We start from the raw sequence: 334,520 nt of genomic DNA, 5'->3' as shown, positions 1-334,520 counted from the left end.
ATGGCGAGGTCGGCCACCAGCTGGCCGTCGGTTCGCCCCTGGTCGAGTTCGCGGTCGAGGGGGCGGGGAATGCCAGTGCGGCCGCCGATAACCCCTCCACCGCTTCGCGGTCCCCCTCCCCATCCGCAAGCGCGGACGGGGAGGAGACACCCGCCGCCGTCGCTCCTGTCTCCTCCCCACGCAGTGGGGAGGGGGACCGCGAAGCGGTGGAGGGGAAATCTCCCCCCGCCGCCCCCGGAGCCAACCACGTCTTCAAACTGCCCGACGTCGGCGAGGGCACGGCCGAGGCCGAGCTGGTCGGCTGGCACATCAAGGTCGGCGACAGCGTCGTCGAGGACCAGATCGTCGCCGACATCATGACCGACAAGGCCACCGTCGAACTGACCAGCCCGGTCAGCGGCACGGTCGTGGCCCTGCACGGCGAACCCGGCCAGCAACTCGCCGTCGGCGGCCCGCTGGTCTCGTTCAAGGTCGAGGGCAAGGGCAATGTGGTGGCTGCGGCAGCCCCGGTCCCCGCCACCGCTTCGCGGTCCCCCTCCCCGCAAAGCGGGGAGGAGACACAGCGCGCGCCGTCTGTCCCCCTGTCAGGGGGACCGAAGCCTGCGCAGCAGGGTTCGAGGGGGGCGGCGCCGCAACGTCAGCTCTCCGCCCGCAACGCACGCCCGCTGGCCTCGCCCGCCGTGCGCAACCGCGCCCGCGACCTCGGCATCGAGCTGCAGTTCGTGCCCGGATCCGGCCCGGCCGGTCGTATCGAGCACGGCGATCTGGACGCCTTCGTCGCCTCGGGCGGTCGCGGGTCATCCGACGCCGCATCGTCCGGCACCACCTTCGCCCAGGCCGAAGGCACGACCGAGACCCGGATCATCGGCATCCGGCGCAAGATCGCCGAGAAGATGGCCGAGTCCGTGCGCCGCATCCCCCACATCACCTATGTGGAGGAGATCGACGTCACCGCGCTCGAGGACCTCAGAACCCACCTCAATGCGACGAAGGCCAAGGACCAGCCCAAGCTGACCCTGCTGCCCTTCCTCGCCCGGGCCATGGTCGTGGCCCTGCGCGACCAGCCGCAGATCAACGCCACCTATGACGACGAGGCCGGCATCCTGACCCAGCACGCCGCCGTGCATCTGGGCATCGCCGCCCAGACGCCGAACGGCCTGATGGTCCCGGTGGTCCGCCACGCCGAGGCCCGCGATCCGTGGGACACGGCACTGGAGATCGGCCGCGTCTCGACCGCGGCCAAGGACGGCAGCGCCAAACGCGAAGACCTGACCGGTTCGACCATCACCATCACCTCGCTGGGCACCCTGGGCGGGGTGATCCACACCCCGATCATCAACCACCCCGAGGTCGCCATCGTCGGCCCCAACAAGATCGCCGAACGCGTGGTGGTCAGGAACGGCCAGATGGTCGTGCGCAAGATGATGAACCTGTCCTCCAGCTTCGATCACCGCATCGTCGACGGCCACGACGCGGCGGTCTTCGTCCAGCGCATCAAGACCCTGCTGGAGAACCCCGCGACGTTGTGGATGTGAACGAAGGCCCGTCTCCCGGTGGGAGAGGGGTCCGAATGGCGAGCAAGACATGGTCAGGACGCTGAAAACCAGAGTCCTGACCCTCGTCGCCGAAATTTGCTGCGACCAGCCGGGCCACGAAACCGCGCGGGTCGGCCGCCCCTAGGCGCGCAGCTCGACGATCCGCTCGCCGCCGTCCAGCCGTTCGACCACCTGGGGCCAGTTGCGATCGATGATGTCGAACAGGTCGCGGTTGGCGCGGTTGCCGACGCGCAGCCGGACAAGCCGGCCCTTCCGCGCGGCGAGGACCATAAAGTCACTGTCCTTGCTGACCACGACGGCGTCCTGTCGCCGCGCTTCGGCCCACACCTCGGCATCGGTCGCCGTGCCCAGTCCCAAGACCTCCACATGCAGGGCCTCGTGCCCCTGCTGTTGAAGAAGCGCACACAGACGAACAGGCAGATTCTGGTCGAGCAGAAACCTCAAGCCGCAGCCGTGACCGAGGCGTGATCGACCTCGGCAGCGGCATAGGCCAGGCAGGCGTGGATATCCTCGCGGGTCAGGGCCGTGTAGTCGGCCAGGATCTCGGCCTCGCTCATGCCCGACGCCAGCCAGCCCAGCACGTCACCGACCGTGATGCGGGTATCGCGCACGCAGGGGCGGCCCGATCGTTTGCCGTTCTCGATGGTGATGCGGCTCGGAAGCTGGCTCATGGGCGCAATCTACACCAGGCGACGATCTTCGGAAACTCCGGGCGGGTTTCCCGCCGCGCCAACCGCAGCTAGAAGGCCGGTATGACCCAGACCCTGAAAACCAAAGTCCTGATCATCGGTGCCGGCACCGGCGGCTATGTCGCGGGCATCCGCTGCGGCCAGCTGGGCCTCGAGGCCGTGCTGGTCGACGGCGGCGACGGCCTCGGCGGCACCTGCCTGAACGTCGGCTGTATCCCGTCCAAGGCCATCATCCATGCGGCCTCGAAATTCGAGACGGTGGCCAAGGCCGCCAATGGCGGGACGCTGGGCATCACGGCGGCCAAACCGGCCATTGACCTGGCCCAGACCACGGCCTGGAAGGACGGCATCGTCAAAAAACTCAACGCCGGGGTCGCCGGCCTGCTGAAGCGGTCGAAGGTCAAGGTCATCAACGGCTGGGCCGAGTTCACCGACGCCAAGACCTGCACGGTCAGGACTGCCGACGGTGACATCACCATCAGCGCCGAACACGTCATCCTGGCCACCGGCTCCGAGCCGGTCGAACTGCCGTTCCTGAAATTCGGTGGCGACGTCCTGTCCTCGACCGAGGCCCTGTCCCTGTCCGAGGTCCCGAACAAGCTGGTCGTGGTCGGCGGCGGTTATATCGGCCTGGAACTGGGCATCGCCTTCCGCAAACTGGGGGCCGAGGTCACCATCGTCGAAATGGCCGATCGCCTGCTGCCGCTCTACGACAAGGCCCTGACCGATCCGGTCCGCAAATGGCTCGAGACGCACGGCGTCGAACTGCATATGGGCGCGAAAGCCGGGTCGTTCGAAAAGGGCCAGCTCAACGTCACCACCGGCGACGGCAAGGCCATCAAACTCAAGGCCGACAAGGTGCTGGTCACCGTCGGTCGTCGCCCGCGCACGAAGGGCTGGGGCCTCGAAACCATGGGTGTCGCCATGGAGGGTCCGTTCGTGAAGATCGACGACCGCTGTGCCACCAGCATGAAGAACGTCTGGGCCGTCGGTGACCTGACCGGCGAACCCATGCTGGCCCACAAGGGCTCGACCCAGGGCGAGATCGTCGCCGAACGCATCGCCGGCCACGACAAGGTCTTCAACCCGGTGACCATCGCCGCCGTCTGTTTCACCGAGCCCGAGATCGTCTCCGCCGGCCTCGGCCCGCTGGATGTCGAGGGCCGCGACGACGTGATCACCGCCGTCTTCCCGATGTCCGCCCTCGGCCGCGCCCTGGCCATCGAGGCCGCCGACGACGGCGGCTTCGTCCGCGTGCTGGCGTCCAAGAGCGACCATCGCCTGCTCGGCGTCCAGGCCGTCGGCCAGCACGTCGCCGAACTGTCCAACAGCTTCGCCCAGATGCTGGAGATGGGCGCGGTGCTGGAGGACGTCGCCGGCATCATCCACGTCCACCCCACCCTCGGCGAGGCCTTCCACGAGGCGTCACTGCGGGCGCTGGGGCACGCCATCCACATCTAGGTCCGACCCGTCCGGGTCAGGCGGCGGCGGCCTGGCGTTCCGGGGTGCCGGGCTCGAACACGGCGCGGAAGGTAAAGACCGAACCCTCGCCCGGGACCGATCGCACGGTGATGTCCCCGTCCATCAGCCCGGCCAGCGTGCGGCAGATGGTCAGCCCCAGACCGGTTCCCCCGAACCGCCGGGTCGAGGACTCGTCGGCCTGGGCGAACGGCTGGAACAGGTCGTCGATGTCAGCGTCGGCGATGCCGATTCCGCTATCGGCCACGCTGATTTCCAGTCGGGTTCGACGGTCCTTGACCGGCGAACCTGTCACCGTCAGCGTCACGGTGCCGGCCTCGGTAAATTTGAGCGCATTGCCGAGCAGATTATGGGTGATCTGCGACAGACGCAGGGGATCCAGGGTCAGGGTGGCGGGCAGCACGCCCCGGGTTTCGGCCATGAAACGGACACCGCGGGACTCGGCCTGGGCGCGGAACGGACCGACCAGCCGTTCGACCAGACCGTCGGTATCGACCACCACCGGGTCAAGGGTCATCCGCTCGGCCTCGATCTTGGTCACGTCGAGAATATCGTTCAGCAGCGCCATCAGGTTATCGCCCGAGGACAGGATCACCTCGACCATCTCGGTCTGACGCGCATTCAGTCCGGTGACCTTGAGGACCTGGGCGGCGCCCAGAACCCCGTTCATCGGCGTGCGCAGTTCGTGGGACATCACGCCGAGGAAGCGCGACTTGGCGGCATTCGCCGCATCGGCGCGGTCGCGCGCGGCGGCCAGGTCCTCGATCAGCCCGGCCTGGGCCAGGTTGACGGCCTGGAGCTCACCGTCCTTCATCTCGGTGATGACCACCTTGATCAGCAGAGCCATGACGACCACCGGGACCAGGCTGAGGGTGATCGCGAACCCGGGCGTACCCCACAGCCCGATGATCAGCCCGACGACCAGCACCGTATAGGGGGTGGACACGATCAGGGCTTCGCGCGGCGCGGCGCGCATCTGGGTGAAGACGAGGGTGTAGCCGGCGAGCAGCAGGGCGACGGCGACCGTCGACCCGAGCGGTCCGCCGTAGAGGATCGCCAGCAGCGGGGCTCCCGCCCATGCCGTGCAGGATACGGTGGCGACCGCCAGCTTGAGCCGGGCCAGCCCGGCGGGGTCCAGACCGGTCAGGCGGGACTCGACCAGGGTCCGGACCAGGCCGAGAGCAGTGGTGACTCCGAACCATGCCAGCGCCAGCCGCCAGGAGGTGGTGACCCACAGGGGCAGGGCCCAGGCGGCGATGATCCAGTAGCGGAGATGACCGGCGGCGATAAGCCGGTGCAGCCGCGGGACCGGCGGTCCATCCGCGGCGGCCGAAATCGACGTCATTACAATCTCCTCAGTAGGCGCAGGATCACCCATCAGTCCTAAGGGGCTGTGAATCGGCCGGTCCGGATCCCGACGCGCGCGGCACGTTTGCGGGTGCCCTTGAGTGGGCGCGACAGCCACGGCATCCTGACCGCTGCATTGAGGAGGATTTCATGCGCGTGACGATGTTGATGACGGCCATGGCCGCGACGGCGATGCTGGCGGGCGCCGCCCAGGCGCAGACCGGGACCGCCCCCGAGGGGGCCCGGTACCAGGCGGCGCTGGAGCGGATGATCACCGAAACGGCCCAGGGGCGTTGCCCGGCCGATCTCATGGCGGAGCAGCTGCTCACCGCCTGCAACCAGCAGATTGCGGCCATGTCGACCGGGCTGCAGTCGCTGGGTCCGATCCAGACGATTACCTTTCTCGGCAGCGAGGACCGGGCCGACGGCCGGCTCGAGCGCTATGCCGTCAAATTCACCGGCGGTGCGACCCTGAACTGGGGCATCGGGGCCGAAGCCGCCGGCAAGTTCGGTGCCGCCTTCGCCGGCGGCTGACGACGGCGGCACAAAGCCCCTCTCCCGGCGGGAGCGGGGTTGGGGAGAGGGCGTACGGTCTCACCCCGGTCGCACTGTAAACCTCGCTTGTAATGGCTGTCGTCATCCCGGGGGCGCGTAGCGAACCCCGGGACCCAGCGGCACCGCAGCGGAGCGGAGGCGACCTTGCCCCCGCACGACCAGCGGCGTTCGCGGCAGGGTCGCGCTATCGCGCGCCGCTGGTCGTGCGGGGTCCGCGCGGCTGCGCCGCTTGCCTCGGGATGACGAAAGCAGGCGGGACGTGCGAGGTGTTTGCCAAAAATCCCCCTATCGACGCTCCCCAAACCTGAGCGCCATCAACCCCCTGGCCAAATCCACCCGCAATCTTCCCGCCTCATCTCCAGCCGCGCCGATAATGCCCCCGTCCCGTCGCACGGGGGCTCGCTCGGCCGGCGATCCGCAGCGGCGGCGGGAGCGGATGGAGCGGGCGCAACCCGGAGCCGGATCCCCTGTCGGGGTCGCTGGCCGCGGGGATGCGAGGTCGAGCCGGGTGAAAAGCCGGACGGCCGAGGGGGCGGGGCGGAGACCCGCACCGGTCCAGGAGATGGTCGCTGCCATCCCTGCCCGCCGTGTGCAGAAGGACCCCTCGTCAACAGCGAGGCCCATGGTCCGGGCATGTGGAAACCCGTCCGCGCGGAGCGTCTGACGTTCGCCGAAACGGTATTTTTCAACACACCGGGCGTTCGCCCGGCGCTCCGCCCAGGCTCCCCGTCACCGCGGCCCGACCGGCGCGCGGGGCTTCAGCCTGCGTGATGATCCCTGGAGCGTCCGAAGGCGCACAATTTCCGCTCATCTGCTCGCGGGAGGCGTGTGCGGCCTAGCCCCGCAGATCGGGCGGGGTCGCCTCTTCGGTCAGGATGCGGATGGCCTCCGCGACCGGCACCACCTCCTGCGCCTGTGAGCCCAGCCGGCGGATCGCCACCGTGCCCTGTTCGGCCTCGTTGCGGCCGACCACGGCGATGACCGGGACCTTGCCGACCGAATGTTCGCGCACCTTGTAGCCGACCTTCTCGTTACGCAGATCGGACTCGACCCGCAGTCCGGCCGCCCGGAACTGGGCGGTGACCTCGCGGGCATAGTCGTCGGCGTCCGAGGTGATGGTGGCGACCACCGCCTGGACCGGGGCGATCCACAGCGGGAAGGCCCCGGCATAGTTCTCGATCATGATGCCGATGAAGCGCTCGAACGAGCCGAGGATGGCCCGGTGCAGCATGACCGGCCGGTGCTTCTGGCCGTCCTCGCCGATATATTCGGCGTTGAGCCGCTCGGGCAGGACATAGTCCAGCTGCAGGGTGCCGCAGGTCCAGGTCCGGCCGATGGCGTCCTTGACGATGAAGTCCAGCTTGGGCGCGTAGAAGGCCCCGTCGCCCTCGGCGATGACCGGCTCGATCCCCGCCTTGCGCGAGGCGTCCAGCAGCATGGTCTCGGCCTTGTCCCAGAATTCGTCGGACCCGGCCCGGACCTCGGGGCGGGTGGCCAGGGCGATCTCGTGCGTGGTCATGCCCAGGTCGGCGTGGACCATCTGGGTCAGGCGGATGAACCGTTCCGTCTCGTCGACGATCTGGTCCTCGCGGCAGAAGATGTGGGCGTCGTCCTGGGTGAAGCCGCGCACCCGCATCAGTCCGTGCAGGGCCCCCGACGGCTCGTAACGGTGGCAGGCCCCGAACTCGGCCATGCGCAGCGGCAGTTCGCGATACGAGCGCTGGCCCTGGTCGAAGATCTGCACATGGCCCGGGCAGTTCATCGGCTTCAGGCTCAGGGTCTCGCCCTCGACCGTCTCGCAGACGAACATGTTGGGCCGGTACTTGTCCCAGTGGCCGGACTTCTCCCAGAAGGTGCGGTCCAGTACCTGGGGCGTCTTGACCTCGACATAGCCGGCGGCGTCGAGGCGGCGGCGCATATAGTCCTCCAGCACCCGCCACAGGACCCAGCCCTTGGGATGCCAGAAGACCATGCCGCGGCCCTCTTCCTGCATGTGGAAGAGCTCCATCGCCTTGCCGATCTTGCGGTGGTCGCGCTTCTCGGCCTCCTCGATACGCAGCAGATAGGCGTCGAGGTCCTCCTTGGACGCCCACGCCGTCGCATAGATGCGCTGCAGCTGGGCATTGCGGTGGTCACCGCGCCAGTAGGCCCCGGCCAGCTTGGTCAGCTTGAACGCCTTGCCGACGAATTTGGTCGAGGGGAAGTGCGGCCCGCGGCACAGGTCCTTCCAGTCGCCCTGGAAATAGACGCTGATGTCCTCGCCCTCGGGCAGGTCGCGGATGATCTCGGCCTTGTAGGTCTCGCCGATCGACTCGAAATGCCGGATCGCCTCGTCGCGCGGCCAGACCTCGCGGCGGATCTTCTGATCGCGGTCGACGATCTCGGCCATCTTCTTCTCGATCCGGGCGAAGTCGTCGGTCGAGAAGGGTTCGTCGCGGGCGAAGTCGTAATAGAAGCCGTCCTCGATGGCCGGGCCGATGGTGACCTGGGTGCCGGGGAACAGGGCCTGGACCGCCTCGGCCATCACATGGCTGGCGTCATGGCGCAGGGTGTCCAGCGCGACCGGATCGTCGCGCATGATGATGCGCAGCGCGCCGGACTGGCCGACCGGGCCGTCGAGGTCCAGCAGCCTGCCGTCCAGCTCGATCAGGGCGGCCTTCTTGGCCAGCGACGGCGAGATCGAGGTGGCGACATCACGGCCCGTGGCGTCGTCGGGAAACTGGCGCACGGCACCGTCGGGGAATTTCAGATCAATCATGGGTCAGTCTTCTGCTTCTTGGTGGAGCGAATACCTGATTTCGGCTGCGCCGAAACGGTTTCGCTCGTCGGAACCGGGTCAAAGCCCGATTTTCCGAAAGGATGACATTTGCACAGGCGTTTGATGGTCAGCCAGCCGCCGCGTGCCGGTCCGTGTTCGATCAGGGCCTGGGCCGCATAGTCCGAACAGGTCGGCATGAAGCGGCACGATTGCCCGATCAGCGGGGACAGCGTCAGCTTGTAGCCCCGGTGGGCCGCGCGGACGCTGCGTTCGTAAAGGGTTTTGCCGGGGGCCATGTCGGACTGCTTATCCCCCGTGCGGGGGCATCGGGCAACCGGCGGTCAGGCCGCACCGGCGAGGCTGGTTCGGGTGTCGAGGGCCTTGCGGGCCAGGGCGGCGTGCACCGCCTCCAGCGTGGCCTCGATCGCCACCAGGGTCGAGGCGTGGCGGGCCGGGTAGTCGGCCACCTGTTTCAGGGCGCGCAGGCCCTCGAACCGGCCGGTCGGGCCGTCGCCGCCGGTCTTGAGCATGGCCAGGGTGGCGTCGCGGGCGGCTTGGATCTCGACGAGTGTCGCTCCGATCACGGATTCGCCCAGCACCCCGGCCGCGGCCTGGCCGAGGGCGCAGGCCTTGATGTCCTGGGCGAAGGCCGAGATCCGGTCCTGGTCATCCAGCGCCACGTCGACGATCGCCTTCGAACCGCACAGTTTGGCGACGCGCTCTCCGGTACCGTCGGGCGCGGGCAGGCGTCCGGCATGGGGCAGGTTGGCGGCCAGCCTGAGGATGTGGGCACTGTAGAGATCGTCGATCATGCGCCGAATATAGGCGATCAGGAGCCCTGGAGCGAGGTCCAGGTGCGGGCGGTCGCCGAGGCCGGGATGGCCGAGCCGGTGCGATTGCGCAGCCAGGCGATGTTGCGGTCGGCCTGCTCGGGCGGCAGGTCGCGACGCAGCATCTGTTCGGCCTCGGCGATCTTGTTCTGCAGGCCCATGGCCATGGCGAGGTTGAGCCGGACCTGCAGGCTGGCCCCGGGCTGGGCCACCGCGCGACGCAGCAGGGTCTCGGCTGCGGCCGGATCCCCGGCGGTCAGCCAGCCGATGGCGACATTGTTGAGGATGTCGGGATTGTCCGGCGACAGGCGCAGGCCCTCGTTCCAGGCGAGGCGGGCGTCCTCGGGACGGCGCACCTGCTGATAGGCGGCCCCCAGCAGCGACAGCGGCCGCCAGTCGTCAGGGCGGAGGGCGCGGGCCTGTTCGAGGGCGGCGATGCCGTAGAAGGCCTGGCCGCGGGCGATATGGGCCCGGCCCAGTTCCAGCAGGGCGTCATAGTTGGCCGGCTGGGCCACCAGGGTTTTCGCGGCGGCCTCGGCGGCCTGGTCATAACGACCCATTTCGCGCAGGGCCTGGGCGGCCCGGGGACCGGCCACGGGGTCTGCGGGATTGATCTCCATCTCGCCGGTCCAGAACAGCGACCGGGCCAGCGGATCCATCCGCTCATAGGTGGCGCGGACGGCGGCCGAGGCGGGCGCGCGGACGGCCGGCGCGGCCTGGGCCTGGGGTGTGGCCGGGGCAGGGCGCGGATCACCGGCCAGGGCCGGCGCGGTGCCGAGAGTCAGCGCCAGAACGGCGGAGACGGTTGCGACCTTGGCGAGGGTGGGCGACATGGGAGTCATCCGTGAGAATTCCGGGCGGGCTCCAAGACTCGCGCGTTCACGTCAACCTTTGGTTAATCGGCCCGACGACGGGCCGGAAAGGCGTCACCGATGTCCGTGCTTCATCCCGATTCGCTCGTGGCCGCGGCCGATGGAAGCCTGCCGGTGCATATCGTCCTGAAGGACGGGGCGCTGGACGGCGCGGGCGGGGCGGCGACCGTGGCCTGGGCCCGGTCCCATGACTTCACCGGCAAGACCGGTCAGCTGCTGATCCTGCCGGGGCCGGACGGGACGGTGGCCGGGGCCCTGTTCGGGGCCGGGGAGTCCTTTGATCCGACCTCGGCCCGGGCGCTGGCGGTGCGGCTGCCGGCCGGACTGTGGCGGCTGGAGGGGGTGGGCGGCGCCGAGGCCGAGACGGCAGCCCTGGCCTTTGCCCTCGGCGGCTATCGCTTCGATCGCTACCGGGCCCGTCCCGGGGAGGGGCGGCCCCGGCTGGTCGCGCCGAAGGGCATGGATGTGGCTTCGGCCCTGCGCATCGCCGCCGCCTGCGCCCTGGCCCGGGAGATGGTCGACACCCCGGCGGCCGACATGGGGCCGCTGCAGATCGAGACCATCGCCCGCGAGATCGCCGGCGAGAGCGAGGCGACCATCGCCGTGACCGAGGGCGAGGCCCTGCTGGAGGCCAACTATCCGGCCATCCACGCGGTCGGCCGGGCCGCCGCGCCGGCGCGCCAGCCGCGCCTCATCGAGATCGGCTGGAACCTCGATCGGACCGAGCTGCCGCTGGTGGCCCTGGTCGGCAAGGGGGTGGTGTTCGACTCCGGCGGCCTGAACATCAAGGGCGGGGCCGGCATGCGCAACATGAAGAAGGACATGGGCGGTGCCGCCCATGCCCTAGCCCTGGGGCGGCTGGTGATGCAGTCGGATCTGCCGGTGCGGCTGGTGGTGCTGGTCGCGGCCGTCGAGAACGCCATTTCCGCCGACTCCTTCCGGCCGGGGGATGTGCTGAACAGTCGCAAGGGCCTGACCATCGAGATCGGCAACACCGACGCCGAGGGGCGGCTGGTGCTGGCCGACGCCCTGTGCCGGGCCGGGGAGCATGCGCCGGACCTGACCCTGGACTTCGCCACCCTGACCGGCGCGGCGCGGATCGCCCTCGGGCCGGACCTGCCGCCGCTCTACTCGGACGACGACACCCTGGCGGAGGACCTGCTGACGGCTGGTCGGGCGGTGCATGACCCGCTCTGGCGCATGCCGCTGTGGCCCGGCTATCGCGCGGCCATCGACAGCGAACTGGCCGATGTTCGCAACGATTCGGCGGCCTGGGCCCAGGCCGGTTCGGTGACGGCCGCCCTGTTCCTGCAGAAATTCGCCCCCGCAACCGGAGTCTGGGCGCATATGGACATCTTCGCCTGGAACCCCCGGGCCCGGCCCGGCTGGCCCGAAGGTGGGGCGGCCCAGGCCCTGCGCGCCTGCCATGCTATGCTGGTTCGACGTTTTTCCGCGGTCCGTTAACGGGGTTTTTCGGTTTCCTGAGTCAAAACAAGGTTCAACTGTACGGACCCCGGTTTGACCGTTTTTGCTGCCGCCATGGATCCCCGCACCACGCTCGCCCGGCCCGATCTGGCCGAGCAGGCGCTGGAAGGACTCGTGCCCGCCGCAGCCTACCGGCCGGTGACCCCGATGCAGTGCGTCGTCGCCGTCACCCCCGTGCGAGCCACGGCCGGTGCCGGCGGGGAACAGACGGATCAACTGGTGTTCGGCGAAGGCTTCGATGTCCTGGACCGCAAGGACGGCCAGGTCTGGGGGCGCGCCCGTCGTGACGGCGTCGTCGGCTGGGTCGATATCGCGACCCTGTCGGAGACCGTCACGCCACCAACCCATCGCATCTGCACCCTGATCAGCCCGGTCTACGCCGCCGCGACCTCGGCTGACAGTGTCGCGTCCCTGCCTCTCAATGCCCTGGTCACGACCGGCGAGTCCGGTCACGGACGCGTCGAGGTGCCGGGGGTCGGCTGGATCGCCGTTCGTCATCTGGCCCCGCTGGACCGGTTCGATGCCGATCCGGGCGAGGCCGCGGAGCGATTCGTCGGCACCCCCTTCATGCCGGGCGGCCGCACCGCCCTCGGCACCAACGGTTCCGGCCTGGTACAGCAAGCCTTGTATGCCTGCGGCCTGGGCGGTCCGCGTTTTCGCGACGGGCAGTCCGATCTGGGTCACCCGGTTGAGGCTGCGGTCCTGCGCCGGGGCGATCTCGTGGTCTGGGCCGACCATACCGGGGTGATGATCGACGGCGAACGGATCGTGCACGCGACCCGTCATCATGGCAGTGTGACGGTTGAGGCCCTGGCCGAGGCCGACGACCGTGAACGGGCCGGCGGCTCGGAAGCCCCGCGGTTCCGGCGGGTCACCCTCTAGAACAGCAAAAAGGCGGCCCGAGAGGACCGCCTTCCTGAAGTCTGGATCCTGACCGAAGTCAGTTGGCGACGGGTGTTGCCTGGACCGCCGCCGTGTCGGCCACACCGTCGGTGGGCACTTCGGCACCATCGGCCGGAGCGGCAGCAGGCTCTTCCGCACCGGGGACGGGCGGCTGGCGTGCCGGGTCCGGCGCGGGAATCGGGAAACCGGCCGAGCCCTGCGAGCGCAGATAGGCGATCAGATTGACCCGGGTCTGGGTGTCGCGCAGGCCGGCGAACGACATCTTGGTCCCGGGAATGTAGCGGGTCGGGGCGGTGATGAACTGGTCCAGGGCGTCCAGCGTCCAGGTCGCGTCGACCGCCGTGTGGCCCGTCATCGCGTCGGAATAGGCGAAGCCGGCATGGCCGGCGACGGCGCGACCGACGATCCCGTTGAGATTCGGGCCAACGCCGTTGGCACCGCCCGCGGCGATCGTGTGGCAGGCCTGGCAGCGGGCGAACGCGGCTTCACCGGCGGCGAGATCGGCAGTCGGCAGGATCGTGCCCCAGTCAGGCGGCAGCACCACCTCTTCGGCACCGCCGGCAGCCTCTTCCGGGGCGTCAACGAAATAGCCCATTTTTTCAGGGGCATCGGTCTTATAGACCATACCGGCGACCTGCTGGACCACGAGGATGGCAAACACCGTCCCCAGACCCGCGCCGAAAATTTTGTTCCACTTCAGATCGCCGCTCATAGCGTCGTCGCATCCCGTTTCTGGGCCCCTCCGGAAGATCGGTCACTGGCCGGTCCTGGGGGCTTATCCTTGCGTGGCCGTCTCTTACACGGTAGCGCGGCCTGCGCAAATGGCCCGAGCCTGTCCGGGCGTCGCAGTGTGAAAACAACCCCATGAACCCTCTGGTCCTGATCCCCGCGCGGATGGCCGCGACCCGGCTGCCGGACAAGCCCCTGGCCGATATCGGCGGCGTGCCGATGATCGTCCGTGCCTGGCGTCAGGCGGTGGCTTCGGGCCTGCCGGTCGCCGTGGCCGCAGGCGACCCCGAGATCGTCGCGGTGATTGAAAGCGCCGGAGGACGGGCCGTACTGACCGATCCGAACCTGCCGTCCGGGTCGGACCGGATCCGCGCCGCGCTTGAAGCGATCGATCCCGAGGGCCGCTACGATGCGGTGATCAATCTGCAGGGCGACATGCCGTTCGCCGATCCGGGTCTGGCCACGGCCTGCGCCGCCCTGCTGCACGGTCAGCCGGGCTGCGACATCGCGACGCTGATTGCGCCTGAAGCCGGGGTCGCGGACCGGTCGAATCCCGATGTGGTCAAGGCCGTGGTCGCCCTGGACGAGGGAGAACATCACGGCCGGGCTCTGTATTTCACCCGGTCGACCCTGTTCGGGGACGGACCGGTGTGGCGGCATATCGGTCTCTACGGCTACCGGCGCGACGCGCTGACCCGGTTCTGCGCCGCCCCGCCCTCGCCCCTGGAAAAACGCGAGAAGCTGGAGCAACTTCGGGCGCTGGAGATGGGTCTGTCGATCTGGGCGTCCGTCATCCCCGAGGCCCCCCTGTCGGTCGACAATGCCGACGATCTGGCTGCGGCCCGGAAGCTGGCCGCAGGGACCTAAACCTCAAACCCGTCGACCCAGGCCTGCAGCAGGGTCCGGGCGATGGCCACGCGCGGCGGGGCCTTGATCGCCGGGTGGGTGCCGGCCAGAACGGCGCGGGCCTCGTTGCGGGTCAGCCAGGCCACGGCCTCCAGCTCGGTCTGGTCGGGTGCGGCGTTGTCATCCGACACCTCGGCGATCAGGCCGATCATCAGCTGGGACGGAAACGGCCAGGGCTGGCTGGAGTGGTAGCGGACCGCCGTCACGGTCAGGCCGGCCTCTTCCTCGATCTCGCGGGCGCAGGCCTCCTCAATCGATTCGCCGGGCTCGAGAAAACCCGCCAGCGCCGACATTCGGCCCTCGGGCCAGGCGGCCTGGCGGCCCAGCAGGCAGCGGTCGCCCTCGGGCGATTTGAACACCGGCAGCATGATGGTGACCGGATCGACGCGCGGGAAATGCTCGACCCCGCAGGCCGGGCAGATGCGTTTCCAGCCGCCACAGGCGGTTTCTGATTCGATCCCGCAGGCGGCGCAGAAGCCGTGACGGCGGCGCCAGTCGAACAGGGACTTGGCCACCCCGGCCATGGCCGCGTCGGCCTCGCTGAGCAATCCGCCCGCCTCGCGCATTTCGTGGAACGCCCCCAGACCGGCTACAGGGCCGGTCGCCGGGTCGATCGAACCCTCGAACTCGACCGCAAACACCGGGGCCTGCTTCCACAGGCCGAGGAAGACGTCGCGGTCAGGGATCATGTCGCGCGCGTGTTTCAGCGACAACCAGGCCAGACGGGGCCCGTCCGCGTGATCCTCGATCAGCGGCCGCCCCTCCCAAAGTACCAGAGCGATGGCCTCGGGGTCAGCCTCACGTCCGGCCAGCCAGTCGGGGTCGTTGCGGAGGTCACCGGCCCGGTCGAGCGGATTGCCGGCGAAGGTGTTCAGGGCGCTAAGAGGCATGACGGTCTTCATAGCCTCAAGCGGTCGTCCGGGGGAGGTGTCTTGATTTCGGCCACATGAACCGCGATATAGGCCTCGGAGATCGCGGGCGAAGGTTTCGCCAATCTGGTCAGGGCCGGAAGGCAGCAGCCACAACGAATTCCCCTTCGGGTCGCGGTCTCCACCTCCTTCTTCCTGGCACGCTTGATGCGGTAGCGCAGCGCACGCCCCGCACACTGCCATTGACGGCGATGTATGATGGTCGTTGATTGGTTATCGTCAGGGGACCGGTATGACTGCTTGGGTAGCTCTTCTTACGACTGTGGTTGGGGCGTTGCTCACCGCCGTTTTGGGAAACCGGCTTGTTCAGTCTTGGCAGCAGAGAAACTGGCTCCACCAGCAGCAATTTTCAGGGCTGGAGAGAGAATACGTTGCCCTGAAAGCGCTGACTGATGTGCTCGTCAGGGACTGTGGTGGACGTCTTGCTGCGATGCGCGACTTGGTCGCGGCGCTTCGGAGGAACGCCTATCAAGAGGAGTTGAAGGCGTATCGGCTCGTCCTTGCGACATGGAACGGTTCCATTCATGCTCACTACGCGCAGCTTACTTTTCAGCTGAAATGGGACTGCACGACTCACCTCGAGCATCACATACACGACAAGTTTGTAAGCACGGGCCGATTGATTGAAACTGAGATCCGCCACCAGAAAGCAGGAGGCTCAGTCAACGGCGGGCGCTGCGGCGCGTTGGATCAAAGTCTAGATGACATAGCGGGCGAGATTGCTGATTTCAGCCGAATTTTGGTTCGCGCTACGGAAGAACGTCGACAAGAAGTGTTCTACGGTCGAAAAATTTCTTACTCAAAATCAGATATAGTCCGGCTCGGAAACTTGGATCTTATCAAGCTTCTCTTTGAGTCTGACATAGACAATTTTGCCGTAGTTCGCCCTACGACTGACGTTGTTAGTCCACTTGGACGTCGCCTTTAGCGGCTTCGGATACACCAACAGCGCCGCGATGGTGGACGCTTCCTCCAAGCTTAGGTCATCAGGGTCCTTCCCGTACATCGCCTGTGCGGCCGCCTGCGATCCGTACAAATGCGATCCGAAGAATGCGCAGTCTAGGTAACCTCGAAGGATGCGAATTTTTGAGTATCGGTACTGAATCAGGTTTGACAGCATGATTTCGTATAGCTTTCGACGAAGGGTCCGTTCTTTCCGACGCGTCACCGTTCGGACGAACTGCATGTCGATTGTGCTTGCCCCGCCGTGGCGCTGGAAAGTCACCGCACGAAATATCTCGCGGCAGGATGAATACAGATCACTCCCAGAATGATCGAAAAATCTTCGATCCTCTAAGGTGAGCACTAGTTTCTCTAAGAGCGATAATTGCGCGGGTTCCACTCGCCGTGGGACACGGTCGTGGATCGCCAGCAAGTCGATGTGCACACCGATCAGCCACCGTCGAAGGCTCGGAAGCTTCAGTCTTGTCGGACGCTCTCGCATAGCCTTGCGTAACCGCGGTAGGGATGGCTGCCAAGCAAATGCTGTAGTTTGGGCCGTCGTGTCCAGCGGTTCCGCTAACGTCAGGCGACTGATCCACTAACTCCTTCCGGCGAGGGGGTGCGCGAGCGCCGTCTCTCGCTGTATGACCTAGACATGACCGACGTCGACGCGAATCCCGATGGCCCTCCGTGGGAGGAGGACGCTCCCGAGCGGGACGACAATACTGACGACATGTTCGGGGCCCCGGCGGCTGCGCCCGAGGCCACGCCCGGAGCTGAGTCGGAGGCACCTGCGGCCCCGGTGGCCGCGCCCGTGTCCGACGACGGGCTGGCCGCCCATGTCGATGACGGCGCCGCCTATACGGTGCTGGCGCGCAAATACCGGCCGCGCACCTTCGAGGACCTGATCGGCCAGGAGGCGATGGTCCGCACCCTGACCAACGCCTTCTCCAGCGGACGGATTGCCCACGCCTTCATGCTGACCGGGGTGCGCGGGGTCGGCAAGACGACCACCGCCCGCCTGCTGGCCCGGGCCCTGAACAACCAGAGCGACACGATTGACCGCCCCTCGCTGGCCTTGAGTGCCGACGGGCGGCATGACGCGGCCATCATGGCCGGTCAGCACATGGACGTGATGGAGCTCGACGCGGCCTCGCATACCGGTGTGAACGACATCCGCGACATCCTCGAGAGCGTCCGCTACGGCCCGGTCGAGGCGCGCTACAAGGTCTATGTGCTCGATGAGGTGCACATGCTGTCCAATCAGGCCTTCAACGCCCTGCTGAAGACGCTGGAAGAGCCGCCGCCGCACGCCAAATTCATCTTCGCCACCACCGAGATCCGCAAGGTGCCGGTGACCATCCTCAGCCGCTGCCAGCGGTTCGACCTGCGCCGGGTCGAGCCCGAGGTGCTGGTCGGCCATCTGGAGCGGATTTCAGCGCGTGAGGGCATGACCATCGAGTCCGACGCCCTGGCCCTGATCGCCCGCGCCGCCGAGGGTTCGGTGCGCGACGGCCTGTCGCTGCTCGATCAGGCCCTGGTGCAGGGCGAGCGCGGCGAGACGGTGAAGACCGAGACGGTGCGCGACATGCTGGGTCTGGCCGACCGCAGCCAGACCATCGCCCTGTTCGAAAGCATCATGGCCGGGCGCACGCCCGAGGCGCTGGAGAATTTCCGTACCCTGTACGGCTACGGGGCTGACCCGGTGCAGGTGACCAATGACCTGCTCGAACATTGCCACGCCGCCTCGGTGGCCAAGATGCTGGGTCCAAACGCCACCCGCCTGCCCAATGATCAGGCCCAGACGCTGGCGGCCCTCGGGGCTGCCATCTCGGCCGGAACCCTGGCCCGGGTCTGGCAGATGCTGCTGAAGGCGCTGGACGAGGTGCGGCGCGCGCCCAGCCCGGCCGACGCGGTCGAGATGGCCATCGTGCGGCTGGCCTATGCCGCCGACCTGCCGGGGCCGGAAGAGGCGTTGAAGGCGTTGCGCGACGGCGATCCGACGGCCGGTGGCGGGGGTGCGGGCCCGCGCGGCGGCGGTGGCGGCACCGGGGGTGGCGGGGCCTCGGCCCAGATGGCCGTACGCCAGGCCGTGGCCCCGGCCTTCCCTGACCCGCAAACCTTCGAGGCCACGGTGGCCCTGATCGGCGAGAAGCGCGAGATCAGCCTGCAGATGGACGTGCAGCGCTACGTCAAGCCGGTGGCCTTCAAGCCGGGCGCGATCACCTATGAGAGCGGGCCCGGGGCCCCGTTCGACCTGGCGCGGCGTCTGGCCAGCCGGCTCAAGGAATGGACCGGCCGCACCTGGCTGATCGCCGCCAATGGCCAGGGCGGGGGCGAGACCCTGATCGAGGGTGAGAAGCGCGGCCGGGCCGAGGAACGGGCCGCGGTCGAGGCCGACCCCTTCGTCCAATCCGTGCTGGCGGCCTTCCCCGGCGCGAAACTGGGCGAGATTCGCACCCTGGCCCCGGCTGTCGAGATGCCCGCCATTCCCGATGAGGGCGAGACCGACGAGGATTGAACCGGCCCCCTGTCGCTGACCGTTCCAAGGACCTATCTAGAGCCCATGACAGATCTCAATGCCCTGATGCAGCAGGCCCAGGCGATGCAGCAAAAGCTGCAGGACGCCCAGGCGAAGATGGCCGAAACCACCGCCAGCGGATCCAGCGGCGGCGGTCTGGTGACCGTGACCCTGAAGGGGCCGGGCGACGTCACCCTGGTCGTGATCGACGACAGTCTGATGGCGCCGGGGGAAGGCGAGATCCTGGCCGATCTGGTCATGGCCGCCCACGCCGACGCCAAGCGCAAGCTGGATGAAATCAACAGCGCCCTGATGCGCGAGGCCGCCGGGCCGATGGCCGGGATGAACATTCCCGGCATGCCGAAACTGTTCTGACTTGGCCGCCTCGGCCGGGCCGGAAATCGAGCGACTGATCAGCCTGCTGGCCAAGCTGCCGGGGCTGGGACCGCGTTCGGCCCGGCGCGCGGCCCTGGCCCTGCTGAAGCGGCGCGAACAGCTGCTGGTGCCGCTGGCGGCGGCGCTGCAGGAGACGGCCGACAAGGTCACCGCCTGCTCGGTGTGCGGCGCGCCCGATACCCGCGACCCCTGCTCGATCTGTTCCGACGGCGCACGCGACAATGCCCTGATCTGTGTGGTCGAGGAGGCCGGGGCCCTGTGGGCCATGGAGCGGTCCGCGGCGTTTCGCGGCAAATACCATGTGCTGGGCGGGCTGCTGTCGGCCCTGGACGGGGTCGGGCCCGAGGCCCTGAGGATCGCCGAACTGACCGGCCGGGTGCGCGGCGGCGAGGTACGCGAGGTGGTGCTGGCCCTGCCGGCCACCGTCGATGGCCAGACCACGGCCCACTATATCGCCGAACGCCTGACCGGGACGGGTAATTCGGTGGCCGTCACGTCGCTGGCCCGGGGCGTGCCGGTGGGCGGTGACCTGGACTGGCTGGATGACGGCACCATCGTCCAGGCCATGCGGGCACGACGCCCGGCCTGAGGTTTTCCTCGCCTCCCGGCCCGGGTTTGCCGGTGGCGGCGCGGAATGCGGACTCTCCGGACGTCCGCCATGGGGGGGGCTGACATCCGTGCCGCCAGCTTTCAGGGCTTTGAGCGGACTTCAGCCAGCCATCTCGTCGCCTCGGCGCGGTCCGCCACCGCCTGCGTGGCTGCAGCCCCGGCCTCAACACCCCGATTGCTGTGTTGTTTACCTGAGGGCCCTGTTCGCATCATCTGTTTGGATGACGACTGTACGACCTTGACCGGTCCACAGTTCGGTGGTGTCGCGTTGGTCTTGCAGGCTCAGCCGGATCGACTGGTGCAGGCGCGATTAGCCTCTCGTTGGCCGCGTCTGTTCCGTGCCGTGTCAATACGTCCGTCATTGCGTCGGGACGCGGATTTCTGTTGCTCAAGCGTGTTTGGAGAATCGCCATGCTTCGTCCTGCTCTCGTCCTGACAGCCGCTCTGCTGGCGGCAGCGCCGGTTGCAGCCCAGAACCGCCTCACGATCGGGCAGACAGTTTCGGGGGAATTGACGAGCTCGGACCCACGCCTCTCCGACCAGACCCACTATGACTGCTATGCCGTGGAAACCACGCCGGGCCGCAGGGTCCAGGTCGACATGTCGTCGGATGCGTTCGACAGCTATCTGATGGTGGGGGGACGGGCCTGCACAGCCCTGACCGACGCGGAGCAGGATGACGATAGTGGCGGGGGGCTAAATTCCCGTATCGTGCACATGGGCACGGGCCAGACGCTGTATATCCTTGCCAACAGCGTCGGGGCCGGCGCAACGGGAGCCTATCAGTTGCGGGCCTGGTCATCGGCCGGCAACCCATCGGTAACCCGCCTGAATGTTGGCCAGACGGCCAACGGCACGTTGACGTCGTCTGACATGACCCTGCCGGACAACAGTCACTATGATTGCTTCTCTGTGCAAACCCGCGCCGGTCAAAGGTTGCAGATCGACCAGACGTCGAGCGATTTCGACAGCTATCTGTCTGTCGGCACAGTCAGTTGTGAGCAACTCACGGCGTTGGCGCGAGACGATGACAGCGGCGGCGGACTCAATGCCCGGATCGTCCATGAGGGTGATGGTGGGGTGCTATTCATTCAGGCCAACTCCGTTAGCGCCGGCCAGACCGGAGCCTATCAACTGCGTGTTTCTCAGGCCCAGAGCCAAGCCACGATAGTGGTCCCGCAGAACAGGCCCGCGCTGCCTCAGGTAGAAAGCCAGTCGCCTTCCAATTCGGGCTGCACAAGCAGGGCCGTCGAGGGAAACCGTCCGCCCACGGCCAGCCTTCAAGCGACCCCTTTAAACATCGGCGCGAGTGCCAATAGAACCGTCACTGTGGCCACGACCGCGGCTGACCCCGACGGAGACGAGTTGTCCTACAGTTATACCTATAGTGGCGGTCGAATGAGCGGCGAAGGCCCGAATGGTGGGGTCTGGAACCTGAGCGGCGTGCAGCCGGGGACCTATGAGGTGAGTGTTTTCGTTCAGGACGGCAAGGGCTGTTGGGCCTCTCCCGGCATATCCGTTAGAATAGAAGACTAACGCGGATCCTGACCACGGCGGCAATGGTCGATGGCGGCTGCGAGGTCCTGTATGGCTCGAAAGCGGCCGCTTGCCTGAATAGCGTATTTAACGGGTCGACACCGGCCGGGGGTGCGACGCCGGCGGGGTTTAGGGCCCGCTTCCGTGGGCGGGCGACTCCGGCTAGGAACGGAGCATGAACACGATTTCCCTGGCTATCGCTGCCGTCGCCGTCCTGATGGCGGGTGGATTCCTGTGGGCCTGGCTGGGCTGGCAGAAGGCGCGAGGCGCGCTGGGGGCGGCCGAGACGCGGCTGGAGCTGATCGAGGAGAGCCGCGAGTCGATGGCGGCCTTCCTCAAGGCCCAGGCCTCGCAGTCGGCCCAGACGGTCGCCGACCAGATGGTGACCCGGGCGACCGAGACCTTCCAGGCCCAGGACCGGGTGGCCCGTGAGCGGATGGAGGCGCAGCTGAAGCCGGTGGCCGAGACGCTGAAGAAATTCCAGGACCATGTGACGGCGCTGGAGAAGACCCGCAACGAGGAGACCGGCGGGCTGAAGGAACAGCTGGCCCTGTTGATGACCGCCTCGACGGCGACGCGCGACGAGGCGCGGCGGCTGACCGAGGCCCTGCGCGGCAATACCGGCCGGCGCGGGCGCTGGGGCGAACAGACCTGCCGCAATGTGCTGGAGGCCGCCGGCATGGCCGGGCGCTTCGATTTCGAGGAACAGACCTCGTCGGCCAATGAGGAAGGGCGGCAGTCGCGGCCCGACTTCATCGTGCGCCTGCCCGGCGGCGGCATGTTCGTGATCGACGCCAAGGTGTCGCTGGCCTTCGTCGATGAGGCCGACGGCGACGACGAGGCCCAGCGGGTTGCAGCCTCGCTGCGCACGGCGACCAGTATGAAGACTCACGTCCGTCAGCTGTCGTCCAAGGCCTATCAGGACCAGTTCAAGCCCAGCCCCGATTTCGTCGTCATGTTCGTGCCCGGCGACGCCTTCCTGGCCGCGGCGCTGGATCATGAGCCCGATCTGATGACCACGGCGATGAGCTCGCGCGTGGTGATCGTGACGCCGACGACCCTGTTCGCCCTGTGCAAGGCGGTGGCCTACGGCTGGCGTGCCGACGAACAGGCCCGGAATGCCGAGGAAGTCGCGAAACTGGGCAAGGAACTCTACAAACGCCTGTCGGTCATGGGCGGACACGCGGCCGCGGTCGGCCGGGCGCTGGATACCGCCGTCGGCAAATACAACCAGTTCGTCGGCTCGCTGGAGAGCCAGGTCATGGTTTCGGCCCGCCGGTTCGAGGACCTGCAGGTCGATCACGAGGGCAAGGAGATGCCGGTCCTGCCGGCGCTGGACCAGACGCCCCGCACCCTGAGCCGGCCCGAACTGGTCGCGGGGGCCGCGGATCCGAAGACGATCGGACAGGATGCGAAGCCGGGCTGACCGCGGCGGGTTCAGGGCGTGGGTGGACATTTGTTTGTCGTTTAGCTAAATAACGACACATGAGCTTCGTCGTCCCTTGCAACGCCCGGCCTGACCGACGCCTGGCGGCCCCTCTGTCAAGCGAACTTGTTTTTATGACAAGGGTGCTTGACCTGTTCGCTGGGCGGTGTAAAACACCCTTGTCAAATAGACACGGGAGCTTGTCATGAACATTTCAACGGCCCTGGCCCGTCGGCCCTTGGTTCGCTATCTCGCCGCCGCCGTCGGCTGTGCCATCGGCGGCGGGATCGGGGCCGGGGTGGCCGTGGGCTTCGGCTCAACCAGCTCGGTGGGCCTTCTGATCGCGGCCGTCGGCGGCACGGTGGGGATGCTGATCGCGATCTGGGCGACCCTCCTGTGGTGGAACACACTCGATGAGGCCGCCCGCGAAGCCCACAAATGGGCCTGGTGGTGGGGCAGCAACGGGGGCATCGCCTTCGGTGGTATCGCCGCCATCACGCTGTTCAGCACCGCACGCGGGGGTCAGGCCCTGGCCTCTCTGGGCAGTGATCCCGTGGATTTGCTGCTCCTGGGAGGGTTCATCTGCGCCATGTTCCAGGTCTGCGGCTACGCCCTCGCCTGGGCCGGCTGGTGGCTGGTCCGGCGCTAGGGGGCTGACATGAACAACCGCCTCAAGATCCTGCGGGCCGAACGCGACTGGAGCCAGGCCGATCTGGCCGAACAGCTCGGCGTCTCACGCCAGACCGTCAATGCGCTGGAGACCGGCCGCTACGACCCGTCCCTGCCGCTCGCCTTCAAGATCGCCCGGGTCTTCGACCAGGCGATCGAGTCCATTTTTTCCGAATAACCCCAACCCTCCACCGGCTTTTCGCCATCAACCTCGAACAGGATCTCACCATGACCTTCATGACCCGCCTCAAGACCTCCGCCAGTGATCTGGCCCGCCATGCCGTCGGAGCCGCCTTCGGCGTCGCCCTGACCGCCGCCCTCGTCGGCAGCCTGCCGACCACCGCCCTGGCCCAGACCCCGGCCGCCGCCGCCAGCACCCCGGCCCCGCGCGCCGAGGGGAACGGTCCGGCGCTGTGGGTCGTCCGCGATGCGGATTCGACCCTGTATCTGTTCGGCACGGTGCATGTGCTGCGTCCGACCACGGCCTGGGGGTCCGACACCGTTGACGCCGCCTTCGACAGCGCCAGCCGCCTGATCCTCGAGGTCGCCAACCCGGATGACCAGGCGGCGGCCATGCCGTTGATCATGCAGTACGGCATCTCGCCGGAAACCCCCCTGTCCAGCCTGCTGACCGCGGATGAACTGGCGGCGCTCGATGTCGCGGCCAAATCCATCGGATTGAGCGCGGCCCAGATGGATCCCATGCGCCCCTGGCTGGCGGCGCTGACCCTGTCGGTCGCTCCGTTGACCAAGGCCGGGTATGATCCGACATCGGGAGTCGACCTGCTGTTGAAGGCGCGCGCCGAGGCTTCGGGCAAGACGGTCACCGGCTTCGAGACCCTGGACGAGCAAATCAGCATACTGGCGACCTTCCCCGAGGCCGGACAGCTGACCTTCCTGCGCAGCACTCTCGAGGATTTCGAGGACGCGACGGTCGAACTGGACAAGCTGGTGACCGCCTGGGCCGGCGGCGACATCGAGGCGATCGAGACGATCGGAGTCCAGCCGATGCGCGATGCGAGCGAACTGATGTACCAGGCGCTGCTGGTCGACCGGAACGCCAACTGGGCCGGGCAGATCGAGACCCTGCTCGAGGGGTCGGGCACGGTCTTCATCGCCGTGGGGGCCGCCCATCTGGCCGGGGATGACAGCGTCCAGTCGATCCTCGCCGCCCGTGGCGTCACCGTCGAGCGCGTGCCCAACTAGACGCCTGGCGTCGTCGATACGAAAGGCCCGGCCGCTGTGAAGCGGCCGGGCCTTTTGCCGTCTGTCGGACGCCCGCCCTAGCGGAAGGCGCAGCCGGATTTGAAGCCGAACGCCCGGAACACCAGGGCCGCCGGACAGAAGCCGGTGAAGGCCGACTGGATCAGGTTCAGGGCGGCGAAGACCGTCAGGGCAATCCACCACGGATGGACCGTCAGGCTGAGGGTCACCCCGATCAGGATGACAATGCCGGCGAAGACGAGAATGGCGCGGTCGAGGTTCATGATCATGCTCCGATTAGGGTGAAGGGGCGGCTCAGCGCTTGAGGCGATGGGCCCCGATCAGGTCGAGGCCCAGCCGCTCGTAGAAGGGGACGCTCTCGCCGCGCCGGACCTTGCCGATGAAATATTTCTCGAATCCGACCTTGGCGAGGTGGACCCATTTGCCGCTCGAGGCCCAGTTGATGTTGCGCGGCGGGATCTGTGGCTGGGCGAAGAAGGCGACGCCGCCATCGCCGAAATCGGCCAGGCAGATCGCGTTCCAGGTCGCCTCGTGGGTCGGGGCCTGGTCGTTGATTTCCTGGCGCAGATTGTGGGCGATCGCCGCGACCATGCTCTCGATCATGAAGCCGGTCTTGGGCACCCCGACCGGCACCGGGGTGGGGCCGACCGGCGGAATGGCGACGCAGACGCCCAGCGAATAAATGTTGGGGAAGGTCGGGTTGCGCTGGTGTTTGTCGGCCAGGATGAAGCCGCGCGGATTGACGAGACCCTCGACGTCGCGGACGGCCGGCACGCCGCGGAACGCCGGCAACATCATGGAATAGGTGAAGGGCAGGGCGTGGGTCGCCTTTACCGAGCCGTCGTCGTCGATCGCCTCGACGTGCAGGGTGCCCGACTCGACCTTTTTCACCCGGGCGCTGGTGATCCATTTGATGTGGCGGTTACGCATCTCGCTTTCGAGCAGGCCGCGGGTATCGCCGACGCCGTCGAGGCCGAGGTGGCCGATGTAGGGTTCCGAGGTGACGAAGGTCATCGGCACCTTGTCGCGGATCTTGCGGCGCCGCAGCTCGGTGTCGAGGATCATGGCGAATTCATAGGCCGGACCGAAGCAGGACGCGCCCTGGACCGCGCCGATGATGACCGGGCCGGGGTTGGCCGCCAGGGCGTCGAAGGCATCGGCGGCGACCTCGGCATGATCGACGTGGCAGACCGACTGGGTGAAGCCGGGTGCCGGGCCCAGGCCCTCGATCTCGTCGAAGGCCAGCTCGGGGCCGGTGGCAATGACCAGGTAGTCGTAGTCGAGGACCGCGCCGTCGCCGAGGTCGATCTGGCTGTCGGCGGGACGGACGCGCGAACAGCCCTGGGGCAGAAGGCGGATGTCGCGCTTGCGGTAGACGGGCTCGAGTTGAACCTCGATGGCGTCGCGCTTGCGCCAGCGCACGGCGACCCAGGGGTTGGACGGGACAAAATGAAAGGTCGAGCCCTGGTTCACCACCGTGACGTCGGCGGCATAGCCGAGGGCGTCCTTGATCTCGAAGGCGGCGACGGTGCCCCCGAGGCCCGCACCGAGGATGACGACATGGGGTTTCTTGCTGTCGGCCATTGGCCTGAACTCCCTGTGATGACGCCGCGCCGATCGCCGGCGACGCTTGACGATTACAACATAGACATAATATACGCAAATACGAAACTAACGATGGTCGGCGGTGTGTCGATCCTGTGTCCACCAGACCCCCTTCGGAGCGACCCGGCGATGATCCAGATCAAGGACGTAAAGACTCTTTCGGCCGAGGACGTTCAGGCCGCCCAGGCGGCCGGCCGCGTGCTTGTTGTCGATGTCCGGGAGCCCGGCGAGTTCGCGGCGGAACGGATTGTCGGGGCGATCAATCAGCCGTTGTCTTGCTTCGATCCGGGCCGGTTGGTGGAGATCGTCGGCTCGGCCTCCGTCGTGTTCCAGTGCGGTTCCGGCGTACGGTCCCTGAAGGCTGTCCATGCCTGCCGTGCCGCCGGTGTGGCCGCCGACAGCCATATGGGCGGCGGTATTGGTGGCTGGAAGGCTGCCGGCCTGCCGACTGAACGATCCGGGCGCTCCGGCGGTACCCGGTAGCAGGAGTGATGAACATGTGGCCGTTCCCGAGCCCTGATTTGACGCGGATCGCCGCTGTGGCCCTGACGGGTCTGGCGCTGACCATCGCGGGCTGCGGTCCGGCGACCCCGACCTCCGAGGCTCCGACCGCGCCTTCGGCAACCGGCGGCCATGTCGTCTCCCTGCGCACCATCGCCGACATGAAGCCGGTCGCCGGCGAGGTCACGACCCGCGACATGGGCATGGCCACGGCCCGGATCGGCGGCACCCTGGTACGACTGAACGTGCGGGAGGGCGCGACGGTGCGCGCCGGACAGGTGATCGGCGTGGTCCGTGATGACCGGATCAATCTGCAGACGGCCGGCTTTGACGCCATGGTCCGCGCGGCCGAGGCCGAGGCCGAGCGTGCCCGGGCCGATCTGACCCGGACCCGAACCCTGTTCGATCGGGGCATCTATGCCCAGGCCAAACTCGATCAGGTGGCGGCGACGGCGCGGGCCGCCGAGGGCAATCTGGAGGCGGCGCGAGCCCAGAGGGCCGCCAGCGCCGAGTCCGGGGCCCAGGGGGCCATCCTGGCCCCGACGGCCGGACGGGTGTTGAAGGCCGATGTGCCTGTGGGCTCGGTGGTGATGCCCGGTCAGTCGATCGCCACCGTCACGTCCGGGCCGCTCGTTGTGCGGGTGCAACTGCCCGAAGGCCAGGCGCGGGCCCTGCAGGTCGGGACGCGGGTCGAGATGACGCCGGACGGTCCCGGCGGAGACGCGATGACGGCCCCGGTCGCCCAGGTCTATCCGGCGGTGGACGCCGGCCAGGTGGTGGCCGACATCGACGCCTCGGGACTCAGTGCCAGCCTGATCGGACGTCGCATCGGCGTTCGCCTGCCGGTTGGCGAGCGCCAGGCGATCGTCATTCCGGCGACCCATGTGGTGAGCCGTTTCGGGGTCGACTATGTGCGGCTGGTCCGCGGCGGGACCGTGGCGGATACGCCGGTCCAGATCGCGCCGGGACCGTCGGCGGCCGAGGTCGAGGTGTTGAGTGGCCTGGTGGCCGGGGACCGGATCGCCGCCCCCGCGGGAACGAGCCGATGAACCTTGGAATCTCGGGCCGGCTGACCGCCGCCACCATCCGGTCACCGCTGACGCCGCTGATCCTGATCGCCGCCCTCGCTGTCGGTCTGCTGGCCCTGATTAGCATTCCCCGCGAGGAGGAGCCGCAGATCAGCGTGCCGATGATCGACATCATCGCCATGGCCCCCGGCCTGTCGGCCCCGGATGCCGTGGAACTGGTCGGCAAGCCGCTGGAGAGCATCGTCAAATCGATCCCCGACGTCGAGCATGTCTATACCTTCGCCGATGACGACCAGGTCCTCGTTGTGGCCCGGTTCAAGGTCGGGACCCATCCGGACAACGCCATCGTCCGGGTCAATGAGCGGATCCAGGCCAATATGGACCGGATTCCGGTCGGGATCGCGCCGCCCCTGATCCAGGTCAAGGGCATCAATGATGTGCCGATGCTGACCCTGACCCTGTCGCCGGATCCGGCCAATGCCGGGCGCTGGGACGAGGCGACCCTGCGGCTGATCGCCGATCAGTTGCAGACGGAAGTGGCCAAGGTTGCCGACATCGGCACGACCTATGTGGTCGGGGGGGCGTCCGAGGAGATCCGGGTCGAGCCCGATCCGGCCCGCCTGGCGCTGCACGGCGTGTCCCTGGGCGCGCTGATCGACACGGTGCGTCAGGCCAACCGCAGCTTTCCCGCCGGTTCGGTGCGTGACGGCGGCCAGGCCGTGTCCGTGGTGGCGGGCCAGACCCTGACCGCCACCGGAGACATCGGTCTGCTGACCGTGCCCTCGACGACCGGCCAGGCGGTGGCGGTCCGCGATGTGGCCACCGTCGTGCGTGGCCCGGCCGAGACCCAGTCGCGGGTCAGTCGCTGGTCCCGCGACGCCGAGGGGACCTGGAGCAACGCGCCGGCCGTCACCCTGGCGATCGCCAAGCGCGAGGGGGCCAATGCCGTAGTGGTGGCCGAGGCCGTGCTGCACCGGGTTGAGGCATTGGAGGGCACCTTGATCCCCGAGGGTCTCCACGTCGCCGTCACCCGCGACTATGGCGAGAGTGCCAATGAGAAGGCCAACGAGTTGCTGCTGCACCTCGGCCTGGCCACGGTGTCGATCGTGGTCCTGATCGGATTCGCCATCGGCTGGCGCGAGGCGGCGGTGACCGCGGTGGTCATCCCGACGACCATCCTGCTGACCCTCTTCGCCTCGAACCTGATGGGCTATTCGATCAACCGGGTCAGCCTGTTCGCCCTGATCTTCTCGATCGGCATCCTCGTCGATGATGCCATTGTGGTGATCGAGAACATCGCCCGGCACTGGGCCATGGATGACGATCGAACGCGACAGCGGGCGGCGATCGAAGCGGTGGCCGAGGTCGGCAACCCGACCATTGTCGCCACCCTGACCGTGGTCGCAGCCCTGCTGCCGATGCTGTTCGTCTCGGGCCTGATGGGACCCTATATGGCCCCGATCCCGGTCAATGCCTCGGCGGCGATGGTCTTCTCCTTCTTCGTGGCCATGGTCATCGCCCCCTGGTTGATGGTGCGGTTCGCGCGCAAGTCGCTGGCAGGCGGCGGCCATTCTGCCCATGACGAAGGTCCGCTGGGGCGGCTTTACCGTCGCGTCGCGGGACCGGTCATCGCCACACGGCGCTCGGCCTGGACCTTCCTGATCGTCATCGGGATCGCCACCCTGCTGTCGATGGCCATGTTCGCGACCAAGGCGGTGACGGTGAAATTGCTGCCGTTCGACAACAAGTCCGAACTGATGGTCGTCGCCGACCTGGCCGAGGGCACGACGCTGGAAGCGACCCAGAGGGTGCTCGCCGAGGCGGCGGGCGTGGCCCGGACGCTGCCGGAGGTCCTGGCGGTCGATTCCTATGCCGGCACGGCCTCGCCGTTCAATTTCAACGGCCTGGTACGCCACTACTATCTGCGGACCCTGCCCGAGCAGGGCGATCTGTCGATTACCCTGGCGGCCAAGGGCGACCGCAAACGCAACAGCCATGACGTGGCCCTCGACCTGCGGACGAAGCTGGCCGACCTGACCCTGCCGGCCGGGACGTCGCTGAAGGTGGTCGAGGCCCCGCCGGGGCCGCCGGTCATGGCCACCCTGCTGGCCGAGGTTTATGGCCCGGATGCCGCGACCCGCCGGGATGTCGCCGAACGGCTGAGGGCCATCTTCAAGTCCGTGCCCTATGTCGTCGACGTCGACGACAGCTATGGCGTGGCGCGGCCGCGGCTGCGGCTGGTACCGGACCGCACCCAGATCGAACGGTTCGGAGCCTCGGAGCGTGAGGTGCTGGATTCGATCGGGGCGGTGATGGCCGGACAGGTGGTGGGCTATGCCCATCGGGGCGAGGGGCGCGATCCGCTGCCGATCGCTGTGCGCCTGCCGCAGTCGGCCCGGACCTGGAGCGAGACCCTGGCCTCGACCCCGGTGGCCAATACAGCCGGGGGCGGCCGGCTGGTCTCACTGGGCGAACTGGTGACGGCGCAGACCCAGGCCGGCTCGACCCGCGTCTACCGCCGCGACGGTCGCGACGTCGACATGATCCAGGCCGAACTGGCGGGTCAGTACGAGGCCCCGATCTACGGCATGCTCGAGATCGATGCCCGCATCCGCGACGCCCACTGGGGCGCGACCGGAACGCCGGCCATCCGGATGAATGGCCAGCCCGATGACGAGAGCGTCCCGACGGTGCTGTGGGACGGCGAGTGGGAGATCACCTGGGTGACCTTCCGCGACATGGGCGCCGCCTTTGGTATCGCCCTGCTGGGGATCTATGTGCTGGTCGTGGCCCAGTTCAGGAGCTTCCGCGTGCCGCTGGTGATCCTGACGCCGATCCCCCTGACCCTGGTGGGGATCGTCATCGGGCACATGGTGTTCGGCGCGCCGTTTACCGCCACCTCGATGATCGGCTTCATCGCCCTGGCCGGGATCATCGTGCGAAACTCGATCCTGCTCGTCGACTTCATCCGCCACAGCCAGGGCGACGGACGGCCCTTGCGTGAGGTCTTGCTGGAGGCCGGGGCGATCCGCTTCAAGCCGATTCTGCTGACGGCCCTGGCCGCGATGATCGGGGCGGCGGTGATCCTGTTCGACCCGATCTTCCAGGGGCTGGCCATCTCGCTGCTGTTCGGCCTGGCGTCCTCGACCCTGCTGACGGTGCTGGTGATTCCGGCCATCTATATCGTGCTGCGCGACGACCAGCCGGTGACGCCGCCGGCACCGTCGCCGCAGACAGTGGCCGTCCAGCCCTAGCGGCGTTCGGGCGGCGGGATCATCCGGGCGAAGCGGGCCCGGTCGCCGCGAAGCGGTTCAGCCGGCGCGGGCGCGGCCTCGTCGGCAAGGCGATCGGTGACGGCGCGCGGGTCCTTGCAGAAGATCTCGTGCAGCATGGACATGACGGCCAGGGCCCGCTCGTCGGCGATCGAATAGAAGATCGAGCGCGACTCGCGCCGGGTCTTGACCAGGCCAGACTGGCGCAGCTCGGCCAGCTGTTGCGACAGGCCGGGCTGTTTGATGCCGAGGTCCTGCTCCAGCTGGCTGACCGAACGTTCTTCCTGGGAGATGTGGCAGAGGATCAGCAGGCGGTTGGCGTTGCTGAGCTGGCGCAGCAGGTCGGCGGCCTGGGGCGCGCGGGCCTTCAGGGCGTCCATGCCGGTGAGGGGGGTGTCAGGGTTCATGACCGGCGCTCGCGCGTGTACCAGCCCTGTCCCCCGGCCTCGGTGGCAAGGGCTTCGTCGAGGGTGACGGCGGCGGGTTCCATCAGGGGGGCACCGGTGGTCCAGCCGGCCGGAGCCGAGGCCTGTTCGCGATCGGTGACCTGCAGGGCCGTCACGAGGCGAAGCAGTTCGTCGACCGATCGTCCGACCGTCATCGGATACCAGCTGATCGCCCGCACAATGCCGTCAGGATCGATGATGAAGGTGGCGCGGACGGTGGCGCTGTCCGGTGAGGTCGCGTCGACCATGCCGTAGGCCGCGCCGATCACCATCGAGGGGTCCTCGATCACCGGGAAGGGGATGCGCACGCCGTAGCGACGGTCGATGTCCGCCAGCCAGGCGATGTGGGCATAGAGGCTGTCAACCGACAGGGCCATCAGGTCGCAGTCGAGGGCGGCGAAGGCGTCGGCCTGGCGGGCCAGGGCGACGAACTCGCTGGTGCAGACCGGGGTGAAGTCGGCCGGGTGCGACATCAGCACCAGCCAGCGGCCGCGATAGTCACTGAGACTGCGCTCGCCCATCGTGGTGCGGGCGGTGAAGTCCGGGGCCAGGGCGTTCAACCGCAAGGGCGGGACAGCGGCAGGGAAATCGGACGAATCTTGCATGGTCACTCCGGGTCGGGGCGGGTCCCGATCTGCCGGGCAGGATCGAGTCACGCCCAACAAACTACATAGTTGCGTGAAATATGAAAAGATATAGGGTTGAGCCAACGCCAATATGGAGTTTTCCGATGTCCCGTCCCGCTGTCGATCCTGCGCGTGATCGTGCCGCCGAGGTGGTGCAGGCGGCGCTTTCGAACAGGGCGCGCCGGCCGGTCGTCACCTCCTTCTTCGATGAAGCGACCTTTACGATCAGCCATGTGGTGCGCGATCCCGGGTCGAGTGCCTGTGCGATCATCGACAGCGTTCTCGACTATGACGCCGCGTCCGGGCGGACCTCGACCGCCTCGGCCGACGCCCTGATCGCCTTTGTTCGCGCCGAGGGGCTGACCGTCGAATGGCTGCTCGAGACCCATGCCCATGCCGATCACCTTTCGGCGGCCCCCTATCTGCAGGCGGCTCTCGGCGGGCAGATGGCCATCGGGGGCGAGATCGTCCAGGTGCAGCAGGCTTTCGGCGAAATCTTCAATGAGCCCGCGGCCTTCCACCGCGACGGCAGCCAGTTCGACCAACTGTTCCGCGACGGCGACCGCTTCAGCATCGGCGGACTGGAGGCGGCGGTGCTGCATGTGCCCGGCCATACGCCGGCCTGCCTGGCCTATGTGATCGGCGATGCAGTCTTTCCCGGCGACACCCTGTTCATGCCGGACTACGGGACGGCCCGTTGTGATTTTCCCGGCGGCGATGCCCGCACCCTTTACCGGTCGATTCACCGGCTGACCTCGCTGCCGGATGCGGCGCGGGTCTTCCTGTGCCACGACTACATGGCGCCGCCCGGACGCACGACCTACGCCTGGGAGACCACCATCGGGGCCGAGCGGACCGGCAATATCCATGTTCGCGACGGCGTCAGCGAGGACGAGTTCGTCGCCATGCGCACGGCCCGGGATGCGACCCTGTCGATGCCCAAGCTGATCCTGCCGTCGGTGCAGGTCAACATGAACGGCGGCCAGTTGCCGCCGCCCGAGGACAATGGCGTGCGCTATCTGAAGGTGCCGCTCAACCTGTTGTGACGCCCCGGCCGCCCCGGGCCTGATGACCAGAAGGAACAACGCTATGGATATTCGCAAGATCGACGACCGGCTGGATGCCGCGCCCCAGATCGCCCTGGAGGACATGAAGGCGATCGCCGGTCTGGGCTATCGCTCGGTGATCTCGAACCGGCCCGACGGTGAAGAGCCGGGCCAGCCCGATGCGGCCCAGGTGAAGGCCGCTGCCGAGGCCGAGGGGCTGACCTTCCGGCATATCCCGGTCACCGGCGCGAGCATGGGTCCCGAGGCCGTGGCGGCCATGCGCGCCGCCCTCGACGAACTGCCCGGTCCCGTGCTGGGCTTCTGTCGCAGTGGCACACGCACCACCTGCCTGTGGGGTCTGGCCAGCGCCGGGACGCGTCCGGCGCAGGAGCTGATCGAGACGGCCCGCGCCGCCGGCTACGACCTGTCGCCGCTGAAGCCGCGGCTCGAGAACGGTCCGGCCTGACGTGGAGATCGCGCCCCAACTCAGCCTGGTCCAGTATCTTCTCGGGGCCGGGTCCGGGGGGCTGGTCGGTTTTTCGCTGGGCCTGGTCGGCGGCGGCGGTTCGATCCTCGCCGTGCCGTTGATCGTCTATGTGGTGGGGGTGCGCGATCCGCATCTGGCCATCGGCACCAGTGCCTTCGCCGTGGCCGCCAATGCCGCGGCCAATCTGCTCAACCATGCCCGGGGGGGCACGGTGAAATGGAAGATCGCCGGCCTGTTCGCCGTGGCCGGCGTGATCGGGGCGTTGGCGGGCTCGACCCTGGGCAAGGCGGTCGACGGCGAAACCCTGCTGGCCCTGTTTGCCATTCTGATGCTGGTGGTCGGGGCCATGATGCTGAAGGGGCGCGGCACGGCGGGCGATCCGACCGTTCAACTGACTCCGGGCAATGCGCCGAAATTGATCGGCACCGGGGCCGCGACCGGCATCCTGTCCGGCTTCTTCGGCATCGGCGGCGGATTCCTGATCGTGCCCAGCCTGATGTGGTCGACCCGGATGCCGATCTACAATGCCATTGGCTCGTCCCTGGTCGGGGTCACGGCCTTCGGCCTGACCACGGCGCTCAACTATGCGGTCTCGGGCTGGGTCGACTGGCCGCTGGCGGCAGTGTTCATCGCCGGTGGCGTGCTGGGTGGTCTCGGCGGTGCGCGTCTGGCCAAGGTCCTGTCCGACCGGCGCGGGGCGCTGACGTCGGTGTTCGCGGCCCTGATCTTCGTGGTGGCCGTCTATATGCTGTACCGCAGCGCCGGGGCCGCCGGTCTGATCTGACCGGGCCAGCGGCTCTGATCGTCAACAGATGGTGCGGGCGGCCGGGGTCGAACCGGCACTCCTTTCGGAACTGGATTTTGAGTCCAGCGCGTCTACCAATTCCACCACGCCCGCAGTGTCCGCGCGGCATCGCGCCGGACCCGGCGGTGGTAGCCCGGTGGGTCCGATCCCGTCAACGCGGGATTGCGGGATGCAGCCGGTGCATCTGACCAAAGCTTAATCCGGCTGTTGCATCCGCAGGGTGTCCCCGGGGCCTCTCCCCTGTGTCGTAGTCAACACCGGAAGGCCGTCATGTCCCGCAAATGCCCGCTCGCCGCCCTGGCCGCCCTGATGGTCGTGGCCTCGTGCGCGGGGCCGACGCTGGTCATGGCGCAGGATGTGAGAACACCGGTGACTCAGCGGAGCGGCGCGACTTTCTGTTCGATGGCCCCGAAGATCGAGTGGTGGGTGTCGTCCAGCATCTCGATCCGCACGGTGTCGCCGTGTTTGAGGAAGGGCGTCTCGGCCTTGCCGCGCAGGATGGTCTCGACGGTGCGGACCTCGGCGATACAGGAATAGCCCAGACCGCCGTCGGCGACCGGCTTGCCGGGTCCGCCGTCGGTGTCGCGGTTGGACACCGTGCCGGATCCGATGATGGTGCCGGCGCACAGGCTGCGCGTCTTGGCCAGATGGGCGATCAGGGTGCCGAAGTCGAAGGTCATGTCGACACCGGCGTCGGCCTTGCCGAACTCGGCCCCGTTCAGATGGACCGACAGGGTGCCGTGCAGCTTGCCGCCGTTCCAGCGCGGTCCGAGCTCGTCGGGGGTGACGAACACCGGCGACAGGGCCGATGCCGGCTTGGACTGGACAAAGCCGAAGCCCTTGGACAGTTCGCCCGGGATCAGATTGCGCAGCGACACGTCGTTGACCAGTCCGATCAGGCGGACGTGGGTCAGGGCGGCCTCGGGCGATACGCCCTGGGGGACGTCGCCGGTGACAACCACGACCTCGGCCTCAAGATCGCAGCCCCAGGATTCGTCGGCCAGGGGGATGGGATCGCGCGGGCCCAGCATGGAATCGGACGCGCCTTGGTACATCAGGGGGTCGGTCCAGAAACTGTCGGGCATTTCCGCGTTGCGCGCCTGCCGCACCAGGGCGACGTGATTCACATAGGCCGAGCCGTCGGCCCATTGATAGGCGCGGGGCAGGGGGGCGGCGGCCTCGCGTTCATGGAAGCGGCCGCGCGGCACGCCCTCATGCTCGAGGCTCTCGGCCAGGGCACGCAGCAGGGGTTCGCAGCGCGCCCAGTCATCGAGCGCCGCCTGCAGGGTCGGGGCGATCAGGAAGGCGTCCGTGAACCAGTTCAGGTCCCGCGAAATAACGACGAGGCGGCCATCACGGCCGTGCTTGAGAGAGGCGAGTTTCATGCCTCAGGCTTAGGCGGTTTTGGACGGGGAGGGAACCGTTCGATGTCAGTGATGGGCGACGGGTTTGAAGGGGGCCGTGTGGCAGAGGGCGTTGCGGGCCTTGCGAAGCTCGGCGAGGCGCAGGGCCTTTTGGGACCAATGGTCGTGAAAGGTCCCGATGGCACCGCGCAGGGCGGCGGCGCGTTCGGCGTCGGTCATTTCGCGATCGGCCGGCGGCGGTGGCGTGGCGGGCGGAGTCACTGGAGCGATGCCGCCGCCATCCTCGCCACGGACGACGATCTGGCTGTTCTGAAGCACGGTGACGTGCGGCGCGCAGGCCGCTGCGGCCGTTGTGGCCCGGTCATCCCGGGTCCTGCCCTTGATGGCCGTGTCGAGCCCGCCCAAGGGTTTGTTGAGCCCTTCGGCCAGTCCCAGGACCGGGCCCAGCCGGGTGGTGATCTCCTCGCGCAGGGCCTTGGCCCGGGCCAGCAACTGGTCGCTGTTGGCCCCCATGGCCAGAAGACAGGCGGTGTGGATCGCGGTCCAGATATCCTCCGCGGCGTCGGGGTCCTTGCGGCCGAACAGGTCCCGGGCGAACCAGGCGAGGACGACGGCCAGGGCCAGCAGCAGCAGGAAGGTGGTCAGTAGCACCGGCGACAGGCTGAAAAACACGTCCGGCGAGACCGGGTCGAAACCCCCGCCGTTCTGAAACTCTGACGGATAGTGCGTCATGCAGCCGATGCCCCAAGTTGTGCGACCGCATGTTGCCGCCGCCAGCCCGATTGGCAATCGAAAAGGTTAACGCCGGTCGGTGAACCGGGTCAGTCGGGCGGGTTGATCAGGGCCCGGGCCTCGGCTGCCTGCTGTCCGCCGGACACTCGCACCTCGATCTCGACGGCAATCGCGCCCTGGGGTTCGTGGGACCAGAGGTAGCGGCGCTCGATCTCGACCTCGCGACCCGAAGGGGCGAAGCCGGTAAAGGTATCGCCCCAGGGGGTGATGCGTTTCAGTTCCGGCCATTTGAGGGCGCAGGCGGAGTCGAGCTCCTCAATGGCCATGCTGGACAGTTCGTCGTCGGCAACAAAGGCAGTCACAGCCATCTCCTGACCCGGGCGCAATAGGCCTGGTAGGCCGCGCCGAATTTGGCGGCCAGATAACGTTCCTCACGGGCGATGACGAAGCGGTCGACGGCCAGCAGGCAGGGGAACAGCAGACCGACGGCGAACCAGCTGTCCATGGCCACGGCCAGGCCGACATAGGTGATGGCGAAGCCGACGTAGATCGGATTGCGGCTGAAACGGTAGGGGCCATCGGTAATGAGGGTGGTCGAGGGTTTCCACGGCTCGACCGCGGTATCCCAGCGCCGGAACAGGCCCGCAGCCATGCCGTCCAGCAACAGTCCGGCGAGGATCAGGCCGATGGCCAGGCCACGCCGAACTTCGACCGTCAGGCCAAGATCGGGGCCGCGCAGCCAGACGTGCAGCCCCCAGCCGATGGCGAGGAAGCCGAAATAGATCAGCGGAGGCGGCAGGACGACGCCGGGATGGTCGCGCTGGGTCATGTCAGATCGTCTGTCCGGTGGGGGCGGTGAAGGCGGACGGCGCAGCGTCGCCGGTGTTGATGACGTCAGACGGCTCGAAAATCATCACTTCGGCCTCGTCGTCGGCGGCGGTGCGGTGCTCGACGCCGCGCGGCACGATGATGAACTGGCCGGGGGCGAGACTCTCGACGCGGTCGCGAAATTCGACCCGGAACCGGCCCTTCCACACCAGGAACATCTCCTCCGCCTCGGCATGGCTGTGCCAGGGGAAGACGCCCTGGACCTTGACCAGTCGCACGTCCTGTCCATTCAGTCGGGCGGCGACGCGCGGCTGCCAGTGGTCGGAAATGCCGGCGAATTTTTCGGCCAGATCGAGGACGGCACCATGGGTCACGGGCGCAACTCTTCGTCGCCGTAGATGGCGGCGCGCGCGGGCTGGTTGCTGGAAACCGCGCCGCGATACATGCCTGAGGTGGTCATGGCAAAACTCGGTTGACCCTCAGCGTCCATGACGATGACGCCACCCGAACCACCCAGGGACAGGGCATCATCAACTTCCGCCTGGGCAGCGGTCTGGCTGGTCGATCCGGCGGCGATTCTGGCGCAGATATCGCGGGCCACGGTCGCGCGGATGAAATACTCGCCATCGCCCGTCGCCGACACCGCGCAGCCGTCGCGGTTGGAGGCGTAGGTGCCGGCACCGATCACGGGCACGTCCCCGACCCGACCCCAGCGCTTGGCGGTCATGCCGCCGGTCGAGGTTCCGGCCGCGAGCCGGCCCTGGCTGTCCAGCGCCACCGCGCCGACCGTGCCGAATTTGCGCTCGTTGAGCGGCGGGGTGGTCAGGGTGTTGTCCGCCATCGATCCCGGCACCCCCGCGGGGCGCGACGGGATCGGCAGGTTCTGGTTGCGCAGGGCGCTCTCCAGCCCCCGCCAGCGGCGCTCGGTGAAGAAGAAGGCCGGATCGACCTGCTCAAGCCCGACCGACTCCGCGAAGGTGTCGGCCCCTTCTCCGATGAGCATGACGTGCGGTGACTGCTCCATCACCGCCCGGGCGGCGGCGATCGGATGGCGGGTGGTGGTCAGGCCGGCGACGGCCCCGGCGTTCAGGTCCGACCCGTCCATCACGGCGGCGTCCAGCTCATTGCGGCCCGCGGCGGTGAAGACAGCCCCGCGTCCGGCATTGAACAGCGGGTCGTCCTCCATCAGCGCGATGGCGGCCTGGATCGCGTCCAGCGACGAGCCGCCGGCGGCCAGCACCGCCGAGCCGGCCTCCAGCGCGCGATGCAGGGCGGCGCGATAGGCCGCGTCCTGTTCCGGCGTCAGGCTGTCGCGCTCGATCACGCCCGCCCCGCCATGGATGGCGAAGGACCAGGCCGGAGCTTGCTGGGCGGTGGCGGCACCGGCCAGTCCGACGGCCAGACAGAAGGCGAGGATGGCGGACTTCATGACGGGCCCCTCCCGGGCAGGATCGGTATGGCGGTGGAAAGACGGGATCGTAGCGACGTCCTGCGGCCGTTACGATCCCGAATCCGGACCTAGGCGTCGACCTTGATGACGCCGCGACGGATCTGGTCCAGCTCGATCGAGTCGAACAGGGCCTGGAAATTGCCCTCACCAAACGCCTGGTTGCCCTTGCGCTGGATGATCTCGAAGAAGATCGGGCCGAAGGTGTCCTGGGTGAAGATCTGCAGCAGCAGGCCTTCCTCGTCCGAACCGTCGATCAGGATACGGTTTTTCCGCATCCGGGCGACGTCCTCGCCGTGGTTGGGCAGGCGTTTGTCGATCAGCTCGAAATAGGTCTCGATCGTATCCTGGAAGGGAATGCCGCGGCGTTTCAGCTCTTCCACCGTCTCGAAGATGTCGTCAGTCGCCAGGGCGATGTGCTGGATGCCTTCGCCATTGTAGCGCCGCAGGAATTCCTCGATCTGGGAGTTCTCGTCCTGGCTCTCGTTCAGCGGGATGCGGATGGCCCGGTCGGGCGCGATCATGGCCTGCGAGAACAGGCCGGTCGCCTTGCCCTTGATATCGAAATATTTCTGCTCTTCGAAGGCAAAGACGTCGCCGTAGAAGCCGGACCAGGTCCGCATCTGGCCGCGCCGCACGTTGTGGGTCAGGTGGTCGAGCATGAACAGGCCGACCGAATTCTTGCGCTCGGCCTCTTCCCAGCCCTCGATCTCGTCCCAGCCGTCATAGAGCGAACCGGCGTCGCCATACTGGTCGACGAGGTACAGCAGCGAGCCGCCGATGCCCTGCAGCACATAGGGGTACCCATTGCCCAGGGCCCCGCCGTCATGGCCTTCGGCCGGGCGGCCGCCACGCTGGACCGCGCCGTCGAAGGCGGCTTTCGCATCGGAGACCCGGAAGGCCATGCCGTTGGCCGAGGGGCCGTGGTCGCGGGCGAAATCGGCGGCCTGGCCCCGGGGCGTGCGATTGACCAGCAGGGTGATGTCGCCCTGCTTCAGGCGCACCGCTCCGGTCTTCGGATTGACATGGGTCGGGGTGAAACCCATCAATTCCAGTCGGCTGACCATGGATTCGGGCTCGGGGCCGGTGAATTCGACGAATTCAAAGCCGTCGACACCGAGAGGGTTTTCCTGGTCGAGGCGGACGGCGGCATCGGACTGGGGCGCGTCATGCATGGGAGCGTCTCCTGATTGGGGTAGCGGCGCGACGCCGCTCTGTGGCGCGGAACCTAGTGATCCGCACCGTCTTCGCCAACCCGCCGGCCGAACACGATCTGGAGGGTGCGTCCGCCGGCGAGGCCTGCTAGAGGCGGAGGAACGCCCCGAAAGGACCCCATGCTTCGCAAGATGTACGACTGGGTCTTCGCCCTTGCGCGAAGCCGACACGCGACTCCGGCCCTGGCCGTCGTCTCATTCGCCGAGAGCTCCTTCTTTCCGATTCCGCCCGATGTGATGCTGTGCCCGATGATTCTGGCGCGGCCGGAGCGGGCCTATTTCTATGCCGGGGTCTGCACGGCGGCATCGGTGCTGGGCGGCATCCTCGGCTATGCCATCGGCTATTTTCTGAATGATGTCGGGCTGTGGGTGCTGAGCCTGATGGGGCACTCCGACGGTCTGGAGCATTTCAAGAGCTGGTTCGCCGACTGGGGGCTTTGGGTCATCCTGATCAAGGGGCTGACCCCGATCCCCTACAAGCTGGTGACCATCGCGTCGGGTCTGGCGGCCTTCAGCTTCCCGGTCTTCATCGCGGCCTCGGTGGTGACGCGCGGCGGGCGGTTCTTCCTGGAGGCCTGGATCCTGAAGAAATTCGGTCCGGCCATGCTGGCGGTGGTGGAGAAACGCCTGGCGCTGTTCTCGATCCTGGGTGTGATCCTGCTGGTCGCGCTGATCGCTGCGGTGAAGCTGCTGTAGCGCTCCATCGACGGACCCCGCGCAGGCGTCTATGAATAGGCCGATGACCGACCTTTTTCGTCTCCTGACCCGTTGGTGGACCGCCTTTGCGCTCGGCATTTCGCTGGCGATGCTGGCGGCGGCCCATGCCTTCGAGCGTTTCGGCGGTCTGGCCCCCTGCAATCTGTGCCTGAGGCAGCGCGAGGTCCTGTGGGGCGCGGTGGCCATCGCCCTGGCCGCGACGTTGTGGGCCCTGGTCAGCCGGGCCAGTCGCGGCACGCCGCGGATTGCGGCCTTTCTGCTGTTTCTGGTCTTCCTGACCGGCACGGTCACGGCCGCCTTCCATGCGGGTGGCGAACTGCACTGGTGGGAACTGCCGGCGACCTGCGCGGCCGGGGGCGGCGGACTCGATCTCGAGGCAGCCCTGAATTCGCTGGCCCTGGGTACCGGCCCGGTGGCGCGGGTGGCCATGTGCGACGCCGTGGCATGGAGCTGGCTGGGCCTGTCCATGGCAGGATGGAATGCGCTGATTTCGGCGACCCTCGCCATCGTCAGCCTGCTGGCCGCCAAACGGCCCAAGGATGCCCGTGCCCCCGCAAAGTGACGCCGACGACCGCCGCATTCCCCTGCCCCGCCCGGGTCGGGGAGCCGGTCGCGCGCGCCGGGCCGAGATCCTGAGGGTGGATCACGCCGGGGAATATGCCGCAGTCCATATCTACCGCGCCCAGCAGGCGGTGTTCCGCGGCCGTTCCGGTCATGAATCCCTGGCCGCCGACATGGGCGAGATGGGTGAGCAGGAGGCGGTGCATCTGGCCCGGTTCGAGGCCTTGCTTAACGCCGAACGGGTGCGGCCGACCCTGATGACCCCGGTCTGGCGTCTGGCGGCCACGGCATTGGGGGCGGGGACGGCGCTGATGGGCGAAAAGGCCGCCCATGCCTGTACCGAGGCCGTTGAGAGCGTGATCGAGCAGCATTATGCCGAACAGATCGCCGAACTGGCCGACCGGGATCCGGCGCTGGCCGCCGAACTGACGCAGTTCCGGGACGAGGAACTGGCGCATCATGACCATGCGGTCGAACAGGGTAGCCGCGACGCCCCCGGTCACCGCCTGCTGAGCGCCGTAATCAAGGCCGGCTGCCGGGTAGCGATCAAGGTCAGCGAGCGGGTCTGATTGCGCCGCGGCCCGACGGTCAGTGCCGGGCGTTGGCCAGGTCGAAGGCCAGCAGCAGGGTGCGCTGCCTGTCGCTGAAATTGTCGTCGGACAGCAGGTAGAGCCGGACGCCACCGGGGGTGGCGACGGCGGCAATGCCTTCGAAATTGTCGACCGTGCCGGGGTGTTTAAGCTCGATCAGGACAGGGCCGAGGCTGCCGTCCACCGCCATGCGGCGCACGCGGGCGCGCACGTCGGCGGGCGGGCGGAAGCTGCGTTCAACCGCAAACCAGCCGTTTCCCGCCGGGTCCCGGTCCAGGCCGGTGATGCGGTAGTCGGCATCGGTCAGCAGGGCCGCAGGCGGCGCGACCACGGCGCGACAGCCGGTCGACCCACAGTCCCAGACGCCGCCGGACTCCCCGGTGGCACGCCAGCCGCCCGGCGCGGCACTGAGCCCCTCCATCCCGTCATTGGCCGGAAAGGCATAGTCGGGTGCGGCGACGGGGACAGGGTGTGCGCCCGGCCGGGCCAAGGGGCCATAGTTCCAGATGCGGTGGTCGCGCTCGAAACTGATCAGCAGGTCGCCGGTGGCGGTGATGACCAGGCCTTCGGCGTCGCCGTCGACCTTTTCGGTGATCGGGCGGCCGTCGGTCAGGGTCAGGCGGCGGACGCGGGGCTGGTCCAGGCCTGTCAGGCGACCCTGACGGTCGAGCCTCAGCCGGGCCCGGACAAGGTCTCCGGCATCGGTCACGCTGACCAGGTCACCGTCGAGGATTTTCAGATCCGACAGGCCGTGCAGGGGCGTGGTTTCGGGGCTGGCGACGACGATGCCACCGGCGAACCGGACCCCTTCCACGAGCCGGGCCCCGGGCAGCAGGCCGAGACTGACCGGGCGGGTCTGCGCCGCAACCGGAATCCAGCCGTCGGCGGACGTCGTGACATACGGCGCGACAGGCAGGGTGGCGCAGGCCGCCAGGGCCAGGGCCGCGGCCAGCGCCCCGAAGCGTCTGAACAGGGTCATGCGGCTCTCCGGGATCGGGCGCGGCCGGTGGCGCGCTCGACCGTCTTGGGCTTGGCGTCGAACAGTTCAGCCAGTTTCTCGATGATGACCCCGGCCAGCTGTTCCACATCCACGATGGTCACGGCGCGACGGTACCAGCGGGTCACGTCATGGCCGATGCCGATGGCGATCAGTTCGACCGGCGAGCGGGTTTCGATCTCCTCGATCACCTGACGCAGGTGTTTGTCCAGATAGAGGGCGGCGTTGGCTGACTGGGTCGAGTCGTCGACCGGCGACCCGTCGGAGATGACCATCAGGATGCGACGGGCCTCGGGCCGGGCCGTGAGCCGGTCGTGGGCCCAGGTCAGGGCCTCGCCGTCGATGTTTTCCTTGAGCAGCCCCTCGCGCATCATCAGGCCGAGGTTCTTGCGGGACCGGCGCCACGGCGAGTCGGCGGCCTTGTAGATGATGTGGCGCAGGTCATTCAGCCGGCCGGGCATGGCCGGCTTGCCGGCGCTGATCCAGGCCTCGCGCGACTGGCCGCCCTTCCAGGCCCGGGTGGTGAAACCGAGAATCTCGACCTTCACCCCGCACCGCTCCAGCGTGCGGGCCAGGATGTCGGCGCAGACGGCCGCGACCATGATCGGGCGTCCGCGCATGGAGCCGGAGTTGTCGAGCAACAGGGTCACGACCGTGTCGCGGAACGGGCTTTCGCTCTCGGCCTTGAAGGTCAGGGGCGCGGTCGGGTCGGTGATGATCCGGGTCAGGCGGGCCGTATCCAGCACCCCTTCCTCGAGATCGAACGACCAGCTGCGGTTCTGTTGGGCCATCAGGCGACGCTGCAGCTTGTTGGCGAGGCGGGAGACGATGCTGCTGAGGGCCGTCAGCTGCTGGTCCAGCAGGGCGCGCAGCCGGTCCAGTTCCATCGGGTCGCACAGGTCGGCGGCGTCGATGACCTCGTCATAGGCGGTGGTGAACACCTTGTAGGCGTCGACGGCCCGGCCGTCGTCGCTGGTCTGCTGGCGGTTGGGCAGGGAGCCGTCATCCAGTTCCGGCCCGTCCTCGGTCGCGTCGCCGTCCGGATCGGCCGGGCTGCCGTCGGGGCGGGCGTCGCGATCCTCCTCGGCCGACTGGTCGTCGGCGGTGCCCTCCATCGACTGGCCGCCCTCGCTGCCGGAGTCATCCTCGTCGTCCTGATCGTCGGCGGCGTCCGGGTCCTGGGGGTCGGGCTCCTCGTCGCCCTGGTCCTCGGACGCGTCGTCGCCCCGGCCGTCGCCGGGGTCCATGTCCAGCGCCCGCAGCACCTCGCGCAGCTTGAGAGCGAAGGCTTCCTGATCGTCGGCGCTGGCTGCAAGGGCGTCCAGCGGGTCGCCGGCCCGGGTTTCGATGTCGGCGCGCACCAGATCGACCATGGCCCGGGCCGCGTCGGGGGCGGGCAGGCCGGTCAGGCGTTCGCGCACCATCAGGGCCAGGGCCTCGGGTACCGAGACCTGTTCGGCGTCGGCGGCGCGCAGGGCCCCGCTCTTTTCCAGCCGGGTCAGCAGGGCCGCGCCCATATTGGCGCGCACGCCGGCGAGGGACCGGGAGCCGACGGCCTCGACCCGGGCCTGCTCGACCGCCTCAAACACCTCGGCGGCGCGGCTGTCGGCGGGGCGCAGGCGGCTGTGCAGGCCTTCGTCGTGATTGGCCAGACGCAGGGCCAGCCGGTCGGTCTGTCCCCGCAGGGTGGCGCTGTCAGGGCCGGACGGGTCGCGGGGCGGGTGCGGCAGGGTCAGGATGCCGTTGACCAGCCGCGGCCCGTCGGAGCCGAAGGTCACCTCCAGCTCGGCCTGCTCCGCCAGGGCGCGCGCCGCATGGGCGAGCGCACGCTTGAAGGTCTCGGCGGGGGTGTCGGCAGCGGCCATGGGCTTCGTTAGCGTGTCCTGCAGGAGGGGTGAAGACATGGTCGCGGTGGGCGAGGGCTTATTCTCGTCCGGTGGTGGATTTGGCAGGGTTCTGGAAAAACGGGGTGCCAACCCTGCCAACCCTGCCAACCGGCCCTGGTGTCCGGCAACACCGGCCGCACAGCCAAATGCGACCCGCGCAATTTACCACACCGGACGCGGGCGCCAGGTTCTGGACGGGATATTTAATGAAAACCCGGCGAATCCAGACGGTTGTAACGGCCTGAGGTGCTGGAAGCCGGCAGGTTTTCCGCGCCGGATCAGGCGGCGTTGGCCTCGATGGCGGCCTTCAGCTTGTCCTGGTGGGCGCGCATGCCCGTGACGATCAGCTCTGCCGCCTCGCCGGCGTCGCCCCAGCCCTTCACGGTGGTTTCCTTGTTCTTCTCCAGGTCCTTGTAGCGGGTGAAGAAGTGCTGGATCTGCTCGACCATGATGTTGGGCAGCTGCCGGTAGCTGGCGATGTCGGTGTAATAGGGGTGCAGGGCGTCGACCGGCACGGCGAGGATCTTCTCGTCCATGCCCTTTTCGTCTTCCATGATCAGCACGCCGATCGGCCGTGAGCGGATCACGCAGCCCGGCACGACCGGGGTCGGGTTCAGCACGATGACGTCGCAGGGGTCGCCATCGTCCGACAGGGTGTGCGGCACAAAGCCGTAGTTGCCCGGGTAGTACATGGCGGTGTGCAGGAAACGGTCGACGAACAGGGCCCCCGACTCCTTGTCCATCTCGTACTTGACCGGGAGACCACCCTGCGGGATCTCGATGATCACATTCAGGTCCCAGGGCGGATTGGGGCCGACGGGGATGGCGTCGATGTTCATGGTCGAACCGTATTGTGCAACTGCGAAGGAGAGGCGGGCGTGATAGTCCGGGTCGGGCCGGGGAGCAAGGCTGACTTGCTCCTGGACCCATCCGGCGGCAGGACAATGGCGCCGCGCGACCCAGGGAGTGGACGATGACGATTCCGGATATCGCGGCCTTGAGCCTCTTCATGGTGTGCTGGCTCGGCTACGGACCCCTGCTGGATGTGCTGGCACGGCGCAGCGGTACGCTGAACGATGACATGACCCTCGTGCGGCGGGCCTGGATGCGGGTCATGGTCCACCGCGAGATCCGCATGGTCGACAGCCAGTTGATGGGCCATACGATCAACTCGGCCTCCTTCTTCGCCTCGACCAACCTGCTTCTGATCGCGGCCGTCGGCGGAATTTTGTTCGGCGGTGAGGGCGCGCTGCGGGGCGTGGCCGCGGTCGGGGCGGAGGCGGTCCCGCTGCCTCTGCTCGAAGGCAAACTGGCGCTGATCCTGGTCTGCCTGGCGCGGGGGCTGCTGGACTTCATCTGGTCGATCCGCCAGCTCAACTACACCCTGGCCCTGATCGGGGCGGCGCCGGAGACCCATGAGGCCGCGGATCGTGTCGCCCTGGGCGATGCTGCGGCGGCCTTGCTGAATCCGGCCCTGAGCGCCTTCAGCCAGGGGGTGCGCGGCTACTATTTCGCCCTGGCAGCGGCAGCCTGGCTGTTCGGACCCTGGTGGCTGGCGGCGGGCGTCGCCTCGGCCTTCGCCCTGCTGATCTGGCGACAGGCCGGTTCGCCGGCCGCCCGGGCGATCCGCACCGCCCGCAGGCTTCTGGAAACGAAATAGGTTTGCCGGCAACGCTTGACTGATCGCGCCGCCCGCGCGGCCCGGACCGGAATGAACAGGCCGTAACAGGCGGTGATCGCAGGTGCGAGAAGGTCTCTTGACGTATTGTGCGCTGCAACCTAACTTTCTCGACGACGCCTCCGGGCGTCATGCCCTTTCTGGGCGTTTCCTCCCTATAGACTTCAATGCCGCACCCCCGGGTGCGGCATTTTTTTCAGGGCGCGTCGGCACACAGGGCGGTGATGACCCGCTCCAGTCCGCTGACGCAGCGCGACCAGCCCGGGCCCGGCTCGCGCGTCGATTCGTCGAAATAGAGCCCCCGGTTCAGTTCGATCTGGATGGCGTTGAAGCCGTCGTCCGGCCGACCCCAGATCCGGGTCGAATACCCGCCGGAATAGGGCTGGTTCAGGGCGACCCGCCAGCCGAGGCGTTCGAAGGCGGCTCTCAGATATCGGGTCAGACCGGCGGCGCAGCTCGTGCCGAAGCGATCGCCGAGGACCACATCGGGACCGGTCGCTCCGTCATTCATCCGCGCCGGCATCGAATGCCAGTCGATCAGGACGGCGCGGCCGTGACGGGCTTGAGCGGTCTGCATCAGGCCGGCCAGGGCCGTGTGATAGGGCGTGTGGACCCGCGCGATCCGGTCCCGGGCCTCGTGCAGTGGCAGGGTACGGTCATACAGAGGCAGACCGTCGCTGCCGAGGCGTGGCAGGACGCCAAATCCCCCCGCGACCTTGGCCGACATCGGGACATCGGGGACATCGTCGATCAATCGGGGGTCCAGTTCGGCCGGGTCCCGGTTCAGGTCCACATAGGCGCGGCCGATCTGGCCGGCGATGACCACGGCGCCATGGTCGGGGCCGGACTCGATCAGGCGGTCGACCAGGGCGTCCTCCGTGCCGTGCAGGGCCTTGGGCGTCAGGTCCGCCCTCGCCCGGAGATCGGCCGGGCAGAACCGGCCGGAGTGGGGCGAGGCGAAGACGAACGGGCCGGGAGCGTTCCGGCCCGGGGTGATACGGTAGCCCCCGGGCAGGGCCGGTCCGGCGGCGTCGCTGGCGACGGCTGTCATCTCTGGCTTCATCCGCGGCATGTCTGCATCATTTCCCGGACCGTACACAGGTCGCGTCCAGGCATATTGCTGTTTTTCATGGCCGGTTTACCGTTCCGGGCCTAGCGTCAGGGTCAAAGATCAAGGGACGACCGGGGTATGGCGCGAATTCTGCTGGCTGAAGACGATAGTTCGCTACGGGGATTCCTCACGCGAGCGCTGGAACGGGCCGGCCATTCGGTGGTCGACTGCGAGAACGGTGACGACGCCATCGACGCGCTGGACCAGGGCCCGTGGGACCTGCTGCTGACCGATATCGTCATGCCCGGTGCCGACGGGATCGAGGTCGCCCGCGTCGCCGCCGCCCGTCAGCCGGGCATTCGCATCATGTTCATCACCGGTTTCGCCGCCGTGGCCCTGACGGCGGCACAGGCTTCGCCCCAGGCCAAGGTCCTGTCCAAGCCCGTGCATCTGCGGGATCTGGTGACCGAGGTCGAACGGATGGTCGCGGCCTAGCTTCACCGCCGCCGCCACGGCCCCCGGCGTTCAAATTCATTTGTGAGCGGTTGCGGCGTGTTGGCTCTTGCAGTGCGCGCGGCGACCGGGTTATAGACCGCTCCTTCCCGTTCCGGACCTGTCCGGAACCGCTTTGGCGGATGCGTAGCTCAGCGGGAGAGCACCTCGTTGACATCGAGGGGGTCACAGGTTCAATCCCTGTCGCGTCCACCATTCCCTTTTCCTGACAATCAACCCAGCCATCGCCCGACCGGGTCGGGTGGGGGCCGGCGTTTGCGCGGATCACGTCCGGTGGCGTCGGTCGAGGCCGGTGGGCGGCCAACCCGGGCCGTCCCGGTTCAGGGCGCGGTGACGGCGTCATCCAGCACGGGGGCCGGCAGATCGTCCGCCATGATCGGTGCGGCAGACGCCGACAGGGTGGCCGCGAGGCGTTCGTATTCCTCCGCCAGTTGCAGGTCCGCCGCCTTCGCCCGGGCGTCGTGCCGTTCGGCGGCCCGCTGTCGCCAGACGGCGGCTCGATCCCTGAATTTGTCCGCGTCCACCCGAAACCTCACGACGACGGCAAAGCTGCCTGCGAAGGTCCAACGACGGAGCGGGACGAATTCATCCCATGGATGGCGTCAGGGTTCAGGCCATCCGGCGGCGAGGAGATCGGCCTCGGTGGCTGTGTCGAGGCTCTGACCGCTGATCAGGGCGTCGACCTCGGCCAGGATGGCCGGCGGCGTTTCGGCCGAGGCGGTGCGCAGACCGGAGCCGGGCGCGACCCACGGGGTGATCACCCGGGCCTGCCAGTGGCCGTCCCGGCGACAGGCCAGGCCCGCCACGCCGTCGGTGTCGGCGGCAAAGGTCCGGCACCATTCCCCCTCGACGGATCTGAAGGTCAGGTTCACCCGGTGTCCGGACGCGTCGGCCCCGTCGCCGGCCCGGCGGGTGTCGAGCACGCGGGTCAGGGCCCCGTCGGCGATTTGTCCGCCTGGTTGCAGGACAAGACCGTCCGGCGTCGGACCCGGCGCGAGCCAGCCGACGCCGATCCCGGCCGCGAACCCGGCGGCGGCCAGGCCGGCCCACAGCGCCGGGCGCGGAAGCCAGGCGGCGAGCCGGTCTGCGGGCGCAAACCGCCGCGCCCGCGCGCCGCGGGCGTTGGACCGGATGCGGGCGGCGAGAGCGGCATCGCGGGGGTCGACGACGATCGGAAAGGCCTCGCGCGCCACCGTACGGGCCCCGCGCAGGGCCTCGGCACGGGCCTGCAGCGCCGGATCCCGCGCGAGGGCGGCCGCGACCCGCTCGTGCTCGGCGGCGGGCAGTTCGCCGTCGACAAAGGCCATCAGGGTCAGGTCGTCGAGGGTCATGGATTCACTCCCTGTGCGGCGAGGGTCTCGATCAGGGTCTGTCGGGCCCGGACCAGACGACTGGTCAGGGTTCCGGCCGGGACTCCCGCGACGGCGGCCGCCTCGGCGTAGGACAGGCCGTCGATCAGGACCAGGGCCACGGCCAGCTGCTGGTCGCGCGGCAGGGCGTGGATGGCGGTGCGCACGGCCATGGCGTCGGCGCGCAGGGCTTCGCCGGCCATGCTGACGTCGGCCACGGCCTCGCTCGCCGCGGTGGCCGGCGTGACGACCCGGCCCCAGCGGGTGCGCGACCGCCCCTGGTCGATGAACAGGCGTCTCATGATGGTGAAGGTCCAGCTGTCCAGACGGGTGCCGGGCCGAAAGCCCGAGCGTTTGGCCAGGGCGCGTTCAACGGTGTCCTGGACCAGATCGTTGGCATCGACCTCGGAGCGGGCCAGGGCGCGGGCCAGCCGGCGCAGGCGCGGCAGCAGCGCGACAAGGCCTTCCTGAAACTCATCCAATGGCGATCCCGGGTCATGATGGATAGAACGGTGTCGGCCGGACGTTTCATCCATAACGGCCGCGCGACCAAGAATTTTCTGACACGGCCCGGCGGAACGGAGGCGCGAATGATTCGATCAGTCATGGTGGCGATCGTCCTGGCGGGGCTGGCTACGGGTTCGCCGGCCCTGGCCCAGATCGGCCTGCCGTCACTGCCGGGACCGGGTCTGCCGCCGGGTCGGATCGAGACGCTGCCCGGCCGGGTGGTCGGACGCGTGGACGCCCTGGAGCGGCAGGTTGACGCTGTGGTCGAGGCGGCTCCGTCCCATCTGACCCGCCTGATCCGTCAGTCGCGCGGGGCGCTTGAGGCCGATCCCCAGGGCTGGCCGGTCGTGCGCGGCGAAATTCTCGCCACGGATCCCGATCCGGCCGCGCTTGAACGGGCCCGGGCCGACGGTTTCTCCGTGCTGCGTGAAACCCGGCTGGAGGGGCTGGACCTGACGGTCGTGGTCCTGACCCCGCCGCGGGGTATGGCGCTGCGGGACGGGGTCGAACGCCTGGCGGGTATCGATCCGCAGGGCAGCTACACCTTCAATCACATCCACGGGCCGGCCGGATCCGCAATTGTCGTTGCCGGGCGGGTGGCTGTGCCGACCTCGGGGTCGTCGCCCGGTCGACGGGTCGGGATGATTGATACCGGCGTGGAGGGCGGTCATCCCAGCCTGTCGTCCGTGACCCTGATCCAGCAGGGCTTCGCCGGTCCCGTTCGTCCCGCCGCCCACGGCACCGCGGTTGCCTCGTTGCTGGCCGGACGCGGGCCGGGCTTCGCGGGGGCGGTGCCCGGCGCGGACCTGTTTGCCGCCGATGTCTACGGCGGGGCGGTGACCGGTGGTTCGGCCGAAACCCTGGCAAGGGCGCTGGCCTGGATGGCGGCGCGCGACGTCAGGGTGATCAACATCAGCCTGGTCGGCCCACGCAATCCGCTGGTCGAGGTGGTGGTCGGCCGACTGGTCGGGCGCGATCATCTGCTGGTCGCGGCGGTCGGCAACGACGGTCCGGCCGCGCCGCCGTTGTTTCCGGCGGCCTATCCGGGTGTGATCGGCGTCACGGCGGTCAGTGGTCGCGATCGTGTTCTGCCGGAGGCCGGGCGCGGCGCGCAGGTGGATTTTGCGGCACCCGGGGCTGATATGGCCGCGGCCACGCTGGGCGGAGGCTATGCCACCGTGCGTGGGGCCTCCTTCGCCGCCCCGCTCGTCGCCGGCCTGCTGGCCGCTCGCCTGGAGGACGGGCGGGCGGAACGAGCCGTCGCGGCGCTGGCACGGGAGGCGCGCGACCTGGGGGCCGCAGGGACCGATCCGGTCTACGGCCGGGGTCTGGTCGGGGCTGAGCTCCGGGTCGCCCCCCGGGCCGTCGGGGCGCGTGGACGACTGACGCGCTGAAAGAAATCCGGACGACGGATGAAATCCGCATGGCCCGTCGTTGGGCTCACTGAGGGCAACGTCTGTCCTCAATGAGTTTCAGGAGAAGACACCATGCGCAAGATCCTATTGCTGACCGCGAGTGCGACAGTTGCCCTGGTCATGGCCGGCGGGGCCCAGGCCCAGGTGGTCGGCGGCATTACCGGCGGAATCACCGGAGGTGGTGGTGGCAGCCTCGGTGGACTCGGCAGTGTGACCGGGCAGGCCGGCGGTTCGGGAAGTGGTGCCTTCGGCGGATCGATTGATCGCGGCATTGTCAGCGACCGTCTGGGCGAGACCACCAGCCTGGCCGAGCAGGCCCGCGCCCGGGCCGAGTCCCGCGCTGAACGAACCCGCGCGCGGGCCTCTGCCGCCGCTGCGCGCGCGGAACGCGCGGCCGCCCGTACCCGGGACCAGGCCCGCGGCACCGCCGCCGGTGCACTCAATACTGTCCGGTCGACCGAACTGTCGGGTGCCGCCGCCGGATCGGGTTCGGGCCATGCCGGGACCGACAACGGTGTCGGAACCACCGGTGGGCTGATGTCGGACAGCCGGTCGGAATCCGGCAACAGCGCGGCGCGGGGTGGAGCCTCGTCGTCCGGCTCGGCGTCCGCCAATCGTAACGGTGTAGCGGTGTCTGCCAGCGGCGACGCCGATGCCTCGGGATCGACCCGTCCGCAATAGTCGACCGCCTCCCCGACAGCCGATCGGCCCCGTCGCGCGAGCGGCGGGGCCTTTCCGTGTGTGCCTCCCGGTCGCTCCCCGGACTGGACGCGCGGCGTGTGCCCGCGCCATAGAGGCGCAGGTTTTTCGCTGGAGTCCCTATGTCCGAATTGTTCGTCCGGCCGACCCGTGCCCAATGGGCGGCCCAGGCCGGCAAGGCCCTGAAGGGGCGCGCGCTGTCAGAGTTGACGCGAACGGACGCCGACGGCCTGACGGTCGCGCCCCTGTATGCGGCCGATGATGCGGTCGCCCCGGTGTTCGCGTCGCGGGCCGCGGACGCCGACGGCCGGGCCTGGGATCTGCGCACCCTGATCGAGGGCGACACCCCGGAGTCGGTCAATGCGGCGGTGCTGGCCGATCTGGAGGGCGGCGCGGCCTCGGTGATCCTGTCAGGGGCCGTTTTGTCGGACAGCGACCTGCTGGCGCGCGCGCTGGACGGGGTGGCGCTGGAGCTGGCGGCGGTCGGGCTCGACGCCGGGCTCGCCGGTCCGGTCGCGGCCGATGCGCTGGCGGTGGCGGCCAAGGGCTCGCCGCGGGCGATGCTGCGCTTCCACCTGGATCCGGTTTCGGCCTTCGCTGCTGCCGGGGCCGCGCCGCGGCCGCTCGATGAGCACCTGACCCTTGCCGCCAATACAGCGGCGCGGCATGCGGGTGCCTATCCTGAAGCCAGTTTCTTCCTGGCCAGTGGCCGGGTCGTGCATGAGGCCGGGGGCTCGGCCGGACAGGAGCTCGGTTTTGCCGCCGCTTCGGCCCTGGCCAGCCTCAAGGCGGGCGTCGCGGCGGGGCTTAGCCTCGAACGGGCGGCGCGGGGCACGGTTCTGGGTGTGTCGGTCGATGCTGAATATTTTGACGCCCTGGCCCGGGTGCGGGCCCTGCGGCTGATCTGGGGTTCGCTGGTCAGGGCCCTGGGGCTGGAGGTGCCCGCGACGATCGAGGCGCGCTCGTCGCGGCGCATGCTGTCGGCGCGCGATCCCTGGCCCAATCTGCTGCGGCTGACCGCAGCGGGATTCGCCGGAGCCGTCGGCGGGGCCGATGCGGTGGTGCTGGACGGGTTCAGTCGCGCCGCCGGACGCCCGGACGCCTTCGCCCGGCGGCTGGCGCGCAACACCCAGCTGGTGCTGATGGAAGAGGCCCATCTGGGCCGGGTCGACGATCCGGCGGCGGGTTCCTGGTTCCTCGACGCCCGCACCCGCGATCTGGCCGAGGCCGGCTGGGCCGAGCTCCAGCGCATCGAGGGCGAGGGCGGCGTGATCGCGGCCCTGAAGGCCGGAACGATCCAGGCGCGGGTGGCCACGGCCCGCGCATTGCGCGAGACCGATCTGGCCGAGGGCCGGGCCCAGCTGATCGGGGTCACCAAATTCGTCAATGCCGAGACGCGTTCGGCCCCGGTCGAAGCCGAGCCGGCGGCGACTGTGTCCGGCGGCGGTGATGCCTGTGTGCCGCTGACCCCGGTGCGGTTCGCCGCGCCCTTTGAGACGGCGACGCAGGAGGCAGCCCGATGAGCGGCTTTCCCGACTTCACCCGCATCGATCTCGACCCCGGTAGCGTCGGACCCGCACCGCGCCGCGCGGACTGGGACACCCCCGAGGGCATCGTCGTGGCCCCGACCTATGGCCCTGACGCCGTCGACGGGCTGGACTTTACCGGTGGCCTGCCCGGTTTCGCGCCGTTCGTGCGTGGCCCCTATCCGACCATGTATGCGTCCAACCCCTGGACCATTCGGCAGTACGCCGGCTTCTCGACCGCCGAGGAATCCAACGCCTTCTACCGGCGCAATCTGGCGGCCGGTCAGAAGGGGCTGTCGATCGCCTTCGATCTGGCCACGCACCGGGGCTATGACAGTGACCATCCGCGGGTCGCGGGCGATGTCGGCATGGCCGGGGTGGCGATCGATTCCATTCTCGACATGCGCACCCTGTTCGACGGCATTCCGCTGGACACGATGAGCGTGTCGATGACGATGAACGGGGCGGTGCTGCCGATCCTGGCCCTCTATGTCGTGGCCGCCGAGGAACAGGGCGTGCCGCACAGCGCCCTGACCGGGACCATCCAGAACGACATCCTCAAGGAGTTCATGGTCCGCAACACCTACATCTATCCGCCGGAACCCTCGATGCGGATCGTGTCGGACATCTTCGCCTGGACCGCGGCCGAAGCCCCGCGCTTCAACTCGATCTCGATCAGCGGCTATCACATGCAGGAGGCCGGGGCCTCGGCCGATCTGGAGCTGGCCTACACCCTGGCCGACGGCATCGACTATATCCGCGCCGGGGTCGCCTCGGGCATGGATGTCGACACCTTCGCGCCGCGGCTCAGCTTCTTCTGGGCCATCGGCATGAACTATTTCATGGAGGTGGCCAAGATGCGGGCCGCCCGGCTGCTGTGGGCCGAGCTGGTCCAGGCCGAGTTCGCGCCGAAGGATCCCAAATCCCTGTCGCTGCGGGCCCACTGCCAGACCTCGGGCTGGTCGCTGGCGGCCCAGGATGTGTTCAACAATGTGCCGCGCACCGTGGTCGAGGCCATGGCCGCGGCGGGTGGCCAGACCCAGAGCCTGCACACCAATTCGCTGGACGAGGCCCTGGCCCTGCCGACCGATTTTTCGGCCCGGATCGCCCGCAACACCCAGCTGTTCCTGCAGATGGAGACCGGCCTGACCGGAACCATCGATCCCTGGGGCGGCAGCTTCTACGTCGAGCGCCTGACCGCGGACCTGGTCACACGGGCGCGGGCGCACATTGCCGAGATCGCGGCGCTGGGCGGCATGACCAGGGCCATCGAGGCCGGCGTGCCCAAGCTGCGGATCGAGGAGGCCTCGGCCCGGACCCAGGCGCGCATCGACACCGGCCAGCAGACGCTGGTGGGGGTCAACCGCTATCTCAATGATGTGGCGGACGACATTCCGGTGTTGAAGGTCGACAACGCCGAGGTGCGGGCGCGGCAGATCGAGAAGCTGCAGAAGCTGCGGGCCGAGCGCGACGAACCGGCGGTGCAGGCAGCGCTGACCGCCCTGACCGAGGGCGCGCGTGGCGACGGCAACCTGCTGGAACTGACCGTCCGCGCGGCCCGGGCCCATGCGACGGTCGGCGAGATCTCCGATGCGCTGGAAGCGGCCTTCGGGCGGCATGTGGCCACGGTCAAGACGGTCACGGGCGTCTATGCCAAGGCCGCGGGCAAGGATCCGAAGATCAGCCGGGCCCGCGACATGGTCGCCACCTTCATCGAGAACGACGGCGGACCGCCGCGGATCCTGATCGCCAAGCTGGGACAGGACGGCCACGACCGGGGTCAGAAGGTCATCGCCACCGGCTATGGCGATCTGGGACTGGCGGCGACGGCCGGAGCCCTGTTCCAGACCCCGGCCGAGGCGGCGCGCGACGCGGTCGAAAAGAACGTCCACGCGGTCGGGGCCTCGTCCCTGGCGGCCGGGCATCTGACGCTGGTGCCGGAGCTGAAGGCCGAGCTGGAGAAGCTGGGGCGGCCCGACATCATGATTGTGGTCGGCGGGGTGATCCCGCCGTCGGACGTCCAGACCCTGATCGACATGGGGGCGGCGGCTGTCTATCCGCCGGGCTCGGTCATCGCCGAGACCGCCATCGATCTGATCGATCGCCTGAACCAGCGCCTCGGTTACGCCCAGAAGCGCTAGAGCCCGATCGGTTGCGGTGAGCGAGGGGCCAGCGCGGTCCGGATGTCGCGCCGGGCTGGACGATCTAGGGGCGGTAGCGGTCCGGCAGGGCGGCGGCCTGTTCAGCCGTCAGCCGACGCACGACCTCGACCCGGCACGGGGTCGCGGGCGAGATCGAGGCCGAAACAGATAGCTGCGCATGGTCGCCGACGCACAGTCGTCGGGGTGGCCCGGGCATCGGCGTGAAGGCCAGGGCGTCGGCGGTGTCGAGATCGCGACAGTGGGCCGAGGCCCTGAGCTCGAAGATGTCGGCACCGACCGCGCGCACATAGAGCGACTGGCTTTCTCCAGGGCGAAAGCTGCTGACTTCGTCCTGATAGAAGCATGCGCGTCTGGAGGACGGGTCCGTCGGGTCGATGCCGGGCCCCGGGGCGCAGGCTGGGGCAAGGATGACGAGGGTGGCGGCGGCAAACACAGGTTTCAGGCGCGACATCGGACTCTCCGGGGGTCAGGGTCTCTGGTCGTCGGGCAGGGCGGCGATCTCTTCAGGCGTGAGGCGGCGATCGATGCGGGCGCGGCAGGTGGCCGGTTCACCCCCCAGACTACGCAGGGTAATGCGGGCGGGATCGCCGACGCACAGGCGGCCGACACTGCTGAAGTCGGAGTGGATCGCCACGGAACTGGCGAGATCCAGCTCCTGGCAACGCTCAAGCGTGCTCACCGCGAAGACCTGATCGGCGCGGTCCCGGATATAGAGGTGGCCGTGGTCACCCTGGCGAAAATTGGTGAGGGACGAGGCCCAGAAGCACTGACGCGCACCACCGGCACCGGCGGCATTGGCGGCCGGCTGGCCGGGTGCACAGGCGGCCAGCGACGTCAGGGTCAAGGTGAGGGCCAAGGTCCGGGCCATCGGAATCGAGACGGTACGCATGCACACTCCTCTCGGCGGCTGTCGAAATTCAAACAAGCGCGTCCTGACGCGGTTCCGCAAGGGGCGGAATGCGGATCAGTCGTGCGGGATCTACCTGTCTGGCCACGGCGGCGGGTAGGGGGGAGGGTCGGTCGAGAACCAGGGCCGCGACATGTTCGGCCAGAAGTGGCGCGAAGCTGAAGGCACGCGATCCCAGACCTGTCAGCATGAACACGCCCTCGCTTTCGGGCAGGGCCCCGGCCAGGGGCAGGCGATCCGAAGTGGTGGCCCGGACAGCGGCGCGGGCCTGGCCGGGCCCAGAGGCGGCGATCCGGGCCGCGAGGTCCGGCAGACGCCCGCGCAGGGCCTCCAGATTGCGGCTGCCGTCCGCGTCCCGCACGTCGGTGCCGGTGTCGCCGCGATCATGGGTGGCCCCGTACAGGACCCCGTCAGCGGTCGGAATGGCATAGCCGCCCCAGGCGACGGCCGGCGTTGTCGGGCCGTCGGTCCAGCCGGCCTGTCCGCGGACCGGCGCAAGAACAGGATGGTCGGATCCCAGCAGGGCGGCCGAGCCCCAGCCCGCCGCGATGATCACCCTGTCCGCCGTCAGGATCGGTGTGCCGTCTTCGGCGATCAGGCGCCAGCCGTCCCCGGCAGGTTCGAGGTGGTGCACGGCGGTGCCTGTCCTGACGGTATCGGCTAGCCAAGCGGCGAGGATGGGTGACGGTGCCACGGCCATGGCGGTGGTCATGTCCAGCCCTCCGGTCGGGACATCCTCTCCCAGGCGTTCGCTCGCGGCCCCGGCGGACAGGACGCGCATGGCCCCGTCCGGCCACAGGGCCTGGTCCGCGACCCTGGCAAAGCGCCGCGCGTCCCGGGGGGCCTGTTCCAGTTGCAGGACGCCCCGGGCCAGAACGGCCCCGGGGACGGCGGCATAGAGGGTGGTGGCCCGATCAAGGGCCTGGGCCCCCAGGGCGGCGATCACCGCATCGCCCGCGTCGAGACGGGGGGTGACCAGGGCCGCCGGAAAGCCGGACCCGCCGGCACCGGGCGCGACGGTCTCGATCACCGTGGCGGTGACACCGAGCGCCGCCAGGGCCCGGACCAGGGCCGCCCCGGCGATACCCGCCCCGATCACGGCAACCGACGGCAGGGCAGGATCGGGGTGCGACCGGGTCGGCAGGATCGCTTCCAGCCGTTCGCGCTTGCGGCCGTGCCCCGGGCATTTGGCGACGGCGAACCCCCGGTCGGTCAGACCGCGACGGACCGCTCCGGCGACGGTGAAGGTGGCCAGACGGGCCCCGGGGGCAGACCGGGCCGTAATCGCGTCGAGGACCCGGGGCGACCACATGTCGGGATTGGTCGCGGGGGCGAAGCCGTCGAGGAACCAGGCGTCGGCACGCCCCTGCCAGGCCTCCAGCGCCCAGCCGACCTCACCCACGGCCAGATCCAGTGTGGCGTGGCAGGCGGGTAGATCGATACGGTGAAAGCCGGGGGTGGGGTCGGGCCAGGCGTCCAGCAATGGCGTTGTCACGCCGGCGAGCGTCGGCCAGGCGGCCAGGGCGCGCCGGGCGTCCTCCGCCCGGAGGGGAAAGCCCTCGACCGAAAAGATGTGAAGATGGGCACCGGGCGAGGCCGTACGCTGCCACAGGTCGAGCAGGGCCGCGATGTTCAGGCCGGTGCCGAAGCCGAGTTCGCCGACCGTGAACCGGCTGCGTCCGACCCAGACCTCGGGAAGACCACAGCCAGCCAGAAAGACCGCGCGACTTTCCGCGAGCCCGTCCTGCCGGGAATAATAGACGTCGTCGAAACGGCCGGACCGCGGTGACCCGTCTTCGGCCCAGATCAGACGGGGCGACAGGTCGGGGGGCGGGTCGTCATGCGGCATGGTCGCGCCTTACACCCGGGGGGAGGCCACGCGCACGAAAAAAGGGGCCGCCGAAGCGACCCCTTTTCCGTTCCGGGCCCGAAAGCCCGAAATGATTGCCTGTAAGCTGGAAAGCTTAGTGGGCAGCCGGAGCCATGGCAGCGTCGGCGGCCGGAGCAGCTTCGGTGGTGGCAGCAGCTTCGCCGGCGGCGACAGCAGCGTCGGTGGCGGCGGCGTCGGCGGTGACGGCGGCGTCGGCGGCGGTGTCGGCAGCGGCCGTGGCGTCGGCAGCGGCGTCTTCAGCCTTGTCGGTGGCGGCCGGCTGGCAAGCCGAGACGGTCAGAGCGAAGGCGGCGGCGGCCGAGACGGCCAGCAGTTGACGGATGGTCATGTGGAATTCCTTCAGGAGAGGGTCAAGCGAGGTCATGAATCCCCGCAGGAGGGTGATAACGGATTTGTGAGCCATTCCGCAAGCGAAATCTCACGCGTTCGTGATCACCCTGGCCGGGCAAGAAAAAAGGGGCCGCCCGATGGGCGACCCCTTTTCCGCTCCGGAGGTTGCCCCCCGAAATCAGGTAGATAGCTTAGTGAGCAGCGGCGGCCGGAGCAGCTTCGGCCGGAGCGGCTTCAGTGGCGGCAGCAGCGGCAGCGGCGGAATCCGTAGCGGCAGCGGCGTCCATGGCGGCCGAATCGGCGGCAACGGCGGCGGTGTCGGCAGCGGCGGCGGCGGTGTCAGCCGATTCAGCGGCCGGCTCGGCGGCGGGCTGGCAGGCGGCGACGGTCAGAGCGAAGGTGGCGGCAGCCGAAACGGCCAGCAGTTGACGGATGGTCATGAGGTTACCCCTGAGTTGGAATCACACGGGGGCAATCCCCGCGGTTCCCTCGGTAACGCGTTTGTGAGGTCTCACGCAAGCCCGGATGCAAACGGCAAGGCTGCGGCCGCGATCCAGGCTGGACACGACACCGCTGCAATCAGGCCCCGTCGGCGGGGACGCTGGACAGGGTCTCTTCCATTTCGAGGAATGAGGGCTGGCAGGTGGTCGGGATATCGACCCGGCCGATTTCAACCGAGATCTGGGCCGCATTGCCGTGCAGGTGCGCGACCAGCACCGACTGGATGATCTTGTAGTAGGCACTGTCGCCATCGATGACTTCCTTGAGACGGGCCGCCAGCGGTCCGACCAGGCCATAGGCCAGGAAGACGCCGAGGAAGGTCCCGACCAGGGCGCCGCCGATCATGCCGCCGAGCACTTCCGGCGGCTCGCTGATCGCGCCCATGGTCTTGATGACACCCAACACGGCGGCGACGATGCCCAGTGCGGGCAGGGCGTCGGCCATGTTCTGGAGCGCATGCGCCGGACCGAGCGCCTCGTGGTGGTGCTTCTCCTGCTGCTTTTCCATGACGTCCTCGATCTGGTGGGGATCCTCGAGGTTCATGGTCATCATGCGCAGGGTGTCGCAGATGAAGTCCGTGGCGAAATGGTCCTTCAGGACCTTGGGGTATTTCTGGAAGATGGTGCTTTCGGCCGGCTTCTCGATATGGCTTTCGAGGGCGATGACACCCTTGGTTTTCATCGTCTTGGTCAGCTGGAACAACAGGCTGAGCAGGTCCTTGTAGTCCTGCTTCTTCCATTTGTTGCCGCCGAACATCCGGCCGAAACTGCCGCCCAGACCCTTCAGGGTCGCGACGGAGTTGGACATGATCAGGGCTGCAGCCGCCGCGCCGCCGATCATCATCATCTCATAGGGAAGCGAGTGGGTGATCACGCCCATCTTGCCGCCGGCGATGGTGTATCCACCGAACACCATGCCGAACAGGAGAACGATGCCGATGATCTGGAACATGGGGCGGTCCGGGCGTCCGTGGACGGAAAGACCTGCACAATCGCCGTTAATGCTTAAGGGGCGGTTGCGATTCCCGGTGGATCAGAGTCGAGTTTCGCCACGCATGATCGCCGCATAACCCTCGGCGGTCAGCTTGGTGTAGCCGGCCTTGCCGCCGCGCACATAGAGCTGGGCCGAGACCTTGGACGGGTCGAAACCCTCCTCGACGAGGTCACCCTTGCGGTATTTGAACGTCCCGGTCGTTTCGGCGCTCTTGAGCAGGCGCACGAAGATCGGGCGGGCGTAGGACGGCAATTCCGCATCCGCCCATTCGGCAAAGGCGCGGGCGCTGAACCGGCCCTCGACGATCAGGGCCACCATGCCGGCCTTGCCGTCCTGGTCCGGAACCGGAACGCCATAGGATACGACTTCCTTCACTCCGGGTGCCTCGGCCAGGCGTTGCTCGATCTCGGTGGTGGATACGTTCTCACCCTTCCAGCGGTAGGTGTCACCGATCCGGTCGACGAAATAGTAGTACCCGTCCGAATCCCGGCGCATCAGGTCGCCCGTCCGGAACCAGCGGTCGCCGCGCTGGAAGACATCCGTCAGGACCTTCTTCTCCGAGGCGGCCTTGTCGGCATATCCCGAAAAATTGTGCTGGATGTCGTTGCCGATCATGCCGATGGCCTCACCGGTCTCACCGGGCCCTGTGGGCTGACAGAATCCGTCCGGACCCCGCATCGGCTCCTGGGTCTCGATATCAAAACGAACCAGACGGATGTTGATCCGGTTCTTCACGAAATTGGGGACGCGGCCGATTGCGCCGGGCTTGCCGTCGAAATTGAACAGGGAGACGTTGCCCTCGGTCGAGCCGTAGAACTCCAGAATTTCCGGAATGGCGAACCGCTGCTGGAATTCCTGCCAGACGTCCGGCCGCAGGCCGTTGCCGTATGCGAGCCGGAGGTTGTGGTCGCGTTCATCCGCATGCTCCGGGCAGTTGACCAGATAGCGGCACAGTTCGCCTATGTAGACGAAGATCGTCGCGCCGGACGCTTTCACATCGGGCCAGAAGGTGGTGGCGGAGAATTTCCGCCGCAGGATCAACCGGCCACCGTTCAGCAGGGCCGGACCCACGCCCACCAGGCCGCCGGTCGAATGATAGAGGGGCAGTACGTTGTAGATGCGGTCAGACGCGGTGGATGCGGTGGCTCCGGCGAAGGCGCGCATATAGGTGCGGGCGCGGGAGTGCGGCATGCGCGCGGCCTTGGGCAGGCCTGTGGTCCCCGAGGTGTAGATGTACAGGGCCGTGTCGCGATTGGTCAGGCCGGCGCGAATTGACCGGTTGGGTCGAACCGAGGAGCCGCCGCGCAGAGGCTTGTCGAGACCGCGCCGATTGTCCGCCTCCGCCTCGTCCTTCAGGTCGATTACCCAGAGCATCAGGTTGCGGTTGACGAAGGGCCGGGCCTCCTCGACCTGGTGCCAGCATTCATTGTCAGTGACGATCTGGGACGCCCCGGAAATCTCCAGGCAATGCGCCAGGGTGTGACCGGTCAGGTTGGTGTTGATCAGCGCGGTGGCGACGCCGACCTTGGAAAAGCCGATCCAGGCCGCCAGATATTCGGCGCGGTTCATCATCATCAGGGCGACGACGTCGCCCCGGTGCAGGCGGCGACTCTGGCCCCAGTGTCCGAAGCGATTGGCGAGTGCGTCCAGCTCCCGGTAGGTCAGGGTGCGATGATCGTCCTCGATGGCGATATTGTCCGGGAACCGGTCGACCGCCTCCTCGAAATCGTCACAGACCAGATCAGGACTGTCGAGCTGGATTGGCTTGATACGCTGAAGCAGTCGACGCAAACCCGCTGCGAACTTCAGGTCGCGCCGGATGTTGGCCATCAGCTTCATGGTCGCGTCTGCCTTTTTGAATTGGATCGTCGAACGCCCGTGATGGACAACCGGCCTGCCCGGGTCAACTGCGGGGGGAATTCCGACGTCATTTCCCCGTGGCCCGGACCAAGATAACTGCGGCCCGTGGCGCCGTTGCGCCGGTGACGTCGGGTCAATCTGCCTCCGGACGGGCGCTCGTCTTGAACGCCGCAGGGACCGGCGTACAGTACGGATACCGACGGTCGTCGACCTGATGTCGCCCGATCGTTCGGAGACATGGAGCCAGACATGCGTCTGATGATCGTTGCCGCCCTCACCCTTGTCTGCGTCGCGCCCGCCGTGGCCCAGGATTTCACCGCCGCCCCCAACTACGGGGATGTCCGTCTGGCACCGGGCTTCTCGCCGGATCCGCACCTTGTCGTGGTCCAGGCCGGGGGATCGATCGATGTCGACGGCACGCTGTCGAATTGCTCCGGGTTCATAACCAGCGCGCCCGATCTGCGGCTGTTCTGGGACGGCAACGGTTCGCTGGACCTCAAGGTGTCGGCGATCTCGAATGCCGATACCACGCTGGTGATCAGCGGCCCGAACGGTGCCTGGTACTGTGATGACGACGGCGGTGACGGGTCCAACCCGTCGGTCACCCTGTCCTCGGTGTCGGGGCAGTACGATATCTGGGTCGGCACCTTCGACGATGGTGAGACCCGGTCGGCGGTCTTGTCCATATCGGAACTGAGCAGCTTCTAGGGCGACCGGCAAGCAAAGCTCAAGTGAACACGGGGGTGATGGTCGCCTCATCTGTGTCCGCAACAGTGTTTCTTTGTGGCGGTGTCTTTTAACCGGAACCCCGGAGCGGGTGTTTGGTTGTTCATGGCGTCGTTATGGAGAATAACCATGTCAATTACATACCCTGACCACATCGTCGTCGATCGTCCGGTTCCGTCGAACGCGGGCACCGGAGCGAACCCCGTCGTCGACAGTGCCCCCTACACGCCGGTCTATGCCCGCAGCGGCAAGGCCCGGAATGGACGCAAGGCGGTCAAGACCTGGATGATCCTGGCCCCCATCGGTGCTTTGGTGCTGATCGGCGGTGGGGTGGCCATGGCCATGGGCGGCGAAACGGCCGAGCCGCTGGACGCGCCGGTGGCGATGGCGTCGATGCCGGTCGCAACGCCGATGGAGCCTGAAGCCGCACCGTTGGCCCTGGAGGCGGCCGCGCCGGTCGAGACCGCAGCCGCGATCACGCCCGCGCCGGTCGAAAAGCCGGCCGCGGAAGCGCGCAGCCGTGCGCCTGTGGTCCGGTCGCGGGTCGCAGCCGCCCCAGTCGTGGCTCCGGTCGAGACCGCGCCCCCGCCTGCCGGTCCCCAGCCCTATGTAAGCGCGACCGAACCGGCCGCCTCGGCCGTCGCGCCGGCCCCGCCGACGCCGGTCCTGCCGCCGGAAACGGTGACCGGTCCGCCGATCGACTGAATGATCGGGGGCTGACCCCGTCGAAGGCCCCGCCGGTTCGCGCCGACGGGGCCTTTGTCGTTGGTCGAGGTCTCAGGGTCGTGCCGGGGACACGCGCCAGATCACATTACCGACGTCGTCGGCGACCAGCAGCGCTCCGGCGGCGTCGGTCTCGACCCCGACCGGGCGGCCCATGGCCTCGCCGTCCGCGTTGAGAAAGCCGGTCAGGATGTCGCGGGGCGGGCCGACGGGGCGGCCGTCGACAAAGGCCACGGAAATGACCTTGTAGCCGCTGCGCGGCCTCCGGTTCCACGATCCATGCTGGCCGATGATGGCGGCGTTGCGCCAGGCCGGGACCAGCGCGCCTTCGTAGAAGGTCAGGCCGAGCGATGCCGTATGGGATCCCAGGGCATAGTCGGGCCTGAGGGCGCGGGCGACCATGTCGGGATTGCGGGGCTCGACCCGGGTGTCGACGTTCTGGCCGTAATAGCTCCACGGCCAGCCGTAGAAGCCGCCGGGCGTGATCGAGGTCATGTAGTCGGGCACCAGATCGTCACCCAGTTCATCGCGTTCGTTCACCGCCACCCAGAGCTGCCCGCTCTCGGGGTTCCAGGCCATGCCGACCGGATTGCGCAGGCCGGAGGCGTAGACCCGCCGCGTGCCGGTCGCGGGGTCGATTTCCAGCACGGCGGCACGATCCACCTCCTCGTCGAGGCCGTTCTCGCCGATATTGGAGTTGGATCCGACGCCGACGTAGAGGCGGGAGCCGTCGGCGCTGGCCACCAGGCTCTTCGTCCAGTGATGATTCCGGCCTGCCGGCAGGTCGGCGACCTTCACCGGGGCGGCGGTGATCGCGGTCTCACCGGTCCGGTAGGGAAAGGCGACGACGGAATCAGCGTTGGCGACATAGAGCCGGTCGCCGACGAGGGCCATGCCGAAGGGCGAATTCAGGTTCTCGAGGAAGACGGTCCGGAGCTCGGCGGTGCCGTCGCCGTCGGCGTCCCGCAGCAGGGAGATGCGGTTGGCGCTCGGCACCCGGGCCCCCGCCCGCTTCATCACCAGCCCCTGAATCCAGTCGCGCAGCCCACGCGTCTTCTTCGCCGCGCGGGCCGGCGCATTGGTTTCGGCGACCAGGATGTCGCCGTTGGGCAGGCGGTAGAGCCAGCGGGGGTGATCCAGGTCGGTGGCGAACGCCGCGACCTGTAATCCCTCGGCCGCGACCGGGGTCTGTCCGGCGGGCCATCCGGTGGCCGGCGCGATGTTGACGGTCGGCAGCAGGGGACTGCGGGGCGCGGGCAGGGTCGGGTTCGGACCGAACCGCTCCGCCTCCGGAACCCGGGAGCTGTCGGCGCAGGCACCGGTGGTCAGGAGCACAGCAGAGGCGAGCAGTACCGGCAGACGGTTCATGGCGTTGATCCTATGGAGCGCACGGCTCAGAAGGCGGGGAATTCGAGCCGGCTGACATCATAGCCCAGTTGCCGGGCGCGCTCGACCAGTCGGTCACGCTGGGCGAGGGAGGGCACCTCCCGGGTGTAGATCCACAGCTTGTCGAAGGTGGGATCGGCGGAGATGAACCAGCTGTAGTCCTCCGCGTGATCAAGCACCCAGTAGTCCCAGGTGATCAGCCCCCCGACATAGCGGGCGCGAAGCTTGGCATTGGTGCCCGGGTCGAGAATCTCGCCGCGGGCCCCGATCGCCTTTTCCCGGCCCGACGGCGTGCCGACCTGACAGGTGTCGCGGACGTCGACCCGGGTTTCGCTGACCACGGTGTAGCTGGTGGCACCGGCCACGCAGCCGTCGGTCAGGCGCATGGGCAGGCGGGCGATTTCCAGCCAGCGCCCGGCATAGAAGCGGTTCAGGTCGACGGCGCGGACGGGCTGTGGCGCGCGCACCTCCGACGGTCCCGGGGCGGTTACGCAAGCGGCCGGACCGAGCGCCAGAACGGCGGCGGTGAGAAGGGCAGGCAGACGGGGCAGGGACACGGCGAACATCCTTCGGGCTGGAAAGCCAATGAGACAGATACGGCGGCGGTTCCCCATGGATGCCCGGTCTGCGCAAACCGTTCTTTTGTCCGACGGGTTGAGCCGGCGGCGAACGACGCCATATTCGACGCGGGAGCGGCATGGGCCGCGCGGGGACGCTCAGACAGATGCAGCCGGTTATCGCCATCGAGGGTCTGACCAAGACCTATGCCTCCGGTCTCCAGGCCCTGAAGCGGATCGATCTGGAAATCAGCAAGGGCGAGATCTTCGCCCTGCTGGGTCCGAACGGGGCCGGCAAGACGACCCTGATCAGCATCGTCTGCGGCATCGTCACGCCCTCGACCGGCACGGTGCTGGCCGACGGGTTCGATATCCAGACGGACTACCGCAAGGCCCGGTCACGGATCGGCCTTGTGCCCCAGGAACTGACCACCGACGCCTTCGAGACGGTGCTGGCCACGGTCACCTTCAGTCGCGGCCTGTTCGGCAAGGCCCCCAACCCGGCCTTCATCGAGCAGGTGCTGCGTGACCTCAGCCTGTGGGACAAGAAGGACGCCAAGCTGCGCACCCTGTCCGGCGGGATGAAGCGGCGCGTGATGATCGCCAAGGCGCTGAGCCACGAGCCCGACATCCTGTTCCTCGACGAGCCGACGGCGGGAGTCGACGTGGAGCTGCGGCGCGACATGTGGGCCCTGGTCAGGGGTCTGCGCGATCGCGGTGTCACCATCATCCTGACGACCCACTACATCGAGGAGGCCGAGGAGATGGCCGACCGGGTCGGGGTCATCCTCGGGGGTGAACTGATCCTGGTCGAGGACAAGACGGTGCTGATGAAAAAGCTGGGCAAGAAGACCCTGACCCTGAACCTGCAGGAGCCGATGACGGCGATCCCGGTCGCGCTGGCGGACTGGTCACCGACGCTGAAGGCGGACGGGCATGAGCTGGAATATGTCTTCGACTCCAATGCCGAACGCACCGGTGTCCCGTCCCTGCTGCGCCGGCTCGGCGAGCTGGGCGTGGCCTTCAAGGACCTGAATACAAGCCAGAGTTCGCTGGAGGACATCTTCGTGACCCTGGTGAATTCCGACCGGACGGAGACCGCGGCATGACCCTCAACGGCTACGGTATCTGGGCCATATACCGCTTCGAAATGGCGCGGGCCCTGCGCACCGTCTGGCAGTCGCTGGTCACCCCGGTCATCACCACGGCGCTCTATTTCGTCGTCTTTGGCTCGGCCATCGGCAGCCGCATGACCGAGATCGACGGCGTGCCCTACGGAGCCTTCATCGTGCCTGGCCTGATCATGCTGAGCCTGTTCACCCAGTCGATCTTCAATGCCAGTTTCGGCATCTATTTCCCGAAATTCACCGGCACCATCTACGAGATTCTGTCGGCCCCGGTGTCGCCGCTGGAGATCGTCATCGCCTATGTCGGGGCGGCGGCGACCAAGTCGGCCATCCTGGGGTTGATCATCCTGGCGACGGCGACGCTGTTCGTGCCGCTGCACATCCTGCACCCGGTGTGGATGCTGGCCTTTCTGGTGCTGATTTCGGTGACCTTCAGCCTGTTCGGCTTCATCATCGGCATCTGGGCCGACGGCTTCGAGCAGCTGCAGATGATTCCGATGCTGGTGGTCACGCCGCTGACTTTCCTCGGCGGGTCCTTCTATTCGATCGACATGCTGCCGCCGATGTGGCGCACGGTGACCCTGTTCAACCCGGTGGTCTATCTGATCTCGGGCTTCCGCTGGGCCTTCTTCGGCACCAGCGACGTGGGGGTGGTGATCAGCATGTCGGCGACGCTGGGCTTCTTCTTCACCTGCCTGGCCGTGGTCGGCTGGATGTTCAAGACCGGCTACCGGCTCAAGAGCTGAGCGTGTCGGCGGTGCGCCGGGCGGTCAGCGGATCGTCAGGTAGCCGCGCTCGACCATGCGGCGCATGGCCTCGTAGGCTTCGGCCAGTTCCTCGTAGGCGGTGCGGTGCGCGGTCAGGCGGGCGGCCTGGTCCGGCGTGACCGGCGATCCGGATTCCGACAGGCGCAGCGCCTCGGCGGCCCATTTTCCGCGTGCGGTGGCGGTGATGACCGCCAGGCGCTGGAAGCTGCCGGCGTCGACGCCGACCAGCATCTGGCCGATGACCTCGCGGTTCGAGACGAAGGCGGCGTAGTCGATCTTTTCCAGCAGGCCGCGAACGCGGCGCTGTTCCTGGGGGTCGGTATCCTCCGGCTCGAAATGATCGCGGGCGCGGCGGTAGCTGGACGTTTGAACGGTTGACATGGCCCTACTCCTGGACGTCAGGCGACAGGCTGCGCCTGACGGGTTAACGGGCCGTTGCCGTGCCGGTCGGGGCCAGACGGATTTTGCGGCGGTCGGACGGACCCGTGCCGCGCGGACAGGCCATGGGGGCCCAGGCGGTCGAATAGCAGAGCCGGACCTCGCGCAGCCAGTCGTCCTCGGCCAGCACCACGGTCACCGCGCTGCGCGGCAGGCCGGGGTTGGCCCGGGCGAAGGCGTCACGAACGGCTCCGGCAGTCAGTCGCCCGGCCGGGACGGCTTCCAGGTCGGGGCGGGCGAGGCCGTTCCAGAGGGTCGCGGCCTGGGCGAAATAGGCCTCGGGGCTGGACCAGCCGCAGGTGCCGTGGGCGGCCCATTCGTGCTGCATCAAACGCGGCGACGGGGTCATGCAGAAATTGGCGCGCACGGTTTCCGGCTGCAGGGCCGGGCCCGGGCCGCAGTAGCGCGGGTGACGCCGGTCCGGACCGTTGGGCCACAGGCCGTGCAGGGTCAGGCCGAAGCGGTTGTCGCGGCACTGCAGGTTGGGGTCGGGATAGTCCTTGCCACTGCGGCAGGCCTGGGGCGACCAGCTGACGGCCAGCAGATAATAGGCGGTCTCGACGTCGCGGACGATTTCGTCGGCGGGCGGATCATAGGGCCGGGCCGGGGCCAGGCGGGCGGGGATCTCGCACCGGGCCGCGCCGGCGGCGCTGGAAACCGGCGGCGACGGGACCGCCGACCCGCAGGCCGCCAGACCCAGCAGCAGGGCGAGGGCGGCGGCGCGGGACAGCGGTCGGATCATGGCGGTCCCGCGCGGCCGGTCAGGCGGGTTTGCGCGGGCCGCGGGCCTCGGCCAGGCCGGCGACGACGCGATCGAAGGTCTCGGCCACCTCGCCGGTCGGAGCCTTGCCCATCAGGCTGACCACGACGATGGCGAGGAAGGAGAGGATGAAGCCGGGCACGATCTCGTAGACCAGGGTGCCGAGCACGGCCCCGTCGGCCAGCACCGGGGCATAGGTCCAGACCAGCACAGTGGCGGCACCGACGATCATGCCGGCCAGGGCCCCGTTGCGGGTCATCCGCTTCCAGGTCAGGGACAGGATCACCAGCGGCCCGAAGGCGGCGCCGAAGCCGGCCCAGGCCTGGGACACCAGGCCCAGCACGCTGTTGGACGGGTTCCAGGCGAGGATGCCCGCGGCCACGGCGACGGCCAGCACTGTCAGGCGGCCGACCAGCACCAGTTCCTTCTGCGAGGCGTTCTTGCGCAGGAAGATGCCGTAGAAGTCCTCGGTCAGCGAGCTGGACGAGACCAGCAACTGTGAGGAGATGGTGCTCATGATGGCGGCGAGAATGGCGGCCAGCAGGAAGCCGGTGATCAGCGGATTGAACAGCACGTCGGACAGCAGGATGAAGATGGTCTCGGGGTCCTCGACCACCAGGCCGGTGCGGCTGGCATAGGCGAGGCCGGCGAGGCCGGTGCCGAGGGCCCCGACCAGGGTGACCAGCATCCAGCTCATGCCGATGTTGCGCATCGTGGCGACGTCGCGGACGGACCGGACGGCCATGAAGCGGACGATGATGTGCGGCTGGCCGAAATAGCCGAGGCCCCAGGCCATGGCCGAGATGATGCTGATCAGGGTGGCGTCCTTGAACAGGTCGAGCAGGCCGGGATCAATGCCGCGGATGGTCTCGGTCATGCCCGCGACACCGCCGACATGGGTCAGGGCCACGAACGGCACCAGGATCAGGGCCACGAACATGATGCAGCCCTGGACGAAGTCGGTCAGGCTGACGGCCATGAAGCCGCCCAGCAGGGTGTAGGCCATGACCACGCCGGCGGTGATGAACAGGCCCCAGCTGTAGTCGAGGCCGAAGGCGCTCTCGAACAGCTTGCCGCCGGCGACCAGGCCGGACGAGGTGTAGAGGGTGAAGAAGACGATGATGACGAGCGACGAGATGACCCGCAGCAGGCGGGTGCGGTCGAGAAAACGCTTGTCGAAATAGTCGGGAATGGTCAGGGCGTCGCGGGCCAGCTCGGTATAGAGGCGCAGGCGCGGGGCGACGATCAGGTAGTTGGCGAAGGCCCCGATGAACAGGCCAATGGCGATCCACATCGACGACAGGCCGCTGAGGTACATGGCCCCGGGCAGGCCGAGCAGCATCCAGCCACTCATGTCGGAGGCCCCCGCGGACAGGGAGGCGACGGCGGGGCCGAGGCGGCGACCGCCGAGGATGTAGCCCGACACGTCGCTGGTCGATTCGCGATAGGCATAGAGGCCGATCGCCAGCATCAGGACGAAATAGAGGCCGAGGGTGATGAAGGTTCCGGTTTCCATGGCCAAGGGGTAGCAGCGTTACCGCGATCGGGACAAGCCGGGGTGTTCTGGCCACCCGTGCGGCCCCGTCCGGGAACCGGCGTGCGTCATCGGCCGCACGCGGCGCTGCGGGGACGGGGAGCCTGGGCGGAGCGCCGGGCCTTCGCCCGGAGACCGTATGGGATAGTGTTTCGGCGAACGTCAGACGCTCCGCGCGGACGGGCTTCCACATGCGCGGACCATGAGCCTCGCTGTTGACGAGGGGTCCTTCTGCACACGGCGGGCAGGGATGGCAGCGACCATCTCCTGGACCGGTGCGGGTCTCCGCCCCGCCCCCTCGGCCGTCCGGCTTTTCACCCGGCTCGACCTCGCATCCCCGCGGCCAGCGACCCCGACAGGGGATCCGGCTCCGGGTTGCGCCCGCTCCATCCGCTCCCGCCGCCGCTGCGGATCGCCGGCCGAGCGAGCCCCCCGGGCGACGGGACCGGGGCATTATCGGCGCGGCTGGAGGTGAGGCGGGAAGATTGCGGGTGGATTTGGCCAGGGGGTTGATCGGGTTGGGGTTTGGGCAGCGCCGATAGGGGAGTTTTTGGCAAAAACCTCGCATTCCCGCTGTCGTCATCCTCCGGCCAGCCGCGCCTGCGCGGCGCAGACCGGGGGACCCAGCGGCGCCGCAGCGAAGCGAAGGCGAAGGGCCCCGTGCCGACCGTGCCTGAACAGATCGCGCTCCGCGCGCCGCTGGGTCCCCCGGTCTCGCACCCGCTGACGCGAGCGCTCGCCGGAGGATGACGACAGCGGGGAGGAAGTGCCGGTGCGACCGGGGTGAGGGGCTTCAGTGCGACGCGGGTGGCACCGTAAGCCCACGCCCCAACCCCGCTCCCGCCGGGAGCGGGGCTATGGGTCGGCCCCTAGCGGAAGATGCAGGAGACGCCGGCCCAGAGGGCGGTGACCTTGGCCGAGGGGGTGGTGCCGGTCAGGATGCCGAAGATGTCGGTCGCCGCGAACTCGGGGCCGATGGTGTCATTGATGACCTCGACGCCCGGCCAGGCGGCGCGGACCTCGGCCAGGGTCGAGCCGACATGGATGTCCTGGACCGTGCTGAAGCCGGCGGGGGCGCGCTCGCCGGCCCACCAGCCGACGAATTTGCCGTTCTGGAAGGCCAGGGTGAAGTCGTCATCCCAGCGGGCGAAGGTGAGCGGGCCGGCCCCGCATTCATCATTGCTGTCGAGGTTGGGGGCGGTGCCGCCGTGCAGGCCGGTCATATAGGTGATCACCGTATCCCGCGGCGCGCCGAAGCTGAGCTTGAGCCCGGTGCCGCGACCGCCGGGGTTGGCCGGCATGAAGCCGTTGCCCTCGAGCAGGATGGCGGTCACGCCCGTCGTCGCCGGGGTGGCGGGACCGGCGGCGGGTGCCGGTTCAGCGACGACCGGCGTGGCCGGCGCCTCGGCCGGGGGCTCGGCGGCGGGGCCGCAGCCAATCAGGCCGAGGGCCAGCGTCAGGGCGAAGGCGGGGGTCAGGGCTGAGGCTTTCATGAGGCCGGAGCCTAACCGGACGGGGCCGGTTTGTGAACCGGCGGTATCCCGGCGACTCCTTCTCCCGGCGCGCCCGGCACCTATATGCGGTCTCCCCCCAAGGAGCGCGCGCCATGACCCAGACCCTGAAAATCGATTTTGTTTCCGACGTCGTCTGCCCCTGGTGTGTGGTTGGTCTGGGCGGGCTGGAGGGGGCGCTGGCGCGGGTCCGGGCCGACGGCATTGACGCCGAGATCACCTTCCGGCCGTTCCTGCTGAATCCGGACATGGCCCCCGAGGGCGAGACTATCGGTGCGCATATCGCCAGGAAATACGGCTCGACCCCCGAGCAGTCGGCGGCCAGCCGGCAGCTGATCCATGACAAGGCGGCCGAGGTCGGCTTCACCATGAACACCGGGCCCGACAGCCGCATCTGGAACACCTTCGACTGCCACCGGCTGCTGCACTGGGCCGGGGAAACGGCCCCGGACAAACAGGGGGCGCTGAAGAAGGCGCTGTTCGAGACCCATTTCACCGGGGGGCGCAACCTGACCGATCCGGAGGTGCTGGCCGATGCCGCGGCGACGGCCGGGCTGGACCGGGCGGCGGCGGCGGCGGTGCTGGCCGACGGGCGCTATGCCGAGGCGGTCCGGGCCGAGGCGGCGCTGTGGATGTCGCGCGGCATCAACTCGGTGCCGGCGGTGGTGATCGAGGGCAAATACCTGATCTCCGGCGGACAACCGGCCGCGGTGTTCGAGGAGGGGCTGCGGAAGATTGCGGCGGACAGGGCGGCGGCAGAAGCGGCGGGATAGGCCGCGGTCAGTCGATCGGCTCGACCCGGCCCAGGCGCAGGACATCGACCGTCAGCTCGTCGAGATGCAGGCGGCGAACCCGCGCCCGGCCGACGGCGAGCCGGCCGATGGCCAGGGCCCCGATCGCCAGCGCGCCCACGGCCAGCGCTCCGAGCGCCAGGGCCCCGATGGCGACGGCCCCGCCGGTCCCGGTGCCGACGGCCGCCCGCTTGACGGTCAGCGGGCGCGGGTCTGCGGAGTCGGTGCGCGCGTCGGGCGGAGGGGCAGCATCGGTCATGCCGTCTGAACGAACGGGGGCGGCAAGGGTTCAAGTCTGCGGTGGGCCCATCTCGCCTTGTGGGGCAGACGGGGGTCCCGTCTCCTCCCTGTCGCGCAGCGACGGGGAGGTGGCCCGGCGCGTAGCGACGGGACGGAGGGGCCCGGGGCAGCACCGAGGTCGGCGTGCGCGGCCAGGGCCCCTCCACCGCTTCGCGGTTCCCCTCCCCATGGAATGGGGAGGAGACAGGAGTCGCGCGGAGCCTTTGCCGTTCCGGGGCATTGAACGGGCCTGATTTCGCCAACCGGGAAAACCGATGTCGCACACCCGCCTGCACAGCCTGTGGACCCGCCTGCGGCGGCGGCCGTCGGACAAGGTGATCGAGGGGCTGGCGCGGGTCGGCTATGGCGCGCGCGGCTTTGTCTATCTGTCGGCCGGGATGCTGACCCTGCTGGCGGCGACCGATCAAATGGGCGAGGCGGCCGGCTCGACCGAGGCCATCGGCTGGCTGGCGCAGCAGGCGTTCGGCAAGGTCTGGCTGGTGCTGCTGGGGCTGGGGCTGTGGGCCTTTGTCGCCTGGCGGGGGGTGCAGGCGCTGTTCGACGCCGACCATCAGGGCCACGACCTGAAGGGGATCGCGGTGCGGGTCGGCCAGGCCAGCAGCGCCCTGTTCCACGGCCTGCTGGCGGCGACCGTGTTCGAATATCTGGACGAGTTCGGCGGAGCCGCGGCCGAGGCGGCCGAGGACCTGGCCGAGCGGCGCGAGAAGGCCGAGATGCTGCTGGCCCTGCCGATGGGGCAGTGGCTGCTGGTGGCGGCCGGGCTGGCGGTGCTGGCCCTGGGCATCGGCAATATGGTGCGGGCGGTGCGCGACGACTTCACCGACTCCCTGGCCTGTTCGCCCAAGCTGTGCCGCCGGCTGAGCCCGCTGGCCCGGACCGGCTATGCCGCGCGCGGTTTCGCCTATCTGCCGCTGGCGGCCTTCGTGATCCTGGCCGGCCTGCGGGCCGAGCCCGGGGCCGTGACCAGCCTGGGCGAGGCGCTGGACGCGCTGGAGAAGCAGCCGGGCGGGAGCTGGATGCTGGGGGCGACGGCGCTGGGGCTGATGGCGTTCGGGGCGTTCGCGTTTGTCGAGGCGCGGTGGCGGAAGATCCGGGCCCCGCTGTCGCCGGGATGACGACAGGGGAGAAAGCCTCCCTCTCCCGGGCGGGTGGACGGAAAAAACAGGGTCCACTGAGTCCACTCAGTCCAGGTGACCGGCCCCCTGACCGGCCCCGTGACCGGTATCGGGGTCGGGCGAGGTTGCGGCCGGGCCGTAGTGGTAGTCCCACAGCCGCTGTTCCTGTTCGGCCAGCCGCGCCTCGATCGCCGCCTCGGCCTCCAGCACCAGGCGGACGCGGCGCCAGCGCAGGGCCTCGGCCGCCTGGCCGCGCAGCACGGCGCGCATCATGCGGCGCATGGCGACATGGGTCAGTTGCGACAGCTCGATCCGGTCCAGATCGCCGCCGACACTGTCGTCGAGCTGAAGCCCCTCATCATCGGGGTCGAGGGTTTGCGGCGGGGTCCAGACCGCGTCGGCCCGGCGCCAGCCGTCGCGCGCGGCCCGGTTGCGCATCGCCGTCAGCCCGACCCCGTGCCGCTGACAGACCACGGTCGCCGGCAGGCCGGACAGATAGTCCTCGCGCACCCGGGCCCAGACGTCGTCGGGCGCGCGGCGCGGATTGGCGTGAAACGGCGACGGGGCGTCGGGCATGGTGGCCTCCCGGAGGTGAAACGGGCGGGGAGACTAGCAGGCGGGGACGTCAGGATCGGGCGTGGGGCTGACGCGGGTGTGGGGAGAGGGTGTCTCCTCCCTGTCGCGCAGCGATGGGGAGGTGGCAGGGCGCGGCTTCGCGCCCTGACGGAGGGGCGGGGGGCAGCACGGTGGGGTCGGTGTTCGCGGCTAGCGCCCCTCCACCGCTGCGCGGTCCCCCTCCCCATGGCATGGGGAGGAGACGGGAGGCTTAGGCCGCCTTGCCTTTTTTGGGTTTCGACAGGCCGTCGTCGGTGGCGGTGACGACGCGGCCTTTCCAGCCGGGCGGCGGGATGAAGCGGCCGGACTGTTCCTCACGCGTGCCGTGTTTCGCAATCCAGGCGGCGTCGCGCCCGGCTTTCAGGACCGTCTCGATGTCGAAAAGCTTGCTCATCGTGGGCTCATTTCTAGCAGAACGAGGCCGTCTTCGCGACTCGCATAGACCTCCCACTCGTCCACGAGCGGTTTGTAGACCGTCTCCAGATAGTCGAGGCTGAGCGGGAAGCGGCGGCGCAGGGTGGCCTCGGGGATGCCGTGGCCGCCGCGTTCGACGCGATGGCGGACGCGGGCGATGGAGGCCTCGGCATCCGGCAGGCGCAGATAGGTCAGCTCGATCCGGTAGCCGGCGGCGCGGCAGGCTCGCAGCCGACGCGCGAGCGAGCGGGTGGCCAGGGTGGTCTCCAGCACGATGTCGGCGCGGGCGGCGATCAGGGCGTCCAGCCGCTCCAGCACCCGCCGTCCGGCGGCGAGGTCACGGGCGGGGCCGGAGCCCGTGAGGTCGCGCGCCACCTCGTCCGGATTGACGAAGACGAAGGTCTCGGCCCGCCGCTTCAGGAAGCGGTCGATGAGGGTGGTCTTTCCGGCACCGTTCGGTCCGGCGAGCAGGACGAGGGTGGGCATGGGGGGAGGTTAGGCCCGTGGAAGGCTGACCGCGAGGACTTGCACGCACCGGTGGCGACCAGCGCCACCCTCTCCCGGCGGGAGAGGGCTTGAGGCTCGCAGAGCGCAGCGATGCGCCAGCCGAAAGGGTGAGGGGTTACTTCCTGAAGTCAGTGACCGCCATTTCCCTGCGACGGCTCACGCCGACGGCTACACCGACCCCTCACCCTTTCGCGCAAACCTGATCGCCTGACGGCTCTCAGGCGCTCAAGCCCTCTCCCGCCGGGAGAGGGAGGGGGATGTGTGTGCGGCCAGTGCCCCTCCACCGCTTCGCGGTCCTCCTCCCCACGGGGTGGGGAGGAAACAGGGCGGACGCGGGCTATCTCACCACGATAGAAATTCTGCGATCTGTTCCCTCCTCGCCGACGCTAGAATCCCAAGTTGCTCCAGTTCTTTGGTCAACTCGGCGTGGTCGGCTTTAGGGGAGTATTGAATTACATTTAAACCCCGTGTTTTTTGAAGTAGGTCCGCTTGTTGTTTGGCGAATGGAGACGGGAGTACTATGTAGTGAGGAGACTCGCTATGTTTGTACCGGTAATCCTCAAATATAAGTTTCATATCGGGGTCGGATAAGCCGCAGCCGACGCACAAAAATGTATGCGTGTGTAGTAGGGCTGTCATAATTTCATAAAATGCGGCGTGTTCAACGCGGGCTTTAGCGTAATCTTCGAGTGTGAAGATCATTTTTGACATCGTATCAACAGTGCCGTGGGGCTTGATAAGATATCTGTCCGTTCCCGCTACGGCCTGACGTACATCTGCATCGTAGTAATTTTTTATAACAAGCGTGTTCTCGCTCGCCGGGATCGCGTAGGTTTCATAAATTTTGTCAAAGTTTAGCGACGCAACAATTCGGCAATCCAAATTAAATATGTGCTTATGAATATCTGCGGTTCGAAACCCTGGAGTAACAAAGGTAGTTCTTATCAGCTGGTTCCACGCCTCTTTACCATGCTCAGATTTGAGATAGTCGCATGCCTCCAAGTAATCGAATCGTTTAAGGGCTGCCGCAATGTGCTTGTGGCTTTTACCTAGATCGCCATATGCTTTCTTGAGAAATTGTCCCCAAGTTGGCGGCCTAGAACCGTTATCTGCCGCCGCGTTAGCTGAAATTCCCGAGCCAATCAGAATAACAGCGCGTCGTCGTGCCACTGCGTCGATGAGGGCGTCGGGCCATTTCGGCGTCATTGGGATAGCTCTTCGACATTTCGAACTAGCTGGTCAGTAACGCTGCGAAAAATGTCCTCTGCATCCTTCACTTTATTGAAATGCGCTCCCCGAACCCCATCTTTGGCCTTCAGCTGAAAAACAGGCTTTCTTGCCGACTGCGACATGGGAATGAGGCTGTAAAGATTGGGAATGCGACCAATTTCGTACCTAATGGCAACGTCGTCAGTCTTAAATTTGTCAACGAAATTGGCTTTGATGGTCTTGGGAATTTTCTTTAGTATAGATTCATAAGCCGCGACGACACGTTTCTCTCCAGATCGAGTCTTTTGAACGTACTGTTGAGCAACGTATCCAGCGAACTGGATATCAAAGCCGCCGCTGTCGGGTAGGTCGTCGATTTGGTCGGCTGGAACCTGAGATACGCCCAGTTTTAGCCGCCGCTTCCATTCGAGAATTGCAGTAGAGATATTCTCTATTGCCTTAAGGCTGAAAATATCAATAGACATTGGACTTACAAAATAGTCACACGCCAGCAACACAGCTCTGTTTATTGATCCAAGCGAAGGGCCCATATCGAACAATACGTAGTCGTATTCCTCGCATCGGCTCAGAAGTTGAGCGAAAAGATAAGATGTGCGGAGACCTCTAATGTCGCCAGACGTTGCATCCTGCCAATCCTTAGAAAGTAGGTCTTCTTTAAGCGCAAGCCGCGGGTCGCCGGGGATCAGGTCAAGCCCGTAGTTCTCTATTCGACGAGGTGACAGCGTCTGTGAATATCCTTTGCCAATGGACAGTGGGTGAATAACGCTGTGTATCGTAAATGCTGAGTTGTCATCATAGAGGTCGATAACCTCTAGCTCGTCCAACATTAGCTGCGTCGCGTTGCACTGCGGGTCGGCGTCGACAACTAGGACTTTCTTGTTTCGTTCCAGTGCGAGAAACGCTGCAACGTTACAGAGAAGCGTCGTTTTCCCCACGCCGCCTTTGTTGTTAAAAAACGCGATTGATTCCACGTTGTCCCCCTATGGTTGCGTAGCTGACCAGACGATGTGCGCTCCGGTCAAGACCTAGCGTGAGAACGTCGCGTAGGCCCGGAGCGGTGCCTGCTCAATGCCCCTCACACCTTCACCTCCACCACGCTCCCGCCCGCCCGGAATTTCGCGCTCATCTCCGCCATCCCCTTCTCGGCCTCATCGGCCAGGCTCCCGCCCGCATCGTTCTGCGCCTGGGCATCCCTCCGGATGTCCTGGCTGATCTTCATGCTGCAGAATTTGGGGCCGCACATGGAGCAGAAATGGGCGGTCTTGTGGGCTTCCTTGGGCAGGGTGGCGTCGTGGTATTTGCGCGCCGTTTCGGGGTCGAGGCCGAGGTTGAACTGGTCTTCCCAGCGGAACTCGAACCGGGCGCGGCTGAGGGCGTCGTCGTGCAGGCGGGCGGCGGGGTGGCCCTTGGCCAGGTCGGCGGCGTGGGCGGCGATCTTGTAGGTGATGACGCCGTCCTTGACGTCCTGACGGTCGGGCAGGCCGAGGTGCTCCTTGGGCGTGACGTAGCAGAGCATGGCCGTGCCGAACCAGCCGATCATGGCCGCCCCGATGGCGCTGGTGATGTGGTCATAGCCGGGGGCGATGTCGGTGGTCAGCGGGCCCAATGTGTAGAAGGGGGCCTCGTGGCAGTGTTTCAGCTGCTCATCCATATTGGCCTTGATCTTGTGCATCGGCACATGGCCGGGGCCCTCGATCATCACCTGGCAGCCCCTGGCCCAGGCGATTTTCGTCAGCTCGCCCAGGGTGCGCAGCTCGGCGAACTGGGCCTCGTCATTGGCGTCGGCGATGCTGCCGGGGCGCAGGCCGTCGCCGAGGCTGAACGACACATCATAGGCCCGCATGATGTCGCAGATGTCCTCGAAATGCTCATAGAGGAAGGACTCGCGGTGATGGCTCAGGCACCACTTCGCCATGATCGAGCCGCCGCGTGAGACGATGCCGGTGACGCGTTTGGCGGTCATCGGCACGAACGGCAGGCGCACGCCGGCGTGGATGGTGAAATAGTCGACGCCCTGTTCGGCCTGTTCGATCAGGGTGTCGCGATAGACCTCCCAGGTCAGGTCCTCGGCCACGCCGTTGACCTTCTCCAGCGCCTGGTAGATCGGCACGGTGCCGATCGGCACCGAACTGTTGCGGATGATCCAGTCGCGGATGTTGTGGATGTTGCGGCCGGTCGACAGGTCCATGACATTGTCGGCCCCCCAGCGGGTGGCCCAGACCAGTTTGTCGACCTCGTCGTCGACGCTGGAGAGCACGGCGCTGTTGCCGATGTTGGCGTTGATCTTCACCAGGAAGTTGCGGCCGATGATCATCGGCTCGACCTCGGGGTGGTTGATGTTGTGCGGGATGATGGCCCGGCCGCGGGCGATCTCGCTTCGGACGAATTCGGGCGTGACGAAGTCGGGGATCGAGGCGCCGAAATCCTCGCCGTCGCGGATGCAGGGGGCGGTCTGTTCGCGGCGCAGGTTCTCGCGGATGGCGACGTATTCCATCTCGGGCGTGATGATGCCGGCGTTGGCGTATTCGTACTGGGTGACCGGGCGACCCTCGACGCCCATGAAGACTTTATGGTTCGAGGTGTCGAAGCGCGGGGCCAGGTTCTTGCCGCTGGCGTGGCCGTTGTCCTCGGGTTTCACCTCGCGCGGGTTGAGGACGGGGGCGATGTCGCCGCGGTCGAGCTGCCAGCTGGACTTGACGAGGGGCAGGCCCTTCCTGATGTCGATGGTCACGCTCGGGTCCGTATAGGGGCCGGACGGGTCATAGATGGTCAGCGGCGGCTCATTGGCCGAGGGGTGCAGTTCGACCTCGCGGAACGGCACGCGGATGTCGGGGAACAGCTCGCCCGAGGCATAGACCTTGCGGCTGCCGGCGCGCTCGCCCGTCGGGATGGTGCCGGTCTCGCGCATGACTTCGTCGCGCGCGTCTTTCAGCGCCAGATCGACGCCTGTTTCGTGGCTATCGCTCGCGACGCGGTCGCTCGCTGCTTGAGCCTCGGACGTTTTGGGCGGGGTGACGACGATGTTCATGGCGGCCTCTGGGTGCAGAGGGTCCGCCGACGTCGGTGCCTGCTTTCGCAGGAATGACGAGACCTCCCGCGTGAACGGGAATGGTGTGGTCTCATCCCTTCGCCGGCATGACCCGGATCAGGTTCGACGGGTCAGGCGATTACGCCAATCTCAGCCGCTGACGCGCGACCCCCCGGAGAACGCCCCAGCCATACGCCGGAGCCGGGAGCAGTTCAACGGGCCCGTTCAGTCGCCGGGCCCGCCGGGCATGCGCAGGGAGCTGAACACATCCCCGGATCCGGCCGGGGCAGGCTCGCCGGCGAGGCGGCCCGTGGCGTCGTTGTAGCCGCCGAACGGCAGGGACAGCAGCTTGAGCGTATAGCCGAGGGCGCTGAGCGCGCCGATGATGCCGAGCCCCCAGGCCAGGCCGCCCGAGGCCACGGCGGCGACCATCACGCCCCAGGCGATGATCAGGCCGATGCCGACGAAGATCAGATCCTGCAGCACCACCCGCAGCCGGCGCTGCTGCATGGCGGGTGTCAGGGCCTTGCACCGGGGGCAGGGCACGACGAGGCCGCGGTCGAAGATGCGGTTCAGCTTCGCGTGGCCCCGGGCGCGTTGCTCGGCCGAGGTCAGCACATTGCCGCTGTAGGTGGCCTCATCGACCTCGGCGGTGGCGGTCTGGTCATAGTCATAGGCCGCGCCGCAGCGTCCGCAGGTGACGTGCTGGGTCACGGTCTCGTTCAGGGTGAGTTTGCTCATGGACGATCCCCTCGTGTCGCCGCGTCACCCTGCCAACAACCGGACGGTCTGGCAAACCGGCGGTATCACGGGGTGCGGTGGCGATACAGGAGGGAAGGGGCGGCCCGGCCAGCGTCGGGGGGGCGTTAACAGGCCGGGCCGCGGGGTCTCTCGGGCATAGGATCATCCGGGAGGTCCGCCAGATAAACCGCGTTCGGCGGGAATGGTTCCCGAGGCGACATACAGCCGGTGCTCGCCGTTGCGGCGGGCCGCCTTAACCCCCGGTCAACCCGGCTGCGGCTAGCGGAAGGGCAACGGAGGAGCGTGTGGTGCCGGTACTGGAACAGATCGTCTACGGCAGTGTGGCGACGGGTCGAACCGACTCGCTGCTGAACGCGGCGACCATTCTGGCGGAGTCGCAGCGCAACAACGGGCGCGACGGACTGACCGGGGCGCTGGCCGCGCATGAAGGCCACTATATCCAGGTGCTGGAAGGTCCGCCCGGCGCGCTCGACGGCCTGTTGCGCCGCCTGGCCCTGGACCCGCGTCACCGGGACATCGAGATCTATGGCCGGACGCCGATCGCCGCGCGGCGCTTCGACGGCTGGAGCATGGCCAATGCCCGGATCACCCCGGCGCTGGCCCCGGTTCTGTCGCGGGTGATGGCGGAGACGCCGCGATCCCCGGAGCGGCTGGTCGCGCTGCTGACCGAAGCGGTCGCGGCCGACTGAATCCCTTCCCCCTTTATCGTCGGGCGGATCGGGTCCAGGGACAGGGGCAGACTCAAGGAATCCGACCATGCATCTCGCCCGCTTTCCCCGCATCCGCCTGGCCCATCTGCCGACGCCGCTGGAGCCGTTGCCCCGGCTGAGCGCGGTTCTGGGCGTCGAACTGTGGATCAAGCGCGACGACTGCACCGGCCTGGCCGGGGGCGGCAACAAGACGCGCAAGCTGGAATTCCTGCTGGGCGACGCCTTCGAACAGGAGGCCGATACCCTGGTGACCCAGGGGGCGGTGCAGTCCAACCATGTGCGCCAGACGGCGGCGGCGGCGGCGGCCCAGGGGCTGAAATGCGAGATCATCCTCGAGGCGCGCACCGGCTCGACGGCGCTGGACTATACCGGCAACGGCAATGTGCTGCTGGACCGGCTGTTCGGGGCGGGTATCCGCACCGTGCCGGGCGGGTCGGACATGACCGCCGAGCTGGAAAAGACCGCGGCCGAGGTGCGGGCCCGCGGCGGCCGGCCCTACATCATCCCCGGCGGCGGCTCGAACCCGGTCGGGGCCCTGGGCTATGTCGACTGCGCCCGCGAGATCGTGGTCCAGGCCGATGAGCTGGACATGCCGATCGACCGGATCGTGACGGCCACCGGCAGCGCCGGCACCCACGCCGGTCTGGTCGCCGGGCTGGCGGTGATGGGGGCCGACATCCCGGTGCTGGGTATCGGCGTGCGCGCGCCGAAGGCCAAACAGGAAGAGAATGTGCTGAAGCTGGCCCGGGCGACGGCGGCCCTGCTGGGACGGCCCGATGCGGTGACGGCGGACATGGTGGTGGCCGACTGCGACTATGTCGGCGCGGGCTATGGCCTGATCGACGATGCAGTGATCGAAGCCCTGAAACTGGCGGCCCGCACCGACGGCATCGTGCTGGATCCGGTCTATACCGGCAAGGCGATGAAGGGGCTGATCGCCCTGGCCGGGGCGGGCCGGTTCGAGAACGAGACCGTGGTCTTCCTGCACACCGGCGGGGCCCAGGGGCTGTTCGGCTACCAGGGCGAGATCGAGGGGGCGCTGTAGCGGCGTAACCCTGCCCGCTGTCGTCATCCCGGGGCGAGCGCAGCGAGACCCCGGGGACCCAGCGGCGCCGCAGGCGACCCCTTTCGACGGGCTCCGTCAGGCACCGGCATTCCCGACAGGTTCGCGCTCACGCGCGCCGCTGGGTCCCGGATCGCGCCGCTGCGCGGCTTGTCCGGGATGACGACAGCCGGGGGAGCCGAACCCTACCCCGCCCCCGCCGCGATCTGCATCATCACCAGGCCGGTGAACCAGGCGGCGGCGGTGCCGACGATATAGCCGACCACGGCCAGCAGCACGCCGACCGGGGCCAGCGACGGGTGGAAGGCGGCGGCGGCGACGGGCGCGCTGGCCGCGCCGCCGATATTGGCCATCGAGCCGACGCCGAGGAAGAAGCTGGGCGAGCGGATCAGGAAGGCCATGCCGAACATCAGGGCGATGTGGACCAGCATCCAGACGCCGCCGATCAGGAAATAGACCGGACTGTCGAGGATGGCCCCGATGTTCATGTTCAGGCCGACGGTGGCGACCAGCACATAGACGAAGACCGAACCGACCTTGGACGCGCCGGGCCCCTGCAGCTTGCGGGCCCCGGTGAAGGACAGGACCACGCCGATCATGGTCGCGGTCAGCACCAGCCAGAAGAAGCTGGAGTCGAACGACAGGCGCTGGGCCCAGTCGAAGGTCTGGCCGAACCAGGCCGACAGGGGATCGGCGATGGCGTGCGACAGGCCGACGGCGCCGAAGCCGACGGCGAGGATGAACATCAGGTCCTTCAGCGACGGGATGCGGGCGTGTTCCAGCTCATAGGCCTCGGCCTTGTCGCGGACGCGATCGACGGCACTGGCGTCGGCGCGGAACAGCTTGTCCATGGTGCGCTGGTTGGCGGCGATCCACAGCACCACGGCCATCCACATATTGGCGACGACGACATCGACGGCGATCCAGATCGAGAAGGTGTCGGGTCCGGCCCCGTAGATTTCATAGAGGGCCGTCTGGTTGGCCGAACCGCCGATCCAGCTGCCGGCGACCGTGGCCATGCCGCGCCAGATGGCTTCGGGGCCCGCGCCCATCAGCTCGGGCGCGATCCAGCTGGTCAGCAGCAGGGCGACCGGGCCGCCGATCATCACCCCGACGGTGCCGGTGGCGAACATGATCAGGGCCTTGGGGCCGAGCCCCAGCACCGCCGGCAGGTCGGCCGAGACGGTCAGCAGCACCAGGGCGGCGGGCAGCAGGAAGCGCGAGGCGATGAAATACAGGCGTGAGGTCTCGGGATCGACCACGCCGAAGGTGGTCAACAGCGAGGGCAGGAAATAGCAGAGCAGCAGGGCCGGGATGACGGTGAAGAAGCGCTTGACCCAGGGGTGGCTCAGGTTCGAGGCCCAGAACACCCCGCCGAGGATGACGGCGAGCAGGCCGAGCACGACGGCGTCATTGGTGATCAGGGCCGTCGCGGCTTCAGTTTCGGTCTGCATTGGCATCCTCAAGCGGTTTCAGCGCATAAGGGCGACTGAATGTCAGATTGGCAAGCGGGTGGACCCCGGGAGTGAAGGCGAGATGAGCAAGGTTTTGGGCGTATTGGGGGGCATGGGCCCCGCGGCGACGGTGGCGTTTCTGGCCCGGGTGCAGGCGCTGACGCCGGCCGAGGGCGATGCGGACCACATCCGCATGCTGGTCGATATCAATCCGCAGGTACCGGATCGCAATCGCGCCCCCGAGGCCGCGGATCACATGCTGGGCGAGATGGCGGCGCGTCTGCGCGAGGCCGGGGCCCAGGTCCTGGCCATGCCGTGCAACACGGCCCATGCCCAGTCGACGGCGCTGCGGGCCATCGGCCTGCCGTTCATCGACATGATCGCCGAGACCACGGCCGCGGCGACCGCCGGCGGGGCCAAGAAGGTCGGCGTGCTGGCCACCCCGGGCGGCGAGGCCCTGTACACCTCGGCCCTGGCCGGACAGGGCTCGAAGATCGTGCGTCTGGGCGGGGCCAACCGGCAGGCCTTCATGGCCTGTGTCGAGGCGGTCAAGCGCGGCGACACCGGCAAGCCCGTGCGGGCCGAGATGCGGCGTCTGGCGGCGGCCCTGGTCGCCAGCGGGGCCGAGGTGGTCATCGCCGGCTGCACCGAAGTGCCGCTGCTGCTGGGGCCCAAGGACGTATCGGTGCCGCTGTTCGACTCCGCCGAGGTGCTGGCCAGGGCCTGCGTGAAGGCCTGCCGCTGACGCCTTGCTGAACGGCCACCCGCGCCCTTGACTCGAGAACGGCCCGGATCCCATCGTTCCGCCATGGCGTGGAGGCGATGATGCGTATCCTTTTGGCCGTCCCGGTCCTGATGACCCTCTGTCTGACGCAGGCGGCGGCGCAGGAGTATCCACGCCGTCTGCCCAGCGCGGGCGGCGAGGTGATCATCCCGTCGCGCGGCGGCCAGTATGCCCACGACGAGATCGGCTATGCGCCGGCGCGGCGGGCGGGGGATACGCTCTATGTCTCCGGCGCGATCGTCTCCCGGGCCGAGGCCGAGGGCCGGGATGTCGCGGCCTTCGAGGCCCAGGTGCGCCGGACCCTGACGAGTCTCAACACCATGCTGGAGGCGGCGGGCGCGACCATGGACGACGTGGCCCTGGTCAACAGCTTCCACGTCTGGGAGGGGCCGGACTTCACCGGCACGCGCAACGAGCAGATCGCGGTCATTGCCCGGGTGTGGCGCGAGTTCGCCGTTGGCCCGCGGCCGGCCTGGACGGCGGTGGGTACCACCGGGCTGCTGGGATCGGGCGGGATCGTCGAGATCCAGCTGACCGTGCACGCGCCGGTTGAGGGCGACTGATCCGACTGGACCGGTGACCGTTCCCGCGCCAGCATGGCCGACATTTCGCCAGCAGAGCCGATTTCATGTCCCTGATCGCCGTCGCCGCCGTGCTGTTGTTCGCCCAGACCGAGGCACCCGCGCCGACGTATCGGGAGGCGGACGTCGCCCGTTTGGAGCGCTGCGTCTACGGCGGAGCCGATGTGGCCAGGTGCGGCAGTTTCTCCGAGGATGTCAGGGTGCTGGAGGCCTGCACCGGACGCGCCGACCTGGCTGGAGGCGTTGAAGGCTTCGGTGAAGCGTGGTGGACGTGCGATTCCGCCCTTCCGTGCCACCTGGAAAAGCCGCAGCCTGACCAGGGCACGCTGGTGCTGCGAAATTGCGCAGCGCGGGACGTGGCCGCGCGAAAGCTCATCGCTGCGCGCTGGCTTGCACAGCTTGAGGCGCGGCTGACGCCGGAGGACCGGGCGCTGCTGGCCCAGTTGGAGAAGAGACTGCTGGCAGGACCCGAGGCACCGGCTGCCGGCGACGATCCCCTGCAGGCCAGCGCGTACTGGTCCGTGGGCTGGAATTCCTACCTGATGTTCCTGCGGCTCGCACAGATCACCGGTAAGGCCGGTATCTGAATTCCGGGCTTGTCGCGGGGGGCGACGCTCCCCAAAGCTGGTGGGGTGAAAACGCAAAGCCTGATCATCGATTGTGACCCCGGCGTCGACGACGCCCTGGGTCTGTTCCTGGCCTTCGGGTCGCCTGCGCTGGAGCTGCTGGCGGTGACCACCGTCGGCGGCAATGTCCCGGGCGAAATCACCGCGCGCAACGCCCGCATCATGCGCCAGCTGGCCGGGCGCGAGGACGTGCCGGTGCATGCCGGGGCCGACCGGCCGCTGGTGCGTGAACCGGTGGCGGCGGCCGAGTTCCACGGTGAGGGCGGTATCGGCGACATGACCCCGTTCGAACCGCGTCTGGGCAATGCCGCGGGCACGGCGGCGCAGGCCATCGTCGACCGGGTGATGGCGCGACCGGTGGGGTCGGTGGCGCTGGCGGTGATGGGGCCGATGACCAATGTGGCCCTGGCGCTGCGGCTGGAGCCGAAACTGGCGGCGCATCTGGGTCCGGTCTCGGTGATGGGCGGGGCGCGGTCGGAAGGCGGCAACATCACCGCCTCGGCCGAGTTCAACATCTATGCCGACCCGGAGGCGGCGGCCGAGGTGTTCGCCTCGGGCTGCGAGATGATCGTGTTCGGTCTCGATGCGACGCATCAGGTGCGGGCGACCGAGGCGCGGATCGCGGCGATCGAGGCGCTGGACGGCGCGGCGGCGCGGGCGGCCGGGGGCCTGTTGCGCTTTTCGCAGCGGGTCGAGCGCGAGATTGTCGGCTGGGACGCCGGGCCGCTGCATGATCCGTGCACCGTGGCCTGGCTGCTGGACCCGACCCTGTTCGCGCTCAAACCGTGCCGGATCGCGGTCGAGACGGTCAGTGAGCTGACGCGCGGCCACACGGCGGTGGAGTTTCGCGTCGATGCGGCCACCGCCCGGCACCGCTGGGCGGTGACGGCCGACGGTCAGGGTGTGTTCGACCGGATCACCGAAAGCCTGGAGCGCCTGCCATGAGGATCACCGTCGTCGGCTCGATCAATCTGGACCATGTGGCCAGCGCCCCGCGCCTGCCGGGCCCGGGCGAGACGGTGACGGGAGCGACCCTGGCGCGGCATCCCGGCGGCAAGGGGGCCAATCAGGCGCTGGCGGCGGCGCGGCTGGGGGCCGAGGTGACGATGATCGGCCGTGTCGGGCGCGACGGCATGGCCGGCGAGGCCCTGGCCCTGCTGCTGGAGGCCGATATCGATGTGGCCGGGGTCATCACCGACGCCGAGGCCCCGACCGGGGTGGCCCTGATCGCCGTCGATCCGTCGGGCGAGAACCAGATCGTGGTGGCGGCGGGAGCCAACTATAGCGTGACGCCGGAACAGCTGCCGCAGCGCATCGAGGGGCCGCTGATCCTGCAGCTGGAACTGCCGGTGGCGACGGTCGAGGCGGCGGTCGGCCGGGCCGTGGGCTTCGTCTGCATCAACCTGGCCCCGGCCGCGCCGGTGTCGGAGGCCCTGCTGCGGCGGGCGGACCTGATCGTCGTCAACGAGACCGAGGCCGCCTATTACGGCGACCTGCTGCACAGCGGCGGTGGCCGGGTGGTGGTGACCCTGGGTGCGCGCGGGGCGCAACTGTTCCAGCGCGGCGGCCTGATCGCCGAGGCCAGCCCGCCCGAGGTCACGGCGGTCGACGCCACCGGGGCCGGCGACACCTTCGTCGGGGCCATCACCGTGGCCCTGCTGGAGGGGATGGCGCCCGAGGCGGCGCTGCGCTTCGCCTGTGCCGCCGGGGCGATTGCGGCGACGCGGCCGGGGGCGCAGCCGTCGCTGCCGATGCGGGATGAGGTTGAGGCGATATTGGCGGGGTGAGGGCTGGTGACGGATACGCTGGATGTCACGCCCATCTACGGATGGGGCTGGTTTATGGACGAGCCAACCTCAACCCCCGAGGTGCCGGCTCCGTTTACGATCCGAGCCGCCTCATCGGACGAGCGGGTTTGGGAGGGGGCGGTCACGACGCCCGGCCACCCGTTCGAGGGCCATCAGGTCCTGCTGTCAAAGCGCCATGTCGCGTGGGACGGTCACGTCAACGTCAAGGTTCGGGAGGGGCCTTCAGGTCGTGTTTTGGCCTCGGGGTTCGCCGTTGTTGCGATGTAGGACGGGCGACGAAGTCGAGGCGAGGATGACGGGGTGGGGGTGTCGGGGGGCTAGAATTCCACCACCAGACGCACGACCTCGCCGTCGGCCAGCCGGTCGAAGCCTTCGTTGATGTCGTCCAGGGCGATGGTGCCGCTCATCAGGCGGTCGACGGGCAGGCGGCCGGCGCGGTAGAGGGCGACGTAGCGGGGCAGGTCGCGGGACGGGACGCAGGTGCCGATATAGCTGCCCTTCAGGGTGCGTTCCCCGGCGACCAGATCGACGACATTGACGGCCAGGGTGGCCTCGGGCGGGGGCAGGCCGGCGGTGACGGTGGTGCCGCCGCGGCGGGTCATCTGCCACGCCGATTCCAGGGCCCGGACCGAGCCGGCCATCTCGAACACAAAGTCGGCCCCGCCCTTGGTCAGGGCATGCACCTGATCGACGGCGTCGGGGTCGGCGGCATTGACGGTCAGGACCGGGCCGAGGCTGCGGGCCAGGGCCAGCTTGTCCTCGCTGAGGTCGACGGCGATGACGGGCGAGGCCCCGCTGGCGAGCGCGCCCAGCATGCTGGCCAGACCGACGCCGCCGAGACCGACCACGGCGACCGACTGGCCCGCCCGGACGCCGGCCGTGTTCACCACCGCCCCGACCCCGGTCAGGACCGCACAGCCGAACAGGGCCGCCTCGGCGAAGGGCAGGTCGGGGTCGACCCTGACCAGCGAGCGGCGCGAGACCACGGCCCGCTCGGCGAAGGCCGAACAGCCGAGGTGGTGGTTGAGGTCGCCGCCGGGGCCGTGCAGCCGCGTGCCGCCGCCCAGCAGTTCTCCCCTGCCATTGGCCGCGGCCCCCGGTTCGCACAGGGCCGGGCGGCCGCCGGCGCAGGGGTTGCAGTGGCCGCAGCTGGGCATGAAGACCATGACCACATGATCGCCGACGGCCAGGTCGGTGACGCCATCGCCGAGGGCCTCGACCACCCCGGCGGCTTCGTGGCCCAGCGCCATCGGCAGGGGGCGGGGCCGGTCGCCGTTGATGACACTGAGATCCGAATGGCACAGGCCCACGGCCTTGATCACCACCAGAACCTCATCGCGGCCGGGCGGGTCGAGGGTCACGGTCTCGATCACCAGCGGCCGGCTGTCGGCATAGGGGCGGCTGGCACCCGGGGTGCGAAGGACGGCGGCGCGGGTTTTCATGGACCGACGCTAGGCGCTTGACGCGGCCTTCGCCAAGCCGGAACGTCGACAGGAAGCGCGCACAGAAAGCGCTCAAGCAGCGCGGTGCCGCGCACCGAGCGATAGCGCACAAACATCAGGGGAGAATTCATGACGGGTACGATCGAACGGACGAAGCGGAGCGACTACCGGCGCTTCCAGGCGATCTCGACGCGGTGGATGGACAATGACGTCTACGGCCACGTCAACAATGTCGTCTATTATTCGTGGTTCGACACGGCGGTGAACCGGCTGCTGGTGGTGGCCGGACAGATCGACATCCACAAGGGCGAGGTCATCGGCCTGGTAGCCGAGACCGGCTGCCGCTATTTCGCGCCGACCGCCTTTCCGGACCAGATCGAGGCCGGGGTGCGGGTCGCCCATGTCGGCTCATCGTCGGTGCGCTATGAGATCGGCCTGTTCCGCAACGCCGAGGACGAGGCCGCGGCGGTCGGCTATTTCGTCCACGTCTATGTCGACCGCGAGACCAAGAAGCCGGTGCCGCTGACGGACGCGATGCGCGGGTTTCTGGAGTCGCTGAAGGTCTAGACGTCCAGACGGTCGCGCAGGGCGAGGACGGCGACGGTGGTCAGGACACCGAGGGCGAAGGCGGCGAGCAGGCTGCCGCCGGCGACCTCGGCCCGGATGCTGAGGGCGCGGGCCACGGCGTGGTCGACGCGCTCCTCTTCATTGAGATCGTCATACTGGAAATTGGCGGCGTCATAGAGGACGCCCTCGACCGTGCGGGCCTCGGTGGGTTCGTCGATCGGGGGAACGGTCATTCAGCGACTCCGACAGGGGTAGACAGATAATCCATGCCAAGCTTGGCGGTTCCCGGCAACGGGCCGTGGTGACAAGTGGCCCGGTCCGGGCTAGATGCCCGCCTCACGTTTTCGCCATATCAAACGACGGACTCATGGCTGGCCATTCCAAATACAAGAACATCATGCACCGCAAGGGGCGCGCCGACGCGGTGCGGTCCAAATTGTTCTCGAAACTGTCGCGCGACATCACCGTGGCGGCCAAGGCGGGCATGCCCGACGTGGCCCTGAACCCGCGCCTGCGTCTGGCCGTCAACAACGCCAAGGCCGAGAGCCTGCCCAAGGACGTGATCGACCGGGCGATCAAGAAGGCGGCCGGGGGCGACATCGATACGATGGAGGAGGTCCGCTACGAGGGCCGCGGCCCCGGCGGGGTCGGCATCATCGTCGAGGCCCTGACCGACAACCGCAACCGGGCCGCCTCGAACATCGGCACCGCGTTCAAGAAAAACGGCGGAGCGCTGAGCGAGATGAACTCGGTCGCCTTCATGTGGGACAAGGTCGGGCGGATCCACTACCCGGCCGAGGCCGGGTCCGAGGATGCGGTGATGGAGGCCGCGATCGAGGCCGGGGCCCAGGACGTCGAGAGCGATCTGGTCAAGCCGGACATCTATGAGGACGCGCCGGGCCATGTGATCTGGACCGCCTTCGAGGACCTGAACGAGGTGGCCGAGGCCCTGTCGAAGATCCTGGGCGACGCCAAGTCGACGGCCATCGTCTGGAAGCCGCAGTCGCAGGTGCCGGTCACCGGCGAGGCGGTCGGCACGCTGATGAAACTGCTCGACGCGCTGGACGCCGAGGACGACGTCTCGGCGGTGTTTTCGAACGAGGACATTTCCGACGAGGACATGGCGACCTACGGGGGGTGATCGCCGACGTTCGGCCCGGCCGGCGGCGCGAATCGAGCGGTGGATGAAATTCCTCCACCCTCGACAGAAGTCACGAGTCTCATTAACCCTTGATCAATGATTGGGAAGGCGCTGCCGGAGCACTGATGCCGGCACCTGCACTCGCTCGGGTCGACCCGGTCAGTTGGATGTCGAGGAGCGACCATGATGCTTTTGTCCAGAATCGATCGGGCCCTCGCGGGAGCGGCCGGCAAGGGTGACCGCGGCCGGCCGGCGCTGGTGGCAGAGCAGCCGGGTTCGGCCGCAACCGAGGCCGCCTCGGGCATGATCGGCGAACGCTTCGAAACCATCCTCGGCAGTCTGGACCAGCTCGGCGAGCTGGCCGAACAGTTCCGGGCCTTTGAATCCCTGCTGGGCGAGGTGCGTGAGCCCCTGACCGAGGAATTCACCGCCCGGCGCGACGCTCACATCGAATTGATCAACCTGCGCACCTCCCAGGTCGAAATGGCCGAGCGGGTCGAGGTCGTCACGGCCGAGAACCGCGCCCTGGTCACCGCCATGGCCGAGGCCGAGACCCGGATCGAGGAACTGAAGGCCTACGGCGACGAGCACGCCACCGGCCTGCAGGAGGCGCGGCTGGAGCTGGACCGTCTGCGGACCAGCCTGTCGCAGTCGACGGCGCAGCTCGAGGCGCTGCAGGCGTCGGAACGCAACAGCGCGCAACGCATCATCGAACTGGAGCACGATCAGGACGCCCTGCGCGCGCAGCTGGCGACGGTCGATTCGGCGCGGGTCGAGGCTGACTCCGCCCGGGCCCTGGCCAGCCGCGATCACCGGCTGGCGGCCGACGAGAACGAGGCGCTCAAGCGCCGCATGGAAGAGGTCGCCGGCGAGGTGGCCAGCCTGGCCCGGGCCTCCGCGACGGTCGAGGCCCAGCTGACGGCGGAACGCTCGCGCGCCGCCGCCGAACAGGCCGAGAGCGCCCGTGTGCTGCGGGCCATGGAGAACCAGGCCGAGAGCGCCCGCTCCGAATCCGCCGCCACCCTGGCGCGGCTGGATACGGCGACCGCCCGTTCGCTGCGGCTGGAGACGCTGAACGCCGATCAGGCCACGCGCCTGGCCGAGCTGCAGGCCACGTCGCAGACGGCCGAGCGTCGCGGCGAGGAGTTGCAGACCAGCCTTGACCGGGCGCTGGAGCGGATCCGCGGACTGGAAGTCGTGGTCTATGAGGCGCGTGAGCGCCACGCCGCCATGGACAGCGCCCGCCACGCCGCCGTCGATCGCGCCGAATCGCTGACCAAGGCCGCCGCCGTTCACGAGAAGGCGCTGTCGCGCAGCGAGGATCGCCTGACCAAGCTGCAGGCCAAGCTGAACGCGGCCCAGACCGACACCGAGTCCCAGGTGGCCGCGCTCAACGAGCAGATTGCCACGCTGCGGGCCGAACTGGAGGCGGCGCGGGCGGATTCGGCCATGACGTCAGCGGCGCTGGACACCGCGCGTCGCGACCGCAGCGGCCGCGATCGGTCGGGCCCGGACAGTGGCGGGTCGATCCAGGCCATCGCCAGCTAGGGCAAGGCCAGCGTGTCCAGAAGGGCGGGGCGGTTCGCCGGGCAGGTTCAGGCCTGACCGGAGGCGTCGTTGCGTCCGGGGCTTCGACGGGGGACCGGCGCGTCGCATCGCGCGGGCCGCCGTCTCTGGACCTGCCGGTCGAGGGCTTCGCTCAGGTCGAAGAGCTGGGTATCCGACAATTCCGCGCCCGTTCGCAGGATCTCGCTGCGCAGCGCCTGATAGTGCCGGGGGTGCAGGCCGTGGCCGGCCGGCCGAAATGCGGTGACATTCACCATAACGTCGATCTCCGATCTCCCGAACAATGCGCGACGCTGTGTCTGGTTCCCGACACATGCGGCCGGTGCCGCGTGGTCCGGCACCGGGGCAGGACAGCGCCTCCCGTCCCGGTCGCCATCGAACGGGCCGGAGTCCTTGATCGTGGCGCGCTGCCGGGACTAGGCTAAAGATTCGTCAGTTGTCGGAGCGAATTCATGATCGATATGGGGCTGGTCTGGCCGGTGCTGGCGGCGATGACGGCCGGGGGGCTGATCGGGGTCGAGCGGACCTATCACGGCCATCCGGCGGGCTTCCGCACCCATATCCTGGTCTGTATGGCCTCGTGCCTGCTGATGCTGGCCGCCATGCACCAGAGCCAGTGGGGCTTCGTGGCCTTGCCCGGACAGACGGTGGTCATCGATCCGACCCGGATGGCGCATGGCCTGCTGACCGGCATCGGCTTCCTCTGCGCCGGGGTGATCTTCCGCGAGGGGTTTTCGGTCAAGGGCCTGACCACGGCGGCGTCGCTGTGGATGACCTCGGCCATCGGGGTACTGTTCGGCGTCGGCATGCTGCAACTGGCCCTGATCGGCTCGGTGGCGACCCTGGCGGTGCTGGCCATCCTGCGGCTGCTGGATGCGCAACTGCCGCACATCGGTGTGCTGGACCTGCATCTGCGCTGGACCCGCGGCAGCGCCCCCGATGAGGTGGCCCTGCGTGCCCTGTTGCGCGAGAACGCCCTGAAATGCGTGCAGATCGGCCATGTCGTCAGTCCGGACGGTCAGTTGCACGAGCAGCATATCAAGGCGCGGGGGCAGATGCCGCTGGACATCGACGCCCTGGTGCGGCGGCTGTCGGACACCCCCGGCCTGGCCGGGTTCTCGGTCATTCCGCGCGACAATTGAGGCCGCGCGCGCGCTGGTCATTGTTCGGTAACCGCGATTGGGGCATGAATGGAACGAATGACGAACGTTCCGATTCCTGCTGCGACCCGTATCCTGGGTCTGGACCCCGGTCTGCGCCGCACCGGCTGGGGCGTGATCGTGGCCGAGGGGTCACGGCTGCGCTGGGTCGCACACGGGGTGGTCAGTCCGCCCGAGGCTGCGCCGTTCAGCGAGCGACTGTTGTTTCTGCTCGAGGCGGTCGGCGAGGTCTGTGCCGCCCACGGCTGTGACGAGGCGGCGATCGAGGAGGTGTTCGTCAATATGAACCCGGCCTCAACCCTGAAGCTGGGCCATGCCCGGGCGGCGGTGATGCTGGCCCCGGCGCGGGCCGGTCTCAGCGTGGCGGAGTATGCGCCGAACCTGATCAAGAAGGCGGTGGTCGGGGCCGGCCACGCCGACAAGAGCCAGATCGCCTTCATGGTCAAACGCCTGCTGCCGGCCGCCGGAGACGTGAAGGCCGACGCGGCCGACGCCCTGGCCGTGGCCATCACCCACGCCCAGCTGCGGCGTCTGAAGCTGCTCATTCCGCCCCCGCTGGGGGCGGGGGACCGCGAAGCGGTGGTGGGGGCCAGCCCTGGACACGGTGTCGGCGGTAAGCCCCCTCCGTCACGGCGCGCAGTCGCGCCGCGCCACCTCCCCCAATGGGGGAGGAGCACATGATCGGCCGTCTCAGAGGCATGCTGGCCGAGGTCGAGGAGGGGCATTGCCTGATCGACTGCGCCGGGGTCGGCTATGTCGTGGCCTGCGGGGCGCGCACGCTGCAGCGGCTGCCGGCCCCGGGCGACGAGGCGGTGCTGCATATCGAGTCCAGCTGGTCGGCCGAAAACGGCCCGCGGCTGTACGGCTTTCTGACCCGCGACGAGCGGCGCGCCTTCACAACCCTGACCGGCATCCAGGGGGTGGGACCCAAGGCGGCCCTGTCGGTGCTGGATGTGCTGCCGCCGGCCGATCTGGCGGCGGCGGTGGCGCGGGACGACAAGGCGGCGGTGGCCCGGGCCAATGGCGTCGGCCCCAAGCTGGCGCTGCGCATCGTGCTGGAACTGAAGGGCAAGTCGCTGGGCGAGGTGTCGTTCACCCCGGGCGGCCCCGGCGTTCACGCCGAGGCGGTCGCCCCGGTGCCCAGCGTCACTGGCGAGGCGGTTTCGGCGTTGCTGGGTCTGGGCGTGGCCGAGGTCAATGCCCGCCGCGCCGTCGATCACGCCCTGACGCGGCTGGGCGAGGATGCCGACCTGTCGGCGGTGATCCGCGCGGCCCTGCAGGAGCTGGGGCGGTGAGTTTGTTCACCGCTCATCCCGGCGAAAGCCGGGACCCAGTGTTTTGGGCCCACCGGTCTCACCGGCGATGCGCCGACTCTGGTCCCTCGCAGCCTGCCTTCCGAAAGAACTGGGTCCCGGCGTTCGCCGGGATGAGCGGGTGTTGGGATGACTGAGGACAGGCTTGTGGACGCGGCCCCCGCCCCCGGCGAGCCGCATGACCGGGCCCTGCGGCCGCAGGTGCTGGCGGATTTCGTCGGTCAGGAGCAGGCCAAGGGCAATCTGAAGGTCTTCATCGAGGCGGCGCGCGGGCGTGGCGAGGCGATGGACCATGTGCTGCTGTTCGGGCCGCCGGGACTGGGCAAGACCACCCTGGCCCAGATCGTGGCGCGCGAGCTGGGCGTCGGCTTCCGCACCACCTCGGGACCGATCCTGGCCAAGGCCGGGGACCTGGCCGCGATCCTGACCAATCTGGAACCGCGCGACGTGCTGTTCATCGACGAGATCCACCGGCTGGCCCCGACGGTCGAGGAGATCCTCTATCCGGCGATGGAGGACCATGTGCTGGACCTGATCATCGGCGAGGGGCCGTCGGCGCGGTCGGTGCGCATCGACCTGGCCCCCTTCACCCTGGTCGGGGCGACGACGCGGGCCGGGCTGCTGGCCACGCCACTGCGCGATCGGTTCGGCATTCCGCTTCGGCTGGAATTCTACACGGCCGAGGAGTTGATGCGGGTCATCAGCGGGGCGGCGCGCAAACTGGGCGTGGGCATGACCGATGACGGCGCGCGCGAGATCGCCGGCCGCTCGCGTGGCACGCCGCGGGTGGCCGGGCGGCTGCTGCGGCGGGTGCGCGACTTCGCCGGGGCCGAGGGGGCGGCGACCATCGACGGCCGGGTGGCGGCGCGGGCCCTGGCGCGGCTGGAGGTTGACGAGGCGGGGCTGGATTCGCTGGACCGGCGTTTCCTGCGCGCCCTGATCGAGAACTATGGCGGCGGGCCGGTGGGGATGGACACCCTGGCCGCGGCCATTGCCGAGGCGCGCGACGCGGTCGAGGATGTGATCGAACCCTATCTGCTGCAGCAGGGCTTCATCCAGCGCACGCCGCGTGGACGGATGGCCTGCGCCCGGGCCTATGAGCATCTGGGCCTGACCGCCCCGCCGGCCGGACCGGAGCAGGCCGGGCTGTTCGGCGGCAAGTGATCGCGGGCGGGTCTTCACCCCGTCGACAAAGCCGGTCATGCTGGGGCTTCGGACGGAGGCGGCATGCGGCGACGGGCAATACGGATCGACAGGCTGATCGCGGTGCTGGGCCTGGCCGTGCTGGTTCTCGGCGGCGCACTGCTGTGGCTGGCCACCCGGGGACCCACGCCCGGCGTGATGAGCGAGCCGGTGTCGGACCGGGTCCTGCGTCAGGCCCGCGAACAGCTGGGCCCCCGGGCCGAGGTGCAGTTGATCGAGGCCGGCAGCGGCCGGGTCGTCTGCGGCTATGTCGCCGCCGAGCCGCGCGGGGCGGCGGTGGGCTTCGTCTCCCGACCCAACCGGATGTTGCTGAGCCAGGATCCGTTGAGCACCGAGTTCCGCGCCATGCTGGCGGCGGACTGCCCCAATTTCCCCGAACCGGTACACGCGCGGCCGCACCCATGACCGACACCCCCACCGCCGGCCGGTTCGACGGCCGCGATCACCTGCTGCCCGTGCGGGTCTATTACGAGGACACCGACTTCACCGGTCTGGTCTATCACGCCAACTATGTCCGCTATCTGGAGCGGGGGCGGTCGGACTGTCTGCGGCTGATGGGGATCGGCCATGCCGACCTGCTGGACGGTGACCAGCCGATGGCCTTTGTGGTCTCGACCCTGGAGCTGAAATTCCTCAAGCCCGCCCGGATCGACGACGCCCTGGTGGTGCGCACGACCTATCAGGCGATCAGGGGGCCGCGGCTGCTGATCGCGCAGTCGGTCGAGCGCGCGGACGCCGTCCTGTGCCGGGCCGAGGTGGTGGCGGTGTGCATCCATCTGGACGGACGGCCGTGCCGACCGACCCGCGCATTGCTGGAAAAGGTCCGGCCGTGGCTGCCCCCGCAAGCTTGACCGTTCACGATCCTGTCAGGTGTAAGCAGGTGACGGAATCGCCGGGTCCGGCTAGACCCGGCCTCAATGCCACACAAAGGTCACGCCAGCCCGCTGGATAGGGTCGCAGACCGTGCCGAGGATTGAACCATGACCGTGCCCGCCGACGCCTCGATGATCAATCCCGTGGCGCTGTTTCTCGCCGCCGACTGGGTGGTGAAGGTCGTGATGATCGGCCTGGGCGTGGCCTCGCTGTGGTCGTGGACCGTGATCATCGACAAGGCGGTGCGGTTCGCGACCCTGAACCGCCAGGCCGCGGCCTTCGAGCGTGAAGTCGCCTCGGGGCGTCCGCTGGAGGAGATCGCCAATCGTGCCGGTCCCGAGCCGGTCCACGCCCTGCCGCGCATGCTGGTGATCGCCATCACCGACTGGCGCGAGGCCCGCAAGGGCGGCACCCTGACCGAGGGTCAGGGCAATATGCTGATGGCGCGGATCGACCGGGCCCTGGACGCGACCATCGCCCGCGAGGGCCAGCGCATCGAGGAAGGCCTGGGCGTGCTGTCGGTGGTCGCGACCTCGTCACCCTTCATCGGCCTGTTCGGCACGGTCTGGGGCATCATGAACGCCTTCGACGCCATCGCCACGGCCGGCAACACCAATCTGACCACGGTGGCCCCGGCCATCGCCGAGGCCCTGTTCGCCACGGCGATCGGTCTGGCGGCGGCCATTCCGGCCTATATCGCCTACAACAAATTCTCGATCGACGCGGGCAAGTTCACCGGCCGGCTGGAGAGCTTCGCCGACGACCTGCAGGCCGCCGTGGCCCGGCGTCTGGGCGGCCCGACCCCGCCCGCCGCTGCGCCCACGGTCGACACCAGCTACAACCGGGGCGTCTGACCCATGGCAATGGGTGGAGCCGGGGGCGGCGGACATGTGCGGGGACGACGGCGCGCGCGCAAGCGGCCGCTGAGCGAGATCAACGTCACGCCGCTGGTCGATGTGATGCTGGTGCTGCTGATCATCTTCATGATCTCGGCCCCGCTGTTGACGGTCGGCGTGCCGGTCGACCTGCCCAAGACCGAGGCCGGGGCCGTGGAGCAGAGTCGCGATCCGGTCAGTCTCTCGATCGACCGCAACGGCAATATCTTCGTCGGCGAGAGCGAGACCCGGTGGGAGCAGCTGATCCTGCGCGTGGCGGAGTCGGCGGGCGAGACGGGGCGCGAGACGCCGGTGTTCATCCGCGCCGACGGCGCAGCCCCCTATCAGGCCGTGGCCCGGGTGATGGCCCGGCTCAGCGCCTCGGGCTTCACCAGGCTGAACCTGATCACCGATACCGCCCCCCAGGGCAGCCCCGCGTCCGATCCGGAGGGCTGACCCCTTGCGCCGGCCCAGTCCCGCGATCCTCGGCTCCATCGCCCTGCACGCGGGGGTGGTCGCGCTTGCCTTCGTGACCTTTGACCATCGCGACGCGCTGAAGCCGATGATCACGGCGGTGCCGGTGACGATCGTGTCGGACATGGTCATCGCCGCCGCGGCTCCGGACAATCCGGCCGAGACCCCGAGCGACGAGGACGCCTCGACCGCGCCGGTCGCCGAGGCCGAGCCGCTGCCGACGCCACCCGAACCGGTCCCGGCGGTTCCGTCGCCGACCCCGACCCCGACGCCGCGTCCGGCCGAACCCACGCCACCGCGCGCGACCCCGACCCCGCCCCGGCCGACACCGACGCCACCGCGTCCGGCCCCGCGTCGCGAGGAGCCTAGCCTCGATCTGGATGCCCTGGCCGGTGCGCCGCGCACCACCCCCAATCGCGGCCGGGCCCCGGCAACGGGCCAGCAGGGCAGTGGATCGGCCTCGCAGGCGACCGGTCCGCAGTCCACGGCCTTTTTCAACCAGGTCTATGCCAACTGGATCCTGCCCTGCGACATTCCCGGGGCCAATGAGTTGCGGATCCAGATCGATGTGACCCTGTCCGGCGACGGACGGATCACCTCGGGGCCGACCCTGGTGTCGCCGCGGTCCGACGCCGTGTATCGGGCCGCCGCCGACGGCGCGATCCGGGCCCTGCGCCAGACCGCCCCCTTCGACGTGCCGTCCGGTTTCGAGGGCGGGGCGTTCCGGCCCATCTTCAACACCGAACGCGCCTGCCGCGGCCGCTAGACCGTTTTTCGGTTCAAACCGGAACGACCGGTCCCGCCGTCCTCAAAGTCGCCCCATTCGGACCGATGACTGGTCATTCGGGCCCGGTCTGGCGATAAGGACGGGTCGAACTGAATCTGCCGGAGTGAACCATGCGTCTCAATCGTCTTCTCGCAACGGTCGCGGTCCTGGCGATGGCGGTGCCGTGGGCTGCCCAGGCCCAGACCCCGACGCCGGGACAGCCGGTCGAGGTCGAGATCGACCAGGGCGTCCTGCGCCCCCTGCAGATCGCCATCGCGCCGTTCGCCGGCCAGAACGGGGCCGAGCTGGCGGGCGTGGTCCGGGGCGACCTGCGCCGGTCGGGCTATTTCGAGCCGCTGGATCCGGCCAGTTTCGTCGAGACCGGCCTGACCCTGGCCAATGCACCGAACTTTCCGCAGTGGACGGCGATCGGGGCCCAGGCGGTGCTGTACGGCAGCGTCACCCCGCGGCCCGACGGTCGCAACGACGTCGGCTTCCGCCTGTATGATCCTTACCGCCAGTGCCAGCTGGTCAGCTACCAGTTCACCGCCACGCCCGAGCAGTGGCGCCGGATCGCCCACAAGATCGCCGACGTCGTCTATCAGCGGATGACCGGGGAATCCGGCTTCTTCGACAGCCGGGTGATCTTCGTGGCCGAGAGCGGCACCCAGCTGAACAAGCTGAGCCGCCTGACCATCTCGGACCAGGACGGCTATAATCCGGTGTTCCTGACCCAGGGCGACGAGGTGATCATGTCACCGCGCTTCTCGACCTCGGACCCGGACGAGATCACCTATGTGGCGCTGGGCCGGGACTACAGCCGGATCTATATCTACAACCTGTCGACCGGCCGGCGCGAAAGCCTGGGCGAGTTCGACGGCCAGGTGCTGGCTCCGCGCTTTTCCAACGACGGGACGCGCATCGCCTTCTCGATCATCAAGGGCGGCAATACCGACGTCTGGGTCATCAATCTGCGGACCCGGCAGCTGTCGCGCCTGACGTCGGATCCCGGCATCGACACCTCGCCCTCGTTCAGCCCGGACGGATCGCAGATCGTGTTCAACTCGGACCGCACCGGCACGCCGCGCCTCTATGTGATGCGGTCCGACGGCTCGGGCCAGCGCCCGATCTCGCGCGGCGGCGGCATCTATACCTCGCCGGCCTGGAGCCCGCGCGGTGACATGATCGCCTTCACCAAACAGTCGGGCGGACGGTTCTCGACCGGGGTCATGAATACCGACGGCTCGGGCGAGCGCCTGCTGTCGTCCAGCTATTTCGAGGAGGGGCCGTCATGGGCCCCCAACGGCCGCTATGTGATGTTCGCGCGCTCGGCACCCGGCGGTGACGCCCGGCTGTGGACCGTCGATCTGAGCGGCCGGGTGGTGTCCCAGGCGGGCTATGCCGGACGGGGCTCGGACCCGGCCTGGTCGCCGCTGCTGGACGGTCCGCCATCCAATATCGGCTTCAACCAGAGCCCGGACAGTTGTCCCAACTGACCGGGGCACCGGCTTTCGGAGAACCCGCCGCTCAACAGTTCGTTATCCCGTGATCGCGGCGGGTGAATTGGCTGGATCGCCGTCCGTAGTCCACTATAGCCGAGCTTAAGTGCCCGATTTCAGAACCCTGCCAGGAGACGACCTGATGAAAACCTCGACCTTTTTGCGTCTCGCCCTCGTCGGCGTCGCCGTTACCGCCATGGCCGCCTGTGCACCGCGCCGCGCGGTCGAGGGTGCCGTGCCGACCGCCCCGACCGGTCCGCAGTACCCGACCGCCCCGACCGCGCCGGTGACCGGTACCCCCGTGGGATCCGTGATGCCCGGCTCGGAGCAGGACTTCGTCGTCAACGTCGGCGACCGGGTCTATTTCGACCTCAACCAGTACCAGATCCGCCCCGAGGCGTTCGCCCGCCTCGACGCCCAGGCCCAGTGGCTGCAACGCTATCCGCAGGTCACGGTCCGGATCGAGGGCAATGCCGACGAGCGCGGCACCCGCGAGTACAACCTGGCCCTCGGCGCCCGCCGCGCCGAGTCGGTGCGCAACTATCTGGTCGACCGCGGTATTCCCGCCGGCCGGATCGACACCATCAGCTACGGCAAGGAGCGCCCGATCGCTGAAGGCTCGAACGAGGCCGCCTGGGCGCGCAACCGCAACGCCCACACCGCCATCGTCTCCGGCGCGCCGCGCTGATACCGACTCTCCTCCCTGCCGCGACGCGGCGGGGAGGAGCCGCCTTGCGAGTGCCGCAAAACGGTGGGACCGTTGATCCATGATGCTGAAGCCTGACCTGTTCCGCTCGAAGACGGCCGTGCTGACGGCGGTCGGTCTGGCGCTCATCGCCGGCACGACCGTCGCCCAGACCGTGCCCACCGAACCGATCCAGTGGGACAAGCGCCGGCTGGAGCAGCTGGAGCGCACGGTCCGCCGCGTCGACCGGGCCCTGACCCAGTCCAGCGCCGCCGGCGAACCCTTCATTCTGCAGACCGATCCCGAGGTTCTGGCCCTGCAGGGCCGGGTCTCGACCCTGGACCGGCGCGTCAATGACGTCGAGGCGACACTGCAGCGCGTCAACGGTGACGTCGAGCGCCTGACCTTTCAGCTCGAAGAGGCCGCGCGGGACAATGCCGCGCTGCGCACGCGCCTGACCGATTTTGAGCGGCGGGTGAAGGCGATCGAGGATGCGGCCCGGGCCGAGGCGGAGCTCAACGGACCGATCGCAGCCCATTCGCCGACCGGCAACGCCGCCGGGGACCTGGCCGCGGCCATACGTCTGGTCACCGCCGAACCGGCCCGCGGGGGGCGGGCCCTCGAGACCGTCGTGGTGACCTGGCCCGACACGCCCCAGGCCCGTGAGGCCAATGTGGCCCTGGGCGATCTGCGGGTCGCGGCCCGTGACCAGGCCGGCGCGGTCCAGGCCTATGCCGCGGCCCTGAGCGGCTGGCCCCGGACGTCGTGGGCCGCCGAGACGACCGTGAAGCTGGCCGCGGCGCTGGAAGCGAGCGATCGCGACACCCAGGCCTGTGGCGCGCTGGGCGAGTTCACCCGCCGCTATGCCGAGGGGGCGACCGCGGCCCTGCGGACCCGGGCCACGCAGGTGAAAACCCGCGCCGGGTGCAGCTGACGCCGGTCGGGGCCGACACGACGACTCCGGCCGCCGGTCTGGCGTCGCGGGTCTTCGAGCGGCTGGATGCGCGTCTTGAATTTCATGTTGAGCGTCCCGTCGTCCTGGCCCTGTCCGGCGGCGGCGACTCCATGGCCCTCCTGGATCTGGCGGCACTGTGGGCCGCGCGGCGCGGACGTCGGCTGCTGGCCGTTACCGTCGACCACGGACTGAGCCCCGCAAGCGGACGCTGGAATGCCATCGCCGCGCAGGCGGCAGCCGCGGTCGGGGCCGAATGGCGCGGCATTCGCTGGGACGGCCCCCGGCCGTCGACCGGCCTGCCGGCGGCGGCCCGGGCGGCGCGCCATGCGCTGATCGCCGACGTGGCGCGGGCGGCCGGGGCGCGGGTCATGCTGTTCGCCCATACGTCGTCCGATGTGGCCGAGGCCGACTGGATGCGGGCGCGGGGTTCGAGCCTGGGCCGTATTCGCGCCTGGGCCCCGTCGCCGGCCTGGCCCCAGGGACGGGGGCTGATGCTGCTGCGGCCGCTGCTGCCGGAGAGTCGTGAACGGGTGCGGACCTATCTGGCCGAACGCGGGCTGGGCTGGGTCGAGGACCCGGGCAATGTCGATCCGCGCTATGCCCGCAGCCGGGCGCGCCAGGACCTGGCCGCCGCCGGGGCGATCCCGGTCGCGCCACCTCTGCCCCGGACGATCCGGGGACCGGCCCCCCGGGTCTCGCCGATCGGCGTCATCCAGCTGTCGCGCGCGGCCAGCGCCCGGACCCTGGCCAAGGCCGCGGTCTGCGCCGGCGGCGGCAGTCGCCCGCCCCGCAGCGAGCGCCTGACCCGGCTGCTGGTCCGGCTGGCAGCGGGCGAGGACTTCACCGTGGCGATGTGCGGCGCGCGCATCGAGGCGGTGGGGCCCCGCGTCACCCTGATGCGCGAGGCGGGGGAGTTCGTGCGGTTTCCGCCGACGCCGCAGGTGGTGACGACGGGCGGTCGTCTGGTCTGGGACGGACGGTTCGAGCTGACGGCGCTGGCGGGCGGGACCCGGGTGGTGGCCGCCGCCGGTCGGCTGGCGCAGCTGTCGCCCGAGGATCGCCAGCGTCTGGCGCGCCTGCCGGCCGCGGTCCGGCCGACCCTGCCTGTCCTGATCCGGGAAGGATCGGATGCACCGGTTCTTGCAGGGCGGGCCGGTGACGCCCGGTGTCTGGTCGGCGAAAGGCTGGCGCTGGCACTGGACGAAACGCCGCATGAGTCGGGCCTTGGTGACGCGCTGCATGGCGCAAAGCCTCCGGACCCCCTATTTTCTGTCTGAACCATCCCAGACCGGCCCGGCACCTTCGCCGAACCGGCTTGCAAGACAAGCGACCGAGGACCGAATGAACCTTCGCAACATGGCCATTTTCAGCGCCATTCTCCTGATGCTGCTGGCTGCGACCCTGCTGTTTGACCGGGAAGGCCTGACGCCCGGGGCCGATGGCGCGACCGCGGCCAAGCCGGCGATCATCAACTATTCGGAACTGGTCGCCGCCGTCGAGGGCGGTCAGATCACCGACGCGGTGGTCAAGGGCGACGAGATCACCGGCACGCTGAAGGACGACAGCACATTCACCACCATCACCCCCTATCCGAACCTGGAGCTGGTCGAGTCGATCCGGGCCTCGGGGGCGCAGGTCGACGTCAAGACGACGAAGTCGCCGTGGTGGATGGGGGCGCTCAGCCTGCTGCTGCCGGTCGGCCTGATCATCGTCTTCTGGCTGTTCATCATGAACCGGATGCAGGGCGGCGCGCGCGGGGCCATGGGCTTCGGCAAGTCCAAGGCCAAGCTGCTCACCGAACACAAGGGCCGCAAGACCTTCGAGGACGTGGCCGGGGTGGATGAGGCCAAGGAGGAGCTGTCCGAGGTCGTCGAATTCCTGAAGGATCCGGGCAAGTTCCAGCGTCTGGGCGGCAAGATTCCCAAGGGGGCCCTGCTGGTCGGACCGCCCGGCACCGGCAAGACGCTTCTGGCCCGCGCCGTGGCCGGGGAGGCGGGCGTGCCCTTCTTCTCGATCTCGGGCTCGGACTTCGTCGAGATGTTCGTCGGCGTCGGCGCGTCGCGGGTGCGCGACATGTTCGAACAGGCCAAGAAGAACGCCCCCTGCATCATCTTCATCGACGAGATCGACGCGGTCGGTCGCCACCGGGGTGCCGGTGTCGGCGGCGGCAATGACGAGCGCGAACAGACGCTGAACCAGCTGCTGGTCGAGATGGACGGCTTCGAGTCCAACGAGGGCATCATCCTGATCGCCGCCACCAACCGGCCCGACGTGCTGGATCCGGCCCTGCTGCGCCCGGGCCGTTTCGACCGCCAGGTCGTGGTGCCCAATCCCGACGTCGGCGGTCGCGAGAAGATCCTGCGGGTTCACATGAAGGACGTGCCGCTGGCCGCGGACGTCAACGTCAAGACCATCGCGCGCGGCACGCCCGGCTTCTCGGGGGCCGACCTGGCCAACCTGGTCAATGAGGCGGCGCTGATGGCGGCGCGCAAGGACCGGCGCATGGTCACCCACCGTGATTTCGAGGACGCCAAGGACCGGGTCATGATGGGGGCCGAGCGCAAGTCCATGGCCATGAACGAGGAAGAGAAGCGGCTGACCGCCTATCACGAGGGTGGCCACGCCATCGTCGCCATGAACGTCAAGATGGCCGACCCGGTGCACAAGGCCACGATCGTGCCGCGCGGCCGGGCCCTGGGCATGGTCATGCAGCTGCCGGAAGGCGACCGCTATTCGCTGAAATACCAGCAGATGATCGACACCATCGCCATCATGGCCGGCGGCCGGGTGGCCGAGGAGCTGATCTTCGGCAAGGCCAACATCACCTCGGGGGCCTCGTCGGACATCCAGCAGGCGACCAAACTGGCGCGCCGGATGGTGACCCAGTGGGGCTTCTCCGACGTGCTGGGCACGGTGTCCTACGGCGAGAACGAGCAGGAGGTCTTCCTCGGCCATTCCGTGGCCCGCAGCCAGAACGTCTCCGAGGAGACGTCGCGGATCATCGACGCCGAGGTCAAGCGGCTGGTCACCGACGGCTGGAACGAGGCCCGCAAGATCCTGAAGAAGAAGTCCGGCGATCTCGAGAAGCTGGCCCAGGCCCTGCTGGAATACGAGACCCTGTCGGGCGACGAGATCCGCGACCTGCTGGAAAAGGGCATTCTGCCCAACCGCGACGAAAGCAGCTTCCCGGTCGCCGGTCCCTCGGTTTCGGTGCCGATTACGCCGGCGACGGAACCGGCACCGGAGGCCGCGCCGACGGTTCACTGATACGGGGCGATCCCCCGGAGAGGCGCGTGGCCCGGCTGCGCGCCTCTCATTTTGACCAACAAGTTTGCAATTCAAACAAGTCTATGCGACACCCGTCCGGTCGATGCAGGGAGGTGCGCGCATGACCAGGATTCAACGACCGGCGGATGACCGCCTGCACGGGCTGGACGCCCTGCGCGGCGCGGCCCTGTTGCTGGGGGTCGTGCTGCATGCCGCCCTGGCCTATTTCCCGGTCACGATCTGGATCGTGCCGGACACCGACAATTCGCCGGTTGCCGGCGTGCTGTTCTTCGCCATCCACCTGTTCCGGATGACCAGCTTCTTCCTGATCGCCGGCCTGTTCGCCCATATGATGCTGCACCGGCGCGGCCCCGTCGGCTTCATCCGGGACCGGCTGGTGCGGATCGCGGGGCCGCTGTTCGCCCTGTGGGCCCCGATCTTCGCGGCCTTCGTCGCGGTGCTGATCTGGATGGCGGCGATCCGCAACGGCGGGGCGATCCCGACCGGCGGCCCGCCGCCGCCGGCGATGACGGTCGGAAACTTTCCCCTGACCCATCTGTGGTTCCTGTGGGTGCTGCTGATCCTCTACGTCGCCATGCTGGTGCTGCGCGCGCCCTTCGCCGCGCTGGATCGCGGCGGCGGCTGGGGCCGGTTCATCGACCGGATCACGGGGGCCCTGATCGGGCCATGGACACCGGCCCTGATGGCCGCGCCGCTGGCGGTCGCCTTCTGGCTGGCCCCGGACTGGATTCCCTTCTTCGGCATTCCGACGCCGGATACGGGTCTGGTGCCCAACCCCGTGGCCCTGACGGCCTTCGGGTCCGCCTTCGGCCTCGGCGTCCTGCTGAACCGCCGCCGGGATCTGCTGGCCCGCATCGAGCGACTATGGCCGGTGTTCACCGTCATGGCCCTGGGGGTCGGTGCCGGGGCCCTGGTGCTGGCGGGCGGGCCCGTTCCGCAGCTTGAGCCGGTGACCGATCCGGCTCTCAAGGCGGCGCTGGCGGCAGCCATGGCCCTGGCCGTCTTTGCCTCGACCTTCGCCGTCCTGGCCCTGGCCCTGCGGTTTGCCTCGGGTCGCAGCGCCGTCCGTCGCTATCTGGCCGACGCCTCCTACTGGATCTATCTGATCCATCTGCCGCTGGTGATGGTTGGTCAGGTGCTGGTGGTGAATGCGGTGCTGCCGTGGTTCGTCAAGTTCGGCCTGGTGATCGGCGGCACGATGGTCGTCAGCCTGCTGACCTACGAACTGCTGATCCGCCACTCCTTCATGGGCCGCTGGCTGAACGGTCGACGCGTCCCGTGGCGTCGCCCGGCGGTCGCCACCGCCGTGCCCGCCGAATAGCTTGCCAACATCGGCCGGCTCGTCCACCTCCGGGGGGCGCGCCGGTCCCGGAGAATCGCCCATGCCGACCAAGTCCGCCAAGCCTCACCCGCATTCCGCCGAGGATGATCTCGCCTTCATGCGCTCGATCGTCGAGGGCGGCTGGCGTCCGCCCCTGACCCTGGCCGTCTGCTATCTGGCCGGCGGCCTGCTGTACGGTCTGCAGTGCCTGTTTCATGTCGGTCAGGCGACCGGGCTGATCCGCTGGCCCGACCTTGCCAACCTTTCCTTTGTCGCCGGGATCACGATCGCCTTCCTGGCGGTGCTGACCTGGGCCATCCTCAGGGATCGCCGGGACGGCCCGCCCAATCGCGGACCGTTGGCCGCCCGCACGCTGAGCGCCGCCTTCAGCGCCACCGGCATGGCCAACCTCGCCGTGCTCATCGTGTTCGGCGTGGGGGCGGTGCGGGACCAGGACTTCGCGATCTGGCTCTATTACGCATCCATCGTTTTCGCCCTGCAGGCCGCGGCCTGGTACATGGCGTGGACGCTGAAGCGGAAGGGCTGGATGCTGGCCACGGCACTGGGCGGCTGGGCCACGGCGGTAGCCCTGGGTGTGCTGGTGCGCGAGCCCCTGTGGTACCTCGGCGTCTGCACCGTCGCCCTGTTTGCCCTGTTCGCCCTGCCGGGCTGGATCATGGTCCGCGACGCCCGCGCCGCGTCGACGGGCGGGTGAGTCCATCATGGGTGTCGCCGACCTCGGCAAGATCGACGACGTCATCCACGGCCGCATGCGGCTGGGGATCATGGTCTATCTGGCGGATTCCGAGAGCGCCGAATTCACCGAGCTGAAGACGGCGCTGGAGGCGACCCAGGGCAATCTGTCGGTTCATCTGAAGAAACTGGAGGAGGCGGGGTTCGTCACCCTTGCCAAGAGCTTCCACAACAACAAGCCGCTGACCCGTGTCTCGATCACGGCCCAGGGACGGACCGCGTTCGGGGCCTATCTGGAGGCGCTGGCGGGATTGATCGGCGGCGGCAGCACATGAGTCGGCCGCAGGTCATGGGCATCGTCAATGTGACGCCCGACAGCTTCTCGGACGGCGGGCGGCTGGCCACGGTCGAGGCCGCCGTCGCTCATGGTCTGACGCTGGTGAGGCAGGGGGCGGACATCCTCGACATCGGTGGTGAGAGCACCCGGCCGGGGGCCGCGCCGGTCAATGCCGCCGAGGAGATGGCCCGGGTCCTGCCTGTGATCACCGGACTGCGTGCCCGCTGGGCCGGGCCGATCAGTATCGACACGATGAAGCCCGAGGTGGCCCGGGCGGCGGTCGCGGCCGGGGCCACGATCTGGAACGATGTGACGGCCCTCGGGGCGACCGACAGTGCCGCGGTGGCGGCCGAGACCGGCTGCACCGTGGTGCTGATGCATATGCGGGGCGAGCCCCGGACCATGCAGGCCGACCCCCGCTATGACGATGTGGTGGCCGAGGTGGGCGACTGGCTGGCCGGACGCGCCGGGGCGGCGATGGCGGCCGGGGTGGCGCGCGAGCGTATCTGGCTGGATCCGGGCATCGGCTTCGGCAAGACACCGGCGCACAATCTGGCCCTGACCGCCGGTCTGGAACGGCTGATCGCGCGCGGCTTTCCGGTGCTGTACGGGGCCAGCCGCAAGCGGGTGATCCAGTCGATCGACGCGTCGGCGGTCGAGGCCGGGGACCGGCTGGGCGGGTCGCTGGCCCTGGCGCTGGCGGCGGCGCGGCGCGGGGCGGCGGTGATCCGCGTCCACGACGTGCGCGAGACGGTCCAGGCCCTGGCGGTGCAGGCGGCGGTGAACGCGGGCTTGCCCGGCCGGCCGGACTGACGCATCTGACGGGGATGGCTTCCGCTCCCCAGTCCCTCGGACGCGTCCTGATCATCGCCGGCTCGGACTCGGGCGGCGGGGCGGGACTGCAGGCCGACATCAAGGCCGTGACCATGCTGGGCGGCCATGCGGCCACGGCCGTGACGGCCATCACCGTGCAGAACACCCTGGGGGTTCACGGCGTGCACCCCCTGCCGCTGGACCTGATCGCGGCCCAGGCGCGGGCGGTGCTGGATGATATCGGCACCGATGCGATCAAGACCGGCATGCTGGGCACGGCCGAGGTGGTCGAGCGGGTCGCGGCCATTCTCGATACCTCGGATGCGCCGGTGGTGGTCGATCCGGTGATGATCGCCAAGGGCGGCGCGCCGCTGTTGCAGGCGGCAGGTGTCGCCGCGGTCCGCTCGCTGCTGGTGCCGCGCGCCGCCCTGCTGACCCCCAATGCCCCCGAGGCCGAGGCCCTGACCGGGATTACCGTGACTGATCTGGACGGCCAGCGCCGGGCGGGCGCGGCCCTGCTGGCGCTGGGGGCGAAGGCGGTGCTGATGAAGGGCGGTCATGTGCCGGGCGAGACGGTCATCGACCTGCTGCTGACCCCGGACGGCGAGACGGCGATGGAGGGGCCGCGCCTCGACACCCGTCACACCCACGGCACCGGCTGTACCCTGGCCAGTGCCTGCGCCGCCGGGCTGGCCAGGGGCCTGACACTGGACATCGCCGTGGCCGGGGCCCGGGCCTATGTGTTCGAGGCCATTCGCCGGGCCCCGGGACTGGGCGGCGGGCACGGGCCGCTGGACCACGGCTGGCCGCTGAGGGACCGGACATGAGGGATCTGGAAGCCCGGCTGGCGACCATCGTCCGGGACAATCCCGAGCTGATGCAGGCGCTGACGACCGTGCGCGGGCTGGACCTGCCGGACTGGCGGGTGTTCTCGGGGGCCGTCTACCAGGCGGTCTGGAATGCGCAGACCGGTCGACCGGTCGGCTATGGCATCAAGGACTATGACCTGGGCTATTTCGACCCGGACACCAGCTGGGACGCCGAGGACGTCGTGATCAAACGGGTCGCCGCCGCCTTCGATGCGCCGCTGCGGGACCTGGTCGAGGTGCGCAACCAGGCGCGGGTGCATCTGTGGTTCGAGGCGAGGTTCGGCGAGCCGTACGACGCCCTGCCCGACACCGACACGGCCCTGTCCCGCTTCGTCGCCCCGGCCTTCGCCGTCGGGGTGCGGCTGGAGGCCGATGACACGATCAGCGTCGCCGCCCCGTTCGGGCTGGAGGATGTGTTCGCGATGACCCTGCGGCCCAATCCGGTGCGTGGCGTGGCGCGCGGATGGCAGCGGACGGTGGACAATGCCCGGGGGCGCTGGCCGGAAATCACCGTGATCGAACCTGAAGAGCCAGACTGATGCGCCAGTGGACCGTCGACGCCTTTGCCTCTGCCCCGTTCCGGGGCAACCCGGCCTGTGTGGTCGAACCGTTCGACGTCTGGCCCGAGGCCGGCTGGATGCAGGCCCTGGCGATGGAGAACAACCAGGCCGAGACCGCCTTTCTGCGGCGCACGGCCGATCCGGCGCGCTTCGATCTGCGCTGGTTCACTCCGGCGACCGAGGTTGATCTGTGCGGGCATGCCACCCTGGGCGCGGCCCATGTGCTGCTGGCCGAGCTGGGATCGACGGCGGCGCGGTTGACCTTCGACACCCGCTCGGGGCCGTTGATCGTGGGGCGGCGGGGCGAGGGCTATGAGATGGACTTCCCCGCCGATCCGCCGCGCCGCACGGCGGTGCCCGAGGGGCTGGTCGAGGCGCTGGGAGTCGTTCCGGTCGAGGTGCGGGCCGGGCGCTATCTGGTGGCGGTGCTGGCCGATGCGGCGGCGGTGCGGGCGGTGAGCCCGGACTTCCGGCGGCTGGCGACGATCCGGGGCGAGGCGGGCGAGGCCGGTCATGTGATCGTCTGTGCCCCGGCCGATGCGGCCGACGGCGTCGATGTCATCGACCGCTTCTTCGCGCCCGGCTGTGGCGTCGACGAGGATCCGGCCACCGGCTCGGCCCACTGTCTGCTGGGACCGATGTATGCCGAGGCGCTGGGGCGGCCGGTCGTGCGCTTCCTGCAGGCCTACCCCGGGCGTGGCGGCGAGATCGAGACCGAGGCCGCGGGCGAGCGGGTGCTGATCCGGGGGCGGGCCGTGACCGTGCTGGAGAGTGTGATCCGGGCCTGACCACGGCAAAGGGCGCGACCCTTGCGGATCGCGCCCTCGACATCCGGGGAGGATGGTCGGCGTCTAGTTGTGGCGACCGTTGCGGTCGTAACGATCGCGGCGGTCATGACGGTCGTTGCGATCATACCGGTCATGCCGGTCATTGCGCTCGTAGCGGCTGTTGCGGGTCTGGCGGTCGTTGCGCTCCATGCGGATCTGCATCGACAGGTGGTCGAAGCGACGATCCAGGTCGGCCATTTCCCAGCGATCGAGGCCGTTGCGACGATAGCGCGACTCGAGCCGGGCGATCTGGTTGAACTCATGACGCAGCCGGGCGGCTTCACGACGCGTCAGCGAGCCGTTGCGAACACCGACGTCGATGCGACGGTCGAGGTTGGCCTGACGACGGTTGATCGCCTGCCAGGCGGGCTGGTTGTAACCGCGGTTGTAGCCGGCGTTGTGGCCGTAGCCGTAGGCGGGGCTCGTGCCGAAGCTGATGGTCAGGCCGGACTGGCGGGCCGGGCCATACGACTGGGCCATGGCGGGCACGGCGACCGAGGCGGCGGCCAGGACGAGGGCGGGGAGAAATGCTTTCTTGATCATCGGGTCTGTCCTTCCGTAGGTCGCAGACCGGGGGGGCTGCGTTGGAATGAACACTGCACCCTGGCGGCTGAGCCTGATCTGAACGGTGCGGGTCATCTGCGGTTCATGTTCCGGCGCGGGTCGGGACCGCGGTCGCCGATTTCGGGAACGGACTGCCCATCACGATCAATTCTGCCTAGGGTGGACGTTCAGCCGCCGTTCAGAGGCTGAGGCCTAGACCCGTGTTCATGACCCGCATCCGTGTTCTTATCCTCGCCGTCCTGATGACCGCCACGCCGCTGGCCGATGCGGTGGCGCGGGACCTTGACCAGTCGCGCGACCGCCGCGAGGAGTCGCGTCAGCGCCAGGACGAGCGCGAGCAGCGGATCAGCCTGGCCGAGGCGGAACGCAGTGTCCGCGCCGGGCGGCCCGGGCGCTATCTGAACGCCAGCGACCGCGGCAATGTCATTGTGGTGCGCTGGGCCTATCCGGATGGCCGGATCGCCGACATTACCGTGGACGCGCGCAGCGGCCGCATCATTGGAGAACGCTGAATGCGCGTGCTGCTGGTTGAAGATGACGTCGACCTGTCCCGTCAGCTGAAGGGCGCGCTGGGCGATGCCGGCTATGCGGTGGATCATGCCGCCGACGGCGAGGAGGCGCATTTTCTCGGCGACACCGAACCCTATGATGTGGTGGTGCTGGATCTGGGCCTGCCCAAGGTCGACGGCGTCTCGGTGCTGGAACGCTGGCGGCGCGACGGCAAGACCACGCCGGTGCTGATCCTGACGGCCCGCGGGGCCTGGTCGGACAAGGTGGCCGGGTTTGACGCCGGGGCCGACGACTATCTGACCAAGCCGTTTCACACCGAGGAACTGCTGGCGCGGCTGCGGGCCCTGCTGCGCCGTTCGGCCGGTATCGCCTCGGCGACCCTGGCCTGTGGCGACCTGCGGCTGGATCCGCGCGCGGCCCGGGCCAGCGTCGGCGGCGAGCCGCTGCGCCTGACCTCGCTGGAGTACCGGCTGCTGCACTATCTGATGATGCACCAGGGCCGGGTGATCAGCCGGACGGAGCTGGTCGAGCATCTGTATGATCAGGACTTCGATCGGGATTCCAACACCATCGAGGTGTTCGTCGGCCGTTTGCGCAAGAAGATCGGGGCTGACCGCATCGAGACGGTGCGCGGCCTGGGCTACCGGCTGACCCCGCTGGCCGGCGAGTCGGACACGGACTGATCGGGCCGCCATGACGGGCAGCACGGACGTTGAGCCGGACGCGCCGGCCCTGAAGCCGTCCTGGGGGCGCTGGTTCGGACGACCGGGCCAGTCCCTGACCCGCCGTCTGATCTGGCTGGCCTCGGCCTGGATCATGATCGCCCTGGTGGTGACCGGGCTGGTCCTGACCTCCCTGTTCCAGGAATCGGCGCTGCGAAGGCTGGGCAATACGCTGAGCGACACCATCGACGAGGTGGTGGTGGCGTCAAACGTGAGCGGCGACACCGTCGTCACCTCGGAAATCAAGGATGCGCGTTCACTGCGGCCCCTGTCCGGGAAATACTGGGCGGTGGCCGAGCCGACCGCCGACGGGCGGCTGCGCATGCTGGTGCGCTCCGACTCCCTCGCCGGAGCCGACCTGATCGTGCCGGCCGACCTGCCGCCGCGGTTGAGTGCCGCCTTCGGTCAGACCATCACCTACAATGCCGCCGGTCCACGGGGAGAGCCGTTGCGGGTCGCCGCCAGCATGAAGCAGATGCCCGGCCGCACCCGGCCGGTGGTGTTCATGGCCGGTATCGACCGGTCGGACGTCGAAAGCGATGCGCGGCAGTTCGCCACCGTGACCTGGGTGGTGCTGCTGATGATGGGGCTGGGTCTGGCGGCGGCGGTGCTGATCCAGGTGCAGATCGGCCTGCGCCCGTTGTATTCCCTGCGCAACGAGATCGCCGACGTCCGCAAGGGCAAGACGGCGCGCATCGTCAACCGCTACCCCCTCGAAATCCAGCCGCTGGCCGACCAGGTCAACCGGCTGCTGAGCCACAACCAGGAGACGGTGGAACGCCAGCGCACCCACGTCGGCAATCTGGCGCATGCGCTGAAAACACCGCTGTCGGTGATGCTGGCCGAGGCCGGAACCGCCGAGGGGACCCTGCCCGACATGGTGCGTCGCCAGTCCGACATCATGAAGGCCCAGGTCGATCACCATCTGCGTCGGGCGCGCGCCGCGGCCCGGGCCCAGTCGATCGGGGAACGCACGCCGATCGCCGGGGTCATCGACGAGATGGCGGTAATGCTTGAGCAGGTGTTCGAGTCCAGGGGGGTCGAGATCGACTGGCGGGCGCCCGATGACCTGGATTTCCGCGGCGAGCGGCAGGACCTGCAGGAAATTCTGGGCAATCTGATCGAGAACGCCTGCAAATGGTCGACGCGCCGGGTGCGGGTGGTGGCGACGCCGTCCGGACCGGGGCAGATGACGGTGGTGGTCGAGGACGATGGTCCCGGCCTGCCCGAGGACCAGCGCGACGAGGTGCTGAAGCGCGGCGCGAGGCTGGATGAGAGCGCGCCCGGTTCCGGACTGGGCCTGTCGATCGTCGATGAACTGGTCCGGGCCTACGAGGGCCGACTGACGCTGGCGTCCAGTGCCATGGGCGGGCTCAAGGTGATTGCCGAACTGCCTGCCGCGGAGAGCTGAACGGCTCGCGCCGATCCGCGGAACCTGGGAAGCAGATATTAACCCTATTCCGCCAGATTGCCGCATTCGGAGCAGTTTCCGGTCCTGGGAATTCGGCATGGCCGCACCGGCGTCCATCAATCGGATTATGGCCCCGCTGCTGGGGCGGTGCGCTGACGCCATGCTCCAGCAGTTGCAGAAGGCTGTCTCGGGCATGCCGGGCGAGCGCGCCCGTCAGCTGGAAATCCTGCTGGTCGAGGAGGTGGTCGACCGCCAGCGACGGTCCGTCGTGCTGGGGCCGATCCTGCCGATGTTCCGACCCCGATCCGACGGCGTCGAGGGGGTGGTCTTCCCGGCCGCAGTCCTGCCGCTGCTGTGGAAGGCGGCCAGCGCCCGGGAACCGGCCCTGTTGCCACGTCTGGACAAGACCGGTCCTCACGCCATCCGGGTGGCCGACCGGATTTGCCTGGCCGCCGCCGCCGTGGTGCGCGACCAGCCCGCCGCGGTCTGGCCGGAAAACCTGTCGTCGCCCGAGGACCGAACCCGGGGGCTGACGGACCTGGCGGCCAGTCTCGACCTGATTCACCTGGCCCGGAAGGGCCTGCCGTCGCTCGACACCTGGCTGAAACGGCCGGACGGTGACCAGGTGGCGGAGCTTCGCCTGATGATTCGCGACAGCGCGGAAATTGTCGCGGACGGGGCGCAGCGGGTCCTTGAAATCCTGTTCTCCCATCTCGACGACTCGGTCCTCATCCTGCGAATTCTGACCCAGGCCTCGGGTTCTGCCGGACGGGAATCGTTTCTCAGCGCTTCGGAACTGGCCGGATTCGTCGACCGGCTGATCGCCGGGGTGATCCAGAGGGTCGAGCGGGTCGGTGCCCATAAATCGGGTGCCGGTCCGATCGAGCCCGTGATCGACGATGTCGCCTGGTGTTCGGCGGTTCTCGCCGAGCTGGAGGCGACCCTGCAGCTTCAGCCCGACAGCGCGTGGGGCCGGTCGGCGCGGCACGCCCGGGTGGCGATCTCGAAACGACTCTGCACCCTGCTGCGGACCAGCGAGAAGCTGCTGGACCAGGCCCTGCCGCTGGTGCGGGTACGTATCGCCGGCGGCATGAGCCGTGAAATCCCGGATCTCGAGGCCCCGTCCAGGGGCGAAAACATCGACGCCGCCCGCGACCTGTTGCGCCTGGTCGGTGCCGTTCGCGGCCCCGCCGGGGTGTTCGGGTGTGAGTCCGAGCGCAAGCAGGTCGTGGAAATCCTGTCGCAGAAGCTGAGCTGCTACGCCGAGGAGGCGATCGGCACGGTGAATGCCGGCGAGATCCCCGATCCCCGTCACGCGCTGGAACTGGTCAGTGTTTCCGCCGACTTCCTGACCCTGATCGATGAGGAAGAGGCCGCCCGCACCGTCCGGCGGCGTGTGGCCGTCGCCACCCGTCCCCGGCGCAGCGCCGCCCCCGGCAAGGCGGTCGCCTGACCGGCTGCGACCTTGTCACCCGGCCAATGTCGGGTGAAACACTTTCCCTCGTGCCCCCCGGTCTCTAGACCATCCGCCCATGACGGTATTCTGGATCCTGACCGGACTGCTCACGGCGCTCGCCGGTCTTCTCGTGCTGGGCGGTGCCCGCCGCGGGGTCGGCGGCGAGTCCACGGGCATGGCCGAACTGGCCCGGCGCGAACTGGACGAGCTGGACCGGCTCAAGGCGCGCGGTCTGCTCGGAGCCGAGGCCTGGGTGACGGCGCGGGCCGAGGCCGGGCGGCGCTGGCTGGCCGGGCGGCCCGAGACGGTGTCCGTGGCGTCCCGGACCGCGGATCCCCGCTGGGTTCTGGCGGGACTGGCCCTGGCCGGCAGCTGCGCCCTCGGCCTGTATGTGCTGACGGGCGCGCCGGGCCAGACGGACCAGCCGTTTCAACGGCGGGTTGACGCCTGGGCCGGCAATCTGGAGTCGCTGGAAGCGCCGCAGCTGGCGGCCGTGGTGGCCCGGGTGGTGCGCGACAATCCTGATGACCATCAGGCCCTGGTCATGCTGGGCGCGGCCCGGTTCGAGGCGGGTGATCCCATCGGCGCGGCCTCGGCCTTCCGGCGGGCGCTGGCGCTGCAACCTGACGACGCCCAGAGCTGGGCGCGCCTGGGCGAAAGTCTGGTTCGGGCCCAGGAAGGCACCGTCGGCGGCGACGCCGAGGCCGCCTTCCGCGAGGCGCTGAAGCGTGATCCCGGACAGCTGGGTGCCCGCTATTTCCTGGGCGAGGCGGCGCTGGCCCGGGATGACCACCAGGCCGTGCGGATGCTGTGGGGGCCGCTGATCGCCGCGCTGGATCCCGCCGATCCGCGTCGCCTTGACCTGGAACGCCGTCTGCCGCCGGCCGATGCCGGAGCGGTCCGATGACGCGTTGGAGCCGGTCGGACCGGAGGCTATACGTCAGCCGCTGTCACCTCCGCCACGGGCCTTTCACACCATGAGCTGGCTTCCCAGATCCCCCAAGGCGCGGCGTCGTCTCTGGGTCGTCGCGGCTGTCGCGCCGATCCTCGCCCTGGCCGTCGGCCTGTCGCTGTGGGCGATGCGGGACTCGGTGACCTTCTTCTTCTCGCCGTCCGAGGCGACCCCCGAAACGGCCCCGGCCGGGCGGGTGGTGCGTCTGGGCGGGCTGGTGGTCATCGACAGCGTCCGCCATGAGCCGGACGGAACCGTCGTCTTCGTGGTCACCGACAATGCCGCCGACACCCGGGTGACCTATCGCGGCAATCTTCCGGACCTGTTCCGTGAGGGGCAGGGCATCGTGGCCCAGGGGGCGTTCGCGCCCGATCGCAGCTTCCGCGCGACCCAGGTGCTGGCCAAGCATGACGAGACCTATATGCCGCGCGAGGTCGCCGACAGCCTGAAGGCCAAGGGCGAATGGCGTCCCGGGGCCGGAGCCACCCCGCAATGATCGTTGAATTCGGGGCCTTCGCCCTGATCCTTGCCCTCTGCCTTGCCGCCTTGCAGACCGGTCTGTCGATCGCCGGACGCATCCGGCGCAGTCCGGTGCTGGCCGGGGCGGCCCAGGGCGCGGCCCTGGCCAGCGCGGGGGCCGTCGCCGTGGCGTTCGCGGTGCTGATCCACGCCTTTGTCGTCAGCGACTTCTCGGTCGCCAACGTCGCGGCCAACAGCCACACCGACAAGCCGATGCTCTACAAGGTCGCCGCCGCCTGGGGCAGCCATGAGAGTTCGCTGGTCCTGTGGTGTCTGGTGATGACCGGGTTCGGCGGGGCCCTGGCCCGGGCCCGGGGCCTGCCGTTCGGGCTGAAGACCTCGGCGGTCGGGGTGCAGGGGGCCCTGGGCAGTCTGTTCCTGGCCTTCGCCGTCTTCACCTCCAATCCCTTCGCGCGTCTGGATCCGGCTCCGATCCAGGGCGCGTCCCTGAATCCGCTGCTGCAGGATCCGGCGCTCGCCTTCCACCCGCCGCTGCTCTACGCGGGCTATGTCGGGTTTTCGGTCTGTTTCTCGCTGGCGGTCGCGGCCCTGATCGAGGGGCGGGCACAGGCCAGTTTCTGGCCCGCCTGGGGCCGCTGGGTGCGGCCGTGGGCCCTGGCCAGCTGGGGCCTGCTGACGGTCGGCATCACCCTCGGGGCCTTCTGGGCCTATTACGAGCTGGGCTGGGGCGGCTGGTGGTTCTGGGACCCGGTCGAGAATGCGTCCTTCATGCCGTGGCTGGCGGGCACGGCCCTGCTGCATTCCGCGGTGGTGACCGAGCGGCGCGGGGCCCTGGCCGGATGGACGGTGTTCCTGGCCCTGCTGGCCTTCACCTTCTCGATGCTGGGGGCCTTCCTCGTGCGCTCCGGCGTCCTGACCAGCGTTCACGCGTTTGCGGTCGATCCCGAGCGGGGGATGATGCTGCTGGCCATTCTGGGTCTGACGGCAGGGCTGGCCTTTGCCCTGTTCGCCTGGCGGGCCCCGCAGCTGAAGGGCGGCGGCCTGTTCGCCCCGATCAGCCGTGAAGGGGCGTTGGTCCTCAACAACCTGTTCCTGACCGCGGCGGCGGTCACGGTCCTGCTGGGGACCCTGTATCCGCTGATCCTCGAGGCGGCGACCGGGGCGACGATCTCGGTGGGACCGCCCTGGTTCGCCATCACCTTCACTCCGCTGATGGTCATCGCCTTCCTGATCCTGCCGGCCGGGCCGATGCTGGCGTGGAAGCGCGGTGATGCCCGGGGCGCGCTGCAGCGTCTGGCCCTGGCGGCGGGGCTGGCCCTGCTGGCCGGACTGGCCGGCTGGGCCGCGTTCGAGCCGCGCAAGGCGCTGGCCGCCGCCGGTCTGGGCCTCGGGGTCTGGCTGATTCTGGGGGCGCTGGCCGAGGTGGCGGACCGGATCCGCCTGTTCCGGGCCCCGCCGGCCGAGGTGGGCCGTCGCGCGCGGGGTCTGCCGCTCGGGGCCTGGGGCATGACCCTGGCCCATGCCGGTCTGGGGGTCTTCGTCATGGGGGCCGTGGTCGAGACCGGCTACCGGATCGAGGCCGCGGCCGTCGTGGCCATCGGCGGCGAGGTCGAGGCCGGGCCGTGGCGCGTGCGCCTGAATGCGGTCGAGGTGGTCGAGGGCCCCAACTATCTGGCCGAGCAGGGCCGGTTGACCGTGATGCGCCCCGACGGGGCCGCCGCCCGGGCGATCGTGGCCGAACGGCGCTTCTTTCCGGCCGGCGGACAGACCACGACCGAGGTCGGGCTGGATTTCCGCGGGCTGGACGACGTCTATGTGGTGATGGGCGAGCGCCGGGCCACGCCCGCCGGGGAACCGGCTTGGACCGTCCGGGTCTGGTGGAACCCGTGGGCGCGGTTGATCTTCCTCGGACCGGCGATCATGGCGCTGGGCGCCCTGCTGTCGCTGCTGGACCGGCGTCTGCGCGTGGGCATCGGCACCCGGAGCAAGGCCTCGTGAGGCGCGCCCTGCTAATCTCCCTGGCCGCGGTGGGCCTGATGGCCGCCGAACCGGCGGCGGCCCCTGACCGGCCGCTGCCCGATGCCCGGCAGGAGGCGCGGGCCCGGGCCCTGTTCGTCGATATCCGCTGCGTCGTCTGTCAGCATGAGTCGATCGCCGACAGCCCGGCGGGCATCGCCGGGGACATGCGCCGGCTGGTGCGTGAGGAAATCGCCGAAGGGCGCAGCGACGCCGCCATTCGCGAGGACCTGGTGCGACGCTACGGCGATTTCGTCCTGTTCCGGCCCCCGGTACGGCCCGCAACCTGGCTGCTGTGGTTCGGACCCCTGGCCCTGGTGGTGCTGGCCGGGATCGGGCTGATGCTCGCGGGGCGACGGCGACCGCCCGAGGTAACCGCCCTGTCCGCCGAGGAAGAGCGGCGTCTGACCGAACTGATGCAGGAACAGGCCGTTCGCCCTGATCCTGACGCATCTTCGCCCAATGACCGGCACGGGGACGGGTCAACCATCTAGGTTTGGTGGTTTGGTTACAGGCCAGTCCGTCCTATATTTGCTGATGAACGGGTGCGCGGCACCCGCCTGAGAGGATCCACGCCCGACATGATGAAGCGTAAGGAGTTCATTCTGGGGGCCGCCGTCGGCCTGACCTTTGCCGCCGTCGCCACGGCGGGTGGTGTCATCCAGTGGCCGGGGGCTCATGCCGAACCGGCCCGGGCCGCCGGTCAGCTGGTGCCGTCGGCCGGTGCCGCGGGTCTGGCCTTCGCGCCGCCGCAGGGGGCACCGCTCAGCTTTGCCGACATCTTCCAGCAGGTCGCCCCGGCGGTCGTGCAGATCGACGTGAAGACGCGCATCCCGCGCGCGCGTCGCGGGACCGTCACCATTCCCGGCTTTGGTGACCTGCCTCTTCCCGGTGTCCCGCGCGGCGGTCAGGGACCGGACACCGAGGACGAGGGCGCGACGGCCATGGGGGCCGGATCAGGCTTCCTGATCTCGGCCGACGGCTTCATCGTCACCAACAACCACGTGATCGAGAACGCCGAGGAAATCACGGTCAAGCTGAGCGACGGCCGTGAACTGCCGGCCCGGCTGATCGGTCGTGACGAGGATACCGACCTGGCCGTGATCAAGGTCGCGGGCGGGGACCTGCCGTTCGTCAGTTTCGAGGAACAGGCCGAACCGCGCGTCGGCGACTGGGTGGTCGCCATCGGCAATCCGTTCGGCCTGGGCGGTACGGCCACCGCCGGGATCGTCTCGGCCAAGTCGCGTGACATCGGGGGGGGCGATAATCCCTATACCGACTTCCTGCAGATCGACGCCGCCATCAATCGCGGCAATTCCGGCGGCCCGACCTTCGACATTTACGGACGCGTCATCGGGGTGAATTCGGCCATCTTCTCGCCCACCGGTGGATCGGTCGGCATCGGCTTCGCCATTCCGGCGTCGCTGGCCAAGCCGATCACCGACCGGTTGATGCGCGGCGAGACGATCGAGCGCGGCTATCTGGGTGTGCAGATCGGCGACCTGGATCCGTGGCGCGAATCGCTGGGTCTCCCCGACAACGCCCGCGGGGCCTTCGTCAACGACGTCACCCCGGGCGGACCGGCGGACCGGTTCGGCCTCAAGGCGGGCGACATCATCGTCGGCCTGAACGGCACGCCGGTCGTCAGCTCCAGCGACCTGACCCGCCGGGTCGGGCGGGCCAAGGCCGGCGACACGCTGCGCATCGAGATCCTCCGCAATGACCGCCGCCAGACCTTGAATGTCCGGTCGGGCACGCGCCCGTCCCTGTCGGAGCTGCGGGCGGGCACCGGTCCGGTCGAGCCTGACGCGCCGCCTGCGGCCGCGACCCCCAGCGGTCAGGTGGTGGCCGGTCTCAACCTGGCTCCGATGAGCCCGGCCCTGCGCCAGCGCTACAGTATTCCGGAGGCGGTGGACGGTGTCGTGGTGACCGGCGTGGCGGCGGGCGGAGACCGCCGGTTCGAGCCGGGCTTCGTCATCATGCGGGCCGGGACCGCACCGGTCCGGACGGTCGCGGATGTACAGGCCGCAGTGGCTGCGTCGCGGCAGGCGGGCCGGGATAATGTGTTCCTGCTGATCCGGACGCCGCAGAACAATGTTCCGGTCGCTCTTGAGCTTCCGAAAGCTGACTAAGCCTTAACTGACGGGATCGCCGCCGATGCGCTAACATCGGCGGCGAATCTGAATTCGGGGGCATTGAATGCGTATTCTGGTGGTTGAAGACGACGCGGAGGCGGCCACGGCGATGGTGCGTGGCCTGACCGAGGCCGGCAATGACGTGGTCCATGCGGTGGACGGGGCCTTCGGCCTGCTGGAAGCCCAGAAGGGCGGCTATGACGTCTATGTCGTCGACCGGATGATGCCGCGCCTCGACGGCATCGGCATGGTCGAGACCCTGCGCAAGGACGGCGACCAGACGCCGGTGCTGTTCCTGTCGGCCATGGGCGAGGTCGAGGACCGCGTCGTCGGGCTGAAAGCCGGCGGCGATGACTATCTGGTCAAGCCCTATGCCTTTGCCGAACTGATCGCCCGGGTCGACGCCCTGTCGCGTCGCCGCGAGACCGGCGGGGTCCAGACCGTGCTCAAGGTCGGCGACCTGGAGATGAACCTGATCGCCCGCACCGTGCATCGCGGCGAGACCGAGATCGACCTGCAGCCGCGCGAGTTCCAGCTGCTGGAATTCCTGATGCGTCACGCCGGTCAGTCGGTGACCCGCACCATGTTGCTGGAGAAGGTCTGGGAATATCATTTCGACCCCCAGACCAATGTCATCGACGTCCACATCAGCCGGCTGCGCGCCAAGATCGACAAGGGCTTCGACCATGCGATGCTGCAGACCGTGCGGGGCGCGGGTTACCGGCTGGAGCCCTAGGGCTGCATGCGTCTGCCTTCGCTTTTCCGGCGGACGCCGTTCCGGCTGACGCTGCTGTTCCTGGCCCTGTTCGCCGCGGCAGCCAGTGCGGTGCTGGCCTATGTGTATTTTGCCTCGGCCTCGGAGGCGCGGGCGCGGGCCGAGGCCGATGTGCGGGCCGAGACCTCGGTGCTGACGGCCCTGTACCGGACCCGCGGCGTCGATGTGCTGAACCAGGCCCTGGTCGAGCGGGTCACCAAACGCAGCCCCTATCTGTACCTGCTGATGCGGGCCGACGGCAGCAAGATCACCGGCGACCTCAGCGTCACCGAACGTACGCCGGCGGGCACCACCAACGCGCAGCCGACCAATGTCTCGCCGATCGAGAACTATCGCGGCGGCGAACAGTGGGCGACCTTCCGCTTCACCGACACCGACGCCGCGGGCAATGTCGTGCGCAACCAGGCCCTGGGCGTCCAGGTGACCCTGTCAGGCGGCGAGATGCTGCTGGTCGCCCAGGACCTGGGCGACACCGAGCGCTATCTGTCACGCCTGACCCAGGCCCTGTGGGCGGCCATGGGGATGGTGCTGTTGCTGGGGGCCGGCGGCGGTCTGATCCTGAGCCGCAACGTCGAACAGGCCATGGGCCGGCTGAACCGGGTGGTCACGGCGGTGCAGGAGGGTGACCTCAAGGCCCGGGTCGAGGTGCGCCGCAGCGGCGACGAACTGGACGAACTGGGAGCCGGGCTCAACGCCATGCTGGACCGGCTGCAGGCCTCGATGGCCTCGATCCGTCACGCCGGGGATGCGATCGCCCATGACCTGCGCTCGCCGCTGACCCGGATGCGGGCCAAGCTGGAGGTCGCCCTGATCGACGCCGAGGCGGGCAAGATCGACGGGGTCGACGCGTTGCAGCTGTCGCTGGGCGAGGCGGACGAATTGTTGAAGACCTTCAACACCGTGCTGGCCATCGCCCGGCTGCAGGCGGCGGCCGGACGCACGCCGGATCCGGAGAAGTTCGACGCCGGGTCGCTGGCCGCCGACATGGCCGAACTCTACGAGCCCGCCGCCGAGGACAAGGGGCTGGAGTTTTCGGCCGAGATTGAATCCGGGCTGATGATCGAGGCCAACCGGCCGTTCCTGGCCCAGGCCCTGGCCAATGTCATCGACAACGCCATCAAATACACTCCGGCCGGCGGCGCGGTGATGCTGCGCGCGCGCCGGCGCTCGTCGGGGGATATCGAATTCTCCATCACCGACACCGGGCCGGGCGTGCCCGCCGCCGATCGTGACCGGGTGGTCGAGCGGTTCGTGCGTCTCGACAACAGTCGGACCGAGCCGGGCTCGGGTCTGGGGCTGTCGCTGGTGGCGGCGGTGCTCGAGGCCCACGGCGGCCGGGTGCAGCTGGACGAGGGGCCGGGTGAATACGGCGGCTTCGGTCCGGGCCTGCGCGTGGCCTTGATCCTGCCGGCAGCGGCACCGTGACCGGCCCGCTGGGACCGCGGCTGAAGCCCTGCGGTCCGGTTCGGGATGCGGAGGCGGCGGCGCGGACCCATCAACGGCTGGCCGAAGCCGCCGCCGCGGACGGCTGGAGTGAGCGGCTGGAGACGGCCTGGCCGGCGCTGGCCCCGGTGTTTGCGGCGTCTCCGTATCTGCGCGGACTGGCCCGACGCTGGCCGGACCGGTTGCGCACGATCCTCGAGTCCGATCCGGCCGCGCGCCTGGCGGCCATTCTCGCGGACACGGCGGCGCTGGACGGTCCCCCGGAGGCGTTGAAGGCCCCGCTGCGCCGGCTGAAGGCCGAGTTGCACCTGCTGACGGCCCTGGCGGACGTCGGCGGAGCCTGGGATCTGGATCAGGTGACCGGTGCCGTCTCGCGCTTCGCCGATGCCGCCGCACAGGCGGCCCTGGCCGCGGTGGCGTTCGAACAGCGCGCGGCGGGCAAATTGCTCGCTGCGGCAGATGATCCACGCGGTCCGGTGCCCGGCCTGTTCGGCCTGGCCATGGGCAAGCACGGGGCGTTCGAGCTCAACTATTCCAGCGATATCGACCTGTCACTGTTCTACGAGCCGGAGGCGCTGGAGGCGGCCCTGGCCCCGGGCGTCGAGGCCCAGAGGTTCGTCAATCGCGCAGCCCAGACCCTGGCCGGCCTGCTGTCGGAACGGACCGCGGACGGCTATGTGTTCCGGGTCGATCTGAGACTGCGGCCCGATCCGTCCTCGACCCCGCCGGTGGTCGCCGCGCCGATGGCCCTGGCCTACTATGAATCCGTCGGCCAGAACTGGGAGCGGGCGGCCTTCATCAAGGCCCGGGCCGTTCTGGGCGATCCCGTCGCGGCGGCCGATTTCCTGCAGGCCCTGACGCCGTTCGTCTGGCGGCGCAGCCTCGACTTCCCGGCCATCCTCGATATCCAGTCGATCAAGCGCCAGATCCACGTGCACAAGACCGGGGACGGGCTGGCGGCGGCCGGGGCCAATCTGAAGCTGGGGCGGGGCGGCATCCGCGAGATCGAGTTCTTTGCCCAGACCCAGCAGTTGATCCTGGGCGGACGCGACGCCGCCCTGCGCGCGCCGCGCACCGTCGACGCCCTGAAGGTCCTGGGTGAAACCGGGCACATCGCCCCCGATGTCGCGGCCGAGCTGAGCGCTTCCTATGTCGCGCTGCGGGGTCTGGAGCATCGCGTGCAGATGCTGGAGGACGAGCAGACCCACAGCCTGCCGGCGGACGAGGCCGGACGCGCGGCCGTGGCCGCCCTTGCCGGCGAGGATGACCTGGCCCGTTTCGATGCCGGTGTGGAGCGACTGCTGCTGGGGGTCAACCGGCGCTACGGCGAGTTGTTCGAGGGCGGGGAAGACCTGTCGTCGCCCTACGGCAGTCTGGTTTTCACCGGGATCGAGAACGATCCCGGCACGCTGGAGACCCTGGGCCGCATGGGCTTCAGTGAGCCGGCCATGGTGGCCGACACGATCCGCAGCTGGCACCATGGACGGATCCCCGCCACGCGCAGCGCCCGGGGGCGTGAGCTGTTCACCCGTCTGGCCCCGCAGCTGCTGACCGCCGTGGCGCGCACCGGGGCGGCGGACGCCGCCTTCCGGCGCTTCGCCGTGTTTTTTTCGGGCCTGAGCGCCGGCGTCCAGGTCCAGGCCCTGTTTCTGGCCCAGCCCAGGCTGTTCGACATGGTGCTGGGCGTGCTGGCTTTCGCCCCCCGACTGGCCCGGACCCTGGGCCGGTATCCGGCGGCGCTGGACAGTATTCTGGACGCCCGGTTCCTGCGGGATCTCGACGCCGAGTCGGGGCTGATGGGACAGCTGGTTGCCGAGGTCGCGGAGGCCGAGGACTTTGAGGCGGCGATGAATGTGGTGCGCCGGGTGCATCGCGAGCAGATGTTCCGCATCGGTGTCCAGACCCTGACCGGGCGGGCCGGGGCGGCCGCCGCCGGGCGCGCCTATACCGCCCTGGCCGACGGGGCGATGCAGGCCCTGGGACCGGTGGCCCTGGCCGAGGCAGTGCGAATGGGCGGGACGATGGCGGGCGGCGTGGCCGTGGTGGCCATGGGCAAGGCCGGGTCGCGTGAGATGACCGCGGCGTCGGACCTGGACCTGATCACGGTCTATGAATCGCCGCCCGAGGCGGTCTCGACGGGCCGGGGCTGGAGCCCCGAGGTCTTCTATTCGCGCTTCACCCAACGGCTGATCGCCGCCCTGTCGTCGCACACCGCCGAGGGTGGGCTGTATGAGGTCGACATGCGGTTGCGGCCGGGCGGATCCAAGGGGCCGGTTTCGGTCCGGCTGGGGACACTGGCGGACTACTATGCCCGGCATGCGGACACCTGGGAGTTCATGACCCTGACCCGGGCGCGAGTGGTCTGGGCCAGTGACGCGGCCTTCGCTGCACAGGTGACGACCGCGATCGAGGCGGTCTTGCGACGCCCCCGTCCTGACGCGGATGTGGCCGGGGATATCCGGCGGATGCGCGACCGGATGGAGCAGGGCCGGCCGGCGCACGGCGTGTGGGACCTGAAGCTGGTGCGCGGCGGACAGGTGGACGCCGAATTCGTCGCCCAGTACCGCCAGCTGGTTCGCGCGGCGACCGGAGGAGCCCTGACCGTATCGACGCTGGAAGCGCTGGCCGATGACCCCGAGATGGCGGAAGCCTGGCGCATGCAGCAACGCCTGGCCCAGGTGATCAGCTGTGCCTTCGCCGAGCGGCCGGATCCGGAGACCGAGCCGGAAGGCTTCCGGCAGCGCCTGGCCGAGGCGGCTGCGGAACCGGATTTTGAAACCCTGAAACGCCGTCTGGCCGAGGTCCGGGCGGCGGCGCGGGCGGCCTTTGAGACGGTTCTTCCGCCTTCCGGCGACGGAACCTGAGCCGTGCCGCGTTAGAGACTTCAGACGGGGAAAACTGCGACCGCCAGTTCCGCGGTCTCTGGAGACTGATCGTTATGAAGAAGACCCTCATGCTGAGCGGCCTGGCCGCTCTCACACTCGCCGCCGGTGGTGGTGTGGCCCTGGCACAGCAGGCCCCGGCCGCTGCGCCGCAACGCCACGTTCGCGCCGATACCAATGCCGATGGCCGCATCAGCCAGGCCGAATTCGTGCAACAGCGCATCCAGCGCCTGACCGCCAGCGATACCAACCGCGACGGCACGGTGACGCTCGAGGAACGCCGGGCGGCGATGCAGGCCCGGCGCGCCGAACGGCACGCCACCCGCTTTACCGCCCTGGATGCTGACGGCAACGGGGCCATCAGCCGCAGCGAGTTTGACGCTGCCCATGCGGCCCGCGCCGAAGGCGGTCGCGATGGTGCCCGCGGCGACCGCAGTCGGGGTCATCGCGGCGGCCGGCATGCCAACCGCGGAGGCGACATGGCCCGGCAGGGCGGGCATCACGGGGCCGCTCGGGGTCCGGTGGTGATCGCCGAGGCGCAGGCCCGGGCCGCCGAAGCCTTTGCCCGACTCGACACCGACAGCGACGGCTATATTTCGGCCGACGAGGGCCGGGCCGGACGGCAGCTGATGCGCGAGCAGCGGCGTGAACGGATGGGCGAGCGGCGTGCGAACAGACAGGCGTCGCCTGCGCCGTCCGCTTCGGAGTAGGATGATGTCGGGGAAGGCGGTCATCGACCTGTCGGCCCTTTCGGTCAGCAACGAAAGAGGCCGGATTGGCAGGTATCGCCGACCCCGACGAGGATCTGGTGCGCCGTGTGGGTCAGGGCGACCCCGCGGCCATCCAGGCGATGGTGGCCCGCAAGCTGCCGCGCATGCTGGCGCTGGCGCAGCGCATGCTGGGCGACCCGGTCGAGGCCGAGGACGTGGCCCAGGAGGCGATGGTCAGGGCCTGGCGGCAGGCCCCGCGCTGGACGCCTGGCAAGGCCAAGTTCGACACCTGGCTGCACCGGGTGGCGCTCAACCTCTGCTACGACCGGCTGAGGCGGCGACGCGAGATTCCGACCGGGACCCTGCCGGACCGTCCCGACGAGTCGGCCGCCCCGGACCGGGGGCTGATGGCTGCGGATGTCGGCCTGCGGGTCGACGCCGCCCTCGCCCGACTGCCCGAGCGGCAGCGCGAGGCGGTCGTGCTGTGTCACTATCAGGAATTGACCAATATCGAGGCCGCGGCCCTGATGACGGTCAGTGTGGACGCGCTGGAAAGCCTGCTCGCGCGCGGGCGACGGGCGCTGCGACAGGCGCTGGCCGACCTGGCACCCGAGGGTGTCCGGGACCGGATTGAGGGAGGACGATGATGACCCTGGACCGTTTGACTGTCCTGGCCGACGCCTGGGGCGGAGACCTGCGGCGCTGGCCGGAGGCTGACCGGCCGGCGGCGGAGCGGCTGCTGGCGACCGACCCGGCCGCCCGCGCCGTGCTGGATGCGGCGATGGCGTTTGATGCCCTGCTGTCGAGCTCGCCCCAGCCCCGGGCCTCGGCCGCCCTGCGTGACCGGGTGATCGCCGCGGCCACCGGGGCGGGTCTCAGGCCGCGTCCGGCCCGGCGGTTCTGGTTCGACCGGCTGGTGCTGGCGTCGGGGGCCGGCTGGGCGGCGGCGGCCTGTGCCGGTGTCATCGCGGGCCTGGGCCTGACCACCCATATGACGGCCGACGTCCAGGCGGATGCGGTCCTGTACCAGGCGACCCTGGCCGGGGTCGATGACACGGAGGTTCTGGGGTGAGCCCGAAAACACTGAAGATTGCCCTGGCCGCCTCGGTGGCCCTGAACCTGTTCGCGGTCGCGGCCGGTGTCACCGTCATGGTGGGCCAGGCCCGGATCGAGAAGCGGGTCGAGTCCCAGCACCGGGGGCCCCGGGTCCCGTTCAGGGTCATGCTCGAATCGATGGACCCGGACGTCCGTGACCGGGTCCGTCAGGAGCTGCGCGCGACGGCCATGGCCTCGCGCCCCGATTTCGACGAGGCCCGGACGGCCCGACGGGCGGCCATAGCGGCCGCCGCGGCAGAGTCGTTCGACGCTGCCGAGGTGGCAAGGCTGCTGGAACAGTCCCGCGCCGCGGAGCTGCGGGGCCGAACCCGGCTCGAGGCGGGGGCCGTGACCGTGCTGGGCACGCTGGAGATCGATGACCGGCGGGCCCTTTCAGTCATCCTGGCACGCAACGGCGGGCGCGGCGGGCGGCATGGTGGTGGTCGCGAGCGTCGGCCTGATGCCCCGGCGACACCGGTCGCCCCCTGAGGCTGACGATCAGGCCGCGCGGGCCTGTCGGGCCTGATGGTCTTCCGGGCGTTCGATCGGCAGGGCGAAGCTGACGGTGGTGCCCTTGCCCGGCTCGCTCTCGATCAGCAGTTCGCCGCGGTGCAATTCGATCAGGGACTTGGTCAGGGCCAGGCCGAGACCGGTGCCCTGGGTCGTCTTGGAATGCTGCCCCTCGACCTGTTCGAACGGGCGGGCCAGACGGGCCACGTCCTCGGGGGCGATGCCGATGCCGGTGTCGGTCACGGCGATGCGGATGTGGCTGTCCTCGCGGCGCAGGGCCACGGTGATGTCGCCGCCCTCCGGGGTGAATTTGACGGCATTGGAAATGAGGTTGAGCAGCACCTGTTTCAGCCCGCGGTGGTCGGCATCGATCTCGGGCAGGTCGGGCGCGTCGAGATGGACGGTCAGGCCGCACTCCTGGACCTTGCCGCGCATCAGCCGGATGGCGTCCTCGCAGATCTCCTTCAGCGCCACCTTTTCATAATGCAGGGTCAGCTTGCCGGCCTCGATCTTGGCCATGTCGAGAATGTCGTTGATCAGGCTGAGCAGGTGCTGGCCGGATTTGAGGATGTCGCTGGCATAGCCCTTGTAGCGCGGGTCGCCCAGCGGGCCGAACATCTCGGCCTCCATGATCTCCGAGAAGCCGTTGATGGCGTTCAGCGGCGTGCGCAGCTCGTGGCTCATATTGGCCAGGAACTCGGACTTGGCCAGGTTGGCGGCCTCGGCCCGGGTCATGGCGACCTCGTATTTGCGCGCCAGCTGCGACAGTTTTTCCTGGCTGGTCTCCAGCTGGTCGACGGTGGCCTGGAGGTCGTCTGCGGCCTTCTTGCGTTCGGCCTCCTGGCGCTTGATCGCGGTGATGTCGGCGGCGGTGACCACCGAACCGCCCTCGGAGGTGAAACGCTCCGAGAGCTGAAGCCAGCGCCCGTCATGCAATTCGACCTCCCGGGCCCCGGCCTGGCCGCCGGGCGCGGGATGGTCGCCCCTGATGGCGAGGGCGGCGATGCGGTTGAGATCGTCCTTCAGGGCCCCGCGACGGATCACATTGGCCTCGAAGCCGAAGGCGTCCTGGAAGGCCTGGTTCCACAGGATCAGCCGGTTCTGCCTGTCGAACAGGACGAAGGCGTCCGAGACGCTTTCGATCCCGTCGCGCAGCCGGCTTTCGGCCGCCTGGGCCTGGGCCTTGGCGCGGCGGGCCTCGGTGATGTCGAGCGCGACGCCGAGAATGCTGGCGAAGCCCGATTCGCCGCGCGCCCCGCGCGACTGGCCGCGCGCATCGATCCAGCGCGCGCGGCCCTGTTCATCGGCAACCGGGAAGGTGACCTCAAAGGTTCCGAAGGTGGCGGCCTGGCGCAGGGCGTGGTCGACGGCCTCGCGGTAGCGGGGGTGGATCCGCTCGCGCACCGCCTCGGCGGGAACGGGGCCGGCCCCCTCGAATCCCAGCAGCACAGCCATGAAGTCCGACAGATTGACCTCGTCCTCCTCCAGGTCCCACTCCCAGACGCCGCAACGCGCCCCCTCGACGGCGACGCGAAAGCGCCGTTCCGAGGCGGCCCATTCACGGCTGGCCCGTGCCTGTCGCCGTTGCATCCTCAGAACCAGTCCGAGCACGACCACACCCAGGACCAGGGGGACGATCAGGATCCAGGCCTCGTCGAGGAGGATATAGGCTCCGATGTCGACGGGCGTGGAGGCGGCGGCGATCAGGCCGGTGTCGCCGACCGGTGCCGCCGCGCGGATCACGCTGCCGCCCGCGAGGCCGACCGGAACGACCTGGCCGTCGGTGCGGATCGGTGCCGCGACCAGGCCGAGCCGATCGGTGCCGACGGCGGCGTCCGGTTCGCCGGCGACCAGGACCGTGACCGGGTCGGCCAGCAACCACAGATCGACCCCCATCCGGCTGGCCATCGCCGGCAGGGGCACCCGTCCGACGACGGCTGAGCTGTTCGGCCCGGGAGTCTGGATCAGCAGGGACCGGCCGTCCGCGGACAGCCGTGGCGTGTCGGACTCGTCGGTTGTCGTGCTGAAGGCGGCGGAGTCCGCGCCTGTGGCGGCGAGGACGCGACCGTCGATGTCGATGACGGCAAAGGCCGTGTCGGGCGCGATGGCGCGCGCCTGCTCAACGGCGTCCACGGGCCGGTCCGGCCAAAGGTCGAGAGCCTGTGCGGCGGACTCGATCCCGGCGCGCGCGGGACCCAGCCGGGCCTCCAGATCATAGGCCAGCAGGCGGGCCTCATGGGACACGGCCTGGGTGCGGAGGGTGTCGACTTCCTGGCCGGGGCGGGCGATCTCGCGGGCGAACAACAGGACATAGGCGGCCACGGCCAGGGTCAGGGACAGGATCAGAACGCGGATCCACGCCGGCGCGCTGTCGCGTCCGTCAGAGGCCCGTCGCCCCTGGTTGGTTATGCGGCGCTCATTGCCCCGCAAGGCGCTCTCCCGGACGATTCGACGACGAAGGCCCGAATCTAGGCTGCGTCGCGGATTCGTGTCGAGCCTTGGTTAACGCCCGTCAGGCCGCTTGCGACGTCGCCGTCTCGTTTAGCTGGGGAGAGGTCAGGGTATCGGTCACCGACTTGAGCAGGTCGCGGGCCGTCTGGGCCAGGTTCCGGGACTCCGGCGGGGCGTCCTCGGGGGACTCGTCGACGGCGGCCACGAGCCGTTCGGCCAGGGCCATCAGGGCCGGGGCGGCGGCGATCAGGCGCGCCTGGTACTCGATACGTCGGGGGTCGCGGTCATACTCGGCCCCGGGCACGCGCCAGCCGCCCCAGTCGGCGGAGTCGGTGACCACGACCGGATAGGTTCCGGGGTGGGGATGGTGCAGGCATTCGTCGGCCTGCTGCCACTTGTTGCGCGCGCGCAACAGCCGCCAGTGTTCGTCGGCCTGGCCGACGGCCGCGTCCTCGACCGGCAGCATCAGTTCATGCCCGAGGAATTCGCGACCGAGACCGACGTCATAGGTGACCCGGACCGGTTCCTCGAAGCCCTTGGCCCAGACCGGCTGCACCTGCTCGACCTGTGCCCATGCGCCGACACATTCGACCCAGACCTTCTGGCCCTTCTGGAACTGTGCGCGTGCCATGACGTCTCCCTATCTCAGCGCGCCACTATCCGCGATCGCGATGAACAGGGGGTTCCGCCGTGTGGTAAATTACCGGTGAAAGCCCGTGCCCTACTGGCGCGAGATTTCCTCCAGCGCCTCGCCGGCGTACTTTTCCTTGACCCGGGTCGACAGGTCGCCCAGCGACACCACACCGGCGATGCGACCGTCATTGTCGACGACCGGAAGCCGGCGAATCTGCTTCGAACCCATGGCCTCCAGCACGGACCTGGCATCCTCGTCCTCGCGCACGGTTTGCGGATCGCGGCTGATGAATTCGCGAACCGGGGCGGTCGCGGCCGCGCCGGTGGCGATGGCCCGGACCGTCATGTCACGGTCGGTGATGGTCCCGATCAGCTGGTCGCCGTCGACGACCGGCATGAAGCCGAAATCCCCGGCCGCCATGCGTGAGGATACGGACTGGAGGCTGTCGTCGGGACGGGCGATCTGAACGTCACGGCTCATAAGGTCGCGGATTTTCATCGGGGGCTCCTGAATTGGGTTCACCGACAAAACCCCCTGGCCCGGCACGGGTTCCGCTTTCGTCCGTCCGCCGGGGGCGTTAAGCGGGACGGCAAAGACGGAGTATCCTCATGACCACCACCGCCAATGCCGCCAAGACCATCCTGACCCGGTTGGGCGTCCCGTCGTCCGTCTGGGACGGCACCCTGACGGTGCAGTCGCCCATAGACGGCCTCGCGGCCGGGGCTGTGGTCGAGGCGGATCAGGCGGCGGTCGAGGCGGCGCTGGTGCGTGCCGGTCAGGCCTTCGACGCCTGGAAGCGGGTGCCGGCCCCGCGCCGTGGCGAACTGGTGCGGCTGCTGGGCGAGGAACTGCGGGCGGCCAAGGATGACCTGGGCATGCTGGTCACCCTGGAGGCCGGCAAGGTGGTGTCCGAGGGACTGGGCGAGGTCCAGGAGATGATCGACATCTGCGAATTCGCCGTCGGCCTGTCGCGTCAGCTGTACGGCCTGACCATGCCGTCCGAGCGGCCCGGCCACCACATGCGCGAGACCTGGCAGCCGATGGGGCCGGTGGTGGTGATCACCGCCTTCAACTTCCCGGTCGCGGTCTGGGCCTGGAACTCCGCCCTGGCGCTGGTGTGCGGCGACCCGGTGATCTGGAAGCCGTCGGAGAAGACGCCGCTGACGGCGCTCGGTGTCCAGGCCGTGTTCGCGCGGGCCGTGGCGCGCTTCGGGGATGAGGCGCCCGAAGGTCTGGCCCAGTTGCTGGTCGGTGATCGCAGCATCGGCGAGGCGCTGGCCCGGGATCCGCGCGTCGCCCTCGTGTCCGCCACCGGCTCGACCCGGATGGGCAAGGCCGTGGCCCGGACCGTGGCCGGGCGCCTCGGCCGGTCGCTGCTGGAGCTGGGCGGCAACAATGCGATGATCCTGACGGCCAGCGCCGACCTGGAGCTGGCGGTGCGGGCCATCGCCTTTTCGGCGGTCGGCACCTGTGGCCAGCGCTGCACCAGCCTGCGCCGGTTGCTGGTGCACGAGGATGTCGCCGACGCTCTGCTGACCCGTCTGGCCAGGGCCTATGACACCCTGCCGGTCGGCGACCCACGCGACGACGGCATCCTGGTCGGGCCGATGATCGACGCGGCGGCGGTCCAGGGCTTTGAATCGGCCCTGTCCCGGGCCGTGGAACAGGGCGGCGAGCTCCTGGCCGGCGGTACCCGCGTCGACCGCGACGGCCACTATGTGCGTCCGGCCATCGTGCGCATGCCCGCCCAGACGGACATCGTGCGGCACGAGACCTTCGCCCCGATCCTGTACGTCATGACCTGGCGGGACTTCGACGACGCCATCGCCATGCAGAACGACGTGCCCCAGGGCCTGTCCAGCTGCGTCTTCACCGACAGCGTCCGTGAGGCCGAGCAATTCCTGTCGGCCTGGGGTTCGGATTGCGGCATCGCCAACGTCAACATCGGTCCTTCCGGGGCCGAGATCGGCGGGGCCTTCGGCGGCGAGAAGGAGACCGGCGGCGGCCGTGAGAGCGGCTCGGACGCCTGGAAGGCCTATATGCGCCGCCAGACCCAGACGGTGAATTTCTCCAGCGAATTGCCGCTGGCCCAGGGGGTCAAATTCGAGGTCTGACAGCGATCGCGGATCGGCGGTTCCGCATTGCGAATGATAATGCGATTGACTCGCAATGTACGGTCTGCTGAAAGCGGGGTCTTGTTTCACCGACCGATCGTGACCCCCCGATGTTCAGACGTTTCGCCTGCGCGACCAGCGCCCTGGCCCTGTGTTCCGCCGCTTCCGGCACCGCCCTGGCCCAGTCGGCACCGCAGATTACGGCGCTTGATGACGTCGTCGTCACCGCCGCCCGCACCGCCCTGCCGCGCTCGGCCCTGCCCGCGACCGTCGAGCTGATCGACCGGGCCGCGGTCGAGCAGCAGACGGCGCTGGGTGCATCGGCGGTCGAGACGGTGGCGGCCCTGGTCCCGTCCTTCTCGCCGACGCGGCAGAAGCTGTCCGGCTTCGGCGAAACCCTGCGCGGCCGCTCGCCGCTGTTCCTCGTCGACGGGGTGCCGCAATCGACCCCGCTGCGGGATGACAGCCGTGACGGCTTCACCATCGATCCCTTTTTCATCGACCGGGTCGAGGTCATCTTCGGCTCCAATGCCATCCAGGGCATCGGTGCCACCGGCGGGGTGATCAACTATGTGACCGCTGCCACGCCGCGCGAGGGCGCCGGGTTCAGTGGCCGGGTCCAGGCGCTGACCACCTTCGACGCCGACCGCTTCGGCGACAGTGCCGGCTACAAGGTCGCCGCCATCGGCGGGCAGGATTTCGGACAGCTCGATCTGACCGTGGGGGCCGCCTATGAGGCGCGCGGCGTCTACTACGACGGCGAGGGACGGCGGATCGGCTTCGACGGCACCCAGGGCGAACTGCAGGACAGCGTCAGCTGGTCGCTGTTCGCCAAGGGCGGAATCGACCTCGGCGCGAACCGCCGCCTCGAGGCGATGGTCAATCATTTCACCCTCGAGGGCGACGGCGACTATGTCACCGTGGCCGGCAACCGGATCACCGGCCTGCCGACCTCGGCGGTGCGCGGGACGCCGCCGGGACTGCCGCCCTCCAACACGGTCACTTCGGCCGTCCTGGCCTACAGGGATGCGGGTGTGTTCGGCGGAACCCTGCGGGCCCAGCTGTTCGCCCACGACTACGCCGGTGTGTTCGGTGGCGGCACCTTCGGTACCTTCCAGGATCCGGCGATCGCGCCGGTCGGGACGTTGTTCGACCAGTCGGGCAACAATTCGGAGAAGCTGGGATTCAAGATCGAGTGGGAGGGGCCGGTCGCGCCCGTCGCCGGTCTGCGGGCCCTGGTCGGGCTCGACGGCCTGCGCGACACCACCAACCAGGAACTGGTCCTGACCGGCCGCGACTGGGTGCCCCTGACCCGGTACGAGAGTCTCGCCCCCTTCCTGCAACTGAACCAGCCACTGGCCGACGGGCGGCTGCACCTGTCGGGCGGGCTGCGCTTCGAGAGCGTGACCCTGAGCGTCGACGACTTCCAGACCCTGTGGACCTACGGACCGCAGCAGGTGGCCGGCGGATCCCCCGGCTTCGAGGAACTTCTGGGTAACCTCGGCGCGACCTATCAGCTCACGCCCGGCCTGCTGGTCTACGGCTCCTGGGCCCAGGGCTTCAACATGGCGGATGTCGGCCGCGTGCTGCGCGGCATCAACACGCCGGGGCAGGACGTCGACACCTTCCTCGACATCGCCCCGGTGGTAACCGACAATTTCGAGGCCGGGCTGGAATACACCCGCGGCGGGTTCGACGCCTCGGCGGCGGTGTTCCGCTCAACCACCGACAAGGGCTCGCGGCTGGTGCTGGTCGGGGGCGTCTATGAGGTGGCGCGCGAGGCGACCGAGATCGAGGGGCTGGAGCTGACGGCCCGCTATACGATCAATCCCGACCTGCGCTTCGGCGGGGCCTATTCGCACCTCGAAGGCCGCAGCGACACCGACGGCGACGGGGCTCTGGACCAGGAGCTGGACGGGGCCAATATCTCGCCGGACCGGCTGCTGCTGTGGGGCGAGGTCGACCACGGTGACCTGTCCCTGCGGGTCCAGGCCCAGCAGCTGTTCGCCCGCGATTTCCAGGGCCAGGTCGCCGAGAACAGCTTTGAGGGCTACGGCCTGATCGACGCCATCGGCGTCTGGCACGCCGGGTTCGGCGACGTCAGCGTCGGGGTGCAGAACCTGCTCGGCGAACCGTATGTGACCTACTATTCCGACGTGCAGCGGCCGGGTGACAACCTGTCCTACTACGCCGGTCGCGGTCGCACGGTGACCGTCGGCCTGACCCGGCGGTTCTGATCATGATCGGGGTGCTGCGCACGGTCCACGCCTGGGCGGGAGCGATCCTGTCGCTGCTGCTTCTGGTGCTGGGCCTGACCGGCACCCTGCTGGTGTTCGAGGACGACTGGCTGCGCCTGACCGTGCCCGAGGCGCGGGCCGAGGTGCAGCCCACGGCCGCCCGGCTCGGGGCCGTGGCCGACCGGCTGGAGGCCGGGCACGGCGACCTGCGCTCCGTCAATTTCGCCGGGGCCGGGGTCGGTATCCAGCGCCTGTATAGGCACGACCACGGCTATGGTTATGCGGATGCGTCCGGGCGCACCCTGGTCACCTGGCACGGGTCGGCCCGACCCGAGGCCTTCGTGTTCGACCTGCATCATGAGCTGATGGCGGGCGAGATCGGTGAGGTCGTCGGCGGCATCGCCGCGCTGGCCGCCGTGCTGCTGGTGCTGACCGGACTGGTGGTCTGGGCCCCGGCCTGGCGGGCGACCCGGCTCAGGATCTGGCCGAAGTCCGGACGGCGCGCCGACATGGTCTCCAGCCATCGCAATCTCGGCCTGATCGCGGCCCTGCCGATCCTGGTCTTCGGCCTGACCGGGGCGGGGCTGGTGTTCTACGCCCAGTCGCAATCCCTGCTGGCCCCCGGCGCGCCACCGCCGCCCGAGGCCCCGGTTGTGGGAAGCGGAGACATCGACTGGCCGGCGGCCTTCGCCGAGGCCCAGGCCCGCTTTCCCACGGCGACGATCCGCATGGCCGGATGGCCGTCAGCCCCGGGCAAGCCGGCTTCGATCCGGATGAAACAGCCCGGCGAATGGCACCCGAACGGCCGCACCACACTCCTGATCGATCCCGCCACCAGCCGGGTGGTCCAGGTGACCGACGCCCAGCGCCTGCCCTCCGGCCTGCGCGCGACCCACGCCCTGTATCCGATCCACGCCGCCTCGGTCGGGGGCTGGCCCTGGCGCATCGTGACGGCGCTCAGCGGTCTGGCCCTGGCCGTGCTGGGCGGGATCGGGACGTGGTCCTTTCTGATCAAGCCGCGGCGCAAGCGGCGTGCGGCCAAAACCCGGACGACCTAGGGTCGGCTGCGCGCCGGCAGGGTCTCTGCCGCCCGCACCAGGCCGACGAACTCGGCCCGCTCGCCATAGGGATCGTCACCGCGCGCCCCCAGTGCCTGTTCGATGATCGCGTCCCAGCCGTAGTCGGGGTTCATCCACGGATCCCCGCGCAGTTTCTGGCCGAAGGCGGCGACGGCGATGGCCCAGCGCGTGCTTTCGGGCGGCTGGGCGCTGACCCGTCCTTCCGCGCCGGTGTTGGAGATGACGCGCTGGATCAGGCGGGACTCCGTGCCGCCGGGCAATTTGTAGCGCACCTGCACGAAGCCGACCTCGCCGTTCGGGTCGCCGCCGCCGACGCCGATCGACCGGTTGCCGTCGTAGCGCCGTTCGGGGATCTGGCTGGGCCCGCCGACCGGGGTGATCTCGTACAGGGCGGTGACCGCCGCCCCCGAGCCGACCTCGCCCGCGTCGACGCGGTCGTTGGCGAAATCCTCCTCGTTCAGCAGCCGCGTCTCATAGCCGATCAGCCGATACTCGCTGACCCGGGCCGGGTTGAACTCGACCTGGATCTTGACGTCGTCGGCGATCGGGAAGGCCCCCTGGTCGAAGCGCGGGCCGAACAGGCGACGGGCCTCGTTCAGGTCGTCGACATAGGCGGCGATGCCGTTGCCGGCCTGGGCGATGGCCTGCATCCGGGCGTCCTGGTAGTTGCCGCGCCCGAAGCCGTAGACCGACAGATAGATGCCGTCGGCGCGCCGGTCGGCGACATAGTCCTCGAGCCGCCTGTCGTCGGTGACGCCGACGTTGAAGTCGCCGTCGGTGAACATCAGGATGCGGTTGACCCGGTCGGCGGCGAAGCCGGCCCGGGCCTGGTCATAGGCATTGGTCATGCCGGTGGCCCCGGCGGTGCCGCCCGAGGCGAACAGGCTGGCCACGGCACAGCGCAGCTTCAGCTTCCGGTCGCCCGGCGTCGGGGCCAGGGTCGTGCCCGCCCCCTCGGCATAATAGGTGACGGCGACGGTGTCCTGGGGGCGGAGGCGGTCGATGACCAGGTTCATCGCCTTCTGCGCCAGGGCCAGCTTGTCAGGGCTGCCCATCGAGCCGGACACGTCGACGAGGAAGGTCAGGTTCAGCGGCCGGCGCGCGGCCTCGGACAGTTCATAGCCCTGCAGGCCGATATGGACGATCTGGCGGCCCGGGGCCCAGGGGGCGGCGGCGATGGTCGTGCGGATGGCGAACGGCGTCGAGGCCGAGGCCGGACGGGCGTAGCCATAGTCGAAATAGTTGACCAGTTCCTCGACCCGGACCGCGTCGCGGGGCGGGGCCACGCCGTCGTCGATGAAGCGCCGGACATTGGCATAGGCGGCGGTGTCGACGTCGATGGAGAAGGTCGAGACCGGGGCGTCGGCGACGCGCTGCACCGGATTGGGGGTGGCGTCCGGATAGCGTTCAGTGTCGAGCGGTCGGGACGGCAGGGTCGGGGCGGGCCGCATATGCCCGACCGTCGCGCCGGGCGCGATCCGGCTTGCGCTGACGACGATTTCGGCCGCGCTGCCCATGATTTGCGACGGCGGCGGCGGTGCCGGGGGGGGTGGCGGCGGCGGGGGCGGCGGTGCCGTCATGGCGGGTCCGGTGACCCCGTGCACCGGTCGGTCCGGCCCGCGGGTCGGCAGGGTGAAACCGAAGGCGGCACAGGCCGCCGCAGAGACGACACCGTCGCCCGGCTTGTCTGCGTTCGGCCCGGGGACCTGGGCGGCGACGGGCAGGGCGGGCACGGCGAGGCCGAGGCTGAGGGCGGCGGCAAGAACCGGCTTGAGCGGGCGGGGGGGCATGGGGTCACTCCTGCAGCGTTCGGCCCCATGAGACAGGGTTGGATCGGGCAAAACTGTGGCGCTTGCCCGGGTATCGGCGCGATCGGGCTGGCAGATCGGGGCGCGCCGCCCCACTATCGGGGCCGGCAGGGAACACGATATGCACGAGACGACGGCAATGGGACTGGGCCACGCGGTGGCCTTGCTGGCGGCCATGGCCGTGGCCGCGACCCTGTTCCGGCGTCTGGGGCTGGGGGCGGTGCTGGGCTATCTGGCGGCCGGTGTGCTGATCGGTCCGTCGGTGCTGGGCGTCGTGCGCGACCCGCAGGCCGTCCTTCATGTCGCCGAGTTCGGCGTCGTCATGTTCCTGTTCATCATCGGCCTGGAGATGCGGCCGGCCCGGCTGTGGAACCTGCGGCGCGAGATCTTCGGCACCGGGGCGGTGCAGGTCGGCCTGTGCGCCCTGCTGCTGACCGGGGTGGCGATGGCGGCCGGTCTGGTCTGGTATGCGGCCCTGATCGCCGGCTTCGGCTTCGCCCTGTCGTCGACGGCCATCGTCATGCAACTGCTGGAGGAGCGGGGCGAGAACGCCGACCCGGCCGGCCAGCGCGTGGTCTCGGTGCTGCTGTTCGAGGACCTGGCCATCGTGCCCCTGCTGGCGCTGGTCGCGGTGCTGGCCGGAACCTACGGATCCGCGGTCGCGACCGGTCATCCGGTCTGGATGACCGTGGCCCTGGCCGTCGGGGCGGTGGCGGTGGTGATCGTGGCCGGACGGTGGGTGGTCAATCCCTTCTTCCGCCTGCTGGCGCGCTACGGCGGTCGCGAGATCATGACCATGGGCGCCTTGTTCGTGGTGCTGGGGGCGGCCTACGCCATGTCGCTGGGCGGCCTGTCGATGGCCATGGGAGCCTTCCTCGCCGGGGTGTTGCTGTCGGAATCGACCTTCCGGCACCAGCTGGAAGCCGACGTCGAGCCGTTCCGCGGCCTGCTGCTGGGGCTGTTCTTCCTCAGCGTCGGCATGTCGCTGGACCTCGGTGTGGTGTTCGCCGACTGGCCGCTGGTGCTGGGCGGTCTGGCGGCCTTCATGGGGACCAAGATGATCGCCGTCTATGCGGTGGCCCGGCGGCGTTCGGGTCACGGCGAGGGCCTGCTGCGGGCGGCCCTGATGGGTGAGGGGGGTGAGTTCGCCTTCGTCCTCTATGCCGCCGCCCTGGCTGCGGGCCTGTTCGATCCGCGGACGGCGTCGATCCTGTCGGCGGTGGTCATCCTGTCGATGGCGGTGACGCCGCTCCGGGTGTTGATCGCCGACCGTCTGAGACCGCGGGAGCGGGTCTCGACCGACGGCGTCGACCATGCCGAAAACCTGCGCGAGCGGGTTCTGATTATCGGATTTGGTCGCTTTGCCCAGGTGGTGTCACAGCCATTGCTGGCCCGGGACGTCGATGTGTCGATCATCGAGGTCGATGTCGAGATGATCCGGGCCGCCGGCAATTTCGGCTTCAAGGTCTTTTACGGCGACGGCGCGCGGCTGGACGTGTTGCGAACCTCGGGGGCCGGCGAGGCCGAGACCATCCTGGTCTGTGTCGACAGGCCCGAGGTGGCCGACCGGATCGTCGAGCTGGTCAAGGCCGAGTTCCCGCTGACCAAATTGTTCGTCCGGGCCTTTGATCGGGGCCATTCGCTGCGGCTGATCGAGGCCAAGGTCGATTATCATATCCGGGAGACGTTCGAGTCCGCCCTGACGTTCGGCGAGCAGGTTCTGATCGATCTGGGGTTTTCGGACGAGGAGGTTCGCGAAACCATCGAGGACGTCCGTCGGCGCGATCAGGAGAGGCTGGCCCTGCAGGTCTCGGGCGGGCTGACGGCCGGACGCGCCTTGATGCGGGGCAATATGCCGACGCCGCAACCCGCTCCCTACGTCACGCCCCGGCGCGAGGGGCGGCTGCTCAACGACACACCGGCGGCGACGACCGAAGAGTCAGGCCCCTCATGAAAAAGGGGCGGCCCCTTGCGGAGCCGCCCCTCGGGTCGATCACGGGATCAGGGCTTACTGGGTGCCCTGGGCCCGGGCGTTGATCAGGGCGATACGGGCCTGCAGGCTCGCGTCCTGCGACACGGCCGTCGAGATGGTGTTGAAGCGTTCGATGTCGAGGCCGGAGTTCTGGACGGCAGACGCCATCTCGGCCTGCTGCTCGGCCGTGGCGGCTCCCCCCTCGACCCGGGCGGCAACGGTCTGGACCACGGCCATGGCCGCGGCGAACTGGCTCAGTTCCTGATCGTTGACGCCGGCGGCCACCGAACCCGGCGCGGGGGCGGGGGCGGTCACGACGGCGATGCGGGCACGCAGGGCCGGGTCCTGGGACACGGCAGTGGCGATGGTGTTGAACCGGTCGATGGCCAGGCCGGAGCCCTGGACCGCAGCGGCCATGGCGGCCTGCTGTTCGGCGGTGGGCGTGCCCTCGACGGCGGCGGCGACGGTCTGGACCTCGCCCATGGCGGCGGCGAAGGCGCGCAGGTCGGCGTCGCTGATGCCGTCGGCCGCTTCCTGGGTCAGGGCGGCGGGAGCCGTGGCGGCGGGGGCGGCGATGGACTGGCCGGCGGCGGCGAGGGCGACGAACGAGACGGCGACGAGAAGGGTGTTACGCATGGAAATCCTGACTGTTGATCACGAACCGATGGGGCTGACGTTCGGCTTGGCGAACGGCGTTTCCATCACGGTTTGATAGAATGTGATTTGAATACAATGGGTAGTGGGGAGGTCCGTAGGGTAGCGGCAGGCCGCCCCGAGCGCAAATCAGGCCGAAGATGGGCGGCCCGTGACTGGAAAAGCGTCATGATTTCGGGTGACTAGAGCCAGAGACCGGGGCACGGCCATCTTCTTGCCCCCGCGGAATCGCCGGCAGATTTCCGCGACGGAATGGGCCGGGTAACCCGTTTACAGTCCGGAACCTGGCAGCGTCGGGTCCGAGACCTCGCCGACCCTGACCATGGAACCCGCCGCGATGATTTTGTCCTCCCTGTTGATGTACGGCGTCGCCGCCGGTGCCCTGGCCGATGCCGCCGCCGGCCAGGACCAGACGGTGCAGCCGCAAACCCCGCCTGCCGTGGCGGCACCGATGGATCCCGAGACCTTCGATCTGGGGGAGGTCGTCATCAGTGGTGGACGGCCGCGCGGGAGCGTCCTCGGCGACATCGAGCCGGAGCTCGTGCTGGATGCGCGTGACATCCGGGCCTACGGGGCCAACAATATCACCGACCTGCTGGCGGCCCTGACCCCGCAGACCGGCAGCGCCCGCGGGCGCGGAAGCGGTCGTCCGGTCGTCCTGCTGAACGGCAAACGGATTTCGGGCTTCCGGGAAATCCGCAGCATTCCCACCGAGGCGATTGAACGCGTCGAGATCCTGCCGGAGGAGGTCGCGCTCACCTATGGCTACCGGGCCGACCAGCGGGTGGTGAATTTTGTCCTGCGTGAGCGGTTTCGCGCCCTGACCACCGAGGCGGGCGTGTCGGCTGCCACCGCCGGTGACCGGACCACGAGCCAGATCGCCAGCAACGCCCTGCGGATCCGCGGCGACGAGCGCTGGACCCTGGACGTCCAGTACCAGCACGCCACGCCGGTCTTCGAGAGTGACCGCGACATCGACCGGCCGTTGGGGGACAGCCCCTATGACCGGGTCGGCAATGTCGGCGGGGTACCGGCGGGGGGCGAGATCGATCCCGCCCTGTCGGCGCTGGCGGGGGCGGTGGTGACCGTGGCCGGGGTGCCCGGATCGGCGACCACCCGCAGTCCGACCCTGGCCGACTTCGCGGCCACGGCCGGCACGCCGAACACCAACGATGACCAGGCCTTCCGGACCCTGCTGGCCCGATCGGATTCCGGTTCGATCAACGGGGCGGTGACCCGCGCCTTCGGCGACGTGATGGCCACCGTCAACGCCACGGTCGAGGCGAGCGACAGCCGCAGCTACCTGGGCCTGCCGACGGCGAATTTCGCCCTGCAGTCGGCCAGCCCCTGGTCGCCGTTCAACAACGACGTCAGCCTTTATCGCTACATCGACACCCTCGGGGCGAAGGCCCGCGACTCCGACAGCCTGTCGGGTCATCTGGGGGGCGCGGCCAACGGCGAGCTGGGCGACTGGCGCTGGACCGTCACCGGCAATCTGGACCAGACCCGCAGCGAAACCGTTACCCAGCGCGGGCTCGACGTGACGGCCCTGCAGACCCGCATCGCGGCCGGTGATCCCGGCTTCAACCCCTATGCGCCGCTGGCTGCGGCCGACCTGGTGCGGCTGCCGGATGATCGTTCACGGTCGACGTCGCGCACCGTCGGGGGCGAGGCGGTCTTCAACGGCACCCTGTACGAACTGTCCGCCGGCGCGATGAGCGCGACCGTCAAGGGCGGGTTCGAGAGCGTGTCGCTGGACGCGCGCAGCGAGCGGTCAGGCGTGGTCCAGGAGAGTGATATCTCGCGCCAGACCGGCAGCCTGCAGACCAGTCTCAACCTGCCGATCGCCAGCCGCCGCAACGCGGTGCTGGCGGCGCTGGGCGACCTGTCGGCCAACCTGAACCTGCAGTATGAGGACCTGTCCGACTTCGGCGGCCTGGCCACGATCGGCTACGGCCTGACCTGGTCGCCGGTTGAGCCGGTCCGCTTCATCGTCAGCTATACCGACGAGGACGGGGCCCCGACGGTGCAGCAGCTGAATGATCCGACGATCTTCACGCCGGGCGTCGCCACCTATGACTACGCCACCGGCCAGACCGTGGATGTGACCCGGGTCACCGGCGGCAACAGCGCCCTGACCGCCGACAACCGGCGGGTGCTGAAGGTGGGCGCGAACTGGAAGCCGTTCGACGAGACTGACCTGAGACTGTCGGCGGACTATGTGCGCAGCAATACCCGCGACCAGGTGTCGGATTTTCCGTCCCTGACCCCGGACATCGAAGCGGCCTTTCCAGATCGGTTCACCCGAGACCTCAGCGGCCAGCTGACGTCCATCGATGCCCGGGCCGTGAATTTCGCCCGGGCCGACCGTCAGGAGATCCGCTGGGGCTTCAACTATTCGCGGGCGATCCGCGACACCAGTCCGCCGCCGCAGATATCACCCGAACTGCGGGCCCGGTTCATCGCCGAGCGGGATCGCCGGATTGCGGCGCGGAATCGCGAGGAAGGTCGCCAACCCCAGGCAGCGACCGGTGACCAGCCGGCCCCGGCGGCCGGCGCGGCAGGTCCGGAGGGCGCGCCGGCTGCGGGCGCTACCGGCCGGCGCGGTCCGGGCGAGGGCGGCGGGTTCCGCGGCCCCGGCGGCGGTGGCCCTGGCGGCGGGGGACCGGGCGGCGGCGGCTTCGGCGGTCGCGGTGGCGGTGCGCGCGAGGGCCGGCTGCAGATGGCCGTCTATCATACCTGGCGCTTCCAGGACGAGATCCTGATCCGTGACGGCCTGCCGGTGCTGGATCTGCTGGACGGCGCGGCCGTGGGCAGCCGCGGCGGTCAGCCCCGGCACGAGGTCGAGCTGCAGGCGGGCTATTCGCTGAACGGCCTCGGCGCGCGCGTCAATGCCAGCTGGAAGGCGGCTACCGACGTCAACGGTACCCTGTCATCGGGCGACCTCCACTATTCGGACCAGGCGACGGTCGGATTGAAATTCTTCGCCGATCTGACGGCCCGGCCCGAACTGATCAGCCGCTTCTTCTGGCTGCGCGGTTCGCGCATCAGCCTCGACATCGACAATGTCTTCGACAGCCGCCTCGAGGTGCGGGACTCGCTCGGCGTTACCCCGGTCGGCTATCAGCCCGACTATCTCGATCCGACCGGCCGGACGATCAAGCTGAGCTTCCGCAAGCTGCTGTTCTAGGGCGTCATCACCGGACGGCGAAATTCCCCGCATAGTTCGCTATGAGGGGGATCACGCCGTCCTGCCCTGACCCTGAACATCCGAGACCATGTCGCCATTTCCCGCCCACCGCCTGTCCGTCGCGCCGATGATGGACTGGACCGACCGGCACTGCCGGGCGTTTCACCGCGCCCTGACGACCCGGGCGCTGCTCTACACCGAGATGGTCACGGCCCCGGCGATCCTGCACGGCGACGTCGAGCGGCTGCTGGGCTTCGACGCGGTCGAGCATCCGGTGGCCCTGCAGCTGGGCGGGTCGGATCCGGTGCAGCTGGGCGAGGCGGCCCGGATCGGTGCGGCCTGGGGCTATGACGAGATCAATCTGAACGTCGGCTGCCCGTCGGACCGCGTCCAGTCGGGCCGGTTCGGGGCCTGTCTGATGCGCGAGCCGACGCTGGTGGCCGAATGCATGGCCGCGATCCGCGCGGCGGTCGACGTGCCCGCCACCGTCAAATGCCGCATCGGCGTCGATGACCAGGACCCGGCCATCAGCCTGTTCGAGACGGTCGACGCCTGCGCTGCGGTCGGTATCACCACCTTCATCGTCCATGCGCGCATGGCCTGGCTGAAGGGACTGTCGCCCAAGGAGAACCGCGACGTGCCGCCGCTGGATTATGCGCTGGTGCGGCGACTGAAGCGCGACCGGCCGGAACTGACGGTCTGCATCAACGGCGGCATTCCATCGCTGGACGCGGCCGAGGCCCATCTGGATGACAGTGACGGCGTGGCGCTGGACGGGGTCATGCTGGGCCGCGCCGCCTATCATGAGCCCGCCATCCTGGGGCAGGTCGACCGCCGGCTGTTCGGCGCGGCGGTCGAGGACGTCGATGCCTTCGCCGCCATCGACCGCTATCGCCCCTATCTGGCGGCGCGGCTCGACGAGGGGGTGCATCTGCAGGCCATGGCCCGCCACATGCTGGGTCTGATGCACGGTCGGCCGGGCGCGCGGGCCTTCCGGCGCATTCTGACGGTCGAGTCGATCGTGCCCGGGGCCGGGCTTGAGGTCGTCGACCGCGCGGTCGCGGCCGTGCGCGAGGCCGAGGCGCGGCGTGACCGCGCCGACGCGGCCGCGTGACGGCCCTGTCCCTGAACGACCTGCTGATGCTGCTGGCGGCCCTGACCGGGGCCGGCCTGGTCGGCGGCCTGATCGCCGGCCTGTTCGGCGTCGGTGGCGGCACCGTGATCGTGCCGGCCCTGTTCTATGCCTTCTCGGTGCTGGGTCTGGGCGGCGAGGCCAATCTGCACACCGCCATCGGCACCTCCCTGCTGACCATCGTCGCCACCTCGTGGCGGTCGCTGCGGGCCCACCGCAGCCACGGGGCGGTGGACGAGGGCGTGCTGCGCCGCTGGACGCCGTGGGTGGCGGCCGGCGGTCTGGTCGGGGCCGCCGTGGCCGGGATCACCTCGATGGAGGGGCTGGCCATCGTCTATGGCGTCTGTGTGCTGGTGGTCGCGATCCAGATGGGCCTGCTGCCGGAACGGTTCGTGCTGCGACCGGACCTGCCGACCGGCTGGGGACGGCGGATCGTCGCGACCGTGATCGGCCTGCTGTCGGCGATGATGGGGATCGGCGGCGGCAGCTTCGGCGGCATGACCATGGCCCTGTGCGGGCGGCCCATCCATCAGGCCGTGGCCACGGCCTCGGGCTTCGGCCTGGCCATCGGGGCGGCGGCCAGCGTGGGCTTTGTCGCCTTCGGCTGGGACGCACCCGGACGACCACCGTATTCGCTGGGCTACGTCAACATCCCGGCGGCGCTGGTGATGGGACTGCTGACCACCCTGGTGGCACCCTGGGGGGCGCGGCTGGCGCACAGTCTCGACAAGCGCGTGCTGCGCAGGGCCTTTGCCGTCTACCTGCTGGTGACCGCGGCCTCGGTGGTGCTCAAGGCTCTTTAGGGCTGCAGGGTCAGGGTCGCCGGCGTGGCCTGAAACCCGGACAGACGACCCAGATAGCTCATGCCCAGCAGGGAGTTGGGCAGGCCGGACTCGACCACGAGGGCGGCGACGCGTTCCACCCGCGCCCCGGCGACCGAGACGCTGTCCAGATCGACCGCGGCGGCGCGCGCCGGACCCGAGGCCGTGGTGACCGTGGTGGTGAAGTCCGCCGGTTTGAGGCGCAGACCCAGGCGCAGGGCATCCTCGCGGGTCAGGGCCACGACGCTGGCCCCGGTATCGACCAGGACGCGGATGGCATGGCCGTCGATATTGGCCTGGGCCCAGTAGTGACCGTCCGCCGCCCGCACGATCTGGGCCGTGTCGCCCGAGGCCGACGGGGGCAGGGCGACATAGGCCGAGGCGGCCCGGGCCTCGCCGTTGTGATCGAGATGGTTCAGCCAGAAGGCCGCGCTCAGGGACGAGGCGACGGCCAGGGCGACCACGGCGACAGAGGAGAGATCGAAGCGGACCATGCAGACTCACGCGACACAACCGCTTCTGCGGTCGATGTCACCATGGGGCCGACGGGTTGGTATGGGGTGAACCGATGTGGCTGACCATTGGTTAAGACCGCCCGGGGCCGTGGGTTCAGGACGGGGACAGCAGGGTGGGGTCGATCCGGGCGCGGCGTTGGGGCAGTTCGGCCATGACGGCGGCGCGCTGCTCGTCGCTCAGGCTGCTCCATCCGCCGATCTCGCCCAGGGTCCGGAAGCAGCCGAGGCAGAGGTTCGAGGCCCCGTCGACGATACAGACCTTGGTGCAGGGGGTGGCGATGGCCGGCGGCGGATGGGTCACGTTAGATGACGACCTTGCGAATATTGCTCTGAATGCGGAACATAAAACTTGAAAATTCCAGGAGCCCTGCTACGGTTGTGGTGACGCGAAACGACTATGACGGTGAGATTCCCGATCAGCACGACGCGTCTCTTTTCATCTTTCTGCGAAAGGAGACGCCAGGATGAACGATAAGCAACGTAACCTCCAGCACGCCTTGATGTCCTTTGCCCTGTGGGGCGGGATGCTGGTGAACACGAAGACGAGCAACGGTGCCGGCGACCGCGTGGTCAGCCACCCGTCAAACTTCGTGCCGATCAAACTCAAGGGCGCGCGCAGCTAGCTGCGACGCCCCTTCGATTGACAGAGCCCCGGACCGCAAGGCCGGGGCTTTGCAATTGGGGCCCGGACCGCTAGCCCTGCGCGCCAGCGCAAGGAGCGGACATGGGCGATCTGATCAGACAGGAACGACGCGGACCGGTGATGGTCTGGACCCTCGACCGGGCGGACAGACTCAATGCCCTTCCGGATCTCGGTGACGGCGAGGCGTTCGCGGCGGCCTGCGAGGCCGTCAACGCGGACCTGTCGGTGCGGTGTGTGGTCCTGACCGGGGCCGGACGGGCGTTTTCCGCCGGCGGCGACCTGAAGGCGATGCGCGACCGGCGCGATATGTTCGCCGGTTCGGGCACGGACATCCGCGAGCGCTATCGCCGGGTCGTGCACCGGATCGTGCGCGCGCTCTACGGACTGGAGGTGCCGCTGATTGCGGCGGTGAACGGCCCGGCCATGGGCCTCGGCTGCGACATCGCCGGTCTGGCCGACATCCGCATCGCCTCGGACGCCGCCAGTTTCGGCGTGCCCTTCCTCAAGCTGGGGATCCTGCCCGGTGACGGCGGTGCCTGGCTGATGCCGCGCAACATCGGCTATGCCCGGGCGGCCGAAATGCTGTTCACCAGCAAGGTTCTGGACGCCGCCACGGCGCGCGAGTGGGGGCTGGTCAACCGGGTCGTCCCGGCTGACCGGCTGATGGACGAGGCGCTGGCGACCGCGGACGAGGTCGCGGCCCAGCCCCCCCAGGCCCTGCGCATGACCAAGGCCCTGCTGCGCCAGGGCCGTGACGCGACCTTCGACCAGATCCTCGAGATGACCGCCGCAATGCAGGCCCTGGCTCACCTGACCGACGACCATCTTGAAGGCGTCAATGCCGTGCTGGACAAGCGGCCGGGGGCCTTCACCGGGCGCTGACCCTGCACGTCAGAAAAAGGACCGGCCGGACGATGTCCGACCGGTCCCTGACCCGTGTGGGCGGCGTCGCCGGCTCTAGCGCGCCGGTGCCCGCATGGCCCGGTCGGCGGGCACGCCGATGCTCGGGGCCCGCGCCGCGCCGGCGGTCTCGCCGGGTTTCATGAATTTGACCAGGACCCGCTGGCCGATCAGCAGAGGCGCGTCCCCGGCGCTGACGACGACCTCGATCACCCGCTCGTCGCTGCGCTGCGACGGATCGTCCGAGGTCAGCTTGCGCGCCCCGAACACGGCGGCCCGGCGCATCACCTCACCGACATAGATCTTGGTCGGGTCACCCTCGGGGGTGATCTCGACGGCCTGGCCGACGGTGATGTTGGGGATGTCGCTCTCGACGATCTCGGCGCGGGCGATGCGCGGCGCATCGGGCTCGAGATCGAACATGTTCGACACGTTCAGCGTCGAGGCCCCGGCCCCCGGATTGGCGTAACGGCGCACGATCCGGCCGCTCATCGGTGCGCGGATGATCGTCAGCTCCAGATTATAGGCCGCCTGGGCCGCCTGGGCCCGGGCAGTCTGGATCGCGGCCTGCTGGGAACCGAGACGGGCCCGGGCCGAGGCGATGGCGTCGCGGGCCTGGTCCATCCGCTGGGCGGCGACGAAATTGGTGGCCACCAGTCGCTCCAGACGGTTGTACTCGCGCTGGGCGGTGGAGATGTCGACCTGGATGTTGGCCAGCTGGCTCTGGGCCTGGGCCAGCTGGGCCTGGGCGCTCTGCACCGCCAGCCGGGCCTCGTCATCCTCCTGTCGGGCCAGCACCTGGCCGGCGGCGACGCGATCGCCCTCCTGGACCAGGACCTCACGAACGATGCCGCCGCGGCGCGCGGCGACCTGGATGATGCCGCCCTCGACGTCGACCTTGCCGTTGGCGATGGCCGCATAGGGGCTGACGACCTTTGCGGTCGATGCCTGTTCGATCTCGGCCTTTTTGGCGGCCGAGGATTTCTGGAAGACATTGAAGCCGACGACGGCGACGATGATCAGCACCAGGCCGATCCAGAGCCATTTGTTCTTCAGAAAGGCAGGCATGACGAAGTGTCCTTGAAGGGCGGGATTCAGTGCGACGCCAGGGCGGCATCGGGATTGGGGGTGCGGCGCTGGTCATCGAGGATCTTGCCGTCCTCGATGTGAATGACCCGGTCGGCCCAGGCCTCGAGGCGCGGGTCGTGGGTCACGCAGATCACCGCGGCGCCGTGTTCGGTCGCGGCCCGGCGCAGCAGTTTAATGACCACCTGGCCGTTCTCGCCGTCGAGGGCGGACGTCGGTTCGTCGGCGAACAGGATCTGCGGATCCTTGGCCAGGGCGCGGGCGATCGCGACACGTTGCTTCTCGCCGCCGGACAGGGACGAGGGGCGCTGGTGCAGGCGCGGTCCCAGACCGACCTCCTCCAGGGCGTCCTTCGCCCGCCGCCGGGCCGCACCGGGCGACAGGCCCTGGTATTTCAGGACCACCTCGACCTGCTGCAGGGCCGTCAGGGCGGGGAAGAGGTTGAAGCCCTGGAAGATGAAGCCGCAATTATCGAGGCGGAATTTGTCGATCTTGCCGCTGTTCAGCTTCCACAGGTCGTTGACCCCGAGCGTGGCGACCTTGCCTTCCTCCGGGCGCAACAGGCCGGACAGGGCCGCGACCAGCGTCGACTTGCCGGAACCGGAGGGGCCCATGACCATGGTCAGGTCGCCGTGACGGGCGTCGAAATCGAGCCCCTTCAGGACCTCCACATAGCTGCGGCCGGTCTTGAAGCGTTTGATCAGGCCCTTGGCCTCGATGGCGAAGTCGCCGTGCTTGCCGTGGGATTTGGTCGGGCTCATCGCAGAAGATCCGCCGGCTGGCTGTTTTTGAGAACGCCCATCGACAGCAGGCCGGAGCCCATGGCGATCAGGATCAGGCCGCCGCCGACGACCAGCAACAGACTCATCGGCAGGGCGATGATGACCGCATTGGAGGCGGCGAACAGGGCGACCAGCCAGGTCAGGCCGATCGCCGCGGCGACGCCGAGAATGCCGACCCAGAAGCTCAGCTCGACGACGATCCGGCGCAGGGATCCCATGCTGACGCCCAGGGCGCGCAGCGAGGCGAACTCCTTGATGTTGGCCATGATCGCCCCCTGCAGGGTCTGCCAGGTGATGGCCACGCCGATGATGGTGCCCAGCACGACACAACCGCCGATGATGATGACGAGAATGCCTTCCTCGAACATCGCCCCGGCATTGGCGTCGGCCAGTTCCTGTCGGGTCCAGGCCTTCCACTGGCCGTTGCCCATGGTGTTGAGCTGGGCCGCGACGGCCACGGCCCGGCCCGGGTCGCGCAACTTGACCATCAGCGGGCCGACCCGGGGGCCGGTATCGGCCTGGCCCAGCATCCGCAGGGTGTCGCGCGACATCACGATGGTCGACGACATCATGTTGGGATAGCCGCGGAGCACGGCGATGACGGTGACGGTCTGGCCGTTGTAGAGGGCCTTGTCGCCCAGCTTGACGCCCAGCGGTTTCAGCGCGGTCTCGTCGATCGCCACCGTATAGGGCTGGCGCAGGGCGTCGATCAGTTCCTGGGAATAGTCGGTCGGAATGGTCACGGCATCCGGCGTGGTGTCGATGATGCTGGCCTGGACGAACTGCTGCTTGGGCGCGCCGCGCCGGGCGCGTTCGGCCTGGCTCATGGTCGGGTCGACGTTCTTGATCGACTGGAACGATCCGCCGGCCCCGTCCAGGGGCTGCACCTCGACCACGTCGGGATGGTTGTAGGCCAGTGGGATGAAGCGCCGCGGCACGCCCGAGGGGCCGCCGATCAGGCTCTTGGCCCCGGGCTGCATGATGATGATGTCGGCGCTGGAGCGTTCGATCGTGGCCGTGAATCCCTTGCCGATGCCGATGAAGACACCGGTCATGGCCAGGACCAGCAGGCCGGACAGGGCCAGGGCCATGACGGCGGCCATATAGCGGCGCCATTCGTACAAGAGCGTTGAAAGTGCAAGCGACATCGAACTGGATGAACCCCCGAAGTAGTCACGCTATGTGAAGGGCGACGGGCGACGGGCCAAGTTAAATCGGGGTAAGGCAAAGGTCACCGGCGTTCACGGCGCGAAATAACTGGCCGTAGACGGCCTGTGTTCTTCCGGCGTAATCAGGCGGCGACCGTGTCGCGATCCGACGCGCATCCAACGGGAGTCCGGTTCTGATGTCACTGCCCTCATTTCGCCTGACCGCCGCGTTCGCCGCCTTCGGCGTCGCGTCGGCCATGGTTGCCACCCTGCCCACGCCCGCCCGGGCCGACGAGGGGATGTGGACCTTCGACAATTTCCCGATCCAGGTCGTCAACGACAAGTACGGCACCCATATCGACCAGGCCTGGCTGGACCGGGTGCGGGGCGCTGCGGTTCGCCTCCAGGGCTGTTCGGCCTCGTTCGTCTCGGGCGAAGGCCTGATCCTGACCAACTGGCACTGTGTGGTCGGCTGCGTGCAGGAGCTGTCGAGCGCCGAAAACGACTACGTCAAGAACGGCTGGATGCCGGGGACCCGTGAGGAGGAGACAACCTGCCCGGGCCAGACGGCCGAGGTGCTGACCGACATCATCGATGTGACCGACCGGGTGCTGGGTTCGGGCGAGGGCCTCGAGGGCGCGGCCTTCAACGCCGCGCGCGCCGCCGAGACCCGTGCGATCCAGCAGGAAAACTGCGCCGACGACCCCAAATTGACCTGCCAGGTGATCAGCTTCTACCGCGGCGGGCGCTACGCCCTGTACAAGTTCCGCAAATATGACGACGTGCGGCTGGTGTTCGCGCCCGAGAACCAGGCGGCCTTCTTCGGCGGCGATCCCGACAATTTCAACTTCCCCCGCTATGCGCTCGATGCCGGATTCCTGCGGGCCTACGAGGACGGCAAGCCGGTCGAAACCCCCAACCATCTGGCCTGGAACCCGAACCCGCCGGCCGAGGGTGACGTCACCTTCGTGGCCGGCAATCCGGGCTCGACCTCACGCCTGCTGACCCAGTCGCAGCTGGAGCGCCTGCGCGACCAGCAGCTGCCGCTGCAGCTGATCCAGGGCTCGGAACTGCGCGGTCGCCTGCTGCAATATGCGGGGACCAGCGAGGAGGCCGGCCGGGTCTCGTTCGATCCGATCTTCGGTCTCGAGAACAGCTTCAAGGTCTATTTCGGCCAGCAGGGAGCCCTGACCGATCCGGTGTTCATGGGCCGGAAGCGGGCTGAAGAGGCCGAGCTGCGCGAGATCGTGGCCGGCGATCCGGCGCTGCAACAGCGGATCGGCAACCCGTGGGCCGAGCTTGAGCAGGTCCAGGCCGTCGCCCGCGATCTGTTCGTCCCCTACTATCAGCTCGAGGCCCGCGCCGGCGGCGGCTCGACCCTCTACAACTATGCCCGCGCCATGGTGCGGGCGGCCAGGGACCAGGCCAAGCCGGCCGACCAGCGCCGCATGAGTGCCGCCGCCCTGGCGTCGCTCGGCAATCGCCTGGCGACCGAGACGCCGATCTCGACCGATCTGGAACAGATCTACCTGACCTTCTGGCTGTCCAAGACCCGGGAATATCTGACGGTCGATAATGCCCAGGTGAAGGCCCTGCTGGGCCGTGAAAGCCCCGAGGCCCTGGCCGAACGGCTGGTGTCCGGCACGCGACTGGCCGATCCGGCCTATCGTCGCTGGGCCCTCGACCTGACCCCGGCCCAGATGGCCGAGGCCGATCCGCTGCTGGCCTTCGTCGTTGCCAATGATGACGCGGCCCAGGCGGTCGGCGACCAGTGGGCCGCCGCCGTCAACGCCCCGACCGCCCGGGCGGCCGAGCGCGTCGCCCAGGCCCGGTTCGCGGCCTATGGCGACAACCTGTATCCGGACGCCACCTTCAGCCTGCGTCTCAGCTACGGCCAGGTGAAGGGCTGGACCTATCGCGGTGTGACCGTGCCGGCCTTCACCTATATGGGCGGCCTGTACGAGCGGGCCACGGGCGCGGTGCCGTTCAACGCGGCCCAGGCCTTCCTCGACCGCAAGGCCGATGTGAACATGGACACCGTCTATGACTTCGTCTCGACCAACGACATCATCGGCGGCAACTCCGGCTCGCCGGTGATCAATGCCGCCGGCGAAGTCATCGGCACCGCCTTTGACGGCAACATCCACTCGCTCGGCGGATCCTATGGCTATGACGGTGAGCTGAACCGCACCGTTTCCGTGTCGACGGCGGCGATCACCGAGGCGCTGCGCAACATCTATCGCCAGCCGCATCTGCTGGACGAGCTGGGCGTGCAGTAGACTGTCTCCTCCCTGTTGGCGGAGCCAACGGGGAGGGGGACCGCGAAGCGGTGGAGGGGTTGTTCCCCACCCCGTTTTCATCCGCTAAATCGGATAACAGGCATCAACCGGAGGGGGCCTCGCCCGGCGTCGACCCTTCCACCGTTTCGTGGTCCCCCTGCCCGTCACGGGTGATGGGGAGGAGACAAATCCATGCGCTACCTCGCCCCTTCCATGGCCGTCCTCGCCCTGACCCTCGTCGCCGCCGCGCCCGCGCAGGCCGAGGAAGGCATGTGGACCTTCGACAACTTCCCCATCGCCCGGGCCAATGCGACGCTGGGCACCGCCATCGACCAGGCCTGGCTGGACCGGGTGCGGCTGTCGTCGGCCAAGTTCGGCGGCTGTTCGGCCGGCATCGTCTCGGCCGAGGGTCTGGTGATGACCAACAACCACTGCGTCTCCAGCTGCGTCGCCAATCTGTCGACCCAGGCCATCAACTATGCCGAGACCGGCTTCACCCCCGCCCGGCGCGAGGACGAGCTGAAATGCCCGGGGGGCACGGCCGAGATCCTGACCGACATCGCCGATGTGACAGAGCGGATGCACAGGGCGGGCGAGGGGCTGTCCGGTCAGGCCTTCACCCAGGCCCGCGACGCCGAGAGCGGGCGTATCGAACAGGAGGCCTGCGCCGGCGACACCGGCAAGCGCTGCCAGGTGGTCAGCCTGTATCGGGGCGGCCAGTTCAAGCTCTACACCTACAAGAAGTACACGGACGTTCGCCTGGCCTTCGCGCCCGAGGACCGGGCCGCGACCTTCGGCGGTGACCTCGACAATTTCAGCTTCCCGCGTTTCTCGCTCGATGCCGCCTTCGTCCGCCTGTACGAGAACGGTCAGCCGGCGGCGACCCCGACCCATTTCACCTGGAACGCCGCGCCGCCGGTCGAGGGCACGCCGGTGTTCGTCTCGGGCAGCCCGGGATCGACCCAGCGCCTGCTGACCCAGAACCAGCTGATGACCATCCGCGACGTGGTCCTGCCGATGGACCAGCTGCTGGCGTCGGAGCTGCGCGGCCGGATGATCCGCTTCTCGGAGGAGAGCGAGGAGAACGCCTTCATCGCCATGGACCCGATCTCGAGCGTCGAGAACACCTACAAGCGTGGCCTCGGCCGGATGCGGGCGCTGATCGATCCGGCCTTCATGGCCCGCCGGGCCGAGGCCGAGGCCGACTTCCGGGCCCGGGCCGCGGGCGGTGACATCACTGGCGATCCCTGGGCCGATCTGGCCGCGGTCCAGCCGATCCAGCGCGAACTCTATCCGGCCTACAGCCTGCTCGAGGCGCGCTCCGGCGGCGGCTCGAGTCTGTACGGCTATGCCGAGACCCTGGTCCGCGCGGCAGTCGAGCGGGCCAAACCGTCCGACCAGCGGCTGCCCGAGTTTGCCGACTCCCGTCTGTCGAGCGTCGAGTCCCGCCTGATGGCCGTGCGTCCGGTCTATCCGTCGCTGGACCAGCTGCGTCTGGAATGGTGGCTGTCCAAGACGCGCGAATGGCTGACCGTCGACGACCCCCGCGTCCGCGTCCTGCTGGGGCAGGAGTCGCCCGAAGGGCTGTCGGCGCGGCTGGTCGAGGGCACGACCCTGGCCGATCCCGCGGTGCGCCGGGCCCTGTGGCAGGGCGGTCTGGCCGCCGTGCGCGCCTCCAACGATCCGCTGATCCAGTATGCGTTGAAGGTCGACGACCAGGCCCGCGCCGTGCGTGCCGACTGGGAGTCCCGGGTCGAGGCTCCGACCGCGCGGGCTTCGGAGCAACTGGCCGCCGCCCGTTTCGCCGCCTATGGAGACGCCGTCTATCCCGACGCCACCGGCACCCTGCGTCTGACCTACGGCCGGATCGAGGGCACGGACGTTCCCGGCCAGCGCTTCGGCGCCTTCACCACCTTCAACGGCCTGTGGGACCGGGCCACCGGGGCGGCCCCGTTCGACGTGGCCCCGAGACTGCTGGCGGCGAAGGACCGGATCGACGGCGACACCGTGCTGAACATGGCCGTGTCCTCGGACACCATCGGTGGCTCGTCGGGCAGTCCGGTGGTCAATGAGGCGGGCGAGATCGTCGGGGCCAATTTCGACTCGACCGTGCTGAGCCAGCGCAACGCCTACGGCTATGACCGCAACGTCAATCGCAGCGTGATCGTGACCACCGGCGCGGTGACCACGGCCCTGCGCGACGTCTACGGCATGCAGCGGCTGGTGGCGGAGCTGGGGGCCGACTGAGCAGGTAGGGTGTAGGTCTTAGGTCTTAGGTCTTAGGTCTCAGGTTTCTGAGTCTGCCCAGGCCCTAAGCCCTGGGCCCTGGGCCCTAGAGCTCGGCCATCTGCCGCTTGGCCGTGTCGAAATACTGCCACCCGGTCCACAGGGTGACGATGGCGGCGGCCCAGATCAGCACATAGGCGAAGGTCTGGAAATGCGGCTGCCATTCCAGCGGGAAGCCGAAACCATCCCACAGCAGGATCAACTGCTGGGCCCCGAGGGCGACCATCTGCAGGGTGGTCTTCCACTTGGCCAGCAGGGTCACCGGCAGGTGGACCTTGCCCGCCATGGTCTCGCGCAGGGCCGAGACGGCGAATTCGCGGAACAGGATCAGGCCGCAGGGAATGGCGATGAAGGTCAGGGACCCTGAGGTCAGCAGGCCGAGGATCGCGCCGGTGACCAGGATCTTGTCGGCGATCGGGTCGAGGATCGCGCCCCAGCGGGTTGTCGAATTCCAGCGCCGGGCCAGATAGCCGTCGACCCAGTCGGTCGAGGCGGCGATCACGAAGATCCAGAACGCGGCCCGATAGAGGGCGAACTGGTCATCGGGGCTCAGATAGCCCGAAAGCACCGGAATGCCGGTGGCCCCCGCCAGGATCAGGAACATGATCACCCCGGCGAACAGGCGGATGCCCGTCAGAATGTTGGGGATCGGGTTGGCGTGGGTGCGGGTCATCAGCGTTTCCGGTCGGCGTTCATCCGGTTTGCCACGGTTCGCGCAGGCTGGCGAGGGTCGACTCAACCCAGGGGTTCGAACCGCGGCTGGTCGGTCAGGGCCGTCAGAACGCCGTCGGCGATACCGAAATGCAGGCCGGTCAATTCCAGGTCCCCGGCCGCCTCGCGCTCGGCGATCCACGGGAAGGTGCGCAGATTGTCCAGCGACAACCGGACCACCGCCTCCTCGGCGACCCGTTCCGCCGCGTCCGGGCCGATCGACTCGGTCGCGAGGCGCACCGTCTCGGCGCCCTGGGCGACCCAGGGGGCCACAAAGTCCTGACAGTTGCCGGGCGCGCCGTTCCGCATGGCGTTGACGCCACCGCAGTGGGCGTGGCCCATGACCACGATCCGCTTGACCTTCAGGACCTTGACCCCGAACTCCAGGGCGGCCGAGACACCGTGCAACTGGCCGTCGGGCTCATAGGGCGGCACCAGATTGGCCACGTTGCGCACCACGAACAGCTCGCCGGGGGTCGCGTCGAAGATGGCGGCCGGATCGGCGCGGCTGTCGGAACAGGCGACGATCAGCGTATGCGGTTCCTGGCCTTCCTCGGCCAGGGCGATGAAGCGGGCCCGCTGCTCGGGCCAGGTCGTATCGCGGAACCGGCGATAGCCGGCGGTCAGTTCGTCGGATGCTACGGTCATGAATCGGCTTCTATTGCAGCTTCAGGGTTTGCGGAAGTAGGCATGAATACGTTCGGCCAGGGCCTGGTTGATGCCGGGGATTTTCACCAGGTCGACGACCGCCGCCCGGGACACGCCCTTGGCGGAACCGAACGCATGCAGCAGGGCCTTCTTTCGCCCGGGACCGACCCCCTCGATCTCGTCGAGCGGGTTCTTCTTGATGTCCATCGAGCGGCGGGTGCGGTGCGCCCCGTTGGCGAAACGATGCGCCTCGTCGCGCAGCCGCTGCACATAGTACAGGGCCGGTGATTTCAGCGGCAGCATGAAGGGGGGCTTGCCCGGCATAAAGAACCGTTCCATCCCGGCGTCGCGATCCGGCCCCTTGGCGATTCCGACCACCGCGATGTCCTCGACCCCCAGATCGGCCAGCACCGCCAGCACCTCGGCCAGCTGGCCCGCCCCGCCGTCGATCAGCAGCAGGTCGGGGCGGACCACCGCCTCGCCCGCCGCCTCGTCCTTGACCAGACGACCGAAGCGCCGGCGCATGACCTCGCGCATCATGCCGTAATCGTCCCCGGGGGTCAGGTCCTCGCCGCGGATGTTGAATTTGCGGTACTGCGAGGTCTGGAAGCCGTCCGGTCCGGCCACGATCATGCCGCCGACGGCGTTGGTGCCCTGGATGTGGGCATTGTCATAGACCTCGATCCGTTCCGGCCGGGCCTCAAGTCCCAGCACTTCGCAGACCTCGTCCAGAATTTTGCCCTGGGCCGAGCTTTCGGCCATGCGCCGGCCCAGGGCCTCACGGGCATTGGTCAGGGCGTGATCGACCAGACCCAGCTTGTCGCCGCGTTGCGGCCGGGCGATGTCGACCTTGTGATCCGACTTGAGGCTGAAAGCCTCTTCCAGCAGTTCCAGCTCGTGCGGCCGGACATTGGACAGGATCAGGCGCGGCACCGGTCGGTCCTCGTAGAACTGGCCCAGGAAGGCCGCGAGGATCTCCGGATCGGTGTCGCTGCGGTCGACGCGCGGGAAATAGGCCCGCCCGCCCCAGTTCTGGCCGGCGCGGTAAAAGAAGACCTGGACGCAGGCCTGGCCGCCTTCGGTGAACAGGGCGAAGACGTCGGCCTCGGCGATGCCGTCGGCGCTGACCGAATTCTCCATGGCGATGGTCGACAGCGCCCGGATACGGTCGCGGACCCGGGCCGCCTGCTCATAGTCCTGCACCTCGGCCGCGGCGGTCATCTCGTCCGACAGGCGGGTGATGACGGCCCGCGAACGCCCCTGCAGAAAGGCCGAGGCCTCTTCCACCAGCGCGCCATAGTCCTCCAGCGAGATCAGGCCGGTGCACGGGGCCGAACAGCGCTTGATCTGGTGCAGCATGCAGGGGCGGGTGCGGCTCTCGTAGACGCTGTCGGAACAGGTGCGCAGCAGGAAGGCCCGCTGCAGGGTGGTCAGGGTACGGTTGACGGCCCAGGTCGAGGCGAAGGGGCCGAAATAGTCACCGGGCGTGGTGTGGGCCCCGCGATGCTTCTTCACCTGGGGGGCACGGTGGTCCTTGCGGATCATCAGTTCGGCGAACGACTTGTCGTCGCGCAGCAGCACGTTGAAGCGCGGCTTCAGCTTCTTGATGAAGTTGGATTCCAGCAGCAGGGCCTCGGTCTCTGACGCCGTGACCACCAGCTCCATCGCCCGGGTCAGCGACACCATCAGCCCGATGCGCTGGGTGTGGAACCGGCCCTGGGCGTACTGCAGGATCCGCTTCTTCAGGCTGGCCGCCTTGCCGACATACAGGCAGGTGCCGTCCTCGCCATACATGCGGTAGACGCCCGGCTTGTCCGGGGCCCGGCGCGCCTCGTCGCGGATCAGGTCGGCGGCGGTCAGCGCGGGGGCCTCGTCAGTCACATCGGTGATCGTCGGCTCGGTCATCCCGTCCGATATAGGCTCAGGAACGCCGCACCAGAAGGACGCCGATCAGAACCAGGGCGACGCCGGCGACGCGACCGAGGTTCATCGGCTGTTTCGGCACGTCCATGACCCCGAAATGATCCAGCACCAGGCTGAGCAGCAGCTGGCCGGCCACCATCAAGGTGATGGTGGTGGCCACGCCCAGCTTGGGCACGCCCCAGGCTGCGGCGACGACGAAGATGGCCCCGTACAGCCCGCCGACCCAGGCATACCAGGGCAGGGCCCGCGAGGCGGCCATGTCCGGCCGCGTCTGCAGCACCACGGCCAGAATGCCCAGCGCGGCCGTGCCCACCGCGAAGGAGACGAAGGCCGCGTTCACCGGCGAGCCGACCGCGGTCATCATCTTGGCGTTGGTCGGGGCCTGCAGGGCCGTGGCGGCTCCGCCGAAGACAACGGCGAGCATGGCGAAGAGTGAGGGGTTCATGGCTTTTCGCTAGCCCCGAACAGCGGGGGTTACCAGTCCGGATCACTGGATTTGCCGCCCAACACCTCCGTCAGCCGGGCCCGGCTGGCGTGGTGGGTGTCAGCGGGCAGGGCGTCGGGGGCGAACCAGCCGATCTCGGCGATCTCGCCGTCGGGGGGGCGATCGGTCAGGCTGAAGGTGTCGATACGGTAGACCAGCACGTGGTCGCCGGGAAAGAAACGCTCATTGGAATGGGCGCTGACCAGGCGGGGGCGGCCTTCCACGAGCACGCCGGTCTCCTCGCGCATCTCGCGGATCACGGCCTGTTCGACGGTTTCGCCGCGGTCGACGCCGCCGCCGGGCAACCACCAGCCGTGCAGATAGGTGTGCCGCACCAGCAGGACCCGGCCCCCGGCGTCGACGGCGATGCCTCGCACGCCCAGCGTCTTGCCGCGCGTCATTCGCGACCAGGCGAAGAACAGCGGACGGGTGACAGGTTCGATGCGGGTGCGCCAATTGCTCATGCGCCGCGAGGATAGGCCGCGCCGGTTGCGCTTGAACAGGCGGGCCGGGGGCTTTATTGCGGCGCACGAACAGGAGTGTTTTCCATGCTGGCTCTCGGCATCATCTTCGGCTTCATCGCCGTCCTCGCCCTCATCAATTTCATCGAGTTCGGCCGGATTGACTGACGCCCGCGCCAGTCGCGGCGCGGCGCTGGTCACCGGCGGATCGAAACGGATCGGCCGGGCGATCTGCCTCGCGCTGGCCGCGGCCGGCTATGACGTGGCCATCCACCATCGCGATTCGGGTCCCGAGGCGGATGACGTCGCCGCCGCCGTGCGCGCGCGCGGCCGGCGCGCGGTGGTCCTGGCCGCCGACCTGACCGACGAGGCCGCGACCCGGGCCCTGGTGCCGGAAGCCGTCGCGGCGCTCGGCCCGCTGACGGCCCTGGTCAATAATGCCTCGGTGTTCGAGGACGACCGGGTCGGCGCGCTGGACCGCGCCACCTGGGACCGTCACCTCGACACCAATCTGCGCGCCCCGATCGTGCTGGCCGAGGTCTTCGCCGCCCAGGCCCCCGACGGATCGGCCGTCGTCAACCTGCTGGACCAGCGGGTGCTGAAGCCGGATCCGCGCTTCTTCTCCTACAGCCTGTCGCGCAACGCCCTGTGGTGGGCGACGCAGACCCTGGCCCAGGCCCTGGCCCCGGCCATCCGGGTCAATGGCGTCGGGCCGGGCCCGACCCTGCCGTCGGTGCACCAGAGCGCCGCCGAGTTCGCGGCCGAGGCCGCCGCCACCCTGTTGCAGAAGCCGGGCAGCCCCGAGGCGGTGGCCGCCGCCGTGTGCTGGCTGCTGGACGCCGACATGGTGACCGGCCAGATGATCGCCGTGGACGGGGGGCAGCACCTGGCGTGGCGCACCCCCGACATCCTGGAGTAGCGCCGTATGAGCTCGTCCCCCACGGTCACGCCGTTTCCGCTCGGCGACGCCTTCCAGCGCGAGGGGCTGAGCGTGTTCGTGCGCGGCCTGCGCCTCGACGTCGGCATCGGTGTCTATGACCATGAACAGGGCCGGCTGCAGACCCTGGTCATCGATGTGACCCTGGAGATGGGGCCCGTCGTGGTCGAGCACCTGGCCGACACCATCAACTACGAGACCGTGGCGGCGGCGGCCCGGGCCATCGCGGCGGCGGGCCATGTCGGCCTGGTCGAGACCTTCGCCGAACGGCTGGCCGTGGCCTGTCTCGACGACCCGCGGGTGCGGCGCGTCGCCGTCCGCATCGAGAAGCCCGGGGCCCTCGACGGGGCCGAGGCCGCCGGCTGCGCCCTCGCCTTCAGCCGCTGACGGTTGCGCGGCGCGGGCCGGAGCGGCATTGTCGACCCAGACCAGAGGACCTGACCTTGGCCGAACCCGGCGACCCCCACCAGCCCGACCCCGACCCCGTCGTCCCGCCCGAGCCGGAGCCCCAGGCCCCGCGGCCGGTCGTGGATGACGCTGCCGGGGAACCGGACCCCGAATCGACCACGGTGCCCGAGCCCGAGCCCGAGCCCGAGCCCGAGCCCGAACCCGAACCCGAACCTGAGCCCGAGCCCGAGCCCGAGCCCGAGCCCGAACCGGAGCCCGAACCTGAGCCCGAACCCGAACCGGAGCCGGAGCCGACCCCCGAACCGGAGCGCGAGCCCGCGGCCGTGAGCCCGCGCGCGACGCTGCACGACGAGGACGCCCACGTCGGCTTCGCCTCGGCGGCCTCGCTGGTCGGTCAGACCCGGGCCTCGGCCCCTGATCCGGACCTCCAGCCCGTCGTGGTCACCCCGGCCGTCGACGCCGGATCGACCTTCGCCCTGTCCGAGCCGCGCAGCCGGCGCCGCCGCGAGCCGGCGGCGGTCGCGGGCAGCACCGGGCTGTTCACCGTCTACGCCCTGATCCTGTTCGCCATCCCGACCTTCGGCGTCTCTGCCGTGCTCGGCCTGCTGGCGGTGACCGGGCGACCGCTGCCCGACGACGCCGTGGCGCGCAGCCATCTGATCTTCCAGCAGCGCACCCTGTGGGCCGCGGCGGTGATCGCCGTGCTGGGCGGCATATTGATCGTCGTCGGGATCGGCGTCTTCATCCTGTTCGCCCTGGCGGTCTGGCTACCGGTGCGCGGCGCGGTCGGCCTGTGGGATCTGAAAGCCGGCCGGGCCGTTTCCAATCCTCGCAGCTGGCTGATCTAGGAGCTCGTCATGTCCGCCGTCCCCCCCGATTCGTCCTATCGCGCCGACACTGCCAACGGCTCCGAGGGCAAGGTCGCCGCCCTGGTCGCCTGGGTGCTGTTCCTGCTGTCCCTGCCCAGCGCCAACATCCTGGTGCTGGTCGGCCTGGTCGTCGCCTATGCCGGACGGGCCCACGCCACCGGCATCGGCCGCGCCCATATCGAGGCCCAGATCCAGCTGTTCTGGTCGGTGTTCTGGTGGACCATCGCCTGCTGGATCGCCATCGCCGTCAGTGCCGTGGCCTCGCTGGCCCTGATCGGCATCCCCTTCCTGCTGCTGTTCGGCATCCTGTGGTTCGTGATCACCATCTGGTTCACGGTGAAGAGCGTGTTCGGCCTGCTGCGCCTGCTGCAGGACAAGGCCCCCTGATGGCGGACGCCGCCCTGATCGACCGGCCCGGGGCGATGCGCTTCGAACAGGCCGTCGCCACACCCGAGGGCGGCACGGCCATGGTCTGGGCCGACTATGCGGCGCAGGGCATGACGCGGACCCTGCTGCATGTCGAGGCCGAGGCGGCCCTGCGCGGCAGCGGCGCGGCCGGGCGTTTCATGCAGGCCCTGGCCGACCATGCTCGGGCCGAGGGCCTGACCCTGGCCCCGCGCTGCGGCTATGCGGTGGCCTGGTTCAAACGCAACCCGGACCAGGCCGACGTTCTGGCCGGTTAGCGTCGCCGCCTAGTGCAGGCGTTTCACAATGGCACGGATGGCCTCGGCCTTGGCCGGCAGGTCCGAGGCCAGCCGCGAGGCCATTTCGCGGGTGCCGACCGGATAGGCGTCACCGCCGTCGGCGATCTCGCGCGCCAGGTCGGCCGCGTCCTGCAGGGCGGTTTCCAGCGCATGGACCTGATCCAGCGCCAGGGCGCGGGCTTCCTGCAACAGGCTGCGCACCCGGGCCGAGGTACTCTGGGCCCCGCCGGCACGGGATTTCAGCGCCGGCGCGGTCTCGACCGGTGCCGAGGCCAGCACCGCCGCCTCGACCGCGGCGGCGCGATCGGCCCCGGCCGCGACCAGACGCAGGTCCGGCTTGCTCGACGCGGTCTTGCGGGGCGTCGTCACCCGGGATGAGGCCGACTTGGCCATGGGAAGCTCCGTTCCTGACCGAACCGGGGATCCGGCGGTCATTCCCGGCGCTGCAAGGGGTGTGCCGAAGGGGCGGATCCGGCTGCTGTCGTCATCCCCCGGTCGCTACGCGCCGGAGGATGACCACGGTGAGGGCTATCGGGTCCGGTTGACCACCGCCCGCAGGCTGTCGGCGCGTTTGGGCAGGTCGTCGGCGAGGCGGGCGGCCATGTCGCGGGCCCCGACCGGATAGGCGTCGCCGCCGTCGGCGATTTCGCGGGCCAGGGCGGCGGCGGTGGCCAGGGCGGCGTCCAGCGCCTCGACCTGTTCCAGCGCCAGGGCCCGGGCCTCGGCCTGCAGCCGGCGCACGCGTTCCGACGCCGTCTGGGCCGGCCGCATCAGGTCATAGACCTCGGCCTCGGCACTGACGAGGCGCAGGTCGGGCTTGGTGTCGTTGTTGGCGCGGGGCAGGGGCATTTGTCTCTCCGTTGGAGACCCTAACGGGGCAGGAACGGGGCCGTTCCCGGGGGGGGCAGACGCAGGCCGCGGAGTGTGGCGGCGGAGTCACTGTGGGCGGCCGGGCGGCCTACGGGGACGCCCCCCCTACAGCCGCCCCTTCCGGAACCGCTCCTGCGCCTCGGCCTGCGCCTCTTTCCGCCACTTCTTCGGCGCGGCCTTGTCCACCGCTTCCCCCGCCCCGGTCATCACCTCATTGGCGAACTCCAGGTCGAGCAGCTTCATGCGCTTGATCTCGTCGCGCAGGCGGCCGGCCTCCTCGAACTCGAGGTTTGAGGCGGCCTCGCGCATGCGGCCTTCCAGGTCGCGCAGGGCGGTCTGGAAGTTTGCGCCGGTGAAGGGGCGGGCCTCTTCGGCCACCGTGGTCGGGACCAGCACGCGGTCCTTCTCATAGGGGCTGGCCAGGATCTCCTTGATGTCGCGCTTGACGCTCTCGGGCGTGATGCCGTGTTCGAGATTGTAGGCGCTCTGGCGTTCGCGGCGGCGGTCGGTTTCGGCGATGGCGCGTTCCATACTGCCGGTGACGCGGTCGGCGTAGAGGATGACGCGGCCGTCGATGTTGCGCGCGGCGCGGCCGATGGTCTGGATCAGGGCGGTCTCGGAGCGCAGGAAGCCCTCCTTGTCGGCGTCGAGGATGGCGACCAGGCCGCACTCGGGGATGTCGAGCCCCTCGCGCAGCAGGTTGATGCCGATCAGCACGTCGAAGGCCCCCAGCCGCAGGTCGCGGATGATCTCGATCCGCTCCAGGGTGTCGACGTCGGAGTGCATGTAGCGGACCCGCACCCCCTGTTCGTGCATGTATTCGGTCAGGTCCTCGGCCATCTTCTTGGTCAGGACGGTAACCAGGCTGCGATAGCCGGCGCGGGCCACGGCGCGGACCTCGTCGATCACGTCATCGACCTGGTTGCGGGTCTGGCCGGTCACCGGGCGGATCTCGACGGGCGGATCGATCAGGCCGGTCGGGCGGATCACCTGTTCGACGAAGACGCCGTCGGTGCGGTCCATCTCCCACGGGCCGGGGGTGGCGCTGACGAAGACGGTCTGGGGGCGCATGGCGTCCCATTCCTCGAATTTCAGCGGCCGGTTGTCGATGCAGCTGGGCAGGCGGAAGCCGTATTCGGCCAGGGTGGATTTGCGGCGGTAGTCGCCGCGGAACATGCCGTTGATCTGGCCGACGGTGACATGGCTCTCGTCCACGAACAGCAGGGCGTCGTCGGGAATGTATTCGAAGAAGGTGGGCGGCGGCTCGCCCGGGGCGCGGCCGGTCAGCCAGCGGGAATAGTTCTCGATGCCGGCGCACGAGCCGGTGGCCTCCATCATCTCGAGGTCGAAACGGGTGCGCTGTTCCAGCCGCTGGGCCTCGAGCAGCTTGCCGTTCTCCAGCATCCAGTCGAGCGTCTCCTTCAGCTCGGCCTTGATGCCGTGGGTGGCCTGGTTCAGCGTCGGGCGCGGGGTCACATAGTGGCTGGCGGCATAGACGGTGATCTCGGTCAGGTCGGCGGTTTTCGCGCCGGTCAGGGGGTCGAACTCGTGAATCGACTCGATCTCGTCGCCGAACAGGCTGACGCGCCAGGCCCGGTCCTCCTGGTGGACGGGGAAGATCTCGATCGTGTCCCCGCGCTTGCGGAACATGCCCCGCTCAAAGTTGAGGTCGTTGCGCTTGTACTGCAGCGCGATCAGGTCGGCGCGCAGCTTGGCCTCGTCGATCTGGCCCCCGACCTTCAGACTGAAGGTCATGGCCGTATAGGTCTCGACCGAGCCGATGCCGTAGATACAGCTGACCGAGGCCACCACGATCACATCGTCCCGCTCCAGTATCGACCGCGTCGCCGAATGCCGCATCCGGTCGATCTGTTCGTTTATCGAACTGTCTTTTTCGATGTAAGTGTCTGTTCTTGGTACATAAGCTTCCGGTTGGTAGTAGTCGTAGTACGAGACGAAATACTCGACCGCATTGTCCGGAAAGAAGGCCTTGAACTCGGAATACAGCTGGGCCGCCAGGGTCTTGTTCGGGGCCAGGATCAGGGCCGGGCGCTGGGTCGCCTCAATCACCTTGGCCATGGTGAAGGTCTTGCCCGAGCCGGTCACGCCCAGCAGCACCTGATCGCGGTCGCCGGCCTCGGCCTGGGCGACCAGTTCGGCGATGGCGGCGGGCTGGTCACCGGCGGGCGTGTATTGCGTCGCCAGCCGGAACGGGGTGCGGACGCGGGCCTCGGGCCGGACCGGGCGGTGCGGGGACCAGTCGCCGGGGCCGGCCGGAGCCTCTTCCGGCACCAGGCGCGGGCCGGTGACCGGGGCGAACATCGGCGCGGCGGCGCTCGTCTTCGCCGGGGTGTGGACCGGCTTCTTCAGCGGGGTGGTGCCAGCCTTGGGGGTCGAGGAACGGTTCATGAACGGAACCTAGTGTCCCGCCGGCCCCGGTGCCAGTGGGGGACGGGACATCAGGCCGGGTCGGACCCCTCGGGATCGTCAGTCTCGGGTGCCAGGTTCTCCACCGGGTGCGACAGTTCCTCGGCCGCGTCATTGGCCGTGGGTCCGGCGGCGGCGGCAGGACGCGGGGCCGGACGCGGGCGTTTCAGCCCCATCGCCTCCAGCCCGTCGTCGCCGGCGTGGCCGAACACGCTGCGCACGCGCAGGTCGGTCTGGGGGAAGGGGATCTCGATGCCGGCCCCGTCCAGCGCGTCGGCGATGGCCCAGGTATAGGCCGCGTGCATGGCGGCCGGGCGCTTGACCGCATCCAGCGTCGGCCAGACCAGCAGTTCGAAATTGAGGCTGGAGTCGCCGAAACCGGTCAGCCAGACCTGACATTTGCGGGTCTCGGTCTCGGGCAGGGTGAAGGGGCTGGCCCGGGCGGCGGCCAGCACGGCCTCGCGCACCGCGGCCCGGTCGGACTCATAGGCGACCCCGAACGGGATGTGGATGCGGCGGGTGTCGCCCTTCAGCGTCCAGTTGGTGACCGTGCCCTCGATCAGTTTCGAATTGGGCACGATCACGTCGATGTTGTCGTTGTTGCGGATACGGGTGGCGCGCGGGCCGATCTCGGCGATGACGCCGCGCACCCCCTCCAGTTCGACATAGTCGCCGACCGAGACCATGCCGTCGAAGATGATGAACAGACCCGAGACGAATTCCTTGACCACCCCCTGAAGGCCGAGGCCGATGCCGATGCCGATGGCCCCGGCGAACACCGCCAGCGACGACAGGTTCAGCCCGGCCGCCGACAGGCCGAAGAAGACGCCGGCGACGATGATGCCGTAGCCGGCCAGTTTCTCGAGCAGATACAGGGCCCCGGTGGCGCGCCGCGCCCGCACCCGCAGCCGGCGGATACCGCGCGTCACCGCCCAGGCCAGCACCAGGGCGACCCCGATCGTCACCGCGCCGGTGATCACGCCGCCGAGGGTCAGGGAAATATTGCCCAGCTTGATCAGCGGGGTTTCCTCGAGGGCGGTCAGGTCAGGCAGCATCGCGCCAGTGTGAGGCCCCGAGCGGGGGCGTCAAGGGCGGGCCCGACGCCGGGTGGCGGCCGGATCAGCGGCGCGCCTGCTCGACCCGGACCTCCAGCGCCACCCAGCGCCGGCTCAGCTCGCGCAGCTCGTCGCGCAGCCGGGCAGCCTCGGTGCGGCTGATGCGGCCGTCACGTTCGCCATCGCGGATGCGGGCCTCGAGCTGCGCCGCGCGCGGATCGGTGCCGTAGTCGTCGCCATAGCCGCCGTCACGGCCGTCGCCCACGCGGCGGTTCAGTTCGGCCAGGCGCGCGGTCAGGTCCTGCTGTTCGCGGTCGCTCAGGCCGTCGCGGCGATAGTCGCTCTCGACCCGCACCAGGGCGTCGAAATCGGCGCGCAGCCGCACCGCCTCATAGCGGCTGAGGCGGCGGTTGCGCTCGGCGGTGTCGACCCGGGCGCGGAAGGCGCTGCGCTGCTCGACCAGCGGTTGCCAGCCCCAGACCGGGCCGTCGGCACGCTGCTCGGCCACGCGCTGCGACAGGGCCTCGTAGCGGCGGCGCAGGTCGTTGCGCTCCTCGGCGCTCAGGCGGCCGTCGGCGGCATAGCGTTCCTCCAGCCGCACCAGGGCGTCGTAGTCGGCGCGCAGCCGCATGGCCTCGCCGCGATCCAGCGAGCCGTCGCGCACCCCGGCGTCGATGCGGGCGTCCAGCGCGCCGCTGCGCTCGGCCAGCGGCCGGCGACCGCGGTTCCAGTCATCCTCCAGCCCCGGGCTCTGGCCGTAGTTGTCGCCGAACACCGCCCCCAGCAGCGCGCCCAGTACCCCGCCGGGCGCGGTCTGGACGCTCGCGCCGGTGTCGCTGTCGGGATACAGCGGGCCGGTGCGCGCGGTCGCCCCGTAGCAGCTCAGCACCCCGTCGCGGTTGGTGATGTCGCCGCGGCAGTCATCGGCGCGGATCGTGCTCCAGCGCCAGCCGCCGTCGGTGCGGCACTGGGCCGAAATATAGCCGTTCTCCAGTGCCTGCACGTCGCGGCACGAGCTGGTGAAACTGCCCGACGGCGTGCCGTAGCGGCTGCCGCCGTAGGGCGTCTGGGCCGCGGCCGCGCCGGCGGCCGACAGGGCCAGGGCGCTGACGGCCAGGGTGGTCAGGGTGGTCAGGGTGCGGGCGTAGACGGTCATGGCAGGTCTTTCCGGTGAACGGGGGTTACCGGCAGAACGGGATGCGGCGGGGAAGGTTGCGGGGAGGGGGCTTGGGTGCCCCTGCTTTTCCGGTTCCCGTCCGGCCCGGGCCCCGCTAGCGTCACGGCATGACCCAGACTCCTGTCCCGGCCCCGCCGCCGAACCGTATGCGTGCCCTGCTGTCGTCGCTGAGTGTGCGGGTGCTGGCGGCGCTGGCCCTGGGGCTGGCGGCGGGGGCGGCGGTGCAGGTCTGGGGCATTCCGGGCGGGGCCGGGTCGGCCGGGATGATCGATGCGATCGGCCAGCTGTGGCTGAACGCCCTGCGCATGACCATTGTGCCGCTGGTGTTCTCGCTGCTGGTGGTCGGTATCGCCACCATTTCCGACGCGGCCCATACGGGGCGGCTGGCGCGGCGGGCCCTCGCCTGGTTCGCGGTGCTGATCGCGGCGGCGGCCGTCTATGCGGTGCTGGCGGCCTTCGGCCTGCTGGCCCTGTGGCCGATCGATGCCGAGGGCGGGGCGCGGCTGCTGGCCGGCATTCCGCCGGCCCCGGACAATATCGGTGCGGTCGCGCCGTTCTCGGAATTCGTGAAGACCATCGCCCCTTCCAATGTGCTGCGCGCCGCGACCGAGGACGCCATCCTCGGCCTGGTGGTGTTTGCCGCCTTCTTCGGCTTTGCCCTGACGCGTCTGCCGGACCGGCTGAAGGGGCCGCTGGTGACGCTGTTCGAGGCGGTCAGCGAGGCGATGATCGTCATCGTGCGTTGGGTGCTGCTGGCCGCGCCGGTCGGCGTGTTCGCCCTGGCCATGGGCGTGGGGCTGAGCGCCGGGGCCTCGGCCGCCGGGACCCTGGCCCACTATGTGGCCATCGTGTCGCTGAGCGTGATCGGCCTGATCCTGCTCTGCTATCCGCTGGCGGTGGTGTTCGGCCGGGTCGGCCTGGCCCGGTTCGCCCGCGCCGTGGCTCCGGCCCAGGTGGTAGCGGTCTCGACCCAGTCGTCGCTGGCCAGTCTGCCAGTCATGGTCGAGCGCGCCGTCGACGAGCTGGACGTCAGCCGCCAGACCGCCGGCCTGGTCCTGCCGCTGGCCGTGGCCCTGTTCCGCATGACCAGCCCGGTCGCCAACCTGGCCGTGGTCATCTATTGCGCCCACCTGTTCGGACTGGAGCCGTCGCTGGGCCAGATCGGCGCGGCCATGCTGACGGCCATGTTGATCAGTATCGGCTCGGTCGGTCTGCCCGGCCAGATCAGCTTCTTCGCCAGTGTCGCCCCGATCTGTATTGCCATGGGGGTGCCGCTGGAGATGCTGCCGCTGCTGCTGGCGGTCGAGGTCATCCCCGACATCTTCCGCACCGTCGGCAATGTCACCGCCGACCTGACGGTGACCCGTATCGTCAGCCAGGGCGAGGGCACCGCGCCCCCCGTCTGAGGTCGCCCGCCGACCCGGTCGCCCTCGATCGTCCCTTCCTCGACCCAGACTTGACTCCCTCATACAGTATGTCGCATACACTGTACGACACACACTATGTGACGTGCATGGAGAATGATGTGGCTGTCGATCCGGACCTGTTTGAAACCATGCGGCTGGAGCTGCGGCGCGGGTCGCTGGTGCTGGCCGTGCTGGCCTGCCTCAGGACCGAACGCTACGGCTATACGCTGCGTCAGGCCCTGGCCGCCGACGGGCTGGAGATGGAGGAAAGCACCCTCTATCCGCTGTTGCGCCGGCTGGAGAGCCAGGGGCTGCTGAGCAGCGAATGGCGCGAGGAGGAGAAGCGGAAAAAGCGCTTCTACGTCCTGTCGCCCACGGGCACGGCCATGCTGGCCGCCCTGACCGATGAATGGCGGCGCATCAATGCCTCGCTGGACCGAATTCTGTGATCGAGAGGAGGGCATGATGACCCTGGTCGAAACCTATCTGCGGGCCGTCGCGGCCCAGCTCCCGGCCGATACCCGGGACGACATCGTCGCCGAGCTGCGCGACGACATCCTGACCCGGATGGAGGCGCGCGAGGCCGAACGCGGTCGGCCGCTGACCGAGGCCGAGCAGGAGGCGGTGCTGCGCGAACTGGGGCATCCGCTGACGGTCGCGGCCCGTTTCGGCAGTGGCCCCCAGCATCTGGTCGGCCCCGAGCTGTTCCCGTGGTGGATGTTCGGGGTCCGGGCGGCCCTGACGGTGCTGGTGGTGATCAGTGTGATCGGCGTGGTGGTGCGGGTGCTGATCGGCGACGCCGATGCCGGCCGGGCCACGGCCCAGGCCTTCCACGGCCTGTTTACCGGCGCGATCACGGTGGTCGGTGTGGCCACGATCATCGCCTGGGTCATCGAGCGCCAGAGCGAGAAGCCGCGCTTCCTGACCCGGTGGCGGGTGCGTGACCTCGGCATGTTCGAAGTGGACCTGTTCGGCAAGGGCTGGAACGCGGGGGCGGGGGCCATGACCGGTGCCATGGCCGGCAGCGGCAAGGTCAGTAGTCCGTCGATGTCACCCACCGCGCGGGCCATCGCCAGTGCGGCGGCGTGGAGTGTCTTCCTGCTGTGGTGGACCGGCGTGCTGGGCGGCGAGTTCCGGCCCCAGAACCTGGGCGGTGTCTTTCTCGCCGATGGCGTCGACTACGGCCGGCTGATCGCCGACCTGGTCGCGCAGGTCTATCCGTTCGTGGTCGCCTGGGCGGCGGCCATGATCGTCTTCCACCTGGCGCGGGCCGCCTTGCATCCCGGTCCGCGCACGACGGCGGCGGGCGATCTGGTCTTCGCCGTCGTCGGTCTGGGTTTCGTTCTCTGGATCGCGCTCTATTCGCCGCTGGCGGCGATTATCGCCGTCGACGGCCTTGCGGATTTCGAGGGCCGGGTCCGGCATCTGATCCAGACGCGCGATCCGGTCCTGCCGACCGTGCTGATGCTCGGCGTGGCCGCCAGCATCATCGGCGAGATCTTCAGCGTCCTCGGCGCGGCGCGGCGGCTGGTGCTGGGCCGGTGAGGAAACGTATAAGGACGGCAGCGATTCCCCGGTTCAGGCATTCAGTCCCGGCGGCGGGGTCCGCGACCGTGAGGCAGGCGAGTGACTCTTCAACAAGGCCTGGCCTTCGGGCTGGTGGGGCTGACCATCTTCGCCTTCGTCTGGGGGCGGTTCCGGTATGACCTGATCGCCCTGGCCGCCCTGGTCGTCGGCATGGTCGTGGGAATCATTCCGGCCGCCGCGGCCTTCGACGGCTTCCGTAACGACATCACCATCATCATCGCCGCCGCCCTGGTGGTGTCGGCGGCCTTTTCCCGATCGGGCATTGTCGAGCTGGCGCTGCGCCGGCTGTTGCCGCTGCTGAAGACGGAACGCAGCCAGGTGCCGGTGCTGACCGGGGCGGTGACCCTGTTGTCGATGGTGACCAAGAATGTCGGGGCCCTGGCGATCCTGCTGCCGGTGGCCCTGTCGGTCAGCCGCAAGACCGGGTCGCCGCCGTCGCGCCTGCTGATGCCGATGGCCTTCGGGGCCATGGCCGGCGGGATGGTGACCCTGGTCGGGACCTCACCGAACATCATCGTCGCCGGGGTGCGGGCCGACATGCTGGGCGAGCCCTTCGCCATGTTCGACTACGCCCCCGTCGGCCTGGCCCTGACCGGCATCGTTCTGGCCTTCCTCGCCTTCGGCTACCGGCTGCTGCCGAAGGACCGGCAGGGGGCGGTCAACCTGTCGGACTCGTTGGCGGCCAACGCCTACACCACCGACCTGAGGGTGCCGGATGACTGGGGCCCGGGCTCCATGACGGTCAAGGCCCTGACCGCGGCGGGGGGCGGGGCCGTGCGTATCCTCACGGTCATCCGCGACGGGCGGCGGATCAACCGGCCGCGCGGCAATGTCGTGGTCCGGGCCAGCGATCTGGTCGTGCTGGAAGGCCGGGCGAGTGCGCTGGACGATTTCGTTGAGCGCACCCTGCTGCGACTCGCGGGCGACCACCGTGAGATCATGCGGGCCGAGCCGACCGACGACATCCGGGTGATCGAGGCCGTTGTCGGGATGAACTCGCCCCTGCTGGGCCAGACCCTCGCGGCCTCGGACCTGCACGGCCAGTACGGGATCAATCTTCTGGGCGTGTCGCGCAGCGGCTATCCGGTGACCCAGCGGTTGCGCAACACCCGTCTGCGCCAGGGGGACATCGTCCTGTTGCAGGGCAGCGAGAACAGGCTGCCGGAGGCGCTGGGGGAACTGGACCTGTTGCCGCTGGCCGAGCGCAGCGTGGCGCTGGGCAGCGGGCGCAAGCGGTTCATGCCGGCGATCGTGCTGACCGTGGCCATGGTGCTGGTCGGATTCCAGGTCGTGCCGGTGGCCGCCGCCTTCTTCGGCGCGGCCGTGATCATCCTGGCCCTGGGGGGGCTTAAGATGAAGGAGGCCTATCGGGCGCTCGACGGGCCCCTGCTGGTGCTGATCGCTGCGATGATTCCGGTGTCCGCGGCCATCCAGACGACCGGCGGGGCCGACCTGATCGCCGATGCCCTCGGCGGGGTGTTCGCGGGCATCCCCGGGCTGGCGGCGGTCGCGGCCCTGATGTTCGCCGCCATGGCGGTGACGCCGTTCCTGAACAATGCCGCGACGGTGCTGATCCTCGCGCCGATCGGGGCGACCCTGGCGACGCGGCTGGGCTATGTGCCGGACGCCTTTCTGATGGCGGTGGCGGTCGGGGCGGCGTGCGACTTCCTGACCCCGGTCGGGCACCAGTGCAACACGCTGGTGATGCGGCCGGGCGGCTATCGCTTCGGTGACTATGCGCGGCTGGGGACGCCGCTCAGCCTGCTGGTGCTGGTGGCCGGGCCGCCGCTGATCCTGCTGTTCTGGCCGCTTTAGGTTTGGCCGCGGTCACAGGGCTCCGCCCTGTCGACCCGACGCGGCCCATCCATGTCCGAAAACCGCGAGACATCGGCGGGGCGAGGGTTCAGTCTGCGGGCATGGAAACGCCGCTGGATCAGGACGCCTGCTATCGCGCCGTCGTCACGCGCGATGCCCGCTTCGACGGGCGGTTTTTCGGCTGTGTGAAGACGACCGGGATCTATTGCCGTCCGGTCTGTCCGGCGCGCACGCCGAAACGCGGGAACATGCATTTCGTGGCCACGGCGGCGGCGGCCGAGGCGGCCGGGTTCCGCGCCTGCCTGCGCTGCCGCCCCGAGACGGCCCCCGATCTGGGGGCCTGGCGCGGCACCTCCAACACCGTCAGCCGGGCCCTGGCCCTGATCGAGGCGGGGGCGCTGGACACGGCCGATGTCGACGCCCTGGCCGGACGGCTTGGCGTGGGCGAGCGCCAGTTGCGGCGACTGTTCCGTCAGCATCTGGGTGCGGCCCCGGTCAGTGTGGCCCAGACCCGGCGGGTGCTGCTGGCCAAGGCCCTGCTGCACGAGACCGACCTGACCATGGCCGAGGTGGCCCATGCTGCCGGCTTCGGCAGCGTGCGGCGCTTCAACGAGACCTTCCAGAGCCTGTACGGACGGCCGCCCTCGGCCCTGCGACGCCGGGCCGAGCGCCCGTCGGACGGCGGGGTGCGGCTGAGTCTGACGTACCGGGAGCCGTGTGACCTCGGCACCCTGATGGCGGCGCTGGCGGCGCGGGGAGACCCGGTGGTCGACGGGCGTTGGTCGCGAGATCTGACGGTGGCGGTCGACGGCACGACCGGGACGGTCAGCGTCACGCCGGGGGCACGCGGGCGGCTGACGGTGGCGGTCGAGGCCGGGGACCTGAAGGCCCTGCCGGGCGTGCTGGCACGGGTGCGGCGGGTATTCGACCTGTCGGCCGATCCCGAGGCCATCGCCCGGGACCTGTCGGCGGATCCGCTGCTGGCCCCGCTGCTGGCGGCGCGGCCGGGCCTGCGACTGCCGGGGGCGTGGGTCGACACCGGCGAGGACGCGCCCAGTGACCGGCTGGACGGGGCCGGACCGGCCCTGCGGCGACGGGCCGACGCCTGGCGACCGTGGCGCGCCTACGGGGTCCTGTATCTGCGTATGTCCGGCATCACCGAGACCGAACTGACAGCCCTGGAGAGCGATCATGGCCGCCAAGCCGCCTGAACCCTTGACCCTGGACCGGATCGCCACCCCGGTCGGCGAACTGCTGCTGGTCACCGATGGCGACGGGGCCGTGCGGGCGCTGGAGTTCGACGATTTCGAGGACCGGCTGCTGCGGTTGCTGACCCGTCACTACGGCCCGGTCGTGCTGACGTCCGGGCGCGCGCCGGTCCCGGTGCGCGCGGCCATCGATGCCTATTTCGCGGGGGACCGGCGGGCGCTGGACGGGATCACGGTGCGCACCGGCGGCACCGAATTCCAGCGTCAGGTGTGGGCCGCCCTGCGCACCATTCCGGCGGGCGAGACCCGCAGCTATGGCCAGCTGGCGGCGGCGATCGCCCGGCCGAAGGCCGTCCGGGCCGTGGGTCTGGCCAACGGGGCCAATCCGGTCGGGATCATCGTGCCCTGCCACCGGGTCATCGGAGCCAACGGCACCCTGACCGGCTATGCGGGCGGGATCGCGCGCAAACGCTGGCTTCTGAACCATGAACGCCGCGCCTGAGCGCCCGCCGTCAGAATTTGTAGTTCACACCGACCTGGATCACCGGGAACAGTCCGTAGTCCTCGGCCTCGTCGGTGATATTCCGGCTCTCGTCGCGCAGCCGGGCGCGGAAGGTCGCATCATTGGACAGGCTGCCGCCGGTCGAGGTCAGGGCGACCTCGGGCTTGTCGCTCCAGGCGACGCCGGCGATGGCGCGAAAGCCCCATCGACCCTGGCGATAGAAGGTGTCGTCCCAGCCGATTCCAACGAACGGGGCGATGTCGGCCAGCTTGACGGTGCCGTTCAACGTGCCGACCTGGCCGGGCGTATAGGTCTGGCCGCCGATGTCGACCGGTCCCGTCGGCGTGGCGGCGAGGGCGACGTCGCGGCTGCCGACATAGGCACCGCCCGAGATCAGCAGGCCGTTGGCCAGCGGGTGCATGTCGATGAAACCGCCCAGCGTGTCGAAGGCGATGTCGGCGTTGTAGTCGATGCCGTCATAGCTCTGGTCGGCGCTGTGGCTCAGGCGGTCCAGGGACCCGCGCAGGGTGAAGATCGGCCCGATCTTCACCTGGACGTCCAGTCCTATTCCGGGCGTGCCCACGGTGGCCCCGACGGCGACGCCGGGTCCGGATGATTGCGCCATCGCCGATCCGGCGGACAGAAGCAGGGTGGCGGCGACGACGGGGATCAGGCGCATGGTATTCTCCGGAGACCTGGCCCGTTGCACCCTGTTCCGGTTAACATCGTGTTTCCCATGATCGGGTCGCGCCTCGTCCCCTGCGACGGCGACCCGAGGCGACCGCGCGGATCTGACACCTTTCTGCCCTTGCATTCGCGCGGCACGGGACTACATTGCGCCTGCTTATGCTAACTTTGAGCATAAGTGCCGCAAGGAGGCGGATATGGCGGACGGCCAGGTTACCCCGATGTTCGGGCTTTCGGAGTCCACGGCGCGCGAAACCGCGCCCGTCTGGGCCAGGGTCAAGGATTTCGTCACCCCGATGGAGTGGCCGGCCCAGGCCGGGTTGATCGTCGAGATCAACCGGCTGAAGCGCGAGCGCGACGCCGTCATCCTGGCCCACAACTATATGACGCCCGAGATCTTCCACGGGGTCGGCGACTATGTCGGCGACAGCCTGGGGCTGGCCAGGGAGGCGGCGCGGTCGAAGGCGAAGGTGATCGTCCAGGCCGGGGTGCATTTCATGGCCGAGACCTCGAAGATCCTGAGCCCTGAAAAGACGGTGCTGATCCCTGATCTGCGCGCCGGCTGTTCGCTGGCGGCCTCGATCACCGGGGCCGATGTGCGGCTGATCAAGCAGCGCTATCCGGGCCTGCCGGTGGTCACCTATGTGAACACCACGGCTGACGTGAAGGCCGAGACCGACATCTGCTGCACCAGCGCCAATGCCGTTCAGGTGGTGGAATGGGCGGCGAGGGAATGGGGCGTCGATCGCGTCATCCTGATCCCCGACGAATTCCTGGCGCGCAATGTCGCGGCCCAGACCAACATCGGAATCATCGCCTGGAAGGGCCGCTGCGAGGTGCACGAGCGCTTTACCGGAGCCGATATCGCCGAGATGCGGGCGGCCTATCCGGATGCGGAGATCCTGGCCCATCCGGAATGCCCGGAAGAGGTGCTGGCAGCCTCGGACTTTGCCGGATCGACCGCGGCCCTGATCGATCATGTCACCGCCCGCCGCCCGAAACAGGTGGTGTTGCTGACCGAATGTTCGATGGCCGCCAACGTCGCCGGCGAGGTCGAGGGGGTCCAGTTCATCGGCCCCTGCAACCTGTGCCCGCACATGAAGCGGATCACGCTGGAGAACATCCGTGACTGCCTGCTGAACATGCAGTTCGAGGTCACCGTGCCCGAGTCGATGATCGCCCCGGCGCAACGGGCGGTGCAGCGCATGGTCGATCTGCCGCCGCCGGCGGTTCCGGCGCGCTATGACATGGTCAAGGCCCGTCACCATGTCGCTGTGGAGCTGATCTGATGCCCTCCGTATCGCCCATTCGCGTTGGGCCGACGATCGCTGGGCGCAACCTGCGGCGTCTCGCCCTGCCGGCCTTGTGGCCGCGGTCGGAAAAGGCCACGTCCCCGGGATGACAGACAAAAGCACGCACCGCCCCGGTCCCTGGGATCCCAAGCCGGGTTCGACCCTGGCCGCACCCGGCGTCCCGGCGAGCGGCGGCGCGTCCGCGGGCACCGCCGGCCCGCCGATGGTCCAGGGTCAGTCGCTGGTCTGGGCCCTGATCTCAACGGCCCTGCTGGGAGCCTTCCTCTGGTTCTTCAGCGGCAGCTGGGTCGTGGCCGTGGCCGCCATCTGGGGGCTGCTGGTGCATGAGTACGGCCATGTGCTGGCGATGAACCGCTACGGCATGGGCCCGGCGAAGATCTACATTATCCCGTTCCTCGGCGGCATGGCCCGCGGCCAACGGCTGCCCGACAGCGAATGGGAGGGGGTCAAGGTGTCACTGGCCGGCCCCGTGTTCGGCCTGCTGGCGGCCATCCCGTTCTTCGTCCTGTTCCTGGTGCTGGGCGGCAAGGTCTGGCTGGTGGGCGCGGTGGTGATCGCGGCGATCAACCTGGTCAATCTGGCCCCGGCCCCGCCGCTGGACGGCTCGCGGGCCCTGGGTCCCGTGCTCGCCCGTATCCATCCGATGGTCGAGAAGGGTGCGATGATCGCCATGGGCGCGCTGGTCGTGCTGTGGGGCATCTCCAACGGCAGCTATATCTTCGCCGGCTTTCTGGCCCTGGCCCTGTTCGGGCACCTGCGGCGCGGAGCCTGGCGTCCCGAGGGGCGGCCGTTGAGCGGGGCCGAGGCCGGCTACAGCGTCGGCCTGTTCGTGCTGGCGGCCCTGGCCTGTGCCGCGGTGACGCTGGCGGCCTTGATCCCGCTCGGTGACGGGACCCTGCCGGGAGCCCTGACCATGGCCATCAGCTATCTGGAATTCGGCCGGTGAGCCGCATCCATCACGACGGTCCGGTCATCGTCGGCGGAGGTCTGGCGGGACTGTCGGCGGCGCTGGAGGCCGCGCCGCGCAAGGTGCTGGTGATCACGCCTGCGGCCCTGCTGGAGGCCTGTTCCTCGGCCTGGGCCCAGGGCGGTGTGGCGGCGGCCCTGTCGGCCGGCGACGCCCCGGCCCTGCATGCGGCGGATACCGCCGCCGCGGGGGCCGGTCTGGTCGAGGCCGAGGCGACCCGGGTCCTGACCGGCGATGGCCGGGCGACGGTGGAATGGCTGGCCCGGATGGGCGCGCCGTTTGATCGCAACGCCGTCGGCGGGTTCGCAGTCAGCCTGGAAGCCGCGCATTCGCGGGCCCGGGTGGCCCGGGTCGGCGGTGACGGGGCCGGGCGTGCCATCCTGTCGGCCCTCGTCGCGGCGGTGCGCGCCGCCGACCACATCGAGGTCTGGGAGGATGGACGGCTGAGGAGCCTGATCCAGGACGCCACCGGGCGTGTGCGGGGCGTGCAGATCGCGCGCGGCGACCGGTCGGTCGAGGTGCTGGCCCCGGCCGTGGTGCTGGCCACCGGTGGGTCGGGCGGGCTGTTCGCCGCCACCACCACCCCGGCGGCCCTGCTGGGCGAGGGCATGGCCCTGGCCTGGCGCGCGGGAGCCGAGATCCTCGACCCCGAGTTCGTGCAATTCCATCCGACGGCCATGGATGTCGGCCTCGATCCGATGCCGCTGGCCACCGAGGCCCTGCGCGGCGAGGGTGCCCGCCTGATCGACGGCGAGGGCCGGTACCTGCTGGGCGAGGCTCCGGGGGCCGACCTTCAGTCACGCGACGTCGTCGCCCGGGCCGTTCATGCGGCGCGGGCCGCCGGACGGGGGGCGTTTCTCGATTGCCGCACCGCCGTCGGTGCGGCCTTCCCCGATGATTTTCCGGCCGTCTTCTCCGCCTGTATGCGCGCCGGTCTGGACCCGCGCGTGACGCCGATCCCGGTGGCGGCGGCGGCCCATTATCACATGGGCGGGATCGCCGCCGGTCCGGACGGACGCACCAGCCTGCCGGGTCTCTATGCGGTCGGGGAGTGCGCGGCGACGGGGGTGCACGGGGCCAACCGGCTGGCCTCCAACTCCCTGCTCGAGGCCGCCGCGTTCGGGCGGCGGACCGGCCAGTCCGCGGCCGGTGAATTCGGCGGTCAGGGCGCGTTGCTGCCGGTGAGTGCCGGGGCCGATCTGCCCGATGCGGCCCTGGCGGAGCTGCGGCGCGGCATGAGTGACGGGGCCGGGGTGGTGCGGGATGCCCGGGGGCTGACGGCCCTGATCGCCCTGATCGACCGGCTGGACGCCGAATGGCCCGGGGCGGCGCCGGTGACGGCCGCGCGCCTGATCGCCGAGGCCGCCCAGGCCCGGCGCGAGAGCCGCGGCGGACACTGGCGCGCGGACTATCCGCAGACCGACACCACGGCCCGCCATACGCGCGTCCGGCGTGAGCACGCCGCCATGGCCCCGCAGCCGATCGAGGTCGTCGCATGATCCGCCAGCTTCCCGATCTGTTGATCGATCCGGTGGTGCGCATGGCCCTGGCCGAGGATCTGGGCCGGGCCGGCGATGTCACCGCCCAGGCCTGCATCCCCGAGGGGGCGCGGATGAAGGCCGTGTTCGCCGCGCGCAAGCCAGGCGTGCTCGCCGGGATCGACTGTGTGCGGCTGGCGGTGCTGGCCCTCGACCCGCAGGCGACGATCGTTGTGAAGCTGCGCGACGGTGAGGCCTTCGAGGCCGGGGCGGTTCTGGCCGAGGTCGAGGCGGACGCCCGTGCCTTTCTGGCGGCCGAACGCACGGCGCTGAACCTGCTGGGGCGACTGTGCGGTATCGCCACCCTGACCCGGGCCTATGTCGACGCGGTCGCGGGGACGCGGGCGCGGATCGCCGACACGCGCAAGACCACGCCGGGGCTACGGGCGCTGGAGAAGCACGCCGTGGCCTGTGGCGGCGGGGCCAACCATCGCTTCGGCCTGGATGACGCCATCCTGATCAAGGACAACCACATTGCTGTGTGTGGCGGGGTGTCGGCCGCGGTGCGCCGGGCCCGGGCGGCCGTGGGCCACCTGATGAAGATCGAGGTCGAGGTCGACAGCCTGGACCAGCTGGACCAGGCGCTGGCCGAGACGCCCGACGTGATCATGCTGGACAATTTCAGTCTCGAGGCCCTGACCGAGGCGGTCCGCCGGCGCAAGACCAGCCCGTTCGGCGCGGTGATCCTGGAGGCCTCGGGCGGGGTCAGTCTGGAGACGGTGGCGGCGATTGCCCGAACCGGCGTCGATGTGATCTCGGTCGGGGCGCTTACGCACTCGGCTCCGGCGCTGGACATCGGTCTGGACGTGACCAGCGGCTGAACGGCGACCGGCTACCCGGACCGAACACTCGGGCGTTCAGCCAGCGCTGGATCGGGGCGTCGATCATCCGGTTGTAGAGGTCGGCCACGACCAGGGCGGCGACCCCGGCCCCCAGCCACAGCATCCAGCCCTGCCAGGCGACCGTGTCGACGGACGGCAGCCGGCGCACGACCTGCGGACCGACCAGACCGAACCAGACGGCCCCGGTCAGGGTATGGGTCATGAACAGGCTGAAGCTGACCCGGGCACCCCATTCGGCGCCGGGCAGGGGTCGGGTCACGGGCGTGGCCCCGCAGCCGACGATGACGGTGGCGATGGCCAGGACATTGATCAGGTCGGGTCCGGACAGGATGGCGTTGCCGAGCAGCATGACGAGGCCGCCGAGACCGATGATCCGGGCTGGCGCCGGGTGCCAGGCGGCGGTCTGCGTGATCCGGGCCAGGGTCAGGCCGACGAGAAACAGGGGCGCGGCGCGGACGAAGGCCCACTGGAACGGCAGGCTGAACTGTTCTGCACCCAGCAGCGCCCGGCTGGCCATGTCGGCCCCGACGAGGATCAGCAGGCCGAGGCCCAGGGCGGTCTGCGGTCGCTGGATCACCAGCATCCGCCGCCACACCCATGGAAAGCCCGCATAGCAGACCAGCAGGGCCGACAGGGTCCAGCTGGGGATGTTCCACTGCCCGCCGCCCTGGCCGAACACGTGCAACAGCAGGATCTGGGCGGGCAGGCCCGACCACTGGAAATTTTGCGGATGGCTGGTGGCGACGCCCATAAGGGCCGCGGTGGCGACCATGGCGGCCAGCAGGCCCAGGGTGATGAGGTGGGTCGGGTAGCAGCGGGCGAACCGCTTCCACCAGAACCGCCCCGGCGAGACCGCGCCGGACGCGACGGAGGCTCCGTAGGCGCGGGCCAGGATGAAGCCTGACAGCAGCAGGAAGAAGTCGGTCGCCAGATAGCCGCGCCCCAGTCCCTCGTGCAGCGAGGCGATGGCGACGGGCGCTTCGTCCCCGAAATGGAACACGACGACAAACAGGGCCGCCAGGAAGCGCAGGAGGTCAAGCGGGCCGCCGCGGACGGCACCCGGGGCCCGGGCCGGAATAGCGGGGCTGGCAAGGAAGGGCACGATGACCGGGTACTCGACTGCGGCCATGTCCCGGGACGGGACGGCTCGGCCTCGCCGGTGCGATCGGGGTGCCGGTCAGGCGGTCACGAGGACGGGGCGTCGATCACCGCGGTCGGGGACCGGCGCGGGCGGATCAGGCCTTGGGCTGAGCCGGCACCGGCGTGGTCGCCGACGGGGCGGTCGGCACGGTCGCCGTCGGGCGCTGGCTGCCGGCCGCGGCCGCGGAGGCTCCGGCCGGAGCGGGGGCGGCAACCGGGGCCGAAGCCGGTGCCGGTGCCGGGGCCGCGCGTGCCGCCGGGGCGGTCTCGGCGCGATCGGCGGTCGGCGTCAGGCCCTCCTGGGCCAGCACCAGGGTATAGGCCACGGCCTGACCGGCCTGGCGGACCGACTCGGTCGGATCCATGCTGGCCTGGATCAGGCGCGGCTGGTCGTCGCTGGACGACGGGCGGGCAGCGTAGTTGAAGGCGGCGCTCGAGCCCGAACGCCCGCCGAAGCGGTAGAACAGGTGGCTGCCGACCTGGTTGACCCGGATCAGCGAGTTGCGCCAGCTCGGCGAGACGCCGGTGGTGTGGAAATGGGTGGCATTGCCGACGCTGGCATAGACGCTGCCGGACAGGGCCTTGGCGGCGACATCACGGGCCCGGTTCCACGCGACCGGATTGACGCCGCGGCGCATCGAGCCGTTGCAGGTGAAGCTGAACTGGCAACCGGTGCTGCGACCGGCCCCCTGGAAGACGACGCCGCAGACGCTGTTGGGAAAGGCCGGGTGGCGGGCGCGGTTGAGCACGACCTGGGCCACGGCCTTCATGCCGTCGCGGCCCTCGCCGCGGGCTTCATAATAGGCTGCCTGGGTCAGGCACTCGAGATCACGCGATTCGTCGAGGGCGTTGCCGAGGCGGAAGGGGCGGGCCGCCGGATTGGCCGAGGTCAGGCTGACCCGGCGCAGACCGGAGTCGGGCCGGGCGCGGAGCTGTTCGAGCCGGGCGGTGAGCAGTTCGGCCTGGCGATCCCGCTGGGCCCCGCCGGCGACTGTATAGGGGTCATGGCGACGCGCGATCGACAGGGCGCTGGCGTCAAGGCCCCCGGCCGCGGCCGACAGGGCTTCTTCGGTGAATCCGGCGGCGGTGGCCCCCTCGATACGCTCCGCCTGGGCGCGGACCGTCGTCGCCTTGGCGGCCGAGCCGCCGACATAGGCGCAGCCCACTGTCAGTCCAACCAATGCACCAAAGGCCACTGCTGCCGTCACGGGCCGGATACGGGCCACGCGTTCGACGTGCAAGGACACACGCTGGTGCGAGGGATGCGACAAAGGCTCTATCCTGTTCCGCAGGGCGCAATGCCGCCCCTGAAATTCTAATTCGGTACTGGTCGACCCACGTAAGCAAGTCGCGGTCCAGCGCCGGATACCGACAGTCATCGAATGACCAGACCGTCGGGGACGCGCCTTAAGCCAGCCGTTTATGGCCTCAATGTGTTTGATTCGCAAGTTTTGGGTGCAGTGCAACATTGTGTCGCTCCCCCGTGAGTTGAGTCGTGCAACCCCCTGTCCGGGCAGACTCAGCGACGAAGTGAACGATACCAATACTGTATCAGGTCTCGGCCGTCTGCTCGAGTTGAGCTTGACCGGCGGGTCCTGTTGATGCTGCGTTGCACGCCTTGTTGCCAAACGTGACTTTCATGTTCAGCGGCCGGCCTCTGAATTCTGTGGAAAGGAACCCCGGCGGTCGCCGGTACGTTCGGGTCGCACTGATTCACAGGAATGCCGCCATGATTCGTCCCGCCGCCGCCCTCCCCCTCATCGTGTTTGCCACGCTCGGCCTGGCCCTTTCCGGGTGCGGGACGACGATGGAGCAGAAGGCGGCAACCGGAGCCGTGGCCGGTGCCGTGGTCGCCGGACCGGTCGGGGCCGCGGTCGGGGCCGCCGCCGGGGCCGCCATGGCCAAGGCCGACAAGCCGTAGGACCACGACCGCATCCGTCGCCGGCACGGCCTTGACGCCCGTGTTTCCGGCGGTCGGGGCGGGGCGATTCTTTTGCCCCAACCTTGATTTTTGCCACGATTTCCGCTTAGGCACGCCGCCGGGTTGAGCATCGCTCGCCCGTTCGCGGCCATTTTGCCGCCTGTCACTATTTGGGATTTACCGACCTCCGCATGAGAGATCTGAAACAGACCGCCTTCACCGACCGGATTGCCACCCAGCAGGAGGCCAAGAAGGCCCTGCTGGCGCGCTTCAAGCCCAAGGCGGCGGCTCCGGACCCCGAATTTGACAAGCTGGCCGCCAAGCGCGCCGCCGAGAAGGAAGCCCTGCGCCAGCAGCACGAGCTGGTAAAGGCCGAGCAGCGACGCGAGCGCGCCGAGAAGGAGGCCGTCCGTCTGGCCGCCGAACGCGAGGCCGAGGAGGCCGTCGAGGCCGAGAAGCGCGGGGCCCGCAAGGAGCGCAAGGCTGTGTCCAAGGCTGACCAGAAGGCCGCCCGCGACGCCCGTTACGCCGCCCGCAAGGCGCGCCAGCGCTGATCCATCGGCCGGGGGGCCATGCTCCCCGGCGCGTCGCTCAGCCCGATGAGGCCGCGGCGTCGACCGGCGCGAGATCCCCCAGGATCCGCTCCAGCTGTTCGGCCGAATAGGGTTTGCGCAGGAACGGCCAGGGCGCGGCCGTCAGGGCCTCGTCCACATCGTCGCCGGCATAGCCCGAGGTCAGGACGATCCGCATGTCGGGATGGTCGCGGGTGCAGGTCCGGGCCAGTTCGATCCCGGTCATGCCGCCCGGCATCACCACATCGCTGAGCATGATGTCGAACCGCTCGGTCTTGAGCATGGTCAGGGCCTCGGGCCCGGTTTCGACGGCCTGAACCTCCAGGCCCAGTCCCTGCAGCAATTCCATCGCCACATCGGCGACACGCACATCGTCCTCGACCAGCAGCAGACGGCGCCCGGCGGCGACCGGCCGGGCCGGGGCACCTGCGGGGGCGTCGACGGTGCGACTGTCGACAGCCAGCGGCGGCAGGTAGATGCAGATTTCCGTACCCTCGCCGACCGTCGAGGTGATCCGGGCCCCGCCGCCGCTCTGGCGCGCGAATCCATAGACCTGGCTCAGGCCCAGGCCGGTGCCCTTGCCGACCGCCTTGGTGGTGAAGAAGGGTTCGAAGACCCGGTCGATGACGTCGGGGGCCATGCCGGTGCCGGTGTCCGACACGGTGACGCAGACGTACTCGCCCGGCGGCAATTCATGAACCTCGCCGTCGATGACCTTGCAGGTCCGGGTCTGGATCACGACCCGGCCGCTGTCGCCAAGCGCGTCACGGGCATTGACCACCAGATTGAGCAGGGCAGCCTCGAACTGGCCGGGGTCGACACTGACCCGGACACCGCCGCGGCGCAGTTTCAGCCTGAAGTCGATCGCCTCGCCGACGGCGCGGCGCAGCAGGGGGTCGCTCTGGCGGATCAGGGCGTTGAGATCGATCGGCTCGGGTCGCAGGGTCTGGCGACGCGAGAAGGCCAGCAGCTGGTGGGTCAGGCCCTCGCCGCGCCGGGCGGCCGCCAGGGCGGCCTCGCCCAGCTTCTTGCGCTTGGCCGCGTCGTCGGGCGAGCGCAGGATGATGTCGAGCGCCCCGATCACCACGGTCAGCAGGTTGTTGAAGTCGTGGGCCACGCCGCCGGTCAGGCGACCGACTGCCTCCATGCGCTGGGCATGCATCAGATTGGCCTCGGCCTCGGCCTTTTCGGCCATGGCCGCGCCGACGCGTTCTTCCAGCAGTTCATTGATGCGTTTGAGATCGTCCTCGGCGCGCTTGGCCTCGGTGACGTCGAGGCTGGCCCCGACATAGCCCTGGAACTCCCCGGCCGCGTCGAAGCGGGGAATGCTTTCGCAGCGGAGCCAGCGCAGGCCAAGGTCGCCGTGATCGATGCGCAGCAGGCCCTCGAACCGGTCGCGCGTCTTCATCGCCCGGATAAAGGCCTCGGAAAAGGAATCGATATCCTCCGGGTGCGCCAGCTTCTTCCAGCGGGCCCCCATCAGCTCGCCGGTGTCGACGCCGAATACCCTCTGGTAGTGGCGGTTGGCGAAGGTGATGCGGGTGTCCGGATCGGTCATCCAGATGAACACCGGGGCGCTGTCGGCGACCGTGCGGAACCGGGCCTCGGACTCGGTCAGGCGGTTTTCGGCCTGGACCCGTGCTGTCTCGTCCCTGAGCGTCAGTACGGCCCCGATCCGGGCGCTGTCAGGACCGATCACGGGCCGGGCGTTGCCGACCGCCACCACCTCGGTACCGTCGGGACGGAGAATCCGCCAGCGGGCGTCGGTGACGGTCTCGCCGTGGCGCACCGCCCGGGTCAGGGGCAGCTGGTCGGTCGGATAGGGGCGACCGTCCTCGGTGAACAGCTGATAGGTTTGCGTGTAATCGTCGGGGCCGGTGCCCAGGACCTCGATGCCGTGCTGACGTTGCGCCGCCTCGTTGATGAACACGATCCGGCCCTCGGGATCGGTGACGATGACGCCTTCGGCCAGCTGGCCCAGGATGGCGTCGCGTTCGGCGGCACTGGCGGCGAGGCGGGCATTGGACTCGCGGATATCGGTTATGTCGAACGACATGCCGACGTAGCCGAGAAACCGGCCCAGGCTGTCCAGCCGCGGATTCACCGCCACCCGCATCCAGCGCCAAGCGCCGTCAGCCCGGGCGAAGCGGGCCTCGAACTCATAGGGCTTGCAGGCCGGCCGCGCCGCAGCCTGGGCCGCATCGACCGCCGACAGGTCGTCCGGGTGGATCGACTCGCGCCAGACATCGCCCAGGATCTGATCCGCCGGACGACCGTAGAAATGCACCAGGGCCTGGTTGACGAACTCGACCTCGCCGCCGGTTCCGCTCAGCCAGATGGGGGAGGGGGCCGTGTCCGCGGTCAGGCGGAAACGCTCCTCACTCTCGCGCAGGGCCAGTTCGGCCTCCCGAATCTCGGTGATGTCGACATTGACGCCGATCATGCCCTGGAAGTCGCCATTGAGATTATGCCGGGGGCGGGCTTCGCTGCGGAGAATGCGCCAGGCCCCGTCGTATCGGCGAAACCGGCCCTCGGTCTCAAACGGCACCTGGTTGCGGTGGGCGTCGGTCGCGACCTGTCGCAGCCGGTCGCGATCATCGGGGTGTACCGTCTCCAGCACGTCGAAGCCCTCGAGCGAGCCGGTCACGTTCCAGAATTCGCGCTGGGCGCGGTTCAGGTGGGCGCATTCGCCGTGGGTCCCGCTCATCCACAGCATCACGGGGGCATGCTCGTTGAGCATTTCGAACCGGTGCGCGCCGTCATCATCGCGAATGTCCGATGTGCGCCGGGTCTCGGTCGCGCGATCAAGCCGCAACAGGGTCCGGCGCAGGGCGGCGGCGACCAGGGTGGCGAAGAGTCCGGCAAGGACGAAATTGACGATGGCGAGCCGCTCGAGAGGCTGGCTGACATCCAGTCCGGCACCGTTCGGGCCGACCAGCAGCCAGCCGCCCGCCAGGGCCGTGGCCGTGGCGGCGAAGCCCGCCGTGCGCCCGCCGGCGAGGGCGGCCAGAATCACGGCCGGCAGCAGGATCATGAAGCCGGTGATGTCACCGAGGGCGGCGGACAGCGCCCAGCGCACCCCGAGCATCACGACGGCAGCGGCGACGCCGATCAGAATGCCGGTACCGACGGATTTCGGGCGCACCCGGGCCAGCCACTCCATGGCGGCGTCAGTGTCCATCACGCGTTTGAACAACGCTGTTGCGCTCATTCGGCCCCCGCCCGTCGCTCGAGCGACGCCCTGCAACGCTTGAAACGATCCCGCGTTCCAGAGCCGGAAATTTGCGTTCCAATGCTTGGTTCTTCGCTCGGGCGATACCACCTGAAGGGTTGCAGTATCGAGTCTCAATGCCACAGGAGCAACCATGACCACGACCATCGACACGGGTCTGACCAAGACCGAGCGCACGGATGTGGCGCGGGAACTGACCAAGGTCCTGGCCGACAGTTTTGCCGTCTATCTGAAGACCCACGGCTACCACTGGAACGTGCGGGGGCCGGAATTCTTCTCGCTGCACACCCTGCTGGAGCAGCAATATCGAGAAATCTGGGAGGCGCTGGACACGATCGCCGAACGTATCCGTGCTCTGGGCGAGTTCGCCCCGCAGGGCTATGCGACCTTCGCCAACCTGACGTCGATCAAGGACGGGGACGCCGAGCAGGACGCCCCGGCGATGCTCAAGGAACTGATGAAGGACCACGAGACGCTGATCGCGACCGCCCGGTCCGCCCTGAAAGCGGCGGAAGGCGAGGGTGACGATGTGTCGGTGGATCTGCTGACGGTGCGTCTGGCGGAGCACGAGAAGGCGGCCTGGATGCTGCGGGCCACGCTCGGCAGCCGTTGACGCGGTTTGACCGGACGGTGGTTTTCGCCTGAAAACGGCCGTCAACCCGCGTCATGCTTCAGGCCGGACAGGGGCAGACCCGAGACGGAAACCGAATTGGCCAATTTCGACTGGACACCGACCTTGCGACTGACGCGCCGGCTTACCGCCGCCGCGCCCGTTGCGCTGGCGGCGTTCGGCGTGGCCATGGCCGCCAGTTCGACGCCGCGGCCCGAGCTCGACCTGCGCGTCGAGGCGGTCGCCCGGGTCACCGGCGGGGACCCGGGACCGGGGGGGCTGGCGGCCCTGTCGGCCCGGATGGATCCGGCGGCCCTGGCCCTGGCCATCCGGCACGATCCAAACGCCCCCCGGGCGACGCCGCTGGGCCTGACGCCCGGCTGGGAGAGTCTGACCCTGGCCGGCAAGCCCTCCCTCGTCGTCGGGGCCTCCGGTGTCGAGGCGCAGCGGATCAATGCCGCCACGCCCGGCCTCGCCGGTCTGCTGGCACCGGCGCGTCCGTTCGTGTTTCGCGCCGCGACCGGCGAGGATCGCAGCCGCGCCCTGCGGTGCCTGACCCAGGCAGTCTATTACGAAGCGGCGCTGGAATCGGACGAGGGCCAGGCGGCCGTCGCCCAGGTCGTGCTGAATCGGGTCCGTGACCGCAACTATGCCAATACCGTCTGCGGCGTGGTGTTCGAGGGGGCCGAGCGGCTGACCGGCTGCCAGTTCAGCTTTACCTGCGACGGGGCCCTGGCCCGGACGCCGATCGCCTGGGCCTGGAACCGGTCCCGGGTCGTGGCCGAGCGGGCGCTGAACGGCCATGTCGCCACCCGCGTGGGCACCGCGACCCATTATCACGCTGACTATGTTCACCCCTGGTGGGCACCGACCCTGAACAAGCTGACCCAGGTCGGCAGCCACATCTTCTATCGCTGGAAGGGGCCGTCGGGCGAGACAGCCGCCTTCAGCCAGACCTATGCCGGTCGGGAGCCGAAGATCGACGAGGCGCGCTTCGCCCGCCCGCGACTGCTGGTCGTCACTGACGACAGCGGTGCCGGTCCGGTCACGGTCGACGCTCCGGCAACGGTGATGGTCGACGGCCATCCCCGCGTCGTCGGCGTCGCCTCTCTGGGCGGGCGCCGTCAGCCTGACAAGGCCGAGATCGCCGCGATCAACGCCCGTCTGGCCGCCTTTGAGGCCCCGGTCCGGGAGGTCGTACCGCCACCGCCCGGCGTGACCGTGATGGCGGTCGAGGAAGTGGGCCGCCCGACCTCCTGATCAACGCAACCGGCGGTCGGCCTGCAACGGTTGTGATCGCTCTGCATTATCCCTCACTCCCGGCGCTCGGCGCCTCTGCAAGGCCCACCGGTGTCGACAGACGAAGTGACGACCAACAAATCCTGGACCGAAGCGTCCCGCATGGCGGCGCTGCACGCCTATGACGTGCTGGACACGGAGGCCGAGGCCGAGTTCGACGATCTCGCCGCCCTCGCCGCCCGGATCTGCGACGCACCGACCGCCCTGGTCAGCCTGGTCGCCGAGGACCGCCAGTGGTTCAAGGCGCGCGTCGGGCTCGAGACGCCCGAGACCGGACGTGACGTCTCCTTCTGCGCCCACGCAATGTCGCGGGGCGGCGTCATGGTCGTGGCCGACACCCGGCTGGACCCGCTCTTCCGTGACAATGACCTGGTCACCGGGCCTCCGCATGTCCGCTTCTATGCCGGTGCCCCCCTGGTGACCGGCGACGGCCTGCCGCTCGGTACCCTGTGCGTGCTGGATACCGAACCCCGTCCGCACGGGCTGACGGCGTTCCAGATCCATGCGCTGGAGGTGCTGGCGCGACAGGTGATGAACCTGCTGGAGCTGCGCCGGGCCCTCAAGGCGCGCGACGAGAGCGAACAGACGACCCGCCGGGCCCTGGCCGCCTCGGAATATGTCGGGGCCTGGGACTGGGACGTGGCCACGGACCGGGTCGTGGCCGACGAGCGCTTTTCCGAGATGTACGGTGTCGATCCGGCGATCGGCAAGGCCGGGGCCCCGCTGAAGACCTTCACCCGGGCCGTGCACCCGGACGACTACAGGCGCGCCCGGGCCGAGATCGAGGCCACGCTGGAGAGCGGCAATCTGTATGTCAGCGAATACCGTCTGGCCGTGCCGGGGCGGCCGCTGCGCTGGGTGCTGGTGCGCGGACAGGTCTATCGCGACCATGACGGCACCCCGAACCGCTTTCCCGGCGTGGTGGTCGACATCACTGACCGCAAGGCGCGTGAGGCCGAACTGGCCGAGGCGGTCACGGCCCTGGCCCAGAGCGAGGCCCGGTTCCGGGCCATCGCCGACTCCATGCCCCAGATGGTGTGGTCGACCCGGCCGGACGGCTTCCACGACTACTATAATGCGCGCTGGTACGAATACACCGGCATGGAGCCGGGCTCGACCGACGGCGAGGCCTGGAACGGCATGTTCCATCCGGGGGACCAGGACCGGGCCTGGGCGCTGTGGCGGCAGTCGCTGGAGAGCGGCGAGCCCTATGAAATCGAATACCGGTTGCGCCGTCACGACGGCGTCTATCGCTGGACCCTGGGCCGGGCCATGCCGATCCGTGACGAGGCGGGCGGGATCGTGCGCTGGTTCGGGACCTGTACCGACATCGACGACCTGAAGCGGATGGACCAGGCCAAGGAGTTGCTGAGCCAGGAGCTGAGCCACCGCATCAAGAACATCTTCGCCGTGGTCTCGGCCCTGGTGGCGCTGTCGGCGCGACAGTTCCCCGAGGCCAGGGCCTTCGCCGCCTCGCTGCGGACGCGCATCAATGCCCTGGCCCGCGCCCACGAGTTTGTGCGGCCGCATACGGAAACGTCGCGGCCAACGGTCGGGTCCATGACCTTGCATGCCTTCCTGAACTCGCTGTTCCAGGCCTATGCCGACGGGACGGGCGCGGCCCGAATCCGCATTTCGGGCGACGACGCGACCTTCGACGACCAGGCCGCGACCTCGGTGGCCCTGCTGTTTCACGAACTGGCGACCAATGCCTCGAAATACGGGGCGCTGTCGCTCGAGGGCGGGCATGTCGATCTGCTCACCCGCGACGCCGGCGACCGGTTCATCCTGACCTGGATCGAGCACGGGGGGCCGCCGGTCAGCGGCGCGCCCGAACGGACCGGTTTCGGCTCGTCCCTGGCGACCCTGTCGGTTGAAGGTCAGCTCGGCGGGCGGCTACAGCGGGACTGGGCGACGGAGGGCCTGCGGCTGACGGTGGACCTGCCGTCGACCGCCCTGTCCCGGCGGCGAGCGGCACAGAATGTCGCAGCGGCATCCTGAATCGAAACCCTGGCGACATATCGGCGTTGGTAGAGCAGTCGCGTTTTTTGAATCCCAGCGGAGTCCTGATCCAAGCCGATGTCTGCCCGTGTCCTGATCATTGAGGATGAAGCCCTTGTGGCCATGGAACTCCGCTTCGTGCTGGAGGACCTGGGGCATGAGGTCGTGGGCACGGCGTCGGACGCGAAAACCGCCCGGGCCCTGGCGGCGGAGACCGATATCGACCTGGCGCTGGTCGACATCCACCTGTCCGACGGCCCGACCGGCATCGCGCTCGGGCGGGAACTGGGTCAGGATCTCGGTGTCACCGTGCTGTTCATGACGGCCAACCCCGGCATGGTGCGCGAAGGGGTGGCCGGAACGGTCGGCGTCCTGTCCAAGCCCAGTGACGAACGCGCGGTCCAGACGGCGGTCGACTATGCCCTCGGACGTCGGGCCGGACGTCCGGTCGAGTTCGCCCCGCCTGAACTTCGCCTGTTCGGCTAGGGCGACGCCCGTCGGGGCCGGCGCGTCACCAGACCCCGATCTTCTCGGCTTCCGCGGGGCTGATGGGGGTGTTGGCCGCCTTGTGGTCTTCCTCGGCGAGGAATCGCACCGCCTCCAGCGCCGCCATACAGCCCATGCCCGCGGCCGTGACCGCCTGGCGGTAGACGTCGTCGGTCACGTCCCCGGCGGCATAGACCCCTTCGATGGCCGTGGCGGTGCTGCCCGGCTTGACCACCAGATAGCCCCCGGTCTTGGTCTCCAGCTGGCCGGCAAACAGCTCCGACGACGGGGCATGCCCAATGGCGATGAACACGCCGTCGGCGGCGACCTCGCGGGTTTCCCCGGTCTTCGCATGCTTCAGCCGCACGCCGGTGACATTGCTGCCGCCGTCGGCGGTGACGCCCAGGATCTCGTCGACCTGGTGGTCCCAGATGACCTCGACCTTGGGATTGGCGAACAGCCGGTCCTGCAGGATGCGCTCGGCGCGGAACTCGGCCTTGCGGTGGACCACCGTGACCTTTGCAGCGAAATTGGTCAGGAACAGCGCCTCCTCGACCGCGGTGTTGCCGCCGCCGACGACGATGACGTTCTTGCCGCGATAGAAGAAGCCGTCGCAGGTGGCGCAGGCCGAGACGCCGAAGCCCTGATAGGTCTGCTCGCTTTCCAGGCCCAGCCATTTGGCCTGGGCCCCGGTCGAGATAATCACGGTCTCGGCCAGCAGTTCGGTGCCGGAATCCAGCTTGAGCCGGAACGGACGCGACGACAGATCGGCCGAGACCACGATGTCCTCGATCACCTCGGTGCCGACATGTTCGGCCTGGGCCTTCATCTGCTCCATCAGCCACGGGCCCTGGATGACCTCGGCGAAGCCGGGATAGTTCTCGACATCGGTGGTGATGGTCAGCTGGCCACCGGGCTGCAGGCCGGCGATGATCACCGGCTCCAGCATGGCGCGGGCGGCATAGATGGCGGCGGTCCAGCCGGCGGGACCGGAACCGATGATGGCGACGCGGACGGTACGGGGAGTGTTCATATCCTCCATTTAGGCGCTGATTCCCCCGCGCGCGATGGTAGGCTGACGCCGAAGTGGTCATCGAGCGGAGATTCTCATGCCGGAACGCAGTTTTGTCGGTGTCGGGCTGGGCCTTGGAGCCGGCATCGGGGCTGCCCTCGGTATCGCCTTCGACAATCTGGCGCTGGGTATTGGCCCGGGAATCGCCGTCGGTTTGTTGATCGGTCTGGCCCTCGACAAACGCGACGCGCGGCGTCGGGGCGGAGACGGATCCGCCGGCGCGTCGGATATCAGCGACGGGACGCACGGCGGCGATGACGGCGGCGGTGGCGACTGATACCACCGCACCTTCATGACGAAGCCCAGCCCCGCCCGAACCCCCGACAGCGATCCGGACATGCGCAAGATGCGCAGCCTGGTGCGCAGACTGCTGGCCCTGTCGCGCCGTGGTGTCGACCACAAGGGGGTGGCGGCCAACGTCTATGACAACGGCGGCATGAGCGGCCGCTATCTGATCATGACGGTGATCTCGGCGGCCATCGCCACCCTGGGTCTGATGCTGGGCTCTCCGGCCGTGGTCATCGGGGCCATGCTGGTGTCGCCGATGATGGGGCCGATCGTGGCCCTGGGCTTCTCGCTGACCCTGCTGGACTGGGACGAGCTGAAACGGGCCCTGTTCGCGGTCGGCATCGGCCTGGCCGTGGCCCTGTTCGTGGCCCTGCTGCTGACCTGGGTATCGCCGCTGAAGGAGCCGACGGCCGAGATCCTGGCCCGGACCCGACCCAATTTCTTTGACCTGCTGATCGCCGTCTTCTCGGGCGTGGCCGGGGCCTATGCCGTGGTGCGCCAGCGGGGCGAGACCATCATCGGCGTGGCCATCGCCACGGCCCTGATGCCGCCGATCGCCACCATCGGCTTCGGCCTGGGGACCGGCGACTGGCGCATCGCCGGCGGGGCCTTCTTCCTGTTCATGACCAATCTGGTGGCGATCGCCCTGGCCGCGACCCTGACGGCGGGCTTCTTCGGCTTCCGGCCGCGGCTCGGGGAACGTCCGGCCCCGTGGCAGGGCCTGGCCGTGCTGCTGGTGTTCGCCGTCCTGGCGGCCCCGCTGGTGGTGTCGCTGCGCTCGATCGGGCTGGAGAGTCAGGCCACGGCCGAGACGCGGATCGCGGTGGCCGACATCTTCAGCGGCGCGGATTCACGGGTCACCCTGCTGGAGGTCCGCAGTGACCATAACGAGACGACGGTCTCGGCCCTGATCAGCACCCGGACCCTGATCCCCGACGCCCAGCCCCGGCTGCAGGAGCGGCTGAACGCGGCCCTGCACACGCCGGTCAAGGTCAGTCTGGACCAGATCGTCGTCGCCGATCCGCGCGCGGCGGCGCGGGCGGTCCAGGCCAGTCCGGTGTCGACCCCCACGGCCGCCGAGACCCTGAGGACCCGGCTGATCGACGCCGTGCCTTTCGCCACCGATGCGGTGATGACCGACGATACCGGCACCAAGGCCATCGTGCTGCTGCGGCCGGAGGCCGGTCTCGACCTGGCCAGCGCCTATGCGCTGGAGCGGGGGCTTCAGGGGCGCTTCGACGGTGTGGCCATCTGGGTCACGCCGCCGCTGGCGGCGCTGGATACCGTCGATCTGGGCGATCCCGACGCGGTTCAGCAGGCCGCCTGGGCCCTGGGGCGCTGGCGGGCCCGGCCACGCGTCAGCTTCTGCCGCCCCGAGCCGGCCCCGGAAGTGGCCGAGGGTGCGATCGCGCCGCCGGGGGCCCAGGCCCGCTTCGTCGCCGCCCTGACCGCCATGGGCGTGGCCCTGGCCGAGGCGGACGGTCCGGCCTGCGAGCGCCGCGACCGCAACCTGGCGCGGCTTGGCCTGGGCTAGCGCGAAGGCGGGTACGTCGAGCGGTTTGATCCCGTGTCGCTGGGTGAGAGACCTGTCGTTAGGCGGGTGCCCCGGTGCCGGGCTTGCGGCGTCGCCCGAGCCACCAGACGAGGAGGAAGGTTGACAGGAAGGCGATGCCGGCACCGATGGCGACCCAGGTCAGCATTTCCTTGAGCTCCATGGTCACTGTCAGGAAATCGACCTTGCCTGTCGCCCAGAACACCCATTCGCCGGAAAGCTCCGTCGCGAGGAGCTTGTTGCCGGTTTCCAGCAACACGATCCCGTCGCCGGTGGCCGGGTCCAGTCGTACGGCGGTGTTGATCGCCGGCTCATTGTCACCGTCATGGCCGATAATGAAGTCGCCGGCATTGTTCGGGGCGTAGAGCATGACGCCGAGGCCCCAGATGTCGGCACCCATTTCCGAGGCGTGCGGTTGGCGCATGGCGCTCAGGGTTTCGGCGCTCAACACGCCGCGACCCGCGGGTTCGCCGTTGCGGCCCGGCAAATGGGCGGCGATGAGCCGGGCCATGTCGCCCGCCGAGGTGTACAGCGAGGTGGCGGCCAGGGAGGTGAAGCGGAAATGGGTCGCCGGTGAACCGTCCATATCGTACAGCACGGCGACATTCGCGGCGGCGTCATCGAGCACATAGGTCGACCGGCTCATGCTCAGGGGCGTGAAGACGGTCTGGGTCATGAAGTCGTTGAAGCCCTGCCCGGACACTTCCTCGATCAGCAGTTGCAACAGGGTGTAGCCACCCCCGGAGTATTTGAAGCCGCTGCCGGGCTCCATACCGACGTGGACCGAACCGTCCGCGCCCGGCGAAGCGTCGGAGGCCCGGGTCAGGGAAGCTTCGAGAGATTGCACCGGGACGCCCGGCTCGAAACCTGCGTAACCGAGGCCGTCGGTCAGGCCAGCCGTGTGGCTGAGCAACCGCCGGACCGTGACCTTGTCATTGTCGAATGCGCCGGCCGGCAGCTGCCAGCGGGTCAGATAGCGGGACACCGGCGCGTCAAGGTCGACCTTGCCCTGTTCGACGAGTGTCATCACGCCCCAGGCGGTCACCCATTTGCTGAGCGACGCGACCTGAAACTGCGTGTCCCTGTCGACCGGCGCGCCTCGCGAGACGAAATGCTCGCTGACCGGAAGGCCGTCGTCGACCAGAATGAATGCGGCGTTGCCCACGGACTCCTGGTCGAGGCGGGCGGCGACGGATGCGGCAAATTGCCCGGTCTCGCCCGCGGGTACAAGACGGGCGCGCCCCCAGCCCTCGACGGCACCGAACAGGATGACGGCCCCGGTCAGGGTCGCAGCCAGCAACCCGGCCAATATCGACAGGAAAAAACGTTTCATCAGGCGGTTCCTTGCGCACCCCCGAAACCCGCGCCGACGCGGGATCGCAGCCGGATCAGGAGCACCGAGTCAAGCTACACAGTATCGAGCCGGTTGCGAAACCGCGCTCACGTTCGGGGCGAGCCGGCCTTCAGCGCGCCGCCATGGCGTCGAGCACGGCCCGGGCGGCCAGATCGGTCTCGGCCAGGGGCTCATAGGTCCAGACCGGCAGGGTGGCGGCGAAGGGACGGGTTGCGCCCCGGCCTTCCAGATCGGCATGCAGACGGGCGAATTTTCCGGCAGGCCTGCGGGCCACCATCGGCAGGATATGCACCGGCCGTCCGGTCGCGGCGGCCTCGGCGGCCATGTTGGCGCTGTCCTCGGTGACCAGCACATGATCGGCCGCGCCGAGGAAGGCGAAATAGGGGTTGGGGCCGCGCTCGTCCCAGATCAGACCCGGCAGCCTCGCCAGCCGGTCGGTCATCACGGCGCGGGCACCGGCCGGGGTGCGGCGCGAGAAGGTCAGCAGCAGCGATCCGCCGGCGGCACGGATTGCGCGGGCGATCCGGTCGGCCAGATCGGCGGCGTGGGCCTCGGTCAGGTCGAACGCGGCCGAGCGCCCGCCGATCAGAACCGCGACACGCGGATGCGGCAGGGGCGCGAGGGTGTCGGCCATGGCGGCGGCGGCGGCGGCGATGCGCGCCGGGGTGACACGGTGCGGCGAGCCGGTGATGCGATAGACATTGTCCCCGGCCAGCTCGTCATGGGCCGGGGCCACGACCATGTCGAAGCGCGACGGCGACAGGCGCGGGTCCTGGGTCTGGACCACGAAGGTGCGGCCGCCGGAGCGGCGACGGACGGCGAGGCTGAGGGGCAGGGTGGCGCGTCCGGTGGCGATCCACAGATCGGGCCAGGCTTCGCCGGGGACGGGGGTGACGGAATCCGAAGAGGGATCCAGCAGGGCCGGGGTCTTGAGAAAGACCGGCAATCTGTCGGCCCGGGGCCGCCAGCGGATGCGTTTGACGGTGAGGGTGGCGGGGGTCAGGCGCTGGATGGCCTCGGCCAGTCCCAGCGCCTGGTTCTCGATTCCGGCCCGGCCGTCGGAGACGACCCAGACCGTGAGCGGTCGCGCGGTGGTGGCTATTTCCACTCGACCTTGAGGATTTCGTAGGCCTTGACGCCGCCGGGGGTGTTGACCTCGACCACATCGCCGACCTCTTTCGAGATCATGGCGCGGGCGATCGGCGAGGAGACGGAAATCCGTCCCTCCTTCACATCGGCCTCGTGTTCGCCGACGATCTGGTAGCGACCCTCCTCGTCGGTGTCCTCGTCGACCACGGTGACCGTGGCGCCGAATTTGACCGTCGATCCCGACAGTTTCGACACGTCGATGACCTGGGCGCGGCTGATCTTGTCCTCGATGTCGGCGATCTGCCCCTCGATCCACCCTTGCCGCTCCTTGGCGGCATGGTATTCGGCGTTTTCGGACAGGTCGCCGTGCGCGCGCGCCTCGGAAATTGCCGCGATGACGCTCGGCCGTTCGACCGACTTCAATTGTCGGAGTTGATCGTCGAGGACACGGTAGCCCTCGCCCGTCATAGGCACTTTTTCCATAGTGTCGTGAGTTTCTTGTTTCGCCCGACTGAGAGACTTGTTCGGCACAGATAGTCGCTGGGCGCTAGCGACCGGCCAAAGAGGGTACGGCGCCCCGCGCCAATACTCAAGCCACCCGATTGCCGGACCGCGACCGGACCTGTCGGATCAGGCTCCAGGCCAGCCAGGCAAGGGCCGCCAGCCCCATCCCCATGAACAGGGTCGAGACGATCAGGATGCCGGCGGCCATGAAGGCCAGGCAGAAGGCCAGCGCGGCGAGCAGGGCCGCGACGATCTGGAAAGGTTGTACGCGCATGGCCGGTTAACGCCGAACCGCACGGCCGGTTGCAGATCGCCGGTCGGTCAGCCGTAGCTGTAGGGGCCGCCCCGCTCCAGCGCCCGCTGCCAGGCGGGGCGGGCGTGGATGGTCGTCAGGAAGGCGGCGATACGCGGCCTGTCCGGTCCGAACGGCACCCGGCTGCCGGCCGCCTCCAGCGGAAAGCTCATCATGATGTCGGCGGCGCTGAACGCATCGCCGGCGAACCAGGCGGACCGGCCCAGTTCCGCCTCCCAGTAGTCGACATGGCTGGTGATCTGCGGATCGATGAAGGTCTGCTGCACCTTGCCCGCCACCGCCCCGACGATGCCGCGGATCAGCAGGGGCGAGCGTTTCGGCAGCTGGCTGAACACCAGTTTCAGCAGCAGGGGCGTCATGGCCGACCCCTCGGCATAGTGCAGCCAGTAGGTGTAGCGACGGGCCTCGGGCGTGCCGGGGGCCGGTTTCAGCCGCCCGTTGCCGTGGGCCTCCAGCAGGTATTCGATGATGGCCCCGGTCTCGGCCACGCGGACGTCGCCGTCCTCGATCACCGGCGACTTGCCCAGCGGATGGATGGCCTTCAGCGCCGCCGGGGCGAGGCTGGTCTTCGCATCACGCTGGTAGCGTTTGACCTCATAGGCCAGGCCCAGCTCTTCCAGCAGCCACAGCACCCGCTGCGAGCGGGAGTCGTTCAGGTGATGGACGATGATCATGAGGGGGCTCCGGAGTGTCGTGTCACCATGGGCGGGTGACGCGACGTCCGGCAAGCGTCTTCAGCCCTTCGGCATCAGGGATTCGGCCGCCACGACCATGGCCTCGACCCCGGCGGTGACCGAGGGTTCGGGGGCGATGCGGAACAGGGGCGAATGGTGGCCGGCGGCGGTCCCAAGCTCGGCCACCGGCGTGCCGCCGACGTCGAAATAGACGCCCTTCACCCCGCTCTCGGGGGTGACGAAATAGGCGAAATCCTCGGCGCCCATGCCGCCGCGCGGCTCGTCGATCATCCGGGCCTCGCCCATGGCCCCGGCGATGGCGGCGCGGACGCGGGTGGCGGTCGGGGTGTCATTGACGGTCGGCGGGGTGGTCTCGACGGTCGAGCGCACCACGGTCGGCATCCGGTCCTCGGGCACGCCCAGGGCGATGGCCGTGCCGCGGGCGACGCGGTCGATGCCGTCCAGCAACCGGGTGCGGACCTCGGGACTGTCGGCGCGGACGGTCAGCTGCAGGTCAGCGCGGTCGGAGATGATGTTGTGCTTGATGCCGCCATGGATGGCCCCGACGCTGACCACGGCCCCCTCCAGCGGATTGACGGTGCGGCTGCGCAGCGACTGCAGATTGACGACGATGGTCGAGGCGACCAGCACCGGGTCGACGCCCAGATGTGGATAGGCCCCGTGGGTGCCGACGCCGTGCACGGCGATGTCGACGCTGTCCGAGCTGGAGGAATGGATCGCCAGGGGCACCGAGATCCGCCCGGCGGGCACACCGGCCGACACATGGAAGGCCAGGGCGTAGTCCGGCTTGGGAAAGCGGGTGTAGAGGCCGTCCTCGACCATGGCCCGGGCCCCGAAGATGCGCTCCTCGGCCGGCTGGGCCACCAGCACCAGGGTGCCGGACCAGTCGCCACGCCGGGCCATCAGCTGCCGCGCCGTGCCGATCAGGGCGGTGATGTGCACGTCGTGACCGCAGGCATGCATGACCGGCTTCTCGACCCCGTCGCTGTCGACCTGACGCGCGGTCGAGGCATTGGCCAGGCCGCTGGCCTCCTGCAGCGGCAGGCCGTCCATGTCGGCGCGGATCATCACCGTCGGGCCGTCGCCGTTGCGCAGCACCGCGACCACGCCGGTGCCACCGACGCCGGGCGTGACGTCATAGCCGAGGGCGGTCAGCTGGGCCGCCATGATGCCGGCGGTGCGGACCTCCATCCCGGACAGTTCGGGATGGCGATGGAAGTCGTCGAACAGGGCCGCGAGGTTGGCGCTGTAGTCCTGCTGGATCGCCGCCGTCAGGGCGCTGTCCTGGGCCGTGGCGGGCAGGGCGGTGGCCAGGGCAAACACGGCGGTCGCCGCCGCCAGAGTGGTCCGCAATCGCATGGTTCAGCCCCCGCCAGTGGATGTCCGGCTACCGTTGCCCATCGCCGGACGGGGGTCAAACGCCGTTGTCACCGACTGCGGGTGAAGACCGCCCGGGCTCCGGGATAGTCGAGGGTCATGACCAGGTCGCGGAAGGCATTGCCGCCCAGCGCCCCCTCGATGGGCGCGTCCATCATGCCGCTCATGTATTGGCGAAAGGCCGGGTCGGGTCGATGGGTGAACCAGACCGGACCAACCGTCAGACCGCCGATCCCGACCCGGGGGACCTCGATCATCGCGGACCCGGAACCGGTCTGGGCGGCCTCGATCACCCGCCAGTCAGGATGGGCCGCCTGCCAGCTCCGGAAGACGGTGTCCGAGATCATGCTCGTCGCCCGCAGGGGCGGGGCCCCGTCGTCGAGGGCCGCCAGCGCCTCGGGTGTCAGCATTGTCGTGGCACCGGTATCCAGCAGCAGGGCGACGGTCTGGCCGTCGATCTCGACCTCGATGCGCGGGAAATGGGTGGTGCGCGCCCCGTCCCGGACCTGAAAGCCCAGCGGCAGGACCACGGCGTGCTCCGGCACCCTCCAGGCCGCCGTCTCGGCCGTCAGCCGGTGGTTCGGATAGTCGAAGGTCCATATGCGGTCGGCGAACCAGGTGCCCCCCAGCATGGCGTCATGATCGGAGGCCCAACTCGGCATCAGACCGGCCCCCACCACCGGCAGCGGCCCGGTCGGCAGCGGGGCGGTGGGCGAGCCCGGGGCCAGGCCGGGCCAGGTCGTGACATGGGACGGTCCGCCCGGCGACGCGTCGGGAATCGGCGTCAGCGCGAGGTCCAGCCGCGCCGCCGCCCCTGCGGTGATGTAGCGCCCGCCCCCGGTGTCGGTGAAGAAGACGATCGGCTGTCCGTCCGCCGTCGTCTCGTCGACCAGAACCCTGTCGGCCACGAACCGGGCGGTCAGGGGCTGGCCGTCCTGGGCGACCACCGGACCGGCGAGACAGGCCGCCAGCAGGGGGAGGAGATGCAGAATTCTCATAGCCTGGGCTCCCGGAAGTGAAGCTTGCTCCTGAAAGTGTCGCTTGATTGAGACTCCCGGGCCGGTCGAATGCAAACTGAATCTGCCCGCTCGGCCTCGATCCTGCGCCGGTCGCCCGGTGTCGCCCCCTGTTGAGTTCCCCGGTGGTTTGGCCCTAAGCCGATGCCATGACCGCCACCGAACCCCGACTGACCTCCCTGGCCCATGGCGGCGGCTGCGGCTGCAAGCTGGCCCCGGCCGTGTTGCGCGAGATTCTGGCGAGCATGCCCCAGGCGGCGGTGTTCACCGATCTGATGGTCGGGACCGAGACCAGCGACGACGCGGCGGTCTGGCGGCTGAATGACAGTCAGGCGCTGGTGGCGACCACGGACTTCTTCATGCCGGTGGTCGACGATCCGTTCGACTTCGGCCGCATCGCCGCGACCAATGCCCTGTCCGACGTCTATGCGATGGGGGCGACGCCGATCTTCGCCCTGGCCCTGGTCGGCATGCCGGTCGCCACCCTGTCCACGGCGACCATCGGCAAAATTCTCGCCGGCGGGGCCAGTGTCTGTGCCGCGGCCGGCATTCCGGTCGCGGGCGGCCATTCGATCGACAGTGTCGAGCCGATCTACGGCCTCGTCGCCCTGGGTCTGGTGCATCCGGATCAGGTCCTGACCAATCGCGGGGCCCGGGCCGGGGATGTGCTGATCCTGACCAAGGGGCTTGGCGTCGGCATCCTCAGCGCCGCCTTCAAACAGGAAAAACTGTCCGACGCCGGCTATGCCGCCCTGATCGGCTCGACCACGCAGCTGAACACCCCGGGTGCCAAGCTGGCGGGTATGACGGGGGTCCATGCGGTCACCGACGTCACCGGCTTCGGCCTGCTCGGGCACGGGCTGGAGATGGCGCGCGGCTCAGACCTGTCGGTCGAGATCGAGGCCGGTGCCGCGCCGCTGCTGGACGGGGTCGAGACCCTGGCCCGCGACGGGATGCGCACCGGAGCCTCGGGCCGCAACTGGGCCAGCTATGGCGAGGGCGTGGTCCTGCCCGAAGGCTTCGACGCCTGGCGGCGTGACCTGCTGACCGATCCCCAGACCAGCGGCGGCCTGCTGATCGCCGTTAGCGCCGATCAGGCCGGGGCGGTGCTGGATCTGGTGCGGGCCGAGGGCTTCGACCGGGCAGCGGTGGTCGGGCGCGTCGTCGACGGTCCGGCCGTGGTCCGGGTCCTCGGCTGAATGATCCGGCGCACCACCGATCTGGGCCCGGCCGCGTGCGACGCCTTCGACGCCATCATCGATGTGCGCAGCCCGGCCGAGTTCGCCGAGGACCATGTGCCGGGCGCGATCAACCTGCCGGTGCTGGACGACGCCCAGCGCGCCGCCGTCGGTACCGAATATGTGCAGCGCTCCAAATTCCTCGCCCGGCGCAGCGGTGCCGCCATGGTCGCCCGCAACATCGCCGACCATCTGGAGGGCGGGCTGGCCGACCGCGACGGCAGCTTCCAGCCCCTGGTCTATTGCTGGCGCGGCGGCCAGCGCTCGGGGGCCATGGTCACGGTGATGGACCAGGTCGGCTGGCCGGTGACCCTGCTGGAGGGCGGCTACCAGACCTGGCGGCGGCAGGTGGTGGCGGGCCTGTACGACGCCCCCCCGGCGCTGCGCATCGTGCTGATCGACGGCCCGACCGGCAGCGGCAAGACCGAGATTCTGAAGCGGCTATCCGTCCACGGCATCCAGACCATCGATCTGGAGGGCCTGGCCAATCACCGCGGCTCGCTGTTCGGGGCCATGCCGGACGGCCAGCCGTCGCAGAAGGCGTTCGAGAGCCGGCTGTATGACGCCCTCCAGCGCCTCGACCCGGCCCGCCCGATCGTGGTCGAGGCCGAGAGCAGCCGCGTCGGCGAACGCACCGTGCCGCCCGGTCTGTGGGCCGCCATGGGCACCGGACAGGTGATCACCCTGTCCGCCCCGCTGGCGGCGCGCGCCCGCCATATCGTCGATACCTATGTCGAGATCGCCGCCGACCCCGAGCGGCTGGACCGCGCCCTCAGCCGCCTGCCACGCCACCACGCCAGGGCCACCGTCAGCGAATGGCGGGCCATGGCCGCGCGCGGCGAGATCGAACCCCTGGCCGGCCAGCTTATGGCGGCCCACTACGATCCCGCCTATGCCCGCACCAGCGACCGCCGCGACCGCACCGTGCTGGGCACGGTGACCCTGACCACGCTGGATGTTGACGATCAGACGCGGGCGGCGGGAGTGATTGCGGGGATGGTGGCCGGGCTGGGGTGAATCCAGGGCGGAGGGGATGGTCCGTCTGCACACCTTGTCATCCCGGACGCCGCGAAGGCGGCGATCCGGGACGGCGTGCCCCCACCGTCCCGGCCCTCCCGGAAATCGCGACGCGATTATCCGGGAGACGGGTGCCGCCCCGCGGGAGCCTGACCTGTCTCCCGGACAGCGGCTGCCGCCGCCTCCGGGAGGGTCAAATGTCTTCGCTCAGGCGTCCCGGATCACCGCTGCGCGGTGTCCGGGATGACGAGGGCGCAACCCCCGGTCCGAAGGATGACGACGCTTTTCGCCTAAACACCGCGACGCCCCGGCACCGTCACGACCGAACGCTCTGCCCCGGCCCCCGCGATCCCGCCCCCTTCTCGCGGTGCGGACAGCCGGGCCAGCAACAGGGGCGGCGCTTGCCGGCCTTCAGGTCGGCACAGGCCCGCTCGATATGCTGGCGGCGGGTCTCGTCCCGCTTCACCGACTCGATCCAGCAGATCCATTCGTTGCGGGCCAGCGGGGTGATGTCCTCCCACCGTTCCAGCGCTGCAGGGTCGGCGACGAGGCGCGCCCTGAGGTCTTCGGGCAGGGCGTGCACGACGCCGGCACTGATCGGCATTCCGGTCATGGGGGCGGTTCCGTCCGGCGAAGAGACCGCACCCTACCGGCGGAGCCCGGTCCGGCCAAGATCGCCGCGTCGTCCGCCGTCAGCGCAGGATGAGGGCGGCCAGACCGGTCACGACCAGCAGGCCATGCAGAACCAGCATCACACCCAGCCATGACCGGAACGGCTGTTTGCGGGTCTTGTGGCGCAGCAGCTGCTGACCCAGCCAGGCCCCCGCGCCGCCGAACAGGGCGGCCCACAGCAGGGCGCGCTCCGGCACCCGGCGGCCATGGTTGCGGGCCCGGACCTTGTCGAACCAGAACAGGCCGAAACTGCCCAGGCTGGCGGCGGCCAGGCCCGCCAGGGTCACGGCGAGAACCGACGGCAATGTCATGGTCGGTACTCCCTCCGTGCCCCTACCGGCTGCGGGGCGCACCGTCGGGAATACCACGCCAGGCGTCCAGCGACTTCAGGGCCTCTGCCGCCCGGATCAGGACCCGGGCCTCGACCGCCCGGCCCTCGCTGACCAGCCAGGCGGCGCGGCGGACGGCGCGCATCACCGCCACGTCCGGATCGATCCACGGCGGGTCCTCCGCATCGGCGGGCGAGGTCGCGACGGGCAGGGGCTCCAGCCCCGGGCCCGGGTCGTCGGCCCCGCCGCGCACCGGCTTCAGGTCCAGGGTTTCGGCGATGCGGTTGCGGGTCCAGCCCTCGGCCATGGCCCGCCGCCGCAGATTGGACAGGCCGACGTCGAAACGCCGGGCCACGGACGGGGCCGGCTCGCCTGCCACATAGGCGGCCCTGACCCGGGCCCAGGTCTCCGGACCGCGATATTTGCGCAGGCGATGGTGCTCCATGCCGGCAGGATGCACCCTGTCTGCGTCAGGAACGGGCGCAGGCCGCCCCCCTGCCGCCGACCGGTTCTCCGTCGCGCTGTCCCGGTTGTCCCGGTTGTCGCGGTCAGGTCTGGCCGGTTTGTCCCGGTTTTGTCGCGGTTTCGTCCCTGTTGTCCGGCCACAACCAGGACAGAATTGTCCCGGTTTGTAGCGGGTGTCCCTGACCGGACTGTCCGGATCACCGCTGTTTCAGGGGGGGCGGACAGGTCGAAATCGTCACCAACTGACCGCCACGATCCTTCAGTGCGCGTAGTCCTGGATCGGCCGCACATCCAGATCGCCGGCCTTGATCGCCCCGATGGCCTGGGCCGCCGCCAGCGCCCCCGCGGCCGTGGTGTAGTAGGGGATCTTCATCATCAGGGCGGTGCGACGCAGGCTGAAGCTGTCCTGCAGCGACTGCTTGCCCTCGGTGGTGTTGAACACCAGCTGGACCTCGCTGTTCTTCATCGCGTCGACGATATGGGGCCGGCCCTCCAGCACCTTCTTCACGTGCCCGACCTCCAGCCCCTGCTCGACCAGATAGCTGTGGGTGCCGCCGGTGGCGAGGATGGAAATGCCCTCGGCGATCAGCGTCTTCACCGCCTCGATGATGAAGGGCTTGTCGGCGTCCTTGACCGAGACGAAGGCGCAGCCGGAGACGGGCAGGGTGGTGCCGCCGCCGATCTGGGACTTGGCGAAGGCGCGGGCGAAGGCGGGGGCCATGTCGGCCTCGCCGTCGCGTTTCCAGTCCAGTCCCATGACCTCGCCGGTCGAGCGCATCTCGGGGCCGAGGATGGTGTCGACCCCGGCGAAGCGGGCGAACGGGAAGACGGCTTCCTTGACCGCGATATGGTCATAGGGCCGGTCGGTCAGGCCGAACGACTTCAGCGGCACGCCGGCCATGACCTTGGCGGCGATGGCGGCGACCGGGTGGCCGATGGTCTTGGCCACGAAGGGCACGGTGCGGCTGGCGCGCGGATTGACCTCCAGCACGAAGATGCGCGGTTCGGCGCTGTGCGGCTCCTCGATGGCGAACTGGACGTTCATCAGGCCGCGCACCTTCAGGGCCCGGGCCATGGCCTCGGTCTGGCGCTTGAGCTCGGTGATGATGGCCTGGGACAGAGAGAAGGGCGGCATCGAACAGGCGCTGTCGCCGGAATGGACCCCGGCCTCCTCGATATGTTCGAGAACCCCGGCCACGAATACCGTCTCGTCGTCGCACAGGGCGTCGACGTCGACCTCGGTGGCCCGGTTCAGATAGTGGTCGATCAGCACCGGGTCATCGCCCGACACCCGCATGGCCTCGCCGACATAGCGGTCCAGCTGTTCGCGATCATGGACGATGACCATGCCGCGCCCGCCCAGCACATAGGAGGGACGCAGCACGACCGGATAGCCGACCTCATCGGCCTTCTGCGCGGCCTCCTCGGCGCTGCGGGCCAGGCCGTTGGGCGGCTGCATCAGGCCGATGTCATTCAGCATGACCTGGAAGCGCTCGCGGTCCTCGGCCAGGTCGATCGAGTCGACGCTGGTGCCGAGAATCGGCACCCCGTCCGCCTGCAGGGCATGGGCCAGTTTCAGCGGCGTCTGGCCGCCGAACTGCACGACCACGCCGATCAGATTGCCGTTGGACCGCTCGACGTCGATCAGTTCCAGCACGTCCTCGGCCGTGAGCGGCTCGAAATACAGCCGGTCGGAGGTGTCATAGTCGGTCGAGACGGTCTCGGGGTTGCAGTTGACCATGATCGACTCGACGCCGATGTCGGCGAAGGCAAAGGCCGCGTGGCAGCAGCAATAATCGAACTCGATCCCCTGCCCGATCCGGTTCGGCCCCCCGCCCAGAATTATCGCCTTTTTTCTGTCGGTTGGCGCGGATTCGCATTCCGGCACCTGGCCCAAGGCCCCGGTCTCATAGGTCGAATACATATAGGCGGTGGCCGAGGCGAACTCGGCGGCGCAGGTGTCGATGCGTTTGAACACCGGGCGCACGTTCAGGCCGCGCCGCAGGGCGCGGACTTCCGATTCCGTCGTTCCTGTCAGTTGCGCGAGGCGGGCGTCGGAGAAGCCCTTGGCCTTCAGGCGGCGGAACTCGCGGCGGTTCCCCTCCACCCCTTCGGGGTCCCCCTCCCCATCGCTGCGCGACAGGGAGGAGACGGCGGGCCGTCCTGTCTCCTCCCCACGCAGTGGGGAGGGGGACCGCGAAGCGGTGGAGGGGTGAAGCCCCGGCAACCCCTTGACCCGCAGATGCCCCTCCTCGCGCACGATGTCGGCGATCTGGCGCAGGAACCAGGGCTCGTACGAACAGGCGGCGTGGATCTCCTCGACCGACAACCCGTGGCGGAAGGCCTGGGCGATGACCAGGATCCGGTCCGGCGTCGGCTGGCCCAGGGCGCGCAGCACGGCGGCGCGGGCCCCGGCGTCGTCCTCGGCCCCGGCGACACCGTCGATCTCGATCTCGTTGAAACCGTTGAGGCCGGTCTCCAGCCCGCGCAGGGCCTTCTGCATCGACTCCTGGAAGGTGCGGCCGATGGCCATGACCTCACCGACCGACTTCATCGAGGTCGACAGGGTCGCCTCGGCCCCCGGATATTTCTCGAAGGCGAAGCGCGGGATCTTGGTCACCACATAGTCGATGCTCGGCTCGAATGACGCCGGGGTGACTTTGGTGATGTCGTTGGTCAGCTCATCGAGGGTGTAGCCGACGGCCAGGCGGGCGGCGACCTTGGCGATCGGGAAGCCGGTGGCCTTGGAGGCCAGGGCCGAGGACCGCGACACGCGCGGGTTCATCTCGATAACCACCATGCGGCCGTCGGCCGGATTGATGGCCCACTGTACGTTCGAGCCGCCGGTCTCGACGCCGATCTCGCGCAGGACATTGATCGAGCCGGTCCGCATCCGCTGATATTCCTTGTCGGTCAGCGTCAGGGCCGGGGCCACGGTGATCGAGTCGCCGGTGTGGACCCCCATCGGATCGATGTTCTCGATCGAGCAGATGATGATGCAGTTGTCCGCCGTGTCGCGGACCACCTCCATCTCGTATTCCTTCCAGCCCAGCACCGACTCCTCGACCAGCACCTCGGTGGTCGGCGACAGGTCGAGCCCGTGGGCGACGATCTCGTAATATTCCTCGACATTGTAGGCGATGCCGCCGCCGGTGCCGGCGAGGGTGAAGCTGGGGCGGACGATGGCCGGCAGGCCGACGAAGGCCAGGGCGTCCTCGGCCTCGTCGATGGTGTGGATCGCCTTCGACCGCGGGCTCTCGAGGCCCAGCTTGTCCATGGCGTTGCGGAATTTCTGCCGGTCCTCGGCCTTGTCGATGACATCGGCTTTCGCGCCGATCATCTCCACGCCCCATTTCTTCAGCGCGCCCGAGGCATCCAGCGCCAGGGCCGTGTTCAGCGCCGTCTGGCCGCCCATGGTCGGCAGCAGCGCGTCGGGCCGCTCCTTGGCGATGATGCGCTCGACGAACGCCGGGGTGATCGGCTCGATATAGGTGGCGTCGGCCACCTCCGGGTCGGTCATGATGGTGGCGGGGTTGGAGTTGACCAGTATGACCCGGTAGCCCTCGGCCTTCAGCGCCTTGCACGCCTGCACGCCCGAGTAATCGAACTCACAGGCCTGCCCGATCACGATCGGCCCCGCGCCGATAATCAGTATGGATTTCAAGTCTGTACGTTTGGGCATGGGCCTGAGGCTCTTCTTCTTGGGTCTTCAGTTCGTCACGACCGCGCACTCCCAGCCGTCATAGTCCAGCTGGAAGGCCGCGGCCCAGGATTGCATCATGGAGGAAACGGGCGCGAACGAGGCGGCGTCCACCGCCATGGTGGTTTCGAGGATGGTGCAGTCGTCCTGGCCCCGGGTCAGGAAGCCGGCGCGACGTGCCACCTCGTTCAGATCGTCGTGGTCACCCGCGCCGTAGAAATAGAACAGGGTGTGGCGCGGCGTGATCCCCGAATCCCCATGCGACGCGAGCGAGGCGCGGATCATCGCATCCCGGTCTTCGTGGCTGGTCAGGGCGTCGGACAGGGTCTCGGATCCTCGCGCGCGAACGGTCGGGGACGCGCAATGCGGGCCCTTGGCGTTCTGGTTGTCGGTTAAGCGGTCCGTTTAGAGACGCGACCGCCGCGCGACAAGCGCTTATCGGTCCGGCCGGACTCAATCCGGGTGCGGGAACGGTGGTAAGGGGCCCTGTCAGGATCGCGACGCGCGACGGTGGCCGGGAAAGACACGGATGGATTCGGCAGCGGTGGTCATGGGGGCTTCGGGCGGAGTCGGGGCGGCGGTCGTCGCGCGCGTGCGGGCGACGGGGGCGTTCGCCGTCGTCCATGCCCTGTCCCGGTCCGAAACCGGGCTGGACCTCGAGGATGAGGCGACGATCGCGGCGGCGGCGGCCGCCGTCGCCAGCGGGCCGGTGCCGACCCTGGTGTTCGTCGGCACCGGCGTGCTGCACAATGGCCACGTCCCCGAGCGCAGCTTTCGCGAAATGGACCCGGCGCATCTGATGCGCGACTTCCGGGTCAATGCGATCGGACCGGCGCTCGTGGCCAAACACATGCTCCCGCTGCTGCCCCGCGATCGCCGGGCCGTGTTCGTCGCCCTGTCGGCCCGGGTGGGTTCGATCAGCGACAACCGTTTGGGCGGCTGGCACAGCTATCGGGCATCCAAGGCGGCCCTGAACATGATCCTGCGCAACCTCGCGATCGAACTGGCCCGGACCCATCCGCTGGCCGTGGTCGCGGGCCTGCATCCGGGCACGGTGGACTCAGGCCTGAGCCGGTCGTTCCAGCGCGGAGTTCAACCGGATGCCCTGTTTACACCCGCCTATTCGGCGGCGCGTCTGCTGGCGGTCGTGGACTCGCTGACCCCGGCCGACAGTGGCGGCTGTTTCGCGTGGGACGGACAGCCCATCCCGGCCTGACCGGCCGCCTACCGGTCGGGGCGGGACTCGATCCATTCCGGCAGCGCGGCGATGGTGTCCAGCAGGGCAAAGCGCGGGTGGTTCTCCGGCGCATCGGCCAGTTCGTGGGCCCAGGTGACGTGATAGGGAATGTGGACCGCAAAGGCCCCGGCCTCCAGCGCCGGCAGCACGTCGGACTTCATCGAATTGCCGGCCATCACCGCCTGGTCCGGGCCGGTGCCGTGGCGGGTGAAGGCGCGGTCATAGGTCGCGCGGTCCTTCTCGGACACGATCTCGACCCCGCTGAACAGGTCGCCGAGGCCCGAGGCCGCCAGCTTGCGCTCCTGGTCCATCAGGTCGCCCTTGGTGATCAGCACCAGACGGTAGCGATCGGCCAGTCCAGCCAGGGTCTCGGCCACGCCGGGCAGTGTCTCGACCGGATGGGCCAGCATCTCGCGCCCGGCGGCGAGGATTTCCCGCAGGGCGCGCGGCGGCGGATCGCCGTCGCACAGCTCCATCGCCGTCTCGATCATCGACAGGGTGAAGCCCTTAACCCCGTAGCCGTAGAGCCGCAGATTGCGACGCTCGACCTCGGCCAGCCGCGCGGCGATGGCGTCATTGTCGTGGTCGGTCAGCAGGTCGAGAAACCGCGCCTGGGTCAGGCGGAAGATGGTCTCGTTGTGCCAGAGGGTGTCGTCGGCATCGAGGCCGACCGTGGTGATGGTCATGGACGGTCATTCCCCCGGGACGGGGTGGCGTGCAAGCGCGGAAATGGGGCTCGTGCCCGGGCAGAAAGCAGGACCCGGCCAGGACGCGGATGGTTTCGGCCCTGCGAGGCACGCCTTGCCACTCCAGTCTCCGGCATCGGTTCGATCGGCGGCGCAGGCGACGCGTGGGCCTGCCGTGACGGGGCAGGCCCTATGGTAAAACGGCGTCAACCCCGTCTGTTGGTGATCTCTTGGTAAATGGGGCGCACCTTCCATAGGTAGTATCGTGTGGTCCCAGCACAGGAGGTCGTGATGGCCTATCCTCCGGGGGCCGGACCGAGAGAACCGGCCAAGGTTTCGTTTGACGAGTCCCGATCGGCCAGGTGTGTCCCGGACCGACGCGCCTACGGTTCCGCCTGCGAAAGCCTGACCTTTCCCTTCGTGACGCGGGCCCGGCGGGAACTGTCGATCACCCTGGCCGCCCAGCCGGTCTATGAGCTGGACCGGTTCGCGCCGGTCGGGCGCCGGCTCAGGCGCATTGTCCGTCATCGGGGCGGGGAGTCGGCGCTGGTGGCCATGGGTCACCGGACGCTCGAGCCGGCCGACCTGAAGCGGATCGATCTGCAGACCATGGCCCACGGTCTGGATCTACTGCATCCGACCCTCAACGAGACCGTTGTCCTGCCCGCCTTCTGGCGTACGGTGGCGACCACCCAGGGCCGCTTTGCCCTGGCCTATGCCGGTCTGCAGTTCGACGGACGGCGTGGAACCTTGCTGGTCGAGGTGATGGGCGGGACAGAAATGGTCGCGCCGGAAGCCCTGGCCGAGACCATCGCCCATTTCGAAACCCAGAAACTGGGCGTGATCCTGCACATGGCCCCGGACATCGACCTGGCCCGACGCCTGGTCGACGCCCGGGCCGGCTGTCTGGCCATCGATTTCGCCGGCGTCGACCACGACAGCAGCCGGTCCTGGGCTGCGGCCGAGGCCCTGATCACCGCGGCGCGTGAGTCCGCGCCGCGGTTGCTGCTGCTGAACCTCCGGCCCGAGTGGGCCCGGGCCGCGGTGGCGGTCGGGGCCACCCACGCCGTGTTCGCCCAGATGACCGCCCGCACCGTGTGAACCGTTGACGCGGCCCGTCGCGGCGGGCCTTGTGGGGTATGCAGACCACCCTCCCCGCCCGCCTGTACGGCGATCCCGATGCCTGGGCCCGCGAGCGCAGGGGTGTGTTCGGACGCGCCTGGCTGTTCATCGGCCACGAGGCCGAGGCGGCGGCTCCGGGCGACTGGATCGCGACCGACATCGCCGGTTACCGGTTGCTGGCGGTCCGGGGCAGGGACGGGATCCTGCGGGCCTTCCACAATGTCTGCCGACACCGTGCCGGACCGCTGGTCGCGGGTACCCGCGGTCACTGCGAGGGTGAGCTGGTCTGCGGCTACCACGGCTGGCGCTATGCCCTGGACGGTCGGCTGAGGGCGGCTACGGGCTTTGGCACCGCGGAGGGATTTGACCCGCGGGATTTCGGCCTGTTCACCGTGCGGCTGGAGATCTGGCGCGGTTTGGCCTTCGTGGTTCTGGACCCGGAGGCGGCACCGCTGGCGGAATTTGTCGCGCCTCTGGAGCGGTTGCTGACGGCGCGGAGTCTCGACATCAGCCAGCCCCTGGTCCGGCGCACGCACGATCTCGCCTGCGACTGGAAGGTCTATGCCGAGAACTATCTGGAGGGCTATCACATCGACGCCGTCCACCCCGTGCTGGCCGAGGAACTGGGCCCGCGGTCGGACTACCGCACCAGTGTCGACGGCGATCTTGTGGTGCAGCAGGCCGTCGGCATCAATGATGGACCTCAGGGGGGCGTGTGGGGCTGGCTGTGGCCCAATCTCGGCATCAACGTCTATCGCGACAGCGCCATGATCGAGCGGATGACACCGGTCGGCCCGGGCCGGGTCCGGCTCGACTATCTGTTTCTCGGCGATGACGGCCCCGGGGCCCTGACGGAGATTCTGGCGGCGTCGGATCGGTTGACCGCCGAGGACGCCGCCATCTGCGAGGCGGTGCAGGCCAACCTCACGGCGGGGCAATACGACCGGGGCGTGCTAAGTCCAGAACACGAGCGCGCGGTCGGCTGGTTCCAGGACCGGATCGCGGCGCTGCATTCGACGCCCTGACGGGCGCACCGCCGGGGGGCGATCATGGACAGGAAACGCAAGCTGGGCTGGGGCCTGGCCGCCCTGCTGGTGGCCGGAAACATGATCGGCTCGGGGATCTATCTCCTGCCCGTCGCCCTGGCACCGTTCGGCAGTTCAAGCCTGATCGGCTGGGTGCTGGTCGCCGTCGGCCTGGTGGCGGTTATTGGACTGGGCTGGCCGCTGGTGCGGCATCGGGTTGATCCGGATGCGCTTCCTCTCTAGCAGGGCGGCCTTCGGCGAGGCGGTGCCGTGCAATCTGTCGGCAGGTCATTATGATCGCGGGGACTGAGTCCGCGGCATGAGGCGGCGGCAGCCGGGTTCCAGACCCGGCTTGAGAAGGTGAATAGATGACGACCGCGACCCCGACCGCATCTGTCCGCCAGCTCGGCTGGGGCCTCGCCGCCCTGGTGGTGGCCGGCAATATGATCGGGTCGGGCCTCTACCTCCTGCCCGCCACCCTGGCCCCGACCGGCAGTTCCAGCGTCATCGGCTGGGCCGCGGCGGCCGCCGGGGCGGTGGTTCTGGCCATGGTGTTTTCCGCCCTCGGCCGATTGCAGCCGGACGCCGACGGCCTGTCGGGCTACGCCGAACGCGGGCTGGGCCGGTTCTTCGCCTTCCAGACGGCGCTCGCCTTCTGGACCGCCTGCCTGGTCGGCAATGTCGCCATCGCCGTCGCCGCGACTGGCTACCTCGGCTATTTCTATCCGGTGCTGGCGACCCCGGTCGGGGCGGTGTTCTGCAATCTGTTCCTGATCTGGCTGACCACGGTCGCCTATATCATCGGCGCGCGCACGGCCGCCCGCTTCGCCGCCCTGGCCCTGATCATCGGCCTGGCCCCGGTCGCGGTGGCAGTCGTGGCGGGGGCCATCGCCTTCGATCCCGCGATCTTCGCCGCGTCGTGGAGCCCCTCGGGTGCCCCCCTGTCCAAGAGCGTCCCGGCCTCGCTGGCCATCATCTTCTGGGCCTTTATCGGGGTCGAGAGCGCCGCCGCCCTGTCGGCCCGGGTCAAGGACCCGGTGCGCGACGTCGGGCGGGCGACCATCGTCGGCGTGCTGCTGGCCGCGGTGGTCTATATCGCGGCTTCGGTGGCGGTGTTCGGGGTCATCCCGGCCGGCGTGCTGGCCCAGTCCTCCAGTCCCTATGCCGACCTGATCGCCCGGGTGTTCGGGGCCTCGATCGGCGGCGTGGCGGCAGCGGCCATGGTGATCAAGGCCACCGGCACCTTGAGCGGCTGGGTCATGCTGGGCGGCGAGACGGCGCGGGCTGCGGCCAAACAGGGTTTCCTGCCGTCCGGCTTCGGCCATGGGGACCGCACGCCGGTCGCCAACCCGCTGCTGGGCGGAGCGATCATGTCGGTGGTGGCGGTGATCTCGAACCAGCCGACCCTGGGTGGACAGTTCGGGGCCCTCGTGGGTCTGACGGCGGTGCTGAGCCTGGTCATCTACGGCTTCTGCGCCGTGGCCCTGTTCCGCATGGCCGGGCGGCCGCGCGACCGGGTGGTTGCGGTGCTGGGGTTGGCCTTCAGCGTGGCGGCGGTCGCCGCGGCGGCACCGGGCTATATCCTGCCGACCCTGGCCTTCTTCGCCCTGACCAGCCTGGCCTGGCTGTGGGTGCGGCGGAACCGGCGGGACCCGGACCTCACCGGCGACGGAACCGGGGCGGGCTGAAGTCGGACGTTGACCCCGCGGCCGGGCATCTTTAGTGACGCCGCCGTTTGCCCGCCCGGATTCGGTGTAAGGAACGCGCCATGACCAAGCTTCTCTCAGGCGCCACCGGCGTCCTCGCCCTGGCCGACGGCACCATCCTGCAGGGGATCGGTGTCGGCGCGACCGGTACCGCGCTGGGCGAGGTGGTCTTCAACACCGCCATGACCGGCTATCAGGAGATCCTGACCGACCCTTCCTACATGAGCCAGATCCTGGCCTTCACCTTCCCGCATGTCGGCAATACGGGCGTGAACCTCGAGGACATCGAGCAGATCGGTGGCGGTTCGGAGACCTCGGCCCGGGGCGCGATCTTCCGCGACCTGCCGACCGGCCCGGCCAATTGGCGCGCGGAACCGGCCGGCGGCGGCGATCTGGACGGCTGGATGAAGCGTCGCGGCGTGGTCGGCCTGTCCGGCGTCGATACCCGGGCCCTGACGGCGCGGATTCGTGACGGCGGTGCCCCGCATGCCGTCATCGCCCATGATCCGGACGGAAATTTCGACCTCGAGGCCCTGGTGGCCCAGGCGAAGGCCTGGACCGGTCTGGTCGGTCTCGACCTGGCCAAGGCCGCCTCGACCCTGCAATCGTTCGACTGGGACGAGGGGTTGTGGGACTGGCCGGAGGGCTATCCCCGTGTTGACGCCGCCGGCAAGTCGGTCGTGGTCATCGACTACGGGGTCAAGCGCAACATCCTGCGGGCCCTGGCCTCGACGGGGGCGAAGATCACGGTCGTGCCCGCCACCACTCCGGCCGAGGATATCCTGGCCCGCGATCCCGACGGTATCGTCCTGTCGAACGGCCCGGGCGACCCGGCGGCGACCGGAGTCTATGCGGTGCCCGAAATCCTGAAACTGGTCGACAGCGGCAAGCCGGTGTTCGGCATCTGCCTCGGCCACCAGATGCTGGCCCTCGCCCTGGGGGCAAAGACCATCAAGATGGACCAGGGCCACCACGGGGCCAATCACCCGGTCAAGGACCTGACCACGGGCAAGGTCGAGATCGTGTCGATGAATCACGGCTTCACCGTCGATCGCGACAGCCTGCCTGACGCGGTGGTCGAAACCCACGTCAGCCTGTTCGACGGCACCAACTGCGGCATCACCCTGAAGGACAGGCCGGTGTTCAGCGTGCAGCACCACCCGGAGGCCTCGCCCGGACCGACTGACAGCCTGTATCTGTTTGACCGGTTCCGCGACCTTATGGGGCCGCGCGGCTAGACGCCGGCGCGCCAGAGGCCCACTCTCGCTGCCGTTCCAGGGATTGGAAAGGACGCTGATGACCCGGGTCTTGATCCTGTTCTGTCTGCTGCTGGCGACCGCGGGCTGCGTCAGCGGGACCCGGACCAGCTTCGGGCCCGAAGACCGGCTGAGTGCGGCCCCGATGGGTGTGCAGGCAGCGGACAACAGGCCGTATCGCTTCTATCTCGATGACCCTGGCCAGGTGGCGGTGTTCGAGGCGCGGCTGCGTGCCGGCATGCCGATCGGTCCCGACGGACATCGCGATATCGTGGCCCTGTCCGGTGGCGGAGCCAACGGGGCCTTTGCCGCCGGACTGATGACCGGCTGGACCGCGTCGGGCACCCGGCCCGACATGGAGGTCGTCACCGGCGTTTCGACCGGGGCCCTGGCCGCCTCCTTCGTCTTCCTCGGTCCGGACTGGGACGACGAACTGACCGAGGCCTACACCGGAGGGGCGGCCAGCGACCTGTTGCAGCCCCAGGGGCTGGGAGCCCTGTTCGGATCGGGCGTCTACCGGGGCGAGCCGCTGCGCGCCCTGGTCGACCACTATATCGACGACCGGGTCCTGCAGGCCGTGGCGGCCGAGGCGACGCGGGGGCGGATGCTGCTGGTGGCCACCACGGATCTGGATTCCCAGCGGGGCGTGGTCTGGGACATGGGGGCCATCGCCCGACGGGGCGGGCCGGAGGCCCTGACCCTGTTCCGTCTGGTTCTGGTCGCCTCGGCCAGCGTGCCGGGGGCCTTTCCGCCGGTGCTGATTCCGTCAGAGGGCGGGGGTCACCGCTTCGAGGAGATGCATGTCGATGGCGGGGTGGCCACGCCTTTTCTGGCCTTGCCCGAAACCTTCTGGTCCTTCGAGGACGAGGCGGGGGATCTCAGGGGCGGCCGTATCCATGTGATCGTCAACGGTCGCACCGGTGCCGGATTCAAAATCACCCGCGACAGCATGGGCACGGTGCTGGCGCGCAGTCTCGACATCATGTTGCGGACCTCCCTCGTCTCCACCCTGGCCGGGAACCGCGCCTTTGCCGAGCGAAACGGGCTGGAGTTCCATTACGCCGCCCTGCCGGACGACAGCGCCGCCGATCCGCTGGACTTCAGCCTTGAGGCGATGCGCGGCGTCTATGACGTCGGCCGCGCCGGAGCCGTTGACGGGTCGATCTGGCGCTAGGCACCGGGCCGGGCTCAGGGCAGGGGCGCGAAGCTCCTGTCCTCGCAGCGCAGTTCGCCCGCCTTGCGCACCGCCGTCAGGGTGGCGGCGAGCCAGTAGCGGGCGTCCTCGTCGCGGTGCGCCAGACGGCGTTCCCGGGCCCGCATCCGTCGGGCGGCGGCATTATCGAGCAGGCGCGCGTGCAGGGCGCGGGGCGTGAGCGGGGCGACGGTGGGAGAGCCGGGGACGGCGACAGCATCGGGGCCGACGGGCTCCACCGCCGGGCGGGCGATGGCGATGAACATGGTGGTCCGGTCTTTCTGGCTGGCGGGCCCGCGCCTTCGCGCCGGCACCGCCGGGATCCGCTGCCTTCTGGCGCGGCACACTGAAATTAACCCACAGCGGTGTGGATGGTTCCGTGTATGGATATAAAATACGCTAAAAATCAGATGGTTATGGTCACGATCCGGACAAATTGGTTAGTGAAACCTTAACGCGCGAAGTCTGACGCCGTCGCCATTTCCGCGCTATAGACACGCGGTGCGTTTCGATGACCGTTTCCTGGAAGAACTGAAGGCCCGCCTTCGCCCGTCCGATGTCATCGGCCGGTCGGTGAAGCTCAAGCGTCAGGGACGCGAGTTCGTCGGGCTGTCGCCGTTCACCAAGGAGAAGTCGCCGTCGTTTTTCGTCAATGACGACAAGGGCTTCTTCCACGACTTCAGCTCAGGCAAGCATGGCGACGTCATTACCTTCCTGCAGGAGACCGAGCGGCTGAGCTTCCCCGAGGCGGTCGAGCGGCTGGCGGCCGAGGCCGGAATGCAGATGCCGGCCGAGGATCCGCAGGCGGTCGAGCGGGAGCAGAAGCGCCAGGGGCTGACCGACTGGATGGACCTGGCCCAGAAATGGTTCGCCGCCAATCTGCGCCGCTCGGCCGGCAAGGCCGCGCGTGAGGTGCTGCACAAGCGCGGCCTGCCCGAGGATCAGTGGGAGCGGTTCGGTCTCGGCTATGCGCCGGAAACCCGCGGCGGTCTGAAGGACGCCCTGGTCCAGCGCGGCGCGCGCCCGGCCGAACTGGTCGAGGCGGGGTTGCTGATCGCGCCCGAGGGCGGGGGGCAGCCCTATGACCGGTTCCGCGACCGGCTGATGTTCCCGATCCTCGACGCCCGGGGCCGGATCGTCAGCTTCGGCGGCCGGGCCATGAACCCCGACGACCGCGCCAAATATCTGAACGGCCCCGAGAGTCCCCTGTTTCACAAGGGTTCGACCCTGTACGGCCTGCCGGAGGCGCGCCGCATCCTCGGGGCCGAGAGCCGGTCCGACCGGGCGATCGTCGTGGTCGAGGGCTATATGGATGTGATCGCCTGCCAGCGGGCCGGCATCCCGGCCGTGTCGCCGATGGGCACGGCCCTGACCGAGGAGCAGATGGCCCTGCTGTGGCGGGTCTCGTCCGAACCGGTGCTGTGTTTCGACGGTGACGGGGCCGGCCAGCGCGCCGCCTACCGGTCCATAGAGCGCGCGCTGCCGATGCTGAAGGCCGGACGGTCGTTCCGCTTCGCCCTGCTGGAAGGCGGCCAGGATCCGGATGACATCCTGCGCGAGAAGGGGGCACCGGCCCTGCGCCAGGCCCTGGACGACACCCGGCCCTTCGCCGAGGTGCTGTTCAAGCGCGAGGCCGAGGTCGAGGTGCTGGATACGCCCGAGCGCCGCGCCGGGCTGAAGGGACGGCTGCGAGACGCCGCAGGGGCCATTCAGGACCGGGATCTGGCGGAACAGTACCGGCGTGAACTGTTCGACCGGTTCGATGCCCTGTTTCCGGCCCGGGTCCAGCGGCCGGCGTCGCGCGGCCAGAGCGTCAACGGCCGCTGGAAGCCGGGTCCCCCGCCCATGCTGGGCCAGACCGCCGAGGGAGCCCAGGCCATGCATTCGCTGTCACGGTCGATCGAGCCGGTGGCCGCAGCCCTGGCCCACGGCGCCATCGATGATCCCGAGCGGATGGACGACTATCTGGAAGCCATCGCCGCCCACGGCTTCGGCGAACCGGCGCTGGATGGCCTGGCCCAGGAACTTGTTCGACTGCGGTTCGCCGACCAGGAAAGCGGCCAATCCCTTGACAGTGCGGCCGTGCGACGCCATCTGGCCCTCTCGGGTCACGATGCTTTAGTGCGCGAGGTCGAGAAGGCGGCGGCAAAGTCCGGCGCGCCTTTCCTGGCCGCGAATGCGCCCCTCGCCGAAGCACGGACCCGGTGGTCGCAGGCGTTCGACGCTCTGACCCGCGTAGCGGCGTTGGAGGACGCCTTGGTTTCGGCACGTGCAGTGCCGGGACAGGATGAGGCTTTCCGCCGGCTAAAGGCCGAGCGCGATGCTTTGCGCCGTGCGATCAAAGCCGGGACGATATGGGAAGACGACGCGGCTTCGTAACCAACGAAGTCGTGACGCGTTGTATTTTTGCCGACGGGATTGATCACCCCGACCGGCGCGGAGACAGAATTTAATGACTGCCCAGACCGAGACGCAGGAAACCGAAGCCGCCACCGACGGGCCACTGCTCGATCTGACCGATGCCGGCGTCAAGAAATTCATCAAACAGGCCAAGACCAAGGGCTATGTGACGATGGAGGAACTGAACAAGGTTCTGCCGTCCGACGAGGTGACCCCCGACGCGATCGAGGACACCCTGGCCATGCTGTCCGAAATGGGCGTCAACGTCGTCGAGGCCGAGGAGGACGCCGCCGAGCCGCAGAGCACGGACGTCGCCGCCGCCGCCGGCACCGCCGTGGCCGAGGCCCCGGCCAAGTCCGCCTATGATCGCACCGACGATCCCGTGCGCATGTATCTGCGCGAGATGGGGTCGGTCGAGCTGCTGAGCCGCGAGGGCGAGATCGCCATCGCCAAGCGGATCGAGGCCGGTCGCGACGCGATGATCTCCGGCCTGTGCGAGAGCGCCCTGACGTTCGAGGCCATCATGGTCTGGCGCGACGAACTGGCCAACAACCGCATCCTGCTGCGCGAGGTCATCGACCTCGACGCCACCTATGGCGTGATCAACCCCTCGTCCCTGCCGGGGGCTGCCCAGCCCGAGCCGGAAGAGAAGCCCGAGGCCGAGAAGACCGAGGGCGAGGCCGAAAAGCCCGAGAGCGATGACGACGACGACGACGATTTCGATGACGGCGGCGGCCTGTCGATCTCGGCGCTGGAGGCCGAGCTGCGCGACGGCGTCATGGAGGTGCTGGACGCCGTGGCCGGGGATTTCGGCGGCTTCCGCAAGCTGCAGGACAAGCTGGTCGAGGCCCGCCTCAAGGGCGAGATGCTCTCGGCCAAGGACCAGAAGGCCTATGTCGGCCTGACCAAGGCCATCTCCGATCGTCTGAAGACGATGAAGCTGAACAACAACCGCATCGAGGCCCTGGTCGAGCAGCTGTACGCGATCAACAAGCGGCTGATGGGGCTGGAAGGCCGGCTGCTGCGCCTGGCCGACGGCTACGGCATCTCGCGTCCGGAATTCCTCAAGGCCTATTTCGGGGCCGAACTGGACCCCAACTGGGCCGACAATGTGCGCGACATGGGCGTGCGCTGGACCAAGTTCGCCGACAAGGAAGCGGCCCAGATCGCCCGCATCCGCGGTGACATCGCCGCCGTGGCCAGCGAGGCCGGCCTGCCGATCGACGACTACCGCCGCATCGTCCAGACCGTGCAGAAGGGCGAGCGCGAGGCCCGTCAGGCCAAGAAGGAAATGGTCGAGGCCAACCTGCGCCTGGTGATCTCCATCGCCAAGAAATACACCAACCGCGGCCTGCAGTTCCTTGATCTCATTCAGGAAGGCAATATCGGCCTGATGAAGGCGGTCGACAAGTTCGAGTACCGCCGCGGCTACAAGTTCAGCACCTATGCGACCTGGTGGATCCGCCAGGCCATCACCCGTTCGATCGCCGACCAGGCGCGCACCATCCGCATCCCGGTGCACATGATCGAGACGATCAACAAGATCGTCCGCACCAGCCGCCAGATGCTGCACGAGATCGGCCGCGAGCCGACCCCGGAGGAGCTGTCGGAAAAACTGGCCATGCCGCTGGAGAAGGTGCGCAAGGTCCTGAAGATCGCCAAGGAGCCGATCAGCCTCGAGACCCCGATCGGCGACGAGGAAGACAGCCACCTGGGCGACTTCATCGAGGACAAGAACGCCATCCTGCCGATCGACGCCGCCATCCAGTCGAACCTGCGCGAGACCACGACCCGCGTGCTGGCCTCGCTGACGCCGCGCGAGGAGCGCGTCCTGCGCATGCGGTTCGGCATCGGCATGAACACCGACCACACCCTGGAAGAGGTCGGCCAGCAGTTCTCGGTCACCCGCGAACGCATCCGCCAGATCGAGGCCAAGGCCCTGCGCAAGCTGAAGCACCCGTCGCGGTCGCGGAAGCTGCGGTCGTTTCTGGACAGCTAGAACGACAAAGGGGCGGCCCCATCGGGACCGCCCCTTCTTCTTGCCCGGTTGCCAGGTGTCAGCCGTCCAGCAGCACCTCGAAGCCGCCGAAGATCATGCGTTTGCCGTCGAACGGCATCTCGGTCGCGGACAGGCGGGCGTCGGTCATCAGCTTTTCCCAGGCGGTGTCGCGGGTGGCCTTGTCGGGCCAGGTGATCCAGCCGACGGCGACGGTTTCGCCGGGCTGGAGCTGGACCGCCTTTTTAAAGTCGGTGACCTTGCCGTCCGGGACGTCCTCGCCCCAGGTCTCGGTGACCCGGGTCGCGCCATACTCCTTGAAGATGATCGTCGAGGTGCGGGAATGCGCCAGATAGGCGGCCTTGTTGGCCGTGGGCACGGGGATGACGGTGATGTCGAGGAAGGGCATGGGCAGGTCTCTATTTAGGGCGCTATCACGAGCGACGCGGTCGCTCGTTGGTTGAGCGCGGGGTTGGGCGCTATCGCTCGCGATGCGGTCGCTCGCGGCTTGGGCGCGGGGGCGGGAAGTTGGTGTTGCGGCTCAGGTGTCTCCGTCGGCGGCATGGTTGAGGGCGGCGATGTCGATCTTCTGCATCGTCATCATCGCGGCCATGGCGCGGCCGGCGCGGCGACGGTCGGGGTCGGTGATCAGGGTCATCAGGCGGCGGGGCGTGATCTGCCACGACAGGCCCCAGCGATCCTTGAGCCAGCCACAGTCGCCGGCCTGGCCGCCGTCGGCGGTCAGGGCGTTCCACAGCCGATCGGTCTCGGCCTGGTCTTCGGTCAGGACCTGCAGCGACACCGCCTCGGTTAACGGGAACTGCGGGCCGCCGTTCAGGGCCATGTATGACCGCCCCGCCAGGGTGAACTCCACCGTCAGTACCGTGTCGGCGGGGCCGGACGGGGTGTCGACGGGCGCGCGCATGACGCGGTCGATGCGACTGTCGGGCAGCAGGGAGACGTAGAAGGTCGCGGCGTCCTCACCGTCACCGTCATACCAGAGGCAGGGGATGATCCTGTCGGTCATTGCGCGGCCTCCGCCAGTTCGGCCAGCTGGTCGGCGACGGTGCCCCAGCCCTGTTCGAAGCCCATGTCGCGATGGGCGTCGGCGGCCTTGGCATCCCAATGCCGGGCGCGGGCGGTGTAAAGGGTGCCGCCATCCTCGGGCTCGAAGGTGTCGATGCGGACGAAATTCATCTCGCCCGGCTGCGGGACCCAGCCCTCGGTCAGGGCGCTGGTCGAGACCAGTTTCCGATTGGGGACCACTTCCAGAAAGACGCCGCGGTAGCTGTGACGCTCGCCCTCGGGCGATTGCATCGTGACGTCGGCGCGGCCGCCCGGCCGGAGGTCGAAGTCAACCTCGGGCGTGGTCCAGGGGCGGGGGCAGAACCAGTCGCGGGTGCGTTCGGTATAGATGCGCCAGACGGTCTCGGGCGAGGCCTTGATCAGGCGGGTGACGCTGAGCTCGTGGGAGTCGGGCATGATCGCGCTCCGGCTCAGGCCGCATCTTCGGCGGTGGCCGCGTCGGCATCCATCCAGAACACCTCCCAGATGTGGCCGTCGGGGTCGGCGACGCTGCGGCCGTACATGAAGCCGTGGTCCTGTGCGGGATTGGGGTCGGCCTGGCCGCCTGCGGCACCGGCGGCATCGACGATGGCGTCGACCTGGGTCCTGTCGTCGGCGGACAGGGCCAGCAGCACCTGGACGGAGGCGTGGGCGTCGGCGATCGGCCGGGCGGTGAATTCGGCGAAACGGCTGTGCGTCAGCAGCATCACGTAAATGGTGTCGGAGAAGACCATGCACATGGTGCGCGCGTCGCTGTACTGCGGGTTCTGTTTCGCGCCGGCCGCCTCATAGAAGGCGATCGAGCGGGCCAGGTCGGTGACCGGCAGATTGACGAAAAGCATGCGTGACATCGAGCCTCTCCCTCCTGCGAGATTTGCCATTCGTGCCACGACCGGTTAGGAATGGCAACCATGCAGTTAGAAAAAGTAACCAACTTGACGTCCGGACCCGGAGGGGCGCCGCGGCGTTGGTACGATGACGCCTGCGGCACGGCCCATGCGCTGGAGCTGGTCGGGGAGCGCTGGTCGCTGTTGATCCTGCGCGAGATGATGTTCGGGCCGCGGCGGTTCGGCGACATCCGGGCCGCCCTGCCGGGCCTCAGCGCCAACATCCTGACCCAGCGGCTGGAGACGCTGGAAACGCATGGCCTGGTCGAGCGGTCGAAACTGCCGCCGCCGGCCTCGGTCCAGGTCTACGGGCTGACGCCGTGGGGCTATGAGGCGGATCAACTGCTGATCGTGCTGGGACGCTGGGCGGCGCGATCGCCGGGCCATGACCCGACCCTGCCGCTGTCCAAGACCTCGCTGATGCTGTCGTTCCGGACCATGTTCCAGGCCGGTATGGCGGGCGATGCTGACATGACGGTCGGGTTTCAGCTGGATGACGAGACCTTCCGTGTCCGTATCGACCATGGCGTGCTGGTGCCGGAACGGGGCGGGATCGACGACGCCGGGGTGACCTTCATCACCACGCCGGAAGCGATGGCGGCCTATGTCTACGGCAAGGTGCCGCTGGAGGCGCTTGAGGCCGGGGGTGGGGTCCGGATCGCGGGCGATCGCGCCCTGGCGGTGACCTTCCAGACCTTCTTTGCCCTGCCGCCCAAGGCCGGAGCCTGAGTTGAGGGGGGGGCGACCCTCAGGCCAGCATGTCGAGCAGGGTGCCGGTCATCCGGTCGGCGGTCTTCAGCACGGCGACATTGGCCTTGAGGGCGACCTCGGACTGGAGGCGGTCGACCATCTCTTCGGCCAGGGTGTCGAGCGGGCCGGCGGCCGTGCGCCGGGCGCTGGCGTCGAAGCGGGCGGTGGCGGTGGCGATACCGCCGGCGGCGATGGCGAAGGCCTGCATGGGCGGCTCCCGGCTTGAGGGAGGGGCAGTGTGGCCGAGACGGACTGAACGGGCTGCCTACAGGCATGGTGAACGGCCGGGCGAGCGGCGGGACTGGCAGATGGGCGAGCGGCGTTCGGTCAATGGACTTCGGCGGCCGGGCGCGGCATCCTGCGGGTCCCGCCGTCGAGGAGTGTCGCCGTGATCAGCCTGGCCCATCTGAAACGTCGTCTGGGCCAGTATGCGGCCCTGTGGGTCGGCGGCTTCCTGCTGACGGGCGCGGCCGTGCTGGCCGGTCTGCTGTTCATGGACCTGATCGTGGCCGTGGACATGGTGTTGCCGGTGACCCTGGTGGCGGTGTTGCTGGCGATGGGGGCGGGGCTGGTGCTCAGCCTGGTGTCCGGTGAGACCGTCGGCACCAAGCTGATCCTGCTGGTCCTGGCCCTGCTGCTGGTGCTGCCATTGCTGTGGGGGCCGATGTCGGCGGCGGTGTCGATCGCCTTCGTTCTCGACCGGTCGATCGAGTATTCGCAGACCTATGCCGCCGTCCAGATCGGCATTTCCCGGCTGCTGATGCCCCTGACCGGCTGGATCCTCGGCGGGGCGCTGGTCGACACGGTGTGGGCCTTTTTCCAGGGCGTCGCCTCGGTGATCGGCGTCGTGTCGGCCTGGGTTAAGATCTGGCCGCTGCTGCGTCGCCTGCTGGGGCCGGAACCGGCGCGGGAGACCTGAGGGGCCGTCTGCCGCGATCTTAATCCGGACTTCATCGCTCGCGTGCATGAGGGGGGGGCAGCTGGAAATTGCGATGAACCTCTCCCTCCTTGGCTTCGACGCGGCGTTTGACCAGACGGCCGTCGACACCCGCAAGCAGGCCGGCGGCCGCATCGTCATCAGTGTGCTGGTGTTCCTGACCGGTCTGACCGCCATCCCCCTGGGCGCGCTGGTGGCCTGGGCGGCGATCTATGCGATCGGCGACTCCACCCTGTGGATCGCCACCGACCCCCGCCGGCTGGCCCGGAATCCGGTGTTCTTCCGCACCCTGCGGCTGCTGGCCACCGCGGTGTCGACCTGTGCCTGGGTGACGATCGGCTGGCTGTGGTGGTGGGCTCCGGGCGAGACCAGCCGGGTGGTGGCGGTGGCCCTGACCAGTGGCGTGCTGCTGTACGTCGTGCGCGGCTGTCACCGGTCCCTGGTGCATATGCTGACCACCGGCCTGCCGCCGGCGGTGATCCTGCTGGTGCTGCCGTTCACCCTGCCGAATTTCACCAGTGAGCTGGGCCTGTTCTGGTCGATGGCGCTGATCGTGGTCTTTGCGGCGACCTCGGGCCTGAATGCCTGGCGCGGGCACCGCGCCCTTCAGGCGACCAACCGGGCCCTGGTCGACAAACAGCATGAGGCCGAGGCGGCCAGCGTCGCCAAGTCCGAATTCCTCGCCAATATGAGCCACGAGATCCGCACGCCGCTGAACGGCGTGCTGGCCATGGCCCATGTGCTGGACGAGGCGGACCTGCCGCCGCGCGAACAGGAGGCGGCGCGGATGATCTGCGCCTCGGGCGAAATGCTGGAGCGGCTGCTGTCCGACATTCTCGACCTGGCCAAGGTCGAGGCGGGGCAGCTGGAGATCGAGGCGGTGCCCTTCCACGCGGGCGACCTGGTCCGCAACGTCGCCGCCCTGTGCCGGCCGCGGGCAGACGAAAAGGGCCTGCCGATCGTGGTCGAGATCGATGCGGCGGCCGACCGGGCCTATGAGGGCGATGCGGTCCGCGTCCGCCAGGTACTCATCAACCTGGTCTCCAATGCGGTGAAATTCACGACGGCGGGCGAAGTGCGCCTGGCGCTGACGGTCGGGACGGACGACCGGTTGCGCTTCGCGGTCTCGGATACGGGCGACGGCTTCGACCCGGCCCACAAGGCCCGTCTGTTCGACCGCTTCCAGCAGGCCGACGGCTCGATCACGCGCCGCTTCGGCGGCAGCGGCCTGGGTCTGGCGATTTCGAAACATCTGGCCGAGATGATGGGCGGCGTGCTGGACTGCGACAGTATTCCCGGCACCGGATCGGTGTTCTGGTTCGAGGTTATCCTGCCGGTCGGCGCGGTCGCCCGACCGGAGGATGAAGCCTCATCGTCGGGCCCGGTGCATGCCGTCACGCGCGTGCTGGTCGCGGATGACCATCCGACCAACCTTCGCGTCGTCGAGATCATCCTGCGCGGCGCGGGGATCGAGGTGACCTCGGTGGCGAACGGCCTCGAGGCCGTCCAGGCCCACGCCGTCGGTATCTATGACGTGATCCTGATGGATATGCAGATGCCGGTGATGGACGGTCTGACGGCCGTGGCGGAAATCCGTGGCACCGAGGCGCGGATGAACGGCCCGCGGACGCCGATCATCATGCTGACGGCCAACGCCATGCCGGAACAGGTGCGGGCCGGACAACTGGCCGGAGCCGACGCCCATCTGGCGAAGCCGATCACCCCGGCGTCGCTGCTGCAGGCGATCGCCGACGTCGCTGTCGGGGAGTCGGTGGCGCCGGACCTCGCCCGGGCGGTCTAGAGGCGGCGCTTGCCTCGAAGCGGGCCGGGAGGCATCCTGCGCCGATGAGCACGCAGCAGCCGGCGGGCGGACGCTTCCAGACCTTTACGGCCTTCTACCCCTACTATGTGCACCAGCATGCGAACCGGACCTGCCGCCGGATTCACGTGGTCGGCACGGCCCTGGTCATCGCCGTCTTCGTCACGGCCCTGGTGACGCGCAACGCCTGGTGGCTGCTGGCCATGCCGCTGGTCGGCTACGGCTTCGCCTGGGTCGGCCATTTCTTCTTCGAGAAGAACCGCCCGGCCACCTTCCAGTATCCGCTGTGGAGCCTGATGGGCGACTGGCGACTGTTTTTCGAGACCGTCAGCGGCCGACGCAAATTCTAGCGCGGATTGCGGTTGGCCGGGTCCTGGAAGAAATACAGGCTGAGCAGGAAGACGGCCACGGCCTCGCGATCCGGTGAACCCTGCGGCGGCAGGTAGAAGGCCGGGCGCATGCGGTTGATGTCCAGGCCGCCGATCTCGACCCCGTCGCGCGTCACGACATAGCCCATCACCTGACCGCCGCCGAAGGGCAGGCCGCCGATGCGGTGGGTCTCGGCCCGCAGGGTCACGCCGTTCCAGGTCAGGGTCCCGGCGCGCTGGGGCTGTTGCAGGCGGCGCAGGAAGCTGCCGCGCGACAGGGCCAAGCCCATGCTCGCATCCGCCGGCGCCGCGCCGCCGTATTCGCAGTCATAGCTGATCGGTTCACGGTCGAAGGTGATGCCCAGGATCTCGCGGTGGCTCTGTCCGCCGCCACAGTTGGCCGTCACCTCGCCGCCGGGCAGGTTGATGGAGAACTCCGCCGTGGCCATGTCGCGCGACTGCCAGGGCAGCCGGGTGCTGGACGAACGCATGGCAGTCGAGCCGGTGAACTCGCCCACCTCATAGCCCGGCCTGAGCAGACTGGGTCCGCGCCGGCTGCGGTAGCCCAGCTGTTCGGTGCGTTCGGTCATGGGGGCGGTGGCGGGAGCGGCCCGGGCGTCCGCCGGGGGCGTCTGCTGCGGGGCCCGGGCGAGGGCACCGGCGCTGAGTGCGAGGGCCGCAGCCAGGGTTATCGTCGGGAAAACGAACCGCATCGTCACCTCCTGTGCGAGGAAGGCGATTGTAGCGGTCAGTGGCAGAACATCAATATTTGAACCGGTCGCGGAGAGCGGGTCCCGGCATCAGCCGGCGTCGGCGCTGGCCCAGGCGGGCGGGCAGCCGTCGAAACGGCCGGCCTCGGCGATCGACAGGGTGCGCATGTTGAGGCGCATGATCGGCCGCATCGAGCCGCGACCGTGGCCGGTGTAGAGATCGACCTTGGCCCCCTTGATCGCGCCGCCGGTGTCGGAGGCGTACCAGTAGCCGTCGTGGACGGTGCCGTCGGCGAGGCGCAGGCCCACGGTCTCGCGGATGAACAGCCGGGTGCGACGGGGGATGACGCGGGGATCAACGGCCACGGTGCGCATCGGGATCGGACGGCAACCGAGCGAATCGTTGCCCGTCGCGCCACCACCACCGGCATGATAGAGCCGCGCCGACGCGCGCCAGTCGGGATCGCCGGCCATCAGTTCGATCTGTTCAGCGTCCAGCTCGAGGCCGGACGCCGCTTCCGCTGCCACCGCTTCCGCGGCAACCACTGACTCATAGGGGGCCGGTTCGCCCGAGACGGGGAACATCAGCGCCAGGATCAGGGCAAGGGCAGCGGCAGCTTCCGGCATGAGCCGACTCACGGAGACCTCGGCGACCGGCACCGACGCCGGGCTTTTCGTAGCGAATTGTGGCAAATCCCGGACCGCCACGTCGGCCGCGACAGTCTGTCCACAGCGATGCCGGTTCAGTCCACCGTCCGTCGAGCACAGAGCGTTAATGCGCCGCCTCATCATTGACGCGTGGATACACTATTCGTCACATCTTCATTCTTGGGGGCGGTTCTGTGCTGACAGTCTATGGCGATCATCGATCCGGTAACTGCTTGAAGGTCAAGTGGATGCTGGATGTTCTCGAGCATGACTACCGTTGGGTGGAAACCGATGTCCTGTCCGGCGCCACCCGGACCCCGGAATTCCTGGCCCGCAACCCGGCCGGTCAGGTGCCGGCGATGGAGTTTGCGGACGGTCGGGTTCTGGCCCAGTCCAATGCCATACTGCTGTATCTGGCCGAGGGAACCGCGTGGGTCCCGGCCGATCGCTTCACCCGCGCCCGGATGATCGAATGGCTGTTCCGGGAACAGTACAGCCATGAACCCTATATTGCCGTGGCCCGGTTCCAGCGGCTGCTGGCGGGCATGAGCGCCGACGAGATCGCGCCGCGGCTGATGCAGAAGGGCCACGCGGCGCTGGCGCGGATGGAGGCCGCCCTGTCCGGGGGGGGCTGGCTGGCCGGCGAGGCCGCCAGCCTCGCCGATGTGGCTCTCGTCGCCTACACGCGGGTCGCCGGCGAAGAGGGATTCGATCTGGCGGGCTATCCGGCGGTCCGGGCATGGATCGTCCGGGTGGAGGCGGCGCTCGGCATCGGCTAGACGGGACCCGGAACCCGACCGGAGCCTGATTGATGCGCGACCATCCCTGTGTCCCCCTGAGCGGCTACGCGGAAACCGACGACGCTACCGGCCTGGCGGCGGTGACGGCCTTTCGCGAGTCGATGGCCCGGCGGCGCACGGTGCGCGACTTCTCCGACCGGCCGGTGCCGCGGGCCATGGTCGAACAGGCCCTGCTGACGGCCGGTTCGGCCCCGTCGGGGGCCAATCACCAGCCGTGGTTCTTCAGTGTCATCGACAGTCCGCAGGCCCGGGCCCGAATCCGTGCCGCCGCCGAGGCCGAGGAACGGGAATTCTATTCCGAAAAGGCCCCGCAGGAATGGCTGGATGCCCTGGCCCCGCTGGGCACAGACTCCGACAAGGGTTTCCTCGAGGTGGCCCCGGTGCTGATCGCCATCTTCGGCCAGAAGCGCGGCGGGCCGAAGCCGGGCGACGACAAGAAGAACTACTATGTGACCGAGAGCGTCGGCATCGCCACCGGCCTGCTGATCGCGGCCCTGCATGAGGCCGGGCTGGCGACCCTGACGCATACGCCCGCGCCGATGAGCTTCCTGGCCGAAATCTGCGGCCGTCCGGCCGGGGACAAGCCCTTCCTGCTGCTGGTGGCCGGCCATCCGGCCGCCGACGCCACCGTGCCGGTCGCGGCGCTGGACAAGAAGCCGCTGGACGCCATCGCCGCCTGGATCTGACAGTCTAGCGCCGCTCGGGACGGCCGCCCGGGGCCCAGTCGGGCGTGAACTCACCGTCGGCCAGCCAGCGCAGCGGCGCGATCAGCGACTGGATGGCGCGGGTCATGAAGGGAATGTCGAGGTGGGCGATGTCGTCCTCGACCGTATGATAGGTCGGGGTCACGGCCCAGCCCGAGATGGTGTGGGCGACCACACCGCGCACGGCCAGCGGGTAGTTGTCGGACCGCTCGAAGAAATTCTGCTCGGGATACAGGTCCGGCGCGATCAGGGCCCCCTGGTCACGCAATGCGACCCCGAGGGTCGATCGGTCGAATCCGGTCATCATCATGACCCCGTCCGGCATCTGCGGGTCCTGGGTCCCGATCATCTCGATCGCCAGATTGGCGACGATCTCGCTCAGGGGCACCGGCGGATGGTCGCCGAACCAGCCGGAGCCGAGACCGCCGACCTCCTCGCTGCCGAAGGCGACGAACAGCAGGCCGCGACGATGGGCATCGCCGCTGGACAGGGCCCGCGCCAGTTCCAGCACGGCGGCGACGCCCGAGGCGTCATCATTGGCCCCATGCATGATGGTGCCGTCCGCGCGCACGCCCAGATGATCCAGATGGGCGCTGATCAGGATGACACCCGCGTCAGGGTCGGTGCCTGGCCGCCAGCCGATGGCATTGGTGGTCACGGTCGGCTCGACATGGCCCTCGCCCGGGGTCCAGACCGCGCCGGTGCCGGGCATCAGTGCCATCCGGTCCCAGACCAGGGCCGGCACGACCAGCAGGGTACGGGACGGGCGCGCTTCGTCTCCGGCCAGGGCGAAGCGGGGGCGGCCGGGTGACGCGCGGGCCACGGCCTCGCGCAGGGTTGCGGTCTCGCGCAGGATCACCAGCCGGCTGCCCTGGCGCCAGGCGGCGTTGACCCAGGTTCCGACGGCCGGGCCTTCCGGCGGGGCGATCATCACGATCCCGGCTTCCGGCAGGGCTGACGGGTCGGTACCGGTAAACACCTCGACCCGGCCATCCATCGGGGCGTCACCGCCGGACAGCAGGCCCAGCCCCTCCGCGCGGGACAGGCGGATGCCGCCGATACTCAGAGTGCCCGTGTCCGACGGCGTGGTGCGGGTCACGGCGATGGTCTGGGTGTAGCCGTCCATGCCCGGCGCGGGCTTCAGGCCGAAGCCCTGGAACTGGGCCGCGACATAGGCGGCGGCCACGGTCTCGTCGTGGGTGGCGCTGCCGCGACCGCGCAGGGCGTCGCCCGCGAGGAAGGCCGCATGGGCCGCGACCCAGGCCGGATCGACGACCGGCGCGGCGGTCTGGGCCCGCACCGGCGCGGCGAACAGGGCCAGGGCGGCGGCGGTGATGACGAGGCGGCGCGGGAACATGACAATCTCCGGGATGACCGGCGTTCCCTGGCCCGCGTGGCCGCACCAGGTCAAGCGGCGGCAACAATCCGCTGGACGCGGTGGCGGTGCGGATTTACCCCGATGGCAGTCGTCCTGACCCGGAGCCGCCCGATGAAGCGTATCGCGATCACCCTGTCCGTCCTGACCCTGGGGGCGGCCGCCCTGATGGCCCCGGCCGGGGTTTCCGCCTGGGGCAATACCGGCCACCGGCTGATCGGCACGGCGGCCATGCGGGCCCTGCCGGACGAACTGCCGGCCTTCCTGCGCACGCCCGGGGCCGTGGCCGAGGTCGGCGAACTGTCACGCGAGCCGGACCGGACCAAGGGCGGCGGCCAGCCGCACGACCGCGAGCGCGACACCGCCCACTTCATCGACATGGACGAAGACGCGCGGGTGATGGACGCGCGCGGCATGACGATCGACGCCCTGCCGCGGCTGAAATCGGAATATGACGCGGCCCTGACGGCGGCGGGTCTGGACGTCGATGACGCCGGCTATCTGCCCTATGCGATCTGGGACGGCTATCAGCAGCTGGTGCGCGACTTCGCCACCTGGCGGGTGCTGAACGCGGCCGAGGCGCGGGAACAGGATCCCGGCAAGCGGGCCTGGTACCGCGAGGACCGGCTGCGGCGCGAGGCCCTGATCCTGCGCGACATGGGCTATCTGGCCCATTACGTCGGGGACGGGGCCCAGCCCCATCACACGACCATCCACTACAACGGCTGGAACCGCGACATGCCCAACCCGGACGGCTTCACCACCTCGCGCCAGACCCACGGCGCGTTCGAGGGGGCCTTCGCCGCGCGGGTGGCGCGGCTGGATGCGGTGGAGCAGGCGATGGCGGCCCCCCGGCTGGACGGGTTTGACCTGCGCACCCGGGTGCCGGCCTATCTGAAGACGACCCTGGCCGAGGTCCGGCCCTTCTATGTGCTGGAGAAGGCCGGGGGCTTCCGCGAGGCCGATGCGCGCGGCGCGGCCTTTGTCACGGCGCGGCTGGCGGCCGGGGCGGGCGAGTTGCGCGACCTGTTCATCCTGGCCTGGCGCGACTCCGCCGACGACCTGATCGGCTGGCCGACCGTCAAGGTGGCCGAGGTCGAGGCCGGGACCGCCGATCCGTGGCTGGCGATGTACGGCGAGGACTGAGTTCGGGCTTTTCTTTTCCGCTCATCCCGGCGTAAGCCGGGACCCAGTGCTTTTGGGCAACCGGACCAGGGCGATCGCAGCAACGGTCGGCCTGAAACACAGGCGTCAAGCTGGACAGCACTGGGTCCCGGCTTACGCCGGGATGAGCGGAATTGAGTGAACCTTCCCCGCCAGTGGTGATTCTGGACAAGTCGCAGATGGCCGAGAACATCGGTGCCGTCGCGCGGGTGATGGCCAATTTCGGCCTGACCGACCTGCGTCTGGTCCAGCCGCGCGACGGCTGGCCGCAGGAACGGGCCTGGGCCATGGCCTCGGGGGCCGACTGGGTGCTGGACGGCATCCGCGTGTTCGACAGCGTCGCCGACGCCGTGGCCGACCTGAACACCGTCTATGCCGCCACGGCCCGGTCGCGCGGCACCCGCCAGCCGGTGCGCACCCCGCGCGAGACGGCCCGGGTCCTGTACGACGACCGCGCCTCGGGCCTCGGCATCGGCCTGTTGTTCGGCGGTGAACGGGCCGGGCTGGAGACCAGCGACATCGCCCTGTGCCAGGGCATCGTCACCATCCCCATCGACCCGCGCCATCAATCCTTGAATCTGGCCCAGGCCGTGGCCATCAACGCCTATGAATGGCGCACCCTGATCCTCGACGCCCCGCCGCCGCGCTTCCGCGAGGGCGAGCCCCCGGCCACGGGCGAGACCCTGCTGGGCATGTACGAACATCTGGAGCGGGAACTGGATGCCGGTGGCTTCTTTCATCCGCCCGAGAAACGCCCGTCGATGGTGCAGAACCTGCGCGTCATGCTGGGCCGCGCCGCCTTCACCGATCAAGAGGCCGCCACCTTCCGCGGCGTGATCACCGCCCTGTCAAAGGGGCGCGGCCGGGTGCTGGCCAAGCTGGCGGCGAAGAAGGCGGCGGACGAGTCCCAATAGCTTTTATCCGCTCATCCCGGCGAAAGCCGGGACCCAGTTCTTTCGTGGGGCGCAATGCGCGGGATTGGCGTCCGCGGGTGCCTGTGACGGCGGTTCATCCAAAACACTGGGTCCCGGCTTTCGCCGGGATGAGCGGAATATTGGGACTACCGGATCAACCCAGTTCACCGAAAAACCCCGGCACCACCTCGGTCGCGGGTCCGTAGTGCCCCTCGTCGAAGCGGCTGCGACCCAGCGAGGGTTCGAGATTGAGTTCAACCGTACGGGCCCCGGCGCGGGCCGCGGTCTCGACGAAGCCGGCGGCGGGCCAGACGGACCCTGACGTGCCGATTGAAACGAACAGGTCGCAGCGCGCCAGCGCGGCCTCGATCCGCTCCATCTGCAGCGGCATCTCGCCGAACCAGACGATGTGCGGGCGCAGCCGGCCCGCCGGATGGTGGGGTGAGGGCTCGTGGGTCGCCAGGTCGCCGGGCCAGTCGCAGACCCGGCCGGTGGCGGTGCAGACCGCCTTCAGCAGTTCGCCATGCATATGGATCAGGTCGAAGCCGGGGCCGGGCGGGGTCGCGGCATGGGCCCGGTCATGCAGGTCATCGACATTCTGGGTGACCAGCAGGATCGCGCCGTGCCAGCGCGCGGCCAGATCGGCCAGGGCGCGGTGGGCGGCATTGGGATGCACGGTCGGCAGCTGGCGGCGGCGCTGGTTGTAGAAATCCTGCACCGTGGCCGGGTCGCGGGCGAAGGCCTCGGGCGTGGCGACATCCGCGATCCGGTGGCCCAGCCACAGGCCGTCGTCGGCGCGAAAGGTCGGCACGCCGCTCTCGGCCGAGATGCCCGCGCCGGTCAGGATCACGAGGTTGCGCATGGGCGTCGTCTCAGTCCGGGTTCGCGGGCGTGGTCGGGGCCGCGTCCGGCTTGAGACCGGTGAGCCAGCCGGTGGCCAGTTCCAGCACCGCCTTGCCGACACACAGGATCAGGATCGCGCCTTCCGGCGCATTGTATTTCTGCATGGCCCAGGCCCCGCCCAGCACCGCGATATGCAGGACGAAGATGCGGCCGTAGGGCCGGAACATCTCGGTGATCGGATGGGCTGTGCGCCAGGCCCGGGGCTGCCACCAGTCGCGCCACAGGGCGAGGAGGTTGAGACCCGCCAGGCCCGCCAGCGCCCACAGGAAGGGGGTGTCGAACAACGGACCGGTGATCGCCGGGTCGCTGGACCGCAGGAAGTCCATCGCGATAGCAAAGGTGAAGACCCCGTGCCCGAGGCAGAAGATCCCGTAGTGGACGATGAAAAAGCAGCCGACGCCGAGAGAGGACTGTGGCCCGGACTGTCCCGGCGACTGGACCTGACCGCGGGCGGCCAGCACCCGCGGCAGGGTCATCACCCCGATGATGACATTCTCGAGCCAGTAAAGGATCAGGACCTGCGCCCCGTTCCATCCCAGCAGGAGCACGCCGCCGATCGGGATCAGATTGACCAGGACGATGAACAGGAAACGAAAGGCCGCGAGGCGTTCGATCCATCGTGTCGTCAGTGCGTGCACGTCGCCTCGGTTTTTCGCTGATCCGGGAGAAGGCCCGACCCCGGCATGGATATCGCCGCTCTTCAGGATTGCAACCGCCGAACCTTTCGAGGCGGGAAGGGGTGGGGTAGACCCGGGGCAGACCTGTTTCGGAGATGTCCCTCATGAAAACCCGCGCCGCCGTCGCCTTTGAGGCCAAACGTCCGCTGGAGATTGTCGAGGTCGATCTGGAGGGACCGCGCGCCGGGGAGGTGCTGGTCCAGATCATGGCCACCGGCATCTGCCACACCGACGCCTATACGCTGGACGGGCTGGACAGTGAGGGCCTGTTCCCCTCGATCCTGGGCCATGAAGGCGCGGGCGTGGTGGTCGAGGTGGGGCCGGGCGTGACCTCGGTCGCGGTCGGCGATCATGTGATCCCGCTGTACACGCCGGAATGTCGCCAGTGTAAGTCCTGCCTGAGCCGCAAGACCAATCTGTGCACCGCCATCCGGGGGACGCAGGGCAAGGGGCTGATGCCCGACGGGACCAGCCGGTTCAGCTACAAGGGTCAGGCGATCCACCACTATATGGGCTGTTCGACTTTCTCGAATTTCACCGTCCTGCCCGAGATCGCGGTGGCCAAGATCCGCAAGGACGCGCCGTTCGACAAGGCCTGCTACGTCGGCTGCGGCGTGACCACGGGCGTGGGCGCGGTGGTCAATACGGCCAAGGTCGAGCCGGGGGCCAACTGCGTGGTGTTCGGCCTCGGCGGCATCGGTCTGAACGTGCTGCAGGGGCTGAAGATGGTCGGGGCCGACATGATCGTCGGCGTCGACGTCAATCCGGACAAGGAGGAATGGGGCCGCAAATTCGGCATGACCCATTTCGTCAATCCGAAAGAGGTCAGCGACGTGGTCGCCCATCTGGTCGAGCTGACCGGCGGCGGGGCCGACTACACCTTCGACTGCACCGGCAACACCACGGTGATGCGTCAGGCGCTGGAGGCCTGCCATCGCGGCTGGGGCGAGAGCATCGTCATCGGCGTGGCCGAGGCGGGCAAGGAGATCGCCACGCGGCCGTTCCAGCTGGTCACGGGGCGGGTGTGGCGGGGGAGTGCCTTCGGCGGCGCACGCGGCCGGACCGATACGCCGAAGATCGTCGACTGGTATATGGACGGCAAGATCGAGATCGACCCGATGATCACCCACACGATGCCGCTGGAAGACATCAACAAGGCGTTTGACCTGATGCATGCGGGCGAGAGCATCCGGTCCGTGGTGGTGTTCTGAGGCTTGCATCGCCGAGTAAGTTGTTTAAAAAAACTACCCTGAAGCAGAGGGAAAGACTCCATGTTCACCCATATGACCGTCGGCGCGAACGACATCGAGGCGTCGCGCAAATTCTATGATGCGGCGTTGGGGGCGCTGGGCGTCGCCGCAGCCAGCGGGCCGGACGAGAAGGGCCGTTACTGGTGGCGCACGGCGCGCGGGGCCTTTGCCATCACGGAGCCGATCGACGGGGAGCCGGCCTGCCATGCCAACGGCGGCACCATCGGTTTCGCCGCGTCGGATCCCGACGCGGTCGCCGCCTTCCAGGCCGCCGGGGTCGCCGCCGGCGGCACGGCCATCGAGGACCCGCCCGGCCCGCGCGAGGGTGCGTTCGGCACCCTGCACCTGGCCTATCTGCGCGATCCGTCCGGCAACAAGATCTGCGCCCTGCACCGGGTGGGGTGACACTCGATATTCCATCCGCTCATCCCGGCGAAAGCCGGGACCCAGTGCTTTGGAGGATCGGTCCCGGTAAGCTGCTCGGAACGATGTCCTGAAACGCCGGCGTCACGCTGGACAGAACTGGGTCCCGGCTTTCGCCGGGATGAGCGGAAAACTATGGAAACCATCAAACAGCATCAGGTCCACGGCGGCACCCTGCGCTATCTGACGCACGACAGCGCCACCACCGGCACGCCGATGACGCTGTCGGTGTTCGTGCCGCCGGGTGAGGGGCCGTTTCCGGTGCTGATCTGGCTGTCGGGCCTGACCTGTACCGAGGATAATTTCACCACCAAGGCCGGGGCCTATCGGGCGGCGGCGGAGCACGGGCTGATCATCGTCGCGCCTGACACTTCGCCGCGCGGGGAGGGTGTCGCGGATGACCCGGCCTATGATCTGGGGCAGGGGGCCGGCTTCTATGTCGACGCGACCGAGACGCCGTGGGCCGAGCATTTCCGCATGGAAAGCTATGTCACCGGCGAGTTGGTCGCCCTGGTCGACGCCGAATTCCCGACGACCAAGTCGCGCGGGATCAGCGGCCATTCAATGGGCGGGCACGGGGCGCTGACCCTGGCGCTGCGGCATCCGCACCTGTTCCGGTCGGTGTCGGCCTTTGCACCGATCGCCTCGCCGACGCGCTGCCCGTGGGGTGAAAAGGCGTTTACGGCCTATCTGGGCGACGACCGGGCGGTGTGGGCCGAGCATGACGCGGCGCGGCTGATCGAGTCCGGGGTGGGCGAGGGCTGTTTCGATGACATCCTGATCGACCAGGGCGACGCCGATCCGTTTCTGGTCGAGCAATTGAAGCCGGAACTGCTGCAGGCGGCGGCAGATGCGGTCGGCCAGACGCTGACCCTGCGGATGCAGCCCGGCTACGACCATTCCTATTTCTTCATGGCCAGCTTCATCGCCGACCATGTGGCGTTTCACGCCCGGCGGCTGGGGGGCTCGACGTCCAAACAGGCTTGACGGCGACACTACCCTAAGGCGAGGTTGGCGTGGGGAGATTCACGCATGATTACGTTCGTCGCCGCGTTGATGCTGGCCGTCACGCCGCCGGTTCAACCCTTCACCACGCCGTCAGCCGATGGCTATGTCCTGACCGGTCAAGCTGATGAGCCCGAAGGTCATCCGCGCGGGGTGGTCATTCTGGTGGCCGGAACCGGTGCCTTCGACCGGGACGTGACTTTTGGACGGTCGGGCACGCCGCGCGACCGTCTGTTTGCTGACCTGGCGGAGCGATTCAACGCCCGGGGCATGACGGCTGTGCGTTTCGACCGGCGCGGTGTTCGCCATGGCGTCCCGCCGTCCGAGGTGATCGATGCTGCCGCGGCCCCGACCGTGACCGCCGAAAACCTGAGCGCGGATGTCGGTGCGATCTATGACTGGACGAGGTCCGACGCCGGGCTGGGCGCGCGGTGCGTGGTCTTCTTCGTGCATTCGGAGGGCGCGGTTCATGTGGCAGGCCTGGCGAAGGCGGGGGCCCCTGAACCGGCGCTGATTATCGGCATGGGAGCCCCGCTGGAGAGCAAGGTCTCGGCCGTGCGCTGGCAGAGTACAGGCCGCGACGCGGACTCCCTGGCGATGATGGATACGAACGGCGACGGCACGGTCACGAACGACGAGGTCCGGGCCAACTGGATGAACACGCCCTCGGCGGTGTTCGGGGTGCTGGCTCCGTTCCTGCATCCGAACGGTGCCTGGACGCCGGCTGATCTTGCCCAGCTGCGCACCACCCAGGCGGCGCTGTACGAGCAGGCGAAGACGGCGGCGATGGCGCTCGACGACTCTGACCCCTATCCGAGCGCGGCGGCACCCGCGTTCAGCGCAAGCTGGTGGAAGTCGTGGATGACCGATGACGAACCTTTGGCGGCCCGGTTCGCCCGGTGGCGGTCGCCGATGATCCTTCACTATGGCGCGCTCGATTCGCAGGTTCGCGAGGACCGTCAGCGCGCGGCGGCCGAAGGCATCCTGCCGGATGAACAGGTGCGGTTCGTATCTCACCCGGGCCGCGGCCACAGCCTCGGGACCGAGGCACTTTTGGGCCCTGTCGACGCGGTGATCGCCGACCAGATCGCGGACGAGGCGGCGGCCGCCTGTCCGGGCTGAAACCCTGACGCCGTGCTTGCAGAATCGTGGCGTCGAGTGATGCGCCGTTTGGCTTCCTGCCGAACTGAAGCATGCTAGAAGGCCGCATGACCGACGCACACGCCCCTGACTACACCCCGATGTTCTCGGCCCTGTGCGTCGAGCTGGGCCTTTGCCTGCATCCCAAGGCCGAGTTGAAGGTGATTGCCGCCCTGCCCAATGGACTGGATGCGGGGGTCAAGGCGGTGCTGGAGGCCGAGGGCATCGACATGGCCTCATCGCCGGGCGAGCTGCGCCGTCAGGTGCGGGCCTGTCTGAAGGCCAATCTGCCCGGGGCCTGACCCCGCGCGCCTGACGCGTTTCCGGAACGAATTTACCCGTCCCGCCTTGGGTTCGGCAGGGGGCCTCCCTAGATGAGGCGTCCCCCCGTTCGGATCGACAAGGAGCTTTCCCATGGCCTTCACCCTGCCCCCGCTGCCCTATGCCTATGACGCGCTGGAGCCCGTGATCGACAAGGAGACGCTCCATATCCATCACGACAAGCACCATCAGGCCTATACCGACAACCTGAACAAGGCCGTCGACGCCGAGCCCAAGGCCCAGGGCAGGACGATGGAAGAGCTGTTCGCCACCATCTCGACCCTGCCCAAGGCCATCCGCAACCACGGCGGCGGCTACTGGAACCACAATTTCTACTGGGACGGCATGGCCCCGGCCGCCGAAGCGGGCGCGCCGTCGACCGAGCTGGCCGCCGCCATCGACCGCGACCTGGGCGGCATGGACGCCTTTAAGGCGGCCTTCGAAAGCGCCGGCGCGACCCAGTTCGGCTCGGGCTGGGCCTGGCTGATCGTGCAGGACGGCACGCTGAAGGTGATCAACACGCCCAACCAGGACAATTCCCTGATGGACATCGCCCCGGAGAAGGGCGCGCCCCTGCTGGTCAATGACGTGTGGGAGCACGCCTATTATCTGAAATACCAGAACCGCCGCCCCGAGTTCCTCAAGGCGTTCTGGACGGTGGTCAACTGGAAGGCGGTCAACGCCCGCTTTGCCGCCGCCACGGCCTGATCCCGGCTTGACCTGGGGAGGGCGGGCCGTCATAAGGCCCGCTTTCCCGCGCCGGACCCTGTCCTGCGCGTGAATCCACTACGGACGATGCGTGGACCGCCGTTGAGATCGTGCTTCCAATCTCGGAAGCGCCGGGCCGCATCATGTTGAAGAGAACAGAATGTCCAAGCGCCACAGCGCCAAATACAAGATCGACCGTGCCATGGGTGAAAACCTGTGGGGTCGCGCCAAGTCTCCGGTCAACAAGCGCTCCTACGGTCCCGGCCAGCACGGCCAGCGTCGCAAGCAGAAGGTTTCGGACTTCGGTCTGCAGCTGAAAGCCAAGCAGAAGCTGAAGGGCTATTACGCCAACCTGACCGAGAAGCAGTTCCGCAAGACCTATGACGAAGCCGCCCGCCGGAAGGGTAACACCGCCGAGACCCTGATCGGTCTGCTGGAGGCCCGTCTGGACGCCACCGTCTATCGTGCCAAATTCGTCCCGACCCCGTGGGCTGCGCGTCAGTTCGTCAACCACGGTCACGTCACGGTCAACGGCAAGAAGGTCAACATCGCCTCCTACAGCCTGAAGATCGGCGACGTCGTCGAGGTCAAGGAAAAGTCGCGCAACATGGCGCTGGTGCTCGAGGCCCAGCAGTCGTCGGAGCGGGACGTGCCGGACTACATCGAGCTGGGCGACCGGGGCTTCTCGGCCCGCGTCGTGCGCGTGCCGGAGCTGGCCGACGTGCCGTTCCCGGTCAAGATGGAACCCAACATGGTCGTCGAATACTACTCCTCGTAGGTTCGTCCGCCGCGCGGTGCGCCGTGCAGAGACTGGAAAGGCCCCGGATCGCTCCGGGGCCTTTTCGCATTCCGGTCGTTACTGTCGGGTCCCGGGTTGGGGATCATCCGGCCGGCAAGCAGTTTACGGATGCGCCGCAAGGCAATTTGAGCGATGACGCCAGGGAAACTTTCAAAGGGGACGGGCATGGGCTCGAACGGGATCAGGACGCTGCTCGCGCTGACGGCGACGGGCGCGCTGCTGTCCGGATGCGCCGGCCTGCAGTCCCTGCTGACCGATGGACGCGCCGCCGGGGCCGCCGTTTCCGTGCCCGGGACGCGGGAGTCGGTCCAGGCGGCCGCCATCGCCCAGGGACAGGCCGTGTTCTGGGTCGGGTCCAACGGCTGCACCACCCGCGACGACCTGATGCCGGTGGTCAGCCAGTATCGCGGTGCCGCCACCATCACCCTGTGGCGGGTCAGCGAGGACGACTGCGACGCCCCGATCCCCGGCGGGGTCGAGGTGCGCTGGACCTTTGAGGAAATGGGGCTGCTGCCCGGCACCGACGTGCGGGTCGGCAACTCCTATCAGGGACCGTCGAGCTGAGCCGGCCGGTGGGCCCGGCCGCCGTTGGGCCAGCCTGTCTGATTATTCACGTGTCATCGGGCGAATGCGCGGGCATCTAAAGGCCAAGCTCAAGTCATCCAGGGAAATGGAACCATGCTGCGCCTCGTCCTCGTTCTCGCCGTCACGGCCCCGCTGCTGTCGGGCTGCATCATCATCGCCACCGACAAGCCGGTCACGCGCGTGGTTCAGACCGCCCCGGCCGAAACCCCCGAATGAGCCGCCTTCTCGTCGCAGCGGCGGCCTGTGTGCCGCTGCTGACCGGCTGCGTCATCTATGCCGACGCGGCCGGCGAGACGGTCGTGGTGCGGATGGACTCCGGCACCGAAATCAGCGCCGACACGGCTCCGGAATCCCTGCGTGCGGTCCGGTTCGCGGACGGTGCCCTGATCGCGCGGGTTGACTCCAACGGCTGCACACGTGCGGCGGACTTCGCGGTTTCGGTGGCCGAGGGCACGCCGGTCGACATCACCCTGACGCGCACCCGTCAGGATCCGTGCAAGGCCATTGTGCACGAGGGGGTCGAGCTGCGCTGGACCTATGGCGAACTGGGCCTGACGCCCGGCCAGGCGGCGCGCGTCGCCAATCCGCTGCGCCTCTAGCGACGGGGTCGCCCTAGCGGCGCTCGAAGGCGGGCAGCATGTCCGCCGGGATCCGGGTCGGCCGCAGCGTCGCGGCGTCGACCAGGCACCATTCCGACACGCCCTGGGCGCACAGCCGGCCTTCGCCGTCCTCGATCCGGACATAACGATTGAAGCGCGGTCCCTGCGGGTCGCCGACCCAGGTGCGGGCGGTGGCCGTCGCGCCGGGCAACAGGCCGCGCAGATAGTCGATCTCGTGCCGCAGGGCGATCCACGACCAGCGCTTCCGGTCCCCCGCGGAAAAGCGGGCGTTCCAGTGGGCCATGCCCGCGTCCTGCAGCCAGCCGACATAGATGACGTTGTTGACGTGGCCGTTCTCGTCGATGTGCTCGGGCCGGATCTCCAGCGGCAGGGAGAAGAGCTCACGGTCGGCGCGCGGCGTGAGCAGCGCGCGGGCCATCAGGCTTCGCCCAGGGGCACGCCCTTCTCGGTCATCAGGGTCAGCAGCTCGCCGGCCTCGAACATCTCGCGCACGATGTCGGAGCCGCCGACGAACTCGCCCTTCACATACAGCTGCGGGATGGTCGGCCAGTCGGTGAAGGCCTTGATACCGTCGCGCAGTCCGGCGTCCTGCAGCACGTCGACGCCGACGAACGGCGCGCCGAGATGGTCGAGGATCTGCACCGCCAGCGAGGAGAAGCCGCAGCGCGGCGCATCCGGCGTGCCCTTCATGAACAGCACCACATCGTGTTCGGCGACGGTCCCCGCGATGAAGGTGTGAATCGGGTCGGATGATGTCGCAGTCGTTTGATCAGTCACGGAATGGCCTTTCACTCAGGCCCGTCAGCTAGGGACGCGGGACCCGAGGGTCAAGGGCAGCGGGCGACGGTCGTGCGATCGTGACCGCGGCAGAGACCCGGTGGACCGGGGTCAGGCGGCGACGGAACCGGCGCAGGCGACCCGGGCCATCTCGATCTGGGCGGCCAGGCCGGGGGGCATGTCGCGTTCGGGCACCAGCGCCAGGGCGTTCAGCCGCTCGGCGTCGTCGGCCTGGATCACGACGCTGCAGATCGACGGGTCCGTCAGGTTATAGGCCAGGCAGATGGCCTCGGCCGACCAGTTGGGCGTGCGGTGCAGGAAGGCGAAGGTGCCGACATCCGCCAGCGGATCGTTCTTCGCGCGTCCACCGCCGCCGAACCCGAACAGGCCCTTCCTGACCGGCCGGTCCAGCGTCGCCGCCTTTTTTTCGGTGTCGAGGGCGGACGGGAAATAGTCATAGGCGAAGATCGCCATGTCGCGTTCGCACGCGGCCCGCAGCCGCGACCGCACCTGCCAGCCCGAATTCAGGTTGAACGGGGTGACCAGTACGTCGAAGGCCCCGGTCGAGACATAGGCGTCCATCACCTCGCCGTCGCCGGACACGCCCAGCAGCCGTACCCGGTTGGTGGCCCGCAGTGCCTTCAGGGCGTTCAGGGAGCTTTGCGGCAGTTCCTCGTCGGCCGGCTCCTCAAGCAGCACCATGTCGATCCAGCCCAGCCGGGACACGTTCAGGGCCCGGTCGATCGAGGCGGTCATGCCTTCGGCGCTGAAGTCGCGGTCGGAGCCGCGCCGACCGTCGCCCCGGCCCAGCGCCAGGCTGACGGTCACCAGCTTGCGATCGATGTGCTGCAGGGAATGGCCGACGATCTCGGCCAGGACAGGATCGGCCGTCTCGAGCCGGTAGCTGTTGATGCCCGCTTCCAGCGCCGCATAGATCTGTTCGCAGGCGGCGACCGGGCCGCGGGCGATATTGTCGGCACCGAGGCTGAGGGTCAGGGCCGAGACCGCGGCTCCGCTGGGGCCAAAGGGACGATACCGCATCAGGCGTCTCCGGCTGCGGGCGCGGCGGTTTCCAGCGCCAGCGCATGCAGTTCGCCGCCCATCTTGCCCTTCAGCGCGGCATAGACCAGCTGGTGCTGGCGCACCCGCGGCAGGCCGGCGAAGGCGGACGAGACGATGCGGGCGCGATAATGGTCCCCGTCACCGGCCAGATCGGTGATCTCGATCTCGGCGTCGGGAAAGGCGTCGGCCAGATGCGCGTGCAGGGTGTCGACGGGCATGGGCATGGTGGGCGCGGCCTCCGGAACATTCGCCCGGTATGATGAAGCGAAAACCTTAATGCCCCGCTACGCCGGGCTCAGGTTGCGCGCCGTTCCAGCAACTGCACCATCCCGTCGCGGTAGGCCGCCTCGGCATAGGGCCGGTAGCCGACCCGCGCCGCCAGCCGGTGCGAGGCGGCATTGTCGTGTGAGATCATGCAGACGGTGCGCGGGGCGTTCAGTTCGTCATCGACCCAGGCCAGGGCGGCGGTCACGGCCTCGGCCGCATAGCCCTGGCCCTGGAAGGCGGGCGCGACACCCCAGCCCAGCTCGGGCGCGTCAAAGGGCGGGTCAATGTCGCGGTGATAGTCGAGCACGCCGACACTGCCGACATAGGCTCCGCCGTCCCTGAGCCGGATCGACCAGTTGCCGTAACCCATCGCCTGCCAGTGCCCCAGGTCGCGCAGCAGCCGGAACCAGACATCCTCGGCCGAGAGGCCCTGGCCCATGATGTACTGGGTAAAGGTCGGGTTGGCCCACAGGGCGCACAGGTCGTCGAAGTCCGAGACGGCGACCGGGCTCAGGATCAGGCGATCGGTGGTCAGGACGGTCACATCAACCCCAGTTGTTTGAAACTGGCCACGCCGTCGCGGCCGACGACCAGATGGTCGTGGACTTCCAGGCCCAGGGCGTGGGCGGCGGTGACGACCTGGCGGGTCATCTCGATATCGGCCCGCGACGGGGTCGGGTCGCCCGAGGGATGGTTGTGCACGAGGATCATGGCCTTGGCTGACAGCTCCAGCGCCCGGCGCACCACCTCGCGGGGATAGACCGGCGCATGATCGACCGTGCCCCGATTCTGGATCTCGTCGAGGATCAGTTGGTTGCGGTTGTCCAGATACAGGGCCCTGAACTGCTCGCGCGGTTCGTGCTGCAGGGCCAGCCGCACATAGGCCAGCAGCGCCGTCCACGACGAGATCACCGGGCGCTTGGCCGGTTCCTCGCGGGCGATGCGGCGCGCCACCTCGTGCAGCGCCGCCAGGTCCAGCGCGGTTTCGCCGCCGATGCCGTTGCGGCGGCCCCGGCCGTCCGCGGCCTGGACCGTCATCAGGTCCGCGACCGGGGCCGCGAGCACCGCCGCCAGGGATCCGAACCGGGCCAGCAGGGCCTTGGCCAGCGGCTTGACGTCGCCGCGCGGCAGGCTGCGGAACAGGAACAGTTCCAGCAGTTCATAGTCGGGCAGGGCGGACAGCCCGGCGTCATGCGCGCGCTGACGCAGGCGTTCCCGATGGCCCAGATGGTGGGGCCTGGGCGCGCGCAAGACCGGGGCCGCAGCGCGCGGTGCAGGTGGGGTGGTTATCGGGAAGGGCAGCACGCTGGACATGGCGACCTCCGGCTCAATCCTGGAGACGATGTCAGAACAAAAAGCGAACGTCCAGCGGGATCAGTCGAATTTTGGCCGGAAGATTCCCGTCGGGCTGGCGCTGAAGATCTCGAGACCGGTCTCGGTGACGCCGATCGTGTGTTCGCACTGGGCCGACAGCGACTTGTCGCGGGTCACGGCGGTCCAGCCGTCCGACAGCACCTTCACCGCCGGCTTGCCCAGGTTCACCATCGGCTCGATGGTGAAGAACATGCCCGGCTTCAGCGTCGCGCCCTCGCCACGGCGGCCATAGTGCAGGACGTTGGGATTGTCGTGGAACAGCCGGCCGATGCCGTGGCCGCAGAAGTCACGCACCACGCTCATCCGGGCGGCCTCGACGTGGCGCTGGATGGCATAGCCGATGTCGCCGAAGGTGTTGCCCGGCCTGACCTGGGCCAGACCCAGCTCGATGCCTTCATAGGTGACGTCGATCAGCTTGCGGGCCCGGGCGTTGATCTCGCCGACCGGATACATGCGGCTGGAATCGCCGTGCCAGCCGTCGACGATGACGGTGTGGTCGATGTTGACGATATCGCCGGCCTTCAGGACCTTGTCGCCGGGAATACCGTGGCAGACCACATGGTTAATCGAGGTGCAGACGGTTTTGGTATAGCCCTTGTAGCCGAGGCAGGCGGGCAGGGCCCCGTGATCGAGGGTGAACTCGCGCATGCGGTCGTCGATCTCGCCGGTGGTCACGCCGGGCTGGACGAAGGGGGTGATCATGTCGAGCGCCTCGGCCACCAGACGCCCGGCCCTGCGCATGCCCTCGAACCCTTCCGCATCATGGATGCGGATGGCGCTGGAGCGCAGATAGGCGTCGGGGTCGAGTTCGGGCGTTTCGTACATCATCGGGTCTCGGGAAGGCGGCGGTGCGGGAGCATACCCGCAGGTCATCACTCAAACGTAAGTCTAGCACGAAACGCCGGTCCTTTTCGAGGCAGGGCCCGGCGTCCGTGTCTCGAAGATGGGACTGGATGACGGGCGCGGCAAGGGCGGCTAGGGATCAGGGATGACCCTTCCAGCCCCCACCGCCGCGGTCCTGATCATCGGCGACGAGATCCTGTCCGGCCGGACCCGTGACACCAATCTGAACACCCTCGCCCGGTTTCTGGCCGCCCTGGGTATCGATCTGCTGGAGGCGCGCACCGTCGGCGACCGGGCCGGGCAGATCATCGAGGCCCTCAATGCCCTGCGGGCCGGGCACGACTATGTGTTCACCACCGGCGGCATCGGCCCGACCCATGACGACATCACCGCCGACTGCGTGGCCCGGGCCTTCGGCGTGGCCCTGCCGGAGCATCCGGACGCCGTGGCGATCCTCGAAAAGCGCTACGGCGCGGGTGAGTTCAATGCCGCCCGACGGCGCATGGCGCGCATCCCCGAGGGCGGCAGCCTGATCGCCAATCCGGTCACGGACGCGCCGGGGTTCCAGATCGGCAATGTCTTCGTGCTGGCCGGGGTGCCGAAGATCATGACCGCCATGCTGGAGGATGTGGCCCCGCGCCTGCGCACCGGAGCCGTGGTCCATGCCCGCACCTTGAAGGTCAGCGGCGTCGGCGAGGGCGATGTCGCCGACATCCTGACCGCCGCGTCCCAGGTGGCGCGGGCCGTCAGCTTCGGCAGCTATCCGTTCGGCCACGGCTCCACCGGCGAGGTCGGCACCAATCTGGTCATCCGCGGACGTGACGAAGCCGCCGTGGAGGCGGCGGCTTCGGGTCTTCTGGCCGATCTGACAGCGGCGGGAATCCCCGCCGCCGCCGTGATCTGATCCAGACCATTTTTGTTTCGGGTCGAATCGACCCGAACCCAAAAAATGATCCGGCATCAAGCTGGAGCGAAATCTGAGCCGGGTTGGACTGCGTCCAACCCAACCGATTTCGCTCTAGCCGCGGGCGACGTAGCCCTTGCCGCCGTTGGACGGGCGGCGGCTGCGCGGACGACGCTTCAGCTCACCCTCGGGCTTGACCTCGGTCGTGCGCGGGTCGTTGTTGCCGGTCGTCCGGGGCCGCTCGCGCGCCATCGGATCGAACGACCGCTCGGGCGTCGGGCGGGCGTCGCGGCCCGGACCCGGCTTGCGCACGCGGTGCGGCTGGCCGCCGCCTTCCAGCTTGACGCCGTCACGACGCGGATTGCGGCCCCGGCCCTCGCCGCGCGGACGCTCCTCGCGATCGGGCATCGTCGCCTTGGTGCCGACGCCGGCGGCCATGATCGACTGGTCGAGCAGGCCCAGCGACTTGTCGTTGCGGCGGTCGGTGGCCGGGATCTTCTGGCGCGTGACCTTTTCGATGTCGCGCAGCAGCTTCATCTCGTCACCGGCGACGAAGCTGATGGCCGAGCCGTCGGCCCCGGCGCGGGCGGTCCGGCCGATGCGGTGGACATAGGCTTCCGGCACGAACGGCAGTTCGAAATTCACGACGTGCGAGACGCCGTCGACGTCGATGCCGCGGGCGGCGATGTCGGTGGCGACCAGCACGCGCAGCTTGCCGGCCTTGAAGGCCGCCAGGGTGCGTTCCCGCTGCGGCTGGCTCTTGTTGCCGTGGATGGCCCCGGCCTGGACGCCGCCGGCTTCCAGATAGGCGGCGACCTTGTCGGCCCCGTGCTTGGTCTTGGTGAACACCAGGCAGCGGGTGAAATTGTCGTCGGCGAACATCTCGGTCAGCAGGGCGCGCTTGCGGCCCTGTTCGACGTGGATGACCGACTGGTTGATGCGCTGCACCGTGGTGGCCTGGGGCGTCACCGACACCTTGACCGGATCCTTGAGCAGTTCACCGGCCAGCTTGCCGATCTCGTTGGGCATGGTGGCCGAGAAGAACAGGTTCTGGCGCTTGGTCGGGATGCGGCTGACGATCTGGCGGATCGGCTTGACGAAGCCGAGGTCCAGCATCTGGTCGGCCTCGTCGAGCACGAAGATCTCGGTCGAGGACAGGTCCAGGGTCTTCTGCTGCATATGGTCGAGCAGGCGGCCGGGCGTGGCGACCAGGACGTCGAGGCCGTTCTGGATGGCGCGCTCCTGCGGGCCGTATTTCACGCCGCCGAAGACGACGGCGACCTTGAAGCCCAGGTGTTTGCCATAGCTCTTGAAGCTCTCGGCGATCTGGCTGGCCAGTTCACGCGTCGGCGACAGGATCAGGCAGCGGGTGGTGCGCGGCAGGGGGGCGACGCGGTTCTCGGCCAGGCGATGCAGGATCGGCAGGGCGAAGGCGGCGGTCTTGCCGGTGCCGGTCTGGGCGATGCCCAGCAGGTCCTTGCCCAGCATGACGTCGGGAATGGCCTGGGCCTGGATCGGCGTGGGGGTGACATAGCCCTCGGTCGCCAGCGCCTGGAGCAGCGCCTTGTTGAGGCCGAAGGATTCGAATGTGGTGGTGGTCAAGTTGGTTTCTTTCGCGTGCGGCGACGCGCAACAGCCATGGCTCAACGCCGAAAAGGCCGCGCACCGCCAGTCCCGAACGAGCCTCTGGATGAGGCCGGCGGGGTGGATCGGGCGCCGCCCCGCGTGTCCGGGCAGCGAATGAATCTTGAGGGCCGGCCGCTGCTACAGTCAGATCTTCGTAAGGGGAGAAGACCCACACGCGCTGGAGCGCACCGGTAATCGCAATTGTGCGACGCAGCGCAAATGGCCCACGACTGCGGCGAAGTCAAGGCGGACAGGCGATGCGCGATTGCATGGCCCGGCCACATCCCCCCGCGACAGGCCGGACGGACCCGGTCTAGAACAGGGCGACACGGGATCACGGAGCGCGGACATGAGCCTGAGCGACGACTGGCGCGGCTGGGTCATCTACCAGATCTATCCCCGCAGTTTCGCCGACAGCAACGGCGACGGCGTCGGTGACCTGCCGGGGGTGATGGCCCACCTGGACCATGTCGCTTCCCTGGGCGTGGACGCGGTCTGGCTGTCGCCCTTCTTCCCGTCGCCGATGGCCGACTTCGGCTATGACGTGTCCGACTACTGCGGCGTCGATCCGGTGTTCGGCACGCTCGAGGATTTCGACGCCCTGATCACCCGGGCCCACGGCCTGGGGCTGAAGGTCATCATCGACCAGGTCTATTGCCACACCTCGGACCGCCACGCCTGGTTCGCCGAGAGCCGCGCCAACCGCACCAATGCCCGGGCCGACTGGTACGTCTGGGCCGATGCGAAGGCCGACGGCACCCCGCCGTCGAACTGGCAATCGGTGTTCGGCGGCCCCGCCTGGACCTGGGACGCGCGGCGCGGCCAGTACTATCTGCATAATTTCCTGGCCCAGCAGCCGCAGCTGAACCTCGACCTGCCCGCCGTTCAGGACGCCCTGCTGGACGTGGCGCGCTTCTGGCTGGACCGGGGCGTCGACGGCTTCCGGCTCGATGCCTTCAATTTCGCGCCGCACGACCCGGCCTTGACCGACAATCCGCCGGCCCCGCCCGGGCCGCGTACCCGGCCGCTGGATTTCCAGCTGAAGCTGCACAACCAGTCCCAGCCCGGCATCATCGCCTTCGCCGAACGGATCCGGGCCCTGACCGACCGCTATGGCGGGCGGTTCACCGTGGCCGAGGTGGGCGGCGACGACGTCAATCTGGAGCGCCACGTCCTGACCGAGGGCCAGGGCCGGATCAACACCTCCTACGGCTTCGAATTCCTCTATGCGCCGCATCTGACTTCCGAACTGGTCGCCACGACCCTCGGCCGCTGGACCGGCGCGCCGGGCGAGGGCTGGCCGGCCTGGGCCTTCTCCAACCACGACGCCCCGCGCGCGGTGTCGCGCTGGGCCCCCGAGGCCGATCGCGCGGCCATCGCGGCGTTCAACCTGATGCTGCTGACCAGCCTGCGCGGCACGGTCTTCCTCTATCAGGGCGAGGAACTGGGCCTGCCGCAGGCGGACGTGCCGTTCGACCGGCTGGTCGATCCCGAGGCCATCGCCAACTGGCCGAAGACCCTCGGCCGCGACGGGGCCCGCACGCCGATGCCGTGGCGCGACCAGGCCCCGTGGGCCGGCTTCTCGACGGTCGAGCCGTGGCTGCCCGTCGACGCCCGCCACCTGCCGCTGTCGGTGGCCAGCCAGGCGGGCGATCCCGACTCGACCCTGGCCCTGACCCGACGGCTGATCGCCCTGCGCCGGTCGCGGCCCGCCCTGCAGACGGGCACGCAGCGCCGGATCGCCGACGCGCCGGACGACCTGATCGTGTTCGAGCGCGGTGCCGGGGAGGACCGGCTGCTGTGCGTCTTCAACCCGACCGGACGCGGCGTGGACTGGACGTGCGGGCCCGGCTGGAGCCGGATTGAGTCCGTCAATGACGACAGCGGGTCGACCCTGGCCCCCTATGCCGCACGAATTCTGTGCCGGGAGGGGTCGACTTCCCCTGCGTGATCACGGGATGTTACAGGTACGGGAATGATGCACTGCAGCATCGCCGCCGGAGACACCGCTGATGTCCGCCTTTGAACCCCGCGCCGGCCTTGAAGTCGCCCCGGAACTGGTCGCACTGATCGAGGAAGAGGTCCTGCCCGGGCTGGATCTGCCGGTCGCGGCCTTCTGGACCGGGGTGGCCGACATCTTCGCCCGCTTCGCCCCCGAGAACCGCCGTCTGCTGGCCGTGCGGGATGATCTGCAGGGCCTGATCGACAGCTGGCACAAAGCCCGGCGCGGCCAGCCCCATGACCCGGCGGCGACCGAGGCCTTCCTGCGCGAGATCGGCTATCTGGTCACCGAGCCGGCCCCGTTCGCCATCGCCACCGCCCGGGTCGATGACGAGATCGCCCGCATGGCCGGACCGCAGCTGGTGGTCCCGGTGTTGAACGCCCGCTTCCTGCTCAATGCCGCCAACGCGCGCTGGGGCAGCCTGTATGACGCCCTGTACGGCACCGACGCCCTGGGCGACCTGCCGGCGGCCGGCCCCTATGACCCGGCGCGCGGGGCGCGGGTGGTGGCGCGGGCCCGGGCCTTCCTCGACGAGGCCGTGCCGCTGGCGATCGGGTCGCATGCGGACGTCACCGGCTGGCGCGTGGCCGACTGTGCCCTGTTCCCGGCCCTGGCCCGGCCCGAGCAATTCACCGGTTTCACCGGCCCGGCCGAGGCCCCCGCGTCGATCCTGCTGTGCCACAACGGCCTGCATATCGAACTGGTCATCGACCGCGACCACCCGATCGGCGCGACCGATCCGGCGGGCCTGGCCGATGTGGTGCTGGAGTCGGCCCTGTCGACCATCGTCGACCTCGAGGACTCGATCGCCGCCGTCGATGCGGACGACAAGGTCGCCGCCTATCGCAACTGGCTGGGTCTGATGACCGGCGAACTGTCGGCCCGGTTCGACAAGGGGGGCCGGGCGCTGACGCGCGAACTGGCCCCGGACCGCGACTATGTCGCGCCCAACGGCACGACCGTGACCCTGCCGGGCCGGGCCCTGCTGTTCGTGCGCAACGTCGGCCATCTGATGACGACGCCGGCCCTGCGGCTGGCCGACGGGTCGGACGCCCCCGAGGGCATCCTCGACGCCATCGTCACCAGCCTGATCGCCCTGCACGACCTGAAGGGGCAGGGGCGGTTCCGCAACAGCCGCGCCGGCTCGGTCTATATCGTCAAACCCAAGATGCACGGCCCGGAGGAGTGCGCCTTCACCGACCGGCTGTTCGACGCCGTCGAGGACCTGCTGGGTCTGTCGCGGCACACGGTCAAGGTCGGGGTCATGGACGAGGAGCGTCGCACCTCGGCCAATCTGGCCGCCTGTATCCATGCGGTGAAGGGCCGGATCGCCTTCATCAACACCGGCTTCCTCGACCGCACCGGCGACGAGATCCACACCGCCATGCAGGCCGGCCCGGTGGTGCGCAAGGCGGCCATGAAGACCAGCGCCTGGATCACCGCCTATGAGGCGCGCAACGTCGCCATCGGCCTGGCCTGCGGCCTGTCCGGCCGGGCCCAGATCGGCAAGGGGATGTGGGCCGCGCCCGACCGCATGGCCGAGATGCTGGAGCAGAAGCTCGGCCATCCGAAGACCGGGGCCAACACCGCCTGGACCCCGTCCCCGACGGCGGCGACCCTGCATGCGCTGCACTATCATGCGGTCGACGTGTTCGCGGTCCAGGCCGGGGTGGCCAAACAGCCGGTGCCCGGCCTCGACGGCCTGCTGACCCCGCCGCTGGCCGACGGGGCCAATTGGTCGGAACAGGCCATCACCGACGAGCTGGACAACAACGCCCAGGGCATCCTCGGCTATGTGGTGCGCTGGATCGACCAGGGGGTCGGCTGTTCCAAGGTGCCGGACATCCACGATGTCGGCCTGATGGAGGATCGCGCCACCCTGCGCATCTCGTCCCAGCACATGGCCAACTGGCTGTTGCACGGGGTCTGCACCGCCGACCAGGTCGAGGCGGCCCTGCGTCGCATGGCGGCCCGGGTCGATGCCCAGAACGCCGGCGATCCCCTGTACCGGCCGATGGCCCCGGACCCGGAGGCCAGTCTCGCCTTCCAGGCCGCCCGCGCCCTGGTGTTCGAGGGGGGGACCCAGCCCAACGGCTATACCGAACCCCTGCTGCACGCCTTCCGCGCCAAAGCCAAAGTCGGGGCCAGGGCGCGCGGCTGAGGCCTTACTGTTCGCTGCCCGAGCGCCACAGGTTGTTGGTCAGGGGTTCGACCAGATAGCCCAGGGCCGTGCGCTTGCGCAGCAGCACCACGACCTCGACCGGGCTGCCGGGACGGATGGAGCGCCCCAGTCGTCCCAGCCGTTCCAGCTGGTCGGCGGGGACCACGATCTCGGCCCGGAAATACCGGCTGCCGTCGGTCTCGTCGGTGAAGCTGTCGCCCGAAATCCGGGTGACCCGTCCGTGCACGATCGGCGGATTGCCCTCGCGCAGGCCGGGGAATTTGACCTCCGTGTCCTGGCCGATCCTCAGATTGTCGACGTCGGTCGGCTTGATCCGGGCGACGATGATCTGGGAGGCGTCGGTCGGGACGATGTCCATCAGGGTCTGGCCGGGCTGGATCACCCCGCCCGGCGTGAAGATGGTCAGGCCCATGACCTGGCCCGAGGCCGGGGCGCGGATCTGGTTGCGGGCGATGCGAGCGCGGAATTCGGTCAGCCGCGGCCGCAGTTCGTTCAGCTGCACCTCGATGGTGCGCAGCTGTTCGGCCACGTCCTCGTTCAGTCCGGTCGAGACCGACAGCATCTGCAGCCGGGTCTCGCCGACCTGCTCGCGCGCCCGGGCCACCTGGGCGCGCAGCGAGCCCAGCTCGCCGTCGAGCGCCGCCTCGGTCCGTTCCAGCGCCCGCACCCGGGTCATCGGCGCATAGCCCTGGGCCGCCAGCGAGCGGATGCCGGCCAGCTCCTCGCCGATCAACCGGCGCTGTTCCAGGTTGGATTCGATCTGCCGCTCCAGACCCTCCATCTGCTGGTTCAACTGTTCGATGCGCTGCTGCAGCACGCCGCTCTCGGTCGAGCGACCGCTGCGGCGGGCGTTGAACTGCTGGCGTTGCAGGCGCAGCGCCTCTTCGGCCAGGATCTTGTCGGCCGGCGGAAGGTCGGCGAACTCAGCCGGGGTGGCGATGGCGCGGGCGCGATCCCGTTCGGCGATCAGCCGGGCGCGCTGGGCCAGCAGGGCCAGCACCTGGCCGGTCAGGCCGCGTTCGTTGGCGATCAGTTCGCCGCTCGAAACCTCGACCAGCACCTGGCCCGCGCGCACGGTATCGCCCTCGGCGACATGCAGGGCACTGACGACCCCGCCCTCGCGGTGCTGCACCGCCTGGCGGTTGCCGGACACCGCCACCTGGCCCTGGGCGTAGGCCCCGGCGTCCAGCGGCACGAAGGCGGCCCAGCCAAGAAACAGCACGAAGAAGGCGACGATGATGACGCCGCCGATCAGCAATTCCCGCCGCGGGGCGTCGGTGATCGGGGGCGGGGGCGCAGGCAGGTCGGTGGCCACCGGCATCGGCAGGACCACCGCGGGTGGGGGAGAGTCGGTCATCGTTTCACCGTCTCGGCCGGGCGGGTGGTGCGCATTTTCTCAAGCACCTCCTCGCGGGGGCCTTCCAGCTGGATGGCGCCGTCGCGCATCAGCAGCAGCCGGTCGACCCGGGCCAGAACGCCGGCGCGATGGGCGACGATGACCACGGCGGCCCCGCGTGCGGCGGCGGCGAGGATGGCCGACATCAGCGCCGACTCCCCCTCCTGGTCGAGGTTGGAATTGGGCTCGTCCAGCACCAGCAGCACCGGGTCGCCGTACAGGGCACGGGCCAGGGCCACGCGCTGGGCCTGGCCGGTCGACAGGCCCAGGCCGAACGGACCCAGCACCGTGTCATAGCCGTGCGGCAGGCGCTGGATCATCTCATGGGCCCCGGCGGCCATGGCGGCCGCCACCGCGGCCTGATCGACCGTCTCCGTCGGCGTGCCGGTGGCGGCGGCGAAGCGCGAGATATTGTCCTTGATCGAGCCGGCGAACAGGCTGGGCACCTGGGGCAGATAGCCGATGTGCCGGGCCAGGTCGTCACCGTCGCGGGCGGCGTATTCGGCTCCGTCCAGCCGCACCGTGCCCGAGGCCGGCTTCAGCGCGCCGGCGATAACCCGGGCCAGGGTGGTCTTGCCCGAACCACTGGCCCCGACCACGCCCAGCGTCTGGCCGGGATCGAGCTTGAAACTGGCCGCACGCAGCTGCGGCGGCTCGCTCTCCACGAGGCGCACCGTCACCCCCTCGACCGACAGGGCACCGGCGGGCGAGGGCAGGGCGGTGCGCGGCCGGTCCCGCGCCGCGGTGCCGGCGAACAGGTCGGTCAGCGCCTTCCAGCTGGTCCGGGCCTGGACCAGGCCGGGCCAGGCCCCGACCAGCAGCTCGACCGGGGCCACGGCCCGGCTCAGCAGCACCGACGCCGCGATGATCGCCCCGGCCGAGATCTGGCCGCGCACCGCGAGGAAGGCCGCCAGGCCCAGCGACAGGGACTGCAGCGTCAGGCGCAGGAATTTGATCGCCCCGCCGTAGCGCCCGCCCGCGAACTGCGCGTCGGCGTGACCGGCGGTGGCCTGTTGGCGCTGCTCGACCTGACGATTGATGCTGGCCTGGCGCATGCCCAGGGCGCGCACGACCTCGGTCTGGCCGGCGATATTCTCCTGGGCGGCATAGGCGGCGTTGCTGGACTGGATGGCCCGGGCCAGACGCGGACGGCTGTCGCGTTCATTCAGCCAGGCCAGGACGAACAGCAGGATGCCCCCGATCAGGGTCAGCAGGCCCAGCGCCGGGTGCAGCAGGAAGCAGGCTCCCAGATAGATCGGTGTCCACGGGGCATCCAGCACCGCCAGCATGCCCGGTCCGCTCAGCGCCCCGCGCACATGGTCGAATTCGCGCAGGGCCTGGGTATTGGGGGCCTTGCTCTGCAGGTCGACGACCCGGGCCAGCACCTTGCCCGCCAGCATCCGGTCCAGCCTCAACCCGGCGCGCAGCAGCAGTCGCGCCCGCAGCCAGTCCAGACCCGCCAGCGTGGCCAGGGCGAAAATCACCACGCCGGTGATGAAGAGCAGGGTCGTCAGCCCACCGGTCGGTACCACCCGGTCATAGATCTGCAGCATGTACAGGGTCGGCGTCAGGTACAGCAGATTGACCAGGGCGCTGAACACGGCCGCCCAGACGAAATGGGTACGACAGGCGACCAGCGCTTCGGCGAGGGGTTCAGTGCCGGGGCGGCTGGGAAGCAGGTTCTTGAACACGCGGCGTTTCTGGCGACTTCTGCGCGACGGGCAGGCGGCCAGTGTACCGTCATGGCGCGCCCCGGAACAGGCGATTCTGTCGCGGGGTCGTCGCGTCGCGCTTGCCCGGTCGCCCGCCGGGGGGCGATAAGGGGGCGGGGCCAACCGGAGACGCCAGATGTCGAGCTTCCTCTCGGTCCCGACCGCCGTGGCGGTCGTGATCCTCGCCGTGACCCCGGCCGCGGCCTGCCAGTCCAGGAACGACGCGATGCCGCAGGGGGACCAGACGACCGACATCCCGGCCCCGATCGGTCTGTGGGACATCCGTCCGGCCGACAGCGCCACGCCGGGCCTGTGCCGGCTGGCCCTCAGGGGCGAGGGCGCGGGCGACGGTCACCGGGTCGTGGTCGAGACCTGCGACCTCAAGGCCGCCCGCCGGACCCATCACTGGCGTGCCACCCCGACCGGGTTCAGTCTGGTCGATGCCGCCGGCGTGACCCTGATCGCCTTTACGCCGGACACGGTGGACGCCTGGACCGGGGTCGGTGCCGATGGGCGGACCTACCGCATGGATCGTACCGCCCTGTTCTGAGGCGGCGGCGCGCAAGCCAAACCTGTCCCAGCCGTAACTTGCCCTCCGGACCCAGCCGCGCGAGGCTGGCGCTTGATTCCCAGGGGGCGCGAAATGCTGACGATCCAGAACCTTACCCATGTGTACGGCAACGGCACCAAGGCGCTGGACGACGTCAGCCTGATCGTTCCCAAGGGGATGTTCGGCCTGCTGGGCCCGAACGGGGCCGGCAAGTCGACCCTGATGCGGTCGATCGCCACCCTGCAGACCCCGACCTCCGGCAGTATCCGCTTCGGCGACCTCGACGTGATCGCCCAGCCCGAACTGCTGCGCCGGGTGCTCGGCTATCTGCCCCAGGATTTCGGCGTCTATCCGCGGGTGTCCTGCTACGACATGCTGAACCATATGGCGGTGCTGAAGGGCATCTCCGGGGTGCGTGAACGCAAGGAGACGGTCGAGTCCCTGCTGAACCAGACCAATCTGTGGTCGGTGCGCAAGAAGGCCCTGGCCGGATTCTCGGGCGGGATGCGCCAGCGGTTCGGGATCGCCCAGGCCCTGATCGGCAATCCCGAACTGATCATCGTCGATGAACCGACCGCCGGTCTGGACCCGGAGGAGCGCAACCGCTTCCTCAACCTGCTGGCCGAGATCGGCGAGAATGTCGTCATCATCCTGTCGACCCACATCGTCGAGGACGTCTCGGACCTGTGCCCGCGCATGGCGGTGCTGGCGGGGGGCAAGATCCAGCTGGAGGGGGCCCCCGTCGAGCTGATGGAGAGCCTGAACGGCCGCGTCTGGCGCAAGGTCATCGACAAGGAGGCGCTGGAGGATCACCGCGCCCGCTATAACGTCATCTCGACCCGGTTGTTCGCCGGCCAGACGGTGATCCACGTCCTGTCCGACAACGCCCCCGGCGACGGGTTCGAACCGGCTCCCGGCGGGCTGGAAGACGTCTATATGGCGTCCGTCAACACCGCGCGTCTCGCAGCCTGAGGCCGGGCGCATGTTTGCAAAGATCGCTGCCTTCGAATTCCGCTACCAGCTGCGCCAGCCGGCCTTCTGGGTCATCGCCTTCGTCTTCGGCCTGCTGGCCTTCGGCGCGGTGGCCAGCGAGAACATCAGCCTCGGCGGCGGGGGCAATGTTCACAAGAACGCGCCCTACGCCCTGGCCCAGGCCCATCTGATCTTCACCATCTTCTTCATGCTGGCCTCGACCGCGATCGTCGCCAATGTCGTGGTGCGCGATACCTCGACCGGGTTCGGGCCGCTGATCCACGCCACCCGTGTGACGAAATTCGACTATCTGTACGGCCGCTTCCTCGGGGCCTTCGCCGCCGTGGCCCTGTGTTTCACCAGTGTCGGCCTGGGCAATCTGATCGGCACCCTGATGCCGTGGGTCGATCCGGAGACCCTCGGGGCCTTCCGGCCCGGTGACTATGTCTATGCCTATCTGGTGCTGGCCCTGCCGGGCCTGCTGCTGACCTCGGCCCTGTTCTTCGCCCTGGCCACGGTCACGCGGTCGATGATGGCCACCTATGTCGGCGTCGTCGCCGTCTTCATCCTGTATCTGATCGCCGAGACGGTGGTCGGCGACAAGCCCGAGCTGGAAGACCTGGCCGCCTGGTTCGAGCCGTTCGGCGGCACGGCCTTCGGCCTGGCCACCAAATACTGGACCGTGGCCGAGAAGAATACGCTGCTGGTGCCGCTGGACGGGGTGCTGCTGGGCAACCGGCTGCTGTGGACCGCGGTGGCCGTCCTGGTGCTGGCCTCGGCCTGGCTGCTGTACCGGCCCGCGACCCGCGGGGCCAAGGCCGGCAAGGCCGACAAGCTGCGCGCCCTGGCCGACAGGCCGGCTGCGACCGCCGCGGCGGCCCCAACCGGCCGCCTGCCGCAGCCCGGCTACGGCTGGGCCAGCGGGCTGGCCCAGCTGCTGTCGCGCACGGCCTTCGAGATGGCGCTGATCTTCCGCAGTCCCGCCTATCTGGTGCTGATCGTGCTGGCCCTGGCCTTCGGCATCATCACCCTGTTCTTCACCGGCGAAATGTTCGGCACTCCGGTGCTGCTGGTGACGCGGGTGGTGATCTCGGCCCTGACCGGGGCCTTCGGCCTGATCGCGATCATCGTCGCCATCTACTATTCCGGCGAACTGGTCTGGCGCGATCGTGAGCGCAAGGTTCACGAGATTATCGACGCCACATCGACCCCGGACTGGACCTTCCTGGTTCCCAAGACCCTGGCCCTGGCCCTGGTCCTGGTCTCGACCCTGCTGGTCGGGGTGCTGGCCGGCGTCCTGGTCCAGACGATCAAGGGCTACACCGACTACGAGTTCGGCAAATACCTGGTCTGGTACGTCCTGCCCGGCGCGACCTATTTCATCCTGCTGTCGGTTCTGGCCATCTTCATCCAGGCCCTGTCGCCCAACAAATTCGTCGGCTGGGCCATCATGGTCCTCTATCTGATCTCGACCCTGGTGCTGGGCAACCTCGGCTTCGACCACATGCTGTACCGCTACGGCCAGACGGCGGCTGTACCGCTGTCGGACATGAACGGTCGCGGTGATTTCGCCACCTTCGCCGCCTGGGGTTACGCCTACTGGTCCGCCTTTGCGCTGATCCTGATGGTCATCACCTACGGCCTGTGGCGGCGAGGCACCGAGACGCGACTGCTGCCGCGTCTGCGACGCCTGCCGCGGCGGCTGGCGGGTCCGGCGGGCCTGATCGGCGGGGCGGCCGTGGTGGCCTTCGTCGGGCTCGGGGCCTTCATCTTCGTCAACACCAATGTCTGGAACGACTACCGCAGCCGTGACGCCCAGGAACTGCGTCTGGTCAATTACGAGAAGACCCTGCTGGGCTTCGAGAACGTCCCGCAGCCGGCGGTGACCGACGTCCGGCTGGTGCTGGACCTGTATCCGCATGCGCCGCGCCTGACGACGCGCGGCACCTATGTGATCACCAACCGGACCACCGCCCCGCTCGGCGAAATCCACCTGCGCTGGAACGACGATCTGGAGATGGTGCGGCTGGACGTCGAGGGGGCCAAGCCCGATCGTGACTGGCCCGATTTCCAGTACCGTATCTACAAATTCGCCACCCCGATGCAGCCCGGCGAAACCCGCACGGTCACCTTCGAGACCCTGTTCGAGCAGCGGGGTTTCAGAAACAGCGGCAACACCACCCGGCTCGTCGACAACGGCACCTTCGTCAGCAACGGCGAATTCGCCCCGACGATCGGCATGGACCGCAACATGCTGCTGCAGGACCGGGCCAAGCGCCGCAAACACGGTCTGCCGGCCGAACTGCGCATGCCGAAGCTGGAAGATGTGGCGGCGCAGGCGAGGAACTATATCGGGGTGGACTGGGTCAATGCCGACATCACGGTGACGACCGACGCCGACCAGATCGCCGTGGCCCCCGGCTACCGGGTGTCCGACACGGTCACCGGTGATCGCCGCACGGCCCGCTTCGTCACCGAGGCCCCGATCCTGATGTTCTTCTCGGTCCAGTCGGCCCGCTATGAGGTGACCCGTCAGGTGCACGACGGCGTGACGTTTGAAATCTACCACGACCCCAGCGCCCACAATGTCGAGCGCATGATGACCGCGCTGGAACAGTCGCTCGACTATTTCCAGCCGGCCTTTGGTCCCTATCAGTTCCGCCAGGCCCGGATCGTCGAATTCCCGGACTATGCCGGCTTCGCCCAGTCCTTCCCCAACACCTTCGCCTGGAGCGAGGGGCTGGGCTTCATCGCCGACCTCTCCGACCCGTCCAAGATCGACTACGTCACCTACATCGGGGCCCACGAATTCGCGCACCAGTGGTGGGCGCACCAGGTAATCGGTTCGGCCCAGCAGGGCTCGACCGTCCTGTCCGAGACCCTGGCCCAGTATTCGGCCCTGATGGTGATGGAGAAGATGTACGGGCCGGACCAGATCCGGAAATTCCTCAAGTACGAGCTGGACCGCTATCTGCGCTCACGGGGCATGGAGCGGCTGGAGGAACTGCCGCTGCAGCGGGTCGAGAACCAGCCGTACATCCACTACCAGAAGGGTGGACTGGTCATGTATCTGCTGCGCGACCAGATCGGCGAGGAGGCCGTCAACCGCGCCCTGCGTCGCCTGATCGCCGACTTCGGCTTCCGCTCCGCCCCCTATCCGCGCTCGCTGGATCTGGTCGCGGCCCTGCGGGCCGAGGCTCCGGCGGACAAACAGGCGCTGATCACCGACCTGTTCGAGAAAATCACCCTGTATGACGTCAAGACCACCTCGGCCTCCGTGGCCGAGCGGGCGGACGGTCGCTGGGATGTGACCCTGGTGGTCGAGGCGCGCAAGCTGTACGCCGACGGCCAGGGCGTGGAGACCGAGGCTCCGCTGAACGAGACCTTCGACTTCGGCCTGTTCAGCGCCGAGCCGGGCAAGCCCGGGTTTGAACCGGCCAATGTGCTGCTGATGCAGCGTCGGCCCCTGCGCAGCGGCACCCAGACCTTCCGCTTCGTCACTGCGACCCGCCCGACCCACGCCGGGGTCGATCCCTACAACAAGTGGATCGACCGCGAGTCCGACGACAATGTGCAGGCGGTCGACTAGCGATTCCTGACCCCCATGCCGGAGGGTGTGGGGGCTCAGGGACGCAGGGGCTGTCCGGCCGCGCGCCGGGCGATGATTTCGGCATGGGCCGCCTCCAGCGCCCGCGCCCGCGCCTCGGCCGAGGCGTGGCCGACCTGGGCATAGCGGACGCGCCAGTTGTCCGCCCCGAAGCGGCGCAGGAAGCCGGGGGCCCGGGCGGTATCGAACCCGGCCCGCGCCATCAGATACAGGCCGACCCGGTCGGCGTCGCGCTCCTGGGTCCAGTGATCGCCGCGGGCCAGGGCGGTTTCCGGCACCGGATCCGGCTCGCCCAGCGGCGCGGGGGGCGGGCGATGCTGCAGCACATTGTGCGCCAGTTCATGACCCAGGATCATCGCCAGATCGTCGTCATCGGCGGCATAGGCGGCCATCGTCGAGCTGATGAACACGCCCTTGCCGTCGGCGCGGGCATTGTATTCGCCGGACGGGTCGACCTGAAAAAAGCTGCTGCAGGCCTGTGTGGGTTGCAGGGTCACGGTCCGGGTCGTGTCGCCGCGCCGCACGTCCAGAACGACCGGCCCCGCGGCCAGCGCCTGATCCAGACGCGCCACATTGGCGGCCAGGCCGTCGTGGGACGGCGGACCGGAGCCGTCGCCCCGCGCCAGGTCCTGGCCGTTGACCCGGACCAGCAGGTCCCCGGCCGCCAGCCCGGCCCGGGCCGCAGGACTGCCGTCGGCCACGGCGAGGACGCCGGGCCGGTCCCCGTCGAGCCCGAACCGGGCCTCGGCCACCGGCCGCAGGGCGTCGCTGTACTGACGGGCCGCGTGCAGGGTCCAGCCGGCGACGTCGCGGCGCGACGCGCACAGGTCCACATTGGCGGTGGTCAGACGATAGCCGACGGCGGCGACGCGCCGGTCCAGCGCCACCAGCGATTCGAGCCGCGCGGCCGGTGCCGCGCTGCCGCCGCCGGCGGCCGCACCGCCGGGTGCGGGCGTGGAGCAGGCAGCCGTCGCCAGGCCGAGGGCCACCGCCATCGCGCCCGCCGCCGCTTCGTTCAGGCCCGTCATGCGCATGGACCGATCCTAGCGGGTGCCGAACAGCCTGTCGCCCGCGTCGCCCAGACCGGGCAGGATATAGCCATGGTCGTTCAGCTTGCGGTCCACCGACGCCGTCCAGATCGGCACATCGGGATGGCAGGCCCGCAGCCGTTCCAGCCCTTCCGGCGAGGCCACCAGACAGACGAAGCGCAGCCGCGTCACCCCGCGTTCCTTCAGCCGGTCGATGGCGGCGACCGCCGTATTGCCGGTGGCCAGCATCGGGTCGATGACGATGCACAGTCGTTCGGCCACGTCCTCGGGTGCGCGGAAATAGTATTCGACCGCATCCAGGGTCTCGGGTTCGCGATACAGGCCGATATGGCCGACACGGGCGCTGGGGACCATCTCCAGCATGCCCTCGACCAGGCCCAGGCCGGCGCGCAGGATCGGCACGAACACCAGCTTCTTGCCCTGTAATTGCTGGCCTGTGGCGACCTCGACCGGGGTCTCGATCTCGACCGGTTCCAGCGGCAGGTCGCGGGTCACCTCATAGCAGAGCAGGGTTGAGATCTCGCGCAGCAGTCGCCGGAACTGGGCGGTCGAGGTGTCCTTCTTCCGCATCAGGGTCAGCTTGTGCTGCACCAGCGGGTGATCGATGGCGGTGACGCCGTCGAGGGTCAGGGGAGTCGTTTTCATCAGAACACCGTGCCGTCGGAAAGGATGGTCAGGGGCGGGCCGCCCCCCGCGCGTCGTTCGGCCGCCACGCGGCGCCCGGTGGCCCAGGTCCCGCCCTCCAGCACGCTGGCCAGCGGCATCTGTTCGGCGGTCACGCCCAGTTCGGCCCGCACCAGTGGCGCGACCTTGTCCAGCAGGGCCACGGTCATGGCGCGCCAGCCGACCACCAGCGGATCGGAAACCGGCCACGGCTTTTCCGCGTCGCTGGGGTTCTTGAGCGTCAGCAGCCCCATGTCCAGGAACAGGCCGCCGTTGCGGTATTCGGCCAGGCCGGTCAGCCCGTCCAGATCGGTGACCGCGACGCCCGCCGTCTGCAGCGGCTCGACCAGGGAATAGCTGAGCCATTGCGACAGCTTGTGGATCGGCACCAGACCGTCGGTGGCGTCGTCGCGCTGCATCGCGGGGTGCCGCCAGGTGTCCCCCAGGTCGACGCCGTCCAGCGTCAGCCGGTCGCGCCAGACCGGGCCCAGGGCCTGCAGCAGGACCTCGAGAATGACCGGCGCGGGCAGGCGGTCGGCCGCGTCGGCGCGATCGACCATGGCGTCGAACAGGCCGCCGGGTCGGGGCTCGTCTTCCAGCGCGAACAGGTCGGGCTCGGCCAGACAGGCCTGTCCCAGCCGCCGCAGCAGGGCCGCACGCCCCTCCAGCCCGACCAGCGGGTTCTTGGCCGTGACCTGGAAGCCGCGGGCCAGGTCGTCCGCCGTCAGCATGGTCAGCGCAACCGCGTCGACCCGCCAGGGGTCATCCTCGGTGATGGAAAAGGCCCCGGCCTCGAACATCCGCAGCGAGGCGATGGCCAGACCCTCGGACCGGGTCAGGGTGCGACCGGTGCGGTCATCCTTGTAGGACCAGCCGGGCCCGGAGCCGGCGTCCAACAATACCGAGACGATGGCCAGGTCGAACTCGGTCCGCGCCCGCGAGGCCGGGTCCAGCCAGTCGCGGGCCTCGGCGGCCGGCCCCCACAGATCGACGCCGTCGACGCTGAAATGGCGCCAGCGGGCGTGGAAGGGGACCTCCAGACCCGGATACTGCGCGCGGATCACGCCGGCGACCGCCGTGGCCACGGCGGGCAGGCGGTCGAGATCGACGCGCCAGTGTTCAAGCCCCCCGGCCACGCCGATAGCCAGCATTTCATGGGCGCGTTCACGGACGGCGGCGGCGGAGAGCAGGCTGCGCGCCTGCGCCGCTTCAGAACTGCTCAAGGTCGCGGCCCACCACACGGGTCAGGTCGTCGGCCGACGGCGGGGCGTCGGGGGTGAAATAGCCGGCGGCCTTCTTGGCCTCCATCTCGACCGAGGCATCGGGCGGCACCAGATGGTCGGGGATCGGCACGCGTTCGCCGATCTCGATGCCCGAACCGGTCAGGGCGTTGTATTTCATGTCCGACATCGACACGAACCGGTCGATGCGGGTGATGCCCAGCCAGTGCAATATGTCGGGCATCAGCTGCTGGAACCGCGCGTCCTGGACCCCGGCCACGCATTCGGTGCGCTCGAAATAGGTGGCGGCCTGGTCGCCGCCCGGCTGGCGCTTGCGGGCGTTGTAGACGAGGAATTTGGTCACCTCCCCCAGGGCCCGGCCCTCCTTGCGGTTATAGACGATCAACCCCGCCCCGCCGGCCTGGGCCTCGCGCACGCACTCCTCGATGCCGTGGGTCAGATAGGGGCGACAGGTGCAGATGTCCGAGCCGAACACGTCCGAGCCGTTGCACTCGTCATGCACCCGGCAGGTCAGGCGGCGATGCGGGTCGGCGATCGCGGCCGGGTCGCCGAAAATATACAGGGTGATGCCCCCGATGGGGGGCAGGAAGACCTTGATGTCGGGGCGGGTGACGAGGTCGGCGTACATGCCGCCGGTCTGTTCAAACAGGGTGCGGCGCAGGGCTGTCTCGCTGACGCCGAACCGTTCGGCGATGCCGGGCAGGTACCAGACCGGATCGATGGCCGCCTTGGTCACGGCCACGTCGCCGGTCTCGAACACGATCCTGCCGTCCACCTTCAGCCGTCCCGCGCCGATGGCCTCGCCGATCTCGCCCAGCTGCAGTCGGGCCCGGGTCACGGCGATGGTCGGGCGGATGTCGACCCCGTCCGCGATTTCGGGCGCGAAGGCTTCGGCGACCAGATGGCCCCACGGGTCGAGCGAGACGATCTGGCCCGCGTCCTGCCACTGCGGGAACGGTCCCATGACATTGGTCGGGGCGGTGTTGGTCAGGTCCGGCCGGTTGTTGGCGGTCATCGCCCCCGATGACACCGCAAGGGCGCGATAGACCGAATAGGCTCCGCCGTGCGCGCCGATGGCATTGCGGTCGCTGCCCGAATTGACGGTGCCGACGACCGGCCCGCGCTCACGCGCCGTTTCGGCACCCCAGCGAAGGGGAAAGCGTGACTCGGTACCTGCGCCGGGGTGGGAGTTGAGCCGGATGTGGCTCGTTCGATTGGACGACATGTTTCCTGCCTCATGCCCGGCTGTTGTTTTTGCTCTGCGCCGGACTCGCCACGAGACTACCCCGGGGGCGGTCTGTCCAGAGGCTTTGACGGCCGATTTCAGTTAATCGGCCGTCGCGGCGGGTCGACAGCGCCCGGTGGTCTGGATTAGGGATTGCAGTCGGTTCTGGCCGGTTCACCGCTACGGTTCCAACCGGCCTGCTTTTCGGGATCCACCCACCATGATGCGCAACGTTTCCATTGCCCTTCTCGCGACTGTCCTTGTGGGTTGCGCGAGCACGCCACGGGAGACGGCCGGCATCACGACGATGACGGCGCTGGCCATCGCCAATGATGGTCCGGTGGAGATCGTCAGCAACCAGATCGGTGTGCTCGATCGCCTGGATGTCATCGTGTTCCAGGTCCCTGACCTCACCTTCGTGGGTGAGAACGCAATTCGGGTCGACGCCCTGGGTTTGATCGAAATGCCCCTCATCGGCTCGGTGCAGGCGGCCGGCAGAACCCCGTCCGAGCTGGGCGCGGACATCCGGACCCGGCTGGCCAGCCGCTACCTGCAGAATCCCCAGGTGACGGTGCGCGTCGCCGAGGCCGGGAGTCAGAAAATCACCGTGGACGGTGCCGTCACCGAGCCCGGCGTCTATGAGACCAAGGGCCAGACGACCCTGTTGCAGGCGGTGGCCATGGCCAAGGGGGCGACGAAGGTCGCTGACCTTGAAAGCGTCGCCGTATTCCGGAACGTTGAGGGTCGACGCATGGTGGCGGTGTTCAATATGACGGCCATCCGCGACGGCTACGCGCTCGATCCTGTGCTCCAGGGCGATGACGTCGTGATCGTGGATACCTCAAGGCTCAGCGTTGCGATGCAAACTGTCATTGCATCACTGCCGGCCCTCGCCTCCTTCGCCTATGTCTTCAGGCCCTGACGACGAGCGGACGGACGTCGGCAGGCGGGCTGTCGTGGTCGAGACCGGTTGCTGTCAGGACGGAGATTCCGGAGCCTCAGCTCCCGGCGTTCAGGGAACGCCGTAGAAGTCGCTATACCAGTCGACGAACCGACCGACCCCGACGTCGATCGGCGTAACGGGCGCGTAAGCCAGGGCGGCCCGGGTCTCGGTGATATCCGCCTCGGTCCGGATCATCTCGCCGTCCTGGGCGGGCATTACGTTCAGCAGGGCCTTGTGCCCCAGTTTGTCTTCCAGAACCTCTATATAGCGCTGCAGCCGTTCCCGGCGGCCGGCTCCGAGATTCAGGATGCGCCAGGGCGCGACGCCACTGGTCGAGGGATCGGGTGCCGCCGCATTCCATGCCGGATCGCGGACGGCGGGGGCGTCGAGGGCCGCGATCACGCCATCGACGATGTCGTCAATATAGGTGAAATCGCGCTCCATCTGCCCGTCGCCATAGACGTTGATCGGCTCGTCTTTCAGGATCGCTCCGGTAAATTTGAACAGGGCCATGTCGGGCCGACCCCACGGTCCGTAGACGGTGAAGAACCGCAGCCCTGTGCAGGGCAGGCCGAACACATAGGCATAGGCGTGGGCCATGGCCTCATTGGCGATCTTGGTCGCCGAATAGACGTTCAGCGGGTGGGCCACACCCTGTTTCACCGAATAGGGCAGGGTACCATTGGCCCCGAAGGCCGAACTGGTCGACGCAAACACCAGATGACCGACTCCGACATCGCGACAGCCCTGAAGCACACTCAGGAAGCCGACAATGTTTGAATCGACATAGGTTTCCGGGTTTTCGACGCTGTAGCGAATCCCGGCCTGGGCCCCGAGATGAACGACCCGGTCGGGTCGGTCACCGGCGAACAGGGTGGTCATGCCCTCGCGATCGGCGAGGTCGAGGTGATGGTGGCGGTAGTTTGGATGGGCGGTCAGTTGCGCCAGCCGGGCCTCTTTCAGCGATACGTCGTAGTAGTCATTCATATTGTCGAGGCCGACGACCCGTTCACCGCGCGCCAGCAGTCTCAGGGCGGTGTGAAAGCCGATGAAGCCGGCCGAGCCGGTGACGAGAACAGGACGGGTCATGCGAAACGGAACGCCTTGAAGCGGAAGCGACACATTCGGAGGGCCGCTGCGTCTCGATAGCCCCGCACGGCGCAAGACGCCATATCGCAAACGGGGATGGGCACCCTGACAATTCCGTCAGTGAGGCTGCCGTTGTCGCGATAGGCTGTTAGCCTGCGCGGGGGTGAAGGAGGCACGAAGACCATGGCCAGGGCGATGCGACGCTTGGGGATCCTGCTGGCGGTGTGTCTGTCCGTGGTCCTGGGGGGCGCTCCGGCGGCAGCGGCGGTCAAGGCCACCTTCTACGCCCACAGCGGCAACCAGATTCGCGGTGGCTGGCTGCTGTTCCCGCATGCCTATGTGACCCTGACCGGGACCGTCGAGGCGACCGGCGAGGTTGTCGATGAGGCGGTCGGATTCACGGCGAAATTTCCGGGACCGCAGTTGCTGTTGTTTTCCGGGCCCGGTGTCGTCGAACGGCCGGATGCCCTCTATCTGTCCGAGGGACGCCCCTATCTGTCGCTGGAGATCAGCGACGCGGTGTTCGAGGCGGTGATGGCGCGCATCGCCCACTGGAGCAGTCCGGAGGGCTCGACCTACAGCCTGCGGCGTCGCAACTGCATCAATTTCGTCGCTGATATCGCCCGGACGGTCGGCCTGCTGACGGCGGCCGAGAACACCCTCAGCCCCAACGGCTTCCTGACCGGGACGGCCGCGCTCAACCCGGCGGCGGCCGTCGCCCTGGCCGGGACCGGTGTGACCGCCTCGCCCGCAATCTCACGCGCGGCCGCACCCGGCACGGAAAGGGGGCGTTAATGATACTGTGGCGAACGTGGCCAACAGTGACACGCGGAAGGGTCTGGGCATGAGCGTCCCGCCAATGATACCGGCGGCGGACCCGAAACGGCCCACCCTGGACAGCCTGGTCGGTGACGCCGCTTCCCCGGAGGCCCTGTCCCGGCTGTCGCGGGCCTCGCGGTCCACGCGTCGCGCCGCGGGCAGGAAGGCCGGCAAGGCAGAACCCTCGTCCCGCGCCGTCCTGCTGCTTCAGGCCTCGCTGAAGGCGATCGCGGCAGAGCGCTACGGTGAGGCCTCGCAGCTCGCGCTGAAGGCGCTGAAGCTGGACGAGCGCAGCGGTCTGGCCTGGCATATCCTGGCGATTGCCCAGGAAAAGGCCGGCGATCTGATCCAGGCGTTTTCCGCCTATGAGGCGGCGGTGAGTCTGCTGGCGGACGAAACCACGGTCGCGTTCGATCTAGGCCGGCTGGCGCATCGCCTCGGCTATCTGGAAATCGCGGAGAAACTGCTGAGCCGCTATCTGGCGCGCCATCCCGGAAACGTCGAGGCGGTCAACAACCTGGCCTGCGCCCTGCGCGACCAGAACCGCTATGACGAGGCCATCGACCTGTTGCGCGACGCCCTGGGGGCCGCTCCGGCCGAACCGATCCTGTGGAACTCCCTCGGCACGGTGCTGAGCGAGCGCGGCGACGCGGCCCAGTCGCTGCCCTTCTACGACGAGGCGTTGCGCCTGGCCCCCGACTTCTACAAGGCGCGCTACAACCGGGCCAATGTCCGCATGAGCCTGGGCGAGCCCCGGCTGGCGATCGCCGACATTGACGAGGCCCTGACCGGGGTCACCGCCCCGACCGAAGTCGCCACGATGAAGATGGCCAAGGCCCTGACCCAGATGGCGGTCGGCGATCTGGACCGGGCCTTCGAGACCTATGAGGCCCGCCTCGACCCGGCGCTGGCCGACGCGGTCACCTTCGCGCCGGGCGGCGAACGCTGGACCCCCGGAGACGACCTCAAGGGGCGGACGCTGCTGGTCTATGGCGAGCAGGGCCTGGGCGACGAGATCCTGTTCGCCAATGTGCTGGGCGACACGCTCGAGGCGCTCGGGCCGGACGGCACCCTGATCCTGGCCGTCGAGCACCGGCTGGTGCCCCTGTTCCGGCGCAGCTATCCGCAGGCCCGGGTCGTGCGGCACCGCAGCGTCCGTCATCTGGGCCGGCTGTATCGTGCCGCCGACCTGCCGGACCCGGTGCCGGACATCGACCTGTGGACCCCGATGGCCAGCCTGTTCCGTCAGTTCCGCACCCGGGCCGAAGCCTTCCCGGCCACGCGCGGGTTCCTGACGCCCGACCCGGACCGGGTCGCCCACTGGCGCGCGGTCCTGGCTGCGGCCGGTCCGGGCCTGAATGTCGGCGTGGTCTGGAAGAGCCTGATCATGAAGGGGGCGCGCGTCCGGGTCTATTCGCCGTTCGAGATGTGGCGGCCGGTGCTGAGCGTGCCGGGCGTGCGCTTCGTCAATCTGCAGTACGGCGACGCCAGCGCCGAGCTCGCGGCGGCCCGGGCGGCCGGCCTGGAGCTCTGGACCCCGCCCGGCATCGACCTGAAGGACGATCTCGATGATCTGGGGGCCCTGTGCGCGGCGCTCGACGTGGTGATCGGCCCGGCGACCGCGACGACCAATATCGCGGCCGCCTGCGGAGCGGCGGTCTGGATGACCTCGACCGCCGAAGCCTGGTCCGGCTTCGGTCCGAACGGCTACCTCTGCTACCCGACGGTCGAGGTGTTCCGCACCGCCGAGACCGGTGAATGGGGCGCGGTCATGGATCGCATCGCCGCCGCCCTGTCGGCCGAGGTCGCGCAGCGTCATGCGGCCTGATGTCCCCGCACAAACTGCCGCCTGTCCCGTCCGCGGTCCCGCGCCGGAGGCGCATTGAATGACGTTCATTCCCTATGGCCGGCATCACATCGACGCGGACGATGAGGCGGCGGTGGTCGCCGTTCTCCGGTCTGCCTTCCTCACCCAGGGGCCCGCGACCCAGGCCTTCGAGGCCGATCTGGCGGCCTATGTCGGAGCCAAATACTGCGCGGTCGTGTGCAACGGCACGGCGGCGCTGCACATCTGTATGGCGGCCATGGACATGGGGCCGGGCGAGGGCGTGACCACACCCAACACCTTCGTGGCGACGGCGAATGCCATGGCCTATGTCGGCCTGACGCCGGTGTTCGCCGACATCGATCCCGCGACGCTGAACCTGTCGCCGACGGCGACCCGGGCGGCCCTGACCCCGCAGACCCGGCTGATCGCCCCGGTCCATTTCGCCGGCCTGCCTGCCGACATGCCGGCCTTTGCGGCCATGGCCGCGGATCGCGACATCCGGATCGTCGAGGATGCCTCCCATGCCATCGGTTCCGAATATGTCGGCGGGGGTCGGGTCGGCAACTGCCGCCATTCCGATGCGACCATCTTCTCCTTCCACCCGGTCAAGACCATCACCGCGGGTGAGGGGGGGGCGATCGTCACCAATGACGAGGCCCTGTACCAGCGGCTTCAGATCGTCCGCTCCCATGGTGTGACCCGCGAACCCGGCCTGCTGACCGACAATCCCGGTAGCTGGTGGTACGAACAGCAGATGCTCGGTTTCAACTACCGGATGACCGAGATGCAGGGGGCATTGGGGTCGAGCCAGCTGCGCAAGCTGGAACGGTTCATGGCGCGACGCCAGGCGATCGTCGCCCGCTACCGTCAGGCCTTCGCCGGCCTGAACTGGCTGGTGCGTCCGCCCGAAACCCCGGGTCAGACCGTCTGCCAGCATCTGTTCGTGGTCCAGATCGATTTCGACGCGATCGGGAGGACCCGGCCGCAGGTGATGGCCGCCCTGCTGGATCAGGGCGTGGGGTCCCAGGTGCATTACATCCCCGTCCATCTCCAGCCCTGGTATCGCGAGACCTTTGGCACGGCGGCGGGGCAACAGCCCGCGGCCGAACGCTATTACGAGCGCTGCCTCAGCCTGCCCCTGTTCCCGGCCATGACCGACGCCGACGTCGAACAGGTGATCACCGCGGTCCGGGGTCTGGTGTGAGCCTGCTGGCGGTCATCCCGGCCCGGGGCGGCAGCAAGCGCATCCCCCGCAAGAACATACGCCCGTTCGCCGGTCGACCGATGCTGGCCTGGCCGGTCGCGGCGGCCCGCGACAGCGGCCTGTTCGACACCGTCATGGTCTCGACCGAGGACACGGCGATCGCCGACGCCGCCCGCGCGGCCGGGGCCGAAGTGCCCTTCCTGCGCAGCCCGGCCACCGCCGACGACCACAGCACCCTGCTGGACGTTCTGGCCGAGGTCGTCGCCGCCTATCAGGACCGGGGCCAGACCTTCGACGCGGTCTGCTGCCTGCTGGCGACCGCGGCCCTGGTCACGCCTGACGGGTTGCAGCGCGGGCATCAACTGTTCCGGTCGGGGGATTTCGACAGCGTCTTCCCGGTGGTGCGGTTCGGCTCGCCGATCCAGCGCGCCCTGCGTCGCGACGCCGCCGGCCATACCGCCATGCTCGCTCCCGAACACTATGCCAGCCGCTCCCAGGACCTGGAGCCGGCCTTCCACGACGCCGGTCAATTCTACTGGATGAGCGCCGCCGCCTGTCTGGCGAAGACACCGACCTTCTCGGGCCGGGCCGGGAGCTTCGAGATCGCGGAGACCGCGGCCCAGGACATCGATACCCCAACCGACTGGCACCTGGCCGAGCTGAAATTCGCGCTGCGGGCACGTGGGCCGGATCCGCGCGCATGACCCGCCCGGGCCTGCTCGTCATCTATACCGAGGGCGGCCGGGCGCGCGGGCTCGGTCACGTCAGCCGCTGCAGTGCCTATGCCCGCTACCGACAGGCGCAGGGCGGCCGGGTTTTGTGGATGCTGGATGGCGATGATCTGGCGACCTCCATGATCGCCGACTGTGGCGAGGTCCGCATCGGCCCGTGGCAGGATGAGTCCGCGGCCCTGCCGGACCTGAATCCGGCCGTGGCCATCGTCGATTCCTACCGGGTCAGCGCGGCCGTGGTCGCTGCCATCGCCGACCAGGCCGCGACGCCGGTCTTTATCGACGACCTGCAACGCCTGCGCTATTCGCGTGGCCTCGTGGTGCATCCCGCGCTGGACCCGGCCCCGCTGCGACCGGACGGGGCGGAATGGCTGACCGGGCCGCTGTGGCAGCCGCTGCGGCCCGCCTTCTGGAGCGTCGCCCTGCGCGGGCCGGTGCGGCCGGTCGTCGAACGTATCCTCGTGACCCTGGGGGGCAGCGACGTCCACGATCTTGGCGCGGCGATCATCCGTCAGGTCGCGCACGCCTTTCCCGGTGCCCACATCGACTGGGTCACCGGCGACGGGAGCGCCCCGCCGGCACCGGGCGTCACCGCGCATCGTCGGCTGTCGGATCAGGCCATGGCCGCGCTGATGCTTGAGGCCGACCTCGCCGTCAGCGCCGCCGGGTCCACCACCTTTGAACTGGCCCGCTGCGGGGTGCCGACCGTCCTGCTGGGCGTCGCCGGCAACCAGCAGCCCAATCTCGACCACTGGCCCGATCTGTGTGGCTTTGTCGACGCGGGCCGTTCGGATGCCGCCGACCGGTCGGCGCGGATACAGGCGGGGCTGGACAGCTTGCGTGATCCGCGGGTTCGGGCCGTAATCTCGGATCGGGCCCAGGCGACCGTGGACGGGCAGGGGGTCCGGCGGCTGTTCGACCGCCTGCAGGTCCCGACCAGGAAGGCCGCATCATGACGGACACGCCACCCACACCGCGCTCCTCGGGTCTGCGCTTCGAGGACTGTCGCCTGCGGCCCCTTGCGCCGGAGGACGCGGCCCGGACCCTGGCCTGGCGCAACCAGGACCGGGTACGCGCCAACATGTACAGTGACCATGTGATCGGTGCGGACGAACACGCCCGCTGGTTCGCCGGTGCCCTGTCGAATCCCGCGGCCGCCTACCGGATCTATGAGCACCAGGGGCGACCTCTGGGCTTTGTCTCCTTCACCGGCATCGACCGCCACAACGACCGCTGCAGCTGGGCCTTCTACCTGGGCGAGGCCGACGCCCCGCGAGGCTCGGGGGCGGCCATGGAACTGCTGGCCCTGGACCAGGTGTTCGGCGAGCTCGGCATCGGCAAGCTGTGCTGTGAGGTCCTGGCCTTCAACGCGGCGGTGGTCCGCCTGCACAAACGCTTCGGCTTCGTCGAGGAGGGGCGGCTTGTGCGTCACGCCCGCAAGGACGATCAATTGCACGACGTCGTCCTGCTGGCCCGGTTCGCCGACGGCTGGGACGCGGACCGTCCGGCCCTGATGCGCACCGTATTCGAAGGCCCGCCCGCATGAGTTTCGCCTTTCCCGACCGCGTCTTCATCGTTGCCGAACTGTCGGCCAACCACGGCGGCGCGCTGGACACCTGTCTCGAGACCGTGCGGGCGGCGGCGGCGGCCGGGGCGGATGCGATCAAGGTCCAGACCTATACCGCCGACACCATCACCCTCGACTGCGACGGCGACTGTTTCCGGATCAATGACGGCACCCTGTGGGACGGCACCACCCTGCACGCCCTGTATCGCGAGGCCGCCCTGCCGTGGGAATGGCATGCGCCGATCCAGGCCGAGGCCGAACGCAACGGCCTGGTCTTCTTCTCCTCGCCGTTCGACGTCACCGCCGTCGACTTCCTCGCGGCCATGGACGTGCCGCTCTACAAGATCGCCTCGTTCGAGATCGTCGACATTCCGCTGATCGAATATGCCGCGGCGAAGGGCCGGCCGATGATCATCTCGACCGGCATCGCCGGCCTGGCCGAGATCGAGGAGGCCGTTTCCGCCTGTCGCCGCGCCGGCAATGACGACATCACCCTGCTGACCTGCACCTCGGCCTATCCGGCCGATCCGGCGGACGCCAATCTGGTCACCCTGCCGAAGCTGGCCGAAACTTTCGGCGTCCGGGTCGGCCTGTCGGATCACACAACCGGCGACGTGGTGGCGATCGCCGCCGTGGCCCTGGGCGCGCGGGTGGTCGAAAAGCATTTCATCCTCGACCGCGCCATCGGCGGCCCCGACGCCAGCTTTTCCCTGACCCCGGACGCGTTCGCGACCCTGGTGCACAATCTGCGGGTAGCCGAATCGGCGCTCGGGACGATGCAGTTCGGCCCGACCGGTCAGGCCGCGATCAACCGCCGCTTCGGCCGGTCCCTGTTCATCGCCGAGGACGTGAAGGCCGGTGACGTCCTGACCGAGCAGAACCTGCGCTCGGTGCGTCCCGGTGACGGCCTGCACCCGCGTCACCATGCCGAGCTGCTGGGCCGCACGGTCACCCGCGACGCCGCCCGGGGCACGCCGATGCGCTGGGGCCTGGTGGAGTAGGGCTCAGGCTTCGGCGAACCGGTTGAAATCCCGGGTTTCCTCGACCGTCAGGAAATGGGGGTTGGAGCCTGAATTGTATTCGAAGCCCGGCTCGACCCGCTCTCCGGCCTCACCCATGGCATTGTGGGCGAAGTCGCTGTCGACGTTATGGAAACGGATCGTCGGGGCGATCACATAGTGGTCGGCGAAATCATAGGTCAGGTGCGAATCGTCGGCCGGGCACATGATCTCGTGCAGTTTCTCGCCAGGGCGGACGCCGACCACATGGGTGGCCATGCCGGGGGCCAGGGCCTCGGCCAGGTCCATGATCCGCACCGATGGGATCTTGGGGATGAAGATCTCGCCGCCCTGCATGCGCTGGAAATTGGTCAGGACGAAATTGACTCCCTGGTCCAGCGAGATCCAGAACCGGGTCATGCGCGGATCGGTGATCGGCAGGGACTCGGCCCCTTCGGCCATCAGCTTCTGGAAGAAGGGCAGCACCGACCCGCGTGAGCCCACGACATTGCCGTATCGCACCACGGCGAACCGGGTCTTGTGGCTGCCGGCCATGTTGTTGGCAGCGACGAACAGCTTGTCCGACACCAGCTTCGTCGCGCCGTACAGATTGATCGGATTTGCCGCCTTGTCGGTCGACAGGGCGATGACCCGGTCCACGTCATTGGCCAGGGCCGCGGCGATGACATTCTCGGCCCCGCTGATGTTGGTGCGGATGCATTCGGTCGGATTGTACTCCGACGCCGGCACCTGCTTCATGGCGGCGGCGTGGATGATGAAGTCGACGCCCCGGGTCGCCTGGATCAACCGTTCGCGGTCGCGCACGTCGCCGAGGAAGAAGCGCATGCACGGGTCAGTGAACTCGTGCTGCATCTCGAACTGTTTCAGTTCGTCGCGCGAATAGACGATCAGGCGGCGCGGCTTGCACCGGGCGAGAATCGTCCGGATGTACATCTTGCCGAACGACCCGGATCCACCGGTGATCAGGATGGACTTGTCATCAAACATGCAGGAAACGCCTCGGAACCGACGGGACTCATCTGGCGAGTATGGCTCAAATATCGGCCTCCGAACGGATAATCGGCGGGAAGATTGCCCGACGACAGCCCTGGCGCTGGGGAGGAATCGCGACACGGCAGGCAGAACGGTTCCCTACGGGTGCTCTGGCGTATCGAGCCGTCCGCTCAGGCCTGTTCGCGGGGCCGCCGGGTTCGCTGACGGATCCGGGGTGCGGTCGGATGAGCGGCCCCTTCCAGGATGGCGGCGAACAGCGCGAACAGGACTGCAATCGCCTCCGTGCGGAGGGGGTAGTCGACGGCCGAATGCAGCAGGACCATCAGGATGGCGATGCTGGCCGCCCGCTGCAGGTCGGATTCCCGCGACGGTGGTGCCCGCCAGCAGGCCCAGCTGCGCCGGCCCCACCAGGCCAGGAACACCAGCACCAGCGCCATCCCGATCCAGCCGGTTTCCAGCCAGATCTCGAGATAGTCGTTGTGCGCCTGGTTGAAGTAGGTGGGATCCAGTCGGTCGAGGGGCTCAATCGACCGGTACACAGGGTCAAAGGAGCCGAGCCCCGATCCGACCGGCAGGTAGGTCTGGGCCGCTTCGGCGACATAGGGCCAGTTTTCGAATCGGCCTTCGGCCGGTGAATCAGGGTCGAACCGATCCAGGATAGGAGCGAGGGCAAAGACCCCGACCGCTGCGATGGCCAGCGCCACAATGGCGGCCAGGCCGAAGAAGGCAGGGCCCGGGCGCCGCCGGCCGGAGGCAATCCAGGCGGCGAGCAGGCTCAGTACCAGGGTCGGACCGATCAGGATGACGCCGGCGCGCGACCGCACGACGGCGATGGCCACAATGACGAGCCCGATAAACAGGCTGCCCAGCCACAGGGTGGTCTGACCCCGGCTGGAGCTGCGGCGCAGGGCGGCACCGGCCAGCACGGCCGCGAACGGCGTGGCGACCAGCAGCAGGGTGGCGTGATGGTTGCGGTTGGCGAAGAACCCGTCCATGCCGCCGCCGCGTGTGGCCGGCCAAAGATAGAAATGCCCTCCCGCAATCTGCAACATGCCGAGCAGGATGGAGATCACCGTCGCTCCCAGGGCGAGGTAGAGCAGCTGACGCCTCACCTCATAGGAGGCTATCAGGGCTGCCAGGAACATGGCCACGGGCGGGATCAGGGCAAGGAAATGCTGCCAGGTCCGGTCGGGAGTTACAGAGAGGGATGACCAGCCGGGCTGCAGTCCGGCAAGGTTCAGGGCCAGCTCGAGTTGGTCGCGCCCGGGCAGGGCGGTCCAGATCGCGGGCGGCAGGGGGACCAGCTGGATCAACGGCAGGGCGACCAGACCGGCCAGCAGGCCGAGGGTCAGCCTGTGCTCGCGCCAATTCCCCCATGTCTGGAGGTGCAGGCCGACGATGGCCAGCAGGGGCAGGGCTGCCAGCTCGACCATGGCCAGGCGCAGGCCATGCATCCGGCTGGCCCCGCCGAACGCAAAAGAAAAGACCAGCAGGACGACCATCGCAATCGCGAGGGCGTTCCACTGGCCTTTTCGAAAACTAAAGTTCACAAACCCCCCGGGGCGACGTCAGGACTGCGCCGGGAAGCTGGGAATGAGTTAGTTGCTTTCCGAGTCGTCGCTCGAAGCGACTGCGATCACGCCGATCAGGACGGCGCCACCGATCAGGATAACGGGAAGCGGAATGCCGGCAAATTCGCTGCTGACGTCGGCGCGGGCACCGACCCGGTCACCCACGCGGGCGGTTGCCGAGGTGGATCCAGCGGCGGCAGCCTGGCCGGCGATGAGCAGAAGGCCGACAGCGGCGGCGGTGGCGGTCTTGCGCATAGTTGAACCCCTTCAGAAGAAATGCAGGTCGAGGCCTGCGTTGTATATCGAAAACATAACTAGAGCCAAGAAGTTGCCGGTGCAAGGGAAAAAACCTCGCATTCACAATGCAGGCGTGTTTCCGGTGTGGGTGTCACTGATCGGCCGCGAAAGGCTTGAAACTAGCCTTGGCGTACGATTGCGAAGCGATCGTACCAGCCCACAACCTTGATGCGACGCTCGCCGGGCTTGGGAACCAGCCGAATCCATTGCGCGGTACAACCTTGGGTGGGCACCTCTATGGTAAAGGTGAAGGTCTTCCAGCCGGTATCGCCGGGGGCGGTGACCGTGCGCGATTCGCCGAGCCTGGCCCCGGACTCGAAACAATAGACTCCCCAAGCCAGGCGCGAGCCGGGGTCTCCGGTTTCCGCCCGCATCTGGCCGGAAAACCGGTAGGTCCCGGCCGCCAGCTGGATCAGCTGTTGCGCGAGCGGTGCCGACGCGTAGCTGCCGAACTGAGCGCGCAAGGCGCTGTCGCCGCGCACATCGTCCGGGAGGATTTCGGCGACGGCGCCGCCGGCATTGAACAACTGCCACTCAAACGGAACCGCTTCTGTGGGGGCGGAGAAGTCGCCATTGACCAGGACCCCGGCTTCTCCGCGGCCAAGGCGCTCGCGCACAACGGCCATGGCCGCGAGTCGGTTGCCGGCCAGCAACTGGTGATAGAGGACGGCGAGTTCCGGTTTCGAGAACGGCGTTGACGTCGCCTCAAGGGCGATGGCCAGATTGGCCGCAAGCCCTAGTCCGGCGTCTGTCTGATACAGACCATTCAAATAGTCCGTGCGCCAGGGAGGGGCGGTCGCCAGGAGCGTCACCAGCACGGGCATGGCCCGCGCGTCGGTGGACGCAGCGACCGAAAACAGCCTGAACAGTTGCGGCTTCAGATCGTCGCGCCGCCGCACCAGGGTATCCGCATGGGCGAAGGCGGAGTGGTAATCCCCGCGGGACAGCCGGTAGTCGATCAACCAGCCGTGGGAGGGATCATCCCGCAGGCTCCAGTTGCCGGCCAGGGTCAGCATGTCGTCGGCGCGCGGCTTCTGACCGTTTTCCGCCGCCGTCAGTCCCAGCACGCGCAGGGCCTGGACGTTGAACGGGGCCCGGCCGAGTGACTGGCCGGCCAGATATTCCGCATTGTCCAACCGGTCCGCCGCGAACTCGGCTTCCGCGGCCCGACTGAGCACGGTCGGCGAATTCGGCGATAGCTGGATCGCCTGCGCGACCGGCAGCCGTGCGACCGCCATTTCGCGCACCACCTGCCAGCCGAGCCAGACCGTCACGGCGACAAGGACGAAAGCCCCGGCCTCCGCGATCCCCCGCCGGCCATCCTCCCGTGTTGGCCGCCTTCCGCTCAACGCTTGCGACTCTTGGATCCGGTGGCCGGTGCGCCGTAGTTATAATCGTAGGAATAGTCGTAGCCGCCATAGGAGGTTGTGCGGGCATCAAACTTCGTGAGAACGACGCCCAGCAGTCTGGCCGACCCCATATTCAGTCGGCGCATAGCGCCCCGGGCCTGGCCACGCCGTGTCCCTTTGGATTCGAGAACGAACAGGGTTCCGCCCACCGTCGCGGCGAGAATCGGCGCGTCGGCGAAGCCCAGGATCGGAGGCCCGTCGATGATGACGTGATCGAAGCGTTCCAGGGCTTCGTTCAGAAATGTGCGAATCCGATCGCCGCCCCAGAGTTCGGCGGGGTTGGGTGGAAGCGGGCCGCAGGAAACGAACGATAGGTTGTCGACACCGGTCTTGTGAACCACGGCATCCAGATCGGCGGAGCCGGACAGCAGATTACTCATGCCACGTTCGTTGTCGACGCCAACCAGACGGTGCATCGACGGATTACGCAGATCGCCGTCGACCAGGAGCACGCGCTTGCCGCTTCGGGCGAAATTTTGTGCCAGTGCGTATGAGGTGGTGGACTTGCCTTCAGCCGGGCGTGAACTGGTGACCAGCATGCTCCCCGGTGCCCCGTCAGGCGTTGAAAACTGCAGGGCGGAGCGCAGGGAATAATAGGCCTCTGAAAATGCCGAGCGAAGATTGGCGATTGCCGTTGCCGGCAGTTCGCCCTTGGCGAGCAGCGGAATGGCACCGAGGACCGGCACGCCCAGCTTGGCCTCAACATCGTCCGGCGTGGCCAGGGACTCGTCCAGAACTTCAAGCACGAAGGCCGCCAGCACGCCGAAGCCCAGACCCATCAGCATGGAGATCGCCAGGTTGAGCAGCAGCCTTGGGCTCGAAGGTATCGTCGGCGCATCAGCGCGGTCCACGATCGAAATGTTATTGGTGGTGACGCCGCCGGTGACGCCAACTTCCTTGTAGCGCTGGAGGAGACCGTCATACAGGGTACGGCTGGTGTCCACTTCACGCTGCAGGATGTTGTACTGGATGGTGCGGTCCCGCAGGTCGAGGACATCGGCTTTCAGGCCGTTTACCTGGGTTTGCAGCGAACGCTCCTGATTGGCGGCGACGACATATTGACTACGGATGGAGTCGCGGATCCCCCCCGCCATGGTGCTGATCTGCCGGTCCAGTTCGTCGATCTGCGCCTTTAGCTGAAGCATTTCGGGGAACTCGGGGCGGTAGCGTGTCAGGTTCTGCTGATACTGGGCTTCAAGCGTGGCGCGGCTTTCCATCATTCGCTGAATGGCCGGATTCTGGTACACATCGGGCAGGCTCATGACTGGCGCGGCGCTGGCCTGACGCCATTTTTCCTCAGCACCGACCCGCCCGGCGCGGGCCTGGGCCAGGGCCCCGTTCAGGGCGACCAGATTATTCGAGGCCAGCGACTGGCTGGCGCTGAGATTGTTATCGCCGTCATTGACGTTGATGATCTGCTGCCGGGTCGCATAGGCCACCAGTTGGCGTTCAGAATCCTCCAGCTTGGCCTTGGTCTGGGTGATCAGGTCCTCAAGAAATTGGCGAGCATAGGAGGAGGAGTCGAATTTGCGGTCCAGGTTGGACTGGATGAAATTTTCGACAAAGGCGTTGGCGACTTCAGCGGCCAGCTGCGGGCTGGGACTGTTGAAGCTGACCGTGACCAGACGCGACCCCCTCACAGGGGTGACGCCGAGATTGTCCTGAACGGTCTGCAGTACCAGTTCCCGACGCTTGGCGGCGCGTTCGGCCGCGCCGCCGGGCTCGGCGTCCGGCAGGGCGACGCCCATCGTGTCGAGAAATGCGTCAGAGGTATCCAGACCCCGTGCTTCGATGACGCGCTCCGCCAGAGACCGGCTGCGCAGCAGGCCGTACTGTGTCTGGAAGAACTCCTCGCCCTGGATCATCGACTCGCGCGGTGATGCGTCGTCGACATTGAGCACCCGCGCTGCCTCCCGGTCGATCTGGACGGTCGCGGACGCGGTATAGATCGGCGTCGTCAGGAGCGTGATCACCACCCCGATGACCACAGCGGAAACGAACACCGCCAATATGAGGAAGCGGTGCTTCAGCGCCAGGCGCCAGTATTCCGCGAGATTGAAGCTGTTGCTCCGCTCGTCGCCCGCGTCCCATCCCCCGGCGTCCCCACCTTCGGTATTGGGTCCCCATGGGCCGAACGCACCGTCATTTGGTCGCGCAAAGCGTTTTGCGGGCTCGTCGTAACCCTTGCCGTCACCCAGCATCATTCAAAATCCGATTTCACAGGTTCGCGGTGCCGCCGTCGAGTCAACGTGGTTCGGCGTTCACTATGTCAAAGCCAGCTGCGAGGCGATACGGGCCGGAAGGAAATTCGTCAACCTTGATGGGCTTGGCACCGCTCAGCGTGGTCGCGTCAGGTCTTTAACGGCGAGAAGCTTACCGCCACCGGGTGCTCCCCGGACCGACCCCAAGGGGCCGCATCCGAGGCGGCGGCCGCCTCGTCGACAGCGCTCTTCGGCCTCCAGGCCTTGCCCTGCCGGGGCCCACACGCGCGGATCCGGCAGCACCCGCACGGTACAGGCTGGAAAAGACAAAGAATATCGGAATGGCAAAGGGAATAAGCGGGACTGGATGTACCAGTGACGCAACGAGGATTGCTGCACCAAACACTCTTAGCGTGTCGTACGGGACCTGTTGCCCGGCCGTCGGCCGGAAACGCATCACAAACTGAATGAGGAAGTAAAGGAGCAGTCCGTAGAACAGCAGTAAATACACAGGACTCAGGTGCAACCCAAGTTCAACAAATGACTCGCAGAACTCCTCGGAGCACCCTTTTGTGGACTGTTTATAATCAAGCCCGCCAAGATTAAGAAAGTACCGTAAGTGCACAATAATTGACTGCACCTTAATTTGGGCAATTTCTATGAATAAGTCATAAAATGTTATGACGATAGCGGCGATACCGGCGAGAATGAACGCCGCGAACCTGTAGAGGCGGTTGTAAATCAGATACCCAATAATCGCCGCCGGTACAAATACGACAGCGAACAGGCTGCCCGACAGGATAGCCATTCCAACGATCGCCATTACCTTGAGTTCAGCATACCGGCTCTTGACTGCCCAGGGCGCGAGCGCGCCAATAATCAGTCCGGTGGCAAGGCTGTCGTTGGTGATGCCGTTGAAGCGCACGAATACATCAGTAAGGGTGTGCGACGGCTCACGCCCGAATCCAAGGAACAGTGCGATTTGTAGAATAAAACCGACCAGAAACATTGAAAACAGAAAACCAACGTCAGATTTTTCCAATCTTGCAGAGGGTTGCGCGAAGCAAAGAAATAGTGCGATCACGCAAATCTGGATCGATGAGTTGACGATGATGAATTCAGCTTCAAGGATTGGTTCGAAGAATTTCAGCGATAGTGCCGTTGCGATCGCAAGAAAGGCTCCCAGCAAGGAGGGGCGTGAGCGCACCTTGATGGGCAGAAAGAGCAACAAAATCGCCAGAATCTGAATCGAGTATTTGAAATACACGAACCAATACGGAGCCGCCGAAAAGCTGGAGCTCGTTCGGTCGTCGCCCCACATCATCAATGCTGAAATCCACGCCGGTAGGAAATAGCCGACTAAGAATAACTTGGTCTTGGACAACATGTTTCCCTGGATTCGAAATGAATTTGCGTCAGCGGATCAGCAACTCGAACGATCACGATGCATTCGGCGCAGTCAGCTTTGATTCATCTTCAGCAATTTGCCGCTGAGACCGCAACGTCGCGCTCCAAAGCCGCTGTTGAACAACGCGAACAAGCGCCTTTGCAGCCTGCAAGCCGCGTCTCAGGAGGCTGACGCGCGGCATATATCTCAGTACGGCAGAAAGGAATTGTTGCCCGTCGTCCCGCAACCGTGTCCGCACGCAGGCATCGTAGAGTTCCTTTTCCTCTCGATTCCGGACAAGCTGGCTCATGAATAGTAAAGTAGTCGGGCGTATATCCGACTTGGCAAATTTCGTCATCGCATTTGTCAGACGCGGGTTCAACCCGAGCGATTCGATCGCCTCGTCCCAATTCAGCGTGGCGATCTTCAGGCGACGAATGGGACCGGCGTGCGAGAAGGAATCGTTGTCGCCCCGTTTGAAGAGCAGCGGACGGCCCATCACGGTGATCGTGCTGGGATAGCGCGAGAGCACCGCGATCAAACGCGCAGAGTAACGCCAGCAGGTTCCGTTCGCCTGGGCGAGCGCCGGCGTGTTCAACAGGCGATCACGCCGCACCAGGCACGCGGAACAAAAGCTAAACAGTCCTTCTGACGTGCGAACGCGCGTCAGATAGTCGATCAGGTCATCGTCTCCTGAAATGTTCATCTTCAACGGTATGCCGCCATGGTCCTTCAGGATCGGATAGTTGCGTCGCGGGCGCATGTGAACGTCGCAATGGATTGCCGGGACCAGCAGCAGGTCGGGCGATTCCGTCAGTTCGGCCACCACGGCCTGTGACCATCCGGGAATCAGGGCGTCGTCCGCGCTCATGGTCCAGACATAGTCGCCCGTGGCCGCCGCCACGGCCTTGTTCAAATCGATATCGATGTTGCCGCGCTCGGTTGCGCTGATGACCTGCAGTTCGGGAAATTTGGCCCGATAGCGCTCGAGCACGGCCAGAGTGTCGTCGGTCGATCCCCCGTCGAACACGATGATCTCAATCGGTCGGTATCCCTCGTCGACGATCGAATCGAGCGTGTGGGGCAGGAACTCGGCGAAGTTCAGCGTCGGAATGACGAAGGAAAGCTTCATGTGATCAGTGTCCGTGAATTTCGGGCGTCATTCGGGACCGTAGACGAGCTCGCGCACCTTATCGATAAAGGCCAGCCGGCCAAACGCGGCCGCACCGCGCTTCATCGCCTCTTTGTCCCAGGCGACCGTTTCGAATGTCCTGATGGCCCGAGCCAGGCCGGCAGCGGATTTTTCACCGTAGAACACCGCATTGGCATCGCAGCGACCCGACTGGCTGTCGACCAGGATTTCGCGCATGGCCGCGCCGTCATAGGCGATGATCGGTGTCCCCAAGAATGCCGCTTCCAATGGCACCAGACTGTACTCGATTTCGGACGGAAAAATCAGCGCCCTTGCCCCCGACAGACTGCGCGCCAGCTCCGCGTCGTCGACATAGCCAAGGAACTCGATGTTGGCGGTGGCCATGCTCCGGAACTGGGTCAGCTGGCTGCCGGTGCCGATCACGCGAAGCCGGCGACCGCTCTGACGGAACGCGTCGATCGCGTAGGTTAGTTCCTTTTCGGGCTCCAGCCGGCTGATCAGAACGTAATAGGGTTCGTCACTGTCGCTGCGGCTCTCTGAAGCGTTCATCGCGCCCGTGAGACCCTTCTCGTTAAAGGGAGGCATCAGGACTTCCGTGTCGATGCCGGAAAAATCCAGCATGGCCCGACGTGAGGTGTCGGAAATCGATATCTTACGGCCGTACTTGCGGATGGCCCGGCGCTCCGGTATCCGCATGGCCGCCAAGACCGGTGCCAGGATCCACCGCAGCAGACGCGACCTGATCATCTTGTCCGGCTCATACAGACCGCGATTGGGATAGTTGGAATAGAGGATGCTGCGTTCGCAATCGAGGCGAACGAATTTTCCGCAGGTGGAGGAATAGGCGATCACGACGTCCGCCTTCACCCGCAACGACACCATCAACAGCGCCGCCACCGGGTACAGGGCGGTAACGAGGAAGCGGCTGGCAAACAGGCCGCCGAACATCGGCGAGATGATCGGACGTCCCAGCTTTGCTTCCCAGAAAGCCCTTGGACGAGCGTTCAACGCATAAATGCGAGCCTCGGGCAGGGCTTCGGTCAACATCTCGCAAACCCGTTCGCCGCCGCCCTGGGCCAGGAATTTGTCGTAGATGATCGCAACAGACGGCTTGTTCATTGCGTCCGTTCGCCCGAGGTGGCCATTTCATGGTCGATCATCATCGCGATCATCTCCGGGAATGACACCCGGGGTGACCAGTCCAGCTCGGCCCGCGCGCGTCCAATGTTGCCGACGATCGACACAGGTTCGTCCGCACGATAGTGGCGCGAATCCACGGTCACATGGTCACGGTAATCCAGTCCAACCGAGCTGAACGCAAGTTCGCAGAAGTCCTGAACAGTATGGGCAGTCCCGGTCGCAACAACATAGTCGCGCGGCCCCTCTCCCTCGAGCATTAGCCGCAATGCCCGGGCGACGTCGCCGGCGAAGCCCCAGTCGCGCGCGGCCGACAGGTTGCCGAGCGCCAATGTGTCCTGCTTGCCCAGCTTGATGCGCACCGCCGCCCGAACGATCTTCTGGGTGACAAAGCCCTCTCCTCGGCGCGGGCTTTCATGGTTGAACAGGTAGGCAGAGCAAGCGAACAGGTCGTATTTCTCGCGGTAGAGGCGGACGACGTTGTCTGCGTAGGTTTTGGCCGCGCCATACACGCTTCTCGGCACCCGCGGTGTGTTCTCGTCTTGGCAGGACACGCCGGACGCCGCGAAGACCTCACTGCTGGATGCCTGACAGAACCGGATCGCCGGGTCTGTGTGTCGAATGGCCTCCAGCATTCGCAATACCGCCACGCCATTGATATCTGTGACGCGGTCGGGATTGCGGTCCATGAGTTCGCCGGAGGTAAACGCGGCGAAATTGTAGAACGTGGTCGGCTGGAGTGAGCTCAGCAGGTCGGTCAGGACGTTCTGGTCCACGAGGTCCCACTGCACCAGCTCGATCCGTCCCGCCAGCTCAGGCCCGAGGCGTTCCGCCGCTCCGTCCAGCGTTCGGGTTGTCCCAACCACCCGTACACCCCGTGCCACCAGATCCGACGCGAGGTAAAAGCCATCCTGGCCGGTAACGCCGGTTATCAGGGAAGTCGTCAACTTAGGTCTCCATCTCGGGCGGAAGGCAGTACAGACCGGTACAGGTCGAGGTGTCGATCAGCTATCGAATACCAGCCAAAGGTATCCAGGCGGCCGGCACTGACGCGCTTGTTGCTCATGTAGCGCCCGAGTGCCTGCTTCATCTCGTCCAGATCATCTATCCGGGCATAATAGACGTTGGTTTCGACATCATATCCGTCCGTGAGCCTGGACGTCGTCAAAACGAAGGTGCCTTGAAGGACGCCGGCCAGGATCGAGGTGTTCCATTCGCCTCCACCCACCTTCAGTGGCAACACCAGCGCGTCAGCGGCGGCCAGGATTGCTGCCGCCTCCGAAGGATCAACGAACCCGGTCACGCGCGAACATCCTCGCCAGGAATCGCTCTGCGTGAGGGCCTTAATTCTATCAAGGTAGCTGGTGTCATCATCCGCGTTTCCGACGACCATGATGTAGTCGGTGGCGGGGTTGGCCAACTCGAACAGTTGTTCAATCTGCTTGAGAGGATGGATGAAACCAAAGAAAACGACCAGCCGCCGGGTGCCGACTTCGTAGCGCTCGCGCACGGCCTCTAACTCCCGCTGTGAAAGATCAGCCTTGGGAAGGGTCGCGGCACTGTTGATGTAAACCGGCCGTTTCAGGCGCACGAGAAAGGCGTAGGGCGGAAGAAATTGTTGCTGATACGATTTTCTGACCACGACGACGCGGCCGGGCGTCAATGCCAGGGCCAAGAAGCCGATCAAATCGCGCCGGTTAAATCCCTCATGCCAGGTCTGCACGACACGCGCGCCACAGCAACGCGCGATGAGCGGAATGAGCCAGGCTAATCTGCCGTTGCGATAGCCTTGGGTGGGGTACTGAACGTGGACGATATCAGGCCGAATACGCCGGATAGCGTGAAACAGGCGGCGGGCGTTGTGGACTGACCAGTCCGGTATTGAGCGCGATACGGAAACGTTTTCCGCGCGCGCAATTTCTGCCTCGTTACCCGTCGTGAGAACCGAAACGAGCGTGTCCGGATGGCGGGCGAGCGCGGTGGCCAGTCGGTGCGAATAGTCGCCGACACCGCAGCGATCGGGGGGGTATGACCCCCCGATCAGAAGTATCCTGATTGGCAACTATGACGCCTTCTCAAGCGCCAACCAGCCAAATGTGTAGTCACGGTCCATGCAATTCACCGGCCGGTCCGCACATGCAAAATCCAGTTGGCCAACAGGTTTGAGACCGAACTTCGCAGCTTCGACGATAAAGCTCTCCACGTCCGCCTTGGAGAAGATCGTCCAAGTCATATCAAATATCTTGATGTTGGAGGTATCGATCTTGTCGATCCAGTAGTCAAAAGAAGATATGAAATAGCCGCCTGGTTTGAGTATACGCGCGGTTTCTTGAAGCAAGGCGGTCTGGTCAAGTCCGTGTTCGATGACCGAGATCGAAGTCACTGCCTTGAAGTGCTCGTCAGGAAATGGCGTGCGCATGAAGTCGGAAACGCGATAGTCGATCTGATCGTTGTGGGGCATCTTCTGGACGCGCTTGTTGAGATCGACGCCGCTAAGATCCGAGTAGCCGAGCTGGTGGAGCGAGACGGTTATTTCCGAAGCGAAGGCACCGATGTCGAGGATCGGCTCTTTCTTTTCGACGTGGGCCTGGACGAACTGAATCGTCTCCAGCATGTCCCAGCTCTTGAGGTGATCCCCGAGCTTGATGGAACGGTTCAGGCCCAGCCGACGGAGTGTCTGCTTCGCCGGCGATTCTAGCGCCGACGCGCCCATCTGGACCATCGTCCGCCGGGCTTCATCAACTGAAGACATGCGGGCTAGGATTTTCAACGACATAGCTAATTTACTTTCGCTTCGGATGTTTCGACGGTTGACCGGCAGCAGCGACTGGAACTGTCGCCCTGAGGGGATCCGCCGGCGGTTTGCCCACGACGATGATCAACTTATGGCTTCCCTCTTGACGCTGCGGAGGCGCGCGGTAGCCGCGCTCCATGCTTCTCTTAATACATAGCGCGCATCGCGATAGACGAATAGCAGGATGGCGGTCGCGGCGAGCGAGCAGATGGTCGCAAAAGCCAGCCGCAGTACCGGGCCCAGGGCCGTCATGGTGACGAGGTGATCACCGGCGCTCACAATGACGGTGGCGACGATTAACGCCGGAGCTACATCCCGGAACATCCATTGTTTCTGCAGCCCGGGCAGCAGGTAGACATGGGTGACCGTTACGCCGATGACGACGTAGATCGCGTTCAGGCTCAACACCGATATGGCTCCGCCCAGCGCACCGTATTGCTTGACGAGCACCAGCGCCAGCGGAAGCATGATCGCGAGCATGGCGCAGTTGATCAGCAACGGCAGCTTGGTCCGCCCGGCGGCGAGTTGCAGAGCGTAGGGAAAATGCATCATGCCGTTGAGGGCTGCGCCCAGGCACAGCAGTCCGGCAATCGGTGCCGCCGCCATGGCGAGCGAGGCGTCGCCGGTCCACAGCAGCAGCAGGTCGCGGGCATAGAAGAATGCCGACAGCGCGATCGGGAACAGGCAGCTCAGGAACAGTCTCGTCCCGAGCCTGTAGAAGCGGATCCGCTCGGCGGGCTCGCCGGCCGCGAACAGCGCGCTCAGTCGCGGATAGATGATGTTGAAGGTCGGAATGATCAGAACCGACAGTCCACTCGCCAGGACGACCGCCAGGGAGTAGCGCCCGAAATCCGCCAATGCGGTCGATGAACTGACCATGAATTTGTCGAGTTGCGTCAGGATCAAGCCGGACATGGCGACGCCGCTCATGACGGCCGACCGGATCAACACGCCTCCGAGCAAGCCCCCATCGAACCGGGCGCTGTGCGAGCCGCCCAGGGTGCGCCACGCCGACCACCGAGCCCAGATTACATACAGAAGCGCCGCAGCGGACTGCCAGACGAAATACGCCCATATCGTACGGTCGACATACAGAAGAACCAGCACAGCGCCGACGTTGCTGACCGTCGCCATCGTGGCGGTCAGCCGGTAGGACACCTGCGCCCTCTGCAGTCCGATGAGCGTTCCCAGATAGAGGCTGATAGGCCAGCGCAGGGCGGCAACCAGGCCCATCATCCCGATCGCCAGGTTCATGTCGGCGCGATCCAGCGTGCTCGGTCCCAGCCACTTGTCCGCAATCAGCGGCGCGGCGAAGGCGATCGCAACAAAGACGGTGATCGCCACGACGGTATAGACGAATTCCAGAGAACGAAGCAGTCGCCGTGCACGATCGAGGTCGTCGAGGGCAGCGCTGCGCGCGACCTCGCGATTGATCGTCGCCCCGAGTCCCAGATCCAGCAGCCCCACAGCCGCCTGGAGCGTGACGTAGAAGCCGATCAATCCGTAGCTTTCGATGCCGAGCAGGCGAATGAACCACGGCACGCAGGCGAGGGAGACGATCGCCGCCCAGGCCACCGCGAAGACGCCCAGGATCAGGCTGGAACTGACGCTGAATTTTGATGACGGGCCGCTCACCACCGCGGTCCCGGCAATGTGCGGTCCTTCATCAAAGCTCTACGATTTCAAACACCGGAAGCGGGAACACCAGTGTGCGCCCCTTCATTGACGGCAGCGACTCGAAGAAGGGTCGAAAGTGCCACGGCAGCACAAACAGATAGTCAGGATTGAGCGCCAGCACCTCGGCCTCCGACTGGATCGGAATGAGTGAGCCCGGCGTGTATGCGCCGAACTTGTCGTCATTGACCTCTCCAACCGCCGTCAGGTGCGAGTCATTGATGCCGAATTCCTGTAGCAGAACGTTCCCCTTGGTGGACGCCCCCAGGGCATAGACTGACTTGCCGTCCGCCTTGGCCTTCTCGAGAAAGGCCATGGTTGCTGTGCGGGATTTCTCGACGCGATCCTTGAACGCTGCGTAGACGGCATCCTCGTCGAGATTCAGTGCGGCCTCGTCGGCGCGGATCTTGCCGAGGTTGGCTTCATTCGGCTGTCGGCTGCTCGACGCCTTCGCTGCGGTCACCGAGAAGCTGCCGCCGTTGATGTCGTTGAACTCGACATCGATGACCTTGAGCCCGGCCTCCCGGGCGATCCATTCGATCTGTTTCAAGCCGTAGAACTCGAGATGTTCGTGGCAGATGGTGTCAAACGAATTGGCCCGCAGCATCGCCGGCAAATAGCTCTGCTCGAAAACCCAGATGCCGTCGTCGGCCAGCGTGTCTGCCACTTCGCGCGCGAATTGGGCCGGATCCTCGAGATCGTAAAACATCGAGAACGAGGTGACGACCTTGGCCTTCTGACCCTTCAATGGCCCCCTGATCGCGGTGGCCGAAAAGAAGTCTGGAACCAGGGTGATATGGTCCGGATAATACTCACGGAACTTTGTGCCCGTCGGATCTACGCCGAACAGCTGGTAGCCGTTGTTGGGATAAGCGCGAAGCGACGTCGCGTCGTTGCTGCCGATGTCGATGATAACGTCACCGGGGGCCAAAATACCCAGATCAACAATCTTCCCGATCTTGCCTTGGAGGTGCCTGACCATGGAGGCATTCAGTCCCGAGCGGTAGCCGTAGTTCTCGCCGTACATCTGCGAGACATCATAGGATTGCCGAAGCTGGACCAGTCCGCACCCGCCCTCGCCCGAGCACCGAATGAGCTCTACGGGTCCAGCGTCGACGTGCTGAGAGCGCGAGCGCGGGAACACACCGGTCAACGCCTGTTCGCCGAGGTCCATCACAGATGTGAATTCGTCACCGCCGCACAGGCGGCAATTAGTAGCGTTGTTGTACATGGCAATCGCCTGGATTGGTGGATGATAACAGTTTGAAACAGGTGGCGGAGTGACCCCAACCTACTCGGCGCGCTGCGGGACTTTATAGCCCTTGTCAACGATCAGTGTATGCTTCTCTGCGGCGGTTAGGTCCTCGCGTACCATTTCCTTCACGAGTTCCTCGAAGCTGATTTTGGGTGTCCAGCCCAGCTTCTCACGCGCCTTGCTGGCGTCACCGAGCAACGTCTCGACTTCGGTTGGCCGGAAGTAGCGGGGATCAATCGAGACGATGCACTTACCGTCACCGTCGTATCCCTTCTCGTCGATACCCTCGCCGCGCCACGTCACTTCGATACCGAGTTCTCTGGCGGCAATATTGATGAACTCGCGGACGCTATACTGGATGCCCGTCGCAATCACGAAATCCTCGGGCTCGTCCTGTTGCAGCATTAACCACTGCATCTCGACATAGTCCTTAGCGTGACCCCAGTCCCGTTTGGCGTCGAGGTTGCCGAGGTAGAGTCGTTCCTGCAACCCCAGCTTGATTTGCGCCAGCGCGCGGGTGATCTTTCGTGTTACGAACGTCTCTCCACGTCGCGGGCTCTCATGGTTGAAGAGAATACCGTTGCAGCCGTAAATTCCGTAGGCTTCCCGGTAATTGACGGTGATCCAGTAGGCGTAGAGTTTCGCGACCGCATAGGGGCTTCGTGGGTAGAAGGGAGTCGTCTCCTTCTGAGGTGTTTCCTGCACTAGCCCGAAAAGCTCCGATGTGCTGGCCTGGTAGAATTTGGTCTTGTCCGTCAGGCCCAGAAGGCGGATCGCCTCGAGGATACGTAGGGCACCGAGCCCATCGCAGTTGGCTGTGTATTCGGGCTCTTCGAAACTTACTGCAACGTGGGACTGGGCCGCGAGATTATAGATTTCGTCAGGCTGGATTTCCTGAATAATGCGGGTAAGGCTCGTGCTGTCTGTCATGTCCCCGTGGTGCAAGACCATTTTTGCGCCCGAGGTGTGCACGTCATGATAAAGATGATCAATACGATCGGTATTGAAAAGGGACGTGCGGCGGCGAATGCCGTGTACCTCATATCCTTTCTCCAGGAGAAGCTCAGCAAGATAGGAGCCGTCCTGCCCGGTAATGCCAGTAACGATAGCCTTTTTCATAAGTATTTCTCAGCTGCACACGGCGCGATATGGCGCGCGGTATTATCCATTTTCTTGCGATAAAATTGGCCCGTATCCTGGCCCGGCCCGGATTGCTTCCTAGCCCGGATTCCTCACGCAGCCTATGGATAATGTCGGGTTGAGCGTTTGTCGACGCTGCAAGTTGGCGGGTCGTAGGGAGGTGTTCCGGGCGACTGACGGAGCGGCGAGGGCGGGTCGCCCAGCGGACGGTCGATCGAGGGCGACCGACCTCCGAAGGGACAAGGGGTTGCTCAAATTGTAACCTGAGCCGCGGCCGGATAGACTGAAGACCGTATAGCGGTGTGGAGTGGAGCCCGAACATGACCGTGTTGCTACTCGCTCTCAACGAGGTCAATTTCGACCACGTCAGAACCTATGTCAGTATGGGCAAGTTGCCGGTGTTGCGGCAGTTGCTCGAAAATCACGGACTGGCCGAGACCACATCCGAGAGCCGGTACGAAGAACTCGAGCCATGGATTCAGTGGGTTACTGCCCAGACGGGCAAACCCCTGGCGGAGCACGGCATCTTTCGTCTGGGAGATATCGTCCATCATGACATCCCCCAAATCTGGGAGACCCTCGAGGCCCAGGGTCTCACCGTCGGCGCGATCAGTCCGATGAATGCCAGCAATCGCTGTCGTGCGGCCGCCTTCTTCGTGCCGGATCCCTGGACGCCGACCCCGGTCACGGGTTCGTGGCTAATGAAGAAATTCTATGGCGCTGTGGCGCAGGCGGTCAACGAGAATGCCCGGTCGAGGATCACGGCTTCGTCCGCCGTGTGGTTGCTCGCGGGAATTGCGGCCTACGCCCGGCCGACGAACTACGGGCGATATCTGTCGCTGGCGGCCTCGGCTCTGCGTCGGCGCGCGTGGGCCAAGGCCCTAATTCTCGATCAAGTTCTCGCCGACGTCTTTGTGACGTTCGGGAAGAGAAGGAAACCGGATTTCGCCTCGCTGTTCCTCAATGCCGGAGCCCACATCCAGCACCATTACATGTTTAATTCGACGGCCTACGTCGGTCCCCAGTCGAACCCGGAATGGTACATCGCTGCTGACAGTGATCCTGTGCTGGAGGTCTATCAACTGTACGATCAGATTGTCGGCCGCATCCGCGACGCCTTCCCCGAGGCGCGGTTGATGCTGGCGACCGGCCTGCATCAGGACCCGCATCCGGAAGCCACCATCTATTGGCGGCTTAAGGATCACGCGGCGTTCCTCAAGCGGATTGGCGTCGCCTGCGAACGGATCAAGCCGCTGATGTCCCGGGATTTTGTCGTTGATTGCTCGAATGCCGAACAGGCCGCCGCCGCTGAGCGTCGCCTGGTCAGTGTCAGGGCGGCTGACGGGACACCACTGTTCGAGATCGACAATCGGGGTTCCGACCTGTTCGTTATGCTGACCTGGCCGCATGACATTGAGCAGGATTTCGAATTCGATGTCGATGGTGACCGGCATGTTGGCTTGCGTGATGATGTGGCTTTCGTCGCTATCAAGAACGGTCGCCACAACGGCATCGGCTACCTGCTCGACACCGGCGCGACGCTCGCAGACGGTGAACGCATGCCACTCAGTGAACTGCCGGACCGGGTTGCCCGGGCGTGCGGCGTTTCCTGGCCGGCCGATCGTGTCGAGACGTTGGCTCCGGCCGCCTGATGCAAAGCGTCTGCCGGAAGCAAAGAGTGGTGTGTCCAGGCCACAGCGCCGCGAGACTAGACACCAGCAGCTTTGTGTTTCCGTTGTCTCACGCCTAAAAGCTGGCGGTAGTATTCCAAGCCGACAGCGCGGAGGACGAGCCGGATTCTGGGGAGGCGGCGTTGACGTTCCCCGCAGGCGTCGGTCAAATGACGATCTCCTCTAGGGAACAACCTTTTGCGGCAGTCTTCGAAACCGCTTGTTCTGGCTGAAGCCAGAGGACGGGCTCACCCGGGGGCGGGACCCCGGCGGACGAGTGTAACCGTCGTTCTGGCGGTCGGGGCGATGGTCGTCAGTTTTGGACTGATGCCGTCCGTTTACGGCTGGCTGACCTTTGGGTTGACTGACTTTCCGAAGTTGCAGGGGCCGTTGTTGGCTCACGTCTGGTTGAACTGCGCCGCCAATGCCCTGGTCATGCTCAGTGCCCTGCTGCTCACGGGGCGGCTCGATCGCAAATTGGCCGCGGTGTTGACTCTCATCTTTATTGTCCACGGAGCCCTGGCCTTTCTGATCCTGACCACCCGGGGGGCTTACTCGAACCAGATCATGCTGACCGCTGTCCCTGTCTCGGCAGTGTTGGGCGGGGCGGTTATGTATCTGAAGCATCGGTCCGCTCCGGCCAGGGTCGCCCTGCTCGGGCCGCTGGACGCACCCGCCGGCCAGGTCCGTATTGCCTACGACAGGGTTGAGGACCCCGGCACTGACCTGAGATCCTATGACATTCTGCTGACCACAAGCGTGATCGACCTGTCCCCGGAATGGGCCCGAGTTCTGTCCCGAGCCATGATTGCAGGCAAGCCGGTGCGCCATGTGGCCGAATACGTTGAGGAAGAGCAGGGCCTCGTTTCCATCGACCATTTCGATCTGGATCACCTGCCGTCAACCGGCCTGACGTCTTACCGTATTCGCAAACGAATCATGGATCTTGCCATCGTCATTGCCCTTCTACCGGTGGCGCTGCCGATTCTGGCGATCGGTGCGGGGGCTGTTCTGGTCTCGATGGGGCGCCCCGTCCTGTTCGTGCAGCCCCGGACCGGGGAGGGCGGCAAGGTCTTCAGGATGTACAAGCTGCGAACCATGCAGAGCCTGGCCGAGGCCCACGGCATCGCGACGGTGAGGGCCGATCTGCGTATTACCCCGGTCGGTGGTTTTCTGCGGCGGTTCCGCATCGACGAACTGCCCCAGCTATTGAACGTTCTCAAGGGCGATATGAGCCTCATCGGTCCACGCCCCGAATGGACCCTGCTGAGCGAGAAATACACCCGCGACCTGCCTGCCTATGTTTACCGGCATTTGGTGCGACCCGGCATCACCGGTTGGGCTCAGGTGCGGGGCGGCTATGCTTCCAACCTCGACGAGACCCGGGTCAAGGTCGGTTATGACTTGTTTTACATAAAGAATCTGTCGTTCTCGCTCGACATACAGATTCTGCTGCGGACAATCTGGACCCTATTGACGGGCAGTGGTGCGCGCTGAAGTGTCGGGTTGGCCCGCTGTCATGCTTGCGGTCTCGAGTTCTCAGCCTCGTCCCCTGACCAGTTCGTCCACCACGCCCGGATCCGCCAGCGTTGACGTGTCCCCCAGGCTGTCGACCGCGCCCTCGGCGATCTTGCGCAGGATCCGTCGCATGATCTTGCCCGAGCGCGTCTTCGGCAGGCCCGGAGCCCAGTGGATGGCATCGGGGGCGGCGATCGGGCCGATCTCCTTGCGGACGTGGGCGACCAGGGCGCGCTTCAGGTCGTCGTGCGGCGCGATCCCGGCGTTCAGGGTCACATAGGCGTAGATGCCCTGGCCCTTGATGTCGTGGGGGAAGCCGACCACGGCGGCCTCGGCCACATCGGGGTGCAGCACCAGGGCGCTTTCGACCTCGGCCGTGCCCATGCGGTGGCCCGAAACATTGATCACGTCATCGACCCGGCCGGTGATCCAGTAATAGCCGTCGGCGTCGCGGCGGCAGCCGTCGCCGGTGAAATACTTGCCCGGATAGGCCGAAAAATAGGTGTCGAAAAAGCGCTGGTGATCGCCCCAGACCGTGCGCATCTGGCCCGGCCAGCTGTCGGTGATGCACAGATTGCCACTGGCGGCCCCCTCCAGCACCGCGCCGTCGGCGTCGACGAGTTCCAGTTCGACCCCGGGCAGGGGCAGGGTGGCCGAGCCGGGCTTGAGGGCGGTGGCACCGGGCAGGGGCGAGACCAGCACGCCGCCGGTCTCGGTCTGCCACCAGGTGTCGACGATTGGGCAGCGACCCTCGCCGACCACCTCATGATACCAGCGCCAGGCCTCCGGGTTGATCGGCTCGCCGACGCTGCCCAACAGGCGCAGGCTCTTGCGTGACGTCGCCTTCACCGGCCCGTCGCCCTCTCGCATCAGGGCCCGCAGCGCCGTGGGGGCGGTATAGAAGATCTCGACCTGGTGCTTGTCGACCACCTGCCAGAAGCGGCTGGAGTCGGGATAGTTGGGCACGCCCTCGAACATCAATGTCGTCGCGCCATTGGCCAGCGGCCCATAGACGCAATAGCTGTGGCCGGTGACCCAGCCGACGTCGGCCGTGCACCAGAACACCTCGCCGGGGCGGTAGTCGAACACCAGCTCATGCGTCCAGGCGGCCCAGAACAGATAGCCGCCGGTGGTGTGCAGCACCCCCTTGGGCTTGCCGGTCGAGCCTGAGGTGTAGAGGATGAACAGCGGATCCTCGGCGTTCATCGGTTCGCACGGGCAGGCGTCGGAGACGCCGTGCTTGGCCTCGCCGTAGCGCACGTCCCGGCCTTCGACGATCGGGATGTCGGCATTGGTGTGGGAGACGATCAGCACCGTCTCGACGATGTTCGCGCCCGGCCGCTCCAGCGCCGCATCGACATTGGCCTTGAGCGGCACCCGCTTGCCGCCGCGCAACCCCTCGTCGGCGGTGATGACGAGCTTCGAGCCGCAGTCCTCGATCCGGCCGGCCAGACTGTCGGGCGAGAAGCCGCCGAAGACCACCGAGTGAACCGCACCGATGCGGGCGCAGGCCAGCATGGCCACGGCGGCGGCGGGGATCATCGGCAGATACAGGGTGACCCGGTCGCCCTTCACCACCCCGAGGGCTTTCAGCACATTGGCCATCCGGCAGACTTCGGCGTGGAGCTCGCGATAGCTGAGCTGGCCGGATTGCGTCGGCTCGTCGCCTTCCCAGAGGATCGCCGTCGCGTCGCCGCGCGTGGCGAGGTGCCGGTCGAGGCAGTTCCAGGCCACGTTCAGCACGCCGTCGCCGAACCAGCGGATGCGAAAGTCGGCCTTGTCGAACGAGACGTCCTTGATCGCGGTCGGCGGCGTCATCCAGTCCAGTCGCTGCGCCTGTTGGGCCCAGAAGGCGTCGGGCGTCTCGCGGGCGGCGCTCCGGGCCGCCGCATAGCCGGCCCGGTCCATATGGGCCCGCGCGGCCCAGGCGGCGGACACGGGATAGAGTTCGGAACTGCTCATGACGGACCTCGCGGATTGGGCTCCCGGGCAGGGGACACCAGCCCGTCGCCGAATTCCAGTCTCATCGCGGTGCCGGTCGGGCCGCGGGGGCGCTCAAACCGCTTGGTCATGGGGCGTCCTGCGAACATGGTTGAAACTGACCGTCGCAATCGTGCATGTGACCGTCATGCTTCGTCGTCTGTTCAATCGAACCCCCAAAACGGTCCCGACCGCGCCGCCGCCGGTCCCGGCCGGCCTGCCCGCGGGCCGGGTGGTCTGGGCGATCGGTGACATCCATGGCCGGCTGGATCTGCTGGACCGGCTGTTGTCGGCCATCACCGGCAGCGACGCGGTTCGCGACGGCGTGACATCGACCCTGGTCTTTCTCGGCGACTATATCGACCGTGGGTCCGACTCCCGCGGCGTCATCGACCGGCTGGTGACCCTGGCCGATGATCCGGGCTTCGAGACCCATTTCCTCAAGGGCAATCATGAGGACAAGATGCTGGAGTTCCTCGAGGACTCCTCGGTCGGGGCGGCCTGGTGCGACTATGGCGGAGCCCAGGCGCTGGAGTCGTTCGGCCTCAAGGTTCCGGTGCTCAGACACCGGCCGGAGGGCTGGGCCGCGCTGTCGTCCGACCTGGCCCACCGGCTGTCGCCGCGCCAGCGGGACTTCCTGGAATCGCTCGAATACAGTCTTGCGATCGGCGGCTATTTCTTCGCCCACGCCGGGGCCCGCCCCGGCGTGCCCCTCGACGACCAGTCGGACCACGACCTGATGTGGGTGCGCGGCTCCTTCCTCCACAGCGAGACGCGCTTCGAACGGATGGTGGTGCACGGCCATACGCCGACCGACGAACCCTTCATCGACCATCGTCGCATCGGCATCGACACCCGGGCCTATGAGTCGGGCGTGCTGACCGCCGTGCGTCTGGAAGGGCAGGACCATCGCTTCCTTCAGGCCGTGGAGCTGGCCGACGGAGAGATCGTGGTGCGTCCGTGGTCCGTAGCGATGCCGACCTGACCGGAACATCCTACTCCAGCGTCAGCTTCGTTCCGCCTTCGCCGGCCACCCAGGGCCAGGACGCCGCCAGCTGCTGGAAGCCGGCCATGATATGGTAGAGCGAACTGGCCGGGGCGGGCTCGTCGACAAAGCCGCCGCCGGGCAGGTGTTTGTCGTGCCACAGGCCGTCGGGCGTCAGATACAGCCACAGTGCCCGCAGGGCCGAGGCCGCGTCCTCCAGCAGGACGGTCCGGTCGTCCGCTGAGGCGGTCTCCGCCAGGATCAGGGCCGCCTTCAGCCATTCCGTCTGGGGCCAGAGCCGTGCCTGGCGACTGCGCACGGTGCCGTCGGTGTTCAGGGCGTCGATGGCGATCGGCGGCCCACCGGTGACGCCGCGCCGTCCGGCGGCATAGAGGCGGGTCGCGGCGGACAGGGCCCGGACATCGCCGCGGCTGCGACCGTAGCGGGTCAACAGCCAGGCCCATTCGAACTGATGGCCGGGCTCGACCAGGGTGCCGTCCTCGCCCTCGGCCGGGGTCCAGTCGGCGGTGAAGAATTCCCGCAGAAAGCCCCCTTCGGCATCGATAAAGGCCGTGAAGGCCAGGGCCACCAGCCGGTCAGCCAGTTCGGACCAGCCGGCATCGCCTCCGGCCGCCTCCCAGGCCAGGCAGGCCTCCAGCAGATGCATATGGGCATTGGCCTGATACGGATGCTCGCCCGCCTCTTTGAATCCGCCGTTTGGCAGGGCCTGGCCCAGCAGGGAGTCACGCAGCCGGATCGCCGTCGCCTCGACCGAGGTCGCGTCTACCCCGGCACCGCACGCTGTGGCCATCGCCAGCAGCACAAAGGCTTGGTCGTACAGGCGAGCCGTATCGTCGAGCGGGGCACCGTCGTCAGATACCAGCGAACGGCTCAGCCCATCTTCGCGGATAAAGGTGTTCCGAAGCAGCGCCAACCCCGATGAGACGATGTGTTGCCAGGGGCCCTGCCATCCCATCAAACCGGCCTGGGCGTAGACGAAGATCTGGCGCGTCTGAACGCGCGTCCGGTGCGAAAGTCCCGGCTTGCGTCCGTCCAGTGCCAGGGCCTCTGCGAACTGGCCGGTCCGCGCCTGGCCCAGGGTCGACCAGGTCGGCAGGGCACGCAGGCGCAGCCAGTCGGCGAAGCGACGTCCGGCACCAGGCAGGCTCTCCAGCGTCACGGTCGGGAAATCCATGTGCAAGGGCGAGTGGATACGAATCTGTTCGACGACCCCCTTGACCTCCTGCCCACGATCGAGATCGCAGACGAGGATCGCGTCGGCCTCGGCGATGATCGCAAGATTGCGAACGCCCAGGGTCGCAACCAGTGTGCCCGCAGGGGCCCGGATCAGGCAGTTGGTCGAGTCCGCGAGAATGTGCGAATGCGTGCCGTCCTCGCTGGCCGCGGCGATCGCGTCCCACGCCCCCAGGTCGGACCAGGCGAAGTCCACCTCCAGCACCGCGGCCCGTCGCGTCTTCTCCATCACCGCATAGTCGATCGAGATTCGGGGCGCGCGCCGGAAGCTGTCGGTGAGTGTCTGGACACCGTCGACATTGGAATCGTCCAGCGACGCGCGCACCGCCTGTTCAATTTCGGGAGCGAAAGTGCGCAACTCTTCGATCAGGGTCCGGGCGGAGACGATAAAATTGCCGCTGTTCCACAGATAGCCGTCGCGAATGTAGTCAGCGGCCGTAGCAGTGTCCGGTTTCTCGACGAAGGCGGCCACGTCCGAGAGGCCGGGTCCGGTCGGTTTGATGTAGCCGTAGGCGGAGGACGGCTCCGTCGGGCGAACCCCTAGGGTCACGACCCTCCCGGAGCCGGTGCCACGCGCCGCTTCGACCAGGGCCTGGCGAAACGCCGGATGATCCGGAATGTGATGATCTGAAGCCAGAAAGGCGACGACGCCTTCGGGGTCCTGGCCGGAAACCCAGACCGCAGCTGCGGCCATGGCCGGTGCAGAGTCGCGCCCTTCGGGCTCGAGCAGGACCTGAGCCTCGACCGCTAGCTCCGCCAGCTGTTCAACGATCCAGTGGCGATGGCTCAGCCCGCCGACGACGACTAGTTTTCCCCCATCGCGGATTAGCGGAGCGACCCGGGTCACCGTTTCCTGGAAGGGCGAACGCCGACCGGTCAGCGGCAGGAACTGCTTTGGGCGGGAGGGTCGCGACGCCGGCCACAGCCGGGTGCCGGCACCGCCGCACATGATTACGGGAAACAAGGCCATGCCAACGCCTTAGCTTTCACGATCGGACAATGCCAATCTCTTTCATGGATTGGCGGGCCGCGACGCCGCTCTGCGGACGACCACCGGCACCGCCGGCGCCAGTTATTCACGATCCTGCAGTGTGCCCGAATATTGACATGGAAGCAGCCGCCCTTGCCGGCGACAGGGGCGGCACCGGCCTGCTAGAGCAAAATCGGTTGAATTGGACCGAATCCAATTCGGCCCGGATATCGCTCCAGTTTGATCCTGGGTCATTTCCTGGATTCCGGTCAATCCGACTTGAAACGGAAATAGTCTAGGTGACCCTCCACTCAGCCGGATGATTTATGAAGACCTTTCTCAGACTGCTCGCTGCCGCCGTGATTGCGGGTCTCCTGTCCCTGATGTTGGGCCCGCCTCTTGCGATCGAGCAGACAGCCATGGTGTCCGACAAACTGGCCCACGCCGCGGCCTTCTTCCTGATCGCCGTCTGTCTCGAGATCCTGATCTGGCGCAGCAGCCGGCTGCTGCCCTGCCTGCTGGCCCTGGCGATCGGGGGACTGGTCGAACTGATCCAGGGGGCCATCGGCCGTGACGCCAGCTGGGGGGACTGGCTTGCCGATCTCGCCGGCATCAGCGTCGCCTTCTTCATCATGGCCGGACTGAAACCCCTGATCGACGGGACCGGACGACCGGGCCCCCGAGCCGCCCGGTCCCGGTCCTAGGCCCCCGGGGCTTCAGGCTGCCGCGGCCGTCGCGGGCATCCCCTCCAGGGCCCTGGCCAGATCGACCAGCAGGTCGTCGCCGTGTTCCAGTCCGATCGACAGGCGCAGCAGGCCGTCGGTGATCCCGGCGATCCGGCGCGCTTCCGGCGTCATCGCCGCATGGGTCATCAGGCCGGGGTGGGCGACCAGGCTTTCGACCCCGCCCAGGGATTCGGCCAGGGTGAAGACGGCCAGGCCGTCGACGAATCCACGCACCGCCTCGAGCCCGCCGTGCAGTTCAAAACTGAGCATGGCCCCGAACCCGGCCTGCTGGCGCGCGGCGATGGCATGGCCGGGGTGATCGGCCAGACCCGGATAGTGGACCGCCCGCACCGTCGGCTGGCGCGTCAGCCATTCCGCTACCCGCTGCGCCGTCTGCTGCTGGCGCTCGATCCGCGCGAACAGGGTGCGCACCCCGCGCAGCGTCAAATAGGCGTCGAAGGGCGAGCCGGTGACACCGAGACAGTTGGCCCACCAGGCCAGTTGCTCGTGGTCGGTCCTGTCGGCGGCGATCACGGCCCCGCCGACCACGTCCGAATGGCCGTTGATGTATTTGGTGGTCGAATGGATCACCAGATCGGCCCCCAGCGCGATCGGCTGCTGCAGGGCCGGGGACAGGAAGGTGTTGTCGACCGCGACCTTCGCGCCGGCCGCATGGGCGCGTCGGCACAGGTCGGCGACATCGACGATGCGCATCAGCGGGTTGGACGGCGTCTCGATCAGGATCAGTTTCGGCCGCTGTGTCAGGGCTGCGTCGACGGCGGCGGCATCGCCCTGATCGACGAATTCCACGTCGAAATGGTTGCGCCGGGCCCGGGCCGTCAGCAGGCGGTGGGTGCCGCCGTAACAGTCGTGCGGGGCGATCAGCCGGTCACCGGGCTCCAGCGAACACAGGGCCAGATCGACGGCGGCCATGCCGGTGGCGGTGATCACCGCCCCGGCCCCACCTTCCAGCCCGGCCAGGGTCTCGGCCAGCACATCGCGGGTCGGATTGCCCGAGCGGGTGTAGTCATAGCGTCGCTTGCCATCGAGTCCGTCGAAACTGAAATTGCTCGACAGATACAGCGGCGGCATCACGGCCCCGTGGGCGCGGTCGCAATTGACGCCGTGGCGCGCGGCCAGGGTGGCGGGGTGCTGGGCGGGAGGACAGGTCATGCGGCGATCTCGCGGGTGCGGGTGAACAGGGGCAGAAGGGCGTCGGTCAGGGTGCGGCTGATCAGCTCGCGTTCCTTGAGGAAGGCGTCATGGCCGAAGATCGAGGGGGCCTCGACAAACCGCTCCAGCGCCGGGACCCGGGCAGCGAGATCACGCAGGTCGTCGATGGGGACCAGCCGGTCCGAGGTGAAGCCGATCAGGGTCAGGGGCGCGAGGATCCGCTCGGGCGCGACCGCGTGACGGTCCAGCGAGTCCGACAGGCTGATCCAGCGCTCAACGCCCATCACCCGCCGGTAGGCCGCGCCTCGCGCGGTCAGATAGTCACAGACCGGATAGGCGTCCCCAGCCCTGGCCGGCGCGGTCGAGGCGAAGCGCAGGCCGAATTCCTCGGGCGTCCGGTAGGAAATCATCGCCAGCTCGCGGGCCAGGGCCACCCCCTCCGCCGCCTGTCCGGCGGCGCGACCGAAAGCCAGCAGGCGGCGCTGCAGACCGCGATGAGCTGTGGCCATCGGATGGGTCCGGTGCGCGGCTGAGATCACGACCAGTCGGCTGATGTGATCGGGAAACGCCGCCGCGAAGGCCAGGGCCACCGCCCCGCCGTAGGAGGCCCCGACGAAGGCATCGAGGCGGGCCGCCCCGATCGCGTCCAGCAGCAGCTTCAGCAGCCGGGCCTGGTCGGTTGCGGTGATGGTCACGCTCGCGTCGTCATTGCCGGGCAGGAAGTCGAAGGCCAGAACCCGCGCCCGGGCCGGGTCCACCGCGCCGCCGCGACAGACCAGCCAGGGCCACCAGCCGGGCGCGCCCCCTGTGTCCAGCGCCGGAAACCGGCCGCTGGAGATGCCGCCGGCGACGGCGATCAACGGCCCTTCGTCCGGCCCGAGGAGGCGACCCTGGACCCGGTCCGCCATCAGCCTTTCGCCGGACTCCAGCCGGAAGTCGGCCGGAATCATCGCGTGAACGTCACGGGCTTCGATGGGGGGGCAGGGCGTTGGGACGGGGGTCGGCACGGGTCACTCCAGGTCTCGGTCATCGAGACTCATGCAGTGACAGACCCGTGAAGACGTCGGACTCCACCTGTGGCGGGGTCTTCGCTTCACTCATCTCTCGCGGCTCCGGAGAACCCCGCAGGAGTTGGCACCATCTCGCGCGGCGGGTCGCCACGCGCAGGTTGCCCCGGCGTCAAAGGGCCTATCCCTCAGCCGGTCTTGATGAGTGGCTCTAGGTTGGCGGACGGCCGCACGGCCGTCAATCCCTCGCGACACAGGGTCGCCGGGCCGGCAAAAACGGGCGGGGCGGGGTCGCCAAACGGGTCTCTGACCGGTTAGGTAACGGTGTCCCGAACCTGTCGGGGCTTCGGGGGTGGGCTGATGAAACGTTCCTTGCTGACGACCGTGGCGGTGCTGATGTTCGCCGCGCCGGCCATGGCCCAGACGCCGCCACAGCCGCAGCCTGTCCCGACGCCGGATCCGGCATCCGAGCCGATCCCCGAACCGATGATGGACAACACACCGCCGCCGACCGTCGCCGCCCCGGTGGCGGAAGACGACAAGGACGCGCCCAAATGGGATGTCCAGGCCCCGCCCGGACCGTCGCGCGACATTCCGCTGGACGTGACCGAAGGCACCTGGATGTCGCTGGACGTCAGCCCCGACGGCCGCGAAATCGTCTTCGACCTGCTGGGCGACATCTATGTGATGCCGATCGCCGGCGGCGAGGCCCGGGCCATCGCCAGCGGCGTCGCCTGGGACATGCAGCCCAAATATTCGCCGGACGGTCGCCACATCGCCTTCACCTCGGACCGCGGGGGCGGCGACAACATCTGGGTGATGAACCGCGACGGGTCGAATCCGACCCAGGTCAGCGACGAGGACTTCCGCCTGCTGAACCAGCCCGACTGGTCGCCGGACGGCCAGTTCATCGTGGCCCGCAAGCATTTCACCTCGGGGCGTTCGCTCGGGGCCGGCGAGATGTGGATGTACCACCGCTCGGGCGGCGGCGGGGTGCAGCTGACCGAGCGTCGCACCCAGCAGAAGGACACCGGCGAACCCGCCTTTTCGCCGGACGGCCGCTACCTCTACTTCAGCGACGACGCCACGCCCGGCCAGACCTTCGAGTACAGCAAGGATCCGAACGGCCAGATCTATGTGATCCAGCGTCTCGACCGCGAGACCGGTGAGGTCAGCGAATTCGTTACCGGCCCGGGCGGTTCGATTCGGCCGACGCCGTCGCCGGACGGGCGTTCGCTCGCCTTCATCCGCCGCGTTCGCTACCAGTCCGTCCTCTATGTGAAGGATCTGGAGACCGGCCGCGAGACGCCGGTCTACGATGCCCTTGATCGTGATCTGCAGGAGACCTGGGCCGTCCACGGCGTCTATCCGGCGATCAGCTGGACGCCCGACAACCGCGCCATCGTCTTCTGGGCCGGCGGCAAGATCCGCCGCGTCGACGTGGCCTCCAAAGCGGTCACCGAGATACCCTTCCACGTCGCCGATACGCGGCGGGTCGAGGACGTCGTGCGCTTCCCGATCGAGGTCGCGCCCGACCGGTTCGATGTGAAGATGATCCGCTGGGCCACCACTTCGCCGGACGGCAGCCGGGTCGTGTACGAGGCCCTCGGCAGTCTGTGGATCCGTGACCTCCCGACCGGCACGCCGCGCCGCCTGACGCGCCAGTCCGACCATTTCGAACTGTACCCCTCCTGGTCTCGCGACGGCCGCTCGATCGTCTATACGACCTGGAGCGACAGTGACCTCGGCACCGTCCGGGTCGTGCCGGCCTCGGGCGGCAACGGCCGGGTCGTGACCCGTCAGCCGGGTCACTATCTGGAGCCGACCTTCTCGCCGGACGGCCGCACCATCGCCTATCGCATGACCGGGGACGGCTATCTGACCACCGCCCTGTGGAGCCAGAATCCCGGCATCTACCGGATCCCCGCCACCGGCGGTGAGGCCACCTTCGTCACCGACGACGGCGTCACGCCCCGGTTCGGCGCGTCCAATGACCGGATCTACTTCACCGGTCGAGAGGGCGAGAACCGGGCGTTCAAGTCGGTCGACCTGGCCGGTCGCGACGAGCGGACCCATCTGACGTCCCAGTATGCCGCCGAGTTCGTACTGTCGCCGGACGAGCGCTGGGTGGCCTGGACCGAACGGTTCAACGCCTATGTCGCGCCCTTCGTCGCTACTGGCCGCCCGGTCAGCCTCAGCGCCGACGGCAAGGCCCTGCCGCAGACCCGGGTGACCCGCGACGCCGGCGAATGGCTGCACTGGTCGGGCGATTCCGGCCGGCTGCAGTGGTCGATGGGCCCCGAGCTGTTCTCACGGCCCCTGGAGCAGACCTTCAGCTTCGTCGACGGTGCGCCCGAGACCCTGCCGAAACCGGCCGAGGCCGGGATCAACATCAGCTTCACCGCCGACTATGACCGGCCCACCGGCCGGGTCGCCCTGACCGGCGCGCGCCTGATCACGATGAACGGTGAGCAGGTGATCGAGGACGGGGTGGTCGTCGTCAACGGCAACCGCATCGAGTCGATCGGGCCGCGTGGTTCGGTTCCCGTGCCCGCCGATGCGCTGGTCATGGACATGAGCGGCAAGACCATTATCCCGGGGATCGTCGACGCCCACTGGCACGGTTCAATGGGGTCCGACGAGATCATCCCGCAGCAGAGCCGTATCGACTATGGCGCGCTGGCCTTCGGGGTGACGACGATCCACGACCCGTCCAACGACACCAGCGAGATCTTCGCGCACAGCGAACTGGCCAAGGCCGGCCGCATCGTCGCGCCGCGGATCTTCTCGACCGGTACCATCCTGTACGGGGCCCGCACTGCCTTCACCGCCCAGATCGACAGTCTCGACGACGCCCTGTCCAATCTGCGCCGCATGCAGGCGGTCGGGGCCGTCAGCGTCAAGAGCTACAACCAGCCCCGGCGCGACCAGCGTCAGCAGGTCATCGCCGCCGCGCGCGAGCTGGGCATGATGGTCGTCCCCGAGGGCGGCTCGCTGTTCCAGCACAATATGTCGATGATCGTGGACGGCCATACGACCATCGAACACTCGATCCCGCTGGCCAATCTGTATGACGATGTGCACCAGCTGTGGCGTCAGACCGGGGTTGCCTACACCCCGACCCTGGTCGTGGCCTACGGCGGCAACTGGGGCGAGAACTACTGGTACCAGACCACGCCGGTCTGGGATGATGCCCGATTGCAGCAGTATGTGCCCCGACGGCTGCTGGACGCCCGCGCGCGCCGCCCGGTCCAGGTGCCGGAGAATGAGCTGAACCACATCGCCATCGCCCGCGAGGCCACCCGCCTGTCGCGCGAGGGCGTCACCGTCGAACTGGGGGCTCACGGCCAGCGCGAGGGCCTGGCCGCCCACTGGGAGATGTGGATGATGGAGCAGGGCGGCTCGACCCCGATGGAGGCGCTGCGCTTCGGCACCCTGAACGGGGCGAAAGCCCTGGGCATGGACCGGGACATCGGCTCGCTCGAGGTCGGCAAGCTGGCTGACCTGGTGGTGCTGGACGCCAACCCGCTCGACAACCTGCGCAACACCACGGCCATCGCCTATACGGTGGCCAACGGCCGGGTCTATGACGCCCGGATGGACGAGGTCGGTCGCCGGTCGCGGCCGCGTGCGCCGTTCTGGTTCGAGGGGGCTGACGGCGAGGCCTGGAGCGCCGGGGCCGCTACCGCGGAAAGCGACGGCCACGGTCACGGGCCCGACTGAGGATGAAGCCGCCCGTCTCGGCGGGCGGCTCACCCTGCGGGGTCTAGAAGCCCAGCGACAGACTAGCCACGATGCGTGACTCCGACAGTCCGCCATCGACGTTGGTGTCGTGATAGCGCAGGTCGACGCTGACGACGTCGGTCAGTGCATAGCCGAGGCCCATGTTCCAGGTCGCATAGTCGTCATTGACGTCCAGACGCTGTTCGCCGACTGCGCCCGAGAGGCTGACCTTGTCGGTCACGGCCCATTCGCCGTTCAGCTCGACATAGGTGGCGGCTTCGTCGATGCCGAAGAAGTCGGGCGAATAGTAGGCGGCCAGGCCCAGGGTTGCCGGGCCGATAGCGCGTGACGCCGCGGCCTTGACTTCAACGTAATCATAGTCGGCTCCGCCCGGTGCATCGGCGTAGAAATAGCCGACCAGGCCCAGGTCCCATTCGTAGCCGGCGGTCTCGCCGCGCACGCCACCATAGATGTCGAACTCGGCCTTGGTGTCGTCGCCGAAATCGACGTTGGAGGCCCAGGCCCCGGCATAGATGGCCCCGGCGGTCAGGTCCGCGCCAAGCTGGAAGGCCAGATCCGAGTCGGTCTGGCTGAAGCCCCGGAATACGTAGTCACTGGTCACAATGGCATTGAACGAAACCTCGGCATTCTGGGCTGAGGCCGCGCCGGCAGACAGCAGCAGGGCTGCTGCGGCGGCGCTTGCAAGATAGATACGCATTGGATGATCCCCTCGTCCTGGTTGTCGTCGGTTGAAACAGATGGATGCGGCACGGGCCGCGTTCATCCGGCCGGAGGGGGAGGCCCCCGCCCGGGTGAATCGGGTCAGGCGTGGTCGAGAACCTCGCCGTGGAGGTGGGAGTCGAGACCCTCGTCTTCCTGGGTCTCGGTGACCCGCAGGCCGGTTGTGAACTTGCAGATGAGCAGGATCACAAAGGTGCCGCCGGCGCTGTAGGCGATGGTCCAGGCCAGGCCGAGCGCCTGGGTGGCCACATGGGCACCCTCGGAAGCGCCGTTGATCATCGTTGTGGCGAAGATGCCGGTCAGCAGAGCCCCGACCAGGCCGCCCGCGCCGTGGATGCCGAAGGCGTCCAGGCTGTCGTCATAGCGCAGCAGTTTCTTGATCCAGATCGAGGCGATGTAGCAGACCGGTCCGGCGATCAGGCCGATGATCACCGCCCCCTTGGGATCGACGAAACCCGCCGCCGGAGTGATGGCCACCAGACCGGCGACGACACCCGACAGCATGCCGATCAGCGACATCTTCTTCTTCTCGATGAACTCGATGATCTTCCAGCTCAGGGCGGCAGCGGCGGCGGCCAGGAGGGTGTTGAGCAGGACCACGGCCATCAGGCTGTCGGCGGCCCCGGCCGAGCCGGCGTTGAAGCCGATCCAGCCGACCAGCAGCAGCGAGGCCCCGATCATCGTCAGCACCGGGTTGTGGGCCGTGATGGTGTCGACGCCGTAGCCCTTGCGGCTGCCCAGGAACAGGGCGCAGACCAGACCCGCGACTCCCGAGTTGACGTGCACCACGGCACCGCCGGCGAAGTCCAGCACGCCGGCGGAACCGAGGAAGCCGCCGCCCCAGACCCAGTGGCAGATCGGCGCATAGACCAACAGCGACCACAGGGCGGTGAACAGCAGCAGGGCGGAATATTTGAACCGCTCGGCGAAGGCCCCGGTGATCAGCGCCGGGGTGATGATGGCGAAGGTCATCTGGAAGGCGATGAACAGGAATTCGGGAATGCCCGGCAGCAGGCCGTTGGCCGTGTCCAGCCTCACCCCGTTCAGGAACAGCATGCCCAGGCTGCCGACATAGGGCTGAAGCTCGGCAGACGGATTGGCTCCGAAGGCGATCGAATAGCCGGCGATGAACCAGACCAGACTGACTACCGCAAAGACGCCGACCGACTGGGTGATGGTGGCGATGACGTTCTTGCGCCGGACCATGCCGCCGTAGAACAGGGCCAGGCCGGGCAGGGTCATCAGCAGCACCAGGGCTGTCGATGTTCCCAGCCAGGCCGTGCCGGCGGCGTCCAGCTCCAGCGGTGCCTGATGCGCCAGCAGGGTCGGTGCCGGATCGTCTTCGACGACAACGATCGCTTCCGCTTCGACCGGAGTCTCGATGGTAGAATCAGAAACGACCGCAGCGGGTGCTGCGGTCGTCGGGAACGTGGTCTCGATGGCGATAGCGGCGATGGTGTCGACCGGTGCGGCGAAGGTGCCGCCCGCCGCGAACAATGCGGCGGTGAGTAGGCAGAGGGCGATGACGCCCGGTAGCCGGTTCCAGATTTTGGTCATGTGGAGGTCCCCCTTGGTTATCTCGCAGTTGCGAAATGTTTAACGCATGTGCGAGCTTGGCAAGGGGTCTCGAGAAAAAACAGCAATAAAAATGCTGAAATTGAACTGCGATGCGCAAAATTGGCACATTTGTTGTCAGTTTGGATCTGGTCGCCTATGCTCTTTCCTTGCACTGCAGCAGGAATAGTGATCTTGGCCGACGCCAACCAGAAATTCGTCGTGGTTCCCCACGCCGGCCCGTCCAAGGTCCCGGCGGTGCAGCGCGTGGGCGATTTCGGCGAGATCTATACGGCGTATCAGGCGGCCGCGGCCCAGGGCCAGTCCAGCCGCTGCGCCCAGTGCGGCGTACCCTTCTGTCAGACCGGCTGCCCGCTGGAGAACAATATCCCCGACTGGCTGCGCCTCGCCGCCGAGGGGCGTGAGGAGGAGGCCTGGCGCCAGGCCGAGGCCACCAGCACCATGCCCGAGATCTGCGGTCGCATCTGTCCGCAGGACCGGCTGTGCGAGGGAGCCTGCACCCTGGAACAGGCCGGCTGGGAAACCGTCACCATCGGCTCGGTCGAGAAATACCTCGGCGACCTGGCGTTCGAGAGCGGCTGGGTCACGCCGGTGCGGCCGCTGGTCGAGCGTGGCCTGTCGGTCGGGATCGTCGGGGCCGGTCCGGCCGGTCTGGCCGCGGCCGACCGGCTGCGCAGCGCCGGCTATGGCGTCACCGTCTATGACCGGCACGACCGGGCCGGGGGTCTGCTGACCTACGGCATCCCGGGCTTCAAGCTGGAGAAGACGGTGGTGCAGCGGCGCATCGACCGGCTGGTCGAGGGCGGGGTCGCGTTCCGCCTCGGGGTCGCGATCGGTGTCGATGTGGCCTTCGCCGAACTGCGCGCCGACCACGATGCCGTGCTGATCGCCACCGGCGTCTACAAGGCCAAACGCCTGTCGGTTCCGGGTTGCGGGTCGGGCGGGGTGACCGCGGCGCTGGACTATCTGATCGCCTCGAACCGCAAGGGGCTGGGCGACGCCGTGCCGGCCTTTGATGACGGTCGGCTGAATGCCGCGGGCAGGCGGGTGGTGGTCATCGGTGGCGGCGATACCGCCATGGACTGTGTGCGCACCGCGGTGCGTCAGGGCGCGATCTCGGTCACCTGCCTGTACCGCCGCGATCGCGACAACATGCCGGGCAGCGCCCGCGAGGTGACCAATGCCGAGGAGGAGGGGGTGGCATTCGAATGGCTGGCCGCGCCGCGGGCCGTGCTCGGCGATGCCGGAGGCGTAACCGGGGTGCGGGCGACACGCATGGCCCTTGCCGTGCAGGGGGACGACGGCCGCTGGAGCGTCGAACCCGTGCCCGGCAGCGAATTCGATCTGCCGGCCGACATGGTCATCGAGGCCCTGGGCTTTGACGCCGAGGACATCCCCGCCGACTTCGCCGTCTCTGATCTCGCGGTGACCGACTGGGGTACCGTCTGGACCGCGGGTGCGACCGGGGCGACCACCCTGGAGGGTGTGTTCGCGGCGGGCGACATCGTGCGCGGCGCGTCGCTGGTGGTCTGGGCCGTCCGGGACGGACAGGACGCTGCGGCGGAAATCGACACATGGCTGACCAGCCGGGAGCAGGCTGCGGCATGACCTTCGATCCCCAACACTATCTGGCCGAGCGTCAACGATTGATCGATGCCCAGGCCTATGATCCGGCGTCCGAGCGCGACGCCTGCGGGGTCGGCCTGGTCGCCGCCATCGACGGGCAACCGCGTCGCGAGGTCGTCGAACTGGCGCTGAAAGCGCTGAAGGCGGTCTGGCATAGGGGCGCGGTCGACGCCGACGGCAAGTCGGGCGACGGGGCCGGGATCCTGATCGGCCTGCCGCGCGCCTTCTTCGAACAACAGGTGCGCGACGCGGGTCAGACTCCGCGACCCGGACCGCTTGTCGTCGGCATGGTCTTCCTGCCGCGCATCGACCTGGGAGCCCAGGAGCGGGCCCGCACCATCGTCGAGAGCGAGGTGCTGGCCGCCGGCTTCTATCTGTACGGCTGGCGTCAGGTGCCGCACCGGGCCGAGGTCCTGGGCGAACGCGCGGCCGCGACCCGACCCGAGATCGAACAGATCATGGTCAGTCCGCCCGAGGGGCTGGCCGGCGAGGCCCTGGAGCGCGCCCTCTACATCCTGCGGCGGCGCATCGAGAAACGCGCCCAGGCCCGCAACCTGCCGGACTTCTACATCTGCTCCCTGTCGGCCCGATCGGTCATCTACAAGGGGATGATGCTGGCCGAGGCGCTCGGCGATTTCTACGCCGACCTGACCGATTCCCGGGTCGAGGCCAATGTCGCCCTGTTCCACCAGCGCTATTCGACCAACACCTTCCCCGAATGGCGGCTGGCCCAGCCGTTCCGCATGCTGGCCCACAACGGCGAGATCAACACCCTGCGCGGTAACGTCAACTGGATGCGCAGCCACGAGATCGGCATGACGGCCGAGGCGTTCGGGGCCGACGACGCCACGGTCAAGCCGGTGATCCAGTCCAGCGGTTCGGACTCGGCCGCGCTGGACAATGTGTTCGAGGTGCTGGTGCGGGCGGGCCGGCCGGCCCCTATGGTCAAGGCCCTGCTGATGCCGGAGGCCCCGGTCGACGGAGTCATCTCCGACGATCATCGCGCCCTCTACGCCTACTGCAATGCCGTGATGGAGCCGTGGGACGGGCCGGCCGCCATCTGCGCCACCGACGGCCGCTGGGTCGTTGCCGGCAAGGATCGCAACGGTCTGCGGCCACTGCGGGCGGCGGAGACGACCGATGGCCTGCTGATCTGCGGCTCCGAGGTCGGCATGGCCGGCATCGACGATGAGCGCATCGCCCGGCGGCTCTACATCGGCCCCGGCCGGATGATCTCGATCGATCTCGAGGCAGGGCACCTCTATGACGAGGCCCAGACCATCGACCGGCTGGCGGCGGCCCTGCCGTATCGCGACTGGCTGTCGAACATGGTCCAGCTGGATCCGCTGGTCGGTCCCGGCGATGAGCCGCGTCGTCTGACCGGCGAGGCCCTGACCCGCTTCCAGGCCGCCGTCGGCTGGACCCAGGAAGACATCGACACCGTGCTGGACCCGATGGCCGGAACCGCCAAGGAGGCCGTCGCCTCGATGGGCGACGACACGCCCCCGGCCGTGCTGTCGACCCATGACCGGCCGTTCAGCCACTATTTCCGCCAGGCGTTCGCCCAGGTCACCAATCCGCCGATCGACCCGCTGCGCGAGACCGGGGCGATGAGCCTGCGCACCCGGTTCAAGAACCTCGGCAACATCCTGGCCCAGGACGAGACCCAGACCCGGGTCTTCGTGCTGGACAGTCCGGTCCTGACCACCGGCATGTACGAGCGGATGCTGGAGGTCGTCGGGGCCGGGGCGACCACCGAGATCGACTGCACCTTCGTCGCTCCGGCGGCGGATGTCGCTCCAGGCCAGACCCTGAGGGCGGCGTTGGACCGGATCCGCGATGAGGCGGTGGCCGCCGTCCGTGGCGGTTCGTCCCTGATCGTTCTGACCGATGTTGCGGCCGGACCCGGACGGCCGCTGATCCCGATGATCCTGGCCACCGCGGCAGTACATTCGCGGCTTGTCGACGAGGGCCTGCGCGCCGTCGCCTCGCTGGTGGTGCGTTCGGCCGAGGCCATCGACGCCCATGCCTTCGCCGTTCTGGTCGGTTGTGGAGCCACGGCCGTCAACGCCTGGCTGGCCCAGGAAAGCTTCCTCGAGCGTCTGGACGGTGGCCGCTATCCCGGCCTGTCGCTGCGCGCGGCCTGTCTGAACCACAAGGCGGCGACCGAGGCCGGGCTGATGAAGATCCTGGCCAAGAAGGGCATTTCGGTCATCTCCGCCTATCGCGGAGCCTGTGAGTTCGAGGCACTCGGCCTGTCGCGGGCCCTGGCCGCTGAATTCTTCCCCGGCATGACGTCGCGGATTTCCGGGGTCGGCCTGGCCGGGATCGAGGCCCAGGCCGTGCGCAAGACGGCCCGAGGCTTTGCCGCCCCGGCCCCGCGCCTGCGCATCGGGGGGGCGCACCGTATCCGCGCCGGCGAGGAGACGCACGGCTGGGATGCCGAACAAATTCACCGGTTGCAGGACGCCACCACGCGCGGCGACTACAAACGCTACAAGGCCTACAGCCGCCGCACGCGGGAGATCCCCTCGACCGCCCTGCGCGACCTGCTGGACTTCCGCGAGGCCACCCCGATCCCGATGGAGGCGGTCGAGAGCGTCAATGAGCTGCGCAAACGCTTTCTGACGCCGGGCATGTCGCTGGGGGCCCTGTCCCCCGAGGCGCACGAGACCCTCAACATCGCCATGAACCGGATCGGCGCGCGCTCGGTCTCCGGCGAGGGCGGCGAGGATCCCGAACGCTACAAGGCCCGCCCGAACGGCGACAATCCCAACAGCGCGATCAAACAGATCGCCTCAGGCCGGTTCGGCGTTACCGCCGAATATCTGAACCAGTGCCGCGAGATCGAGATCAAGGTGGCCCAGGGGGCCAAGCCGGGTGAGGGCGGTCAGCTGCCGGCCTTCAAGGTCACCGAATTCATCGCCCGGATGCGCCATTCGACGCCCGGCGTGGCCCTGATTTCGCCGCCGCCGCACCATGACGTCTATTCGATCGAGGACCTGGCCCAGCTGATCTACGATCTGAAGCAGATCAACCCAGACGCCCGGGTGACGGTCAAGCTGGTGTCCTCGTCCGGCATCGGGGCGGTGGCCGCGGGCGTGGCCAAGGCCAAGGCCGACGTCATCCTGATCTCCGGCCACAACGGCGGCACCGGGGCCTCGGCCCTGGGCTCGATCAAACACGCGGGCATGCCGTGGGAAACCGGCCTGTCCGAGGCGCACCAGGTGCTCAGCCTGAACGGCTTGCGCGGCCATGTGCGGCTGCGCACGGACGGCGGCATCCGCACCGGCCGCGACGTGGTCATCGGGGCCCTGCTCGGGGCCGAGGAGTTCGGCATCGGCACCGCCAGCCTCGTCGCCGTCGGCTGTCTGATGGTGCGTCAGTGCCATTCCAACACCTGCCCGGTCGGGGTCTGCGTCCAGGACGAACGGCTGCGTGCCCTGTTCACCGGCACGGCCGAGAAGGTCGTAAATCTGTTCAGCTTCATCGCCGAGGAGACGCGCGAAATCCTGGCCTCCCTCGGCCTGCGATCTCTGGACGAGGCCGTCGGCCGCACCGACCTGCTGCGTCAGGTGTCGCGCGGCGGGGCCCATCTCGACGATCTCGACCTCAATCCCCTGCTGGTCCGGGTCGGCGAGGCCGGCAACGGCCGTCCGGCCGAGGCCCCGCGCAACGCCGTCGCGGACTCGCTCGACGCCCGCATCGCCCTGGACGCCGCCCCCTTCCTCGAGCGGCGCGAGAAGATGCAGCTGACCTACGCGGTGCGGAACACCCAGCGGGCCATCGGCACGCGCATGTCGTCCCACATCGTGCGGCGCTTCGGCGACAGCCTGCCCGAGGATCTGCTGACCCTGAACCTGCGCGGCGCGGCGGGCCAGTCTCTGGCCGCCTGGGGCATGAGGGGGCTGCGCATCGAGCTGGACGGCGAGGCCAATGACTATGTCGGCAAGGGGCTGTCCGGGGCCACCATCGTCGTGCGCCCGCCGGCCTGGGTCGAGGGCGAGGCCCTGATCGGCAACACCTGCCTGTATGGCGGCACCACGGGCCGCCTGTTCGCCGCCGGGGCGGCGGGGGAACGCTTCGCTGTGCGCAACTCGGGCGTCACTGCCGTGGTCGAGGGCTGCGGCGCGCACGGCTGCGAATACATGACCGGCGGCACGGTGGCGGTGCTGGGCGCGATCGGCTGGAATTTCGGGGCCGGGATGTCGGGCGGCGAAGCCTTCGTCCTGCACGCCGACACGTCAATCGACGCCCGCCTGAACGGTGACTCGGTCGAGGCCGGCCCGGTCGTCGGTGCCGCGGCCGTCCGCCTGCGGGCCCTGGTCGAGGCCCATGCGGCGGCGACCGGCTCCCCCCTGGCCCGGCGTCTGCTCGAAACCTGGTCCCACGCCCTGTTACAGTTCTCGCGCATCGCCCCCCGCCAGGCCGAGGCCTTGGTCGTGCAGAAGCGTGCCTGATCCGGTTGCCGGATCCACGCGCTGCGCGGATTCAACCAAAATGACAAACGCCTGTAAGCTGGGGCAGGGAGCGTCGCGCCGGGGACGACCCGGATGCAGACACGGAGCAGTGAGGCAGGCGCAATGTCGTACGGGTCTGGAACCACGGATCGGCTGACAGGGGCCCCGGCCCGGGGCATGGGACAGGACTTGCGGGACGATCGTCCGACGCCGCTGACCCCGCGCCAGGAGGAGTGCCTGCGCCTGTCGGCCAATATGACCGACAAGGAAATGGCCCGGGCGCTCGGCATTTCGCCCAAGACCGTCAGCTTGCACATCTCGGAAGCGATGCGCCGTCTGGGCGTCAGTTCGCGGCGCGCGGCGCGGCTCAGACTAGGGGAAAAACCCCTATGGGTATCGACCCCGATGGCGAGCCCGGCGACGTCCGGTTCAGCTGAGCCCGTCGGTGCTGGAGGTGTTCCGGATCACCCTCCGGGCCTCTACCGGCCGCCCCCGTCGGGCGGAGTGAACACGTCGGCCATCATCGGGGCCTTCGCGGTTCTGGGGGCCCTGGTGATCCTGATCTTCCTCCTGCTGTTTGGCTACCGCCTGCTGTAGGCGACCGCGCAACCGACCTGTGATCGGCCGGACTCGTCCGGCGCTGGAGGCGGGACTCATGGATCAGGATCAGTTCGGACGTGATCTGGCCGAGCGGCTTCGCACGGCGGAACAGGCGGTGGACGTGGCGGTGGCGGCCGTGTGCGACCTGGGCGCGGACATGGCGCGGGGCCGCATCAGGCACGGTATCAGCGCCGTTGTCGGCCAGGAAGCGCTGGGCGACGTCATGGCCGCGCTGCCGCTGATCGCGCGGTCCCGGGACCGGCTGGTGCGCGCCCACCGGCGACTGGCCCGTGACGCGCGGGCGATGCGTATAGACTGGGCCAGTCGCTGCGGCGGGCCCGAGACCAAGCCCCCGCCCGACGACGGTGACGTGCCATTGCTGCCGCAACGGCTCCACCGGGTCGCTTGACGGGTGTGCCCCATGCGCCGACCACAGGCCCATGCTTCTAGACATTCTGCCCCTGGTGGAGACCCCGGCCCAGGCGATCTACTGGGCAGTGACCTTTGTGATCTGCGGCCTGGCCTGGTGGCGGGGGGACCGGCCCGAACGCACGGGCGTCCTGCTGGTCCTCGCCAATTTTGTGGCCAGCGGTCTGGTCGACCAGTATTTCTGGGGCCGGGTGACCGGGGGGGTGATGATTGCCGACGGACTTCTGTTCGCCGCCTTCTATGGTCTGGCCTTGCGCTGCCCCCGCTGGTGGGTTCGCGGCGCGGCGGCCTTCGCCCTGCTGGGCTTCCTGTCGCATTTCGCCGCCATGCTCGATGCCTCGATCCTGTGGCGGGCCTATGTGACGCTGCGCTGGCTGATCAGCGCCGGTATCCTTCTGGCCCTGGTCGCCGGTGCAGTCGAGGCTCCCCTGGCCCGTCGCTACGAGAGCGGGCAGCCCCGCGCACTCGCCTGAGTTCCGGTCCTCGCGACCCTGCAATCCTTCAACCCGGACCGGTCCCTGATCGGTCGTGCGCGGAGCGCTCCCATGTCCTCGATGAGTTTTGAATCCGCCACGCGCCTGTGGCTGGATCTGGCCGACTCTGAGACCGGCGATGACGCCTATGATCGCGCGGAGCGGCTGATCCTCGCGCATCGTCCGCGCAGCGACCACGAGGCCGTGCTCATCGCCGAGGTCCTGGCCGAGAGCATCGCGGGCGGGGAGCGATCCGACGGTCGCGACGTCCTCGCCGCGCGCAATCTTCAGCTCTGGATCGGACGCAGTCTGACGGACGAGAGGCTGCCGATCGCCGCCCGTACCCTGGCCCGGGTCGCCGCCCGGGTGGCCGCCTGAGCCCGCGGGATATCCGCGCTGATCGTGAAAATCGTGACGGGTGAAATTTGCCGATTTGGTCGTGGGTTTGGTTGGGATCGGCATAAATCATCCAAAACGCATTGTGCGGCGCATCAATATCTGTTTAGGTGGGTCACTACTCAGGAGCCGTCACTTGACCGACGTTGTTCGCATCGCTGACCGCAGGACCGCCCCCGGGGCGATCGCCCTGCCGCGCGTGGACATCGCGGTTCTGTCTCTGAACACCATTACTCTCGGGCTTATTCTCGTACTGCTCTCCGGAGCGGTGTGGCTGAACGCGACCTGAGACCCAGACCCTAACTGGATCGCTCGCAGCCCCCGCTTCCAACTGGAAGCGGGGTTTTTTGTGCGTGCGGTCCGGATTTATCCGGAACCGAACCGACCCATGACGCAAGATTTCACCCCGACAAGTGCCGCGCCCGAGTGGCGCAGCCATGCCGTCACGCGCGGGCCCGGCCGGGCCGCTGCGCGCAGCTATCTGCGGGCCGCGGGCATGGCCGACGCCGACTTTGACAAGCCGATGATCGGCATCGTCAACACCTGGTCGACGGTCACCCCCTGCAACATGCATCTGGACCGGCTGGCCGCAGATGTACGCGCCGGCATCATCACCGCCGGCGGCTGGCCGGTCGACTTCAACACCATCGTCGTCACCGACGGCATCTCGATGGGTACCAAGGGAATGAAAGCCTCGCTGATCAGTCGCGAGGTCATTGCCGACTCGATCGAGCTGGCGATCGAGGGCCACCAGCTGGACGGCGTCATCTGTATCGTCGGCTGCGACAAGACCATCCCGGCCGCGGCCATGGCCCTGGCCCGGATGGATATCCCCGGCCTGGTCTACTACGGCGGCACCATCCTGCCGGGCCGGATCGGCGAGCGCGAATTCTCGATCCAGGAGGTGTTCGAGGCCATAGGGGCTCATGCCGCCGGAGCCCTGGACGACGCGGGTCTGAAGGCCGTCGAGACCGCCGCCTGCCCCGGAGCCGGAGCGTGTGGTGGCCAGTTCACCGCCAACACCATGGCCATGGCCCTGTCGGTCATGGGTCTGTCGCCGATGGGGGCCAACGACGTCCCCGCCGTCGATCCGGGCAAGGCGGCCGAGGGCGAGCGCTGTGGCCGACTGGTGGTCGAGCGGGTCTTCGCCGGTGACCATGCGCGCAAATACATCACCCGCCGATCGCTGCAGAACGCCGCCGCCGCCGTTTCGGCCAGCGGCGGGTCGACCAATGCCGTCCTGCACCTGACCGCCATCGCGGCCGAGGCGGGGGTCGAGTTCGGGGTCGAGGACTGCAACACGGCGTGTGAGGCGACCCCGGTCATCTGCGACCTGAAGCCGGGGGGGCGGTTCCTGGCCAGCCACCTGTATGCCGCCGGCGGCACCCGACTGGTGACGCAGCGGCTGGCCGCGGCCGGCAGGCTGCACAACGCCCCGACCGTCAGCGGCCGAAGCCTGTTCGCCGAGGCCGCCGAGGCCGAGGAGACGCCGCAGCAGCAGGTGGTCGCCACGGTCGAAACCCCGGTCAGTCCGCGCGGTTCCTATGCCGTCATCTATGGCGATCTGGCTCCCGACGGCGCGGTCATCAAGCTGACCGGACATGCCGTCGATCGTTTCGAGGGTCCCGCCTGCGTGTTCGAATCCGAGGAGGACGCCTTCCAGGCCGTCCAGGACGGGGCGGTCGGCGAGGGCGACGTCATCGTCATCCGCTACGAGGGCCCGCGTGGCGGTCCCGGCATGCGCGAGATGCTGCAGGTCACCGCTGCCCTGAAGGGGCGCGGCATTAACAACGTCGCCCTGATCACCGACGGCCGGTTCTCCGGAGCCAGCTACGGCTTCGTCGCCGGCCATGTGTCGCCCGAGGCCGCCGTCGGCGGCCCCATCGCCCTGGTGCGCGATGGCGACCGGATCACGATCGACGTCACCAACCGCCGGATCGACGTCAGCGCCGATCTGGCGGTTCGCCGGGCGGGCTTCGTCCCCAACCGTGCCCGCCCGGCACGCGGCGTCTTCGCCAAATACGCCGCCTCGGTCGCCTCGGCCGCCCAGGGGGCCGTCACCATTCCCAATCCACCGCCGGCCCAGACCCGGGACACCCCGATGCCGGTCGACACAAAAGCCCATGAGGACGCCTGAGATGCAGATCTACACGAACGCCGACATCCGCCCCGGAGCCATCGCCGGCCAGCGAATCGCCGTCATCGGCTACGGCTCCCAGGGCCGGGCCCATGCCCGGAACCTGCAGGACAGCGGCCACGATGTGATCGCCGGTGTCCGGCATGGCGGCAAGGGCTGGACGAACGCCACCGCCGACGGCATCGCCACGGCCGAGCCGGCCGAGGCGGTCAGGGGGGCGGACATCATCGCCATCCTGACGCCCGACATGGCCCAGGCCGACATCTATCGCGACATCATCGCCCCCAATGCCAGGCCGGGTTCGGCCATCCTGTTCGCCCACGGATTCTCGATCCTGTACGACCGCGTCACCCCGCGCGAGGACATGGACGTCATCCTGGTCGCCCCCAAGGGGCCAGGCGATCTGGTGCGGCGCGAGTTCGCCCGCGGTCGTGGGGTCCCCGCCCTGTTCGCCGTCGGTCAGGACGCCACCGGCAAGGCCCGCGACCGGGCCATGGGCTATGCGAAAGGCATCGGCGGCGCGACCGGCGGCCTGCTGGAAACCAGCTTCAGGGAAGAGACCGAAACCGACCTGTTCGGCGAACAGGCTGTGCTGTGCGGCGGGGCCAAGGAGCTGGTCATGGGCGGTTTCACCACCCTGGTCGAGGCCGGCTACCAGCCCGAGATCGCCTATTTCGAATGCCTGCACGAGCTGAAGCTGATCGTCGACCTGTTCTACGAGGGCGGCATCACCAGGATGAACGCATTCATCTCCGAGACCGCCAAATGGGGTTCGGTCGCCTCGGGTCCGCGCGTGATCAACGATGAGACCCGCGCCCGGATGAGGGAGGTCCTGGGCGAGATCCAGTCGGGCCAGTTCGCCCGCGAATGGATCGCCGAGAACGCGGCCGGCAAGGGCCGGTATGACGCCCTGGTCAAGGCCGACAGCGACCATCCCATCGAGATCGTCGGCGCCGGCCTGCGTGAGCGCATGGCCTGGCTGCACGCCCCCGAGACCGCTGAAGCGGCCTGACCAGAGAGTTGACCGGACCAAGATGATGAGCGCCGCCGCGCCCGCCCTGCACGCCGCACCGACCCCCGCTCCCCGTAGCGGGGCGCAGCTGCTCGTCTCCACCCTGGAGCGGCTGGGGGTCGAGGTGGTGTTCGGCTATCCGGGCGGGGCCATCATGCCGGTCTACGATGCCCTGACCGGCTCGTCGCTGAAGCATATTCTGGTGCGCCACGAACAGGGTGCCGCCTTCGCCGCCGACGCCTGGGCCCGGGTCACCGGAAAGCCCGGAGTCTGTCTGGCGACCTCGGGGCCGGGGGCCACAAACCTGGTCACCGGCATCGCCAACGCCATGATGGATTCCGTGCCGCTGGTCTGTATCACCGGCAATGTCTCGACCGCGGTGATGGGCACGGATGCCTTCCAGGAAATCGACATCCTGGGAGTCACCCTGCCGATCGTGAAGCACAGCTGGGTCGTCCGCGATCCGGCCGACATTCCGGCCATTATCGAGGAGGCTTTCCATGTCGCCCGCTCGGGTCGTCCCGGACCGGTGCTGGTCGACCTGCCCAAGGACATCCAGGTCGGCCTGACCGCTGATAATTCTGGATTCAACACCCCGAACGCGGTGACGCCGCTGGATCACGGGGCCATCGCCGAGGCCGAGGCCCTGATCCGCGCTGCCGAGCGACCGCTGATCTATATCGGTGGCGGGGTGAAGATCGCCGGGGCGGTCGAGGCCCTGCGCGACCTGGCCGATCACACCGGCATCCCTTCGGTCTCGACCCTGAACGCCCTGGGGTCACTGCGTACCGACGCGCCCGGATTTCTGGGCATGCTGGGCATGCACGGGACCCGCGCCGCCAATGAGGCGGTTCAGGACAGCGACCTGCTGATCGTGCTGGGCGCACGCTTCGACGACCGGGCCACCGGCAAGCTGACCGAATTCGCCCCCCACGCCCGGGTCGTCCATTTCGACATCGACCCGGCCGAGATCGGCAAGTTGCGTCCGGTGCATGTCGCCGTCGTCGGCCCGATGCGCGAGGGCATCGCGACCGTGGCCGCGCGCATGGCCACGGCCCCGCTGGCGATCGACCCGTGGGTGATCCGCTGCGCCTCGAATGCCCGCCGCCACGCCTTCCGCTATGACGCGCCGGGCGAGGGGGTTTATGCGCCCGCCCTGCTGAACGAACTGTCGCGGGCCGCCGGGGATGACTTCATCGCCGCCTGCGACGTCGGCCAGCACCAGATGTGGGTGGCCCAGCACTGCGCCTTCTCGCGACCCCAGGCCCATCTGAGTTCGGGCGGCCTGGGGGCGATGGGTTACGGCCTGCCCGCCGGACTGGGGGCCAAGATGGCCAACCCTTCGGCCCACGTCGTCACCGTCTCCGGCGACGGCAGCTTCATGATGAACATCCAGGAGCTGGCGACCCTGCGCCGCTACGATATCGCCCTGAAGATCGTCCTGCTGGACAACAGCTCCCTGGGTCTGGTGCGCCAGTGGCAGGAGCTGTTCTTCAACCAGAACTATTCCGAGGTCGACCTGTCCGACAATCCGGACTTCGTCGCCGTGGCCCAGGCCTTCGGCATCGAGGCCTTCCGGATTGACCGGCGCGCGGATGTCTCTGCCGGAATCCAGCGCCTGCTGGCCGCGCCGGGTCCCTGCCTCGCCCACGTCCTGATCGACCCGAAAGCCAATGTCTGGCCGCTCGTGCCGCCGGGCCGGAACAACGCCGAGATGATGCACGGCACGATGAATTTTGAAGGTGAAATCTGATGACCGACATCCTGCATATCCAGATCGACCACGCCGAGGGATCGCTGCAGCGTCTGATCGGTCTCATCGAGCGTCGCGGCTTCCATATCGACGGCATGACCCTGGCGGGCGAGGGGGCGATGCGCCACCTGCAGCTGCAGGTCCGGGGCCGGGACTCCGGCCGTTGCGTCGAGATCCTGGGCCGACAGATCGACCGGATGATCGGGGCGACCCGGATCGCCTCGTCCGGCACGGTTCAAACCTTTCAGACCGGGGTGGCGGCATGACCGACGCGCCTGAACCCGCCGTAGCCGGCCCCCCCACCGATCGCGTCATCGTCTTCGACACCACCATGCGCGACGGCGAACAGGCCCCGGGCTTCTCCATGTCGGCCGACGACAAGGTGCGGCTGGGCCATGTGCTGGCGGCCCTGAAGGTCGATGTGGTCGAGGCCGGTTTCGCGGCCGCCTCGCCCGGCGACGAGGAGGCGGTGCGCCGCGTCGTCGGCGAGGTCGAGGGGCCGGTCTTCTGCTCGCTGGCCCGGTCGTCCGAGTTTGACATCGACGCGGCGTGGCGGGCCCTGCGCGATGCACCCAGGAGTCGTTGCCATGTCTTTCTGGGCACCAGCCCGATCCACCGCTCGGCCAAATTGCGCATGAGCACCGACGAGGTTCTGACCGCGGTGGTCCGGGCGGTCGCCTATGCCCGCAGCCGTTTCGACGACGTCGAATTCTCGGCCGAGGACGCCTTCCGCACGGAACCCGCCTTCCTGGCCGAGGTGCTGGCCGCTGCGGCCGAGGCCGGTGCCGGGACCCTGAACGTGCCCGACACCGTCGGCTATGCCACGCCGGGCGAGGTCACCGTCCGCTTCCGCGACCTGATCGCGGCCCTGCGGCCGCGCTTTCCGCACGTGGTCTTTTCGGCCCACTGCCATGACGATCTGGGCCTGGCCGTGGCCAATACCCTGTCGGCGATCGAGGCCGGCGCGCGTCAGTTCGAGGGGGCGATCAACGGTATCGGCGAACGCGCCGGCAATGCCTCGGTCGAGGAGGTGGTCATGGCCCTGCGCACCCGCGCCGACCATTTCGGCGTCACCACCGGCGTCGACGCCACCCAGCTGGTCCGCACCAGCCGCCTGCTGAGCGAGGTCACCCACACGCCGGTGGTCCGCAACAAGGCGATCGTCGGCATCAACGCCTTCGCCCATGAGGCGGGTATCCACCAGCACGGCATGCTGGCCGACGCCCGCACCTATGAAATCATGCGGCCCGAGGACGTTGGATTCGAGGGCAGCTTCTTCGTGCTGGGCAAGCATTCCGGCCGCCATGCCCTGGCCAAACGCGCCGAGGTGCTGGGCCATCCTCTGGTGGGCCCGCATCTGGCCGGGGCCTTCGCCGCCTTCAAGCAGCGCGCCGACCAGATCGGCGAGATCAATGACGCGGAACTGATCGCCATCTGCCGCGCCACCCGGGTGGAGGACTGCAGTCATGCGGCGGCCTGAAACCCTGTTCGACAAGGTCTGGAACCGCCACGTCGTCGTGGCCGAGACCGATGACACGCCCGGCGTCATGTATGTCGATCTGCATCTGGTGCACGAGGTCACCAGCCCCCAGGCCTTCAGCGACATCGAGGCGCGTGGCCTGACCGTGCGCCGTCCCGACCGGACCTTTGCCACTCTCGACCATTCGACCCCCACCCTGCCGGCCGGGGCCGACGGGACCCGGCCCTACGTCACGCCCGAGGCCGAGGCCCAGGTCCGCCGGCTGGAACAGAACTGCGCCCGCCACGGCATCGTCCTGGCCGGCTGGGACAGTGAGGATCGCGGCGTGGTCCATGTTATGGGTCCCGAATTGGGCCTGACCCGGCCGGGCATGACTGTGGTCTGTGGCGACAGCCACACGGCCACTCACGGGGCCTTCGGGGCCCTGGCCTTCGGCATCGGCACCTCCGAGGTCGGCCATGTGCTGGCCACCCAATGCCTGATGCAGCGCAAGCCCAAAGCCCTGCGCGTCACTGTCGACGGCAGGCTGCAGCCCGGCGTCTCGGGCAAGGATGTGGCCCTGGCCGTCATCGCCGCCCTGGGCTTCGGCGGCGGCACCGGCTTCGTCATCGAATACGCCGGCGAGGCGGTGCGCGGCCTCGACATGGAGGGGCGGATGACCCTGTGCAACATGTCGATCGAGGCCGGGGCCCGGGCCGGCATGATCGCCCCCGACGCCACGACCATCGCCTGGCTGCGCGGCCGACGTCACGTGCCCGCGGGTGCCGCCCTTGATGCCGCGGCGGCCGACTGGCTGAGTCTGGCCGGCGACCCCGGCGCGCTGTTCGACAGGGAGATCCGGCTGGACGGCGCGGCCATCACGCCGATGGCCACCTGGGGCACCACCCCCGACGCCGGGTCGCCGATCGGATCGCCCGTGCCGCAACCGGGATCGGACAGCGACCGCAAGGCCCTGGCCTATATGGGCTTCACCGCCGGCGAGACGACCACGACCCGGCCGGTCGACGTCGTCTTCATCGGCAGCTGCACCAACGGCCGTCTGCCGGATCTGCGTGCCGCCGCCGAGGTGCTGCGCGGTCGCCGGGTCAAATCGGGCGTGCGCATGCTGGTGGTGCCCGGCTCCGAGGCCGTGCGCCGTGACGCCGAGGCCGAGGGGCTGGACCGGGTCTTCATCGAAGCCGGGGCTGAATGGCGCATCCCGGGCTGTTCGATGTGTATCGCCATGAACGGCGACGTCGTCGGTCCGGGCCAGCTGGCCGTCTCGACCTCCAATCGCAATTTCGAGGGCCGTCAGGGCAAGGGGGCGCGCACCATTCTCGCCAGCCCGGCGACCGCCGCGGCCAGCGCCGTCGCCGGGGTCCTGACGGACCCGCGCGTCTATCTGCAGGCGCGCGCCGCGCGCGCGCCGTCGGGAGCCGAACATGTCTGATCCGTTCAAGGTCCTGACCTCGCGCACCCTGGTGCTGAGCCAGACCAATATCGACACCGACCAGATCATCCCCGCGCGTTTCCTGACCACCACCTCGCGCGAGGGTCTGGGCGTCCACGCCTTTCATGACTGGCGCTATGAGACCGACGGTACGCCCCGGCCCGAGGCGGTGCTGAACCGCATCGTCCCGAGCGAACAACGCATCCTCGTCGCCGGGGCCAATTTCGGCTGCGGCTCCTCGCGCGAGCACGCGCCCTGGGCCCTGCTGGACTACGGTTTCCGCGCGGTGATCTCGACCGGGATCGCCGACATCTTCACCTCCAACGCCCTGAAGAACGGCCTGCTGCCGGTCGTGGTCGATGCCGCCACCTGGGACGATCTGGTCGCCAATCCGGACCAGCCGGTGACCCTCGATCTCGAGGCCGGCGAACTGCGGCGCGGCAACCACGCGGCCGTGCCCTTCACCGTCGAACCCTTCGCCCGCCACTGCCTGCTGGACGGCGTCGACCCCCTCGGCTGGCTGCAGAAGCACCTGGCCGCCATCGAAGCCTTTGAACATCAGTCCGCATCGGAACCCGTCACATGATCACTCCCCGCACCTTCAACGTCGTCGTCCTGCCCGGCGACGGCGTCGGTCCCGAGGTCACCGCCGCAGCCGTCGAGGTCCTGACCGTGATCGGCGACTTCTACGGTCACACCTTCGCCTTCACCGAACACCTGATCGGCGGGGCGGCCATCGACGCCACCGGCGATCCGCTGCCCGAGGCGACCCGCGCCGCCTGTATCGCCGCCGACGCCGTGCTGCTGGGGGCCGTCGGCGGCCCGCGGTGGGACGGCGGCCAGCGCCGGCCGGAGGAGGGGCTGCTGGGGCTGCGCAAGGCCATGGGCCTGTACGCCAACCTGCGCCCGCTGCAGGTCTCGCCGGTCATGGCCCATCGCTCGCCCCTGAAGCGCGAAATCGTCGAGGGTGTCGACCTGATCGTGTTCCGCGAACTGACCGGCGGCATCTATTTCGGCGACAAGACCCGCACCGACACCATGGCCTCGGATCTGTGCATCTACAGCGTCGACGAGATCGAGCGCGTCGCCCGGGCCGCCTTCCAAACGGCGCTGCAGCGGCGCGGCAAGGTCACGTCGGTCGACAAGGCCAATGTGATGGAGACCGGCCGCCTGTGGCGCGAGGTGGTGACCCGCATCCATGCCGCGGAATTCTCCCAGGTCTCGCTGGAGCACGCCCTGGTCGACTCCATGGCCATGCATCTGATCCGCAAGCCGCGCGACTATGACGTCATCCTGACCGAGAACATGTTCGGCGACATATTGTCGGACGAGATTTCGGTGCTGGGCGGATCGATCGGCCTGCTGCCGTCGGCCTCGCTGGGTGCCGGTGGTCCCGGTCTGTTTGAACCGATCCACGGCTCGGCCCCCGACATCGCCGGTCAGGATCTGGCCAACCCCGTCGGCATGGTTCTGTCGGCGGCCCTGCTGCTGCGCCACAGCCTGAAGCTGGAGGACGAGGCCGACTCGATCGAGGCGGCTGTGGCCGCGGTCCTTGCCGCCGGCGCGACCACGGCTGACCTGGGCGGTGAACTGGGCACCCGGGCCGCGGCGCGGGCCATCATCGACGCGATCAAGGCCATCCACTGGGCCGCGGCGCATCGTGTGCAGATGCACTGGGCCTAGGGATATCCGACCGGTGAAGAGCACCAGGGTGACAAAAATGACCGCTTGGGGTGCCCCCGTGACCCTGTCCGGGCGCTATTCGTGCGCGCGGCCCTTGACGCGCCGCACGCCCCGGGCCCACCGTGGCGGTCCCATTCCGCTATCGGACCGCCGCCCCGTGCCCCTCGCCCTGCTCACCCGCCGCGCCGCCACCGTCCGTTCGGGCGCGTGCGGCTGCGTGTCCGGCAGCGACCTCGGCATGACCCCCTCCATGATCACCATGACCACGCCACGGGCGGGGACAGGCTAGCGCGCATTCACTTCAAGCCGCTGAGACCCAACCCCGCCCGGATCCCCGGGCGGGGTTTTTTCTTGTCCCGGCTCCCTGCCTCCCCGATCGACCGGACCCCTGACATGCCCCACCTCGCCGTCCTTGCCCGCCCCGAACCCGTCGCCCTTGCGCCCGAACCCTGTCCCGCCGCGGAGCGTGTGGTGGTGCTGAAATTCGGCAGTTCGGTGCTGCGCGACCCGACCCGGGCTCCGGCTGTGGCGTCGGAAATCTATCGCCATGTCCGCGCCGGTCGCCGGGTGGTGGCCGTGGTCTCGGCCTTCGCCGGCCAGACCGACCGGCTGCTGGCCGAGGCGCGGGCGCTGGGCCTCGATCACGACAACGGCCTGCTGCCCGCCTATGTCGCCCAAGGCGAGGAGGCGGCCGCCGCCTTCACCGCCATCGCCTGTGACCGGATCGGCGTCGACGCCGTGTCCCTGTCGGTGCGCGAACTGGGCATCCGCGCCTCGGGGCCCAGCCAGCACGCCCATCCAGAACGCCTCGACACCGCCGCCCTGTTGCGCGCGCTTGCTACCCATCAGGCGGTGATCGTGCCCGGCTTCGGGGCCCTGCTCGACAATGGCCGCACGGCCCTGCTCGGGCGCGGTGGTTCCGACCTGACGGCCCTGTTTGTCGCCGCGGAACTGGGGCTGGACCACGTTCGCCTGATCAAGGATGTCGACGGACTCTACGACCGCGACCCGTCCGGCGCGGCCGGGGAACCGCTGCGATACAGCCAGGCCTCCTGGGCGGTGGCGCGCGCGGTCGGTGGGGTGCTGGTCCAGCGCGACGCGATCGACATGGGCGAGGAACGCGGGGTCGAGATCGAGATCGCCGGCCTCGGCGGCGTACGTCCGACGCGGATCGGGGCCCGCTGCGAAGCCCCGGTCCCGGCCACGGCCCTGCCGCCCATCCGCGTCGCCGTCGCCGGCTGTGGTGTGGTGGGGGCCGGTGTTCTGAGCCGTCTGCTGCCCGACCCGCGTTTCGAGATCACCGGTGTGCTGGTTCGGGACCCGGCCCGGGTGCGCGATGTGCCCGGCGTCGACTTCGCCGCCATCGCCGATCGCTTCACCGCCGACCCGGCGGTTCTGCTCGCGGCTCGCCCGGACATGCTGCTGGAAATCCTGTCCGAGGCCGACGCCGGTCATGCCCTGATCCGGGCGGCGCTGGAGCGCGGCGTCGACGTGGTCAGCGCCAACAAACAGGCGATCAGCCAGGACCCTGCCGGGCTCAAGGCGCTGGCTGCGGCCCATGGCGCGCGGCTCTGCTATTCGGCCGCCGTCGGCGGCGGCGCGCCGATGATCGAGACCCTGCAGCAGGCGCTGGCGGCGGGGCCGGTCGTGGGCTTCGAGGCGGTCCTCAACGGCACCGTCAACTTCATGCTGGAACGGCTCGACGGCGGAGCCTCGTTCGATGAGGCTCTGACGGAAGCCCGCGTGGCCGGGTTCGCCGAGGAAGACCCGTCGTCGGACGTGGAGGGTCATGATGCCGCGGCCAAGATCCGGTTGCTGGCCTTCGAGGCCTTCGGCTCCGCGCCCGACGAGGCCGCCATCCCGCGCGCCGCCCTGTCGGCCGACCGGCGACCAGCCGTCGGTGTGCGCCAGATCGGGAGCTGCCGCCAGGTCGTCGGGGGATTGGAGGCCCAGGTTCGGCTTGACGCCGACAGGTCCGATCCGCTCTTCCTGTCCCTGCGCGGGGAGGGCAATGCCTTGAAGGTCTATGGTGAGGACGGAACGGTCTGGACGTGTCGCGGACGCGGCGCAGGCCGCTGGGCCACGAGCGAGAGCGTGCTGGCCGACGTCGCCGACCTCGTGCGCGCCCGCGCCCGCCTGATCGGTATCTGACGCATGGCGGTGTTCACGCCGGTCTCTGAAGCCGAGGCCGGGACCTATCTCGGGGCCTACGACCTGGGCCGACTTGAGGCGCTGACCCCGATCGCCGAGGGGGTCGAGAACACCAACTATCGGCTGCAGACCACGTCGGGCCGCTTCGTCCTGACCCTGTTCGAACACCGGACCCGGGCCGACGCCCTGCCGTTCTGTCTCGGCCTGACCGAGCACCTGGCGGATCGTGGCTATCCGGCCCCCCGGCCGATGCCGGACCGGGCGGGCCACTGGACCGGTCGACTGAACGGACGACTCGCGTCAATCATTGAGTGGCGCGAGGGCGACTGGCTCAGAACCCCTGGTCTCGACGATCAGCACACGGCCGGACAGGCCCTGGCGCAGCTGCACATGGCGGCGACGGATTTCGACGGACAGCGTGCCAATCCCGTGGGTCCGGCAGCCTGGCGCGCGCTGGCCGACCGCTGCGCCACGGTGGCCGGGGGCGAGGACCGGCGCATGCTCCAACGGCTCGAGCGGGAACTGGCCGGCACGATCGAGCAATCACTTAGAAAGTTGCCGCAGGGCCCTGTTCATGCTGACTATTTCCCGGACAATGTCCTGTTTCTGAACGGTGCGGTCAGTGGCGTCATCGACTTCTATTTCGCCTGTGTCGACACGCTGGCCTATGACCTGGCCATAGCCCTCAACGCCTGGGCGTTTGACGCGACGGGCGGGGCCAACCCGCCTGCCATCGCCGCCTTCCTGGCCGGCTATGAATCCGTCCGCCCGCTCAGCCCGGCCGAGCGCGCGGCCTTGCCGGACCTGGGTGCGCGGGCGGTGGTGCGCTTCACCCTGACCCGGCTGCATGACCGCTTGCTGGCCGCCCCGGACGCCCTGGTCACGGCCAAGGACCCGGCCCCCTTCCTGCGTCGACTCGACTACTGGCGTGCGGTCGTTGCCTGACGGATTGCCGTCCCTCAGTCACGCCGCGTGTAATAGGCGTCGACCGTACAACGCCATGTCCGCAACTGGGCACCGGACCTGTCCCGGTCCCGGCGGCAATCGCAGGATCCGAAGCGCTGCACCGAGCGGTCAGCGTTGCGAAGTTGCCGACGGGCCTCGTTCTTGGCTCTCATGCAGGCTTCGTTGGCGGAGTCGCCCCTCGCGCTGAAGTCGAGGGACTGGGCGCTCGCGCTCCCGGCGGACAGCGCCAGCAGAGAGGCACAGACAGCGGCGGCGGCAAGGGTTGTACGGCTCATGGCGTCTCCTTCTATGTCACGGCGTTCGCGGGCTTAATAATTGGCCGCGCCGGCCTGGGTGCAGACTCGGGCGCGCTGCCGGTCGCTGACCTGGGCGACATTGAAGAACTGGCCGCGCGACTGCAGCCGGTTCAACTGGTCGACGCGGTTGCCGACCACGTTCAGGATCTGGGACATGTCGCGGACGATCCGGGTGTTTCGGCACTGGGTGTCGTCCGGGACATTGAGATTGAATTCGCACACCACCCACTGGGCCAGCTCGCCGCATTCGGCGCTGTCGCCGGCGGCGCAGACCTCATCCATTTCCAGCGCCAGTTCGGCGGTATCGCTCATCCGGCGGGTCAGTTCGCTGCAGGACACCTGGGTCACGGCCGGAGCCGACACGAGGACCGGCGGTGGTGCGCTGGTCCAGCCGGACAGGCCCAGCAGGGCGGCGGCCACCGTCGTGAGGGCGAGCGTTCGGGACAGGGTTATCATGAGCATGGGCTCCTGCGGGGGGCTGCCGAAGCCCGGATGTCCGTCAGCCTAGCGACGCCCCTTCGGGGCAAAAGCTGTCAAAATTCACAGGATGACCCCGTCGCCCGCGCCTTCCAGGATCGGCAACAGTCGGTCAGCGTCGGGAATGACCGACGGGCCTGATCGCGTGCCCGGCACCGAAAAGGAGCGACCCATGCCACGTCCCGTTCTTCTCATCGTCGCAGCTACGCTCGCGGCAGGGCTGGCTCCCGCTGCGGCCTCGGCCCAGTCCGGCTGGACCTTTCTGCAATGCCGGACCAGCTTTTATGCGGGACCGCCGACCGCCACGTCGCGACCCGGCCAGCCGACGCGGCAGGAGACCGCGACCATCCGCGTGCGCACCAGCCCGGCCGGATGGCAGCGGCTCAATGGCGCGACCCCGCCGCAGTGGGACACGGATATCTGCACCCTGATCGATTTCAACACCTGCACCGCCTCGGGCGACGAGGTGAGGCTGGTCGGGCGGCGCGGCTATACCAACACCATAAACCTGCGCACGCTGCGCCAGACCTATTCGCGTCTGGACAGCAATGCGCGAACCTGGGGTGAAGGCTCCTGCCAACGTATCGCGGACCCCACCGGCGGGCGGTGAGGCATGCGCCCGGGCCTTGTCGCGCTGGCCGCCGTTCTGATCGGGTTGTCCGGCGGGTCAGCCCTCGCCCAGTCGGAGGATCCCCTCCTAAGCGGTGTTGAGGCCGCCCGGCGCGGTGACTTCACCACCGCCTATGGCCTCTGGGCGCCGCTGGCCCGTACCGGTAACGCCGAGGCCGCCCACTTCCTGTCGATGCTCTATGCCACCGGGCAGGGCGTCGCGCGGGACGATGCCGAAGCTGTGCGCTGGGTCCGGATCGCCGCCGAGGCGGGTCATGTGGAGGCCCAGCGCAAGCTGGGCCAATTCTATCATCTGGGCCGGGGCGTCGATCCGGATGAGGCCGAAGCCACGCGCTGGATGCGGAGGGCCGCGGAAGCCGGGCACCCGGAAGCGGCCGGTCATCTGGGGATGCAGTATTACCTGGGGCGAGGCGTTGCCCGCGATCCGGACGCGGCAAGGCACTGGTTCCGGGTCGCCGCGCGGCGCGGCGTCGCTGAGGGCATGCACAATCTCGGCGTTGTCTACGGCAACGGGGACGGGGTGGCTCCGGATCTCACACGCAGCCATATGTGGTTCAGCCTGGCGGCCTCGGCGGGTCACGAAGGTGCGGCCGGATCCGCAGCCGGGCTGGTGCAGGATATGAACCCCGAACAGATCACGCGGGCCACCGAAATGGCCGACCGCTGCCGCGCCTCCGATTATCAGGACTGCGACTGACCATTGGTTCGGGGTGGGGACCCCGCGGACGGGTTGGACGGGCCGGAGATCATCGGGTCAGTCCAGCGCCGCCCGCACCGCCGCCAGCGTGGGTTCGACCGCCCGACAGTATTCAGGTCGCCCCTCCAGCCCCTCCAGCACCGACGGCCGCCGCGGTTCGAAACCAAGGGCCCCGGATACCACGTCGGGGAATTTGGCCGGATGCGCGGTCGACAGGGCCACGACCGGGCCTGCGGACAGGTCCTGTCGTCGTGCCGCCGCCAGGGCCACCGCCGTGTGTGGGCAGATGATCTGGCCGTATGCCGACCAGGCGTGGGCGATCTCGGTCCGGGTCTCGGCCTCGCTGACGGTTTCAGCCGAAACCTCGGCCCGCAGCCGGGACAGCAGGTCATCGTCAAGGGTCACCGTGCCGTCACGGGCGAAGGTCTCGAACACGGTGCGGGTGCGGTCCGGGTCACGGTCCGTGGCCTCGAACACCAGACGTTCGAAATTGGACGGGGCCTGGACGTCCATGCTGACGCTGTGGGTCTCGATCGTGGTGCGGCGGCTGTAGACGCCCTCGGCCAGCACCCGGGCCAGGGCGTCATTGCTGTTCACCGCCGCCACCAGGCCGCCGACGTTCGCCCCCATGCGGCGCGCGGCCCAGCCGGCGAAGGCATCGCCGAAATTGCCGGTCGGCACGACGAAGCGCGGGGCTGCTCCGGCCAGGGCCGCCCCGGCCGTCACATAGTAGGGGATCTGTCCGGCCAGACGGGCCCAGTTGATCGAATTGACCGAGCTCAGCGGCCCCAGCGCCCGCAGCGATTCGTCGGCCAGCAGACCCTTCACCAGTCGCTGGCAGTCGTCGAAATCGCCGCGTACCGCCAGGTTGGTGACGTTGTCGGCCGCGACCGTGGTCATCTGTAGCCGCTGCACCGGCGAGACCCGACCTTCGGGATGCAGCACGATCAGACGGATGCGGTCGGCCCCGGCAAAGGCGCGCACGGCGGCGGCTCCGGTGTCGCCACTGGTGGCCGTGACCAGGGTCAGCCGGTCGCCGGTCCCGGCCAGGGCGGCGTCCATCAGCGATGCCGCCAGCTGCATGGCCAGGTCCTTGAAGGCCGCGGTCGGTCCGTGGAACAGCTCCAGCAGCCACAGGCCGGCGTCCAGCTGGACCAGCGGTGTCACGGCCTGATGGCGGAACCGGTCGACCAGCCGCGCCACCGCCGCATCGAGGGTGCCGGCGGGCAGGGACGTTCCGGCAAAGGTGGTCAGGACCGACCGGGCAACGCTCGCATACGGGACCCCCGAACGGGCCAGTTCAGGGTCGGCCGCGGGCCAGGTTTCGGGCAGATACAGGCCACCGTCCGGCGCAAGGCCGGACAGCATCGCCTGGGCGAAATCGACGGTGGGCGCCTGGCCCCGGGTGCTGATGTATTTCATGGCGGGAGGGAGCCAGCCTAGGGCACACGACCGGCCGCCGTCCAACGCGAATCGCGCCAGCCTGCGTTAGACCTTGGCCGTGGGCAGGAACGCAGGCTATGCCTGCCTGCCGGCCTCGATCCCGTCCGCAGGATTTCCCATGATCAGTGCCCTGTCTCCCTTCGACGCCGCCGCGATATTGATCGTGCTCTCGGCCATTCTGGGCTGGCTCAATAACCGCTATCTGAAGCTGCCCACGACCGTGGCCCTGACCGTGATGGGGGCCCTGGCCTCGATCGCCGTCATCGCCATCGACTTCGTCCTGCCCCAGAGCCGGCTGTCGGAATCGGTCAGTGAATTCCTCGGCGACATTGATTTCCACGAAACCCTGATGAACGGCATGCTGTCGTTCCTGCTGTTCGCCGGGGCCATGCATGTCGACATCGCCCAGCTGAAGCGTGGTGGCTGGCAGATCGGCATCCTCAGCACCTTCGGGATCGTCGTGTCGACCCTGCTGGTCGGGGCCGGTTTTGCCGTCCTGACCCGGTTGGTGGGGATCGACGTCCCCCTGGCCTGGTGTTTCGTCTTCGGGGCCCTGATCAGCCCGACCGATCCGGTCGCGGTCATGGCGGTGCTGAAGACAACCAAGGTGACGCCGCGACTGCAGGCGACCGTGGCGGGCGAGAGTCTGTTCAATGACGGGGTCGGGGTGGTGGTGTTCTCGATCCTGCTGGCCTCGGCTGTCAGCGGCGACGCCTTCTCGCTGGTCCATGCCGGTGAGTTGTTCCTGGTCGAGGCCCTTGGCGGGGCCGCCCTCGGCCTGGCGGTGGGCTGGATCGCCTATCGGGCGATGAAGGCGATCGACGACTATTCGGTCGAGGTGCTGATCACCCTTGCCGTGGTCATGGGCGGCTACTCCCTCGCCCATGCCCTGCATCTCAGTGGCCCGGTGGCCATGGCCGTGGCCGGCCTGGTCATCGGCAACCACGGTGTCAGCTATGCGATGAGCGACATCACCCGCGACTATCTGATGAAATTCTGGGTGCTGGTCGACGAGGTGCTCAACGCCGTCCTGTTCCTGCTGATCGGGCTTGAGGCCGTGGTCCTGGCCGAGCGCCTCGGCCTTCTGGGCGTCGGGTTGCTGACGATTCCGCTGGTGCTGCTGGCGCGCTCCCTGACGGTTGGGGTGCCGCTGCTGTTCTGGCGCAACCTGCTGCCGTTCAAACAGGCCTTCCCGGTCATGGTCTGGGGCGGGCTTCGCGGCGGTATCTCCATCGCCCTGGCCCTGTCCCTGCCCCCGGGCCCGATGAAGGACGTACTGGTGGCCGCGACCTATATGGTGGTCCTGTTCTCGGTCGTCGTTCAGGGCGGCAGTATCGGCCCCGCATTGAAGCGCTGGGGCAAGACGGCCTGATCCACCGCTCGCGTCACCGGGGAAGCCGGTCGACAATACGCCGTTCGCCGGGCCAGATGGTGTGCTGTCGGGGGTAAGTGTTTGTTAACCATGAGTTCGCGGGAACGAGGCGGGATGCCCCTTTGGGGAATCGTTCTTGCGCTGTCGGCCTGTCTGGTGTCGGGGGGCACCGGACAGGCCGCAGACAGCCGTAGTTTCGTCACCTCGGACGGCACCCGGCTGCACTATCTGGAGGCGGGCCCTGCCGAGGCCCGGACCGTCCTGTTCGTGCCGGGCTGGACGATGCCGGCCTGGATCTTCGATCGTCAGATCGCCGCTCTTGAAGCCCGATTTCACGTATTGGCCCTCGACCCGCGTGGTCAGGGGCAGAGCGAGGTCGCGCCACATGGCTACGCCCATCTACGCCGGGGCCGCGATGTCGCCGAACTGATCGAACGGGCGGGATCTGGCCGGGTGGTGCTGGTCGGCTGGTCTCTGGGGGTGCTGGACAGTCTGGCGATGCTGGCCGCCGAAGGCGATGGC

Annotated in this window: 326 protein-coding genes, 2 tRNA genes, 1 other RNA gene, 1 pseudogene and 2 riboswitches (1 of these 332 running past the window's edge); of the genes and pseudogenes, 189 read left to right on the top strand and 141 right to left on the bottom strand. The window is 68.5% G+C overall.

Going from position 1 to position 334,520, the window contains the following annotated elements; translation table 11 throughout:
* On the top strand, positions 1 to 1,535 hold a 1,535-nt coding region (locus AACZ75_RS06160; RefSeq protein WP_339871872.1), incomplete at its 5' end, for a dihydrolipoamide acetyltransferase family protein.
* Positions 1,536 to 1,676: 141 nt separating this feature from the next.
* On the opposite strand, the gene AACZ75_RS06155 is transcribed toward AACZ75_RS06160, so the two are convergent.
* Both AACZ75_RS06155 and AACZ75_RS06150 read right to left on the bottom strand, forming a co-directional pair.
* The gene (locus AACZ75_RS06155; RefSeq protein WP_339871871.1) at positions 1,677 to 2,000 is read right to left on the bottom strand and encodes a DUF5615 family PIN-like protein; all 324 of its coding nucleotides are present in this window, start codon (positions 1,998 to 2,000) and stop codon (positions 1,677 to 1,679) included.
* The gene (locus tag AACZ75_RS06150; RefSeq protein WP_339871870.1) at positions 1,997 to 2,227 is read right to left on the bottom strand and encodes a DUF433 domain-containing protein; all 231 of its coding nucleotides are present in this window, start codon (positions 2,225 to 2,227) and stop codon (positions 1,997 to 1,999) included. The genes AACZ75_RS06155 and AACZ75_RS06150 overlap by 4 nt, the downstream gene beginning before the upstream one ends.
* Before the next feature lie 81 nt (positions 2,228 to 2,308).
* Between AACZ75_RS06150 and lpdA the strand changes: the two genes are divergently transcribed.
* Complete coding sequence (lpdA, locus tag AACZ75_RS06145; protein WP_339871869.1) at positions 2,309 to 3,706, top strand: dihydrolipoyl dehydrogenase; 1,398 nt, start codon at positions 2,309 to 2,311, stop codon at positions 3,704 to 3,706.
* A 16-nt stretch (positions 3,707 to 3,722) separates the two neighbouring features.
* Here the strand turns inward: lpdA and AACZ75_RS06140 are convergent, their stop codons facing one another.
* Positions 3,723 to 5,069 (bottom strand): ATP-binding protein, encoded by a 1,347-nt coding sequence (locus tag AACZ75_RS06140; RefSeq protein WP_339871868.1) that lies wholly within the window; start codon positions 5,067 to 5,069, stop codon positions 3,723 to 3,725.
* A 152-nt stretch (positions 5,070 to 5,221) separates the two neighbouring features.
* Between AACZ75_RS06140 and AACZ75_RS06135 the strand changes: the two genes are divergently transcribed.
* A complete protein-coding gene (locus AACZ75_RS06135; RefSeq protein ID WP_339871867.1) occupies positions 5,222 to 5,605 on the top strand; it encodes a hypothetical protein in 384 nt (127 codons plus the stop codon).
* Positions 5,606 to 6,461: 856 nt separating this feature from the next.
* On the opposite strand, the gene thrS is transcribed toward AACZ75_RS06135, so the two are convergent.
* From thrS to AACZ75_RS06115, 4 genes are read right to left on the bottom strand one after another with little or no spacing between them, the layout of a single operon-like run.
* Complete coding sequence (thrS, locus tag AACZ75_RS06130) at positions 6,462 to 8,384, bottom strand: threonine--tRNA ligase (protein WP_339871866.1); 1,923 nt, start codon at positions 8,382 to 8,384, stop codon at positions 6,462 to 6,464.
* Entirely contained in the window at positions 8,381 to 8,680 is a 300-nt protein-coding gene (yidD, locus tag AACZ75_RS06125; protein ID WP_339871864.1) for a membrane protein insertion efficiency factor YidD, read from the bottom strand. Before yidD ends, thrS begins: the two co-directional genes overlap by 4 nt.
* Positions 8,681 to 8,725: 45 nt before the next feature.
* Positions 8,726 to 9,196, bottom strand: a complete 471-nt coding sequence (locus AACZ75_RS06120; protein WP_339871863.1) for an iron-sulfur cluster assembly scaffold protein — start codon at positions 9,194 to 9,196, stop codon at positions 8,726 to 8,728.
* A 17-nt stretch (positions 9,197 to 9,213) separates the two neighbouring features.
* Positions 9,214 to 10,047: a tetratricopeptide repeat protein gene (locus AACZ75_RS06115; RefSeq protein ID WP_339871862.1), complete on the bottom strand. Its 834-nt coding sequence runs from the start codon at positions 10,045 to 10,047 to the stop codon at positions 9,214 to 9,216.
* 99 nt (positions 10,048 to 10,146) lie between these two features.
* Between AACZ75_RS06115 and AACZ75_RS06110 the strand changes: the two genes are divergently transcribed.
* Together AACZ75_RS06110 and AACZ75_RS06105 are read left to right on the top strand one after the other, a co-directional pair.
* Positions 10,147 to 11,550: a leucyl aminopeptidase family protein gene (locus AACZ75_RS06110; RefSeq protein ID WP_339871861.1), complete on the top strand. Its 1,404-nt coding sequence runs from the start codon at positions 10,147 to 10,149 to the stop codon at positions 11,548 to 11,550.
* A 54-nt stretch (positions 11,551 to 11,604) separates the two neighbouring features.
* Positions 11,605 to 12,453: an NlpC/P60 family protein gene (locus tag AACZ75_RS06105; protein ID WP_339871860.1), complete on the top strand. Its 849-nt coding sequence runs from the start codon at positions 11,605 to 11,607 to the stop codon at positions 12,451 to 12,453.
* 58 nt (positions 12,454 to 12,511) lie between these two features.
* Here AACZ75_RS06105 and AACZ75_RS06100 read toward each other — a convergent pair whose 3' ends face one another.
* Positions 12,512 to 13,186, bottom strand: coding sequence for a cytochrome c family protein (locus AACZ75_RS06100; protein ID WP_339871859.1), 675 nt, complete (start codon positions 13,184 to 13,186; stop codon positions 12,512 to 12,514).
* Positions 13,187 to 13,338: 152 nt separating this feature from the next.
* On the opposite strand from AACZ75_RS06100, the gene AACZ75_RS06095 reads away from it, so the two are divergent.
* Positions 13,339 to 14,070 carry a 3-deoxy-manno-octulosonate cytidylyltransferase gene (locus AACZ75_RS06095; RefSeq protein ID WP_339871858.1) on the top strand — a complete coding sequence of 244 codons (732 nt, stop codon included), beginning with the start codon at positions 13,339 to 13,341 and terminating at the stop codon, positions 14,068 to 14,070.
* Here the strand turns inward: AACZ75_RS06095 and nudC are convergent.
* Positions 14,067 to 14,999 carry an NAD(+) diphosphatase gene (gene nudC, locus AACZ75_RS06090; RefSeq protein ID WP_339871857.1) on the bottom strand — a complete coding sequence of 311 codons (933 nt, stop codon included), beginning with the start codon at positions 14,997 to 14,999 and terminating at the stop codon, positions 14,067 to 14,069. The two genes, AACZ75_RS06095 and nudC, sit on opposite strands and share 4 nt — an antisense overlap.
* 74 nt (positions 15,000 to 15,073) lie before the next feature.
* On the opposite strand from nudC, the gene ffs reads away from it, so the two are divergent.
* The 10 genes from ffs (at position 15,074) to AACZ75_RS06040 (ending at position 24,343) form a co-directional block, all read left to right on the top strand.
* Positions 15,074 to 15,167, top strand: an RNA gene (gene ffs, locus AACZ75_RS06085) — signal recognition particle sRNA small type.
* 103 nt (positions 15,168 to 15,270) lie between these two features.
* Entirely contained in the window at positions 15,271 to 15,966 is a 696-nt protein-coding gene (locus AACZ75_RS06080; protein WP_339871856.1) for a hypothetical protein, read from the top strand.
* A 669-nt stretch (positions 15,967 to 16,635) separates the two neighbouring features.
* Entirely contained in the window at positions 16,636 to 18,501 is a 1,866-nt protein-coding gene (locus tag AACZ75_RS06075; protein WP_339871855.1) for a DNA polymerase III subunit gamma/tau, read from the top strand.
* Between the two features lie 45 nt (positions 18,502 to 18,546).
* The gene (locus AACZ75_RS06070; RefSeq protein WP_339871853.1) at positions 18,547 to 18,876 is read left to right on the top strand and encodes a YbaB/EbfC family nucleoid-associated protein; all 330 of its coding nucleotides are present in this window, start codon (positions 18,547 to 18,549) and stop codon (positions 18,874 to 18,876) included.
* 1 nt (position 18,877) lies between these two features.
* A complete protein-coding gene (gene recR / locus AACZ75_RS06065) occupies positions 18,878 to 19,486 on the top strand; it encodes a recombination mediator RecR (protein ID WP_339871852.1) in 609 nt (202 codons plus the stop codon).
* Positions 19,487 to 19,917: 431 nt separating this feature from the next.
* Positions 19,918 to 21,042 (top strand): hypothetical protein, encoded by a 1,125-nt coding sequence (locus AACZ75_RS06060; RefSeq protein ID WP_339871850.1) that lies wholly within the window; start codon positions 19,918 to 19,920, stop codon positions 21,040 to 21,042.
* A 175-nt stretch (positions 21,043 to 21,217) separates the two neighbouring features.
* Positions 21,218 to 22,468 carry a DNA recombination protein RmuC gene (locus tag AACZ75_RS06055; protein WP_339871849.1) on the top strand — a complete coding sequence of 417 codons (1,251 nt, stop codon included), beginning with the start codon at positions 21,218 to 21,220 and terminating at the stop codon, positions 22,466 to 22,468.
* Between the two features lie 205 nt (positions 22,469 to 22,673).
* Positions 22,674 to 23,117, top strand: coding sequence for a hypothetical protein (locus tag AACZ75_RS06050; protein ID WP_339871847.1), 444 nt, complete (start codon positions 22,674 to 22,676; stop codon positions 23,115 to 23,117).
* 9 nt (positions 23,118 to 23,126) lie between these two features.
* A complete protein-coding gene (locus tag AACZ75_RS06045; RefSeq protein WP_339871846.1) occupies positions 23,127 to 23,315 on the top strand; it encodes a helix-turn-helix transcriptional regulator in 189 nt (62 codons plus the stop codon).
* Between the two features lie 50 nt (positions 23,316 to 23,365).
* A complete protein-coding gene (locus AACZ75_RS06040) occupies positions 23,366 to 24,343 on the top strand; it encodes a TraB/GumN family protein (protein WP_339871845.1) in 978 nt (325 codons plus the stop codon).
* Positions 24,344 to 24,420: 77 nt separating this feature from the next.
* Here AACZ75_RS06040 and AACZ75_RS06035 read toward each other — a convergent pair whose 3' ends face one another.
* Together AACZ75_RS06035 and AACZ75_RS06030 are read right to left on the bottom strand one after the other, a co-directional pair.
* Complete coding sequence (locus AACZ75_RS06035) at positions 24,421 to 24,624, bottom strand: DUF2892 domain-containing protein (protein WP_339871844.1); 204 nt, start codon at positions 24,622 to 24,624, stop codon at positions 24,421 to 24,423.
* A gap of 31 nt (positions 24,625 to 24,655) precedes the next feature.
* Positions 24,656 to 25,945, bottom strand: a complete 1,290-nt coding sequence (locus AACZ75_RS06030) for an FAD-dependent oxidoreductase (RefSeq protein WP_339871843.1) — start codon at positions 25,943 to 25,945, stop codon at positions 24,656 to 24,658.
* On the opposite strand from AACZ75_RS06030, the gene AACZ75_RS06025 reads away from it, so the two are divergent.
* Genes AACZ75_RS06025 through AACZ75_RS06015 form a run of 3 tightly spaced genes read left to right on the top strand, consistent with a single transcriptional unit; the run spans position 25,922 to position 30,749 of the window.
* The gene (locus tag AACZ75_RS06025) at positions 25,922 to 26,449 is read left to right on the top strand and encodes a rhodanese-like domain-containing protein (RefSeq protein WP_339871842.1); all 528 of its coding nucleotides are present in this window, start codon (positions 25,922 to 25,924) and stop codon (positions 26,447 to 26,449) included. The genes AACZ75_RS06030 and AACZ75_RS06025 overlap by 24 nt on opposite strands.
* Before the next feature lie 14 nt (positions 26,450 to 26,463).
* Positions 26,464 to 27,516, top strand: a complete 1,053-nt coding sequence (locus AACZ75_RS06020) for an efflux RND transporter periplasmic adaptor subunit (protein ID WP_339871841.1) — start codon at positions 26,464 to 26,466, stop codon at positions 27,514 to 27,516.
* Positions 27,513 to 30,749 (top strand): efflux RND transporter permease subunit, encoded by a 3,237-nt coding sequence (locus tag AACZ75_RS06015; RefSeq protein WP_339871840.1) that lies wholly within the window; start codon positions 27,513 to 27,515, stop codon positions 30,747 to 30,749. The genes AACZ75_RS06020 and AACZ75_RS06015 overlap by 4 nt, the downstream gene beginning before the upstream one ends.
* Here AACZ75_RS06015 and AACZ75_RS06010 read toward each other — a convergent pair.
* Together AACZ75_RS06010 and AACZ75_RS06005 are read right to left on the bottom strand one after the other, a co-directional pair.
* Positions 30,746 to 31,174: a metalloregulator ArsR/SmtB family transcription factor gene (locus AACZ75_RS06010; protein ID WP_339871839.1), complete on the bottom strand. Its 429-nt coding sequence runs from the start codon at positions 31,172 to 31,174 to the stop codon at positions 30,746 to 30,748. The genes AACZ75_RS06015 and AACZ75_RS06010 overlap by 4 nt on opposite strands.
* Positions 31,171 to 31,818, bottom strand: a complete 648-nt coding sequence (locus tag AACZ75_RS06005) for a peroxiredoxin (RefSeq protein WP_339871838.1) — start codon at positions 31,816 to 31,818, stop codon at positions 31,171 to 31,173. Before AACZ75_RS06005 ends, AACZ75_RS06010 begins: the two co-directional genes overlap by 4 nt.
* A gap of 125 nt (positions 31,819 to 31,943) precedes the next feature.
* On the opposite strand from AACZ75_RS06005, the gene AACZ75_RS06000 reads away from it, so the two are divergent.
* The 3 genes from AACZ75_RS06000 to AACZ75_RS05990 are packed head-to-tail and all read left to right on the top strand — an operon-like array spanning position 31,944 to position 34,156.
* On the top strand, positions 31,944 to 32,885 hold the full coding sequence (locus tag AACZ75_RS06000; protein ID WP_339871837.1) for an MBL fold metallo-hydrolase: 942 nt from the start codon (positions 31,944 to 31,946) through the stop codon (positions 32,883 to 32,885).
* Between the two features lie 43 nt (positions 32,886 to 32,928).
* Positions 32,929 to 33,351: a TIGR01244 family sulfur transferase gene (locus AACZ75_RS05995; protein ID WP_339871836.1), complete on the top strand. Its 423-nt coding sequence runs from the start codon at positions 32,929 to 32,931 to the stop codon at positions 33,349 to 33,351.
* 7 nt (positions 33,352 to 33,358) lie between these two features.
* The gene (locus AACZ75_RS05990) at positions 33,359 to 34,156 is read left to right on the top strand and encodes a sulfite exporter TauE/SafE family protein (RefSeq protein WP_339871880.1); all 798 of its coding nucleotides are present in this window, start codon (positions 33,359 to 33,361) and stop codon (positions 34,154 to 34,156) included.
* Positions 34,157 to 34,185: 29 nt separating this feature from the next.
* Here the strand turns inward: AACZ75_RS05990 and AACZ75_RS05985 are convergent.
* The 8 genes from AACZ75_RS05985 to hppD all read right to left on the bottom strand — a co-directional run bounded on the left by AACZ75_RS05985 (position 34,186) and on the right by hppD (position 39,723).
* A tRNA-Leu gene (locus tag AACZ75_RS05985) sits at positions 34,186 to 34,270 on the bottom strand.
* A gap of 281 nt (positions 34,271 to 34,551) precedes the next feature.
* The gene (locus tag AACZ75_RS05980; protein ID WP_339871835.1) at positions 34,552 to 35,562 is read right to left on the bottom strand and encodes a fumarylacetoacetate hydrolase family protein; all 1,011 of its coding nucleotides are present in this window, start codon (positions 35,560 to 35,562) and stop codon (positions 34,552 to 34,554) included.
* 45 nt (positions 35,563 to 35,607) lie between these two features.
* Complete coding sequence (locus tag AACZ75_RS05975; RefSeq protein WP_339871834.1) at positions 35,608 to 36,273, bottom strand: hypothetical protein; 666 nt, start codon at positions 36,271 to 36,273, stop codon at positions 35,608 to 35,610.
* An 89-nt stretch (positions 36,274 to 36,362) separates the two neighbouring features.
* Positions 36,363 to 36,635 (bottom strand): hypothetical protein, encoded by a 273-nt coding sequence (locus AACZ75_RS05970; protein ID WP_339871833.1) that lies wholly within the window; start codon positions 36,633 to 36,635, stop codon positions 36,363 to 36,365.
* Positions 36,632 to 37,102, bottom strand: a complete 471-nt coding sequence (locus AACZ75_RS05965; protein WP_339871832.1) for an isoprenylcysteine carboxylmethyltransferase family protein — start codon at positions 37,100 to 37,102, stop codon at positions 36,632 to 36,634. Before AACZ75_RS05965 ends, AACZ75_RS05970 begins: the two co-directional genes overlap by 4 nt.
* A gap of 1 nt (position 37,103) precedes the next feature.
* Positions 37,104 to 37,475 carry a cupin domain-containing protein gene (locus AACZ75_RS05960; protein WP_339871831.1) on the bottom strand — a complete coding sequence of 124 codons (372 nt, stop codon included), beginning with the start codon at positions 37,473 to 37,475 and terminating at the stop codon, positions 37,104 to 37,106.
* Positions 37,472 to 38,530 carry an isoaspartyl peptidase/L-asparaginase gene (locus AACZ75_RS05955; protein WP_339871830.1) on the bottom strand — a complete coding sequence of 353 codons (1,059 nt, stop codon included), beginning with the start codon at positions 38,528 to 38,530 and terminating at the stop codon, positions 37,472 to 37,474. Before AACZ75_RS05955 ends, AACZ75_RS05960 begins: the two co-directional genes overlap by 4 nt.
* Before the next feature lie 89 nt (positions 38,531 to 38,619).
* Positions 38,620 to 39,723, bottom strand: coding sequence for a 4-hydroxyphenylpyruvate dioxygenase (gene hppD / locus AACZ75_RS05950; protein WP_339871829.1), 1,104 nt, complete (start codon positions 39,721 to 39,723; stop codon positions 38,620 to 38,622).
* Positions 39,724 to 39,882: 159 nt separating this feature from the next.
* Between hppD and AACZ75_RS05945 the strand changes: the two genes are divergently transcribed.
* From AACZ75_RS05945 to AACZ75_RS05935, 3 genes are read left to right on the top strand one after another with little or no spacing between them, the layout of a single operon-like run.
* Positions 39,883 to 40,458: a YqaA family protein gene (locus AACZ75_RS05945; RefSeq protein WP_339871828.1), complete on the top strand. Its 576-nt coding sequence runs from the start codon at positions 39,883 to 39,885 to the stop codon at positions 40,456 to 40,458.
* A gap of 43 nt (positions 40,459 to 40,501) precedes the next feature.
* On the top strand, positions 40,502 to 41,041 hold the full coding sequence (locus tag AACZ75_RS05940; RefSeq protein ID WP_339871826.1) for a disulfide bond formation protein B: 540 nt from the start codon (positions 40,502 to 40,504) through the stop codon (positions 41,039 to 41,041).
* Positions 41,025 to 41,609 carry a demethoxyubiquinone hydroxylase family protein gene (locus AACZ75_RS05935; RefSeq protein WP_339871824.1) on the top strand — a complete coding sequence of 195 codons (585 nt, stop codon included), beginning with the start codon at positions 41,025 to 41,027 and terminating at the stop codon, positions 41,607 to 41,609. Before AACZ75_RS05940 ends, AACZ75_RS05935 begins: the two co-directional genes overlap by 17 nt.
* 19 nt (positions 41,610 to 41,628) lie before the next feature.
* Here AACZ75_RS05935 and AACZ75_RS05930 read toward each other — a convergent pair whose 3' ends face one another.
* The 3 genes from AACZ75_RS05930 to ppa all read right to left on the bottom strand — a co-directional run bounded on the left by AACZ75_RS05930 (position 41,629) and on the right by ppa (position 45,352).
* On the bottom strand, positions 41,629 to 42,609 hold the full coding sequence (locus AACZ75_RS05930; protein WP_339871823.1) for an esterase-like activity of phytase family protein: 981 nt from the start codon (positions 42,607 to 42,609) through the stop codon (positions 41,629 to 41,631).
* Positions 42,606 to 44,492, bottom strand: coding sequence for a cobaltochelatase subunit CobT (gene cobT, locus AACZ75_RS05925; protein WP_339871822.1), 1,887 nt, complete (start codon positions 44,490 to 44,492; stop codon positions 42,606 to 42,608). The genes AACZ75_RS05930 and cobT overlap by 4 nt, the downstream gene beginning before the upstream one ends.
* A gap of 299 nt (positions 44,493 to 44,791) precedes the next feature.
* Positions 44,792 to 45,352, bottom strand: coding sequence for an inorganic diphosphatase (gene ppa / locus AACZ75_RS05920; protein ID WP_339871821.1), 561 nt, complete (start codon positions 45,350 to 45,352; stop codon positions 44,792 to 44,794).
* A 134-nt stretch (positions 45,353 to 45,486) separates the two neighbouring features.
* Between ppa and AACZ75_RS05915 the strand changes: the two genes are divergently transcribed.
* Positions 45,487 to 46,173, top strand: a complete 687-nt coding sequence (locus AACZ75_RS05915) for a DUF599 family protein (RefSeq protein ID WP_339871820.1) — start codon at positions 45,487 to 45,489, stop codon at positions 46,171 to 46,173.
* A 214-nt stretch (positions 46,174 to 46,387) separates the two neighbouring features.
* Here AACZ75_RS05915 and AACZ75_RS05910 read toward each other — a convergent pair whose 3' ends face one another.
* On the bottom strand, positions 46,388 to 47,242 hold the full coding sequence (locus tag AACZ75_RS05910) for an N-formylglutamate amidohydrolase (RefSeq protein WP_339871818.1): 855 nt from the start codon (positions 47,240 to 47,242) through the stop codon (positions 46,388 to 46,390).
* Positions 47,243 to 47,380: 138 nt separating this feature from the next.
* Here AACZ75_RS05910 and AACZ75_RS05905 point away from each other — a divergent pair, with 138 nt between their 5' ends.
* Positions 47,381 to 47,737, top strand: coding sequence for a response regulator (locus AACZ75_RS05905; protein ID WP_339871817.1), 357 nt, complete (start codon positions 47,381 to 47,383; stop codon positions 47,735 to 47,737).
* 138 nt (positions 47,738 to 47,875) lie between these two features.
* Positions 47,876 to 47,950 (top strand) — tRNA-Val (locus AACZ75_RS05900).
* Positions 47,951 to 48,075: 125 nt separating this feature from the next.
* Here AACZ75_RS05900 and AACZ75_RS05895 read toward each other — a convergent pair.
* The 3 genes from AACZ75_RS05895 to AACZ75_RS05885 form a co-directional block, all read right to left on the bottom strand.
* Complete coding sequence (locus AACZ75_RS05895; protein WP_339871816.1) at positions 48,076 to 48,279, bottom strand: hypothetical protein; 204 nt, start codon at positions 48,277 to 48,279, stop codon at positions 48,076 to 48,078.
* 78 nt (positions 48,280 to 48,357) lie between these two features.
* Positions 48,358 to 49,086: a hypothetical protein gene (locus AACZ75_RS05890; RefSeq protein ID WP_339871815.1), complete on the bottom strand. Its 729-nt coding sequence runs from the start codon at positions 49,084 to 49,086 to the stop codon at positions 48,358 to 48,360.
* Positions 49,083 to 49,586, bottom strand: coding sequence for a sigma-70 family RNA polymerase sigma factor (locus AACZ75_RS05885; protein ID WP_339871814.1), 504 nt, complete (start codon positions 49,584 to 49,586; stop codon positions 49,083 to 49,085). The genes AACZ75_RS05890 and AACZ75_RS05885 overlap by 4 nt, the downstream gene beginning before the upstream one ends.
* Positions 49,587 to 49,694: 108 nt before the next feature.
* Between AACZ75_RS05885 and AACZ75_RS05880 the strand changes: the two genes are divergently transcribed.
* The 4 genes from AACZ75_RS05880 to scpA all read left to right on the top strand — a co-directional run bounded on the left by AACZ75_RS05880 (position 49,695) and on the right by scpA (position 55,392).
* Positions 49,695 to 51,005 (top strand): S8 family serine peptidase, encoded by a 1,311-nt coding sequence (locus AACZ75_RS05880; protein ID WP_339871813.1) that lies wholly within the window; start codon positions 49,695 to 49,697, stop codon positions 51,003 to 51,005.
* A gap of 93 nt (positions 51,006 to 51,098) precedes the next feature.
* On the top strand, positions 51,099 to 51,707 hold the full coding sequence (locus tag AACZ75_RS05875) for a hypothetical protein (protein WP_339871812.1): 609 nt from the start codon (positions 51,099 to 51,101) through the stop codon (positions 51,705 to 51,707).
* A 140-nt stretch (positions 51,708 to 51,847) separates the two neighbouring features.
* Positions 51,848 to 53,248 carry a methylmalonyl-CoA mutase family protein gene (locus AACZ75_RS05870; RefSeq protein WP_339871811.1) on the top strand — a complete coding sequence of 467 codons (1,401 nt, stop codon included), beginning with the start codon at positions 51,848 to 51,850 and terminating at the stop codon, positions 53,246 to 53,248.
* The gene (gene scpA, locus AACZ75_RS05865; protein WP_339871810.1) at positions 53,245 to 55,392 is read left to right on the top strand and encodes a methylmalonyl-CoA mutase; all 2,148 of its coding nucleotides are present in this window, start codon (positions 53,245 to 53,247) and stop codon (positions 55,390 to 55,392) included. Before AACZ75_RS05870 ends, scpA begins: the two co-directional genes overlap by 4 nt.
* Positions 55,393 to 55,456: 64 nt before the next feature.
* On the opposite strand, the gene AACZ75_RS05860 is transcribed toward scpA, so the two are convergent.
* The 7 genes from AACZ75_RS05860 to AACZ75_RS05830 all read right to left on the bottom strand — a co-directional run bounded on the left by AACZ75_RS05860 (position 55,457) and on the right by AACZ75_RS05830 (position 61,874).
* Positions 55,457 to 55,864, bottom strand: a complete 408-nt coding sequence (locus AACZ75_RS05860; RefSeq protein ID WP_339871808.1) for a hypothetical protein — start codon at positions 55,862 to 55,864, stop codon at positions 55,457 to 55,459.
* Between the two features lie 15 nt (positions 55,865 to 55,879).
* Positions 55,880 to 56,302: a DUF6491 family protein gene (locus AACZ75_RS05855; RefSeq protein WP_339871807.1), complete on the bottom strand. Its 423-nt coding sequence runs from the start codon at positions 56,300 to 56,302 to the stop codon at positions 55,880 to 55,882.
* Between the two features lie 28 nt (positions 56,303 to 56,330).
* On the bottom strand, positions 56,331 to 58,169 hold the full coding sequence (mnmC, locus tag AACZ75_RS05850; RefSeq protein ID WP_339871806.1) for an FAD-dependent 5-carboxymethylaminomethyl-2-thiouridine(34) oxidoreductase MnmC: 1,839 nt from the start codon (positions 58,167 to 58,169) through the stop codon (positions 56,331 to 56,333).
* A 115-nt stretch (positions 58,170 to 58,284) separates the two neighbouring features.
* Positions 58,285 to 58,539 (bottom strand): hypothetical protein, encoded by a 255-nt coding sequence (locus AACZ75_RS05845; protein WP_339871805.1) that lies wholly within the window; start codon positions 58,537 to 58,539, stop codon positions 58,285 to 58,287.
* A gap of 193 nt (positions 58,540 to 58,732) precedes the next feature.
* Entirely contained in the window at positions 58,733 to 58,981 is a 249-nt protein-coding gene (locus AACZ75_RS05840; RefSeq protein ID WP_339871804.1) for a hypothetical protein, read from the bottom strand.
* A gap of 139 nt (positions 58,982 to 59,120) precedes the next feature.
* Positions 59,121 to 59,993 carry a flagellar motor stator protein MotA gene (gene motA / locus AACZ75_RS05835; RefSeq protein WP_339871803.1) on the bottom strand — a complete coding sequence of 291 codons (873 nt, stop codon included), beginning with the start codon at positions 59,991 to 59,993 and terminating at the stop codon, positions 59,121 to 59,123.
* Between the two features lie 81 nt (positions 59,994 to 60,074).
* Positions 60,075 to 61,874 carry a long-chain-acyl-CoA synthetase gene (locus AACZ75_RS05830; RefSeq protein WP_339871801.1) on the bottom strand — a complete coding sequence of 600 codons (1,800 nt, stop codon included), beginning with the start codon at positions 61,872 to 61,874 and terminating at the stop codon, positions 60,075 to 60,077.
* A gap of 270 nt (positions 61,875 to 62,144) precedes the next feature.
* On the opposite strand from AACZ75_RS05830, the gene AACZ75_RS05825 reads away from it, so the two are divergent.
* Both AACZ75_RS05825 and AACZ75_RS05820 read left to right on the top strand, forming a co-directional pair.
* Positions 62,145 to 62,603, top strand: a complete 459-nt coding sequence (locus tag AACZ75_RS05825) for a peptidase S1 (protein WP_339871799.1) — start codon at positions 62,145 to 62,147, stop codon at positions 62,601 to 62,603.
* A 147-nt stretch (positions 62,604 to 62,750) separates the two neighbouring features.
* Entirely contained in the window at positions 62,751 to 63,326 is a 576-nt protein-coding gene (locus AACZ75_RS05820) for a hypothetical protein (protein WP_339871798.1), read from the top strand.
* A 72-nt stretch (positions 63,327 to 63,398) separates the two neighbouring features.
* Here AACZ75_RS05820 and AACZ75_RS05815 read toward each other — a convergent pair whose 3' ends face one another.
* Both AACZ75_RS05815 and AACZ75_RS05810 read right to left on the bottom strand, forming a co-directional pair.
* Complete coding sequence (locus AACZ75_RS05815; RefSeq protein WP_339871796.1) at positions 63,399 to 64,712, bottom strand: sorbosone dehydrogenase family protein; 1,314 nt, start codon at positions 64,710 to 64,712, stop codon at positions 63,399 to 63,401.
* A gap of 26 nt (positions 64,713 to 64,738) precedes the next feature.
* Positions 64,739 to 65,287 (bottom strand): lipocalin family protein, encoded by a 549-nt coding sequence (locus tag AACZ75_RS05810; RefSeq protein ID WP_339871795.1) that lies wholly within the window; start codon positions 65,285 to 65,287, stop codon positions 64,739 to 64,741.
* Positions 65,288 to 65,454: 167 nt separating this feature from the next.
* Here AACZ75_RS05810 and AACZ75_RS05805 point away from each other — a divergent pair, with 167 nt between their 5' ends.
* Together AACZ75_RS05805 and AACZ75_RS05800 are read left to right on the top strand one after the other, a co-directional pair.
* Positions 65,455 to 66,396, top strand: a complete 942-nt coding sequence (locus AACZ75_RS05805) for an ABC transporter ATP-binding protein (RefSeq protein WP_339871794.1) — start codon at positions 65,455 to 65,457, stop codon at positions 66,394 to 66,396.
* Complete coding sequence (locus AACZ75_RS05800) at positions 66,393 to 67,160, top strand: ABC transporter permease (RefSeq protein ID WP_339871793.1); 768 nt, start codon at positions 66,393 to 66,395, stop codon at positions 67,158 to 67,160. The genes AACZ75_RS05805 and AACZ75_RS05800 overlap by 4 nt, the downstream gene beginning before the upstream one ends.
* Before the next feature lie 24 nt (positions 67,161 to 67,184).
* On the opposite strand, the gene AACZ75_RS05795 is transcribed toward AACZ75_RS05800, so the two are convergent.
* From AACZ75_RS05795 to AACZ75_RS05780, 4 genes are all read right to left on the bottom strand, one after another.
* Complete coding sequence (locus AACZ75_RS05795; RefSeq protein ID WP_339871792.1) at positions 67,185 to 67,562, bottom strand: hypothetical protein; 378 nt, start codon at positions 67,560 to 67,562, stop codon at positions 67,185 to 67,187.
* Positions 67,563 to 67,605: 43 nt separating this feature from the next.
* Positions 67,606 to 68,361, bottom strand: a complete 756-nt coding sequence (locus AACZ75_RS05790) for a ribonuclease T2 (protein WP_339871791.1) — start codon at positions 68,359 to 68,361, stop codon at positions 67,606 to 67,608.
* A 19-nt stretch (positions 68,362 to 68,380) separates the two neighbouring features.
* Positions 68,381 to 69,895, bottom strand: coding sequence for a sodium/proline symporter PutP (putP, locus tag AACZ75_RS05785; protein WP_339871790.1), 1,515 nt, complete (start codon positions 69,893 to 69,895; stop codon positions 68,381 to 68,383).
* An 887-nt stretch (positions 69,896 to 70,782) separates the two neighbouring features.
* Positions 70,783 to 71,406: a hypothetical protein gene (locus tag AACZ75_RS05780; protein WP_339871788.1), complete on the bottom strand. Its 624-nt coding sequence runs from the start codon at positions 71,404 to 71,406 to the stop codon at positions 70,783 to 70,785.
* 113 nt (positions 71,407 to 71,519) lie between these two features.
* Between AACZ75_RS05780 and AACZ75_RS05775 the strand changes: the two genes are divergently transcribed.
* Positions 71,520 to 72,197, top strand: a complete 678-nt coding sequence (locus AACZ75_RS05775) for a DsbA family oxidoreductase (protein WP_339871787.1) — start codon at positions 71,520 to 71,522, stop codon at positions 72,195 to 72,197.
* Between the two features lie 7 nt (positions 72,198 to 72,204).
* Here the strand turns inward: AACZ75_RS05775 and AACZ75_RS05770 are convergent, their stop codons facing one another.
* On the bottom strand, positions 72,205 to 72,474 hold the full coding sequence (locus AACZ75_RS05770; protein WP_339871786.1) for a hypothetical protein: 270 nt from the start codon (positions 72,472 to 72,474) through the stop codon (positions 72,205 to 72,207).
* A gap of 295 nt (positions 72,475 to 72,769) precedes the next feature.
* On the opposite strand from AACZ75_RS05770, the gene AACZ75_RS05765 reads away from it, so the two are divergent.
* The gene (locus AACZ75_RS05765; protein ID WP_339871785.1) at positions 72,770 to 73,630 is read left to right on the top strand and encodes a DUF1206 domain-containing protein; all 861 of its coding nucleotides are present in this window, start codon (positions 72,770 to 72,772) and stop codon (positions 73,628 to 73,630) included.
* 66 nt (positions 73,631 to 73,696) lie between these two features.
* Here AACZ75_RS05765 and AACZ75_RS05760 read toward each other — a convergent pair whose 3' ends face one another.
* The 7 genes from AACZ75_RS05760 to AACZ75_RS05730 all read right to left on the bottom strand — a co-directional run bounded on the left by AACZ75_RS05760 (position 73,697) and on the right by AACZ75_RS05730 (position 80,165).
* Positions 73,697 to 74,206, bottom strand: a complete 510-nt coding sequence (locus AACZ75_RS05760; protein WP_339871783.1) for a hypothetical protein — start codon at positions 74,204 to 74,206, stop codon at positions 73,697 to 73,699.
* Between the two features lie 250 nt (positions 74,207 to 74,456).
* Positions 74,457 to 74,639, bottom strand: coding sequence for a hypothetical protein (locus tag AACZ75_RS05755; protein ID WP_339871782.1), 183 nt, complete (start codon positions 74,637 to 74,639; stop codon positions 74,457 to 74,459).
* The gene (locus AACZ75_RS05750) at positions 74,636 to 75,145 is read right to left on the bottom strand and encodes an AAA family ATPase (protein WP_339871781.1); all 510 of its coding nucleotides are present in this window, start codon (positions 75,143 to 75,145) and stop codon (positions 74,636 to 74,638) included. Before AACZ75_RS05750 ends, AACZ75_RS05755 begins: the two co-directional genes overlap by 4 nt.
* A 363-nt stretch (positions 75,146 to 75,508) precedes the next feature.
* On the bottom strand, positions 75,509 to 76,372 hold the full coding sequence (locus AACZ75_RS05745) for an SIR2 family protein (protein ID WP_339871780.1): 864 nt from the start codon (positions 76,370 to 76,372) through the stop codon (positions 75,509 to 75,511).
* Positions 76,369 to 77,367: an AAA family ATPase gene (locus tag AACZ75_RS05740; RefSeq protein WP_339871779.1), complete on the bottom strand. Its 999-nt coding sequence runs from the start codon at positions 77,365 to 77,367 to the stop codon at positions 76,369 to 76,371. Before AACZ75_RS05740 ends, AACZ75_RS05745 begins: the two co-directional genes overlap by 4 nt.
* Positions 77,368 to 77,471: 104 nt before the next feature.
* Complete coding sequence (gene thiC, locus AACZ75_RS05735; protein ID WP_339871879.1) at positions 77,472 to 79,304, bottom strand: phosphomethylpyrimidine synthase ThiC; 1,833 nt, start codon at positions 79,302 to 79,304, stop codon at positions 77,472 to 77,474.
* 196 nt (positions 79,305 to 79,500) lie between these two features.
* Positions 79,501 to 79,609: riboswitch (TPP riboswitch) on the bottom strand.
* A 40-nt stretch (positions 79,610 to 79,649) separates the two neighbouring features.
* On the bottom strand, positions 79,650 to 80,165 hold the full coding sequence (locus AACZ75_RS05730) for a hypothetical protein (protein WP_339871778.1): 516 nt from the start codon (positions 80,163 to 80,165) through the stop codon (positions 79,650 to 79,652).
* A gap of 308 nt (positions 80,166 to 80,473) precedes the next feature.
* Here AACZ75_RS05730 and AACZ75_RS05725 point away from each other — a divergent pair, with 308 nt between their 5' ends.
* Together AACZ75_RS05725 and AACZ75_RS05720 are read left to right on the top strand one after the other, a co-directional pair.
* Positions 80,474 to 80,875, top strand: coding sequence for a BLUF domain-containing protein (locus tag AACZ75_RS05725; RefSeq protein WP_339871777.1), 402 nt, complete (start codon positions 80,474 to 80,476; stop codon positions 80,873 to 80,875).
* Between the two features lie 67 nt (positions 80,876 to 80,942).
* Positions 80,943 to 81,941, top strand: a complete 999-nt coding sequence (locus AACZ75_RS05720) for a D-cysteine desulfhydrase (RefSeq protein WP_339871776.1) — start codon at positions 80,943 to 80,945, stop codon at positions 81,939 to 81,941.
* Positions 81,942 to 82,144: 203 nt separating this feature from the next.
* Here AACZ75_RS05720 and AACZ75_RS05715 read toward each other — a convergent pair whose 3' ends face one another.
* On the bottom strand, positions 82,145 to 83,413 hold the full coding sequence (locus AACZ75_RS05715; protein WP_339871775.1) for a DUF819 family protein: 1,269 nt from the start codon (positions 83,411 to 83,413) through the stop codon (positions 82,145 to 82,147).
* 82 nt (positions 83,414 to 83,495) lie between these two features.
* On the opposite strand from AACZ75_RS05715, the gene AACZ75_RS05710 reads away from it, so the two are divergent.
* The 6 genes from AACZ75_RS05710 to AACZ75_RS05685 all read left to right on the top strand — a co-directional run bounded on the left by AACZ75_RS05710 (position 83,496) and on the right by AACZ75_RS05685 (position 87,479).
* Complete coding sequence (locus AACZ75_RS05710; protein WP_339871774.1) at positions 83,496 to 84,158, top strand: amino acid racemase; 663 nt, start codon at positions 83,496 to 83,498, stop codon at positions 84,156 to 84,158.
* Between the two features lie 80 nt (positions 84,159 to 84,238).
* Positions 84,239 to 84,760 carry a Rid family hydrolase gene (locus AACZ75_RS05705; RefSeq protein WP_339871773.1) on the top strand — a complete coding sequence of 174 codons (522 nt, stop codon included), beginning with the start codon at positions 84,239 to 84,241 and terminating at the stop codon, positions 84,758 to 84,760.
* A 65-nt stretch (positions 84,761 to 84,825) separates the two neighbouring features.
* Positions 84,826 to 85,365: a hypothetical protein gene (locus tag AACZ75_RS05700; protein WP_339871772.1), complete on the top strand. Its 540-nt coding sequence runs from the start codon at positions 84,826 to 84,828 to the stop codon at positions 85,363 to 85,365.
* A 45-nt stretch (positions 85,366 to 85,410) separates the two neighbouring features.
* Positions 85,411 to 86,349: a nucleoside hydrolase gene (locus tag AACZ75_RS05695; protein WP_339871771.1), complete on the top strand. Its 939-nt coding sequence runs from the start codon at positions 85,411 to 85,413 to the stop codon at positions 86,347 to 86,349.
* Entirely contained in the window at positions 86,346 to 87,191 is an 846-nt protein-coding gene (locus AACZ75_RS05690; protein WP_339871770.1) for a ribokinase, read from the top strand. The genes AACZ75_RS05695 and AACZ75_RS05690 overlap by 4 nt, the downstream gene beginning before the upstream one ends.
* A gap of 6 nt (positions 87,192 to 87,197) precedes the next feature.
* Entirely contained in the window at positions 87,198 to 87,479 is a 282-nt protein-coding gene (locus AACZ75_RS05685) for a hypothetical protein (RefSeq protein ID WP_339871769.1), read from the top strand.
* Positions 87,480 to 87,529: 50 nt separating this feature from the next.
* Here the strand turns inward: AACZ75_RS05685 and AACZ75_RS05680 are convergent, their stop codons facing one another.
* Complete coding sequence (locus tag AACZ75_RS05680; RefSeq protein ID WP_339871768.1) at positions 87,530 to 88,654, bottom strand: zinc-dependent alcohol dehydrogenase family protein; 1,125 nt, start codon at positions 88,652 to 88,654, stop codon at positions 87,530 to 87,532.
* Between the two features lie 129 nt (positions 88,655 to 88,783).
* Here AACZ75_RS05680 and AACZ75_RS05675 point away from each other — a divergent pair, with 129 nt between their 5' ends.
* Positions 88,784 to 89,221, top strand: a complete 438-nt coding sequence (locus AACZ75_RS05675) for a thioesterase family protein (RefSeq protein WP_339871767.1) — start codon at positions 88,784 to 88,786, stop codon at positions 89,219 to 89,221.
* On the opposite strand, the gene AACZ75_RS05670 is transcribed toward AACZ75_RS05675, so the two are convergent.
* Entirely contained in the window at positions 89,218 to 89,454 is a 237-nt protein-coding gene (locus AACZ75_RS05670) for a hypothetical protein (protein WP_339871766.1), read from the bottom strand. The genes AACZ75_RS05675 and AACZ75_RS05670 overlap by 4 nt on opposite strands.
* 134 nt (positions 89,455 to 89,588) lie before the next feature.
* Here AACZ75_RS05670 and AACZ75_RS05665 point away from each other — a divergent pair, with 134 nt between their 5' ends.
* The gene (locus tag AACZ75_RS05665) at positions 89,589 to 90,362 is read left to right on the top strand and encodes a YebC/PmpR family DNA-binding transcriptional regulator (RefSeq protein ID WP_339871765.1); all 774 of its coding nucleotides are present in this window, start codon (positions 89,589 to 89,591) and stop codon (positions 90,360 to 90,362) included.
* Between the two features lie 186 nt (positions 90,363 to 90,548).
* On the top strand, positions 90,549 to 91,910 hold the full coding sequence (locus AACZ75_RS05660; RefSeq protein ID WP_339871764.1) for a hypothetical protein: 1,362 nt from the start codon (positions 90,549 to 90,551) through the stop codon (positions 91,908 to 91,910).
* Between the two features lie 47 nt (positions 91,911 to 91,957).
* On the opposite strand, the gene AACZ75_RS05655 is transcribed toward AACZ75_RS05660, so the two are convergent.
* The gene (locus tag AACZ75_RS05655; RefSeq protein ID WP_339871763.1) at positions 91,958 to 92,185 is read right to left on the bottom strand and encodes a hypothetical protein; all 228 of its coding nucleotides are present in this window, start codon (positions 92,183 to 92,185) and stop codon (positions 91,958 to 91,960) included.
* Positions 92,186 to 92,380: 195 nt separating this feature from the next.
* Between AACZ75_RS05655 and AACZ75_RS05650 the strand changes: the two genes are divergently transcribed.
* The 21 genes and pseudogenes from AACZ75_RS05650 (at position 92,381) to AACZ75_RS05550 (ending at position 110,400) form a co-directional block, all read left to right on the top strand.
* Positions 92,381 to 93,070: an MgtC/SapB family protein gene (locus AACZ75_RS05650; protein ID WP_339871761.1), complete on the top strand. Its 690-nt coding sequence runs from the start codon at positions 92,381 to 92,383 to the stop codon at positions 93,068 to 93,070.
* A gap of 57 nt (positions 93,071 to 93,127) precedes the next feature.
* Positions 93,128 to 93,616, top strand: a pseudogene (ruvC, locus tag AACZ75_RS05645) (crossover junction endodeoxyribonuclease RuvC); the annotation flags it as partial.
* Positions 93,617 to 93,765: 149 nt separating this feature from the next.
* The gene (gene ruvA, locus AACZ75_RS05640; RefSeq protein ID WP_339871760.1) at positions 93,766 to 94,383 is read left to right on the top strand and encodes a Holliday junction branch migration protein RuvA; all 618 of its coding nucleotides are present in this window, start codon (positions 93,766 to 93,768) and stop codon (positions 94,381 to 94,383) included.
* A 147-nt stretch (positions 94,384 to 94,530) separates the two neighbouring features.
* A complete protein-coding gene (gene ruvB, locus AACZ75_RS05635; RefSeq protein ID WP_339871759.1) occupies positions 94,531 to 95,565 on the top strand; it encodes a Holliday junction branch migration DNA helicase RuvB in 1,035 nt (344 codons plus the stop codon).
* A 63-nt stretch (positions 95,566 to 95,628) separates the two neighbouring features.
* Positions 95,629 to 96,009 (top strand): hypothetical protein, encoded by a 381-nt coding sequence (locus AACZ75_RS05630; protein ID WP_339871757.1) that lies wholly within the window; start codon positions 95,629 to 95,631, stop codon positions 96,007 to 96,009.
* A complete protein-coding gene (locus AACZ75_RS05625) occupies positions 96,006 to 96,455 on the top strand; it encodes a YbgC/FadM family acyl-CoA thioesterase (RefSeq protein WP_339871756.1) in 450 nt (149 codons plus the stop codon). The genes AACZ75_RS05630 and AACZ75_RS05625 overlap by 4 nt, the downstream gene beginning before the upstream one ends.
* A gap of 129 nt (positions 96,456 to 96,584) precedes the next feature.
* Positions 96,585 to 97,331 (top strand): protein TolQ, encoded by a 747-nt coding sequence (gene tolQ, locus AACZ75_RS05620; RefSeq protein ID WP_339871755.1) that lies wholly within the window; start codon positions 96,585 to 96,587, stop codon positions 97,329 to 97,331.
* A 3-nt stretch (positions 97,332 to 97,334) separates the two neighbouring features.
* A complete protein-coding gene (locus AACZ75_RS05615; RefSeq protein ID WP_339871754.1) occupies positions 97,335 to 97,808 on the top strand; it encodes a biopolymer transporter ExbD in 474 nt (157 codons plus the stop codon).
* A 4-nt stretch (positions 97,809 to 97,812) separates the two neighbouring features.
* Entirely contained in the window at positions 97,813 to 98,592 is a 780-nt protein-coding gene (locus AACZ75_RS05610; protein ID WP_339871753.1) for a hypothetical protein, read from the top strand.
* 131 nt (positions 98,593 to 98,723) lie between these two features.
* On the top strand, positions 98,724 to 100,088 hold the full coding sequence (tolB, locus tag AACZ75_RS05605; RefSeq protein ID WP_339871752.1) for a Tol-Pal system beta propeller repeat protein TolB: 1,365 nt from the start codon (positions 98,724 to 98,726) through the stop codon (positions 100,086 to 100,088).
* 145 nt (positions 100,089 to 100,233) lie between these two features.
* Entirely contained in the window at positions 100,234 to 100,779 is a 546-nt protein-coding gene (pal, locus tag AACZ75_RS05600; RefSeq protein WP_339871751.1) for a peptidoglycan-associated lipoprotein Pal, read from the top strand.
* 79 nt (positions 100,780 to 100,858) lie between these two features.
* Complete coding sequence (locus AACZ75_RS05595; RefSeq protein ID WP_339871750.1) at positions 100,859 to 101,710, top strand: tol-pal system protein; 852 nt, start codon at positions 100,859 to 100,861, stop codon at positions 101,708 to 101,710.
* Positions 101,701 to 103,008, top strand: coding sequence for a tRNA lysidine(34) synthetase TilS (tilS, locus tag AACZ75_RS05590; RefSeq protein ID WP_339871749.1), 1,308 nt, complete (start codon positions 101,701 to 101,703; stop codon positions 103,006 to 103,008). Before AACZ75_RS05595 ends, tilS begins: the two co-directional genes overlap by 10 nt.
* 64 nt (positions 103,009 to 103,072) lie before the next feature.
* Positions 103,073 to 104,998 carry an ATP-dependent zinc metalloprotease FtsH gene (gene ftsH / locus AACZ75_RS05585; protein ID WP_339871748.1) on the top strand — a complete coding sequence of 642 codons (1,926 nt, stop codon included), beginning with the start codon at positions 103,073 to 103,075 and terminating at the stop codon, positions 104,996 to 104,998.
* A 121-nt stretch (positions 104,999 to 105,119) separates the two neighbouring features.
* Entirely contained in the window at positions 105,120 to 106,340 is a 1,221-nt protein-coding gene (locus AACZ75_RS05580) for an acyltransferase family protein (protein ID WP_339871747.1), read from the top strand.
* 61 nt (positions 106,341 to 106,401) lie between these two features.
* On the top strand, positions 106,402 to 107,055 hold the full coding sequence (locus AACZ75_RS05575; protein WP_339871746.1) for a hypothetical protein: 654 nt from the start codon (positions 106,402 to 106,404) through the stop codon (positions 107,053 to 107,055).
* A 7-nt stretch (positions 107,056 to 107,062) separates the two neighbouring features.
* Positions 107,063 to 107,368, top strand: a complete 306-nt coding sequence (locus tag AACZ75_RS05570; protein ID WP_339871745.1) for a transcriptional regulator — start codon at positions 107,063 to 107,065, stop codon at positions 107,366 to 107,368.
* On the top strand, positions 107,365 to 108,183 hold the full coding sequence (gene folP / locus AACZ75_RS05565; protein ID WP_339871743.1) for a dihydropteroate synthase: 819 nt from the start codon (positions 107,365 to 107,367) through the stop codon (positions 108,181 to 108,183). The genes AACZ75_RS05570 and folP overlap by 4 nt, the downstream gene beginning before the upstream one ends.
* A gap of 14 nt (positions 108,184 to 108,197) precedes the next feature.
* A complete protein-coding gene (gene thiD / locus AACZ75_RS05560) occupies positions 108,198 to 109,010 on the top strand; it encodes a bifunctional hydroxymethylpyrimidine kinase/phosphomethylpyrimidine kinase (RefSeq protein WP_339871741.1) in 813 nt (270 codons plus the stop codon).
* On the top strand, positions 109,007 to 109,591 hold the full coding sequence (locus AACZ75_RS05555; protein ID WP_339871739.1) for a nucleotidyltransferase family protein: 585 nt from the start codon (positions 109,007 to 109,009) through the stop codon (positions 109,589 to 109,591). Before thiD ends, AACZ75_RS05555 begins: the two co-directional genes overlap by 4 nt.
* The gene (locus tag AACZ75_RS05550; RefSeq protein ID WP_339871738.1) at positions 109,591 to 110,400 is read left to right on the top strand and encodes a PhzF family phenazine biosynthesis protein; all 810 of its coding nucleotides are present in this window, start codon (positions 109,591 to 109,593) and stop codon (positions 110,398 to 110,400) included. The genes AACZ75_RS05555 and AACZ75_RS05550 overlap by 1 nt, the downstream gene beginning before the upstream one ends.
* 63 nt (positions 110,401 to 110,463) lie before the next feature.
* Here AACZ75_RS05550 and AACZ75_RS05545 read toward each other — a convergent pair whose 3' ends face one another.
* Entirely contained in the window at positions 110,464 to 110,982 is a 519-nt protein-coding gene (locus tag AACZ75_RS05545; RefSeq protein WP_339871737.1) for a hypothetical protein, read from the bottom strand.
* Positions 110,983 to 111,209: 227 nt separating this feature from the next.
* On the opposite strand from AACZ75_RS05545, the gene AACZ75_RS05540 reads away from it, so the two are divergent.
* From AACZ75_RS05540 to AACZ75_RS05465, 16 genes are all read left to right on the top strand, one after another.
* Complete coding sequence (locus AACZ75_RS05540) at positions 111,210 to 111,515, top strand: hypothetical protein (RefSeq protein ID WP_339871736.1); 306 nt, start codon at positions 111,210 to 111,212, stop codon at positions 111,513 to 111,515.
* Positions 111,516 to 112,196, top strand: a complete 681-nt coding sequence (locus AACZ75_RS05535; protein WP_339871735.1) for a response regulator transcription factor — start codon at positions 111,516 to 111,518, stop codon at positions 112,194 to 112,196.
* A 10-nt stretch (positions 112,197 to 112,206) separates the two neighbouring features.
* Positions 112,207 to 113,646, top strand: a complete 1,440-nt coding sequence (locus AACZ75_RS05530) for a sensor histidine kinase (RefSeq protein ID WP_339871734.1) — start codon at positions 112,207 to 112,209, stop codon at positions 113,644 to 113,646.
* 97 nt (positions 113,647 to 113,743) lie between these two features.
* On the top strand, positions 113,744 to 115,099 hold the full coding sequence (locus AACZ75_RS05525; protein WP_339871733.1) for a hypothetical protein: 1,356 nt from the start codon (positions 113,744 to 113,746) through the stop codon (positions 115,097 to 115,099).
* A 79-nt stretch (positions 115,100 to 115,178) separates the two neighbouring features.
* Positions 115,179 to 116,009 (top strand): c-type cytochrome biogenesis protein CcmI, encoded by an 831-nt coding sequence (gene ccmI / locus AACZ75_RS05520; protein WP_339871732.1) that lies wholly within the window; start codon positions 115,179 to 115,181, stop codon positions 116,007 to 116,009.
* Between the two features lie 70 nt (positions 116,010 to 116,079).
* A complete protein-coding gene (ccmE, locus tag AACZ75_RS05515; protein ID WP_339871731.1) occupies positions 116,080 to 116,550 on the top strand; it encodes a cytochrome c maturation protein CcmE in 471 nt (156 codons plus the stop codon).
* Entirely contained in the window at positions 116,547 to 118,532 is a 1,986-nt protein-coding gene (locus AACZ75_RS05510; RefSeq protein WP_339871730.1) for a heme lyase CcmF/NrfE family subunit, read from the top strand. Before ccmE ends, AACZ75_RS05510 begins: the two co-directional genes overlap by 4 nt.
* Positions 118,529 to 119,044 (top strand): cytochrome c-type biogenesis protein, encoded by a 516-nt coding sequence (locus tag AACZ75_RS05505; protein ID WP_339871729.1) that lies wholly within the window; start codon positions 118,529 to 118,531, stop codon positions 119,042 to 119,044. Before AACZ75_RS05510 ends, AACZ75_RS05505 begins: the two co-directional genes overlap by 4 nt.
* Before the next feature lie 87 nt (positions 119,045 to 119,131).
* Positions 119,132 to 120,682, top strand: a complete 1,551-nt coding sequence (locus AACZ75_RS05500; RefSeq protein ID WP_339871728.1) for a trypsin-like peptidase domain-containing protein — start codon at positions 119,132 to 119,134, stop codon at positions 120,680 to 120,682.
* 67 nt (positions 120,683 to 120,749) lie between these two features.
* Positions 120,750 to 121,421 carry a response regulator transcription factor gene (locus AACZ75_RS05495; RefSeq protein ID WP_339871727.1) on the top strand — a complete coding sequence of 224 codons (672 nt, stop codon included), beginning with the start codon at positions 120,750 to 120,752 and terminating at the stop codon, positions 121,419 to 121,421.
* Positions 121,422 to 121,427: 6 nt separating this feature from the next.
* On the top strand, positions 121,428 to 122,885 hold the full coding sequence (locus AACZ75_RS05490) for a HAMP domain-containing sensor histidine kinase (RefSeq protein WP_339871726.1): 1,458 nt from the start codon (positions 121,428 to 121,430) through the stop codon (positions 122,883 to 122,885).
* Positions 122,882 to 125,767 (top strand): bifunctional [glutamine synthetase] adenylyltransferase/[glutamine synthetase]-adenylyl-L-tyrosine phosphorylase, encoded by a 2,886-nt coding sequence (locus tag AACZ75_RS05485; protein ID WP_339871725.1) that lies wholly within the window; start codon positions 122,882 to 122,884, stop codon positions 125,765 to 125,767. Before AACZ75_RS05490 ends, AACZ75_RS05485 begins: the two co-directional genes overlap by 4 nt.
* A gap of 74 nt (positions 125,768 to 125,841) precedes the next feature.
* Positions 125,842 to 126,495: an EF-hand domain-containing protein gene (locus AACZ75_RS05480; RefSeq protein WP_339871724.1), complete on the top strand. Its 654-nt coding sequence runs from the start codon at positions 125,842 to 125,844 to the stop codon at positions 126,493 to 126,495.
* A gap of 65 nt (positions 126,496 to 126,560) precedes the next feature.
* A complete protein-coding gene (locus AACZ75_RS05475) occupies positions 126,561 to 127,142 on the top strand; it encodes an RNA polymerase sigma factor (protein ID WP_339871723.1) in 582 nt (193 codons plus the stop codon).
* Positions 127,142 to 127,567, top strand: a complete 426-nt coding sequence (locus AACZ75_RS05470) for a hypothetical protein (RefSeq protein WP_339871722.1) — start codon at positions 127,142 to 127,144, stop codon at positions 127,565 to 127,567. Before AACZ75_RS05475 ends, AACZ75_RS05470 begins: the two co-directional genes overlap by 1 nt.
* Positions 127,564 to 128,079: a periplasmic heavy metal sensor gene (locus AACZ75_RS05465; RefSeq protein ID WP_339871721.1), complete on the top strand. Its 516-nt coding sequence runs from the start codon at positions 127,564 to 127,566 to the stop codon at positions 128,077 to 128,079. Before AACZ75_RS05470 ends, AACZ75_RS05465 begins: the two co-directional genes overlap by 4 nt.
* A gap of 9 nt (positions 128,080 to 128,088) precedes the next feature.
* Here AACZ75_RS05465 and AACZ75_RS05460 read toward each other — a convergent pair whose 3' ends face one another.
* The 3 genes from AACZ75_RS05460 to AACZ75_RS05450 all read right to left on the bottom strand — a co-directional run bounded on the left by AACZ75_RS05460 (position 128,089) and on the right by AACZ75_RS05450 (position 131,683).
* Complete coding sequence (locus AACZ75_RS05460; RefSeq protein WP_339871720.1) at positions 128,089 to 130,530, bottom strand: ATP-binding protein; 2,442 nt, start codon at positions 130,528 to 130,530, stop codon at positions 128,089 to 128,091.
* An 82-nt stretch (positions 130,531 to 130,612) separates the two neighbouring features.
* Positions 130,613 to 131,182, bottom strand: coding sequence for a hypothetical protein (locus tag AACZ75_RS05455; RefSeq protein WP_339871719.1), 570 nt, complete (start codon positions 131,180 to 131,182; stop codon positions 130,613 to 130,615).
* Between the two features lie 90 nt (positions 131,183 to 131,272).
* The gene (locus tag AACZ75_RS05450) at positions 131,273 to 131,683 is read right to left on the bottom strand and encodes a CBS domain-containing protein (RefSeq protein ID WP_339871718.1); all 411 of its coding nucleotides are present in this window, start codon (positions 131,681 to 131,683) and stop codon (positions 131,273 to 131,275) included.
* Between the two features lie 110 nt (positions 131,684 to 131,793).
* Between AACZ75_RS05450 and AACZ75_RS05445 the strand changes: the two genes are divergently transcribed.
* From AACZ75_RS05445 to AACZ75_RS05435, 3 genes are all read left to right on the top strand, one after another.
* Positions 131,794 to 133,299, top strand: a complete 1,506-nt coding sequence (locus tag AACZ75_RS05445) for an aldehyde dehydrogenase family protein (RefSeq protein ID WP_339871716.1) — start codon at positions 131,794 to 131,796, stop codon at positions 133,297 to 133,299.
* Between the two features lie 110 nt (positions 133,300 to 133,409).
* Positions 133,410 to 135,536 carry a TonB-dependent receptor gene (locus tag AACZ75_RS05440; RefSeq protein WP_339871715.1) on the top strand — a complete coding sequence of 709 codons (2,127 nt, stop codon included), beginning with the start codon at positions 133,410 to 133,412 and terminating at the stop codon, positions 135,534 to 135,536.
* 2 nt (positions 135,537 to 135,538) lie between these two features.
* Complete coding sequence (locus AACZ75_RS05435; protein ID WP_339871714.1) at positions 135,539 to 136,594, top strand: PepSY-associated TM helix domain-containing protein; 1,056 nt, start codon at positions 135,539 to 135,541, stop codon at positions 136,592 to 136,594.
* Here the strand turns inward: AACZ75_RS05435 and AACZ75_RS05430 are convergent.
* The gene (locus AACZ75_RS05430) at positions 136,591 to 138,405 is read right to left on the bottom strand and encodes a von Willebrand factor type A domain-containing protein (protein ID WP_339871712.1); all 1,815 of its coding nucleotides are present in this window, start codon (positions 138,403 to 138,405) and stop codon (positions 136,591 to 136,593) included. The two genes, AACZ75_RS05435 and AACZ75_RS05430, sit on opposite strands and share 4 nt — an antisense overlap.
* A gap of 139 nt (positions 138,406 to 138,544) precedes the next feature.
* Between AACZ75_RS05430 and AACZ75_RS05425 the strand changes: the two genes are divergently transcribed.
* Complete coding sequence (locus tag AACZ75_RS05425) at positions 138,545 to 140,377, top strand: monovalent cation:proton antiporter-2 (CPA2) family protein (protein WP_339871711.1); 1,833 nt, start codon at positions 138,545 to 138,547, stop codon at positions 140,375 to 140,377.
* A 54-nt stretch (positions 140,378 to 140,431) separates the two neighbouring features.
* Here AACZ75_RS05425 and AACZ75_RS05420 read toward each other — a convergent pair whose 3' ends face one another.
* Complete coding sequence (locus tag AACZ75_RS05420) at positions 140,432 to 141,031, bottom strand: DUF4168 domain-containing protein (RefSeq protein ID WP_339871710.1); 600 nt, start codon at positions 141,029 to 141,031, stop codon at positions 140,432 to 140,434.
* Positions 141,032 to 141,386: 355 nt separating this feature from the next.
* Here AACZ75_RS05420 and AACZ75_RS05415 point away from each other — a divergent pair, with 355 nt between their 5' ends.
* From AACZ75_RS05415 to AACZ75_RS05405, 3 genes are all read left to right on the top strand, one after another.
* Positions 141,387 to 144,239 (top strand): TonB-dependent receptor plug domain-containing protein, encoded by a 2,853-nt coding sequence (locus tag AACZ75_RS05415; protein ID WP_339871708.1) that lies wholly within the window; start codon positions 141,387 to 141,389, stop codon positions 144,237 to 144,239.
* Between the two features lie 88 nt (positions 144,240 to 144,327).
* Complete coding sequence (dusA, locus tag AACZ75_RS05410; RefSeq protein ID WP_339871707.1) at positions 144,328 to 145,353, top strand: tRNA dihydrouridine(20/20a) synthase DusA; 1,026 nt, start codon at positions 144,328 to 144,330, stop codon at positions 145,351 to 145,353.
* On the top strand, positions 145,350 to 146,174 hold the full coding sequence (locus tag AACZ75_RS05405) for a sulfite exporter TauE/SafE family protein (RefSeq protein WP_339871706.1): 825 nt from the start codon (positions 145,350 to 145,352) through the stop codon (positions 146,172 to 146,174). Before dusA ends, AACZ75_RS05405 begins: the two co-directional genes overlap by 4 nt.
* Here the strand turns inward: AACZ75_RS05405 and AACZ75_RS05400 are convergent.
* Both AACZ75_RS05400 and AACZ75_RS05395 read right to left on the bottom strand, forming a co-directional pair.
* Positions 146,171 to 146,686 (bottom strand): TIGR02281 family clan AA aspartic protease, encoded by a 516-nt coding sequence (locus AACZ75_RS05400; protein WP_339871704.1) that lies wholly within the window; start codon positions 146,684 to 146,686, stop codon positions 146,171 to 146,173. The two genes, AACZ75_RS05405 and AACZ75_RS05400, sit on opposite strands and share 4 nt — an antisense overlap.
* 115 nt (positions 146,687 to 146,801) lie before the next feature.
* Positions 146,802 to 147,008: a DUF1289 domain-containing protein gene (locus AACZ75_RS05395; RefSeq protein WP_339871702.1), complete on the bottom strand. Its 207-nt coding sequence runs from the start codon at positions 147,006 to 147,008 to the stop codon at positions 146,802 to 146,804.
* A 163-nt stretch (positions 147,009 to 147,171) separates the two neighbouring features.
* Here AACZ75_RS05395 and AACZ75_RS05390 point away from each other — a divergent pair, with 163 nt between their 5' ends.
* Together AACZ75_RS05390 and AACZ75_RS05385 are read left to right on the top strand one after the other, a co-directional pair.
* Positions 147,172 to 147,330 carry a hypothetical protein gene (locus AACZ75_RS05390; RefSeq protein WP_339871701.1) on the top strand — a complete coding sequence of 53 codons (159 nt, stop codon included), beginning with the start codon at positions 147,172 to 147,174 and terminating at the stop codon, positions 147,328 to 147,330.
* Between the two features lie 101 nt (positions 147,331 to 147,431).
* Positions 147,432 to 148,232 (top strand): crotonase/enoyl-CoA hydratase family protein, encoded by an 801-nt coding sequence (locus tag AACZ75_RS05385; protein ID WP_339871700.1) that lies wholly within the window; start codon positions 147,432 to 147,434, stop codon positions 148,230 to 148,232.
* 75 nt (positions 148,233 to 148,307) lie between these two features.
* Here AACZ75_RS05385 and AACZ75_RS05380 read toward each other — a convergent pair whose 3' ends face one another.
* From AACZ75_RS05380 to AACZ75_RS05370, 3 genes are read right to left on the bottom strand one after another with little or no spacing between them, the layout of a single operon-like run.
* Positions 148,308 to 149,318 carry an efflux RND transporter periplasmic adaptor subunit gene (locus AACZ75_RS05380; protein ID WP_339871699.1) on the bottom strand — a complete coding sequence of 337 codons (1,011 nt, stop codon included), beginning with the start codon at positions 149,316 to 149,318 and terminating at the stop codon, positions 148,308 to 148,310.
* Between the two features lie 26 nt (positions 149,319 to 149,344).
* A complete protein-coding gene (locus AACZ75_RS05375; protein WP_339871698.1) occupies positions 149,345 to 150,097 on the bottom strand; it encodes an ABC transporter ATP-binding protein in 753 nt (250 codons plus the stop codon).
* Positions 150,094 to 151,266, bottom strand: coding sequence for an ABC transporter permease (locus AACZ75_RS05370; RefSeq protein WP_339871697.1), 1,173 nt, complete (start codon positions 151,264 to 151,266; stop codon positions 150,094 to 150,096). The genes AACZ75_RS05375 and AACZ75_RS05370 overlap by 4 nt, the downstream gene beginning before the upstream one ends.
* Positions 151,267 to 151,463: 197 nt before the next feature.
* Between AACZ75_RS05370 and AACZ75_RS05365 the strand changes: the two genes are divergently transcribed.
* Entirely contained in the window at positions 151,464 to 153,545 is a 2,082-nt protein-coding gene (locus AACZ75_RS05365) for a S46 family peptidase (protein ID WP_339871696.1), read from the top strand.
* Positions 153,546 to 153,737: 192 nt separating this feature from the next.
* Complete coding sequence (locus tag AACZ75_RS05360) at positions 153,738 to 155,792, top strand: S46 family peptidase (RefSeq protein WP_339871695.1); 2,055 nt, start codon at positions 153,738 to 153,740, stop codon at positions 155,790 to 155,792.
* 85 nt (positions 155,793 to 155,877) lie between these two features.
* On the opposite strand, the gene pgsA is transcribed toward AACZ75_RS05360, so the two are convergent.
* The 5 genes from pgsA to AACZ75_RS05335 all read right to left on the bottom strand — a co-directional run bounded on the left by pgsA (position 155,878) and on the right by AACZ75_RS05335 (position 160,061).
* On the bottom strand, positions 155,878 to 156,504 hold the full coding sequence (gene pgsA, locus AACZ75_RS05355) for a CDP-diacylglycerol--glycerol-3-phosphate 3-phosphatidyltransferase (RefSeq protein ID WP_339871694.1): 627 nt from the start codon (positions 156,502 to 156,504) through the stop codon (positions 155,878 to 155,880).
* Between the two features lie 62 nt (positions 156,505 to 156,566).
* Positions 156,567 to 157,190, bottom strand: coding sequence for a carbonic anhydrase (locus tag AACZ75_RS05350; RefSeq protein ID WP_339871693.1), 624 nt, complete (start codon positions 157,188 to 157,190; stop codon positions 156,567 to 156,569).
* A gap of 21 nt (positions 157,191 to 157,211) precedes the next feature.
* Positions 157,212 to 159,095, bottom strand: a complete 1,884-nt coding sequence (uvrC, locus tag AACZ75_RS05345; RefSeq protein ID WP_339871692.1) for an excinuclease ABC subunit UvrC — start codon at positions 159,093 to 159,095, stop codon at positions 157,212 to 157,214.
* 16 nt (positions 159,096 to 159,111) lie between these two features.
* Positions 159,112 to 159,558, bottom strand: a complete 447-nt coding sequence (locus AACZ75_RS05340; RefSeq protein ID WP_339871691.1) for a DMT family transporter — start codon at positions 159,556 to 159,558, stop codon at positions 159,112 to 159,114.
* A gap of 29 nt (positions 159,559 to 159,587) precedes the next feature.
* Complete coding sequence (locus tag AACZ75_RS05335) at positions 159,588 to 160,061, bottom strand: NUDIX domain-containing protein (RefSeq protein ID WP_339871690.1); 474 nt, start codon at positions 160,059 to 160,061, stop codon at positions 159,588 to 159,590.
* Between the two features lie 157 nt (positions 160,062 to 160,218).
* Between AACZ75_RS05335 and AACZ75_RS05330 the strand changes: the two genes are divergently transcribed.
* The 5 genes from AACZ75_RS05330 to AACZ75_RS05310 are packed head-to-tail and all read left to right on the top strand — an operon-like array spanning position 160,219 to position 162,955.
* Positions 160,219 to 160,977, top strand: a complete 759-nt coding sequence (locus AACZ75_RS05330) for an SDR family oxidoreductase (protein ID WP_339871689.1) — start codon at positions 160,219 to 160,221, stop codon at positions 160,975 to 160,977.
* 6 nt (positions 160,978 to 160,983) lie between these two features.
* On the top strand, positions 160,984 to 161,382 hold the full coding sequence (gene folB / locus AACZ75_RS05325; protein WP_339871688.1) for a dihydroneopterin aldolase: 399 nt from the start codon (positions 160,984 to 160,986) through the stop codon (positions 161,380 to 161,382).
* Positions 161,383 to 161,438: 56 nt separating this feature from the next.
* On the top strand, positions 161,439 to 162,251 hold the full coding sequence (locus AACZ75_RS05320; protein WP_339871687.1) for a hypothetical protein: 813 nt from the start codon (positions 161,439 to 161,441) through the stop codon (positions 162,249 to 162,251).
* Between the two features lie 9 nt (positions 162,252 to 162,260).
* Complete coding sequence (locus tag AACZ75_RS05315; RefSeq protein ID WP_339871686.1) at positions 162,261 to 162,659, top strand: hypothetical protein; 399 nt, start codon at positions 162,261 to 162,263, stop codon at positions 162,657 to 162,659.
* Positions 162,659 to 162,955, top strand: coding sequence for a GNAT family N-acetyltransferase (locus AACZ75_RS05310; RefSeq protein ID WP_339871685.1), 297 nt, complete (start codon positions 162,659 to 162,661; stop codon positions 162,953 to 162,955). The genes AACZ75_RS05315 and AACZ75_RS05310 overlap by 1 nt, the downstream gene beginning before the upstream one ends.
* A 9-nt stretch (positions 162,956 to 162,964) precedes the next feature.
* Here AACZ75_RS05310 and AACZ75_RS05305 read toward each other — a convergent pair whose 3' ends face one another.
* From AACZ75_RS05305 to AACZ75_RS05285, 5 genes are all read right to left on the bottom strand, one after another.
* Positions 162,965 to 163,369, bottom strand: coding sequence for a hypothetical protein (locus tag AACZ75_RS05305; protein ID WP_339871684.1), 405 nt, complete (start codon positions 163,367 to 163,369; stop codon positions 162,965 to 162,967).
* Positions 163,370 to 163,504: 135 nt separating this feature from the next.
* Positions 163,505 to 163,825, bottom strand: coding sequence for a hypothetical protein (locus AACZ75_RS05300; protein WP_339871683.1), 321 nt, complete (start codon positions 163,823 to 163,825; stop codon positions 163,505 to 163,507).
* 126 nt (positions 163,826 to 163,951) lie between these two features.
* The gene (uvrB, locus tag AACZ75_RS05295) at positions 163,952 to 166,255 is read right to left on the bottom strand and encodes an excinuclease ABC subunit UvrB (RefSeq protein ID WP_339871682.1); all 2,304 of its coding nucleotides are present in this window, start codon (positions 166,253 to 166,255) and stop codon (positions 163,952 to 163,954) included.
* A 50-nt stretch (positions 166,256 to 166,305) separates the two neighbouring features.
* Positions 166,306 to 167,328 (bottom strand): mechanosensitive ion channel domain-containing protein, encoded by a 1,023-nt coding sequence (locus AACZ75_RS05290; RefSeq protein ID WP_339871681.1) that lies wholly within the window; start codon positions 167,326 to 167,328, stop codon positions 166,306 to 166,308.
* A gap of 64 nt (positions 167,329 to 167,392) precedes the next feature.
* A complete protein-coding gene (locus AACZ75_RS05285) occupies positions 167,393 to 168,484 on the bottom strand; it encodes a hypothetical protein (protein WP_339871680.1) in 1,092 nt (363 codons plus the stop codon).
* Positions 168,485 to 168,612: 128 nt separating this feature from the next.
* Between AACZ75_RS05285 and AACZ75_RS05280 the strand changes: the two genes are divergently transcribed.
* The 6 genes from AACZ75_RS05280 (at position 168,613) to AACZ75_RS05255 (ending at position 175,023) form a co-directional block, all read left to right on the top strand.
* Positions 168,613 to 169,911, top strand: a complete 1,299-nt coding sequence (locus AACZ75_RS05280) for a dicarboxylate/amino acid:cation symporter (protein WP_339871679.1) — start codon at positions 168,613 to 168,615, stop codon at positions 169,909 to 169,911.
* A gap of 119 nt (positions 169,912 to 170,030) precedes the next feature.
* Complete coding sequence (locus AACZ75_RS05275; protein ID WP_339871678.1) at positions 170,031 to 170,360, top strand: helix-turn-helix transcriptional regulator; 330 nt, start codon at positions 170,031 to 170,033, stop codon at positions 170,358 to 170,360.
* 16 nt (positions 170,361 to 170,376) lie between these two features.
* Positions 170,377 to 171,456, top strand: a complete 1,080-nt coding sequence (locus AACZ75_RS05270) for a hypothetical protein (RefSeq protein WP_339871677.1) — start codon at positions 170,377 to 170,379, stop codon at positions 171,454 to 171,456.
* 81 nt (positions 171,457 to 171,537) lie between these two features.
* The gene (locus AACZ75_RS05265) at positions 171,538 to 173,313 is read left to right on the top strand and encodes an SLC13 family permease (protein ID WP_339871676.1); all 1,776 of its coding nucleotides are present in this window, start codon (positions 171,538 to 171,540) and stop codon (positions 173,311 to 173,313) included.
* Positions 173,314 to 173,414: 101 nt separating this feature from the next.
* Positions 173,415 to 174,524 (top strand): Ada metal-binding domain-containing protein, encoded by a 1,110-nt coding sequence (locus tag AACZ75_RS05260; RefSeq protein WP_339871675.1) that lies wholly within the window; start codon positions 173,415 to 173,417, stop codon positions 174,522 to 174,524.
* Entirely contained in the window at positions 174,505 to 175,023 is a 519-nt protein-coding gene (locus tag AACZ75_RS05255) for a methylated-DNA--[protein]-cysteine S-methyltransferase (RefSeq protein ID WP_339871674.1), read from the top strand. Before AACZ75_RS05260 ends, AACZ75_RS05255 begins: the two co-directional genes overlap by 20 nt.
* A 10-nt stretch (positions 175,024 to 175,033) precedes the next feature.
* Here the strand turns inward: AACZ75_RS05255 and AACZ75_RS05250 are convergent, their stop codons facing one another.
* On the bottom strand, positions 175,034 to 175,702 hold the full coding sequence (locus tag AACZ75_RS05250) for a hypothetical protein (protein WP_339871673.1): 669 nt from the start codon (positions 175,700 to 175,702) through the stop codon (positions 175,034 to 175,036).
* Positions 175,703 to 175,907: 205 nt separating this feature from the next.
* Here AACZ75_RS05250 and nadA point away from each other — a divergent pair, with 205 nt between their 5' ends.
* The 4 genes from nadA (at position 175,908) to nadC (ending at position 180,349) form a co-directional block, all read left to right on the top strand.
* Positions 175,908 to 176,999 (top strand): quinolinate synthase NadA, encoded by a 1,092-nt coding sequence (nadA, locus tag AACZ75_RS05245; protein WP_339871672.1) that lies wholly within the window; start codon positions 175,908 to 175,910, stop codon positions 176,997 to 176,999.
* A 109-nt stretch (positions 177,000 to 177,108) separates the two neighbouring features.
* Positions 177,109 to 177,969 carry a site-2 protease family protein gene (locus tag AACZ75_RS05240; protein WP_339871671.1) on the top strand — a complete coding sequence of 287 codons (861 nt, stop codon included), beginning with the start codon at positions 177,109 to 177,111 and terminating at the stop codon, positions 177,967 to 177,969.
* Entirely contained in the window at positions 177,966 to 179,489 is a 1,524-nt protein-coding gene (locus AACZ75_RS05235; RefSeq protein ID WP_339871670.1) for an L-aspartate oxidase, read from the top strand. Before AACZ75_RS05240 ends, AACZ75_RS05235 begins: the two co-directional genes overlap by 4 nt.
* The gene (gene nadC / locus AACZ75_RS05230; protein ID WP_339871669.1) at positions 179,486 to 180,349 is read left to right on the top strand and encodes a carboxylating nicotinate-nucleotide diphosphorylase; all 864 of its coding nucleotides are present in this window, start codon (positions 179,486 to 179,488) and stop codon (positions 180,347 to 180,349) included. The genes AACZ75_RS05235 and nadC overlap by 4 nt, the downstream gene beginning before the upstream one ends.
* Here nadC and AACZ75_RS05225 read toward each other — a convergent pair.
* Both AACZ75_RS05225 and AACZ75_RS05220 read right to left on the bottom strand, forming a co-directional pair.
* Positions 180,297 to 181,499 (bottom strand): acyltransferase, encoded by a 1,203-nt coding sequence (locus AACZ75_RS05225; RefSeq protein WP_339871668.1) that lies wholly within the window; start codon positions 181,497 to 181,499, stop codon positions 180,297 to 180,299. The two genes, nadC and AACZ75_RS05225, sit on opposite strands and share 53 nt — an antisense overlap.
* Before the next feature lie 106 nt (positions 181,500 to 181,605).
* Positions 181,606 to 182,751 (bottom strand): cell wall hydrolase, encoded by a 1,146-nt coding sequence (locus tag AACZ75_RS05220; RefSeq protein ID WP_339871667.1) that lies wholly within the window; start codon positions 182,749 to 182,751, stop codon positions 181,606 to 181,608.
* Between the two features lie 488 nt (positions 182,752 to 183,239).
* Between AACZ75_RS05220 and AACZ75_RS05215 the strand changes: the two genes are divergently transcribed.
* Positions 183,240 to 183,431, top strand: a complete 192-nt coding sequence (locus AACZ75_RS05215) for a hypothetical protein (protein ID WP_339871666.1) — start codon at positions 183,240 to 183,242, stop codon at positions 183,429 to 183,431.
* A gap of 191 nt (positions 183,432 to 183,622) precedes the next feature.
* Positions 183,623 to 183,985, top strand: a complete 363-nt coding sequence (locus AACZ75_RS05210; RefSeq protein ID WP_339871665.1) for a DUF6481 family protein — start codon at positions 183,623 to 183,625, stop codon at positions 183,983 to 183,985.
* Between the two features lie 37 nt (positions 183,986 to 184,022).
* Here the strand turns inward: AACZ75_RS05210 and AACZ75_RS05205 are convergent, their stop codons facing one another.
* Positions 184,023 to 187,214, bottom strand: coding sequence for a PAS domain S-box protein (locus tag AACZ75_RS05205; RefSeq protein WP_339871664.1), 3,192 nt, complete (start codon positions 187,212 to 187,214; stop codon positions 184,023 to 184,025).
* 154 nt (positions 187,215 to 187,368) lie between these two features.
* On the opposite strand from AACZ75_RS05205, the gene AACZ75_RS05200 reads away from it, so the two are divergent.
* From AACZ75_RS05200 to AACZ75_RS05185, 4 genes are all read left to right on the top strand, one after another.
* Complete coding sequence (locus AACZ75_RS05200) at positions 187,369 to 187,848, top strand: Dps family protein (RefSeq protein WP_339871662.1); 480 nt, start codon at positions 187,369 to 187,371, stop codon at positions 187,846 to 187,848.
* Positions 187,849 to 187,944: 96 nt separating this feature from the next.
* Positions 187,945 to 189,105, top strand: coding sequence for a cell wall hydrolase (locus tag AACZ75_RS05195; RefSeq protein WP_339871661.1), 1,161 nt, complete (start codon positions 187,945 to 187,947; stop codon positions 189,103 to 189,105).
* Between the two features lie 105 nt (positions 189,106 to 189,210).
* Positions 189,211 to 191,145, top strand: a complete 1,935-nt coding sequence (locus tag AACZ75_RS05190; RefSeq protein WP_339871660.1) for a PAS domain-containing protein — start codon at positions 189,211 to 189,213, stop codon at positions 191,143 to 191,145.
* 78 nt (positions 191,146 to 191,223) lie between these two features.
* Positions 191,224 to 191,631 (top strand): response regulator, encoded by a 408-nt coding sequence (locus AACZ75_RS05185; protein WP_339871659.1) that lies wholly within the window; start codon positions 191,224 to 191,226, stop codon positions 191,629 to 191,631.
* Positions 191,632 to 191,656: 25 nt separating this feature from the next.
* On the opposite strand, the gene trxB is transcribed toward AACZ75_RS05185, so the two are convergent.
* Positions 191,657 to 192,664 carry a thioredoxin-disulfide reductase gene (trxB, locus tag AACZ75_RS05180; protein WP_339871658.1) on the bottom strand — a complete coding sequence of 336 codons (1,008 nt, stop codon included), beginning with the start codon at positions 192,662 to 192,664 and terminating at the stop codon, positions 191,657 to 191,659.
* Positions 192,665 to 192,740: 76 nt separating this feature from the next.
* Here trxB and AACZ75_RS05175 point away from each other — a divergent pair, with 76 nt between their 5' ends.
* Positions 192,741 to 192,980 (top strand): hypothetical protein, encoded by a 240-nt coding sequence (locus AACZ75_RS05175; RefSeq protein ID WP_339871657.1) that lies wholly within the window; start codon positions 192,741 to 192,743, stop codon positions 192,978 to 192,980.
* A gap of 15 nt (positions 192,981 to 192,995) precedes the next feature.
* Positions 192,996 to 194,525, top strand: a complete 1,530-nt coding sequence (locus AACZ75_RS05170; RefSeq protein ID WP_339871656.1) for a DUF389 domain-containing protein — start codon at positions 192,996 to 192,998, stop codon at positions 194,523 to 194,525.
* 58 nt (positions 194,526 to 194,583) lie between these two features.
* Here AACZ75_RS05170 and AACZ75_RS05165 read toward each other — a convergent pair whose 3' ends face one another.
* The 7 genes from AACZ75_RS05165 to AACZ75_RS05135 form a co-directional block, all read right to left on the bottom strand.
* Positions 194,584 to 195,876, bottom strand: coding sequence for a serine hydrolase domain-containing protein (locus tag AACZ75_RS05165; protein ID WP_339871655.1), 1,293 nt, complete (start codon positions 195,874 to 195,876; stop codon positions 194,584 to 194,586).
* Between the two features lie 130 nt (positions 195,877 to 196,006).
* Positions 196,007 to 197,005, bottom strand: coding sequence for a mitochondrial fission ELM1 family protein (locus AACZ75_RS05160; RefSeq protein WP_339871654.1), 999 nt, complete (start codon positions 197,003 to 197,005; stop codon positions 196,007 to 196,009).
* Positions 196,996 to 197,469: a transcription elongation factor GreA gene (gene greA, locus AACZ75_RS05155; protein ID WP_339871653.1), complete on the bottom strand. Its 474-nt coding sequence runs from the start codon at positions 197,467 to 197,469 to the stop codon at positions 196,996 to 196,998. Before greA ends, AACZ75_RS05160 begins: the two co-directional genes overlap by 10 nt.
* A 106-nt stretch (positions 197,470 to 197,575) precedes the next feature.
* Complete coding sequence (locus AACZ75_RS05150; protein WP_339871652.1) at positions 197,576 to 197,764, bottom strand: hypothetical protein; 189 nt, start codon at positions 197,762 to 197,764, stop codon at positions 197,576 to 197,578.
* Positions 197,765 to 197,811: 47 nt separating this feature from the next.
* Positions 197,812 to 198,477: a glutathione S-transferase gene (locus tag AACZ75_RS05145; RefSeq protein ID WP_339871651.1), complete on the bottom strand. Its 666-nt coding sequence runs from the start codon at positions 198,475 to 198,477 to the stop codon at positions 197,812 to 197,814.
* Positions 198,478 to 198,537: 60 nt separating this feature from the next.
* A complete protein-coding gene (locus tag AACZ75_RS05140; RefSeq protein ID WP_339871650.1) occupies positions 198,538 to 199,857 on the bottom strand; it encodes an amidohydrolase in 1,320 nt (439 codons plus the stop codon).
* 68 nt (positions 199,858 to 199,925) lie between these two features.
* Positions 199,926 to 200,873 carry a hypothetical protein gene (locus tag AACZ75_RS05135; protein WP_339871648.1) on the bottom strand — a complete coding sequence of 316 codons (948 nt, stop codon included), beginning with the start codon at positions 200,871 to 200,873 and terminating at the stop codon, positions 199,926 to 199,928.
* 167 nt (positions 200,874 to 201,040) lie between these two features.
* Here AACZ75_RS05135 and selD point away from each other — a divergent pair, with 167 nt between their 5' ends.
* Positions 201,041 to 202,090, top strand: a complete 1,050-nt coding sequence (gene selD / locus AACZ75_RS05130) for a selenide, water dikinase SelD (RefSeq protein ID WP_339871647.1) — start codon at positions 201,041 to 201,043, stop codon at positions 202,088 to 202,090.
* On the top strand, positions 202,091 to 203,146 hold the full coding sequence (gene mnmH / locus AACZ75_RS05125) for a tRNA 2-selenouridine(34) synthase MnmH (protein WP_339871646.1): 1,056 nt from the start codon (positions 202,091 to 202,093) through the stop codon (positions 203,144 to 203,146). It abuts the gene before it with no gap.
* A gap of 316 nt (positions 203,147 to 203,462) precedes the next feature.
* Here the strand turns inward: mnmH and AACZ75_RS05120 are convergent, their stop codons facing one another.
* The 5 genes from AACZ75_RS05120 to AACZ75_RS05100 form a co-directional block, all read right to left on the bottom strand.
* Positions 203,463 to 203,759 carry a YdeI/OmpD-associated family protein gene (locus AACZ75_RS05120; RefSeq protein ID WP_339871645.1) on the bottom strand — a complete coding sequence of 99 codons (297 nt, stop codon included), beginning with the start codon at positions 203,757 to 203,759 and terminating at the stop codon, positions 203,463 to 203,465.
* 79 nt (positions 203,760 to 203,838) lie between these two features.
* Positions 203,839 to 204,129, bottom strand: a complete 291-nt coding sequence (locus AACZ75_RS05115) for a DUF1294 domain-containing protein (RefSeq protein WP_339871644.1) — start codon at positions 204,127 to 204,129, stop codon at positions 203,839 to 203,841.
* Positions 204,130 to 204,151: 22 nt separating this feature from the next.
* Positions 204,152 to 204,592: a hypothetical protein gene (locus AACZ75_RS05110; RefSeq protein WP_339871643.1), complete on the bottom strand. Its 441-nt coding sequence runs from the start codon at positions 204,590 to 204,592 to the stop codon at positions 204,152 to 204,154.
* Between the two features lie 279 nt (positions 204,593 to 204,871).
* A complete protein-coding gene (gene carB, locus AACZ75_RS05105; protein ID WP_339871642.1) occupies positions 204,872 to 208,294 on the bottom strand; it encodes a carbamoyl-phosphate synthase large subunit in 3,423 nt (1,140 codons plus the stop codon).
* Between the two features lie 27 nt (positions 208,295 to 208,321).
* On the bottom strand, positions 208,322 to 208,597 hold the full coding sequence (locus AACZ75_RS05100; protein ID WP_339871641.1) for a ribonuclease E inhibitor RraB: 276 nt from the start codon (positions 208,595 to 208,597) through the stop codon (positions 208,322 to 208,324).
* A 244-nt stretch (positions 208,598 to 208,841) separates the two neighbouring features.
* Between AACZ75_RS05100 and AACZ75_RS05095 the strand changes: the two genes are divergently transcribed.
* On the top strand, positions 208,842 to 209,528 hold the full coding sequence (locus AACZ75_RS05095) for an SDR family NAD(P)-dependent oxidoreductase (protein ID WP_339871640.1): 687 nt from the start codon (positions 208,842 to 208,844) through the stop codon (positions 209,526 to 209,528).
* 8 nt (positions 209,529 to 209,536) lie between these two features.
* Here the strand turns inward: AACZ75_RS05095 and AACZ75_RS05090 are convergent, their stop codons facing one another.
* The gene (locus AACZ75_RS05090) at positions 209,537 to 210,235 is read right to left on the bottom strand and encodes an HAD family hydrolase (protein WP_339871639.1); all 699 of its coding nucleotides are present in this window, start codon (positions 210,233 to 210,235) and stop codon (positions 209,537 to 209,539) included.
* A 291-nt stretch (positions 210,236 to 210,526) separates the two neighbouring features.
* Here AACZ75_RS05090 and AACZ75_RS05085 point away from each other — a divergent pair, with 291 nt between their 5' ends.
* The 6 genes from AACZ75_RS05085 to AACZ75_RS05060 all read left to right on the top strand — a co-directional run bounded on the left by AACZ75_RS05085 (position 210,527) and on the right by AACZ75_RS05060 (position 216,518).
* Positions 210,527 to 211,336 carry a hypothetical protein gene (locus tag AACZ75_RS05085; protein WP_339871638.1) on the top strand — a complete coding sequence of 270 codons (810 nt, stop codon included), beginning with the start codon at positions 210,527 to 210,529 and terminating at the stop codon, positions 211,334 to 211,336.
* Between the two features lie 38 nt (positions 211,337 to 211,374).
* Positions 211,375 to 212,382 carry an SRPBCC family protein gene (locus AACZ75_RS05080; RefSeq protein ID WP_339871637.1) on the top strand — a complete coding sequence of 336 codons (1,008 nt, stop codon included), beginning with the start codon at positions 211,375 to 211,377 and terminating at the stop codon, positions 212,380 to 212,382.
* A 24-nt stretch (positions 212,383 to 212,406) separates the two neighbouring features.
* The gene (locus tag AACZ75_RS05075; protein ID WP_339871636.1) at positions 212,407 to 212,625 is read left to right on the top strand and encodes a hypothetical protein; all 219 of its coding nucleotides are present in this window, start codon (positions 212,407 to 212,409) and stop codon (positions 212,623 to 212,625) included.
* A 125-nt stretch (positions 212,626 to 212,750) separates the two neighbouring features.
* Positions 212,751 to 214,070, top strand: a complete 1,320-nt coding sequence (locus AACZ75_RS05070) for an amino acid permease (RefSeq protein WP_339871635.1) — start codon at positions 212,751 to 212,753, stop codon at positions 214,068 to 214,070.
* Between the two features lie 80 nt (positions 214,071 to 214,150).
* Positions 214,151 to 215,326: a glutamine-hydrolyzing carbamoyl-phosphate synthase small subunit gene (gene carA / locus AACZ75_RS05065; RefSeq protein WP_339871634.1), complete on the top strand. Its 1,176-nt coding sequence runs from the start codon at positions 214,151 to 214,153 to the stop codon at positions 215,324 to 215,326.
* A gap of 58 nt (positions 215,327 to 215,384) precedes the next feature.
* Complete coding sequence (locus AACZ75_RS05060; protein ID WP_339871633.1) at positions 215,385 to 216,518, top strand: patatin-like phospholipase family protein; 1,134 nt, start codon at positions 215,385 to 215,387, stop codon at positions 216,516 to 216,518.
* Between the two features lie 14 nt (positions 216,519 to 216,532).
* Here the strand turns inward: AACZ75_RS05060 and AACZ75_RS05055 are convergent, their stop codons facing one another.
* Complete coding sequence (locus tag AACZ75_RS05055; RefSeq protein WP_339871632.1) at positions 216,533 to 216,802, bottom strand: hypothetical protein; 270 nt, start codon at positions 216,800 to 216,802, stop codon at positions 216,533 to 216,535.
* A gap of 235 nt (positions 216,803 to 217,037) precedes the next feature.
* On the opposite strand from AACZ75_RS05055, the gene dnaG reads away from it, so the two are divergent.
* The gene (gene dnaG, locus AACZ75_RS05050; RefSeq protein WP_339871631.1) at positions 217,038 to 218,915 is read left to right on the top strand and encodes a DNA primase; all 1,878 of its coding nucleotides are present in this window, start codon (positions 217,038 to 217,040) and stop codon (positions 218,913 to 218,915) included.
* A gap of 73 nt (positions 218,916 to 218,988) precedes the next feature.
* Positions 218,989 to 220,935, top strand: coding sequence for an RNA polymerase sigma factor RpoD (gene rpoD, locus AACZ75_RS05045; protein WP_339871630.1), 1,947 nt, complete (start codon positions 218,989 to 218,991; stop codon positions 220,933 to 220,935).
* A gap of 58 nt (positions 220,936 to 220,993) precedes the next feature.
* Here rpoD and AACZ75_RS05040 read toward each other — a convergent pair whose 3' ends face one another.
* From AACZ75_RS05040 to AACZ75_RS05025, 4 genes are all read right to left on the bottom strand, one after another.
* Positions 220,994 to 221,341: a DUF1428 domain-containing protein gene (locus AACZ75_RS05040; protein ID WP_339871629.1), complete on the bottom strand. Its 348-nt coding sequence runs from the start codon at positions 221,339 to 221,341 to the stop codon at positions 220,994 to 220,996.
* Positions 221,342 to 221,473: 132 nt separating this feature from the next.
* Complete coding sequence (locus AACZ75_RS05035; protein WP_339871628.1) at positions 221,474 to 221,959, bottom strand: VOC family protein; 486 nt, start codon at positions 221,957 to 221,959, stop codon at positions 221,474 to 221,476.
* On the bottom strand, positions 221,956 to 222,414 hold the full coding sequence (locus AACZ75_RS05030) for an SRPBCC family protein (RefSeq protein WP_339871626.1): 459 nt from the start codon (positions 222,412 to 222,414) through the stop codon (positions 221,956 to 221,958). The genes AACZ75_RS05035 and AACZ75_RS05030 overlap by 4 nt, the downstream gene beginning before the upstream one ends.
* A gap of 14 nt (positions 222,415 to 222,428) precedes the next feature.
* Positions 222,429 to 222,848 (bottom strand): VOC family protein, encoded by a 420-nt coding sequence (locus tag AACZ75_RS05025; RefSeq protein ID WP_339871625.1) that lies wholly within the window; start codon positions 222,846 to 222,848, stop codon positions 222,429 to 222,431.
* Between the two features lie 60 nt (positions 222,849 to 222,908).
* On the opposite strand from AACZ75_RS05025, the gene AACZ75_RS05020 reads away from it, so the two are divergent.
* A complete protein-coding gene (locus AACZ75_RS05020) occupies positions 222,909 to 223,613 on the top strand; it encodes a winged helix-turn-helix transcriptional regulator (RefSeq protein ID WP_339871624.1) in 705 nt (234 codons plus the stop codon).
* A 19-nt stretch (positions 223,614 to 223,632) separates the two neighbouring features.
* On the opposite strand, the gene AACZ75_RS05015 is transcribed toward AACZ75_RS05020, so the two are convergent.
* Positions 223,633 to 223,842, bottom strand: coding sequence for a flagellar hook protein FlgE (locus AACZ75_RS05015; protein ID WP_339871623.1), 210 nt, complete (start codon positions 223,840 to 223,842; stop codon positions 223,633 to 223,635).
* A gap of 180 nt (positions 223,843 to 224,022) precedes the next feature.
* On the opposite strand from AACZ75_RS05015, the gene AACZ75_RS05010 reads away from it, so the two are divergent.
* The 3 genes from AACZ75_RS05010 (at position 224,023) to AACZ75_RS05000 (ending at position 226,740) form a co-directional block, all read left to right on the top strand.
* Entirely contained in the window at positions 224,023 to 224,553 is a 531-nt protein-coding gene (locus AACZ75_RS05010) for a hypothetical protein (protein WP_339871622.1), read from the top strand.
* A gap of 73 nt (positions 224,554 to 224,626) precedes the next feature.
* On the top strand, positions 224,627 to 226,372 hold the full coding sequence (locus tag AACZ75_RS05005) for an ATP-binding protein (protein ID WP_339871621.1): 1,746 nt from the start codon (positions 224,627 to 224,629) through the stop codon (positions 226,370 to 226,372).
* Positions 226,373 to 226,416: 44 nt separating this feature from the next.
* On the top strand, positions 226,417 to 226,740 hold the full coding sequence (locus AACZ75_RS05000) for an Mpo1-like protein (protein ID WP_339871620.1): 324 nt from the start codon (positions 226,417 to 226,419) through the stop codon (positions 226,738 to 226,740).
* Here the strand turns inward: AACZ75_RS05000 and AACZ75_RS04995 are convergent.
* Positions 226,737 to 227,471, bottom strand: coding sequence for a hypothetical protein (locus AACZ75_RS04995; RefSeq protein ID WP_339871618.1), 735 nt, complete (start codon positions 227,469 to 227,471; stop codon positions 226,737 to 226,739). The two genes, AACZ75_RS05000 and AACZ75_RS04995, sit on opposite strands and share 4 nt — an antisense overlap.
* An 87-nt stretch (positions 227,472 to 227,558) precedes the next feature.
* A complete protein-coding gene (locus AACZ75_RS04990; protein WP_339871617.1) occupies positions 227,559 to 228,095 on the bottom strand; it encodes a 3D domain-containing protein in 537 nt (178 codons plus the stop codon).
* Positions 228,096 to 228,310: 215 nt separating this feature from the next.
* Here AACZ75_RS04990 and AACZ75_RS04985 point away from each other — a divergent pair, with 215 nt between their 5' ends.
* Positions 228,311 to 228,895 (top strand): glutathione S-transferase family protein, encoded by a 585-nt coding sequence (locus tag AACZ75_RS04985; protein WP_339871616.1) that lies wholly within the window; start codon positions 228,311 to 228,313, stop codon positions 228,893 to 228,895.
* 32 nt (positions 228,896 to 228,927) lie between these two features.
* Complete coding sequence (locus AACZ75_RS04980) at positions 228,928 to 229,602, top strand: nitroreductase family protein (RefSeq protein WP_339871615.1); 675 nt, start codon at positions 228,928 to 228,930, stop codon at positions 229,600 to 229,602.
* A gap of 4 nt (positions 229,603 to 229,606) precedes the next feature.
* Here AACZ75_RS04980 and AACZ75_RS04975 read toward each other — a convergent pair whose 3' ends face one another.
* Complete coding sequence (locus tag AACZ75_RS04975) at positions 229,607 to 230,977, bottom strand: M28 family peptidase (protein ID WP_339871614.1); 1,371 nt, start codon at positions 230,975 to 230,977, stop codon at positions 229,607 to 229,609.
* A 132-nt stretch (positions 230,978 to 231,109) separates the two neighbouring features.
* Between AACZ75_RS04975 and AACZ75_RS04970 the strand changes: the two genes are divergently transcribed.
* On the top strand, positions 231,110 to 232,141 hold the full coding sequence (locus tag AACZ75_RS04970; protein ID WP_339871613.1) for a S1/P1 Nuclease: 1,032 nt from the start codon (positions 231,110 to 231,112) through the stop codon (positions 232,139 to 232,141).
* Positions 232,142 to 232,293: 152 nt separating this feature from the next.
* The gene (locus tag AACZ75_RS04965; protein ID WP_339871612.1) at positions 232,294 to 233,073 is read left to right on the top strand and encodes an RNA methyltransferase; all 780 of its coding nucleotides are present in this window, start codon (positions 232,294 to 232,296) and stop codon (positions 233,071 to 233,073) included.
* Between the two features lie 154 nt (positions 233,074 to 233,227).
* Here the strand turns inward: AACZ75_RS04965 and AACZ75_RS04960 are convergent, their stop codons facing one another.
* Both AACZ75_RS04960 and AACZ75_RS04955 read right to left on the bottom strand, forming a co-directional pair.
* Positions 233,228 to 233,935: an NAD-dependent deacylase gene (locus AACZ75_RS04960; RefSeq protein ID WP_339871611.1), complete on the bottom strand. Its 708-nt coding sequence runs from the start codon at positions 233,933 to 233,935 to the stop codon at positions 233,228 to 233,230.
* A 10-nt stretch (positions 233,936 to 233,945) separates the two neighbouring features.
* Complete coding sequence (locus AACZ75_RS04955) at positions 233,946 to 234,614, bottom strand: DUF6498-containing protein (protein WP_339871610.1); 669 nt, start codon at positions 234,612 to 234,614, stop codon at positions 233,946 to 233,948.
* A 143-nt stretch (positions 234,615 to 234,757) separates the two neighbouring features.
* Between AACZ75_RS04955 and AACZ75_RS04950 the strand changes: the two genes are divergently transcribed.
* From AACZ75_RS04950 to AACZ75_RS04905, 10 genes are all read left to right on the top strand, one after another.
* Positions 234,758 to 235,864, top strand: coding sequence for an S-(hydroxymethyl)glutathione dehydrogenase/class III alcohol dehydrogenase (locus AACZ75_RS04950; protein ID WP_339871609.1), 1,107 nt, complete (start codon positions 234,758 to 234,760; stop codon positions 235,862 to 235,864).
* A gap of 60 nt (positions 235,865 to 235,924) precedes the next feature.
* Positions 235,925 to 236,308, top strand: a complete 384-nt coding sequence (locus AACZ75_RS04945) for a VOC family protein (RefSeq protein WP_339871608.1) — start codon at positions 235,925 to 235,927, stop codon at positions 236,306 to 236,308.
* A 153-nt stretch (positions 236,309 to 236,461) separates the two neighbouring features.
* Positions 236,462 to 237,313, top strand: coding sequence for an S-formylglutathione hydrolase (gene fghA, locus AACZ75_RS04940; RefSeq protein ID WP_339871607.1), 852 nt, complete (start codon positions 236,462 to 236,464; stop codon positions 237,311 to 237,313).
* Positions 237,314 to 237,358: 45 nt separating this feature from the next.
* Positions 237,359 to 238,453: a hypothetical protein gene (locus AACZ75_RS04935; protein WP_339871606.1), complete on the top strand. Its 1,095-nt coding sequence runs from the start codon at positions 237,359 to 237,361 to the stop codon at positions 238,451 to 238,453.
* Between the two features lie 86 nt (positions 238,454 to 238,539).
* The gene (locus tag AACZ75_RS04930) at positions 238,540 to 238,773 is read left to right on the top strand and encodes a hypothetical protein (protein WP_339871605.1); all 234 of its coding nucleotides are present in this window, start codon (positions 238,540 to 238,542) and stop codon (positions 238,771 to 238,773) included.
* A gap of 112 nt (positions 238,774 to 238,885) precedes the next feature.
* Entirely contained in the window at positions 238,886 to 239,500 is a 615-nt protein-coding gene (locus tag AACZ75_RS04925; RefSeq protein ID WP_339871604.1) for a superoxide dismutase, read from the top strand.
* A 160-nt stretch (positions 239,501 to 239,660) separates the two neighbouring features.
* Positions 239,661 to 240,278, top strand: a complete 618-nt coding sequence (rpsD, locus tag AACZ75_RS04920; protein WP_339871603.1) for a 30S ribosomal protein S4 — start codon at positions 239,661 to 239,663, stop codon at positions 240,276 to 240,278.
* Positions 240,279 to 240,464: 186 nt separating this feature from the next.
* Positions 240,465 to 240,863, top strand: a complete 399-nt coding sequence (locus tag AACZ75_RS04915) for a hypothetical protein (protein ID WP_339871601.1) — start codon at positions 240,465 to 240,467, stop codon at positions 240,861 to 240,863.
* Positions 240,864 to 240,977: 114 nt separating this feature from the next.
* Positions 240,978 to 241,100 carry a hypothetical protein gene (locus tag AACZ75_RS04910; RefSeq protein WP_339871600.1) on the top strand — a complete coding sequence of 41 codons (123 nt, stop codon included), beginning with the start codon at positions 240,978 to 240,980 and terminating at the stop codon, positions 241,098 to 241,100.
* Positions 241,097 to 241,483 carry a hypothetical protein gene (locus tag AACZ75_RS04905; RefSeq protein WP_339871599.1) on the top strand — a complete coding sequence of 129 codons (387 nt, stop codon included), beginning with the start codon at positions 241,097 to 241,099 and terminating at the stop codon, positions 241,481 to 241,483. Before AACZ75_RS04910 ends, AACZ75_RS04905 begins: the two co-directional genes overlap by 4 nt.
* A gap of 13 nt (positions 241,484 to 241,496) precedes the next feature.
* Here the strand turns inward: AACZ75_RS04905 and AACZ75_RS04900 are convergent, their stop codons facing one another.
* The 7 genes from AACZ75_RS04900 to map all read right to left on the bottom strand — a co-directional run bounded on the left by AACZ75_RS04900 (position 241,497) and on the right by map (position 245,809).
* Positions 241,497 to 241,922, bottom strand: a complete 426-nt coding sequence (locus tag AACZ75_RS04900; RefSeq protein WP_339871598.1) for a thioesterase family protein — start codon at positions 241,920 to 241,922, stop codon at positions 241,497 to 241,499.
* Entirely contained in the window at positions 241,922 to 242,245 is a 324-nt protein-coding gene (grxD, locus tag AACZ75_RS04895; protein WP_339871878.1) for a Grx4 family monothiol glutaredoxin, read from the bottom strand. Before grxD ends, AACZ75_RS04900 begins: the two co-directional genes overlap by 1 nt.
* Before the next feature lie 147 nt (positions 242,246 to 242,392).
* Positions 242,393 to 243,322, bottom strand: a complete 930-nt coding sequence (locus AACZ75_RS04890; RefSeq protein ID WP_339871597.1) for an oxidoreductase — start codon at positions 243,320 to 243,322, stop codon at positions 242,393 to 242,395.
* The gene (locus AACZ75_RS04885; protein WP_339871596.1) at positions 243,322 to 243,567 is read right to left on the bottom strand and encodes a BolA family transcriptional regulator; all 246 of its coding nucleotides are present in this window, start codon (positions 243,565 to 243,567) and stop codon (positions 243,322 to 243,324) included. Before AACZ75_RS04885 ends, AACZ75_RS04890 begins: the two co-directional genes overlap by 1 nt.
* A 71-nt stretch (positions 243,568 to 243,638) precedes the next feature.
* Positions 243,639 to 244,154: a GNAT family N-acetyltransferase gene (locus tag AACZ75_RS04880; protein WP_339871595.1), complete on the bottom strand. Its 516-nt coding sequence runs from the start codon at positions 244,152 to 244,154 to the stop codon at positions 243,639 to 243,641.
* Entirely contained in the window at positions 244,151 to 244,924 is a 774-nt protein-coding gene (gene radC / locus AACZ75_RS04875; protein ID WP_339871594.1) for a DNA repair protein RadC, read from the bottom strand. Before radC ends, AACZ75_RS04880 begins: the two co-directional genes overlap by 4 nt.
* 60 nt (positions 244,925 to 244,984) lie before the next feature.
* Entirely contained in the window at positions 244,985 to 245,809 is an 825-nt protein-coding gene (gene map, locus AACZ75_RS04870; protein ID WP_339871877.1) for a type I methionyl aminopeptidase, read from the bottom strand.
* A gap of 163 nt (positions 245,810 to 245,972) precedes the next feature.
* Between map and AACZ75_RS04865 the strand changes: the two genes are divergently transcribed.
* Positions 245,973 to 246,731, top strand: coding sequence for a molybdopterin-binding protein (locus AACZ75_RS04865; RefSeq protein ID WP_339871593.1), 759 nt, complete (start codon positions 245,973 to 245,975; stop codon positions 246,729 to 246,731).
* A 114-nt stretch (positions 246,732 to 246,845) separates the two neighbouring features.
* On the opposite strand, the gene AACZ75_RS04860 is transcribed toward AACZ75_RS04865, so the two are convergent.
* Entirely contained in the window at positions 246,846 to 248,333 is a 1,488-nt protein-coding gene (locus tag AACZ75_RS04860; protein ID WP_339871592.1) for a DEAD/DEAH box helicase, read from the bottom strand.
* Between the two features lie 373 nt (positions 248,334 to 248,706).
* Here AACZ75_RS04860 and AACZ75_RS04855 point away from each other — a divergent pair, with 373 nt between their 5' ends.
* Positions 248,707 to 250,308: an alpha-amylase family glycosyl hydrolase gene (locus tag AACZ75_RS04855; RefSeq protein ID WP_339871591.1), complete on the top strand. Its 1,602-nt coding sequence runs from the start codon at positions 248,707 to 248,709 to the stop codon at positions 250,306 to 250,308.
* Positions 250,309 to 250,369: 61 nt separating this feature from the next.
* Complete coding sequence (locus AACZ75_RS04850; RefSeq protein ID WP_339871590.1) at positions 250,370 to 252,520, top strand: malate synthase G; 2,151 nt, start codon at positions 250,370 to 250,372, stop codon at positions 252,518 to 252,520.
* 4 nt (positions 252,521 to 252,524) lie between these two features.
* On the opposite strand, the gene AACZ75_RS04845 is transcribed toward AACZ75_RS04850, so the two are convergent.
* Both AACZ75_RS04845 and AACZ75_RS04840 read right to left on the bottom strand, forming a co-directional pair.
* A complete protein-coding gene (locus AACZ75_RS04845; RefSeq protein ID WP_339871589.1) occupies positions 252,525 to 253,898 on the bottom strand; it encodes an HlyD family type I secretion periplasmic adaptor subunit in 1,374 nt (457 codons plus the stop codon).
* Complete coding sequence (locus AACZ75_RS04840) at positions 253,895 to 255,628, bottom strand: type I secretion system permease/ATPase (protein WP_339871588.1); 1,734 nt, start codon at positions 255,626 to 255,628, stop codon at positions 253,895 to 253,897. The genes AACZ75_RS04845 and AACZ75_RS04840 overlap by 4 nt, the downstream gene beginning before the upstream one ends.
* 157 nt (positions 255,629 to 255,785) lie before the next feature.
* Between AACZ75_RS04840 and AACZ75_RS04835 the strand changes: the two genes are divergently transcribed.
* The 3 genes from AACZ75_RS04835 (at position 255,786) to AACZ75_RS04825 (ending at position 260,760) form a co-directional block, all read left to right on the top strand.
* The gene (locus tag AACZ75_RS04835) at positions 255,786 to 256,199 is read left to right on the top strand and encodes an AprI/Inh family metalloprotease inhibitor (RefSeq protein ID WP_339871587.1); all 414 of its coding nucleotides are present in this window, start codon (positions 255,786 to 255,788) and stop codon (positions 256,197 to 256,199) included.
* 93 nt (positions 256,200 to 256,292) lie between these two features.
* Positions 256,293 to 257,171, top strand: coding sequence for an ABC transporter ATP-binding protein (locus tag AACZ75_RS04830; protein ID WP_339871586.1), 879 nt, complete (start codon positions 256,293 to 256,295; stop codon positions 257,169 to 257,171).
* Positions 257,172 to 257,181: 10 nt separating this feature from the next.
* Positions 257,182 to 260,760, top strand: a complete 3,579-nt coding sequence (locus AACZ75_RS04825; RefSeq protein ID WP_339871585.1) for a M1 family aminopeptidase — start codon at positions 257,182 to 257,184, stop codon at positions 260,758 to 260,760.
* A gap of 35 nt (positions 260,761 to 260,795) precedes the next feature.
* Here AACZ75_RS04825 and AACZ75_RS04820 read toward each other — a convergent pair whose 3' ends face one another.
* Genes AACZ75_RS04820 through AACZ75_RS04805 form a run of 4 tightly spaced genes read right to left on the bottom strand, consistent with a single transcriptional unit; the run spans position 260,796 to position 264,956 of the window.
* Complete coding sequence (locus tag AACZ75_RS04820) at positions 260,796 to 261,812, bottom strand: M48 family metallopeptidase (RefSeq protein WP_339871584.1); 1,017 nt, start codon at positions 261,810 to 261,812, stop codon at positions 260,796 to 260,798.
* Between the two features lie 9 nt (positions 261,813 to 261,821).
* On the bottom strand, positions 261,822 to 262,472 hold the full coding sequence (gene upp / locus AACZ75_RS04815) for a uracil phosphoribosyltransferase (protein WP_339871582.1): 651 nt from the start codon (positions 262,470 to 262,472) through the stop codon (positions 261,822 to 261,824).
* Positions 262,472 to 263,713 carry a URC4/urg3 family protein gene (locus AACZ75_RS04810; RefSeq protein ID WP_339871581.1) on the bottom strand — a complete coding sequence of 414 codons (1,242 nt, stop codon included), beginning with the start codon at positions 263,711 to 263,713 and terminating at the stop codon, positions 262,472 to 262,474. Before AACZ75_RS04810 ends, upp begins: the two co-directional genes overlap by 1 nt.
* Positions 263,700 to 264,956 carry a GTP cyclohydrolase II gene (locus AACZ75_RS04805; RefSeq protein WP_339871580.1) on the bottom strand — a complete coding sequence of 419 codons (1,257 nt, stop codon included), beginning with the start codon at positions 264,954 to 264,956 and terminating at the stop codon, positions 263,700 to 263,702. Before AACZ75_RS04805 ends, AACZ75_RS04810 begins: the two co-directional genes overlap by 14 nt.
* Positions 264,957 to 265,176: 220 nt before the next feature.
* Here AACZ75_RS04805 and AACZ75_RS04800 point away from each other — a divergent pair, with 220 nt between their 5' ends.
* Positions 265,177 to 265,878 (top strand): polysaccharide biosynthesis/export family protein, encoded by a 702-nt coding sequence (locus AACZ75_RS04800; protein ID WP_339871579.1) that lies wholly within the window; start codon positions 265,177 to 265,179, stop codon positions 265,876 to 265,878.
* Between the two features lie 90 nt (positions 265,879 to 265,968).
* Here the strand turns inward: AACZ75_RS04800 and AACZ75_RS04795 are convergent, their stop codons facing one another.
* Positions 265,969 to 266,988: an NAD-dependent epimerase/dehydratase family protein gene (locus AACZ75_RS04795; protein ID WP_339871578.1), complete on the bottom strand. Its 1,020-nt coding sequence runs from the start codon at positions 266,986 to 266,988 to the stop codon at positions 265,969 to 265,971.
* 183 nt (positions 266,989 to 267,171) lie between these two features.
* On the opposite strand from AACZ75_RS04795, the gene AACZ75_RS04790 reads away from it, so the two are divergent.
* The 7 genes from AACZ75_RS04790 to pseI all read left to right on the top strand — a co-directional run bounded on the left by AACZ75_RS04790 (position 267,172) and on the right by pseI (position 274,138).
* Positions 267,172 to 267,783, top strand: coding sequence for a hypothetical protein (locus AACZ75_RS04790; RefSeq protein ID WP_339871577.1), 612 nt, complete (start codon positions 267,172 to 267,174; stop codon positions 267,781 to 267,783).
* 64 nt (positions 267,784 to 267,847) lie between these two features.
* Positions 267,848 to 269,635 carry a tetratricopeptide repeat protein gene (locus AACZ75_RS04785; RefSeq protein WP_339871576.1) on the top strand — a complete coding sequence of 596 codons (1,788 nt, stop codon included), beginning with the start codon at positions 267,848 to 267,850 and terminating at the stop codon, positions 269,633 to 269,635.
* 58 nt (positions 269,636 to 269,693) lie between these two features.
* Positions 269,694 to 270,839, top strand: a complete 1,146-nt coding sequence (gene pseC, locus AACZ75_RS04780; protein WP_339871575.1) for a UDP-4-amino-4,6-dideoxy-N-acetyl-beta-L-altrosamine transaminase — start codon at positions 269,694 to 269,696, stop codon at positions 270,837 to 270,839.
* Positions 270,836 to 271,543 (top strand): pseudaminic acid cytidylyltransferase, encoded by a 708-nt coding sequence (gene pseF, locus AACZ75_RS04775; protein WP_339871574.1) that lies wholly within the window; start codon positions 270,836 to 270,838, stop codon positions 271,541 to 271,543. Before pseC ends, pseF begins: the two co-directional genes overlap by 4 nt.
* The gene (locus AACZ75_RS04770; RefSeq protein WP_339871572.1) at positions 271,540 to 272,526 is read left to right on the top strand and encodes a hypothetical protein; all 987 of its coding nucleotides are present in this window, start codon (positions 271,540 to 271,542) and stop codon (positions 272,524 to 272,526) included. The genes pseF and AACZ75_RS04770 overlap by 4 nt, the downstream gene beginning before the upstream one ends.
* Positions 272,523 to 273,116 carry a UDP-4-amino-4,6-dideoxy-N-acetyl-beta-L-altrosamine N-acetyltransferase gene (pseH, locus tag AACZ75_RS04765; protein ID WP_339871571.1) on the top strand — a complete coding sequence of 198 codons (594 nt, stop codon included), beginning with the start codon at positions 272,523 to 272,525 and terminating at the stop codon, positions 273,114 to 273,116. Before AACZ75_RS04770 ends, pseH begins: the two co-directional genes overlap by 4 nt.
* On the top strand, positions 273,113 to 274,138 hold the full coding sequence (gene pseI / locus AACZ75_RS04760; RefSeq protein ID WP_339871570.1) for a pseudaminic acid synthase: 1,026 nt from the start codon (positions 273,113 to 273,115) through the stop codon (positions 274,136 to 274,138). Before pseH ends, pseI begins: the two co-directional genes overlap by 4 nt.
* 3 nt (positions 274,139 to 274,141) lie before the next feature.
* Here the strand turns inward: pseI and pseB are convergent, their stop codons facing one another.
* From pseB to gmd, 14 genes are all read right to left on the bottom strand, one after another.
* Positions 274,142 to 275,143 (bottom strand): UDP-N-acetylglucosamine 4,6-dehydratase (inverting), encoded by a 1,002-nt coding sequence (gene pseB, locus AACZ75_RS04755; RefSeq protein WP_339871569.1) that lies wholly within the window; start codon positions 275,141 to 275,143, stop codon positions 274,142 to 274,144.
* A 176-nt stretch (positions 275,144 to 275,319) separates the two neighbouring features.
* Positions 275,320 to 276,651 carry an O-antigen ligase family protein gene (locus AACZ75_RS04750; RefSeq protein ID WP_339871568.1) on the bottom strand — a complete coding sequence of 444 codons (1,332 nt, stop codon included), beginning with the start codon at positions 276,649 to 276,651 and terminating at the stop codon, positions 275,320 to 275,322.
* 96 nt (positions 276,652 to 276,747) lie between these two features.
* Entirely contained in the window at positions 276,748 to 276,975 is a 228-nt protein-coding gene (locus AACZ75_RS04745) for a hypothetical protein (RefSeq protein WP_339871567.1), read from the bottom strand.
* Between the two features lie 161 nt (positions 276,976 to 277,136).
* Positions 277,137 to 278,291, bottom strand: a complete 1,155-nt coding sequence (locus AACZ75_RS04740; protein WP_339871566.1) for a hypothetical protein — start codon at positions 278,289 to 278,291, stop codon at positions 277,137 to 277,139.
* Positions 278,292 to 278,362: 71 nt separating this feature from the next.
* Positions 278,363 to 280,630 carry a polysaccharide biosynthesis tyrosine autokinase gene (locus tag AACZ75_RS04735; protein WP_339871565.1) on the bottom strand — a complete coding sequence of 756 codons (2,268 nt, stop codon included), beginning with the start codon at positions 280,628 to 280,630 and terminating at the stop codon, positions 278,363 to 278,365.
* Between the two features lie 169 nt (positions 280,631 to 280,799).
* Positions 280,800 to 282,011 carry a hypothetical protein gene (locus AACZ75_RS04730; protein ID WP_339871564.1) on the bottom strand — a complete coding sequence of 404 codons (1,212 nt, stop codon included), beginning with the start codon at positions 282,009 to 282,011 and terminating at the stop codon, positions 280,800 to 280,802.
* Between the two features lie 55 nt (positions 282,012 to 282,066).
* A complete protein-coding gene (locus AACZ75_RS04725; RefSeq protein ID WP_339871563.1) occupies positions 282,067 to 283,146 on the bottom strand; it encodes a glycosyltransferase family A protein in 1,080 nt (359 codons plus the stop codon).
* Positions 283,147 to 283,173: 27 nt separating this feature from the next.
* Positions 283,174 to 284,286 (bottom strand): glycosyltransferase, encoded by a 1,113-nt coding sequence (locus AACZ75_RS04720; protein WP_339871562.1) that lies wholly within the window; start codon positions 284,284 to 284,286, stop codon positions 283,174 to 283,176.
* Positions 284,283 to 285,251 (bottom strand): GDP-mannose 4,6-dehydratase, encoded by a 969-nt coding sequence (locus AACZ75_RS04715; RefSeq protein WP_339871561.1) that lies wholly within the window; start codon positions 285,249 to 285,251, stop codon positions 284,283 to 284,285. Before AACZ75_RS04715 ends, AACZ75_RS04720 begins: the two co-directional genes overlap by 4 nt.
* Positions 285,248 to 286,366: a glycosyltransferase gene (locus AACZ75_RS04710; protein ID WP_339871560.1), complete on the bottom strand. Its 1,119-nt coding sequence runs from the start codon at positions 286,364 to 286,366 to the stop codon at positions 285,248 to 285,250. Before AACZ75_RS04710 ends, AACZ75_RS04715 begins: the two co-directional genes overlap by 4 nt.
* Entirely contained in the window at positions 286,367 to 287,080 is a 714-nt protein-coding gene (locus AACZ75_RS04705; RefSeq protein ID WP_339871559.1) for a class I SAM-dependent methyltransferase, read from the bottom strand.
* A 102-nt stretch (positions 287,081 to 287,182) separates the two neighbouring features.
* Entirely contained in the window at positions 287,183 to 288,733 is a 1,551-nt protein-coding gene (locus AACZ75_RS04700) for a hypothetical protein (protein ID WP_339871557.1), read from the bottom strand.
* A gap of 31 nt (positions 288,734 to 288,764) precedes the next feature.
* Complete coding sequence (locus AACZ75_RS04695; protein ID WP_339871556.1) at positions 288,765 to 290,003, bottom strand: class I SAM-dependent methyltransferase; 1,239 nt, start codon at positions 290,001 to 290,003, stop codon at positions 288,765 to 288,767.
* Between the two features lie 60 nt (positions 290,004 to 290,063).
* Positions 290,064 to 291,146, bottom strand: coding sequence for a GDP-mannose 4,6-dehydratase (gene gmd / locus AACZ75_RS04690; protein WP_339871554.1), 1,083 nt, complete (start codon positions 291,144 to 291,146; stop codon positions 290,064 to 290,066).
* Between the two features lie 341 nt (positions 291,147 to 291,487).
* On the opposite strand from gmd, the gene AACZ75_RS04685 reads away from it, so the two are divergent.
* Both AACZ75_RS04685 and AACZ75_RS04680 read left to right on the top strand, forming a co-directional pair.
* Complete coding sequence (locus AACZ75_RS04685; RefSeq protein ID WP_339871553.1) at positions 291,488 to 292,819, top strand: hypothetical protein; 1,332 nt, start codon at positions 291,488 to 291,490, stop codon at positions 292,817 to 292,819.
* A 324-nt stretch (positions 292,820 to 293,143) separates the two neighbouring features.
* Positions 293,144 to 294,334 carry a sugar transferase gene (locus tag AACZ75_RS04680; protein ID WP_339871552.1) on the top strand — a complete coding sequence of 397 codons (1,191 nt, stop codon included), beginning with the start codon at positions 293,144 to 293,146 and terminating at the stop codon, positions 294,332 to 294,334.
* Between the two features lie 42 nt (positions 294,335 to 294,376).
* Here AACZ75_RS04680 and acs read toward each other — a convergent pair whose 3' ends face one another.
* Positions 294,377 to 296,317, bottom strand: coding sequence for an acetate--CoA ligase (gene acs, locus AACZ75_RS04675; RefSeq protein ID WP_339871550.1), 1,941 nt, complete (start codon positions 296,315 to 296,317; stop codon positions 294,377 to 294,379).
* A gap of 166 nt (positions 296,318 to 296,483) precedes the next feature.
* Here acs and AACZ75_RS04670 point away from each other — a divergent pair, with 166 nt between their 5' ends.
* Positions 296,484 to 297,320 carry a metallophosphoesterase family protein gene (locus AACZ75_RS04670; RefSeq protein ID WP_339871549.1) on the top strand — a complete coding sequence of 279 codons (837 nt, stop codon included), beginning with the start codon at positions 296,484 to 296,486 and terminating at the stop codon, positions 297,318 to 297,320.
* Between the two features lie 10 nt (positions 297,321 to 297,330).
* On the opposite strand, the gene AACZ75_RS04665 is transcribed toward AACZ75_RS04670, so the two are convergent.
* Complete coding sequence (locus tag AACZ75_RS04665; RefSeq protein ID WP_339871548.1) at positions 297,331 to 299,544, bottom strand: AGE family epimerase/isomerase; 2,214 nt, start codon at positions 299,542 to 299,544, stop codon at positions 297,331 to 297,333.
* Positions 299,545 to 299,870: 326 nt separating this feature from the next.
* Here AACZ75_RS04665 and AACZ75_RS04660 point away from each other — a divergent pair, with 326 nt between their 5' ends.
* Positions 299,871 to 300,248, top strand: coding sequence for a VanZ family protein (locus AACZ75_RS04660; RefSeq protein WP_339871546.1), 378 nt, complete (start codon positions 299,871 to 299,873; stop codon positions 300,246 to 300,248).
* Positions 300,249 to 300,260: 12 nt separating this feature from the next.
* Here AACZ75_RS04660 and metB read toward each other — a convergent pair whose 3' ends face one another.
* On the bottom strand, positions 300,261 to 301,442 hold the full coding sequence (gene metB / locus AACZ75_RS04655; RefSeq protein WP_339871545.1) for a cystathionine gamma-synthase: 1,182 nt from the start codon (positions 301,440 to 301,442) through the stop codon (positions 300,261 to 300,263).
* Entirely contained in the window at positions 301,439 to 302,449 is a 1,011-nt protein-coding gene (locus AACZ75_RS04650; protein ID WP_339871544.1) for a homoserine O-succinyltransferase, read from the bottom strand. The genes metB and AACZ75_RS04650 overlap by 4 nt, the downstream gene beginning before the upstream one ends.
* A gap of 87 nt (positions 302,450 to 302,536) precedes the next feature.
* Positions 302,537 to 302,657: riboswitch (SAM riboswitch) on the bottom strand.
* A 152-nt stretch (positions 302,658 to 302,809) separates the two neighbouring features.
* Between AACZ75_RS04650 and AACZ75_RS04645 the strand changes: the two genes are divergently transcribed.
* The gene (locus tag AACZ75_RS04645; protein WP_339871543.1) at positions 302,810 to 306,172 is read left to right on the top strand and encodes an amidohydrolase family protein; all 3,363 of its coding nucleotides are present in this window, start codon (positions 302,810 to 302,812) and stop codon (positions 306,170 to 306,172) included.
* A 43-nt stretch (positions 306,173 to 306,215) separates the two neighbouring features.
* Here AACZ75_RS04645 and AACZ75_RS04640 read toward each other — a convergent pair whose 3' ends face one another.
* Together AACZ75_RS04640 and AACZ75_RS04635 are read right to left on the bottom strand one after the other, a co-directional pair.
* Positions 306,216 to 306,890 (bottom strand): TorF family putative porin, encoded by a 675-nt coding sequence (locus tag AACZ75_RS04640; RefSeq protein WP_339871542.1) that lies wholly within the window; start codon positions 306,888 to 306,890, stop codon positions 306,216 to 306,218.
* Positions 306,891 to 306,994: 104 nt separating this feature from the next.
* The gene (locus tag AACZ75_RS04635) at positions 306,995 to 308,470 is read right to left on the bottom strand and encodes an ammonium transporter (RefSeq protein WP_339871540.1); all 1,476 of its coding nucleotides are present in this window, start codon (positions 308,468 to 308,470) and stop codon (positions 306,995 to 306,997) included.
* 192 nt (positions 308,471 to 308,662) lie between these two features.
* Between AACZ75_RS04635 and AACZ75_RS04630 the strand changes: the two genes are divergently transcribed.
* The 17 genes from AACZ75_RS04630 (at position 308,663) to AACZ75_RS04550 (ending at position 329,062) form a co-directional block, all read left to right on the top strand.
* Entirely contained in the window at positions 308,663 to 310,096 is a 1,434-nt protein-coding gene (locus tag AACZ75_RS04630; protein ID WP_339871539.1) for an NAD(P)-dependent oxidoreductase, read from the top strand.
* Entirely contained in the window at positions 310,093 to 314,574 is a 4,482-nt protein-coding gene (gene gltB / locus AACZ75_RS04625; RefSeq protein ID WP_339871876.1) for a glutamate synthase large subunit, read from the top strand. The genes AACZ75_RS04630 and gltB overlap by 4 nt, the downstream gene beginning before the upstream one ends.
* A 189-nt stretch (positions 314,575 to 314,763) precedes the next feature.
* Positions 314,764 to 315,171: a helix-turn-helix transcriptional regulator gene (locus AACZ75_RS04620; RefSeq protein ID WP_339871538.1), complete on the top strand. Its 408-nt coding sequence runs from the start codon at positions 314,764 to 314,766 to the stop codon at positions 315,169 to 315,171.
* A gap of 58 nt (positions 315,172 to 315,229) precedes the next feature.
* Positions 315,230 to 315,583, top strand: a complete 354-nt coding sequence (locus AACZ75_RS04615; RefSeq protein ID WP_339871537.1) for a hypothetical protein — start codon at positions 315,230 to 315,232, stop codon at positions 315,581 to 315,583.
* Positions 315,584 to 315,614: 31 nt separating this feature from the next.
* Positions 315,615 to 316,076 (top strand): hypothetical protein, encoded by a 462-nt coding sequence (locus AACZ75_RS04610; protein ID WP_339871536.1) that lies wholly within the window; start codon positions 315,615 to 315,617, stop codon positions 316,074 to 316,076.
* A 72-nt stretch (positions 316,077 to 316,148) separates the two neighbouring features.
* On the top strand, positions 316,149 to 316,454 hold the full coding sequence (locus AACZ75_RS04605; protein WP_339871534.1) for a hypothetical protein: 306 nt from the start codon (positions 316,149 to 316,151) through the stop codon (positions 316,452 to 316,454).
* 154 nt (positions 316,455 to 316,608) lie between these two features.
* Positions 316,609 to 316,761 carry a hypothetical protein gene (locus tag AACZ75_RS04600; RefSeq protein WP_339871533.1) on the top strand — a complete coding sequence of 51 codons (153 nt, stop codon included), beginning with the start codon at positions 316,609 to 316,611 and terminating at the stop codon, positions 316,759 to 316,761.
* A 99-nt stretch (positions 316,762 to 316,860) separates the two neighbouring features.
* Positions 316,861 to 318,609, top strand: a complete 1,749-nt coding sequence (locus tag AACZ75_RS04595) for a dihydroxy-acid dehydratase (protein ID WP_339871532.1) — start codon at positions 316,861 to 316,863, stop codon at positions 318,607 to 318,609.
* A gap of 1 nt (position 318,610) precedes the next feature.
* Entirely contained in the window at positions 318,611 to 319,621 is a 1,011-nt protein-coding gene (gene ilvC, locus AACZ75_RS04590; RefSeq protein ID WP_339871531.1) for a ketol-acid reductoisomerase, read from the top strand.
* A 25-nt stretch (positions 319,622 to 319,646) separates the two neighbouring features.
* Entirely contained in the window at positions 319,647 to 321,374 is a 1,728-nt protein-coding gene (gene ilvG, locus AACZ75_RS04585) for an acetolactate synthase 2 catalytic subunit (RefSeq protein WP_339871530.1), read from the top strand.
* Positions 321,374 to 321,640 carry an ACT domain-containing protein gene (locus AACZ75_RS04580; protein ID WP_339871529.1) on the top strand — a complete coding sequence of 89 codons (267 nt, stop codon included), beginning with the start codon at positions 321,374 to 321,376 and terminating at the stop codon, positions 321,638 to 321,640. The genes ilvG and AACZ75_RS04580 overlap by 1 nt, the downstream gene beginning before the upstream one ends.
* Positions 321,637 to 322,854 (top strand): 2-isopropylmalate synthase, encoded by a 1,218-nt coding sequence (locus AACZ75_RS04575; RefSeq protein ID WP_339871528.1) that lies wholly within the window; start codon positions 321,637 to 321,639, stop codon positions 322,852 to 322,854. Before AACZ75_RS04580 ends, AACZ75_RS04575 begins: the two co-directional genes overlap by 4 nt.
* Positions 322,841 to 324,283, top strand: coding sequence for a 3-isopropylmalate dehydratase large subunit (gene leuC, locus AACZ75_RS04570; protein ID WP_339871527.1), 1,443 nt, complete (start codon positions 322,841 to 322,843; stop codon positions 324,281 to 324,283). The genes AACZ75_RS04575 and leuC overlap by 14 nt, the downstream gene beginning before the upstream one ends.
* Entirely contained in the window at positions 324,276 to 324,869 is a 594-nt protein-coding gene (leuD, locus tag AACZ75_RS04565; RefSeq protein ID WP_339871525.1) for a 3-isopropylmalate dehydratase small subunit, read from the top strand. The genes leuC and leuD overlap by 8 nt, the downstream gene beginning before the upstream one ends.
* Entirely contained in the window at positions 324,866 to 325,966 is a 1,101-nt protein-coding gene (gene leuB, locus AACZ75_RS04560; RefSeq protein ID WP_339871524.1) for a 3-isopropylmalate dehydrogenase, read from the top strand. The genes leuD and leuB overlap by 4 nt, the downstream gene beginning before the upstream one ends.
* A gap of 393 nt (positions 325,967 to 326,359) precedes the next feature.
* Positions 326,360 to 328,117, top strand: a complete 1,758-nt coding sequence (locus AACZ75_RS04555) for a homoserine dehydrogenase (protein WP_339871523.1) — start codon at positions 326,360 to 326,362, stop codon at positions 328,115 to 328,117.
* A 3-nt stretch (positions 328,118 to 328,120) separates the two neighbouring features.
* On the top strand, positions 328,121 to 329,062 hold the full coding sequence (locus AACZ75_RS04550; RefSeq protein ID WP_339871522.1) for a homoserine kinase: 942 nt from the start codon (positions 328,121 to 328,123) through the stop codon (positions 329,060 to 329,062).
* A 14-nt stretch (positions 329,063 to 329,076) separates the two neighbouring features.
* Here AACZ75_RS04550 and AACZ75_RS04545 read toward each other — a convergent pair whose 3' ends face one another.
* Both AACZ75_RS04545 and AACZ75_RS04540 read right to left on the bottom strand, forming a co-directional pair.
* Complete coding sequence (locus AACZ75_RS04545) at positions 329,077 to 329,358, bottom strand: hypothetical protein (protein WP_339871521.1); 282 nt, start codon at positions 329,356 to 329,358, stop codon at positions 329,077 to 329,079.
* 33 nt (positions 329,359 to 329,391) lie between these two features.
* Positions 329,392 to 329,841, bottom strand: coding sequence for a hypothetical protein (locus AACZ75_RS04540; protein ID WP_339871520.1), 450 nt, complete (start codon positions 329,839 to 329,841; stop codon positions 329,392 to 329,394).
* A gap of 187 nt (positions 329,842 to 330,028) precedes the next feature.
* On the opposite strand from AACZ75_RS04540, the gene AACZ75_RS04535 reads away from it, so the two are divergent.
* Positions 330,029 to 330,466 carry a hypothetical protein gene (locus AACZ75_RS04535; protein ID WP_339871519.1) on the top strand — a complete coding sequence of 146 codons (438 nt, stop codon included), beginning with the start codon at positions 330,029 to 330,031 and terminating at the stop codon, positions 330,464 to 330,466.
* 3 nt (positions 330,467 to 330,469) lie between these two features.
* On the top strand, positions 330,470 to 331,183 hold the full coding sequence (locus tag AACZ75_RS04530; RefSeq protein ID WP_339871518.1) for a tetratricopeptide repeat protein: 714 nt from the start codon (positions 330,470 to 330,472) through the stop codon (positions 331,181 to 331,183).
* A 57-nt stretch (positions 331,184 to 331,240) separates the two neighbouring features.
* Here the strand turns inward: AACZ75_RS04530 and thrC are convergent, their stop codons facing one another.
* Positions 331,241 to 332,605, bottom strand: a complete 1,365-nt coding sequence (thrC, locus tag AACZ75_RS04525) for a threonine synthase (protein ID WP_339871517.1) — start codon at positions 332,603 to 332,605, stop codon at positions 331,241 to 331,243.
* A gap of 139 nt (positions 332,606 to 332,744) precedes the next feature.
* On the opposite strand from thrC, the gene AACZ75_RS04520 reads away from it, so the two are divergent.
* Both AACZ75_RS04520 and AACZ75_RS04515 read left to right on the top strand, forming a co-directional pair.
* Complete coding sequence (locus AACZ75_RS04520; protein WP_339871516.1) at positions 332,745 to 333,998, top strand: sodium:proton antiporter; 1,254 nt, start codon at positions 332,745 to 332,747, stop codon at positions 333,996 to 333,998.
* A gap of 114 nt (positions 333,999 to 334,112) precedes the next feature.
* Positions 334,113 to 334,520: the beginning of an alpha/beta hydrolase gene (locus AACZ75_RS04515; RefSeq protein ID WP_339871515.1), read on the top strand. The gene runs 471 nt beyond the window's last position; 408 of the gene's 879 nt are visible here — the first part of the coding sequence; the start codon lies at positions 334,113 to 334,115; its stop codon lies beyond the right edge, outside the window.

The organism is uncultured Brevundimonas sp., assembly GCF_963975535.1.
Classification (GTDB): Bacteria; Pseudomonadota; Alphaproteobacteria; order Caulobacterales; family Caulobacteraceae; genus Brevundimonas.
Note: the sequence above shows the minus strand (reverse complement) of the source record. Positions and strands in the feature narration are given on the sequence as shown.

Bases quoted from the DNA above. Each gene is read 5' to 3' on its own strand.
- AACZ75_RS06150 (WP_339871870.1), bottom strand. From the start codon at position 2,227: ATGAGCCAGCTTCCGAGCCGCATCACCATCGAGAACGGCAAACGATCG.
- lpdA (WP_339871869.1), top strand. From the start codon at position 2,309: ATGACCCAGACCCTGAAAACCAAAGTCCTGATCATCGGTGCCGGCACC.
- AACZ75_RS06140 (WP_339871868.1), bottom strand. From the start codon at position 5,069: ATGACGTCGATTTCGGCCGCCGCGGATGGACCGCCGGTCCCGCGGCTG.
- AACZ75_RS06135 (WP_339871867.1), top strand. From the start codon at position 5,222: ATGCGCGTGACGATGTTGATGACGGCCATGGCCGCGACGGCGATGCTG.
- thrS (WP_339871866.1), bottom strand. From the start codon at position 8,384: ATGATTGATCTGAAATTCCCCGACGGTGCCGTGCGCCAGTTTCCCGAC.
- yidD (WP_339871864.1), bottom strand. From the start codon at position 8,680: ATGGCCCCCGGCAAAACCCTTTACGAACGCAGCGTCCGCGCGGCCCAC.
- AACZ75_RS06120 (WP_339871863.1), bottom strand. From the start codon at position 9,196: ATGATCGACGATCTCTACAGTGCCCACATCCTCAGGCTGGCCGCCAAC.
- AACZ75_RS06115 (WP_339871862.1), bottom strand. From the start codon at position 10,047: ATGTCGCCCACCCTCGCCAAGGTCGCAACCGTCTCCGCCGTTCTGGCG.
- AACZ75_RS06110 (WP_339871861.1), top strand. From the start codon at position 10,147: ATGTCCGTGCTTCATCCCGATTCGCTCGTGGCCGCGGCCGATGGAAGC.
- AACZ75_RS06100 (WP_339871859.1), bottom strand. From the start codon at position 13,186: ATGAGCGGCGATCTGAAGTGGAACAAAATTTTCGGCGCGGGTCTGGGG.
- AACZ75_RS06095 (WP_339871858.1), top strand. From the start codon at position 13,339: ATGAACCCTCTGGTCCTGATCCCCGCGCGGATGGCCGCGACCCGGCTG.
- nudC (WP_339871857.1), bottom strand. From the start codon at position 14,999: ATGCCTCTTAGCGCCCTGAACACCTTCGCCGGCAATCCGCTCGACCGG.
- AACZ75_RS06080 (WP_339871856.1), top strand. From the start codon at position 15,271: ATGACTGCTTGGGTAGCTCTTCTTACGACTGTGGTTGGGGCGTTGCTC.
- AACZ75_RS06075 (WP_339871855.1), top strand. From the start codon at position 16,636: ATGACCGACGTCGACGCGAATCCCGATGGCCCTCCGTGGGAGGAGGAC.
- AACZ75_RS06070 (WP_339871853.1), top strand. From the start codon at position 18,547: ATGACAGATCTCAATGCCCTGATGCAGCAGGCCCAGGCGATGCAGCAA.
- AACZ75_RS06060 (WP_339871850.1), top strand. From the start codon at position 19,918: ATGCTTCGTCCTGCTCTCGTCCTGACAGCCGCTCTGCTGGCGGCAGCG.
- AACZ75_RS06055 (WP_339871849.1), top strand. From the start codon at position 21,218: ATGAACACGATTTCCCTGGCTATCGCTGCCGTCGCCGTCCTGATGGCG.
- AACZ75_RS06050 (WP_339871847.1), top strand. From the start codon at position 22,674: ATGAACATTTCAACGGCCCTGGCCCGTCGGCCCTTGGTTCGCTATCTC.
- AACZ75_RS06045 (WP_339871846.1), top strand. From the start codon at position 23,127: ATGAACAACCGCCTCAAGATCCTGCGGGCCGAACGCGACTGGAGCCAG.
- AACZ75_RS06040 (WP_339871845.1), top strand. From the start codon at position 23,366: ATGACCTTCATGACCCGCCTCAAGACCTCCGCCAGTGATCTGGCCCGC.
- AACZ75_RS06035 (WP_339871844.1), bottom strand. From the start codon at position 24,624: ATGAACCTCGACCGCGCCATTCTCGTCTTCGCCGGCATTGTCATCCTG.
- AACZ75_RS06025 (WP_339871842.1), top strand. From the start codon at position 25,922: ATGGGGTTTCTTGCTGTCGGCCATTGGCCTGAACTCCCTGTGATGACG.
- AACZ75_RS06030 (WP_339871843.1), bottom strand. From the start codon at position 25,945: ATGGCCGACAGCAAGAAACCCCATGTCGTCATCCTCGGTGCGGGCCTC.
- AACZ75_RS06020 (WP_339871841.1), top strand. From the start codon at position 26,464: ATGTGGCCGTTCCCGAGCCCTGATTTGACGCGGATCGCCGCTGTGGCC.
- AACZ75_RS06015 (WP_339871840.1), top strand. From the start codon at position 27,513: ATGAACCTTGGAATCTCGGGCCGGCTGACCGCCGCCACCATCCGGTCA.
- AACZ75_RS06010 (WP_339871839.1), bottom strand. From the start codon at position 31,174: ATGAACCCTGACACCCCCCTCACCGGCATGGACGCCCTGAAGGCCCGC.
- AACZ75_RS06005 (WP_339871838.1), bottom strand. From the start codon at position 31,818: ATGCAAGATTCGTCCGATTTCCCTGCCGCTGTCCCGCCCTTGCGGTTG.
- AACZ75_RS06000 (WP_339871837.1), top strand. From the start codon at position 31,944: ATGTCCCGTCCCGCTGTCGATCCTGCGCGTGATCGTGCCGCCGAGGTG.
- AACZ75_RS05995 (WP_339871836.1), top strand. From the start codon at position 32,929: ATGGATATTCGCAAGATCGACGACCGGCTGGATGCCGCGCCCCAGATC.
- AACZ75_RS05980 (WP_339871835.1), bottom strand. From the start codon at position 35,562: ATGAAACTCGCCTCTCTCAAGCACGGCCGTGATGGCCGCCTCGTCGTT.
- AACZ75_RS05975 (WP_339871834.1), bottom strand. From the start codon at position 36,273: ATGACGCACTATCCGTCAGAGTTTCAGAACGGCGGGGGTTTCGACCCG.
- AACZ75_RS05965 (WP_339871832.1), bottom strand. From the start codon at position 37,102: ATGACCCAGCGCGACCATCCCGGCGTCGTCCTGCCGCCTCCGCTGATC.
- AACZ75_RS05955 (WP_339871830.1), bottom strand. From the start codon at position 38,530: ATGAAGTCCGCCATCCTCGCCTTCTGTCTGGCCGTCGGACTGGCCGGT.
- hppD (WP_339871829.1), bottom strand. From the start codon at position 39,723: ATGCATGACGCGCCCCAGTCCGATGCCGCCGTCCGCCTCGACCAGGAA.
- AACZ75_RS05945 (WP_339871828.1), top strand. From the start codon at position 39,883: ATGCTTCGCAAGATGTACGACTGGGTCTTCGCCCTTGCGCGAAGCCGA.
- AACZ75_RS05940 (WP_339871826.1), top strand. From the start codon at position 40,502: ATGACCGACCTTTTTCGTCTCCTGACCCGTTGGTGGACCGCCTTTGCG.
- AACZ75_RS05930 (WP_339871823.1), bottom strand. From the start codon at position 42,609: ATGACCCTGTTCAGACGCTTCGGGGCGCTGGCCGCGGCCCTGGCCCTG.
- cobT (WP_339871822.1), bottom strand. From the start codon at position 44,492: ATGGCCGCTGCCGACACCCCCGCCGAGACCTTCAAGCGTGCGCTCGCC.
- ppa (WP_339871821.1), bottom strand. From the start codon at position 45,352: ATGAACATCGACGCCATCCCCGTCGGCCCCAATCCGCCCTGGGACCTG.
- AACZ75_RS05915 (WP_339871820.1), top strand. From the start codon at position 45,487: ATGACGATTCCGGATATCGCGGCCTTGAGCCTCTTCATGGTGTGCTGG.
- AACZ75_RS05910 (WP_339871818.1), bottom strand. From the start codon at position 47,242: ATGACAGCCGTCGCCAGCGACGCCGCCGGACCGGCCCTGCCCGGGGGC.
- AACZ75_RS05905 (WP_339871817.1), top strand. From the start codon at position 47,381: ATGGCGCGAATTCTGCTGGCTGAAGACGATAGTTCGCTACGGGGATTC.
- AACZ75_RS05890 (WP_339871815.1), bottom strand. From the start codon at position 49,086: ATGACCCTCGACGACCTGACCCTGATGGCCTTTGTCGACGGCGAACTG.
- AACZ75_RS05880 (WP_339871813.1), top strand. From the start codon at position 49,695: ATGATTCGATCAGTCATGGTGGCGATCGTCCTGGCGGGGCTGGCTACG.
- AACZ75_RS05875 (WP_339871812.1), top strand. From the start codon at position 51,099: ATGCGCAAGATCCTATTGCTGACCGCGAGTGCGACAGTTGCCCTGGTC.
- AACZ75_RS05870 (WP_339871811.1), top strand. From the start codon at position 51,848: ATGTCCGAATTGTTCGTCCGGCCGACCCGTGCCCAATGGGCGGCCCAG.
- scpA (WP_339871810.1), top strand. From the start codon at position 53,245: ATGAGCGGCTTTCCCGACTTCACCCGCATCGATCTCGACCCCGGTAGC.
- AACZ75_RS05860 (WP_339871808.1), bottom strand. From the start codon at position 55,864: ATGTCGCGCCTGAAACCTGTGTTTGCCGCCGCCACCCTCGTCATCCTT.
- AACZ75_RS05855 (WP_339871807.1), bottom strand. From the start codon at position 56,302: ATGCGTACCGTCTCGATTCCGATGGCCCGGACCTTGGCCCTCACCTTG.
- mnmC (WP_339871806.1), bottom strand. From the start codon at position 58,169: ATGCCGCATGACGACCCGCCCCCCGACCTGTCGCCCCGTCTGATCTGG.
- AACZ75_RS05845 (WP_339871805.1), bottom strand. From the start codon at position 58,539: ATGACCATCCGTCAACTGCTGGCCGTCTCGGCCGCCGCCGCCTTCGCT.
- AACZ75_RS05840 (WP_339871804.1), bottom strand. From the start codon at position 58,981: ATGACCATCCGTCAACTGCTGGCCGTTTCGGCTGCCGCCACCTTCGCT.
- motA (WP_339871803.1), bottom strand. From the start codon at position 59,993: ATGTTCCAGATCATCGGCATCGTTCTCCTGTTCGGCATGGTGTTCGGT.
- AACZ75_RS05830 (WP_339871801.1), bottom strand. From the start codon at position 61,874: ATGAAGCTGATGGCCAACATCCGGCGCGACCTGAAGTTCGCAGCGGGT.
- AACZ75_RS05825 (WP_339871799.1), top strand. From the start codon at position 62,145: ATGCGTCTGATGATCGTTGCCGCCCTCACCCTTGTCTGCGTCGCGCCC.
- AACZ75_RS05820 (WP_339871798.1), top strand. From the start codon at position 62,751: ATGTCAATTACATACCCTGACCACATCGTCGTCGATCGTCCGGTTCCG.
- AACZ75_RS05815 (WP_339871796.1), bottom strand. From the start codon at position 64,712: ATGAACCGTCTGCCGGTACTGCTCGCCTCTGCTGTGCTCCTGACCACC.
- AACZ75_RS05805 (WP_339871794.1), top strand. From the start codon at position 65,455: ATGCAGCCGGTTATCGCCATCGAGGGTCTGACCAAGACCTATGCCTCC.
- AACZ75_RS05800 (WP_339871793.1), top strand. From the start codon at position 66,393: ATGACCCTCAACGGCTACGGTATCTGGGCCATATACCGCTTCGAAATG.
- AACZ75_RS05795 (WP_339871792.1), bottom strand. From the start codon at position 67,562: ATGTCAACCGTTCAAACGTCCAGCTACCGCCGCGCCCGCGATCATTTC.
- AACZ75_RS05790 (WP_339871791.1), bottom strand. From the start codon at position 68,361: ATGATCCGACCGCTGTCCCGCGCCGCCGCCCTCGCCCTGCTGCTGGGT.
- putP (WP_339871790.1), bottom strand. From the start codon at position 69,895: ATGGAAACCGGAACCTTCATCACCCTCGGCCTCTATTTCGTCCTGATG.
- AACZ75_RS05780 (WP_339871788.1), bottom strand. From the start codon at position 71,406: ATGAAAGCCTCAGCCCTGACCCCCGCCTTCGCCCTGACGCTGGCCCTC.
- AACZ75_RS05775 (WP_339871787.1), top strand. From the start codon at position 71,520: ATGACCCAGACCCTGAAAATCGATTTTGTTTCCGACGTCGTCTGCCCC.
- AACZ75_RS05770 (WP_339871786.1), bottom strand. From the start codon at position 72,474: ATGACCGATGCTGCCCCTCCGCCCGACGCGCGCACCGACTCCGCAGAC.
- AACZ75_RS05765 (WP_339871785.1), top strand. From the start codon at position 72,770: ATGTCGCACACCCGCCTGCACAGCCTGTGGACCCGCCTGCGGCGGCGG.
- AACZ75_RS05760 (WP_339871783.1), bottom strand. From the start codon at position 74,206: ATGCCCGACGCCCCGTCGCCGTTTCACGCCAATCCGCGCCGCGCGCCC.
- AACZ75_RS05755 (WP_339871782.1), bottom strand. From the start codon at position 74,639: ATGAGCAAGCTTTTCGACATCGAGACGGTCCTGAAAGCCGGGCGCGAC.
- AACZ75_RS05750 (WP_339871781.1), bottom strand. From the start codon at position 75,145: ATGCCCACCCTCGTCCTGCTCGCCGGACCGAACGGTGCCGGAAAGACC.
- AACZ75_RS05745 (WP_339871780.1), bottom strand. From the start codon at position 76,372: ATGACGCCGAAATGGCCCGACGCCCTCATCGACGCAGTGGCACGACGA.
- thiC (WP_339871879.1), bottom strand. From the start codon at position 79,304: ATGCGCGAGACCGGCACCATCCCGACGGGCGAGCGCGCCGGCAGCCGC.
- AACZ75_RS05730 (WP_339871778.1), bottom strand. From the start codon at position 80,165: ATGAGCAAACTCACCCTGAACGAGACCGTGACCCAGCACGTCACCTGC.
- AACZ75_RS05720 (WP_339871776.1), top strand. From the start codon at position 80,943: ATGCATCTCGCCCGCTTTCCCCGCATCCGCCTGGCCCATCTGCCGACG.
- AACZ75_RS05715 (WP_339871775.1), bottom strand. From the start codon at position 83,413: ATGCAGACCGAAACTGAAGCCGCGACGGCCCTGATCACCAATGACGCC.
- AACZ75_RS05710 (WP_339871774.1), top strand. From the start codon at position 83,496: ATGAGCAAGGTTTTGGGCGTATTGGGGGGCATGGGCCCCGCGGCGACG.
- AACZ75_RS05705 (WP_339871773.1), top strand. From the start codon at position 84,239: ATGCGTATCCTTTTGGCCGTCCCGGTCCTGATGACCCTCTGTCTGACG.
- AACZ75_RS05700 (WP_339871772.1), top strand. From the start codon at position 84,826: ATGTCCCTGATCGCCGTCGCCGCCGTGCTGTTGTTCGCCCAGACCGAG.
- AACZ75_RS05690 (WP_339871770.1), top strand. From the start codon at position 86,346: ATGAGGATCACCGTCGTCGGCTCGATCAATCTGGACCATGTGGCCAGC.
- AACZ75_RS05680 (WP_339871768.1), bottom strand. From the start codon at position 88,654: ATGAAAACCCGCGCCGCCGTCCTTCGCACCCCGGGTGCCAGCCGCCCC.
- AACZ75_RS05675 (WP_339871767.1), top strand. From the start codon at position 88,784: ATGACGGGTACGATCGAACGGACGAAGCGGAGCGACTACCGGCGCTTC.
- AACZ75_RS05670 (WP_339871766.1), bottom strand. From the start codon at position 89,454: ATGACCGTTCCCCCGATCGACGAACCCACCGAGGCCCGCACGGTCGAG.
- AACZ75_RS05665 (WP_339871765.1), top strand. From the start codon at position 89,589: ATGGCTGGCCATTCCAAATACAAGAACATCATGCACCGCAAGGGGCGC.
- AACZ75_RS05660 (WP_339871764.1), top strand. From the start codon at position 90,549: ATGCTTTTGTCCAGAATCGATCGGGCCCTCGCGGGAGCGGCCGGCAAG.
- AACZ75_RS05655 (WP_339871763.1), bottom strand. From the start codon at position 92,185: ATGGTGAATGTCACCGCATTTCGGCCGGCCGGCCACGGCCTGCACCCC.
- AACZ75_RS05650 (WP_339871761.1), top strand. From the start codon at position 92,381: ATGATCGATATGGGGCTGGTCTGGCCGGTGCTGGCGGCGATGACGGCC.
- ruvA (WP_339871760.1), top strand. From the start codon at position 93,766: ATGATCGGCCGTCTCAGAGGCATGCTGGCCGAGGTCGAGGAGGGGCAT.
- ruvB (WP_339871759.1), top strand. From the start codon at position 94,531: ATGACTGAGGACAGGCTTGTGGACGCGGCCCCCGCCCCCGGCGAGCCG.
- AACZ75_RS05630 (WP_339871757.1), top strand. From the start codon at position 95,629: ATGCGGCGACGGGCAATACGGATCGACAGGCTGATCGCGGTGCTGGGC.
- AACZ75_RS05625 (WP_339871756.1), top strand. From the start codon at position 96,006: ATGACCGACACCCCCACCGCCGGCCGGTTCGACGGCCGCGATCACCTG.
- tolQ (WP_339871755.1), top strand. From the start codon at position 96,585: ATGACCGTGCCCGCCGACGCCTCGATGATCAATCCCGTGGCGCTGTTT.
- AACZ75_RS05615 (WP_339871754.1), top strand. From the start codon at position 97,335: ATGGCAATGGGTGGAGCCGGGGGCGGCGGACATGTGCGGGGACGACGG.
- tolB (WP_339871752.1), top strand. From the start codon at position 98,724: ATGCGTCTCAATCGTCTTCTCGCAACGGTCGCGGTCCTGGCGATGGCG.
- pal (WP_339871751.1), top strand. From the start codon at position 100,234: ATGAAAACCTCGACCTTTTTGCGTCTCGCCCTCGTCGGCGTCGCCGTT.
- AACZ75_RS05595 (WP_339871750.1), top strand. From the start codon at position 100,859: ATGATGCTGAAGCCTGACCTGTTCCGCTCGAAGACGGCCGTGCTGACG.
- ftsH (WP_339871748.1), top strand. From the start codon at position 103,073: ATGAACCTTCGCAACATGGCCATTTTCAGCGCCATTCTCCTGATGCTG.
- AACZ75_RS05580 (WP_339871747.1), top strand. From the start codon at position 105,120: ATGACCAGGATTCAACGACCGGCGGATGACCGCCTGCACGGGCTGGAC.
- AACZ75_RS05575 (WP_339871746.1), top strand. From the start codon at position 106,402: ATGCCGACCAAGTCCGCCAAGCCTCACCCGCATTCCGCCGAGGATGAT.
- AACZ75_RS05570 (WP_339871745.1), top strand. From the start codon at position 107,063: ATGGGTGTCGCCGACCTCGGCAAGATCGACGACGTCATCCACGGCCGC.
- folP (WP_339871743.1), top strand. From the start codon at position 107,365: ATGAGTCGGCCGCAGGTCATGGGCATCGTCAATGTGACGCCCGACAGC.
- thiD (WP_339871741.1), top strand. From the start codon at position 108,198: ATGGCTTCCGCTCCCCAGTCCCTCGGACGCGTCCTGATCATCGCCGGC.
- AACZ75_RS05555 (WP_339871739.1), top strand. From the start codon at position 109,007: ATGAGGGATCTGGAAGCCCGGCTGGCGACCATCGTCCGGGACAATCCC.
- AACZ75_RS05550 (WP_339871738.1), top strand. From the start codon at position 109,591: ATGCGCCAGTGGACCGTCGACGCCTTTGCCTCTGCCCCGTTCCGGGGC.
- AACZ75_RS05545 (WP_339871737.1), bottom strand. From the start codon at position 110,982: ATGATCAAGAAAGCATTTCTCCCCGCCCTCGTCCTGGCCGCCGCCTCG.
- AACZ75_RS05540 (WP_339871736.1), top strand. From the start codon at position 111,210: ATGACCCGCATCCGTGTTCTTATCCTCGCCGTCCTGATGACCGCCACG.
- AACZ75_RS05535 (WP_339871735.1), top strand. From the start codon at position 111,516: ATGCGCGTGCTGCTGGTTGAAGATGACGTCGACCTGTCCCGTCAGCTG.
- AACZ75_RS05530 (WP_339871734.1), top strand. From the start codon at position 112,207: ATGACGGGCAGCACGGACGTTGAGCCGGACGCGCCGGCCCTGAAGCCG.
- AACZ75_RS05525 (WP_339871733.1), top strand. From the start codon at position 113,744: ATGGCCGCACCGGCGTCCATCAATCGGATTATGGCCCCGCTGCTGGGG.
- ccmI (WP_339871732.1), top strand. From the start codon at position 115,179: ATGACGGTATTCTGGATCCTGACCGGACTGCTCACGGCGCTCGCCGGT.
- ccmE (WP_339871731.1), top strand. From the start codon at position 116,080: ATGAGCTGGCTTCCCAGATCCCCCAAGGCGCGGCGTCGTCTCTGGGTC.
- AACZ75_RS05510 (WP_339871730.1), top strand. From the start codon at position 116,547: ATGATCGTTGAATTCGGGGCCTTCGCCCTGATCCTTGCCCTCTGCCTT.
- AACZ75_RS05500 (WP_339871728.1), top strand. From the start codon at position 119,132: ATGATGAAGCGTAAGGAGTTCATTCTGGGGGCCGCCGTCGGCCTGACC.
- AACZ75_RS05495 (WP_339871727.1), top strand. From the start codon at position 120,750: ATGCGTATTCTGGTGGTTGAAGACGACGCGGAGGCGGCCACGGCGATG.
- AACZ75_RS05490 (WP_339871726.1), top strand. From the start codon at position 121,428: ATGCGTCTGCCTTCGCTTTTCCGGCGGACGCCGTTCCGGCTGACGCTG.
- AACZ75_RS05480 (WP_339871724.1), top strand. From the start codon at position 125,842: ATGAAGAAGACCCTCATGCTGAGCGGCCTGGCCGCTCTCACACTCGCC.
- AACZ75_RS05470 (WP_339871722.1), top strand. From the start codon at position 127,142: ATGACCCTGGACCGTTTGACTGTCCTGGCCGACGCCTGGGGCGGAGAC.
- AACZ75_RS05455 (WP_339871719.1), bottom strand. From the start codon at position 131,182: ATGGCACGCGCACAGTTCCAGAAGGGCCAGAAGGTCTGGGTCGAATGT.
- AACZ75_RS05450 (WP_339871718.1), bottom strand. From the start codon at position 131,683: ATGAAAATCCGCGACCTTATGAGCCGTGACGTTCAGATCGCCCGTCCC.
- AACZ75_RS05445 (WP_339871716.1), top strand. From the start codon at position 131,794: ATGACCACCACCGCCAATGCCGCCAAGACCATCCTGACCCGGTTGGGC.
- AACZ75_RS05440 (WP_339871715.1), top strand. From the start codon at position 133,410: ATGTTCAGACGTTTCGCCTGCGCGACCAGCGCCCTGGCCCTGTGTTCC.
- AACZ75_RS05435 (WP_339871714.1), top strand. From the start codon at position 135,539: ATGATCGGGGTGCTGCGCACGGTCCACGCCTGGGCGGGAGCGATCCTG.
- AACZ75_RS05430 (WP_339871712.1), bottom strand. From the start codon at position 138,405: ATGCCCCCCCGCCCGCTCAAGCCGGTTCTTGCCGCCGCCCTCAGCCTC.
- AACZ75_RS05425 (WP_339871711.1), top strand. From the start codon at position 138,545: ATGCACGAGACGACGGCAATGGGACTGGGCCACGCGGTGGCCTTGCTG.
- AACZ75_RS05420 (WP_339871710.1), bottom strand. From the start codon at position 141,031: ATGCGTAACACCCTTCTCGTCGCCGTCTCGTTCGTCGCCCTCGCCGCC.
- AACZ75_RS05415 (WP_339871708.1), top strand. From the start codon at position 141,387: ATGATTTTGTCCTCCCTGTTGATGTACGGCGTCGCCGCCGGTGCCCTG.
- dusA (WP_339871707.1), top strand. From the start codon at position 144,328: ATGTCGCCATTTCCCGCCCACCGCCTGTCCGTCGCGCCGATGATGGAC.
- AACZ75_RS05400 (WP_339871704.1), bottom strand. From the start codon at position 146,686: ATGGTCCGCTTCGATCTCTCCTCTGTCGCCGTGGTCGCCCTGGCCGTC.
- AACZ75_RS05390 (WP_339871701.1), top strand. From the start codon at position 147,172: ATGAACGATAAGCAACGTAACCTCCAGCACGCCTTGATGTCCTTTGCC.
- AACZ75_RS05385 (WP_339871700.1), top strand. From the start codon at position 147,432: ATGGGCGATCTGATCAGACAGGAACGACGCGGACCGGTGATGGTCTGG.
- AACZ75_RS05380 (WP_339871699.1), bottom strand. From the start codon at position 149,318: ATGCCTGCCTTTCTGAAGAACAAATGGCTCTGGATCGGCCTGGTGCTG.
- AACZ75_RS05375 (WP_339871698.1), bottom strand. From the start codon at position 150,097: ATGAGCCCGACCAAATCCCACGGCAAGCACGGCGACTTCGCCATCGAG.
- AACZ75_RS05370 (WP_339871697.1), bottom strand. From the start codon at position 151,266: ATGTCGCTTGCACTTTCAACGCTCTTGTACGAATGGCGCCGCTATATG.
- AACZ75_RS05365 (WP_339871696.1), top strand. From the start codon at position 151,464: ATGTCACTGCCCTCATTTCGCCTGACCGCCGCGTTCGCCGCCTTCGGC.
- AACZ75_RS05360 (WP_339871695.1), top strand. From the start codon at position 153,738: ATGCGCTACCTCGCCCCTTCCATGGCCGTCCTCGCCCTGACCCTCGTC.
- pgsA (WP_339871694.1), bottom strand. From the start codon at position 156,504: ATGACCCGCACCCACGCCAACCCGATCCCCAACATTCTGACGGGCATC.
- AACZ75_RS05350 (WP_339871693.1), bottom strand. From the start codon at position 157,190: ATGACCGTAGCATCCGACGAACTGACCGCCGGCTATCGCCGGTTCCGC.
- uvrC (WP_339871692.1), bottom strand. From the start codon at position 159,095: ATGACCGAGCCGACGATCACCGATGTGACTGACGAGGCCCCCGCGCTG.
- AACZ75_RS05340 (WP_339871691.1), bottom strand. From the start codon at position 159,558: ATGAACCCCTCACTCTTCGCCATGCTCGCCGTTGTCTTCGGCGGAGCC.
- AACZ75_RS05335 (WP_339871690.1), bottom strand. From the start codon at position 160,061: ATGAGCAATTGGCGCACCCGCATCGAACCTGTCACCCGTCCGCTGTTC.
- folB (WP_339871688.1), top strand. From the start codon at position 160,984: ATGAGCTCGTCCCCCACGGTCACGCCGTTTCCGCTCGGCGACGCCTTC.
- AACZ75_RS05315 (WP_339871686.1), top strand. From the start codon at position 162,261: ATGTCCGCCGTCCCCCCCGATTCGTCCTATCGCGCCGACACTGCCAAC.
- AACZ75_RS05310 (WP_339871685.1), top strand. From the start codon at position 162,659: ATGGCGGACGCCGCCCTGATCGACCGGCCCGGGGCGATGCGCTTCGAA.
- AACZ75_RS05305 (WP_339871684.1), bottom strand. From the start codon at position 163,369: ATGGCCAAGTCGGCCTCATCCCGGGTGACGACGCCCCGCAAGACCGCG.
- AACZ75_RS05300 (WP_339871683.1), bottom strand. From the start codon at position 163,825: ATGCCCCTGCCCCGCGCCAACAACGACACCAAGCCCGACCTGCGCCTC.
- uvrB (WP_339871682.1), bottom strand. From the start codon at position 166,255: ATGAACCGTTCCTCGACCCCCAAGGCTGGCACCACCCCGCTGAAGAAG.
- AACZ75_RS05290 (WP_339871681.1), bottom strand. From the start codon at position 167,328: ATGCTGCCTGACCTGACCGCCCTCGAGGAAACCCCGCTGATCAAGCTG.
- AACZ75_RS05285 (WP_339871680.1), bottom strand. From the start codon at position 168,484: ATGACCGTCTACGCCCGCACCCTGACCACCCTGACCACCCTGGCCGTC.
- AACZ75_RS05280 (WP_339871679.1), top strand. From the start codon at position 168,613: ATGACCCAGACTCCTGTCCCGGCCCCGCCGCCGAACCGTATGCGTGCC.
- AACZ75_RS05270 (WP_339871677.1), top strand. From the start codon at position 170,377: ATGACCCTGGTCGAAACCTATCTGCGGGCCGTCGCGGCCCAGCTCCCG.
- AACZ75_RS05260 (WP_339871675.1), top strand. From the start codon at position 173,415: ATGGAAACGCCGCTGGATCAGGACGCCTGCTATCGCGCCGTCGTCACG.
- AACZ75_RS05255 (WP_339871674.1), top strand. From the start codon at position 174,505: ATGGCCGCCAAGCCGCCTGAACCCTTGACCCTGGACCGGATCGCCACC.
- AACZ75_RS05250 (WP_339871673.1), bottom strand. From the start codon at position 175,702: ATGCGCCTGATCCCCGTCGTCGCCGCCACCCTGCTTCTGTCCGCCGGA.
- nadA (WP_339871672.1), top strand. From the start codon at position 175,908: ATGGCGGACGGCCAGGTTACCCCGATGTTCGGGCTTTCGGAGTCCACG.
- AACZ75_RS05240 (WP_339871671.1), top strand. From the start codon at position 177,109: ATGACAGACAAAAGCACGCACCGCCCCGGTCCCTGGGATCCCAAGCCG.
- nadC (WP_339871669.1), top strand. From the start codon at position 179,486: ATGATCCGCCAGCTTCCCGATCTGTTGATCGATCCGGTGGTGCGCATG.
- AACZ75_RS05225 (WP_339871668.1), bottom strand. From the start codon at position 181,499: ATGGCCGCAGTCGAGTACCCGGTCATCGTGCCCTTCCTTGCCAGCCCC.
- AACZ75_RS05215 (WP_339871666.1), top strand. From the start codon at position 183,240: ATGATTCGTCCCGCCGCCGCCCTCCCCCTCATCGTGTTTGCCACGCTC.
- AACZ75_RS05210 (WP_339871665.1), top strand. From the start codon at position 183,623: ATGAGAGATCTGAAACAGACCGCCTTCACCGACCGGATTGCCACCCAG.
- AACZ75_RS05205 (WP_339871664.1), bottom strand. From the start codon at position 187,214: ATGAGCGCAACAGCGTTGTTCAAACGCGTGATGGACACTGACGCCGCC.
- AACZ75_RS05200 (WP_339871662.1), top strand. From the start codon at position 187,369: ATGACCACGACCATCGACACGGGTCTGACCAAGACCGAGCGCACGGAT.
- AACZ75_RS05185 (WP_339871659.1), top strand. From the start codon at position 191,224: ATGTCTGCCCGTGTCCTGATCATTGAGGATGAAGCCCTTGTGGCCATG.
- trxB (WP_339871658.1), bottom strand. From the start codon at position 192,664: ATGAACACTCCCCGTACCGTCCGCGTCGCCATCATCGGTTCCGGTCCC.
- AACZ75_RS05175 (WP_339871657.1), top strand. From the start codon at position 192,741: ATGCCGGAACGCAGTTTTGTCGGTGTCGGGCTGGGCCTTGGAGCCGGC.
- AACZ75_RS05170 (WP_339871656.1), top strand. From the start codon at position 192,996: ATGACGAAGCCCAGCCCCGCCCGAACCCCCGACAGCGATCCGGACATG.
- AACZ75_RS05165 (WP_339871655.1), bottom strand. From the start codon at position 195,876: ATGAAACGTTTTTTCCTGTCGATATTGGCCGGGTTGCTGGCTGCGACC.
- greA (WP_339871653.1), bottom strand. From the start codon at position 197,469: ATGGAAAAAGTGCCTATGACGGGCGAGGGCTACCGTGTCCTCGACGAT.
- AACZ75_RS05150 (WP_339871652.1), bottom strand. From the start codon at position 197,764: ATGCGCGTACAACCTTTCCAGATCGTCGCGGCCCTGCTCGCCGCGCTG.
- AACZ75_RS05145 (WP_339871651.1), bottom strand. From the start codon at position 198,477: ATGATCATCGTCCATCACCTGAACGACTCCCGCTCGCAGCGGGTGCTG.
- AACZ75_RS05140 (WP_339871650.1), bottom strand. From the start codon at position 199,857: ATGCGATTGCGGACCACTCTGGCGGCGGCGACCGCCGTGTTTGCCCTG.
- AACZ75_RS05135 (WP_339871648.1), bottom strand. From the start codon at position 200,873: ATGAGAATTCTGCATCTCCTCCCCCTGCTGGCGGCCTGTCTCGCCGGT.
- selD (WP_339871647.1), top strand. From the start codon at position 201,041: ATGACCGCCACCGAACCCCGACTGACCTCCCTGGCCCATGGCGGCGGC.
- mnmH (WP_339871646.1), top strand. From the start codon at position 202,091: ATGATCCGGCGCACCACCGATCTGGGCCCGGCCGCGTGCGACGCCTTC.
- AACZ75_RS05120 (WP_339871645.1), bottom strand. From the start codon at position 203,759: ATGACCGGAATGCCGATCAGTGCCGGCGTCGTGCACGCCCTGCCCGAA.
- AACZ75_RS05115 (WP_339871644.1), bottom strand. From the start codon at position 204,129: ATGACATTGCCGTCGGTTCTCGCCGTGACCCTGGCGGGCCTGGCCGCC.
- AACZ75_RS05110 (WP_339871643.1), bottom strand. From the start codon at position 204,592: ATGGAGCACCATCGCCTGCGCAAATATCGCGGTCCGGAGACCTGGGCC.
- carB (WP_339871642.1), bottom strand. From the start codon at position 208,294: ATGCCCAAACGTACAGACTTGAAATCCATACTGATTATCGGCGCGGGG.
- AACZ75_RS05100 (WP_339871641.1), bottom strand. From the start codon at position 208,597: ATGATCCGCGCCTCGCTCGCGTCGCATGGGGATTCGGGGATCACGCCG.
- AACZ75_RS05095 (WP_339871640.1), top strand. From the start codon at position 208,842: ATGGATTCGGCAGCGGTGGTCATGGGGGCTTCGGGCGGAGTCGGGGCG.
- AACZ75_RS05090 (WP_339871639.1), bottom strand. From the start codon at position 210,235: ATGACCATCACCACGGTCGGCCTCGATGCCGACGACACCCTCTGGCAC.
- AACZ75_RS05085 (WP_339871638.1), top strand. From the start codon at position 210,527: ATGGCCTATCCTCCGGGGGCCGGACCGAGAGAACCGGCCAAGGTTTCG.
- AACZ75_RS05080 (WP_339871637.1), top strand. From the start codon at position 211,375: ATGCAGACCACCCTCCCCGCCCGCCTGTACGGCGATCCCGATGCCTGG.
- AACZ75_RS05075 (WP_339871636.1), top strand. From the start codon at position 212,407: ATGGACAGGAAACGCAAGCTGGGCTGGGGCCTGGCCGCCCTGCTGGTG.
- AACZ75_RS05070 (WP_339871635.1), top strand. From the start codon at position 212,751: ATGACGACCGCGACCCCGACCGCATCTGTCCGCCAGCTCGGCTGGGGC.
- carA (WP_339871634.1), top strand. From the start codon at position 214,151: ATGACCAAGCTTCTCTCAGGCGCCACCGGCGTCCTCGCCCTGGCCGAC.
- AACZ75_RS05060 (WP_339871633.1), top strand. From the start codon at position 215,385: ATGACCCGGGTCTTGATCCTGTTCTGTCTGCTGCTGGCGACCGCGGGC.
- AACZ75_RS05055 (WP_339871632.1), bottom strand. From the start codon at position 216,802: ATGTTCATCGCCATCGCCCGCCCGGCGGTGGAGCCCGTCGGCCCCGAT.
- rpoD (WP_339871630.1), top strand. From the start codon at position 218,989: ATGACTGCCCAGACCGAGACGCAGGAAACCGAAGCCGCCACCGACGGG.
- AACZ75_RS05040 (WP_339871629.1), bottom strand. From the start codon at position 221,341: ATGCCCTTCCTCGACATCACCGTCATCCCCGTGCCCACGGCCAACAAG.
- AACZ75_RS05035 (WP_339871628.1), bottom strand. From the start codon at position 221,959: ATGACCGACAGGATCATCCCCTGCCTCTGGTATGACGGTGACGGTGAG.
- AACZ75_RS05030 (WP_339871626.1), bottom strand. From the start codon at position 222,414: ATGCCCGACTCCCACGAGCTCAGCGTCACCCGCCTGATCAAGGCCTCG.
- AACZ75_RS05025 (WP_339871625.1), bottom strand. From the start codon at position 222,848: ATGTCACGCATGCTTTTCGTCAATCTGCCGGTCACCGACCTGGCCCGC.
- AACZ75_RS05020 (WP_339871624.1), top strand. From the start codon at position 222,909: ATGCAGTTAGAAAAAGTAACCAACTTGACGTCCGGACCCGGAGGGGCG.
- AACZ75_RS05015 (WP_339871623.1), bottom strand. From the start codon at position 223,842: ATGCAGGCCTTCGCCATCGCCGCCGGCGGTATCGCCACCGCCACCGCC.
- AACZ75_RS05005 (WP_339871621.1), top strand. From the start codon at position 224,627: ATGAACCTCTCCCTCCTTGGCTTCGACGCGGCGTTTGACCAGACGGCC.
- AACZ75_RS05000 (WP_339871620.1), top strand. From the start codon at position 226,417: ATGAGCACGCAGCAGCCGGCGGGCGGACGCTTCCAGACCTTTACGGCC.
- AACZ75_RS04995 (WP_339871618.1), bottom strand. From the start codon at position 227,471: ATGCGGTTCGTTTTCCCGACGATAACCCTGGCTGCGGCCCTCGCACTC.
- AACZ75_RS04990 (WP_339871617.1), bottom strand. From the start codon at position 228,095: ATGCCGGAAGCTGCCGCTGCCCTTGCCCTGATCCTGGCGCTGATGTTC.
- AACZ75_RS04980 (WP_339871615.1), top strand. From the start codon at position 228,928: ATGCGCGACCATCCCTGTGTCCCCCTGAGCGGCTACGCGGAAACCGAC.
- AACZ75_RS04975 (WP_339871614.1), bottom strand. From the start codon at position 230,977: ATGTTCCCGCGCCGCCTCGTCATCACCGCCGCCGCCCTGGCCCTGTTC.
- AACZ75_RS04970 (WP_339871613.1), top strand. From the start codon at position 231,110: ATGAAGCGTATCGCGATCACCCTGTCCGTCCTGACCCTGGGGGCGGCC.
- AACZ75_RS04960 (WP_339871611.1), bottom strand. From the start codon at position 233,935: ATGCGCAACCTCGTGATCCTGACCGGCGCGGGCATCTCGGCCGAGAGC.
- AACZ75_RS04950 (WP_339871609.1), top strand. From the start codon at position 234,758: ATGAAAACCCGCGCCGCCGTCGCCTTTGAGGCCAAACGTCCGCTGGAG.
- AACZ75_RS04945 (WP_339871608.1), top strand. From the start codon at position 235,925: ATGTTCACCCATATGACCGTCGGCGCGAACGACATCGAGGCGTCGCGC.
- fghA (WP_339871607.1), top strand. From the start codon at position 236,462: ATGGAAACCATCAAACAGCATCAGGTCCACGGCGGCACCCTGCGCTAT.
- AACZ75_RS04935 (WP_339871606.1), top strand. From the start codon at position 237,359: ATGATTACGTTCGTCGCCGCGTTGATGCTGGCCGTCACGCCGCCGGTT.
- AACZ75_RS04930 (WP_339871605.1), top strand. From the start codon at position 238,540: ATGACCGACGCACACGCCCCTGACTACACCCCGATGTTCTCGGCCCTG.
- AACZ75_RS04925 (WP_339871604.1), top strand. From the start codon at position 238,886: ATGGCCTTCACCCTGCCCCCGCTGCCCTATGCCTATGACGCGCTGGAG.
- rpsD (WP_339871603.1), top strand. From the start codon at position 239,661: ATGTCCAAGCGCCACAGCGCCAAATACAAGATCGACCGTGCCATGGGT.
- AACZ75_RS04915 (WP_339871601.1), top strand. From the start codon at position 240,465: ATGGGCTCGAACGGGATCAGGACGCTGCTCGCGCTGACGGCGACGGGC.
- AACZ75_RS04910 (WP_339871600.1), top strand. From the start codon at position 240,978: ATGCTGCGCCTCGTCCTCGTTCTCGCCGTCACGGCCCCGCTGCTGTCG.
- AACZ75_RS04905 (WP_339871599.1), top strand. From the start codon at position 241,097: ATGAGCCGCCTTCTCGTCGCAGCGGCGGCCTGTGTGCCGCTGCTGACC.
- AACZ75_RS04900 (WP_339871598.1), bottom strand. From the start codon at position 241,922: ATGGCCCGCGCGCTGCTCACGCCGCGCGCCGACCGTGAGCTCTTCTCC.
- AACZ75_RS04890 (WP_339871597.1), bottom strand. From the start codon at position 243,322: ATGCGGTATCGTCCCTTTGGCCCCAGCGGAGCCGCGGTCTCGGCCCTG.
- AACZ75_RS04885 (WP_339871596.1), bottom strand. From the start codon at position 243,567: ATGCCCATGCCCGTCGACACCCTGCACGCGCATCTGGCCGACGCCTTT.
- radC (WP_339871594.1), bottom strand. From the start codon at position 244,924: ATGTCCAGCGTGCTGCCCTTCCCGATAACCACCCCACCTGCACCGCGC.
- map (WP_339871877.1), bottom strand. From the start codon at position 245,809: ATGTACGAAACGCCCGAACTCGACCCCGACGCCTATCTGCGCTCCAGC.
- AACZ75_RS04865 (WP_339871593.1), top strand. From the start codon at position 245,973: ATGACCCTTCCAGCCCCCACCGCCGCGGTCCTGATCATCGGCGACGAG.
- AACZ75_RS04855 (WP_339871591.1), top strand. From the start codon at position 248,707: ATGAGCCTGAGCGACGACTGGCGCGGCTGGGTCATCTACCAGATCTAT.
- AACZ75_RS04850 (WP_339871590.1), top strand. From the start codon at position 250,370: ATGTCCGCCTTTGAACCCCGCGCCGGCCTTGAAGTCGCCCCGGAACTG.
- AACZ75_RS04845 (WP_339871589.1), bottom strand. From the start codon at position 253,898: ATGACCGACTCTCCCCCACCCGCGGTGGTCCTGCCGATGCCGGTGGCC.
- AACZ75_RS04835 (WP_339871587.1), top strand. From the start codon at position 255,786: ATGTCGAGCTTCCTCTCGGTCCCGACCGCCGTGGCGGTCGTGATCCTC.
- AACZ75_RS04830 (WP_339871586.1), top strand. From the start codon at position 256,293: ATGCTGACGATCCAGAACCTTACCCATGTGTACGGCAACGGCACCAAG.
- AACZ75_RS04825 (WP_339871585.1), top strand. From the start codon at position 257,182: ATGTTTGCAAAGATCGCTGCCTTCGAATTCCGCTACCAGCTGCGCCAG.
- AACZ75_RS04820 (WP_339871584.1), bottom strand. From the start codon at position 261,812: ATGCGCATGACGGGCCTGAACGAAGCGGCGGCGGGCGCGATGGCGGTG.
- upp (WP_339871582.1), bottom strand. From the start codon at position 262,472: ATGAAAACGACTCCCCTGACCCTCGACGGCGTCACCGCCATCGATCAC.
- AACZ75_RS04805 (WP_339871580.1), bottom strand. From the start codon at position 264,956: ATGTCGTCCAATCGAACGAGCCACATCCGGCTCAACTCCCACCCCGGC.
- AACZ75_RS04800 (WP_339871579.1), top strand. From the start codon at position 265,177: ATGATGCGCAACGTTTCCATTGCCCTTCTCGCGACTGTCCTTGTGGGT.
- AACZ75_RS04795 (WP_339871578.1), bottom strand. From the start codon at position 266,988: ATGACCCGTCCTGTTCTCGTCACCGGCTCGGCCGGCTTCATCGGCTTT.
- AACZ75_RS04790 (WP_339871577.1), top strand. From the start codon at position 267,172: ATGGCCAGGGCGATGCGACGCTTGGGGATCCTGCTGGCGGTGTGTCTG.
- AACZ75_RS04785 (WP_339871576.1), top strand. From the start codon at position 267,848: ATGATACCGGCGGCGGACCCGAAACGGCCCACCCTGGACAGCCTGGTC.
- pseC (WP_339871575.1), top strand. From the start codon at position 269,694: ATGACGTTCATTCCCTATGGCCGGCATCACATCGACGCGGACGATGAG.
- AACZ75_RS04770 (WP_339871572.1), top strand. From the start codon at position 271,540: ATGACCCGCCCGGGCCTGCTCGTCATCTATACCGAGGGCGGCCGGGCG.
- pseH (WP_339871571.1), top strand. From the start codon at position 272,523: ATGACGGACACGCCACCCACACCGCGCTCCTCGGGTCTGCGCTTCGAG.
- pseI (WP_339871570.1), top strand. From the start codon at position 273,113: ATGAGTTTCGCCTTTCCCGACCGCGTCTTCATCGTTGCCGAACTGTCG.
- pseB (WP_339871569.1), bottom strand. From the start codon at position 275,143: ATGTTTGATGACAAGTCCATCCTGATCACCGGTGGATCCGGGTCGTTC.
- AACZ75_RS04750 (WP_339871568.1), bottom strand. From the start codon at position 276,651: ATGGTCGTCCTGCTGGTCTTTTCTTTTGCGTTCGGCGGGGCCAGCCGG.
- AACZ75_RS04745 (WP_339871567.1), bottom strand. From the start codon at position 276,975: ATGCGCAAGACCGCCACCGCCGCCGCTGTCGGCCTTCTGCTCATCGCC.
- AACZ75_RS04735 (WP_339871565.1), bottom strand. From the start codon at position 280,630: ATGATGCTGGGTGACGGCAAGGGTTACGACGAGCCCGCAAAACGCTTT.
- AACZ75_RS04725 (WP_339871563.1), bottom strand. From the start codon at position 283,146: ATGAAGCTTTCCTTCGTCATTCCGACGCTGAACTTCGCCGAGTTCCTG.
- AACZ75_RS04720 (WP_339871562.1), bottom strand. From the start codon at position 284,286: ATGAACAAGCCGTCTGTTGCGATCATCTACGACAAATTCCTGGCCCAG.
- AACZ75_RS04705 (WP_339871559.1), bottom strand. From the start codon at position 287,080: ATGTCGTTGAAAATCCTAGCCCGCATGTCTTCAGTTGATGAAGCCCGG.
- AACZ75_RS04695 (WP_339871556.1), bottom strand. From the start codon at position 290,003: ATGTACAACAACGCTACTAATTGCCGCCTGTGCGGCGGTGACGAATTC.
- gmd (WP_339871554.1), bottom strand. From the start codon at position 291,146: ATGAAAAAGGCTATCGTTACTGGCATTACCGGGCAGGACGGCTCCTAT.
- AACZ75_RS04685 (WP_339871553.1), top strand. From the start codon at position 291,488: ATGACCGTGTTGCTACTCGCTCTCAACGAGGTCAATTTCGACCACGTC.
- AACZ75_RS04680 (WP_339871552.1), top strand. From the start codon at position 293,144: ATGGTCGTCAGTTTTGGACTGATGCCGTCCGTTTACGGCTGGCTGACC.
- acs (WP_339871550.1), bottom strand. From the start codon at position 296,317: ATGAGCAGTTCCGAACTCTATCCCGTGTCCGCCGCCTGGGCCGCGCGG.
- AACZ75_RS04670 (WP_339871549.1), top strand. From the start codon at position 296,484: ATGCTTCGTCGTCTGTTCAATCGAACCCCCAAAACGGTCCCGACCGCG.
- AACZ75_RS04665 (WP_339871548.1), bottom strand. From the start codon at position 299,544: ATGGCCTTGTTTCCCGTAATCATGTGCGGCGGTGCCGGCACCCGGCTG.
- AACZ75_RS04660 (WP_339871546.1), top strand. From the start codon at position 299,871: ATGAAGACCTTTCTCAGACTGCTCGCTGCCGCCGTGATTGCGGGTCTC.
- metB (WP_339871545.1), bottom strand. From the start codon at position 301,442: ATGACCTGTCCTCCCGCCCAGCACCCCGCCACCCTGGCCGCGCGCCAC.
- AACZ75_RS04645 (WP_339871543.1), top strand. From the start codon at position 302,810: ATGAAACGTTCCTTGCTGACGACCGTGGCGGTGCTGATGTTCGCCGCG.
- AACZ75_RS04640 (WP_339871542.1), bottom strand. From the start codon at position 306,890: ATGCGTATCTATCTTGCAAGCGCCGCCGCAGCAGCCCTGCTGCTGTCT.
- AACZ75_RS04635 (WP_339871540.1), bottom strand. From the start codon at position 308,470: ATGACCAAAATCTGGAACCGGCTACCGGGCGTCATCGCCCTCTGCCTA.
- gltB (WP_339871876.1), top strand. From the start codon at position 310,093: ATGACCTTCGATCCCCAACACTATCTGGCCGAGCGTCAACGATTGATC.
- AACZ75_RS04615 (WP_339871537.1), top strand. From the start codon at position 315,230: ATGGATCAGGATCAGTTCGGACGTGATCTGGCCGAGCGGCTTCGCACG.
- AACZ75_RS04610 (WP_339871536.1), top strand. From the start codon at position 315,615: ATGCTTCTAGACATTCTGCCCCTGGTGGAGACCCCGGCCCAGGCGATC.
- AACZ75_RS04605 (WP_339871534.1), top strand. From the start codon at position 316,149: ATGTCCTCGATGAGTTTTGAATCCGCCACGCGCCTGTGGCTGGATCTG.
- AACZ75_RS04595 (WP_339871532.1), top strand. From the start codon at position 316,861: ATGACGCAAGATTTCACCCCGACAAGTGCCGCGCCCGAGTGGCGCAGC.
- ilvC (WP_339871531.1), top strand. From the start codon at position 318,611: ATGCAGATCTACACGAACGCCGACATCCGCCCCGGAGCCATCGCCGGC.
- ilvG (WP_339871530.1), top strand. From the start codon at position 319,647: ATGAGCGCCGCCGCGCCCGCCCTGCACGCCGCACCGACCCCCGCTCCC.
- AACZ75_RS04580 (WP_339871529.1), top strand. From the start codon at position 321,374: ATGACCGACATCCTGCATATCCAGATCGACCACGCCGAGGGATCGCTG.
- AACZ75_RS04575 (WP_339871528.1), top strand. From the start codon at position 321,637: ATGACCGACGCGCCTGAACCCGCCGTAGCCGGCCCCCCCACCGATCGC.
- leuC (WP_339871527.1), top strand. From the start codon at position 322,841: ATGCGGCGGCCTGAAACCCTGTTCGACAAGGTCTGGAACCGCCACGTC.
- leuD (WP_339871525.1), top strand. From the start codon at position 324,276: ATGTCTGATCCGTTCAAGGTCCTGACCTCGCGCACCCTGGTGCTGAGC.
- leuB (WP_339871524.1), top strand. From the start codon at position 324,866: ATGATCACTCCCCGCACCTTCAACGTCGTCGTCCTGCCCGGCGACGGC.
- AACZ75_RS04555 (WP_339871523.1), top strand. From the start codon at position 326,360: ATGCCCCACCTCGCCGTCCTTGCCCGCCCCGAACCCGTCGCCCTTGCG.
- AACZ75_RS04550 (WP_339871522.1), top strand. From the start codon at position 328,121: ATGGCGGTGTTCACGCCGGTCTCTGAAGCCGAGGCCGGGACCTATCTC.
- AACZ75_RS04545 (WP_339871521.1), bottom strand. From the start codon at position 329,358: ATGAGCCGTACAACCCTTGCCGCCGCCGCTGTCTGTGCCTCTCTGCTG.
- AACZ75_RS04540 (WP_339871520.1), bottom strand. From the start codon at position 329,841: ATGCTCATGATAACCCTGTCCCGAACGCTCGCCCTCACGACGGTGGCC.
- AACZ75_RS04535 (WP_339871519.1), top strand. From the start codon at position 330,029: ATGCCACGTCCCGTTCTTCTCATCGTCGCAGCTACGCTCGCGGCAGGG.
- AACZ75_RS04530 (WP_339871518.1), top strand. From the start codon at position 330,470: ATGCGCCCGGGCCTTGTCGCGCTGGCCGCCGTTCTGATCGGGTTGTCC.
- thrC (WP_339871517.1), bottom strand. From the start codon at position 332,605: ATGAAATACATCAGCACCCGGGGCCAGGCGCCCACCGTCGATTTCGCC.
- AACZ75_RS04520 (WP_339871516.1), top strand. From the start codon at position 332,745: ATGATCAGTGCCCTGTCTCCCTTCGACGCCGCCGCGATATTGATCGTG.